Below are 461,373 nucleotides of genomic sequence, written 5' to 3'. Positions count from 1 at the left end.
TCAGAAATGTATCGGTATCGGGGAAAAAAGCCTGATCCGGAAAGTCGAACAGCTCTGATTGCCCGCTGATATTCGGGCCGATAGCGATGAGTTGTTGTATATTTTTTTCCTTTAATAATTTGGAAACTGAGCTGTAAAGCTCGAAAGGCGTTTGTCCGGTTTGGAGAACATCGGAAAGAATAACTGCCTTTTTTTGACGCTGTTCCTGCTGGTCCAGAAAATTAAGGGCCATTGAAAGTCCCTGAATATCATTGTTATAAGCATCGTCGATCACATAATTGTGATTAATTCCTTCTTTGAGTTCCAGTCGCATTGAAACCGGTTTCAAATGCCTGATCCGTTCCTGGACAGTTGCAGCCGGAATGCCGTAGTCGAGCATGAAAACAAGGCAGTGTGTGAGGTTTTCCAGCGAAGCTTCGTCGCGAAAATGCGTTTCGAAATAATGTGTGCCCAATTTACCACTAACAGAAATTATTGTCCTGTCTTTCCGGTCCGCAAATGTTACCTGAACATCCGCACCACTACGGGGACTTCCCCAGCTCAATGTCTGCAAAAACGCATTCACCGGCTTTAAAATCAGCCTGATCTCTTCGTCAATATCCGTGTAATCCTTGCGATAAATTAGCTTTTTGACCTTTGTGAAAAGGCGTAACTTCTCGGTAATCTTTTGTTTACGGCTTCTGAAACCGTGATCGTGGGCAGTGCCGATGTTGGTGAAAATGCCTATTGTAGGCTGCATGACTGGTTGCAGATACTCCATCTCATGTGCCTGTGAAATGCCTGCCTCGAAGATTCCTAAAGTATGCTCCTGCCCCATATTCCAGACGGAAAGCGGTACGCCGATCTGCGAATTATAGCTTTTTGGACTGGCTACAATGCGGTTTCCCGGAGAAAGCAGCTGAACAAGCCACTCTTTCACGATTGTCTTTCCATTGCTCCCCGCAATTCCTACAACCGGAATAGCAAATTGATTGCGTTTGCCGGAAACCAGCTTTTGCAGTGCCCGGATCGCCGAGGGTACCGTCCAAATTTTGGCGTCGTTCCATCCTGCTGTCAACTCACGAAGATGTTCGGATAAGTGCGCTTCTTCCACCACAAATTCGCGAATACCAGCCAGATACAGCTCAGGAATAAATTGGTGTCCATCATGCCTTTCACCCCTGATCGCAAAAAAGATACTCTGGTCAGGGAATGAAACCTGTCGGCTGTCGGTGAGGATGTAAGCGGCGTTTGTAGAGATAGGTTGGGAAGTGTTTCCGGTAAAGCTCATTCCAATGCAATTTTTCAGGGCACAAAGGTATCAAACCTACATCCATTTCTTAGCCCTGAAATAAAATATCATCCCGATCGTAACCATCGCCATTACACCCCAAACATAAAAGTAGCCATAACGCATTTTCAGCTCCGGCATGTATTCGAAGTTCATTCCGTAAACACCGACTATGAAAGTGAGCGGCATGAATATCGCCGAAAAAATCGTGAGCGTTTTCATGACCGAGTTCATCCGGTTACTGATCGTCGATAAATGCACGTCGGCAAGGCTGGCTACAAGTTCGCGATAAGAATCGATCGTGTCGAGCACCTGCATGACGTGGTCGTAGAGATCGCGGTAATAGGGTATAACGTCCTTGGCTATTTGCGAGTTTTCCTCTCTCACGAGCTGGTTCAGCATATCGCGGAGTGGCCAGATCTGTCGTCTGGCGACTGTGATTTCGCGTTTCAATGCGTACAACTCGTTGAGCGATAAGTCATCAGAACCACTGATCACGCGGTCTTCGGTAATGTCAAGATTGTCTCCCAGCTTTTCAAGGACGATGAAGTAATTGTCGACTACAATATCGAGCAATGCAAAAAGCAGGTAATCCGGACCATTCCGGCGCGTTTTGCCGACGGAAGCTTCCAGGCGCGCAAGTACCGGCGCAAAAATATCGCTTGTACGTTCCTCCTGGAATGAGATCAGGTAATTTTCCCCCAAAACAAAACTGACATGCTCCGGCGACAGACAAACCGGGTTCTCTGTCTCAACGTGCAGCATTTTCAACGTCAGGAACAAATGTCCGGAATCGTAAAATTCAAGCTTTGGCTTGTGCTCGGTATTCACAACGTCTTCCAGCAGCAGCGGGTGCAATTGATACAGCTTGCCCAGCTTTTCAATCAACCCCGTTTCGTGGATGCCGTCCACATCCAGCCAGGTTACCACAGGTTGTCCGGCGGGGGCGGGTGTACATTCGTTCAACGACTTCACTGCTTCGTCCCTGATCATCTTATCGTTGTACTGGATGCGCCTTACCTTGGTTTTCAAGGCGATCTCCGGCCCGATATAGGTTAATGTGCCAGGGGAAGTGAGGAGGTTGCGTCGCTTATACCTTTTCGTTTTCCTGATCAAAGGGTGCTGTTCCAGCTTATTCTGGTGGGAAGCGCTTTCTTCTTTATCCAATTTAGTTTATGACTTAAGATGAAAAACCAGCAGGGGCACGTGCGTATCAATGATGAGTTTCCTGGTAACACTCGGGTTGATCAGGAATTCCTCGATAAACGACCGTTCCCGCGATGACATGATCAGCAGATCTGCATTTACTTCGTCGCAATAATCTTCAATACCGTCCAGCACATGATCCGCTTTCCGGTACACGATCTGGTCATCGCTGATTGCAAATGCATTTTTTAACTCAGTAATGTATTGATTGTCCGGCTGTATGTCGGGCTGGGAATCAGATTGTATTTTGAGTAATGTCAAATTGCCGCCCAGTTGATTCATCAGAACAAAAACCTCTCTCAGAATATCATGCTCCTCATATTCAAACTGCGTAGCATATACGATCTTACTGAATCTCGTCGGATTGCTTTGAGGTGGTATTACCAGCACCGGGCATTTTGAATGCAGGGCGATCTGCGTTGCGGAACTTCCGATCAGTTTATCCAGAAACCCGCCGGTACCCGTTCTTCCGATCACGATCAGGTCCGGATGATGTTCATTAATAGCTTCCTCCACAGCAGATTGCACACTGCCAAAAATCCATAACGGGCGAACCTGATATCCCTCTGCTGCGAGTTCATCCACATAATCTTCCAGTTTCTTACGAAATTCGTCTTCCAGTTCGCTTGTCATGTTCAGAAAATCCGCCCCGCCGACTCCCGGCATAACGCCGCCCGGGGTGAGGTTCACGTCTACGATGTATGGCTGATAGGCATGCAGCACAAGGAGCTCGGTAGCTTCTTTGTGGGAAATCATTTTTGCCGCCGACAATGCGCGTTTGGCATTTTCGGAAAAGTCAATAGGAATCAGTATCCGGTTCATGATATGCAAGGGTTGAAGTATATAAGCGTGCTACCAACATATTCATTTTAAGTACTGCATCAAAGGATTCCGCTCATGTTTTCAGAATTTCCGAAGCCAAAATGAATATGCATCGCAGATAGTTTGCAAATTTGGAGTGTCGCTGAAGGCACATATTAAAAATTTTGTGCCAAATTGAGCTAAGAAATGACATCCGCTAATCTTCTCCATTTCTATTCTCCTATATGAAGAGTAAAATTACTATTATAAACATCGCATTGATTACTATTGCGGCACTTGCCTCAGTTCTAAGTGCTTATGATATTATTTCCCTTTCTGATAGCCTGTTGATCACACTTCGGTGGCTCGCTCTCGCGGGACTGATCGTATTTGCGATTCTTAAGAAAAACCTGACAACCTCCATTTTGATCTCGATGCTCGTCGGTACCGAGATCGGCTACGATTTCCCTAAAATGGGTACCGAGCTGCACTTTCTGCGACAGATATTTTTACAGATGATCAAAACCGTCATTGCGCCCCTGCTTTTCGCAACGCTTGTGACGGGTATCGCCGGGCATTCGGACTTGAAACAAGTGGGTCGAATGGGCTGGAAGTCGCTGCTGTATTTCGAGGTGGTTACCACCTTTGCATTGCTGATCGGATTGTTTTTTGCCAACTGGTTCAAGCCGGGCGAGGGCATTATTCCTCCTGAAAGTTTAAATGCAACCTTGCCGAAAGTAGCCGAGCAAAGCTGGCAGGATATTGTTCTGCATTCATTCCCTGAAAACGTAGCCAAGTCTATTTACCACGGAGAAGTACTTCAGATCGTTGTTTTCAGTGTCCTCTTCGGCATCAGTCTTGCCTTATTGCCAGCCGCTAAGAAGGAGAAATTCGTACATGGCGTAGAGCTGCTTGCGGAGGTGATGTTTAAGTTTACCAAAATCATCATGTACTTCGCGCCGATAGGTGTGGGCGCAGCGATCGCTGAAACCGTCGGCCACATGGGAATTGACGTACTCAGAAACCTCGCGTTGCTGCTGGCAACTTTGTATTGTGCATTGATCGTATTCATCCTGGTCATTTTCGTTCCGATCGCATTGTTTGCCCGGATTCCAATCATCAAGTTCGCGAAGACGATTTTCGAACCCGTTTCCATTGCATTTGCAACTACAAGTTCAGAGTCCGCATTACCCAAAGCGATGGAGAAAATGGAAAAATTCGGTGTGCCGCGACAGATCGTTTCATTTGTAATGCCCACCGGATACAGCTTCAACCTTGATGGGTCCACCTTATATCTCGCACTTGCGACCGTATTTGTTGCGCAGGCGACAGGCACAGAAATGTCTATCGGACAGCAGCTTACGATGGTTTTATTACTGATGCTGACGAGTAAGGGGGTGGCTGGCATCCCGCGCGCTACGCTGGTTATATTGCTCGGCGCGATCGCCAACTTTGGAATGCCCGAGTGGCCGGTTTTGCTGATCATGGGTATTGATGAACTCATGGATATGGCGCGTACTTCGGTGAATGTGACCGGGAATTGCCTCGCTACTGCTGTAATCGCGCGCTGGGAAGGAGAGTTGGATGATGAAAAAATGCATAACTCCGACCTCATTCCTGACGAACCGGCTGCAACCCAGCTTTAATCTTTATTTAGTAATTGAATCAGTAACATAATGTTGACCCTTTACGGAATACCCAACTGCGATACCATTAAAAAAGCCCGTACCTGGCTGGAAAAGAATAAGATAGCCTATACATTTTACGACTATCGGAAAGACAGCATCAGCACCGACAAAGTCGAGAACTGGTTTAAGGCATTTCCGTGGGAAAAAGTGATCAACAAAGCTTCCACGACATGGAAAGAGCTTCCGGAGGAATTGAAACTGTCTGTTACGGACGAGAAATCGGCCGCAAAACTGGCCGTGGCGCACACGACCGTGATCAAAAGGCCGGTGATCGAAGACGCCACCGGGAAAGCGGTAACATTGGGTTTTTCTGAAAAGATCTACGAAGAGACTTTTCTTAAATAGCTGCTTTTGTAGTCACGATAACTACTCTGGAATTATCTGAAAGCGTGGTGGCGAAGAGGTAATATTCGCCTCCTTCTTTCAATTTCCACTTTTTCCTCAAATCCTCTGTTGTTGCCGGGAAATTGCGGATTGTCAGATTGGCTTTGTTCCCGCCGATGTGTTTTGAAATTTCACGAATATCCGGCTTGCACACAGCTGTGATTTTGAATGATCGCCCTGGAAAGTCCCCGACCAGAATCTCGGAAGTATAGAGCTGACTATTCACGGCCAGTTTATTCAGCGCATACCTTTCACAAACGGTCTTGAATGCACCCGCTTTCAAAACGGCAGCGTGCGGTTCATATAAATAATGAAGTGGTTCCGAATAAGTGACGGCTGCGTCTCTTTCAGTTTCACGATCAAAGTCAAGCGATTTTAATGCAACTCCCTGATCGTCCAGAATACGGACTTTAATCGTAAATCTGCTGTGTTCCTGATCTCTATCCAAAACAAAAAGCAGCTCTTTACATTCCTGTTCATAACCGATCACGTACACTTCTTTGAGGTTTTCCAGCTCGCGGGAGGCTAGATCGATGTCTAATAACGGGGAAGTTTTGAGCAGGATATTGGGTGCATATTCAAACAGTAATCTTTGGTTTGAAACAATGTCCGGCGTGCAGTCAGAGAGCAGCACAACCTTCTCACGCTGCTCATTTCGTCTTGCTGGATCCGCGTAAATCCAGTCGACAGCAGGTTGGTCAGCCTGTAATTTAGCGAGGGAATCCGCATTGTGGACAGTTATATTTTCCGCTCCGAGTTGCTTGAAATTATGCCCGGCAGTGGCTGCAACGGCTTCCTGCATTTCGAAGTAATGTACTCGCCCGAATTTCCTGCTCATATAAAAACAATCCACTCCCATTCCGCCGGTGATATCTGCGAGCGTTTCGCCGGATACCAGGCTGGCCTTGTAGCGGGCAGTCGCCTCCGAGGAGCATTGTTCGACGGACAAGGCGGGAGGAAATATCAATTTTTCATTCGCATACCAACCGGGTAATTTTTTAGCCGCTTTTTGTCTGGATAAGATCTGTGCAGCTAGTTTCTTGATATCCAAACCTTTGAACTGGTTAGCCTTCAAAATAAGCTGGCCGGCATTTTCATGTCTGTGATTATTGATAAATGCAATCTCTGGTTCAGAGAGGCCGGTTTCTTCCATTTCCAATTCTTTTATCCAAACCAAAATTATAACTTGTCGCTCAATATCCTATTTCCCTAAGTTAACCTTAAAAAAACATGAGAATTAAGACCTTTGAAGAGTATCAGGTTGCCTACAAACAAAGCGTAGACGATCCCGAAGGTTTCTGGGCGGAAGTAGCCCAACAATTTCAATGGCGGAAACCCTGGAAAAAAGTCCTGAGCTGGGATTTTACACAGGCTAATGTGAAATGGTTTGAAGGCGGTTCGATGAACATTACTGAGAACGCGCTCGACAGGCATTTGGAAACGCAGGGAGACCAGGTTGCCCTGATCTGGGAACCCAATGATCCCGAAGACCAGGCAGTTTCCATAACCTATTATGTGCTTTACGACCGCGTTTGCCGGTTTGCCAATGTGCTGAAAAAGCACGGTGTTAAAAAAGGGGACAGGGTTTGTATATATCTCCCAATGGTCCCCGAACTGACGGTCGCAGTGCTGGCATGCGCCCGGATCGGAGCGGTGCACTCCGTGGTGTTTGGTGGGTTTTCCGCCAAATCAATTGCAGACAGGATCAATGATGCTGCATGTACCATGGTGATCACTTCCGATGGTGCTTTCAGGGGAAATAAGGTAATTCCGATGAAAGCGACTGTGGACGAGGCACTTGTTCAGTGTGATACAGTTAAAAATGTAATTGTGATGACCCGTACCCGCACGCCGGTTTCGATGCTCAAAGGGCGCGACCTGTGGTGGGAAGAGGAAGTGAAGCACGTCGATTCTGTGTGTCCGGCCGAGCCGATGGACGCGGAGGACATGCTGTTTATCCTGTACACTTCGGGTTCAACCGGAAAGCCAAAGGGTGTTGTGCATACCTGCGGCGGCTACATGGTTTTCGCTACTTACACTTTTGCCAATGTGTTTCAGTATGAAAAAGGCGAAGTGCATTTCTGTACGGCGGATATCGGCTGGATCACAGGGCATAGTTACATCGTTTACGGACCACTATGTTATGGCGCTACCTCCGTTGTTTTTGAGGGTGTTCCTACTTTCCCGGATGCAAGCCGGTTATGGAAGATTGTTGAAAAGCACAAGGTAAATATTCTTTATACTGCGCCCACAGCGATCCGTTCGCTGATGAGCTTTGGTTTGGATTATGTAAAAGGACATGATTTTTCTTCTCTCAAAAAACTGGGTTCGGTAGGGGAACCGATCAACGAGGAAGCCTGGCACTGGTTTAAAACCAACATCGGCGGTGACCATTGCCCGCTGGTAGACACCTGGTGGCAAACCGAAACCGGTGGAATTATGATTTCGCCACTGGCAGGAATTACTCCTGAAAAGCCTACTTATGCAACCTTGCCGCTGCCGGGAATTCAGCCGGTGCTGGTCGATGAAGCGGGAGTTGAAATTGAGGGTAATGGTGTGAGCGGGAATCTTTGTATCAAGTTCCCCTGGCCAGGCATTGTCCGGACAACTTACGGTGATCACGAGCGGGCGCGGCAGACTTATTTTTCTACCTACCCGGGCATGTATTTCACCGGTGACGGTTGCTTGCGTGACGAAGATGGTTACTACCGCATTACCGGCCGCGTTGATGATGTATTAAACGTTTCAGGTCACAGGATTGGAACTGCTGAGGTTGAGAATGCGATCAATATGCATCTGGGTGTGGTTGAATCAGCGGTTGTCGGTTATGCGCACGATATCAAAGGACAGGGTATTTACGCGTATGTAATCGCAGAAAACGAGATCGACGATGCAGAAATGTTCCGGAAAGATATAGCAGCCACCGTTTCACGGATCATTGGTCCGATCGCCAAGCCGGATAAAGTGCAGTTCGTAACCGGACTACCAAAAACACGTTCAGGAAAGATCATGCGCCGGATTTTAAGGAAGATATCGGAAGGTGACGTGAATAATTTGGGAGATACATCCACATTGCTTGATCCGGGCGTTGTGGAAGATATCAAGAAGGGCGCGTTGTAGTTCGCAGTTAATGTAATATACCAAAAAGCCCCGGAAGGGGCTTTTTGGTGTTTATGTCGTTTTTTGATTTACGAAATAAAAAGTGAATCGATTCACATTTGCGGAAAAGGTTTCAGGAGGCCTATTTACCCAGAAGCTTTGTAGATATTTACCTTTTCGCATGAACCGCAGCCTTATCCGCCGCGCAGCCACATCCCTTCGCACAACCTCCGCTGTTGCGGCTGTCAAAAGCTTTCCAAACCCGCCATCCGATGTATCCGGCGGCGGCTAGAAACAGTAGTAATATGATGATTTCCTGTGTCAGCATAAATCAAAAACATGGACCTACTTCCAATTGTTCCTCAGTGCCAGTTGAAATGCATGCTGATAATGGTGCTCGCTGTGCCAGGCGTAATTTGCGATCACTTCGTCAAGGCGGAAAACCTTGCCGGTCGCCGGGTGCGTGTAAGTTCTTGCCAGGTCCTTTTCATCCATTGAATTCAAAAGCAAAACCCAACGCAAATGCACGTATCGCATCAGCTGGATAGAGAGATCAATCTGTGCGGTTTTTGCATCGGGTAGTTCGGCCCAGAGTTGTTCTTCGTAAGGTTTGATCACCGGATTGTCTTCCGTCAATGCGAGCCGACAGCGCGTGTAAGCATTAATATGACTATCCGCTACGTGATGCACCAGCTGACGAACCGTCCAGCCATCTGGCCGGTAAGGCGTATTCAGCCTGTCATCTTCCCAGCTCCCCAAAAGGTTGATAAACTTGGAAGGTAATGCACTGATAATTTGAATGTTGGATTTTACTTCAGCCGGTGTATAGCTCTCCTGAGACTGAAACAAGCCGATAGGGTAACGCAGTTGATCGATGTCCATTTCTAATGTTGAATGACCGGGTCGCCGGTGCGATAAATGACTGAATGGATGAAGTGGGGAGGAAAGGGAGGAAGGAGGAAAGGGAGGAAGTAAATTTTTTTTCCCCCTTCCTCCCCTCGTCCATTCCTCCTTCCTCCCTTCTTAAAAATTCTCTTTAATCACCGCCACCAGTTCGTGATGGGCGGGGCCGGCGGTGGCTATGATGTCTCCTCCGAAAAGATAATTATCTGTGCCGTTAAAATCCGTAACTGTGCCGCCTGCTTCTTTGATCATCAAGACGCCCGCGGCCATATCCCAGGAATTGAGGTTGTATTCATAAAAACCGTCGAACCTTCCTGCCGCTACGTAGGCCAGGTCCACAGCTGCTGCGCCCATTCTTCGGATACCGTGCGTTTTTTGCATCAGCAATTCCAGAATGTACATGTAGCGTTTTTGTTTTTCAAACTTATAATATGGAAAGCCGGTGGCGATTAGGCTATCCTGTAAAAGTGGTACGCTGGAAACCTTGATCTGCCGGTCATTACACCAGGCTCCGCCATCTTTCCAGGCGTAAAACATTTCGTCCATACTAGGTTGATGGATCACTCCAAGCAACAATTCTTTCCCCTTTGCCAGCCCGACACTTACGCAGTAGACAGGTAGTCCGTGGATAAAATTGGTGGTTCCATCAAGTGGGTCAATGATCCAGTTCAGGGCGTCCGGATCGGGTTCCGTGCCTGTGGTACCCTCTTCTGTAATATAACTTGCTTCTGGTAAAATGCTGCTCAGACCGGCCACAAGTAGCTTTTCGGCTTCCTTATCAACATATGAGACCAGATTATTTAAGTCTTTATATTCAATTTTCTCACGTGAGAACAGCGCCGCTTCCTGCTGAATGAAGGAAGATGCCTGCCTTACGATCTCAACTGTTTTTTGTGTCAGCAATTTCAGATCCATACTCCTTTTCCCCCGAGGGGATTTTTGAAAGTGAATTATTAATGTAATACACCCTGACGATCAGCATCAGGAGGATCGGGATGACTACATAGTTATGCTTGGTCGCATTACCCGTCGCGCAAAGTAAGAGAAATCCATAAAAAATCAAGAAAAACTGAAACCACGAAGGTTTCTTCTTCTCAGAAAGTACAAATATCACGGGTAGCCAAAGCGGGAATGCCCACAGAATATCATAGTTCCAGGTGGTGACGCCGTGATTGGTACCAAACCACAATAAAAGCAGTATCCAGCCCGCCAGACCTACAATCGAAAAGAGAACCTTGTCCAGCAGGAAATTGATCTTTTCTTTTTTTGTCTGCCAGTAAGTGAATGCAACTACCAGCACAGCCAGTGTCCAGAAACAAACAGCAGGCGTCAGAAAGCCGGGAGGGGCAGGGGAGGCCGCGGTAAAGAGCGGCTGGGTGGTCAATACCAGCGGCTCGACTCCTTTTGCCGTTTTTACCTTGGCGTCGGTAAACGCCTTCGCCATATTATCAGGCAGGAAAGTCGCCTGGTAAGCTGTTGCGATCTCGTCGGAAGGAGCGCCGATCGCCAGGTCCATCCCAAAGTCGGCCCATGGTTTTTGCTTGTACGCATAGCGATCGATCCATTGCCGGAAGCTTAGCTTTTCTTTGGTGTACCCGTTATAAATCAGACTGTCGCCGCAAGCTGCCTGCAATGCGCCGGACATGCGCGTGGAGCAATTGTCGTAAAAGAATTTGTATTGATATTCCCGGTTTTCCGGCAGGTAATTGTTCTCTAAAAACTGAAAAAGCTTTTGTTTTTGGCTGTTAGAGAGGTTTAATACCTGCTCGGAAATGGAGCGGTTCTCCATTTGCCAATGTGCTGCCTGCAACGAAAGTTCTGAAACAGAAAGGGAATAGGGGAGCGTTCCCCGCAAAAATTTGATATAAAAGTTACCTTCCCCGAAACTGAACGTACCATAATTATAGGCCCGGTCAATGCCGGTTACCGGGTCGTAAATCCACAATACGCTGTGTCCAAAGCCGGAATACAGCTCCTGTCCCGGGCCGACCGTGACGAGGCTGGCTTTTGCTTCCGGGCTCAGCATAGGCATCTGAGCGAACGCAGGCGATATTTTTAACCAAAAAACAAACAGGAACAGGCTAATATTCCGGAGCTGGCGGGGGATGCTAATCCTCATATTTATCAAATTTCTTTTTTTCTTCTGCTTTGCCCGCAAGTACGATCACAATCTCGCCTTTTACGGTTTTGGTGGTAAAATAATCAATCACTTCCTGTAAGGTACCTTTCACATTTTCCTCATAAATCTTTGTCAGTTCTCTCGAAACGCACACCTGCCGGTCGGCGCCAAAGAATTCGACAAACTGCTGCAATGCTTTCAGCAACCTGTGCGGCGATTCGTAGAAAATCATGGTCCGCTCTTCGGCAGCCAGGTTTTGGAGTCGCGTTTGCCGCCCTTTTTTGTGGGGTAAAAAGCCTTCAAAAGTAAACCTGTCGCAGGGCAGGCCCGAATTGACCAGTGCAGGTACGAATGCAGTAGGGCCTGGCAGACATTCCACATCCACTCCCTGTTTAATACATTCTCTTACCAGCAAAAAGCCGGGGTCGGAAATAGCGGGCGTTCCGGCATCAGAAACAAGCGCCATTGTTTCGCCTTTCAAAATGCGTTCGACGACGCGGGTGACTGTTTGGTGCTCATTATGAATATGATAGCTATGCAAAGGTTTGGAAATCCCGAGGTGTTTAAGCAGCGAGCCCGAAGTGCGGGTATCTTCGGCCAGCACGGCGTCCACGCTTTTTAAAACATTGATAGCACGTAAAGTGATATCTTCCAGATTTCCAATGGGGGTAGGGACGATGTAAAGTTTCATTTAAAAATAGCCGGACAATCAATGAAGAGAAGCCGGCTCGTCAGTTTATTTCCTTTTCTCAAAGATTTGATCAATGGCCGCCGCCAGTTTTTGGTCTTTTTCAGTGACGATATCACCTTCACTGTGCGTATTCAGTTCGAAGCTCACCTTATTATAGGTATTGGTCCAGAAAGGATGGTGGTCCATTTCGTTGACGGTTTCAGAAACCTCGGTCATGAATGCAAAAGCCTCTCTGAAATCCTTAAAAGTGAAGCTCTTTTTCAGCTTGTTATCTTCCTCTGTCCACATAGTCCTGGTCGTTTGTTGATACTAATTTTTGGTTACATGGTACTCTACGAACTTATCCGGTGCATTGCCGCGTGCGCAGGTGATCGTTTCAATCACGTACAGATTCTTTCCTTTGAAGCTACCGGAGCCTTTCATGGAAATCCTGCCGCAATCGTCTTCGCCGGTGCCTCGGTCGTAAGTGAAACTTAATCCATTCATTTCCAGTTGTTTGGTGTGGTTAAATGGAGTTATTTCTTCCAGATCCAGCTTGTTATCTGCAACCCGGCTTATCTTGACTGTAACGGCCAGCGAATCCTTTTTCGATTTGTTAAAAAATTTGTACCCCTGATAGGTCCCGCTCAGTTCTTTTTCTGCATCAACCTTTTCAGCGGGTTTCGTATTGTCGTCGCTTTTTTTACAGTTGACCAGAAAAAACAGCAGAAGCAGTAGCGCCGGGCAGGTTTTTAACATTTCATTGCAGGGTTAGTACTTTATAAAACGAATATACGACGATTATCGTTGTTTTTAATGATCGGGTTAAACACCCGAATCGCATTTGATAAGTATATTTGCAGCTTTTAAAATCATTATGAAAATAGAACTAGTGCGCGTCGATGATGCCTTCCATTTCGAAGGTTCAGGTTCATCAGAAGTAAAGGTACATACCGACGGTTCACCGGAAATCGGAGGTAGTAATCTGGGTGTCAGACCTATGGAGCTGCTTTTGATGGGGCTCGCCAGTTGCAGTGCGATCGATGTGGTATTGATACTGAAAAAGCAGCGTCAGGACATTACCGATTTTCGCGTTGTGGCCGATGGCGACCGGGAGCAGGAGGAAAATACTGAACGCAAGCCGTTCCGCAAAATCCACCTGACTTTCAAATTTGCAGGTAATCAGCTGGACGAGAAAAAGATAAACCGTGCGATCGGACTTTCAATGGAGAAATATTGCTCGGCTACGGCTCAGCTTGAAGCACTTGCGACGATCACCTACGAGGTAGAAATCGCCAACGTATAATTTCAGTTCAGCTTATAATTTCATTGCCAGATGCAACAATACCAGGACTTGCTCCGCCATATTCTCGACCACGGAGTCCGCAAAACGGACCGTACCGGCACCGGAACGATCAGCGTTTTTGGCTATCAGATGCGCTTTAACCTGCAGGACGGATTTCCGCTGGTTACCACCAAAAAAGTCCATACAAAGTCCATTATTTACGAGCTATTGTGGTTTTTGAAGGGAGATACCAATATCAAATACCTGAAAGACCATAACGTTTCGATCTGGGACGAGTGGGCGGATGAAAATGGTGATCTCGGACCAGTTTATGGTAAACAATGGAGAAGCTGGGAGGGCGCGGACGGTAAGTCTGTCGACCAGTTGCAGGAGATTTTGAGACAGCTTAAAAATACTCCGGATTCGCGCCGGATTATGGTTTCGGCGTGGAATCCGTCAGAATTGTCGCAAATGAAATTGCAGCCTTGTCACGCACTGTTTCAATTTTATGTGGCACCTGCTGATACAGATAAGGGTGAAACCAAAGGGAAGTTGTCCTGCCAGCTTTACCAGCGCAGTGCGGATGTTTTCCTGGGCGTACCTTTCAATATCGCCAGTTATGCATTATTAACGATGATGGTTGCGCAGGAATGCGACCTTGATCTGGGCGATTTTGTCTGGACAGGAGGAGATACCCATATTTACCTCAACCATTTGGAACAGGTGGAAACGCAATTGAGCCGCGAGCCCCGTGCATTGCCTACGATGGCGATCAATCCGGACGTAAAAAACGTCCTGGATTTTAAATTTGAAGATTTCGAGCTGCGTAATTACGATCCCTGGCCGGGTATCAAGGCGCCGGTGGCGGTTTAGCAATTGAGAAATGAGTATTCAATACGTTCTTGAAATCATCGGGACTTTCGCATTTGCCATTTCAGGCGCGCTGGCTGTGAAAGACCTGCAAAACCCCGATTGGTTCGCAGCATTATTTACCGCATTCATTTCTTCGATAGGCGGCGGAACATTACGTGACATTCTGCTTGGAAGTTACCCGCTGGTATGGATCAGCGACATTACCATTATTTATGCAATCCTGGCTGGTGTACTGGCCACATTTATATTTTTCAAATTCCTCCTGAGACTCAGAAAAACGCTGTTCCTTTTTGACACTTTCGGAATTGCATTGTTTACGATCGTAGGCACGGAAAAGGCGCTTCACTTAGGCGTAAGACCAGAAATTGCGGTGATTATGGGCGTTTTCTCTGCTACAATGGGTGGCGTGATCCGGGATGTGATGACGAATGAAATCCCAATCATTTACAGGAAAGAAGTATATGCAACTGCATGCCTTGCAGGGGCATGCAGTTATCTATTGTTTGATGAACTTGGCATGGAACGAAATAGCGCTTTCATTTCTGCGTCGCTCGTCATCATTGTAATCCGCCTGCTGGCTGTTCGTTTTGAATGGAGCGTACCGCGGTTTTTCAGATAAATCAGAAGCTATTTCTTTTTCTTTTTGCCTTTCACGCTCGTCGTAACTGTCTTCGGAGTGACTTTTGGCTGAATTTCGGCGATTGTCTTTTCAATTTGTCCCTTGAAAAAACCGGTGAATGCCTGATCATCAGACTTGCCCAGCGTAAGTGCTTTTTGGGCTACCGGCAGCGCCTCATTGTATTTGCCTAATTTGGCTAGTATTGAGGATTTTAGCCACATATTATAGTAAGATTCTTTCAATCCGATCGCTTTGTCGGCCCAGGAAAGTGCCACTGGCAAATCTTTTCCTTTTGTAAGTAAGTATCCCGCCCCGTTTTCCAATGCATCAGTATCCTCGGGCTTTTCTGCAATTACTTTGTTCAGGGCATTCATAGTAAGCGATTCCGTGCGTATCGAAACCGGAATGGGAACCTTCACCGACGACCACGACAGGATCACATAACCGGTACTATCCGAAACGGGCTCAATGTCTATTTTGAAAGCCTCGTGAAATTCCCCCGAGGTAGGCCCGATAGTCACACGTGCTACATCTTCGGATTCTTGGTAGCTTTCTGTTCCCTGATCATATTTTTTGTTCAAGATCACCGTCCAGGCCGTGCCCGAAGGAATCGAAAGCAACGCGTATTTCCCTGCGGGTACCGTTCTGCCACCGAAGTTGAATTCTGTGCTGGCTTCAAGTGTAGTCGGGCTGTTTGCTCCGGTGCGCCAGAGCTGGTTGTAGGGCGCGAGTGCAGAGCTGTCGGCGAATACTTTTCTTTTTTTGAGCGTAGGCCGTGAATAGTTAACGGTAAAATCAGTAACGCCAATAGTTTGCATTACCTGCGCGCCCTGACTCAATGCCGGCGTGCGCTGTCCGATCGCATAAGTAGAAAGCAAAACGGCAAGCAAAACAGTTAGTAGATGCTTTTTCATAGGATAAGGTGGTTATGGCGCGATGTGTTAAACTTGCGGTGAAATTAGAATTAAAAAATCAGATAGCCTAGATGAAACGCCACAGTTTGATTGCACTCCTGGATTCATATAAACCGGAATCCGGGGAGGAGGAAAAGATGTATTTTGAAACGATAAATTTTGTACGAAAGAACCCTGACTGCTTCAAAAGGACACTCTTAGAAGGTCATATTACAGCCTCGGGCTGGGTTTTGTCAGCTGATAAAAATTCAGTTCTACTGATGCATCACTTCAAATTGAACCGCTGGTTCCAGCCGGGCGGACATTGCGACGGCGATCCGGATGTAGAAAGTGTGGCGCGTAAGGAAGTATGGGAGGAAACAGGGATCAACAACTTGATTTTGGCCAGGAAAGGTATTTTCGACATCGATATTCATCCTATTCCTGCCAACAAAGAAACCCCCGAACACCTGCATTATGACATTCGGTTTGCCTATCAATCTGATGAAAAACAAGAGATTGCAATCAATAGCGAATCCCGGGACGTACAATGGATCCCTATTTCAGAAGTCCGTCATTTCAACAACTCGGAATCGATCATGCGAATGGTCAGGAAGACTATTTCTTTATAAACTTTAAGGTGCGTTCCTGATTATCAACCTGAATGCTCATCAGGTACAAGCCAGCAGGTAAGTTTCCGGCAAAAATGGTGTGACTTTCTGTTAAACGCTCGGTTTTGTTGTACCTGGAAACGCCATTTACACCGAATACATTCAGGCTCGCATGCCTGCCGATGAGCGCGGGCGGAATTGTCAGCGTAACATTGGTATTTACCGGATTTGGGGCCAATATAATGGAGCTGATTATCCCCTCTTCGGTGCCAAGCGGGCTGAATTCATCGGCGATAATCTGCTCTGCTTTGACTGCGCTGGGGACACCGAAGCCTAACTTATTATCAGGAGCATTGGCCAGGTGACCTGATTTTTTTAATACATAAATAATCTGCTGGGCGGTGAGTTGCGGATGTGCCTGCCAGAGGATCGCGGCTAGTCCGGCGATCAAAGGTGAAGAAAAGGAAGTACCGTTGCCGCTGCTGGCAGAGCCCGAGACAGATCCTACCACAGTGCCGAATCCAACTGCCGCCAAATCAGGCTTTTGCTGGCCGGCTGCATTGGGGCCAATGGAACTTAGCGCGGCATAGCTCCGGTCATAGGTAGTAGCACCGACCGTTAATACGGAATCCACATCGGCAGGGGCGGTAATGTATCGCCAGGCATTATTCCCTTCGTTACCCGCCGAATTCACGACCAGCATTCCGGTTCGCGTCGCAAACCGCGCTGCCCGGCTGATAATGGTCGTTTTTCCGTTCATGTCCTCATAAGTATAATTGTAGGCATCGGTGGCAAAATCATCGTCGAAAGAATAATAACCCAGCGAAGTGTTCACAACGTCGGCGCCGATACTATCCGCCCGCTCGGCGGCCAGAAGCCAGGTTATTTCTTCATAAGGCGATTCTCCGAAGTCATTTTCGGTGTGGTACAGTGCGTAAGAAGCTTTGAATGCTGCACCGATCATTGTGCCGGGCTGGTAAGCGGCCATAGTCGAAAGTACGTTGATACCATGTGAGCCGCTATTGTAAACGTTGGTTTCCCGGTTCAAAAAATCATAGGTGTCGATAATGCGTTTTTCAGTTCGCAGCTGATCAAGAAAGCCTAATGTATTTCCGTTTACAAAACCGTTATCCATCACGGCAATCAGCATATTCTCGCCCTGAAATCCTTTTTTATGCAACTCCGGCACTTCCATTAGTGCGAGCTGTGCATTCATATTTCCATAGTTGAGGTCTTCCGTTGTGCCAAATTTTTCCTGGCTTTTCGCTACACGCTGGATGCCCGGAGAATCGGAACTGATATTTGCTACCGGCAGGTTAAGCTCAATGCCTTTGTAAAAGGCCAGTTTCTTAATCGCTTCCAATTGGGCGGCCGAAGCTTCTATCAACACGCCATTGAACCAGCGTGTTGAGAAGATCACGGCGGCGCCGGTTTGTTTTATAGCAGTAATATAAGCAGGGTTGACCGGCAGGTCGGTTGCAGTAACCGGAACATTTTGCCTGTTTCTACGCGCAATAGCCCTTTCTGAAAGGAAATCCTGTGGCTTCTCCACCGAATAGGGGGTGCCTGTTTTGTCTTTCAAAAGCACCAGATACCTCGGGCTACTTTGGGTGAAGGCAGCATTTGAAATAAATGAGAACAGGAAGATGCTGATGAATAGAGTTTTGCTCATTGTTTTCCGATTTTTTCAAAAATAAACATTTCCTTCCAACCTGATTCGATGATGCCTTTTCCGATGCAGTCGCCTGCGTGACAGTACTGTATGTTGAGCCGCTCGCGCAGTACCAGTCCAACGTTAGCGGCGTATATTTCGATATACTTCTTTCTCGACAAAAGTGTTGAGTCGTCCTGACGGACGATTGTTACGGTGTGCGGATAATGTTGCCCTCCGATCTTCATGGGCTGATTTACATGCAGGGCCAGACTTTCCGCATTGCCAGCAATACTATACCCATCGCATTTCCATTTCAACCGTTCGGAAAGCGGGAAGAGCATTTTAATAACCGGTCTGCCATTTTCCTGCTCAAAAACCTTCTCAGCTGAAATCCAGGCGGCACTGACTGAATCGGTTTTCCACTCTTTGAAAGAATCTTCACGAGTATATTGAAGTGGGAAAATCAGCTGCCCGTCGGCTTCAAATGAATGCTGAACCGACCTGCGCACTTTGAGCCGGCTTGTGTGTATTTGCTGGTCTGAAATGTACTTTGTCCGTTCAACCCTGAACTCGGAATAGGTGCCCGGTTCGAGCGGGAAATAACTTTTTTCGGAAAAATCAGGAGCCGGAGTTTGTCGGCAGGAGATGAATAGAAGAAATGATGATAGTGTGGTAGTAGTTTTTAGCATGTGTGTATGTTTAAAAATATCAGGCGACTTTCTCGCCGGGAATATCGCGGCCGCCCAGGTGTGGACAGTCAAGCAGTTCCCCGATACCGGAGTAGGGGACAATAGTCTTTAAATAACCGTAATTTTCGGCAAGTGTGACCGTTTTGTTGTGATCGCCCATCGAAATATCCACATCATTCATCCCGAACTGGCAGGGATGCTCGTAACCTGACGCGTGCGTAATTTCAATGATCTCTTTGGCAAGCGTGCTCATATAGTTGGAAAAACGTACGCTTTTCAATGCCGGATCAATGCCCGATTCGAGCCATTTGTTATTGGTAGTAATTCCGGTCGGGCAGCGGTTAGTGTGACAGATCTGCGCCTGAATGCAGCCTATTGACAGCATCGCCTCTCTTGCAACATTAATCACGTCGGCGCCCATTGAAAATGCCATCACAGCCTGGGCCGGCAGGCCGAGCTTGCCGGAAGCGATGAATGTAAGCTTGTCGTTCAGGTTTCTTTTCTGGAAAATTTTATAAACAGTACTAAAAGCAAAAACGAGTGGAAGTGAAACGTGGTCCGCGAAAGAGGGCGGTGCGGCGCCGGTACCGCCTTCTCCTCCGTCTATCGTGATAAAATCGGGGCCTTTACCAGTTTCTACCATCAGGTCGGCGAGCTCTTCCCACATTTCCGTTTTTCCTACGGCAGATTTAATGCCGACCGGCAAACCGGTTGCCTCAGCCATTGCTTCGATAAAATCGATCATTCCCTTCACATCTGAAAATGCACTGTGGTAGGGAGGAGAAACGACGTCGACACCCATAGGTACATGCCTGATTTCTGCAATTTCCGCGGTGATCTTGCTGGCCGGAAGTACACCTCCTTTTCCGGGTTTGGCGCCTTGCGACAGTTTCAGCTCGATCATTCTGACGAAAGGATTTTCTCTTGTCATTTTTACCAGCTTTTCCATTACAAAATTGCCTTCCAGATCGCGTACGCCGAAGTAAGAAGTGCCCATATTGAACACCACATCAGCTCCGAAACGGTGGTAGGGGGAAAGGCCGCCTTCGCCCGTGTTATGGTAGTTCCCAAACCGGTAAGAGCCTTTATTCAATGCTTCGATCGCCCGGGAGGAAAGCGAACCAAAGCTCATTGCGCTTACATTGACGATAGAACGCGGGCGGTAAGGCCTTTTTCTCTTGTGATATTCGCCAATTACTTTGGCAGCCGGAATAGTATAATGGTGCGGATCGTTTCCGTTTTTGACGTGGTGATTGTGCGTTGAATCTATTTTTTTAGGTAAAAGGGCCGGCTTTACAAGCACATAACCAGGCTCGTGCATATTCTGGTCCGTCCCGAAACCCTGGTAATTATTTTCCTTTTTCGCAGAAGCATAGATCCATGAACGCTGCCGGCGGTTGAAAGGGAGTTCTTCCCGGTTGTTGGCAACGATATACTGGCGCAGTTCCGGCCCGATCGTTTCCAGCATATAACGGAAATGCCCTACCAGCGGAAAGTTATGCTGAATGGTATGTTTTCTTTGCAAAATATCCCTCAGCGCAATCAGCACGATCACTATCAGAATATAAACCCAAATAGGGACCGATGCCAGAAAGGAGAGCGTACCATCCATGAAAGTGTATGATTAAATGTCTTTTTCTTCCCAGACAGTCACCTGGCTGAGGTCTTTCCAGTAGCCCGGATAAGATTTTACGACAACTTCCGGTTCCTCTATTCTGATCGGCGCAACCATTCCAGCTGGCGCAAAAGCCATGGCCATGCGGTGGTCGTCGTATGTATGGATTGAAGGTAAGTCCTGCGGTTGAAAGTCCCTGGTCCGGGAAACCTCGTACAAATGATTTTTTTCAATCTCCGTCAACTCCGCCCCGAGCTTTTTTAATTCCTGCTGTAAGGCGAAAATGCGGTCAGTTTCCTTTATTTTGAGACTTTCCACGCCCGTCATGGAAAGCCGGATATTTTTCACGGCGCAGCATACGGCGACAGTTTGGGCAAGATCGGGACAATCCGAGAAATCCCAGCCGATAGACGCAGCGGCAGGTATTTTGGTTAGTAACACTCCTCTCTCTGTGAACAAACTTTCTACTCCCAAATGCCGCATGATCTGAACGATCGCGCTGTCACCTTGTAATGAATTTTTTTTCAGCCCCAGCAACTCAACTTCTGCATTTTCCGACAAAGCGACAATGCTGTACCAATAGCTCGCGCCCGACCAGTCGGATTCGATGGCGTAAGGCTTTGGCTGGTATTTAAATGGGGGAATCGTAATCTTGTTGGTTTGCCAGTTTGCCTGATATTCAATGCCGAAATGCGCCATCTGATTGAGCGTCATTTCAATATAAGGCCGGGAGCCTACTTCGCCTTCCAGCTGGATGGTAAGCCCGCTTGGCAGCTGGGGCGCGATCATCAGCAATGCAGAAATATATTGACTGCTGACGTCTCCCCGCATGGTGAGCTCATGTTGTCCCGAATAAGTAAATCCATTCAGTTTCAAAGGCGGATATCCTTCTTCTTTTTGGTATTCAATATCTGCACCCAGTTTTCTTAATGCATCTACCAGAATTCCGATCGGCCGCTCGCACATGCGCGGGGTGCCAGTCATGATTTTTGTTTGATTGGTTACTGCGTAATAGGCAGTAAGAAACCGCATTGTCGTTCCTGCGTCGATCACATCGGCTATTTCTTCGTTTGCATTCAGTAAACGCATCATAGTTTGCGAATCCCTTGCTTCCGAAACATTGGAAAGTTCGCATTGGAATCCGGTCAGTGCATTGATGATCAATGCCCGGTTGCACTCGCTTTTCGAGGCTACCAGTTTAATTTCGGCTTTTACGGGTTGTTTCGGTGGGTAAACGACAATGGATTTCACTTTTGCAAAAATCAGATTTTGAATAGGCGACGGGAATGTGCCACTAATAGTTAATATGTTTCCAGAACTTTGAGCTTGTTGCGGCTATTGATTTTCAGGGAAGAGAATGTGAGCCGGTAACAAATATAACCTGCAACCATCATAGAGCCGCCAACGGCAAGCGACGTCGCGTCGGTGGTAAATCTTTTGTCGTCAACGCCTTTATTGAAGAAGTCGGCGCCAATGAAAATCAACCCGGCGAGCGGAAGGATCGGGGCCAGCTGAGATATAAAGGGAATGCGGCGTGACACCTTCATAAGGCGGATGTCTTTCAGTGGTATCTCCTGAAAATCCATGCGGCCTACTGCCTCGTTGAGTATCCCGATGGTGAAAGAAGAGTCTGAAACGCTGGCGATGGTTTCGTTAAATTTAATGGTTTCATTGTGCATTCTGAACTTGATATTGTCGCCGGGAAAAAAACGGTAGCGGTGAAATCCGCCGATTGCCGGAGAAGCGTCCAGTACCAGATATTTCTGGCCGGGCGTTGCGATCACTCTGCTTGCGCCGCCTTGTTTGAGAAACAATTCTTCACTGGAAAGGGCCTTTTGAGGTTGGTAGTGGTCTTGCGACCAGACTTCATAACTCCCGGAAAGTAACACAAGAACGATAAGCAGCAGCTGTCTCATAGCACAAAAAGAATGGTTCAAATATAGGGAATCATTCTCTTAAAAGGGCAGAAGTGTTGCAATGTTGGTTATTTAGATCGACATACTCAGTCTTCTTCGGTGGTTTCTTCCTTGGAGACTTTGACTGAAACACCACCTGATACGATCATTTTCATGACGTCGGTCGAAGAAGCTTCTACGGGTACGATCAACGCGGCAGGAACGATCAGAAGCTCGCCGGAAAGAGAATAGGAAAAAGGAAAATAGACTGCCACGTGGTCGGTGATTTTGAGGTGAGTCAGATCGTTTTGGGTGATGAACCCGATCTTTTTGATTTCCGCGTCCTTGTAAATAGTGACCAGTACCGGCTGGTTAAATTTTTTCTTATCGCCTACAAACGCAAGAATAAGATCTTTAATGGAATAGTATATCAGGCTGACCAGCGGGATCCGCCGCATCAGGCTTTCGGTAAATTTAAAAAAGGACTGCGGGATGATCGTTGAAAAAAGAAAACCCAGTAAAATGATCCCTAAAATAATAATGAGCACGCCAAGCCCTGGCAAATAAACCGATTGCTGATTGGAAATGGGGATGTCGATCGGAATAATATTGTCCAGATATTCGACGCCGCTCCAGATAATGAGGACTGTTGCATACAGCGGTGCGACGAGCACCAACCCGCGTATGAAATAGCTTATGATCCTTTTCAGGACTGAATTCTTGATTTCCATTTAATAAGAGGCCGTCGAAGCTGAAAGGGTGGGTAGCGTGTATTAGTTACGGACAATGAAATATTGGACGATGCCGATTGAATTTGGATATTTGCAGCCGGCAGCAACTTGTGGCTGCAATCTCGGTAAAAATAAAAAGAAGTTCACTCATTTGATTATATGTACCAGGCCAGTTATTTGAAACATTTTACAGAAGAAGTTTTTCTGGCGATCGGGTGCCCGGTCGAGGAAGCGAAACTGGCTTCGACAGTACTGATAAGCGCCGATCTGCGCGGAGTTGATTCGCACGGAATAGCGCGTTTGGCCGGTTATGTACGGTTATACGACAATGGGAGATTGAATCCGGCACCGGTGGTAAAGATAGTCTATGAAACGCCGAGCACAGCAGTGGTCGACGGGGACCGGGGGCTAGGGCTCGTCGTAGCGCCACAGGCGATGGAAATCGCGATGGAAAAGGCGGAAAAGGCAGGTTCGGGCTGGGTCTCAGTACGTAACTCAAATCATTTCGGTATCGCCGGCTATCACGCAATGCTTGCGCTTGAAAAAGATATGATCGGTTGGACGATGACTAATGCAGCTCCGCTTGTTACGCCCACTTTTTCTCTTGATAAATTACTGGGAACCAATCCAATAGCGGTGGCGGTGCCAGCAATGGAAGAACCTGCATTTGTGGCAGATTTCGCTTCAACAGCTGTGGCTTACGGCAAGTTTGAGATATTGCAGCGTAAAAATTTACCTGCACCGCTGGGCTGGGCACAGGATGCGGACGGGAATCCCACGACCGATTCCAATGCAGTAAAGAGCGGCGGCGGCTTATTACCACTAGGTTCCGACCGGGAGCACGGAAGCCACAAGGGTTACGGGCTGGGTGCGATAGTGGATATATTTTCAGGCGTACTTTCGGGTGCTAATTTTGGTCCCTGGGTGCCACCTTTCGCTACTGCCGGATTTATGTCAGCGCAGGAAGGTGTAGGTTTGGGTACCGGACATTTTCTCGGCGCAATGCGGGTGGATGGGTTCAGACCCGCCGATGATTTTAAGAATGATATGGACAAATGGATCCGGGCATTCAGAGGGGCGCGGGCTGTGGAAGGAGAAAAGGTGCTGATCCCGGGAGATCCGGAGCGGGAAATGGAAGCACAAAGGAGTGTAAATGGAATCCAATTGCTGGAACCGGTTGTTAAGTCACTGGACGAGCTGGCGAAAAGGTTCAGTATCCCGTTTCAAAGTAATTTATAAACAAAAGAAAATTCCAGCCGCAAGCTGACAGCCTGATCAATATGTCGCGTAATTTCAAAATAGGTTTATTCGTAACCCTTGCCATTCTGGCCACCACTTTTTCGTTCTACTTCTGGCAGATCTTTAAAACGCCCAACCTGCAGGTAGACAAGCAGTCGAGCTTTGCACTGCTCATTCCGGAGGGGGCAACATACGAGTCCGTGCTGGACTCCCTGAACAAGCACGATGTGATTAATGACCACATTTCTTTCCGGTTTCTGGCCAAACTTTTGAAATACCCTGAAAAAGTGAAGGCAGGCCGATATGTGATCAAGCCCGGTAGCAGCAATTACACGGTTGTGAAAAAATTGAGCTCGGGAAATCAGGATGCTGTAAAACTTACTTTTAACAATATCAGATTAAAGGAAGACCTGATCAAACGCATTGGCAGCCGGTTTGAGTTTGGCGAAGCTAACTTTCGGAAAGCATTGAATGATCCGGCAGTATGTAACAAATACGGCCTGGATACGCTTACGATCGTTTCTATGTTTTTACCAAATACTTACGAGATTTTCTGGACTACCGGCACAGAAAAATTTCTGGACAGAATGCATAGTGAGTACAAAAAATTCTGGACGGACGAAAAAATCGCAAAGGCAAAGGAAATTGGGCTGACACCCGTGCAGGTTTCCATATTGGCCTCCATAGTCGAAGAAGAACAAGCCAGAAAAGTAGACGAGCGTCCGCGTGTGGCAGGCTTGTATCTGAACCGTTTAAAAGCGGAAATGCCTTTACAGGCGGATCCTACCATCAAATTTGCATTGCAGGATTTCGCGATCAAAAGGATATTAAATGGTCAGCTGATGATTAAATCACCCTACAATACTTACCTCAATACCGGCCTCCCTCCCGGCCCGATCCGGGTTGCTGATTTCAATTCACTGGATGCGGTATTAAACTACGATAAGCACGATTATATTTATATGTGTGCAAAAGCCGATCTATCCGGATATCATGCATTTGCAACTAATTATAACGACCATCTCAAAAACGCCCGGCTTTATCAGGCTGAACTGAACAGGCTCAAAATCCTGAAATAATATGTTTGTTTACGAAGTCAAAGGCATTCGCGTCAGGTACGCCGACACGGATCAGATGGGGTATGTGTATTATGGAAATTATGCCCGCTATTATGAGATAGGCAGGGTGGAAGCATTGCGGAGCCTGGATTTTCATTATAAGGCGATGGAAGATGAAGGGGTAATGATGCCGGTTTATGAAAGTCATTTCCGCTATCTCAAACCTGCCCGTTATGACGATCTGCTGAACATCCGGGTGACAATTCAGGAAATGCCGGGTGTGCGGGTCCGTTTTTTCTATGAAATAAGAAACCAGAATGATATTTTGCTTAACACCGGTGAGACAACTCTGGTTTTTCAACGTCGTGATAACAGCAAATTGTGTACCGCGCCCGAGAAGCTGAGAGCAAAGCTTCTTTCTTATTTTGAATAAAAGTAACTATGGAAAATCTGCTTGAAAAACTGTTGCGAAACCGCCAAATCAAGCGACTTATCAAGTGGTTACAAAAAACCATGCTGGTAAAAGGGACGGTATCTCCTTACGAGATTATCCTCAACCTGGTTCAGAGCAACAGGAAATATGACATTGATCAGCGTGCTTCCGCAGTCGCTTACAGTCTTACATTGGCAGCATTTCCAGCCATTATCTTCCTGTTTACATTAATTCCCTATATCCCGATCGAGAACCTGGACCAGCAGATCATGGAATTGCTGCATGAGAATATGCCGCGGGGAATTTATGAGGATGCGGACCAGACGATCATGGATATTATCAGCAGGCCGCGCGGAGGGGTACTTTCTTTCGGTTTTATTTTCGCAATGATTGCTTCCACGAATGGAATGATGTCATTGATGCGGTCTTTTGATATGGTTTATGAAGACGAAGAAATCCGCGGTTTTCTACTGACGAGAGGTATTGCAATCCTGCTCACTTTACTGCTGATTCTGGTTCTTTTTGTGTCGGTGATCCTACTGATCGTCGGAGATGCAGTGATGAACCTGCTGGCTGACTGGAACATTGTAATGGACAGTCTGCTGCTGGCGCTTCTGAATATTACCCGGTACCTGGTCAGTTTTGGTTCTTTGATGCTCACGATCTCCATCATCTACCGGTTCGCACCCTCTCACGGCCGACATACTGCTTTTTTAAATTTTGGCTCTGTGGTCGCTTCTGTCCTCATTCTTGCTTCCACCTACGGTTTCTCTTTTTACCTTTCACGATTCAGTTCTTATAACAAATTGTACGGTTCGATCGGTACCATGATCGCGTTGATGATCTGGCTGTATCTGCTTGCTTTTGTGATCATCCTTGGATTCGAGATCAATGCAAGTATTGCCGCCGCCCGACGGAGCAAGGGGCATGTTAAACGCTCATCTGCCGTATAATAACTTGCCGCTGCGGTTTTTCGGATAGTTAGTAGTTTTGTACAGGAAAGGCGCATTTCATCAACAACTTCGGCGCCGTTGTGAGCTAAGACAGCCTGTGCGTGTACAATGAAACAATTAGAACTGCCGTTGGTAACGGTTATCCTGACCGTATTTAATCAGGAAAAGTACCTGGAAGAGACTCTGAATTCAGTTTTTAGCCAGACTTACCCTTCTCTGCAACTGATCGTTATCGACAATGCCAGCACCGACGGATCGCTTCACATTATTCATCGGTTTCAGCAATCCGGGCACGTTTTTCAATGGGTCAAAAATCGATGTAATGAGGGGCTGTGCCGTGCATTTAATCAGGGCCTTGCCCTGGCAAAGGGTAAATATGTAATCGATCTTTCAGGTGACGACATGATGCTGCCCGATCGCATTGCAAAACAGATTGAGACCTTCGAGGCGCTGCCTGAGGATTATGCGGTGATATTTTCTAATGCAGTCTACATGGATGAATCCGGGCGCGACCTGAATTATCATTATGCTGTCGACGAATGGGGCAGGTCTGTGACGCAGGTGCCTTCGGGCGATGTGTATAAAAAAGTGCTTGAAAATTACTTCATCTGCACCCCTACGATGATGATGCGCCGCGAAACACTTAATTTGCTTGGTGGCTATGACGAGGAGCTGCTGTTCGAGGACTTTGATTTTTGGGTCAGATCTGCGGTACGCTTCAAGTATCACTATCAGGATGAAATACTGACGAAGAAAAGACTGCATTCCGCCTCACTTTCCAGTCTTGTCTATCAAAAAAACAGCGGCCTGCTCAATTCGTATTATACAGTCTGCAATAAAGCCTATGACCTGAACAGGGACCAGCAGGAATTTGATCTTTTAGCGGCGCGTATCCGTACATTTATCAGGAAATGTTTGTACGCCCACGAATTTGAGCTGGCCATGCAGTTTCGTCGTTTGCTCAATTACATTGAAAATCCAGGGTGGCAAACAGAACTGGTTATATTGCTGTGCAGGCTGCACCTTCCGGTCAATTTTGCTTACAGATTTTATATAAAAAACTTAAAAAAAGCATCTGGTCAGGAAGGATTTAGCTTTTAGCGGTGTTGTTTAACAAAAGTTACAAATTCCTATGCCTGCTGAATTCATTAAAATTTATCCCCAAAATCCCGACGAGAGACGAATACGTCAGGTCGTCGAATGCCTGCGTGGCGGTGGGCTGGTTATTTATCCGACGGACACGATTTATGGGCTGGGCTGCGATATTTACAATACAAGGGCCGTAGAAAAAATCGCCCGTATTAAAGGTATCAAACCCCAGAAAAACGACTTTTCATTTATCTGTTACGACCTGAGTCACATCGCGGACTACGCCAGAGTTGGCAATACCGCCTTTAAGATGATGAAACGTGTGCTGCCAGGACCTTACACCTTTATTCTCGACGCTACCAGCAACGTTCCCAAGCTTTTAAATACCAATAAAAAAACGGTTGGAATCAGGGTACCGGACAACCTGATTCCGAGGCTGATCGTGAAGGATCTTGGCAATCCAATCGTAACCACCTCCATTAAAGATGACGATGAAATCATCGAGTACTCTACTGATCCTGAGTTGATTTATGAAAAATTCATGCACCAGGTTGACATGGTAATTGATGGTGGTTACGGGGGCAATATTCCTTCGACCATTGTGAAAGCAGATGCCGACGACTTTGAAGTGATACGGGAAGGTCTAGGGGATGTCAGTATTTTTTCCTGACCGAAAATTGTAAAGATCCAAGTCAGTATTGAACATTGCTGACCATGGAAAATAATTATTATAAATTTTTTGATAATATCACCAGGCTTTAGCATATTTGATAGTGTCGGAAATATCAGTGAAAAGTGCGCAAAACAGGACGGCGAGAATAGAATTACAGTATTTGCCTTGCCTGGAATACTTTACCTGCATTCTTCAGTACGACCGGATTTTGATTGATGTAGCGGAGAGATACGTGAAGCAGACGTTTAGGAACCGGTGTAGTGTGCTAACTACCAATAAAATTGATGTATTGACGGTTCCCGTAAAAGGATACGACGCAGCAAGCCCCACAAAAGATATTTTGATCGATTACAACCAGGATTGGCTGAGGCGGCATTTGGGTTGTTTGAAATCCGCTTACGGAAAGTCTCCGTTTTACGAATTTTACATATCTGAATTTACCCACACTTACGAAAAAAGACTGAAATTCCTGGCGGATTTGAATTATGAATTATTGACAATTTGTCTTAGATTGGTAGGGGTTAAAAAGGAGATTAGGTACATTTTGTCAGGTGAGTCGGAAGAAGAAAATTGCGTCGATAACGTTATATCGCTCATAAACAATAAAAAAAGCCTGCATTCCTTTTCTTACTACCAGCCAGCGCCTTATTATCAGACTTTCGGGAATGATTTTGTTGGCAATCTTAGCATTATTGATTTACTCTTTAACATGGGGCCGGAAGCAAAAAGTGTTTTGTTAAGATCCTGTAAGTCTCAATAAAGCTATTTGAACAAAGTAAGCTCAAGTAGCGTTAATGTCCTTAAACACTTTTTATTGCTACACAATGGAAGCAAAATTTTCGAATAGAGTGAAAGAAGTAATTTCTATGAGCCGGGAAGAAGCCCTCCGACTTGGCCATGATTACATTGGAGCAGAACACTTACTACTGGGAATGATTCGTGAGGGTGACGGCGTGGCGATTGGATTACTTAAAAAGCTTGGCGTTTCGTTGGACGATGTACGTCAGACGATCGAACAGGCGACCAAGGGAGCCGCAACAAATAATGTGAAGAACCTCCAAAATATACCTTTGACAAGGCAGTCAGAGAAAGTACTTAAAATCACTTATCTCGAAGCCAAGATATTCAAAAGTACATTGATCGGAACCGAGCATTTGTTGTTGTCGATCCTGCGGGATGAAGACAATGTAGGCACACAGATCTTACATAAATTTAATGTTAACTACGAAGTCATTAAGGAAATGTTAGAATATCAATCATCAGGATCCAGACCTCATATGGGGCCGGAGACCGAGGACGGAGACGACGAAGCAAGAGGCGGAATGTTTGGAGGCGGCGGTTCTTCATCCGGAAAAGAATCCAAAGGTGCCGAAAAGTCGCGCACGCCTGTTTTAGATAATTTCGGACGGGATCTGACGAAAATGGCCGAAGTCGGCAAACTTGATCCTATTGTTGGCCGTGAAAAAGAAATCGAGCGCGTAGCGCAGATCCTGAGCCGTCGCAAGAAAAATAACCCAATTCTGATCGGTGAACCAGGTGTAGGTAAAACGGCTATTGCTGAGGGACTTGCATTGCGTATTGTTCAGAAGAAAGTATCACGCGTGCTGTTTGGCAAACGGGTAGTGACGCTAGATCTGGCTTCACTGGTAGCTGGTACCAAATACCGCGGTCAATTCGAAGAAAGAATGAAGGCTGTGATGAATGAGCTTGAAAAGTCTCCTGACGTGATTCTTTTCATTGATGAGCTGCATACGATCGTTGGTGCAGGCGGCGCTTCGGGTTCTCTGGATGCTTCCAATATGTTTAAGCCGGCATTGTCGCGCGGAGAAATCCAGTGTATCGGTGCCACTACTTTGGATGAATATCGTCAGTATATTGAGAAGGATGGCGCTTTGGCACGTCGGTTCCAGATGGTAATGGTCGATGCTACTTCAATTGAAGAGACCATTCAGATCCTTGAGAATATCAAAGATAAATACGAGGATCACCACCACGTCAATTATACACCGGAGTCGATCAGTACTGCTGTGAAGCTATCTGAGAGGTATATTACCGACAGGTTCCTGCCTGATAAAGCGATTGACGTACTGGATGAAGTCGGTGCGAGAGTTCACATCAGCAACATTACTGTTCCGGAGGATATTCTGGTATTGGAAGAGCAGATCGAAAACATCAAGCAAGAGAAAAACCGGGTCGTAAAAAGCCAGAAATATGAAGAAGCAGCGCAGCTAAGAGATCGTGAAAAGAAACTGATCGATCAGCTGGACCGTGCGAAGCTGGCCTGGGAAGAAGAAACCAAGCAAAAGCGCTACACGGTAACTGAGCATAATGTAGCTGAGGTGGTAGCAATGATGACTGGTATTCCAGTGACGAATGTGTCCATGGATGAAGGCAAGAAATTGCTGAATATGGCAGAGGAGCTCAAAAGTAAGGTAATCGGACAAGATCCCCCTATTGAAAAGCTGACCAAAGCGATCCAGCGTACCCGGGTTGGGCTGAAAGATCCTAAAAAACCAATCGGCTCGTTTATTTTCCTTGGACCCACTGGTGTTGGTAAAACGGAGCTTGCCAAAGTATTGTCAACTTATCTGTTTGATAAAGATGATTCCCTGGTACGGATTGATATGAGCGAGTACATGGAGAAATTCAGCGTGTCTCGTTTGGTTGGAGCACCTCCGGGATATGTAGGTTACGAAGAAGGTGGCCAGCTGACTGAAAAAATCAGAAGAAAACCATATAGCGTCGTGCTTCTGGATGAAATCGAAAAGGCGCACCCGGATGTGTTCAATATTCTGTTACAAGTGCTTGACGATGGAATCCTGACTGACGGTTTGGGAAGAAGAGTGGATTTCAGAAATACGATCATTATCATGACTTCTAACATAGGAGCCCGTGATTTGAAAGATTTCGGATCCGGAATCGGTTTCTCGACCAAGGCCAAAACGGAGAACCAGGATGACATCATGAAAGGTACGATCCAAAGTGCGCTTCGTAAGGCATTCTCCCCTGAGTTCCTGAACCGTTTGGACGATGTGATCGTTTTCAACTCGCTGCAACGCGAGGATCTGCACAGAATTATTGATATTTCTCTGGGCAAGTTGTTCAACCGTGTGAAAGGATTGGGTTATGAAATCGAGCTGACTGTTTCTGCAAAAGATTTCCTTTCTGAAAAAGGATATGATCCGCAATATGGCGCTCGTCCTTTGAACCGCGCGATCCAGAAATACCTGGAAGATCCCGTAGCAGAGGAAATCCTGAAAGGTGATTTGCGTGAAGGCGATGTGCTGGTTGCTAATCACGAAGAAAACAGCGAGCAACTGGTGATCACAGTTCGTAAAAAAGAAGAAGAGTTAGCGAACTAGGTAGCTGATCAGAATAATATAGAGACGTTAAAAGGGGCAGGTCGAAAGATCTGCCTTTTTTTGTTGACAATTATTAACAGGACCAATTCAAAGCATTTGCCGGATTTGTGCGTTCACATGATGAATTCATTTATATTTAACCAACAAATAATTAAATAGCAGATGAAGCTTCATTTTACAAAGGCTGCGTTTCTTCTCTTACTCGGGTTACTGTCGACAATCACTAATACAAGCGCCCAAAAGTACGCCAGCGGCCCACAGGTGCTTTCTTTCTTTTCTGATGCTGACGATACCGATCAACCTTACGGGTTATATCTGCCTCCCAATTACGATGAAAACAAGAAGTACCCGCTCATAGTAATGCTTCATGGGGCCGGATCTAACCATAGGCTTGCGCTACGTCGCGTCTTTGGGAAAAGTAATGCAGAAGGCGAAACAGATGTCGAAGCTTCCCGTTATTTTCCGAAGTGGGATGATGTCGACTTTATAGTTGCATCTGTGTACGCAAGGGGTACAGCAGGTTATCAGGGTATTCCGGAAGAGGATGTCTATGATATGCTGGATGATGTAAAGAGACGTTTCAATATCGACGAGAACAGAATATCTCTGACCGGCCTTTCAATGGGTGGCGGAGGCACGCTCTGGATCGGTTTGACCAGGCCTGATATCTGGGCTGCAATTGCGCCTGTCTGTCCTGCACCTCCTGCCGGCACGTTCGAGCTGGCCGCTAATGCGCTCAATTTTCCTGTTCATTTCTTTCACGGCGATGCCGATCCGGTCGTTCCTGTGGACGGTACACGAAAGTGGGTAAGCCATTTACAGGATATTGGTGTGGAAGTGAGCTATAAAGAGTTTGTTGATGTGAAGCATGATAGCTGGGTGAGCGCATATGATAACCAGTTTATTTTCGAATGGTTCAGCCACGCAGAGAGAAATCCCTATCCTGACCGTGTCAGATTCGTGAGCAAGCTTTATAAGTATGATAAATCGTTTTGGGTAAAATTCGATAAGATCGACTATGGTAAATTGGCTGAAATCGATGCGAATCTGGCGAAGCCGAACGCTCTGCAGATCACCACTAAAAATCTGGACGCCTTTACCTTGAATCTGAAAAACCATCCAAAATTCAAGCCGGGTAATGTTTCAGTGGAACTGGACGGAGTTGATCTGTCGGTCAAAGCTGACAGCACATTTTCATTTGTTAAAAATAAAGGTGTCTGGACGTTCGCTCCTAATACCATGACCATTGCGGCAGGTAAAAGAAAAGGTGCAGAAGGGCCGATTTTGGATGCATTCTCGACGCGGCATGTGTATGTTTACGGAACTGCCGACAATCCTTCGCCGGAAGAACTTGCAAAACGGATGGAAATTGCAAATACGGCTGCAAACTGGTCTCAATACCGGGGGGCTTTTTTGGGAAGAATTATGTTTTTTCCTCGCGTGCTGGCTGACAAGGAAGTTCGCCCAAGCGATCTGGAAAATAGCAATTTGATCCTTTTTGGAACGAAAGAAACAAATTCTTATATAGCCAAGGTTGCAGACAAATTACCCCTACACTTGAATCCGGCCGACAAAAGCCACGGTCTGTTTTACGTTTTCCCAATGGATAAACATTATGTTGCGGTTAATTCTGGCCTGCCGTGGTGGATGGGAACGGAGGATCAGGGGTATCCATTTGTGCCTGTCATGCATCGCAAATTGTCAGACTACAAAGATTTTCTTTTATTTAAAGACAGCGCAAAAAACATCGTAGCAGATGGCTACTTCACCGCTGAGTGGAAGGTCCCGGAAGAGGTGAAGACGAAACTTTCCACCTCGGGCGCTGTAAATTTTACCAAATAGAATTATTACTTTTTATAAATAACCGATGAACTACGAAGAGAAGATTTCCCGGAAATCCTTTATGAAAGCCAGTGCGCTGATGCTGGCAACGCCTATGTTGTCCAGATTGAATTGGGAACAAAAGGCAGCTTCAAAAATTGGCTTGCAGTTGTATACGCTCAGAAATGAGTTGTCCAAAGATTTGCTGGGAACGCTTAAAAAGGTTTCAGCAATCGGCTATAAGGAAGTCGAACTTTTCGGCTACAACGACGGCAAATTCTTCGGTAAAACACCAAAAGAATTTAAGAAAATATTGAATGATTTGGGCCTGGATCCGGTGAGCGGGCATTATGGTGCAGGTGTGGAAAACAAAAAGGCGATCGGCAGTCTGAGCAATAACTGGCAGCAGGCGGTTGACGATGCGGCTGAAATAGGGCAGAAATACGCAGTATGTGCATATCTGACTGAGGGAGAACGTAAGACGATCGATCAATATAAAAGCTATGTTGATCTGTTCAATAAGTCGGGCGAGGTGGCTAAGAAGGCAGGTTTACAGTTTGGCTATCACAACCACGATTTTGAATTCAAAAAGATCGATGGTAAGCTTCCTTATGACCTGATCGCTTCGACCGACCCAAACCTGGTGAAACTGGAACTAGACTTATACTGGATCGTAAAGGCAGGTATGGATCCGGTTGATCTGTTCAAGAAATATCCTGGCCGCTTCCCACTTTGGCACGTAAAGGATATGGATAAAACAGATCAATCATTTGCCGAAGTAGGTACAGGTTCAATCGACTTCAAAAAGATATTTGCAGCCCGCAAAACGGCCGGTCTGACGCACTTCTTCGTGGAGCAGGATATAGCCAAAAGGCCACCATTGGAAGCGATAGAGATCAGTTTCCAGAATGTGACGAAAATGAAAGTATAGGAATAAAAAAAGACCCGGCCGCATAGCAGCCGGGTCTTCCAAATTATGCAGATAAAAATTCAGTTTACTAACTGTAATTTAAGCTCATTCAGCCTGCTCTTCAAAGACGCGTCGATCTGACGGTCTTCAATAGTCAATACGTATCCGCCAATAATTGATGGATTGATCTTCTCGGCAAGCTGTACCGTTTTTCCGGTTGCGGACTTAACGATTTCTATAAATTGCTGACGCAGTTCATCTGTTAGCGGGGTAGTTGTCACTACCAATGCTTTCTGGATTCCCTGGTTCAGATTATATGCTTTTATAAACTCATTTGCAATCTCATCCAAAATCGATTCACGGTTCTTCTTAGTGATGATTTTGAAGATTGCGTAGGACACGGGGTTGACGCGGGCTTCGAACAGGGCTTTCAAAATACCTGATTTCTTCTCGTGACGAACGACAGGGCTTTTCAATGCAAGCATCAAACCTCTGTTCTTGTCGGCAGTGTCTTTGAACAAAATCATATCCTGGTAAACCGCTTCAAGCACATTTTGCTCTTTTGCGAGTTCAATCAGGGATTTTGCGTATCTGGCAGCTACAATACTTACTGACATCGGAAATCAAATGTTTAATTAAGACGTGCAGAAGAAGCGAGTTCCGCGATCAATTTTTCCTGAGCTTCTTTATCTTTCAGTTCACGCTGCAATACTTTTTCAGCGATTTCAAGAGACAGGGTCGCTACTTCTTTTCTGATTTTCGAAACTGCAAGCTGCTGTTCGTTACGGATAGCGGCTTGTGCACTTTCGATCATTTTCTGTGCTTCCACAGCCGCTTTGTCTTTTGATTCTGCAATGGTGCGGTCAGCAGCATCCTTGGCTTCACGCAGGATCTGGTCACGAACTGCATTCGCTTCTGCGATGAGTTTTTCGTTGTCAGATTTCAACTGGATCATTTCAGCTCTGGTTTTTTCTGCCAGATCCAATGCACCCTGAATTTCGTTTTCGCGGTCTTTAAGGCCTTTGATGATCGGTTTCCAGGCGAATTTCGCAAGGATGAAAACCACCAGTAAGAATACTACAAGCATCCAGAATATCAGACCTGGGTTTGGAGTAAGCAATGACATATAATGATGAGTTTAAGTGTTAACAGCTCTCTTTTTTCAAAAATCGTGGAAGCCTAATGCTTCCACGAAGAGTTTCATTTTACTTCTCAGCCTAATGCATATGAAGTAAGGACCAAGTCCAATTTCTTTACTACAGGTTGAACGAGATCAACAGACAGATTACTGCTGCGAAAAGCGCCACAGCCTCAATAAGAGCCGCGATGATAAGCATGGCAGTCTGGATAGCACCAGCAGCTTCTGGCTGACGAGCGATACCTTCAACTGCGCTAGCACCGATTTTACCGATACCAAGACCAGCACCGATAGCAGCCAGACCAGCACCGATAGCAGCACCGAAAACAGCCAGACCAACACCACTTTGTTCAGCAGCTTGAAGCAAAATTTGAAGCAACATAATTGTATTTGTTTAAAATATAATTGATAAAAAGAGATTCAGAATCAATGTCCGTGGTCTGCGTCGCTATGTTCTTCAATAGCGCTGCCGATGTACATGGACGATAACAGGGTAAAAATAAATGCCTGGATAAATGCAACCATGATCTCAATAAAATTGAGGAACAGGGCAAAAAGCGAAATGACAGGCGCGATCACGAAGCTTTGGAAAATAAAGATCAGACCGAAAAGGCTTAGAAGAATAATGTGGCCCGCTGTGATGTTGGCGAAAAGCCGCACCATCAGAGAGAAAGGTTTCATGAATACACCAACTATTTCAACCGGGATCATAATAAGCAGCAGCGGAGCTGGTACGCCGGTCGGTTTTACAAGGTGTTTATAGTAGTTGCCGTTTGCATTCAAATGAACGATAATGAATGTCAGAACCGCCAATGTCATGGTTACCGCAATATTTCCTGTCAGGTTGGCTGAACCTGGAAGCAAGCCCATGATATTGTTGACCAATATAAAGAAGAACAATGTCAGCAGGTAAGGCAGGTATTTCTCGTACTTCGGACCAATGCTCGGCTTTACAACTTCGTCCCGGATAAAGAGAATAACTACCTCCATAGCCGATTGAAAACCTTTCGGCGCCTTATTCTTATTGTTTTTATAAAAACCTGCAATGCTGGTAAAAACGAGGATCAATATCACCGCGCTGATCAGCATGGACGCTACATTCTTCGTAATAGAGAAATCGTAGATCTTGCGGGACTTGTCAACGGGAACAACCTGCTCCGAATCACCGTGAACCAGGTGATATCCGTTGTATTCGTGATGGTCGTTGTGGAAATTAGAAGAAGAGAAAACGTCAATACCGCGATCTTCTGAATAGAGGATAACAGGAAGCGGAAGCACTACGCCGTGGGTAAATTCCCATTCATGCGAGTCGGCAATGTGGTGCATGATCATCTCGCCGATCTTGAACTCTTCTTCGTGCTCTTCAAGCTTATGTTCAATTTCATGCTCCTTTTCATTGATGCGCTCAGTCACCTTTTCACCCTCGTGCTGGGTAGGTTCGGCGGCCTTCGCGGGAGCGTTGAAAAGACAGGTAGCAGCTACCAGGGCAATTGTAAAAAAACGTCTGATGTGGATATACATAAAGGCTTGAAATACTATGCTTTGTCAATCGCGGCGCAAGTTACTATACAAACCATATATTTCAAAGCATGTATAAAATAAATAGAGTGCAAAAAAATTGATAACAAATAGGAATGAATCACTTAGCCCCTGATATAAAAATACGGCGATGAAAATCAGGCTCAGAATGAACCTGGCTACGATTGTAGACATGTAAAAAGCAACAAATTTCTCCCTCTCGTTTCTTAATCCCATTTCCATCAGTCGATGCCCTAAAAAAGACAGTCCCGCGAAGAAGATCAGAATGTACCAGATGTGTGGATGGAGGAACGACCCGAGGTGGTAATGCTGAACAAGGAAAAATACAATTCCGAGAACAACAGTCGCTAAAATGGTGCGTAGCATTTGAAAAGTTGGATAGGCAATTTTATGATTTGGAGAAACTTCGGATCAGCATATATAGTGAGCCCGCGATGGAAGCAAGCGACAACGCCAGCGTCCATACAGGCACTTCATTCTGCTGGTAGCGATCCAGCCGATAGCCTCCGTAAGTGAAGATCAGGATCGTGCCGAGCATCTGCGTGGCCAGCCCCGAATATTTCAGGAATTTGGAGGACTGATTTTTCATCAGCGGCTTCCCGTTTTCCTTTCCGTTCCCTGTGCTTCCGGTCTCCATGATGAAGGTTGATAATATTAAGGTAAAATTGCTCCAAATTTCACAAATGCCAGTATCTTCGATACGGTTTTATTTAAAATGCCGTTTTAACTAATGCCAATAACCAGAAGAAAAGGACCATCCCTAACAGCATCTTTGTGATCGACCGTTTTGCCTCTCATATCCGAAAAATCACACCGTACCTTGCGCTTTCCATTTTGCTGACAGCATGTTCGCAGTTTAGCACGAGGCCGGGAGCCGTGAATTTCCATAATATCTCAGCCAGATATAATGCCTATTTCATGGCAGAGCAGGATATGCTGGAAGCTGAATTCGCGATGAAGAAAGCGTATAAGGAAGACTACAATCAGCTGCTTCCTATCCTATTGCCAATGGATTCTATCCTGGCACAAACTGTCAAACCGCAGCTCGACGACGCGATCAAAAAAGCTTCAATAGTCGCTGAAAAGCATCAGAACAGCAAATGGCTGGACAATAGTTATATTGTTCTGGGGAAATCCAGGCTGTATTTGGGCCAGTGGGCCGATGGTCTGGAAGCACTTCGCTACGTATATGCCAATGGTCGCGACGAAAATGATAAGAATGACGCATTGATCCTTCTCATGCGGGCCTATATCACACAAAAGGACTATTCCAATGCGCTGGGAGTAGCAGAACATCTGAGCCAGCAGCCGCTTGATAAATCCTCAGTCCGGGATTTTTATCTTACAAAAGCATATTTACACCAACAAAATGGCGAGTACCTTACTTCGGTTGCTATTTTGGAAGAAACCTTCCCTCTTTTAAAGAAATCCATCGAAACTGCGCGGATACATTTCGCTGCGGCGCAGATGTATGACAGGTTGGGGCAATATGCATTAGCGAACAAACATTACCGGAGCGTCGCAAAAAACAGGCCTTCCTATGATCTGGGCTTTTATTCTTCTATGAACTCGTTGCAAAATGAAGTAGTACTGAATCCGAAGAAAGACCTGAGTGAAGTAGGTTTTGAAAAAATGCTGCGCGACAGAAAAAACGACGACCTGCGCGACAGGATTTATTTTACAATGGGTTTGCTTGCAGAGCACAGAAAGCAAATCCCAGAGGCGGTAGAATTTTTGGAAAAAGCTGCGGTGGCGTCGAAAGGGAACATGCAGCAGAAGGCTTACACCTATCTGCAACTGGCAAGGATTAATTATGAGTCGCTGGAAAATTTTGAGGTTTCCAAGGCATATTATGACAGTGCGCTGGCCATACTTCCGAAAGAAGCACCCGAGTACCGCCTGGTAGCGGAAAGAAAAAGAGCTCTGGATAGTTTTGTAACTGAATATACAATAGTTACTACCGAAGATAGCTTGCAGAAGCTTGCCCGGATGAATCCGGCAGCTTTGGACAACAAAATCGATGCGATACTGGAAGAGCAGGAAAAACGGAGGGCCGAAGAGGAAGAAAATAAGCGAAAGGCAATGATAGCCGCTCAAAATGCTAACAATCAGAATCCGGGGAACCCACTTGCAAATGGAAATGAGCGCAGGTGGGAGTTATATGATCCGGCATTGATCAATCAGGGCAAACTCGATTTCAGAAAAACCTGGGGAAACCGGCCCCTTGAAGATGATTGGCGCAGGAGCAGCAGGCCTTTACAGGCAGCTTCCAACAATCCCGCCGCCGCAGGTACAGATAGTACGGTAGCGGGAGTCTCACCGGCTGACCAGGGATTGAAGAAGGGAACCGCTGAATGGCAGCAAGCGCACGATTTGCTTAAAAAGAATATACCGTTAACCGACGCACAGTTCGCAGAATCTCAGCAAAAGAAGGAGACTGCATTGTATGGTTTAGGTAAAATTTACCGGTTTGACTTAAAAGAACCGCAGCGCGCGATCGCGACTTTTGACCGCATGCTGGCAGAATACCCCAAAACACAGTACAAAGACGAGATATATTACCTTTTGTATCTGAGTTATGAGGAAGACAATCAGAATAAAGCTGCCTGGAAATCAAAACTTTTAACGGAATATCCTAACTCGACATATGCGCGGCTGGTAAGCAAATCTACCGACGTCGCCGGTAATTCGGGAAATCCGATCAAGGAGTATGAGGCGATGTACCAGCTATATTCAAAAGGAGAATATGAAAAGGCACTGGAAGATATCGAGCGGAACCTTCCCGCTTATAAGGGCGGGGCAATGGAAGATAAGTTTGCGCTGCTCCGCGTATTTTTAATTGGGAAGGTGCGCGGTAAAGAAGCTTATGGCCAGGCAATTACCGAATTTATGAGATTATACCCAGCGAGTGAATACCTCCCACGCCTAAAAGAAATGCAGGAGTTCAATTCCCTGTCTGTGGGAAAAAGATAGTTCCTGAAATCATATCTTTGTTAGTTCTTAATACAAAATCCCACATCTGATGATTGAATTGCAACCCGGAAAGTATCGACGTACCATTATACGCTTATGGAAGTATGTGGCACTTGGACTCAGTCTGGTTATTTTATATATCGTTGCCGTAAGCTTTAATTTTTTCTGGTTGTTCGGCGGAATGCCGGACTTGAAAATACTTGAAAACCCGAAAAGCGAACTTGCTTCCGAGCTGATCAGTGAGGATGGCAAATCTTTGGGAAAGTACTTTTTTGAAAACCGCACGCAGATCGATATCTCCCAGATATCTCCTAATCTGATCGACGCACTGGTCGCTACTGAGGACGCTCGTTTCGTAAACCACTCAGGAATTGACGCAAGAAGTTTACTGCGTGTATTCAAAGGTGTGGTCTCAGGAAATTCGAGTTCAGGAGGAGGAAGTACCCTCACGCAACAGGTGGCAAAAAACCTTTTTAACACCCGTTCCGAAGAATATGAAGGTCTTTTGGGTAAAATTCCGGTTGTAAGGATCGTGATCGCCAAGACCAAGGAATGGGTGCTGGCGGTAATTCTTGAAAGGAAATACACCAAGCAGGAGATTATGCAAATGTACCTGAACACGGTATCCTTCGGTAATAACACCTACGGTATTAAGGTTGCGGCCAAAACGTATTTTGATAAAGAAGCCTGGGACCTGAATGTAACGGAGTCGGCATTGCTGGTCGGCATGTTACAGAATCCTACCTTATTTAACCCATTGCGCTTTCCTAACAATGCAACCAACCGACGGAACACGGTATTGGCACAAATGATGAAATACGACTACATTCCCGAGGAGGATTTTCTGGTGTATAAGGAAAAGCCCTTAGGAATGAATTTTACGGTCGATAGCCATAATACAGGTCTTGCCCCCTATTTCCGCGAGTCAATGCGGAATTATCTGAAAAGCTGGGTTAAGATCTACAACGAAGAGCATGACAAAGATTACGACCTGTATACCAGCGGATTGCGTATTTATACCACCATTGATTCGCGCATGCAGCGTTACCAGGAAGATGCCTTGAAAGAGCATATGAAGGAGCAGCAAAGGCTTTTTGACGCGCACTGGAAAGGCCGTAATCCATGGACTTTCGACAATGGAAAAGAAATACCCGGATTCCTGACTACTGCTGCGAAAAGATCACCTCATTTTATCTCATTGAAAAGGGATCTTGGCGAAGAAGAAGCCTGGAAAATAATGCGGAAGCCTTACAAAATGAAGGTCTTTACCTGGGAGGGCGAAAAAGAAATGATGATGAGCCCGATCGATTCGATTGCTTATTATAAGCGTTTCTTACGTGCCGGGATGATGTCAATGGATCCGAGAAACGGACATGTGAAGGCGTGGGTTGGCGGTATTAATTTCAAATATTTCAAATACGATCACGTAAAACAAGGCTCCCGCCAGCCTGGCTCTACTTTCAAGCCATTTGTGTATGTTTCTGCACTGGACAAAAGTTTCCTGACCCCATGCGATCATGTAACCGATCAGCCGGTTTACTTCGGTCCGTCGGATGGAGTTCCTGGGGGATGGTCACCAAGCAACTCGAATAATAAATATTCTTATCAGTCATTATCCCTACGGCAGGCATTGGGTAAGTCCGTCAACACGGTGAGTGCTTACCTGATGAAAATGGTTCGCCCCAAGACCGTGGTCGAATATGCCCACAAGCTTGGTATTACCAGTAAGCTGCAATCTGTACCGTCGCTTTGTTTGGGTATCAGCGATGTATCGGTTTATGAAATGGTCGGAGCTTATTGTGCATTTGCAAATGGCGGCCACCGTACAGAACCGATGACGATCCTCCGTATTGAAGATCGCTACGGGAATGTGTTGCAGGAGTTTTTTCAAAAGCAAAATCAGGAGATCAGTGCGAACATGGCGTATAATATGCTATACCTGATGCGGGGAGCTGTGGAAGATCCGGGCGGTACGGCGGGCAGGCTCAGACAATGGGGCGTTACCGATGGTAATGAGATAGCCGCTAAAACAGGTACGACATCCAATTATTCAGATGGATGGTTTATGGGCATTACTCAGAATCTCGTTTCAGGTATCTGGGTAGGTGGCGAAGACAGGGCTATTCACTTCCGTACCATTGCGCTTGGACAAGGTGGTCGGGTTGCGATGCCAGCCTGGGGAATGTTCATGCAGAAGGTTTATGCGGACCAAACGCTGGTGCAATACCGCAAAGGGCCTTTTAATAAACCCGAAAACTATGTGAGGGAGTGCGGTAATGTGACTACCGACAGTACTGACACTTATATTCCACCTTCCCGCTCCGATGACGAGGGGGTGCTGTTCTAGCATTTTCAATCTGCCTTTGTGTGAATATATTCGTTGCACCCGACAAATTCCGCGGTTCGCTCGAAGCAGAAGAAGTCTGTAATGCGATCAGGGAAGGTATTTTGCTGGCTTTCCCGGAAGCAAATGTTACGACTTTTCCACTCGCGGACGGTGGAGAAGGTACCGCGCAGATTTTGACAAGACAATCGGGCGGTACGCAGGTTACTGCGCGGGTATCAGATCCGCTGGGCCGGAAAATTGAAGCCAGCTACGGCTTGTCTCCGGACAAGAAAGTAGCATTTATCGAAATGGCAGCGGCTTCGGGTTTGAAATTGCTGGCACAATCCGAGCGCAATCCTGCACTTACCACAACTTTTGGAACCGGCGAACTGATCAGCGATGCGCTGGATAAAGGCGTAGAAAAGATCATCCTGGGAATAGGCGGAAGTGCTACGACCGATGGAGGAATAGGATTAGCGGCGGCATTAGGATACCGGTTTTTTGATCAAAAAGATAAGCAACTACCTCACGACGGGCAATCTCTAAATTTGATCAACAGAATTGATACATCTCACGTTGATCCGAGAGTGTACAATTTTTCTATCGATGTGGCTTGTGATGTTTCGAATCCTTTATTTGGACAAAATGGCGCTGCATACATCTACGGCCCGCAAAAAGGGGCGGATCCTGAAACCGTAGAAAAGCTGGACCAGGGGTTGCAGAACCTCGCAAAAGTGGCTGCAATAACTTTCGGGAAAGATCATAGCGACGTTCCCGGGGCCGGCGCAGCAGGCGGGCTTGGTGCAGGTTGTATGTGGTTTTTGAATGCAACATTAAAAGATGGTATCAGCATTGTGATCGGGCAGGGTAATGTCATTGAGCTGGTGAAAAATGCCGACCTTGTGATAACCGGAGAGGGAAAGATTGACGAACAGACATTGAGCGGAAAGGTCGTAAAGGGGCTTGCCGACTATTGTCGAAAATATGATGTTCCCCTCGCTGCTGTTTGCGGAACATTGGCAATATCTCCCGGGCAAAGTCGCGATGCCGGTATTACTTATGCGGTTTCGGTTTTGAACCGCCCCATGGATCTGGAAACGGCCCAGCATGAAGCTTTTGGGTTAGTTCGTGACGCAACTTTTCAACTGGTACGCTTGTTTTTTCAAAAGTCCAGGCCCGATATCTCCTGAGCATACTTAACATTAAATGTCTGAATTCAATTATAAGGAGGAGCTTTCCAAAATTCCAATGGATCCCGGAGTGTACCGTTATTTTGATGAAACGGGAGAAGTGATTTATGTAGGAAAAGCCAAAAGTCTCCGGAACCGCGTTTCGAGTTATTTTCTCAAAAATAATCAACACGACAGGAAGACAAGAAGGCTGGTCACCCAGATCAGGCGGATTGAATATACTATTGTGCTCAGTGAATGGGACGCGCTTTTACTGGAAAACCAGCTGATCAAACAGTTGCAGCCTAAATTCAATATTTTACTCAAAGACGATAAAACATATCCTTTCATTTGCATCACGGATGAGCCTTTCCCAAGGGTTTTTCCAACACGCAACATGGATCGTACCAAAGGCACTTTTTACGGTCCGTTTGCAAATCTGCGGTCTATGCATACCCTGCTGGATATGTTCAAATCACTTTACCAGATCCGTTCCTGCCAGCTTGCACTTACCAGGCAGAATATTGAGGCCAGGAAATTCAAGGTTTGTCTTGAATACCATATTGGTAACTGCAAAGGCCCTTGTGAGGGATTGCAGACAGAGCCGGAATACAATGCGGAGATCGAACAGGTGCACAATATCCTGAAAGGAAACTTGTCTTCTCCACAGCAATATTTCAAAGAGAAAATGCTGGCTGCGGCCGAGCAAATGGCATTTGAAAAAGCCCACGCCTGGAAGACGAAAATTGAACATCTTTCCAATTTTCAAAGTAAAGCAACGGTCATTAACCCCAGGATCGGTAATGTAGATGTGTTGACGATCGTTTCCGACGAGGAAGCGGCATATCTCAGTTTTATGAAAATAAAACAGGGGTATATGGTCGCGGCGCAGACCATTGAAGTGAAAAAAAAGCTCGACGAGAGTGACCACGAAATACTTGCAATGATGATCGTCGAAATGCGCGCTACCTACGGATCGGAAGCGAAGGAGCTGATCTCCAATATCAAGCCCGATCTTGAAATGAGGCTGGAAGTAACGGTGCCGCAAATTGGCGACAAGAAGAAATTGCTGGATATGTCCATGAAAAATGTGATGTATTTCAGAAGGGAAAAGGCCGAACGCAGAGAAGTGGAAGCTTCGGCTACATCTTCGAAAAAGGACAGGATACTGATCAGGTTAAAGTCGGATTTGCAGCTTAAAGCATTACCGAGGCATATTGAATGCTTTGATAACTCCAACATACAGGGTACAAATCCAGTCGCCGCGATGGTTTGTTTTAAAGAAGGGAAGCCGTCGAAGAAGGATTACCGGCATTTTAATATTAAAACTGTAATAGGCCCGAACGACTTCGCTTCCATGAATGAGGTAGTGAGCAGGCGATATCTCCGGCTAATCGCCGAGGAGCAGCCGCTGCCCGATCTGATCGTGATTGACGGAGGCAAAGGACAGCTCGGTGCGGCGTGCGACGCATTGAAAAGCCTGGGTATTTATGGCCAAATCCCTATTATCGGTATTGCGAAAAGGTTGGAAGAAATCTATTTTCCCGAAGATTCGCTCCCGTTATATATTGATAAGAAATCAGAATCACTGAAATTAATCCAGCAGATCAGGGACGAGGCGCACCGTTTTGCGATCACATTTCACCGCGATAAGCGGAGCAAAGGAAGTCTGGTGAGCGAGCTGGAAGGAGTGGTTGGAGTTGGAAAAGTGACTGCTGCCAAATTGCTGAAACATTTCGGATCGGTTAGCGGCATTCGCGAAAGCTCGCTGGAAACGCTTACAGAGCTGGTAGGGCTCGACCGTGCGAAAAAAGTACGGGCCTATTTCGATGCTATGGCTGAGTAGCGCCTAAATTTTTACCGGCAATATAACCGGTAGTCCATGCATTCTGGAAATTAAATCCACCCGTAATACCGTCGATATCCATCACTTCTCCCGCGAAATACAAGCCGGGTACAGACCGGCTTTGAAGCGTTTCCGGATCAATGTCAGGCAAGGCAATACCGCCGCAGGTTACAAATTCTTCTTTAAATGTAGTTTTTCCGCTTACGGTAAACTGGCTGTTTGTCAGCACCTCAGCCAGTCTGTTCAATGATTTGTTACTGGCATCAACCCATTTCAGGTTTTCCGGAATTTCAACTGTTTCTGTGAACGCTTTCCAGAGTCGGAGCGGCAACCCAAACCTGGCGTTGGAGGCGATCTGCTGTTTAGGCGTTTTGATGCGCTCGCCGGTCAGAAATTCCCTCAGCTGCTGTTCATTCAACTCGGGAGTCCAGTTAACCTTACATATGAATTGATAATCATTCGCGGCCAGCTCGCGCGCACCCCAGGCCGAAAGTTTCAAAACCGCAGGTCCGCTTAATCCCCAATGCGTGATCAATAAAGGGCCTCTCCATTCATGTTTGGTGCCCATTATTTTTACCACAGTATCCTGAACCGAAACCCCTGCCAGTGGCAGCAGGTAGTTTTCCGGGGTATTAAATGTAAAAAGGGAAGGTACCGGCGACACAATCTCGTGCCGATGTTCTTCAAGCCAGTCGAAGCTGCCCAACCGTGGGTATCCACCCGTCGCAATCAGGAGCCGGTCTGTCAGCAAACTTTCATTTTCACCCAGTTGCAATGTAAATCCTCCGTTTTCCATCGGAACAAATGATTCCACCGATGTACTGGTCCGGATCTCGATATTCAAAAGTTTCGCAGTTCTGAGGAGACATTCAATGACACTGTGCGATGAATCTGAAATGGGAAACATTCTGCCGTCGGCCTCTGTTTTTAACTTCACTCCACGCTTTTCAAACCAGGCTACCGTTGCATTTGCATCAAATTTTGTCAACAGTTTCCGGAGCAGCTTTTCGCCCCGCGGATAGTTTTTAATAAAAAACCGCAGTTCGGAAGGACTATGCGTCACATTACAGCGGCCGCCACCTGAAATGCGTACCTTATTCAAAACCGTCCTGTTTTTTTCAAGAATGACGATTTTGGCTGCCGGAAATGTCTCGGCAGCTGTGATGGCAGCCATAAACCCGGAAGCGCCGCCTCCGATAATTGAGATGTGCATAGGTACTTGTTTGATCATGCAAAAATGAAATGTAAGTTTTAAAATCTGTTATTTCTTTTCATATCTTTCCATCCTCTTGAAAAAATTTAACTAAAACCTGCAAAAACTATACATGCAAAAAATCCTCGTGATCGGTTTAGGAAAGGTAGGCTCGCTCGTTGGAACGCTGTTGAGCAAGCGATTTACAGTAACGGGTATGGACAAGGCGGCGCCGTCTTACAAGCTGCCTTTTTCTGTCGCTTCGGGCGATGTCAATGATCCTTTTGTACTGGATCAAATGCTGGCAGGACAAGATGCTGTGGTTTCCTGTATGCCATATAACCTTAATCTGCCTATTGCCAGGAAAGCCTACGAACACGGAGTACATTATTTTGACCTGACAGAAGATGTAGCGACGACCGCTCAGATCCGTGATCTTGCCCGGGACAGTACTCATGTATTTGCGCCTCAATGCGGACTCGCGCCGGGGTTTATCGGGATAGTCGGAATGGATCTTGCCAAGAGATTTACGAAACTAAGGGATATCGAACTCCGGGTGGGCGCCCTGCCGCGATATCCGAACGGGTTAATGGGCTATTCATTCACCTGGTCACCTGCGGGGGTCGTGAATGAATACATTAACGATGCCGAGGTCATTCATAATGGTGTCCGTAAAATGGTACCGTCGCTCGAAGGAATTGAAATGATCAATATTGAAGGTCAGGAATTCGAGGCTTTTATCACCTCGGGCGGATTGGGTACAATGTGCGAGACGCTAGAAGGTAGGCTGGATACACTTAATTACAAGACGATCCGGTATCCGGGACATTGCAGCCTGATGCGGTTTATGCTATACGAACTATGTTTGAAGGACAAGCGCGAACTCATCGAGCAGATACTAACTGAGGCGAAACCACCTGTTCAGCAGGATGTTGTTTATGTGTATGCCGTCGTTGAAGGCTGGAAGGAAAACAGATTGGAACGTGAGGAATTTTATAAAGCCTATCATCCTATTGAAATCGATGGCGTGCACTGGCGGGCTATTTCGTGGACAACTGCTGCCTCTATCGCTTCCGTAGTGGAAATGGTCGCCGACGCCAAGTTACCTCAGAAAGGCTTTATCCGGCAGGAAGATATCGTGTTGACAGATTTTCTTGGAACCCAGAACGGTCAGTTCTTTAACTAATTCTGTTAGCATGACGGATATAAAGATTGTTTTAAGTAAGCTGGGAATCCAGGACCTTAATAACGGACTCAGTACCGGCCAGAAAAGCTGGGTTGGTGACGGTGACGTGATAGAGTCCTACTCTCCGGTAGACGGACGAAAGATAGGAGGCGCAAGCCAGGCTGAGTACAGCGACTACGATATAGTTGTAAAAAAAGCTGGTGAGGCATTCAGGCATTGGCGCCAGGTCCCGGCTCCGAAAAGGGGCGAAGTTGTTCGTCAAATAGGTGAAGAGCTTCGCAAATACAAGGAAGAGCTCGGTACATTGGTAAGTTATGAAATGGGGAAAAGCCTGGCAGAGGGGCTAGGGGAGGTCCAGGAAATGATCGATATCGCCGATTTTGCAGTCGGCTTGTCCCGGCAGTTATACGGCTTGACTATGCACAGCGAACGTCCGCAACACCGGATGTACGAGCAATGGCATCCGCTGGGTATCGTTGGGATCATCTCTGCATTTAATTTTCCCGTGGCTGTCTGGTCGTGGAATGCGATGCTCTCCTGGGTTTGCGGGGATGTATGTATCTGGAAGCCTTCGGAAAAAACGCCGCTCACTGCCCTGGCCTGCCAGCATATTATCAAAACCGTACTCGGGAATAACCAGGTTCCGGAAGGAGTTTCCTGTGTTGTGACTGGCGGGAGAGAAGCAGGGGAGTGGCTGGCTGCCGATTCGCGTATTGCCCTGATCTCGGCAACAGGCAGCACCCGCATGGGCAGGGCTGTGGGTGAAGTTGTGGCCAGGCGGCTTGGCCGAAGTTTGCTTGAATTAGGCGGAAACAATGCGATTATCGTTACGCAACACGCTGACCTGAATATTGCAATTCCCGGGATTGTTTTCGGCGCGGTGGGTACTGCCGGCCAGCGTTGCACTTCCACACGCAGGATCATTGTTCACGAAGATATTTATGAAGACGTCAAAAAGCGGTTGATTCAGGCGTATTCACAATTGAAAATAGGTAACCCGCTGGATCCCGAGATACATGTCGGACCACTTATTGATGTTGAAGCTGTTAAAGCTTATGAAAAAACCGTTCAAAAAGTGAAAGAAGCCGGTGGCGCATTTCTCGTAGAACCGCAGCTTCTGGGGGGGAACGACTTTTCGTCCGGATGCTATGTCGTGCCATGCATTGCAGAAGTTGCAAATCATTTTGAGATCGTGCAACAGGAGACTTTTGCTCCTATTTTGTATCTCATCAAATACATTACGCTGGATGAAGCAATAGACATTCAGAACGATGTGCCACAAGGGCTTTCTTCCGCGATTTTTACGCTGAATATCAGGGAGTCCGAGCAGTTTCTGTCACAGGGCGGCTCAGACTGTGGCATTGCCAATGTCAACATCGGTACGTCAGGAGCGGAGATCGGAGGTGCTTTTGGCGGGGAAAAAGAAACGGGCGGGGGAAGAGAATCTGGTTCAGACGCCTGGAAAGCTTATATGAGGCGACAGACCAATACCATTAATTTTGGAAATACATTGCCATTGGCCCAGGGAATAAAGTTTGAGGTTGACTGAGTAAAATTTTTAACTTTGTAGAAGCGGCATAATATAAGTCTAAGCTTCTCTAAATGAAATATCAGTTAACCTCAGATCAGATCTCTTCCAAGGTAGCGGGTGAAACCGTTATCCTGAATCACAGAAAAGGAGCCTACTATGGCCTGGATGAAGTAGGTGTACTGATTTGGGATATGCTTGAAAAAGGCCCGCAGTCAATGGATTCACTTTGTGATGTGGTTGAGAATGAGTACGATGTGAATAGGGAAACCTGTAAGGCCGATCTGGATGTTTTGCTGAAAGATCTTATTGCTGAAAAATTGGTGGAAATAGTCAAATAAACGTGCAAAAACTTAGCAGGTTTATCGGTACTTGGAGGAAGTTGCCCGGCCCGGGCAAGCTGACTTTTGTGACGGCGGCCGTAAGTCTGCTGCTGATCAGGGTGGGGCTTGCGGTATTGCCTTTTTCAATGTTCCGAAAGGTGTTTCACTGGCTCACCCAAAGCAATGCAAATAAGGAAATGTCTAAAGCTGAAATTGATCAGGCCGTCTGGGCAGTGGATACCGCAGCGAATTTACTTCCTTTTGAACTGTTATGTCTTCCAAGGGCATTGGCAACCAAGTACTTACTGCGGAAGCTGGCTGCTCTGACACTAGAAATAGGCATTGAAATTAATCCGAACAAGGCATTTGAAGCGCACGCCTGGGTCGAGCGGAATGGCACTATCATCATTGGTCACTGGCCCAACACTATTTCTTACAAGCGTCTATGGGTTTGGGAATGATCTAATTGATTACATACATGCATTATTATAAGGCCTTCGGGCTGAATATCCTATCCGAAATTGTCCTTCCTGAGCTGAATACCGGAGATCAGCATGCTTCGGTTGACCTGCATATTAAAGCGGGCAAAATACAACTTCCCAAGCTGAGTAAGACCCATATTTATCGCCGTGACACCCGCGCTGCTTTCGGGCAGAGTGAAGATAATTTGTTTCTTTTCTGGGACAGTATCGCATCGTTTCGAGCTCAGAGTGGCAGTTTGCTGATTGTGGATGCTTTTACAAATGATACCAATCTTACCAGCCTCTTTACTGTCAGTGAGGCACTGGGGTTGATCCTGTTTCAGAGAGGTATGTTTTTGCTGCATTCCAGTTCTGTGCTGGTCGGTTCTGAAGCCTGGTGCTTCATGGGCTCACCGGGGGCCGGAAAATCCAGCACCGCGGCTGCGTTTATCAAAGCAGGCTGCCGACTGTTGAGTGACGACCTTACAGCGATCCAAATTGGCGGGGACAACATGGTGAATGTTGTTCCGGCCTACCCCCAGCTCAAAATTTGGAACAAAACCGTGGAAGGACTTGGATATAAAGCGGAGGACCTGCATCCGGTCAGTGAGGGGATTGATAAATATGCATATCTTCCCAAAGCAACTTTTGAAGACCAGCCGGTTGCATTAGGCAGGCTTATTTTTCTACACAAAGCAAAAAACAGGGCTGCGCTTTCACGTCCCGGAATCAGTGAAATTCCACCGGAATTGATAAAGCACTTTCCGTTACCAGTTGCATTGCTTTCTGCAGAATATTTGCAGCGGCATTTTATCCAGACTATTCAATGTGCCAAACACGCAGAAGTGTTAAAAATGAGGCGACCCGAAGGTTTTGAGAATCTGGAAAAATGGGTTGAGGAAAGTCTCGAACTATCGATCAGCAAACAATGAAGCTAAGTCCCGAAATGAGTATACTGATCAAGGCATCGCTGGGTGATGCCTGTATGTTGCCATTTCCGGTATCAAAGGGTAAGGTGAGCTGGAAAAAATTGCGGAAGCAAGCCAAATGGAATCAAGTCAGGCCCCTGCTTTTAGAGAATTTGCCCGACCCGGGAACGGGTAACCAGGCTAGCGCAGTGGTCGCAGACTTGAAGGAATTCAGCGTAGGTCAGGCTGTGACGAATATGGCGTTTTCTGGTATATCAGTGCATTTGTATAATCAGCTGGCCGACAATGGCATTTCTGCATTCTTAATGAAAGGTGCATTGTGGGCGTGGATGTTATATGAAAAGCCGCACCTGCGGGAATTCGGGGACATTGATTTTTTTGTAGCAAAAGATGATATCAAAGGAAGCCTGGAAGTATTTGCGAAAAACGGTTTCGAACCGGATAGTTACCGTCATTATCTGTTGAATGAAAAGGACACATCTAATGCATACCTCAACACAGACTACCAGCTTCCGCTGACACCCGTTGAAGAAAATACATTGCAATCTCTTGAAATTCAATGGAATTGCAGTTATCCGCGCTATCTTTTCAATTTCACCTGGGAAGAACTGTGCGACGGGATGATCGAGTACGAGATCATGGGGACGCCGATGCGGATTCCAAAAATGGAAAACCAGTTCCTGATGATGCTGGTACATCACGCCGGAGTGGAGCAATGGGACAAACTAAAATACATGGCGGACTTCATCAGGCTTCTGAGGCTCTCAGCCGATTCCCTGGACTGGGGATATATTACCAGTACCGCCAGGAGTAAAGGTTTTTATAATATAGTGATGGAATCGCTTGGAGTAGCATCTGTATTTACAGGACAGGATTATACAAAATGGGCAGATCCTTCGCAGTCTAAAAAATATCCGTCAGAGCCGTTTTTGTCGGACATCTTAATGCATTGGGAAGATGAACGGGCATCCGTAAAAACAAAGTCGTTACGGATCCTGTCCTATAATTTGCAGTATCGCGACAATCTGAAAACGAAGTCGGCTATACTTGGTGCGCATATCGAATACATGACCCACTGGCGGCTCCTTTGGAACAAGTGGGTCTGGTATCGGGGTAAAGCTAGTCCAGTTTCAAAGTGATCTTGCCTTCGATCTTATTCCCGGGAGCTAAAATATTAAGTCCGTCTCCTGAGTTAAAGCTGTCTACGTTGGCCGTCAGAGGCTCAATGGCAACACAATCTCTGGCAGGGGGAGTGTAAATAACCAGATGATTGAATTTGCCCTCGCCCGTTTCCTGGGTGATTTTCAATGTAATATGCTGATTGTCAGAAATCAGTTCCGTAGTGGCAGAAGGTTCGTCACTCTTCACGACAAAGCAATTATCAAATTCTCTGTTGTTGAGAAGGGCAGGTTTGCCAATTTGCAAGTTTGCTACACCCGTAGGAATCTGATTATCATCGAAGGTCACCACAGTATCGGAAGGTATATTGATCTTCCACGCATCTGCATCTTCGTTACCCAGTACAAAGTAAGGGTGCCATCCGAACATGACCGGGCACGGGTCATTTCCCTGATTTAGCGCTTCATAGTCTACCACAAACCTGCCGTCCGCATGCAGCGAATATTTCACCAGGAACTTCACTGTAAATGGGTAGCCGTCGGGTGAGTCAAGCAGATAGGAGAAGGTAAGGGATGCATGATCGATATGTACGGCTTGTTCTTCTAAATGAAACTGACGTTTTCTCACCAGTCCGTGAATAGCATTTTGGTTTCCGGTTTCATTCTTTTCCAGTTGGTAAGGCTTTCCGAGAAACTTATACTTACCCTGTGGAATCCGGCTGGCGAAAGGAAATAGCAGCTCGCTGGCGCTTTTCGAATCTTCCTTTAGTTTTTCCGGCGTCGGGGGAGTTTTCAAAACAGAAAATAGTGTCAGATTTTTCCGTAGCGAAAGCTGTCTCACGATGGCTCCGAGCTGAGGTACCACAACACATCTGTTACCGGTTTCACTCTGTTGAATAACGTATTCTTCGAGGTCACCAAATAGCTGCTTGAAAATTTCAAAAGGCATGATCTTAAAGTTTTATGTATTGCCAGGACTGTCCAAAAAAATAGCCGGGTTTGCGGCCCGGCTACTATTTTATGTTTTTTATTTCAAATTCTACTCATTTGAAGCATCTTTTTCAGCTTCTACCATTTCCTCTTCCTTCTTTTCCTTGTCTTTTTCCAAAGTCTGCTTCACAACTTCCTCGTGAATCGCAGCCTCTTCATTAGAACGACGGTTGATATAAGCCTGATAGCTGGTTTCCTTTTCGTAAGGACGCTTGCCGATCAGTTTTTCAAGATCACTCTGGAAAAGAATTTCTTTTTCAAGAAGCTCCTTCGCAAGTACTTCCAAAGCGTCACGCTTTTCATTTAAAAGACCTTTCACAAACTGGTATGCCTTGTCCACCAATGTTCTTACTTCTTCGTCAATAGCCTGCGAAGTTGATTCGGAATATGGTTTGGTAAATGCATAGTCAGACTGTTTGGAATCGTAAAAAGAGATATTCCCGATCCTTTCATTCATACCGTACATGGTTACCATGCTGTAAGCTACTTTTGTAACTCTTTCTAGGTCACTTAAAGCACCGGTAGATATTTTACCGAAAACTACATCTTCCGCAGCTCTACCACCGAGTGTCATACACATTTCGTCAAAAAGCTGCTCGGTACGATACAGATACTGCTCGCGAGGCAAATACTGTGCATAACCCAACGCAGCAACGCCACGGGGTACAATCGATACCTTCACCAACGGATCAGCATGTTCAAGGAACCAACCTGCCACTGCGTGACCAGCTTCATGATAAGCTACTATCTGCTTTTCTTCCGGTGAAATCAGCTTGTTTTTCTTTTCCAAACCACCGATTACACGGTCCATCGCATCCTGGAAATCCTGCATAGTAACTTCCTCGCGATTCCGGCGGGCTGCGATCAGTGCGGCTTCGTTGCAAACGTTGGCGATTTCAGCCCCGGCAAACCCCGGAGTTTGGGAAGATAATTTCTGAATATTGACGTCAGTAGCCAGTTTCAGTGGTTTCAAATGCACTTTGAAAATAGCTTCGCGGCCGATTACATCTGGTTTGTCAACCGAGATCTGTCTGTCGAAACGGCCTGGGCGTAGCAGGGCAGGGTCCAGTACGTCAGGTCGGTTGGTAGCAGCTACGATAATAATACCGGAGTCAGTGGCAAAACCGTCCATTTCAACCAATAGTGAGTTCAATGTATTCTCACGTTCGTCATTGGAGCCTGGCATTGCGCCACGTCCACGTGAACGACCTACTGCATCGATCTCGTCAATAAAAATGATACAAGGCGCTTTTTCTTTGGCTTGCTTGAAAAGATCACGGACACGTGCCGCACCGACCCCGACAAACATTTCAACAAAGTCAGAACCGGACAATGAGAAGAATGGAACACCAGCTTCGCCTGCAACCGCTTTTGCAAGCAAAGTTTTACCGGTTCCCGGAGGCCCTACAAGCAATGCACCTTTCGGAATTTTAGCGCCCAGCTTCTTGAATTTGTCAGGGCTCTGCAGATATTCTACGATTTCCTTGATCTCTTCTTTCGCCTCGTCCAATCCTGCAACATCGTTAAAGGTGATCTTCACTTTGTTCTCAGCATCGAAAAGCGTAGCGCGAGACCGGCCAATATTAAAGATCTGACCACCGGGCCCAACGCCTCCGGACATTCTGCCCAGAATAAAGTACATCACTAGTATCATCACAATGAAAAAACCCCAGGTTCCAAGGAAACTGGTCCAGTCATTGCGTGTATCTACCACTAGGGGTACTTTGTCATCGTCAGGCACCTTCTCCTGAATTCTGTCAAAATCCTTTTTAAAAGTTTCGGCTGATGTTACCTGGAACTGGTAATGCGAGGCGCTTTCGCCTCCGAAGTAATTATTTTCTTTGGCAACAACTTTATATTTATCCTGTTTCAGTGCTTCCGGTTTCAATGTAACCTCGACAGACTTATCATTGACGATGGTCACTCTCTCCACTTCCTTATCCGCCATCATCTTTTCAAAACGCTTCTGTGTGGTCTCGCGAATTGTTGACGTACGGTTCAGGTATGTTATCCCCAGTATCGTGGCGATAAGAGCGGCGATAATCCAGCCCTGATATCCCTTTTGAGGACTTTTAGGACTGAGAGGCCCTCTTTTGTTATCGTTTTCGGACATTCTTTGTTTCTAATTAAGAGGAAATTTATTAAACAACATTCCCGGTCTGGCTTATGTTCACCTGCCGGCCTTTTATACCATGGAATCTTCCAGGTATGTCACCTCTGCATCTCCCCATAGTTCTTCCAGATCATAATGCTTGCGGCGCTCCTTGTTGAAAATATGGGCTACAACGTCCACATAGTCAATCAAGATCCATTCCCCATTTGCCTTGCCTTCCTTCTGCCAGGGTTCAGTTTTGGACATTTTGTAAACTTCGTCTTCAACCGAATTGGCCAAAGCATCTATCTGTGTATCGGAGGTACCCGAACAAATTACAAAAAAATCGGTTATTGAATTTTTAACTTTGCGGAGGTCGAGAATTGCTATATCCTGGCCCTTCTTTTCTGTCATTCCTTTTACAACCAGGTCGGAGAGATCTTTTGAAGATAGTTCTTTATTTTTGCGTTCTTTCATGCGTAATGGATTCCTTTCTAAACCCTAAAGTAAAGCAAAAAAATTGTACAACTCGATACAGGATAGCTTAATAATTGGTAAAAAAGTTATCTATCTGCCATCTTGTCATTCTACAAACGACATTGCGGCTGAAATAGTGCATGCAGGCTTATTCGATGAGGGGACGATTGTCATAACCGACGATCAGCTGTCAGGAAGAGGGCAGAGAGGGACGGTATGGACCGCGAATCCAGGTGAAAATCTGACCTTTTCAATCATTCTCACACCGACATTTCTACCAGTCGAAGATCAGTTTGTCATTAGCCAGGCAGTGGCATTGGGAATACGCGCCTATTTAGCAGAATATATGCCTGATGTCAGGATTAAATGGCCAAATGATATTCAAGTCAGCGGGAAAAAACTTTGCGGCATACTCATTGAAAATTCAATTCAGGGAGCGCAGTTGAAGTCGACAGTTGTGGGTATTGGTGTAAATATCAATCAGTTATATACCGATAATCGTTATGCGACCTCACTTGCAACCGAGACAAACCGGGAATATGTGCTGGCTGATGAGTTTCAAAAGCTGGGGCGTTACCTTGATCATTTTTATCACCGCCTGAAATCCGAAAAGCTAACAAACAACCTCCAACAGGAATACCTCGATCACCTATATGGGTTCAATGAAGCGGTTCCGCTGATGTACAAAGACAAGGTTTACACTGGTAGCGTCAGCGACGTTTCGAGACAAGGATTACTGTCTGTCAGAATGTCAACCGGCGAAGAAATCACAGGTCTGGGACTCAAAGAGATTGTCTGGCTTAAAAACTAGGTTTACCCCATTTTCCGATCACGAGCATCACGATCGCGCAAATTCCCAATCCCAGCGATTCACGGGCCAGCTCAATGTTCAGGCTCCGCATTTGTGTTTCTCCAAAAAACACCCCTTCAAATTCAGGCGGCCATTGAAAAACAGCGGCAATAATGTAACCTGCACCCAGCAGATAAAACACCCAATTCGGCCAGAGATTGCGGATGCTCATAAAACAAGCCAATGCTGCAAAACTGTAAATCCCGATCCAGACGCCGGAATCAGGATCGTTGAGTTGGAAATAGGCGAATATCACGAAGATAATGCCGAAAAATATAGTGAATAGTCTCATCAGATTTATTTGAAGTTGACGGTCAGAATTACATTAATAAGCGTAGGTAAATGTATTATTTACCTACACGAAAATACTATCATTGACAAAATTGCGCCAGTGCAGTACCAGCGTCTCCGTATCCAAGATTAGAAGCCTGTTTCAGATTGGTGCAGCCCAGATCTTTCTCCCCATCATACCATTGCGCCAAACCCAAGCCATAAAAAGCTTTGCCATATTGCGCGTCCAGTTTCACCGTCTGACGAAAGGCTAACGTGGCTTTTTTGAAGTCTTTCTGGCGGTAATAAGTATTTCCCAGGTTGTACCAGGCTTGTTTGTTGTTCGCATCCAGCCGCGTAGCTTTTTCAAAATCAGCGATCGCCTCCGTGTGTCTTTCCATTAATACCAATAATTGGCCGCGGTTCAGGAAAACATCGGCAGTATCCGGTGCGAAGGTGGCAGCCTTATTGTAATCCGCAAATGCCGAGTCGAGCCGGTTTTCATCTGTGTAAAGCAATGCGCGGTTGAAATAGGGGCGATAGGACTGAGGCTGCAATTTGATAGCTTGCCCGAAATCCAAAAGCGCGTTGGGGAACTCTTTGAGTTCGTAGTAGGCCACAGCCCGGAGGTTGAAGGCTTCCGCATTGGAAGTGTTTTTCTCAATGGCGGTATTAATAAATTCAATGGCTTCGCGGGTTTTGCCCTGTTGCATCAATTCTTTCCCTTTTTTAAGGTATGCATCGGACGATTGGGAGCAGGCGTAAAAGACAAATAAAAAAAATAAAGAAAATAAGCGGGGCATACTGGTTCATTTCTAGGTGATTCGCACAAAAGTAGCTCGAAACGCTAAATGAATGTTTTCTTTTTGTTAATAAAATGTCTTTATCTTTGCACCCGGCAAATCGGAACTACCAGCTCCTGCTGAATCCCCCAGGTCCTGACGGAAGCAAGGGTAGGTGGTCGATGCGGTGAGATTCTCGGTTTGCCTTTTTTTATTTGCGCCCTCCTTGCATTCCCCCCTTCTTTCTTTTTGCATTTGACCAGGGTTTTCTACTTTTGTGGAATATTCTAACCAATAAATTCCCGTTATGAAATTTTTTATTGATACTGCCAACCTGCATGAAATTCAGGAGGCACAGGCGCTTGGCGTTTTAGATGGAGTTACTACCAACCCATCCCTGATGGCGAAGGAAGGAATTACAGGTAAGGATAATATCATGCGCCACTATAAAGCGATCTGCGATATTGTTGACGGAGATGTGAGTGCAGAAGTAATCTCGATCGATTTAGAAGGAATGATTCGTGAAGGAGAAGAGCTTGTGGAAATTGATGATAAGATCGTGGTGAAAATCCCGATGACCAAAGAGGGGGTTAAAGCTTTGAAATATTTCTCTGGTAAAGGTGTTCGTACCAACTGTACGCTGATTTTCTCCGCAGGCCAGGCGCTTCTTGCAGCAAAAGCAGGCGCAACCTACGTTTCTCCTTTCATCGGAAGATTGGATGATATTTCGACAGACGGTATCGGTTTGATCGAGCAGATCCTTACTATTTACAGGAACTACGGATTTGATACGCAGGTGCTTGCAGCATCCGTCCGTCACCCGATGCATATCATCCAGTGCGCAGAAGTAGGTGCAGACGTGATGACAGGCCCGTTGAGTGCGATGGAAGCGTTATTGAAACATCCGCTTACTGATATTGGTCTTGAGAAGTTTCTTGCCGATTACAAAAAAGGAAATTCCTAAGATTATTGTTTTTTAATAAAATCTATGACTGAGTCGTCAGAGCCGATTATTGTACTGGAACAGGCGGATATTTATCAGGGTGACCGCCCTGTTTTGAACGATGTCCATTTTGAAATTAAGAAAGGTGAATTCGTCTATCTGATCGGTCGGACGGGAAGTGGTAAAAGTTCTCTTTTGAAAACGCTTTATGCGGATTTGTGGCTGCATACCGGCTCTGCCAAAGTTGCAGGATATGAGTTGCACAACATCAAGAGAGCAGACATACCTTTTCTGAGACGCAGGATTGGAATCGTTTTTCAGGATTTTCAGCTTTTGTCAGACCGTTCTGTTGAAGACAATCTTGCTTTCGTTCTTAGGGCAACCGGCTGGGATCAGCAGGCGAAGATATCCAAGAGAATAGCAGAGGTCCTCATGCAGGTAGGGTTGGGTACAGCGCACAAGCGAATGCCGCATCAGCTTTCCGGTGGAGAGCAGCAGCGTGTGGTAATAGCCCGGGCAATGCTGAACGAGCCTAAGATTCTGATAGCTGACGAACCTACCGGAAACCTCGACCCCGAAGTGGGTGATCAGATCATGAATGTTTTCAGGACGATCAACAATGCAGGAACGGCGATTTTAATGGCGACTCACAACCATGATTTCATTAAAAGGTTTCCTGCCCGCGTCCTGAAATGCGAAAATGGCAACGTTACGAGCAGTTAATCTGATCAGTTATAAAATCAAAAAAGCGAATGCATCTGATGCATTCGCTTTTTTGATTTTATATTAAACCGGAAACTATTTGGAAGTCATATCGATCACCGGAATGATCATCTCTTCCAGCGACACGCCCCCATGCTGGAAAGTGTCCCGGTACAGGTTCACATACTGGTTGTAATTGTTTGGATATGCAAAGAAATAATCCTCTTTCGTGAAAACATAAGAAGTTGAGACGTGCGGCTTAGGCAGGAAAATACGTTCCGGCTTGCGGCACACCATCAGATGGTTATCATCGAATCCGAGATTTTTTCCATGCTTGTACCTGAGGTTCGTGTTCGTCTCGCGGTACCCGATGATTTTCACAGGTTTCTGTACCCGGATCATGCCGTGATCGGTAGTTAAGATCAGTCTGCATTTCTTCTCAGCTACTTTCTTGATAAAATCCAGAAGCGGCGAGTGCTGGAACCAGGAGCGGGTAATCGATCTGTAAGCCGCCTCGTCCGGAGCAAGTTCCTTGATCATCTGAACATCTGTTCTTGCATGTGAAAGCATATCCACAAAGTTATAGACTACCACATTCAGCTGGTTATTCAACATATTGCTGAAATTATCGATCAAAGCTTTCCCCTGATTGGTGTTCAGGATTTTGTTGTAAGAAAACTTGATGTTGAAGTGGTTCATTTCCAACTGCTTTTGAAGGAAGTCCTGCTCGTGATTGTTGAGGCCTTCTTCTCCTTCCGGCGTGTTTTCGTCACTGACCCACCATTGCGGATGTTTGCGCTCCATTTCACTTGGCATTAACCCAGAGAATATCGCATTACGCGCATATCCGGTCGTAGTTGGCAAAATTGAGTAGTACGACGATTCTTCTTCTATATTAAAATACTCCTGTAAAATAGGCTGGATCATTTTCCATTGATCATAGCGGAAATTATCAATCAAAAGAAAGAATACCGGATCATCAGAGCCTTTAAGGTGTGGGAATACCTTCTGTTTCATCAATTGATGGGAAAGGACAGGCTTATCTGATCTTGGATCGTTCAGCCAGTCTTCATATTCTTCCTCAATAAACTTGCAGAAATTAGCATTGGCCTCACTTTTCTGCATACTGAAAACTTCCGCCATTCCCTGGTCTTCCGAATTTTCCAGTTCTAACTCCCAGTAAATCAATTTTTTGTAAATATCCGCCCATTCCTCGTGACCGATTCGGTCCTGATATTGCATGGCCAGATTTCTGAATTCCTGCTGGTAGCTTAATGTTGTTTTCTCAGTAACCAGCCTTTTGTTATCCAGAATCTTTTTGACAGACAGCAATATCTGGTTTGGGTTCAAAGGTTTGATCAGGTAATCGTCTATTTTAGAGCCAATTGCATCCTCCATAATGTGCTCTTCCTCGCTTTTAGTGATCATCACTACCGGAAGGCTGGGTTGCTGTTGCTTGATCTGCGCCAATGTTTCAAGTCCCGTCATTCCGGGCATCATCTCGTCCAGGAAAACGATGTCAAATCGGTCATTTTCAATACGATCAAGTGCGTCGGCCCCGCTGTTGACAGGGGTAACGTTGTACCCCTTGTTCGTAAGAAACATGATATGTGGTTTAAGAAGATCTATTTCATCGTCGGCCCAGAGAATGTTATATTGCATAAGCTTGTTTTTTCATTGATGGTTAAATGGAAATGCCTGTAAGGGTAACGCGGTAATCAGAAAGTGTGGTATAAAAAAGGCTGTTTTAACACTTTTTAAGATAATTACACCTTACTCTATACGTTTCAGGAGAGGCTAAAAAATGCATACCACGCAGCCAGGTTTTAAGAGCGTTACAAAAACTTTTTGGTCACTCTATCCAGATCATCGGGCGTATCTACACCGTGTGAATCATCGGATGTGATTACCGCTTTGATTGCATATCCATTTTCAAGCCAGCGCAGCTGTTCGAGTGCTTCGGCTTTTTCGAGCGAAGATACCGGCAGCTTGGTGATTTCGGCTAAAACGTCGGTACGGTAAGCGTAAATACCGATGTGTTTATAGAAGGTGTGAGTCCGTAGCCATTGCTCTTTTTCTGCGTTTCTCAGGTAGGGAATAGTCTGACGGCTGAAATACATTACTTCGTTCTTTTTATTCAAAACCGCTTTCGGTACATTAGGATTAAAAAGTATTTCTTCCTGATCAATAATTTTAACCAATGTCGCCAGTTCCGTTTTCTCATCAAGAACCTGGGCGAGATGGTCGATGGGCTCAGGGCTGATGAAAGGTTCATCGCCCTGAATATTAATTACATAATCGAAATGGCTTGCTGTTTTTATCAATGCTTCGTAGCACCTGTCCGTTCCGCTTTGATGATCCGGGGAAGTCATTACAACAAAACCGCCGAAGCTTTTCACGTGGTCCTGGATCCGCTGGTCGTCGGTCGCCACGATAACCTGATCTAGTTTCGTAGCTTTGGATGACTGTTCATAAACTCTTTGGATCATACTTTTACCCCCGATATCCACAAGTGCTTTGGCCGGGAAACGGGTAGAAGCGTAGCGGGCGGGGATTATTCCTAATATTCGCACGAGGTCGTTGTTGGTTTGATAACATTCTATTTCGTCCCAAAATAAAGCTAAAAATTGCAAAAACACTTTTCACACCTTTTTTCACAGCATATTTGGAGGGTTATCCCTGATGCAAATCCTGGGATTGACCAGTGGGCAATAGAATTGCGTGACACCGAGGAAAAAGTAGCCTCGGTAGCGATTGTGGACCAGCGAACAGAAACGCTGATCTGGCAGGGAGTTCCGGAAGGAATGGATTGGTGGGCCTCGGTGACAGCATTCTCAAATAGCAGATTTTTTGTGCATCATTACCGGTATCCGGATCTCCCGGAGCCTACCGACTTGTCGGCATATTTGGCGGAAACCGGGGCGCTTTTGTGGAGCCTGCCCAACTATTTGATGGTGAAAGTGATTGATGACGTCACGATTGAAGTTGCGACTAAGACCGCTGTCCAGTTCACTTATCAGTTCTGTAACGTACTTACAGGATTACTTTCACCCCAACAGGAAAGGCACCAGAGCGGGGAGCAAATAATTTTGACTGAACCTGTTCGTTACAAGACAGGTAATCGTTTTTTTGAAAAGCTGGCGTCGTTTATAAAAAGCGAATCCGGCGGTCACGAACCCATAGCTATTGATTATTTGGAGAAAAGACCCTATATTATCTTTTCTTATTATATTTACCAGCAGGATAAAACAGTGCAATATCTTCTGATTGTGACAGATCGGGGGCAACTTGTTCTACACGAAAAACTTTCTGAGGAACGCGCTGGCATAGGCCGTGCAACCATGATATTGAAAGAATCAACGCTGGTTTATCTGAAGAACAACAATGAATTTTCGAGTTTAACACTTTCATAATAAATGAAATATATTTTTTGCCTGACTTTAATGGCAGGTATTTTATCAGGAATGGTCGGTGCCCGGGCAACGGGATTTAATAACGTGGATTCGGTTGGAGTTGAAAGGGTAGGAGGGAAAATATTTGTCTTACATAGGGTGAATCAGGGTCAAACTATGTTTGCGGTGGTACGCCAATATGGTACTACTATTCAGGCATTGCGAGAAGCCAACCCGGGAATGAGCGATCAGATCCAATCTGGCCAGACGATACGGGTTCCCTACACGAAAATGACTAAAAAAGAAGTCAAGAAAGAAGAACGGGAAGCGAAGAGAGAAGAAAAGAAAGAAGCACAGGCACAGGCGGCCGAGGAAAAAAATGCGAAACCTGCTGAGCCTGTAGTTTTACCCACCACAAATACTACACCTGTCACTGCATCAGCACCGAGTGCCGGAGCTGCGGTTTCGGTATCGGCCAATGGAAAACATATTGTTGCCCCGGGGGAAACACTATATCGCGTTGCGGTTAAGTATGGGGTTTTAATGGCCGATCTGCGCAAATGGAACAATCTTGCGGATGATAACCTGAAAGATGGCCAGGAATTGATCGTGAGTGAGAAAGGTGTTGAAAAGCCCGCTGCTGCCGTGGCCCCGCCTGCTGCGCCAAAGGTAACGACCACTACAGTCGTGAAAGATTCGGTGAAGGCAAAAGCAGTGGTGCCTGAGAAGGTTGTAAAGCCGGTTGAAGAAGCCGTGGAAGCTCCTAAGGTTGTACGTGGCAAGAAGAAATCAGAATCGGGACTGGCGGAAGTAATTGAAACGGATGAAAGTACCAGCAAGTTTCTGGGGCTTCACCGTACAGCACCTGTCGGAGCATTGGTGGAAGTTTTGAATGAGTATAATCAGGAAAAGATCATCGTAAGAATAATCGGGCGGATACCGGATACCAGCGTGAATGATGATATTGTGATCAAACTTTCATCCCGCGCATTTGAAAAGGTTTCCCCTAATAGCAAGCGTTTCAGGGCGGTTGTGAGTTACCTGGAATAATTTTGTTAGTATCGTTGCTATGAAACATTCACCCGAATTTCGGTCTAAAAGAGAAGAGGAAAGAGCCGAACTAAAAAAGACAGCAGGCTACAAAGTGTGGAGCGTGATGTTTACAATACTCTATCCCTTCATTGCCGTTTTTACTTTTATATTTTCGGCGATAGTCATGTTTTTTTCAGGTATCTCAAGGATAGTGGCTTACCTGTTTGGAGGAAGTCATGCCGAGCGCTGAGTCCCCCGTTTCTTCATACATTGCTGATCTCCTGGAAGAAAAAGTAGGGCAATATAACCGTCCCGCCTTCATTCCATACGATCCGATCAGCATTCCCCATCGGTTTTCAGTTAAGCAGGATATTGAGATCATGGGCTTCTGGGCTGCCGTGCTTGCCTGGGGACAGCGGAAAACCATCATCAATAAGTGCCTGGAACTTGCGGCATTCATGGACAATGCGCCTTATGATTTTGTGAAAAATCATACTGAGAACGATTTGAAGCCGTTCTTGAACTTCAAACACCGGACTTTCAATTCGACTGATACACTTTACTTTCTTCATTTCTTCCAAAATTATTACCGCCAGCACGACTCGCTGGAATTTGCATTTAGCAGTTATCTGAAAACCGGCGATGAAACGATAGAGAATGCATTGATAGGATTTCACAATCTGTTCAGCGACTCTGAAAACTTTCCGGCACGTACCCGGAAACATATTGCCACCCCAATTCGAAAATCTTCCTGCAAAAGGCTGAATATGTTCCTGCGATGGATGGTAAGGAAGGATTCCAACGGGGTTGACTTCGGAATATGGCAGCATATCACACCAGGACAGCTGGTCTGTCCCTGCGATGTCCACGTAGATCGCGTTGCGCGCCTGCTGGGGCTGATCAAGCGCCCCGTCACCGACTGGCAAACCGCGCTTGAACTCACTGCTTCCCTGAAACTGCTGGACAGTTCCGACCCTGTTAAGTACGACTTCGCGCTATTCGGATTAGGTATTGAAGGGTTTGCGAAGTAGTGTTACAGGTTGATTTCCAAATAGTTAATTTGCGACATTTTGCATTTCCGCAGGGTCATTTAAGCTACCCTTTGAGTCATTTCTTTTGTCCACCTGCTCTTAGCTATTCAAATTTGATCAATAGGAATATTAAATAATCAAATTCGAACAGTTATGAAAAAATGGTACAAAAAGGCTGCATTAGCAATCATTGCTGCTGCATCGACAAACCAGATACTAGCTCAATCCTACGGCGTTGGTGCAGGAACGCAGGGTTCTTACCACGCTTTTTTCGGAGATGATGCCGGAAAGAAAAATTCAGGTGTTGGGCACTTTAATACATTTATCGGTGGAAGTGCCGGAAAGAGTAATACGAATGGAACAAGTAACACTTTCACTGGGCATTTGAGTGGAGGCTTGAACGTCAGTGGGAAAGAGAATACTTACACAGGCTATTACGCCGGCCTCGAGAATCTGGGTAGCTACAATGTTATGCTTGGGTCTGAGGCGGGGGCGAAGAGCTCGGGAGACTATAACATTTTAATAGGAAAGCGGGCAGGCTGGGACCTTACCGGCACAAACAACGTACTTATCGGTTTTAAAACTGGTAACTGGGTGACGGGATCTGGACGAAGCGTAGTGATTGGGGACGAGGCGGCATCTTATCAGGGTGCGACGCTTTGGGATAATACATTTGTCGGATACAGGACAGGCTACAAATCGAAAACAGGAGCCAGAAATAGCTTTCTGGGCGCGGAATCCGGCTACGCAAATGAAGGCGGAACCAATAATTCTTTTTTTGGTTACTTCACAGGTCATACCAATTCGGGGGGGAATTTTAATGCATTTTTTGGCAGCCATTCGGGATATTCAAATACTATCGGGGCCAATAACGTCTTTATGGGCAATGAAAGTGGTTATTATAACCAATCCGGCAACGGAAATTCATTTGTTGGTGTAAGAGCAGGGTACGAGAATACGGTCGGCGAATACAATGCTTTTTTGGGCACTGAGTCCGGATTTAAAAATACTTTCGGGAAAAATAATACAGCACTTGGATACCGGGCAGGATATTCAAATACTACAGGTAGTCAAAATGTCTACATAGGGAATTCAGCGGGATACTCAAATTTGAGCGGTGAAAACAATACCTATATCGGATCAGGATCAGGATCAAATGTAAGTTTGTTTAATACCACTACAATAGGAGCTCAGGCGAAGGTGACGAAGAATAACAGCGTAGTGATCGGTAACAATGCAAATGTCGGGATTGGCATTTCGGCTCCGGACTATCTGTTGCATCTCGGGGCCAGCTCCGCAGCCAAAGCAGGTTCCTCCACCTGGACGATCGCATCCGATGAACGCCTGAAAAAAGATGTCTCCGAGTACCGGGAAGGCCTGGATCTTTTGAAGCAAGTCAAACCGGTCTGGTTCAGCTATAATGGCAAGGCTGATATGCCGACAGACAAGAAATTTGTAGGTATCATTGCCCAGGATATGCAGAAGATTGCTTCGCACATGGTGGGAACATTCACTTACCAGGATTCTTTAGGCAACAAAACCGAATACCTCGATTACGATGCGAATGCACTGACTTATATGTTGGTAAATGCTGTGAAGGAGCAGCAACAGGTTATTGAGGATAACGAAGGGAAGATGCAGGAAATGAGCACGCAGCTGACCGAGCTGACTAACCGACTTGCACAATTGGAAAAAATTGTGGCAGCCTCCACGATCAAGCCACTAACAGGTATTCCGTCCGCGCGGCAGCTTGGTGAACCCAATGCAAATGGTGTGATACTCGAACAAAACTTCCCGAACGGTTTTTCCGGAAAAACTTCTATCATTTATTTCATACCACAATCAGTGAAGGATGCAGTGATCCATATTTATTCCATTGACGGGAAAAAGATTAGCACACACACTGTTAATCAACGCGGACAAGGCGAATTGCAACTTTCAGCTGATCAACTTAGTGACGGTGTTTTTGTATATGATCTGGTAACTGATGGTAAAAGCAATGGCGCGAAGAAAATGATGGTCAACAAGTGAAATTATGATTTAGCGTAAAATGCGAAAAGCGGGCTTTATCAAAGCCCGCTTTTGTTATCTACATCAATGTAATATCACATTGCTGCTTTGTCAAAGCGAATAGATTCGATATAGAAAAGAGGCTTTGAACCAGCATCAGGGTTTTTGAAAACGATAAAGAGCTTATGCATCTTCCCGTCTGCCGGTACTTTAACGGGCACATTTACAGTCTCAACCTGATTTACTTTTCCTTCCCCTATCCTGGTTCCTGCGATACCGTCCAAACGAACTTCAAAGGTACCCCCTGCGGTTTGTTCTGGTCTGCTCCCGGCGGAAACGGCCAGGTTTGAAATCTCAGTCAAGTCAATATCATTAAAGGCAATAAAACTGCCGTTTTTAAGTCCGACAACTACTTCAACGCCTTGCTCACCTTTGAAATTAATCGTATTTCGCGTAGTGTCTGCCAGACTTGCAGGCAAAGTTGCAGGTCGCAATGCAACGGTTTTTGAGCCAGTCAAGGGCCCCATTGCCCCATTTCCCTTATCGGTATAGCTTGCAGTGAAAATATAGGAACCCTCTTTTTTCTTCGCCTGCGTCACGTAACTGCTTTTAAGAGGTTTTTTATCAACTACTTTGTCATTGGCAAGTGAAAGGATATATTTTACCATTTCATCTATTTCTTCCGTTTTATGCTGGGGATGCCCGGGCATTGCCTGCTCGCCCCAAACGCCACTACCCCCTTTCAGGATCTTGTCACTTAGTGTTTTCAATGAATTACGTTCCTTCGCATATTTCTTCGCCACCTCGCGGTAAGCAGGGCCAATGGATTTTTTATCGATCGAATGACAAGCTTTGCAGTCACTCAGCTCGATCATCCGTTTTCCGGTCTCAAAACCTGTGTTAGCCTGGTGACCCTGTGCGAGCATGGTTTTATCGAAGCCTTCAAGGTAATTGATCGTCAAAGTCACCTCTTCCTCCGGTATCTTTTTATCCGCAATGCTTCCGTCTTCTTTGTCTGAAACAGAGACTTCATAGTTCACCGGTTTATCATTCCAATAAAATGATCTGTTACCTTTAATAGCCAGGTCTACTTTCGGAATCGCATTACCTACCCGTACGATCACTTCGGAGCTATTGGAGTTACCAACTTTGTCAGTCACTTTAAGCACAGCCGAATACTCACCGGCTTTTGCATAGGTATAGCTCGGGTTTGGGAGTGTGCTTTTGGGCAAACCCTTTCCAAAAGACCATTCATATTTTATAGCGTCACCATCGTGATCCATCGACCCTTTTGATGAGAAATTCACTTTCAGCGGAGTAGCGCCGGTTGTATTTGTAGCGGAAGCGACGGCAACCGGTACGCGGTTCCCTGCATTGAATGTAATATGTGAAAGACTGGCTTCATCGTTCTGTGCAAACCAGTTGGGTCCGTATTCCAATGTATAAAGCGAACCGTCGTTAGCGAATTGCATATCGATCGGGTGACTGAATTTGGTATTCGGCATGAACCGCTCTATGCTTTTCAGGTCACCCTGCTCATTCATCGTCACGATATTAATATAGTCGCGGATCCAATCATAAGCGAAGAATTTACCATTATAGTAATCAGGGAATTTTACTTTACTGGGTTGAAAATCAGCAGCGTAATAAACCGGACCTGCCATTGCATTTCGTCCGCCTTTTCCGACAATGGCGCCAAAATCAGGGGAATCGGCATACGGATAGAAAATGAATGCAGGATTAGCAGGCGGCAATTCTCGTAAGCCTGTGTTGTGCGGAGAGTTATTGATCGGTTTCGAAGCATCAAACGGGCCATGAGATGTACTATCGGCAAAATTGAAATCAATATAAGGCTTGTTGTCGGCTATGAAAAGCGGATAACCGAAGTAACCGGCTTTTCTGGCCTGGTTAACTTCATCATAACCCCGAGGTCCACGCTTTGGATCGTCAAGTGACGCATCTGGGCCCACATCTCCCCAATACAAATATCCGGTATGCTGATCGACAGAAATACGGTACGGATTGCGCGTTCCCATTACATATATCTCTGGTCTGGCTTTGGGGTTTCCGGCAGGAAAAAGATTGCCTTCGGGAATGTCATACAAGTTCGTTCCGCCTGGCATATTCGCGCGGCGGTCACCATATCTAGGCTTAATTCTCAGTACCTTACCTCTCAATGAGTTAGTATTGGAAGAAGTGTGCTGTCCGTCGAATCCTTCCCGGCCCGTTCGCTCATCAATAGGTCCGTAACCGTTTGACTGGAAGGGGTTTACATCGTCGCCAGTTGAAAGGTACAAATTGCCTTTGCTATCCCAGGCAATTGAACCGCCGGTGTGGCAGCAATCGGTTCTTTTAACCGGAACCGTCAGTAATACCTCCTCAGTATCAAGCAATAATGTGTCTTTTACATCATCATATTTAAACCGGGATAGATGCTGTGCAGTATCCGCAGCCGATGAAAGCGGCGAATAGTACATATATATAAGTTTGTTGGTTTTAAAATTAGGGTCGATATTAAGTCCCATTAAACCATATTCCTGCTTGGTGTAAACGGGTACTTCTCCTGCTACCTTGATCTTGCCGGTCTTAGGATTGTAAACTTTCAGTTTTCCTTTACGTTCTGTGAGCAGTACACGCTGATCGTCCAGCACAACGAGCTCAGTTGGTTCGTCAAGCTTGGTTGCAAGTACTTTTTTGCTGAACCGGTTTTCCTCCGGACGGGCTTTCGAATAGTCAAGTTTTGTCGCCATTGCCCATTTCAGGCCGCCGATAAAGTGTTTTACAAAAACAGGGTCTACATAAGTTGCATCCTCATGACCGAAATTGGTGTAAAACGCCTTGCCGCCATCATATTCATGGTACCACGACATGGGATGATCGTCGCCCATTTTACCATCTTTATAGGTTTTTTCATCGATCTTAACCAGCACATTTACGTTTTTGTTAAAATCTTTAAAGTCGTAGAATTCATCCTTGATCTTCCATTTTTTTGGAAAACCTTCCATCGATGGGTGCTGGTCATTTACCACATACGCCTCGCCCTCCTGGACATTCGGATTACCCGGGTGGCTTGCGAAATAGGCGCCGGAAAGTTTGTTATACCAGGGCCAGTCATACTCCGTGTCCGTCGCCGCGTGCACGCCTACATAGCCACCACCGGCCTGTATATAGTGCTCAAATGCGTCTTGTTGCTTATCGTTCAGGATATTACCGGTAGTGTTCAGGAAGATAACCGCGTTGTATTTTTGAAGATTTTTGTCGGTAAATGCGGCCGCATTTTCGGTAGTGTCGACAGCAAAACCATTCTCTTTACCCAGTTTGATAATTGCAGCCTTTCCAGCTGGAATCGAAGCGTGTCGGAATGCCGTGGTTTTGGAAAAAACGAGCACGCGGTTGCCGGGCGTAACGGTTTGTGCAGAGGCTGCCAAACCACAGCAGACAAGCGCCAGGGAGCCAAACAATCTGATACGATTTCGCAAGGTTGGATAAAGTTTATCGAGCATTACAGAGCAGGTGAACAGTTAATTTTTAGTTATTTAAAACAGGTAAAAACGAATACTTTGAAAAACGAAAATCAAAGTGTGAAGGTATAAAAAAACCTCCCTTCCATAAGGAAGACAGGTTTTTTTTATACTTGTAGATCGGACATTTACAGCCCTAAAACTTTGCGGTTAAAAGCCTCGTCAGCTCCTGTTCCTGCAAAGTCGTCAAATGCTTTCGTAGTAACCTCAATAATGTGGCTTTCGATAAATGGCGCACCTTCCGCAGCACCTTGTACAGGGGACTTAATGCAGCATTCCCATTCCAGAACCGCCCAGCTATCGTAGTTATATTGAGAGAGTTTTGAGAAGATGCTTCCAAAATCAACCTGTCCATCGCCGAGCGAACGGAAGCGGCCGGCCCTGTCTGCCCAGCCTGCAAATCCGCTGTACACACCCTGCTTTCCAGTCGGGTTGAATTCCGCGTCTTTCACGTGGAATGCCTTGATCCGGTCATGGTACAGATCTATAAATTGCAGATAATCAAGCTGCTGCAACACAAAGTGACTTGGATCGTAGTTGATATTTGCGCGGGTATGACCGCCAAGGTAATCGACAAACATCTCGAAAGTACTTCCGTCGAAAACATCTTCACCCGGGTGCAGCTCGTAAGCAACATCCACGCCATTCTCGTCATAAACATCCAGAATTGGCTTCCATCTGGTTGCCAGTTCTTTAAAAGCAGTTTCAACCAGTCCCGCGGGGCGCTGCGGCCAGGGATATAAAAATGGCCAAGCCAATGCACCGGAGAAGGTTGCGCTCGCCTTCAAGCCCAGTTTCTGGCTTGCTTTTGCCACCAATTTCAAATGCTCGGTAGCCCATTCAGCACGTGCCTTCGGGTTGTTGCGAACTTCCGGAACTGCGAAACCATCGTACATTTCGTCGTAAACAGGGTGCGATGCAACCAGCTGACCGATAATATGCGAAGCCAGTTCGGTAATTTCCAGGCCTTTATCTTTCAATTTGCCTTTCAGTTCATCGGCATAAGTCTGCGACTCGGCACATTGCTTTACATCAATAACCCGCGGATCCCAGGTAGGAAGTTGGAGACCTTTGTAGCCCAATCCCGCCATGTAATCTGCAATTGAATCCAGTGTATTAAACGGAGCTTCATCGCCTAAAAACTGGGCAAGGAATATTCCGGGTCCTTTTATTGTTTTCATAGTTCTTAATGTTGAATGATTGAATGATTGAATGATTGAATGACTTTTTATTTGGTGTTTTTGCGTGCTTTGGAAAGAATTTTAACCAGTTCTTCTGCTTCTGACATTAATGGATTTAGTTTTTCAATCGGAAGAATGCCTGACTCGGCAATTATTTCCAACCAAAAAAGAGATTCATCTGCTTCCTCAATTGTCACACTCAGCTTTGAGAAAAACTCGTTTTGACTCCTGGATCTGCAAACAGCCCGATAGTTAGCTCCAACTGACGACGAAGATCTGAGAAATTGTTTACCAATAATTCGCGCCTCCTCAGTTGAGGGTAAGGCTTTGAACACTTTGATGCTTCTTAATACAAAACTCTTAGTGCGACCTTGCAATAAAGCAACAAATTGGTTCTTCTCAGTTCCTTCCATAAGTCTGTGTGTGTAAAAGCAAAACAATTCATTTCACCAAGCATTCGGTCATTCACTCATTCAATCATTCAAAATTATTTAAATCGTTACCCAAGCCTGCGCTCTGTTACTTTCAAGTATCTTCTCACAAATCAACAACTCGCGATACCCATCTGCGAAAGTTGGGAATGTTGGTTTTTCGGGCTGTTTACCTGCTGCGATCGCGGCGTACACTTCTTTGAACATTTGTTTGGAAGTGTCCGGGAAGCCTTCGTTGTGGCCGCCGGGGAAGGTGATTGTCGAGCGAACGTCCTCGTTTACCAGCGAAGGGTCACGCATCAGAATCTCGTTGCTCTTGTCCCGGTTACCGATCCACATTTCGTTAGGCGATTCCGAAGTCCAGCTGAAAGTTTTTTTCGAGCCCGAAATTTCCAGCGACATGCGGTTTTTACGACCGGCCGACACCTGAGAAACAGTGATCACTCCTTTGTTTCCATTATCAAAGCGCAACAAAACGTTGGCATGATCTTCTGTATTAATAGGTACATCTGCATAATCCTCAGGTTGAAGCATCTTTCCAGAATAAGTTTCAACTGGTTTCAGCGGCTTCTTACGTGTTTTATGAATGGTATTGAAATCCGCCATGACCGCTACCGTTTTCAGGCCGGTAATGTATTCCAGGACATCCATTAAGTGCGACCCGATATCGGCGATCGCACGGGAATCACCGGACTTATCCGGCTCCAGACGCCAGTTATAGTCAGTTTCGTAGAAAAGCCAGTCCTGCAGGTAAGAACCGATGAAAGAATAGATCTCTCCCAGTTCGCCTTTTTCACGCATCGATTTCATCTGACGCGCCAGAGGATAGTAACGCAGGTTAAAATGCACCGCATTGACCAGCCCGGTTTGCGCTGCCAGTGCAACCAGCTCTTCCGCTTCCGCCAGGTCTTTTGCCAGCGGTTTTTCACAAATTACGTGTTTTCCAGCCAGCAATGCCGCTTTCGATTGTGAGTAATGAAGGAAATTCGGCGTACAAATGTGAATAGCCTGAATGTCGTCTTGTTTAAGAAGCTCGTCGAAGGTATAGGAGCGGGCGATTCCAAGCGCATCGGCTTTGTCTCTCGCTAGTTCTGGGGTTACTTCGCAAAGTGCTGCTACTTCAACATTAGGAAGGCGTCTCAGCGCTTCAATGTGCGCGGGGCCGATAAAACCTGTGCCGACAACGCCGACTTTAATTTTATTCATAAACAGGAATGGATATTAGGTGAGAATACAGTCCGCAAGAGCGGTTTTAATTTATGTTAACTTGAATAATGCAGGTCAGAAATTAGTCCATTTCGTTTCCGTTTTGTCCGAGGCGATGACGGCATCAATGAACTTCATACCTCTCAGGCCGTCCTGAGCCGACGGGAAGTCGTAAACAGGATCAGCCTTGCGGCCTTCCCAGTAGGCTCTCAGGTGGATCGCGAAGTTGCGATAAAGATTAGCAAAAGCCTCAAAATATCCCTCCGGGTGCCCTGCGGGAATACGCGTGTGGACCTGTGCTGCTTTGGAAAGGTTACCAACCCCGGTGCGGATGATGCGAACACCCTGATTGGTCTTGTGTATCAATGTATTGGGATTCATCTGTTTCCATTGCAATCCGCCCGTTTCGCCGTAAACGCGGATATTAAGGTCGTTTTCCTCTCCGTTCGCGATCTGGCTGTTTTGCAGGATACCTTTGGCACCGTTGTCAAACCGTAACAGGATATGTGCGTCGTCATCCAGCAGGCGCCCTTCTACGAAAATGGTCAGATCGGCGCATATTTGGGTGATTTTCAGGCCGGTAATGTACTCTGCAAGGTTTTCGGCGTGCGTGCCGATATCGCCTAGTCCGCCTGCGGCACCTGAGCGCTTTGGGTCGGTGCGCCAGGCAGCCTGTTTGTTACCGGTTACTTCAACGAGCGTGGCAAGCCAGCCTTGCGGATATTCAACGATTACCTTACGGACTTGGCCGATCGCACCCGAGGCGATCATTTGACGTGCTTCCTTCACCATCGGGTAGCCGGTGTAATTATGGGTAAGGCAGAAAATCAGCCCGGTTTTTTCCACCAATGCTACTATTTCTTCTGCCTCTTCGGTATTTAAAGTAATAGGTTTGTCGCAAACGACGTGGAAACCATTTTCAAGTGCAAGTTTGGTCGGGGCGTGGTGAACGTGGTTTGGTGTTACTATTGCCACAAAATCCATCCGATCACCTTCCGGCAGCTGCTTTTCCTTGGCTATCATTTCCTCGAAATCATTATAAACCCGGTTTTCAGGCAGATATAATGCTCTTCCTGTCTCTTTCGACTTCGCCGGATCTGAGCTGAAAGCGCCGCAAACAAGTTCAATTTCTCCATCCATGATCGCTGCACGACGATGAACCCCGCCAATAAATGCGTCCAGGGAACCACCTACCATGCCCATTCTGATCTTTCTTGACATTCCAGTTGGTTTAAAGTTTTGAAAAGATTTTAAAGGTATAAAGAGTAGTATATATCACTCTTACTTCTTACAAATATAATTTTAACGGTTAAAATACAGCCCTAAAACGCCATTAAAAGCAGTAGAATCAATCCGGATTTGTTTTTTCTGTGCAATTCTTACATTAAATTCTTGAACAGAATATCTTTCAAATTCAACTAATTCAAATAATTAAACCCTTTAAGTCTTATGACTCAAACAGTTAATGCCAACAGGCTTTTTAACGCCAGTTGTCTAGCGATCATTACGACGGCTTTTTCCTTTAGTATCAGGGCGGGTATTCTTCCTCAGCTGGGATCGGAGTTTAACCTGACTGCCGAGCAGCTGGGTTTTATCAATTCCATGTTCTTCTTTGGTTTCCCGATTTCGATGATAATCGGGGGGATCGTATACCATTCTGTCGGTCCTAAAATCATCATGCAGGTTGCGGTGGTAGCGCATACGCTCGGCATCCTGCTTACGATTTATGCCGGCGGCTACATGGGCTTGCTGATTTCCACATTCTTCATCGGTTTTGGTAATGGATGTACCGAAGCAGCATGTAACCCGATGATTGCGGATATGTACAGCAGCAATAAGCTGAACAAAATGCTGGGCCGGTTTCACATGTGGTTCCCGGGCGGGATTGTATTGGGTAGCTTGATTTCAAAATTCATGACCGACGGCGGCTTCTCCTGGCAGGCACAGATCTGGGTATTAATGCTTCCAACGATCGTTTACGCATTCCTTTTCTTTGGTCAGGCTTTTCCAAGACCAAAAGTGGAAGGTGTTACTTCTCTTGCAAAAAATTTCCAGGCGATGCTTACGCCGCTTTATATCTTCATATTCTGCTGCATGGCACTTACTGCGATTACGGAATTCGGTCCAAACCAGTGGGTTAATGTAGTTTTAAGCAGCAGTGGTGCAGATCCGATGCTGGTACTGGCATTGACTTTCGGTGTGATGACGATCGGAAGACTCTTCACAGGTCCGGTAGTGGATATGTTTGGTCAAACCGGTATTTTACTTTTCGGTGCGGTTCTGGCAGCTATTGGCATCTACATGTTTAGTACTGTAACTGGCCCTGTCGCTTATTTCGCGGCTGTGATATTCGGTCTGGGTGTATGTTTCAACTGGCCAACGGTAATCGGTTTTGTAGCACAACGCGTTCCGTTGAGCGGTGCCTTGGGTATGTCGATTATTGGTGGGGTGGGAATGCTTTCAACTTCTATTTTTCAGCCTTTCATTGGCGGTTGGATCGATTCAGCCCACGCTGAGTATTCGGCCCAAGGCTTAACCGGTTCTGCACTTGAACTCGCGGCAGGACAAGATACACTTTCCACCATGCTGACTTTTCCGATTATTTTGATCGTCGCATTCGCAGTATTGTGGTTCTGGGCTGGAAATCCTAAGCCAGGAGCGAGTGAGGACATTAAAGTGGCTGAACAGCCGCAGTTATAAGGTTTTTAGATTATTAAAAAAGGGGTTGACGATCATTTCGTTAACCCCTTTTTTAATCGAATATCAGGTAAAGAACCTATTTTAACTTCACAATCGTAACACCCGCACCGCCGCGGTCGGGATGCTCATCCTGCATTTCCCTGACCTGGGAATAACCTCTGAGGTGATTCCTGACCAGCGTTCTGAGAATGCCGTCGCCTTTTCCGTGGACAATTCTCAGCTCATCGTAACCGAGCATAATTGCATTGTCCATAAACTGATCAACAAGTCCCAGCGCTTCTTCGCCGCGCTTACCGCGCATATCGAGATTGAAGCTGAAATTGAGCATTCGCTCGTTCAAGTCAACTCCTTTTGCAGCTGTTTTAACCTTTTTCTCTCCTGTCGCAGCTTTGTAGGTTTTGTTGGAAACTTTCTCAAGCCGGCTCAGTTTGACCGTTGATTTCAGATCTCCAATGCGTATTTCCACATCTTTTCCCCTTATCGCAAGAACTTCACCAATAGCAGTCTGTCCAAGAATCCGAACGTAGCTTCCGGGTACAATGTCGCCAGTTTCGGGTTCGTACACTTCTTCGGCTGGGGCAGTCTCGGTTACTGTTTCCAGTGCCAGATTTTTCTTTCCAAAAGTTTCCAGCGCAGTCCTGACCGTTTTGGTTTTTTCCTTCTCGGCCTTGTTCTCTTTAATCTCACGTATTGTATTTTCAATCAGCTGATTTGCATCCGAAAGCAGGCTCTTCGCTTTTTGCTTTGCTTCATTAACAATTTTCTTCTCGTTATTTTCAAGATGCTCTTTTAAAGCAGTATAATCGGATAGCTGCTTGGCCAGTTTTCTTTCTTTAATACCCACTTCGATATTCTTTTCTGCGAAAACACGTCGCTCGATATCAAGCTCTTTCAAAAGCTTCTCGAAATTAACCTGCTGCTTTCCGAGCTTTTCTTTTGCCCGGTTCACTACCGCCTCCGGCAAGCCGATTTTCGACGCGATTTCAAATGCAAAGGAGCTGCCGGGCCGGCCGATTTCCAGCTGGTAGAGTGGTTCCAAATGCTCGCCGTCAAATCGCATGGCGCCATTTACCAGTCCGTCGGTCTTGTCGGCGAGTACTTTCAGGTTGGTGTAATGCGTATTAATCACACCATAAGCGCCCGATTTCACAAGGTTTTCCAATATAGATTCCGCAATTGCCCCGCCAAGTCCCGGCTCTGTTCCAGTCCCGAACTCATCAATCAGGAACAATGTTCGCCGGTTCGACACAGTAAGGAAATGCCGCATATTGGTCAGGTGGGAGCTGTATGTACTCAGGTCATTTTCGAGTGACTGCTCGTCGCCGATATCAATAAATATATTTTGAAAAAAACCCATGGAAGAACCTTCCTCCACCGGCACCAGCAGCCCGCATTGAAACATATACTGGATTAGCCCCACTGTTTTAAGCGACACCGATTTTCCGCCGGCATTTGGCCCCGAAACGATAAGTATCCGCTGTTTTTCATTCAGTTCGATATTCAGCGGGACCACTTTTTTGCCCTGTTTTTGAAAAGATAAATGCAGAAGCGGGTGCCTCGCATTACGCCAGTCGATAAATTGACGGTTTGAGAAAGGCGGATTGATCGCGCCCATTTCAGCAGCCAGTTTGGCCTTTGCGCGAAGAAAATCCATCAGTCCGAGAAAATTGTAGGCTTTTTGTAAGTCGGGTACGAAAGGACGAAGCTGACTTGTCAGTTCCAGCAATATCCTGTTGATCTCGCGCCTTTCCTCGTATTCCAGCTCGCGGATTTCGTTATTGGATTCAAAAACGTCGGTAGGTTCGATGAAAACGGTTTGCCCGGTTGCGGATTCGTCGTGGATGAAACCTTTCAGCTTGCGTTTATGCTCGGCTGCGACAGGAATTACCATTCGGCCATTCCTGACAGTGAGCGAAACATCGTCGCCTATCCAGCCGCTGCTTCGCGCAGATTTTAATATCGTATCCAGCTTTTTACGAATACCCGCCTGCTCTGAAATCAGCCTTTTGCGGATTTTCGACAGTTCCGGCGACGCCGAATCCCTTATTTGCCCGCGCTCGTCAATAATGCGGTCGATCGCGTCGGTAATCGCTTTATCTATTCTGATCGTTTTCGAATATTCACCAAGAATAGGATAGGAGTCTGGTTCCTGGTTTTCGAAAAATTTAATACACAGTTTAATGGTTTGCAGAGATGCCTTCAGGTCAGAAAATTCTGGCTGGGTCAGAAGCATTCCCTCGATAGCTGCCCGCTTTAAATAGGGTGTTGCATCGATGTAATTTTGGGAAGGAAAATTTTCGCCTGTTTCAAGAACCCGCTGCATTTCGGCAGTCTGACTAACCAGCTTTTCAACCAGCGTAAAATTTTCGGAAAACTTTATCTTCTCAACAAAAGCCTGCCCCAAAGAGCTGATACAGGCCTCTTTGAGCCGCTCCCTGAGTTTGTCAAAACCTAATTTTTGTTCTAATGTATGGGGGTAGAGCATTGGGTTATGGCTGTTGGCTAGTGGCCTTTAGCTGTTGGCTATTAGCTTTTAGCTATTAGTTTTTTTCTTAGTTAATTAAATATGAGGGGCATGATCACAGCTTTTGATTCCAGTCAATAGCCAAAGGCTAACAGCCAACAGCTAACAGCTAATAGCTTCTCAAAAAACCATCCTGATCTCCTCTTTCAACACCTTCAACGCGTGAGAGGCGGGTTGTACTTCTTTTTCTATTACCTGCGAGAAGATCTTTTTGGCAAGGTCCGAAGGCGGGGCTTCAACTGGTACTTCACTTGCTGCCTGATTGATCACAGCCACAGTTTCGTTCATAGCATTCGTAATTTGCTCCCACGCGTTACTACTCATGTAAAGTTGCTGTGCCACATTATGGTTGTATTCATCCCGGATCTCTTGTAACAGGATCTGCTGTAGTTCCAGTGCGCTCATGGCCGACGGTACCAGCCGAAGCAACAAATTGCTGGGTGTGATGCGTTCCAGAAAAAGGCACATGCGCTCATAGGCCTGTAAACGAAGCGGAAGCGTGATTTCAATATTCTTGCCTTTGATATCGAACTTTTGTTTTTGAAAAATTTTATCTGCTACGGTAGTAATTGTCAGGTACATCCCGAAGGTGATGATCGCTCCCAAAAGCAGCACGATCAGTATCATTTGGTATTCCATGGTAAATTGAGTTTCAAGCCACAACGAAATGCAAAATTAGCGGATTGCCAGAATTAGCTAATATTTATTTGAAATAGCGAATGGAACAGGTGGGAAGTGTGTTAAGATCTTTGTCTGAACAAGCATACAATTTATGGAAAGTCCTATCCAACTAACGGAAGATGCTAAGCTGGAAATAAGATCGACGCTGGAAGCGAACAAAATCCCCGACACATATGGATTGCGGGTTGGATTGAAAGGCGGGGCATGCAGCGGTACCTTTCTGCTCGGCTTCGATACAGTGACCGATTTTGACCAGACTTATCTGGTTGAAGGGATTAAAGTGATCATAGACAAGCGTCACCTGATGTATGTGATCGGGGTGTCGGTCGACTACGAAGAAGGTGCGAACGGCAGCGGTTATACGGTTTCCGCGGCAGAAAAAAAACTGGAATAGGTATGCTGTTATTCCTCAATGGTTACATGTTTCCAGTTCTCGCCTGAGCGGATCCTGTTGAGCTGCGTGTGTGTAATGCCAAACTGCTTCGCAATCATTTTGAGGCGGTTATTATCGTTTTTAAGTAATTTTTTGATAATCCGTACCTTGCTTTCTGTAAGCTTGTAATTCTTTGTCCTTCTGGGGATTACCCGATTGATAAAAGCCGGATTCTCGCGATTATGCTCAATCATCTCAGCCTTTGTGACCCACTTCAGATTTTCGTAGTAGTTATTCTGCTTTTCAAAATCGATATGTATTACAAAGTTGTGCTCGGCATCGGGTTTGTCTACAAAATGCTCCGCTACCAGCTTGTGCACATAACGGTTGATCGTTTTGCCACCTGTCACCCTGATATTTAGTGATCTGTATCCCTGAATAACCGATCCTTTTATTACCACCCCTTCTTTCGGGTTGTTTTGAAAGCTTTTCAGTCTGCCATAATTAGATACTTCGTAATGAGGAGCATTCTCAATCTCATCGAATTTAATTTTAGCCCACTTTTCGTTCCAGAAACTCCGACTTACATTTAACTCATTCATTTTGAAAAAAGATATATTATTAGGTTAATATGGCTGCATTCTTAACATCTGCCTTTTTGGGCGCTGTACTTGTACCTTGAAACGAAATCCTTGTATTCAAATGTTATTCCCGGTAAGCGGGAATGCATTTTATTACATTCATTATTTCATCAAAACTAAATACCATGAAACGTACGCTGATCATAGGTGCCACTTCCAATCCTTCCAGATATGCCTATCTGGCTGCCCAAAAACTTATGAATTACGGTCACCCTATCATTCTGGTAGGCCGGAAAAAAGGTTTTGCGCTGGGAGAAGATATTCATCTGGAAAAATCAAATTGGGAGGATGTAGATACCGTAACATTATATATCAATCCCAGCCACCAACCTGAATATTACGACTACATTGTCTCTTTAAATCCCAAACGCGTAATTTTTAACCCCGGTACCGAGAACCCTGAATTTAAAAATATCTTGTTGAATAAAAATATCATACCAATAGAGGGCTGTACGCTGGTCATGCTATCGACAGGCCAGTATTGACCATTACCATCTGATCAAAGCGGAGGCCCACGTAAACCCGCTTCCAAATGCAGCCAGGCAAAGCAGGTCCCCTTCTTTCAGCTTTCCTTCTTCCCAGGCCTCCGTCAATGCAATGGGTATGGAAGCCGCTGTCGTATTCCCAAATCGCTGGATATTATTGACAACCTGCGATTCTTTTAAACCTAATTGCTGCCTCACATAATCACTGATGCGGATATTGGCCTGATGCGGGACCAGCAGATCCAGATCGGCAGGAGTAAGGCCATTTGCTTCCAACGCTTCTCCGATTACCTCGCCAAACCGCACGATAGCATGCTTAAAAACGGCATTTCCATTCATGAAAACATTGTATCCGCCTTCTTCAAGCATCTCCTTGTTAACAGGCCGACCGACCCTGCTGCTGCCCGGATCACGGACATAAAGTTCCTCGGCGTACCGGCCATCGGCATGAAGGTGTGTAGATAATATACAGTGTTGGGGATTGTCCGTGGCGGACACAACTGCCGCTCCGGCACCGTCACCGAAAATCACTGCAGTATTTCTTCCTGCGGTACTTTTGTCTATCCAGGACGATTGTATTTCTGACCCCACCACCAGTGCATTCCTGTACATGCCCGACTTAATAAACTGATCGGCAATGGATAGCGCGTATACAAATCCTGAGCACTGCTGCCTGATATCAATCACGGGCTTACCTTCCATTCCGAGCTCCCTTTGCATTAAAAACGCGGATCCGGGGAAAAAGTAATCCGGTGTGATCGTGGCGTAAACGATCACATCAATTTCATTCGCGTTCAATCCTGCCCGATCCAGCGCCTGGCGTGAGGCTGCTGCGGCCATACTATAATTGGTATCCTTCCCGTGTTCAAAGTACCGGCGCTCCCGGATGCCGGTTCTTTCCTGTATCCATGCATCGGAAGTTTCCATCCATTTGGTAAGGTCTTCGTTAGTCACCACGTTTTCAGGGACATAGTAACCCAGGCCGGTTATTCGAGAAAATGTCATATATGGATTAAAATCTTATCAAAACTACGAAACACTTCGCTTTCTCACGTTTTCCAGAACAGACAGCAATATGTAAATAATCAATATAACAGGTATTGCCAGTATTTTCAAGGTCACTAAAAGTACTAAGGATGTGATAATCAACACAAATCGTGCCTCATTTCCTTTCCATCCGAAGTTTTTGAATTTCAATGCGATCAGCGGGAGTTCCATCACCAGCAAATAGGACATCACCACGGCCAGGATCAGCAGATTATTGGTATTTATAATAACATCTTTCCAGAAAGCGCCTTCCGTATATACAATAATGGGCAGCGAGGCTATAAGCATCGCATTGGCGGGAGTTGGTACGCCAATGAACGAGTCGCTCTGGCGCGTATCATTGTTGAATTTTGCAAGTCGGATCGCTGAAAAAACAGCCACAATAAACGCAGGATAAGCTTTCCAGATGCCCATCAGGTCGGGTATGCTTTGCATCAAAAGCTGGTAAAGAATAATGGAGGGGAGTAAACCAAAGGTCACCATGTCGGCGAGTGAGTCAAGATCTCTGCCGATCGCGGAGCTCACCTTTAGTATTCTTGCCAAAAAGCCGTCCAGGAAATCAAAAATCAACGCAACGCCGATCAGGATGCAAGAAATGATCAGATTATTGTGAAAGGCTTCGACCACACCAATGCAGCCGCAGAGCAGGTTTCCGCAAGTGAGTGCATTAGGTATATTTCTCCGGATCATGAGGCGGCGGATAAGGTATATTTATCTGAAAAAAGGATTGTTTTTCTTTTCAAAGCCGATGGTAGTAGGTTCCATATGCCCGGCATAAACCGTGTAATCGTCTGGTAGTGTGAATATTTTTGTGCGGATGCTTTCTAAAAGTGTGGCATGGTTTCCTCCTGGCAGATCGGTTCGCCCGATACTCAAACGAAACAGCACATCTCCGCCAATGACAAAACGGGCGGCATGGTTTACAAACGCAACGTGGCCCGGAGCGTGGCCCGGGACAAAAATGATGTCAAGATCTGTCGAGCCGAAACTGAAAATTTCACCCTCTTTTAAATAACTGTCAATCTCCGGTTCATCGAAGCCATTAAAACCATAATTGGAAGCGTATGTTTTAACCGCTTTGAGTAGCGGCTCGTCCAGTTGATGCAAGGCAAAAGGGATACTGTATTTCCTTTTCAGCGCCGCGACCCCAAGTACGTGATCGATATGGGCGTGTGTGTTGATAATATGAACCGGTTTCAGGTTGTTCGTATCTATGTAAGCCGCTATCTCAGCTATTTCGGCTTTATCAAAACAGCCGGGATCTATCATTACCGCCTCGCCCGAATCGTCGTGGAGGATGTAGGTGTTTTCAGAAAATGGGTTAAAAACGAAGCTCTTTACGCGTACCATATGTATCGGTTTGTCACATACTGATGAGCAGCGAAGTTACGAAAGACTTTGCAAACACGTTTGCCCGCGTGACACTGATCTGGGACTGAAAAACAAAAGCCGCGCTGCAAGAAAGGCAACGTGGCTTTTGTATGGCATTTACTTACTGAATGTTTTCCTCGCGGGCTGTTATTCTAATTCTATTATAATACAGTTTGGTTAATCCCTCGAAGCCGGAGTCAGTACCGACATAAAACCAGATCGCACCGCTTGCATTCGCCTTTATCATGAAAGGTTTGTCCGCATTTGTCCTTTTGACCAAAACGTAAGTAGTATCCTTGGTTCCGTTGGAAAGGTCTCCCAGCACGATACCATCTGCGCCGCTTTGCGATTGCTGTCCTTTATCAAGTGTGAAAGTATATTCCGTGCCCTGAAGTCTGGTCGCCGGTTCTCTCAGGGAAGCACCTGCTTTTACATACACAGAACTGGCCGGCGACCCGCCTGATCCTACGCTGCCTGCGGCTGCATTTGTTGCCAGATCGATGTCGAAAACGACGGAATAGGTTTCGTTCGGTTTAAAGCCTGTCACTTTCTTTTTTAGATACATGAATATATCATCGCTGTGATTATTGCTTTGAATCATGAATGCGTACTGAGAAGTATCCAAACCAAACGGAAGCCGCGGACGGCCTACTCTACGTGCGAGCGAGGAAGTATCCGTTTTTGTAGAGTATTCCGCAAAGCCGGGTTCCCATCCATCGAAGTCTGTTTCGAAGCTGGAATCAATTGTTGAAATGGCGTCCAAACCTTCATCATTGCAGGCCCACATGGTCAATGCAAGCAGTAAACCTGCGCCTGATATCCATTTTTTCATGGTTAAAGCTGATTGTTGATCAATAAAGTGTTTCTGCAGGAGCAGGTTTTCTGAAAGATAGTTGGATTAGCCTATTAAAAATATAGTGGGCCTTTTGTGCAGGTCGGGCTTGTTTGCTTTCCAGTTTTTGATACTCATTGTTTTAATGAATTCCCCGGCTCCCGTCACATCCGCTGCAATACAAAGCAGCGTATCGGGCATGCAGCTTTCCAGCACACTTTCCAGCAGCTGGTTATTCCGGAAAGGTGTTTCCATGAAAATCTGGGTTTGCTGCCGCTGCCGACCTTCGCGTTCCAGCGATTGGATCGTCTTTTTTCGCTGGATTTTATCAATGGGCAAATAGCCGTGAAACGCAAAGGATTGGCCGCTCATGCCCGAGGCCATCAATGCCAGCAGAATTGAGGAAGGACCAACCAGCGGAACAACTTTTATCCCAAGCCTATGCGCAATCTCGACGGCGACGGCACCCGGATCGGCCACACCCGGGCAACCAGCCTCGGAAATGATCCCGGCGTCACCCTTCAATCCTCTGAGCGCCTCAGCTGTTACATTTTCCGGTGTGTCCTTGGTAAGCTCTATAAATGTCAGGTTATCAATTACCTTCCCGAGTTTCAAGCTGCTGATAAACCGCCGTGCAGTCCTGACGTTTTCAACAAAAAAAACATCAAGGCCGGTGATTGCCCGGATTATCGCGGGGCTCAGCACTTCTCCCTCCGTACCTTCCGATAAAATGGTGGGGATCAAAAAAATATTTCTTCCCGGGTTACTCATAGCTATTCGCACTTATTGTTTTTTCCAACCAATCGAATGAGATTTGGATCATTAGGGTTACACAAACTTTAATAAAATGAAAAGGCTTTTTTATATCACCCTATTTCTATCCGTTCTTATATCCTGTAAAAAAGATAGCGTTGGTGACTTAGCAAGCATGGCAGATGTAAATTCGCTTGGCGGCAAATGGCATCTCTCCGAAATTGAAAAAGCTTCGATCGATAACCAAAATGTCTGGGAGCCCGTCGCGGCTGGCCAGTCCGACACCCTGGTCTTTCGCAGTGACGGTGTCATTCTTCAGACGGACGGACTTCCGATGTGCTGTTCCCCGAAATCGCTTTTGATTAATGGCCGGTTGATGGATATAAAACCCCAGTTTCCATTACCTGCAAATGGTTATTGCGCCACGGTCAATTGCGTATTCTGCCCGCTTTGGGAACTGACGGTAAGCAGCAACGAACTCATTATTTCTTCCTGCAACAGTACCAGGAGAAAATACGTCAGATAGCTTCATCCAAAAAATGCATAAGCGTAGCTACAAACGCTTTGGGCTGTTCGGCCTGAACCCAGTGGCCCGCTTCTGCAATCGTTTCAAGTTTTGCTTCCGGAAATAACTTTTGAATGCCTTCCAGGTCTTCGTCTGTTATATAGTTTGAATTTTCCCCGCGAATAAACAATACCGGTCCTTCTATCGGCCTTTCGGATTTAATTTCCGCTCCAACGTTTGCCATATCAGTTGTGAGGAGCGGCAGGTTAAACCGCCATGCAAAACCACCTTCGTCTGTTCTGTAAAGATTTTTGAGTAAAAATTGGCGTACCGGCAAAATAGGCTCATACTCGCTCAGGATTTCATCCGCCTCGTTCCTGCTTTCGATTTTATCAATCGGAATCGCATTCAATCCCTGTAAAATTTTCTTGTGGTGAATCGGATATGCCTTCGGACCGATGTCTACTATCACCAGTTTTTCAAATGTACCGGGATAGGTTACCGCATATTCCATGACTGTTTTTCCGCCCATCGAGTGGCCAAGTAATATTGGATTGGAAATAGCATGCTGCTGAATGAATCCTTCCAGATCCTTGGCAAGCGTCGGAAAATCCAGTGGCGCCTCATGTGGGGAGCGCCCGTGGTTGCGCTGGTCGACCAGAAATAGCTGATAACCCCGATCGGATATTGCTTTGCTGATTGTGAGCCAGTTATCCAGAAAACCGAACACGCCATGGAGAATAATCATCGGCTTTCCGCTCTCGCCGATCTTTTTATAGTTGAGTTGCATTGATCCTTTTTTAGTGTCAATTAATGCCGGTGGTATTTGATATTAACAAAAGAAGACTACAATTGTTCAGCAGGAAAGCTTTTGGTATAATTTTTTGCAAATCCCGTTAAAGACCGGCCAGATTTCATAACTGAGCATAGACTTTTTGAAATTTAATGAATTGTTAATATTACGTCCTGTCAGGCGTTGCCGATAACCAACTATCAGTCTGAAAAGGTGCTTTTAAATGTCCGAAAACGGGTTAACAGGCGCTTTAAACGGTTACATATTTTTAACAATCACCTCGACTGCAAATGTTGAATTATTGCTTCAATAAAATTGATTATTCCATCAAATCAGGCAGTTGCGTATAGTAGTATTGTATTTTAGTAGGATTTGTGTTTTTGTATCTGAAAATAAAAACTTATTATTTTGTGGTAATAAGGTGCTTTGCACCAGAGAATGATCCACCAATATTACAAACCTAATCATCAGATTTTATGACCAGGAAAAGTTTACTTTTCAGGACTGTGTTTACCGCACTGGTTGCTACAACTTTGTTTTTACTCGGGGGGCAACTACAGGCGCAGGTAACCACTTCTGCAATCAACGGAACCATCACCGATGCTACCGGCGAATTCCTGCCGGGAGCGACTGTAGTAGCGGTGCACGAACCATCCGGGACACAGTATGGTACAGTTACTACCGAAGCCGGACGATATAGTTTTCCGTCCGTACGCGTAGGAGGGCCTTATAAGGTTACAGTTACTTTCGTAGGCTTCTCGGAGCAAAGTAAATCCAACATTTTCGCGGAACTTGGTACGGCAAGCAACATCAATATCGTACTTACCGAGGGCGGGACACAACTGCAGGAGGTAGTGATCACCTCGGGGGCAGGGCAGGTTTTTAACGGTGAAAGAACAGGCGCGGCGACTTCAGTAAACAGCGAGCAGCTGAGAACTTTACCAACTGTAACCCGCAGTATCAGCGACTTTACACGTTTGACGCCACAGGCAAACGGTAACAGCTTCGGTGGCCGCGACGGTCGTTATAACAACTTCCAGGTCGACGGTGCGAATTTCAACAATGGCTTTGGTTTGAATGATAACCCGCTTCCGGGCGGAGGCGGATTGTCGCTCGATGCGATTGAAGAAATCCAGGTTAATATAGCTCCTTTTGATGTTCGCCAGAGTGGTTTCTCGGGCGCAGGAATCAATGCGGTGACCCGCAGCGGAACCAACAAGCTGACAGGCTCGGCCTACGGATTTTTCAATAACCAGGATTTACAGGGACGACATGTGGATGGCGATACCGTCGCGCGACCAAAGGCTACCAGCCAGACGCTCGGTTTCAGATTGGGGGGCGCGTTGATCAAGAACAAATTATTTTTCTTCGTCAATGCCGAACACATTAAAAAGACAGGCTCGGGAGTGGGCGCGGTGAACTTGTGGAGAGCATCTGAAAATGGTGTTGCTGACCCTAAGCAGAATATTTCCCGCACCACCAGAGCAGACCTGGAAGCAGTTCGCAACCATCTGATCAACCGTTGGGGCTATGATCCCGGTGCTTATGAGGGCTATGCAAATGACAATAGCGAAAAGACAACAAGTATCCTGGCCAGGATCGACTGGAATATCAATAACAAGAACAAACTGGCAGTTCGTTACAACCAGGTTGAAAGCTCAGTCCCGTCACTGGTGAATGCCAACTCCGGCGCCAACCCACGGACACCATTCGAAACAGGTCGTGTGAGCGCGCTTTCAATGGCTTTTGCAAATACGATGTATAACACGAAAAACATTGTACGCTCAGTAACAGCAGAATTGAATAGCGAAATCACACCAAAACTTTCCAATCAGTTCTTAGCTACTTACAGCCGGATCCAGGCAACCCGCAGTTCTCCAAGTTCGGAGTTTCCAATGATCGATATCGGTTTTGAAGGCGACAACCTGAGAGATCCGGCGATCACTACTTATCAGAATTATATTACAGCGGGTCATGAATTGTTTACATACGGCAATGACGTGCTGAACGATAATTTCAGCTTTATCAACAACCTTACTTACATTACCGGCAAGCATACTTTTACCGGAGGTGTGAGTTTTGAAATGCAGAAATTCGGTAACCGGTATTTGCGGAACGGTACTTCCTATTACCGTTATGCTTCTGTGGATGAGTTCCTTGCAACGGGTACACCTGCTGAGGTAGAGCCTCTGCAGTTTGCATTGACATATCCTTACGAAGGACAGGATCCCTATGCGCCTGTTAAGTACGGTTTGCCGTCGATCTACATTCAGGATAAATTTGATGTAAACGAAAGACTGACAATTACTGCGGGTATTCGCGCTGAAATGCCTGTTTTCCTGAACGATCTTACAAGAAATTCAGCAGTTGATACATTGCGTCTATTGGGATTGAATGGCAGCGAGCGCACTTACGATACAGGCTCATGGCCTAAAACACGGGTAATGCTGTCTCCCCGTATTGGTTTCAGATGGGATGCAAAGGGTGATAAGTCTCTTATTTTCCGTGGTGGTACCGGTATTTTCGCCGGTCGTGTGCCATTTGTGTGGCTCACCAATATGCCAACCGGACTTGGTGTAATCCAGAACGTAGTCGAGCCTGGGAGTTATGCAGCTTCTGCTCCGTGGATAAAGGATATCCGTTTTCAGCCTGAAAAATATTACTGGTTGAACAATACTCCTGAAAGTGCCCAGAATGTATTTATTAAAAACCCCAGAGCAGGTTTGCCAAGTACGTTATCGCTGGTAGATCCGGAGTTTAAGATGCCACAGATTTGGAGATCGAGCTTTGGTGTGGATTATAAAATCCCGGGAACACCATTCTCTTTAACGGGAGATGTGCTTTATACAAAAGATATTCAGGCAGTTTACCAGTTTGGGGCCAACAGAAAAGCGGCGACGCAGCGTCTGAATTACAGCGGAGATGATCGCGAATTTTACCCGAATTCCGCTTCATACCAATATAACAGCAAAATTGGCGCGAACTCGGTGAGCGTTTTGAGCAATACTTCGAAAGGGTATTCAGTAAATGCAACGATAGGGTTGACCATGGCGGCGCGTCGCGGGTTTTACGGATCGTTGTTTTATTCGCATACCACAGCAAAAGGGACGACGGATAACAGCGGATCCAACGCAAGTTCGGCATGGGGAGCTACTCCGAACATCAATAACCCCAATGACCTGAGCCTTTACAGCTCTGTGGATGCATTGCCAAACAGGGTTGTAGGTACATTGTCTTACAGGGTTGAATACGCCAATCACCTTGCCTCTACATTTTCCCTGTTTTACAGCGGATCCAATCAGGGCAATTACGGTAATACTATTCAGGGAAGATTTTCTTATGTCTACAATGGTGACCTGAACGGAGACGCGATCGGTGCGGATATGTTGTATGTGCCGCGCAGTGCTTCCGAGCTCAACTTTGATAATAATACCGTGGGCGAAGTAACATTCACAGCCGACGAACAGAGAGCCGCTTTTGATAAGTATATCGAGAACAATAAGTTTCTGAAAAGCAAAAGGGGTGGATATGCGGACCGGAATGGCGGTTTGATGCCGTGGCTTAACCGCGTCGATTTTAAATTCCTGCAGGATATATTTACGAATGTCGGCAAAACCAGAAATACATTGCAGTTGAGCCTGGATGTGATCAATGTAGGTAACCTGATCAGTTCAAAATGGGGTGTACGTCAGGAACTTATCTCAGGAGCTAATATGCCGTTGCGCCGCAAGAGCGTAGATGCGAACGGTGTGCCTGTGTTCACAATGAATACTGTTCAGATCGATGGAAAAACTGTTTTGCCAACAGGCGACATTTTCCGTAATCATACTACCACTGCAACTACATGGAGCATGTTATTGGGTGTGAGGTACCTGTTCTAAAATTCACCATTGAATAAACAGAAAGGCCGGGATCAGCATTTGCTTCCCGGCCTTTCTGTTTTAAATAGGTATTGATTTTCAAAAATTCACTCTGTAATCTTCTCTCTACTCAATATCGACTCCATTCCTGCCCGGTAACCTTCCACAATAAGTCTGGAAATATCGTCTGAATTGAAATGCTGCAGGTCCAGATACAAAGGTGCTACCGGCCTGATCACCGTTAGTTTCATCGGTTTGCCGCGCAATATGGAACGGTCGACGTAAGATTCCGCCCAGGCGATGTTACTATTGACGATCTGGTTAACGGTAATATCCCTGACCCTTTCCATCAATGTGATCAGATTTCTCGAGTTAATATCTTCGGGCTGGTAGAGCAGAGGGGAATGGCAGGCGATCAGGACAATTTCCGTGGCCCCGTCCTCGATGGCCTGGCGTGCCGGTGCAACTTCCCGTATTCCGCCGTCAAGAAAGAGTTGCTGGCCTATTTCCACTGCCGGCATCAGCATTGGTATAGAAGAACTCGCAAAAACGAAATCAATATAATCCTTGTCCGCGGGCGAAACGTATTTTATCTCGCCGCTATCAATATTCACGGCACCCACTTTCACCTTCACAGGCGTATTGTTGAGATATTCTTTGTTCAGATTTTTCCTGATCAGGTTATGCAGCGGCACCGGATCTACGATTCCGTCGAAGCGACTCATTAAGGTGTTCATGCCCAGCATAACCCGTGAACGAAGTGTCGAAATGTCCTGCGGTTGGGTAATGTTTTTGATCCAGAATTCCAGCAATTTACGGCTGGCAACCGACCAGTTGACAGTCTGAGTTTCGTGAAACTGCCTACCAGCCTCATTGGCCAGAAATGTGGTGTTCAATGCGCCGACGGATATTCCGTAGATCATCTCGGGTTCAAATCCGTTTTCCAGGATTGCCTGGATCACGCCCACCTGAAATGCCCCTTTCATAGAACCTCCTCCGAGGACGAGTGCTTTCATTTAAGTTAATGAGTTAATGAGTTAATGAGTTAATGACCGGGTTGCAGGTGCAATGAATGACCAAATGACTGAATGACTTCCTCCTTCCTCCTTCCTCCCTTCCTCCCTTTCCTCCCTCCCCAATTCTAAACATTTTCAAAACAAAATAGGTATAAACAGAAGATTTTATTCCAAATTTGAAGATTAGTGTTAGCGGGCGTGTTTCAATTTCAGTTTGTCTGAAAAGTTCGTCGAACATCCTTTTTATTTCCCGGGAAAATGGTCCCTTTTTCATGCATATGACCCTTTCAATAAAGGAAATCCAGCTTCCTATTGCAGACGAAATGAAGGCTTTCGAGCACAAATTCCGTCAATTTATGAAAAGCGATGTGATGCTCCTCGATCAGATTATGAATTACATCGTGCGGCGGAAGGGCAAGCAGCTTCGTCCCATGTTCGTTTTTCTCTCGGCGGGCGTTTGCGGTAACATTACAGAATCAACATACCGGGGTGGGGCGCTCATCGAATTGCTGCACACTGCCACGCTCGTTCACGACGATGTGGTGGATGATTCAAACTATCGCCGTGGTTTTTTTTCCGTCAATGCATTGTGGAAGAACAAAATTGCGGTGCTGGTCGGCGACTATCTGCTTTCCCGGGGCCTGTTGCTTTCTGTTGATCACGAAGAATTCGAACTGTTAAAGATCGTGTCGACTGCCGTGCGCGAGCTGAGTGAAGGAGAATTACTGCAAATAGAGAAAGCGAGGCGACTCGACATTAATGAAGAGGTATATTATCAGATCATCCGGCAAAAAACCGCTTCCCTGATCGCTTCCTGCTGTGCGGTGGGAGCAAGCTCCGTTGGGGCAGGCCAGGAAGTAGTAAAGCAAATGCACGCTTTCGGGGAAAAGGTAGGAATGGCCTTTCAGATCAAGGACGATCTTTTCGACTACGGTGAGGAGGAAATCGGCAAGCCGCTTGGTATCGATATCAAAGAAAAGAAAATGACCCTTCCGCTGATTTATGCGTTGAATCAATCGGGCTGGCTTGAAAAACGACGCATTATCAATATCATCCGGAACGAAAGCCACAAACCCGGAAAAGTGAAGGAAGTCATTGATTTCGTTAAAAATTCAGGCGGACTGCGTTATGCGCAGGAAGTAATGCAGCGATATGTGGCAGAAGCGCAGGTTATTCTCGGCCAGTTTGCAGATTCGCCCCACCGCAGGTCACTCGAACAGCTCGTTCAGTTCACGATCGAGCGAAGTAAATAGCAATTCCGAAAGATATTTCACCAGGAACACAGCTCGCCTAGACTCCGAGTTTTCTTAACTTTTGCAAAATATATAAGTTAGCATAATAATATAACTAGGAATTTAGTTATATTGGCGTACTCACTTTATGCAATTTGTTATGAGATTTTTCCTAACTACTTTTTTCGTCAATGCCTACATGCTGGCATTTGGTCAGCCGGTTATTGTCAGCAGCCATTCTGCCGAGGGCAAGCAATTACAAAAGAAACTGGGGTCGGATTTTTTCATCGAGACTGGTGTCATAGAGACGCCGCACAGCACAGTTTATAATTTCACCAAAGTCTGTGGTGAAATTATAGCCGGTGAAAAATATAAAGATGTGTACGTCAACGGGAGCGCGGTTGTAAATAAGCAAGGCAAACCGGAATATTTCTTCGTCTCAGTTACAAGTCCGTTTCAGTTTAAACCCAACAACCGAAGTGAGGAATTTGATTCTCTGGCTATCGTGTTGGCCACACATTTAAGACCATTTGTAGAAAGCTTCATTTCCAAGCGGACCATCGGAAGAAAGACGGTGGTAACCATGTCCTCAACGGCAAATATCAGGCCAGTAGTGCGAAGCACACGAGATTCAACAATCAGCTCAATTGATGCATTGTCTGAAATACAGGACACACTTGGCATCAAATATATTTCCCTGTCCAAAAGTTTGTTAACCACAATCCCGGCTGCCGTTTATCGCTTTCCAAATGTCGAGGCGTTGCTGCTGAGTGACAACGACATTGAATCAGTAGACCTGAATTTATCCCGCCTCCCTAAGTTGAAACAGATTGATATGACGGGAAACATCCTGCGAGATGGCTCTATCCGATTGTCAAAAAACAAATCGCTTAAAATGCTGATGTTGCAAAAAAATCAGCTTAATGACATTCCTAGGGCAGTTAAGCGTTGCAAAGGCCTGGAAATGCTTTGGCTGGGCAGCAATCGTCTTTCAAAGCTCAGGAGCAAAAGTTTCCGACGTACAAAATCAGTACTGGATCTCAATTTCTACAAATCCGGTCTTACAGTTTTACCAAGCGGCATTAAAAAGATGAAGCGGCTGGAAGTCCTTGACCTTTATTATAACAATCTCAAAAGTCTGCCAAAAACGATTACCAAATTGCGTAGCCTGACACATCTTGCAATCGCTCACAATCAAATTGAAGCCCTGCCCGCGGACATCGAAAAACTTTCCAAAGTACACACGCTTTACGCTCATCACAATCATCTGAGCAAGCTTCCCGAACGCTTCAGCAAAATAAAAAACCTCAAACTTCTCGACCTCGGATACAATTGGTTTGTCCAGTTTCCTGAGCCGCTGACCTCATTTGTGAATTTGCAGGAACTCGATTTATCGTCGAATAACTTCCAGGATTTTCCTGAACAATTGTTGAAAATACAGAAGCTTGAAAAGCTTTATCTGCGCGGAAATCCATTTATTAAACCCGGCTCCGATATCATGTACAGCAAGCAGCTTTCCGTTTTGAAAGACAGGAATATCGAGGTTTTTTATTAATACCTACCAGTTCCACCAATAAGTAAATTTCAACACCACCGCCCGGTTTTTCACCCGGAAATTTTCAGGCAGATAATTGTCTGTATAAACGATAAATAAGTCGGATGCGGGTTTATATCTCCATTGCAGACGCGCATTCAGGTTGATATTGTCGGCCTGATTGTTGTATTGCATGAAAGTGGTGAAAAAGAGCGTATTGGTAAAAGTAACGTCAACCCGCGGGCCGACCAGCCACAATTGCGTGCGTTTCCAGGGCTCAGGCAGTCGGATATCGTTATAATTTCCTGCCATCGTGATCGCCACATAAGGCTGCACACGGTAGCCCAGTTCAGCGCGGAGATTGTTCCGATGCCCGTTCTGGTAATAACCTCCGAATATCCCTGATGCCAGAAATGTGAGCCGGTTTTGCGGTCCCGAAACGATATCAAACCCGGTGGCTTTCCAGTTGTGGACGCTGCCTGTTGGCAATGTAAAGCTGCCCAGATTGGTCGGATCAAAAGGGCGCAGCAAACGAATATCATAGCTTGCGCCCCAAACTGCGATCGTAGCGCGATTGATGAAATTAATATTGTAGGAGAGGGTGAATTCCTTATCACTGACCTTGAATTGGTTATCCCAATACACATTGCTGACCAGCTTTGGGCCGTGACTGATAATCTTCGGGGATTTTATAAAAAACAGATATCCAATGTTGGGACTGATTTTATAATAACCCATTCGAACCGCATTAGGCACATACCCAACTTCTGCATTGTAATTCTTGCCGACGTATTCGTGCTGCCATTGCCAGAAAAAGTTAGCCTTATTGAATTTGAGATCTGCTGCGTGCGTAAAATCGTTGCCCGACTTGCCCGGCGTAAACGATTTCAGGAGCATTACCTTACCTGTCCAAAGGTTTTTGGCACTTGCCAGGTTAAATTCCGCACCGACGTTTCGGTTATATTGATTGCTGCCTACGTGGCGCTCTGCCACAAAGTTGGTTGCATCTTTATTCACAAAAATGAACCGGATATTGGAGCGCGCCAGCACCTGCCGCTGCAATGCGAGCACTGCATAATTGTTTCGCGGCGTAAGCGTATCATTAGATCCCGTCTGCACATCAAGCAAACCCACACGCCAGTTTTTGTTGATTTTTCCACTCACTCTCGCCCCAAACTGAATAGGTACGCCCAAACCAATACGGCGGGAAAAAAATGGACGGATACTTGCATAACCGAAATTGGCGAACAGGTCAGCATTTTCAAGAAAGAACTGCCGGCGTTCGGGGAAGAAGAGTTCGAAACGGTCCAGATTGGTTTGTTGTACGTCTACGTCGACTTGTGAAAAATCAGGGTTGACGGTCAGGTCGAGGTTTAGCGACGGTGTCAAGCCTACTTTCACATCGCCACCAATCGCAGGCTTGTATTTCGGGTGCGCGTCGGTAACGTAATCCTTTGTCATCCGCGTCGCTGCGTAAGGGATCACGGAGATATTCGGGCCGGGATTCGGTGGAGGAGTATCCCAGACTAGCACGCCGGTGTAGGCCAGTGAAGCAGAGGGAAATTGCCTCGGTACCGGTGCCCAGGCCGATTTTTCCGAAATAGTGAGGTCCTGTCTGCTGAAATTGATTCCCCAGCGGGTAATGCCCGGCTTGTAACGAATGCTTTTGAATGGAATAGCCGCTTCCCAAACCCATTTGTCATCGTCGTTTTTTACGGCACTGACCCACTTGTTGTCCCAGCTCAAATCCACTGTTCCGCCATCTCCCTGCTGTCCGTCCCAGGGCGCGCCGGCTGCATTGGCCCCAAAGGAAAATCCGTTGGTGCGGTCGTCAAAAGTGTCCATGAACAACAGGAAATTATCGTTTTTACCAAAAGAAAAATCCCTTTTGAGCGATTCGACGACTATTGCTCCTTTAACCGGCTTATAGTTGATAACCAGAATGTAAAGATTGTCTTTGTCATAACACAGCTTTACATCTGTCATCGCCCGTGAATAGCTGGTGTCCATGGGCGTGATCATAAAGAAGTTATTGGCAGTTTCCGCCGCCGACCATGCCATATCGTCGGCCACTCCGTCTATTTTCAGATCAGAGACTGCGGAATGAATGTGGTATTGGTAATTCTCGTTGGGTTTCTGAGCAGCACTTTTAAAGATGATTAAACAGAAAAAAAGGCAGGTTAGGGTTGCGTTGCGTAACACTTTTTAATTCAAGATTTAGGATTGATTGTGGGTTCGCTAGTCCCGGAACCACTTGGCATCAGCGTAGAATGTTCCGAAAGGAACCAAAGAAGACAAAAACGATAACATCGACTTTTTAAAGGACCAGCTTTTTTCAACTGCCACCTGGACGAGCAGCACAACGAACAGTACGAAAAGCACTCCGTGTGCCATTCCGACAGTTTTTACAGCCTGCGGAAGTCCCGCCAAATATTTAAGCGGCATCGCGATGCCAAGCAATACGAGATAAGAAATTCCTTCGACAAAAGCGATGATCCGTAAACGGCCGAGGGGAGATTTAACCAGTTCTAAAATCATATATGTATTGATTTATTAAAATAGTACATTTTTACTTAAAGATACACACAGAAGCCTTTCACTGCATTCGTATTTGCATTTAAGACATAAAAAAGGGTTCAGTTTGATCCGAACCCTCCTCGTTATATCATGTATGCCTAGACAGTCACAACTTTTGATTTTGCTTTCGGAGCTGCTGCCGAAGCAGATTCTTTGTTTCGCATTTTGATGAAATCTTTGAACCTGCGGATCGTTGCCATGGTGAAGCCGATGACCAGTACGAAAGTACCCAGCCAGAGAATGTTGATCAATGGCTTTTCGGTCGCTTTCATGACGATAAAGTCACGCTGGGTGGTATTGACACCGAAAGTAAACTGTCCGGTTTGCGGGTTGATTTCCTGGAACTGCATACGCATTCCCAGCTCATTGCTGGTCTCCGGCTTGCGGGCTACCATTCTGTCGCGGATCACAAAAGAAGGCGTGATCACGAATTCCTTGTCTTTATCGAGAATGCGCACGATCGCTTTCACCGCCGCATCGCCTTCGCCTAAGGTTACGCCTTCCACTTCTTCCGTCCTGACTACATTGTCGAGAATGGCAACGTAATCGTTTACAAAGAAGGTATCGCGCAGGTTAACGGTAAAGTTCTCAGTCTGGCTCCAAACCGGCTCGGCGGTCGGGTTGGTAACCATTGAAACATAAGTGTACAAATCCTTATCGACTTTGCGCTGAATATCCGGCGACGAAACAATACCGCCCATTCGCGGATTGATTTGTACGCGCGGGAAAAGGGTGAATATCCTGCCGGAAGGCTCGCGGTATTCAATTTCGTAGTAGAAATTCTCCGGGAAAATCTCTATCGTATCTCCTTTTGAATTGTACTTCTTACCATCCACTTCGATATCGCGCAATGCTACTGCGTGGAAATCGCCTTCGATAATATCGACCCAGCTCTTGGGAATGTATCCCGGAATGTGGCGCGGCTCCACGCGGACATCACGCCAGGTGAGCATATAGTCGCCCATTTTCTCGGCCTTATTGAGCCAGAGCGTGATATTCTCTTTATTTTCTTTATTGTCGTTACTGGTAAATTCTTCGCTTCGCGAGATCATCAGACCGGAGTTGTTGATCGAAACAACACGCGTGTAGGCGGAAGAAAAGAGGATTCCGACAAGCATCAGTGCTACACCAATGTGCGTGATAGCGCCTCCCGAAAGTCCGTAGTTGCCGCGGATAATATTGATCAGAATCGTCCCGTTAGCTACAATTGCGAAAATGGAGGCAGTAAGCAGGACAATATACTGGATATCTTTTACGCCTTTGAAAGTGATCACGGCAGCACTGATCAGTAATGTGATCAGCAAGGGATTGTAGAGCGCCTGCAAATTGCCTTTTCCCGTTCTTTTCCACCAGAAATACTGGCCTACACCTGTGAGGACGATGATCAGGGAGAAGAACCAGAGCTGGAATTTATTGTAATGCGCGATCTGGTCCGCAGGTAAGGCCATATTCAGTACTGTGCCGAATGCTTCCGCGATCTTGTTGTAAACCGGAATGGAAGTAGTCGCAAGTATTTGAAAACCCGACAAACAAAGTAGCGTAGCACCAATAAAAATCCAGAATTCCTGAGAGTAAGTAGAAACTTCTTCCTCGTCACTCGGCAGTGATTTCCAGCGATAGATTAACAATCCGATTGCGACTATCGTGAATGTTAACAAATAGATCAGCAGCTGGCCCGACAAGCCCAAATCGGTAAATGAATGCACCGATGCATTTCCCAAAACCCCGCTCCTTGTCATAAATGTAGAGTAAAGGATCAGGATAAATGTCGCGATGGTGAGTATAAAAGAGGTTTTCAATGCGGTCGCATTTCTTCTCGCGATGATCATCGTGTGCACAGCTGCTACCAGTACAATCCAGGGCACGATCGACGAGTTTTCAACAGGATCCCAGTTCCAGTAGCTACCGAAATTGAGCGTTTCGTAAGCCCAATAGGCACCCATCAAAATACCCACTCCCAATACCAAAGCAGAAAAAAGTGCCCAGGGCAATGCAGGGCGAACCCAGTCCTGGATTTTTTTAGTCCATAACCCGGCAATCGCAAAAGAGAAAGGTATCAGGGTAGAAGCAAAGCCGAGGAACAGGGTAGGAGGGTGGATTACCATCCAGTAGTTCTGTAAAAGCGGATTCAGCCCGTTGCCGTCTTTGGGGATAAAATTCGGATCCATTTTATAAACCGGCAGGTCGGGCATTACTTCTTTTAATAGCAAAAATGGAGTAGAGCCGATTTTAACATCCAATCCCGGAATCACTACACCCAGTATCATGGAAGTAAGAAACGCCTGAACCAGTGCAAAAACCGTCATCACCGGCGCTTCCCAGGATCTGTTAGAGAATATCAGGATACAGCCTAAAACCACATTCCAGAAAATCCAGAGCAAAAAGCTTCCTTCCTGATCCTGCCAGAAACTGGAAATCGTATAACCTGTGGGAAGGGAGAGCGAGGAATTTTTCCAGGCGTAGTGGTATTCAAAGTAATGGTTGCCGATGATCCAGTAGAGCGAAAATACCACGCCTATCACCGCAGCCACGTGCACGTAAAAGGTAATGCGTGCAAAGCGCTTCCAGGTCAGGGTTTCTTCAATGCTAGCCGCTGCAATGCCCGATTTGAAATAGGCAAAAGTTGCAAAGAGCGCACTAACAAATGCAATAATAACCAGCAGGTGTCCTGCACTTCCTATTGTATTGTGGATCATGATTTCGCGGCTGTATGTTCAGTGGTTTCCATCTTCCCGTTCTCGTATTTCGACGGGCATTTCATCAGAATCTTTTCGGCGGAAAATGTGCCGTCTTTCATTTTTCCGACAACCACCACTTGTTCTGACTTGTCGAAATCCTGCGGCTTTGAATTTTTATAAACCACCTTTTGCTCCACATTGTTATTATCTACCAATGTAAAAACAAAGAGGTTAGGGTCGATTTCGGGTTGATATTCCATCTCTAAAATCTGGCCCACTGCGTCTTTTTTCAGCTTGCCGACAACGTGAATGCTTTCTTCGTCGCCATCCTGCGCCATTTCACGGGCTTTGTTGAAATCGACATAAGTACTTGCGTCTCCGGCAGTTGACACAATAATTCCTATTGCAACGGCTATAATCAAAAGGCCGAATATCTGGATCTTTTTCATCGGGTTATACTACTTGATATTTAATTCCTTTTCAATTTTTTTAAGCTTGCTGTCTATTCTGAGCATATTGACAGCGATTCCTGCGAAAACAACTGCTATCACAGCAACCACGACCCAGATCTTTCCATCTTCCCGCAGCTTATCGGCCATGGGAACTGCCTGTTCGGAAGCCTGTGCAAACAGCTGATCTGAGATAAATAAAAGAATAGTGAAGAAGAGAAGGATACGTTTCATGGTATTTCGTGAGTAGCTTAAAATCTTAACGAAATTTTGATTTGAATTGTTTACAAAATTTTAAAATAGCCTTAATGCGTAACGTGGCTGGCCGAATCCGGCATTTCTTCACGTACTCTGCTAATGCGTTTCATACGGATACGCAGCTCGGCAAGCCAGAGCCCTAGCAGGATGTAACCGATCACAGCCGGATAAAATACCCTGCGGATGCTGTTGTCAAAGTCATAGGATCCGAAAGTGCTGTTACCGCCGCTTCCCGGGTGCAGGGAATCTGTCAGCCGGGGAAGGATGTAAATGATCGGGATAAATACCGCGAAAGCGAAAATGTTATACACCGATGAGATTCTTGCTTTGCGCTGCTCATCTTCGAAAGAGCTTCTCAATAACAAATAGGCGAGATAGATCAGTATTCCTACTGCGGCGCCATTCAGTTTCGGGTCATTTGGCCAGGGATCACCCCAGGTATAATTGGCCCAGATCGAGCCGGTAAGGCAGCCGAGAATACCGAAAAATATAGCAGACTTTGCCAGTTCACTCGCAATATCATCGTCATTGATCCTTCCTTTGATCAGATAGCGGACAGAAAAAACCATGGAAACTAACAGCAGGGTAGTCATCGCCAGCCAGAGTGCCACGTGGTAGTACGTATTACGGATACTTTCGTTGATGATGGCCAGGTGCGGCACCTCGCCCATTAACCCCATCACGATCACATAGAACATGATCACGATAAAAAGGATTTTCCACCAGATCTTTCTCATTTTGAGTCTTGTTACTAAAATTTTAACCCTGCACGCCTGCGAAAATCAACTTCTCCATAAATAAGGAAAAAGCAGGTAGCTAAGTGTTATTACTATGAGATCAATAGATAATAGTGTGGTGATTTCGTCCGTGCTAACCGACCAGTCGAGGCCGTCGAGCGCGTTTTTGGCCAGCTTGATCGTCATCAGCAGCATGGGCAGGATAATAGGGAAACTGAGTACGGCCATTAAAGTGGCGCTGTTATCTGCTTTGGAAGCAATGCCGGCTATTAATGTCAGAACCGAAGCAAAACCGATCGCTGCAAGTACTATACTGATTAAATAAAGACCAATATCGCCCACCGGATTTCCCATTACCAGCGAATAAATTGCGAATCCAATACCCGACAACGTTAACATAATGAGTGAGTTGTAAATGATCTTGGATATAATGATCGCTTGCGGGCTGCATAAGCTGTAATAGTAGATCAGCCGGCCGTAGCGTTCCTGCGAAAAGCTTTTAGCAACTGCATTGACGGCGGTGAACAATATAATGATCCAGAATAAGGTATTCCAGACGATTGGAGTGAGCTGATTTCTGCGCAGACTGAAACTGAGGTAAGCCACGAAAACAGTGCTGACCACATATAGCAGCATACCGCTGAGCGCATATTTCTGCCTCCATTCCAGCGTTACTTCTTTCCAGATAAGGGTTCTGATCTCGTTCAAATCTTGCAATCGGCTATGGGCGGTCTGCCCCTGCGGGATACTTGTAGATCCGGAAATCGTTACAAAATGATTCCTCGTTTCGAGCTGCAAAAATACGACATAAAGGCCGAGGGAAATAATAAAACGGTCAGGATTTTGGCTGATCAGGGACAAGCACAGGCTATATTCCGTCCGGAAATATTTGAATTGCGGGTGGATAGTGCTTTATTTGTGGTTTAAATAAAATGAATCTAAATAAGGATAGATGCAGCCGAGAACAGTATCACAGCTTCGTAAAGGTGAAACAGGAATTATAAAATCCTTTACAGACCGCGATATGTCCTTGAAATTGCTGGAAATGGGCTGTCTGCCCGGCTCGGAAGTAAGGCTTGATGCAATTGCACCTCTGGGCGACCCGATTTGCATTAACGTGAGTGGTCAGTACAGCTTGTCGCTACGCCTGAATGAGGCTTCCGTGATTGAGTTAGAGTAGGTTTACACGTTGTTTATTAATTGCTCCATTGAAACAAGGAAATATAAAAGTTGCGCTGGTAGGTAACCCGAATGCCGGCAAATCGACATTATTTAATGCATTAACAGGGTTACGTCAGAAAACAGGCAATTTTCCGGGCGTAACCGTCTCCAAAAAATCAGGTACATTTAAAATTCCGGCAAATAACGGGTCCGAAGACAAAAATGTAGTATTGGTAGACCTGCCCGGACTTTATAGTATTTATCCAAAATCCAAGGATGAAACGGTGGTAATGGATATCCTGGCCAACCCGAAGCATCCCGACTTCCCGGATGTGGTGATCGTGGTGATCGATGCGTCCAATCTTCAAAGAAATCTCCTGCTTTTTACTGAAATCCGTGATTTGGGCATACCTTCCGTGGTTGCACTGAATATGCTGGACGTCGCCGAAAGTATGAAACTGGCAGTCAATGCCGTTCAGCTCGCCATGCAGCTGAATGTACCGGTCGTCAATATCAATGCACGAACGGGAAAAGGGATTGACAAATTAAAAGAAGCTGTTCAGCAGGTGTATCAGCGTGATGTACAGCCTGTTCAGGAATATTTTTATGAGCCGAAGGAAAGTGAGGTAAGTCTGATAGGGGAGGTTAGGGAGATCTATAATCTTGATAATGACTATGTTGCGTTGCAGTATGTTTGTCAGCACGACAACTTTTCATTCCTGGAACAACCGGCCAGGACTCGACTGGACAAACTGATCGAGAAATATGGTTTTGATGAAAATAATTTTTTAGCGACTGAGACAATTGCCCGTTACGAGAAGATCAAGCCGATTGTTTCGAAATCGGTGAAATCGCAGGGTGCCACGGAGCAGCCCTACTGGACCAGGAAACTGGATAGTATTCTGTTGCATCCGTTTTGGGGTTACGTATGTTTTTTGATTGTACTGATCATCGTATTTCAGGCCATATTTGCCTGGGCCACCTACCCAAGCGACCTGCTCGATGCAGGAATTGCCCAAATCATAGAGTGGACCAAAGCGACGCTTCCGGAAGGTGTTTTGAATGACCTGATTACCAACGGTATACTTGCTGGAATCGCCGGGATTATCGTGTTCATTCCTCCGATCGGTATTCTTTTCGCATTGGTATCGCTATTGGAGGAGTCGGGATACATGGCGCGGGTGATGGTGATTATGGACAAATTGATGCGCCCATTTGGCTTGAATGGTAGGAGTGTTGTTCCGCTTATTTCAGGCGCAGCCTGCGCGGTACCGGCCATAATGACCACCAGAAGTATCAGCAGCAGGTATGAACGGTTGTTGACAATCCTGGTGACGCCTTTGATGAGCTGCTCGGCGCGGCTTCCTATATACACAATACTAATCGCGCTGGTAATTCCTTCCACCACTGTTTTAGGCTTTCTGAATCTGCAGGGACTGGTTTTACTGGGTTTATATGCAATGGGATTGATAGGCGCGCTGTTTTCAGCCTGGCTGCTTTCACTTTTTATTCCTCGAAAAGAACCCAGCTATTTTATGCTGGAAATGCCTTCTTACAAATTGCCACGCTGGGGACACGTCGCTTTTACGATGTATGACAGTGTCAAATCCTTTGTTTTTGAAGCGGGAAAGGTGATTATGGCGATCTCGATTATCCTTTGGGTATTGGCCAGCTACGGACCCGGTGATCGTATGGAAATTGCGGAGGAGCAGGCTGTTGCAAAAATGTCTAATGCGCCTCAGGAAGAAATTGATGCCGCAGTTTCCTCTGCTCGTCTGGAACATTCCTATGCAGGTCATTTCGGTCGGTTTATCGAGCCTGCGATCCGGCCTCTGGGATATGACTGGAAAATCGGCATTGCATTACTTGCTTCCTTTGCCGCGCGGGAAGTTTTTGTTGGTACAATGGCGACCATATATAGTATCAGCGGAGATTCGGAAGATGTCCCAACCGTGAAGCAGCGGCTTTTGCAGGAGAAAAACCCGGAGACCGGCGAAGCGATGTTTACGCCTGCGGTTTGTTTTTCGCTATTGATGTTCTACGTATTCGCTATGATGTGTATGAGCACGATCGCCGTAGTACAACGCGAAACCCACGGCTGGAAATGGCCGATGATCCAGCTGGCATATTTAATGATACTGGCTTACGGATCGGCGTTTGTGGTTTATCAGTTAATGAGTTGAGATGGTTCGCAGATCTTTTAGTTCGATTTTCTTATGACGTGAAAGGAGACAGACTTCGGATAAATCGCTTTCCAGGATTCTGTCAAAATCTTTAAGCCTGACATTCTTTGGAATGTCCCGGACAAAGAAAGCGTTATCCTCTTTTGTTATACATTTCCTTTTCTTTTTGCCGGGCAGCTCTTGTCCCGATGATCCTGACTTTTCCATCTCTGATTATAAAATATGAAGTTAACATTCTGCTGAGATAGCTTCGACCGATACAAAGGAAACGAACTTCTCTCGATCTGTTGCTAATAATGACCAGTTTAGCTGGATCTTTAAAAATGCTTTCTGCTTCCAGGTTGCTGATGCAATGCTTTTCCTCAGATTTACTTTTGTTACCCGTATCCCAAATAAATTTAAGTGGCGCCAATTTAGCTTCAATAGATTAGTTTCTATTGAGACGCTCAGTCCTTCATTTGGTAACAATTTTTTTAGGAATATTACCACCCCAGCCCCTCAACCAGATCCGACGCGATCATTGCGATTTGTCCTTTTTTCGCGGCGGCGCGGTCTCCGGCGATTCCGTGTTGGTACACACCTAAGATAGCCGCCTCGGCTGGGCTGTATTTCTGAGCGAGCAGGCCGGTAATAATGCCGGTCAACACATCGCCGGTACCCCCGGTTGCCATTCCCGGGTTTCCGGTAGAGTTGAAATGGACTTCTCCGTTAGGAAGGATCACTGCGGTATTTGCTCCTTTCAGGCAGATAATAACCTGATACTTTCCTGCGAATTCCCTCGCCAGTTCCAGGCGTTCATATTCGTCACTGCTTTCTCCGGCCAGTCGTTGAAATTCCTTCGGGTGTGGCGTGAGAATGGTATTGGGTGGTAATTTATCAAGCAAATGTCTGTGGATTGAGAGAATATTTAATGCATCTGCGTCAATAATAAGCGGTACTTTGACCTGATCCAACAGCTCTTCCAGCATTGCAATCGTTACCGGCTCCTGACCAACCCCGGGGCCAACGCCCACAGCCGAGTACGAACCCAGCTCCGGAAACTGACTGACATGCTGGTCGTTTTTATCGATCGATGCCATTGCTTCTGGTGCGGATATCTGCACGATTTCGTAGCCGCAAACAGGGACGTGCATGGTTAGCAACCCAACTCCCGAGCGAAGACAAGCTCTTCCGGCAAGAATCGCCGCGCCCATTTTACCAAAACTGCCAGCCAGCAGCAATGCATGGCCGAAGGTGCCTTTATGAGAAAACTTGTCCCTCGGCTTAATGATTTTTTCAGCCCTGGTTCTGTCAGTAAAATGATAAGGAGTATGCAGTTCCTGAATATATTTTTCACTTAACCCAATATCCACAATATGCCAATCGCCTGCATAACGCGCATTCTGGGGTAACAAAAATGGTAGTTTCGGCAACTGGAATGTAACCGTGTGATCAGGCTTGATGATAGGATCATTTTTTGAATTTGCCTTGTCCATGAAAAGCCCGCTCGCAATATCAACGGCGACGACTCTATTGGGCAGTTCGTTGATCTTCTGAATAATAGCTGCCAGCAAACCCTCTACTGGCCGCGACAGACCAGAGCCAAGTAGTGCATCAATTATGACAACATTCGGCGCAAGTGCAGGAAATTGATCGTCGGAATGAATTGTAGCTGGCTTTAAATGCGCTTGCAGCCGGTTCAGATTTTGACTAAAGTCTTGCGATTCATTTGCTGTGTAGTCGGCGATGATCACTTTTACGTCGTAACTCAATTGATTAAGCAGCCGCGCAATTGCCAATCCGTCACCGCCATTATTTCCTTTTCCGCAAAAAACGCAGACGGGCCGGGTATTCACAAATTGATTACGAAACCAGTTAACAAATGCATTGGAAGCCCTTTCCATCAGATCGATTGATGATATCGGTTCATTCTGTATCGTATATTGATCGATCGATCTAATCTGTGCGGCAGTGAGTATTTTCATATTAATAATAAAATCCTTTTCAATATCCGTCCTAAATCTCTGTGCCAATCAGTTGTGCCTCTCAACTTACTATACCTGAAAAACGAGGGAATTTTTAGAAATAATGCTTATCAAAACTTTCGGATAAGCAGAAATAATCTTAGCTTTGCACTCGTTTTTCCCAAGGTTGTTTTGAATGAAGGGGCGTCACCCCGTCCGCTGAGAACAAGCTATCACTTTAAATTCAAAAAGCATTCGTCATGAGTGAACTTATTAAACTCGTAGAAGCTACGATTGAAAATCGTAAATCCGAGTACCCTGATTTCGGATCAGGCGACACAATCAACGTACACGTTAAGATTCGTGAAGGTAACAAAGAGCGTATCCAGCAGTTTCAGGGTACCGTTATGCAACGCCGCAATCTTAGCTCAAGTGGTGAAACCTTTACAGTACGTAAAATATCAAATGGCATAGGTGTTGAACGCGTTTTCCCAATCCTTTCACCAAGTATCGCAAAAATCGAATTGATTCGTCGCGGTAAGGTGCGCCGCTCACGTTTGTTCTATCTGCGTGGACGTCAGGGTAAAGCTGCTCGCATTAAAGAGCTTAAAGTGACGAAGTAATAACTTCTCGCTAAAAATTTAAAACCCTGCAGGTGATTATTTCTTGCAGGGTTTTGTTTTTAAATAGCCTGCCGGTTTAGACCGAGGAATCCTCGCCATCACTACCCGTCGGTTTCAACCGACGGCCAAGCCACAAAACAATGAAAATCGCTTTTTATAAATACCAGGGTACCGGAAATGACTTCGTGATGGTCGACGACCGGAATCTGCAATTTCCGGTTTCCAAAGAATTTATCGCATCTATCTGCCACCGGAGGTTCGGAGTAGGAGCCGACGGGCTGATCCTGTTGCAAAATGCAGCGGATTATGATTTCAGAATGGTGTATTTCAATGCCGACGGAGGAGAGGGAAGTATGTGCGGAAATGGCGGCCGCTGTGTGGTTCGGTTTGCGAAAGATCTTGGGTTATTTACAGATCAGACCAAATTTATCGCCGTAGATGGAGAGCACGAGGCAAACGTCGAAGGCGACATTATCAGGCTGAGAATGTCGGGTGTAAAGGATTTGGAGCGCTACGACGAGTTTGATTTCATGAATACCGGCTCGCCGCACTACGTGACTTACGTGGAGGATGTTACTGATGTAGATGTTGTGAACATCGGCAGCGAGATCCGTTACGGATCGGTTTACGGACCGAAAGGTGGTACTAATGTAAATTTTGTTGAAGTAATTGAAGGTAACCACCTCAGTGTAAGAACTTACGAGCGCGGCGTAGAGGATGAAACTTACAGTTGTGGCACGGGCGTGACTGCCTGCGCATTATCTGCTCATTTAAGAAAAGGCTGGGAAAGTCCGGTGAAAGTGGAAACGATCGGCGGAACACTGGAAGTTGCCTATTCTGTGAATTCAGAAGGAGAGCTCAGTGATATTTATTTGATCGGCCCTGCGGAAAGGGTATTTGAAGGGGAGCTACTTGCCGAATCCTAAGATCCGGCAAGCTCAATCTCCTAAAATGCCTCCGTGAACGTGCAGAATGGATTTTTCACTCCATTCCGGCACCCGGCAATAATCCATCGCAGCCACTTTGCTGCGAACACCGTTGGTGCAGATCACTATAATTGTATTGTAAGGTTCCAGTAAATTGCGTTGCTCACGAATTTCTGCGAGCGGAATATTAATGCCGCCTTCATTAAACTCTTCAAATTCCCACGGCTCACGAACGTCAACAAGCACCGAACCAGGTTTTTTCACTAGTTCGAGCGCTTCCGACAATTCTATATCCGAATAACTGCGGCGCATTTTTACAATGCAAATGGATGATCGTTTTCGACCGGAATGTTCTTGGCAATCAGTTTGTGAATGTCACGCAAGAAGAGCTTTTCTTCCCTGTCGCAAAACGAAAACGCAATTCCTTTCGCTCCTGCACGACCAGTCCGGCCAATGCGGTGAACGTAAGTTTCCGGAACATTGGGGATTTCGTAGTTGATCACATGAGTCAGATCGTCTACGTCGATTCCTCGTGCAGCGATATCGGTTGCAACCAAAACCCTGGTAGTCTGGCTTTTAAAATTCTTTAATGCAGTCTGACGTGCATTCTGGGATTTATTTCCGTGGATAGCTTCCGATGTTACGCCTGCTTTTCTCAACACCTTCACTACCTTATCTGCACCGTGCTTGGTGCGTGTAAATACAAGCGCTGTCGAAATGGACTGATCTTTAAGTATGTGAAGCAGCAGATTATTCTTGTCTGATTTATCAACAAAAAATACCGATTGTCTGATGGTATCGGCGGTTGAAGAAACGGGTGTTACCTCCACTTTAACAGGCTGATCAAGTATGGTATTGGCCAGCGCTACGATTGCCGGAGGCATTGTGGCGGAGAAAAAAAGCGATTGCCTTTTCTGTGGCAATAACCGCAATACTTTTTTTACATCGTGGACAAATCCCATGTCGAGCATGCGATCGGCTTCATCCAGTACAAAAAATTCAAGCTGGTTCAGCTTTATAAATCCCTGATTGATGAGGTCAAGTAAGCGGCCAGGTGTTGCTATCAGAATATCAACTCCCCAACGCAATGCATCGGTCTGAGGTTTCTGACCAACGCCTCCGAAAACAACAGTGTGCTTCAAGCCGGTATGGCGTCCGTAAGCGGCAAAGCTTTCTCCGATCTGAATAGCCAACTCCCGGGTCGGGGTCAATATCAACGCACGAATGCGTTGCCTCTCACTATTTCCAACCGGTTTGTTATAAAGCAGCTGGATCATTGGTATCGCAAAAGCGGCCGTTTTACCAGTACCCGTCTGCGCGCAGCCCAGCAGGTCTTTCTGATTTAAAATAATGGGGATTGCTTTTGCCTGAATGGGGGTGGGGGTGTTGTATCCTTCTTCTTTCAGAGCCTTCGTAATAGGCTCGATGAGTTCTAATTCCTGAAATGTCATTTGTGTTATTTAGCGGCCGGTTCAAAATTGATTTACGGCCAGGATCATACTTTTCGGCTAAGAGCCGTCCGTATAACAGAACTTCGGATTTTAACGTTCATTCAAAAAAAACCAATTTCTTTTGCAAGTTTTAATTAATTTGAGATAATTCACTAACCTAGTTTAGCCATGTTAAGAATCACTACATTGACATTTTTGTTATTCCTCGTACTATCTGCGGCTAATGCCCAGGATGTTATCGTAAAAAGGGACGGAAAAACGATTGAAGGAAAAGTCACCGAAGTTGGGGTGGACCGGATTACTTACAAAATCAGTAATGCGGAAAACAGCGCAAACTTCCTGATACTCAAAAATGAAGTGTCGCGCATTGAGTTTGATAACGGACAAACCGTTTTTATAAACGACCGGCTCGTTCGCAGTCGCGACAGATCGGTGATGACGCAGGAAAGAGAGCCGCTGGGTAGGAATTTGATCAATATATCACCTTTTAAGGCACTTGACAGCGGCCCGGGATTTGCGCTCAGCTATGAAAGAATACTGGATAAGAAAGGCTATTTCGGTCTTATTATACCTTTCACCATTACTATTCCGGGAACAAGCGTTTACCTTTTCGATGTAGCTGATAACAACGGTTCTGCGATGTTTTACCTCTCGCCAGGTCTTAAAATCTATCCGTTCGGACAGCGAAAAGTGACTTATGCAGTTGGCCCGAGCTTTTTCTTTGGTAGAGGCGAGGATTGGGATAATGGCAGCAGCTACGATCCCGTGACCGGAATGTACGTCTCCGGAAGACATACAAACACAATGACGCGCGCCGGATTGCTGGTCAATAACTATATCAATTTTCAGGTTACCCCCAAGTTCCAGATCGGCCTGAATGCCGGGCTGGGTTCCAGGTTTGTGGATCGTGAGGAATATATGTCAAGAGCAACCTATATCCGCGGGTTGCAGGTAACTGGGGAGTTTAATTTCAACCTGGGATTCCGTTTTTGACAGTAGCAACTATTTAAGAACCCTGAAAACCGGGTAACGCAGGTATTCTTTTTCCCGGTGTGCAGATTGATCGTAAATGAAGTCGAGTTGGGCATTTGCACTCTTTGCGAATTCCGGCTCGGCTTTCTTTTTGGCTTCCAGCTTCGCGTTCAGTTCGGGGGATTTTTTCAATAATTCAGCAGCCAGATCTTCAAAAACATAATTTGAATAATGCTCTTTGGCCTGCAAAATCGTATCAAAGAAATTCCATTTGAAAAAAGAATCGACTGCCTTCGGTTCCAATGTCTCGACAATATACCTATTAGTCCATTGATTTACAGGAATATACCAATCGCCTTTTTTGAATGTAATCCTTTGTTTCTCAGTTCTTAAATCCACACTGGTATGCCAGTAATGCCCTTCAAAAGGTATTTTAGGCGATTCGCAATTTTCAATATAATAGGTTTCGACTTCCATTTCCGTGTCTTCGTCGAGCTGGGTTACCTCTACCTGATTCAGTTTCAGCAATGCGATCACATTGTGCCATCCCTGCGGGATAATGTAGGCTTCGGGCTTGGTTACTTCATCAAGCGGCACGTAGGTGTCGTAAAAAGGTATTGTTTTGGTAAAAGGCTTCGCGCGGTCATAATGCAGTCTTTTTTCGCCGGTTACTTCACTCGTAATATATTCCGGCTCGTAACCTTTGAACTCGATCGGTGTATTCTTTTCCTTATTAACCTGCCAGGAAATGGCAAACCTTTCCTGAGTTTTTACCGATTTTTTTGTCTCCCGCCGCAGCTTTAATAGTTGTTCCCGGTGTGCGGCGAGAAATTTTATATTTCCGTGCAAATAGGAATAAGTAGCCTTAACCCGCTGATCATAAGGTTTTAACATATGCGTTTCGGTCATTACCCCGATCGTGTGAAAGAGCGCAGCATAGCCCGTCGAATACCTCGGCCAGTCGGGAAATTGAACAAAACCTTTGTCAGGAGTCTGGCCCCAGGCATTCACGTAGGGTGTCGCTTCGAAGCCGGTTTCTTTGAGGTGTTTGTGCATATAGGGTAAAAACACTTTCTCACTAAAATCCCCGAGCGGCCCGCCCAATTTGTCTTTCTGTGCATAATCCAGCGTCATGACATACTGATAATCAGCGCCGTTACTCACGTGCGTATCCGCAAAAAGATCCGGATCGAGCTCGTGGAAAATAGCCGCGAAACTTCTCGCATTCCGCGTGTCACTTTTGATGAAATCACGGTTCAGATCATAATTTCTCGCATTACCCCGGAAACCATATTCTTCCGGCCCGTCCTGATTTACACGCGTGGTACTGTTCCGGTTGAGCGCGCCGCCGATATTGTAATATGGAATGATCGCCAATACCACATTGTCCAGCTCCGGAAATTTCGCCGGATTAGTCGCAATATCCCTCAGTAGCATCATTGAGGCATCCACACCGTCAGATTCCCCAGGGTGTATTGCATTATTAACCAGCAAAATGGCTTTACCCTGGGCTTTCAGATTTTTAATATCAAATACTTTTGTTTTTGAATACAGCACCAAATGAAGCGGCCGGCCGCTGTCGGTAGGTCCTTTGGCCGTGATCTGTATCTGCGGAAAAGCCTTTGCCAGTGATTTGTAGTAGGCAATCCCTTCATCGTAAGTAGGTGTCTGCTTCCCGCCGCTCAGCTCGAAGCGGGTTTTATATTGCGCCTGGACCGGCAGATGAAAAATAAGGATGAGTGCAAAGGTAAAAACGCGCATGGGGGCGGTGAGATTAATATTTGTATCGATCCATCAGATAGAGATAAGGCGCCGTAAGATGGTGAATGAACATGGTCTTGTCGGAATCTGGGAACTTCTTGTAATACTCAGCATCGGGCAGCAGCATGATCGTAGGGCCAATGCGGACATAATTGCTCGTTTTTGCGTAAACCGGTGGCTCGAACTCAGGCAGTATCTTCTGAACTGATTTGGAAGCATAATTGCCGAGATACTTCACATAATTCCGCTGTGCTTTCATACTCGGATTTCGCATTTTTTTATAGGCATGTTTCATAGCAATGCGCGCGATCAGCTTCTGTTTTTTTACAACTGCATCGATATCTTTAAAAGGATTGGTTTCATTAAAATCGTCAAGTGTTTGCACCGAAAATGGCACTTCGGGGATCCAGTCAGCCGCATTGATTACATTATATCCCCAGCCTCCGTCGATCAAATGTTCGTATTCATAAGCATAATAGGTATTTCCAGCTTTTGGCGAGGCGCTGCAATAGGTTTTAAAACGAATGTCTTTGGGAAGCTTACCCTGTTTTTGAAGTGAATACAAATGTGAAGTAAGCAAATAAGTGATGGCGCCGCCCTGGCTGTGACCCATGATCAGAAATTCCCGGATACCTGTTTTATAAGAAGAATCAATTTTAGGGACAATATCGTTTGCCAGAAATGCAGTTCCGACCAGCCAGCCCACGTGCACCGCAGCTTTCGGATGTTCCGCCAGGTCATATTGAAATGTAAAAGACTTCGTGAGTTTCAGTTGACCCTTGGCTGGTACCATGGCAGCGTAAAAGTTTTCCAGCCAGCCCACCGGCTCCTGCGTAGTACCCCGCACATTGATCGCCGCCGTTGTTTCATTCTTTCTCCACAAAGCCCATTTATTATCCAGCCCCATTACCGGCGACTGGTAAACCTGTTTGAAATGAGCGGGCAGCGGCGTAACCATTTTCTCACGCCCTATGTCCGTTTTGCTCGAATCATACAAAAGGACGTGCATATAAAACAACTCCAGGTACTCCTCTTTATCAAAACCGGGGCGCAGTTTTTCCTGCGCAATCAGGGGAGAAGACAAGAAGAGTCCGCTGATAATCATTGCGAACAGGGAGACAATCCGGGTTTGTGATACAGGCATCAGATCGGACTTTTTATGGAGTGTTATCGCACCGGAAATGTAACCGGCACTTCGGTTTTTAAATGTAAGAAAGAATCCGGTGAAATGCTCAGCAGGACCCGTTTGCAGCACGATTTCTGGCTAAAACAGATTACTATCAACACATTAGAATACCGTTAGAATTCCTCGTTTGGCCCTCAACCGGTTGAATTACGTGGTAGAGTTCGTTATTTTTGGTTAGCCTAAAAAATATTTTCATGGAGTTATATTATTCTTTTTCTGTTCTCATTGTCCTCTCTGCCATCTTTTCCTATATCAATGCAAGATTTCTGAAACTGCCTGCTTCCATCGGGGTTATGGTGATCGCCTTGCTTGTTTCGATGGGATTAATAGCAACTGACAGCCTCTTTCCACGTATTTTCCTGGGAATTTCAACCCTCATTGCCAGCGTCGATCTGACCGAAATTCTCATGGGCGCGATGCTTAATTTTCTTCTGTTCGCAGGCGCTATTCATATCCATTTGGAGGATTTGCGGGAGCAGCGTTTGCCGGTGATCATATTCTCAACCGTCAGTGTAGTTATATCCACATTCGTGATCGGTTTTTTGATGTTCAACTTACTGCCACTAACCGGGATACAAATACCTCTGATCCAGTGCCTTGTATTTGGGGCGCTCATTTCGCCCACCGATCCGATCGCAGTTCTCGGTATTTTGAAACAGGCGGGCGTGCCTAAATCGCTCGAAACCAAAATTGCCGGCGAGTCACTTTTTAACGACGGTATGGCCGTTGTGGTTTTTATATTAATGCTTGCCCTGGCGAGAGGCGAGGAAGTAAATACTTCTTTCAGTGGTATTTCAATGTTGCTGATCAAGGAAGCGCTGGGCGGTATTGCGCTCGGGATGGTACTGGGATTTGTCGGTTCTCAAATGATTTACAGGGTCGACGGATACAATGTACACGTACTGATTACATTAGCGATTGTGATGGGAGGGCATCTGGTAGCGCAGGCCATGCATATGTCCGGGCCGCTGGCGATGGTGGCCGCCGGGTTGGTTGTAGGTAATTATGGTAAAAATCTGGGTGGCGTTTCGGAAACCGAGCGGGACTATATTGACAAGTTCTGGGAGCTGGTGGATGAAATTTTGAACGCGATCCTGTTTTTGATTATAGGTTTCGAACTTCTCCTGATCCCTGACCTGAAACAATATGGCTGGGCGGGAGTCATTGCGATTGCCGTTGTGCTTTTTGCCAGATTTGTCTCCATTTATATTCCAGTCAAGCTGATTCCATTCCGGAATAAATTCGGTAAAAAATCGATTACGATCCTCGTGTGGGGAGGCTTGCGCGGAGGTGTATCTATTGCGCTGGCCCTGTCAATAGATAATGAACTGAATAAGGAAATTTTGCTCGCGGTGACTTACTTCGTCGTACTATTCTCAATAATCGTACAGGGATTGACCGTCGGAAAACTGACTGCCAAAATGAGTAATGCTGAGGAGGCGTCCGCGACTAGGGAGTAGCAGCAACCATGCTGTTGATTTCCGTGTTGACTTTGTTCAACCAAAGGTACTGGCCTTCACAAGTCCAGTGAGAATCACCTTTGAGGTAGGATCTGCGTCCCATCTTTCGAAAGTCAGCCAGTATATCAATTGTAGGCATTTTTAATTCAGGATGGTTGTAGACGCGTTCGATCAGCCGATTGTAAACTCCATAATCCGGCTGCAAAACGGAGACTTTGTTCGGGATAATGGAAAGAAAAACGTGCTTGAAGCCCAGCGAGCGGGCAAACTGTTCTGAAATATTAAGGTTTTTCACAATCGTATCTATTTCGCTATCTGCGGCCTCCTTGAAGGAAGAAGTAATCCCTGCGGTGTCCGTGTCCATATAAAAAACCATGTCCTGACCGTCATTCACCAGTGTGACAGACTCATCGACCCGGCCAAAAAGATTATGTTGAAGGTCAGCTTTCCATTCTTTTACTTTGAAAGCGAGTTCATTTTGGAACAAAAAGAATTCAAGCCGGTCGCGCGTAAATGTGCCGTTGAACGCATTATCCAGCTGCCGCATAAAAGGAGGTTGATCAACTACCGAAACGAATGTCGCAGTGTCGGGGATCAGTACCCGGAGTGTGTCCATCATTTTTTGACGGAAATGCCGTTCCACCGATTCCAGCAGGAGAATATTAGTTTCGGTAGTGTCAACTTTAATGTGCAGGAAATCGGCCCAGTGGACATACGTGTAATTGTCTACCGGGAAATCTTCAATACCAACCCGTTGCTTTTCTGTGAAACTATCGCCAATTATGTATAGATGGACCTTTTTCGAATGCGCAGGCCGGGCAGGTGGCGTATAATCTTTACAGGGTAATCTTGGATCCCTGAAATCCGACAGATTGGAGAGCCGGTACAGATCGCCATACTGATAGCCGTCCTTTATCCAATTCCATTCCCCCACCTTGGCAAACAGGTATTGACTTTGCCCCACAGCCCAGATCAGGCATCCAACAATCAGCACCACATATTTTAAAACCTTCATTCCCATCATCTCAGCTTAACAGACCATACCTGAATTTTCTTCTCGGATCGGCTGAATATCAATAATTTGTAATAGCCCGGCTGATACGTGAGCCGCACAGGCATTTCGGAAGGTATGGCCTTGTCGCCCAGCCGTTTGCCACTCATATCAAACACGGTCGTGTAGTTGCCCGACTTTATGGTGATAAACCGGTTATCCACACCAAAAAAGTGGTACTGGATAACTGAATTCGGCAAAATATCCTTAATCTCAAACAATTCCTTTCCGTCCTTACTAATGATTGCAATCTTCGAATTTACCGATCTCACCAATATCCAGTCAAGTGAATTACGGTCAATTACTGTCTTAAACGAGGATCCGGGTTCTGGCCTCAGAAGTTGCCGGCGAGAAGTTACTTTTCCGTCCATGTTGATCCGCGTCAGCTCGCCGGAGACACTCACACCGACAATTTCGGGTTGGCCGGTTGTCGGGTCCTGGGTCCAGGTGAAGGCACTTTCTGATCTCGTCAGGATATCAACCGGGAAGTTTTGTCGTACGCGGCCATTTTCCTTCACTACGTAAATCTTGCCATTTTTCTGAGTCACAATAAATCCTTTATTGCCGATCTGGTTCAATGCGATTACCGGTCCCTGGATGTTTTGGAAAGAGACCGAATGCGTAAGTTTCCTGACAGGCTTGGTGACGCTCTCCCAAATAAACAGTTCCTCGGCGGTTGTCTTGATGATGAAACGGTTACTTCCATCGTCCCCGCCATCGATCGAATACAATGCATTGATATCCGCCAGCGAAGGTACGATCCCCTTGAAAGTGGTAACTACCGTTGAATCGTCTTCATCGAGTGCATAGACTGTCTTAGCAGTTGCGAAAATCCGCTGCTGCCTTCCAATGTTCAGGAAATCAACTTTATAGGAATTGGTTACTATAGGGCCGTCAAGTCTGGCAATTACTCCTGTTTTTCCCTCGCGCAGGTTGTTGGTCCGGTGCAGGTCATTCTTTTTATCGGTCAACAAAATCTCAGAGCTTCCATCAACCGGATTCTGAAGGGCAGTTAATTCGGTGTCGAAAAGATCAGGCCATTCTATATCGATGTTCAAAAAAGTGCGATTGAGAACTTTGCTGGCAGTTTGTCTCTTCTTGGGCGTAAAACTGATTTCCGGAAACGCATCGTCACCATTGTAGCGGCATTGGAAAGTAACGGATTCCATTTTGGAGATCAAGTCAGAATATTTTTTAAAACCTTCATTCCCGGCCCTGGTTTGCGCTTTTCTGAGATTGACGATCACGGATAGCTGCGCTTCACTGTTTGTTCTGGTTAAAACGCTGTCATATTCGGGTGACTGTTTCCAGGTAATCTGGTTTTCGTAATCGACAATATAATTTTGCAAAACCTGGGAATTGTTGCTGATCACCAGGTAGGGTGCTACATAAGTAAAATAGCTTCTGGGAAAACCCGGGAACATAGGCCCGAAGAGTCCGGAGGGCAACTCAGGAATAGGTACCGAATAGATATCGTAACCCTGATACTGATCGACTGAGGCATTTGTTTCCGAGTTTGACAGCCTCGCCAGCTTTTGAAGAACAGGTCGCAGCTTGTCATAGTTGGAAAATTCCGCCAGCAATATTTTTCCGTCACTTATGCTGTTATTTTCTTCAAGCTGGCATAAAATCAATTCTGATCCAAGATGCTCGATCAGCAAGTTGCTTTCAGACGAAATGTAATAATTCAGCTTATCCCAGGCGGGTGATTTATGTTTTTTATGCCATTTTAAAAACTCCTTTTTAAAAGCGCCTTTATCGGTCACGGCTGATCGGTAGAGGAAAGAAGTCTGCTGCGAAATATGTTTGTGGCCTGCAAACGGCATCCCCGGAATGTCTTTCAGGATATTGGCCATGTAATAGTCGGGCGCGTCGGCTCCCAGGGATTTCAGTGTAAAAGTCCCTTTTTTTGCAAGCTTGGATTCAATGTGAAAGTCCTGGTAGCTGGGAAAGTTTCTTGCAAATTCAGTATAAATCCCGATGGCGTTGTCAGGAGATATCACCGATTTCCATGCATCGTTGCGCAGGTAAATGCTTGTTCCGAAATCCGAATCGTCAATGCCGGAAAACTTCGACCGCAGTCGGAAAGATTCAATGCTGAGGGAAGAGGCACGTATTGCGTCCTCAATCAGGTCACCATAATAACTCACGATCAACAGATTGTCCTGAACGAGGTAGGAGAACAGCGGGCGCGAGTTACTGTCAATAATATCGGTAATGCGATGGTTTTGAAAGTTGTGGTGTAAAGCCCGGATATTAGCGTTTTGCGGACTGGAAAGCCATTTTTGTTCTTCGGTGCTGACCGGAATATACATCAACACACCCCATTCTGTGCTGGTGCGGGGGTGATAGGAATAGGATACAGTTTTCGATTTGAGGAAATTGTATAGCCTTTTTTTATCGGTCGTAAGCAGATTGAGGAGTGAGAGATTATCACTGGCCACGTCAAGCAGCGGGAGGCGCTTGATATCCATGCCCGCCTCCGTTGCAACGTAGGTAGAGTCTTGTAAATGTTCACTCGTAATGACTACAACCGCATTTGTCGGAATAAATTTCCAGGCAGCGGTAGATCCACGGGTCCATCTATATAACAAATATCCTGCTGACGCTATGACGACAATCAACAGGAGTATAAGAATTCGTTTTTTTGACACCAGCTTATTGATTAAGCACGTATCGCCTTAACTTTTTTGTTCAGTTCGAGACGAAAACGCAACAGTTCCTTGAAGCTTCGTATACAAACTTTCCAAAGGTTCCATTTAACGATGGATACAGTTCCGGTTTCCCGGTCTTTATGAGTTATGGGTATATCGAACGTTTCCTGACCTGATTTTTTCGCCATTACGGAAAGAAATATGTTGGGCGCAAATGGTTCGGGATTCGGTAGCTGATCCATCAGTTTTTGCAGGAAGCTCCCCTTGATCAAACGGAAGGGAATATTGCTGTCCATAATGAACGTCCCGTATACCATGGAAATAGTCCCGCGAAGGAATTTGGTGATAAAGAGGCGGACACCTGCATCATGCCGTATTTGCCTGAAACCCAAAATGAACTGTGACCGGTCACGCTTTTCCCACAATTTCTGGAAATCAGCCGACACAAACTGGTCGTCGCTATCTGTCTGAAATACATATTCTGAGTTCAGCTCCAATGCTTTACGGTAGCCGTTTACCACTGCATTACCGTGTCCCCCATTTTTTTGGTTGATTACCGTGAGGTTGGAAACTTCTTTTTCAAGTTTATCCAAAAGAACCTTGGTATTGTCTTTCGAACCGTCGTTGATTACAATCAGGGTTGTTTTTTCGTTTGGAAAAGTTTGTTTCAGGAAGTCTGTCCAATTATAAACTACTTTTTCAATACAATCCTGTTCGTTGTATGCGGGCATTACTATACTGAGACGGTATGACATGCAGAATTTGATGGTATGGTTATGCGAAATTAATAAATAAAGCCTGTAACCGGTATATGCCGATTGATTATTTACTTAGCGTACTTGTCCTTCAATGCATTGATCGGCTTTTCAAAAAAATGCCAGGAGAAAGATGCTACTGCCACAGTTAAAGTCATAACAACCAGGGCTTCGAAAACTACAGAACCTTTTAGATCGGGCACATACTGATATATTTTTCTGAAAAGCCGCACAGTAGGGTGCATTGGCCCGCTATGAAAATGGTTAAATACAAAATTATGGTAGAGATACAAGCCATAACTAATCTTACCCAGATAAATACTTACCGGATTTTCGAGAAAAGAGGCCATTAATCCATTGTACCCCATTACCGCTCTCCCTATGAGGAAAAACCCGAAAATGGAGGATATCGTTCTGTCAAATACAACAAAGGAAATGTTGAAGCGGTTGTCAAAAGATTTTGACCAGATCTGCAATAAAATCCAGCCTGCCAGCGCCAGCACTACCGGCCAGCTTTTGCCGAAAAGCTTGCTGAAAAGATCGTTTTTATAGACCTGCAACCAGGCCATCAAACCGCCTAATGCAAAGGAGTCCAGACATGCAGGCGTGCTTACATAGGTGACAATCCAGTCGTCTATACCGAAATCCTGATGCGTGTAAAAATAGTATAACCGGAACAGGATGCTCAGAACACCCATAATGCCCAATACGGGAATGAGCTTATTTTTGGGAACGAAAAATATCAGAAAAGGAAAAAACAGATACACCTGCTCTTCCACCGCGAGCGACCATAAATGGTCCATAGAACCCATCCATGTTTTGTAAACGGCCATATAGATGTTGGTGCCGTAAAGTGCCAGCCAGCCAAGCTTTTCGCGAACAGGAGGGACATTAAAGATAAAAAGCAGCAGGATCACCAGATAGTAAACCGGGAAAATCCTGATCGTCCTGCGAATCAGAAATTTGCTGAGATACTTTTTAAATCCGCCGGGAGTATCATGATTCTTGTCCCTGCTTTTCAGCAGGATACGTGAAATCAAAAAGCCACTTAATACAAAAAATATGGTCACGCCCGTCGCGCCTACGGGTACGGAGTTTACTTCAACAAAAAGATGTTCAACAAGGACCAGCGCGATCGCAATGAAGCGGATTCCGTCCAATTGAATGATATGTCCCGACGAATTTGTACGCATGGTTACCAGTTTACTCGCACTTTATTATCCTTGATCTGATTGATGGTAACCTTCTGATTTTTGAACAGAATACCAGTCCGCTCACCATCCTGGCGGATTAATGCAATATCATAAGTGCCCTTTTCCAACGGTTCCGTAAAAGGAATATCGACATAAAAGCCCCTTGAAAAGTAGTACTGTTTCAGAAACAATTCCTTGCGGCTCTTGTTCCGGCTCCGGTAGGCAGGAAAAATGTAATATCGTTTTTTCGAGCTCAATAGGATATACACCCCGCTATCCTGTAACCGCTGACTACTGAAAACGCTGTTTTCGACGGACAATAAGCCAGGGGCGGCCTTAAATGCGGTTTGGTCAAAAAGCTGAATCATGCCGCGGGAACCGCCTGCGTAGGTCTGACGATCTGCAATGGAGATTAGCGACAGCCATTTGTCATAAATGACGGGCGTTTTTTCAATGATGTTAGCAGCGAACGAAGTATCGGTTGGGTAGGCGAGGGCCTTGTCCTTGAAAGTCCAGTTGAACTGGTCTGTAACCAGCATTTTCCGCAGGTTGTAAGCTTCTACCAAGTGGTAATGATAGCTGAACACGTTGAAGGTTACGGCCAAAAATACAATGGCAGTAATGTATGGCGACAAAAACGTGCCCCGGATCGGAATAACAACGTAGAGATATGCAACGAGCAACAGCAGCACAGAATAAATCTTGTACCTGCTGGTAATCAGTGTCTCAATCCCAAAACCGGCTCTTGAGTAAACGACAATGAGCGCAGTACCGAGAATGAACAGAACTGTGCCCAGACAAAACAGATCAGTAACCCGCTCGAATTTGTTTGTGTACTTATTTCTGATAATCCTGAAAAGTGTAGTCGAAACGATCGAAACAGCGACGAAAAATAAAACGATACCCAAAAAGAAGCAGACCTGGTAATGATCGAGGACAGGAAACGATTCGGCAAAGGAGCCAAGAAACGACATGTAACCCTTGAAAAGCTGAAAAAGGGTCGCTTTGGATTCCGGGCTGTACTCCGGTTTCTGGTAGGTATAAAAGTAGGCAATTACAGCAGTGGCGCTCCATACAAGCCACAATGCAAACCGTTTGCGGTTGCCTGAAAGGAACAGGAGCAAGGCACCCAGCGGAAGTACGAGCAACCCGTTTCCACTTGTCAGTATGGTTACTACGGCCAGGCCCAGTGAGGCGATAAATGGTGCGGTTTTAGGCTTTACGCATAAAAACAGGGTCCAGAGCGTGAGCGTAACAACCCCAAAATTCTGGATCGCAGACATTCCCCAGAACATATTTTCGTGAAACGCGAGCGTAAGCCAAAGGAATGGGACAGGTACCAGCGCAAAAAGAGGCTTTTTGTTCTTTTTCAAAAGCTCATACCACAACGGGATCACTGCAAGCAGCAACAGGTTTCCCGCTATCATCAAATGCCGGTAATTGAGTGCTCCGAAAATCTTGAAATCAATCCACGTAATGAGGCGGGTCGTAGCGATCCTGTGTTCATTATGCTGCCTCATTAATGCACGAAGCTCGCCTTTCCAGTCAGTCGCCTGGCTGAATTCTATGATGAATGCTTTGAAAGTATGGTCATCCCACTTGGGGATATTGATAGCGTAGTAGTTCCAGACCGTAAAATAAATGAGGACCGGTAACAAAAGGATCAGGCTCAGAATGATCGTTAAAGCCTTTTTTGTCATGCCGGTATCATTAATTGACTCAAATGGGATAAAATAGAATCCGGATCAAGTCCTGAAATCTTCTGGTGATAGCTCTGGCTTCCGTAGCGGGCATTCGGATAACCCTCTGCCTTCAAACTTTTGAACGCGCGAGGGAAAATACCCTTTTCCAGCAGCTGAACAGACAATTGCTGCGCAAGTCCACCGGTGCTGATATGCTCCTCGGCCACCAGGATAGCGGGTGCTTTTTTGATCAGCTCGCTCAGGTCTTCATTGATTTTCAAAGGGAAATGCAATGCAGTAACTACGTTTACTTTGGACGCAAGTTCTTCGGATAGTGAAAGTGCAGAAAGTACGTTATTCGCGATCGGCCCTAACGCAAAGACGGTAATGTCGGCATGCTCAGGTTGATGAATAATCTTAAATGAACCGGTAGTAGTGCTGTTTTCAGGGGTGGTTTTTCCGGCTCCGAGGCGCAGGTAAGCCGGACGCGCATCGCGTGCAATTTGTTTCACAACATGATCTACCTCGTCAGCAAATGCAGGCACCCAGACATTGGCATTCTGCTGTCCGCTCAGGCAAGCCAGGTCTTCAATAGTATGGTGGCTGCTGCCCATAATACCATAACCATAACCACCTCCGTTTCCCACTAAAAAAACAGGCAAGTTGTTGAAACATACGTCGTTGCGGAATTGTTCCAGGCATCTGTAAACGATAAACGGCGCGATGCTGTAACAAAATACCTTATAACCTTTGTGCGCAAAACCTGCGGCCACTCCAACCATATTCTGCTCAGCGACGCCTGCATTGATAAAACGCTTGCCAAGTTTCGCCTGTAAATTTTCCAGTGCATTATAGCCAAGGTCGCCCGTGATAAAGACGATAGAATCGTCTTCCACTGCTAACTGTTCCATGGCATTTGAAAATTCTTTTCTCATTGTTGATGATGAATCAAACTGCTATTTATGATTGACTTAAAGCAAATATGAAGCTGCGAAATTATTTCGAAAAATTCAATCTTATGCCAAGTTAAATTGCTGATTAGCAAACCTTTAAAATTACTTCCTCAATTGCTTCACTAAAGCGCGAATCTCGTCGGCGGTTTTGTATGATTTGGCGCCACGGCGGATTCTGGTGCGAATGTATTTGGGTCGCTTTTTAGTTTCTTCAAATATTTTGGTGATGTATTCTCCCAAAAACGAAATTCCGAGGATTGTTAATCCGCCAAAGAATACGATCAGGACTATAATCGTGGTAACCCCGTGCGGCGTATCCCGGAAGAAGAAAAATTTGGCGAGTATCTGCCAGATTATCCCCAGAATTGAAAGCCCTGTCAGTGCAAATCCGGCATAACTCATCAGTTCCAGCGGCGCAAAACTGAATGAGAATATCGCCTTTTTCGCCCACCAGATATTCTTGGTCCAGTTATTTGTCGAAACTCCGAACATTCGTTCAGGCCTTACATAAGGAACGCCAGTTTGCTTAAAACCAACCCAGGCGCGAAGACCTCTTAAAAACTGCTCGGTTTCAGGCAGGTCCACTAATTCTTTTACAACTTTCCGATCGATCATCGAAAAATCACCCGCATCGCGTGGGATAGGAATGTAGCTGAGTCCCTGGAAAAGCTTGTAAAATGTCTTATAGAAAAAGTGGATATGCGGCTTCATTTCCCGCTGTACCCGCACACCGTAAACCACATCATTTCCTTCCATCCATTTTTCATAGAATGCAGGAATGATCTCCGGCGGATCCTGTAAATCTCCGTCCATTAAAACGACACAATCGCCCGTTGATATCTCCATTCCGCTTAGAAAGGCAGATTGAGAACCAAAGTTCCGCGAGTGACTGATCCCTACCACATTCGGGTCTTTATCGCAGATTTTATTAATTACTTCCTCCTGATTGTCCGGCGAGCTGTCATTTACAAAGATGATTTCGTACCGAACTTTCAGGTCATTAAAAGTTTTAACAAGCCGCTCGTACATGAATGGAATCGCCTGAGCGTCCTTGTAGCAAGCAATGATCGCAGTAATAACCGGATTTAACTTCGGATTTTCAAAAGCCGGGATCACCTTGTATTCGTACCGGATTTCCTCCTGCCACTGACTGTATTTCGAAAGGCCGGTTTCGAGCGAAGTACGGGCCTTCCACCCAAAATCTGCTTCAAAAGAATGCGGGTCGCCAAACCAGCCAGCCAGGTCCCATTTCCTGTTCGACATACTGCCCCATTGAGGCTGCTGTGTAATCGAGAATGTGGAGCGGGTTGTCTCGACCAGGTCGCCCATGGTCGTTTTTTTACCAGTGGCGATATTGTAAGATCTTCCGGAAGTTTCTTTGCTGACCTTCAATGCAGCGTCCAGAAATGCTTCAACACAGTCTTCAATAAAAACGAAATCGCGGCTGATATCCGGTGAAACCAGCGACGGCAGCTGCTTTTTCCGCGCGTTTTCGATCAATTTCGGAATCAGCCTGTCAGGCTCTTCCCAGTAGCCATATATTGAATATAACCTCAGGTTCAGTGTTTTGAGATCAGCTACTTTGGCATAATATTCAAGCAGATACGCAGCTGAAACCTTGGAAACGGCATAATGACTGTTCGGCTCTACACGGTCGGTTTCCTTTGGAGCTGTGCAATTGAAACCATATTCGGAGCTGCTTCCTGCGTGGATATAAACCATTTCCGGCGTACAGTTTTGCAGGATGTTGACCGTTCCTATTACATTGGTCTCGTAGGTCAGGTTAACATTACTTTGCTTGCTGTAAGCACCGTAAGCGGCCAGGTTGAATATGGTTTGCGGTTTATATTTTTCAAAAATCTCCTGAACGGAGTTATTTGAAAGGATATCGCAGTGGATGATATTTTCAAAAGGCACATCGAGCAATTTCAATCTCCATGCTTTGGTTGCATCGTGTGTTAATGCAAAACAATCCTTGCGGATCTTGAAAATGTCATTAAATAGATTGGCGCCGATGAAGCCGCTGGCCCCGAAAACGAAAATTGGACCTTTTAAACTCTCAATTTTCTCGCGGTAAACCGGTAAATGATCAAGCATTCGTTAATTCATTAAAATAGCGCTCCTTCACTTCAAGGGTTGCCTGCTCATATTGATCTTTATTCATTGGCAAGTAGTGCCACTCCAGCTTGTTTTCCATATAGGAAACGCCCTTTCCTTTTACCGTATTTGCAATAATAGCTTTTGGAAGACCATTTTTGTGGCTTTTCAGCTCATTGATCGCAATGCTGACAGAAGCCACATCATGACCGTCGAGCTCAACCGTTTCAAATCCGATCGCAGTCCATTTTTCAACAGAAGCTGTTTCGCCTAAAACCTGATCCGTGAAGCCAAAACCCTGCAGACCATTTTTGTCAATGATCATGATCAGGTTGTCCAGCTGGTTTTGTATCGCATAATGCGCTGCCTCCCAGGTAGTTCCTTCATTTGTTTCGCCGTCAGAAAGCAATGCGAAAGAATAGGTATCCTCTCCGCTTACTTTCGCGGCGTGCGCAATTCCCGTAGCAATAGGCAAACCATGGCCCAATGAGCCTGTTGCGAAAGGAATACCTTTGTATTGCCGGGGTGCAGGGTGGGCGGGAAGGGTGGTACCGTCGAGGTAAAAAGTGTCCAGCTCTTCGTCAGTAATTTCTCCCAGCGTATTCAGGCAGGCGTAGAGAGCCGCTGCTGCGTGGCCTTTGGATAAAATGAATGTATCGTCAGGTGATTTTTGAAGAAAAAGTACCGCCACCATCAGATCGATGCAGCTCAGAGAGCAGCCAATGTGGCCGGCATTTGCTTTATGGTATAATCCCAGGATTTTCAGACGAAGCTCCCCGCTTATCTGCCTCGGGTCATTGAATATCTCTTCTGCGGTCATGCGTGCTGTGTATGTCGATGTAAAAACCTGCTCACAAAATAACGGGCAAATCTGGTGTTTTAAGTGCGCAATATACGAAATCTTATTGGACGGCTCTGTAAAGGCCAGCTATTGAAGCCGACTGAAAGCCGACTGTCAGTAGCGGACACCTTTGAGATTCCCGATTTCAACAGGCTGAACCTGACCGGATCTTTTGATCCAGATACGGTCGGCTTGCAACGTGTCGAGTACCTGGACATATTGTGCGTTTTTTGGGAGATAGATATTAGTGAGCTGTGCGTCCTGAACGGAAACCGGCAGAAAGGTTTTATCCATTTCCCGCATTGCAACCAGTCTGACAGCCGGATAATAGATCGTATCGCCAGGCTGATAAGTACTTTTGATTTTCTGAGCTGCCGCGTAATAAGGATTCGGTTCCCTCGGATTTGCGAAATAGCCGTATTTAGTCGACCTATCCTGGTAAAATTCCCTCAGTCGTAGCCCGACAAATCCAAGCTGAATAAGCAGGAATCCATAAATCAGGACTTTAAACTCAATGTCAAGCTTGCGGAAATATTGTAATAGCAGGCTCAGCAAAATAATCACATAAGGAAAAGAAAACCCGGGATAGCGCTGGTTGAGACCATAGGTGTGCCCTGCCCGAAATGCCATGAAAATCAGAAAAAATGTTGGGATCAGGCCCATTAAATACAGCATCCACAACCTTTTACGCTTTTCGGGACTTGCCTGCTTATGAATATCAGGAATAAATGACAGCGCAAAAATACTGATCGAGAAAATCGTGAATTGTAATTTGTGATGGTTGTAAAAAAAGCCGGCCGCAATAATCAGCAAGAATGGAAATCTGTGGATCAACCAGCCCGGTGTATTGATTTTATGTTTAAACCTGAACCAGAAAATCAGTAAAATCCCTATTGCCAAGGCAAGCAGCACATTTCTTTTGCCCGATAGTGCATCGGTAAGACCGTTGGTGAATATGACAAGGTCAGTAAAAATAGGCAGCGCCCGCTCAAAAACGTTGGCAGGAGTGGCAGGCAATATGAGCCCGTAAGGATTATTAAAAGGGTTTGTTTCCGCCATCCTTTTATAAAGAAGGGCCTGGTCATTCAATGTGTATAAAGTATAATACCCTCCTCCGAAAGTGAGCCACCAGGCCAGGCCTGAAAGTGACAAAACTGCCGCGATCGCCATTCTGATCCAGCCTTTAATACTGCGCAGAAAGAACAATGCATAAGCGGCGTGCGCGAGTAGAACGGAGATGGTCAAAAAATGAGACAGTAATCCCAGTCCGGCCGACAGGATATAACCTGCGTAGAGCCAGAGCGTTTTTCGCGTATCGTATTTATTTTCAATGATTTGCAAAAAGAAATACGTAGCGAGCAGTGTCAGAAGGAAGGTAAGCGAATAATTGCGCGCCTGGTGACTGTATGCGACGAAAAACGGTTCAATAGCCACAATACCAGCCGCTATCAAACCTGTATTGACGCTAAAAAATCTTCTGGCAAAAAAGAAAGTCAGTGCGATGATCAGGGTACTGAAAATTACTGAAAGGGCGCGTGCCGAGAAATCGGATAACCCAAATATATCCATCCATAAATGCAGGATTACATAATAAAAGGGACTGTTCCCGATATCGCTCCGGGTAATTGCATCGTAGTAATCCTGAATGCTTTTCGGCGCCCAGAATTCTGCGGGCGTGAAGGCGCGGAGGGTAGGTATCTCGTCGTAAGTGAATGATCTGATCACGCCTACCGGCGGTTTATAATCCAGTTTCGGCGCTTTCCAGAATTCCTTAACTGCCAGTCTTTGCGTGGAATAAACTTCTTTTTGATTTGCTCCTTCGAGTACAATACCCTGGCTGACAACCATCGTACTTTTCTCGTCGAAAAAGATGCTGAAACGATCAAGGCGGTAGAACCTTAAAGCGAGGCCTGCTATTAGAATGATAGAGAAAATTAGCCAGGGGCGCAGATTTCCGCTTGTGGAGTTTTTGGACATTAGATATTAGCTGATGATTTCTGTATTCCGCTTTAAAAGCAGGCGGAAGTAACATATCCAGTTGCCGCGAAAATAAGCAAATTTCCTTTTATAGGATATTTTTTAGATTTTAAGAATTGTAAATTCAACCCTGCGGTTCCGCTGACGCGTCTGTTCGGTCGCGTTACTGGCAATAGGTCTCGCTGGTCCCCAGGCTTTTGTCTGAATACGTTTCCCCTCTATTCCTTTTGATAAAAGGTACTTTTTCACCTGCTCGACGCGGTCGGCCGATAACTTCACATTTTTTTGGACTTCACCCTGATTATCAGTGTGCCCTTCCAGCAAAATTTCCATCGCCGGGTAGGAATTCATTGTGGAAACGATCCTGTCCAGCTCCGCAAAAGAGGAAGGAACTACCTCGGAGCTGCTTTGCATGAACATTGTATTGTTAAGCCTGATTTGCTGACCAGCCTTGATCGGCTGCAGATATAAATTTTTACGGATCGTCCTGAAGGTAGAATCACCGGAAAGGTCAATATCTTCTGAAACTGGAAAATATCCCTCTGCCAAAGCGGATATTTTATAAATTTCTTTCAGTGGAAGCACTAGCCGGTATTCGCCTGTTTCTGCGTCGTAACTGGCTTTGGCGAAGGCTTCATTGCTTTCTTTGATGTCAGCAACAATGTCAGATTTGACAGGTTTCGTAGTTTGCCCCTCAAACACATTACCAGACAACACAGCCACCGGCTCCGGCTTGATCTCTGGCGACATTCTGATCCTGAAAATATCTTCCTGCCCCAGCGATTTGTCACTGGCACTGAAATAGGCATAATCGCCGGTTGCCGGAATATTGATAAATGCATCCCAGAGCGGGGAGTTGATCGCCGGTCCCAGGTTCTCAGGTTTTGACCAGTTCAGCCAGGTATCGTCAAGCCGTCGGGTAAGAAAAAGGTCTGCTTCCCCGTAACCGCTGTGGCCCTGGGACGAAAAGTAAAGTGTTTTGTTATCAAGTGCCAGAAACGGTGTGCCTTCGTCGTCTGCACTATTGATCACCGGCCCAAGGTTACGCGGCTCCGACCAGGTGTTATCTTTTTGAAGGAACGAAATATAAAGATCGCGCGAACCCTCCGTGTCTGCTCTCTGAACGGCGATAATGAGCGTGTTTTCAAAAGGTGATACTGTCAATTCCATGGAAGTAGCGTTTTCCATCAGATTGAAGATTTTCGATTCTTTTGGAAATGACCAGCCGGTTTTTGTTTTAAAAGAGCGCGAAAAACCGAAGTACATGCTGCCGTCGGGACGATATACATTGATGAGGTAAATGGTCTTTCCATCCGCAGAAATGCTCGTAACTGCATTATGGCCGGCATTATTGATTGGAGATCCGATATTGGCGGCCTTCGTCCACTGGTTTTTATCATTTAAAGTGGAAAACCATACATCCTGACTTTTCGGAGATCCTATGTTTCCTTCAAAATTGCTGCGGGTAAAAAACAATGTCTTGCCGTCGGGAGAAATGATCGGCGCTACTTCCTGGCCTTTAGTATTGATCGCGTCACCCATGTTTTCCTTTTGCGTTTTCAGATTCATTCCCTTCGTCAGGTTGATCTTTGCCTCGATAGGCGTGGTGCTCTCGGAAATACCCACTGCGTCGATCTGATTAAATCCGGACACTTTTCCTGGCTGCAATACCAGCTTTACTGCATTGATCAGCATTTCCTGTTTTGGGAAGACCCTTAACATTCGTCCGGTTACGGTCTGCTGCGCAGCTGGTGTTTCAGCAATCAGGAATTCCTTTCCGGAAGGATCATAGGCATATACCCGGACGATCGCGCCTGGGTTGAAATTTTCTGCAATAGCAATCTGTCTGGCCTGAATGGTTTTTGAAAAACCTACCTTAATCCATTCCTCGTTCCGGCCGTCGGCGTCGGCGGGTGACCATGCGCATCGACTATTGCCGAAAACGGGTAATTTGTTAGGTTCTCCCAGAATTTGCCTGGCACGAAAAGCATGTCCAAACGATTCAGGGCGATATTCGGAGGAATAACCAAGCACCTTGCTGGCCCATAATACTTCCTGGGCAAAACCGGCAGTTGAGAGAATAATCAGCAGGGAAAAAGTTAAAATTCTTTTCAATAAAATCATGGGTGCGCCAGTCCCGGCGGGGCAATTCAGTATTAAGTAATATTATTAAGAACACGGATAAATGTCAAACTTACTGTTTGGAGCCGATCAGTAAGATCCAATCCCAGCCTGGCTGCGAGTCGGGAGGTTGTACAATAGCCTCTTCTTTATTCGTGAATTTCCCGCCGTCCCACCTCCTGCCGGTGCGGGGGCTGTACCAGACAGCGCCGAATACATCTCCCTGCAACTGGTTGAGATCCAGCCTAACCGGTCGGGAAGTGGGCAGGTACAGCATCGACAGTCGCTTGTTGGAGAGCGAAACGATACCAATTTCGGATTTGTCAAGCGAGTCGATCAAAAGGTCCGGCTTATCCGGTTGCATATATTCCCAGGGGATTCCTTTGAGAATTTTCACAAGCTCGTGAATGTATTCTGCGCCATCCTTCCCGATATTGACTTTCCACGTCGGGTTGAAGTTTTTGATCGTGCTCATGTGACAGAAGCCCGCTGCTGAGCTCAGGATCGACTGGTAAGCCTGGTTTCGGATCATCACCGACTGATCCGTCATTTCTCTGGGAAATTCGGAATTTGCGATCAAAAAAGGTCTTAACGCGGCCTCCGCAGAGTTTTTTTGCCAGTTGGCCAAAGCGGCATATTCCGAGGGCGTGACTGTCGAATCGGGAATAATGAATTTGAGGTTGGAATGGTTAGGCGAGCTCTCGTTGATGTTTGTGGGGGAGCAGGTATTGAGCGAAGCCAGTATCTGTCCGTCAGAAACCGACCGTATTCCCTCCGAAATCGCTCCAAACTGTGCGGCGCTTTGGTATTCCTCCTCGCTTACGATCCAGATGATATTCGAATGTTTGGCAAATGCTTTTCCAACATAAACGCCATATTCTTTCCAGGCGGCCTCATCGTGCGCATCGAAAACGGCATTCCAGCTTTTCCGGGAAACCACTATGCCCACGACCAGATTGCGTTCTTTTGCCGCCGCTATAATCTTCTCGAAATAGTCGAAATAGGCCTTATTAGGTTTCCCGATATCGTTATTTATAAATGGGGCGGCTTTGTGGTAGTTGCGCTGTGTAGGCAACATCGGGAGGAGCTGTACCAGCAAAGTATTGAAAGACTGCGACTTTCTGATGTCCATGTACTGCACTGCATCCGTGTAACTGAGCCGCCTGAGCATTTGCCACGCAACATCTGCGACCATCAGAAACGGGACACCGTTGTTGTCCGTAATATGCCTGCCGTTTGGGCTGATTCTTAACGGAAATTTGGATGCCGATTCTTCTGCCGGTCTGACAAGACTTGTAAAGCTGAGGCAAAGACACGCGAATGTCCCGATTAAGAAAAGTGCAATACGCGTGTGACGGCTTGTTTTTTCTCGTAATAGATTCAAAGTGAGTAATTTGGAAAGACTAAGCCTAACTGGTTACTTTCAATTGTTCGATGGTCTCCGCAGGATTTGGAGAACTAAACACGAAACTGCCGGCAACCAGAATGTCAACTCCTTCCCGCACCAGCAGCGGCGCATTATCCAGATTAACGCCGCCATCCACTTCAATCTTGAATGAATAGCCAAATTTTTCACGCAGGCTATGCAGTCGTGCGATCTTTTTATAGGTATTCTGAATAAATTTTTGACCACCGAAACCCGGGTTTACCGACATGATCAGCACCAGGGAAACATCTTCCAATACATCTGTGAGCACTTCTACGGGTGTATGCGGATTCAATGCGACACCGGCCGAAAGCCCCAGTTCTTTCAGGTTCTGAATATTACGGTGCAGATGGGTGCAAGCTTCATAATGTACGGTCAGCCCCCAGGCGCCTGCTTTTTTGAATGCGTCAAAATATCGCTCCGGCCTTTCAATCATTAAATGTACATCGAGCGGCTTTTGAGCGTGCCTGTGAATTGCTTCGCAAACGGGTATCCCAAATGAAATGTTCGGCACAAAAACGCCGTCCATGATATCGACGTGTATATAATCGGCAGCGCTGGCATTCAGCATTTCGACGTCGCGTTGCAGATTCGCGAAGTCGGCGGCTAGTATCGAAGGGGCAATTTCAGCCATGAAAATCTCAAATTATTGAAAAACCATATCCGGCGAAATTAGGGAATTACTTGTTTAAAAATGGAAAAATGGCTTCTGCCTTAAAATCCAGCCCAGGAAAAACAGGCGTTTGTACCAGTTGGTCACCAGTGAAATTACCAAGAAGCTGATATTGACCCGACTGCAACGTGTAAACTTCGATGGAAGTCTTGTCAGGAAATACTATCCAGTATTCTTTTACTCCGTAACGTTCATAGATTTCCTTTTTTACCACGGTATCCATATTGCGTGAGCTTTTTGAAATAATCTCGACCACCATTTCCGGTGCACCGCGAATCCAATCCTGCATAATATGCTCTTGCCTTTTTGAAACAAATAAAATGTCAGGTTGTAAGACATTGAAGTTGTCTTCCAGAATCGTATCAAGGGGTGAAAAAAAGATCTCGCCCAGATCATTATCGTGTATATACTGCATTAATTTCCAGGCTAATCGAGCTTGAATCACCTGATGAGCGAGTTTTGGGCTAGGCGACATAACTTCCTCTCCATTGATGATTTGCGTATAAACAGGATTGTACAATACAGTCGTTTCCATTGTTCTGATGTTCAGTGTCTTTTACGAAATTACAAAAATTTAGACTAGTGTTCATTTGACTTTTCGAACGGTTTTTCAATTTAGACGTCTACATTTCAAATCGGTAACATGAATTCTCAAAACTTTAAATAAATCTTAAATTTGGGTCGAATCCCTAACGCCATTCCGAATGAATCCAGAACAGCAGATCCAGGAGCTTACCGACAAACTGAACCATTACAATTATCGCTATTACCAGGATAGTGTGTCCGAAATCTCGGATTTCGAATTTGATCAGCTTTTGAAGGAATTGAAGGGTCTGGAAGACGCGCATCCCGAATTCCGGCAACCGGATTCGCCCACGCAGCGGGTAGGAGGCACGATCACGAAATCGTTCAATGCGGTATACCACCGCTATCCGATGCTGTCGCTCGATAATACCTATAATGAGCAAGAGCTGCGGAATTTCGATGACCGCGTTCGACGCGGACTCGATGGGGAGGAATTCGAATATATATGTGAGCTTAAGTTCGACGGAATATCCCTCAGTTTTACTTACGAAAATGGCGTTTTGGTAAGAGGGGTAACCCGCGGAGACGGTACGCGCGGCGATGAAATCACGACCAATATCAAAACGATCAGGACTTTGCCTTTGCGGGTGAAGGCTGATAAGTTGCCTCCGGTGTTTGAAATCCGGGGAGAGGGCTTCATGCCGCTCAGCTCATTTCAAAAACTGAATGAGGAAATGGATACACTGGGTGAAAATCAATATGCGAATCCGCGAAACGCAGCTTCGGGTTCTTTTAAATTACAGGATTCAGCTGAAACTGCACGCCGCCAGCTCGATTGTTATATCTATTCATTTTTAACTGATAATGAATTCTTTAAAAGCCACGAAGAAAGTCTGCTTGCATTGAAATCGTGGGGTTTCAATGTATCTCCAGGCTGGAAAAAGGTGACAAATATCGACGATGTGATCGCCTATATTCACGAGTGGGAGGAAAAGCGGCTGACTTTGCCGCTCGCTACTGACGGTATTGTGATCAAGGTCAATTCATTTGAGCAGCAGCGGGAATTAGGATTCACGGCGAAGAGTCCGCGCTGGGCTATTTCATTTAAATATAAGGCTGAAAATAAACCGGCTATCCTGCGGATGGTCACTTACCAGGTGGGCAGAACGGGTGCAATTACGCCCGTCGCAAACCTGTGCGACCTGACCGAGCGCGCGATTCCTTATAAGGATGTAAAAGGTGTGCATTTGTCGGGTACGCGTGTAAAAAGGGCGACGCTGCATAATGCGAATGAGTTGCTCAGGCTGGGTTTGGAAGTTGGGGATACTGTTTTTGTGGAAAAGAGTGGTGAGATCATTCCGAAGATTACAGGCGTAGACGTTACCCAGCGTGAATTGTTTCCAACCGAGCCAATTACTTTCCCTACCAAATGCCCTGAATGCGGCTCCGAATTGCAACGAAACGAGGGAGAAGTCGTATTTTTTTGTCCGAATGACAGCCACTGCCCGCCGCAGCTGAAAGGCCGGATCGAGCATTTTATTCACCGGAAAGCGATGAATATCGAGAGTCTGGGCGAAGGAAAAATTGAATTGCTTTTTGACTTAGGATTAGTAAATACCCCTGCCGATCTGTACGATCTAAACGAAGGTAATTTGTTGGGCATTGAGAAGAATATCCCGAATGAAGAAACCGGCAAAGTAAAAAAGATCAGTTTCCGGGAAAAGACGGTCGAGAACATTCTCAAAGGCATTGATCTTTCTAAAACCGTACCTTTCAAAAATGTGCTTTTTGCATTGGGGATACGGTTTGTCGGCGCGACTGTGGCCGAAAAACTTGCTTCCTATTTCAAATCCATCGAAGCTTTGCGCAGCGCAAGTTACGACAAGCTCACTGCCGTGCCTGAAATTGGCGGGCGTATCGCAATGAGCATTGAATCCTATTTCAGCGTACCCGAAAACCAGCAGCTGGTGGCGCGGTTACAAGCCGCCGGACTCCAAATGGAAAGTGACGAAAAACCTGTTGAAAAAGAAAGTGATGTACTGGAAGGAAAGACGTTTGTAATCTCCGGCGTATTCGAAAATTTTGAGCGGGATGATCTGAAAGACAAGATCGAAGCAAACGGAGGAAGGATATTGAGCGGCGTTTCGGGCAAGCTGAACTACCTGCTGGCAGGCGCGAATATGGGTCCGTCGAAGTTAGAAAAGGCCAGAAAACTTGGGGTGACCATTTTGTCGGAAGAAGAATTTTTGGCAATGATTGAGAATAAGTAAGTAAAAATGACTTAGAAAGCTAACTTTGCGTTTTCAAAAGTCAACCAATTATATAGATTTAATAATGCCATTGGACCAACGTTTCAAAGGGGTAGGTGCAGCTTTGATCACTCCTTTTGATCAACAGAATGAAATAGATTATCCGGGTTTGAAAAAACTGATTGACCTGGTGAGTGAAGGAGGAAGTGACTATCTGGTTGTGCAGGGAACAACAGGAGAGTCGCCAACGGTATCTTCCCGGGAAAAGCGTGAGATCCTGGCATTTACGATTGAAAATAACTACAAATCGCTGCCGATCGTCTATGGAATCGGTGGAAATGATACCAAATCGGTGCTTGATTGCATTCAGGAGACGGATCTGACTGGCGTCGATGCGATCCTGTCTGTTTGTCCATACTATAATAAGCCTACCCAGGACGGTATTATCGCGCATTTTACTGCAATTGCCGACGCTTCGCCCGTACCTGTGCTGCTTTACAATGTTCCCGGCCGGACCGTGATCAATATGAAGGCCGATACGATTGTGAAACTCTCGGCGCACCCGAATATTATCGGAATCAAAGATGCGGGCGGGAGTATTGAACAAAGTATGGAACTGGCTTCGCGCGTTCCTGACGATTTTCTGCTGCTTTCCGGGGATGATAACCTGGTCACTACGATGATCAGCGTCGGCTGGCACGGGGTTATCTCGGTGATTGCCAATGCATTCCCGAAAGAATTCGGCGAGCTGACGTGGCACGCGCTGGAAGGTAGATTTAAGGAAGCAGCCAGATTACAGCTGGCCTTTTTAGAATTTGATACCCTGCTATATATCGAGTCAAATCCTGTCGGCATTAAAAAATGTTTGGAAATTAAGGGAATATGCAGCTCGGACGTTCGTTTGCCTTTACTAAAAGCTTCCCAAGAATTGGGCGAAAAGCTTGAAAATGCAATGAAGCGCGAAGGTTTTATATAATGATTACTTTTTATCCGGGTCCATCCAAAGTTTATCCTGAAGTTAGCCAATACTTGCAGGAAGCGTTCGAAAGCGGCGTGATCAGTGCTAACCACCGCAGTACGGCATTTATGGAAATGCTGGAAGCGACGGTCAGCAATGTCAAACTTAAACTGGATATTCCGGCGGACTATGAAGTGTATTTCGTGTCCTCTGCGACGGAATGCTGGGAAATCATCGCCCAGTCGCTGATATCGGTGCCCAGTGTGCATATTTATAATGGGGCATTCGGCGAGAAGTGGATGGAATATACCCGAAAACTGACGTCAGGCGCAAGCAGCTTTTATTTCGATCATAATGCATTGCCTGAGTTGCCGTTTGCCAGCAAATTGTCAGGTAGCGAACTGATCTGCCTTACTCACAATGAAACCTCTAACGGGACGGCGCTGCCTGCTTCTTTTCTGGACTCGCTGCGATCGGAAAGTGATAACCTGATTGCTGTCGACGCTACTTCTTCCATGGCGGGTGTCGAACTTCCCTGGGAAGCGGCGGATATCTGGTATGCATCCGTTCAAAAATGTTTTGGATTGCCGGCCGGAATGGGCATTCTGGTCGTTTCCCCCAGAGCGGTAGAACGTGCGATCGAGATCGGCGAAAGAAAGCATTATAATAGCCTGCTTTTTATCCGCGATAATTTCCTCAAAAACCAAACTCCCTACACGCCGAACATATTAGGTATCTATCTGTTAAACAGTGTGATGAAGCAGGTGAAGCCTATTCATGAGTTAGCCGAACAAACAGCAGTGCGAAGCAGGGAATGGTACCAGTTTTTATCCAAAAACAGGTATCAGTTGCTGGTAACAAATGAGGCTGCACGTTCCGAAACGGTGATTGCAGTGGTCAATAAAAAAGAGAAGATTTCACAGATCAAAGAAGCAGCAAAAAAGGCAGGTATAACGCTTGGTAACGGTTATGGAAGTCAGAAAGATACCAGTTTCCGGATCGCTAATTTTCCCGCTATTTCTGACCAGGAGATTAGTATTTTGCAAAATTTCCTCGTCTCAGCTGCGCTAAAATAGACAATGAGTAGTAACAGGGGTGGTTTGTATTTAGTAATAAATTCAAAAACCATTTCTCGTAATAGTTAGTTGTGCGATTAGATATCTTAAAGCAATACCAGGCGCAAACCAAATGTCTCGTAGCACTGGACTCCATCATTTTCGGATTCGATGGTGAAGAACTGAAAATACTGCTCGTCAAAAGAGGCATCGAGGATGAAGACCGCAGCTGGTCTTTAATGGGAGGCTGGGTACAGCCCGACGAAAGCCTCGAAGGCGCGTCCTCGCGAATTCTTTACGAACTCACCAGTCTGACTGACATTTACCTCGAACAACTGCACACATTCGGAAGTCCTCAACGAGATCCTGTGGAACGCACTGTTTCGGTCGCTTATTTTGCGTTAATTAATGTTGAAGATTACGCGCACAAGCTTTCTAAAAGCTATGAAGCACAGTGGTTTTCCTTTCAGGAACTTCCCAAATTGCTTTTTGACCACGGATCAATGGTTGAGATGGCGATCCAGCATTTAAGGTATAAAGCTTCCCAGCACCCGATCGGCTTTGAGCTGCTTCCCGAAAAATTTACGATCCCGCAATTGCAGAAATTGTATGAAGCCATTTTTGGCACAGAACTGGATAAACGCAATTTCAGCCGGAAGCTGCTTTCGACGAACCTTCTCATAAAACTTGATGAAAAACAGAAGGGCTACTCCAAAAAAGGAGCTTTCTTTTATAAAATCGATGAAGAAAAATACAAGAAGCAGTTCAATACTTTTCTGAATTTTCTTCCCGGAAGTGCTTCCTGAATTATTTTTTAGTGATTAATTAGATTCAATATGAAACTAATTAATCGCAACTTTGCGGTCTGACCTCAATGCGGACCGCATGTTTAATTTCAAAGAAATCGTCTCGGTTACCCTCATTCTATTTTCTGTGATCGACGTGCTCGGCTCGCTTCCGGTGATCGTTGATTTCAGAAAAAGACTCGGCAAGATCGAATCTGAAAAAGCCACGCTGACCGCCGGTATTATCATGGTGGTCTTTTTGTTTTTGGGAGAAAGGTTGTTAAGTCTTTTTGGGGTTGATGTAGCCTCCTTTGCGATTGCGGGTGCTATTATCCTTTTTTTACTGGGTTTGGAAATGATTCTGGGCAGAAACATTTTCAAACATGATAGTGTGTCTGTGGGCGTGGCATCCATTGTCCCGATCGCATTTCCGATCATTGCAGGTGCCGCTACCATGACTACACTGCTTTCCCTCCGTTCGGCTTATCAAATTGAAAACATCCTGGTCGGTATTCTGTTGAACCTGTTTTTTGTTTATCTGGTATTAAAATCCTCAAACTGGATTGAGAAAAAGCTCGGGCAGGGAGGGACTGATATATTGAGAAAAATATTCGGAATTATCCTGCTGGCGATCGCGATCAAACTTTTTAAAACGAATCTGATCGTTTGAGGTTTTGACGCAGGTTGTTGGTGACAACACCAACAATGGCGGGGACGGCAGTGCCTCTGTTGGTGTTGTCACCAACAGCGCGAGAAAAGCCGGTGACAACACCGGCAAAAACTAAAACAAACAAGTATTCAAATCCATACAAAAAAATGCAACAACTGGACAGTCTCAATCAAGTCGCCGAATTTCATAAAACATTCAAACATCCGATCGTGGCCTCACCTGCTATTCCGTCCGAAGAACGCAGCAGGTTGCGCGTCGCGTTACTGGCTGAGGAGCTGAAGGAATTGGAAGTAGCTATTCTTGAAAAGGATATTGTGGAAGTAGCCGACGCACTTTGCGACCTGCAATATGTATTATCGGGCGCCGTGCTGGAATTTGGTTTGGGGGAAAAATTCAGGGAGTTATTTGATGAGGTCCAGCGGTCCAATATGTCCAAAGCCTGTGAAACAGCAGAGGAAGCCGAGGCGACCGTTGCGCATTACCAGGCAAAAGGTACCGAATGTTATTTCAAAGAAGATAATGGTAAGTATCTCGTTTACAGGACTTCCGATGATAAGACGCTGAAAAATATCAATTATTCCCCCGCAGATCTCGCTTCCATTATCGGTTAAGTCAATAGATTTTATGAAAACATCAGTTCTCGACCGTTTTCTGCGCTACGTGCAGATCGACACCCAATCTGATCCTGGCTCAGAAAGTTTCCCGAGCACCGCAAAGCAGCGCGACCTGAGCAATTTGCTGGTTGTCGAGCTGCTTGAAATAGGTATTTCTGATGCGCACGTGGATGAACACGGCTACGTTTACGCTACCATTCCCTCCAATTCCAACAAAGTCAATATACCTGTCATTTGTTTCTGCTCGCACGTAGATACTTCTCCCGACGTGTCGGGTGCGAATGTAAAACCGATCATTCATAGAAACTGGGGCGGAAGCGATATTGTGCTGCCCGACGATCCTACGCAGGTTTTACGTATCGGCGAGCTGCACGATCTGGATCAGCAAATCGGAAATGATATTGTTACAGCGAGTGGTAAAACCTTGCTCGGCGCGGATAATAAGGCCGGCGTAGCAGAAATTATGGCTGCGGCCGAATTTCTGATCAATCACCCTGAGATCAGGCACGGAGATATTAAAATACTTTTTACGCCGGACGAAGAAGTAGGTCGTGGGACTGAAAAGGTGGATTTGGCCAAGCTGGGGGCAGATTTCGGATATACTGTCGATGGTGAGGCAGTGGGTACATTGGAAAACGAAACATTTTCGGCCGATGGCGTAAAGATTACGATCCACGGCGTGAGTACGCACCCGGGTTACGGATTAGGGAAGCTTGAAAATGCAGTTAAAATAGCGGCCGATATCCTCTCAAAACTTCCCAAAGACACATTATCCCCCGAAACCACCTCTGATATGGAAGGGTTTATTCATCCGGTCCAGATAGAAGGTATCCAGGAGAAAGTAACGATCAGCTTCATCATCAGGGACTTCACCACAGCCGGGCTGCTTGAAAAGGAAGCGTTTCTGAAAAATATATTGGAAGAAGTGTTAGAGCAATATCCCAACTCAACAGCCGATTTCAAAGTACAGGAGCAGTACCGAAACATGAAAGAGGTACTCGACAAATATCCCCAGATTATCGAAAATGCGGAAAAAGCAATGCTGCGCGCCGGCCTTAATCCCGTCTGTCGCAGTATCCGCGGAGGCACCGACGGTTCCCGGCTTTCGTTCATGGGATTGCCGTGCCCCAACATCTTCGCCGGCGAACATGCATTTCACTCGAAACTGGAATGGGTATCCGTTCAGGATATGGAAAAAGCGGTCGAAGTGATTGTGAATCTGGCGGGGATTTGGGAGGAGGAGGCTTAGAGTAGGGAGGAAGGAGGAAAGGGATGAATTCAATCATTCAGTTATTCGATCATTAAAATAAATGTCTAAGAAGACGAAATATTACGTAGTGTGGCAGGGTCGGAAGACCGGGATTTTTACGGATTGGAAGGAATGTGAGGCTCAGATCAAGGGCTTTGAAGATGCGCGTTACAAGTCATTTGAATCGGTAGAAGAGGCAGAAAAGGCTATCCAACGCGATTATTGGGAGTTTGTGACCAAGAAAGACGCTAAGCCCGTATTGAAAGAAGCACCCGCATCAGTGGGAAAACCGATCAAAAACAGTATTATCGTCGATGCGGCGTGGAATACTGCGACGGGCGATATGGAATACCAGGGTATTTACTATCAAACCGGCAAGCGAATTTTTTTGCAGGGACCTTTTCAGGACGGAACTAACAATATCGGCGAATTTCTGGCTATCGTTCACGCCTTGGCTTATTTGCAAAAAAACGAAAGCAGTCTGCCTATATACAGCGATTCCAGAACCGCGATCAGCTGGATAAAAAAAAAACACGCAAATACGAAACTAGCGCTTACACCAAGAAATAAACCCGTTTTTGAAATGCTGCAACGCGCCGAAAGGTGGCTTGCGAGCAATACTTTTCCGAATAAAATTTTGAAATGGGAAACAGAATATTGGGGTGAAAATCCGGCAGACTTTGGAAGAAAATAAGGTTATGGGGAAAAATTCACATTTTCAGTTTAAACAGTTTACCATTCAGCAGGACCAATGCGCGATGAAGGTATGTACTGACGCCTGCGTGCTGGGTGCCTGGACCGACGTTGATAATGCAGACCGGATCCTCGATATTGGTACTGGTACCGGATTGCTGTCACTGATGATCGCGCAGCGCAATACCTATGCGGCCATTGACGCGGTAGAAATTGAAGCCGAAGCGTTTTTTCAGGCTGGTGAAAATGTCCATGAAAGTCCATTCAAAGGCCGTATCCAGCTTTATCATGAGGCTATTCAGGATTTTGAATCCGAGCATCAATATGACCTGATTGTTACTAATCCCCCTTTTTTTCAGTCAGACCTGCGGTCGCCGGCGGAAAAGATCAATAGGGCGCACCATTCCGAAACTCTGGATTTTGCCGGCTTGTTAAATGCAGTAAAAACGCTGTTGAAGGCCGAAGGAAGGTTTTCAATTCTTTTGCCAGTTGAGGAAGGTATTCAGTTCAGGACAATGGCAAATGAGCAGGGCTGGCAATTGCGGCGTGAAATGACGCTTCTTCATAAGCCGGACAAGAAGCCATTCCGGACACTGATGGAATTTCAAAACCAACCTTCGCCAGTGCTGCAGGTTTTAACTGAAACATTGAATATTTATGAAACAAACGGTGTCACGTATGATCCGAAGTTCAGAATGCTGCTCAAAGACTTTTATTTGAAATTTTGATCAGGAAAAAAGCGAACTTTGCGGCATAATTCAATACGGCCGCGCCATTGCAAAAAAATTCATGACCCATTCAGCAATACAGATTTCCGTTGTTATTCCGCTTTATAATGAAGAAGAGTCGCTGCCCGAACTTTGCGAATGGATTACGCGGGTAATGAATGAGAACAGCTTTACTTACGAAGTCCTCTTTATTGACGACGGGAGTAAGGACCGTTCATGGGAAGTCATTTCGAGGTTATCTCTTGAAAATCCACACGTCAGAGGCTTTCGTTTTGTGCGTAATTACGGAAAAACTGCTGCGCTGCAAACCGGCTTTCAAGCCGTCCGGGGTGACGTGATCATTACGATGGATGCTGATTTGCAGGACAGTCCCGACGAAATTCCCGAGCTCTACCGCATGATCGCCGAAGAAAGGTACGACCTGATCTCGGGCTGGAAAAAGAAGCGTTTCGACCCGATCACAAAAACAATCCCTACCAAGATATTCAATGCGGCCACGCGCAGCATTTCGGGCGTTTACCTCCACGATTTCAATTGCGGGCTGAAAGCGTACCGGAAAGAAGTGGTGAAAAACATTACGATTTACGGTGAAATGCACCGGTACATTCCGGTTATCGCCAAATGGAACGGGTTTGCGAAGATTGGCGAGAAGGTTGTTCAGCACAGGGCACGCAAATACGGGCACACGAAATTCGGTCTCGAAAGGTTTATTTTTGGCTTTCTCGACTTGCTTTCGATCGCCTTTGTGAATAAGTTTGGGCGTCGGCCGATGCATTTATTCGGTAGTCTGGGAACCCTTATGTTTTTTCTGGGAAGCATTATAGCCTTTTGGCTTCTGGGCAAAAAAATCTATAATATATACCATTTACTGCCTTACCGTAACGTTACCGACAATCCGTTGTTCTTTCTTGCGCTGGTAGCAATTATGGTCGGTTCTCAATTATTTCTTGCAGGTTTTCTGGGCGAACTGTTTGTCAAGCAATCCGTTTCCAAGACAGGCGATTACAATATATCCGAACGCGCCGGAAGTTAATAACTCAATGGTTTATTCTTTAAAATATTAAAAAGTTACTATTACAAATAATGATCGCTAACGTACACAAAGCACATCCCTGGCATGGAATTCCGATGGGTGACAACGCACCCGAACTTGTAACTGCATTTATTGAGATTGTTCCGACTGATACCGTTAAATATGAGATTGACAAGGCGACGGGCTATCTGATGATCGACCGGCCGCAGAAGTACTCCAACATCGTTCCTGCACTTTACGGTTTTATCCCGAAAACATATTGCGCTGAAAAAATAGCATTATTGGCACGTGAGCGTTCCGGGCGCGATGTTACGGAAGGTGACGGTGACCCGCTGGATATTTTGGTGCTTTGCGAGAAGATCATTTCTCATGGCGATATCCTTTGTCAGGCCAAACCAATCGGCGGGATCCGTCTGATCGATGGCGGTGAAGCGGATGACAAGATCATTGCGGTTTTAAAAGGCGATGAAGTTTATGGTGGATTTTCAGATCTGAGCCAGCTGCCGGAAGGTATCGTGGAGCGTTTGAAACACTATTTCCTTACTTACAAAAATCTTCCTGGCGAAAAGGCGCACATTGAAATTACCAATGTTTATGGCAGGGAAGAAGCACATGAAGTGATTATGACTTCAGTGGAAGATTATAAGCATTCATTTTATTGAGCATCTGATTCTCAGCATTAATAGCTGGGCGTAAATAGAATTTAGAGCCGTTTCCGATAGGGGCGGCTCTTCTTTTATTCGTATCTTTGCGGAAATTTTGATTCGCCGGAATCACTGAAATCAGTATCTCAATTGTACATGAGTAATATAGAAGAAATAAAAAAACGGCGCACTTTTGCGATCATCAGTCACCCGGATGCAGGGAAAACGACCCTTACCGAGAAACTGCTTTTGTTCGGAGGCGCTATTCAGACTGCGGGAGCGGTTAAATCAAATAAGATCAAGAAAACGGCGACCTCCGATTTTATGGAGATCGAAAAGCAGAGAGGTATTTCAGTCGCTACGTCCGTGATGACGTTTGAATATAAAGACCTGCTTATCAATATCCTCGATACGCCGGGTCACAAGGATTTTGCGGAAGATACATACCGTACATTAACTGCGGTCGATAGCGTAATCCTGGTAGTTGACTGCGTAAAAGGCGTTGAGGAACAGACCGAAAGGCTGATGGAAGTGTGCCGGATGCGCAATACGCCGGTAATTATTTTTATCAATAAGCTTGACCGCGAAGGCCAGAATCCGTTTGAACTGCTCGATGAGCTTGAAAGCAAACTGAATATCCGCGTCCGTCCGCTTACGTGGCCGATCAATATGGGTGCTAATTTTAAGGGGGTTTACAGCTTGTATGAACAAATGCTGTATTTCTTTAAGATCAATAAAACCAAAATTGAAAGTAACGTTGCAAAGGTGAGTCTGGACGACGAAAACCTGACGGAGTTGGTTGGAGAAAAAGACGCGGAGCAACTGACGGAAGATGTGGAGCTGGTAGAAGGCGTTTACGACGTATTTTCACAAGAAGCTTACCAAAAAGGTGAGCTGGCGCCGGTCTTTTTTGGAAGTGCGATTAATAACTTTGGTATCAAGGAATTGCTGGATACTTTCTGTGAAATTTCCCCGGTTCCGCAGCCCCGCCCGACCGATGTTCGGGAAGTAGCTCCGACAGAGCCGAAGTTTACCGGGTTTGTATTCAAAATCCACGCAAACCTCGACCCGCGCCACCGCGACCGCATTGCATTTCTGCGCATTTGTTCAGGTAAATTTGAAAGAGGAAAATTCTATAAACACGTTAGGCTAGGGAAAGACGTACGTTTTTCAAGTCCGTTTACATTCATGGCTTCGGACAAAAGTGTGATGGACGAAGGTTTTCCCGGCGATGTAGTAGGTTTATATGATACCGGTAACTTCAAGATCGGAGACACGCTGACAGAAGGTGAAAATCTGCAATTTTCGGGTATACCAAGCTTTTCGCCTGAGATATTCAAGGAGCTGATCAATATGGACCCGATGAAATCCAAGCAACTGGAAAAAGGTATTCAGCAGCTGACCGACGAAGGGGTAGCGCAGCTTTTTACATTGGATCTGGGAAACAGAAAGATAGTAGGAACGGTAGGAGAGCTGCAATTTGACGTAATTCAATATCGTCTTGAACATGAATATGGCGCGAAATGCCGCTGGGTACCGATGAACATTTCCCGCGCCTGCTGGCTCACTGCCGACGAAAAACCTGCGATGGACCAGTTTATCAGATTAAAGGGAAACCAGATTGCTTATGATAAAGATCGCAATCCCGTATTTCTGGCAGAGTCCGAATGGATGATCCGCATGAACCGCGAAAATAACCCGGCTATACATTTCCATTTTACTTCGGAGTTCAAGACGGAAATGGCGATTTAAAAAGGGAAAGGAATAAAGGGAGGAAGGAGGATGGAATTAAGGAGGAAGGAAATCAGTGTTGATCTCCCTTCCTCCTTTTATTTTTTGTCCGTTTTTACCTTCCTCCTTCCTCCGTTCTCCCTTTCTCCTTTCATTCCTTTCCCCTAATTCCTAGGCTGCCTCTCGCTGCGATTTCCTCTCCGATCTTCCTGCATAGTTTTATACTTTTCCTGTTGCTCTACGGTAAGTACTTTGGCGATTTCGTTGTTGAAGGTTTCCATAGACGCGCGCATTTCTGAGCGGTCGCCGTTTGATTTTTCCCGAAGTTCCTGCATTTTCTGCGCGCGGGCCAGGCTTAGGTTATAGACCTGTTTTTTCTGATCTTCGGATAAGTTCAAATTTTCTGCCAGGTTTTTAGTCTGGTTTTCAGCTCTCTGCTCCGGTGTCATATTGCCTCCCTGCCGCTGTGCGAAAGCACTTATTGTAGCGAAAGTCAATAAAAAGACAAATACTAATTTTCTCATGGTCATAAAGTTTTTGATACCCGGGTTAGAGTATGAATCCGGGATTTAGTTTAATTGGGTGTTTGGAATTTCAGTAAAACAAGCGGACCAGCAGGGCAATGGCGATCGCACAAGTGTAGCTCATCAGCGTTCCTACCAGTACGTATTCTGATTTTTTGCTGATATAAGCGGGAGAAGTTTCAGGTGCCGGGGCCTTGTCATTATACCGAAGCAGGGATTTGGCCGCGATCAAAAATCCGATCGCTGAAAATTGATTAGCCAGCACAAAAACAAAAATTAATAACCGTTCCGACATTCCGATCCAGCGGCCGGCATTGGCTAGATTATCATCGGCTTCCGGCGCGAGTTTGCTCAATTCTTCACGCCACGGGCGGGTGAGGATGCCTACCAGAAATGAGACAGGGGAAAGTGTTGTTAATGCACCCGCTATTGTTGCTAGCGTTTTAGTAGTTTCAAGCCACGTTAGAAACTGTTGAAAGCCGGGCTGAAAATTGCCGGTCAGCCATAATGCGGCAATTGCGATGGTCAGGATATGGGCAATCTGGTCGGTGATAAACCAGGCTAACGATCCTTTCTTGTCAAATGAGATCTTGATAATATCAATAATGCCGTGCGCAATACCAAGGAGCACTGCCGGGAGCGGATTGGCCCATTGGTGCAGGGTAATGTATGAGACGACGATTACCAGCAGAATATGCCAATAAAGGTATTTTGACCTGACTGACTTTTTCTTTTTGTCTGTTACCCAGCGGGTTGGCTGCCAGTAAAAATCTACTAATACGTGGGCGAGCAGCAGCAGCAGAAATTCAGTCATCATAAATTAGCGTTTTGTGTATAGTGATAAATGTCTGGGAAAAGTACTAAGAAAATTTTCAATTGCCCACCATTTAGCCGCGGCAATCCGCTGACTGGCGGCTGACTGGCTGATCGATAGTTGTTCTGCTATCTGTGTCACTGTTTTTTCGTTTAAGAGCGCGGCAATTACTTCGCTTTGAGATGTTGTCCAACCTTCTATCAATACTTCCAGCAGTCCGAGCGTCGCAGTCAGGGGTTCGGAAGGAACAGGCAGGGCGATTCCGATGCGGGCTTTTTGCTGGCGGATGTTATCAGCCAGTCGCCCCGACAACCTGAACGCCTCGCCGTCGGAAGTTCCCGCACGTTCGGTCAATAATTCTGTTTGTCCGATTCCGATTGCAATGCGCAGATCTGCATTTGGTGCATGTGCGCGCATGATTGCACGGGCTAAAATCGCGGCACGAACAGCCTCATCTGCATTTTTCAATACACCTTGAAAGCTGTCTCCGCGGTAAATTTCCGGTTTCAGTAACCACTTGAATGCTTTATGATCCCGCAGTTTCTGTATCAGTTCCTCTAACCAGCGGGAGGCTTCTTCCCGTGAAAAGCTGGTTGAATTGACCATATCTGCCGTAAAAACGGCGTGAATGCTTTTGGTTGCCATAAGCTTTTTACCTTATAATGGCCAAATATAAGGCTTTTACCTTATATGTGCCTGATATAAGGATAAAACCTTATGTATTCGGAGTGTAATACCCGACCAAATACTCCCTTTCATCTTCTAAGGATCCTTTAAATACCTCAGCACCAGCACGTCTGTACCAATAACCTGCATTCCAGGTGTCGCCTTCAACCCTGTGCAGATAGGCATGTAAACGATCATATTCGCGCGTACCTTCTGCGCTCTGAGCAATGTCATGAGCTGCCTCCCAATCACCCTTGGCGTCGTACCAAAGTGCTTTTAGCAACTCAGAAATGCCTGTTGGCGGGATTTTCAGGGTAAGAGATTCTTGAAATTGAGTGTAAGTCATAGTTCGACAATGCTACAAGAAACATGAAAAGAGCACGCAATAATGTAAAAAAAATGTCCAACATGAAAATTCGCAGCGGCAATTATAACTTCTGAGGATTATGGAAAGCGAAAGACGTTTTGCTGATTTTCATTGTATATTGTCAAATTGATTCAGAACCACCAACCGATGTATGTTTAAACGATTATCAACCTTATTTTCAGGGCTGGTTATTAGCATTTGCTGTCAGGCGCAGCAAACTTTCCCGCAAAACGGGGCCTACGATGAAAGACCAGGCCGGTATGCATTCACCAATGCCACCATCATTGTCGATCCCAAAACAACTATTGAAAACGGCACATTACTGATCGAAAACGGACTGATCAGTCAGGTTGGAAAGCAGGTAAAGCTGCCGGCTGGAACCTTGGTCGTGGACCTGAAGGGCAAATTCATTTATCCTTCGCTGATCGACCTGGATTCGGACTATGGTATGCCCGAGGTAAAGCGTGACCGGCCGGCTGGCGGAAGACAAACTCCGCAGCTGGAATCCAACAAAAAAGGCGCATTCGGCTGGAACCAGGCAATACAGGCTGAAAATGATGCCAGTATGGTATTTACACCAGACACAAAAAAAGCAGCTGATTTACGCAAAATTGGCTTCGGTACTGTACTCGTCCATTCACACGATGGAATCGTCAGAGGAAATGGCGCTCTGGTAACGCTAACCGACGAGGCTGCCAACAAGGCACTTTTGAACAGAAAAGCTTCTGCGCATTTCTCGTTCAGCAAAGGTACTTCCTCCCAGACATACCCTTCTTCTACGATGGGTGTCGTGGCGCTTTTGAGACAAAATTATTACGACGCAGAATGGTATGCCCGCACTTCAAAAGCGAAAGAGGCCAATTTGTCGTTGGAAGCATTTAACCAGATCAAAGCCCTGCCTTCTTTCTTCGAAACCGGAGATAAATACAGTGTTATGCGGGCTGATAAGGTAGGTGATGAATTCGGAGTTCAATATATAATCAAAGGTGGGGGCGATGAATATCAGCGCATTAATGAAATTAAAGCGACCAGAGCCACGCTGATTTTACCCCTTCAATTTCCGGAAGCTTATGATGTAACCGATCCCTGGGATGCAGATGTGATCAGTATGGCACAGCTCAAACATTGGGAAATGGCACCCAAAAATGCCTCGGAAGTAGCAAAGGCGCAGATACCTTTTGCATTTACATCCGCCGGAATGAAGAATAAGGCCGATTTCTGGAAAAACATCAAAAGCGCAGTTGAATATGGTTTACCAAAAGAAAAAGCACTGGAAGCTCTGACAACGCTACCGGCTAGTCTGATCAAAGCGGAAAACCAGATAGGAAGTTTGAAGCAAGGCTTGCTGGCAAATTTTATCATTACTTCCGGAGATCTTTTTGGAAAAGACAATGTGATTTACGAGAACTGGATACAGGGAAAGAAATTCATTTTAGCACCCATTAATACGCCAGATATCCGAGGGACCTACACATTATCGATCAACAACCAACCGGGCGGCAAGCTGCAAATTACCGGCTCACCCGATAAGCCGGAATTCAAAGTGATCGTTCAGGATTCTGTCAAAATCACGCCCAAGGCGATCCTTTCGAATGAATTACTGACATTGAATTACCAGGCTGACAAGAAAGCACCTGGCACGACGCGGCTCACTGGCTGGCTTACCGGGACCACATTATCCGGCGAAGGTATTTTGCCAAATGGTGCAACAGTGCCGTGGAATGCTACACTGACTGAAAAGTTCCAGCAAATTGCCGCGGCCGACACAGTTACTCTCAAACCAAAAGAAACCAGCCCAATTCTGTATCCATTTGTTGGTTTTGGAAATGAAGAGCTGCCGAAATCTGAAACTGTACTGATTAAGAATGCGACTATCTGGACGAATGAGCAGGAGGGTATTCTTCAAAATGCAGACGTAGTTGTCCAGAACGGGAAAATCGCAAAAGTTGGAAAGTCACTGGCAGCACCTTCGGGAGCGAAGACAATTGACGGTACCGGCAAACATTTGACCAGCGGTATTATTGACGAGCATTCGCATATTGCCCTATTTACGATCAATGAAGGCGGCCAAACGAGTTCGGCCGAAGTGAGAATGAGCGATGTAGTGAATCCGGATGACGTGAATATCTACCGCCAGCTTGCGGGTGGGGTAACCGCTTCGCATTTGCTGCACGGTTCGGCTAACTCTATAGGAGGCCAGAGTGCGATGATTAAGTTAAAGTGGGGTGCAAGCCAGTCTGAAATGGTATTACCGGATGTGAAAACGATCAAGTTTGCATTGGGTGAAAATGTGAAGCAATCCAACTGGGGTGATGTCGCGAGAGTTCGTTTTCCCCAAACGAGAATGGGCGTGGAGCAGGTTTACTTCGACCATTTTATACGTGCAAAAGAATATGCGAAGAGCTGGAAGAATTTCAATTCCACATCTAAAAAAGTGCCGGCAAATGCACCGAGAAGAGATATTGAGCTGGACGCGCTGGCGGAAATCCTAGATAACCAGCGATTTATCACCTGCCATTCTTATGTACAGTCGGAGATCAATATGCTGATGCACGTGGCTGATTCATTGAAATTCAAGATCAATACGTTCACCCATATTCTTGAAGGCTACAAACTTGCTGACGGAATGGCGAAAAGAGGTATCGGCGGCTCGACTTTCGCTGACTGGTGGGCTTACAAAATGGAGGTAAAGGAAGCAATTCCTTACAATGCAGCATTGATGTACCACCAGGGTGTAACTGTCGCGATTAATTCCGATGATGCTGAAATGGCCCGCCGATTGAATCAGGAAGCGGCCAAGACGGTTGAATACGGCGGCGTTCCGGAAGAGGAAGCCTGGAAAATGGTGACGCTTAATCCAGCCAAGTTGCTTCACGTTGACAACAAAATGGGGAGTATCAAAGCCGGCAAAGACGCCGATCTTGTACTCTGGAACGCGCATCCGCTATCCATTTACGCCCGTCCTGAATTTACAATGGTAGAAGGCGCCGTGTATTTTGACAGAAAGAAGGATGAGGAAAAGCAAAAATCAATGCAATTGGAAAGAGAGAAGCTGATCCAGAAAATGCTGAATGACAAAGCAGAGGGCAAGCCTACACAGAAACCGCAGGCGGTGCAGCCAAAAATGTGGCATTGTGAAGATATAGTAGGTGTGCACACCGAGCACGAAGGACACAGATAATAGCTATGACATTGTTTCAAATGATACGTAATCCATTTTCCAAGACATTTTTATTCCTGGCTTCGCTATTTGTGCAGGCGGAAATTTTGGCGCAAAACCCAGCCCCCGCACTACCTCAGTCGCGTCCGGTGATTATTATTGGTGCCACAATCCACGTCGGTAACGGGCAGGTGATCCAAAATGGTCTGATTGCTTTTGATAAGGGTTTGATCACCTATTTGGGCGCAGCAGGCTCCGATCCGGGTGTTACGAATGCGGAGACGATCGATGCGAAGGGAAAGCATATTTTTCCGGGGATTATCTCACTGAATACGACTGTGGGTTTGCAGGAAATTGCTTCCGTGCGCGCCACACTGGATTTTAATGAAGTAGGCGAGATCAATCCGCATGTTCGTGCACTCGTCGCCTATAATACTGATTCGGAGGTGATTCCTACACTGCGTGGAAATGGGATCCTGGTATCCCAGGCAGTGCCGCAAGGCGGCGTGATATCAGGTTCCTCTTCTGCATTTTACAGCGATGGATGGAACTGGGAAGATGCGGTTTTGAAGAAAGACGATGGTATCTGGCTGAGCTGGCCGCCATTTCTGGCGAGCAGCTTTAATTATGAAGATTTTTCTGTTTCAGTTAAAAGAAATGAGAAGCGCCAGGAAGTGATCGACCCGATTAAGTCCACGTTTTCAGAAGCGAAGAGTTATAATGAAATAAATGAACCTGGTACGGTAAATCTCCGCCTGGCTGCAATGAAGCCACTTTTTGCTGGCCTATCCAATCTTTATATCCGTGCGGATTATGCAAAAGATATTGTGGAAGCAGTGAAAACTGCGCGGGAGGCTGGTATAAAAAGGGTAGTGATTGTAGGCGGCAATGAATCGTATAAAGTGGCCGCTTTCTTGAAAGAAAACCAGGTTCCCGTGGTCCTTAACCCTACACACAGGTTACCGGGGCGCGTAGATGAAAATGTATACCTGCCCTATGAACTTCCCGGGATGCTGCACAAAGCGGGTGTAAAAGTGGCTATCACATACGCGGACGAATGGTGGCGGACAAGAAACCTTGCTTTTATGGCCGGAACATCGTCAGGGTTTGCTGACGTTTCCCCTGAAGACGCGCTTCAATTTGTCACCAAAAATGCTGCTGAAATAATTGGTGCGGAAAGGGAGGTGGGGACGCTGGAAAAAGGCAAACACGCTTCGCTGATCGTTTCCCAGGGCGATATCCTGGATATGCGTGGTAATGTGGTAGAAATGGTTTTCGTGAAAGGAGGAAAAGTGAATCTGGACGACAAGCAAAAACGCCTTTACGAGAAGTACAAGGGGAAATACGGGAAGAAGTAATATTGAATTAACTGACAATCTTCGCCGGATTCAAATACTTAAGATCCGGAACGCGCAGAAAATCTTTGACATTGTCTGCAAGCAGACTAAAGTGGGTCAAGGCCAAAACTTGTGGAGCGCATAGGATTTTTCTAGGTTTGTGATTTTTAATCAAATCAATTGTTTTGGAGAGTTTCTTGCCCCTGTTGGAGTATCTATTGCCAGATTTTATCCTGGCTTATTATCAATTAAGCAGAGTGGAGAAATCATCGGATTTGCTCCATGTTTATGTAGAAGAGAAAAATTATTCAGAGTCCGACAGCTCCAAGCAGTTTCTCTTATCGAAAGGCTTCCTGCCAGAAATTACGATCCAGGATTTCCCCATCCGTGATAGACGTGTTTTCCTGCATGTCAAGCGTCGCCGCTGGCTTAATACCCGCACGGGGAAGATAGAACAACGAAATTGGGCAGAGGTTGCCGATGGTACGCGAATGACGAAAGAATTCGCGCTTTTTTTAAAGGAGATTGACGGATTTGTTCCCCCACAGTACCAGTAATATTGCCCGCCTTTATGGGGTTAATGGTAAACGTCTCTCGCGTCAATATCGCACTCATTTAAGTGATTTTCAGAGCTGGAACCAGCGTCCTCATGCCTGTAAATGGCTTTTATATCCTGAAAATCTGGGTTCACATCTTTCTATTGATGAAACGAGCCTCTCTCAGGGTGAACTGTATACTATTCTTACAAACAAAGCAGCCAAGGGCGGTAAAGGAAGTATCGTAGCAATCGTAGCGGGAACAAAGGCCGAAACCGTTATTGAGGTCATTGGCAAAATCCCTGAATCGCAACGTAAAAAAGTTACAGAAATAACTCTGGACATGGCCAGTAGCATGACTATGATCGCCAAGCGTTGTTTCCCGCGGGCAGTGCGCGTCACTGACCGCTTCCATGTACAAAGATTGGCAGTCGAAGCCCTTCAGGAAATCCGCATCAAACACCGATGGGATGCGTTGGACCAGGAAAACGATGCCATTGAGCAGGCAAAGGCTTCTCAGACAGAGTATCAACCAGAAATATTAGCTAACGGTGATACCGTCAAACAACTACTGGCTCGCAGCAGATACGCACTTTACAAAAAGCCCGGTACCTGGACTGATAGCCAACGAGAAAGAGCACAACTTCTCTTCGAACGCTTCCCCGACCTTAAAAAGGCATACGAGCTGGCGCTGGAGCTAAGTAATATCTTCACAAACACATCTGAAAAGATATACGGGTTGACCAGGCTTGCCAAGTGGCACGAAAAGGTCAGACAATCCGGATTTAAAGCATTCAATACAGTAGCCCGCTCGATTGAGAGCCATTACAAGACCATTGTCAATTATTTTGATAACCGCAGCACCAACGCTTCGGCAGAATCATTCAATGCAAAGATCAAAGCGTTCAGAGCTCAGTTCCGAGGCGTTCGAAACGTCGAGTTCTTCCTTTACCGCCTTACTAAGTTATATGCTTAATCCAAGGTGCTCCACAACATTTGGTCTTGATCCTTTTTAATCAAACCAGTTTGTTTTGGAGAGTTTCCTGCCGCTTATCGAGTTAATCTTACCGGATTTTATAATTGAGAATTACTTACTGACCCATGTAGAGAAGTCAGAGGAACGTTATCACGTCTATTTGGAAGAGAAAAATTATCCAGAAGCTGATCCAATAAAGGCAGACTTGCTCTCCAAAGGTTATTTCCCCACCATTACCCTGCAGGATTTCCCAATTCGGGGCCACAAGGTATTCCTTCATATTAAACGTCGTAGGTGGCTCAATACCAAGACTGGCAAAGTTGTCCATAGAGACTGGACAGAAGTAGCAGAAGGCACGCGAATGACTATTGAATTCGCGGATTTTTTAAAAGAAATTGGTGGATACGAGGGCTAATGATATTTGGAGCATTGGTCGTTTCTATGGCGTTGATGGTAGGGCTTTGCTACGGCAGTATCGTGATTTTCAGAGTGGATTTAAAGATTGGAAGCAAAGAGGTCATGCAAAAAAATGGCTCTTGTATCCCGAAAACCTAGGATCTCATCTATCGATCGACGAAACCAGTCTTTCGCACGGCGAATTGTATACAATCCTTACCAATAAATCTGCCAAAGGTGGCCGTGGCAGCATTGTAGCAATAGTGGCTGGAACTAAGGCAGAAGCAGTGATTGAAGTACTTCGCAAAATCCCGGAACCACTGCGGAAGAAAGTGTCAGAAATCACCCTGGACATGGCGGGCAGTATGTCCTTGATTGCCAAGCGATGCTTTCCACGGGCGGTGCGAGTGACTGACCGTTTCCATGTTCAAAGACTCGCAGTTGATGCCCTCCAAGATATCCGGATCAAACATCGCTGGGAAGTCCTGGATCAGGAAAGCGATGCTATTGAGCAGGCTAAAATGTCTCAGAATGAATATCATCCAGAGATATTATCTAATGGCGACACCATTAAACAGCTACTGGCTCGAAGCAGGTACGCGCTATACAAAAAGCCCAATACCTGGACAGACAGCCAAAAAGAACGCGCCCTGCTTCTTTTTGAACGCTTCCCCGATTTGAAAAAAGCGTACGAGCTAACGATAGGGCTCAGTAACATCTTCACGACTACAACGGAAAAAATATATGGGTTGACCAGATTAGCCAAATGGCATGAAAAGGTCCGGCAATCTGGCTTCAAGTCATTCAATACCGTAGCCCGCTCGATTGAAAACCACTATAAGACAATCGTTAATTACTTTGATAACCGCAGCACTAACGCATCTGCCGAATCCTTCAACGCGAAAATCAAAGCGTTCAGAGCACAGTTCAGAGGGGTAAGAAACGTTGAGTTCTTCCTGTATCGCCTTACTCAATTATATGCTTAATCCAAGTTGCTCCACAAGTTTTGGTCTTGAGCCACTAAAGTTGCCAGCTAGCGCTGTTGCTGGTATAATAGCATCTGGCAATTTTAGTCTATACAACTGACGGATATCGACAGTTGTATCAATAATAATATCATCGGCGCTTTGATCTTGCTTCTCAATGACGAAATATTGAGCTTTTTGTTAATCACTTTGATTAAATGCATTTCTTCCATATCCATCAAAAGCTTCATCGCTTTCTTATCAGTAATCTCAATTTCGATGGTATGCATGACTTTTCTGTTTTAATCAAAAATACAAAATCAAATCAATCTGCGCTAACCAGATATATGCCGTCCTCTGCAATTCGGATCAGACCTTGTTTGTAGAGGCCGCCGATTGCCTTTTTGAATACTTTCTTGCTGATCTCTAACTGTTTGTAAATATCCTCGGGGGAACTGCTGTCCGACAGGTTCAGGTAACCTCCGCCTTTTTGAACGAGTTCCAGAATCTGTTTTCCTGCTGGTTCGATGGTTTCTGTGGTGCTTTTTTGCAGGCTGATATCCAGCTTGTTCTCCGGCCGGATCTTTTTGACATAGCCTTTCAAGCTGTCTCCTACTTTCAGATTGCGAAAAACCTCATTTCCGTAAATAAGACCCTTGTGATATTGGTTCACGATTGCGTTAAAGCCCAGATCTGTTTTTTGAAAAATCAGCAAGTCGACTTCATCACCTTCCTTAACTGTCAAACGTTCATTGTCCAGGAACTTATCGATTTTCGTCGAAGCCAGTAATCTCGAACTTTTCTGGTCCAGATACAGAAACACAACATGCCACTCGCCGATTTCCATTGGCGTAGTCTGCTCCCGGAACGGCACGAAAAGATCTTTAATCAAACCCCAATCCAAAAAAGCACCATATTCCGAAACATCCTTCACTTCTAAAAAAGCGAATTCGTTGCGAATGATTTTTGGAGTTTGGGTAGTGGCCACCGGGCGGTCTTCCGAATCGAGGTAAACAAATACCCTGATCTCGTCTCCGACCTGCATTTCGTCTGTCAGGTATTGATTGGGTAGCAGCACTTCTTCACCTTCCACATCGCTGAGAAACATGCCGACGCTGGTCACTCTTTCAATGGTAAGGTGATTATATTTTCCGATAAAAAGCATTGTGATTGTTCAGTTGTAAACCGCAAAGGTAATGTTTTCGGCAGGACTATCATTCCTCATCACCACCACCGTCGCTTTGTTTGTCCAGACTTGGCCTTTCTTTTGATCTGTTGAGTCTGTAAGATACTGTAAGCAAAAACTGGCGGGGCCGCCATTGGAATTCTGATCTTGAGTAATAACCGGCGCTTTCGACTATGCTGCGACGTTTGTTAGAATTTAGCAAGTCGCGGACGCTCGCTGTGATCGTTCCACGTCCTTTTAAAATGTCTTTCGAAAGTCCGAGGTCGATGAAATATACGGACAGATCTCTTCCCTGCGTTGTGCGCCGGGGCGCACGGTAGTTGAAAGAACTCTGAAAGTCGACGGATTTGAAAAGGGTTAGCCGGGATGAAAGGCGGCTGGTCCACGAATAGGTGTCGCTTTCGTATAATCTATCGTTATAGAATCCCTGATTCATCGCACGGAACACATTTGCATTGGCAGTCAGCTTCCACCAGGGCGCTGGATCGTATGTGAGGTTGAATTCGAAGCCGTAAGAGTCTCCCGTGGACAAGTTTATAGGCGTAATTGTAGTAAATCCTGTGGAATCTACTGATGTGATATTCTCAACTACGCCCAGCCGGTGACGATAGTACACGCTCGACAGCAGCGTTCCTTTTTCCATATTCAGCAAATGGCCTGCTTCGAAAGAATGCGTGAACTCGGGATTAAGAAGCGGGTTACCGGCGCGAAAAACCCTCGAATCGCTGAAATTGGAAAAAGGCAGTAAGTCCCGGAAGCTTGGACGGCTAAGCCTGTAACTGTAACTCAACTGCAATGTCTGTGCCTCTTTCAATTTGTAGGACAGGTGCAGGCTGGGGAAAAGGTTAAAGTACTGCCTGTGATTGGTTACGGCTGTTTTTTTAAGTTCTGTCAGGATGTCGGTATACTCTCCGCGCAAACCTGCCTGCACAAACACTTTTCCGAACTGGCTGCTCGCCATGGCGTAGCCGGCGTGAATCCTTTCATCGTAGGCCAGCCTGTTATCGAAATCAGGCAGGATAATCCAGTTCATTTCTTCGTTCTGCTGGTGTACTGAAAAATCGTTGTCGAGCTGGCGGATGGAGCTCTTTAAACCTACCTCGATCTTTCCTTCTTTTCCGAGCGGATGAATGTAATCCAGCTGGGCCAGAAAATTCCGCTCATCTTCGGTATTAAATGACCTCTGGACAATGCGGGCGGCATCACTGTCCGAAAACTCATTGTATTTCGCAGCTTCCGTTTCATCACTCAGAATATACTTCGCATCGAAGGTAAGGCTTTGCCCTTTTCGTTCGAATGTCTTTTTGTAGCTCAATGCAGCCTCCATATTATTCCGCGGCTCGGTTTCTCTTTCCTCCCGCACAACAGTACTGGTGAGTATATTATTGAGATCGTAATCGCGGTATTGAAGCGCAGACCTGTTGTCGTTCTGAGAATTGCGGTAGGAGAGTGTGGTAGTAAGCGTGTTATAGTTATTGATAAAATAATCCAGACCTACCATCACATTATTGGAATATCCCGACCTCGTGCGATTGGTATTCGATTCGTAAACAAAACTGGTGTCCGCGCTATTGTAAGCCTGGCGGGAATTCCCGCGTCCGGGGCCTTCCCGGTACATCAAACCGTAGTTGGCTATAAAATTTACTTTTTTGCGACGGTAATTAAGATTAAAAGAGGCGCCGAAATTGGAAGGGTAGCCGGCATTGCCGGTAAAAGATCCGTTGAGCCCGTACCTTATATTTTTCTTCATCACGATGTTCAGGATGCCGACTTCGCCTTCTGCATCGTAACGTGACGATGGATTTGTAATGATCTCGATGCTTTCTATCAGGTCACCCGGGATTTGCCGTAACGCCTCTGCGGGATTTAACCCTACCATTCCGGATTGTTTTCCGTCGATCAGGATCCTCACGTTTTGGCTACCCCGTAATGCCACATTTCCTTCCACATCCACCGTGACCGACGGCATGTTATTGAGGATATCGGAAGCATTGCTGCCGATGTTACTCAGGTCTTTTCCAACATTGAAAACGCGTTTGTCCAATTGTAGTTCCATCTGGCTTCTTTCGCCTGTCACAACCAATTCTTCTAAATTTTGAGCATCGGAAACCATGGAGATGAGACCAACATCTACATTTTTGCCGGCCACATTTATATTTTGAACAAATTTCTCACGCATCGCAAGAAATGTGATTTTGATGAAGTAATTCCCCGGATCGGCGGGAATAGTGAAAACGCCGTTTTCGTCAGAAGTGCTGCCACCTATCAATGTTGAGTCCCTGGAACCGTAGAGGGCAACGTTCGCAAAAGGTACAGGTCGCTTGTCCGAGTCTGCCAGTTTCCCGGAAATGGTAAATGCAGCAGGCTCTTCCTGCGCAAGCACAACATTTGCGAAAAGCGTTAAAAGGAGCAATGAAAGCAACAAATTTTGCATGACGTTTAAGTTTTTGTGACAGCAAGTGTATGCTGCCGCACAGTAAGTTGAAGGTGGCAAGTAGTTTAGACGAGAAAATCGTGCGGAGGTTTAACAGTAATTTTAGTCCTGTCGAAATTTATTAGTAAAAAGCTATGCCACAGAAAGTTAAGGCCCCACATTCAGGTGCGCTGAATGTGGGGCTTTTATTTTTAACCTCAATAAATATCGTTATTGCAAAGTATTGCTCAGCCTTTTCAGCTCTATTTCTGCTGCTTTGGCCGCGTAATTCAGATTGATCAGGCGGTAGCCCGCGTCTTCGAAACTTCTTTGCGCTTCTCTTACATCAATAATAGTAGCCTGGATCAGCTCGAAGCGCTGCAAAGTAAGGTCGAGCAGCTGCTTGCTGAGCGCGTAGTTTTGTTTTTGATTTTCGAGTTGCTGAAGTGAGCTCAGGTAAGTTTGGTACATTTTGACAATACCTGCGTTATAGTCTCTTACCAGAACGTTTTTCTGGATTTTCGCGGTTGAAGTATTGATCTCCGCAGCCTGTTTTTGTCTTTTAAAAGAGGAGCCATTGTATATTGGGACAGATAGTGTGATCCCGGCATTTGGTCCGAGTGAGCGGTTTAGAAGTGTGAAGCCCGCGGCAGTCTGATTGCGGGAATAGTTGTAGGCTGTATTTAGACGCACAGTGGGGTAGCGCAGGGCAGCGGTTTCCCGCACGATCAGCTCATTGATGCGGATCTGGTGATCGGCCGCTTTCAGGTCGGCATTTTGCGAGAGGCGATCAAGGATAGTATCCAGATTTAAATGCTGGTCGACCGTAATGGTGTCGCTGATCGTGACCGCGGATTTTGTATCCAAAGTTAATATCCGCAGTAACTCTGTCTTAGCAACCTGGGCAATCATCTGCTGATCCAGCAAAGTTTGGTTGAGCGTATTTAGGTCGATCTGCGCCTGGAAAATATCCGCATTATTTGCCATACCCGCCTCTTTTCTTACCTTCAAAATTTCCAGCCGCTTTTCAGAAGCCTGAATGGAGGCACGCAGGGTATTCAGATAGCTAAGCTGACGCACCACATCGAAATAGCTTGTCATGACCAGGGCAATGGTATTCTGGATTTGCGAGTTGAGCAGTTCCTGGCTCTGATACTGCAGTTCGGCCAGGCGTTTTTTGGTGGAAACCACCCTTTTGCCATTGTAAAGCAGCAAACCGACCGACAGACTGGCCTGGGTATTGTTACCGGCAGCCGCGCTGCGGTTGATTTCAGTACCGTTGTTCAATTTCTGGTTTACCTCGGTAATTTGTTCGGTATTCGAAGCGTTTGCAGCGACTACCGGCAGCCCGCCTGCAACTCCGTAATTATTCAGTACGGTATTTACTTCGACATTGTTTTTTGCAATCTCAATCTCATAACTATTTTTCAATGCAGTAGCGATTGCAGCATCCAGAGTAAGTGATAGCGTGTCAGTTACCTGGTAACAAAATGCATTGCTCCCGCATAACAGGAAATAAATCAGAAGGTACCTTTTGTTCTTAAAAATGGTGAGCGGGTTCATGCAAAAACAATGTGGATTATATTAAAAAATGGATAAGATGGGAAAGAGCTAGACTGCCAGCTCTTCAGCCATTTTTTCTTCTTCCGTCTTTTTGTGTTTTTTGGGTGAGATGAATGTATAGACAGCCGGTATCACAAATAGCGTCAGAATCAGCGAGAACATTAATCCACCCACAATTACGACTCCCAAAGGAATACGACTCGTAGCAGCCGCACCCAGGCTCAATGCGATCGGTAAAGCACCGAATGCAGTGGCAAGGCTGGTCATTAATATCGGGCGCAAACGCTGCGTAGCTGATTCTACCGCGGCAGCCATTCTTTCCATTCCCTGTTCCCGTTTCTGGTTTGCAAACTCTACGATCAGGATACCGTTTTTCGTGACCAGGCCGATAAGCATGATCATACCGATCTGAGAGAAAATATTGATTGTGAGTCCGAACAAATAGAGGCTGAGCAACGCACCAGCAAGTGCAAGCGGAACCGTGATCATAATAATAAACGGATCGGTAAAGCTCTCGAACTGGCCAGCTAACACCAGATAAACCAGCAATAGCGCCAGCCCAAAAGCGAAACTGGTATTGGACGAACTTTCTTCGAAATCGCGGGAAGGCCCGATCAACGACGTCTGAAAAGATTCGTCCAGCAATTTGTTTCCAATCCTTCGCATAGCAGCCACGCCATCTCCGATCGTTTTCCCCTCTACCAACGAAGCTGATACAGTCGCGCTTTTGTAACGATTGTAGTGATAAATGGTTGGCGGGCCGCTTTCTTCCTGCATTTTCACCACAGCCGTCAGGGGAATATTTTCTCCCCGGTTGTTTCTTACATACAGTTTTGAAATGTCTGCCGGTCTGTCCCTTTCCGATTTTTCAACCTGCCCGATCACCTGGTATTGCTGCCCGTTCATAATGAAATACGCCAAACGCCTGCCACTGAATGCAGATTGAATGGTTGCTGCAACATCGGTTGTGGAAAGGCCAAGGTCACGCGCTTTTAGCCGGTCAATGGTTAATCTGATTTCAGGCTTATTGAATTTAAGGTTCACATCGACGTTCTGAAATGTAGGATCTTGTCTTGCCTCTTCCAGGAATTTCGGCAAAATGTCATATAGCTTCTCAAAATCAAGGTTTTGAAGCACGAATTGTACTGGTAATGAGCCTCTCGAACCAATACCTACTGAAATAGTCTGTTCCTGGGTAGCAAAGATCCGCGCGTCATTGAACCTCGAAAGCTTCTTGTTAATTTCCTGGGCTATTTCATTCTGGCTTTTTACCCGCTCTCCCGACGGAACCAACCCTAGACGGCCGGTAGCACTGTTCATACCTCCGCCGCCGAAACCTGGTGTTGCAGAGAATGTAAATGATTTTTCGGGAATAGAATCGTTCAGGAAGTTGCCCAGCTCATCCGATATCTGCTGCATCTGGTCGAAACTTGTCCCCTCAGGCGAGGAGAGATTGAAGCGAATGCTATTCCGGTCTTCCATCGGTGCGAGCTCACTTTGGAGGTTGGAATACGTGAACCAGATCATTACCCCGCAAATTGCTACAAGAACCCAGGCCATCCATCTCACTTTCATGAATCCTTTCAGGCTGCGGTTGTAGCCATTTTCCATTCCTTCGAAAAACGGTTCTGTTTTGTTGTAAAACCAACCGTGACCCGAGTCTTTTCTATTCAGAAATACGTTAAGTACCGGTGTTATTGTCAGGGATACGAATGCGGAAATCAATACTGCCGAGGCTACTACGATACCGAATTCCCGGAAAAGGCTTCCAACAAAACCTTCCAGAAATATCACGGGGAGGAATACCACTGCGAGTGTGAGGGACGTAGAAATAACCGCGAAGAAAATCTCACGGCTCCCTTCCAATGCAGCCTGCCTGATTGGAAGCCCGCTTTCCAGCTTTCGGAAAATATTTTCAGTAACTACGATACCATCATCCACTACGAGCCCGGTTGCCAGTACAATGCCCAGTAGGGTCAGGATATTGATCGAAAAGCCAAACAGGTACATGACGAAAAATGTCGCTACCAGGGATATCGGAATATCGATCAAAGGCCGTACGGCGACGAGGAAATTGCGGAAGAAGAAAAGAATTACAATTACTACCAGTGCAAACGCGATGAAAAGCGTTTCTTCCACTTCTTCGATAGACTGGCGCACCAACCGTGTATTGTCGATCAGGACACTGAATGTAATGTCCGATTTATTGGATTTTTGAATTTCGGCAAGCCGTTTGTTGAACTCGTCGGAAATCTGGACGTAATTGGCTCCGGGTTGCGGAATAACCGCCAGTCCGACTGCATATACACCATTGTATTTCCAGCTCTGCTCCTCGTTTTCCGGGCCGATTTCTACTTTCGCAACATTGCCCAGTCTGACAAGTCCAGAACTGTCATTCCTGATTACAAGGTCGGTAAAATCTTTTTCGCTGGTAAGCCGGCCCATTGTGCGGATTGTCAGTTCGGTATTGTTCCCGTAAATTTTCCCCGCAGGAAGTTCTACGTTTTCTGAAGCAAGCGTCGCGGAAATGTCATTGAAAGAAATATTATACGCGCTCATTTTATCCGGATTTAACCAGATACGCATGGCTGTTCTTTTTTGCCCGAAAATATTGATAGCACTTACTCCGTCAATGGTTTGCAAGCTTTGTTGGAGTACGTTCTCCGCATAATCGCTCAATTCCAGTAATCCCTTCGACGGGCTTTGCACTGCCAGCAACAATATAAAGTCGCTGTTCGCATCGGCTTTGCTAACCACCGGCGGGGCATCAATATCCTGGGGCAGGTTGCGCTGGGCCTGGCTTACCTTGTCACGGACATCGTTTGCAGCGCCTTCGAGATCAGCCTCGAGGTTAAATTCGACCGTAATGTTACTGGACCCGATCTGACTGGAAGAACTGATACTTTTGATCCCGGGAATACCATTAATGCTCTTTTCGAGCGGCTCGGTAATCTGGCTTTCTATGATATCAGCGTTTGCGCCGGTGTAGCTCGTCCTGACATTGACGATAGGAGGATCAATGGCGGGATAGTCGCGCAGGGAAAGAAAATTGTAACCCACTATCCCAAAAAGGATGATCAGCAGGTTCATGACAACCGCAAGAACGGGTCGTTTTAAGGATAATTCCGAGATATTCATAAAGTGGGGTTCGGATGAATAGTCAATGTAACCGCTACCTGGCTGTAACTTTCAGGTTTCTTACGCTTCTCACTTTCACAGGAGCATCGGGACGGGCGAACAAAACGCCCGAAACAACCACCGTGTCGCCAACATTTAACCCGCTGGTGACCTCCACAACATCTGCAAGGCGATCGCCGGTTTCTACGGTCACAAAAACAGCCTTCCCACCTTTTACGGTAACGGCCTTTTTACCCTGAGCTTCCGGAATAATACTATTGGTGGGAATCAGGATGCTGCTTTTATTGGAATTAGTCTTCAAATATACCTTGGCGAAGGAGCCAGGACTTGTGTCGCCCGAGTTAAGAACGGCCCGCACGGTGATGTTCCGGGTAGTTTGATTTACCTGCGGTTCGGTGGCGATAATGCGGGCAGTGGTAAGGTTTTTACTATTCTGATCGAGCAAAACTTCGACGTTCTGGCCTCTGGTTACATATTTCTGATAGGTTTCTGGAACAGTAAAGTCAATGCGCATATTAGAGAGCTGCTGCATGGTTGCAATAATGCTGGTAGGGGATACATAGGAGCCGGCACTTACTTTACGCAAACCGATTACACCGGTAAAGGGTGCGCGTACAATGGTTTTGTCGATCAGGGCCTGGGTGTAAACCATATCCGCCTTAAAGGTATTGACCTGATTAGCAGCGAGATCGTAATCTGCCTGGTTGATACCGTTGATGGCGACCAGTTGTTTCAGTCGCTTCTCAGTGGTTTCTGCAAGCTGCAGCTGGATCTTAATTTTGTCTAGCTGGGCTACCAGGTCCGCATTATTAATCCTGGCTATGACTGTTCCTTTTTGAACTACCTTACCTTCGGGAACATCAAGAAATGTAAGCAGGCCGCTGACCTCCGGGCGCAGTTCGGCAAATTCATTCGCTACCACAGTTCCGTTCACTTCCACCTTATCACTGATTTTTTCTGATTTTGCGATGATGACATCGACCGTAACAGGTCCGCCGCCGCCTTTCTGCTGAAACGTATCTTTTTTTTCGCTGCAGGAAAGCAGCAGGATAAGTGTACCCGTAACAGTTAATAGAGAGAAGGGATTGATTCGAAAGCTGCCTGAGAGCTCAGACTTTTTGTTAGAATTCATAATTTGGTAAAAATCCGGACTTGATGGTTTAGGAATTATGCGGATCTGTATATGATATGCTTTGGGAGCACTTTCAAAATTATATATTAAATCTCAAACCGATTAGACTTTTTTATATTATGAAAGTTTAATTATTAAAAATATTTTTTATAAACTTTTTTCTATCACTTTCAGCAGTGTATCACATTTAAGCTCGGTTTCCTCCCATTCTTCTTCCGGAATAGAATCTTCCGTAATACCCGCCCCGGCAAAAAAAGTGGCCTTACCATCTTTGAACCGAACTGTGCGCAGGTTTACATATAAACTTGTAGACTCGCCGATCTGAGCAGGCCCGACAAAGCCGCTGTAAAATGAGCGGTCATAACCCTCGATATTTAGTAAAAATTGAAGGCTGGGCTCCTTGGGTACACCGCAAACCGCCGAAGTGGGATGCAGCAATTTCAACATGACAGAGCCAAGCTCGGGAAAGTTAACAGAAGCTGTATCAACTTCGAAGTCAGTTCTGAGGTGGTACAAGTTTCCGGCGAGAACTGTTTTGGGGCCGGTTTCGGTATATTCCCGCAGTCTGATTTTTTTAAAACATTCAACAATGTAGCGGCTCACCAGCGCATGCTCCTCAATCTCTTTTTCTCCCCAGCGAATATCATATCGGGGGATCAGTTCGCCTGAGGCCGTCAAGGCACTTTGTGTACCTGCTAACGACATGGTTTTGAAAATACCCTGGGCATTCTGCCCGATCAGCAGCTCCGGACTTGCGCCAAGCCACATTTCATTCAGCTCCGGCAGGTTGACCAGCGAGACAAATGCGTGGGGGTACAATTTGGAAAGTTGGCAAAACGCCTTTGCCGGCTGAAAATCCTCCGAAAACTGTAGATCTTTGGTTCTTGACAAGACTACTTTCTTGAACTGATTCTGCCGGATCGCCGAAACAGCAAGCTCGACTGTCCGCTGGAATCTGAGTTTGGCATCGATATTCCCAGGGTCGGTAAGGACAAGCGAATTCCCTTCGGAGCTCACTTCTGGTTTTTCCGTACCGGTTTTCTCGGCTAGCTCAACGAGTCTTCTTACTTCCGTGTGTTCTTCGCCAACGGTATTAATTACTTCTTTAAGTTGTGAATCTGTACTGAATGTCAGAATGATATCGCCTTCAAGAAAAAGTACGTCCTCGTTGTCCTTCCAATGAAAAGTGCTGACAATAAAGCCCGGAGAAAGTTTTTCAAGTTCCGGCTGACATCTGGTGATCTGCTCACGAAGTGAAATGAGCAGTTTGATTTCGCTGGTATGAGGAAGCCGCCAGAGCGCGGAAGGGAAACCGAGTTGTTTGGCCGCGCTCCAAATCTGCTGAATCTGCAAACCTTCAAATACTGATAGTGAGGTGCTGGTTTCTAATGAGAGCATTTATGATAATAACTATAAATCGTGTTAGGTTTATTGTTATGCAAATTAATGTCAGCGGTTTGCATTCACAATAGCTACTGTGAGCCTGCTGATACATACGAGTTTGTCAAGGTCATTGGTAATCCGGATATCCCAGATATGCGTTGTTCTGCCAAGATGAATTGGGCTGACAGTTCCGTAAACAAAACCTTCTTTGACCGGCCGCAAATGATTTGCATTGATTTCGAGCCCCACCGCATGTCGCTCGTCGGAGTCAGGCAGGGACAGGTAGGACGCAATACTGCCCAAAGTTTCAGCCAGTACGACCGACGCTCCGCCATGCAAAATGCCGAATGGCTGGTGGGTTCGCTTGTCCACGGGCATTTTCGCTTTAACGTAGTCTGTGCCGATTTCGGTGAATTCAATTCCAAGGTGATCGGCGATTGTGTTCTTACTTAGCGATTTAAGTTGTCCGATTGAAGCTGTTTTAGCGAACATATCTAAAAAATGTATAAATTTGTTAGTGCTTTGCAGTGTAAAAACAAGGTATTTGCAAAATTAATATTTAAATAATCCTATTACGTTGAAAAGAAAATCTATCTATCTGATTCGCCACGGTGAAACGGATTTCAATCGCAGGGGAGTTGTTCAGGGCAGTGGAGTTGATTCCTCGCTTAACGAATGGGGCGAAGCTCAGGCCGCTGCGTTTTTCAATGCTTATCAACATGTACCTTTTGATAAAATATATACCTCTGATCTAAGGCGAACACACCAAACAGTTCGCGGGTTCATCAAGCTTGGCATCCCGCATGAAAGTTACTCAGGGCTTAACGAAATTTCCTGGGGAGCACGAGAGGGACGGGAGCCTAATACCGGCGACAACAATTATTATCGCGAACTCGTCACTGCCTGGCGCAACGGGCAGACTGAACTTGCAGCCGAAGAAGGAGAGAGCCCGGTTGAAGTGAGGGAAAGACAGATTCCAGTAATAGAAACCATCCTTTCGCGCCCGCACGAGAGAAATATTCTCATTGCAATGCACGGGCGGGCCATGCGAGTGCTGCTGACTACACTTTTCAGGCAGCCGCTGGTTAAGATGGATGATTACGAGCACAGCAATCTTTGTCTCTACAAAATCAATTACTCATACGATCTTCAAAAATTCGAGCTCGAAGTGTCAAACGACATCACCCACCTGCTTTCTCTCGAAATCCCGCAAACCTTGTAAAAGCCGCTTGTGTAGATTCGTTTCCTTTGATGTATTTGTGCGGAAAGGATAATTCCGTGTAAATACATTTGTAATTTTCGGAACCAATCAACTCAGCAAAATTCCATGTCCAAAAAACGTACCTATTGGACTCTTCAGATTCTGGGCTGGACATTACTAATTATGTTCGAGTACGTCCCCTATGTGCTGGAATATGGTTTTAAGATAGGGGAATTTTACACAGCACTTGCCAATATCTTGCTGGGGATCGTGTTAACCCACGTTTACAGGCTGGTAATCCGAAAATGGAACTGGTCTTCGTTGCCACTTCCCAGGCTGGCGCTTCGGGTAATCGGTTCGGTTCTTTGGCTTGGGCTGATCATGGCGATGATCAATCAGCCCATGGACCGGGAAATGCTGGAAGATAATCTGCTAAACCAGCCGCTCGTATTCTGGAGTTACTATACCAACTGGTGCAAGAATCTGCTCGCCTGGATATTGTCTTATACCGTTTACCATTATGTTGAACAAACCAGGCTCGCAGGTTACGAGAAGATTATGCTGAAAATGTCAATGCGGGAAGCAGAGGCGAAGGTTTTAAGGTCTCAGCTTAACCCTCATTTTACCTTCAATGCATTGAATAGCATCCGGGCACTGGTATTTGAAGATCCGGCAAAAGCACAGGTTAGCATCACTCAGCTTTCGAATATTTTGAGGAATTCACTGCTGGCGGACAGAAGGAAAACTGTCGACTTGCAGGAAGAATTGAGAACTGTGGAAGATTATCTTGAACTCGAAAAGGTGCGTTACGAAGACCGGCTCAGGTACAGCATCACCGCCGATCCGCAAACCATTTACTGGCAGGTACCGCCCATGATGCTGCAGACTTTGGTGGAAAATGGCATCAAACATGGTGTTTCCAAAGTAATGGGTGGTGGATTTATCGATGTAAAAGCGGAAATTGCCAACGAATTGCTTGTCATACATATTATCAATTCCGGAAACCTTGGTACTACGGAGTCAGGAGGAGTTGGCTTAAAAAATACAGCTGAGCGGCTCTCAATCCTGTATGGAAAGGGTGCTACTTTCAGAATTTATCAGCAAAGTGAAAATATAGTGTGCTCGGAAGTGAAAATCCCCATGCTTTCGGAAGGGGTTTTGATGGCGGGGCAGGAGTCGGGAGCAGGCAATTAATTCATTGTAATTTATTTTTATTTCCGGGCTGAAATCCGGGGCAATTGACTGACAATATTCTAATCCTTGGGTTCAAGCCCGGGGCAATTGACATTATTTAACTTACCTTTTTTGTTTCCTAACTGATCTGCCATGAGAACTCTTATTGTTGACGACGAACGCCTTGCCAGAAATGAATTGAAACGATTGCTGGAGCCTTACACCAAAATCGAGATCATTGGCGAGGCTGCTAATGCGGAAGAGGCGCTGGTTTTGATTGACGAGTTACAGCCTGAGCTGCTTTTTCTGGATATTCAGATGCCGGGAAAAAATGGATTTGAGCTTTTGTCTTCTATTGAAGGCAAAACTCCGGAAGTGATTTTTACGACTGCCTATGACGAGTATGCAATTAAGGCGTTCGAATACAATGCATTAGATTACCTCCTCAAACCAATAGACAACGAGCGGCTTAAAGAGACGATTCACAGAATTGAGGAGAATCAGGCTCAGCCCGAAGCACCGGTACAAGCGAATGAAAGAGCTGAAAAGGTTTTAGGTGGAAATGATCAGGTTTTTGTGAAGGACGGTGAGAAATGCTGGTTCGTCAAACTGGGCAAGATCAGGCTCTTTGAATCTATGGGCAATTACGTACGCCTGCATTTTGATGATCAGAAGCCGCTCGTACTGAAATCCCTGAACAATCTGGAAGAAAGGCTTGATCCGAACACTTATTTCCGGGCCAACCGCAAGCATATTATCAATTTAGGTTGGATCGAAAAAATTGAACCCTGGTTTAGCGGCGGCTTACTGGTAACACTTCAGGGTGGAGACAAGATTGAAATTTCGCGCCGCCAGGCGATCCGATTCAAAGAACTGATGAGCCTTTAACTTAATGAAAAAGGAAGTTTTGTACATGCAAATCCGGAATTTGATAATAATGCTCGTGACGATTGCTATCTATAGTTGCAATCCGGCTGCGAAAAATGACAACCAGGAAGAAGCCAATACGCTTGTCAAAGGGAAGGTCATCAAGGCAGCTTTTGGTCAATGCGATACACTAGGAAACGGGAAGGGCGCGACTGTGCGGGTAGAAATTTGGGAGCCGACGGATTCCGGTAAGGTCGCTGGTACGATGAGAAGCATTCTTGACGAGAAGCTGATCAGCCGGGTCAACCAGCATGGAGACTCAGCCAGCATATCAAAAACCCCCGCTGCTCTCAAAAGTATTGGCGGGGCTTTTGCTGTCTTCGAAAAGAACTACAATGATTTCAAAAAGGATTTTCCTGATGCTCCGGGTTGCTGGGAAGTGGAATTAAAGGGGGATACAGTAATGGCAACTCCAAAGGTGCTCTTTTATCAACTCGATCACTACGCATTTACAGGCGGTGCGCACCCTAATACATTCCGGTCTTTTCACGCATTCAGTGCAGCCGATGGTAAGGAAATCGAGATGCAGGATTTCGTAGCTGATTCTTCTGCTCTTTTAAAATTGGTCGAGCAGCATTTCAGGAAGACAGAGAAGCTTTCCGCAGATGCGGATCTTGAAGAAGCCGGCTATTTTCTCCTAAATCACCGCTTCGCATTGCCGGTAAATTATGTCTTTACACAGCAAGGTGTTTTGTTTTATTATAATCCTTATGAAATCGCGGCATACGCGCGTGGTGTTATTAAATTTACAATTCCTTATCAGGAACTGGGAGATATCGTCAGAAAGTCGGAAGTCTTCTAGCCTACATTTCACCCGAATCTTTGAAGCTGTAAAAGCCGGAATCTGTAAAGATCATGTGGTCCAAAACCGGCACATCCAATATTCTCCCTGCCTCTTTGATCTGCATGGTTAGTATCTTGTCGTAGCGACTGGGAACGAGCTGACCGGACGGATGATTATGCACGAGAATAATACTACTGGCCAAATTTTCTACGGCGAGCTTAAAAACCAGCTTAATATCTACGCTGGTCCCTGAAACACCGCCTGCGCTGATCAGTACTGCGCGAACAACTTCGTTTGCACGGTTCAACAGAAGGATCCAAAATTCTTCATTGGGCTTGTCGAGCAGGTATTGCCGCATTTCCTGATAAACCGCCTCAGAACTGTCGATCTTCCTTTTGGCAACTGGCCTGATGTCGCTTCGTCGCCGTCCCAGTTCAAGCGCCGCGACAATCGAAATGGCCTTCGCTTTTCCAATTCCCTTATATTTCATGAAATCTTTGTAATTCAGCTTGGCAAGCTCATTGATATTTCCGACGCTCGCCATGATCACTTTGGCGAGATCAAGTGCTGACATATCCGGCGTGCCCGCTCTGATAAGAATGGCCAGAAGTTCTGCATCGGAAACCGATGTCCTTCCTTTCAGCATTATTTTTTCCCTCGGCCGATCTTCTTCTGCCCAGCTTTTGATCTTCCTGGGGTTCTCTGGTTTTGTATTTTCGGGCATTATGTTTTGTGACTGAATCCAGCTATTAGACGCGGATACCCCCGAAAAGTCACGAATTATTCTCCTAAATCTGTAAGTGCAGCTCTGGCCTTGTTGTCAATACTGTTTTTGTATTCATGTTTCTTGAAGCGCATCGCCTTTTTGAAGTATCCGATAGACGTCTGCTTTTGGTTTTTTTCCAGATAAATGTAAGCTAGGTGCAGTGCAGAGGAAGCTCCAAATCCCGGGCTTGTATCCTTGGTTAGTTGAAGACAACGTTCATAATGCTGTATTGCAGATGTCGTCTGTCCCGATTTCTGAAGTATTCTTGCTTTTCTGTAATTAAATTCCGCCTTTTCGGGGACGGTTTCGAATGTACTCTCAGAAATGTTTTTCAATGCTGCTGATGCTTCTTCCAGATAACCTCCGTCGAAGGCATACCTTGCTTTGTAAAGTATTTTTTGTTTGATCCCTATTTGTCCGGCCAGGTATTCCCTGCCAATTCTATCGGCTAGTTGGTCTGCTTCTATAATTGTTTCCCCCGCGCCACTGATTTTTTTTGCAAATGCCGTGGCTTCTGAGTCTCTTCCCGCAAGCCAGTGGCACATAAAAAGTTTAAAATAGCTATCCTTCACATAATTGAAGCCGTGATATTGTTTTTGAAAAAGTGAATACTCGCGCGCTGCGTTCATGTATTGCCCTTTTTGAAGTTCAATTTCTCCTTTCAGGTACTGCAGAAAAGGAAAATCGACGTATGCGTCCCCTCTGGGCGCGTTATGGAGGAATGTTAGTGCCTGCTCACTCTGGCCTTCCTTCATTAAAACGGTAGTTGCAAAAAAATGCAGAAGCAAATTATCAGGTTGCTCGTCAGGCCATTGCCGTATTCTTTTTTGCTGGTCCGGTGTCAGTTTCAATGTGTAGGCGTGAATCAGCAGGTCGATCAGCTCCGCTTCCTGTCGAAAAAATGGCTCCTCTTTTTGAACCAGTCTTAATTCATTGATACCATTTTGGATACTGCCCTTCAGACCAATAATTTTTGCCACCCAGGCGTAATTGTCAGGAATAGAACCTATTAAAATGTGCAGCAAGCCGAGTGATTTTAGTGTCGGGATAAAGTCTGGAAATTTTTTCCTGTTTTCCTCGAGCAGCTTGTATGCTTTAATTATTTCCCAGGAACCACTTACCTGATCGCCATATTTAAGTTTTGCAAAAGCCCAGTGCAGCCTGATTTCGGCGAGAAGGAATCTCTTATAGGGCGAATGATCCGACATTTTTCCTACAATATTCAGCCGTAAGCTTTCCTGGGCCGACATTGATTTGTACGCCACTTTGTCCTCGGCGATAAGCAGGTAATGCAGATCGGCATAATTGTCAAGATAAGGTATAAAAGCATTCGCAGGTTTATCCTTCCGCTCCGCTTCGATCAGTTTGCGGGCAGCGGGAAGCCGAAGCTTTTGTATTTCGAAATATGCTTTTTGTAATCTGGGAGTGAAGTCAATATCAGCCGTCAGGTCATCGGCCAGCGCATCAGCAGTGCAAAATGTCAGCAGGAAAAAGTATGTCCGAAGCAGCACTTTGTATCTCGCCGTCAGCTTTTTGAAAACTCTAAACATACGCAGGGCATAAAAAAAGGCTGCCCATGTAAGACAACCTTTTCTTGTTTTAATATCGAAATTTAGCGACGTTGATGCACCGGTTCAACGCTTTCTACGTCCGCAAGAATACGTCCGCAATGCTCACAAACGATTAATTTTTTACGCTCACGGATATCTGCCTGGCGTTGTGGTGGAACGATGCTGAAACAACCCCCACAAGCTCCTCTGGATACGTGTACAACTGCCAGTCCGTTCATGGAATTATCGCGAATCTTCTGATAAGATTTCAACAAACGATCCTCAATTTTTTTAATGTGTTTTTCACGTTCTGCGATCAGCCCTTTCTCTTCTGCCTCACTCTCACTTGTAATCACTGAAAGCTCGCCTTTTTTCGCCTTTAAATCCTCGTTCCTTTCATTCAGAACAGATTCCGCACGGTTAGCATCCTCTTCGATCAACCGGATACGGGCTCTGGCTTCATTGATTTTCTTGTCAGCCAGCTGCATATCCAGCTCCTGAAGTTCTATTTCTTTTGTAATGGCATCGTACTCGCGGTTATTGCGGACGTTCATTTGCTGATCCTTGTATTTCTTGATCAGCTTTTCGCCATCTTTTTGTGCATTTTTGAAATTGTCGATCTCAGTATTCAGATTCGCAATTTCACTTTTAAATTTCCCCAAACGGGTTTCGAAACCGATAATCTCATCTTCCAGGTCCCTTACCTCTTCGGGTAGGTCACCCCGTGTTTTAAGTATTTCGTCAAGGCTTGAATCAATTTCCTGAAGTTTCAGGAGAGCATCTAATTTTTGAGCGATTGTGTTTTCCATGTATGTCTTTTATGGACTTGTTTCAATGCGTAATAAGTGAAGGCAGTCAGCTGAGGGTGTTCAATGAGATCAGACAGTAAATTGGAGAAATTGCTTTCTAGACAAAATATCTGACCGGATTGGTATTGACTTCCGACAAACAGAGTGCAAAATTACTAAATTTTCCTGACAAATATTTATATAGTAGATTTTTAGTAAAGACTTCACTCTCATAATGGCCAATATCGCAGATCATGATCTGACCCTCAGCATCGAAAAATTCGTGGTATTTGTAGTCAGAAGTGACAAATACATCTGCGCCTGCCCGTATCGCGTCTTTTAACAGGAAACTCCCGGCTCCACCGCAAACGGCTACTTTCTTTACTGTTTCAGCCGGTTCCGTATGTTTTATTATCTTCAAATGCATTTTGCTTCGAAGTTGGGTAAGGAATTCGTTAACTGGAATTTCAACTTCCAGGTCGCCCACTGCGCCTGCGCCTACTTCCTGATTTTCATTTTCAAGCGCTGTGAGGTAATAGGCTATCTCTTCATAAGGATGTGTTTGACGAAGTACTGATATGATCTTTGATTGCAGGTAGGACGGAAACATCACTTCTGCCCGATGTTCAGCTACTTCTTCCTGAGCGCCTTTTTGACCGATCACCGGGTTCGCGTCCTGATTGGGCATAAAAGATCCCGTTCCCTTGGTGCGAAAGCTGCAATTTTCATATTGCCCGATTCGTCCGGCTCCTGCCGCGAAAAGTGCGACAAGGATTTCCTGCGTGTTTGCAACCGGCGAGAAAAAGGTCAGTTTGGTTAAAACCTGCGGTTTCGGGGATAATACGCGCACATTAATCAGACCCAGCATCTCGGCGATTTGCCAGTTGACGCCTTGCGGTACATGATCCAGATTAGTATGTGTCGCATAAATCGCAATGTCATTTTTTATAGCTTTGATTACGGTTCTTTCTACATAATTATTTCCATTCAGCTTTTTCAATCCCTTGAAAACAATAGGGTGGTGGGCAACGATGAGGTTACAGTTTCTTTCAATCGCTTCCTCGACAACCTGTTCCGTCACGTCAAGTGTAACTAAAACGCCGGTGACTGGTAAATGGGGAGAACCCACCAGTAAACCTGCATTGTCGTATCCTTCCTGGTAGGCGAGTGGAGCCAGGTATTCGAGCTCCCGAATTATTTCTTTTATAAAAGTCATTATAAGTGCAGCTACAACTATTTCATTTTCAGAATTTTCCTTTCTCAGGCTATTCTTTTTACAAATAAAATAACTAAATTGAAGTCTCAGCTATTGTTATGGTAAATAATAATAGTAGTTTTGCACCACGTTTTCAGTGAATGTGCTGAGAATTTACCTTGGTTTGGTAGTTCAGTTGGTTAGAATACATGCCTGTCACGCATGGGGTCGCGGGTTCGAGTCCCGTCCAGACCGCAAAAAAAGCTCAGAGAGATCTGGGCTTTTTTCTTTTTTGTTCAGCCTGTGGACCATGTCTTCGCGGGATCGAGTCCCGCCGGAGGCCGTACCCCCAGACCGCAACAAAGCTCAGAGAGTTCTTGGCTTTGTTCGTTCAAGGCGATCCCGGTAGACAATTTGATTTAAAGTATAAAACCGGCTCCACGCGAAGACCGGTTTTTGAAATAGCAATACACTAATAGATACTCTAAAAGCCCGGATTTTGCGTCATGTTTGGATTTCCTTCCATTTCTCTAGCAGGAATAGGCCATAGGTAATCCTTGGGTTTGAATGTTCGCGTTTCAACATTAACGGGCTTTTTTGTTCTCGGGTCAATGGCACCTTCGACTACGCCATTCATGACTTTTTCCGCTATTTTCCACCGACGGATATCAAATAGCCGGCTGCCTTCGAACGCCAGCTCAACACGTCTTTCACGCTGATAAAGCTCCCGCATTTTGGCTTCGTTGTTATAAACTTTAATATCTACATTGGGCATTTTAGCCCTGTTACGGATCATATTCAGATATTTGATTACGTCAGGGCTATTCCATTGTCCGCTTTCGACCAATGCCTCCACATACATCAAAAGCAGGTCGCCATATCGGTACACCATATAATCCAGAGAGCCGCGGCCTCTGCCTTTATCAGACATATCCACGTATTTCCGCAACCAAAAACCTGTTTTGGAAGAATAGTTCGCAGCCAGCCTGTTCGGGTTGTTCGGTGAATCATCCCAGGGGTCCAGCTCGCCGTAAAAAGTAGAGCCGGGATAGGCGATAGTCAGTTCCATTCTTGGGTCGCGGTTAGACCGGAAATTCGGGTTCAGTTTGTAAATCGCCGCACTGTCGGGAGAAAGCTCTGCTAGTGTTTTGCCTTGTTTGGTTTCGTAGGTATTGACCAGCGAGCCTGTCGGGTTGAGGCATGCATTGCCGCCCAGGTACCCCGGCGCACTTCTGTAAAAAGTATCATCATTACCCAGCTGCCTGATAAAGATCCGCTCTTCGTTGACCTGCCCTTCGTAATTGAACAGTGTCGCATAGCTCGGGTGAAGTTTATATAAATTCAGATCGATCACCTGTTTGGCGGCTTTGGCTGCTTCTGCATATTGATGGTTGTTCAAAAGCGCAACCGTCTTCATGGTGTAGCAAGCACCTTTTGAAATCCGTTTGATATCATTAACGGCATACACAGCTGGAAGATCTGCAGAGGCGGCGTCCAGTTCAGCAATAACAAAGTCGATGATTTCCTGTTTTGTGTTCTTGATCAGGTCTGTCTCCGTAGGTAATACAACGGTCGTGACATTTGGGATCTCGCCGTAGTAGAGCATTAAGTCCAAATGAAACCAAGCGCGCAAAGCGCGGGCTTCGGCAAAATATCGCTTTTTGAGATTAGGCTCGATTAAGGCCTTTCCGGCATGCTCCAGAAAGCGGTTGGCGCGCCTGATTGCAGTATAGTTTTCCTGCCAAACGGGCTGGATAGCAGCCCATTCCGTTGCCCGCATTTGTGAATTGGAATTGCCGAGCGCGATGGTATTTACCTCTCCAAAAAAATTGGCATACCAAACCGCATTGTCCGTCATCCCTTCAAATGTAATACGGGTATTGTTCTGATATCGGAAACCGCCGCTCGGTACCTGATCGTACAGGATATTAAGGGCTGTATTGATCTCTCCTTCTGTGTTCCAAAAGCTCTCATCCGTGGTTGCGGTAGGGTGGTCTTTGGTCAGAAATTCCTCTGCGCAGGAGGTTAGAAAGAACGTACTTATTGCTAATAAAATGATCTTCTTCATGGTTGTAGATTTAGAATTTGACGTTCAGCCCTGCTGTGAAAACCTTATTCATTGGATAGTTAGCTTCACTTCCGCGCGTTTCCGGATCAAAATATTTCATCTTGCTCAACGTGATCGCATTTTGCGCATTTACAAAAATCCGGAGATTGGTCAGCCTGATCTTTTTCACGAGTTCGGGATTGAAATTGTATCCAAGTTGAATGTATTTTACTCTTAGAAATGCCGCATTGGTGAGCCAGTAATCGGATGGTAATGCATTATTTCCTGGCGAAGGAGCAAGTCTCGGGAACATCGCATCCGGATTTTCAGGGGTCCAGTAATCGGTTTGGTACTGCATTGGCGTTCCCCCGTCGAAATTGGAAGTTACATTGAGTACAGTCTGATAGCGGCCGGTATAGTAGGCTAAGCTTTTGGTGAAACCGGTAACCTGTGTTTCCAGGCTAAATCTTTTGTACGCAAAATTCAAATTCGCGAAGTAGCTTCCCTGCGGGTTGGGGTTACCCATAATCTCTTTGTCATCTTTATCAATATTTCCATCTCCATTAAGGTCAATATACTTGATGTCGCCAATCTGCTGTCCCGGCAGTAATGGAATACCGCTATCCATATCTGATTGCGTCAGTAAGCCGCCGGTTCTATGCAGATAATAGCTTTTGATCGGGTAATTCACTTCATTAATTTCCAGGCCGTTTCCGCCAATGTAGGGCCCGCCGCGAAGCGCTATGATCTTATTGTCGTAGTAAGAGTATCCGACACTGGCACTCATTTCCAGATCCTTGTTGAGCATTTTGGAGTAGTTCATCATGAATTCCCAGCCTTTATTTGATACCGAGCCGGCATTGATGGGAAGCGTACCCACACCTGATGAAAGTGATAATGGCGGTGTAAGCAGGATATTATCGGTTCTTTTGCTAAACCAGTCGATTGTGATGCCCAGGTTTTCAAACAATCTGATATCGGTACCGATGTCCAGCATTTTGACAGTTTCCCAGGTGATTTCCGGATTTCCAATCGAATTTTCAACGCCGTTTCCACCATTGATCAGACTTTGATAACGGTACAGTTCCGCGATGTCGTCATTTCTGCCATTATTCCCCATCAGCCCGTAAGAGGCTCTCAATTTGAAACTGGTCAGGAACTTAGCGTCTTTTAAAAAGTTTTCGTTGTGAACATTCCAGCCCAAAGCTACCGACGGAAATGTTCCCCATTTGTGATTCGGACCGAATTTCGAAGAGCCGTCGGTTCTTACTGTACTTTCCAACAGATACTTATTGTCAAAAACGTAGTTAAACTTTAGGAAATAGGATGCAAGGTTGGCCTGATCGAAATTGGAGATGTAATTCGCTTCCCGTGACAGTCCTCCAATCGCATAGATAAAATGCTTGCCATAAGTTTGGGAAAATTCAAGGTTGGAGGCGAGATAGTTGTAAGTGCTTCTGCCTATGTTTTGACCTTTTGAATTGCTGTAAGTAAATACCAGATTGCCTGTATAGTAGTCCAGAAAGTTATAAGAGTCGCGGTTATCAATAAATCCATTTGAATTAACCCGGTACAAATACTGTCCCCTCAGTTTAAGCTCAGGCGTAATTTGCCAGGTAGGTTGGAAATTGATATTGATCTGATCCTCCTTATTTTGGGCAAAGCCGCCTCGTTCCAGCTCTGCGATCGGGTTCATCATTTCCCCGAAGTTCCCGTACGCCTGATAACCATTGTCGGTCAAAGGATATTTCGGGACGATATTAGGGGGTGTTGTATATACCAAATGCAGCGAGTTGCCGAATCTGACCAGCTCCGATCTTTTTCTAACCCTGTTTGCGACCAGATCCAGCAGCATGGAGACATTTTTTGTCAGGGTAACTCCCGTATTCGCCCGGAAAGAAAATCTTTCATAATCCCTTTTAGGAGTTAACCCGTCCTGAAACAGATAGTTGCCGCTTACAGCAAACCGCGCTAACTCGTTACCGCCCGAAATACTCACGGAATGGTTATGGATCGCAGCATTTTTATTAAGAATCAGTTTAGACCAGTTCGTGTTTGGATAGGAGATCGGATCGCTGCCTTCCCTGGTTTTTTCAATCGCCTCGCCGCTGTAAGGTGCGAGCCCGCCGATGTTTGAATATGCCTCATTAACCATTTCCATGTATTTCGGGGCATCGACAAATTTCGGTAGGTAAGTTGCATTTTGAACACCGGCGTATCCGTCATAGGTAACTGACAATTTCCCGGGAATACCTCTTTTGGTAGTGACAAGAATAACTCCGTTAGCTGCCCTGGCACCATAAATGGAAGCTGCGGCAGCATCTTTGAGAACAGTAATGCTTTCTACAGTGGTAGGGTCCACGGAATTAATATCAAACGGAACGCCGTCCACCAGTACCAGAGGGGAGGAGTTGCCTATCGTTGAAATACCCCGGATCAATATGTTAGAGCGGTCTTCGCCTGCCATCCCGCTACCCTGAGTGACTGTCAAGCCTGTAACCCCGCCTTGCAGCGCCTGTGAGAGTTGCGTGATCGGTTTATTCGCCACTGCTGCTTTCACGTCCAGTTTCCCGATTGCATTGGCCAGATTTCGTGCTTTCTGTTCCGAATAACCTGTTACAACCACTTCGTTCAATGCTGTATTTTTCTCTTTCAGGGAAACCACCATATTTTTCGTGCTTAGAACAGGCAGTTCCTTGGGTTCAAGGCCAATGAAGCTAAAAACGAGCGTATCGCCCAGATTCGCCTGGATTTCGAAATTTCCGTTGGGGTCTGTCGTTACGCCGCGATCTGTTTTCTTTACTTGAACCGTAACGCCTGGCAAAGCCACCGGCGGCTCGCTTCCGTCAAAGACTTGTCCCTTTAAAGTGAGGGTGTCGGCCAGGAGTGCAAATGTCTTTGTTTCTGATGTTTCAAGATGGTTTGCTCTTGCGGTGCCGGTTATTAGCAAAGTGACAAAGCAAAATGTAACGAGGAAAGCGCCCGGCTTCGCACCGGGCGAACTGATTAGTCGCTGTTTCTTCATATTTTTGAATGGGGATTAGGCTTGTTTTAGCAGTGAGATAATCCTTTTGTTCTGCTCCATGTAGGTTTACCAGACCTGGAATCGGAGCACTTTTTCGGATCGGCGATGTTACCAGCATCGTCGATTTTTTTTGTTTCAGAGGTCATATCATAGGCGTGTTTCTTCGATAGGTTACTAGATTAAATTCGATAAATATGCTACGATGAGTATTCGGTTAGCAAATAGTACCCATGATCCTGACAAAAAATTTTGCATTTTTTTGCTAGTTTTTGTCATTATACTGGCTGAGTAATGTTGGGTGCCTGCAATCCGGGTATAAAAATACCTATTCAGATTCGAGGTGGAGCTGAGCTGAGCAACAAGTAATTCAGGGAAGTGGATTTGATCCGCAGTGGTCGTAGCGGAAGGAGAGAATGGAGCTGAAATTTACACGGGCTCAAGACCAAAACTTGTGGAGCAACTTGGATTAAGCATATAATTGAGTAAGGCGATACAGGAAGAACTCAACGTTTCTTACCCCTCTGAACTGTGCTCTGAACGCTTTGATTTTCGCGTTGAAGGATTCGGCAGATGCGTTAGTGCTGCGGTTATCAAAGTAATTAACGATTGTCTTATAGTGGTTTTCAATCGAGCGGGCTACGGTATTGAATGACTTGAAGCCAGATTGCCGGACCTTTTCATGCCATTTGGCTAATCTGGTCAACCCATATATTTTTTCCGTTGTAGTCGTGAAGATGTTACTGAGCCCTATCGTTAGCTCGTACGCTTTTTTCAAATCGGGGAAGCGTTCAAAAAGAAGCAGGGCGCGTTCTTTTTGGCTGTCTGTCCAGGTATTGGGCTTTTTGTATAGCGCGTACCTGCTTCGAGCCAGTAGCTGTTTAATGGTGTCGCCATTAGATAATATCTCTGGATGATATTCATTCTGAGACATTTTAGCCTGCTCAATAGCATCGCTTTCCTGATCCAGGACTTCCCAGCGATGTTTGATCCGGATATCTTGGAGGGCATCAACTGCGAGTCTTTGAACATGGAAACGGTCAGTCACTCGCACCGCCCGTGGAAAGCATCGCTTGGCAATCAAGGACATACTGCCCGCCATGTCCAGGGTGATTTCTGACACTTTCTTCCGCAGTGGTTCCGGGATTTTGCGAAGTACTTCAATCACTGCTTCTGCCTTAGTTCCAGCCACTATTGCTACAATGCTGCCACGGCCACCTTTGGCAGATTTATTGGTAAGGATTGTATACAATTCGCCGTGCGAAAGACTGGTTTCGTCGATCGATAGATGAGATCCTAGGTTTTCGGGATACAAGAGCCATTTTTTTGCATGACCTCTTTGCTTCCAATCTTTAAATCCACTCTGAAAATCACGATACTGCCGTAGCAAAGCCCTACCATCAACGCCATAGAAACGACCAATGCTCCAAATATCATTAGCCCTCGTATCCACCAATTTCTTTTAAAAAATCCGCGAATTCAATAGTCATTCGCGTGCCTTCTGCTACTTCTGTCCAGTCTCTATGGACAACTTTGCCAGTCTTGGTATTGAGCCACCTACGACGTTTAATATGAAGGAATACCTTGTGGCCCCGAATTGGGAAATCCTGCAGGGTAATGGTGGGGAAATAACCTTTGGAGAGCAAGTCTGCCTTTATTGGATCAGCTTCTGGATAATTTTTCTCTTCCAAATAGACGTGATAACGTTCCTCTGACTTCTCTACATGGGTCAGTAAGTAATTCTCAATTATAAAATCCGGTAAGATTAACTCGATAAGCGGCAGGAAACTCTCCAAAACAAACTGGTTTGATTAAAAACACAAACCTAGATAAATCCTATCCGCTCCACAAGTTTTTGATTTGATCCACGCATCTTTATTAAATCCAACTAGTCGTTAGCGACTAAATGGAATAAAAAAAGCCACTCACAAATAAGTTGTGAGTGGCTTTTTATCAAGTGGAGAATAACGGATTCGAACCGTCGACCTCTTGCATGCCATGCAAGCGCTCTAGCCAACTGAGCTAATCCCCCGTTTCAAAGAAGATCCCCTTTCGAGGAGTGCAAAGATGAAACGGAGATTTCTTATAAACAAGCCGGACAGAAATTTTATCGCAGAATGCCTTTCAATACTTTATCTCCTGCCGCCGCCAAATACTCTCGAGAGTAGCCAGATTACAACTGCAATGACAGCAACCACCAGGATTACGCCCGACCATACGCCAGTTTTAAAAATACCGCCGACCACTTCACAGCTGATAAGGGAAAAAGATAAAAGGAAAACAATCAGGTAACTCAGGTAGGCTTTCATAAAAGGACTGTTTAGGTTGAAAATTTAAGTAAAGACTTAAAAAATCATTCCAACCATGCCCCGGTTGTTATTGGTAAAAGTCAATCGGGATCAGCTTCTGCCTGTCATTGATCAGCAGCTTCTCAAACAGCCTGACCGTCGCCTCGGCATCACCATGCGCCCTGTGGCGATTCTCTATACCGATTTCCAGGCTCTGACACAGATTTCCCAGTGAATATGACTTCAGACCCGGAAATATCTTTCTGCTTAGCTGGACAGTACAAAGGAGGTCGCGCTGAAAATACTCATCAAATGCGCCGAATTCCCTTTTTATAAAACCATAATCGAATCTCACATTGTGCGCTACAAACCAGGCATCTTTCGTAACAGCCCGGACCGCATCCTGAACGTCGTAGAATGTGGGTGAATCCTTCACCATCTCGTTATCGATCCCGGTCAGTCTTGTGATAAATGGAGGAATATAAATTTCCGGATTGATAAGTGAGTGAAAAAAATCAACCACCCTCAGGCCATCATGCCTGAAAACTGCAATCTCCGTAATCCTCGAAGCGCCTCCTCCTCCGGTAGTTTCTATATCAACGATTGCGTACATGAATATTCTGAAAAGATCGCATCCGCATTTACGCAATCCCTTTCCTGATAATATGGATTTTGATATTACAAAAAAACAAAAAAATCCTCACCGAAGCGAGGATTTTCTGAATAGCAGAAGGCAATTTACGTAATACCTGTGACCTATCAGTTGATTTGGAAAGCGATCGGCAGTGTAAATTTAACACGCACCGGATTGCCTGCCTGACGGCCCGGTGTCCAGTTCTGCATCATTTTCACAACCCTGACAGCTTCTTCATCACACCCAAAGCCAATTCCCTTCAACGCAGTAACATCTTCAATTTTTCCATCAGACCCAACAGTGAACTGTACAAATACTTTCCCTTGAATTCCCGCCCTTGCGGCAGGAGCAGGATATCTTAAATTCTTTTGCAGAAAAGCAGCCATCGCCTTGGTACCACCACTATACTCCGGCGCTTGCTCAACATGCAAAAAGATGCTTTCCTCTCTCGTTTTCACATCCGCAGCCGCAGTTTTGGCGGTCCCGAATGCTGCCGCAGGAGGAACAATGATTTCCAGGTCTTCAATACCTTCCAGGGTTTTGGCTGCCGGGGCTGCGTGTTCCAGCTCTTCCAAAACCGGAGGAAGGTTTTCCATTTCAACGTGTTCATCCTGCATCACCACAGGTGGTAGTGAGCGCACAGTTTTGGTTGCAACGGGGGGCTCCACCTTTTCGGGTATAGGCCTCGGGAGCTCTCGCATAATATCAATCGGCTTTGCTTCAACCACATAAGCAATATCACCAGGTTTAGATGGTGGCACCAGGCGTGCGTACAGATCCGGGAAAAACACAATCATCCCAAATAAAGTCACTCCAATCAAAACCGACTTCTGAATAGTCTGTTTGTACGATTTCCTTAAATCATACGCACCGTAAAGCTTGTTCCTACCCTCAAATACAATGTCATTCAGAGATTTTTCCATGGCTAACAGATTTTTATGGTCCGCACTCAAGTTGAGCAATGCCTGGTTGTCCGCAGTTTCAACCATGTTGTGATAGATCTGCTCAAACGGTTTCCCGTCCCACAGACACTCCTCAGCCTCGCAAGCCAAATGATCAAGAATCTCCGGTAGCAATTCCGGACTTAGCTTGTTTGACTTTAAATATGATTTTATTAAATCAATCCGATCTTCTTGAAGGCGTTTCATAGAACAATCTGTTTAGATTTTAGCCATGTAACAAATTTATTCGGTTGCTAGATTTTTGGGAGCGAGTAACAATCTGACTGCATCAATAAAACGTTCAAGATCATTGGTCTTATTGCGAGCAGCCTCGTTTCCGGGACTGGTCAGTGAGTAATATTTTCTAAGACGTCCATCAACCTCCACCGACTCGGTAATCAGCAATCCTTCCTGTTCCAATTTATGCAAAACAGGGTAAAGGGCCCCGAATGTCAACGCGATAGCGCCTCCAGTCCTTTCCTTTACTTCCTGGGTTATTTCATATCCATACATCCGATTGTGTTCCGCCAGCAAATTCAGCACTATGGTTTTAAGGGTGCCCCGGACATATTCGTTACTTGTTGTGTTATTATCCATGAGTTAAAATTTGATTAAGCGAATATATATAAGTTTTTTATATATACAATACAAAAGTAGAATAACTTTTTTTCGAAGTCAACAGATATGTGATATTTAACTTTCGGTCAATGGGATTGACCTGTTAATCCTTTCTTCGAGCGAGATAAAAGTCTCTGTACGCTGAATTCCGTTTACTTTTTGAATTTTGTCGTGCAATATTTCACGGAGGTGTCCGGTATCGCGGCACACGATTTTCAGGAAAATGCTGTAAATGCCAGTTGTATAGTGGATGTTCACTACTTCGGGAATCCCTTCCAGTTCCGTGGCAACCTGTTCATATAGTGAGCTTTTATCCAGATAAATCCCAAGGAATGCACTGATGTCCCAGCCCAGTTTTGCCGGATCGATAACGAGCTGCGAACCTTTAACAATGCCCATCTGCTCCAACTTTTTCATGCGCACATGCACGGTGCCTCCAGAGACGAAAACCCGCTTGCCGATCTCCGTGTACGGCAACGCTGCATTTTCAATCAGCAGGGAAAGGATACGTAAATCAGTGCTGTCAATATCTGAATATTTCTGCATCTTGGTATGAAAGTTTGAATTTTTCGCAATCTTACCAACCAATTTATGAGATTATTGTAAATTTTGACAATTTTTAATGAAAATATTTTATATTTAAATCTGGAAAACATAATTTTGCAAAACCAATTCAATGAAAGAACCTTATGGTTGAGGATTTGTTTGGCTCTCACTATTGTAGGGTGATGAAATTGGCAGCCATGCCCTCCTGTCTCGGGGGTGGTGAATAAGGGATAAACGCGGCATAATGCCGACGCAAGTCGACTGGGGTGGACCACCAACAGTATTTGTACCGTAGCTAACCGCACCGTGGGTGGTTCGAATCCCCCTCCTACAGCAAAAAAAACTTGACAAGCGAATTTTTTCGTATTAGTTTTATTTGGTTTTTAGTTTGTTGATGAAGTGTAATTTGACACGCGGGTTCATTTTGAAACCTGCGTGTTTTTATTTTGTGGCAGTCGCTAACATTTCATCTCCCCAAGCGTGTAAAGGATCAAATCAAAAACGGATCAAATCAAAAACTTGTGGAGCGGATAGGATTTATCTAGGTTTGTGTTTTTAATCAAACCAGTTTGTTTTGGAGAGTTTCCTGCCGCTTATCGAGTTAATCTTACCGGATTTTATAATTGAGAATTACTTACTGACCCATGTAGAGAAGTCAGAGGAACGTTATCACGTCTATTTGGAAGAGAAAAATTATCCAGAAGCTGATCCAATAAAGGCAGACTTGCTCTCCAAAGGTTATTTCCCCACCATTACCCTGCAGGATTTCCCAATTCGGGGCCACAAGGTATTCCTTCATATTAAACGTCGTAGGTGGCTCAATACCAAGACTGGCAAAGTTGTCCATAGAGACTGGACAGAAGTAGCAGAAGGCACGCGAATGACTATTGAATTCGCGGATTTTTTAAAAGAAATTGGTGGATACGAGGGCTAATGATATTTGGAGCATTGGTCGTTTCTATGGCGTTGATGGTAGGGCTTTGCTACGGCAGTATCGTGATTTTCAGAGTGGATTTAAAGATTGGAAGCAAAGAGGTCATGCAAAAAAATGGCTCTTGTATCCCGAAAACCTAGGATCTCATCTATCGATCGACGAAACCAGTCTTTCGCACGGCGAATTGTATACAATCCTTACCAATAAATCTGCCAAAGGTGGCCGTGGCAGCATTGTAGCAATAGTGGCTGGAACTAAGGCAGAAGCAGTGATTGAAGTACTTCGCAAAATCCCGGAACCACTGCGGAAGAAAGTGTCAGAAATCACCCTGGACATGGCGGGCAGTATGTCCTTGATTGCCAAGCGATGCTTTCCACGGGCGGTGCGAGTGACTGACCGTTTCCATGTTCAAAGACTCGCAGTTGATGCCCTCCAAGATATCCGGATCAAACATCGCTGGGAAGTCCTGGATCAGGAAAGCGATGCTATTGAGCAGGCTAAAATGTCTCAGAATGAATATCATCCAGAGATATTATCTAATGGCGACACCATTAAACAGCTACTGGCTCGAAGCAGGTACGCGCTATACAAAAAGCCCAATACCTGGACAGACAGCCAAAAAGAACGCGCCCTGCTTCTTTTTGAACGCTTCCCCGATTTGAAAAAAGCGTACGAGCTAACGATAGGGCTCAGTAACATCTTCACGACTACAACGGAAAAAATATATGGGTTGACCAGATTAGCCAAATGGCATGAAAAGGTCCGGCAATCTGGCTTCAAGTCATTCAATACCGTAGCCCGCTCGATTGAAAACCACTATAAGACAATCGTTAATTACTTTGATAACCGCAGCACTAACGCATCTGCCGAATCCTTCAACGCGAAAATCAAAGCGTTCAGAGCACAGTTCAGAGGGGTAAGAAACGTTGAGTTCTTCCTGTATCGCCTTACTCAATTATATGCTTAATCCAAGTTGCTCCACAAGTTTTGGTCTTGAGCCAGAAGCGTTCAGCATTTTGAAAGTATATTTTATCTTTTTGAGCATTGGTAGCCAGTCAATTGTTTCGACTGCGCCTTTTATATTGCCATATCCGTCCCAAACATGATGCAGTCTTCCATACCGCTCGCTATGATCGACTTCATAATGACATTGAATTTTTGTTCCTGGGCGCAATATCTGGATTGGAAATAATTTAAATGGAATCTTTTCTTCAACCCAGCTCAGGGGTGGAAAATCATTTCCGCCATCATAACATGGTTGCAGGCTGTATGGAACCCTACCCTCAGGAAAAGGAAGCATTAATTCGAAAGTAAATTCTTGTCCCGGAATGTTTCTATACTGATTTTGTAAGCTCCAAGATGTGCTCAGCGCTGCATTACAGACGCCCGGCGCTTTCAAATTACTCCCTTGCAATAAAGGCTGTTGACTTCCGTGGTTATGGACATCGAATACCTTTCGCAATACAAAAAATTAAGGTAAATAGCTGATTTTCAATCTTTATTGTGTTGTAAAATGTGTAAATTCACGGATCACTAAATGCATCTGCCCCATGAAAAAATATTTTACTCCTATTCTGTTTTTATTCTGCTTTAAGGCGATGGCGCAATGTCCGTCGACTGGTGAAGTATATTTGTACCAGCAGTCCGACGTAGATAACTACTTTGCTAATGGCGGGTGCGCAGTAGTGGAAAACCTGATTATAGGGGACGGCAGTCCAAACATTACGAATCTCAATGGTCTAAACGGAATCACTACCGTCACGGGACGGATGTTTGTTGGTTGGCTACCTCTGGTGGATTTTACAGGCCTTGAGACCTTAACAAGCATTGGTTCTTTGAGTGTTGAATGGTGCCCTTCGCTCAAGAATTTTAAGGGCTTGGAAAACTTGGAAACTGTCAACTCTCTGTCAGTAAATGAAATGAATCAACTTGAGGCTTTTACAGGCTTTGAAGGATCGACTATCACCAGCGAACTTTATATCGGCGGTTGTCCGGCTTTAACTACACTGGCCAGCCTCAGCGTAGCAGAATCGTTACCTGTCGGGCTGATGATTGTAGGCTGCGCGTCACTTGATAATCTTAGCAGCCTTTCAAACCTGAAGAGCGCTGGAAGACTTTCGATTGGGAATTGTAGCTTAATTGAAGATTTTCAGTGGCTAAGCTCGCTGGAATCCGCGACGGAATTTATAGTAGGGGGTAATGCAAATCTAACCAGCCTCAGTGGCCTGGGGAATTTACAGACTGTTGAAACATTTGAGGTAACAAGTAATACGAAATTGGCCAGCCTGAGCGGACTTGAAAATTTGAATACCGTCAAAACAATTCTGATTGCAAATAATCCCTTACTTACCACGATTACTGCCCTCGGAAACGTTTCATCAAATGTAACTGGAGTTCAGATTTACTCTAATGCACAACTGTCGAATTGTACCGTCGACGCTATTTGCTCAATGCTTTTATTTCCTGCTCCCGGTGAGGCACGGGTAATATTTGGAAATCAAGGGGCTTGTCTGGACAGGGTTCAGCTCGAATTAGCCTGTACAGAAGCATTACCGGTTACTTTACAATCATTTGATGCAGTCCTCGAAAAGCAAGTTGTGAATTTGATGTGGAAGACCTCCGGGGAACAGAATAGTGATAAATTCGAAGTGCACCATAGTACAAACGGGAAACAATGGTCAGTAATCGGCGCGGTAAAGTCAACCGGAACAGGTGGTTTGGGAAGTGACTATCAATTTACACATCATACACCCGCACATGGAAACAATTACTACCGACTGAAAATGATCGATTTCGATCAGAGTCACGCACTCAGCACAATTTCTCATATTTATTATAATGGGAACAGTGAGACAGTATACCCTAATCCAACATCGGACGCCATCCAGATCAGCTCGCTGAACTTGGGCCAGATTGAATCATTTGAGCTGATCAATAGCACCGGGAGCATCGTTATGAAGCGCCAGGGCGGCAAAACAGACGCTATTAACCTGGATAAATTTCCTGCGGGATCTTACACATTGAGAATTTTCAAGAGAGATTCGACTATATCCAACCATAAAATAGTGGTCAGGAGGTGATTTGAGATTCAATTCTTTCCATACTCTTTGTTACAATAAGTCGGTCAGGCGGATGCTGTGATCGGCCCACGATTTCTGCCCGTGCTATCTATGGAAAATTATGAATAAGCTGCCTGCGCAGCCTTGGATGAGTATATGAATACCTGCTGCTTACACGATCAAACTGGTAAACATTTCAATTTTCGCATACAAAACTCCCCAAAAGCTTACCCCGCAGGCTATTTTCCCTTAATATTGCACCGACTTTATTTTAGAAGAATTTATGATGTCAGAGAACATATTCGATTTTGGAATGATCGGGTTGGGCGTTATGGGCCGCAACTTTTTGCTGAATATGGCCGACCATGGCTTTTCAGTTATTGGTTTTGACAAAGACGCAGCTAAAAACGCTGCGCTTGAAGGCTCAGCCACCCCGGGTACTACCGTAAAAGGAGTTTCCGAATTATCCGAAATGATCAGCCTGCTGAAAAGGCCGCGCAATGTCATGATGCTGGTTCCCGCAGGACAACCTGTTGATGACGTAATCGCCTCACTTTTACCACTTCTGGAAAAGGGCGATGTGATCATTGACGGCGGTAATTCACATTATACCGATACGCTCCGCCGCGTGAAATATCTGCGTGAAAAGGGAATCCATTTTATGGGTATTGGTGTTTCAGGAGGCGAAGAAGGCGCGCGCAGAGGGCCGAGTATTATGCCTGGCGGCGATTTGGCTGCTTACGAAAATGTGCGACCAATGCTGGAAGCGGTTGCCGCAAAGGTGGACGGTACGCCCTGCGTTGCTTATCTGGGAAAAGAAGGCGCCGGTCATTATGTGAAAATGGTGCACAACGGGATTGAATACGCGATTATGCAGCTGATCAGCGAATCCTACGCTATTCTGAAGGCGGCAGGGCTAAGCAATCAGCAGTTGCACGAAACATTTAAAAACTGGAATGAAGGGAAACTTAAGTCTTTCCTCGTCGAGATTACAGCCGATATATTTTTGCAAAAGGACGATAAAACCGATGCTCATCTGATTGATGTGATCTCGGATAAAGCCGGTTCAAAAGGTACGGGGAAATGGACTTCGCAGGATTCTATGGAGCTGCCGGTAGCGGTACCTGTAATTGATACAGCCGTCGCAATGCGCACTCTTTCAGGTTATAAGGATGAAAGAGTAAAAGCGGCTACGCTTTACAGCAAGGCGTCCATTGACAGTACACCTACACAGGAGCTGATCGATATGGTCTACGACGGGCTGTACTTTGCGACTATCCTGAGCTATGCCCAGGGGCTCGCGATGCTTTTCCAGGCTTCCAAAGATCTTCAAATGGACATACCACTTCCGGAGGTTGTGAGTGTATGGAGAGGCGGATGTATTATTCGTGCCTCACTGTTGCCGGTATTTGTTAATGCGTACAAGCAAAACGCGGAATTGTCCAATATTTTGCTGAACCAGGAGGTTGCTGAACTCGTTAAGTCAGCAGAAGGAAATATGCGTGCCCTGATCGCCCACGCTGCCCGGGCCGGTGTGCCGGCCGCAGGATTAATGTCGGCGCTTGCATACTTCGATGCATTCAGATCGGAGCGGATGCCGACAAACCTGATACAGGCGCAACGGGACTATTTTGGCGCACATACTTACCAACGTATCGATATCCCCGGTACTTTTCATACAGAGTGGGGTCAACAATAAATCAGAAGTTTTATGCAAAGCAATAAACGTCCTCCTGCCTCAGTCCTTTTTATATTTGGCGGAAGCGGGGACTTGAATTACAGGAAGTTAACTCCGGCACTCTACAATTTATTTTTAGATGATTGGATGCCCGACCAGTTTGCCATTGCCGGGATCGGAAGAAGTCCGTATACAAACGATGCTTACCACGAGCATTTACTGGATGGTGTAACAAAATTCTCAAGGAGAAGAGGCAAGCAAAATGGTCACTGGGCTGAATTTACCCAGCATGTATCCTATCTCCAGATGGATGGTGATGATGCGGCAGCATACCACAAGATCACTGATCTCGTCAAACAAAAAGAGGAAGAATGGGGCGTACACCCCAACGTCATATTTTATCTGGCAGTGGCTCCTCAGCTGGTACCTTCAATTGCTCAAAAGTTGGGCGCATTGAAAATCTGCTCTGATAAAAGTACAACGCGCATTGTGGTTGAAAAGCCTTTCGGACACGATCTGGAAAGTGCGCACAAGCTGAATATCCTGCTTTCTGAAATGTTTGCAGAAGAGCAGATATTTCGGATCGATCATTATCTGGGCAAAGAAACCGTTCAGAATATTCTTGCGCTACGTTTTGCAAACGAAATATTCGAGCCGATCTGGAACCGCAATTACATCGATCATATTCAGATTACTGCCGCTGAAAGTGTAGGCCTCGAAGGGCGGGGAGGATATTTCGAGAATGCAGGTGCATTGAGGGATATGGTACAAAACCACATCCTGCAAATACTCTGTATGATCGCTATGGAGCCGCCGGTTTCTTTCGATGCCAATGAAATTCGCAATAAAAAGGTAGATGTACTGAATGCGATCCGCAGGATTTCGAAGGATCAGGTTCATGATTTTGCTGTGCGTGGACAGTATTCAGGAGGTTGGAAAAAAGGTGCGAAAGTAGTGGGTTACCGGGAGGAACAGGGTGTAGACCCGCAATCCAGCATTGATACTTTTGCTGCTGCAAAGTTTTACATCGATAACTGGCGCTGGCAGGGAGTTCCTTTCTATGTCAGGACCGGGAAATACCTTAATCAGAAAGCCACCCACATTACGCTGCAGTTCAAGCCAGCCCCGCATTATGCGTTTCCGAAAGAAGCTGCCGAAACATGGCGCTCTAACCGTCTGACGATCAGTATTCAGCCTAATATGGATATCAGTATCCGGTTCCAGGCCAAGCGACCAGGGCAAACGATGACGCTCGATCCGGTCGATATGACCTTCGATTACGATGCAGTAGCCGGTGAACATGCGCCGGAAGCTTATGAAACGTTGCTTTTGGATGTAATGGAGGGCGATGCTACGCTTTTCATGCGTAACGATCAGGTGGATGCTGCCTGGAAAGTAATCATGCCGATATTGGAAACCTGGGAATCAAGAAAGCCGCAGGATTTTCCTAACTATGCACCAGATTCCTGGGGTCCCGACGAAGCGGATGCATTGATCGCTCGTGACGGGCACACCTGGATTAACTTGCCGCCGGCGCCTTAATTATGGAAATACACATTGAAAAAGATGCCAGGCAACTCAGCGAAAACCTCGCGGCCTGGCTGGCGGATTATATTCAGGAAGTAGTTGCTAAGAAAGGACAGTTTACATTTGTGTTGTCAGGCGGCAGCACACCTAAGCAGCTGTATTCCCTGCTCGCTGAATCGCCCTACCGGGAGTCAATTCCCTGGGAGGATGTGATTTTCTTCTGGGGCGACGAGCGCGCGGTTCCTTTTGAAGATTCGAGAAACAATGCGAAAATGTGTTACGATGAATTGCTCGATAAAGTGCCTGTGAATCAGGATAATATCTTTGTAATGCGCACAGATATTGATCCTCAGGATGCAGCAGAGGAATATGACCGTATTCTGAGGAAGCAATTCGACGGACAAGAGCAGACCTTCGATTTCGTGTTGCTGGGCATGGGTGACGACGGGCATACACTGTCGCTGTTTCCCGGCACCGAAGTAGTGCACGAGCAGGATCGATGGGCCACTTCTTTTTTCCTGCCTGCGCAGGATATGTACCGGATCACGCTCACAGCGCCGGTAGTGAACCAGTCGGCTTGTGTGGCTTTTTTAGCAGTAGGAAACGGGAAAGCAGAAACATTGAAACATGTATTGGAGGGTGAGCTAAATGTCGACAAGTATCCTTCCCAGATCATCCAGCCGTTGAAAGGCCAGCTTCATTGGTTTATAGACGAGGCCGCAGCCGCCTTGCTGACGAAATAATTCACATTTGATAAACAATACCTAAGCGTCCCGCAATCCGGGGCGCTTTTTTTGTGTGATAAATTGGCGCGTTTAAAATGTCAGGAAACCATTGGATAAAAATAGTTGAGCGTTTGCATACGCTCATGTTACATTTATCTCAACAAACCTCATTCAGTTATGCAACACTTCCTTAAATTACTCGCTGCGATCATTGTGATCACGTATTCTCTGCGCCTTGTGAATGCCCAAAATGACTTGCTGGTTTTCAGCGGTTTGGGGATTATCCTGCTTTCGATGTACCTGCTGCTGAGAGAACTTGACCAGCTGTTCGAACTATTCAAATCTAAACTATAATCAAATGAGGAGAAACATTATTATCGGTCTGGTAGGCTTTATACTTTTAACGATCGTTATCACCGTACAGCCCTTCACTTTTGAGAATATAGATGCAGGAAATGTGGGTATTCGGATCAATTTGTACGGTACTGACAAAGGAGTGGATAATATTACGCTGGTAACCGGCCGTGTATGGTACAATGCCTGGACAACGAAGATCATTGAATTTCCAACTTACACCCAGAGTGTAGATTATGATTCATTTGTAATCACAACCAAAGATGCCGCGGAGTTTAAGGTTGACCCGAAACTCAATTATCATATTAACCCGGACAAAGTCCCGCAGATCTACCGCCAATACAGACGACCGTTAGGCGAAATTCAGCAGGGATTTATGAAGAATACCATTTATGATGCTTACCGGATCGTTGCCAACTCGTTTACGTCGGATAGTGTGATGTCAAATCGGGAAGTATTTGAAGACCGGGTTCAGAATGTTTTAACCAAAACACTGGGAAAGGACGGTTTCATTTATGACCAGCTGACTTCGGCCATTACGCCGCCACCTTCATTGAGACAAATGATCGATGAAAAGAACACTTCAATCCAGGCAAGATTAAAGGCCGAAAATATGGCGAAACAGGCGGAAGCGGAAGCAAAAGTGATTATCGCGCGCGCCGAAGGTCAGGCAAAGGCTACATTGATCAAAGCAAGAGCAGAAGCGGAAGCCAACCAGCTCCGTCAGAAAACGCTGACACCATTGTTGATACAGCAGGAATGGGTGGCAAAATGGAACGGCGTATTGCCCACCACCAATGCAGGTGGCGCCGCCAGTCTAATGCTGGGGATAAAATAACATTGCATCAAGCATCCATTTCCTGGAATTCAACCCGCGAAATGGATGCTTATTTTTTTAAAGAATAGATTTTTGGATCAGGCTGCCGGGTAAGTTGATATGCGCAGAGCTGTCCAGTTTCATCTTAAAGGAACCTATAACATCTTTTTCAATGGAAAATGTGCTGGTTTGCTTCACCTCGGCAGAGACTTCTCCCAACGTATTTCTTTCGTCAATCTTAGTCCAGCTGGTTCCTTTCCCATTCAGTTTTAAATTCCGGAGTTCATTTCCTGAAAACAGGATCGCACCATCCGTCAGATCAACTGATAATTCGTCCGAATTCCAGTTAACGACTTTACAAATCACATCGTGCACTTCAAGTCCGGCCAATTTTGGGGATATAATATAAAATGAAGGTATGCCACGTAACACATATTCTGCCGGGATATCGTCTTTTGGCCAATCGCGGTGATAGGTAAATACAATGGTATCGGCCGACATTTTCCAGCTCAGGTATCTTGCATCCGGCATAATTCGCAATTCGTGCGTTTTTCCGGGCTGAATCTGTGTGACGCCGAAGGCTTTTCCTTCCAATCTAATGTGGTTAAAAGCGGGCAAAGCCTCTCTCCGGTGTCCGGCAAGCGGGTCTTTCTTATCAAGTTTGTCATATTCAGCCTTCAAAATAAAGTTCGCACCCACCGTCACGATCAGGATCAGGGCGAGTAAGGCAGTCAGTAATATATTGCTTGGTTTCATAATCGACTTCTATTTGATGGCGGGAAAGTTTTCAGCAATGAATTTATCGTATCGCACGCCGAGCTCTTCCATACTGATATTCAGGATGTGAAGTGTGCGAAATACCTCGGGCATTTCAATTTCTAGAAAGCGTTCTTTCCGGTAACTGAGAATTTTGGAAAGTGCATTTTCGTCCGCTGAATATCCGATGCCCCTTTTGTTATAAATAATCTCTTTGTTCTGGAGAAAATCATAGGTACGCATGACAGTATTCGGATTCACTTCCAGCATACCCGCCAGGTCCCGGACGGAAGGAATACGCTCGCCGGGCGGCCACTTGCCTAGCAGGATATGCTCACACAGGTAATCGGCTATTTGCAGGTATATGGCCTGTTTATCTTTAAATTCCATGTAATAGTCGTTTAAATTTCCTTTTCACGCAGCCTGAGAAAAGAGGCAATCCAGAGTACAAGAACAATGAACAAGGGGAAGCATTGGATGAGTATAAACAGGGTAGGAGGAAAGTCTACGGTGAAATACGTCGCTGCCATAGCAGCTCCTTTCCTGCTCACATCCCCGTGATTCCAAACCTGCCAGCCAGTGATCGGAAAACTGACAACTTTGGCAGGATTACCGGTGAAATAGTTAGCCAGCGAAATATGAATAATGCCGGTGACCAGGAAGAAAGAAATAAGGGTCGACGCAGTTTTTACGTAAGAGGATTTTTGGAAATACATGGAGCCAAGGAAGGCAGCGCCATTTATTATAAAATAATAAAGCAACGAATATCTCAGCGGCATATCCGGGATTGTATGAAATTTGTGGGAACCTGCTGGTAGCTTCGCATTGGCATATTCCACTGTTCCCAAATGCAGTTTGTAAAAAAGGAACGCGAACGGGATTATAAACAGAAGGTTTAATAGCAGCGAAGACAAAAACTTCTCGGTTGCCGATGCCGGTACCATAATCGCGGCAATACCGGTGGAAGGCGAGCCGTACTGACTAAATGCAGAGCTGCTGTACAGGCTTGAACCAAAAAGTACGATCATAAAAAGCGCAAGGATGTGCATTAACTCTTTGATATTGCTGTATTCAGTGGAAAGTCCAACAGGTAGCATGAGCAATAGCAGCAAAACGAGCAAAAGCGCAGCAACAAAAAGGTAGTTTCTGCCTTTTTCAGCTATTTCAAGTTGGACCGTGAGCACAAAACGGTGAAGGTCAAATGTCTGATTCATTTTGTTAAAATGTTTTCATGGCTAATAGTTGAATATTTTCTGAATGCGGTCCGGATTTTCCATCACCGCATTGAACAGTTGTTCCAGATCTACCCGACTTTCTTCCTGCTCGGAATTTTCAAAAACTGCTTTGTACCCACGTATGGAAGGTTCCGAATAAATCACCCGGTCGTCGTAGGCAACATTGGAAAGTGTGCCAAAACAAAGCCGCTCCGTAACCACGTCCAGGCTGTGTTTCAGCAGTATCCTGCTGTCTTCGAGAATGATAATGGAATCGATCAGATTGTCAAGGTCGCGAACCTGGTGTGTAGAAATCAGGATCAGGCGGTCTTTGTTCAAACCACAGGAAACAAGTTTCCGGAACTGGCTTTTAGAAGGAATATCCAGTCCGTTGGTAGGTTCGTCCATGATCAGTACGCGGGTATTTGTCGCTAACGCAAATGCGATCAGAAACTTTTTCTTCTGGCCAAAAGACATGCCGGTAAGCTTGTTGCTTTTGGGCAGGTCCATTTCTGAAATGTGTTCGCGAAACTGGTGCTCATCGAATTTCGGATAAAATGGCGCGAGCATCTGCAGGTATTTATCAATGGTCACAGAAGGCAGATAAATTTCCTCCGGAATAAAAAAAACATCCTGTAAGAACGCTGGAAGCCGTTTCCGTGGCTCATGTCCGGCTACTTTGATCTTACCATCCAAAGGAAAAAGCAAGCCAACCATGTTGCGCAGCAGACTTGATTTACCTGCCCCGTTTTTGCCGAGCAAGCCATAAATGTGCCCGGGCAGGAGCTCCATGCTCAGGTTTTCAAAAAGCATTTTTTGTTTACTATAACCAAAAGACACACGGTCAAGGTGGATCATATTCTTTATTGTTTTAGTGTTCTAGTTAAATAGTACACTGTAAATGTAAAGACGTGATCCAATATTCCAACATATCTGTGGAAATTTATTTTTTGGAATGTAGGGGATCGGGTGGAATCAGCTGTCTTTCAGTAGGTTCTTGTAATCTTCCTGCGTGTCGATATCGACAGTGCCCAGGGGAAAAGGTACTGTTCGAACATTAGACTGGTGAGCGAGGATCAGCTTTTTAGCGCCTTCGCTGCCTTTGAGTTGGAGCAGCTGGTCAAAGTAAGATTTTGAAAAGAATACGGGCGTGCCGAGGGTATCTCCATAAGAAGAGGCTGCGATCGCTGTGCCTGTATTTGCTTCTGCGATAAGATTTTGAAATATTTCAGCAGTAACAAATGGCTGGTCGCTGACTGCGATAATGCAGCCTGAGATATCGGGATAACTTTCGTTTAATGCAGTAATTCCTTTTACAATGGACGAAGCCATTCCATCCAGCCAATGCCCATTGAATACAGTTTGGCAGGGAAGTTTGCTTACTTCATTTTCTATCAAAGCGGCCGAGGAACCTGTCACCACGATCACTTTTTGATCTGCAATCTCCACCGCAATTTCCGCAATATGCCTAAGCAGGGTTTTGTGTTGAAATAACAACAATTGTTTGGGCTCGCCAAGGCGGGAAGAATTGCCGGCAGCCAGGATAATGATCCCGATACTGGATTGGCGCGTTTCCATTAAGATATAACTGTTTGGACCGCACAGAGAAATTCTTCTTTTTCGTCTCTCGAATATTCAACCGGCTTTCTGGCGCGATTGTGGATAGGTTCCGTTTTTTCTCTCAAAGATTTTCCCGACTTATCATTCAAAACAGCCTTGATTTCGGCGAGAACCGACAATGCTATTTCCTCTGAGGTTTCAGCGCCAATATCCATTCCCACAGGACCGTAAATTTTTGATTTATGCGAATCCGTGATAACAATGCCTTCCGCTGAGAGTTCGCCATACATTCTTTCCAGTTTCTTTTTCGGGCCTAGTGCGCCTATGTAGCGGAATTGGTCCTTCAAAATAAGGCCCTTCAAAAGTGCAAGATCGTAATTGTAATTGTGGGTCATCAACAGAAAAAAGGTTCTGTTGTCGATTTGAACGTGGTTAACTACCTCTTCGGCTTTGGTGACGATCACATTTGTTGCTTTGGGAAAACGCGCCTTCGTAGCATGGCTGACCCTGCCGTCGACAACTGTTACTTCCCAGCCAAGAATGGCGGCCATCTCTACCAATGGAATGGTATCGTTTCCCGCACCGGCGATAACCAGCGAAGGCGGGGTATTGAAGTATTCGATAAAACCGGTCAGCTTTCGTTTGTCGGCACCGAAAACTTTAAAGAATGAATCACTGAGCTGGTAAGCTACCGTCGATTCCTCGAGCAATGCGGCACTATTGAAAAGATCATGGCATTTGTTTACCACAATGTTATCATGCTGTAAGTGTAAGAAGCAGGTGCCCGGCTGTTTTTCCGTTCTTGAAAGCAAGGAAAACAAGGTTATGACTACCGCATTCTGCCGTTTAAGTAAAACCTTTTTCAGCAACTCAACCGGATTGTCAGGCTGTGCGGCATCGATAGGTTCGAAAAGAATGTGCACGATTCCATTGCAACCCAGCTGAACGCCCAGCGTCGTATCACTCTCATCGGTGGTGTCGTAGGTTACCAGTTTGTTTTTTTGCTGGGAAATGGCCAGCAAAGCCTTGCGTAGTGCGTCACCTTCCAGGCAGCCGCCACTGATCGCGCCAGTCAGCTGTCCGTCGTCGGTTACCAGCATGCGCGCGCCTGGCCGCCGGTATGAGGAGCCTTCTACGTGCACGACTGTTGCCAGGGCCATTCTTTTGCCGTCCGCTATTGCCTGCTGATATGCTTTGGTTATTTCAAAAAACTCTTTCACTGCGATGTGCATTTACAATTCTCGATAACACTTTAACACTGTGCAAAGCGTGTTCTTCCGTTGAAAACCGGCCGAAACTGAACCGGAAAGATGTGTGAATTGCTTCGTCCGACATTCCCATTGCTTTCAATACATAACTTGGTTCGAGTGTTGCGGACGTACAGGCTGAGCTTCGCGAAAAAGCGATATCATTGCCCGCTTCGAAAATCAGTTTTTCCCCGTCTATGCCCTGAAATGCAATATTGGTAGTATGTGGCAGCCGCAATCCCATATTGCCATTAACGCTGACACCTTCCAATTCCATTAAAGCTGACTCAAATATGTCCCTGATTTTCCGAAGTCGCTCCGATTCGCTTTCCATTTCTTCCATACACAGTTCGCACGCCTTTCCAAATCCGGCAATGCCCGGTACGTTCAACGTGCCGCTGCGCATATTCCGTTCATGGCCGCCTCCGTCGATTTGTGCCGTCAAATGCACAGCCGGGCTTTTCTTTCGGACAAATAGTGCGCCGATGCCTTTGGGCCCATACAACTTATGTGCACTCAAAGTAAGCAGGTCGATTCCTTCATCCTGCACATTTACCGGGATTTTTCCAACCGCCTGGGTAGCATCGGTCATGAACAAAATGTTATGTCTTCTTGCAATGGAAGCGATCTCACGGATCGGATAAATTACACCTGTTTCATTATTTGCGTACATCACGGAAATAAGAATCGTCTCTTCGGTGATTGCATTTTCTACATTTTGCAGCTCAATTGTACCATCGTTCCTGACAGGAAGATAGGTGACCGTGGCTTGCCCGTTTTCTACATGTTTGCACGAGTCGAGCACTGCCTTGTGTTCGGTACAGACCGTGATTACGTGCTTTTGATGCCTCGGATCGTTTTCCAGCACACCTTTTATAGCCAGGTTAACTGCTTCTGTGGCGCCCGATGTAAATACAATTTCATTCGGATGAGCACCTATCAGTGAAGCAATCTGTTCACGCGCGATATCCACGGCTTCCTCGGCTTCCCACCCGTAAGAATGCGTTCTGCTGGCTGCATTTCCGAACTTTTCAATAAAATAAGGGAGCATTTCTTCCAAAACCCGTGGGTCCATCGGAGTTGTAGCATTGTTGTCCAGATACACGGGTAGCCTGAGAGACATATATTTTAATGTGAGGTATTAGATTTTCCTGATAACCAAATTAAACAAAAAACCGTCCCATTTACCTATCAGGCACTTCGGGAGAATTTGGATCAACAGCTGAAACGGACAGTAAAAACGCAGATTGAATTGCTTAAACATATAGCCTTTAATGAAACTAATTATCTAATTTTGTGTTAAACTCTATAATTTTAGTAGATTAATATATAGTATCCACTTAAACTCAATTTTTATGTCACTTCGACTTGGAGATATTGCCCCAGATTTTGAGGCAAACACTACACAAGGACCAATTAACTTCCATGAATGGTTAGGCGAAAGCTGGGGACTGCTTTTTTCACACCCGGCTGATTTTACACCTGTTTGTACAACAGAGCTTGGTAAAACAGCTCTTCTGAAAGGTGAATTCGAGAAAAGAAATGTAAAAGTACTGGCAGTAAGCGTGGACGATCTTGATTCGCACAACCGCTGGATACCGGATATCAACGAAGTAAATGATACTGAAGTCAACTTTCCGATCATCGCCGATGAAGGCAGGAAGGTAGCGCAGTTGTACGATATGATCCATCCTAATGCAAGCGAGAAAGCAACTGTTCGCTCGGTATTTGTGATCGGACCCGATAAGAAAGTCAAGCTGACGCTGACTTATCCAGCGTCGACAGGCCGTAATTTCAATGAAATCCTTCGCGTTGTTGACTCGCTGCAACTGACAGCCAATTACTCGGTTGCTACTCCTGCCGACTGGAAAGACGGCGACGATGTAATTGTGGTACCCGCGGTGAGTACAGAAGATGCGCAGAAAAAATTTACCAAAGGTTTGAATATCGTGAAGCCTTACCTGCGCTACACGCCTCAGCCGAATAAATAATAGCTTTTTACAACAAAGAGAGGACGTTGCCATCGCAGCGTCCTCTCTTTGTTGTTGGTAGACTATATTTAAGAATACTTAGTTTTCTTCTTCGGTAACTTCCTCGGGAACGATCATTTCTTCTCCATAATAAGTCATATGGCGGGCTCCTTTGTAGTAGTACCATATTGATGCAGCCATTGCGATGTGGCTGATATCGTTATAGTTAAACCAGGGCCCGAGACTGAATTTCAGTGCATGCAACCCAGCTGCCACAGCGCCCAGGAATGTAGCAATAAAAATATTTACGCTTCCGGGATCTTTCTTCTTTTTATAAACATAAATCTCGATCAGGAACAGCATCAGGAATAGGCCGTAGAATGCATGAATTTCAACAACCACAAAATTGAGCGTGATGAAAGTCAGCACAAAGAATACGGTCAGTTCAACGTAATTAAGCCAGCCCAGGATAAGCCCGTTCCGCTTGTGTAACAAGGGTTTAATATGCCAGATAGCCGCTCTTTCAAACAGCGCGACGGCGATCATACTGGCAAACCAGCCCGGGATTTTTCCCCTTTGTCCCGTCATATACAGGAAGCCGTGCCCCAAAACCCCGCCAATAGCAGTAGCTATCGCCATAAACAGGAAAAAGTATTGGATTTGTTTGTACATTCTGTGTGCCCGGCCCAATTTGTTGAGATGAAAAAATGCATAAATGCAGATGGCGGTCATTGCAAGGCTGGACAGCACAGTCGAAGGTTCGAGGATTGTAATACCGAATACTTGTATCTGGTGGACTTTGCTAAAATCAATTACAACATCATTCATGTATAGAAGAGCGTTTGTTCGCGGAATGGAGTGAATAGGGTTTAATCAGATTCATTTGCCAAAGTAAGCTACAAATGGATAATAAATTCATCTTGAAAGTCTGCTTTAACAAAACTATACCAGCACAAATGTGCCTGTAAGCTTAATGTTCGGGATATGGACAGCCAGTAAAATCAGAACATTGCAACCCTGTCGCCGGATTTTTTGTTTTAGGGGGAGGGCTATATGAATCCGCCTGTTAATTGCGTTATTTTGACGGGATATTTTAGCATTTTTACTATATTGTTTTTATTAAAGAAGCATGTTAACCCTGATGAGATGAAATGGTCTTTTGTTATCCAGAGAAAGTTGAGGGCGATGGTTTTGCTTGGGGGAATTATGTTAGTCGTAATACTTGGAACACTGCTTTCACAACGAAATGTAGAGGGGATCGATCAATCGTCCGCGTCTATTTACAATGACAGGCTTGTTCCGGCGACTACCATACTATATATCACCGAAAATCTGTACGGAAAGCGGCTTACGCTGGAAAATCACCTGTTTAACAGCGATGCAAAGGACGCCCGTCCGATCGCCGAGCAGCTGAAATCCTACGACAAGAGCATTGATTCGCTTCTTCGCATTTTTGAAAAGACATACCTGGTTGCGAAGGAAGAAAAAAGTTTGTCGGCTTTCAAAGAGCAGAACGCACGATATACGCATTTGGAAGAGGAAATTTTAAAACAATGCGCGTCTGGCAACCTGGAAACGGGGAAGCAGGTCTTCGCTCAAAATGGAGGGTCTAAATTCTGGGAGGCAATTTCAAGCCTCAACGAACTGACGAATATTCAGTCGGATGTAGGAAAGGACCTGATGAAGGAATCGAAAAGCAATATGGCAAGTTTTGGGGTGATTACTTCCCTGCAAATAGGCCTGGCCGTGATTATCGGCTTAATGATCCTGGTATTGATCTACGACTCGCGGGTCATCGATAAACCCGCATTGAAAGATAAAAGTCAGTATTTCAACCTCAACTGATGTCAACAAAAAAGCCAGCGTCGCTGGCTTTTTTGTTGACACTACTGTCATTTATTGACCTACTTTCCGTCCTTTCAATGTTTCCCTCGAATTTTTTACCTGTTTCAAAAGGTCTTTCTTTACAAAAAGGCGTGCTCCGTTTCCACTTTGGAGATCAAAAGTCCGCTCTTTATAATCGAATTTGTTGTTAGGCAGTACGTCCAGAAAATAGTTCTGTCCGCTCAGGTTAAATTTCATTCCCTTCTTGTCTTGCTGCGTGTCGTCCCAGGAAACATGGATCGACCCGGAATCAGAACCGAGTGAAACCCCGGGAGTAAATGGTAACACATTGATTGTCTGAATGCTTTTTCCGTTGCTCATTGTAATCTGGCCCTCCGGATTAACCTTAATGTCATTTGGATCGGAAACTTCTCTTCTGATATTAATCGCTTTGTCATTAAAGAACTGCACCTTATCCAGCGAAATATTGGCAGCTTCAAGGTCGCGTCGCAAGTCCTCTGTAAAAACGGTGTAATTGGACAGAGGTACCGAATTCATGGTGGTACAGGCCGAAACTGTGCAAAGGAAAAATGCACCCGCAAATGCTTTCTTAATAAGATTCATGTTTGAAATTGGTGTTCGTATGGAACCGGTTTGAGATTCTAGCTGGGTTGTTTACTGATCGCAATATTAAGAAAAAAGCCACTCACATACCAACCGGTTAGTTAAAGGCTCCTCTCACTTTCGCAAACTGACAATGTGTCAGCCAGTGCGAATTTAGTTGTATTTGGAACGCATATTTGATTCGGGTATTGCAACAGCAGAAAAAACAATTCAAAAAATAGAAAACCAAAAAATTGACTATGGAATCAGTGATTCAGGAAAAAGGGAATCTTAGCATCCACACCGAGAATATCTTTCCGATTATTAAGAAATTCCTTTATTCGGACCACGAAATCTTTTTAAGAGAGTTGGTTTCCAATGCCGTCGACGCTTCTCAGAAAATCAAAAAATTGGCCTCCTATGGTGAGTTCAATGGCGAATTGGGTGAGCTGAAAGTCGTTGTGAAACTGGATAAGGAGGCCAAAACGATTACCATTAGTGATAATGGGATCGGTATGACGGCCGACGAGATTAAGAAATACATCAATCAGATCGCTTTCTCAGGTGCCACCGAATTTGTTGAAAAATACAAAGACAAAGGGGAAGACGGAAAAGGGGACAAAGGTATTATCGGCCATTTCGGTTTGGGCTTTTACTCGGCCTATATGGTTGCCGAAAATGTTGAAATCTTTACCAAATCATATAATGAAGGCGCCGAGGCAGTCCGCTGGCAGTGCGACGGTTCGACAGAGTTCGAGCTTTCTCCGGCTGAAAAAGAAACACGCGGATCTGACATTATCCTCCACATCGCTGCTGATTCGGAAGAATTCCTGGATGAGCACAGATTGCGGGGGATTCTCGAAAAATATGGTAAATTCCTGCCGATAGCGATTGAATTTGAAGAGAAAACGATCAACAATCCCAATCCGATCTGGACAAAAAGTCCTGCTGACCTGAAAGACGAGGACTATCTGGCATTTTACAAAGAACTTTATCCGTTCAGTGAAGACCCGCTTTTCTGGATCCATTTGAATGTGGATTATCCTTTCAATCTAACCGGTGTATTGTATTTCCCTAAGCTCAGGAATGATTTTCAGGGACAGCGTGAGAAGATACAGCTTTACAGCCGCCAGGTTTTTATTACGGATGAAGTAAAAGATATAGTACCTGATTTTCTTCAACTTCTGCATGGTGTGATCGATTCACCGGACATTCCTTTGAACGTGTCGAGAAGCTATTTGCAAGCCGACGGTAACGTGAAGAAGATCAACGGTTACATTACGAGAAAGGTTGGGGATAAGCTTTCGGAGATATTTAAAAACGATCGTGAAGGCTTCGAGAAGAAATTTGATGATATCGGTTTGTTTGTTAAATACGGTATCATCAGCGATGATAAGTTTTATGACAAGGCGAAAGATTTCTGTTTGCTGAAAAACACCGACGGGAAATTTTTCACCTTCGAAGAGTACCGCGCCCAGGTGGGAGATAACCAAACCGACAAAAATGAAACTCAGGTCTGGCTTTATACGACAGACGAGAAAAAGCAGGATGCATTCATTCAGTCGGCTAAAAAGCGGAGCTACGATGTACTGTTGCTTTCAACGGTGATCGACTCACATTTTATCAATGCATTGGAACAAAAGCTTGAAAAAATCAACATTAAGCGGGTTGATGCGGATACGCTTGATAAGTTGGTGGAAAAAGATGTGCAGCTGGAAAGCATGTTGTCAGCCGACGATCAGGAGAAGGTAAAAAAGATTTTCGAGGAAGTAGCAGGCAGCAAAAGTGCTCATGTACAGGTCGAAGCCATGCCGGTGGACGAATTGCCGGTTGTGATTACTTTCCCTGAATTTATGCGCCGGATGACGGATATGCAGGCATCTTCGGGACAACGGTCGATGTTTGGAGATATGCCTTTGATGTACACTGTTTCGCTAAATTCGAACCACCCGGTAATTGGCCGCATTTTATCATCGGAAGATGAAGCGGCTCAGAAATCGCTTGCCAAGCAGGTTTATGATCTCGCTTTGCTGTCGCAAGGATTGTTATCTGGAAATGATCTTACACAGTTCATTCAACGTACGGTTACCACGTTGTGATCGGATATCTTATAACTGAAAAAACCCGCTTCAAGCGGGTTTTTTCAGTTATAAAATGCTAGTGAATTTTACCTTCGGCAAGTTGGTCCTGAAAGCGTTCGAGCTCGACCCATTTTTGGTCTTTCGCAAGGATTGCTTGCGTGGGCCATGAAGAGGGGTCCTGAACCTGAAATCTGGGCCCGGCTTTTTTCAATATCCCTACCATTCTGATCACCGAAGTTTCGGCGAGCTGTTCATAGGTGTGGATACCTTCTTTATTAAATAGCACTTCGATTTTAGGGCCTATGCCGTCAATACGTTTAAGATCGTCAGGTGCGTGGTCCGGGCTGGTGACGGGGTAAACCGTTTTAGAAGCATTCGCTGCTGCCGGCTGGTTATTGTGGTTTTCCATAGAAGTTCGGTATTCGGTCAATTCATATTTTTTTTCTTCGAGTAGCGTTCGCATTTTTTGAAGCCGCTTTCTCACATTAACTTTTGCCAGCCACCATCCCAATATCGCTGCCAGCGAGAGCAACGTCACTATTTCTCCGGCCGAGATTGCTACACTTTGAGATTCTATCGGAAAAGTCAGCCTGTTCATTGCTTGGATTTAGAGAAAGCCAGTTCGCGAGTGATCTGATTCAGTCTGTACCTTAATTCACGCGTTTTTCGCGTCTCATAACTGCGGGCGATAAAAAAACTCAAAGAACAAGTTACAGCAAGGATGATTGTGTACTGCACCAGCAGGCCTGGACTAAGATAGAACGTACCCAGACTGATTGTTTTTCCGTAAAAGAGGTCGGCAAAATGAAGCCTTTCCGAAAGAATACCAGTCTCATCAAAAATTTCACAAAGCTGTTTGATCTGGCAAATGTGCCAGTAAATGGAACCCAGGACCCAGGCGGTCAGGCAAGTCCATAACAGCGGTTTGCTTTTTAACATGCAGGCATCAGCTATATTGAAACAGATCTTATTTTAAAAATAGCTTTCGGAAGAAGGATTTGCAATGCAGGTATGAAAAAAGAGCCTGAGTTTTAAATTCAGGCTCTTTTTTTATTATCGGTTCATCGAGATCAGGAACTCTTCGTTGTTCCTTGTTCCTTTCATGTGTTCAAGCAGGAAGTCCATAGACTCCATCGCATTCATATCCGACATGTGTTTTCTGAGTATCCAAACCTTTTTCAATGTTTCCTTATCCAGAAGCAGATCTTCACGACGGGTACCGGAAGCCATCACATCGATAGCAGGGAATACGCGTTTGTTGGAAAGCTTTCGATCCAGTTGCAATTCCATGTTGCCGGTACCTTTGAATTCTTCGAAGATGACTTCGTCCATTTTCGACCCTGTATCAATCAGGGCGGTTGCTATAATGGTCAGGGAACCTCCGTTTTCAACATTCCGGGCAGCTCCGAAGAAACGCTTCGGCTTATGCAGCGCGTTGGCATCCACACCGCCTGAAAGGATTTTACCGGATGAAGGAACAACGGTATTATAAGCACGGGCAAGGCGGGTAATGGAGTCGAGAAGGATTACCACATCGTGACCACATTCTACCATTCTTTTTGCCTTTTCCAGGACAATGCTGGCGACTTTCACGTGACGATCAGCCTGTTCGTCGAATGTAGAAGCAATTACTTCCGCTCGCACGCTGCGCTGCATGTCGGTAACTTCTTCCGGACGTTCATCGATCAAAAGAATCAGCAGGAATACTTCCGGATGGTTACGTGTGATTGCGTTTGCAATTTCTTTCAGCAAAACTGTTTTACCAGTCTTTGGCTGCGCGACGATCATGCCGCGTTGCCCTTTCCCGATCGGGGCAAAAAGATCGAGTATACGCGTAGAGTATTGATCAGGGCGTGAACTGAGTTTCAGGCACTCGTCCGGGAATAGGGGAGTCAGGTATTCAAAAGGAATACGGTCTCTGATTTCCTCGGTGGTTTTGCCATTCACGGTTTCAACCCGGAGCAATGCAAAATACTTTTCACCTTCTTTCGGTGGCCGGATCTGACCTTTTACGGTATCACCGGTTTTCAGACCAAAAAGCTTTATTTGAGAAGGAGAAACATAAATATCGTCTGGGCTGGCCAGGTAGTTGTAGTCAGCGGAACGTAAAAAGCCGTAGCCTCCGTCCTGCATTATTTCGAGTACACCTTCGTTGATGATCAACCCGTCAAATTCCCTGACGTAGTTATTGTAGTTCCGCTTGATTTTCGTTGACGGATCTTCCCGCTGGGGTTGAGGTTGAGCCTGAGGCTGGCGTTCCGGGTTTTCGTTTTGTTGACGGGCCGGCCTTTCTTCCTGGCTTGGCGAAACAACATCCTGAATATTAGTTTCAGGCGTTTCCTCCGTGGTTTCAGGATTCGAAACTGGTTCTGTCACCACCGGGGTGACTGGCTCTTCGCGTCCCAGGTCATTTAATGTATCATTGTCCGAATCATTTTCATCGGACATGTCTATATTTTTAGGAAGTTCATCAAACAGACTCGGTCTGTTACCCTTTGCAGGCGTATCAAACAAAGGAGTTTTTGAATTATCTTTTTTGCCCTTCCCTGATCTGTTATTGCCAGGTTTTACTGCAACGGGAACCGGCTCGGCTGGCCTTCTTGCCCGTTTCTTTTTGGGTTCGTCCTCATCGGCAGAATTGGATTCTGCAAAAGCTGGTTCTGCAACCTGTACAGAGCCTTCCTGGCTAGTGAGGATTCGGTTAATCAATTCTTTCTTAGAGAGTTTAGTATGGTCAGATACGCCAAGGCTACCTGCTATTTCCTTAAGCTCGGACAGGAGCTTAATGTTTAATTCATCAATTGTAGGCATATAAAAAAGGAAAGTAAAGGAACACTTTACCGATGGGATAATAAGTTGTGAATGTAATTAGATTAAATTCGGAGATAACCCGAAGTCATGTGATGGTCATTGATATTGGAATAAATATGTGTTGTAGAAGCCCTGGCAAATGACCTTACTAACTGAAAGCTTTTGATGGATCAATTGTGAAAATTTGCAATTTGATACTATAGAAGTATGACAATAAATCGGCAAGATTTCTTAAACCTAGGCAACGCTGGGCACGATGGTTACCGATAGATGGATTTTTGGATTTATAAGTCGATACTGACTTAGATGGACGAAGGTGCTAAATATTTCTGAAAGTTCCAAACTTTTATCGACAAAAACCGAACTGTCTTCGTATCTCTTACATAATCACCTGCTTAGCAACCAATATCAATAAAGAAACCGGACTGATTTGAATAGGGATTTCATTTATATGATATTTGCAAACTCTTGTTAAAGGCCCTCACATCAACCCATTATGAATATTGTCATCGATTCGGGTAATACCTATTCAAAGGCAGGCTGGTTCGAAAACGAAAAACTGATACGCTATACGACAGGTTTAAGTTTCGATCAGCTGATTGAAACGATCCGATTGGAGCTACCGGAGCAAATCTTGTTTTCTTCCGTAAGTTACACTGAGAAGGAGTTTAGTGAGGCATTGCAGCTGCCTGTTCGGGTACATAGCCTATCTTCTGAGACGCCACTCCCTATATTGAAACAATACGAAACCCCAGAGACGCTCGGAGCTGACCGCATCGCGGCCTGTGCAGGTGCAAATTTTTTGTTTCCAGGACAAGACTTGCTGGTGATAGATATGGGCACCTGCGTTACCTATGATTTGATCGACAAAGATGCCGCATTTCAGGGTGGTTTAATTTCGCCGGGGGTAAAAATGCGATTCAAAGCAATGCATTCGTTCACTAAGCGGCTTCCCCTGATCGATCCTGAAAAAGAGCCGTTCCTGATTGGGAAAAGTACCAAAACCTCTATGCTTAGCGGGGTGATGAACGGTATGCTTGCGGAAATAGAAGGAATAATTGAGCGGTACCGACACAAATACCCCGAATTGCGCGTAGTAATATGTGGCGGTGATATTACTTTTTTTGAAAGTAGCCTGAAACCACCCATCTTTGCGGTGCCGGAACTCGTTTTAATAGGCTTGAACAGAATTTTAACATATAATGTCGCATTACAGTAAAGTATTATTACTTACACTTACAATTACACTGGGATGGAGTTGTGACGGCCTGAAGGCGCAAGGTCTTGGCAATGCACCTTATTCTTCACTCGGTCTGGGTGAGTTTTATGGTGAATCTTACTCTGACAACTCAGGAATGGGGCAATCAGGCGTGAGTACCGCGAGCGGCTTTCAGATCAATAACCTTAATCCGGCCCTATGGGTGCGAAATCGTTTTACAACATTGGACGTAGGGTTGGTAGGACAGTACAAAAGCATTGCCGAAGGTAGCAAAATCCAAAAAAATGCGGGAGGTAACCTGGCGTATGTTTCCCTTTCTTTCCCTGTAAGTCCAAGGTGGGTGATAGGGGCCAATTTAAAGCCTTACAGCTTTATCGACTACGAAAATCAGTCGGTCAGGCCAGTAATTGGAACCGGAGCAAATGCGAACTATATAACCTCCGGAAAAGGCGGCATCAATAAAGCGTCAATTACAAATTCGGTACAGATCAACAAATACATCAGCCTGGGCCTTGAAACCAGTTACTTCTTTGGAAACGTTCGTAAGGCGTCGGAAGTAACTGTTTTTAATGTTCCGGGGGTTCCGGACATCGTCGATAAAGATGGCAACATCGTTAACGTTGAAGTTGTCAGTCTGAACGAAAGAACAATTTTTTCTGATTTTGCATTTCGCGCAGGTGCTGCGGGGCGTATCCCGATTAAAAAGGACAACAAGTTGAACCTGAATTTAGGGGGAGCATATAGCTTCGGTACGAGGATCAATGCCAATACCACCACATCATTTGAGCTTACTCAGGACTCCTATCCGGTAATCCCAGCCGATACGCTTGAAAACGATTTGACCGGCGGACTTACCCTTCCGGAGCAATTTCAGGTTGGTACAAGTCTTGAATGGCCATTTAAACTGGTTTTATCGGCGGATTACAGCCGCCAGTCATGGTCAAAATATAGAAACTTCGACAATGTGTCCGAAGGACTTAAAGATGTTAACCGTTTCCATCTGGGCGCTGAATATCTGCCCAAATTCACTTCCCTGAATTATTTCGATCTGGTGAGATATCGCATTGGTTTCAGCTATGGAAACACACCATACACAGTTAATGGAAAGAACGTTAATGACGCTAATGTCAGCCTTGGATTTACGTTCCCGATGGGAAGAGGTTATCAGAATTTCCTCTCCGCTGCGCTGGTTGCAGGTCAGAGAGGAACTGGTGGTGCGGGGCAGATCAGGGAACGATACGCACGGGTTGTGCTAGGCATAACATTATTGGAAAGGTGGTTTATCAAACAAAAACTTGACTAATCGCTGTGACATGAAACTCTTGCCATTGTTAAGGAATATCAGAAAAGGAGATAAAGTGTTATCTCCTTTTTGTATTGTAACCTTGCTCGCAGTTTTGTTTATGTCTTGTGAAGACAAAAAAAACAAGGTAGGGGCACTTTACACCGGTCCGATTGAGATCGTAAACGATGTTCAGATAAAATATAGTGAACAGGGCAAGATCAAAGTCCTGATGAAAACACCCAGATCGCAACGGTTTCAGAACGAGACACAAATTTTCCCTGACACTGTCAATATCAGTTTTTACGATTCGCTTAGCAATGTCGCCACCAAGCTGCGTTCTGACTCCGGTAGGTACGATAAGAGTTCGGATGTTTACATCGTGAAAGGAAATGTGCGGGTTACCCTGATTGAGAAGTCTCAGATTTTAAATACTTCGGAGCTAAACTGGAGTCCGCGAACCAGGAAGATCTTTACAGACAAAGCTGTTTCTATCCGAACAGTCGGATCCCCGGAAGTGATTTATGCCACAGGATTGGATGCGGAGCAGGATTTTACAAACATCAAATTCAGACAGGGCAGAGGAACGGTTAAATTCTCTAATTCTGACCCTGGTGGCAGTCCAGCAGCGAATTCTGCACCGTCTCAATAGAAGTGAAAGTGCTGTCTTTTCCCCATTTGATAGTTACGTAAGTTACTATTTCAGCCAGCTCAATGTCCGTCAACTTCGGATTACCTGGCATTGGCCTGCTAAATTCCTTTCCATTCACCATGATCGTATCACTCATTCCGTTGCGAATGATACAGGTGATAAGGTCTTTGTTATTTAGTGTTTCTGCTCCTTTTAAAGGCGGGTACAAATTTGATAGACCTTCACCATTGGCCTGGTGACAATTAGCACAGTAGGCTGTGTATAACTGGAAGCCTTCTGCAAAGTACTGCTCGGTTTTAAGTTCTTCTTTGGAACTGCAGGAAGCCAGGGCGAGGCAAAGAGCCAATGCATAAAATCGGCTAATTAGTGGCATGGACAATGCTTTTTACTTCTCATACTCTTTCAGCAGCTTTGCTATATCTTTCATCAGTTTTTCGGTACCTTCTTCCGTCGTACCATCGTACATTCCCCTAACGTGCTTTTCTTTATCTACAAGAATAAATGCGCCGCTATGCAAAAAACCTCCTGCTGCCGCGCTATCTTCCTGTACCACAGCCATATATTTTTTTTGTCCGATATCATAGATCTTTTCTTTTTCGCCAGTCAAAAACTGCCATTGATTTCCTTCGACACCTAAATCCTTCGCATATTTATTAAGTACCTGAGGTGTATCATGTTCTGGATCAATAGAGTGGGAGAGAATCATGAATTCAGGATTGCCTTTATATTGGTTGTATATCTTGGTCATCTGCCGCTTCATAACCGGACAAATTGTAGGGCAGGTGGTAAAGAAAAAGTCGGTAACATATATCTTACCTTTTACGATTTCTTCTGATATCGTGTCGCCATCCTGGTTGACAAAAGAAAAGGCAGGAATGGTGTGGTAAATCGTATCCACAACTTCCTTTCCGTCCACTGTTTTCTTTACCCAATCGCGTTCTCCCATGATGGGTAATTTGTTATCGCCGCAGCTCACAAGTGCAAGCAAAAAGAAAATGGCTAGTGGGCCGAAAGGGTTATTTTTTTTATCAAACTGCATAAATTATTCAAGAAATGTTTTTGCTTCCTTCAACGACCTCAATGTAAGCTGTTTTACCTGTAATATCCGGTCTCTTTCCCCTTCAAAATAAAGCACGGCTTGTTCCGGCGGCAGCTGTTTTGCTGAGTCACCTTTGTATGCATGCATCCAGTCCATCATTAATTTGTCAGATTCATTCAGTTTCTGATTAATGTCAATAGCCTTGATCCTTTGCTCGGCAAGCGTATTGCTGCTCAAACCTACATTATCCAGGCTGTCGATCTCCTTGATTTTTGTGGAGAGTATTGATTTCAAAATCATAATACTATCCATTTTTGGCATTATCTCGTCGTGTACTGCCAAAACTTCGGTCTCCAGGCTGGTAAGCTTATCCTCGCCGGGTTTCGTGCTACACCCCAAAAGAACGGTTGCCAATGTTATTGCTGTTAAAATTTGCTTCATGATCAGGGAGTAGTAGTTACGTAAGAAAAGTTAAAGGTCATCCTTTCAATATCAGCTCTCTTGCATTGAGCAAAACTGCTTCTGATGGATTATGGCCGCCGATCATCTGCGCTATTTCCTGCACGCGCTCGTCGATCGTCAGTTTTTTGATTTTGCTGACCGTTTTATCTGACGAGTGATCTTTATAAACAAAGTAGTGCGCAGTTCCACTGCTGGCAATCTGATGTAAGTGTGTGATAGCAATGATCTGATGGTTTTTAGCCATGTTTTGCATCATTTTACCCATCTGTTTAGCAATCTCACCGGAAACGCCGGTATCGATTTCATCAAAGATAATGGTTGGAAGCATGCGTTTGTCGGCTAATATGTACTTTATCACCATCATTAACCGGGAGAATTCACCTCCTGAGGCAACCTGACGCAATTCCTGTGGCATTACTCCCTTATTGCCACTGAAAAGGAAGGCAACTGAATTGCTACCAGCCGGGGAGGGGGCGGTTTCTGAAATTTGAATCGATAAAGAAGCATTTGGAATTCCCAGTTCAGCCAATCTTTCCAATATCAGCTTCTCGATCGGTTTAACTACCTTTTTGCGGCTTTCCGACAGTATTGTGCTGCTCGCAAGCATTTCTTCCTGTGCTTTTTTCATTGCCTTTTCCGCGGCCAGCAAGTCATCATCGAGATTCAAAACAATCGTGAGTTTCTCCTGAAGCTGCTTTTCAATATCCAGTAGTTCATCAACGGAAGTGACCTGATGTTTTTTTAGTAAATTGTAAATCAAATCCAGCCTTTCCTGCACTTCCTGGCTTCGACCAGCGTCCACTTCAACGGAATTATTGACCTGGTCGATTTCATCGGCAAGATCTCTAAGCTCGATGAGGGAACTCTGCGCACGCTGGCGCAATGCTTCGTATCCGCTGACGAGCCGGGATGCCTGAGCAAGTGCTGCGGTTGTATTTTTGAGCAGATCGAGGACGGAGGTTTCCGGATTATCCAGGTAAGTATAAGCCAGTTGCAGCCGCTCTTTAATCTCTACTGCATTTTCGAGTATGGTCAGTTCCTCTTCCAGTTTTTCCTGCTCACCCGGGCGCAGACTTGCGGTATTGAGTTCCTGAAACATAAACTGGTCGAAATCGAACTCCTTACGAAGCTGCGCAGCCCTTTTTTGAAGGTCGTCAAGCCGCGCGGCAGCTTGCCGAAATGCCTGATAATGCTTTGAATACGTTTTCAGAATTGAAGCGTTCTTGGCAAAAGAATCGACAACCTGCAGTTGAAAATCGTTGTTCCCGAGTAGAATAGAATCATGCTGCGAGTGGATATCCAGTAACTGACTGCCTATTTTTTTTAATGTATCCAGGTTAACGGGCGTGTCGTTGATAAAAGCGCGGGACTTACCAGATACTGCAATTTCTCTCCGGATAATGCAGTCTTCAGCGAAGTCGAGGTTTTCATCTTCGAAATTGGGAGCCAGATCGTACCCTGCCAGATTAAAGGTTCCTTCAATTACACACTTCTCGGCAGAATCATACAATGACTTTACATCAGCACGATTTCCCAGCAACAGACCAATCGCACCAAGCATAATGGATTTTCCTGCCCCTGTTTCGCCTGTGATAATGTTGAGACCGGGATCAGGCGACATTTCCAGTTGCTTGATCAAAGCGTAGTTCTTGATAAGTAAATTAGCAAGCATGTGATTCGGAGAGCCGTTTGCCGGAGATCTTACAATCGGCTTCTAGAGGGAAAATTTCTTTTGTTTCTCCGTTACGAATATACTTAGTGATATTCACAATCAGAAAATATAACCAATAACCGGTTAAGTTTTAATGCGGGCAGCTGAAATCGAGTCATAAACGACTTCATAGAGATCTGCGAAAGCAAAGGTATGACGATGTTGTCGGGGATCTTCCAGCGTGAGATGGTCATTTGTCATGGAGATCAATATACCGAAACATGTTTTGCCGTTATTCAAAACTCCGCTTATTTCATGTTTAAGTAAGAAAGGTAACTGATCCGACAGTTTGGATGAAGCGATGCGAACAAGTCTTTTGCTCATATTATAATGACAGACGCTGGTACAGTTGAGTTTTGGTTGGGTCAAGGCTAACCAGCAACGTATATGCCTTAGCGCGCTCGTCAGGTTGCGCTTCAATCAGGATTTTATAGAGTTCATCAGACTTGGCGTCGAAAAATGAATTCACAACTACGCTTGCAGGGCGAAGCTGGTTAACCTCCTTTAAGGTGGCGAGGAATTCAAGCACTTTTGCCCTGGTTTCGGCAGGATTTTGAGTAGCTACATCAAGTCCTTGCCTGTAATATTTATACATACCTTCCCGAAACGGGGTGAACTGCTGGCTCATCAGATTTTCAATCAGCCAATACCGGTTTCTTGAATCGCCGCCGGAGTCCCACCCGCGCTTGTTTGGTGATGCATTTCTGGCTTGATTAACAAGATTAAAAGCTTTTTGTACAAAAGGTGAGCCGCCCATTTTACTAAACGAATCATAGTCGAAAATGAGGGCTACGTTTGCGTAAAATGCCAGGATATAAGGTAATTCTTCCGTGTAGCTGTTTTCATTAAAATATAGCTGTGTATTCGGCAAATAGGTGAAAGTGAAGTTTTTGTCTATATAAGTGAAAAGAACTGTTTCGTAGTTTGAGTTATAGACAGGCCTGGAAACGACCAGTTGTGCATTGCCTTCAAAGCTACCCTGAGCCAGGGACCGTGTCAGATTGACATTCAGTTTGCATTTAATTTTTTCTTCTTTTGTAAACTGATCATTTGTCCACCTGGTATTGTTCAAAAACTCGTTCATGTAGCTTTGCAGCTGGTTCATGGACTGCGGATCAGTTTTTTGCTGTGCAACAAGCTGCTCGTAATTCAGATTGACGGTGAATTGAAACTCCTGTGCAAACAGCTGATGCGTGCATATTGTTAATAAAAGAAAAAAAGCAGCATATATTTTTTTCATACCTCGTTCCATCTTTCAATTACAATTTCTAAAATATCTTGGGCAACCTCTTCCTTCGTTTTCAATTCGAAGCGCCTTTTGTTTCCTTTCCTGTCAATAACGGTTATTTTGTTCGTATCGTGCGCGAAACCTGCACCAGCATCATTTAGTGAATTTAAAATGATAAAATCCAGGTTTTTACGAGTTAGCTTGTCCATGGCATGGGCCTCTTCGTTTTCAGTTTCCAGCGCAAACCCGATTAGCAATTGTCCTTCCTGTTTGTTTTGCCCTAGCGTCGCTGCAATATCAGTCGTTTTAACGAGTTCCAATGTCATTTCCGAACCTTGCTTCTTGATTTTCTGCTCTGCGACATATTTAGGGGTATAATCTGCCACCGCTGCTGCAAAAATCACTAGATCCTGCTCGGGAAACTGGGCGGCCGTCGCATCAAGCATCTGTTGCGCACTGCCAACCTGTATTTTTTTTACCGCAGGCGATAAACTCTTAATGGCACTTGGTCCGGTTACTAATGTGACCTGAGCGCCGGCATCAGCAAACGCCGATGCAATTGCATACCCCATTTTACCAGATGAGTGATTGCTGATAAAGCGAACGGGATCGAGCGGCTCTAATGTTGGTCCAGCTGTTATCAACACTTTTTTCATGAAAGCAACCGGCCGTTTGGCGAAATGTGTACCAAGCCGCGAGGAAATTGTCTCCGGCTCGGCCATCCTTCCGTCTCCCGTCAATCCACTGGCGAGTTCCCCATATTCAGGCTCAATGAAAAAGTTTCCGAATGAAATGAGCGTGTTGATATTGTGTATTGTAGACGGATGATGAAACATGTCGAGGTCCATCGCAGGAGCAAAAAAAACGGGACAGCGTGATGACATATATACTGCTGTTAACAGGTCGTCGCAATTACCCGTAGCACACTTCGCTAGCGTTTTTGCCGTCGCAGGTGCTATTACAATCACATCAGCCCAGAGGGCAAGGTCAACATGGTTGTTCCATTCACCATTCTGGGTAGCAAAAGCGATGAGTACAGGATTTTTGGAAAGTACCGACAGTGTTAACGGCGTGATGAATTCTGTCGCTGCCTGCGTCATTACCACCCGCACCGACGCGCCCGCTTTAACCAGAAGCCTCACCAACACTGCCGACTTGTAAGAAGCGATGCTGCCGGTAACTCCTATCAGAATTTTCTTGTCTTTCAGGTTCAACTTTTGAGAGTTTATGTCTGACTGATTTGAATTATTAAAGTGGGCAAAGTAAGCACAACTTTCTTAAAAATTTCTGTATATAAATGACAAACCAGCCACAATGTAAACTGAGGCTGGTTTGCTATTTTTCTGACAGACTATTCTTCGTCGCTGTTTGTACGGTAGCTGTGGTATGTTTTTCCTTCGATGAATTCGTCAATTGCGATACTTCCTGCTTTTGGCATACGCTCGTAAAATTTCGAAATCTCGATCTGCTCTCTGTTTTCGAACACTTCTTCCAGATTGTCAACTCCTGAAGCAAACTCAGCAAGCTTATTATTAAGCTCCTCTTTCATTTTGCTTGAAATCTGGCGTGCTCTCTTCGAGATAACCGAAACAGATTCATATAGATTGCCGGTAACGTCAGCTATTTTGTCAGTATCCCGGGTAATGATCGATGGATTAGTTGCCATGATTTTCTTATATAGTTTGAAAAATTTTAAAACGGTATTATTTCTGCTCACTGGCCCTTAGGCTCTGCGATCGCAGGTGTTGTGACTTTCGTCGGTTGGTTGTCAGGATCAGGTTTGGACTCTTTCAGTTTTTGCTTTTCAAGTTCCAGTTTTGCGATCACTTCGATTTGCTTCTGACTGTTGTCAAACATTCTCTCGGCATCGCGGCTGAATTTGCCGGTAGGATATTTGTCGACAAGTTCCTGGTAAAATTTGACAACATCCTGATACCTTTCTTTTTGTTTGTCAATAAAACTATAGGTAGCCAGGTTGTATTGCGATTCTACCTTCAGAAAAGCAAGTTCTTCATTGTATTGTGAATCAGGAAAATCTCTCTTAAAATTTTCGATCGAGATAACCGCCGATTTAAGCGACATCAGGTTGAAATCACTGATCTTATGGTATAGTTTGGCACGTTCGTAGGCTTTCCTTTCCAATTTCGATCTCAGTTCCAGGATATATTTCGTACACTCATCGCGAAACGGGCTGTCAGGATACGAATTAATGAAATCCTGCATGGCTGAAATCGCCGTATGCGTACTCGTCTGGTCAAGGTTATACGGAGAGGAATCTTTATAAAGCGAAAAAGCGTGCATATAATAGGCTTCCTGCGCATAATCACTGCGCGCATAAGTATCGTAAAATTTCTTGAAAAGAAACTGACTTGTATTGTATTGACCCTGTTGATACTGGGTATATGCGTAATAAAACTGTGCAAGCTCTGACTCAGTACTACCTTTTAATAAAGGAATCAATTCCTCGAATAAAATGCCAGCCTTATAGAAATCGCCCTTTTTGTAGTAAGCCATTGCGGCATCATACTTCTCCTGATCTGTACCTTTTTTCTGTAATCTGGAGAACTTGCTACACGAGGTTGTGAGAAAGAGAATTGAGATAAAAAGCAAGAAATAGCTTGCAAGACTGTTTTTTCGCATATTGGCTGCAAAGGTAATAAAAAAAGCTACACCATCCATAACGAACGCGTAGCTGATCTAGTGTTAATTAGTAGCCTATTGCTGATGACGTACCAGCATTTTTTTCGTGGCTACTTTCTTTCCGTCAATCGATAGCTGATAGAAGTAAAGCCCGGTTGGCATATCCTTCGTGTTGACACGTAATTTCCTTTCATTCTTGTTCAGCGTCAGTTCGTTCATCTGAGAACCCAGCACGTTGTAAAATATCAACTTCGCTTCCCTGATTCCCGGAGAAATACTGAAATCGAGTTCGGCATATTCACTTGCAGGATTGGGGTAAATATTGGAAACGGTGATTTTATCACTCACATACAGCTGTTCTTCTGCTTTCAGGTGTGCCTCAACTGCTGTTGATTTTCTCTCGCCGTTCTTCTCAACTACGTCAGCAGCGAGCATATTGTTGCTGTCGGCGTTACTTGGAGTAGAAAATAAAAAAGACGTATAAAATTTATTTAATGCTTTTGGATTTTGCAAAGATAGTGGCTTGTAGCTCAGGCCATTCGGCATGACCGTAAACTTTAACTGCTCGGAAGCCGCTGGCTTTTTCTTGGCAACTATATTCAATCGGCTCCCGCCAGAAGCCGATTGTGCGTTTGCCCCGCCCAGAGACAGGATTGTCGCAATCAATATATAGAAATAACGTACATATCTTTTCATAGCTTCAATTGATACTTTTGACTAACTGATGAATAATTTAGCTGAAAAGTACACTACAAAAATATAGAGAATTAATTGTATCCTCAAAATATATTGTGTGACCGGCTAACTTTATTTTTTTAAGGTAAATAATCGTGCCGATCTGCATGAATATTTGTCTTGCACGGTTAAAAAATTACAGTTCTGCCCAAATAGTCTTTTCACGGGTCGGTTTTTCTGAAATTCGCCAGTTAAATCCATCCAGTTGACGTTCCGGCTGTTTGATTTTTGTGGGAGGGATCAGTTTACCGTCCGGTTTTCCCACAAAAGAAATTTTCTCTACCCGGTTTTCTTTAAAAATCAGGTTCATCCTTCCGCATTCCACCCGGTTTAGGCCAATATTTTTCTGCTTGTCATCGACTGCATAATAAGCACTTTCACCATTCCCCTCCACCAGAACCTGTTTTAGCTTATTACCACTATCAAAGTAAGCATTGATAATCCGGCCTTTCACTTGGTTGAACTGTCTTACAAGGGTGTCCTCTGTTATTACAAATGCCTTTCCTTTTAGCAACATCCGGTTAATCTCATTGTTGACAAGGAAAGCAGTGATAGAATCAGCCTCCATTTGGTAATGCTGGTCACTCCATAAAATTGGTTGACGAAAAAACCTGATCACCGAATCGGCTGTATTGTAGCTGATTGAGTCACATTTGCCCTGGAAATCAGATTTGTAAATAAAAACATTTTTATCGCCAATAAGCTTTCTGGTCGAATCCCTCGCATTTTCAAATGAATACAGCGTGTCGGCCCTGATATATAGTGTGTCTTCGGAAACTACATTCCTTACGTAAGCGTGACCATATATTTTGGAGTAACCTTTTGATTTCCAGTAATATCCCTCGTCACCATTGAGCACTGTTTTATCTTTTTTTGCCACGATGACCACATTTCCTTTCCCCCGGCCATCGTTGCTTTTTCCGTCTACGATCAGAGAGTCTGCGGTAAGCGTATACGTTTCGTTATCAACAGTAGTTCTCTTGTGAAAAGAAGACTGGGTAGATTCGGTATTATATTGCCCCTTGGTACCCACCACTGTACCATCCTTGTTAACGATCTTCGTCGGCCCGTTGAAATAAGACCATTTCGTTATGGAATTGTAAAGCAGCGTGTCTGTTGTCAATGTATACTTTTTATTGACCAGCTTGACATTGCGATAATAGGTAAACTCCTTTGTTGCTGTGTTATAAAAACCCTCTTTACTGGTCAGGACATTTTCTTCGTCAACCGTTCGTCCGGGTAATTTATAATAGGCAATTCCACTCGCCATGTCATATTCGATTTTGCGTGTGGTGAGTGTTCGTTTACTGTCTTTTAATACCGTCTTACGGCCGCTTACGATTGCCAATCGGGTATTACCATAATAATAAAGGGTATCGCCGGTTACCGTAACAGTATCGCCCTGCACGATTTTCACGTTTCCAAACGCTTCAATCACATTTGTCGTAATATTCTGGATCGCAAGATTACTATACAAAAGCGCTCCTTTATGCTTAAAAACACCATTAGTAACGCGTCGTGAATCGACTCCGTTAGCATTAATAATTTCAAGTTGGTCAGACTTCAAAATCTCAATGAGATCCTCATTAGCAGTACTGGTGTTTTGTGCTAATGCGTTGAATGACAGAAAGGTATAAATGGAAATCAGTACGACAAAGAACGCCCGCAAATATTTATTCGTTTTGATATTGATGACGCGTGAAAGTTTAAAAGAGTTGCAGCCAGCGTGGTAATTTTTTTTATCCATGTTCCTTTTCTTTCTTTTACCTTTGAAATAACCGTCAACAAAATGTTCTGTCTGCATGCGGTTTTCCGAAATTTATCAGCAAAAGCAAATCCGATCCTGTTCACGCCAAAATTACATCAATTACATCTAAGAGGTTCTTTGTGGATTCTTTTTTAACTTTTATTAACCAACAAGGTTGGGACCTGAATGGAAAGAAATCGCTGCTGACAGTAAGTGGGGGAATTGATTCTGTTGTTCTGGCGCATTTATTTCATGAGAACAAGTTTAAAGCAGGTATTGCGCATTGCAACTTTAAACTTCGCGGTGAAGAATCTGAGACAGATGCTCATTTTGTTCGCGAAATAGCGAACCATTATGGATTCGAGTTTTTCTCGACCTCATTCGAGACAAAATCGGTAGCGAAGGAAAAGGGCGTTTCCACGCAAATGGCTGCGCGCGAACTGCGTTACAAATGGTTTGAAAATTTACGGCAGGCCGAGCAGTACGATTGGATTGTCACCGCGCATCACAACAGCGATTCGCTTGAAACCGCCATATTGAATCTAACGCGTGGAACCGGGCTCTCTGGCATAAAAGGTATAATGCCGCGGGTCAACGCAATCATCAGGCCGATGCTTAGGATGACCAAGGAGGAAATTTTAAAGTATGCGGCAGACCATGCTTTGCAATGGCGTGAAGACAAGTCCAACTCGTCGGTTGATTATAAGCGCAATCGCGTCCGTCACCAGATCATCCCGGTGCTGAAAAAGTTGAATCCATCGGTAGAAGAAACTTTCATCAATACTTCGGAGCGGTTGTTGGCTTCTGATAACTTATTGAAAGAGCTGCTCGAAAGTTGGAAACAGGGGGCTATACATAGCGAAAGCGGATTGGTATATATCGACAAAAGGCACTTGCTCAATTCATCGGAACCTGCACTGAGGTTATGGACGGTTTTGCAGGATTACAAATTCACGTATCCCCAGGTCAAATCGATCTGCACAGCACTGAAAGGCACGGTTGGAAAAACCCTACATTCCATGTCGCATGATCTGCTAATTGACAGGGATTATCTGATACTCCGCCCAAGTTCGGATTTGCGGGGGAAATATGAGATAGAAGTATTTGAATCGGATTTATCAATTGTCGCGGATCATTTGCTACTGAGTTTTGAGGAAACGTCCGATATCAGAAGAAGTGAACTTGGAAAGGACAAAGCAATAATTTTCATTGATACGGAAAAGCTGAAATGGCCGCTTAAAATACGCAAATGGCAAACAGGGGATAGTTTTTTCCCCTTTGGGATGGGGGGAAAGAGAAAAAAATTGAGCGATCTGTTCAATGATTTAAAAATCAACCGGTATCAAAAAGAAGAATCTCTTGTACTTGTCAACGGCAATGGAGACATCATTTGGGTACTGGGAATCAGAATGGACGAGCGTTTCAAGGTGCCTGAAACCGCTTCGAAAGTCTTAAAAATAGCATTACTTGACAAGTAGTGTCGTTACCGATCAGCAAGAATTTTTCCGGTCAGATATTGCGCTTAAAGATTTTGTTTTTACATTTGCACCACGTTTCGCATTCGGCGAAACATATAGAGAGATGGCAGAGTGGTCGATTGCGACGGTCTTGAAAACCGTTGACTGTAACAGGTCCGGGGGTTCGAATCCCTCTCTCTCTGCAGGACATGATGTCAAAACATTCAAAAACCCCGTTTAAACGCTTTAAACGGGGTTTTTGCGTTTTTGGACTATACCAAAATATTCAAAAATTCCCGATAAAAATGTAGCAATTCGTGGAAGTAAGAAAATCTCAAAAAAACTTCCCCGATTAGGTAATTAACTAGCTGGTTATCAAGATGTTTACCACGTAAACATCTTGCGTTTCAATGGTAACAATTCGATTTTTGTTCATCTTAAACATTATGTACTATGTTAGAAACAAGCTTCGGGTTGATTTTCTTTTTGAAAAGACCCAACCCAGAATTAGCAGACGGAATGCGCTATGTTTATTGCCGTGTCACCGTCAATGGAGTTCCAAAGGATATCTCGACCAAACGTATTTGGCATCCGTCCAAATGGAGCGTAGGTGCAGGGCGGGCGACTGGGAACAAGGAGGATACTAAAACATTGAATGCCTACCTAGATACGTTGACGTCGAAGATTTACGAGGCAAAGCGATCATTGATTGAGGCGAACAAAGAGATCACCTCGGAAGCTATCAAAAATATTCTCTTGGGCAGAACCGAAGGCGGGAAAACTATCCTGCCCATTTTTCGAGAGCACAACGATCAGATTGCTGCCTTAATCGGTGCCGATTTTGCACCAGGCACCTTGGAGCGGTATGAGACTTGCCTTAAACATACCCGTGATTTCATCAAATGGAAATATCAGGCAGACGATTTCGAAATCAAGAAACTCGACTACGAATTCATATCACAATATGAATTCTGGCTCAAGGCAGTCAAAAAGATTAGTCACAATACGACGATGAAGTACTTGGCTAACTTCAAGAAGATCGTACTTCTTTGTGTTAAGAGAGGATGGCTGCAACGTGACCCGTTCTATGCCTTCAAGTTTTCGAAACGAGAGGTCGACCGGCAAGCATTGACCGAAGGCGAGATGAAGAAAATATGGGATAGGGATATGGGTGACGGCCGCCTTGCGCTCGTCAAAGATATTTTCCTTTTCTGCTGCTACACCGGCCTTGCTTACGCAGATATTTATAAATTGAAGCGGACTGAGGTTGCGGAAGGGATAGATGGAGGAAAGTGGATAACAACTAAGCGCCAAAAGACTGACACTCCATCTCGCATACCTATTCTGCCAATGGCTATGGAAATTATGGAGAAGTACGAAGATCATCCGCAATGTGAGAATGAGAACAGGGTGTTGCCAGTGCTGTCTAACCAGAAGATGAATTCTTATTTGAAAGAGATTGCGGATTTGTGTGGGATTCGGAAGAATATCACTTTTCACTTGGCTCGGCATACTTTTGCGACAACCGTTACTTTGACTAATGGGGTTCCGATTGAGAGTGTATCCAAGATGCTGAGGCATCGGAATATTAAGACTACTCAACAGTATGAGAAAATTGTTGATAGGAAGATTAGTGATGATATGGCTAGGCTGAAGGATATCCTGCAACCATAGAAATAAGGTACAAATGCTTGCAATAGCCTAGGCAGATCTCGATTTGTCTGGGCTATTTTGTTACCAGGCGATTTCGAGAATTTCATCAGAAATAGACCGTTAAATAATTTTTGCTTAAAAATATAATAATTAACATATTTTGTAACCATGGAAGTAGTTAGATTTAGCTAGTCGTTCGCGTTAACCCCCCCTTAAAATTTCTTGGAATTAGTAAAATTTATCCAAGAAATACCATAGTATGATAAACTCTTTACTTGCCAAGCTCGAATCAGCCCGGAAAGAGCTTCTTGACTTGGGAATGCGCAATTCCCTACTAAATTATAAGGTCCCGCAGGCTCGCGGGCTACACATTGTTCAAGAGAAATCCAGTTCAATTTATAACTTACTATTCAGGCAGTCGAAGCCAATGTCCTTCCTAGGGCGTGCGGAAAAGGAGGACGAACTGGACTTTGGTGACTTACCTGAGCTTTCAGAAGAGGAGCTGTTGGATGCTTATAATGATACACGCCTCCAGACCAATGAAACTGAAAAAAAGCTTCAAACGAAAATCCTAAATACCTATTATTTCGCTAGAACCAGCATCGAAGAGCAAGGTGTCAATATCTTATACCTTTCGCTTGGCATGCTTAAATGGTTTGAGGAAGGTAACAAGGAAAATGTAAGACAAGCTCCTTTGGTCCTAATTCCTGTTTCTCTTGAAAGGTCGAGTGCAAATGAGCGTTTCAGAGTTCGCTATTCCGGGAGTGAAATCGGTGGTAATCTTTCTCTGCAAGCGAAATTATTGGCAGACTTTAACATCACCATTCCGGACCTTCCGGAAAGTGATGACCTCGATATAGACGCTTATTGTGCCATAGTTTCGGAAAGAATTGCCCATCTACCGGCATGGTCGGTCGAGAAAGATGCCATTGAACTGGGCTTCTTTTCCTTTGGAAAATTCATGATTTATAACGATCTGGATAGTACTAAATGGCCAAATAGTAAAAAGCCATATGACAACCCCACTCTAAAATCACTTTTTGAGACAGGCTTTCGAGATACTCCGCCTACATCAACAGAAGAACACAATCTTGACACTGAAACGAATGCCGACAGCTTGCTCAGCGTAGTGGATGCTGATAGCTCCCAGGTACTTGCAATGCTAGCGGTTCAGGAAGGCAAGAACATGGTAATTCAGGGACCTCCGGGAACAGGGAAATCTCAAACGATCACAAACATCATTGCAAATGCCGTCGGACAGGGCAAGAAAATTCTTTTTGTCGCCGAGAAAATGGCCGCGTTAGAAGTTGTTAAGCGGCGGTTAGACAAAGTTGGTTTAGGAGAAGCTTGTCTCGAATTACACAGCCACAAGGCAAATAAGAAAGAATTACACGAAGAACTTAAAAGAATCCTTGACCTTGGGAAGCCAATGCTGATGCATCTGGAAAGGGAAGTTGCGCTTTTAAAAGAGCACAAAGAAGAGCTCAATGCATATTGCGACGCGGTCAATTCGATTGTTTCCGACAGCGGACTCTCAACCCAGCAAGTCTTAGGTCACCTGCTGAGAATAAACCAGGAGTCTGAGGGCGTCACTTTACCAAAATTAAAAATCGATTATATACAGAACTGGAACCAGGGGACCATGCTAAGGGCGGAAGCAATGTGCGACCGGATCCAGGCGAGGCTGTCCGATATTGGAATGCCCGTCAACCTGCTTTTCTGGGGATCCAAATTGAAGGTGCTGCTTCCCGATAACGAGGAAGAGCTTCGGCATGCTTTGATCCAGACCCAGGAGAATCTGTTTGATCTGAATGCTGAGACAATCAGAATAGCTGCGGAGTTTGGATTACAAATACCAAGCAATCTACAATCCGTCGATACCTTGCGCAACTTTGCCGATGTGGCTGCTGAAAGTCCGAATCTGAAAGAATTGACAATAGACGACTTTGGCTGGTTACAAAACAGAGCCGACCTGATTGAGCTTTTGGATAGTGGTGAAAAACTGACAAAGATTCGCGCCGATTACCAAAGCATTTTCCTGCCGGAAGCCTGGGAGCAAAATGTCCTGGAAATAAGACAGGACCTGATCGCACACGGTTCAAAATGGTACAAATTTGTGATTGGATCTTATAAAGCTAGCAACAAACGACTCGCCTCCTTTTGCATTTCCAGTCTACCGGACAACTTACAAACAAAGGTGGCGTATACTGATGCGATCCTGGAAGCCAAACGCCTGCAAAATACTATCAAAGACTTAGAGCCAATCGGCCATCGACTATTTGGTAGCAGGTGGTTGCAGCATAGATCAGATTGGTACGGCTTGCGTAAAAGCGCAGACTATTTAAAAAATGTCCATGAACTTGTTCAGTCGAATGGTATTGATACTTGCATTTTAAGTTTTCTGAAAAAGGACAATGCATCCGAAACCGCTCGCACAAGTTCGGCCCCTATCTCGGTAAAGCAGAAGAATTATACCGAAAGTATGCGATCGTTAAACCTTATGCTTCGGATAGATGAAAACGTTGTTCCTTCCAATTCGGAGCTGTTCGGAACGCAGCTTAATAAGTTAGAGCAATGGAATAATAGACTTGCTGAAATACATCAGGTAATTGCGTGGAATACACTGGAAGAAACTGTTGCATATGAGAATTTACATTTTCTAACGGAAGCATCTCTTTCATGGCCAGAAGCATCGTCTCATTTGAAATTAGCACTTCAAAAGACCTGGTATGTGAAGCTTTTAGAGCTATCATTATTGTCCAGCTTGGCTCTAAGGCGGTTTGAGCGCACTAGTCACGAGGAAGTAGTTGAGAAATTCAAGAAAGCAGACAATCTGAAATTTCAGTATAACCGGGCGTTAGTTGCATTACGGCATTGGGAAGGAGTTCCTAAGGGCGAAGCTGGCGGGCAAGTGAATATCCTTAGAGCTGAATTCAATAAGAAGTCCCGACATAAACCGATTCGAAAATTAGTGCAAGAGGCTGGGCTAGCAATCCAGGCAATCAAGCCAGTTGTGATGATGAGCCCTATGTCGATAGCCAACTTTATTCCTCCCGGAGCAATACAATTCGACCTTGTGATTTTTGATGAAGCTAGTCAGGTGAGGCCGGTTGAAGCACTGGGCGCCTTATTACGAGGCCGACAATTGGTCGTTGTGGGAGATACCAAACAATTGCCTCCGACAAGCTTTTTTGATAAAATGACCGGCGAGTCCGAAGACGAAGACAACGTGACTGCTGATATGCAAAGCATTTTAGGAATGTGCAATGGGCAGGGAGCTTCCGAAAGAATGCTGCGCTGGCACTACCGAAGTAGACACGAATCACTGATTAGCCTTTCCAACAAGGAATTTTATGAGAACCGTTTGGTTATCTTCCCAAGCCCTGGTGCAAAAACACGTATGGGACTTAGGTACCACTACTTTCCAGAAACTGTTTATGAGAAAGGCACTACCAGTACAAATCCAAAGGAAGCGGAGCATGTCGCAGACGCGGTTATCGAGCATGCATTAAAACATCCGAAGCAAACTTTGGGCGTTGTCGCATTCAGCTCCAAACAAATGCAAGCCATTCAGTTTGCACTTGAAATAAAAAGGAGAAAGAATCCTGCCGCCGAAGCCTTTTTCACTAGTCATCCGAATGAGCCCTTCTTTGTCAAGAATTTGGAGAACGTTCAGGGTGACGAAAGAGATGTCATCTTCATAAGTGTAGGTTATGGCCGGATTGAGAATGGATCTGTTCCACAAAGCTTCGGCCCACTCAATAATGAAGGTGGGGAACGCAGACTCAATGTACTAATCACCAGAGCAAAGCTAAGGTGCGAAGTATTCACCAATCTAGTTTCTGATGATATTGACGCTTCCGGCAAGAAGTTTGGTGTTAAAGCGCTCAAAAGTTTCTTGTACTTCGCACAGCATGGAAAGTTCAGCGAAACCAAACCTATAACCTTTCCAAAATCAACGCCTTTTGAAGACTTCGTAGAAGCAGAACTGACTAAATCAGGCTATACGCTGCGGCGACATGTAGGATCTGAGGGCTACAATATCGATCTCGCAGTTGTTGATCAGGAAAATCCCGGACGCTACTTGCTTGGCATTGAGTGTGACGGAGAAACCTATAAAAATGCCAAATCCGCTAGAGACCGTGACCGGCTTCGCAAGGAAGTATTGGAGGCGATGGGTTGGAAGATGTATCGAGTATGGAGTACTGATTGGTTTCGAAACCCCGAGCGGGAATTGCAAAGGCTTGTCGATGTAATCGAGAAGGCGAAAGAACAGGTCATTCTTGACGATGTGGTCGAAGAAGAAATCCAGAAAGAGCTGGCTTCTCTTATCAGAGAAGATGTTACAATAGAAATCCTTCAACCTTTTTACCAGCTCGCTGAACTACCGGCAGAAATCAGCAGTCAAGAGTTGCATCTATATCCTGCCGGAAAACTGGCGAGCTGGATCCATGAAGTTGTTAAAGTTGAAAGCCCGGTTCATTTTGACGAAGTCGCCAGGCGTATTGCTGATGCCGCGGGAGTGTCGAAGGTAGGATCAAGAATACGACAGTCACTTGAAAGTGCCGCAGTTTATGCTGCTGGGGCTGGTCTAATTGCTATCAAGGAGGGCTTCCTCTGGCTTCCTGACATGACAATCCCGGTAGTAAGAGAACGCAGTAACATTCCGGCCGCTTCAAAAAAGTTGCAGTTGATCTCTCCCGAAGAAATTTTGCAAGCCATTCAAAAGGTAACTGAAAGTGCCCTTGCAATACATTCAGATGCAGCTGTGCCACTTGTTGCCAAAATGTTTGGCTTTTCGAGGGTTACTGAAGATATGCGAAATGGAATTCTAACCTTGATATCCAAGGGGGTAAAGGATAGAATACTTAGGGAGGAAGGCGGATATCTGAAAGGTAATAATTCTTAAATGTGAAGATCAATCTAAGCAAAAGTTTAATCGATTATTTAGTTATATACAATCAAAGAGCGTAACAATTATGGCAAGCTTTAATGACTTAGAAGTAGGAGATGTGCCTGAGAGCAGAACATTTCATCAACTTGGAATTCTTCTTTTAGACGGCAGTAATTCAATGAACCGAATAGGGGAAAAGAATAGAAGAATTGCTGAAAACTTGAACCATGGCATTCGGGAATTCTTGACATTTTTTAAAGGCAGTTCCATAAGGAATAATTTTTCCATAGCAGCAATCACCTTTGGTTTGGATGCGAAAGTTTACCTTCCGGCAACAGAGTTAGAGTCCATTGATGATTATGCCGACTACGACCCAACAACTACAGGGGTAGATGGGGATGGAACTTTCATAGGTGCAGCGCTTTTGCATGCTGAGCATATGGCAAATGAGTTTTTAATTGACAGAGAAGGAGATGGCCTTAAGAAAACGGTAAGCATTATTGTCTTCTCTGACGGTTTGTGTCAGGCACCTGATGCAACTAAAGAGATTGCTGAGAGAATTAAAAAAAATCCAGACATCTCTATTTGCAGCACACTCTGGACTGCCAGGGAGGACATAGCGAATGATGATGTAAAACAAGCTAAGTCGGTTTTGCAGGATATTGTAACAGATATCAAGTTTTACAAGACGAGTTATTCGGAAGCCGATTTGAGACAGTTTTTTATTGCTTCGCTAAGTTCACAACGTCATAAAAATGTCTGAGCATCAAAAAACAATAATTGCCTGCGCTACCGCTACGAACAAGCAAGAAAACCAAGATGCATCTAAATCATACCAGTCGGCGTTTTTCAATGCTGTCTTCGTCGGGGATGGGTTAGGCTCCTATCTACTTGCAAAGGATGCAGCTGATACGGTAGTCGACTTTTTTCACGAAAAGTGCAACACAACCGAATTGCCTAATGAAGATAGGATTGTCGAACTTTTTAAAGAGGCTCAACAACTCTTAGTAGACAAACGGAGTATCAATGGTGATCACTATGATAACTCGGCTCAACTGTATGCAACAACACTCATCTCTGTATTCGAAAACGACGACAAGTTTGTGATCGCATATACTGGAAATGGAGCTATATGGCATATAAGGGGCAGTTTCGATGAATTTCCCACATACTATCATTTTCCTTGGAATGCATTAAATGTATTAAATCCACACACAATCCCTCAGGATGGCAGGGAGGTTTTATATAAACTTATCAGCGACGTGCCAATGGCTGAAGAGTGCTATCCCTCAATAATTACCATAAAAAAGGATGTGTTTCAAGGTGATATTTTATTAATCTGCACAGATGGTATTTATTCAGCTGATCAATTATCAGCTGGCAAAAACGATAAAGGAGTCTGGGTTAAGTATGAACCTAAAATGCTTACCTTTTTTAAAGGCTTAAGAGAGGAGTTTTCAAAGATTGAAGATTACGATTCAGGTAAACTAGGCGACTTCTTAGGTAAATACTTAAACACTATTCAGGCAAGTCTTGACGACGATGCAACCGTCGCAATGCTAATTACTGATACGACAATTGCATATCATAAAACCAAGAATCTTGCCAAGCATGCCTCTTCTGAAGATAATTAAATTCAAGACCTCCAAACTAAATCTTGAATATGCTAATATAAATTCAATAGAACTTTCGCCAAAGGTACTTGGAGTGGGTGCATTTGGTAAAGTTTATTGCTCCGAGAAGGTTGATGGTAAAGAAAATCTTGAACTGGCAATCAAGATTTTTGAAGATGACGGGCATGGCAGCGCGGTCCGAGGAATAGCAACGATTGAACAACTACAAAATAGTATTATTGAATATCAGAAAACCACGGATAAAAACAGAGAAAAGCCATTGAATGAGGTGTCAGGTTTGGCAGCACTTCCCCAATTCAGTTTTTATGGAAAATATGACGGAAAAGATGTAATTGGGTATGCGGCCAAACTTTTAGGTAGTGACGAATGGATTGAGTTTTCGAGGTTGTTTAATGAAGATAACCTCAAAACAAGGGAAATGCTTAAGCAGAAATTTTATAATCATCCGATCAGCAACAGGTTCAAATTAGCTTATGATCTTGTTGAGGCGTTTAGCTATTTAGAGAAGATGAAATTTATTTATGCTGACCTCAATCCCAAGAATTTCTTTATTAATCTAAAAAGTAGTCGACTTTGTCTAATAGATTTTGAAGGAGGTGCAGTAAATGACAATCCCGAGGTTTATGGAAAGCCAGGCGAGTGGCTTGCTCCGGAAATTCAAGATCAGATTTTAATGAACAAAGAACTTATAAAGGTAGACACTAGTACTGACACATGGGCGGTGGCAGTTGGCATTCATTTTTTGTTATTCCCTTTTCACCCATTATTTTTTTTAAAGGTGCGTGGGAAACTTCAAATGAAGGAATATTTCAACAGTTACAAATGGCCATCTGGCGACAAATCCTCATCAAATTTCCGGCTTCCTGAGCATTACAAGTGGTATCTCAAATATTTGCAGGAGAATGTCCCAGATTCCATAAGAAAGGCGTTTAGCAATACCTTTAACAGTGGCTATTATAATCCGAATCTACGCGTAAGTTATAAACAATGGATTAATATTATTGGAGCATTAATGAAAGCCCCGGTAATTGAAAGCTTCCTTTTCGAGGAGCAAGCTGATCGAAAATTTCTCCGGTGGAAAATAGAGGGTGCATCAAAAGTCACTATTCAAACCATAGGTGATGTGACAACTCGCTCAAATGTAGAAATTTTCCCATCTCAGACTAAGGATTACATTTTGATAGCTGAAAATGTATTTGGAAGATCCACAAAAAGCGTAAGCGTAAAAGTTACTCCCGCACCAGAAATTCTGATATTTGAATTAAGTAGAACAAGAGTTAAATCAGGTAGTTCCTCAGAATTGACTTGGAAAACAAAATATGCACACGCTGTTTTCCTGGACTATGGATCAGGAAGGGTCGAAGTTCCTTCATCTGGGAAAAAAATATTGACACCGTTGGATGATCAAAAATGCGAAATCATACTAGTCGCTCTTGATGGTTTGGTAAAAAAACGTCAAACCATACTTCTAAACGTAGTAAAACCAGTTACAATCGTAAATTTTACATCTTCAGAAACACACATAAAGAAAGGAGAAGTAATAAGATTGACTTGGGGCATTTTGAATGCTAATTCAACAATCCTGTTACCGATAAATAGAGATGTATCTAATCAGTCATCTATCGAGCTCCCTATTGATAAATCATCAGTGTTTTCTCTCACGGCAAAAAATGAATTTCATTCGGAATCTAAAAATATCGAGGTCACTGTAATACCAAATCCTGAAATTATAGGTTTTCGGCCAAGACTTAAGTCCCTGCCTGCGAATTCGTCAACTGAACTGGTTTGGAAAATCGAGCATGCACATTCTGCAAAGCTCGATGATGGTATAAGCACTTCAGATATCCCATTATCGGGGTCGCTTTTGATTACCCCGTCTAAAAGTCAAAAATTTAAGCTTACCGTTCTCTCACTGGATCTTAAAACGACAGTAGAAGAGACAACCTCAATTACAGTTATCCAACCTGTCAATATTCGCCAATTCGGTGCAGTACATAGCTTCGTGCAAAAAGGGCAATCAACAAACCTTACCTGGATAATTGACAACGCGGCTGAGGTTATACTGTTGCCAAACCACGTCGATGTAAGTGGGTTAGAAAAATATGAAGTTAGCCCCGATGATACCACTATATATATCCTAACGGCGAAAAACGCAATGCATTCTGTTTCTAAAACCTGCCAGATCGACGTGGGGCGTGCTCCTACTCCCTTGTGGAAACCAATTTCTATTTTTTTAGGAGTAATTGTGTTGACGGTTTTGGGATGGTTCTATTATAGCTATCAAAGCGACAAACTCGTAGCAGATGAAGTCTATAAGTATTATCGCGATGGCCAAAAACTTGCCTTTGACGATTGTGACCAAGCAGCCGAGGCATTCCGGCATGCATTTAATTTAAACTCCACGTTACCTACACAATTTCGTCTTGATTCGCTGAACATTTCAGCCGAGCAGTATGAATCGGACGGCAATAATAGGTGTGCGGCATATGGGCGTTCATCACCTAAGATTAGATCTATCATTGAATGCAATTACAAATTAGCTGCTGCTCTTCGCGGGAGTGCACAACCCAAAACATGCAAATGAGAATACTCTACCTCCTGTTTATATTATCGTTAACTAATTTGAAAGCTGTTAGTCAGGAAAGACTAGACAATTGGCAATGGGCAGAATGGGAACAGACTGCTAAGCATTTGGAAAGTGGTGAATTCAACTCGGCTATAGCTATCTGTAAGCTTTACCCACGTAATCAGGGATTTACAGAGCGGCTGAAACAAATTCAAAATTTGAAGCAGCTGTATTCGGAGGGAGAACAGCAACAGAAGTCTGGGCATTATTTAGAAGCGATCGCCATCTACAAAAAGCACAGATCTCTTTCGGGCGTCGGCAGTCTGACTGTTTTTGAAAAAAAGATTGACGAGTGTGTTGCGAAAATGGGCACGCCGAACGTAGCCCGCCTCAAAACGCTTGAACGGCAAGTATTCTCTGCCGAGCTCCTGTTCCGTGCTCAGCGGAAATTGGACCAGCAGAATTCATTGGGTGCATTGAAGGACTTTACGCAAGCGAAAACCGTTATTGGCAATATATCGGGCAATATCAAAACACAAATTGAACGTGGACTTGCCGCAACCAATGAGTTTATAGCATGGGAGCGGCAATATCAACTTGCCAAAAAAAATTCGATAAGTAGGGAACAAGAGCGGGATCTGCTGGTTGAGTTGGGCTACATTCCAATGGTCAAAATTCCAGCATTGAACCGGCGGTTAGCAACACTGATTGAGGAAATAGAAGGCAAGAATTCGATTGAAGAGGCAGTGCGAAATTGCGAGATCGAGAGGCTAGTTGAAAACCTTGCTAGTGTCCAGCCTTCTGCTAATCCTGAAATTGCTAGCCAGCGGCAGCAGTTCAAAAGCATCTATAATAAAATCGATACGCTAAGGATTAACCGAAGAAATGATTCTACCATTTTCAGCGGATATAAAAGTCTATCGAATCTTGTTAAAGTATTTCCCATTGAAATTCAGAGTGGCATTGAGCGCTGTATCTACGAAGGAAGGTTAGCTGCGTTGAAGGCGTTTAGAGAACAGGCACTCACTGAGAATGACAGATCCGCTGTGATTTTATACAATAAGGCCATAACAAAGGAGACCGGCAAGGAGGATACAAATGTCAGCCGGTGCGAAGGAATAGAAACGTTCAATGCAGCCCTCGCCAAAGTGTCCGACTTACTGTCCAAATGCAATGTAAAAGAGGCTCAGCAACTTTGGATTGAGGTAGAGAAGGTTGCAGATTGTGATGAAAAGAGGTTACTCTTAAAAACGCATGGCGATTTACGAACAAAAATAAATGAAAGGATGAATGTCGAACGCCGGTACAACATCGTACTCAACGAAGCAAAAAAAGCCATAGTTGACGGAAAGTATAGTGATGCCAAAGCTAAATACAATCGCCTCCGTGACATAGATATTTGTGACGCGACAAGAAAGGAAGCCGATGTCAAAAAAGGGCTGGACGAACTACGAACATTGGAGGGCAAGCAAGGAATCAGCGTAGAACTCGTGGTAGGCGCTGGTGCCAATAAGCCACTCTACAAAGTAAATTCAGATAGTCGCCCGATGAATTATGGCGTAACATTCGGGGCCGGATTTCAATTTGCATATGTCAATCCCGCAAGTCCGGCTGATCTCGTTTTAGGTGTTGAGTATCTCAATACAAACTACTATTCTGCTGATAATAGCGGGTATTCAATTGAGAAATTTACAGTGAATGGCGTCAGTGGATCTTTGGCCATCAAAGTGAATCCATTTAAGAAACGGAATATAAGACCTTATTTTAAGATAGGTTTTGAAGGGACTGTGCCTGTTTCCAATCAATATAAAGCTTATTCTTCGATAGGCGGACTTGGAAATAATGACCAAATGAAGAAATTTCTACCATCAGTCATTGGTGCGCCGGGAGTAGAATTTAAGGTTGGCAAAACCTATCTTTTCTTGGAAATAATGGGGAGCCTGGGCGTGCAAAGCATTTTTGAAAGAAATCAAAACAATGGTTCCGGACCTGCGAATCGAGAAGTGGATGCCCGGTTTAGAAGGGGAACAGTGAGGGTCGGAGTGAAATTGTTTTAGTTGCTGAATCCGACCACCAATTAATGCGGAATGGCTAATGTCAGGTGGGCGACAGAAATGGTAAAGAGGAACGAGAGTAGATAATGCAATTCACATCGGGAAAGCCCCGATTACTCAATTACTTTTCTGCTCATTTTCCCTGAAACTTTCAAAGAAAAACAGCAGATTGCGGAACGACCAGAAGATGTCTGCCGAGCAGGGATTGTAGCCGAGAACAGGCTGGGCGAGCCTACGCGGCCCGGCATAAAGCCGCCGTAAATCTCCCAGAGGTTCTAACGATAGATCGAATAAGTTGATGTTAGCTTATAATGCCAACACTCTTCAACCATTCGAGCCATATTTGTTCACTTATTTCTCGCACGGTCATCCTCACACCCTTGTTCGCAGAATAGTAGTCCTCACTTACCCAGAACAAATCATAGTCATCGAACTGAAGATTATATCCTCTGTCGCTCACACTATTATTTTCTCTTGAAACAGAATAGTTGATTCGACCATCTCCCCTGTTAGAAAACATACGAGTTCTTGCATCGTCCTTTGCAATTGAAATTTTCAAGCGGGCCTCCGTAGCAATTTTATTCCTGTTCACAAGTATAATTTCTATTTCCTCATTAGCTTCCTTAGTTATACGAGATCTTAGAGGGTGTTTGGGAATTAAGTTTTACTAATCGGCTTTATTCGTTGTAACATCAACTGAATATTGGCCAGAAAGAGCCAAGAAACAGAAGATGATACGGTATATTCATAATCTTTCACGATTCTACGAAAGAAATTAGTCCATGCGAATGTCCTTTCGACGACCCATCTTTTAGCGACTGGTATAAATCCACTTGCAGATTCTGGCTTTGAAGCTTTCTCAAAATCGATACCATTTTTCCTGATTTCATCCGCGAAAACGCCGTTATATGCTTGGTCTCCGTAAATCTTTATTAGACGTTCATCTTGGCAGATAAGGTCAGCCATGAAAGCAAGGGATGCGGGACCGTCGCCCTGATTTGCGGCATGAATATGTGCAAACCAGATCCGACCTTCGCTGTCAACTAGCACCTGCCTTTTACGTCCGTTTACTTTTTTATTGGCATCCGTGCCACGTAATTCACAAATCATAGGGGACAACTTAACGCTCTGGCTGTCAATACAAAGAATCGACGGATTTTTATCCCTATGAGCATTTATCCGGTCCATCTGGTTAACTGCCCGATTTATTTGCTCAATTACATTTTGCTTTTTCCACTGGCTGAAATACCAATATACTGCTTGCCAATGAGGAAAACAGGAAGGCAAATTTCGCCATTGGCAGCCTGTACGAAGTATGTAGAGAAGTGCATCCATCACCTCCCTCAAATTCAGTTTTCTCTTTCTTTTTAGATTCAAAAATGGTGATATTGCCGCCCATTGGAGATCGGTCAGTCTAGTAAACTGTTTAATCAATGCTTTAATGTTTCGTCACTGCAAAGATGGTACGATCTCCATTCCTTGCAATTCCCAAACACCTTCTTATATTTTCAAGCTCGTTAATTTCTTGTAAATATCGATTAATGTGCTCTTTTATTTCTTTAAAGCTTTGTTCGATAAATTCCATTTTTTGAATAGAGTCAAAGTCCTTTTGTACTCTATAATTTCTACCGGTTTTGGGAATTTCAGAATGCTCCGGTTGACTTGGGATGTCGTCGGTTAGCCCTCCATTTTCTATCAATTTTCTTAAATTTTGAATTACATCAACAAAAGCAGTATTCTTATTCTCCCAAGTGGTAATAGCTTTACCGTCTTTCGGTAGTGCCTTAAATTGGCTGAAAGGTGTGTTCAGCCAATCACAAGGCTCAACTATCGTCGGAACAATAACCAATTTACCCTCTTCTTGGCGCTGTATTGCCCTTACGAATTCTTTCTCATAGCAATAGGTAGAAGCTATGTAACTTGGACTAAGCAGCGCAATGAAAATATTCGAATTGTTAAGAGACCTAGAGATCGAATCATTCAGATTTCCACCGGCGAGTATTTCTCGGTCGGTCCAAGTGCTAACTAGTCCATCTCTTTGAAGTTGTGCTAAATGCGTATGCAATAAAGTTAGCATCTCGGCATCATTGTGGCTATATGAAATAAATGCATTCATAATTTATCGTTTAGTTGAAGATTTAAATCTCTTCATCCCTCTTCAAAGTAGTCACTATCTAGCCTTTTAATTTCATAAATTTTTTGAGGCGAAACTCCAAGATTATAATCAATCATTAATTGCGCAAGCTGCTCTCCATCAATTAATACAATCTTAGTCTCATTTCGAGGCATGTAGCTTAATGCATCTTTTGTAAATGAAGAGGTTGTTATAAAAATACCCTTCTTAGCACCCTGGCCGGCGAGTGCTCCGACAAATTTATGTAACTCAGGTCGTCCAACTGTATTTCCCGCTTGCCAACGCTTTGCCTGAATGTAAATAATATCCAAGCCAAGCTTATCTTCTTTAATCGTACCATCGATTCCTTCATCATTTGTTTTACCAACTGCGTTACCAGCATCTTTTTCGGAACCTCCATATCCCATTTTTACAAGGAGCTGGACGACAAGACGTTCAAAGAATGTAGGAGAAAGACTTCTTACAGTGTCTATTATTTCCTGAGCCAGAGATTTACGGATCTTTTGATATGCTATTTCAATAGTTTCTTCCGGTGTGTCAGTTTCAACTTCCTGAACTGTATTATTGCTGGTAATTCCTCCATCATCCTTTTTACTGTAGAACTCAACAAACTCGGGATACTGCTTTAAAATACTGTTATCCAGCTTACTTGGATTTTTGCCTAATAAATCAAGTCCGCGCGTTGTAATCAAAATGCTTCCTCTTTTTGGTGAGGTAAGTAAGCCTGCTTTTTTCAAATATGTCCTCGCCCAGCCAACCCGATTGGAAAACAACAGCCCCTGACCGCTTGGAAGTAACTCACTCTTTTCTGCATCGGATAGCTGAAATTGGTTGGATAAAACCTCAACGGCTTCCTTCAAGGAATGTTCTTTTTGATCATCGGCTAATTTTAGCACAGGTAACATAATCGTTTGATAATCTGGTATTGGCATGAGTTAATTTTAAATAATTGTAGCAAGGTCTTACCCAGCTATCGCCTTCCGATTTGTATCCTCAACAATCTCAATAATCCGCTTAGCATTCAATTCAAATACTCCCGCCACACCACTTTCATGAAATTTGGTGAATGGTTGATGAAAGAGCATATGAGTGTCAATTGAGCCATTTTTTGTCAAAAGCCTTATAATATCATTTACGAATTCTATTTGCACGGAATTGAGAGGGCTATTGGATAGAAATTCTGAAAATGCCTCTTGTACTGCTGCCTTGTCCAGGCCTAGAATTGACCTAACAAAAACACCGACTGGTTTATCTCCTAATGCCTTTTTGAAAGCGTCCTGAGTTTGACAACCCGATTGTTCAAAAAGCATTCTGTCGAGTTCGTTCAACTCAGAAGTTGTGATAGGTTGATTGTTATGAAGTCGGCTAATTGTCAAATGATTGACATTTTCTAAGATGATTTTTTTAAGCTTCGAATAATGATTATTGTAGTCACCAAAACTGCCCATGTAATCTTCAAACTGGATGGGCGCTATTAACTGGTCCTCGAAGTTTGTGTAGAAGATTTCTTTACCAGAAGACATGTCCAGTAACTTCGCAAGCTCTCTCATTTCCACACGAAGTTTCTCGATAGCAGGAACTCCCGCGGCTGCCCAAAATTCTGGTTGTAGAACCTGCCTCAGTGTTTCCTTGCGCTTCGCGATCGTAGGAACGTTATCAGCTTTTCTTAACAGCTCTCTCGCAACTCCTTGTAGCTTCTCCACATAATTGGGTTGCGAACGTTCACTCCTGATGACGGCCAGTTGTAACTTAACCATCATTAAGTCAAAGCGCTTCACTTGCTCGTCCGTCTCTTCGTTTGCGACAAGCGGCGCGATGTGCTCCGCCAACTCTCTGACATGGGTATCGCGGATGTTATTCCACGAAGTCAGGCTGGCATAACGTTCAACCTGGCGCAAATGTAGGCCCACTTCAAATGCATTCGAGTTGAGGTCAGCTACTTGCTTGCTCAATATTTCACAGAGCGATTTGCTCGTTTGAAAGTCTTCGCTTTCAGGAAGCGGGCTGCCTTGTGTTTGTAGAATATGAATAAGCTCTGCGCGTGCATTGAATGTGATTTCGCTTAGCGACTTTGCTTTTGAAGGAATAATACCCTGCGGATTTTGGTCGAAAAATTCGAAAACCCGGCAAACATCAAAGACATAGAAATCCTCCTTGTCCATTAACGGTCCATACAGGTCGGTGCTGAGACGTGTGCCTCTGCCGAGCATTTGCCAAAACTTCGCAGCAGAATATACCGGTTTGAAAAATACGAGGTTCACTATTTCCGGGACATCAATGCCGGTATCCAGCATATCGACAGAAATGGCGATCTGCGGATATTTTTCTTTGATTTTAAATTGCAGGATCAGGTTTTCCGGATTGTGCGCAACATTATCAATTACTTGCGCGAAATCCCGATGGATTTGCGGGTAAAGCGCTCCGAAACGTTTGAGAATAAATTCGGCATGCCGGTGATTTCTGGCAAATATGATCGTCTTACCCAATTTCTCATTGCCTTCGACCTTGTGCCCGAATTCCATCAGGGATTGCAGCACTTTGTCTACGGTATCCTGGTTAAAAAGCCACTGATTGATTGCTGTTCCATCGATTTCATTGAGCACCGCACCTGTTGCCGGATCGTAGAACTTACGTTCCCATTCCATTTTCTCCTCCTCTGAAAGATCGTTGTACCTGATTCCCTGAGTTGGAAATCTCAATTCCAACTTCACCTTTTTGATCGGAACCAGGAATTTATCATCTACCGCGGTGGTGTATTCGTAAGCATCGGTAGGTTCGCCCGGCTTATGATTAAAAATAGCATAAGTATCCCTATCAGTTTCACTTTTCGGCGTGGCGGTCAGGCCCAGGTAAAGGGCATCAAAGTAGTCAAATATGGCACCATATTTATCATAAATAGAACGGTGCGCTTCGTCAATAATGATCAGATCAAAATGCCCGACGCCGTAATACCGTTTTCCATTCCGGTAGTCGGAGTCAATGCGATTGATGATAGTTTGATATGTTGAAAATACAACCCTCGCAAACCCCTGATCTGTTTCTTTGGTAAGATCGACGCCGGTAGAACTGGGTAGATATTCGTTATAATTTTTCAGCACCTGCGTGACCAATGCATTACGGTCCGCGAGAAACAACACGCGTTTGACCCATTGCGCCTTGGTAAGCAAATCTACGATCGCCGCAGAAACTCGGGTTTTCCCAGTACCAGTTGCCATCACTAGCAATGCTTTGCGTTGGTTTTCATCTTCGAACCGTTCCATTACCCGGCGAATCGCCCGTTCCTGATAGTAGCGCCCGGCGATGTACTGATTGATTTTCTGCTCGCGAAGGATTCCTTTTTGATGTCTCCTTGTCATGAGCCGCATCAGCTCCTCCGAATTTAAAAAGCCGAATACCTTACGTGGCGGATAGCCCAGATCATCCCAAAAGAATGTGTCAAAACCATTGGTATAGTAAATAACCGGTCTTCGACCATACTGCTTTTCGATGGCGTCGGCATAATTCTTGGCCTGATATCTCCCACGCTCTACCTCTTTACTTGTACGCTTTGCTTCAATAATAGCCAATGGCTTCCCATCGTCGCCCCACAGGACGTAATCTATTTTCAGACTTTTGGCAGTTCCAGACTCTTCATCAATCGCCGTGACGGGGAATTCCTGAACATTAGCTGCTTCCACATTCCAATCTGTTTGCCACAGCAACACATCACATCAATACAAAGCTTTCGTGTTTCTTTTTCGGAAAGTACAGCCGGTGCTGTTACCTCACCATTACCCTGATGATTATTAGTTACATAGAGAATGAGATTGCGGCAGGCCAAGCCAATATTTTATGAAGATTGCCGAAATGCCTGACAGAGTTTCTTGTACCAATGATGCACTAAGATATGTAAAAGGCTACGGTGAATAGTGGAAATTTAGGCATAAACGAGTTGCTGCCCTACCAACTTAAACACTGCAAATGTCACCAGGCTCCTATATAAGCTTTTGTTGGAAAAATATTATATCTTGAAACTATTGTTATATACTAGCGTCCAACATATCCAAATGTATTTATGAAACTCTCCAAAACATTAATTGATACTGCCGGGAAGTCGCTCTCGCGAGATACCGAAACAGACGTCGACAAGTACATTCTACACACTGATGCATTCGATGAGTACAGAAAAAATCACTTAGAGCCACTTTCTAAAACAACAATCGAATTACAGCAATGGCTTGCCCAATTCGGTAAGGAATACTTTATAGCTCAGCGCCTCAAAAGAAAACCTCAAATTCTTCGAAAATTAAGGCGTTTCAGCGCCCGACTATCTCAACTTCAAGACATCGGAGGAACAAGGGTAATAGTTGAACAGAACAAAGATGTTGACGAACTCGTGAATTTTCTCAAAGAAAGATTTGAAACTCGTACAGACTTAAAATTGGTCAAGCTTACCGACTATCGTGGTGATGGAAGAGAGGATTCTGGTTACCGAGCTTACCATTTGATCCTTGAAAGAGAAGGGTATCGGATGGAATTGCAAATCAGAAGTAAAATTCAACACTATTGGGCTGAGACTATTGAGCGAACCTCTGTAATCTATGGATATCATTTAAAGGAACTTGAAGGTGATCCATCGGTAATTCATTATTTTAAAAGACTTTCTGATCTATTCTATGAGATTGAGGCTGGAAGAACACCTTCCGCACAATTAAAGACCAAAATCGAGGAACTAAGAATTAGATCGGAAGAGATTATCCAGGCAGCTGACGAAAAAAATGTATTTAGTAGTTTTGTTAATGAAGGTGTAACAAAGGATTTAGAACGGAAGGAAAATAGCTCAGGAAGTTCTGGTCTGAATTATTGGATATTTGTGTTTAATTGGAATATTGGATCATTCGTTGTGTGGGATCTTATAACAAATGATCCGGATGGTGCTATTAGAAAATATGTTGAATACGAAAATAAGTATACTTCTGATAATGGATTTGAGGTTGTCTTGGTTGGATCTTCGAAGGTTTCAACTTTAAGGCAGACCCATAGTCATTACTTTGGCTTAAATCACGCAGATGGGCCCATTCTTGAAGATTTGAATTCTTCGATCGTCGGTTTTTCGAACGCAATGGACATTGACGTCGGCGCGAGGGAAATTCTCCGGACTCTTGAAAGACGACATTTTTGGGGAACAAAGGTTGTGTCGCTAGATACATTAAAAAATCATTTTTGCAAAGGAGTGATAACTTTCGATTCGTCGTTACAGGCGCTTACGGAGAAGAGATTAGTGCTGAATAGTGGTTACGGCATTTCACTAAATATTAAAATGAAGGGAGTGATAAATAAGTATGTTAGTTAAATGCATTTTTTTGATTGAATCTAATGAGTTGTAATACCTGTTATAAAGATACTTAAAACAAGATCGATGCCGCTTATACTGAAACCATTCACAGGCTCAAAGTATATTGTTTAAATTCCAAGTTTCTAAAAATGATGAGAAGCACTGACCAAATCATTTCCGATCTAAAAATATTGATTAGTACTAAAGGATATATCTATTCACTCTGTCTCATTCTGTTTGAGGATTTTCATGGTGACTTGAATAAAGTTCATGAATTCGATTATAGGTCAACTCTTAGCGTAAAGGAATGTTCCATAATCATCGGATTCCTTATTCAGAAGAAGTTAGATTTTAGTATACCTGAATCTCCTAATGATGTTGTCGATTTGAAAGCTAAGACCTATGTGTTAATGAAAGAATTACAAATATCTCTTACGACTCCTCAGGCTGAAAAATTTCAAAAGATGCGAATTTATCAAGAGAATGGTGAAAAAATAGGAAATACACGAGAAGATAGACTAGATTTCTTCGTCAGAGACAAAGGGATGGTAGAGCCGATGTATTATGCGAGCGATGGTGCCTATGATTTTCAATACCTAGACTATCTGGAGTCAAAATATAAGTATGACAAGGAGTGGTTGAAAGATACGAGAAGGTTTGATATAGACCACGCAAAAGCGATCACGACAAGAATAAAGGAAGTTCGGAAAAGAAAAATCCAAAACGTACAACTGGTTGACGTGAGTGAGATTTTTCCAGAGATTACGGAGACAGAGAGTAAGGAATTCAGGAAGCAATATTCTTCACGTCAGATTGAAGAGATAGAACGCCAGCGGCTGGTTGCTACGACTTTCTATCGATATTTTTCTCTTTTCCCGGATCCGGAGGATACAAAATTTAGTGCTAACGAAAAATGGACAACTTTTTATGAAAACCTGTTGGATTTGTTTATCATAACTCAGGACGATATGGGTGATATTGATCCGGATGCAATTAAGAGTTTCTTCGATAACTTTTCATTTGTGCCCGGTTGTAATCACGCTTACCAAGGTTTCGGTCATTTCAATATTCTCAATTCTCGTCCTTTGGCTCAATTAGAGGACGGGCGCTATTTTGTGGGAATTAACTATCTCGTGCCCGAAGCAGTTTATGAAAGCCCGTATTACTGGATGATGGAAGATGAAAAGTATCGAAATAAACTAGCAAAAAATAGAGGCATAGTTGGCGAAGAAATTGCCTTCGACCTGCTATCTCGCATATTTGGGCCAAATAACACCTTTAAATCTGTAATTATTAAAACAAAAAAAGGACAACCAATTACTGATATAGACGTTTTTTGTCTGCTAGGTAATAAAGCAATATGCGTACAAGTGAAATCAAAAAAGCTTACGATGTCCGCGAAACGTGGGGATTTCGGCTATTTGATGAGGGATTTTGCAGGGGCTGTTCAAGACGCTTATTATCAAGGACTAGTGTCAAGAAAGGCGGTTATAGACAAGTCGGCTAGGTTCTATGACGAAAATGGAAAAGAGATTTTTTTGTCTAATAAGATAGATGAGGTATATATCATGGGATTAACTACTGAAAATTACCCTTCGTTGACACACCAAGTCTCTATGATGCTTGTGAAAAAGGAGGAAGATCCTTATCCATTCGTTCTTTCAGTGTTTGATTTGGAGATATTGGTACATTATTTGAAAGATCCATATGATTTCCTCTATTATGTTCGGCAGAGAATTAATTTAGCAGATTACTTTTTTGCGGATGAAGAACTGGTCTACCTTGGGTATCATATAAAACAGAAACTATGGAGAATCGACCGCTGTGACTGGGTTACGCTGGAAAATGACTTTGCAGGTATTATTACTCGCAACTACTATCCTTATAAACTAGGAATTTCGCATCAACTAAGTGATGGTGATGACCCCATTAGCAATCGATGGGTTAACCCAAAATTTGATTTGTTTATTGAAAAAATAAAATCCATAAAGAACCCTGCAACTGTTGATATCATTTTTCATTTGTTTGACTTGTCTTATGACGATCGCGACAAAATTGTGGAGCATATGGAAAGTCTCAAAGATATTTCCCGCCGAGAAAGAACAATGAAGTCTATGGCTATTGCAAGCTATCCTCATTTTGGTTTAAGCTACATTGCGCTAGACTGTTGGAATATATCTGAGCTTAAACATGACGTACTGACCTACGCTATGTTAAGGAAATATCGTTCTAAGTGCAATGCGTGGCTTGGAGTTGGAAGTTTTGCAGCTAGTGATAATCTGGTCGACGTCTTCGTTTACAGTCATGAAGCTTGGCAATTTGATGCCGCCTTGGAGGAAGAGTATGGAGAAACATTATCAAAAATGAGCGAGAAATTACATTGATTTGTTCTATTTCGAAATCAACCGCTCCAAGCGCCCCATCATCTCATCCTTCTCCTTCAACATCCGCTCATACAAAGCAATCTTCTCCTCATGAAGCTGCATTAACTTATCGATCGGATTGTTATTAGTTTGGTAAATAGCTGATCCATTATCAAAGGTGTTCGAGATAATGTTTATCGCTTGATTCTCATCAAAATTCCGAATCGCCTCAGCTGGTATTTTCAAAATCGCTGCAACTTGCTCCAAAATGTCGGAATCGATCTTTTCTTTTTGTTCGAGCAAAGAAACTTTCTGCTGGTTCCAGTCTTCGCCAAGCTCAAACGCGAGCGCGTCTTGCTTCACGGACATCATCTCCCTGAAACGCTTTAAGTTACGACCTTCGTGGATCTTTGGATTGGAGGTAGTATATGCCATTGCGGAAAGGTGTTTTGTTAAAAAAAGCAATTTAAATAAATCTGATGGGAAGTGCCCGGATATCTTACAGGCAATGTGATGTAAGTTACCGGGCATGACCCGAAATTTTCCATTGAAAAACAGCCGCTCAACCAATCGGAGATAGAACAGCTGAAATCAGCAATGGAATTACTGGCACGGTTTGAGGGAATGCCACAATTTGGTTGGGTGAATGAGCTGATGCCCAAACTGCAACAGTCTTTCCTGTTGGAACCAAATCATGCGCCCATCATCAGTTTCGACAACAATCAGTATCTGACAGGCATTGAACGCCTGGGCATGTTGTTTCAGTGCATTTTGTATAAACAAGTGTTGCGCATTCAGTATCAACCATTTCATAATGAGGAAACTTCTGAGCTTATCATTCACCCATATTATTTGAAGCAGTACAACAATCGCTGGTTTCTTTTTGGGCTAAATAGCAAATACGAGAAAATCTTCAATCTGGCTCTTGACCGCATTGTCGAAGTCAGGGAGGAAGATGTCCCTTTTATAGAAAACACACTCTGCGACTTCAACGAATATTTTGACGACATCGTCGGCGTTACGAGATTGGAGGAATCCGCTGTAACCGAAATTCTGCTTTCATTCGATTTGAAAACCGCACCTTACATATTATCGAAACCATTACACGGCTCACAAAAGGTCAAGTCCAGGACAGATCAGGAGTTGGTGATCTCCATAGAGGTGAGCCCAAATTATGAATTAGAAAGCGCATTGTTGGCCTTCGGTGAAAAGGTCAAGGTATTGGAGCCGGAGAGTTTCAGGACGTTAATCCGGGAAGGTTGAAAGCAGCTGTAAGCATGTACTGATTGTTGGGAGGCAAAGCGAACAAAGCTTCGTTCATTGGATCAGCTATCCGCAAACCCCGCAATCCGCTCCCTGCAAATCCGTTCCGTCAAATCTTTCAGCAATGTAACCCGACTGCCAAGGTATTCCAATTCCTCTTTTTCAATCTTGTAATTCTTGTTGTAACACGCATCGATGAAGATTAAGCTCACTCTTGACTTTTAGCAATTTCACTCATCTCTTGCGAAGGGGTAGGCCCTATTATTGGCATTTAAAACGCGTTCTGGGAAATACGTTGGGGAAGCCTACGAGGCCATACTTTTCAAAGGCTCAATCTTCTTTTCTTCAAGGGCTTATAGTTCTAAATAAAGTCGCAACCAGACTACGCAGCCGGTTGATTTTGTAAGCTACCAAGATCGTTTCATATTGATCAAAAGCACTGAACCTATTGGTGTCGGTTGGAATGCTTAAATATTTAACAATAGTTTGACAGCTTGTGGAAGGTTACTCCTGGATACATAGATCTAGACCTTGGAGCAATTTTACATAGTTGACATATGTATCCTAAAACATTTAGCTAGGCGGCTATTGTATCCCAATACCCCGAACATAAGCTCCACCTAATTATTTTGAGGACTTTAATCTTGCGTGGCTGTCAGTAGCAAAATACTCGACTATATTTTTAACAATTTCGCAAAGTGTCTACCACTTAGAAATCATAATTTTGAAGCCATTCTTGAAAAATTCCACGATTTACGACCTGCTATTTTTTCTTACAAATTCTATGTTTTTATTTTATCTTGAAGAGGAATTGTTATTCATTGATAATCAAATAGTTAACTAGGTTGTTTAAGTTAGTATTTTCGACCGTTTCGTACATCATGGAGTGCATTTTAGAGATTTTTTATCTGGTTGACTTTCAATCATTAAGTCAATCGTTCGAATCTCTCTCTCATGTTAAGGCACAAGCTCAGCCATACAACTATATGTAATTATGCATATTTCTATCCTAGATCCTTTAACTGTTTGGGTTTGATTTCGAAAGGCTTTGCTATTGGTTTAGACAGCGCCGCTGGTAAGGGACATATCAATCTCTGTGTCAGATAACTGCAGGTGCGTGATGAGTTAAGTTAGAATCCCTTGCTCACATGCAAGCTCCTACCCTTAATTGTGCTTCATTTTGGCAGCAGTCAGCTCATCCTTAAGTTCACCATGCTGTTTCATTAGTTCAAGATTCTCTTTTTGGAGGATGGTCATTCTGGTCTTTAAGCTTGCCAGCGTGGTGTCGGCCGTTTTACTTTTAACAATTTCATTAAACAGGTCCACGTAACTACTGATGATGCTTTTATAAAATGGTTGCTGATAAGCAGTCTGCAAATCTCCTGTCCATTTGAAGAGCGGAGCGAGTGCCTCAGCTTTGACTTCGGTCGCTTTCTGAATCTGGATGACCAAAGTGTCGGCGTCGTCGGTGTGGCGTATCAGTTTTTCTACTTGCTCGTTGGTCACAGCGGTTAACTCGTTTTGCCTTTTTGGAACTTCAATCAGGGAAAGATAGAGCAGGAAGCCGACAACCAGTAGCATCGTGACATAGCATAGTAAGAACCGGAGGATTGTGGCAGTTCGCTGGGCGGAATTGATTGGTCTCATGGAGTGTCGGTTATGGTAAGCTCAGCAGGACTTGCCTGATCATTTGATTCTGAGATTTCAATTCTGCATTTTGCTCTTCTAGTTTGGAAACCAGCGAATTAACGCGTTTTATCTCATCGGCCTGGTCAATTCTCCTGGACAGTATGTGTTTGTTCAGCAAGACCCTGACCTGATAATTGCGGATCAGCTTGGAGGCCAGCAGGGCGGGGGGCGTCTGGCCGGAGTATTCTTTTTTTATCAATGCGAACTGGGTTTCTAAAACGGCATCTGAGCTTGCAATCGCAATCTGGTCGCTCGAGCTGAGCGCTGCCACGTGTTTTTTGTACAAACTGTCGAGAATGATTACTTCTTTCCTGAAATTTCTTTCTTTTTCCTGGCTGATCAGCTTTGTATGATTACTCTTGCGGAATTTGGGAGTTGTGTAGTAGAACGCGATGGTTCCGAAGAGCAGCAGTGCAAGGTTGGTCAATATATACCATTGTGATCGGTTCATATGAAGTGCAGGTTAAGCAATATCCCATTTTCCGGCATCAACGTATGGAAGCGCCAGAAGATTCTGAAAAACGAAATCAATGAAATCCAGGTAACCTTTCACATTGTCCAGCAACAGGCTGCAATCATTGTGATAGTAGGGGCTTGTCAACACCGAATCGATCATTGAATCCATCACAGACTTAGTCACTTCTCCGTAGTGCGTGTTGAATTTCGTTGTTCCGGCTACATTGTTCCGCAAATACTGATAAAAACGATTGGCATTATTTTCCGACAGGCAATCGATTGCGGTGCGCATCGTGCGGGCATATCTGATCAGCTCCTGGATGAAATGGATAGGGGGGAGGTCTTTGGAAATTAAACGGTAATGGTCGATAATTTCCAGTCCTGCGAAGACCAGCTTTTCAGAGATCTGGTAAATGTCCCTTGCTACAGGCGATTGGTTCTGCATCCCGTTTATTTTTTTCAGGATCAATATCGCCGTCTGGTGAATGCTGTTGATCTGTTTCCCGCAGGTTTCATAATACCAGAGCAAATTTTCGCCAAACACGCCTGCAGACGGAGGAATGTAATCGTAATCGGGCGAGAACATTTGTCCTTCAAAACGTATCCTGAAAATGGGCATACTATAAGCATCCGAAAGCTTTTCATGAACAGAAAGCAATTCCAGCATAGGTTTCAATGTCACGAATGGCTTACGAAGCGGCTGCTCTTCCAAATCGTATTCGCCGGTTTCCGTCAGGCTGGACAATGAGATCCGCAGCACCACATAAAAGATACCTGCATTGCCCAGGCGGTTTTTATAATCCATCAACGACAAGCTTACGCTGTCCGGATCCGCGCCCGCGTCCCATTCCACGCGTATACCGCCTGGCGTTATCGCGCGGCAGGACAACATTTGAATGGTGTCGCCCAGGACCCGCAGCTGGATTCCCGCGCCCGAGTTATCAACGGCTGGCAATAACCCGTAATTATGGCCATTCAGGAAGATGGCAGTTGCATCGCGTATGGCATCGCGGATCGCATGGTCGTGAGCGACGAGGTGTCGCTGGGTGATTTTCATCCCATCCCGCCAGTTCAGAAATGGATAAGTAATTTCTGGAAGTGTCATGACTGGGTTGGATTAGTGCTGATTGCGTAAATAATATCATTTCCCTTTACATCATTTTCAAAAAGGGTTTTATCTGTATCCAAAATGATCCGCTTTTTTTGAGGAGAATATTTGAACAACATCCATTCAAGCGGAAGCTGATTATTCGATAAGAACTGGATCGGTTTCTTGCGATATTCCCTGTGCTTATTGTGAAAGGATATAAAGTAATGGAAAAGCTGTCCCAACGACGTGTTTCCGGGATATTCTACTTCATAGCCTTCAAATGCCTCATTCTTCCCGGGCACAGGCGTAAAATGCATCATCACCCTGACGGTTTCAACAGGTACCAACCTCGGCACCGGCTCACTTACCGGATAAGTCCAGGTCTTGTACCGGAATGCAGGGATTTTCATCCAAAGTTTATATGAAACAGAAACCAGCGCCGGGAGAATGAATGCGGGAGAACCGGAGAGCAAAAGGTATCGGAAAGGGTTTTCGTGTTCCAAAAGGTTGTATGTGATAATGTATCCGGCTATGCCTGCAAAATAAAGTGACAGGCCGGCTATGAAAACATCAACTAGCAAATCGCTGCTCCACCAGGGCAGGGTCCTCGCTGCCAGAACCAGATACAGGATCCCCATTACAAAGGACGAGACAAAAAGTATGGTGAAAGCGCTTGTGATCGAATCGGTTGTTGAATTGACAAATCCTAAAATTGCAAAGAGAAGAAATGTCCAGATCAGCCAGATCGCCCACCTTAAAATGGACATCGCGCTTCCTTTCTCATACATTAAAATACCGGTGAAGGCCAGCCCGGATAAAAGTGCTAGCAATGCTGGTAATATTTTATAGAATAACTCCATAGGTCCGGAAATCACAAAATGGTTGAATAACCGAGGACGCCTGTTTCCCTGGTTTTATTTATGGTGAAAAACCCCTTTTCCGCGATAAGCAACATTTTCCAGGAAATTTCCGCCGGTAACAGTAAGCCGCACAGGAATATGAGGATACGATAATGTTTTCCAAACGGTTCATCGCTTCTGAAATGGTAAAGCTCGGAATCTGCGACGGGACCGATACGGATATCGATGTGATCCGGGTCGTGATAGCTCCCATGCAAAATCCATTCGACTCCCAATATGCTTTTGCCCAGCGGTTGCAGAAAGTCGATTTCAATGCTCTGATTTGTTTTTTGGCTATTTGTTTCAAATGCCACCTTTTGTCCCAGGACTCTTTCAAAATAGACTTGACAGGCCTGCATATTGCCCACGATCAAATGAGCGTGAATGGTAAGCTCCAGAATTGCCTCCTTCTGTTCCGGAGAAAGTTCCAGATCCAGATCAGGCCATAAATAGTTAAAAAGAGTATCGTGGTAACAGGCAAACGGATCCACCACGGAATGGTGCTCATGCATTTCAATCGCAACACGCTGCCTTCCAAATTCTATATCAAAAGGTGAGAAGAAGGTTCTGGCCTGATTAATTTCGGTTTCGTAGTCACCAATGTCTTCCAGCACAACTTCGGCAGAACGCTCACCCCGGCTGATCGTCGGCTGGAAAATCATTCCCGGTGGAAGCATATCAAAAATCCCCTCCCGTGCCATGTGCACTTTGGCATAAGGTGTCTGCAGGTCGGAATTCAGGTTCTCGTCCGTGATGGCCGTAACATCCCTGGATCCCGACCGGTTGAAAGCTCCGACAGGTGTTAACAAAATATTTTCAGGGGAATGGATTGCAGCTTCGGTAATCTCTCTTGCAATGGTCTCCGCGCGCAAGTCAGCTTTTAACTCGAGCAGTTTCTCGGCAATCTGGTATATCTCCATCATATTTTCCAGTTGAATCCGTGAACAGAAACATACAGAGGTATCATCCCGACAGACTTTTGTAACAGGCTGTTCTTGACCAGTCGGGCCCGCCGCATCCAGTATTCGTCACTCTGGTCTCCGTTTTTAGGGAATATCAGTACATTCAGTGCGAAGCGAAGGCCCTCTTTTTGCCCTTCGCCTATTCCCAAACCTTTTTTTACTTCGACTTTTAATGCTTCCTGACCTAAATAGTTCTGTGCAATTGTGCGGTAATCTTCGATGGTGACGGCCCGCCCGCGTGTGAGCAGTGTTTCTTTGAGCGCAAGCTGCATTTGCACGTCGTCCATCGGCGCGCGACCGCCTGTGGTAGGGAGCATTAAGAAGGAAGCTTCGGTTTTAAACTGGTTGGAAGCAGAAGCGTTCAATTTCGTTAGTGCGCGCAGGCCGTTTGCCTTTTCACCCTGGCAGGTCCAGAAATACACATCAAGGATGGTTCCAACAGATCTTGTTTTGACCATTATGTAAACCTGCGGCAATGCAAAGTCGAATGTATCCAGGTGCTCTTTTAATTTGCTGACACTCTGGTTGATCTTATCCAGGTGGTTGGAGACAATGGAAATGTCAAGTGCGTTAAATGCAGCCAGATCATCACGCATTTTGGCCGTAACATCATTCAGGCTTTGAAAAGCGTCACGCTGGTCAAAACGGGCGACACCTCGGTTGCGTAGCGCGTACACATTCTGACCGTTCACGAATTTATTTTTTTCAGTTGACAGGAGCGTTTCCCCGTCTCCGTTCACAACTTTTTCGACGGCCATAAAACCATCGTCATCTTTCAGGCCAAATACATTGAAAAGCGGCTGCAATCTGCCCCGCTGGTGTACCAGTTTTCGGTTGAGGACGGGAACACAGTTTGTGAAAACCTCCATTTTGTCCAGAGCATCGGGCGCAATGGAAGCCGGGCAGCGCATTTTGATCCAAAGCAACTTGTCAGGGAAAAGCGTTTTAGCATTCGCTTCCGGAATAATCCCAGCCCATTCCCTAGGATGATTTTCAAGCTCATATCCTTCCTTAAGTCCGGTAACTGTAATGAAGTGCGGGTTGTATGCTTCCCTTACGCTCTCTTCGATGGGTTCAAAAAAATGCCTTTTATTTTCAGCAGTTTCAATAGCAGTCATACCGTCCAGCGATCCGTAATGCAGGACGGGATCTGTAAATGTGCCTGGCTTGCTGTTGGAAAACTTAATCAGCGGAACGTAGGGGAGGTTTTTGGATTGATCAGCGATGGCGTTCCAATTGAAAAACAACGCCAGTTGATCAGGCACTTCTTTTTCGGGTATGTCAATGGCGATCCAGCAGATTTGCTGTTCAATTGGCTTGCCGGATATCCGGAATACAGTTTCTCTCTGAAAAGTGGCGCTGATCTTATCGATTTGCGAGCCGGTTGCGATGAAACGGACATTTGCGCCCGAGAGACGGAAAGATCCGGCCGGGCTCATTGTAATCGGGTTATTTCCCTGGGTAGTGAACTGGTCCGAAGCAGTGATGTCGATGGGTCCGGAAGTGGTTTTTAGCAATAATACGGAGTGTGCGGGAATAATGCCTGTCATTGTTTCGGGTAGCACGGTTTCCGCCATACGCTTTACAGTATGGGACTTTGAAGACTCGATCTCCTGCCAGATTTTCTCTGTTTCGGTTGCAAACGCACCAAACAGCAGATCTATGAGCGGGTCGAACGAACCATTTTTCAGGTCAATTTCATCCACGCCCCATTGCCGGGCAGCTTCCTTATGCAATCGGTTTTTGATCGACTCTTTCGTTTCTAAAATCGGCATCGTGTTGGATTTCGACTGACGTTTTTCAAACCACCGTGATCGGCCCGAAGAACATTAAAAATGTTTCGTCAAAGTTTTCCCCGGATTGTAGCAAAATTCCTTTGACCCTTATATTGAGACGATTCCTGATTCTCATAACTTTATTTTCCTTGCTAAGTTCCTGTAATTCATCTCTTTGTACGTCCACGTCGTGGATTTTAAGACGGGTTTCATATTTGTGAACCGAGAGCCTTATATCGTCTCGCACCTGATCCAGCCAGATGTTCAGGTTATCGGTTTGTTCAAAATCTTTTTCCCACAACAAACACTGGAACCCGCTGTCATAGCGCCATTCACCGCGCTGAGTCAGCAGCACGAGGTAAATATATTCCCGCACCGACGCTTTTATCGTCACCTGCGGCAATGGCTTTTTTTTAAGAAGCGCACCAAAATCAACCGGGATGCGATAATGCTTCGTCATAGTTTTAATTGATCATTACCATCGCCGCTTTCAGGCTTGCCTGTGCACCGCCTTCCAGGGCGAGTTGTGCATTGCCTTTGATACTGGTCTGCGACTTGCCTTCCACATTCACAGTGGCGCCGCCAATTTGCATTTTAGCTTTGGCTTCAATGCTTCCTTTGTTAGTTTCAACAGTCCAATCCTGCTTGGCATTCATACTGATCTTGTCGGCCTTCATTTCAATTTCCTTCGCTTCCAACTTGATTTTGCCTTCACTTTTGACACTGATCACCGCTTCGCCATCCAGGGTCAGTATCACTTCGTTTTTATTGTCCTTGTTATAAATTCGGATCGCTTCTTTTCCGCTTGAATCGTCGATAATGATATGATTACCACTTTTGGTAATGATACCTTTGATCATATTGTCCTTCTCATAAAGGTTGCTACCTGGCATTGAGGAACCCGTGAACATCGATCCGCGCACAAATGGCAGATCAGGGTTACTAAACTCAAAATCGACAAAAACCACCTCGTCAATTTCAGGCACAAAATAAACGCCGCGCCCATCGCCGCTCATCAGGTTGGCCACCCTGAGCCAAGGTGTGGAGTCACCCTCTTTTTGCCAGTAAAACTGCACTTTCACGCGTCCCATCTGTTCCGGGTCATTGGTATCAATCACTTTGGCCGGTTGGGTTTCGGCTTTGGGTTGATACACGTTGTAAGCCGCGGGCGGATAGTCGATGTCCTGCGGAATTGCTTCGAAATTGTTCTGGTAGAAACCGCGGGAATCTACATAATGCCTGATGTTTGTGATGATAAACGAACCATAATCGTCCGTTCGAATGACTTTGCCGTTTTCTTTAATATCGTCTTTAACCTTGATAGGGCTTCCGACGCTTATTTCCAGGCTAGTCGAAGAGCCTTTAAGAACGGCCAGGCCGGTGGCAGATTTGCTTTTATTATATTTTACTGATTTACTAATCAACGACTGCTCATCATCTCCCGAAAATTCGATTTTGAGAGCCTCTTCACTGAACGTGCTCTCCGATTTGGATAATGCTAATTGAGCGAAATCTGGTAAAGTGACAGTCTCACTTTTCGACGAAACTTCAAATTTTTCATCTTGTAAGTAATCATAATACTGAGCCTTAAAAGTCAATGGCATCATTTTTAGTTCATACTCCATTTGCGTGAGGTTCACACGGTATTCCAGGCTTGATGCTTTGGTTTTGGTCCGTGCAGATTTTCCGAACAGCAACTCCTCTCCGTCATAATAAAACCACTCTCCGTATGTATCGGCGAGGCGTTGCAGAAAATGATAATTGTCTTCCTGATATTGCGTGATATAAGGGATCTTTCCTTTGAATTCTGGTGAAATTTTAGCTTTCATCAAACCTTTAAAAGGCTTTATAACCTCACCTGCAATATCTTCCAGCGTTTTATCTGAAAATGCCCGCGTATTGCTTCCCGTTTTAAACAAAATCGTCGGACAGACGCCATAAATAACCAGTGTATTATCAACGGCATCATTCATCTGAATTTGCACACCTTTGACGATCCCGATGAACGTATGCTTGGTTTTCTCCTTCAAATTGTTGGACGTATCGGCCTCGCCCTGCATGATCGTCGCTGTCACTTTTTCGCCGGCCCATTTCTGCGTGAGTTCTTTAAGGCTCACGTGGCTGTCCATGCTTTTGCCGAGCAATTCATTGATATCATCAAAACGCACATGAATTTCCAGACTGTGCTGGCTTTCAAAGGGCTGTGACAAGTTCAGAAAGTTGAACTTTTTAAGCGCCAACCCGCCAAGGTTCACATCAATCCGGTTTATCATTGAGGTAATGGTTGACTTGGATAGAATGAGATTAACAGCTTTTTAAATCATTTTAAGTATTACTGAATAAAATCCCAGTGGAAACTTCGACTGATACAGCAATGTTACTTATCATCATGGTACATCACCATTTAGACTCCACAAATGAAGCTTTGGGTTTATTGTCAATGCCAACCCAACGTGCCCAGTCGTTTCTGTTTTCTAATAATTTTCCAATATTTTCATTGAGCCGCTTTCCAGTATACAAATGAAAGTCTTCAAAATTTCTATCTTGGAGCATTTGTGCAAGTGTACTTTTAAAATTAGCGTTTTTCAAAGAATTGGCAGCTAAATTTTGAGTTGCACTTTTGTAGATAATCTGATAAGCTTTTTGCGTTTTTATATAGTATGTTAATAAACTATCTAAGTCTCTGATTGTGTTTGTGCCTTTTCTCTGCAGGTCGGTATAAAGTGTCCTAATTCTATCCTGAGGTAGATCTTTATTTTCGCTTATAATTTTTGCTCCAAGATAGAATGGCCCTTCTGAAAATACTCGTTTATTCAAAATGGTGTCATTTATTATATGATCAGAGTCCTGGACAAATAGATCTATTTCCTTTGTGAGTTTGTCGAAATTAACCTGGACTTCTGAAAACTCCAGATTTACTGCATCCATTACCTGAAACAGAGTTTGAAAATGTACTTCGTGAATTCTGCTTATCAGCTTTCCAATTGGATTTTTGTTAATAAAAAATATGATGCTCTTGTACAGTTTAATAAATGCTAACGTGTCACGAGGGTTTATATGTAATTCATATATTGCCACAGCACCGTTAGCTGCATTTTCAAAGTTTTTTCGTTGTGCACGACCTTTGGCTACAACTCGCCGAAAATCTCGGTAGGGTTTCGATATGTCGCTCATTTTAATATTTATAGAGGTGAGCTTACAGTTTTAACAGGAATTTCAACTTTAACATGGTGTCATAAGGCGTGAGCTGACTTATTTGTCAGTAAATTAAGGCTATTTCAAAAAAATAGTTTCCTTTGAAATAGCCTTTCATTTACTACCACTTCTTCTCAAATGAAACGTCATCTACAATCAGCTTCTTCACTGAAAGCGTCACGTTCTCAGTTGTCGTTCCGGTCGATCTTGCATCAAGAGATTCGCTGTATCCGATTACGGCTGCATCTTCAAATGAAACAGTTTTGAATGTCTTTTCTTCATCTTCATCCGACTTAAAGATGATTTCACCCTTAAATCGCTTGGTCGGGTGAATCGCGTATTCCCAAAATTTCGACTTATTTACAGATTCCACTTCAAGTGTAATGTTACCGGCAAAGACTTCGGACGTTGTTTTTCCTGTAACATAATCGGCGCTTTGGGACACGGAATAGGAAGCATGAAGTATTCGTCTTTCCGGAGAACCATCGAAATTGATTTTAGCATCAAACGGCATAATGTTGAAATTTACGGTTGAAAAATTACTATTTGTATTTACTTGATCTCAGTATTCCACTCATCTCCACCATCCATGCCGGAAAGGCTCACCAAAAAGCTCCGGGCAGAAAAATGCGGGGTAATGGAAATGTCGAGGATGATGTTTTTGATATCGTTCGGGTCACGCCGGATGTCTTTGACGGTGTAGTCCTTGATCAGCTTTTTTGATCCCGTAATGCTGTTCAGGAACTTGGATATCTGTTTGCGCAGGTTATCATCCGTATCGTAGGTCCAGTTCTGGAATGCATAACGGTCCAGAAAGTCGACCAGCACCTTGTTGATCCAGTCGAAAACGCGTACAACGGAATAAGTTTGCAGTCCGACATTATCGCCATTGAACATGGTCCGGTCCGAAAACGCCTGCACTTTTCCATAAGCCGACAGCATTGGGATCAGGCCCATGCGGTTCATATCCCCAGCCTGGTTACGGTCAATGTTGAATCTGGTCCCCTCGGCGCCCATCAGCATCCCGTATGTTGCGCCTGCCACCGGCTGAGACATCAAAACAGAGTGCATTCTGCCTGCCAGAGCCGTGGAAGGCGGGATATGTAATGCTTCTTCTTCACCCAGGTCGTTGTAAGCCTTTCTGCCGACAAGCCAGTTACAAGCCATTAACAGATTAGCCTTATGATTGCTGGCGTCGGCGAGTTTATTCTTTTCAAACGACGAGATAGCTTCTTTAACGTCCACAAAATCTTCGTAATCGGTGATCATCATTACCTTATGCTTGCTGGCAACACGCGCAAATGAGTCGATTACAGTATTTTTACCCATGTAACCCGGTATGACCATCAGCGAATAATTGTCGCTTAAATCGTAAACCTGATAGTTGCTATGCAACTCTTCGTCAATGGTTTGCAATACTTCACCATCTTTAATATCCGCCACCTGGTCCATGGAAGCATTTACCAATGTAAGTTTCGGAATAGCACGTTGCTCCGTATTGAGCATAAACGTGGAAAGTCCCTGATAGGCGACTTCCAGGTCATGGGAAGCTTCCAGAATGGAGGACTGATTTTTCCTCAGTAAAGCCTCATTCAGTTCTTGTCCGGCCCTGGCTTTTGACTGCATCTGGTCCACGGACGCGCTTTCGCTGATCAGTTCAGCCCAGAGTTCAAGGCGCTGCAGCAGTTCCCTGCGCTCCTGCTCGGTGTCTTCATCCGAGAGGTAATTGGCTTTCGCACCTGCTTTCTGCGGATTAAGATCGCGCACTCCCTCCACCGTCGTTTCGATAAATTTGAATCCGCCCAACGATTTCAACAGTTCCAGGCTATCATTAAGTGAAAGCTGCTGAGGAGCGGTTTGCGCTGCTGATGGCTCCTTAAACGCAGTTTCTGCTCCTATTGGTTGGGTTTCTTCCTGTTGTTTTGCCATGTATGTATGACTGGTTAAGAAATGTTTTTGAAATAGATAACAGGGACTTATAAGCTTTCTCTCAACTCGCCGATCAGCGTTTGCAGGGCGCTCAGGTATGTGGCACGTGTAGCGGGGTCGCTTAATGCTTTCTGTAACTGACGGTTGTTTTTGAGGTTTTTGTAAAAACGGTCATAGTTGTATTCTTTACCCGAAAGCTCTTTTAAAAACGGGCTCTGCTCCAACATTCCCTCTGGCGAAAAATCTTTCATTTTGGTAAAAGACATTGTTTCAAAAACCGGCGCACCATGCTCATCTTCGAATTCTGCTTCAACTTCGGGCTTGAAATGTTCAAAAACAGCCTCCATCGTTTCAAGTCCGGTAACTTTTTCCTTTTCGGGGTTACTGTTAAAAGCCGAGACATACAATGTTCTTGAAGGAGGCAGGGCCTCTATCTTTTCATAACCTTTGTTAGCGTCGGGATCCACGTTTCCGCCCGGGCGAATAAAGTCAAATTGGCCAGCCATAAGCTTCTGTATTTTAAAATGTATGGATAAAATTCCTGAATCAAAAATAACCTATATGTGTATACGTATAAGAGACTAGTGTTTCCATACGTAAGCATTGTCTTCGCCAAGGCTCAGCTTTATATCGCTTCCTTTTCCTATTTCTCCCGAGATGATCATTTGGGAAAGCGGCTGTCGCAGGCGATTACTGATCACCGCCCGGACCGGTCTGGCCCCGAACTGCGGATTGTAGCCTTCCAATGCCAGTGCTTTTTCAGCTTCTTCGGTGATGCTCAAGGTAATGCCCAGCTTATCCAGACTCTTGCGCAGCGGCCGCAGCTGGAAATTAAAAATCTTGCGAATGGTGTCTTCCGTGATCGGCCGGAAAGGCGTGAGTCCCGTAAGCCGACCCAGAAATTCGGGGCGGAAATAACCCTCCATGTTTTGGATCAGATCTGTCTGAGTAGGCACACGTCCTTCGTTGAATTCTTTTACGATAAATTGAGAACCAATGTTGGAAGTGAACAGCAGGATCGCATTCGTGAAATCGCCTTCTCGGTCCAATGTGTCGTGTAACCGGCCTTCGTCCAATATTTGAAGAAAAATGTCGTATACTTTCGGATGCGCTTTTTCAACTTCGTCAAAAAGCAGGACGGCAAAAGGCTGTTGCCGGATCCGGGTGACGAGCAGACCACCTTCCTCATAACCAACATATCCCGGAGGGGAGCCTTTCAGCAGTGAAACCGTGTGTTCCTCCGCGTATTCGGACATATCAAAGCGGATCAACGCTTTTTCATCATTAAACAGCAATTCTGAAACTGCTTTTGCAAGCTCAGTCTTGCCTGTTCCCGTCGGTCCCAATAAAAAGAATGAGGCTGGTTTCCCCGTTTCGCCTACACCTGATCGGCTCTGTCTGATCGCATTGGAAATGATCTCAATAGCCGTGTCCTGTCCCACAACCCGCTTTCTCAGATGGTCTTCCAGCTGCATCAGTTTCTCTTGCTCGTTCACCTGGATCTTACCCAGCGGGATGCCCGTTTTGTAAGCCACAACCGCGGCGATATCTGTTTTATCGACCAGCTCTTTGTGTTGCTGCCCCTGGAATGCAACTTTTTCGAGCAATAATGTGAGCAATTCAATAGCTGTTTCCGGATCTTCAGTGTTTTTGATGTCATTGAGCTCCTCAATTTGTCCCAACAGAACTGGACTCAGCCGATCGTGCAATTGTTGCTCAAACCACCGCAGTTCTTCCAGGAACAAAGCGGGTTCAGCTTCTTTATATTCGTCTTTAATTCTTTCAAATTCCTGATTGAGATAATCGATTTCCCCCGGCGTTGTTTCGGTCATTAACTTGCGTGCGGCCATGGTGCGATCGATCAAGTCCAATGCTGCATCGGGCAGGCGGCGGTCTTTAATATAGCGCCTTGCTAACATAACTGCTTCTTTCACAGCGTCCGTATCCAGGTTTAGGCCGTGGTGTTTTTCAAATTGCGGCACAACCTTCTCGATCATTCTGCGGGCGCGCACATCATCCGGCTCGTCGACTTTTACAATTTCGAAACGTCTGCTGAAAGCCTCGTCACGTTCCATGTATTTGCGGTATTCGTCCAGCGTCGTGGCACCGATCACCGTCAACTCGCCTCTGGCCAGTTCTGGTTTCAGAAGGTTAGCAAGTCCCGGGACACCGCCCTGTGGGTCCATCAAAACATGTATTTCATCGATAAAGAGCAATGCCCTTTCGTATTGTTTTATTTCTGCAATGATATTTTTCAAACGGTCTTCTACTTCCCCTTTGTAGGAAGCGCCAGCTATCAATGATCCCATATTCAGCTGAAAAAGCTGCGAATTGAGCAAGTGAGCAGGCACATTACCGTTGATAATCAAATGCGTTAAGCCCTCTACCAATGCTGTTTTACCTACACCGGGTTCGCCTACAATAATGACATTGGGCTTCGTTCTCCTTCCCAGCGTCTCAACCATCATGCGGGTTTCCTTTTCACGGCCTACGATCGGATCCAGCTTGCCAGCCTTGGCCATGGCAATTTTATCGATACAAAATTTGGCTATTGCTTTCGCTTGTGGATTTGTTGGGGGGGCAATGGTGGCCGCCTGCGCAGATCCGTTTGGCAACGTTGTTCCGTTATTGCCGGAATCCATGGACTGAACTTCTTCCAGTGTTTTAGTAAGCAGGAAAGATTCAGAAAGCGGAAATGCTTTCAGTTCATTTTTAGTGAAAGCAACTTCGGGGCGGGTGAGCGCAATGAGTACGGCAAAGGGGGAAACTTCCTGTTCGCCCAGCTTAAGCCGGATCACATCCGCGACTTCCATGGTTTTCATAACCTTTTCGTCACCGCCCGGTTCTTCAACTGCCCGCGCTGATTTCGGGTATTTTTCAATCTTGTATTCGGCCCAGTCACGGATAAACTGAATGTCTGTTCCCCACGCCACAAGTGTGCTGCCTATCCCCACATCATTATGTAAAAGACCGATCAGTAAATGTGACGGGGAGAATGTTGCATGCCGGTATTCCCTGGCAGTCGCCTGGGCAACCTGCAATGCACGTATCAATTCGTCGGTGAGATTTGAAGTCAGCATGAAAACCCGCTTAAAGGTGTAATAAATTACCGATGCAATGTTATTAAAGATAAAGGGCGGGCGAAATACGTCATTTGACGTATTTTTTAGCACTGGCACTTTTTGCTACTTGCATTGGTCTTGAAACCGGCTTTTGAACTTCATGAATCCATCTGCAAAGCGCATTACGATTGGCCGTAAACCAGGCAACACCATTGTCCTGAACACGCATGATGTAAGTGGCACGCACGCTTCGCTCACTTTGGTAACACCCGTAACCAATACGTGGGAGATTCAGGATCTGGGGTCTGCAAACGGGACTTTTGTCGACGGCATGCGCGTGTACCGAAAAGAAATTACACCTGCAAACCAGATCAGGCTGGGGCAAACGCTGCTGTCGTGGGAGCTCATACTGGATCCTCGGCCGTTGCCGCCGGTGGTTCCGGTGATGCAAACAGCCAAAATCCCTGAGCCCGAAGAGCCTTCTGCAGAACAGGAAGAAATACGAGAGATTGCCTGGAACCTGAAAAAAGTAAGTGACGACTTCCGGGAAAAACGAAACCGGATTGCAGAAATTCAAGCGCAGGAATCCATCAATTCCAGAATACAGGGTTTAGGTTTTCCAATGGGTGCGGTGATTGGTTCACTGGCGCAGGCACTGCCGCCGGACTACAAGGTATTCGGATATGCGGGCGGTGTTATCTCGCTCGGTTTCGCGGTGAGTGCTTTGATTAGCTCTAAGAAACTGAGCAAGGAAAAAAAGAACTATACGGGGCTGGATGATTGGTACAAGATCAATTATGTATGTCCGCATTGTCACACATTCATTCAACAACCTTTTGAACTCCTTGAAAAAACAAAGAATTGCAGGGCATGTAAAAAGCCCCTCATTCCTTAATCCTGTATAGATATCTTATGAACAATCTAGACTTTGAGAAAACGCAGATCTGGGCAAAAAACCTGGCAGCTAATCCGGCACCTCCTGTGGCCTCGATTCCAAAATCATCCTTAAATTTTCAAAAACCCGCTTTTAGTATTAAAAAACCTGTGCTCCGTCCTTTGACAAAGGAAGAGAAAATCACAATAGCGGCAGGGGGGGCATTAGCAATCGGTCTGGGAGCTATTATCATCACAAGTTTGTCAGATGAAGATGTAGAAGCCGCTACGGTTGCACCATCCATTGCGAGCCTGGATGCGCCAAAGCTCGATCTTAACGCGCCCGGGCCAACTATACAGCCAACACCTTCCGAGCCTGTACATCAAACGCCGGCACCGCCAGCAAGACCATCATCCAGGCCTCACGAACCAGCCAGGGAACATTCCAAACCAGACGGTCTTCATGCTTTGATCGAGATTCCCGGGACACCCGAAGTTGCGACTACGCCCAGGGATGAACAGACGTTTATCGATGCATTCAATACTGCCAGAAAGGAGATAGGCCCTGCGGGACTCTTTGCCTGGAGGGATACTTATTACAGCACATTTACCGATAAAGAATGGGAGTCTGTCGCAGACGACAAAAAGTCGTTATGGCTCAATGGTGCCCAACCGATCATTGATCCGCCAGTCGAAAATGCAGTGCCAGTCGCTGAGCAGCATGTTACTGAGCAGCAGCGTGTAATCGTAGCCGAAAGGGGAGCGGTTACCTGGACGGGCATCGACGCAGATGAGGATGGGCAGGCGGAAATTCTCATGGCGCGTATCAACGGACAATCTCCGATGGTGCTGATGGACACAGACGGCGATGGTCTGCTGGATACGCGGTATGATTATGAAGCATCGAGCGGTAGAACTTACGCGTCGGTAATCGACCCCATCTCCATGAATGCGTCCGAGATCGCTCAGCTGGAAGTAGTACCTGTAGGGCCGGACATGGGCTTTTTCAATCAGTCTGCGAACAGTGAATCTTCTCAATCATTGCCTGTTTCAATTGTTGCTTATGGAGAAAGCTATGTGGTAAGTCTGGACAGCAATCATGATGATACGGTTGATGCAATCACCTATTTAGCGGACGATCAGGGCCCGATCGTTGGTTTGGACCACGATAACGATGGACAGATCGAGACAGGTTATGTTTATGATTCAAAGAGCGGAACGATCAGCTTTCGGGAGGCGCCTTTGGAGGATACGACCATAGGCCCCCCGGTATACCACTTGTCGTCGGAGGCTACGGGCCAGGAAGCACATGACTTGCCGGATCTTTCTGATAACGAAGAATTGTCAATGAATGAGGAGGGTGATATAACTGATGATTTTGATTCGTATTTCCAAAACGATCCCGGCTTGTCTGATGAATATCAAAACACCTGAACGAAATTTTTAAAATGGCAATAAAATGGAAATAGCATGCAGAAAGTGCAGCGCCGTGCTATCCGTAGCCAGCACTGCCATACCGATTGTTAAATGTAGCAACTGCGGCTACCCCAATCCCGTAATCGCAGGAGCGCAGCCTGCGCCTGCAAGACCGCAGATGCCTGCCCCGGTTACGCCCCATCAACAAATGGCTGTTCCGCCAGTACCGTCCTCTCCGCCACCCGCGCCCCAGCCACCGCGACCAACAGCGGGCAGGCCGCAGGCAAGCGCATCAGAATTGGGCTGGCTGGTTGTCCACGACGAAAATGCGGATCAGCAAACGCATCCTTTGAGAATTGGAAAACAGGTGATCGGCAGGAAAAGCGTGAGCCGCCCCTGCGACATTATGATTGAAACGGATGATCCTTATATGGGCCGAAACCATTGTGTTCTGGAAGTAAAGCCAAGCAGGACAGGCAGCTACGAATTTTTTTTGTCGGATGTCAAAATGACGAATGGTATTCCCGAGCAGATGAGCACCAACGGAACGTTTATTAATTCACAGGCCGCTCCGTTAAGGCCCAAGGATATGGTTTATCTCAAAGACGGTGATACCATACAAATGGGTAAAACCAAAGTAGTAATTAAGACATTGATCACCGCTGCAAGCGCCCAGGATGCTTCCCGCATTGTACAGGATATGGATTACGCACCGACTGTGATCATCAAATAGGAACAGATAAACTATCATATCAAAGTTTCTTCGGAAATGAAAATATCGATTCATCAGCCTGCCGGTTTTAACGAAATGGGTGGACGCTCCAACAATGAGGATAGCATTTATCCTATTCCCGGAACGGCCACAAGTGCCGATCGGCTTTTTTTGGTTTGTGATGGGGTTGGAGGTGAACACAAAGGAGAGGAAGCCAGCTTCCTCGCTTGTAAACATATCAGCGATTTTTTTCTCAGGTCTGGCGAAGAAGATATTTCGAAGTCATTTGTCCAAAAGGCGGTAATTGCGGCGAGAGAAGCATTTATAGAAACCGAGAAACACGATCCAGATACGGCGGGAATGGCCACAACCCTCACATTGCTGTATTTTGATAATTATGGTGCAGTGCTGGCGCATTTGGGAGACAGCAGGATTTACCATATCAGAAATGGAAAAATTATTTTTCAAACCAGTGATCATAAATGGGTTAATGAGCTGGTCCAGAGTGGAGTGATTACGGAAGAGCAGGCCGCGCTCCATCCGCAGCGAAATGTGATCACAAAAGTTATCACCGCCTCACGGGCGGATGAAGCCGATTATATGCGGATCAGCGATATCGAGGCTGGGGACTTTTTTTTCTTATGTTCTGATGGTGTGCTCGAACAGCTTTATGATGACCTGCTGGAATATCATTTACGCGACAATCCGGATAACCATCCCGAACCAATTGAAATATTAGAGGCAGTAAAAAATGAATGTGCACACCAAACGAATGATAATTTTTCAGCCTATCTCATTAAGATAGCGTCCGTTGGCGAACAAAAGGCTGGGGAAGAAAAGGTGAATGAAAAGGTGGTAAATGCCGTCATGCCTGAGTCTGTCGTATCCAGGCAATCAATAGAAAAACCGCGCGGAGTTTTGTTTGGCCTGATCGCATTTGCAGTCATTTTTTGCAGCGGGTTAATATTTCATTTTGTCAAATCAGAAAAACAAGCCGAGAAAGCTCTTTTCGAGTCGAAAACCAATATAAATGATCCTGATTCGGTTCAGGTCGAGGTTCCTGTCCGAGCAACTGGCGGGCCGGAAGTTGAAGATTAAGTTTGAATATGAGCTGAATTAAGTATCGATCAATATGGATGCTACCGATTTCAATAATCGCTTTGATTACGACGCCGACAACGACTTGCTTGGCGAGGGCGGTTTTGGGAAAATTTTTAAAGCCTGGGACAATGTCCGGAACGAATTCATTGCCCTCAAAATGTCAAAGGTTGTGCCTGGTATGGAGGAATTCAGTCTTTTAAATGAGTATGAAAGAGTTAAGCAATTAGAACATCCGAACATTGCAAGATATATGGACTGCCGCCGGATCAAATTACCGGGCATAGGAACGCATGACATCGCATTGATGAAATACTATGAGCACGGAAATCTTGTTCAATTGCTTAAAAATCACGTCCTCACTAGTGGACAGAAAACCAAGCTTATCGAAGGACTGCTGGACGGAATTTCCTATCTGCACAAGTTGAAGCCCCTGATTATCCACAGCGATCTGAAACCGTCGAACATACTGATTGTGGAACGAAGAGGGTTTTTTATTCCGTTAATTACCGATTTTGGAATAAGCCGCAGGGCAACAGTTGATGATAAATCATATGTAACCAATGTCACAGGCGCAGGGACGTATGCTTATGCGGCACCCGAGCAGTGGGAGGCGAAAGAACTGAGGCCTAACGCAGACTTGTGGAGCTTTGGTATTCTTGCGATTTATGTGTGGTTTAACGGTAAAAAACTTCCTTTCCGCTCTGACGATATTAGCATCGCTACTGAATCAGGGCGGATTGAATATATGAAGCGCGTGATGGCGCTGGACTTTATTCCCGATTTAAAAGGGTTGCCGGAAACATATCAGAAAATGATCGATGTGTGTCTGGTCATCAGTCCACAGAACCGGGCGAGATCCGTAGACCAGCTATATACGATTCTTCGAGGGAACGAGCCGGCCTTGATGGACGAGCAGACGAAGGTTATGCCAAAGCCAGCCCAGGGGAGACCACAGCCTGCGGCCCATGATGAAAAAACCAAAATCCTCCCGCAAATTGAGGAACCAGTGAAGGAGGCTATAAAAGAGGAGTTTAAGCCAGAGCCCATACCAGAGCCTTTGCCTGCTAAAAAGAAGCGTTATATGATACCTGTCGTACTTGTGTCAGCGGCAGCGATTGGGGGGCTTTCGTTGTTGTGGATTACTACGGATCCAAAACCACCGGCTGCTAAACGACTGTCCTCGCCGGTCGTTGCACCTAAGCCGGTTGTGGAAGAAGTACGTCCGCCGGCTTTTGTCAAAGCTGTTGAAAAACCTAAGAAGAAACTTCCGGCTAAGAGTAGTGCCGCCACGGTAACCAGATCAAAAACGGAAAACAAAGCTGTGTACCATGTTGTAGAAGAGAGTCCGAGATTTCCGGGAGGAACATTGGCTATGGAAAGCTGGGTTTCCAACAATATGCAAATGCCCGAAGCTGCTTCACGATCTTTTATTTCCGGTGCGGTACGCGTTTCGTTTGTGGTGAATGCAGACGGCACCCGGGAAGATGTCCAGGTGGTGAGAGGCCTGGGCTATGGCTGCGACGAAGAAGCAATCAGGCTTGTCAAAGCGATGCCCCGCTGGATCCCCGGCAGAACTGCGGGAAGCAGTGTAAGAGTCAGGACGATTGCTGCTATTTCGTTTGACTAGTAATTTCTCCCGATAACCTTGGCGACGGCTTCGCGGCTGCCTCTTACCTGTAGTTTCTGGTAAATGTGTTCGAGGTGTTTCCGGATGGTTTTGTCGGAAACAAAAAGCTTCTCGCTTATTTGCCGGACATTGAGTCCGCGGATCAGCCATTCCAAAATTTCATTTTCCCGCAAAGTAAGCTCTGCAGATTTTGAAACTGATTGGATCTGAATGTCATTGGATCCCTGACGAAGCAGGTCCAATGTTTTGGCGGCCATTAAAGGTGACATCGGCGCACCGCCTTCCAGTACTTCTGATATCGCATTGATGATCTTATGCGGCTTTTCATCTTTCAGAAGATAGCCGGACGCGCCTGCCTTGATCGCCTCAAAAAGTTTGGTGTCATCATCAAACATTGTCAGGATCAGGATCTTTACTGTCGGATACTTTTCTTTCAGCAGGCGGGTCGTGGTGATCCCGTCCATTTCTGCCATTTCAATGTCCATCAGAAATACTTCTGGAAGCGCCGAATTGGCTAACTTCTTGAAAAGGTCTTTCCCGTTTATCGCCTTAAGGATAAGCTCAACGTCATCACTCAGAGACAGTTTTTCCCATAAATCTGAGGCAATCGTGGGATTGTCTTCTACTAGTCCAATACTGATTCTAGGCATAGAACGGAGAGATAACTTCGTGTGGGAACAGAAAAACGCCAAGAGATGGCAGTAGCTCTTTCGCAAAGTAACGAATCACAAATCGTGCAAAAAATACGTCATTTGACGTATTTTGTATATTACAGCGGGAATTCTACCAGTACTTTGGTGCCCTCATCTGAAGAATCCAGGTCAAGCTTTCCATTCAGCTCTTCGGCTCTTCGCCTGATGTTTTCCAGGCCATAACCGGGACATATTTCGTGTCGGCAAAAGCCTTTACCATTGTCGGTAATGAGCACAGTAAAGCTGGTTTCGTCGATGGCAAGACAAACAGAAATCAAAGTTGCCTCGGCATATTTCATTGCATTGTTTATGGATTCCTGGATAATCCTGAAGATGGACGACGCAACATGCGGTGAAAGCAGCACCTCGCCGTCGCCGTACGCAACGATGTTTAGTTTGGGGTATTCCGATTCGCTCGAAATGCGGGTTAGAAGTCCGCGGACGCGCTCGGTCAACTGGCCATAGGGGATTTCCGGCTGATTGAGTACCCAGATCGTCTCCCTTAGCTGTTGAAAGGTTTCACTTGTAAAGTCGCGCAGGTCGGCCAGCTGGTTGGGCTTCACCTGGTTGTTGAAGGCCATGATGTCGAGTCGGGAGATAATGTGTGTCAACTGCGATCCTATACCGTCATGCAAATCCCTCGCAATGCGTTCACGCTGAGTTTTTAGTTGGGAATGCAGTAACGCGCTTTCCTGAGACAAAAATTTGACGGCTGTGTTGGTGTGTCTGTCAAGTTCGACATGCTTTTCGCTGGTCGATGGAATGGTTTTTGTGACGGTATGCAAGGGATAATCATGAAGAAAGGAGACGTTGGTCATAAGGTAGGAGGAGTTACGTTTATCAAATTTCATTTAACTATTTAATTGCTGCAATACTGATCATTCAGTAATTTAGGAGAAACCCTTACTAATACGATGAACGATACTCAGTCAGTTACTTTTGACTTAACCACAATCAGGAAAATATGGAGATCAGATATACTCCAATCAGAAGTAAAAGAAATAGAAGGATATTTAAGAGAAACGCCATTACTGATTGACACCCTTAACCTTCGGAACTCGTCCGTAGCCATTATCGACATTCAGACCATGCGCTACCTTTGCTGCCTGGGAGACGCTGAACAGGTTATTGGATGGAAAAACGAGATTTTGATGCAGGAAGGGGTACGGTTTTTTCTTTCCAAAATTCTCCCCTCGGACTACATTGGATTTGAAATCATGTCGGCTATGACGACTGATTACGTCTGTAAACTGGATGATCAAAAGGTCCTTTCATTCAAATCATTATTCGATTTCAGAATGGTCCGGCCAGATGGGAGTTTAACCAGGATCATGCATCAGGGAGTTGCATTGAAGCGCGATACATTAGGTAATATATCTTTTTTACTTGCGCTGATTTCGGATATCACACATTTAAAGCGTGACGGACGGCAGCACTTACACCTCACGCACGGCTCCGAAAATCTGATTTATGAAGTAAATAATGAAACAGGTATTTCCAGGAAACTTGAAAGCCTTAGTGATCGCGAACGTGAAATTGCGAGACTGATAGGTAAAAAGCTTACAAGCGAAGACATTGCGAAAAAGCTTTTTATCAGTACACACACTGTCAACACACATAGACAAAACATGCTCAAAAAGCTGGATATGGGTGATACCATGGAGCTGATCAACTTTTTAACAGTATATCAACTTCTTTAGACAGTTTGGGTCGTTTCAAATGTGCTCGTACCATTCGCCGGAATCTTTTGCCTGCGCGTTGTCCGTGTTATCGCTGATATCGTCTTCGGAATACAGCTCACTTATTTGCTGGTCGAGAAGCTTGTCTTCTTCAGCCGGCAGGTCGTTCCTATTTTTAACTTCTTCATTTTCATGAATATACTCCGGATCAAGAAATTCGCGGTAGAACATTTCATTTCTATAAACCAGCGGCTGATCGTCTGAGAAGCGCTCGTAATGCATCGAAACTGTTTCCCAGTCTTCATTTAACACAGCCGTAGTCAATTCGGGGAACCTTGCCAGCGAACCGGTATTGTATACATAGTCGAAAAGGATCCCCTTTTGTCTGGCAGACAAGGTTTCCCAATCAATATTTTCCGGCACCGCCTCAGGATGTGTGTTAACGAAGCTGGCAATCTGATCCATTGTCCTTTGTTCATATTCCGGGACAAGAACATGCTCGAAAAGGCTTCGCTGTTGTTGCTCGGTAATAAAAATCCCGCCGCGTTCAGCTACCCAGCTCGCGGCTTCATGGCCCGTTTTTTCAGCGGCGTCTATAAATGCATATGCGGTCTCCGGATCGATACCTGCGGCAGTAAGGTCCGCGTAAATTTCCTGAGGTGTGCGATGTCCCATGTCGTAACCTGGTCCGATGGTAACGCCAGATCTGCCTCCCGGAAAATGCGGGACTAAGCTTTGTCCCTGGTGGCCTATTTCCTGATGATAGGTAAAGGAATATTTTGCCATAGAAGATAGTATTTTACAATGCCGTGATACGAACGGGGTATCCGAAATTGTATAAAAATACGATTGTTGTTCATTATCTACTTGGATTTCCGCAAGTTATTTTACAACGGTTAGTGCGGCTTCACTTGCATGTACAGACCCGGATTATGGAACGGCCTTTCGATTTCCGGCTAGCAGTATAAAGAGCAGTTTAGCCAGCAAAATATACGTCAATTGACGTATTGATTGCCAGTTTTGACCAGCCTATTTTTGGCTTGTCAAAAATGCAGGGTTTCCTTTTTACCTAAACTTCAAGCAGCCATGTACAATCGTTTACCACGGCATATCATTCTGTTGTTTTCGATCCTAATATGTGGTAGCTCGATTGCGCAAACGCCGGCACGTAAGCCCGACAAAATCTTTAAAATTGACCGGACGATCATGGAGGTGCTGATTGAGGAGGTGAATAAAACAGACATTGCCTACAAGAAAATAAGCGATCCGAAGGGGCCATTATACGCCGTTCCGAAGAAAGAAGTTTGGAAGATCGTCTGGAATAATGGTGAGGTTGAGGAAATAAATTCCCCTGCACCTGCAAGTACGAAAGCCAGAAAACCAACCGATCTGATCGTCAGCAAGCAGAAAATGGAAGGGAAATTCTGGGATAAAAGTGGCTTGTATGCCGGTGCAGGAATCGGCGCAGGTCTGTCTTTTACTCCTGAATCAGCGGGACTGGTTACTGGATCCGAATCGGCATACGGCGGTGGCGTTACCGTTGGTTTTCATAAAAAGGCATTGGGGGTACAGATTCAGGCGCTCTATACGCAGGTAGGATACGGTGTCTCGGTGCCGACGGATGAAGTAATCAGCATTAAAGGCACACAATCCCAGCTGCTTTTACCTTTAACTTTTATGGCTTCCCAAAAGGCGGGTCCGGTGCGGATTGGAGTTTCCCTCGGCGCATTTGGGGTCATGCAGGTGGGGGCCGGCGGATTAAAGATCCGCCAAACGAATGGAAGCGCAACAGTGAAGAATTGCGGGACCTGTTCGGATAAGAGCTTTGGGTTTGGTGTAACCGGTGGAATAGGTGTAACGATATTGGAAGGTCCGCGCCACGCCGTTTTTATCAATGCAGACTGGTATCACAACCTGGGCAAAAACAAGGATTACAGGCCCGGCGAAACAAGCGTCAATACGCATTTAGGTTTGTTAAGCGCAGGAGTGCTGTTCCATTTTCCAGGCCAGCACTGATCAAAGATCTTGATATGAAAATGAAGTCTGGTACGATCATTCTATTTCTGGCCCTGCTCGGCAATTCCTGCGCATTATATGCACAGGAGCGCTTCTATTTTCGAAATGGCAACACATTTCCGCACCGGATCGTGGAAGCAAATGATAAGGAGATTAAATTTCTGGAACCAAAGGGTGATGCAACGATCAGGCGTGGTATAGACCGGGAGAATGTAGTTGTCGCATTTAATGCACATGGACTTTTTATCGTCATAAAAGACCTAAGTCCCGATCCGGAAATTTCCAGAAAGTCGCTTGAAAAATTCTACAATGCGACTGGCCCGTCAACAGATCTGCTGATCAAGTCGACGCCGATCGAAGTCATCCCCGCAACGATCAGGATGGAAAATGACGCCATCAATTACCTTACAGAAGACAATAAACCTGCATCCATCAATAAAAATGACCTGGTGGCCATTATTTATCAGGACGGCAGGCACCAGTTACTGAAAGATGCTGAGGAAGCCGAAAATCTGTTGAGCGCTGCCGCTGACAAAGTACTGAAATATAGCAAGCCAGCATCCAGGCGCAGTAACGTCCCGCCTGCCAAAGTCGCCGCCGCTCCGCAGCCGATCTCGGAAAAAGCCAAACAGCCTGTTTTGTCTGAGCAGGAATATAAGGAGTACCGGCAAAAATCAATTACCAAAGTAGAACAGTTCAGCGACTATCTGCAAGTGATCGTGGACAGGAGCTTTTCCATGAATGAAAGGGATTTGGCGATTAAGAATGCATTGCAGCTTTTCCTGCCTGAAACACAAATTGAGGTTTCTTCAAAAAACAAAAAAGGGGTAACAAAGCTGCCGTTGGAAATGTACCTCAAACGTCTGAAAATGCTGCCCTATGGCAACGTTCAAATCAAATGGAGTCAGATCGAATATGTGAGTGAATTGAAACAGGAGCAGGATGGCAACTATTACGGGACCATAGTTGGTAACCAAACGTTCACCGGTTATGGTGAAAAGAACCAGAATATTCTTTACAGTGACATTACAAAAAAGAGCGTTCGCGTGAAACTTGAAGCATATCAAAAGGAAATTGACGGTCAAAGCAAAACCAATTGGACGGTGCTGCTCGGGAACATCGGCGTAGTGGCTGACGAATAGTGATTCAATTATATTAAATGAAACAGTTTCTGCTTTTGTTGCTGAGTTTGGCAGCCTGCGACGTGAATGCGTTGCCTCAGCGGCTGCGTATTATCGGCCAGACCAATGATGTCCGGTCGGGTGCGAGCGTAGCAGGTGTTTCTTTTTATATCGAAAAAGAGAATCGGCGCACGTTGCTTTCATCAACAAACGAACAGGGACGGTTCAGTCTCGATTTACTTTCAGATGCAACAAAGCTCATTATAGAAAAGAAAGGTTACCGCCTGATCAGCACCGGTATTACTACATACAGAAATAAGGGAAACAAGGTCGACTTTTTTGTTAAAATACCATTGATACCACTTGATGCGCAGGCGAATGACACGCCTTATATGCAGAGCCAGCAAACGCAGTATACGGTTGAAAATGAGCAAAGGAAAAAGACTGCTATTGTGCGAAAATTCTTTGTTTCCGACGCAATCAGCGGTTCGCCGGTCAGAAATGGGACATTGTGTTTTGAGTTTACCAGAAATGCAAAAAGGGAATGCAAGCAGCTTTCGGAGGAAACGGTTATGTCTTTTGGCGAATCAGATATCGTAGGATTTACTGTTTCAGCCGAAGGTTATCAGGAATACACCGGCAACCTTATTCTCGATAAAATAGATGAAAAAGCAGGTACTTACGACATTAAACTGACACCGGAAATCACCATGCTTTCTTTAAATATCAGCGGAAATTCAATGGTTGCTTCGTGTAAACTTACAGCAGATTCGGGCAATGAAATTGTGTTGTCTCCTTTGGATAAGATGGCGTACTCGGCATTGGTGCACGCAGGCAACTATCGGCTTACAGTTTTTGACAGGAAAATGGCATTGATTCATTCAGAGCAGGTTTCTGTGGTAAAAGGACTGAATTTCATAGGGCTCGTAGTAGGAAACCGACCCGTCAGCGTTCCTGAAACCACAGTGAAAAAGACAGAAACTGAATCTGTGAAGGCAAAGGGGCTGGATTCTCTGGAAACGCTCACGATTTACTTTAATCAAAGCGATTACACCTTTAAATCAGATGAAAAGGCCAAGCTTGATGCGCTTGCAGCATGGTTGAAACAGCATCTCAACAAGAAAGTGCGGGTTGTAGGGCATACGGATAATGTCGGCAGCTCAAAGCTAAATATAACCCTTTCCGAATTTCGTGCGAAAGTGATTCGTCACTATCTACTGTCCAGAAAGGTGAGCGAAAATCAGATTTTATGGGCGGGAGTAGGAGGAAAGTACCCGGCAAGGAAAAATGATACAGAGGAAAACAAACGATTGAACAGGAGGGTGGAGATTTCAATGCTACCCTAAATCACAGATCAAAAACACTAACCGGCATAGCTTATGCGATTGATTTTTACCACCTGCCTACTGTTACTCGTCCGGACTTTGACCGTAGCGCAGACCCAGGAACTTGCACCCGCAGACATCAAGGAGATCCGTGCAGAGGCCAGGAAGGTCATAGAAGTGCAGCTCAACGACCTGCTGAACACCATTGCGCTGGACAATATTACCGAAAGCAACAAACAACTGTTGATATACGACAGCTATTTACCAAGCCAGAACCAGGTGTTTTACGGGGACAAGGCGATGGTAGAAGATGATGTTAACCCCGATAATACGATCAGGAAATCAGGGCCGGACCTGCCGATCCGCAAATACCTGGACGACCTGAAATTGTATTACAACAAAAGTCCAAAGTACAGCATCAAAATTTCCGAGGTATCGGTGGGCCAGGTGCAGCAAAAAGAATATCCGTACGTCCAGGTCACATTCAAAACACAATTCACCAACACGCACCGACAAAAAACGACCAAATACGAAAACGTATATAGGGTAGCGGAACTTCGCGCAGACAAGCCTGACAAGCAGTGGATCGTGCTCATCACGAGGATCGGTTATTATCAGCCTTCTGCAAATACAGTGGCATCCGCACCGGCCGGAACATCGACAGCGCCCGTTGTTGCAACAGCTCCTTCCCCGGTTAAAAAAACGGATGAAGTGAAAAAAATGGAGGAAGTCATAGGGCATGAAGAGCCTAAAAAAGCCGCTTCTGCCACGCCTGATAAAGCAACCGTAACAATGGTTGCAAACAAGGAGCCCGAAAATGCGGCAAAAAAAGAGGTGCCGGCAAAAAATGCAATAAAAGAGGAAGTTCCGGTGGCTGAATTGAAAAAGCCGGAAGTTGCTGAGAAGAAAGAAGCGCCGAAAACAGAACCCAAAAAGGAAGTGGCTGCGAGTGTAAAGCCAGTTGAAAAATCTCCTGAAATGGCTCCTGCCAGTTCCAAAGACAGGCGAACGGCAACGCTGAATGCAGAATTGGCCGCTCTCGGGAAAAAAGCAACAAAGTACAAACGGGAGGGCGCGCTGATGCGGGCAGGTGCGGGCATTGCGGTGGCGGCATCCGTTGCTACCGGCGTGGTCCTATACGGTGCCTACAATGATTATAAAGCGGAGATCGACAAAAAGAACGCTGCTTTTGATGTATGGTATGATACGGTTGTGGACGGAGTAGCAAATGGGGAAAAATTTAATTCCCGTACAAGTTATCATGCCAAACCCAACAGCCTCATCTCTTTCGCAAGTCCGGGGGTTTTTGTGGCCGGCGCTGGTATCATTGCGGGAGGCGTGCTTTGGTTTGTCGGCAGTAAGAGTGCGAAAAAAGCCAGGCATTACAACAAACTGCTCGAACAGAAAAGAAAGCAGCTCGTTGTTTCCCCCCAATGGAATGGTGCCCGACAATATGCAGGTTTTCATTTAACATACCAGTTTTAACGGACTAAAACCATACGAAATGATCTGCAAAGTAGTACCCATATTCGTTGCTCTGATAACCGTAGCATGCTCCATGCAAGAGCCCGCTGCTCCGACAGCGCGTTTCGAAATGATGAATGCCAGCTGCAAGGCGCCATGTCAGGTCAACTTCAAGGACATGTCGGAAAATAAGGGTGTTTACAAGTGGCAGTACGATTGGGCTTTTAAGGATAGCACGCACTTTTCGTCCGAGCAGAATCCGGTTTTGACTTTCGCCAACGCAGGGAAATACCGGATCGTTTTGACCATTAGTAATTCTAAATACGGCAGCAGCAGCACGGAAAATACTGTAACTATCATAGCACCTATCGTTCCGAAAGCGGAATTTACTATTACGGGCAACAATTGTCAGGCGCCTTGTGAAGTAAGTTTTACGAACATCTCAACTAATGCAACGAGCTACAAATGGGAATTCGGCGACAGCAGCGCAGTGAACAATGAACATTCGCCCAGGCACAAATTCAATAAAGCAGGAATATTCAAAGTAATGTTGACAGCCCTCAACGAAACTGTATCTGACACCGCTACCCATATCGTGACCATTCTGGCAGCTTCTAAACCAATAGCCGATTTCGATATTGTACTGACTGACTCAACCCGAACCGACTCTGTCGTCTATTCATTTGTCAACAAGTCAAAGTTCGCTTCCGCTTACGTCTGGAATTTTGGAGATAACAGCAAGCCCGTCGTGCTTGATTCGCCCGTGCATGCCTATCGACGTACCGATAAAGATGTTCCTTACACCGTCTCACTTACCGCCATTTCAGGTGTTTCGACGGACGAAAAAAAGAAAACCTTTTCTGTCAAAAAGAAGTAGCAAACAAAGCTCATGAGAAGAATTTTAATTCAGCTGTTATTATTGGTCAGTGTGGTGAGTTGTCATATGGAACTTCCCCCGCAGCCGGTGGCGAAATTTACTGTATCGAATGATGGTTGTACGGCCCCTTGCCTGGTGACATTTACAAGTACCTCTGAAAATGCGAAGAGCTTTGAATGGGATTTTAACGTCGCTGGTGAGCCGCTTGGTGTGGGCGCCACCGTGACCTATAAATATATGAAGGGAAAGAGATATGCTGTGAAGCTGATTGCCAAGGGTAAAGACGGAGGGAGTAGTGGGGCAACGCAAATGGTGGAAGTCAAACCCGAGCCTGCCTCGCTTCCGGAAGCTGATTTCGAATATACGCTGAGCGATGATGGAATTGCACCTTCAACAGTGACATTTGACAACCAATCGGGCAATGCAGTCACCTACAAGTGGGATTTTGGCGACCCCAATGCGACGTCTGCAAATCCGAACACGAGTACCGATCAAAACCCGAAACATACTTACAGCGCTCACGGGAAATATACGGTAACGCTGACAGCCTATAATGCAGACGGGAAGTCGGATACTCAGCAATACACTATCGAAGTGAAAGCCGAAGGCCCTAATGCGAATTTTACAATGGATAAAACTGAATGCGAGGCGCCTTGCGAAGTGAGTTTTACGAACGGCTCGATCAACGCTGATACCTATTCCTGGGACTTTGGGGATAATAGCGGGGCGAATAACGAGACCTCCCCGAAGCATAGTTATAATGTGCCCGGGACATATACGGTTGTCCTGACCGCCACCGGTGCAGGAGGAAGTGACAAGCAAACAATGACGGTGACAATCAGGGTGAAGTCAGTAAGTGCGATCCAAATTAAGAGTGAATATAATTTTCCTACTGACATTGTTTCTGATGCGAGCGGTAACATTTACGTGTGTGGGTCAACAATGGGAACGACGATTTTTGGTAATGGAATAACAGGATCAGCCGGGTATATCAGTTCGCGCAATACGGATTTCTATGTTGCGAAATATAGCCCGTCCGGCGAATGCCTCTGGGGTAACGTCTATGGAAGTGCAGGTGACGATCATGCGAGTGGCATTACGCTCGACAATGCCAGCAACGTTTATGTCACAGGTTATGTTGGCGGCGCACCCCGCATAACCGGTTTCAATTTTAGGGGAGATCGTGACGGGTTTGTCATGAAAGTGAACACGAACGGGGGATCTGGTTGGTTTAAGAGCTTTGGTGGTCCAGGGAACGATCGGGGACGTAACTTGGGCTTTTTTCAAACATCTGATGGACCCAGGATATATGTGACCGGAATAGTAACCGGTGATGGACGACAGAGTAATATCTATTTTGATACGCAGCAGCGGTCTGCCGATGGCCAGGACTTTTTTTTAGTTTTCTATGATACTGAGAACGGCGCGGTTGGACAGCCCGCAATTGGTGGCGGCGCTGGGTCGCAGTCAGTCGAGTCAATGGTCATTGACGATGAAGGAAGCGCATATCTCGTAGGCTCTTTTGAAAGTTCGATACAGTTGAATGGTTCTCGCAGCTCTTTTGGCCAATCCGATATGTTCGTGGTCAAATGGGACAAGTCCTTTTCAACGTGGCTAGGACTTGTTAATGTTGGTTATGAAGCTAATGATTATGGTTATGACATTGTTCTCGACAAAGACAAAAATATTTACATAACCGGAATGACCGAAAGTACTTCCTCATCAGGGGTATTTGATATTCTGGTGACAAAGTTAGTTGATAGCAGAAGTGGAAGTATCAGGCCAACGTGGAGTCAGTTTGGCTTTGGGTCGGGTAATGATTATGCCGGGGGTATTGAAATTAACACGAACGGAAATTTACTTGTCGCCGGTTCTTTTAGCGGGCGCGGTGGATATCCAAGATTAGATAATGCTCCATTCGAATCGGAAGGTTCAACCGATGCTATTATTTGCGAATTAAATAAGGAAAATGGGGAATCCACCGGCAATTTCAAAGTCAGGGCCGGAGGAAAGGGTGAAGATCGCGCAACTCGCATCTGTGTAGCTCCGGACGGCACAGTTTATAATGTTGGCTGGTTTCAAGGAACTGCTGCATTTAACGGCGTTGAACTGGTTAACAATGGTATCATGCCGAACACCTACATCGCCAAATACAAATACTGAAATCACTCCACATGGGAAAACCAGCAGCAAGATTAGGCGATATGCATGTCTGTCCGATGGTAACCGGGCTGGTGCCGCACGTCGGCGGTCCGGTCGCTGGGCCCGGTGTTCCGACGGTTCTGATTGGAGGAATGCCCGCGGCTGTTTCGGGCGATATGTGTGTATGTACCGGTCCGCCGGACACGATTGTGCTGGGTTCGACCGGTGTTTTTATAGGTGGAAAACCTGCGGCGAGGATGGGTGATACGTGTGCGCATGGCGGGAAGATAGTCGTGGGGTTGCAGACGGTTTTGATTGGGGAGACGTATGTTGGTAGTGGTTTGGCGGGGGCACCCCCGGGGGCTTTGGCGGTAGGATTAAAAAATATGGCTCCTGAGGTCGCGAACGCGGTTACACAGGCGGTAACCATGAAAAAGGCAGCCGATAGCGGCGTACCGTTTTGCGAAAAGTGTAATTCATAAAGAAGAAGGGATAAAGCTAAACATTGGTCTTGCATGTTGATAATTAAGAGCCAGCAAATCAAGGTAATGGAACAGGTGCTGCTGAAAAGGATAGAAGAAAACGCGCTATCCTTTTTCAAGTACAGGACCAAGAACCGGATAAGGGAGAAGGAGGCCAGAATGTATATAGGCCAAGTGATTTCAAAAGTATCGCAGTATAATATCTTTGAAGAAAAAGATATTTTGACCTTTCTGAATCTTTGTATCTTAAATGGATTGGATTTTGAGTACGAAGAAGAATATAGCTGGGCGATGGAAATTCTAGCAACCTGTAATCTGTCCGGCGGGGAAAAAGTGTACAGAATTGAAAAAGGCTTTTCTTAAACTGATCTCTGATGCCCATAGGAAGCGCAATACAGTCTTGTCCGCATGATAATTATAAGCAAGAGCAGCAGCAGCCGGACAACAAATGGATTCAATTTAATATTGAGGATCCAAAGGGTTGGCCGGTGGCCGGGGTTACATTAAAGGTAAAACTTTCAGATGGTACAATCAGAGAGGCTATCTCGGACGAAGATGGCATAGTTTACATAAGTAATGTTCCAGCAGGGGTGTGCGAAATCATATCTAATTGGAAAAATTTTGATGTTCATAGTAGTGTCTTTATAAATTAAAGGGTATGCTGAATATTGCCCAAGTCGTCAAGTATAAGGTGAAAGATGGCGACACCTTGGAATCTCTGGCGAATTCTCATGGAATGACTTGGAGAGAGCTTGCGAAGTACAATTTTGGTACTGTTGATCCTGACGAGATTAATGAGCTTTTACATAGTCAGGTAGGATGCATCAAAAAAACAAAAGACAATAAAAAATTTATCTTCACCGGAGAGGATAAACCTGGCATCATCTATATTCCTAAAAATCTAAGTCAGCGAACCTTTGAACCTAATGATGCTTATACACTGGTTGTAGAGCAATTACATAAGAAAAAATTAATACCATCTAAGGTAATGGTCTATTTCAGGCCCACTTCTGATTGGGATGGTAAATTTGGATTTGATTGGCTACGCGTGAACGGCGACGTTATTCGTGATGAAATCGGCTATGAGTGGCCGATTGACGGGGGATATGATGTACAGAAACCAGGTTCAACGGGACTTACGAAAGAACAAGCTTTTGCGGCTTTCAAAGCCGAATATACAACCATTGAGACAGATTTCGTCGATAAACCGGAATATTCTGTGCCCTATCTGAATCTGTTTCGGATGGCCGTGCAGGGATTGGAATCCGCATATACAACCATTGAGACAGATTTCGTCTACAAACCGGAATATTTCGTACCCTATCTAAATTTATTTCCGATGGGCGTGGAGGGGTTGGAAGCCGCACCATGTACAGCCGAACTTCAAATTGGCATAGGAATTAAAGATGAGGAACCGTCGAACATAGAGTTGGAATATGACAGAAACTTATTTTACATTGATAAGGATATTTTGAACGATAAAGCCGTTAGCGGCAAAAGAGCTTCTAAGGATGGGTCAATCAAAATAACTTGTATTCATCCATTCAGTACCGAACAAAAAATAGATGTTTTGGCTTACCCCAAAACCTGGCAGGAGGGAGATCCTATCCCATTGGCAGGAAGGATAATTGTATGCCCAAACAACGATATTAAGGAGATTAAGCTAGTATTAATAAAGGTCAAAACAAAAATTACATACAGAACTAGAATTGGTAGTTTTGATGACATAGAATTGGCCAGGCTAAAGAACACTCTTTTTCAGGCGCTCGTAGTAGCTCATTTGGAACATTATCAGGAAGTTAAAAAAGAAAGGTACTTAATTGATCAGGTTATTGATTATGTTTTTTCATTGGATGTTGACTGCTTAGATCTGACGGAAGACCCTAATTTTAAGGTTATAAACGACTCTCCCGGAAAATTCATTGACCCTAAGTCATTCTGGTTAAATGAAGATTATCCAAATAAAAAGTACGTTGATCCTGAAATGTTTGAATATTTACGGCGTGCTTTCGCCGCGAAAAAAGGAGCAGACAAATATGCCGGATATTTTTTAGTTTTTTCATTTGATGAAAAAACTTTTGATGGCGCTATTGGACAAATAGAAGTGAAAAATGAGGTTTTTCTGAAAAACGCGGTGTTATTCGCCGCCCGGACTCCATATACCCTTGCTCACGAAGTTTTGCATGGGCTCGGTTTAAGACATACACATAAGGAAGCCGATGACGAGGTTCCCTTCGAAAAGTTTTGTCCTGATCAACAAGCGAAATACACTTTTAAGTACAAAACTACTGATAACGTCATGAGCTATAGCAGAAATGCATTCACTACTTGGCGCTGGCAATGGAAGATATTGCAAGAAAATTCAGTTAAAAGGGAATGATGAGGTATATCATATTGGCCCTGCTATTGATATTTAACAAAGCCTGTAACGGTCAGAAAAAAGCGCAAATGGAGAGATTCGATATTACAAATTTTAAAAAGAAGGCTGTCAAAGGAGAGCATATTTATATCACTGAAGATAAGATCAAAGTGCGGCAATGGCAGTCTTCATCAGAAGTTTTTATTCAGGAATCTTCTGGGATTAATTCAACGGAGCTGCTGTATCAAGAGTTCTACTCGGACTCGGGATTTCTGAAATTATCAGGCAAGGAATTTCACGGATTTTCAATTGGTCTCTGGAAGGAGTTTTCGAGAAGCGGCATGATAACTAAGGAATGGAACGAGGATGAAGGCTACGAGTTTACCATCGAGGAACTTGACGTCAAAATGAAGGCCTTGGGAGTCAATATTAGATTCCTGCAAAGTGGCGTATCTGTGATGAAAGCCAAAGTGGGCAGGCCTGAGTATGTAGTGACGTATCCAGTCGATGATAATCCGTATGAAGTGCGCAAGTTATCGATTGACGGGATAACTGGTCAGACATTAACCGAAGAGATTGTCAAAATTCGACACTAATACTCCCAAGTTTAATTTGCACGCATGCCTACCCACCTCCTCCTCGACGCAGCCCGAATGGAAGAAGCCATGTATCCGGCACGTAGCCTGAACCCGGTCCACTCGTCCCTGTACCGCGCTCGGGAAGGACAGGACGAGATACTGCCTTCGGTAGCGCCGTTTTTATTTACTTACCCTTATCGGGACGATTTTGCGGAATTTGTGCTTGAAAACGGCTGGGGGAATTCCTGGGGACTGTGGGTGGAAAGTGAAGCTGATTTCGAAGAATTATATAAACACTTTCGCCGTTTCCTGATGGTGGAAACAGAAGAAGGGCAGGAGCTTTATTTCAGGTTTTACGATCCCCGTGTGCTGCGCATTTTTCTGCCGACTTGTGATTTGGCTCAATTGCAGGAGTTTTTTGGACCGGTAAATCAGTTCATAATGGAGGACGAGGACCCTGCGTTTTGCGTCATTTTGTCGCTCTGGAACAACAGTCTTTTCGTCGACAGGCAGGACGCTGCTCACATCCGTTATATCCTCGACAGCCAACCGGGCAGCTAGCGAAACCCATAATCAAACTGGTTGCTTTACCAGGTTATATTGTACAGCAGGTCCGTCTTGAAAGTCCGTTTAATACGTTGCGTTCCAGGTCTTCAAACATTGCCTTTCTAATTAGTTTACGGTTCAGGAAAATTGCCACTTTGAAGTATCTTGTGAACTAAGATTGCACATCGATTTTGTCCTACATTGCTCAACTCCTCACTCAAAACTCATGGAAGTAGAACAGAGAATAATTGAAAAAAAGCACGGCTTCGCTATATATCCGTCAATATTTGTTAAAAACTTCAAAACTGTCGGAGGTGAACGAGTGTTTTCCAATGTTAAACATCTTTTGTTTGGCGATTGGATCGGGCTGGAACTTGAAAACGAATTGCCGGTTTACGAAGTGATCGAAGGCAAGAAATACGTCAAAGTTCATGCCCGTAATCGTTCCGGCTACATCTTGCCAAATCAGATCCAGTTTGACCGTATCCTTGAAGTTAATTTTATTGACGTGGGGCAAGGGGATGGATGCCATATTGTTACCCCAGACGACAAACATTTTATCGTCGATGCAGGAGCTTCCGACAATATGTTCAGGTTTCTGAAATGGCGTTTTAACAGAACAAGGTCGCTTAACGGATTTCCAAATTTTGACGTCGTTATCTCCCATTCCGATTCAGACCATTATGGTGGCTTTGCGAGAATCTTTGCGGATCCCGATGGCAATGCAGTGTTTAAGATAAACAAGATCTTTCATAACGGAATCGTTGAAGAAACTGGTGATTATGTTAATTCTTTGGGTACATTGATCGAAACGGAAGGCAGGCAGTATTTGACTGATCTCTGTGAAAACCAGGATTCGTTTGATAGCCGTGTAAATAGTGCTACTAATCCCGGCGGCTATATTGCCCTGTTGAAAAGCTGCGACGCAGAGAAAATTGGGCTTAATTCCAATAGTGGGTTTCTACATCAGGATGAAAGGTGCAATATAGAAATCCTGGGGCCTGTCATCAAGGTTATCGATGGAAACCAGGCTCTGCCAGTATTTGGCGATTCCGCCATTACTAAAAAGGGTAAGACAAAAAATGGACATTCCATTGTTTTGAAACTGAATATTGGGAAAGTCCGAATGTTACTGGGAGGGGACTTAAATGAGCCAGCAGAAGATTATTTACTCCAAAGTTATACAGATGTGGACATCGCGATGCTGCGGGAAAAGCTTAACGACGATGACATATCCGGGGAGGATCGTCGTCAGGCGCTGGAACAGCTCAATGAAGGCATTGACATTGCGAAAAGATTTTTCGAAGTAGATATTGCAAAATCATGTCACCATGGTAGTGCGGACTTTACAAGTGAATTCCTGCGGGCGGTTAATCCACTAGCCACCATCATATCAAGTGGCGACAATGAGCCTCACTCACATCCGAGGCCAGATACGTTAGGGACCATCGGGAAGTACAGCAGAGGAGAAAGGTCTCTGATATTTTCGACCGAGCTGGCACGATCAGCAACTGAATTTATTGATCTTAAAAAATTGAAAAAGAAACTCGAAGCGAATCCAGAGCTCACGAAGGAACGTGCTGTAATTGTTTATGGGATGATTAATGTGCGTACCGATGGCAAAAATATTATTATCGCGCAAAAGTTGGAACGGCCGGCGCCAAGAGGTGAATGGGATATTCACAAGCTGGTATGGAACAATGCAAGCGAAGAATTTAGGTATGTTTTCTAGTGTTGGCGAATGTGTCGTCATGTGGCGCTGACTTCTACAATTATGGTAGAAAAGCAGCTTTTCTGAAACCCCGTTACCCATGATAATTATCCGGGTAAGGAGTTTCATATTTAATTCCTGGCCAGCAATCCTGCGCTAACGAATTCCGGATTGATCGGATGGGTTTACAGCATTCTTAATGATGCGTTCTGTTGTTGTGAAATTGAAATACCTGTAAGAGTCCAGGACTGATAGGTCAATAGAGACATTATAAGTACCCCAATCATACTTAGCCGCTGCTTTTACAACTTGCTTTTTAAATTTTCCGGCAGGTTTTGTGGTCTTTTTAAGGTGCTCATGCATCACCCGCCCGTCCATTTTTGATGGGATTGGTAAGCCGTAAAGGGCCAGTACGGTGGGGGCAATATCCACGTTGGAGGTCGGCAGTTCGCTGGCAGATACATTTTTGAAGTCAGGACCGTCGGTAAATAATGCAATGTTGATTTCATACGGGCTGGATCCGCCATGACCTGCCACGCCGCCGGAGAAATCGGTTCCCGCATAGCCTTTGTCATTCTTGTCATCATTCCAGTTAGGTGCCACCAGAATGTCGCCCGAGCGGGTCGGATGGTTGTAGTGGATTGCATCAAATGACAGGGTCCCTTCTACCCAGCCTTTCATATCTCCGCTTTTTCTGGGTTTAGTAAAAACCGCCCCGATCCACGCCGTTTTGTGCAGCGTAGCGACGATTTTCCTGATGGTGTTTTCATGGTGATCTTTCACGTAGACAGCACCCTCGGAAATCACCACATCATCGGACTCTTTGTCCTTTTTCAGACCTGCTGAAATGAGCAGTTCGCTTAAATTCTGCTTTCCGGTGTGGGTTACAAATCCGTGATCAGTCGAGATCAGAATATTATAATTTTTTCTTAAATCCCTTGCGTCAAGAGAATCCAATATCCTTCCGAACTGGGCATCTACGTACTTAATCGCTGCCACAGCCTGCTCAGAGCCGATGCCATAGCGGTGCGCCGCGCCGTCGGGATCCGAAAACCAAACAGCGCTAACAAGCGGACCACCGTTTTTGAGGCCGTATCGAAGCAATGCATCTGCGATCCATTTGTGCTTCATATATACATCACCGGTTCCTTTTTGGAGGGGTCCGATGTCGGATATAACCTGTGCTTTAAAAGAGTCGGGCAGGATCAGTTCCTGATTGATGATAGCGCCTTTGCCGATTTTGTGATTTTGCAAATATGCCTGCCCGGTTGTGCCTGAGCTGAAAATCATCATTTGTTCGCCGGCAGCGTCCAGTGCTTCGCCGAGTGAAGTAGCAGTGAGCAGCTGCCCGGACTCTGATTCCTGTACCTTGATCAGGTCAATATAAGTGGTGCCGATCGCCTTGTTAGGGCTTACTTTCGGGAAAAAGATAGTGTTACCAAGCAAGCCATGCGTCCCGGGATAGGAACCTGTGGCATACGATGAGGAGTTCACGCGCGTTACTGTGGGAAATACGCTGTGATGGTGATTTCCCCGCGAGGCTTTTTGCGCAAAAGCGTAAAGGTTTGGCATTTGCTCCCGGGTAATGTAGTCAGGGCGAAGACCATCGAAAAAAACGATTAGCGTCTTATTTTTGTCCTTTCCGGTTTCAGGGACGACCGCTTTTCGTCCAGCTTGCTTTGCATTTGCATAAGAGGGAACAACCGGCTCAATTCCGGCTTTTTTTGCCGCAGGCAGGAAATCTGCAATGTTATTGACCAATGCAAAATCAATACCCCCTGCAAACAATGCGCCCAGTTCATCGGGTGTTTTTGCATAGAAGTAATTGATTTTGATATGGTTATCCTTCAAAGATTTTATTAATGCAGTCCTGTTTTCGCCCGATTCGTTACGCAATAGCTGGATGAAATTTGCGTGGTTATCGATCGTAGCCTGCACATATTTGGGCGTGTTTCTCCGGTAACTATTCTCCCCGTTGCAGATCAGAATGCCTGGAACAGCATTTCTCGCACCTTCGGCCGCTTTTTCCGAACAGGTCAGAAAAGCCTGATGCAACCTGCCAGACTTCTCCAGCATAGCCGCCGCTTTTGCCCCGACAGCTTCATCGCCTTTCAAATGACAGTTGAGCCACACGTTATCGGGCATCATGGCAAGCGTTTCTTCAAAAGTCGGTACCCGGGTTCCTCTGAATTTCTCCGCCTTTTTAACTCCGGCATCCAAAACGCGGATCTGGGCATATGTAAGCCCGGAAACCTGGCCATTTCCGTTCGTAGTGCGATCAACGGCATCGTCGTGCATGATCACCAACGCACTGTCTTTGGTAAGCTGAATGTCGAACTCGATCATCTGGGCGCCTAACCTGACAGCCTCAGCAAATGCCGGCAGTGTATTTTCGGGGTGGGTGTCCATACAACCGCGGTGTGCGCACAGGCCGCGCTCGGGCATTGTAATCTTTGATTTTTGCGCCCGGGCGAAATTTGATGCCAGGGCAGCCCAAAGAAAAAGGACTGCCCAGAGTGCAATTTTATTTTTACAGATCATTTTGGAAATCAATCAGATATATTAGCTATTTATCCCACCAAACCTTGATATCACTGTCATCGCCGCCCATCGACGCCACAGCCCCGGCCAGTGCTTCCGGGTTTAGCGATTGCAGATAGGTAGGATAGGGGACCCGTGACGGGAAAGTATTTTCTGCCGGAATCCCATTGCCGCGTGGCAATACCGGATAACCCGTTCTGCGCTTTTCAAACCACGATTGGTAGTCCACGAAAAAGTAAGCATAATACTTTTGCAACATGATCTGCTCCAATTGTTTTTCAGCAGTGGCAGTTGGGTTGAACAAAATGCCCGGCTGCCTGGTAAACCCGGATGGCATGGTCACGCCCCACTGTGCCATCGATGCCGCAATGCCCGATTCGTAATGTTTTTCGGCGGTTGAACCAGTCGTGTACCCTTTTACCACCAGTTCTGCCTTGATAAATTCTACTTCCGCCAATGTCATCATCGTGCCCAGCTGGGGTAATGTTTTCAACGCGTCCGAATAGCTCGAGTTGCTTCCTACCGCATATTCCAGTGTGGTCGGGTAGCCGCTTTCTATGCCCCGAAATACGTTTTCAGTGCCGGATTTAACCTGCGTTGCCCAGGCTGCGCGGCGTGGATCGCCCAGATCGTTCATGCAGTCCATGAAGAACTTGGTATAGTAATTCCCGTCACGCCAGTCTACTTGTCTTGCGTTGTAGAAAGGATTGAAAAAAGGAAATGTCCCCGGATATCTGAAAATCGCTTCGTCGGCATTGGTCGTAAAAACGGGATTGGCGATTGGATCGGCAAGGATAGCTGTGATCTGCTGTTTTACATTTACTTCCCCTTCTTTTTTCGAAATCCGCAGCAGTAATCGCAGCCGCAGGGAGTTGCAGAACTTCTTCCATTTCAGGATTCCAGGATTTTTTCCGCCGGATAATGCATTGGAATTATAAAGCATATCTCCGCCGTATGTCAGCGCCTTTGTTTCATCAAGCAGCGTATTGGCCGTTTCCAGATTTTTCAGGAGCTGGACGTAAATGTCTTTTTGTTTGTCAAACGCAGGTTTAAAATTTCCTTCAATCGCTTTGGTAGCCTGAGAATAGGGCACATCGCCATATAGGTCCGTCAGAATCGAGTAGCTCCACGATTTGTAGATCAGCGAAATGGCCTTATAATTATTCTCATTCAATTTGTCGGCGATGATGTAAATGTCTTCGATATCATTGAGATAAGCGTAGAAATTACTCCAGACGCCGCTACCCGGATTTACAATATAACGGTGCAGCCCGCCGCCGCCTGCACTTGCGCGTGGTGCATCCACCTGCATGAGCTCGTGGGTGAAATTGCGGCTTGCATTCACGGTACTGTTCACGATCTGATATTGTAACTGTCCCAGCATTACGCCCGGAGTAATTTCCTTCGGCCGGTTGGGGTCGGTGTTAAGCTCGTCGAAGTTATTGGTGCAGGAGCCTAAAATGGTCAACAGCAATAGAAGCGGGATATATTTTTTCTTAAACATGATTTCTTTGGATTAAAATTTCAGGGTAATATTCATTCCCATGGTCCGGGTGGAAGGAAACTGCGCCAGCTCAACCCCCGGTGTGAGTGTGCCGTTGTTCAGGTTTCCACCTTCGGGATCAAATCCAGGGAATTTAGTGAAATTGAATAGGTCCCTGCCAAATACAGCCAGGCTGGTCTGGCGCACACCGATCCTGGAAAGCAACGCTTGCGGAAGGTTGAATTCTACACGCACTTCCCTGATTTTCAGGAAAGAAGCGTCGAAAATGTTGGTTTCTGCATTCGCGATCTGGTAATAGTTGTCATAGTAAGAGCTGGCAGGAACTTTTACAGTATTCGGGGTGAAGCTTCCGTCCGGCTGTTTTACGACGCCCTGACCAATGATCCCGTCTTCCCGGCCGGGCAAAGTAACCTTTGTTTTACCCAAGGTATTGTTCTTGTGGCTGGTCTGCGAAAACATACTGCCGCCTTTTTGTCCGTCCAAAAGCAGGCTCACACGGACGTTTTTGATCGTAAATTCATTAGAAATGCTCGCTTTCCAGTCGGCAAATGCATTTCCCCATTTTTTGGCAACGGGATCTAATGCGGCCGGTAGTCCTACTGAGGAATAGATGATCTGACCGTCGGGGGCGCGCTGAAAACCGCGGCCATACATGTCGCCCATCAGTCCGCCTACGCGCGCCTCGATGCTCACATTGGTATTGTGTGCGTAAATCACCTGATTGGTAATCCCGGACGCAAGTTCCCTTACGAAACTCCGGTTCCTTGACCAGAGCAGTGTCGTGTTCCAGCTGAAATTTTTAGTAGTAACCGGCTTGCCTGTAAGCTTGACCTCCACGCCTCGGCTATTGATTAATCCCGCATTGATTAATGCATTGGAATATCCTGACACGGGATCCAAAGGAATGGCCAGGATCTGGTTTCTGCTGTTGTTGTTATAATAAGCCACATCCAGGCCAACCAGATTTTTCAGCAAACGAACATCCAAACCAAACTCATAACTGGCCGTGATCTCAGGTTTCAGTTCCGCATTGAAAAGTGTAGAGGAGTTGGTGAAGCTATTTCCGTAAACCCGGTCGTAATAACGTGCGGTCTGATATGGGCGGGTATCATTGCCGACCTGCGCCCACGACGCACGGAACTTGGCAAAGGAAACGGCTTGTGGAAGTGTGAAAAGTTCATTGAGAAGGAAGCTGGAACTTACCGATGGGTAAAAGAAAGAGTTGTTTCCGTAAGGCAGCGTGCTCGACCAGTCGTTACGCCCGGTTACGTCCAGAAATATTTTTTCATCCCATGAAAACTGGGTCGCAGCATAGATACTGTTGATCGCTTTTTTAGTTTTTAACGGATCTGCCACTGCCTGATCGAGACTGTTGGAAATCTGGTAAATCCCCGGCTGTGCAAGCTGGTCGGCGTACATACCTGCAAAATCGTAAGATTGCCGCATGGAATTGCCGCCAACCGAAGCAGTAACATCGATCAAACCGCCGATCTTGTCCTTGTAATTGAGCAAAAAGTCGGTATTTGACTCATAGGTAAATACATTCTGCTCCCGGTACATGCCGCGCGGGTAGCGTGTCATGCTGAATGGGCGCTGCTGCGAACGGAATTCGAAAGCCATGTCCAGACCGGAGCGCACCATCAGGTCAAACTTTTTGGAGATCTCATAATTGGCCGACACATTTCCGATAAACCCGTGCTTGTTCATTTTGTTGAGCATTTCGTACATCCCCAGATACGGGTTGTCGGGAGTGGGGTTGAAAGGGCTTCTCTGTTTCACGTTCTCTAGCCCCGGTTCCCAGTAAGGCTTAAACCATTCCGGTTTAATGTTCGGCGTTGTGCCGAGGATCAGGAAATACATCAGCGACTGGTTGTTATATCCCGCCATCGGCAGGTTGTCACTTTTCTTGTTAGTATAGTTGGCCTTTCCGTTTATTTTTAGTCTTTTCGATACACGCTGATTGATCGATAATGCAGCATTCAGCCTCTCAAAGCCTGTATTTGGGATGATCCATTTGTTTTTCAAATGCGTGAGTGACAGGCGAGCGGAGCCGTTTTCACCGCCGCCTTCAATTGAAACACTGTTAGAAAATGTAGTTCCGGTCTGGAAAAAGCCGGAAATGTAATCTTTGTTGGCAACCCAGGGCGTGCGAACGGTCGGCCTTCCATCGGGCGCGTCAGGGTTATACTGGAAATAGGATTGACCGTCAAATCGAGGTCCCCAGGCTCTTCCGGCTGCAACTGTTGTAGCTGTGTTTGGACCGTCTTCGCTGTCGAGATAAGAGAAGTATGCGCTGCTTCTTCCCTCGCCATATTCAAATTGATAATCCGGATAGCGGTTGATCTGCTCAGCACTGAAATTGGAATTGACCGTTACGCCAATACCCTTATCCTGGCGGACGCCTGACTTGGTCGTGATAATAATCGCCCCGCCGGCGGCCCGGCTACCGTATAATGCTGTGGCCCCGGGACCTTTCAGCACCGTTACTTTGTCTATATCGTCAGGATTAATGTCTGACAGGCTCGAACCGTAATCCACCGGGCTATCGGCCGAAAGGTGCGAGTTGAAGCCTGTTCCGGTGATTCTGCTGCTTACCGGCACCCCGTCGACAACGATCAGCGCCTGGTTATTGTCGAGGTTCAAAGACGATTCGCCGCGCAAGGTAATACGGGACGAACCCATAGGCCCGGCTCCCGCGCCCTGAATATTAAGCCCTGCCACTTTCCCCGAAAGGGTATTGACCCAGTTATTGGATTTCGCATCTTTCACCGCATTTTCATTGATTGTCTGTGCAGCAAAGCCGAGTGATTTTTCCTCTCTTTTAATACCCAATGCGGTTACTACCACTTCATTGAGAATTTTGGTGTCCTCCTCTAATATTATATCCACAACACTTTTATTGCCGACCGGCTGCTCGCGGGAAAGGAAACCAATGGCTGAAAAAACAAGGGTTGCATTTTTTGAAGCAACAGCTAGCGTGTATGCTCCGTTGGCATCGGTAGTAGTGCCAATACTGCTGCCTTTCACGAGGATGCTGACACCGGGAAGCGCGTCGCCGGATGGAGCGGTTACCTTACCGCTGATGGTGATGGATTGGGCGGATAATTGTAAAGTCACACAACATCCAATCAGCAAAGCAAAAAATGCCTGCAGTAAATTTACTTTCATTTGTAATAAGCGGTTAAGTGGGCCGGCCGGTGTAGGGGTGACCGGCGTAGTTTCAATCAAAAAACAAAACTACAAGCGGTCTGCCGGAGGTGTTTTAAGCCAGTATTATCCAATCGTTAACTTTGTGATCAGGGTGCTGCTGATTTTTTTATTGTTCAATTGCGTAACGAAAGGAGAGCGCTTTTGTTAAAGCCGGGGTTTCGTGGTGCTTACGGGTACGCTTTTTGATAGTAAGTATCGACTTTGCCGGTATTGTCCGGCACTGTGAATTTTATCACCACTTAAACACGGAATACCAATGAAAATTGCATCAACATTCTTAACTCTCGCAACCGTAGCAATGCTATGGGGCTGCGGGTCGAAATCGACTGACACAACTGATTTTGCCGACAGTACCAATGAGGCAGTGGCAGACAGTACCGACACCGACTCCGGATCTGCCGTCGCCGAGGACGATGCCGAGTTTGCTGTGGAAGCCGCAAATGGCGGAATGGCAGAAGTAGCATTAAGTAAAATTGCGGAAGAAAAAGCCACGGATCCGAAAGTGAAAGCATTCGCAAAACAGATGGTCACAGACCATTCGAAAGCAAATGAAGAGCTGAAAACACTGGCATCAAGTAAGAATATCACATTGCCTTCGGCGCCGAATGAGGAAAAACAAAAGGCAGCAGCTGACCTGGGAGGCAAAAGTGGCAGCGATTTTGACAAAGCTTATATAGCGCAGATGAAGAAAGATCACGATAATACGGTGAAACTTTTTGAAGACGCACAGAAAGAAGTGAAAGACGCGGAACTGAAAGCCTTCATCGACAAGACTTTGCCGGTGATCAAAGCGCACGCTGAACACGTAAAAAGCCTTGATAAAACGAAATAAGGTATGTGCCGGGCTAAATACCCCGCATTCCCGAAAATGCCGCTTTGGACTCCCGAGGCGGCATTTGTGCGTTAAATTCCTACTGATTTGCTCCAATAGCAATCTCATTGCCCAGTGTCCGGAGTTATGAATGCTACCTCGGTCGTTGTGAATGCCCGGCGGAGCCTCCTGTAATTTTGGCTGGCCGCAACCTTTGAAATCAAGGCAGATTAGTTTAAGAATTATCTGGAATAACCCCTCTGTGGTCCGGCTATTGTTGCTTCGATGGGGCATAGTACAGCAAGACGGCCCCACTGGCAAAAGTGTGCGTCTTTATCAATTTTAAAACCACTCCGTCTGTCAGTTCTTCAAATAAGGGCAAGCCTTTTCGCGCCACCACCGGGTGGACCATCAGCTGAAATTCATCTACCAGGCCCAGATTCATCAGGGCCATAATAATGCTGCGGCTGCCAACCAGAATGTCACCGCCATCTTCTTCCCGGAGCGCCAGCGTTTCCGCTTCGAGGCTGCGGGTAGCAACCTTCGCGCTTTTCCAATCCACACTTTGCAAGGTGCGAGAAAAGACGATTTTGGGAATAGCGTCCATATTCATTGCAAAATCATCCATCGATTTTTCTCCACTGGGGTGTTCCGCCAGGCCTTTCCAGAACTCCATCAGCAGGTAGGTTTTCCGGCCATACAAAGCAGTGCCGGCATTTTTTAGTAGCTCACCGTAGTGATCGTGCACTGCTTCGTCGGGCGAAACCGCCGTGTGATCGCAAAAACCGTCGAGCGTCATATTGATAGCGGCGATTATCTTTCTCATACGTGATCAGATTTGTTGATTAGGTTTGGACTGTAACAAAATTAGCTAACTGCCAATCCGTTACCGCGGCCATTTGAAACATATTCGGGGGGTATTTGAGACAAGTTGAAACTTTAATCGGATTAACCGCGGGTCAGCTATGAGATTCTTGGTCCAGGGACAAACATCGAGCCTTGCTACTCACAGTTGTGTAGTTCGTGCGTGGTCAGGGTGGCCAACAAAAATGGCGGGATGCAATCGCATCCTGCCATTAAAAACTACAATGAAATGTTATGCTGGGCACGTGCCCGTTAATCTTCCGGATTAAGCCGGTACCAGCTTAGTAGCGATGCCGATCCTGTTCCAGACGTTAATCGTAATAATAGCCATCATCACCTGAGCCAGATAAGTCTCATCAAGTACATTCGCAGCTTGCTGATACGTGTTGTCGGTAACGTGGTTGTGAATCAATGTTACTTCTTCGGTCAAGGCAAGTATAGCCCGCTCATCTTCTGTATAAAAAGGAGAATCGCGCCAGGCATTCAGGGCGTAAATGCGTTGCTCTGTTTCACCTGCCTTGCGCGCTTCCTTCGTGTGCATATCTATGCAAAATGCACAGCCATTGATCTGGGAGGCGCGGATCTTGATCAGGTCTTTGTGTACCCTGGTCAATGGCGTGCTCTCGATGAATTTTTCAAGGCCAAGTACTGCCTTATATCCTGCTGGTTCTACCTTGTCGATTCTGATTCTGGTTTCCATTATTTGTTTATATTAATTTTTACGCTCAATTCCGTTTGATACGCTCTTTCTGTCAGTTGCAAAGTACAGACCTGAATTGATAAATTCTTCAATATCCGCTCTGGCCGTCTCAATCGAGTCTTGCAGCTCTTGCGACGGCGTCGATGCACCGTTGATCGGGATTACGTGTATATCCGTGATCCCCATTATGTTGAAAATCATTTTCAGGTAGGTACTCTGAAAGTTCATATGATGGTTATATTCCCCGGCTTCATAACCGGCAGATCCCCTTGCTAACAACAAGACCAGTGTCTTTCCCTTTAAAAGACCTGTGTATGGGTTTTGAGGGTCAGCCTTGTTGGGCTTCCAAGTTTCATGTATCCGCATAATCTGGTCGATATAGGCTTTCAAAGGGCTTGGGATTGACCAGTTATACATAGGCGAACCGATGACGATCACATCCGCCCGGTGCAGCTCCGAAACGTATGTATCGCTGAGAGCAAGCTCACGCAGATCCTGCCCGTTTCTGTCGGCTGCGGGTTTAAATGCTGCCGATATCCATTCTCCTGTCATGTGAGGCACATTGGCAGTACCTAACTCACGGAATACAACTTGTGAACCCGGATTAACTTTCACCCAGTGTTTCACAAAAGCCGCAGTGAGCCCCCTGCTGTGGGAATGGTTGCTCCTGGCGCTTGCATTGATAACTAGTAGTTTGCTCATTGTGATAATTTTAAACAAATTTACCGGCACATTGGACTAGCTTTGTAACCCAGTTCAAACAATTCATATAGCCCAGATGCTGCCTTATAAAACGCTGATCCAGCTTGATAGAAACTCGCCGGTATCCTTGTACCTGCAAGTATGCAATTGCTTCATTTCCCTGATTACAAAAGGGATGCTGAAGCCCTCCGACAGTTTGCCCAGCACCAGGATCCTGGCAGACTTAATCGGAATAAACAGGAACACAATCAAACTGGCGTATGAAGAACTGATCAATCAGGGTTGGGCCGAGTCCGCTGAACGGAAGGGTGTTTTTGTACAATCGAAGCTACCCATTTTAGCCAGGGCTGTAAGTTTGAGCGGGACTGTAAATGAAGGTAATGAACACGCCTTTCACTGGACAGACAGTTTTAAAGGTGCCCTGCCGAGTAAAGACCTTCAAAAGGCTTCTCTGGCGATTGACGACGGGTTCCCCGATGTGAGGCTGGCCCCCATTGACCAATTGATGCGGGAGTACCGGAGTATTTCCAGAAAGTTTTATGGCAAAAGCTTTTTACGTTACGGCAGCGCGATGGGATCAGAGCGGCTGCGCGTTTCGGTCAGCAACTATCTGTCTCACACCAGGGGCGTGGCCGTGTCGCCGGAGCAGATCCTGATTACCAAGGGAAGCCAGATGGGCATATATCTCGCCTCGCAATTGCTTTTGGGGCCTGATACTTATATCGCAGCCGGCCTTTCGAACTATTTACTGGCAGACGAAGCCTTCCGGCATGCTGGCGGATCGGTCGTCAGGATACCGGTGGATGCAATGGGGATGGACATTGATTACCTGGAAAAAGTGTTGGAAACAAAACCAATCAGGGCTGTTTATGTCATACCCCATCATCACCTTCCTACAACGGTAACCCTCAGCAGCGACCGCCGCTTAAAGCTGTTGGCCCTTGCAAAAAAGCATCGGTTTGCCATCATTGAAGACGATTATGATTTCGACTTCCACTATGAGAACAAGCCGTTTTTGCCGCTGGCCAGCATTGACCATAACCAAAATGTGATCTACATCGGATCGATTTCAAAAACCTTTGCTCCTGCACTCAGGATCGGCTTTATGATAGGCCCTGCCGATTTTATAACAGCGGCGTCTTCACTGAGGCAGCTCATAGACCGGCAAGGGGATACCTTGATGGAAGAAGCTTTTTCAACAATGTTTGAAAACGGTGAAATGGAACGGCATTTCCGAAAGTCCCAGAGAACGTATAAAGCAAGGCGTGATCATTTTTGTGGTTTGCTTCAAACAGAATTCGGGGAACACATCACGTTTTCAATGCCAGAGGGCGGGCTTGGGGTGTGGGCCAACTTCGCAGAGTCCATCGATTTGCATGAGGTATCCCGCCTGGCAGGGAGGAAGGGTCTTTACATAGATGATGGGGATTTCTATAAAAACGAAGCTTTTTCAGCAAATTCCATGCGGTTGGGGTTTGCTTCCCTGAATGAGGTTGAAACAAAGAAAGCACTAGGCATTTTGAAGCATGTGTTGTCCGCTGGGCCATAGGAATTCTTATAATTGGCATAATCCGGGTAGAAAGGCCTTTCATAGATTTGACAAAAAATCAGAAGAAATGGAAGACCAAATTCAAATTAAGATTGTAAAAACGGAAACTGAAATTGATCAGTGCTGGGATGTTGCATTTTTGTTGAGACCACATTTGAAAAGGGATAAATGGGTTTCGATGGTCACTGAAATGATGAAAAATGAGAGATACTTCATTGCAGGCATTTTCCAGGACGACAAGTTTGCCGCATTTGCCGGCTATCGTTTTATGACCTCTTTGCACACGGGCAACATTATTTACATTGACGACCTGTGCACGCTAGACGCATACCGGGGAAAAGGCTTTGCCTCCAGATTAATAAAATACGTAAGGGAAATTGCCAGGATGAACCAGCTCGATGCGCTTGTGCTGGATACCGATTTTACGAATAGCAGTGCTCAGAAAGTTTATCTGAAAAGTGGGTTTCAATTGGCGGCACTGCACCTGGCAGCCGGCCTGCGCGGGAATGAAGAACTTTAAATGATGCAGAACTGAGCCATAAACCGGCCCGGTTAAATGTTTTAAAGTGTAGTTTTAATGGCGGCCGGGCACGTTCCTCGCCGTCATTTTTTTGCATTTTGATAAATTTTATTGGACTTTCAAGTCTGGTACTACCCGGCATCGCTCGTTCAAAAGGGTATGGCGGAGGGTACCTGTCCTCAACAAAAAATCCTCCAATTGAAATTTATGACATTTGGCCAGAACGTTATCCGGTTTCATGAGCAGTTGATTTATTCTGGTCCAGACCTCCCGGCGGGTATCCAGGTTATGAATCCATTTGTCGATTCGATGACCGCAATGGATAATCTCCGGTTGTTTGCTGAAAAGTATCTTCACGATCAGAACCGACGCCGCATCATTCTGGGCATCAATCCCAGCCGGTTGGGCGCTGGGGTAACTGGTGTCCCCTTTACGGATACCAAACGATTGGTAAGCGAATGCAAGATCCCGTACCATGGGAAGCCGACACATGAGATTTCCTCGGTCTTTATGTATCAAATGATCGACGCATTTGGCGGTGTGCGTGATTTTTACAACAGATTTTATATTAACTCACCGTTCCCGTTAGCGATCATCAAAACGGATTCCCAGGGAAAAGAAACCAATTATAATTATTACGACAGTCCGGTACTAATGAAAACTGTTTATCAATTTATCATTAAAAGTATACGGCAATTGATTGATCTTGGAATAGTTACAGACACCTGCTTTTGCCTGGGCACGGGGCAAAACGCGAGGTTCCTGAAGAAGTTAAATGATGAACATGGTTTTTTTGGGAAGATCATACCTTTGGAGCACCCGAGATTCATCATGCAGTATAAAAGTGCGGCAAAGGATCTGTACATTGAAAAATATATCAGGGCTTTGGCCGGAATTGATCCCTGAAAATAAAAAATAAATGACCGTTTTCATTAAGCGAATATATGAGCCACAGACAGCTCAGGACGGATATCGGGTCCTGATAGATCGGTTATGGCCAAGAGGTATTAAAAAACAGGACGCCCGGATAGATGAGTGGCTGAAGGAGGTGGCGCCTTCCACCGAATTACGCAAGTGGTTCAATCACGAACCTGAAAAGTGGAAAGCTTTTACAAAAAGATATGCTGAGGAATTGCGAGCGTCGTCGGCTTATCAAAGTCTGCAATCGCTGATCGAACAACACGGACGTGTAACGCTGGTATATGCAGCACGAGATGAACAGTTCAACCATGCTGCAGCACTGCAGCGAATATTGCGGACTGATAGTTAACCGAATGTCAGGTGAGGCTGGAAAAGCTAAGGCATAGCGTTTAGGCAACAAGAATTGTGGCCCGTTCAATAGACACTGTATTTCGTGACCCGATAGGGAAATGACGAAATACAGTGTCTTTTTTTTAACTGGTGGTTTGGTTTTGTTCTGATAATCAAGTTATTAGTTGTTGGTACGGGTATTGACGCTCCGGGAGTATCCTATCTAAAACTCAACTTAATGAATCGCCAACTCCCAACGGACGATGAGGCCCGGCCGATGCTGCGGTCCGTCTCGCAGGCCATCGCACTGCTCCGTGAAACTGACTTTGCTCCCGGTTTCACCTCCGAAGAAAATGCCTCCCTGCTGCAATTATTGGGAATCCGTGCGGGAACTGTTGGAGCCGGTCGTGTTGCCGGGATGAAACAAGTTTCCAGGTGGCGCGACATTGTTTCCCAAACCGGCTTGGAACCGCTCAAAAACCTGTTTTCCCAAAGCCGTGTCATTCCGTTTTCCGACTGGACCGGCGTGCATCAGGCGGCCGATCTTTGGTATGGTCTTCTTGCAGATGTAATCCGCCCCATGGCGCGCAAAGACTGGGAATTTATTTTCTACCTCGGTAACCCTGCCAACCGTCTTTTTTTCGACGTGGATGAAATACTGGATGTAATGGGTAGCTTCACCCGCAGCGGTAATGTAACCCTCGCTCTGGACGAACGGGAAGCGTGGGAAGTGTGGTCTATGCTTTTTCGGGGAAAGGATGTGCAGGAATTTGGCATGCACGATCCTGATGCGAAAGGATGCTACCGGGCTTTGTTCCAATCTTTGGATATCCGCCGTTTAATCATCTATTCCGAAACCCATGCGGCGCTGGTCATGCAGAATAGCTATTTTGAGATCGCCCGGCCAGCAGTACCCGCATCTATGCACAATGAACGCGAACGCGACAATTTTATCGAAGGCTACTCACTGGGACTGAAAAACGGAATGGAACCTGCGCATTCCCTCATACTCGGCATTGCCACAGCTGGCTCGGTGTCCGATGCCGGGCTGAGCAGGTCTGCGGTACTTACCTTTTTGTCGGAATGGCTGGACGGCATCTAGGCCGAACATGCCGCCACCTGCCAATGGCTGCCCACGCACGGGTAGCCTTTACATACCTACTTTTATTAAATTCGTATAACAGCTACCGTCACGCAGCCGCAAAGCGGCAGACCAGCAACCATTAATCATGAAAGAAAATATCGAAAACGGCCACGACTTGCAGGCAGTGCAGACCAAGGATCCGGAAACAAAGGAATTTCTGGAAAAGCAGCGGAAAATTCTCCTGGACCTGAGCGACGACATCACGCAGATCCGCGACAAGAATGACCTCATCGTCCTGTTTTCCTCCCGCATCAAAAACCTTTTCTATTTCAAACACACGATAGTAACGCTGATCAACCCGGAACGGACGTCGTACCGCCCTTTTTTACTTGATCCAAAGTCGTCCCCCATTCAGACGCACCCGGTCTACGCCACGCTGGTCGATTCCGATTTCCCCCTCAGCGGCCCGTTCATCGAAGGGGTACTTGATGCGGGTAAACCGGTTTTGTATCAGATGGAAAACGTAATGGACTTGTCGGGCAGTCCCACATTCCTGCGGGTAAATTATGAGGGAGGCATTCGTGAAATCCTGATGACGCCTTTAAAAAGCAAAAATGAAATAATGGGCTTTCTGCACATGTACACGGATCGCCCCGGCAGTATTACGGAAGAATTCATCAGCATTATTGAAGGCATCGCACCGCAAATTTCCAGCGCGGTTACCAACATTATCAAGAACGACGAGATCAGGGAAAAGGAGTGGATCAATGAAATCCTGCTCGAATGCAGCATTGGCCTTGCGGCGGTCCGTAACCGTCAGGAAATGGCCGATGCGGTGCGGACTACGCTGGTCCGGTTCAACCTCATGCGCGGATTCGGCATCCGGCGGATCAACCCCGACCAGGAAACAATGACAACTTACGTGCATGACCTGGGGATCAACGACATTTCCACTGACGACATGACGGAACTCACGCAAAGCCGGTTCCCTGTTTTCGACGGCTTACAAAACCGCGTGCTCGACAGTAGCATACCATTGCAGGTCAACATCGACGCTGAGATCAGCAGAGGCGTTACGAGCCGGTACCTTTTCATCTGGCAGGCCATGGGGCTGAAAACGATGGTGGGTATCCCGCTGCGGAACGGGGACGTAGAGCTCGGTATACTTTGGCTCGGCATCGAGCAGGCTAATCTCTCACTTTTGCAGGCAATCGGCTCTCAGATTTCCGTGGCGATGTCGAATGTACTGGCGGCGGAGGAAATTATCGAGCGCGAACGGGAAAAAACCTTCCTGCTCGGTTTCAGCAACGAAGTAGCACGCGTCCGCACGAAGGAAGACTTGAAGAATGCGGTTTTCAAAGTGCTGAGTCGCGTCCTGAATGTCAAGCTCGCGATGATCAATCTCATCGCGGATGATAATTTTACATTAGTGCCTTTCATGTATGACCGGACGCTTTTCGAAAACGCACCCGAACATTTCGACGGGCTTGTGGAAGCTTCCAATAGCATTCATGGACCGCTTCCGGCAAGGGTACTGGCGTCCGAAGACCATTTGATCCTGAAAGTAGCAGAAGAACTGGAAGCCTGTCCCGACAATCCGTTCGTGCAGCTCTGGGCAAAGACGGGGCTCAAATATATGTTTGCGGCGCCGCTGCGAAGCGCCCAGGCCGACCTCGGCACGCTCTGGCTGCTCACCGACAGCCTGAAAAGCGAGCTGCTTCAGGGTATCTGCTCGCAGATCTCGACGGCAATTGCCAACATTCAGGCCAATGAAAAGATCCTGGCTTACAAAAGGATGCTTGAAATGGAGAACAGTCAGCTGAAAGAGCAGATCAAACGGACGTACAATTTTAGCGAGATCGTAGGCAGCGGGCCGGAAATGCAGCAGGTGTACGATCTGATCAGCATGGTTTCGGAATCGAACTCAACCGTACTCATTACCGGCGAGACTGGTACCGGCAAGGAGCTGATCGCCAGGGCAATCCATAGTACATCGCCGCGAAAGGACAAATTGATGATCAAGATCAACTGCGCCGCATTACCAGCCAATCTGATTGAAAGTGAGTTGTTTGGGCACGAAAAGGGTGCGTTTACCGGCGCCCTGGAACGCCGCATCGGTAAATTTGAACTAGCCGATAACAGCACGCTTTTTCTCGACGAAATCGGTGAAATGCCGCTCGAAGCGCAGGTGAAGCTTCTACGCGTTTTGCAGGAAAAAGAACTGGAAAGAATCGGCGGAAAAACGACCATTAAAGTGAATGTCCGGATCATTGCTGCTACCAACCGAAATCTGGACGAAGAAGTAAAAGCCGGGCGGTTCCGCTCCGACCTTTATTACCGCCTTAACGTATTCCCCATCCACCTGCCACCGCTTCGCAGTCGCCGCGACGACATTGAACCGCTCGCGAATTTGTTTGTAGACCGTTACAGCAGGGCCACTGGCAGAAAGGTCAGAAAAATTTCACCCAAAGTATTACATGAGCTAGCCAGCTACCCGTGGCCCGGGAATGTACGCGAGCTCGAACACCTGATAGAAAGGAGCGTGCTGCTCTCGACGGATTCCATGATACGGGAAGTTTACCTGCCCAATAAAAATGTAGAAGCAAAGTCCGTTTCCATGGCCGGTACGCTCGAAGACGTGGAACGAGTTCACATTATCGAGACCATTAAACGGTGCGGTGGAAAGCTGGCGGGCCGCGGCGGGGCTGCTGAATATCTCGGGATGCCGGCCACAACCCTGCATTCGAAAATCAAGAAACTGGGCATTACCAAACGCCAGTACCTGGCAGAATGATCTGGTCCGATCTAATCGCGCGATATTTAAAGCCATCTTATGTCATTAGACGAAATATCGTGTGATTTTCATTATGAATAAATTAGCAAACTATTCATTATCAGTGTTTTAATAGTTTGGCACGGCGATTGATCCTTATGAAGTGTTTTCAAACCAAAATCTTAAACACTCATGAAAATCGTTGTAATCGGCGGGAGCGGCCTTATTGGTTCCAAAGTCGTCAATAACCTTACCAACCTGGGGCACGAGGTGATCGCAGGCTCACCGGCAACAGGCATTAATACCATCACGGGCGAGGGCCTTGCAGAAGCTTTGAAGGGTGCCGACATTGTGATCGACGTAGCCAATTCGCCTTCTTTCGAAGACCAGGCGGTGCTCGATTTCTTCACCACTTCGGGCACTAACCTGCTGGCAGCAGAAAAGGAAGCAGACGTGAAACATCACATTGCATTGTCGGTGGTAGGTACGCAGCTGTTATCGGAAAGCGGCTACTTCCGGGGCAAAATTGCGCAGGAAAAACTTATTCGCGAATCGGGCATGCCTTACACGATCGTCCATTCTACACAGTTTTTCGAGTTTTTGGGAGGCATCGCCCAGTCGGCTACGCAGGGACAGATCGTACGGCTTTCGGCGGCTTATGTCCAACCCATTTCGTCTGACGACGTCGCCTCGGCTGTGACGGAAGTGGCGCTCGGTACGCCGCATAACGGTGTGACAGAGATAGCCGGACCGGAACGTTTCCGGCTTGCTGAGCTGGTCCAGAAATTCCTCAACCTCAAAGGAGATACCCGCTCGGTGGTCACCGACAGCCAGGCCCGCTATTATGGCGCACTGCTTTCGGACGTGGTCCTATTGCCTGCGGGTGATGCGCGCGTCGGATCCGTGAATTTCGCGGATTGGTTTAAAGCGACCAACGTATAACACTTACGGTAAGTTTTTTTAATGATTTCTAAACCAAAACAATTACGGCTATGAACCTGTTTATGCAAATGGTGCACAACCACGACAATGACGATTACAAACACGAAGTCGAGATCCTTTCGACGGAAATCCACCACCATGAAGACCATACGTTCGAAGGAAGTGAATTCATGGACGATGCGCTCAGGATGCACGAGCAACTGCTGAAAGACGACGAGTAACCAGGCTGGCCGCAAGAGAGCCTGCATTTCCAGACCGGAACATTCCGATCCGAATAGTTTAGTATAGTTTTTTATATCAGTCATGAAGCATTTAGAGGTATCCAAAGTATTTCAAACCGTCAATACGGGCGACCGGCAGTTTGCTGCCAGGAAAGTACGCTCGATCCATTTCAACGGACTTCTGGATCCATTGATCGGCTTCGACCATTTCGAGTTGACGACCGATGTTTTCGGCCCGCATCCCCATGCAGGCATGTCGGCAGTGAGCTATCTTTTTGAAGATTCCGGACATTACCACAATCTCGATTCGTCCGGGACCGACATCGTGATCACTCCCGGCAGCCTGATGTGGACCTGGGCGGGGCGGGGCATTGTGCACACGGAATTTCCGATGCCCGAAGGTGCCCGCGTGCATGGTATGCAGGTGTTCGTCAACGCTGCAGCGAGCCGGAAACAGGAGCTTCCGCAGGCGTTGTTTATCGACAGCCGCGACATCCCTGTAGTGAGCCGGGAAGGGGCTACTGTAAAAGTCGTTACAGGAAGTACTCAGGCCGCCGGCAACGCTGCCGAAACGCCCGACCGGCTTACATTCCTCGACATAGTCATTGAAGCCGGGCAGTCGTTCCGGCACGAACTGCCGACAGGGTGGACGGCGACCATTTACATCGTGTCCGGAGAGGCAGTTTTCGCCAACGGCCACAAAACCTGGACCATCACGGAGGGCCAGGTACTGGCTGCGGGACGCTCCGACCGGCAGGAAACCCTTCTGCTAACCGCCGTTTCAGACGCCCGTATCATTCTGTTAAGCGGCAAGCCTCTCGGCGAGCCGATCTTCTCCGCTGGTGCAATGGCCATGGGTTCAGAGGAGGAGCTTGGCAAGGCTATTTCAGATTTTGAAGAAGGCCGGATGGGGTTTATCCGGATTGAAGGGGACACCAGAACAATTGTTTTAGCCACCTAAATTTTAACCAGACATGCAGCAATACAAGGTAACAGTGCTACCCGGCGATCGCTCGGAGGCAGTCGTCAGCATGCTCCGGGACCTCGCGCTCCGGCATCTCATCGAACTCGATCAGGTTTCATCCAACTCAACACCCAGCGACGACCAGGTGTTGGAGATGATCGAAGAAGCAGACCTTACCGCACATTATTCGCTTGAAGAAGCAAGGGACATCCTGCATATAGGAAATCGTCGGTAGAAGTACGCATGTAACGCCCCGTATCATGCGGGGCGTTCTTGTTTCATGAAGTTTGGAAAGGGTTAATTGCCTCGCAAGACCTCTACTAATCCGCCGAGCAGCAAAATGGGGCAATCCCTGGCAATTTCCACCGCCTCGGCATAATTGCCGGCCTCAATGAAGATCAGTCCTTCTACCGTGACACTACTTTCGACCTTTTCTTCCCTGCTGACCGTAACACCCTGGGGGGCCAATCGTTGAACGGGCCTTGCCAGTCGCCGGCGGGCGGCAAGGCTCAGGTACCAATCCTGCCAATGCTTGCGGTACATGAGCAGATCCTCCTCTTCCAGCTGCGGGGAAGTGCTTTGATGATCTCTCCTAAAAACCAGTACGAACTCCATTGTTTTCGGTGTAACTCGTGATCTTAGTTCACAAGCCAGCAAGCGCTGTGCCATGTATTCAACCGGCTATTTATAAGGATGTTACCAATAATGCATAACTCGATTTGACACGCTATTTAGCCATTTAACGACGATAAAGGCGAAATACCGTGGCAAGTTTCCTTCGTTTCAGAAGTAATCTGCTTTACTGATTTTTAGTTTTTTGATTTTGGAATGTAGCGTCGTTGCCGGAATATCAAGAAATTCTGCGGCGCCGTCGAGGCCTGAAATTTTGCCCTGAAATTGTCTTAGTACCTCAATGATATAAGCACGCTCTACCTCCGAAAGCGTCTGGGTTGGCAGTAATGGCTGTGCCTTTTCCTGCGGCTGTTGTCGGGGCAAATGCATTTCAAGGATCACGGTATCGTCGTTGAGCAGCACGCTGCGTTCGATGAGGTGTTCCAGCTCCCGGACGTTGCCAGGCCAGGAGTATGCCTGCATTTCCCGAATGACTTTGGGCGCGAAGCCTGAAACCTTTCGGCCGGAATTCTTACTATACCGGTCCACAAAGAAATTTGCCAGCGGAATGATGTCGTCGGGCCGGTTACGAAGAGGAGGGAGCACGATGGGGAATACATTGAGACGGTAATAGAGATCGGAGCGGAATCGGCCAGCCCTCACTTCCTCTTCCAGGTTGCGGTTGGTGGCAGCTATAATGCGCACATCTACCTTGATTGTCGTTTTCCCGCCAATCCGTTCCAGTTCTTTTTCCTGCAAAACGCGCAGAAGCTTTACCTGTGCCTCCAAAGGCATTTCACCTATCTCGTCAAGGAATAATGTGTTCTGGTGCGCGAGCTCGAACTTGCCGATGCGCCGCTCTACCGCGCCGGTGAAAGCGCCTCTTTCATGTCCAAATAGTTCACTTTCAATAAGATTAGCCGGCAATGCAGCGCAGTTGACTTTGATCATCAACTTGCTTTTGCGAGGCGAGGCATTGTGAATGGCGCGCGCGATGAGCTCCTTGCCGGTGCCCGTCTCCCCGAGGAGGAGCACCGTCGAGGCCGAATCCGCGACGAGGGACATTAAGTGGTACACATCCTGCATTTCGGGACCGCTTCCTACGATCTCCGAGAAGTTGTAGATCGTCCGGATCTGTTCTTTCAGCTGGTCATTTTCGAGTTCGAGCAGCTGTTTATAAGCCAATATTTTTTCGTTGGCCAGGATATTAGAAATGGCAATGGAAATTTGCGCGCAAAGGCCTTTGAGCACATTCAGGTTAAGCTCGTCGGAAAGGAAAAACATCGTCCCGACGTTTTGCCGGCCCACCCGCAGAGCCGATGCATATACATTTTTTAAACCGAGTCGTTTCCAGAATGTGATATAAGCCGGACTGTTGCCTTTACGTTCCTCCGCCTCGATATCGATAACAATGGGCTCACTGCTTGCGAGTACCTGTGCAAAGAAATACTCGTCCACCGTGGCGGTACGGTTCGTAAGCTGATCGAACAGGTCCATTACATTAGCAAACAGCGAGATGTCCCACAAATACGGGGTCAGGGTCTTGCCGTCGTCCTCGATAATACGGATCATCGCGAGGCGGGTACTCAGCAAATGTTGCAAAGCTTCGGAAATGGCCGCTTCAAGGTCCTCTTTTGTTCGCACGGCGGCGATATTCTGACTAAAATTCAACAGAAATGACTTTTCGCTTTCCCGGTTCAGAATATCTTCATTGGCAGTAATGTTGCTGGCAGCTGTGGACAATTGACTGGAAATGCGCTCGATAATATGCACCGCACAATCATCGAACGTACCCGTTTCGTCGGAAAAGAGAATGAGGCTGTGCCTGCGGGCATCTTCTCCGGGAAGTGCTTTGATCATCATCTCCCGCGCGCCGGCAGCGTAATGCAGCTTGAACCAGACCGGCGCATGTTCAATGTCAAAATCGCGCAGATCGAACAAAACCGGCCCGTCGGATGACGCGGCGACGTCGTAGATTCCGTCCGTTACGGGGTAGGGTGTGCTGATTGCTTCATTATACGCATCGTAATCCCTGGATCGGGAGTCGGGGTCCGTCAGAAAAGCATTATATGTCTGGTGCGCGTCGTCGAGGATCGTCATAACGCAAGCGGTGAAGTTGATGACCTTTCGTAAGCCAGAATTGATGACGTGCAACAGGTCTTTCCTGTTGCGGACTTTCACCATTCTGTTGCTCAGTTCAAGCAGGGCTTCATTGATCCGCTCCTTCTCGGCGAGTTGTTCGTTTCCAAGCATAGTACTTTGCCTATCAACAAGTCCTGCATCCTGTTCTCCTCATCCGCACATCGTTAACCTGTTGCTGTGGAATATTTTTTCCAATGATTGATAGTATTACTGGTAAAGATACATGATTTCCGGCTGTTGAAGGTCATTGGTCCATTGATCAATGTAGTCGAAAAGCTGCTGCCGGGCAGCATCGAAACGCGCCAGACCGGCCCCTGCCTCACTTCGCGAACCGAAGACGATCAGACCCAGGGCCACGCACCGGACCATGTCCATCTGCTGCGCCAGGCCCATGCAGAACCCTTCGATGAAATGGTCCCGGGCTTCCGGCGCCATTTCAAATTGCTGCGCCACCTTTTTTCGGGCAAGCAAAAACTGTGTATGCCGTGTAAAAAGCATCGCCTGTGAGGCAGAATACACAAGCAGGCGTTCGATATTGATGCTCCGGAAAATGGAAGCGAATTTCTTTTTCAAATCCGGGAAAGTCTGGTTAACGACGCTATCGTAGTTGTGCACGCCATTCAGTACCATCCAGAGTTTAATGGACTCGTCTTCGTCGAGCGCGACGGTAACCTGGCCGTAAGCCGAAAAACCGGCAATAATATCGATAGCCTCCTCCACCTGAAACGAACGGCGGGTCAGGGCATCGCCCAGGTAAAAGATGAATTCCAGGCCTTGTGTGCCAACGGGCTTGATCGTGTCACGCAATAGGCAGCTCCAAAGCCCTGAAGCGCCTGAAAGGCTGGCCCAGTCCTGGAATGCGATAGCGCGGCAATTCCTTAAAAACGGTTGCATTACCTCCGTTACGGCATCGCTTGTAAGGTAACGCCATTTGTCCGCATCGTTGCCGGTGTGCGGGATACCGCCGCTTAGGTTATAAAGCGGGCTCAAGTCCTGGGCAGCATTTAATGTGAGGCTGCGGATGCCTAACAGTTGCAGCACTTCGGGCAGGGCCGATTCGCGGATACCGAACGGGTTAATACCGAAATTCCACACCGAAAAAACAGGCGAACCGCTCGCCGTGGGGCGGCGCAGGTAGCTATGCAGGGAAACTGCCGGTTCCTGCAATTGTATTTTCAGGTCCGCAAGGATCGGGCCCGGGTTCAGAATTTCGAGGTTAAGTGTTTCCATTTTTGCGTTTGATTCAGGTTTAAAGAATAATATTATTACGAGGCTGCAAATCCTGAGGCAGCTTGCTTTCGCCCAGCATTTCGCGGAGCTCGATATTAAGCTGCTGGCTCATCTGCGAGATCGGAACGTCGTTTGCGCTTCCTTCAAAAGGATTCTCCGTGCTCTCACCGACCTGTTCAAGTGAAATATACATCCATGAAATAAGCATGCTGAATGGGATCGTCACCCACGCCATATATCCGCGCAGCGGCGCGCTCACGACCTCATTGAGCAGGTCGAAATCGTGAACGATCCCGAACGGCAGCATAAAGCAGAACGTCCAAACGAAAAAGTGGTTAATCACCGCATATTGCCTTGGATAAGGCGAATCTTTCAGCTGCTCACACTTAGCCTGGGCAGCGTAAAAGTCTTTGATCATCTGCTGCATCGCGGCATACTGCGGCGCGATCACCTGCCCGCTCTCATTCAGCGATTTGACGGTCTTGCTTTGCAATGCAAGAATTTTCCCCATCCTGTTTCTTGACCGGAGCACGAGTTCCAGCTCATCATCGGGCAGGAATTCTTTCAGCCCGGTTTCCAAGGGCCTCATGCGTTCCGGAATATGAAAAAACTGCTGGTACTCCTTATTATGGCTTTTTTCATTACTCTCCCACACGCGGTCTTCGCGCAGGTAATAGCGCAGGGCCGTAAGCCAGGCGAGGTGGCGATAAACCAGCTCCTTACTGTGTATGGGGTTATTAATAAAATCGATGCTGATTGTTCCCCAGAACCGGCTCAGGCCCAGAATGTCGGTCCATATCCGCTGCCCCTCGGCTGCCCGGGCGTAGGTCTGGGCATTTTTGAAGCCTACTGTAAATGCGGTTGCCGTTCCCAGCAGTGCCACCACAGGCCAGGGAACGTTGAGCCATTTCAGCCCCCATATTTCATGGATGATCACGGGGAAAAGCCCTAAAAAAAAGAGGATGTAAGTGTTCCGTCGCGTCCAGCGGAGAAATTCACCCAATCGATAAGATTTACCTATGTGCATCGTGTTTTATTGTTTTGGTCTTAAAACAAAAGATTCCTGCAATTCCGGCCATCTTGTCTAAGAAGTGAAAGATGACCGGGAATTTTTGAAATGATAATTATTTGGAAGCTAATCCCTTGCTGCCCACATGACCCGCCGCACGGGCGATGAAAGCGGCGACTTTTGCAGGCTGTGAAAGCATGGGAACGTGGCTGGAATTTAGTTCGAGCGACTGCGCATTGATTTTCTTTGCCAAAGTGCGCTGTAAATCGGGGTTGATCATTCTGTCTTTCCCGCCCACGATGAACCACGACGGCTTCTCGTGCCAGGCAGCCTTGCTTACTTTTTCGCCCGTGGTCAATGCTGCCCATTGGCCTTGTGTGGCGAGTATCAGCTTGCGTTCGGGCATTGGCAGGTCTTGTGCGAAATCTTCAAAAATACCTTTGGGCGTGAGGGTGAGAAAACCGGTGGCATCAGCCCGGACCTGCTCGTTACCCGGCGCGGGGGTAGCCGTTTTGGCTACGTCGTTCAGAGACTCACCATTGTCAGGCGCGAACGCTGCTACATATACGAGACCGGAGACTTTCGGATCATTACCTGCTTCGGAGATTACGACCCCGCCCCACGAATGACCTACCAGCAGGACTGGACCGTCCTGCAAAGCGATAATGCGTTTGGTAGCGGTCACATCGTCGTTCAGCGAAGTAAGCGGATTCTGGACAGCAGTCACTTTAAAGCCTTTTGCTTCCAGTAGCGGGATCACCTTCGACCAGCTCGAACCGTCGGCGAATGCGCCGTGTACCAGCACGATGTTTTTGACACCTTTTTTGGGATCTTCCTGCCGCTGCCGGGATTCGATTTGAGTGCGGGAAACGAATGCAACCAGCGCAGTAGCGAGTGCCCCGATCAGTATTGTGTTGAATTTTGACATGATTAAAAATGATTACGGGTGAAATAAATTGGTGACTAGACAAGGTAATTTTTGAGTTCCGCTCCGATCTGACGGATATGCGAACGTACCGCCGGCAAGGTGGCCAGACCATTGAGCAGGCCGAAATCATGGATCATTCCGTTGTAGCGAACCGTGGTCACGGGGACACCGGCTTCGTCGAGCTTGCGGCCGTACGCTTCACCTTCGTCGCGGAGTATATCATTTTCAGCGGTCTGGATGAGTGCTGGCGGCAGGCCTTTCAATTGTTCCAATGTCGCTTGCAGCGGTGACGCGTAAATAGTTTTCCGTTCCTCGGGGCTCCCGATGTAGAGGTCGTACATCCATTTCATTAGTGAGGTGCTCAGAAAACGGTCCTTCCCGAATTTCTGGTAGGATTTGGTTTCAAAATCGGCATCCACGATCGGCCACATCATTACCTGAAGTTTAATCTCCGGTCCGCCTTTTTCCTTGGCCATCAGGCAGGTTACTGTGCTCATATTACCGCCCACGCTGTTGCCCACAACAGCCAGTTTGCTGCCGTCGACATTAATCTTCTCCCCGTTGGCTGCGACCCATTTCGTAGCCGCATAAATTTCGTTGATCGCCTGCGGATAAGGCGCTTCTGAGGTGCGGGAGTAGTTGACGAACACAGCCGCCATACCCGATTCAAGTACAATGTCGCGGACCAGCCTGTGATGCGTCGGGAAGTCGCCCAATATCCAGCCACCGCCATGAATGAACATGAATGCCGGCAATGTACCGGTAGCAGTTTCGGGACGGACAATGTGGAGATCCACGGTGTATCCGTCGCTCGTGATCGTTTTCAGGTCTATTTTTATACCCGAAACATCTACTTCAACCGATGCCTGTGCACTGGAGAGTCCGGCCTGTGCGTCGGCCAGCGGGAGCGTTTCAAGGGCCGGGCCACCGGAAGTGTTGACGATTTTCAGAAACTCCCTGACTTCTCGGGACAGGTTGGGGTCGGTAGCATAGTCCCTGACGGTCCGCTTTTTTTGCTTCTTTTTCATGTTGGTAAGGTTCTTTTTAGTTAATCATCAAAATTTCCCATCCACTGAATCACCGTGTTGCTGATCGGACTTCGCGGGAACGGCGCGCCGACGTTGGTTTGTCCCATGCACGAACGGATGGAAAGTGCACACCCCTTACAGCAGCCTCGGCGAGCTGGCATCCGTCATCTTCGTTTCGATGAAAGGGAAACCGGCCACATAGCCTTATTGCCAAACGATACTTGTTATACGTTTGAATTGAATGCTGACCGTACGGTCTTGGTTTTGTTGCCCAGGCAATTTTTTCAACTGTATCACCTGCGAAATATGCCCGAATGATATACTTATTGCAAGCAGTGTGCCATTGTTTTAACCAATTGATATGCAGTTGGTTAAATAATTCGAGTGGTAAATTCTATGACGATATTTCGTGCAATTACTTCCTGCAGCACTAAATACAGTGCGCAATGCGCGCACTGTATCAAATCCGGGTCGCTCTGTGCCCCAGATCCGGTTGCGAGGTAGTCATCACGTTGCAAGTGAGCGTGATATCAGAGATTCGGGAAACGTGCGTTCGTTACCGATTTTCCTTTTGGACAATAATCTTCTTCGTCTCTCCGCCAACCGTAATAAAATACAGCCCACCAGGCAGATGACCTACTTTTACTGCGTCGCCGGATGACCATAGTTGTTTGTGCACAACCTTGTTATCAGCATCTTTTACAACCAGGTTTTGCGCTGTGGATAAACCCTTCAAATGCAAAACGTTACTGGTCGGGTTGGGATAAATAACAATTTTTTCCTTCGGCTGTTTTACCGAAATAATTCTTGAATATTCAAACTTGCCGTCGGAACCGTCGGCTGTATAGTCCAGCTGTTTGAGGCGGTAGTAGGTAGTCGGTAATGGATTTATATCCCTGAAATGATACATCTTCCGAACCCTGGAATCTCCGGCCCCATCAACAAAACCAATTTTATCAAAGGTCCTCGCATCGGCACTTTTCTCGATTTCGAAACCTGCGTTGCTTGTTTCAGAGGCAGTTTCCCAGGTAAGCAACACGCCATTCTCCTGCGATTTGCCGGTGAATGAGATCAACGTTACCGGCAAGGCCGAGCAATCTCCACCTGACGCGGCATCCCCGGTGAATGTCCAGCCCTTCGTGACGTCAAGGTTGGTGTGGGCTGCCACGGCATTGGTCCCATATAGCCTGCCGGTTGCGCCGAGGGAGAGATTATTGGGCGTGGCCGGGTTATTGTTCCAGCCGAGCAGTGTAGTACTGTAATGTTCGCAATCCATACCGGAATTGGTCAGCATATTGTCCAAAGCTACATTGGAGGCTAGTGGCCAGTTACCAAGGGATTGGTTAAAGGAGGTCGCACCGTTGAACATATCGTTCATAAGAACTACACTCGCGGTGTTCCAGCTGCCGATGGGCTGGTTAAAGGCGGTCGCGCCGTAAAACATGGCAAGGGTATAATTTACCTTGGCAGTATTCCAGTTACCAATTGGCTGGTTAAAGGCGCTGGCACCACCAAACATATAACCCATCGAGGTTACATTTGCGGTGTTCCAATTTCCAATCGGCTGATTGAAGGTGACTGCTGCGGTAAACATGTAGGTCATATTCGTCACATTCGCTGTAACCCAACTGCCGATGGGCTGGTTAAACGAGAGAGCTCCTTGAAAAAGAGAGTTCATATCGATCACATTTGTGGTATTCCAATTACCGATGGGCTGGTTGAAGGCAACAGCACTTAAAAACATGGCGTTCATATAGATCACGTTCCCGGTATTCCAGTTCCCGATCGGCTGATTGAAGGCAGGGGAATTTGAAAACAAGCCGCTCATATTGGTAATATTAGCAGTGTTCCACTCACCTATGTTGGACGGGCCATTCAGAATAGTGCATCCTGCAAACATAGCCTCCATACTTGTCACTGCGGACAGATTGGGCACGTCGGTGGCGCTGATATTCAAATTAGAGCACCCCCAAAAAGCTCCAAACATGGAGGTCCAGGCTATGTCTCCCCATTGCGCAACATCAAGCAGTTTCTCTTTGTCATTCAGATTGGAAAAATATATCCTCGGCACAGCACCACGGATACGGATGGTGTAGGTACCGGCCACCCCAAAGTCATGGGTGACATTGCCCGTAATACCCGACTGGTCATAGATACCGTCATTGTCCCAGTCAACCTCGTAATTGGAGCCGGCGGCAAATATCGGGATGGTAATGGATGTACTGTTTGATGTGCCTGGATTGTCGGTTTTCCAAGTGGTGATGAAGGGTCTGGAGCAGTCAGTTCCAGAGGCGGCATCGCCGAAGAATGTCCACCCTTTTGCGATGTCCAGGTTGGTGCGGGCGGCTACGGCGTTGTTCCCATATAGTCCCCCTGTAGCGCCGAGGTAGAGGTTATCGGGCGTGGCCAGGTTATTGTTCCAGCCGATCAGCGTGGCACTGTAATGGTCGCAATCCATACCGGAGTTGATCAGTATATTATCTAATTCTACACTGCTGTTTAGTGTCCAGTTACCGAGGGACTGGTTAAAGGCAGTGGCACCGTCGAACATGTAGCTCATCAGTACCACATTGGCAGTGTTCCAGTTACCGAGGAACTGGTTAAAGGCGGTGGCAGCGTTGAACATGTAGCTCATACGTATTACATTGGCGGTGTTCCAGCTGCCGATGGGCTGGTTGAATGCCGTCGCCAACGCGAACATTTGCCCCATATGGGTCACATTGGCCGTATTCCAGGTGCCGATGGGCTGATTGAATACCGTTGCCCCCGCGAACATTTGCGACATATCGGTCACACTAGCTGTGTTCCAGGTGCCGATATTGGCAGGGCCGTTCAGGCTGGTGCAAGCGTAAAACATGCCGCTCATATTTGTTACCCCGGACAGAATGGGCAGGTCGGTGGCGCTGATATTCAGGTTGCTGCACCCGGCAAAAGCCAATTGCATACTTGTCCAGGCTATCTCTCCCCATTGCACGACATCAAGCAGCTTTTGTCTGTCGCCGGTGTCGTTAAAAAAAATCCTGGGGAAGCTTCCTCTGATCCGGATCGTATACGTACCTGCCGCGCCGAAGTCATGGATTACATTGCCCGTTATGCCGGACTGGTCGTAGGTCCCGTCATTGTTCCAGTCCACCTCGTAATTGTAGCCCCCGCCAGTTGTCGGAATGGTGATGGTAGTACCGTTCGAGTCGCCTGGATTATCGGTTTTCCAGGTGGTGATGAAGGGTTGCTGCGCGAAGGCGGTGGTTGCCGCTAATATTATCAGGCATAGCAGCGCTAAACGCAAGAGTCCATTTGCGGGAAGTAGTACCTTGTTTTCTTTTGAGATAAGTAGTGTTTTACGCATATGTAAATTAATTTGAAAACAGAGTGAGATATTAATTGCGGATTTCCTTTTGCACAATTACCTTTTTTGTCTCACTACCAACCGACAGCAAATACATTCCATCGGGCAGATGACCTACTTCTAATACATTGCCGGATGACCATTGTTGTTTGTGTACCACTTCACCCTCGGCATTCCTCAAAACCAGTTTCTGATCTTTGGTCAAACCTTTTAAATGTAAAACACTGTTGGTTGGGTTGGGATAAACCACAATTTGTTCCTCTGATTGTTTTACCGAAATAATTCTTGAATATTCAAACTTGCCGTCGGAACCGTCCGCTGCATAGTCCAGCTGTTTGAGGCGGTAGTAGGTAGTCGGTAATGGATTTATATCCTTGAAATGATATGTCTTTCGAAGTTTCGTATCTCCGGCTCCATCAACAAAACCAATTTTATCAAAGGTCCTCGCATCGGCACTCTTCTCAATTTCGAAACCTGCATTACTTGTTTCAGAGGCAGTTTCCCAGGTAAGCAACACGCCATTCTCCTGCGATTTGCCGGTGAATGAGATCAACGTTACCGGCAAGGCCGAGCAATCTCCACCTGACGCGGCATCCCCGGTGAATGTCCAGCCCTTCGTGACGTCAAGGTTGGTGTGGGCTGCCACGGCATTGGTCCCATATAGCCTGCCGGTTGCGCCGAGGGAGAGATTATTGGGCGTGGCCGGGTTATTGTTCCAGCCGATCAACGTTGAACTGTAATGCTCGCAATCGATGCCGGAATTGGTCAGCATATTGTCCAAAGCTACATTGGAGGCTAGTGGCCAGTTACCAAGGGATTGGTTAAAGGCAGTGGCACCGTCGAACATGTAGCTCATCAGTACCACATTGGCAGTATTCCAGCTCCCGATCGGCTGGTTAAAGGCAGTGGCACCTAAGAACATACCGCTCATGTTGGTCGCGTTGGCGGTATTCCAGCTACCGATGGGCTGATTAAACGCCGTAGCACCGTAAAACATAGTTGCGATTTCATTCACGCTGGCGGTGTTCCAGTTACCGATGGGCTGGTTGAAGGCCGCAGCTTCGTAAAACATATCGCTCATAGCTGTCACTTTGCCAGTGTTCCAGTTGCCGATGGGCTGGTTGAAAACGGTTGCACCAAAAAACATAGAGCTCATATCAGTCACATTCGCGGTATTCCAATTACCGATAGGCTGGTTGAATGCAGCTGCACCTAAAAACATGCCTCTCATGTTGGTCACGTTCGCGGTATTCCAACTACCGATAGGCTGGTTGAAGGCTTCGGCTAGTGAAAAAGTTGAGATCATGCTAAGCACGTTGGCTGTATTCCAATTACCAATGGGTTGGTTGAAAGCGGTGGCTTGGCTGAACAATGCGCTCATATATTGCACATTCGAAGTATTCCAATCGCCTATGTTAGCCGGGCTATTCAGACTAGTGCATCCCTGAAACATCGCTGTCATAATAGTCACCCCCGACAGGTCGGGCACGTCGGTCGCGCTGATATTTAAATTAGAGCAACCCGAAAAAGCTTCCTGCATCGAGGCCCAGGCTATGTCTCCCCATTGCCCGACATCAAGCAGCTTTCTTCTGTCTCCAAAACCCTGGAAATATATTTGAGGGAAGGCCCCCCGGATCCGAATGGTGTAATTACCGGCTACTCCAAAATCATGAGTGACATCGCCAGTGATGCCCGCCTGATCATAAATGCCGTCATTGTTCCAATCCACCTCGTAATTGTAGCCAACGTCTGTTGTCGGAATGGTGATGGAGGTACTGTTTGAGGTGCCAGGGTTGTCGGTTTTCCAGGTGGTGATGAAGGGTTGCTGTGCGTAGACGGTGGTTGCCGTCAGGAACGTCATACATAGCAGCGCTAAAGAAAGAAGTCGATGCGTGGAAAATAGTACTTTGTTTTCTTTTGAGACCAGTAGTGTTTTACGCATATACAGCTAATTTGACAGCAAAGGTGAACTTGTTTGTCAAATCAAGGTAAAACAAACCATAAAACAAAGTAAATCATTGATTTAGCATGCGTTGTGCTTAGCCAAATACTAGAACGTCGGCGGAGCTGTATTCAGGTCAGAATCCAGGAAGTTTTTAACCATGGGAATCAGTATGTCAGTCTGGGAAATCATACCAATATGCGTGGTACCTGGCAAAATGGCGAGCCGCGATTTGGGCAATCCATTGATATCACCCATTTTCCCGCCGCCTTTCGCCCGAAACAATTCCAGCGCATGTTCGTAACGTACGCCATCGGCATCGCCTATCACCATCAAGATGGGAGCTTTTATATTTTTGACTTCCTTCGACCAATCATAAGGCTTCCGGTCAATACTGATCACTTTATCGATGAAGTCGTCAAATTTGGCCGGATCATTTCCGAGGCTATCGTATTGTTGCTGAATGGGGCTGCCCTTGAACATATCCGCATTCATGGTTTTAAAGCTTTTTTCAACCTCGGGCCACCAGCCGTCATTTTTATAGACACCCGATAAAATAACAAGTCGCCTCACTTGCTCGGGGTGCCGGATGGTCATCTGAAAACTGACCGCAGCGCCCATGCTGTAACCCAGTACGTCGACACTATCCAGCTTTAAATGTGTTATCAATCCGGATACATCGTCGGCCATATTCTCGTACGTAAAAGCACGGGGAATATCTTTCGTCCGTCCGTGTGCCTGCATCTCTGCCACGATCACTTTCCGGTCCCTGGCCAGCATCGGGATAATTTGTGACCAGTTCATCGGAATGGTCATAAAAGAACCGTGTACCAATACCAGCGGTTTACCCTCTCCATAGACCTCATAGTACATTTTAAGTCCGTTCACATCGGCGTATCCACTTTCACCTGGCTTTATCTGCTGGCTGGCGGTCGAATCGGTTTTGTTCATGTTTGTATCGTTATGTTCTCTGGTTTTCTGTTCGCATGAAATGGCTCCCAATAAAACCGCCAAAACAGTTAAGCCGCTCAAAATGTATCGTTTCATGATCCTGTCCGTTGGTTGAATTACAAAATTCGCTTACTAAACTGTAATTATCGCTGTGTGATTGCGACAGTTATGCTGGTAGAAAGCGACACTATGTTGGTTTAATAAAAGCATTTGTGGTTGACTGTGAAACTCATGACGCTTTCATTGTAAAGCGACGCGAACAGTCCATGTGAATTGAACTTAAACTAAAAAAGATAATCAGAAAATGGAATTCTCCCCCTTCAACAACATCGTAAAACTTTGTCTTCAAGGTATGGGCATGGCGGAAAAAGGCAGGCCTGAAGAAGCGGAAAAATTATTTCGGCAGGGCTGGAACGAGGCGACAAATGATTTTGAGAAATTTCTTGCAGCATACTACATTGCCCAGCAGCAAAAAGCTGTTGCCGACAAATTAAAATGGCTGGAAACAACTTTACAGTTTGCCTTAAAAATCAAGGATGATTCCGTTAAAAGCGCTTTTCCTGCGCTCTATTTGAACATTGCCAAATGTTACGAAGAATTAAATGACCATAACAAAGCAAAAGAGCATGCTGAACTGGCGATTTCTTTTAAGAATAACCCTTCCGATAAAGGCCCTTTTTATCATGGCACAAGAGCAGATTTACAGGTTGGCGATTTGCTGATGGCAGGCGGCAATTCTAATTATAAATCTGAGCTAAAAATGAACCATATCTATTTCACTGCGCTGGTTAATGGAGCCGGGCTTGCCGCTGCATTGGCAAAAGGTAATGGAAAGGAGCGCGTGTATATCGTCGAACCCACAGGGATTTATGAAAATGACCCCAATCTTACAGATAAAAAATTTCCCGGTAATCCGACCCGTTCCTATCGCTCCGAAGCTCCATTGAAAATCGTTGGAGAGGTAACAGATTGGGTTCGGCAAACTCCCGAAGAACTTCAAAAGTTTCGTGACAAATTGGAGAACAATAAAGGCGAAATAATTAATTAGTGATCGTTTCCCTCACATTTGCAACCTCGGTTTCTGTGATATACGAAGACGATTTTCCGAACCTTTGACGGATATAGCTGCCTATTCCGGCGAGCTGAGCGTCGGTCAGGAAGCTGAATGCAGGCATTGCTTCACCCGTCGGGGCCAGCGAGCCTTTCATTATGAAATGTAACAATTCCGCTTTGTCGCCTGTAACCCGCTTCGAGGTTACGAGCGAAGGAAATGATCCCGGCACGCCTTGTCCGTCGGCCTTGTGGCAGGATTCACAGAAACTGGTGTACAGCGTGGCCGCGTCGCCAGTTTCTGTTTCTGCCGTTTTTTTGACGGTTCGGGCGGATTTCGGAATAATGCCTGCGCGACTGATCCGAATAATGCGGTCGTCGGTTTTGATCGGAAAATCAGCAGGCGGGTTCCAGTCACGGTTACTGGTAGAAATATAAATATCCCCGGAAGGTGACACGCAAACGTCGCGCAGGCGACCGTATTTTTTGCTGAAAACAATTTCCTCGCCGATTACCTTTTCCTGATTTTCATCCAAATGCAAAACACGCAGACTCTGGTCTTTCAAGGTCGTCAGCAACACTGCATTGTTCCATTCCGGGATATTACCTTTAAAATACGTCATGCCTGCCGGCGCGATCGTTGGCGTCCAGGCTTTGACGGGAGAAATTGCCGAGTCAGCACCCAGTTTTTGCTCTTCCGGCTGATCGCGAAATCCGGCGATCCGGGGCCAGCCGTAGCTTTTTTTCTTCAACACCAAGTTCACTTCATCGTCGGTTGCGTCGCCGTGTTCAGCGATGAAAAGGTTTCCGTTTGAGGTGTAGGTCAAACCTTGCGGCACGCGAAAGCCCATCGACCAGGTGGCGCTGCCGGGGTAGGGGTTATCCTTTGGAACGCTGCCGTCGAGGTTCAGTCGCAGCACTTTTCCATTTGCGAATGCCGGATTCTGAATGGTTTCTTTCTGTTTCAGATCGCCGGTTGCCCACAGGATTTTCCGGTCTTTGCTGACCACCAACCTCGAACCGTTATGCCCCAGGTAACCCGGAATCTGGTGAAGCAATTTCGGTTCAACAAGCGTTTTGCCATTGTAAGTGTATCGCACCAATTTGGAGACAATCACAGAGTCCTTTTGAATGTGGCTGTAATTGATAAAAACATGCGGAAACTGTTTCCAGTCGGGATGCAGTACGATACTTGCGAGCCCCAGTCGCTTTCTGTAATAATCCTTGATCTGCAAAATATCGACGATCTGCCCGGTCTCTGGATTGAGTCTGCTCACTTTTCCGTCCTGATCGGTGAACCAGATCCAGTTGTCTGGTCCCCACGCCATATCCCAGACTGCATTGAGATTGGAAGCTACGGTTTCAAGTTTTAAAGCCGTAGAATCCAATTCGTAATTTTCACTTTCGCCCGGACGCCGGTCGACGGGAAGCCGGTCGCCGGGAAGCCCGTTGGCAGGGCTTTTGTCGTCAAATGATCTGTAACCTGCCAGTGAAAAGCAGATAATACCAAACAGCAAACTCACCGGAATCCATTTCATTTGCCTGTCTTTTCTTCAAAATAGTCATAAAAAACATTGGGTAACTGACTTCCCAACAGCAGCCAATCCTTCGCCAGCGGTGCTTTTTTCAAACCTTCCACCCATTCGTAATTGAGCTCATACACAGCCGCTTCAATACCGAAGCGTTCCATAAAACCTTCGCCCAGTGTGCCTGGATTTCGGAAACCGGGTTTGGTGGAGCCTTCGGTGTACCAGGTATGTTTTCTCAAAAGCGAGTCCAGTTTGGCCATATTCGACAGGTAAGTGGTAATATCACCATCGGGGCGACTCAAATGCAGGTTACCGCCGTTGTCATTATGTACATCGAGCGCCAGGTCGGGCTTTTTCTTTTCATTGATCATCTTCCGCAGCCATTTTTCCAGATAAAAATTCTCCGGCGCGATCAGCGAGTCGGCTGCCTTGTCCCATTTACGGTTGAGATCGTAGCCATTTGCATTGAAACGCGTTTTTCCCCGCGCGACGCCATCTTTATTGGTCATCGGCAAAATGTACACACAATATCTTTTGAACCACCTTTTCGATGCTTCGTCATTTTGCAAAAGCCGGTTTACAAAACCTTCCAGCGTCCAGTTACCGCCTGCCTCAAATGCATGTGCGCGTCCCCGGAGGAATAATCTTTTAGGCGCTTTTTCATTTCCGATCCGCACAATTTCGAGCGAGCGGCCCTCCGAAGTCTGCCCGATCTGCGTGATATTGACCAGCTTGTTGTTTTTGATTTTGGCTAAAAACCTGTCCAGATCGCTGATCCGGTAAGGTTCAATGCTGGCAATATATACGCTTGGGCCGTTCATTTTGAGCTTGATCTGCAAACGGTTATCCCGCAGGAATTCTCCAAGCTGCGTTTCCCAGGTTTTATTATCAAAAGAAAAAACAAAAGGCGACTGCTTCGAGATCGGACTCGCGTGGATGTTGTTCCAGATATTATCGAAGTTTTGCAAAATCACAGTCACCTCCGTACCAGTCGGTGCCTCTACCTTAAAATGCCAGTGGTTATTCGCACGGTTTTGCGAAAAACGTTCGTGATCGTAAACCAGGCTGCCGATCACGCGACCTTGCGCGTCAATCTCCCAGTTCATCGGCGAAGCATTTTCAAAACCCGTATTCACGAATATCTTCGGAGCGATAACCGTATCCGCTGACCACGCTTCCCCTGCATTAACAGAAGAAAACCCACCAACAAAAGCAACCAGCAAGACAAAAAATAACACCCCCTTCGACAAGCTCAGAGTGGCAAAAGATACAATCCCGAACCATTCCGAACAATACCGAACCCCCTTCGACGTGTTCAAGGTGATAACCCTTCGTCTGCGCTCAGGACGAACTACCTCGAACCACCCAGAACCACCCTGACCCCAAACTCGCTTTAAAATATCCCCCTTCATAAAAATCGCTGATTTGTATTGATCAAAAAGTATAACCGGGATTTTGCTTGATCCCCGCCGGATTTACATCGATCTGCGTTTGCGGGATCGGGAAAACGGCATTGAAATCGGCTACCACCGGCGCTTTGAAATGCGCATTCATCACCGCCACTTCACGACCGGTCCGTACAAGATCAAACCAGCGGTGACCTTCAAAAGCCAGTTCCACCTGCCGCTCGTGCTCGATCGCCAGCGCGAATGCTGCTTTGGACAAACCCGCAGGCAATACCGCCAGTTTCGCACGTTTTCTCACGGCGTTGACCGCATCAAAAGCTTCCGCGTTCGGGCCGGTAGTTTCGTTGACCGCCTCGGCGTACATCAATAGCACGTCGGCATAGCGCAAAACCATCCAGTTATTATCCGCGTCGCCCTCCGCAAATGGCGTGTCGCGGTATTTCAATGTGTACGGGTCGGCGACATATTTTCCGGTTACGTTATCCGTGTAACCTTCTGAAAGCGAGGCTGCCTTGCGTGCGTCGCCAGCTTCGTAAGCAGCAATCAGGTCTGCGGTAGGAATGTTTCTGCCGCCCGCAAATCCGATCTGAATGACCGAGCTACCCGAGTTTCTCGGAGAAAAGTTATTGTAAAAACTGCTTCCTGTGCCTGTGCCGCCTTTTTTAAACTGAACCTCAAAAATCGATTCTTCATTGTTGGCATTCGCTGCCGGCCACAATGCTGAGTAGTCCGCAAGCAGCTTGTAGTTGCCCTGATCGATTACTTCTTTAAGGACATCTTTTGCTTTGGCAAAATCGCGGTTCGTCAGGTATACTTTGCCCAGCAATGCTTTGGCAGATCCTTTTGTGGCGCGACCGATGTCTTTGCCGGAATAGGAAACGGGCAATGTAGAAGCTGCGTCGGTCAGGTCGGCGATGATCTGTGCATACACTTCGGATTGCGCCACACGCACCTGACTGTAACCGTCGTCCACAGACTTGGTTTCTTTCAAAACCAGCGGTACGTCGCCGAATGTGCGGACCAGGTTAAAGTACTTCAATGCACGCAAAAACCTGGCCTCAGCAATAAACCGCTGGCGCAGCGCATCGTCCATGTCCGCACCGCCGATATGCTCCAAAACCGTGTTACAGGCCAGGATTCCGCGATACGTGTCAATCCACATTAAGCGGATGATTTCATTGGTAGACGACATTTTGAACTGGTCCAGCTCAGCGTCCGGCAGGTTTCCGCCGCCTTCCCAGTTAAAAGTATTGTCGGAGCGAACTTCGGAAACGTTATAATAGGCGTAGCTGTATTCTCCCGGAGAGGCCAGCATGCCATAAGCTGCGTCGACCGCCGCCTGCATATCGGCCGCATTTCTGTAAAAATTGCCAACGTTGGCAGTATCCCGGGGGGAAAGATCAAGGAAATCGGTGCAGCCGGCTGAGAGAAAAATCAGGGAGGCGAGCGTTAGTTTATGGAGTTTCATTGTTCAGATGTCGGGTTTAGTTAAAAGGTCAGGTTTACGCCCAAAGTGTAAGTCCGCGCCAGCGGGTAGCCGTTAAAATCCACGCCGGGCGTCAGCGAACTGCTGCCGTTCAGGCTTTGCTCGGGGTTATAACCCATATACTTGGTGAATGTCAGCGCATTTTGCACCGAAAGGCTCACGCTTGCCTGCCGCATAAAAATGGCCTTGGAAGCCTTTTCAGGCAGCGCATACCTCAGGTTGACATTGCGGATGCGGAAAAAAGAAGCATCTTCCACCAGCAGGCTCGACACATAACTCACATTCCCGCCGGTTGGCGACACATTCGCGCGGGGTGTGCGGCCGTCGCCCGGATTTTCAGGCGATTGCCAGCGGCCGAGCACGTCGGCGCGGCTGTAACTTCCGTTGACCAGACCAATGTTCCGTCTCGAACCATTCAGTAACTGAATGCCCTGCACACCGTCGGCCAGAATGCTGAGACTCAGCGGGCCATAGCTGAAATTGTTGGTAATGCCGTAGAAAAAGTCGGGGTTATTGTCTCCGATAATCGTTACGTCGCTCGGGGTAATTACGCCGTCGCCGTCGATATCGCGGAATTTAAGATCCCCCGGACGCGAGCCTGCGCCGCCTTGTACGACCGGGTTGTTTTTGACATCTTCGGCATTTTGGTAAACACCGATCGCCTCATATCCCCAGAAGCTGCCGAGCGGCGAGCCGATGCGTGTAATGTGCGTATTGGGGCTGAATGAAGGACTTTTGGAGATGATCGCATTGCCCGATGGCCCGAGTCTCTTTACTTCATTTTTGTTAAAAGAAATATTAAAGCTCGTCGACCATTTGAATGCGCCGGTGAAATTTTTGGAATTCACACTAAACTCCCAGCCGCGGTTATTAAGCTTTCCGATGTTTTGCAGCGCGGTTTCGTAACCGGTAGAGCCGGGCACGGGCACGTTCAGCAGGAGGTCGGTGGTGTTTTTGTTGTAGTAATCAATGGTGAACGTCAGCCTGTTTCTCAATAAACCAAAATCAATACCAATATCCATTTGGTGCATCATTTCCCAGCCGAGCTGCTCGTTCGTAATGGAACCGGGATAAAGTCCGTAAACCACGCTGCCCGTGCCCGCCCCGAAACTGTACCGGCGGTTGGTCAGCAGACCAATGTGGTTATAATTTCCGATCGTATTATTTCCCGCCAATCCGTAGCTGGCGCGTAATTTCAAATCCGTCACTACCTGCTGGCCCTTCATGAAATTTTCTTCGGACAAAAACCAGCCCACCGAAGCCGACGGGAATGTGCCCCATTTATTTTTTGAACCAAAACGGGAAGAACCATCGCGGCGGACTGTGGCCGAAAGCAGATATTTACCTGAAAGCGTATAGTTAACCCGTCCCAGGTACGACAGCAGCGACCATTCGGAAATGCCGGTGCCGCCGGAAGTTACCTGTCCCGCATTCAATGTGGGCACAAGGTCGGTAGGGAAGTTGGTGGCGGCGAGGGAATTGTATTCAGACTTGTTTTTCTGAGAGGTAAAACCGGCCAGCAGGTCCAGCTCGTGTTTTCCGCCGAAGGTTTTTTTGTAAGATAAGATGTTTTCATTCAGCCAGTTTACGTCACGCGCGGTAGCGGCGGTTGCTCTTGCCTGCACAGGCGCGGGAACACCGTTCCAGCCCAGATCGGAAGGGTAGTAGGCAGCCTGGCGGGAGTCGGCGTAATCGAGGCCAAAAGAAGTACGGAATTTCAGTCCCTCGATGATATCAATTTCAGCATAAACATTGCCCAGCGTCCTGAAAAAAGACTTCTTGTCCTTGATCTTATTGGCAATCGCAACCGGGTTGTCGATCACGCCCAGGTTGAATGGAGACGGGCCGAGTAATGTCGTATATGAACCGTCGGGGTTGTAAACCGGCACGGTAGGAGGCAGGGAAAGCGCCGAGCCAAGGATACCGCCTGTGAAGACCTGATCTTCAACGGGCAACAATTTATTTGATGAAAAAGAAGGCGATAAGTTCATGCCGATTTTTACATGCTTCGACACTTTGTGATCCACATTGATGCGGGCCGAGTAGCGGTCGAAGCCTGTGTTCATCACAATCCCGTCCTGCCGGAAATAGGCTCCTGAAAGAAATAGCTGCGTTTTATCATTTCCGCCGGAAACCGAGAGTTGGTAATTCTGGATCGGTGCGGTTACAAAAACTTCGTCCTGCCAGTCGGTACCTTTGCCAAGCGATTGCGGGTTCTGGAACATTTCAGGGATTTGCAAGTTGGCTGGCCTCGCACTGTTCGGGTCGCTTGCATTACCGCCGCGATCTACCCATGCATTGTTCCGTGCCTCGGTATTGAAAATGGCGTATTCCCGTGCGTCAAGCATATCGATCTTAGCTGCCACTTCCTGCACGCCAAAATAAGCGTCCAGTGTCACGGTCGATTTGCCGGATTTGCCCCTCTTGGTGGTAACGAGCACCACACCATTACTGCCGCGCGAACCGTAAATCGCCGCCGCAGAGGCATCTTTCAGTATTTCAATCGACTCAATGTCACTGGGGTTAATCGTCGAAAGTGCATTGAAGGAGCTGTTGAAATCGGCTGAAACCGGGAAACCGTCGATCACGTAAAGCGGCTCATTTCCTGCGCCGATCGAGCCGGTACCTCTTACCCTCACCGAAACACCACCGCCGGGAGCGCCTTTGGTTTGGGCTACATTTACCCCCGCGATCTGTCCGCCCAGCGCCTGGTCCAGACTGGTAACAGGTTGGTTAGCAATGCTTTTGATCGGCAGTGAAGCCACCGAGCCGGTAATGCTGCTCTTGGCCTGCGTTCCATAACCGATCACCACCACATCATTCAGCGACTTGGTGTCGACCGACATATTAAAATTGATCTCCTGGCGGTTACCCACAGCGATTTCCTGACTTTGATAACCCACAAAACTGGCGATCAGGGTCAGTTCGGCTTCGGCCAGCGCATCGGGCACATTGAGCCGGAATGTACCGTCTGCATCAGTGGTAGTGCCTGTCTGGGAGTTTTTTACGAGAATGCTGACACCGGGAAATGCATTACCGCTTTCGTCGGTCACCTTTCCGCGAAGCAGCCGGTCGATGCTCTTTGGTGCCGGCTCTTCAATGGCAGGTTGATTGAAAATGACACTGGGTTTGATCTCCGGCGTTTTCATGGGCTGCACGCTTTCCTGCGGCTGCTTTCTCACTACTTTTTTTAATACAATATTCTGATTGAATATTTTGTAAGAGACAGGCACGTCCCGGAAAACGGCGCCGAGGGTTTGCTCAATATCTGCGTTTTTAATCTGTACAGTCACTTTTTGAGTACCTGGCAAATCCAATTTGTCATAGAGGAACAAATAGCTCGTCTGTTTTTCGATGGTTTTAAGCACACTGGAAAGCGGGACGTTCCGGGCATTCAGCGAGATCTTCTGGCTAAATCCATCGGCCGCCACATGCGAAAGCGTCACGATCAGCACTAGCATTATCCGGGTCATCGCAAATAGAATTTTTGCAGCAAGATACAGCCGCTTACGACCTGCCGGGCAGGGTAAGTAGTGATTTTTCATAAAAAAATTAAGGGTTTGGAATTTGTATTAACGTAGTATTATATACGCACTCAGGGTTCAATGATGATCTCTTTCTCTTCCATCCGGCAGTTCACTCCTGCAAATTGCAGCATGCCGGTAATCTCTGACAGGTTTACTTTCCGGGAAATGCGGCCTGAGAACTGTTTCAGCGGGATTTGGCCCTTGTAAGTCACCTCCACATTGTACCATCTCGAAAGCTGCCGCATCACCTCTTCCACACTTGCGTCCTGGAAATAGAACTCCCCGTTTTTCCAGGCAACCGCCTCTTCCACCGGTGTGAATTTGGTTTTGATCTGCCCCGAAGATAGTACCGCCGCCTGCTGGCCAGGTTTCAGTTTTGCGTTTTGATCTACATTTTTAATGGACACCGAACCTTCCACCAACGTCGTTTTGGAAGCGCCTTCCTCGGGGTAGGCCATGATATTAAAACTGGTCCCTAATACGAGCACCTCCGATTGGTTGAACTTCACTTTGAATGGTTTATCCTTATTTTTGGCCACCTCAAAGTAAGCCTCGCCGGTAATCTCCACATTACGTTCATTGGCTGCAAAAACCGAGGGAAACCGAATAGATGAATTTGCATTCAGCCAGACCTTACTGCCATCGGGAAGCTGCACCTGGTATTGTCCGCCTTTTGGGGTTGTTATTTTATTAATAGTTAATTCACTGGAACTGACATTGTTTTTTGCATTGTAAATCAATATTCCTTCCTGCGACTTGCTGATCTCCGCGTCGCCCTGCCGCGCCACAAAACCGCTTCCCACTTCATCGAGGGCGATCGCCGAGCCGTCGGACAGGGTGAGCAATGCCTTATTACCGCCTGGTTTCACGTCTGCAACTTCGGTAAGTTGTCCGAAAATATTCAGCTTATTCCCACCTTTCTGGGCATTGTACCAAATTCCCAATCCCGCCAGCACCAGCACAGCCGCTGCCGCGTAACGCACCCAGTTGAGCCGGAGGATTGTCGTTTTTTCTGCCTTTTTCTGCCCGGCCGAACCGAGGATCGAATGCAGGATCGCACTGCTTTTTTCCTGTGAAAACAATATCTCGCCTTCGCTGACATGCAACCAGTTGTCCTTCATGTACTGTTCGAGCAGCGCATCGTGCCCTCCCTCGCGGACGAGCGACATGAGCTCTTCCTTTTCCGTTTCGGAAGCGGCCCCATGATAGTAGCGATCGATCAGATACTGCAACCGGCTCTCAGAATTATTCATTGTTTTCTTGCTTGATAACCTTCACCATTAGGACAACCGGCCTGGGCGAAAGGGGCTATTGTTTCGAAATTATTTTAAAAAAAATATTTGGCGGCAATCAAAAAGCTGATTACCAATCTTTTGCGAATGTGAGAAGTAATTGATTCTGTCGCGATTTGCAGGTATTTCTTTACCGTTTCCTTGGAGATCTTCATTTGCGCGGCAATTTCCGGATACGACAGCCGCTCGTGCCTCCTGAGCAGGTAAACCTGTTTCTGCTGAGGCGGCAGCCGGTCAATAGCCTCGTCGATCAGCAGGTAGCGATGATCTTCCTCTATGTTTTCGGCCGCAATTGTGTCGGCCTGCGGGTCGAGGTCCACAATCCTTGCGCTTTCGTTGGCGACTTTTTTCAGACAGTTCAGTGCAGCATTTTTTGAAATCACATACAAATACACCCTGAAATTATCTATTCCCACCAGAAGTTCCCTGTTAAGCCAGATTTTCAGGAATACATCCTGCACTACTTCCTCGGCGAGTTGTTCTGATTTCGTGAATTTGAAAATATGCAAACCCAGCGGCTGGTGAAAGTGATTAAAAAGTGCCGCAAAAGCCCGCTCGTCGCCTTGTGCTATCTGCTGCAAAATCTCGTTTTCCCGATGCATAGCAGTGAGGTAGGGCATCCTGTGGTGGTGTTTTGTTACTTTGTTTCGGGTCAGTTTGGGAATATAATCAAAGCCGGAAGATTTTTCATTCTACTAACAGATATTTGTCCTGTGGTCGCCGGATTTGTAGCAAAATCATATGAAATGTCCATGCTGTTTTTAGCCAGGGATACTCAAAAAATAGCCCCGACCATTCAGGGCAGGGGCTATTTCACTCTTCTGTTCCGGTCAATCCGGATCGGAAGCGCTTTTTTTATCTTTCCGTTTCTTTTTCGACTTTTTATCCGACATGTCAGATTTCCCTGCGTCGTTGTTCTCTGTGCTTTCGTTCAGGTTGCTTTTCGTTGAATCCGTTTCGCTGGCAGGAACCGGACTGCCGGCGGTGCCTGTTGCCTGAGGCCAGGCAGATGTGCCGCCCGCGCTATTACCCTGAGTCTGGGTGCCGGTGGGATTACTTGTCTTGTTAGTGTTGTCCACGGCCGGAGTTTGTGACTCGGGTGTAGTAGCACCTGTTGTACCGGTTGCCTGAGGCCAGGCCGAAGTTCCGCCAGCACTACTGCCCTGAGACTGGGTACTGTTGCTGCTGGCACCCTGCGTACTGCTATTGGTTTGCGTTGCCGGATTAGTATTACTCTCGCGCTGCCCCGTAGGGTTAATGGCGTTATTGGTAGTACTGTTGTTCTGCTTTTCCATAGTTGAGTTGTCCTGCGTGCTATTGCTTTGAGGAGTATTACTACCGTGCGTACTGTTACGCTGTCCCGTAGGATTGATGGCGTTGTTAGTAGTGCTGTTATTTTGCGTCTCGGGAGTCTGGTTACCCTGCTGGGTTGTCGAATTTGTTCCCTCTTTCGGCTTGGTCTGATTGGTCGTGCTTTGGGCGTAAAGCGTGCCGCCTGCTATCAGCATGAGTGCGGCAATACCTGTTGTTATTTTTTTCATATTAATTAAATGTTGATGAATGCAGTAGCTTTATCAATTTCCGTTCCAGCAACGCTGCTGCGAACACGAATTGTCAGCGTTAAAATCAATAGCATCCGGTGCGACATCAGGTTCAGCCGCAGCGCGGCTTCGGGTTTCTGACAAGGAATAGTTCATTCGGGGCATTGGCCCCGGCGGGGCAGGGAGCTTCACCAGCTTATTCGAAAATCTACGATTCGCGAGATGATAATCGCTATAAAAACGGCGGCTATATGACTTGGGATAAGACAGATTGGAGTAAACTAAGGAAGTCAGTGGTCTTTTAGAGGTATCACTAACCACTTTCACATATGGCCAAATTTGAGATCAAAACCAGAAAAAACGGAGAATTCCAGTTTGAGCTAAAAGCCTCTAACGGACAAAACATTCTTTCAAGTGAAGGATACAGTACCATGGCAGCCTGTAAAAACGGCATCGAGTCGGTGCAGAAGAATTCGCCTGACGACGGTCGGTACGAACAAAAAGAGTCGTCGAATGGAAAACCTTACTTTGTACTCAAAGCAGGTAATGGTCAAATAATTGGGAGCAGTGAGATGTATGAAAGCAGGTCGGGCATGCTAAACGGAATAGAGTCAGTTAAAAAAAACGGGCAAACCGAGGAAATAGAGGATTTAACAAAGTAGCTGACTTCCACGTACATTTGAGAGAGGCTTAATGCCTCTTTTTTTGTGGGGAGAGGTCTGGGCATGCACCCGGTGACGTCATGTAAGCTAATATATTGACATTAAATACTAAAATTTTCCTATTGTCCGGGTGCAATGTTACATTTGGGGGTAGTTATCCTTATTCCATTGAAAACAGATGTGTTACATATCGGAACAGAGTTGCTTTCAAAAGTGGCTTCGGGTAGCGAAAAAGCTTTCGCCGAATTGTTTCATCTTTACCGCGACAAGGTTTACTCGGCTGCGTTTCGTCTTACGGGCTCCGCGTTTGTTGCTGAGGAAGTTGTACAGGATATTTTTCTCAAACTTTGGGTTAGAAAAGAAATGCTGTCCGGCATTCACGACTTCGAGGATTACCTGTTTATCACCACCCGTAACCATGTTTTTTCTGCATTAAAAAAAGCGGCACGGCAGCAAAAGCTTGTTACTGACCTTGAACTTCATATGCCGTTCTATGAGAATACGACCGATGACCGGATCATGGACCAGGAAATTGAGGCGATTGTGCAGCAGGCCGTGAATATGCTTCCTGCCCAGCAAAAGCAGATTTATTTGCTAAGTAAGGAACAGGAATTAAAAAGGGACGAAATCGCTAAAATGCTTCAAATTTCTTCCGAAACTGTTAAAACCCACCTCTCACGCGCCCTACGGCATATCAGAGCTTACACTAAGTTGAAGCTGGACATCTCTGTTTCCTGGCTCCTGTTTTTCCTGCTAAATTAATTTTTAAACTTTTTTTTGTCTCATTGTCACCCAAAGCAGGTCGGCGCGCGTCTTTATGGTCGAAGGTATGATACCAATCAGCCATTAGCTTTAAATGCATATGCCAAACCAACGCCTTGAAGATTTGTTTTTTCGGTACTGTCAGAAAAACGTAACCGAAGCGGAGCGGGATGAATTGATGACATTGATATTGCTGGAAGAAAACCGTGAACAAATCAACAGGTTAATTGACGGTTTCATTCGCCGTGACGATTCGGGGGACAGACTGGCGGAAGACACGGCCGACGATATTCTTAGCTCTATTTTCACTGCTACAGTCAATTCCAGGCCCGATTTTGGCAATAGTATAAATGAACAAACCGGAGAGAATGAGCCACCGTCGCGTGTACGGCCATTATGGGTTTTCAGACTTGTGGCTGCGTCGCTTGCATTATTACTCGTGTATGGCGGATATGAGTGGATGAATAAAAAAGGAAAAATTAAAGAGCAGGCCCCTGCGATGGCGAGCATTTACGGGCAGGATGTACCAGCAGGAGGAAACAAAGCGACATTAATACTAGGCAATGGTCAAACGGTTGATCTTACGAAGGTTACAAGTCAAAACCTCATTGAACAAGCTGGTGTTACCATTAATAAATCAATAGGGGAAATCAGCTACAATAGAGCGGGGGACGGGCCGGGGCAGGCAGCGTACAATGTTTTAAAAACACCGTTGGGCGGTCAGTATAAAGTGGTTTTGCCTGATGGTTCGCGCGCATGGCTGAATGCAGGTTCCAGTTTGAAATATCCTACGCTGTTTTCCGGTAACCAGCGTGATGTGGAAATGAGCGGGGAAATCTATTTCGAGATAGAGCCAGACAAGAAAAAGCCTTTTCACGTGAAGGTCCTGGACAAACATCAGGGTGGAAAAGATATGGACATAACCGTTTTGGGAACGCATTTCAATGTTTCCTCTTATGGCGACGAACCTACCATGGAGACTACCTTGCTGGAAGGATCTGTGAAGGTTGAAAAAGGAAATGTGGCCAAAATACTGAAACCGGGCCAGCAAGCCAGTGTCCCGGGCGGCAAACCCAAGGAAATCGCCGTCAATATGGTCGATACGGAAAGCGTCGTGTCCTGGAAAGAGGGCCGTTTTGAGTTCAATGGCAACATCAAGCAAATCATGCGGCAAATATCCCGCTGGTATGACCTGGATGTAGTTTACGCGGGGAATGTTGACAAAATGGCCTTTGTAGGGACGATTTCAAAGAAAAACAATGTATCCGAGGTCCTCAAAATGCTTGAAATGACCGGCGGTATCCAGTTCCGGATTGAAGATCGAAAAATTCTGGTCAAGCATATTGAGTAAAAAATCAAGACTAAACTAACCCTGAACTGTTCTATGAAATCAGTGGATACTTCCTGAAAGCGCTTCAACCCAATCAATAAAAAGGCCGGATACGTTGCAACCGCATCCGACCGAAACCTGATTGGTTCAAAGATCATTGGAGAACGATACATTAACTTAATCAAGCATACAAAAATATGAAATTTGTATACAAGGGCAAAACCGCCTTCCGGGGGACGTATATTATATATCGTTCCATGAAGGCCCGTTATGCCATAGATAGCAAAATTGATCTTGGCAAAGTATTCCTTACCATGAGAATAACCGCGTTACTGTTCCTGATTGGTACCATGCAGGTGTTGGCCGAAGGATCTTACGCCCAGCAGGTTTCCATGCAAAAAAAGGACGCCTCTTTACTGGAAGTACTGAAAACTGTGCGGAAGCAAACAGGTTATCTTTTCATATGCGATCTTCAAATGCTCGAAGAGGCTGAAAAGGTGAACATTAAGGTGACCAATGCCCCGCTGAAAGAGGTGCTGGACGCTTGTTTTGCAGGTCAGCCTTTGACCTATAATATTGTGGACAAGACCATTATTGTCAAAAAGAAAAAGGAGGTTCACAAAAAGTCCCGGGACGAGGCCGGCCTGATAGAACCGGTTTTATATTTGCCCGACCCGGGTTTGAAAAGCCGGATGGCAGATGTAATGCGGGAAAAGATCAAGGCAGAAACATTGTTTGACATCACCGTAAGCGGTAAAGTTACCGATGGTAAGGGCGAGACCCTGGCTGGCGTGAACATTGTCCAGAAAGGAACGCAGCGAGGAACTTCTACGGACGCAAAAGGAGCTTTTAGTATTGATATCACCGACGCGGATGCCGTGCTGATCTTTTCTTTTGTAGGCTATATTTCTCAGGAAATCACGGTAGCGAGAAGGAGCAATCTCGACGTGGTGCTGCAAGTCGATAATAAGGCCCTGGAAGAAGTGGTTGTGGTGGGTTATGGAACGCAAAAGCGCTCTGATCTCACCGGTTCGGTATCGTCTGTGAAAGCTGAGGAAATTAAAAGTCTGCCTGTAAGAAGTGTGAACGAAGCTTTGCAGGGACGAGCCGCCGGTGTCCAGGTAACCAGAAATGACGGATCGCCGGGCGCTGCTTCTGACATTGTGATCCGGGGTATCGGGTCGATTGGCGGCATGTCGCCACTTTACATTGTGGATGGGATCAGAATGTCGGCGGGCAATAATTTTAACTTGCAGGATGTAGAATCCATCGAGATCCTGAAAGATGCAAGTGCAGCTGCCATTTACGGCGCGCAGGCAGCGGGCGGGGTAGTACTTGTAACAACGAAACGAGGCACTAGCACTGATAAAATGAGCATTAATTTCAATGCTTACTATGGGGTGAGAAAGCCCGTAAATCAGTATAAACTGCTCAATACGGCCGATTATTTTGCTGCCAAAAACGCATTTGGCGTAGCAACCAACAGTTGGGGCGACCCGGCCAGCCTGCCGGACCATGACTGGATTGATGCATTGTATACCAACGGAAAGGAGGAGAGTTACTCGCTTTCGCTGTCAGGGGCCACCGCGAAAACCAACTATTATCTTTCGGCCAATTATCAGAAAGAAGGTGGGACGATTATTGATAATTATTTCAAAAGATATGGCCTGCGGTCGAATGCGGACTATCAGATTAATTCAAAATTCAAGGTTGGAGAAACGATTTACGCCTGGATGACAGAAACCAACCCAACTGTAAATACCACTTATCCGTTTCGCACCGCGCCGGTTGTGGGCGTTTACGATCCGGCAAATTCCTATGGCGGTTGGGCAAAGACAGGCAGCTTTTTTGGTGGGCCGAACATCGTCGGACAGGAATATCAGAGTCACATGAAAAATCAGACTTATGCATTGGAAGGCAATGTGTACGCGGACTGGCAGATTTTTTCGGGCCTTAACTTTCGGTCAACATTCGGTGCATCTGTGTATAATGAGAAAAATATGCGTTTTAATGAGGCTTTTGATTACGGAATTGTTGCCAATCGCGTTGCTTCCCTGAGCCGCGATATCAACAACCAGCGCAATTTGACAGCTAATTTTGTGTTGACTTATGCAAAAATCCTCGGTCAGCATGATTTTAAAATAATGGCGGGTTATGAGGCCTATAAGTCGGATCGCAGCACGCTGCGGGGCGAAGCGCAGGGCTTTCCGTATGTAACCTATAATCTGGGGTTGTCCAACAATCCGAGCAGTTATGTGACCATGGGCGGTGACTTTCCGCAGACGCGCCTGTTGTCCCAGTTTGGTCGTGTGAACTATACTTTTTCCAATAAATACCTGATATCGGCAACCGTTCGCCGCGATGGGTCCGACCGCTTCGGTCCGGCTAATAAGTGGGGGGTATTTCCCTCGGCATCCGTTGGCTGGAAAATTAGTGAGGAAGATTTCATGCGGGACAATGTTTCCTATGTTTCCAATCTGAAAATCCGCGCCAGCTATGGGAAGCTGGGCAGCACGAGCAATATTCCTCAGTACACGTACCAATCGTCCTATGGCGGCACCGGTGGGACCAACTCGCAGGGACTGCCCGATGGCAGCAGGTCCAAAGGTTACGCGCTCACCGCACAGCTGGCCAACCAGAATATTAAATGGGAATCCGTGCTGCAGACCGACCTCGGGATAGATATTGGTCTATTCAAAAATGCCGTTAACCTGACCATTGACTGGTACAGCCGTCAGACACAGGGCATGATCTACGCAGTTCCAATTCCGCAATCAACGGGTTTTGGCTTCACATCTGTTTTTACAAACATTGGTCAGATGAGTAATAAGGGACTTGAACTCGCGGCAGATTACCGCGGACGAAAAGGACAGTTTACCTATTCTGTTGCGTTGAATGCATCATTTAACAAAAATCTGGTGAAGCAACTGGACGGGAATAACAATAATCCGATCAGTGACGGAGCGGCTGGAAACGACCTGGACGGGCCAGCAGGACGCACGCAGATCGGCCACCCGATGAGCCAGTTTTTTGGTTATGAAGTAGAGGGTATTTTCCAGTCGACCGATGAGGTGGCAAGCCTGAATGAGCGCGCCCAGCAGCAGGCGGGTTCTACCGGTATTTTTTACCAGAATTCCGGGACCTCAGCAGGGGATCTGAAATTCCGTGATGCCAACGGTGACGGCAGGATCACGACTGCGGACCGTGTTTTCATTGGTAATCCATGGCCCAAACTGACCTACGGCTTAACATTAAATCTGGGATGGAAAGGCCTGGAACTGACCGCGCTGTTCCAGGGAATTCAGGGTGTGGATGTTTATAACGGCAACAAATATTTTACTGAATATCTATATGGTGATTACAATACGACAAAGGATATATTTAATGCCTCGTTTTTCAACGGAAATGGCCTGACCAGCAGTCCACGGGTAGGGGTGAAGAACCCCGCTGGCGCATTTGCGCGTGATCCAAACTCCAACTATGGCCGTATTTCGAGCTATTTTGTGGAAGATGGCTCTTTTCTGAAACTCAGAAACCTGCAGATCGGCTACACGGTCCCGGGCAGCATTACCAAATCGGTGAAAATTTCCGATCTGAAAATTTATGTGCAAGGGCAGAACCTGCTCACATTCACCAAATACTCGGGCCTCGATCCGGAGGTTTTGGGGCGAAATGGCACCACTGCCAGAGGGATCGATACGATCTTTTCCTATCCCCGGAGCATGCTGCTTTCATTGGGCTTGAATATGAGTTTCTAAAATCAAAACTTTCCTGATAATGAACATATTAATAAAAATATTGCTTGCTGCTACCATCCTGTTGGGGCTGGCTTCCTGCAAAGAAGAATTCGTGAATGTCGATAATCCGCTGGCTATCTCTACCAGCAGTTACCCGGCAACCGTCGCTGATCTGGAACAACTGCTTACCGGTGTTTACGCCACACAACACGCCGGCGGCGTGTTCGGCCGGGCGATGGGTCCTTACAGTACGCATCTCTGGGACCACACGACCGACCTCAGCTGGCAGGGTTCGCCCAACTGGATCCAAATGGGGCAGAACAATGCATTGCCAAGCGATAACTTTCTGATACAGATCTGGCCGGATTTATGGCGGGGCGTTCAGCGCAGCAACACTTTGCTGGCTGCGGCAGATCGGTTAAATGCGACCGCATCCGAGGCAGATAAGGCCAGTATCCAGCTCATTAAGGGACAAACCTTGTTTTTAAGGGCCTGGTATTATTCTTACCTGCTGAGTTTTTGGGGCGAAAGTTTTATTGTAAACGGGGCAGGCGATGAAAAGATGGGCGTACCGATCATTACAGAAGTTGCTGCTGATCTCACCGAAACACAGGTGACAAGGTCTACTGTAAAGGAAGGCTGGGATTTCATTATCAGCGATCTGAAAGCAGCTGAATCCTTGCTGGAAGGCAAAAACTGGACGTCGGCGACAGACAAGCATAAGGTCAGCCAATGGGCCGTGAAGGGGTTTTTGGGGAAAGTATATGTGTATACTGAAAACTGGACCGATGCAAAGACTTATCTAAGCAATGTTATAAAAGAAAGCGGCAAGTCACTGGTGTCTTTTGAAACCTACAAAACCATGTTCAATGGACAGAACGAATTCAATTCGGAGTCTTTGTATGAGCTCAATATGAATGTGGATATGACCTACCCGGGTGCAAATGACCTTTCAATGGGATCTATGATGGCAACGCTGACAGCTCCCTCTTATGTTGGCCCGACGGGCACACCCATTGCGTCCGCGTGGTCGAACGTATTTCCGCACGCCAAAAATATTGCCCGTTTTGGTTTCGACCTCGGACATTACTTTCCCGCCGGCACGACAACCCCGAACATTGCAAACGTGGATAAGGCCTACATTACAAAATCGGTTGCAGCGAGGGCGAACAAAACCGTAGACCCGAGGTTATGGGTCGCGTGCTTGCAGCCTTATGTGGATTCCATGATAGTAGCAGGTGCCAAAAAGCCAGTTTCGCATTATCTGGACGTTACCGAGCTGGATATGGAAGCATGGAGCTTTCGGAAATATATCAACCTGGCGGGCACCGAACTGGAGATCAACAGGGCAAACGGTTCCAATATTCTCTGGCTCCGGCTGGCTGACATTTATCTCCTGTATGCCGAAACGCTGGCCAAAACCGGGGACAATGCGACGGCCCTTGAATACATTAACAAGGTAAAGCGGCGTGCCTACAATTACCCGGTGGACGCACCGTCGCCTGTCGACTATAAGAGCCTGACTGACGTTACCAAAGCACCCGACAATGTGCTGAAAAATGATCCCCTTAAATACGAGCGCTGGGCCGAGTTCTTTGGCGAATTCAACTGGTGGTTTGACGTTTGCCGCTGGAAAATCGGCGATAAGGAAGCAGCATACTATCAAAAAATCCGCGGCGGAACGATCCAGTGGGACCCAACTGATTATGCGCAGCCTATACCCATCAATGAGATCAATGCCAACGCCAATATGCGCCAGAATCCGGGTTATTAACTGATCGAAATGACCAGAAAACGCGAATTGGTTTTAAAAATGATTACAATTCTATCACCGATGGCCATGCTCGCGGTGATAGAGTTTGTATTGCGTTTGGCTGGTTATGGTCATGATTTAAGTCTTTTCATAAAAGACCCGATGCGAAAAGGTTACCTGGTGATGAATCAGCATGTTTCCGAAAAATACTTTTCGCGGCAGCAAAATGCCACCATTGGCAATTTTGAGGCTTTCAGCGAGAAAAAGCCGCCAGGCACTTTCCGGATTTTTGTATTGGGAGAATCTACAACCATTGGTTATCCTTACATGCACAACGGCTCGTTTCACCGCTGGCTGCAGTACCGGCTTATGCATACATTTCCTGAGAAGGATTTTGAGCTGATCAACCTTTCACTTACTGCCGTCAACTCGCATACAGTTCTGGATTTTGCCAAAACCATCGTCGATTATGAACCTGATGCCGTACTGGTTTACACCGGGCATAATGAATATTACGGTGCGATGGGTGTCGGCTCGGGAAACAGCCATATTGCATTAACCCGGCTTTTGATGTGGCTGCGGCAATTTCGGATGGTACAGTTATGCTCGGCTGCTATATCCGGAGTCGCTGATTTGTTTTCGGGATCAAAAATTGACCTGCGTGAAAACCTGATGAAGCGAATGGCGTCCGACCAGCAAATCCCTTACGGGTCTAAGGGTTATCGGGCCGGGATTTCACAATTTACGACCAATATGAATGCACTTTGTGCAATTTTCAACGATCGGAAAGTGCCCGTTTTTATCAGTAACCTTGTCGCCAACGAAAAGGACCTCAAACCTTTAATGAGTGCCGTCGGCGGCGCGGATGTCTCCGCTGATTTTCATTACGAAGCCGGGAATAAACTATATGCACAAACGGATTTTAGAAAGGCAAAAGAAGCGTACAGGCAAGCCAGCGAGCTGGATGTTTTACGATTCAGAGCCCCGCGTGAAATCAATGCAGCCATTGATGCGCTTCCGGGAAAGTACAGCAGCGTCAAGCTTGTGGATACAAAAACATGTTTTGAACAGCATTCAGCGCATGGCATTCTGGGTGCCGAATTGCTTGTGGATCACGTCCATCCGAGCTTGTATGGGTACGGGCTGCTTTCAGAAGCATTTTACCAGGCTATGAAAAAAAGCGGTATAATTCCTTCCAGTGAACAGGAGCTTTCTTTTGATAAATTAAGGTTAGAAATGCCTGTCACCGCGGTGGATTCGCTGAAAGGAGTTTTTGAGGTAATGATATTAAAGGAAGGATGGCCTTTTAACGTACCCATGCCGCCAGAGGAAAAGCGTCGGAAAACCGTGGAAGAACAGCTTGCAGGAGCTTTGGCTGTAAAGCAGATTTCCTGGGCGGAAGCAATGGGCCGGCTGCGTAATTATTATGCCCAAAATCTGGATACGGCCGCCACGCTCAAAGTAATAGAAGCGCAGATTCTCGAAAATCCGCTTGAACTGGCATTTTACGATCAGGCCGGGAAGCTGTTTTTAGCAAGTAATAAAAACGAAAAGGGAATCGTGTACCTGACCCACGCATTCCGTAAGGAAAACAATTTCGATCGCGCCAAACAGCTTTTTATCGCGCTCCTGAAAGCAGACCGGCCGGATGCTGCATTGCCGTACATTCAATTTGCAGCTGCAAACAATCAATCAAAGTTCAGCTTAAATGAGTTATTGACTTTCGTAGAGCCGCTGGTTGCTTTGAAAGAGAAATTCAAAAAGGATAGCTCAAACGTATATCTGAGCAATCAGCTGGCTGCCGGCTATCTCAAATTTGCCAATATCCAGGTAGCCCGTCAATACATTAGCAGGTCATTGGCAATCGATCCCGACAATGCAGAGGCATTGAAGCTACTCAAATTAGCGCAAACTGAATAACTGCGCCGGATACTTGCCAATATTTCATTACCCTGTAAAACCAAATGTGAAACCAGCTTGTTCTTTCAGGGAAAAACACAATAGCGACGTGTAAACCCGCACAGCCTTTTATTAAAGTGTAATTCAGATTTAACATTGGCAATTCAACAAAAACGCTGATTTTTGACGGCTGTTCATTCACTCAGCGCGCTGTAAATAAAATAATAATGGAACCGACTATTATTGATGTAATCCAAGATGCACCATTCGGTCTCCAGAAAATCGACTCTTCCATCTCTTTCAGAAATTTTATCAACTTTCTGGAAGAAAAAGCAGGACAGGAAAAAACAGTCAAAAAAACTTTCTTCTCTATGGTGCTGGACAGGCTGCGGTCAAATCCGGCGTTTTCCGCAGACATCGATATTAACAATATTGCGGATTTCAGAGAAGAATTAAGTTTGGTTTATGGCATGCTAATGCCACCCGTTACAAATGAAGAAGAAGTTTTTTGGGCACTCAGTACGCCTGTCAGTCCGGTCGTATTTTACGGAACATCAGGTTTCTACAACCTGATGACCGACAGTTCGGGCGATGTCCGGTGCGAGATCGCCGACAAAACGGGGCTCAATGTGAAGCAGAAAATGAAAAAGCTGTATTCCTTTATCCTGGAACGGCTTTACGACTTCCCACCCTTGCATGAAAACGATTTGATCATTGCGCTGGACGATGACAAAACAAGGTTGAAGCGATATTACCGCGCCCATCTGGATACCCGGTTTGCTGACGTATATGCCAAAGGCAGTCTGCCCGAAATCGATCTGGAAGAAATACGGAAGGAGTTACAGGAATCGGATGATATAACTGTACTGGCGCGCCTGTTGCCGTTGTCGTCATTTCGTTTTGAGGGCTTTTCGGTGATCATGCTCACCGATGTAACCCCTGAGCATGCCGTCGATAATATCAAAAACGCGATCCTCGACCGGGCTTCCTATGACGCAAACACCTATTTCAGGAACGTGACGGCCGCCTTGCAAATGCTGGCCTGCAACCCGGACATTGATTTCGGACTATTGCCAGTTCTGCGGGTCAACAACAAGCTGGTTTTTGACCGCAGTACGGTGGTTTTCAGTAAACTGATGAGCGCTGCGCTCGTGGACGACCGGGCAGAAGAAATGTACCTGTCCATGGCCAGCCAGTATTTCCAGGCGCCAAAGGTAGTGCTGATGCGAAACCTGGCTTTGGAGGACGACAGCAGGCAGGATTTCATCCGTATATTGAAGGCCGATGGCGTGGAATCTTACGCCCTGCTGCCGGTTTATTACGATCGAAAGGCTATCGGCGTCCTGGAAGTGTATTCCAGGTCGCAAGAGGCGATTGACGAGCGCGTGCTGGCGCGGCTGGATGCGGCACTTCCGTTCATCGGTCAGATGATGAAGTATTACATTGAAGAATTCAATGTGGAGATCGATAATGTCATCAGGGAAAAATTCACCTCCTTACAGCCTGCAGTGCAATGGCGGTTCCGGGAAACGGCCTGGCATTATCTGCGCGACAAATCGCTGAAACTGCCTGCCCCGACTATCGAAGCCATCCAGTTCCGCGATGTGTATCCGCTATATGGCGCCATTGATATCAGAAATTCTACACTGGAGCGAAATGCTGCGCTGAGGGATGACCTGCACTTACAATTTGACTTATTGATAAAAACCTTTACGAAGTTAAAGCAGGAATCGGGTTTCGGGCTGGCTGATGAAATGATCTATAAATGCAGGAAATGGATCCAGGAAATCGACGATGAAAGCACGGACAGTGATGAAATGCGTGTCCGCGATTTTCTCGAACATGAAGCGCACCCGTTCCTCATTCATTTTAAAGAAACAAGGGTTTCCCAGTCAGTTTTGGACGCTTCCGGCGAAGAAAAAGACGAGCTGGCTGATGTTATTGATAAATATTTCGAAGTAACAGATGAGCAAACAGGGGCTGCTTACTCAAACCGGCGTGCGCTGGAAGCTTCGATGCAGAAGGTGAATTCGTCCGTTAATCTGTATCTGGATTTGTTCAGGAAGGAAATCCAGCAGTCTTATCCGTGTTATTTTGAGAAATTCAGGACCGACGGAATCGAATATGATATTTACATCGGGCAATCTATCGAGCCACAGAAAAAGTTCAGTGAGTTATATCTCAAAAACATCCGTCTGTGGCAACTGACCTCCATGGCAGCCATTGCGAAAATTACCAATTCGCTCATTTCGCAAATGGATAGGCCGCTGCAAACCACGCAGTTGATCTTCATCAACTCCGGCAGTATCGACATCAATTTCCGTGACGACGAGCGCAGGTTTGATGTGGAAGGCGCTTACAATATCCGGTATCAGGTCATTAAAAAACGCATTGACAAAGTGCACGTGAAGGGGACAGGTGAACGCCTTACCCAGCCAGGCAAAATAGCGCTGGTGTATTTCAATAGTAAATCAGCCGAAGAATACGTAGGTTATATCCGGTATTTACAGGAAAAAAACACTTTGAATAACGACCTGGAATTTTTTGACCTGGAAGAACTACAGGGTGTTACGGGGTTGAAGGCGCTCAGGATCGGCGTGAACCTCGACTCCGAATGGATCTGATGCAAAATGAAGTGCGCCATTAAAACTGACATTTTATGAATTACAACCATCGGCTAGATAAGGTCAGGCATCACGTCCGGCATTTTTTTGGTACAAAAGAACTGGCGCAGCTGAGTTATCATAATCTGGCCCATACCGAAGCTGTTGTGGCCAATGCGGTGAGAATCGCGGACCATTACCAGTTGGATGATAAGGAAACTTTCATTGTGGTAACAGCGGCCTGGTTTCATGATACAGGTTACAGCAGCGGCCAGGCTGCTGGTCACGAACAAAGGGGGGCAGCGATGGCTGCCGAATTCCTGCTAGCCGAAGGGGTAGACGAACACATTATTTCAGAAGTGGAGGGGTGTATCCTGGCGACTATCTGGCCGCAAAACCCGCAGAATTTCCTTCAGGAAGTCGTGTGCGACGCCGATGTGTTCCATTTCGGAACGCAAGAGTTTCCCGAGTGGAACAAGCTTGTGCGCAAGGAAGCGGAGCAGCGTGCAGGTAAGAAGATAGATAAGGCGCAATGGCGAAAAAGCGCCATTGCATTGCTGGAATCGCATACATTCCATACCGATTACTGCCGCGACCTGCTCAGTAAACAAAAGCAAAAGAACCTTGAAAAACTGAAAGAAAAAGAGCAGGAAACTTCGGGAATAGTTGAAGAACCAGTAAGAAAAGCAGCTCCCGAGCCATTAACCTCCGATACCACACCGGATGTTTCCGACATTAAAAAACAAAAAAGCGACCGTCCGGACAAAGGGATTGAGACCATGTTCAGGATCAGTTCCAATAACCATCAAAGGCTAAGCGATATGGCTGATAACAAGGCACATATCATGATCACAACCACCTCTATTATCATCTCCGTCCTGCTCAGTGTCCTGATCCGGAAACTGGAAGACAATACCTATCTGATCGTTCCGACCATGCTTTTGCTGACTGTTTGCATGGTTACCATGGTTTTTTCCATTCTTTCCACCCGCCCCACGATCCCACACGGCACGTTCACGCAGGAGGATATTGATACCAAAAATGTGAACCTGCTTTTCTTCGGGAATTTTTACCGGATGTCTTATCAGGACTATTCGAGTGGTATGCAGCGCATGATGAACGACCGCGAGTTCCTTTATGGAAGTCTGACCAAGGACGTATATTCCCAGGGCGTTGTCCTGGGCAGAAAATACAGGCTGCTGCGCGTTGCTTACAATGTGTTCATGTTCGGTATAGTCATATCCGTGATTGCCTTCGTGCTTGCTTCCGCACTTTTCGAGCATTGATTTAACTATACTATGACTACATTTTTACAACAAATCGGCCTGCTTGCCCTGCTAACCTTTTCCCTGGGCGGGTGCGACTCTGCAAAAAAAGAGCAAGTCTACAAAGATTACGATCTGAGCAAGCCCGACAAATTCAATATGCCCGAAAGCCTTTTCGAGATTTCAGGCATCGCCATGAACCAGGGTAATCCGGACACGATTTACGCAGTTCAGGATGAAGACGGGCGTCTGTATCGCCTCGGCTGGGACCATCCCAGGCAACTGAATGTAAAATTTTCTAAAAAAGGTGATTACGAAGATGTTACCATTGTGAAAAACCGGGTTTTTATCCTCAAAAGCAATGGTGTGATTTATCATTTCCCATGGTCGGAAGCGGTTTTTGAAGAAGTGGAGGAAATCAAAGAATACAGGAAAATCCTGCCGAAGGGAGAGTATGAAGGCATGTTTGGGGACGAAGCTTCGGGTAAGATCTATGTGCTCTGTAAAAACTGTGAGCAGGACGATTCCAAGAGCAGTGTAACCGGCTACATATTCGAGCCAGGCAAAGATTCCACACAAATTGCAGGCACTTTTTCCATCCATGTGGACGAGATTAAAGCGATTACGGGCAAAGTGGAAAGAGGTTTCAGGCCCTCCGGCCTTGCCAGAAATCCGCTCACAAACGACTGGTATGTCATTTCGGCTGTAAATAAGCTCTTGGTCGTGACCGACAGTCAGTGGAAAGTGAAGGAAGCTTTTACGCTCAATGGGAACACGTTTATCCAGCCGGAGGGCATTGCTTTCGACAAGCTGGGAAACTTGTATATTTCCAATGAAGGCGATGACCTGTTTTCAGGTAATATTTTGAAGTTTAAAAAAATCACCCGATGAAAAGTGCGTTGCGGGTTTTTGCTTTTTCGGTTTTGCTGATCGGCGCTTTTTCGTGTGCAAGTTATAAAACACAATTTTCCAGAGAAGCATTATCGTGGGAGCGGGATGCGCCTGGGGCTGATCTGGTTTTGAAACACACCATGTATCTGATCGGAGACGCCGGAAATGATTCGCCGGAAAGCCGCGCCCCGGTTTTGGAGTATCTCAAAACCAAGCTGGCAACCGAGTCAAAGAATAGTTCAGTACTGTTTTTGGGAGACAATATTTATGAACGAGGGATGCCGCCGTCGGAGGATTCGGCTGCAAGGAAAGTTGCGGAATTCAGGATTACGTCCCAGCTCGAAACGCTGGATAATTTCAAGGGACGCCCCATTTTCCTTCCCGGAAATCATGACTGGCATGGCTGGGGCGTGAAAGGTCTGAAAAGGCAGGAGAAGTTTGTTGATAAATATATCAATGAAAAGCGGGGCATCAGGGACAAGGACGATTATGAAAACTATTTCCTGCCCCTCGACGGCTGCTCCGGCCCGGAAGTAATAGAACTTAATGATAATGTGGTGGTTATCGTCGTGGACTCGCAGTGGTGGCTGACGGATTGGGATAAAGATTCAAAGATCAACGACGGATGCGAGATCAAAAACCGGGAACAGTTCCGCTTTGTTTTTGAAAATGTGGTCAGGAAATACCGTAACAAAAACGTGGTTTTTGCTATGCACCATCCACCTTACACCTACGGCCCGCATGGGGGACGTTTCACCATTAAGCAGCACATTTTCCCGCTTACAGAGCTCAATCCCGACCTTTGGATCCCACTTCCGGGGTTAGGCACGATCAGCGCATTGTTCCGCGCCACCATTGGTTCCAAACAGGACGTTGCCAACAAACAATACAAGGATTTGCGTACAGCAGTAATGGCAGGCGCAAAGAAGAACGGGAAATTTATCTTTGCCAGCGGCCACGAACATGCTTTGCAGTTTATCGAAAACGACGGACAGGAATTCATTGTCAGCGGAAGCGGCAGTAAAAATAGCCCGGTAAGCCTGGGAAAAGGTTCTCAGTTTGCTTCGTCAAAACTGGGTTATTCAACGATTAACTTTTACGAAGGAGGCGAAGCATGGACCAATTTCTGGGAGGTCAGCGCAGACGGGAAAGACGCAAAATTGGTTTTCCGTAAAAAAATAAAGGAAAAGCAAACCGTCGAATTACCCGATCCGGCCATCGCATTTACGGAATACAACCAGCATAATGATTCCACAAGCCGGTTTGTGACCAGCCATGAAGTCAAACCCACCGGCGCGTTCCATAACTTTCTGTTGGGAAAACACAATAGGGATTTATATGTACGTAAATATTCGTTTCCGGTTCTGGATCTTGCCCGGTACCAGGGCGGCGTAACGCCTGTGAAACAAGGCGGAGGCAACCAGACCAATTCTTTGCGCTTGCGCGACGGACAGGGAAAAGAATATGCATTACGCGGCCTGACCAAAGACGTGAGCCGGTTTTTGCCGTTTCCCTTCAATCAAATGATCGCCGCCAAATACCTGGTTGAAGATAATTTTTTGTCTACCAACCCATTTGCGCCGCTCAGTATGCCTGTACTGGCCGGTGCTGTCCAGGTTTATCATACCAATCCGAAACTTTACTATGTCCCGTCGCAGCCCGGTCTGGCCAGTTACAATGCGCTTTTCGGGGGGACGATGAACTTGCTGGAAGAACGGCCTGACGGAAAAAAATGGAAAGAAGCCGCGTTTTTCGGGAATCCTGACAAGATCGTAAGCACACCCGAACTGGTGGAAAGCATACTGGAAAATGGCAAAAATAAGGTGGACGAAAAATGGGCCGTCCGAACGCGCCTTTTTGATTTTGTAATCGGCGACTGGGACCGGCACGACGACCAATGGGCGTGGTCTTCGGTGAAACAAAAGGACGGTACCACATTGTTTCGCCCAATTCCGAGAGACCGAGACCAGGCATTTTCCATGTACGACGGCCTGCTGACCGGCGTGGCAAGACTGACATTGCCGTTTCTTCGGCAGTTGCAAAGTTTCAGTCCTGAAATCCAGAGTATGAAATGGACCACATGGAGCGCCCGGCTTTTCGACAGGACGTTTTTGACACAGCTTACCTGGGAGCAGTGGGAAGAGCAGGCAAAATTTATCCAAAAAAACCTGACGGACGAGGTAATCAGCAGTGCCTTCGCTGCCTGGCCCGATGAAGCCAGAAAAATATCGTCGCCGGCATTGATCCAAAACATAAAGACCCGCCGTGATAACCTGCAAAAGATTGCCAGAACGCATTATGAGTTTGTGAGTGAAAGTGTGAATGTGATCGGGACGGAAGAGGAGGAACGGGTAGTGGTGGAAAGACTGGACGATAAGCGGACCAAGGTTTCGGTATATGAAAAGGGCCGAGAAGGCCGCATTAAACATTTAAACTACGAGCGTATTTTCGACGCGGATATCACCAAAGCGATCAATGTTTATGGCAATGGAGATGACGACGAGTTTATTGTAAAAGGTGATGTAAAAAAGGGTATCAAGGTGAGGCTGATCGGCGGATTGGGAACGGATGTGTTTGCCGACAGTACAAGCGCGGGCAGAAAAAAAACCATTATTTACGACGATATGCGTAAAAATACAGTGGTTTTAGGTCCCGGTACCAAAGACAAACGCACGAACCTTTATCGCTACAACGTATACGACAGACGCAGCGCGGACAGCAACTATGACATTGCCATTCCTGCTCCGATCCTGGGTATTAACCCTGATGACGGCTTATTGCTCGGTGCGGGCGCAACCTGGATGCGCTATGGTTTCAAAAAAGAGCCTTATGCCTCTTCGCACGTGTTTGGCGGAAGCTACGCCTTTGCTACCAAGGGTTTTAAAGTGAATTATACGGGTGATTTTATCAACGCATTCAGGAAGTTTGACTTTTATCTCGACACCTATTACCACGGCCCGACTTATGCATTCAACTACACCGGACTGGGCAATGATACGGAAAGGCCGGTTGATGACCCGGATTACTACCGTGTGCGGCAGCGTGCGTTTCATATTTACCCGGCTTTAAAAAAGCGCTTCGGGGGTACTGCCGGTTTCGTCACGCTCGGCCCGTTCTTTGAACTATCAGACATTCAGCCAACAAGCGGGAGGTTTATCACCAGTGCGGAAAACGGGCTGGACGATGATGTTTTTGAAACCAAGAAATTTGCCGGGGGAAAGTTGATGTTCGATTTCAGCAGCGTGGACAACATTTTTTCACCGCATACAGGCATCCGCTTCCATGCGGGTTTCAACTGGACCACTAATCTGGCGAACCAAAATAACTTCGGATCATTCCGGGCCAAATTTGCCTACTATACCAGTCTGGACCCCAAGGAAAACATTGTCTTAGCTACGCAGATAGGCACAGGACTTATTTTTGGGGATAGTTATGAATTCTTTCAAATGCCGGCACTTGGCGGAAAGCAGGGTTTACGGGGCTATCGTACCGAGCGTTTCTATGGAAACAGCAGCATCTGGCACGATACGGATCTGCGGATAAGGCTCGGCAGCAGCTATAACCCGACATTACCACTTACCTACGGACTGTTCGGAAGTTTCGACTATGGCCGCGTGTGGCTCGAAGATGATGACGAATCAAAGGCATTGCATTACAGCTACGGCGGAGGGCTGTGGTTTGCACCGGTCGACATTCTTACACTCGCCGTGGGTGCATTTATTCCAAAAGAAAAAAGGGAAGAGAAACCACGCATTGCGTTTCAGATCGGTTTCTGGTTTTAAACCAAAAAGCTGTTATACCGGCGCTTGACCGCAGTATAACAGCTTTTTTGGCTGCGCTGATGATTTTAGATACTTCCCGGGATCTGGTTCATATTATACCAGGCTTCCGTGCTCCAAAGTTCGGCACCGCTTTGGCTGACAATGGTTTTTTTATTCAAATGAATATACACTACGTGTCTGGCTTTCATGCCTGCCAGCTGCAAGGTTACTTTTTTGCGGTCGGCTGATACTTTCACAGATTTTACATTCAGATTTTCATCGTCCAGTTTCGGCCCGCCGTAATCGCCGGTTGGTTTGAACCACCATTGCCGGATTCCGTAATCAGACGCTTTCTCCCCAACACCTTCTTTCAAAGGTTCGGTAAATTCAATCTCCACACCATCGGATTTGGCACGGACTGCCAGCATTTCAAAGGCTGCTTTGTTGTTGAAAGTCAGCTTTTGCAGCCCATAACCCAGCTTGCCGGTATGTCCCCAGTTTCCGGTTGAACCCACGCCGCCAATGTAAAGTGATCCATCAGGCCCCCAGGCCAGGCGGTTAACGCCCGCTTCCAATCCTTGCGTGAACCGGAAAACGGCTCCCTGGTAGGCGCCATTTACTTTTTCGGCAAACACGCGTTTAATACCACCGTGGGTTACATCGCCATGGATCATCTGGTTTTTGTAAGGTCCCACATTCAGTTTTGCAGGCTGGCTGGGTGAGTTACCAATCTCATCCTGCGTGAGCCAGACTACCGGCGGCGCTTCTTTTTTGTTGGCGGTACCTTCAAAATCCACCGAGCGCGAGCCGTACCAGGCGCCTTCCTGCAAATGAATGATCTTGTTCGCAGGCAGCCAGTCGCCCTGGTTATCGGCGATAAAAATTTCATCATCCACACCCAACCCGATTCCATTAGGGGTACGAAGGCCGGATGCCGCGAAGGTGAATGAACCATCTTTTTTGGAGATTTTCACTACTTTTCCGCGGTCCGGAATCTGCGGCTTGGTACTCGCGCCACCCGGATTAATGGCGGTCGCCAATGTTCCATAGAAGTAGCCGTCTTTGTACACCAGCCCGAACGCGAATTCGTGGAAGTTGGCGGAGACTTTCCAGCCGTTGCAAATGGTTTGGTACTCGTCGATCAGCTCGTCTTTGTTGAGATCCACCAGCTTGGTCAGCTCCTGCTTTTGCATCACATAAATCTCGTCGTCGACCACTTTCAAACCCAGCGGCTCGGCGAGTCCGTAGGCAATGCGTTTTACTTTGATATCGTTTGGAGAAACTGCTTTCCGGCCATCGACAATGTAAACCGAACCCAGCGAATCCCAGGTACTTACCACCATTCTGCCATCGGCCAGAAAATCCATTCCGCCTACTCTTGGCTGGAAGTTATCGGGGCGAGCCTGCGATAATGTAAAGCTTGGGTGCACTGCTGCGAGCGGCGACCCGTCGCCGGGAACGTCAGTTTTTTTTACCTCGATAGCAGTCTGCCCGGTGCGCTTGATGTCCGCGCCTTTGTAGGTGAATACAGAAGGCGGAACGACCGTAAATTCTTTGCTTCCGTATGGTCTCCATTGCAGTGAAAGTCCTTTGCCGAATCCGCCCTGGTAATATTCCACCTTAAACGGGTGTTTGCCCGGTTTCAGGATAATTTCTGCGTCGGTCGGTTGCAGTGGGTGGTTGACGCCGTTGTCGGCGACGAGTTTGTTATCGATAAAAAGCTTGCCGCCGTCGTCGCACACCAGCCGGAAAACGATGTTGGTCGTCTTTTTGATATTGATAGTTCCGCTCGCGTAAATGGCAAAATTATCTTTCAGGTCGCCAAAGTCCTGGTCATCTAAATGCAGTGCATTGATCGAGCCTGACTTAACAGGCAGCATTTCGTCGTTAATCTCGGGAACGCTGCCAATTCCGCTGGCAAACTGGTAGATGTTCACCGCGATACCCGGTCTTTCAGTCGCAGTCGCAACCTGAGTCGGGTTGACGGTTTTGATCGCAATAGGGTAGGCGGGTTTGGGCATCAACTTGCTTGCTGCCTGCGCTCTTTCCTTTGCCGCATCGAGCTCCAATATATAGGTTACCATCGTCTCGGCATCCTCTTTTTTCAAGTCCGGGTGCGGCGACATGGCGATTTGTCCCCAGTTCCCCGCGCCGCCTTTGATCACTTTGGCGACCAATGCATTTTTATTCTGATCGTTGTTTTCGTAGCGTTCGGCGATTGCCTTATAAGATGGGCCTACCGTTTTAACCTCCTGATTGTGGCAGGTATTGCAGTCACTTTTAGCGAAAAGCCCGGCTACTATGTCGGCCTTGCTTTCCTTCTGCGAAGCCTCTGCCTGCGCCGGTTTTTTGGTCAGACTAACTGAGATTGTCGTTTTACCCTGCGTATTGAGCACCAGTTTTCCGTCAATAGCTTTGAAGGACTGATTCTCGATATGCTCGTCGCGTTGATTGGTCACTGAAAACTTGCCGTCCGTTTTGTAATCGGTGGCAGTTGCAAGGGAGTTCAGATGCACATTCAGCGACAATGTAATGCCGGCGGGCGCATTAGTTACTGTAAATGCCCGCTCAAAGCCTGCCTTACCGTTTCCGGCATCAAAAAACTCAGGTTTTTCTTCTACCAAAATCTTCTTACCCTGGTATTCCAGGTCGTACTTCAATGTCACCTGATTGTTTAGAATCGTGTGGCCTTTGTAGCTGATCCCGGGCGTAAGTTCCTTTCCGTCAGCTGTAATCCGCCATGGATTGTCGTCGGGTTCTTCCATATAGGTGACCCCATCGGAAACGGGCTGCGGGCCATGGGAAGAGGTGTAAACCGGGCCACCAAAGTTGATCTTGCCGGTCCAGGCTTTGTATAATGAAGCCGTTTTGGTATTGTAAGCGAGCCAGAGCTTGTCGCTCAACGCTATGCTCAGGATCCGCGGCTTCCCGTCGAGCACAGAACGCAAAACCCAGGCTTCCCTGGGACGTTCAACGGCAACATGGTTTTCTGGCCTGGTGCCGGTAAATGCGGCAGAACCAAGTACCGCGAACAATGTCGCGGCACTTAATCCTGCCAGGAGTTTGTGAAATCTCATTTATTTAAAAATTAATATCCTGGGTTTTGCTTCAATTGTGGCGAAGCGTTCAACACATTCTGTCCGATCGGGAAAATGTCTGTGTGGTTGTCTGCATCAGGTCTTTTGTCCCACCACGTACCGGTGCTGAACACGCCCCAGCGAACCAAATCGGTTCTTCTTCTGCCTTCCGCCAAAAACTCTCGCATCCATTCGTCCAGCATTTCCTGCTCGGTGAGCTGGCTTCCGTCGGCTTTGTAAAGGCTTGGTGAGCCGGCAGGGTAGTAGCGTTTGCGAACGGTATTCAACAAGGTCGCAGCACCCGCTTTGTCGCCAGCCCGGTACTTACATTCAGCCAGGGAATAATAGATCTCCGCAAAACGAATTTCCGCATAAGCCGAAGAAATTTTGTTCGGATCATCACTGGGGTAGTATGGATATTTTACCGGATACAGACCTGAGTTATTGTCCCCATTGTTCATATCGGAAACCTTGTCGGCAATTTTGGTACCTGGCTTTGCATCCAGGAACTTACCAACCTGATCACGGAAAAACAACGCATACGGACCTTTGAAACCTCTCACCGTATCCGCTTTTCCCTGCGGATTTGTGTAAGGTAAATACCCGTACAGGAACATTCCCTCGCGTTTACTGTTACCCAGGTTTTTATATTTTTTCAAACGTACGTCGTCCTTGTACTTCTGGAATTTGATAAAAGGCTTACCCAATGTGAAGTTGTACTCTACACTATCCACGTCGCGGCCAGGCTGCATGGCATATTTCGGATTGGCAGTACCAAAGTCGGTGAACCCGAAATAGTTTGTCGCCAGGTTTGGCAGCATCCAGAAATACATACCCCCATCATACTGCCAGTGCGTCTGTGCGAAACTTCCCGGGAAGCCGAAAATCGTCTCTTTCGAAGTTGGGTTCGTGTAATCAAATGGCGCGTCCCAGCGGCTTTCCAGTGCATAAGAGCCATATTTCCCATCGATCATCTCCTGCGCTATTTTGGCGCAATCTGCAAAACGGTCTGTGCCCGTGTACACTTTTGCATTCAGGTAAAGACGGACCAAAAGCGATGCCGCGCCGCCCTGCGTCCAGCGGCCTACCACATCGTCGCCCAGCGTAGTATTGGTCGAAAGTTTGGGAAGTGCTTCTTTCAGTTCCTGCTCGATGAATGCAAATGCTTCCTGCGGCGGAACCTGGTCCCCGCCCGTTGTCTGCCCTTTTACTTTGGTAACAATCACAATATTGCGGTAGAAATCCAGCAAACGAATGTTCAGCCACGCACGGAGCACTTTCAGCTCGGCGATCATGCCGTCCAGTTCTTCACGCGACATATCGAATTTGGTAGGGTCGGTAATGCCTTCCAGATCTTCCAGCGAGTTGGTCGCCAGCGTTACGCCGCCGTAAAGCGCGTTCCAGGGGTCGCTTGTAAAACCGTCCTGCGGCGTCCAGGTGTGGTAATGTACGCGCTGGAACTGCCCGCCGTCGAACCAGTCGCCCTGGCGGTTGATGGTCATCATTTCGTCGGAGCTGTTTTCCTGAAGCATAAATGTATTACCGCCCTGAATGCTCCAGTAGCTGTGTTCGAATGCGCGCAGAAAATCGCGTATCACGTCTTCACGCGTCTGAAGGAAGTTTTCCGAGGTGATACGGTCGTATAGTTCTTCGTCCAGGTTGGTACAACCGGCCGTCACCGAAAGCAGTGCGCAGGCAGCAAACCTGAGTATATATTTTGAAATTGGGTTCCTTTTCATTTTGTTCTAAATCAGGATATTAGAAAGTAAGTTGTAGTCCCAGCAACAGCTGCGTAGTCGAAGGATAGTAGTTCAGCGTACCGTTGTTATCCCCATTGGTATTCACGCCCGGATACAGTCCGTTGATCTGGATCAGGTCAGGATCGCCGCCTTTAAACTTGGTGAATGTCGCCAGGTTACGGGTGGTAGCATAAATGCGCGCCGATTGCATGAATTTCGATTTGATCGGCTGCGTATAGCTGAGCGTAATGTTGTCCACTTTCAAAAATCCGCCTGGTTCCAGGAAGTAATCGGATAGTGAAGAGTACGTCGATGTACTGGTCAGTTTCGAGTATTTGCCACCGTCAAAAGCCGAGGTAAGCAAGTTAGCATTTTGCTGTGCAGCGGGTGTACCCAGATAAAATGCATAAGTATTGAATAGTTTGTACCCGAACGCACCGCGCAGGAACACGCTCAGATCCCAGTTTTTGTAAGTGAAATTATTGGTGATACCAGTTGTGAACTTAGGAAGTCCGTTACCGATAAACTGCTTGTCGTCGTTGTTGGCTTCATTGGCAGGTACGATCTCGCCGTCTTTGTTATACACCAGCAATGCACCATCATCATTTACGCCGGCAGATTTCAGCGCGTAGAAGCTTCCGATACGTTTGTCTTCCTGCAAACGCTGCAGCGTTCCCGGACTTCCCGGCGCCGGCATTCCTACGACATCAATGTATTTCTGACCCTTGAAAAGGTTGTTGGAGAACGAAACGAATTTGTTGTCGTTAAATGCGCCGGTAACTGAAAGGTTATAGCTGAATGCCCCTTTGTTGATCACCGCTGCACTCAATTGCAGTTCCACGCCGGTGTTGCGCATGGTACCTACGTTCGCAAATGTTTGTCCCTGGATATTTGGCGGGTTGGCTACATTGTAATTACCCAAAAGATCCTTGTTGGTACGTACGTAGTAGTTGACGCTACCCGTAATCTTGCTGCTAAGTACCTCGAAGTCAAGGCCTACGTTGAAGTTGGCCGCTTTTTCCCAACGCAGATTGTAGTTGGTATTCTGATTGGGTCCCCACACCTGGTAGGAGTTTCCGTTGTAAGGATAATAACCGTAGCCGCCGTAGGTATCCAGCGAACGGTAGCTGTCAAAATCCTGATTACCCGTTTCACCATAATCCGCACGCAGTTTCAGCTCGTTCAGCCAGGGCAGACTTTTCATAAAATTCTCCTGCGTCAGCCGCCATGCGAACGATGCAGCCGGAAAATATCCCCATTTGTTGTCATAGCCAAATTTGGAAGAACCTTCCCTGCGAAGACTGGCTGACAGGTAATACTTTTGGTCGAAATCGTAGTTTACACGCCCGAAGAAGGCGATCAGTTTCGAGCTGTTTTTGTAAGAATTTACGTTGTTAATCCCTTTTTCCACGTTCCATAGTCCGGTTCCGAGTGCATTGTAAGTGAGCACATTGGAAGGGAATTTTTCATTTCTTGCATTGAATCCCGAGGCAGTAAAATACTGGAAGGAATAACCTGCAAGCAGCTTCACGGAATGTTTGTCGCGGTCCAGGAAATAGTTTCCTAACCATTCAAGGCTTTTCTGGTCTTTTTCTTCCAGTGCCTGGTATCCTACGTTGCGACCGTTTCCATTGATTACCGGTGTAATATTGGAAGGTACAAAGTCCATGATACGTCTCGATGAGCTAACCTCTCCGAAAGTCAGGGTAGTGTTCAGGTTTTCCAGAATGTTGAGTTTCACGGATCCGTTCAGGTCCAGCGATTTCTGCTCACGGTCCTGCAAAACGTTGGTAGCATACTCCACCGGGTTGTTTGCAAAAAAGCCCGAGTTGATGTAGCTGTATTTGCCCGTGGAATCCCGCAGCGGAATGGTCGGGTTTAGCGTCAATGCGTAGTTGAATGCGCTGTAATCGGCCTCACTGATCTTCGCATAACGCGGTGCTACGCTGAATGTAAGTGCCAAAAGGTTATTGGTGGTGGTATGGTTGATATTCACCCGGCCACCATATTCTTTCTTACCCGACCGCAGGTCAATGCCGTTTGCATCGCGGTAATCCACAGAAGTAAAATAGTTGGTCTGCCCGGTCCCACCCGAAAATTGCAAAGTATGCTTGTGGGAGAATGAAGGCTGGCGGCTTACTTCTTTCAGCCAGTCGGTGTTTCCTCCAAAATCAAATCCACGCTTGTTGGCCAGGAACTCATCTTTGGAGAGTACCGAAAGCTCATTCGCCAGGTAATCAAAAGTAGTGTAGCCGTCGTAAAACAAACGCGGCTGCCCTGAGCCCTTCTTGGTCGTAATCACAATCACCCCATTGCTGCCGCGCGTTCCGTAAATCGCAGAGGCTGCGCCGCCTTTCAGCACGTCGATCGATTCGATCTCGTTCTGGTTGATGTTGTCGATATTACCGCCGGGAATTCCGTTCACGACAAACAATGGTCCCAGGCCTGCGCTGCGCGAGGATGCGCCGCGCAGCTGAATGTTGGGCGAGGAGTTTGGATCGGCCGTTGAAGTGTTGGTTACCGTAAGCCCGGCTACCTTGCCCTGGATCGCCATCATCGGGTTGTTGCCGCCCACGCGCAGCAGGTCTTTGGAAGAAAGGTGGGTAATGGCGCTGGAAACCTCTCTTTTGTTCAAAGATCCATAGCCGATTACAACTACCTCGTTAAGTGTTTTCTGGTCTTCTTCGAGTGTGATCTCCACCGTGGATTTATCGGCTATATCCACATCCTGAGATACATAGCCTACGCTCGAAACCGTGATCGTTTTTGCTCCCGTAGAGAGCTGCAGTGTAAACTTACCTTCGGCATCGGTGGTAGTTCCGTTGCTTGTGCCCTTTTCTACAACCGAAACACCGGGCAAAGCGCCTTGTTTATCGGATATTTTACCAGAAATTGAGGTGCCGGTCTGGGCCTGGGCTACCCCCGAGATGGCCATCAGTAAGCCGAATAGCATTGCGATGCCAGTCGTCGCAGACCAGCTCACCCGCATTCGCCTTTTAGCGGCTTGCGCCATTTTGTACAAATTATTTTTCATCAAAATTGTTGTTTAAGTGGAATTTGAGTTCCGGACTTGTTACTATCTGATTAATTAATTGGACTTATTTAAAGTGTTGCGAATTTCCTTCTTTGCCGATTAACGGAATGATCTGTGAGTCTCAATTTCAGATCAATCCGTCTCAACATTGGTTTTTATTAATTACCGGTGATTTTACAGGGATATATTTATAAAAATGTTCAACAAAAAAAGCGTCAGCGGAATAGCTGACTTATTTCAAATGCCCGGGTGAAAAAGCTGCTTGTGATGTTCTGCTGCCTGTTTTACTGCCTGACTTGTCTGGCCCAGGAGCCTCCGTATTATTTTAAAAGCTATAAAGTTTCCGATGGGCTGTCAGGCAATGCGACCACCGATATTATTCAGGATAAAAAGGGTTTCATCTGGATCGCCAGCCGTAATGGGCTCAACCGGTTTGACGGCAATTCTTTCAGGATTTTCAGGAGTATAGAGGAGGATTCTACCAGCCTGGGCAGCAATTCGGTTTTCTCACTTTATGAGGATGGAGACGAAAAGCTATGGATCGGTACGCACAAAGGCGTTTACCTGTATAATCCTATTTCCGGGCAATTTTCAGCGTTCAAACTAATCCCTACCGGTGAAGTACGCCTGATCAGGGGCGACAAAGAAGGCGGCGTCTGGATCATTTCGGATAATCAGCTGTATCGGTTTGATCCGGAAAGAAATACAGTTACAGCACTTCCCGACGCTGCAAATACGGTTTCCGTCCATGTTTCGTCCAGCGGAAAAGTGTGGGCTTCATTCAGTAACGGAGTAATCCGGCAGTATCATCCCGAAACTGGCGGCGTGGCCAAATATGACCTTTCGGGCCGGGTGAATGAGATATTTTCCAATATGCGGCTGCATTCGGTTTCCGATTCGACCCTGCTGATCGGGAATATGAAACGGATCCTGCTCTTTAATTATCGCACTGACACGATCACGGATATTTCAGAGCAGACGGGACAAAAACAGGACATTTACATCCATGCATTTTTCGAAAGCGGAAAGGACGAATACTGGCTGGGCTCCGAGTCGGGGCTGTTCATCCTCGATCTGAACAAGAAGAAAATGAAGCAGATCGTGAAGGAAAAGTATAATGCTTATTCGATCACGGACAACATTGTCAACGCGATTTTCAAGGACCGTGAGGGCGGGATCTGGATCACTACGCAGTTTGGCGGGGTCAATTATTATTCTTCTGAATTCAACCGTTTTCAAAAATACTTTCCGCAACCGGGCAATAGCATCAGCGGAAGCCTGGTCCATGAAATTACCAAAGATCAGTACGGTAAGCTTTGGATAGGCACCGAGGACGCCGGCCTGAACCAGCTCGATTTGCAGACTGGCACTTTCAAAGCGTTTCTGCCCGACGGTAAAAAAGGCAGCATTTCTTACCGCAACCTGCACGGCCTGGTGGCAGACGGAAACGAATTGTGGATCGGTACCTACGAGCACGGGCTGGACGTAATGGATCTGAGGACCAACAAGGTAATCAGGCATTATACGACAAGCCTGCCCAATTCCTTTGGGAGTAATTTTGTTGTGACACTTTATAAAACCCGGGCAAATGAAATCCTGGTAGGTACCTGGTCGGGGCTATTTAAATATAACCGCGACACGGATAATTTCACGCCGATGACTTTTGTGAATACTCAGGTTCAGAGCATTCACGAGGATAAGGAGGGAACGCTCTGGGTGGCGAGTTATGGCGGCGGGATTTTTTATTTCAACCGAAAAAACGGCAAAAAGGGCCGGATCCAGTACGATGCCAAGAATAAGTCAGGGCTGCTCGATAACTATATCAACAGCCTCTACCAAAGCAAAAACGGCGATTTGTGGTTCTGTACCGAGCACGGACTTTCGCGGTACAATCCGGTTACCGCAAAATTTAAAAATTACCGCATTGAAGACGGACTGCCGGATAATCAGGTTTTTCGGGTTTTAGAAGACGAACCGGGCAATTTCTGGATCTCCACCTCCCGCGGCTTATCGATGCTGGATTCGAAAATGGGGAAATTCAGAAATTACAACGAAGCCAATGGATTGCCCAGCGAGCAGTTTAATTACAATTCATCATTTAAAAATGACGACGGAACACTGTTTTTCGGCACGGTAGCCGGGTTGATCAGCTTCAAGCCAGGCACCTTTAACAAAAACACTTACGTACCGCCCGTATACGTCACGGCTATTCAGGCCAACAACCAGGAATTGCGTATCGGCGGCAAAGACTCTCCCCTTACCGAATCGCCGGTTTATACAGAATCGATCCGGCTGCCCTATGACCGTTCCAGTCTCAGTTTCGATGTGGCTGCGCTCAGTTATTTGATCCCTGAAATGAATAGCTATCAATATCAAATGGAAGGGCTTGATCCGCAGTGGGTTACAATGGACGAAAGTAGAAAAATCGCTTTTTCAAAACTACCGCCGGGTCATTATGTGTTACGGATTAAGGGGTCGAACAACGATCAGATCTGGAATAGCCGGGAAAGACGGATCAATATTGATATTCTGCCGCCCTGGTGGGCGACGGCCTGGGCTTATTTTCTGTATGTGGCCGTCGTGGCGGCAGTAGGCTTTACTTTGTTCCGGTATTATCACCTGGCTATGGGCGAAAAGAACAAGCGCAAGATCGAAGCCATAGAAATCGGGAAGGAGCGGGAGATTTATAATGCCAAGATCGATTTTTTTACAAACGTCGCCCATGAAATCAGAACGCCGCTGACGCTGATCAAAATGCCGCTGGACAAGCTGCTGGCCGATCAGAATGCAGATGCGGAAACATTTGAGAACCTGACTATGATCAATAAAAATGCCAATCGCCTCATTGATTTAACCAATCAGCTGCTGGATTTCCGGAAGGCGGAGGCGAATAATTTTAGTCTGAACTTTACAAAAACAGATATCAACGAGTTGCTCGCCGATGTGTTTTCTACATTCAAACCGGCCGCTGAGCAAAAAAATCTAGGTTATAAAATTGAGCTTCCGAGAATCGCATTGCAGGCATTTGTAGATATTGAAGCCTGCAAGAAAATCATCAGCAACCTGATCAATAATGCCATTAAATATGCCGATGAGTCTGTGAAAATCAAGCTGCTGCCTTTCAGCAGCGATGATCTGCTTTTCCATATTGAATTTACGAACGACGGTCTGATCATCGGGGACGAGGATAAGGAGAAAATTTTTGAACCATTTTACCGCATGGAAGCCGGTCAGAAACAGGAGGGAACGGGCATTGGGCTTCCACTGGCGCGGTCGCTGGCCGAACTGCATAAGGGCAAGCTGGAAGTCCGTCGCAATGATGCGGGACAGAATACTTTTGTGCTTTCGCTGCCGATTCATCAGGATTATGAAATGGACCTGACGGGGGAAAGTGAAGTGTCTGCCGGCGATGATCTGCTGGCCGGTGAGCCCAATGAGGCAGTGGACCCGGCAAAACCGGTGATTTTGCTGGTAGAGGATAATGTGGAGATCCTTAACTATCTGAGCCGGGAGCTGCATGTGACTTATAATGTGATGCGCGCCCTCGATGGTCAGCAGGCTGTTGAGATATTGCAGCGCGAAAACGTGCAGCTGGTCATCAGTGATATCATGATGCCGGTGATGGATGGGATCGAGCTTTGCCGGAAAATGAAAAACGATGTGCAGTTCAGCCACATTCCGATCATTCTGTTAACGGCCAAAAATTCGATCAATTCAAAAATCGAAGGGCTGGAAGTAGGCGCGGATGCTTATATTGAAAAACCGTTCTCACTCGATCACCTTGCCGCGCAGATCACTAATCTGATCAACAACCGGAACATTATTAAAGAATATTTCGCTCGCTCGCCACTGACGCACATTAAAGGAATCGCGTTCTCCAAAGCCGATAAGGAGTTTTTGGAACAACTTAATACAATCATCTCCCAACGGATCGCCGACAGCAACCTCGACGTAGACCTGCTTTCGTCGATGATGAACATGAGCCGGCCGACTTTATACCGGAAGATCAAGGGTATCTCGGACATGACGCCCAATGAACTGATCAACTTGTCGCGTCTGAAAAAAGCGGCCGAGCTGCTGGCCGAAAACAAATACAAGATCAACGAGGTGGCCGATATGGTAGGATACAGCATTCCTACCAACTTTTCACGCGATTTTCAAAAGCAGTTCGGTGTGAGTCCGACCAATTATATTTACAAGCTGCAAGGCCGGACTTAATTGATTCATGCCTGATTTGAAAGCTGCAAATGTTTGAAGTGAGGTTTGCCCACGAAATGAAAAACGCCTGATCATGGATGCAAAAGAGATTCTGAAACAGCACATTGCCAAGACTGCTACATTGACCGATGAGCAGTTTGATTATGTGTTTTCTCATTTTAAACCCCAATCGTACAAAAAAGGGCAGGTGGTCATCTCTGAGGGAAGCGCTGTGGATTGTGAATATTTCGTGGTCTCGGGCTGTCTGAAAGCTTTTTTTGTCAACGACGAAATCAAAATGTATATCCTGCAATTTGCGATGCCAACCTGGTGGACGTCGGATTACGGTGCTTTGTACAACCAGACCAGGGCTACCATTCATGTCGATTGTATCACTGACGCGGAAGTACTTTGTCTTTCCAATCACGATCGCGAAAAGATATGCAGTGAGCTGCATCCTGTGGAGCATTTTTTTCGCTGGCGGACCAACCGGGGTTACCTGGCATCCCAGAAAAGGCTGTTGTCATTTATGAACAACGATGCCAGGGCGCGTTACGAAGAATTGCTTGCCTTGTACCCCCAACTTTATAACCTCGTTCCCAAACACCTCATCGCCGCCTACCTTGGCGTTTCCCGCGAGACGCTCAGCAGACTTTACAATACACATAAATGACCTGCCTGCGAAAGTGATATACATCACGTAATGCCCTGCGGATACCTGTCCAACTTTGTGCTATCAAAATTTAAAAATTGATAACAGAAAGAAAATGGAAACTAAAAGATTTGAAGTCGTAAGTGCTGAGAGCAATATCGACTGGACAGGAAAAAAAGTAACAGGCGCCCACAACGGTACCATCGACATCAAAGCGGGCGAGCTCACATTGCACAATGGAAAGCTCAGCGGAGGCAGCTTCGTGATCGACACTACTTCAATCAAGATTCTGGACATTACTGATCCGGATACCAATGCCCAATTCGCCGGCCACCTGTTTTCGGAGGATTTTTTCGCAATTGAAAATTTCCCCGAAGCCACATTCGTCATTACCAATGCAGATCATCTGCAAAGTGACAGCTATCAGATCACGGGCGATCTGACGATTAAAGGCATTACCCACGAAGCGAGTTTCCCTGGCGGGGTGCATGTTTCGGGCGACAGGGTTACTGCTTCCGGCAAGATCCTCGTGGATCGTACCCGCTACGATATGAAGTTCCGTTCCGGTAACTTTTTTCAGAATCTGGGAGATACGCTGATCTACAATGAATTTGAACTTGAAGTAAAACTGACCGCATTCGCCACCCTTTAAATTACCCGACCATGCCATTTGTAAAAATTGAGGTAACCCGGGAAGGTGTTACCCGTGAGCAAAAACAAAGATTGATAGCAGGGGTTACCGAACTCATTACCGAAGTATTGGACAAAGACCCCAGCCTGACCCACGTGCTGATCCGGGAAGTTGAATTGGACGACTGGGGTTATGCCGGAGAGCAGGTCTCGGTACTACGCGAGCGGGGGATAACAGCTCAAAAACAAGCCTGAAAAGATCATGAAAAGACAGACCGTTATCATTACCGGCGCATCCACAGGAATTGGCAGGGCCATCGCCGGTTTATTTTTACAACACGAGTACAACGTGGTGATTAACTCCGCGAATGCTGCGAATCTGGCAGCGACGTTTAACGAACTGGGTTATCACGAGCGGCTCGCAATGGTAGCCGGCGATATCAGCGACCCGGACACTGGTCAGCAGCTTGTGGACACTGCGGTAACGCGGTTCGGGACTGTGGACGTTTTGATCAATAATGCGGGAATATTTGAGCCAAAAAGCTTCCTGGATGTAGATGAGCCTTATCTGGACCGTTTTCTGAGTATCAATTTAAAAGGTACCTTTTTTACGAGCCAGGCGGCGGTCAAGCAAATGCTCAGGCAAGGCGAAGGCTCTATTATTAATATTGGTACTGTGCTGGTGGACCATGCAATCGGCGGCTTTCCGGGCACTGCGCCTATAACCAGCAAAGGCGGAGTCCACGCGCTCACCAGACAGCTGGCCGCTGAATTTGGGAAAAACAATATTCGCGTAAACGCCATCGCGCCAGGTATTATCAGGAGTCCGCTTCAGGCGAAAAATGGGATCAGCGATGCAGACAGTCTGGCAAGCCTTCACCTTGTGGACCGAATTGGTGAGACCAGCGACGTGGCGGAACTGGCACTGTACCTTGCAGGCAGTCATTTTGTAACCGGCGAAATCATCAATCTCGATGGCGGCCACGTTGCAGGTCACCATATGTAATGAAGTTATTAATATCCACCAAGGTATGCGCGGGACAAGTATACCCGCGCATACCGGCTAACCTGAAAGCACAATGAACAATTACACAGAACACGCAGCAGCAATTACAACTGTCTTGCAAGACTATTTCAATGGGGTTTTTAAAGGAGACACCGACCTGCTCCGCAGCGCATTTCATCCGCAAACGCTGATAGCAGGTGATGTGAATAGACAACCGTATTTCAAAACGCTGGACCAATATCTGGACGGAGTTGCGAACAGAAAGAGCCCTTTTGAGCTGGGCGAGAGTTTTCGTATGGAAATTTTATCCATTGAAATTATCAACCAGATTGCGGTTGCAAAAGTCCGTCTGCCTATGTTTGAGTTTAATTACTACGACCTGCTTTCGCTGACCAGAATTGACGGAAAGTGGGTCATTATAAACAAGCTGTTAACGAATGTAACCAACTAATGTCATGTGGAATCAAACCAGCATAACACAGCTCCTTGGCATCAGATATCCGATCTTTCAGGGGCCGATGGGTGGCGGTTTTTCGACGCCGGAGCTTTTGGCAGCAGTATCCAACGCCGGAGGATTGGGAAGCCTGGGCGCCTACACACTGGATCCCGGGCAGATTCGCCAGTTTGCTCAGACCATCAAATCGCAAACTGACAAGCCTTATAACATCAATCTTTGGGTATCGGATGTCGATGCGGACCTCACTAGTCTTTCGGCGGAAACCCTGGAACGGGTAACGTCTCTTTTTAAACCTTACTATGACGCATTAAGTATTCCGCTACCGGAACTTAACCCAAACATCGCTTCCAGATTTGAGAGACAGGTGGAGGCAATTTTCGAGATCAGGCCGGCTGTGTTCAGTTTTATTTTTGGCGTTCCATCTTCTGACATATTGAGTGATGCGCGGAGACTTGGCATTAAAACAGTAGGGGCAGCTACTACACTGGATGAAGCCCTGCTGCTGGAAGAAGCAAAAGTCGACGCCATTGTGGCGGCCGGATTTGAAGCCGGCGGGCACCGCCCGTCTTTTCTGAGGCCGGCCCTTGATTCGTTAACCGGAACCTTTTCGCTGGTCCAGCAACTCAAAGCGAGTATAAAAACACCCGTTATCGCCGCCGGCGGCATCACCGATGGAAAGGGAATTGTGTCTGCATTAACGATGGGCGCGGATGCCGTACAGCTTGGCACTGCATTTCTGGTGACCGACGAGTCCAATGCGACGCCACTTCACAAGGCGGCGCTGCTTTCGGGGGAGTCAAACAACACGGTGCTTTCCAAATCGCTGACCGGTCGCTTGGGCAGGATGATACGTAACACGATTTCGGAGGAAATCCCGAACCAGGTTCAGGTATTGCCATTTCCGCTGCAAACGCGACTGGTCGCTCCGCTGAGGGAAGCGGCCCTGGCCCAGGGAAGAAGAGATATGGTGAATTTCTGGTCAGGACAAAGTCCGGTCCATTTCAAACACAAAACAGCAGCCGCATTGATGCAGGCCCTGGTTACTGAAACGGAGCAGATACTTCGGTCAGGTCCCGGTTTGTAATCGCCGCGACAGTTTCGGCTTGTTAACGCCCATGAAAAAACTGTTTGTAAATCACGTCCGCTAAGCACAGGAAATAACAATCGTAAAATCGAATGCCCTGATCGATAATTCACCAATTTGCGCACGATTTCATAACGATCCAGCCAGCTTAAAATAGCTTACACTTGAACACGGACAATATCTCAATCAGGCCGATGAGCCTAACCGATGCGGACGACATTTTAGATATTATCAACTATTATGTCACCCATTCAACATTCTACTTTTCTGAAATGCCACTAAAAAAGAGCGATATATCAGAGATGTTCAATGAAAAGAATAAGCTTCCGAAATATGTAGTCCAAAGCGGCAGGGACGTAATTGGATTCGGATATGCTTATCATTTCAGATCTGAAAGCACCTTTGCACCAACGGTGAAACTGACATATTGGTTAAAAGACGGCTTTACAGGGAGAGGATTAGGAGGCAAACTTTACAATATGCTTGAAAGGGAATTGAGGGGGCTGAACATATCAAATGTCTTGGTTAATATTTCATCTGAAAATATCGCAAGCTTGAATTTTCACAGGTCGTTGGGCTATAAGGAATGTGGGAATTTTGAGAAAATTGGCTACAAAAACGGCAGGTATTTCGATCTGATCTGGCTGCAAAAACGACTGAATTGATTTGAAGCGGCGATGGAGCGTTGGCTTTTTTGCGCGGATCAGTAGTCTTATTTACCAAAGTGCTTCTGAGGTATATGCACTTTACTTTATCTCGAAATGAAAACGATCTTTATGACCATGCTGCTGGCGGCCCAAATCACGCAGGTTGCACTGGCCCAGACTAAAAAATCAACTTCGGCCCCGCAAGTCAAAACTGCCAACGGAACCGTGGAAGGCGTGACGGAGGCTTCCGGCGTAAGGGCCTTCAAAGGGATTCCATTTGCTTCTCCGCCAGTCGGCGAATTCCGCTGGCGTGAACCGCAGCCGGTAAAGAACTGGCAGGGCGTTAAGAAGACGGTTAAATTCGGTCCGCGTGCGATGCAGAATGCGGTTTTTGGGGATATGGGATTTCGTTCTGACGGAATGAGCGAGGATTGTTTGTATCTCAATGTGTGGACGCCCGCGCAATCCGCGAATGAAAAGCTTCCTGTTCTGGTGTATTTTTATGGCGGCGGCTTTGTAGCTGGTGACGGTTCCGAAGGCCGCTATGATGGTGAAAGCATGGCGAAAAAGGGTATTGTAAGTCTCACGGTAAATTATCGCCTGGGCGTGTTCGGGTTTTACGCCTCAGCGGATCTGACCAAAGAATCGCCGCACAAGGCTTCGGGGAACTACGGTTATCTGGATCAGGCGGCTGCTCTGGCCTGGGTAAAACAGAACATCGCCGCTTTTGGAGGCGATCCTAACCGTGTTACCATTGCCGGAGAATCTGCTGGTTCACTGTCGGTGAGTGCGTTAATGGCCTCGCCGCTTTCCAAAAATCTGTTTGCTGGTGCAATTGGCGAAAGCGGATCGGTATTGGGCACGCTTCCTCCCGTACCACTGGCACAGGCAGAGCAGGCTGGCGCGAAATTCAACGAACAGGTTGGTAAAAAATCATTGGCAGAAATGCGGGCTATACCTGCCGAGGAATTGCTGAAAGCGACCGCTGGGCCAGGCGTAGGCAGGTTCATGTCCTCGGTTGACGGTTACTTTTTTCCAGAACCGCCTTTGAAAACTTTCCAGGAAGGAAAACAGTCGCAGGTACCGTTACTTGCGGGCTGGAATACGGAAGAAATGAATTACCGCATGATCCTGGGCAAAGAAACGCCGACGCTTGAAAATTATACGAAAGCGGTTCAAAAGCTCTACGGCGAGCAGGCCGACAAAGTTTTGAAAGAATATGCAGCTGCTTCGGATGCCGAAGTGGAGCAAGTGGCAACCGACCTGGCCGGCGACCGTTTTATCGGTTTTGGTACCTGGAAATGGATTGATATACAGAGCAAAACGGGAGGAGGCAAACCTGTTTACCGCTATTTGTACGGTCGCCCGCGTCCAGCGATGGCCGCCGAGGCAGGCAATGTGACTGCGAACCTGGCCGGTGGCGTTTCGAAAAGTACAGAACCTGCTGCCAAAGCGCCACTACCCAAAGGTGCGGTGCATTCAGCTGAAATTGAGTACGCTATGGGAAACCTCGGGTACAACAAAGTTTACGCCTGGACGCCGGAAGACCACAAAGTATCCGCCACGATGCAGGAATATTTCGCCAATTTCATCAAAACCTACAACCCTAATGGAAAAGGCCTGCCGGAATGGCTGCCTGTGAAACCCGAGGGCGATGCGCATTATATGTACCTGGATGCAGACAGCAAGCTGGAAACAGACAAGCACAAAGGAAGGTATATGCTGCTGGATACGATGGCTGGAAAGAATTGAAGCTTGTAGAATTGAAGAAGAGAGGCTTTTCGACGGTCGTCGGGAAGCTTTTTTTTGATTTTTCAAGAGATGGTTACAGAATATCTGCCCATCTATTTTGAGGTCGCGGATGGAAGTCACTCTTCCAGCCTTCTTGGCCTCAATGCCGTTTCTTTCATTGGTGAATTGCTCGAATCTTTCATTTCAAATTCTTTCCGTCAATCGTCGTTGATCCTTTTAATATTTCCAATAAGTTCTGGTCTTAGGCGCCAAAATAATTTCTTCCCACTTATTGAAATTGCGTCAGCATCGCCAATTTCCCAGCCGGCAAAGTCGGCCCAATAAAATATTTCAGAAGTCAAAATCAAAGTTGCATCCAACAGTACTGCATTGGCATCCAAGGGTTTGAAATTAAAGTGTTGTAATTCTTCAAACTTCAATTCTAAAACGGTAGACTGTCTGAACTGCCTTTGAAATAGGAGTGAAGCTGTCAATTTATTATCAAAATGCATCGTACGTTTACTGTCAACAAATTCCCTCGTAGATATGTAGATATCTCTCAAACTTCCGGGAAAGCACTAGAAAAAATCAAAAAAGAAGCCTCAGCTGCCGCTAAGCAGCATGAGAATGTAATCGTGCAGAAAACTTTCCGAATGGCGGAAACTGTGAAGAAATATCCGCTGCCGCGCAAATAGATATTTTTTCGATTTGATATAGTACAATAGGCAACTGGCTCAGGCTGGTTGCTTTTTTTGTTAATCATGGCAAGATAGGTAGAACCCGACTTTTCATACTTTCACTTGAAACCTCTACAAAACAAACCTACTCAATGAATCCAATCTGGGCGATCGTGGCCATTATTCTTGGCGTTACTTTGTATAAACAGTTCGATTTTTCGACCATGCAGTTTGAGAAGCCGGCTATGGCGGTCATTTATGCGATCACGTTTATTGCAGCAATTTTCTTTTTAATAAAAGGGAGAAAGCGGCGGATCGAGTAAGTTTGCAGCATGAAAGTGTGTATTGCTGAAAAGCCAAGCGTTGCCAAGGATATTGCGGGAATTATCGGTGCCAACCAGCGTAAGGATGGTTATTTTGAAGGAAGCGGGTACCAGGTTACCTGGACTTTCGGGCATTTTTGTACCTTAAAAGAACCCCACGACTACACCGAACGCTGGAAATCGTGGCGGTTGGAAGACCTGCCGATGATCCCGTCGAGTTTTGGCATTAAGCTCATTGATAATCCCGGCGCATTGAAGCAGTTCGGCATTATCGAAAGTCTGGTTAGCCAGTGTGAGGAGGTGATCAACTGCGGGGATGCGGGGCAGGAGGGGGAGCTGATCCAGCGCTGGGTGTTGCTGAAAGCGAAATGCAATGTGCCTGTAAAGCGGCTCTGGATCTCGTCACTGACCGAGCAGGCGATCCGCGAGGGGTTTGAAAAACTCAAAGACAGCGAACTTTACAATAACTTATATGCAGCCGGAAGTGCCCGCGCCATCGGCGACTGGCTGCTGGGTATGAATGCGACGCGGCTTTTTACCAAAAAATTCGGGCAGGGGAAAATAGTATTGAGCATTGGTCGGGTACAAACACCGACGCTCGCGCTGATCGTGCAGCGGCAGAAGGAAATCAATGCATTCGTTTCGGAAGAATACTGGGAATTAAAAACCATTTACCGCGAAACAGAATTCACCGCCACCATCGACCGGATCAGGAATGAGGAAAAAGCGCAAAAAGGGCTTGCGTACCTGTTGCAACACGATTTTGAAATCACTTCATTTGAAAAGAAAGAGGGAAAAGAAGGTAACCCCAAGCTTTTCGACCTGACTTCCCTGCAAGTGGAGGCCAACAAAAAATATGGTTATTCGGCCGAGGATACATTAAAACACATTCAAAACCTCTACGAAAAGAAGTTTGTGACTTACCCGAGGGTAGACACTACTTATCTTTCGGAAGATCTGTATCCAAAGGTCGAGGGCATATTAAGAGAACTTACGTATTATGCCCAATACACCGCACCACTTTTAGAAAAACCAATTCCGAAATCGAAAGCGGTTTTCGATGATAAAAAAGTGACCGATCACCACGCCATTATCCCGACCGGCGTTTTGCCCAATCACATTAGCCAGGACGAAAAGCGCATTTACGACCTGATCGTCCGCCGGTTTATTGCTGTTTTTTATCCCGAATGTAAAGTTTCAAATACAACTGTCTTGGGTAAGGTAGGCCAGGTGGAATTCAAAGCTACCGGAAAGCAAATCCTCGAACCCGGCTGGCGGGCGGTTTACGCCAATGATGCCAGTGCGAAAAAGGAAGCTGCCGAAGAAGAAAAGTTAATGCCGAACTTTGAAGTAGGGGAGCGGGGCCCGCACGAACCGCGCGTACATCAGGGAAAAACGACGCCGCCTAAAGCCTATACCGAAGCGACATTGCTAAGGGCAATGGAAACTGCGGGTAAGCAAGTGGAAGATGAAGAGATGCGTGAGCTGCTGAAAGACAATGGGATAGGCAGGCCGTCGACACGTGCAAACATCATCGAGACGCTTTTCAAAAGAAGATATATTGAGAAAAAGAAGAAGAACATTTTCGCCACCCAAACCGGCATGGATCTCATTGATACCATTCAAAATGAGTTGCTGAAAAGCGCAGAGTTAACCGGTAATTGGGAACGTAAGCTGCGGCTGATCGAAAAAGGCGAGTATTCGATGGATACCTTCAAACAGGAACTGATCCAAATGGTAGTCGACCTGACGCATGAAGTAAAAAGCAACCGAGGACGCGCGATCAGCATTGCCGAAGAAGCGCCGCCTCTGGAAGTTGAAAAGGAAATAAAAGAGAAGAAACCCGCAAAACCCAAAGAGCCGAAAGAAGAGATTGATATCGAGTCGCTGACCTGTCCCAAATGCAAAGAGAAGTTACTCAAAAAAGGAAAAACGGCTTACGGTTGTTCGAATTTTAGTGTTTGCGGTTTTAAGATCCCGTTTGAATTTTTAGGTAAAAAACTGACCGATAAGCACGTTTACGATTTGTTGAGTAAAGGAAAAACGGCGAAAATCAAGGGCTTGCAAATTCCCGGTAATCCTGAAACTACCGACGCAAAACTGGTGATGAACGGCGATTTTAATTTTGAAGTGGGTTGAAAGTCAATCCGCTTACTGGTCTTCCAATGCCTGGCGCAATATCCGGAGTGCTTTTGTAATGTGGGCTTCAACCGTCTTCGGTGATAGCGATAATTCCTGCGCTATTTCCTGGTATTTTTTTCCTTCAAACCGGCTTAAAATAAAGATCCGCTGCACAGCCGGGGAGAGTGATTGAATAGTCTGCTGCACTTTGCGGTAAAGATCGTCGTACTCCATCATTTCTTCCGGCGACGCCTGGAGGGCTATCAGGGTTTCTTCCAGGTGAGCGGAAAGGGTCGCCTTCCGGTTAAATTCGCGCTGAAGATATTTCAAAGATTCAAGCCGGACTGCCGAAAACAAATAGGCCCGGAACGACGTGTGGATATGCCTGTGAAGTTCCTTTTGCAGGAAAGAGGAAAATATATCTCCCACTAAATCCTGGGCGATTTCTTTCGAGTAAATGAATCGGACTGCATGGCTGCATAACACATTATAGTATTTCCTGAAAAGCAGTTCACAACCCTTACGCGGATCCTTTTCAAACGTCTGGCGGATAAACCATTCTTTGTCATCTGCCCATGACGACCGCACTTCCTTCTGAGAGCTGGTCTGAGAATCGAAGGGATCCGGTTGAGCAGAAGATTGTTGTTCTAACAAGGCGCTTGACAGATTAAAAGCATTGAGACTGAGGTCGTCACTCCTACGATCCAATTTGCACACAATACCCTAATCCATTCGGGATATTATTTAAAATACTATAAAATTTTGCATTTTTTCCATTAAGCGTTAGGGTAATCTTACAGTTGCGGATCCTATGGGTGCAAACTATCAATCCATATGACCATCACCAGAAATCTTCTATGGCGGTATTTTTCGGGTAATGCCACACTTCCGGAACGGCAACGGATTATTGAGTGGTTACGGGATGAATCAAACCGGGAATCATATTTTCAGGCGATAGAGGAGTGGGAACTGGAACATTTGCAATTTGAAACCGACACGGATGCAGCTCTTCAACGTTACTTGTCGCCGGCTGAAAATAATGAGGACCGGTCCAATCCCGAGCTCCAACGTATAGGGGATACGTCTGTTAGCCGGAAGGTGCAATGGCTTCGCTGGACAGCAGCGGCGGTACTGGTGCTGGTTTCGATCAGTACATATTTACTTCGGGACTCCCTGCTCTACCAAAGTTATGCGACCGGCAACGGGCAGGTACTTTCTGTAACGCTCGATGACGGTAGCCGGGTAACGCTTAATGCCAATTCCCACTTGCTGATACCGCGATGGAAGTCAATTGACCGTGAAGTCCGATTGAATGGTGAAGCAGAGTTCTCAGTTGTCCATACCCGCGACCATCGCCGTTTTCTGGTGAAAACCGACGACCAGCTGCAGGTGGAAGTGCTGGGCACCGAATTCGTCGTTTACTCGCGGGAACGCGGTTCCAAAGTGGCCCTGATGAAAGGGAAAGTCCGGTTAAGCTCGCTGAAAAGCAACGATATTACCCCATTGACGATTGCGCCCGGTGATGTGGTTACCGTCGATTCGAAAGGGGCTTTTGATCTTCGTACGAAACAGGAATTGACACAGCATACAGCCTGGAAAGATCATTTATTTGTCTTTGAACATACGCCGCTGCATGAGATCACGGCTCAAATCGAAGAAACGTTTGGGCTTTCTATCCGGATGACGGATACCGAATTAGCGCAACGCCAGCTTACAGGGGCATTCGAAGCAAGGAATGCTGAAGAACTGTTGCAGGCACTGACCAAAGTCATGAACCTCAGGCTGAAACAAGAAAACAACCATATCCTTTTAGAGTCAGGCCAGTCGTCGAATAATGCCGCCAAGTAGTTATTGATTTTACTATTCCGATCACCCTTAATCTTGATTTCATGCAAACCTTTAGAGCCCGCCATTGCATATGGGCCGTCCCGCTTCTCCTATGGCTACATGTTGCCCCCGGCACGAATGCGCAGACGCTCGCTTTTCAACAGACAGAGCGACAAACGACAGGTAAACGGCCTGCGACGATCAAACTACGCGATGCAATTTTACTGCTCCGTGACAGGTACGGGGTAAATGTACTTTTTGAGGAAAATCTCCTGGACGGACGCAGCGTGAGCGAGGATGCGATCAATCTGAAAAAAACCATTGATGAAAATCTCAATAACCTGCTTAACACGCATGGGTTCCAGTTTCAGCGGATCAAAAAAAAGACATACCTGATTTTTTCCGCTAAAAGTTCGTCGGCGCTTGGTTCCGATCAGATCATCGAAGGATTGAATGGTATATCAAAACGTCAAGGCAACTTATCGATGCTACCCGGTCCCGCACTTCGGGGCATTTTACCCGTCAGAAATGAAACCGCGCAGGTGCAGGTGAGTGGCCGCGTTACAGACGACAAGGGCCAGGCTTTGCCCGGGGTCAATATTATTGAAAAGGGGACGATCAACGGAACGTCGACGTCGGCAACAGGAGAGTACAAGTTAACCGTAGCCGGGCCGGAAAGCAGTCTGCTGTTTACATTTATCGGCTATAAATCCCAGGAGATCGTAATCGGTGACAGGAGCGTAATACATATTTCACTGAAGCCAGACGAGCAAAGCCTGAAGGAAGTGGTTGTCACTGCGATCGGTCTCGAACGCAGCCGGAAATCACTGGGCTATTCGGTTCAGAAAATAGATAGCAGGGAGCTCGTTAATTCCCGCGAAACGAGTGTGGCTTCGGCGCTCAGTGCCAAAGCTGCCGGAGTGCAGGTAACTACTTCATCGGGCGCGGTTGGCAGTGCGGCCCAGATCCGGATTCGGGGCAGTGCCTCGCTCACCGGCAATAACAGTCCGCTCTTTGTGGTCGATGGGGTTCCGATTGATAACGGACAGACGCGGACCCTGGCCAGCGGAGATGGCAATGCAGGGGTGGTACATTCGAACCGCTCCATCGATCTTAATCCCGACGACATTGAAACCATGACAGTACTGAAAGGACCAGCCGCGACTGCCTTATATGGTATCCGGGCCGCCGCGGGCGCGATTATCATCACTTCAAAAAGGGGATCCCGCTCTGCTGGTAAACAATCGAGAATTTCCTTATCCTCTTCGTACATCGTCAATGAAGCTAACCGCTTTCCGAAATGGCAGGACAAATATGCCCAGGGAGCGGAAGTCAACGGATCACCACAGTTCCGGGACCCGAGTACCGGTGTTATAACATCTTTCGGTCCGGAAGTCAGCTCATTAACCTATTCAACTCAGCCCAGCAGGTTTACACCGGGCTTAATCGTTCCCCGTACAGACCCGACCTCGAACGGCGTACCACTTCATACTTTCGATAATATCGGTAACTTCTTCGTAAAGGGCAGCACGTTTGATAACCACCTCAGCTTGTCGGGCGGGTCCGAAAATTCAAACTACTATTTCTCTTTGGGGAAACTGAATCAAAAAGGGATTATTCCGACAGAAGAATTTGACCGTTTGACCTTCAAAATGAGCGGAGACGTATCCCTCACCCCGAGGCTCAACCTCTCCGGGTCGGTTACTTACAGCAAAACCGGCGGGACGCGTGCCCAGCAAGGGTCTAATTCTTCCGGCGTTATCATGGGCATCCTGCGCGCGCCTTTTACTTTCGATATTGCCAACGGATTCAGCGATCCGCTTCACGAGCCGATGGCATATTCTTTCCAGGACGGTACCCAACGGAATAGCGGAGGCAATGTAGGCGGTTATGACAATCCATTCTGGTCGATCAACAAAAATCAATATAAAGACGAAGTAGACCGGGTCATTGGATTCTTACAGTCTGACTACGAATTTTTGCCCTGGTTGAAACTGATGGGACGATTGGGCCTCGATATGTACAGCGATAACAGGCTGGAAGCATTCAGCCGATTTTCCAGGGTGCTGGTAGCAGGAGGGGTAAGTCAGGAAAATTACCTGCAACGTTCTGTCAATTCCGACCTGATCCTGACTGCCAACCGCAAGTTGACCGATGATCTTGATCTTACTGTTTTGCTTGGGCACAACTACTTCAACCGGACGGACCGGCGGCAGACCAATACCGGCTCAGGGTTGAATATTCCGGATTTCTTCAATCCATCAGGAGCCTCCACCCTCACGGGAAGTACCAGTATGTCGCGTCGTAAACTGAATGCAGCCTATGGCGACCTTAGGTTGACTTACCGAAATTTTCTGTTCCTGAATTTTACAGGGCGAAACGAATGGTCGTCGACCCTGCCGAAAGAGAACAGTTCTTTCTTTTATCCATCCGTCAGCGCCAGTTTTGCCTTTACCGACGCCTGGGATCTTAAAAGCGACTGGCTGACTGCCGGGAAATTGCGCGCCTCCTATGCCCAGGTGGGTAACGATTCGCCTATTTACTCGTTGTACAATACGTACAACCCAAGTTCCGCCAACGCTACGCTGATTACTTCCGGCGGAATTTTGTTCCCCTTCCAGAACCAGATCGGATTGTCTGTTGGCAACACTTCGGGTAATCCCAGGCTCCGCCCGGAAGTCCGGGTTTCCAGTGAATACGGGGGCGAGTTCCGGTTTTTAAAGAGCCGCCTGGGGCTGGATATTACCTATTACAACTCAGTTAGCAGAGACCTGATCGTTTCGGTACCGATTCCGAACTCGTCGGGATTTACCAGTACGATCCGGAATGTGGGAAAGATCTCGAACAAAGGCTTGGAGATTGTGATCGATGCAACGCCGGTACAAACGGGGAAGTTTACCTGGGACCTCGCTTTGAACTGGAGCCGGAATATCAGCCGGGTCAACGAAATTGCAGATGGGGTTGAAAGCATTGGTGTGACCTCGGTTGGTCCGTTGGGCCAGGTCCGTCTGGTGAAGGGCCAGCCTTTCGCTGTAATTTATGGGAATGATTTTATCCGCGACGCACAGGGCCGGGTGCTCATCGATGATGCGCGTTTGATGGCCGACGGAAAAACGCCCAATGCCAATTACGGTTTCCCTTCCCGCAACCCGAATCCCAAACCCATCGGGAATACAAATCCATCGTGGATTGCCGGATTACGCAACACCCTTCAGTATGGTAATTTTACATTGACCACCCTGCTGGATGTTCGCTATAAATTTGATATTTACAACGGCACCAGAGGTTCGATGAATCAATCGGGGACCTCCAAAGAATCCGAAGACCGCTATATTCCTACTGTATTTGATGGTGTAAAGAAAAGTGACGGAGCTGTCAATGACATCTCGGTCGTGAAAAGCCAGTATTGGTATACGGGCGTAGGCGGTGGTTTTGGCAGTGGCGTCAATACACAGTTCGTGGAAGATGGCAGCTGGCTTCGGCTGCGGGAGTTGAACCTGAGCTATCGCCTCCCGGCCAACTGGCTGAAAAAGATCAGGATTTCCGGCGCCACTTTTACGCTGACAGGCCGAAATGTATTCCTTTTTACCAATTACAGTGGGGTTGATCCCGAAACAAACCTGAACGGGGATAACAACGCAGCCGGATATGACTACTTCACCATGCCCAATACGCGAAGCTATGGGGCAGCCTTTACTCTAACCTTATAGCTGCTTTTTTATGAAACGACTGACTACTTTACTCATATCCGGTTTTGTGCTGTGCTGCGTGTCTTCCTGCGATTACGGCGACCTGAACCTGAATCCCAACCTGCCGTCGAAGGCGACCTTGCCGAGTCTATTGGCTGGCTCAGAGGGAGTGATAGCCTTTTCTGTCGGGGCTGATGTAGGACAGATGACCAATACATTCACCCAACATCTTTCAGGTATCGTTTTACAGGCGGCAGCCTGGGACCGCTATAATGTAGATGCCGAAGCAGGCACAGCTTTCAATACCTTTTATGCCGGTCCGATGCAGGACCTGAGCACCCTGATCCGGCAGGCGAACGAAAATCAGGCCAATGGCTATGAAGGCATCGGAAAGATACTTTTGGCATACTGCCTGGGCACCATGACCAGCCTTTATGGGGACGTTCCTTATTCGGAAGCGTTTCAGGGGGCTATTAATCCTTATCCCAAATTCGATAGCCAGGCCGACATCTATACCGGTATTCAGTTGCTGCTCGACGAGGGGGTTGCGCTCCTGAAGACTGCCGGTCCGTCAAACAGCCCTGGCAATGATGACCTGATTTACAAAGGGAATGTTTCCAAATGGATTGCCGCGGCCTACACTTTAAAAGCCCGCTATGCCCTGCACCTGAGTAAAACCGACAGTGAGGCGGCTGCAAAAGTGCTGGCGGCTTTGTACGACGGCACAACTTACCGCGGTATTGCCAGCAGCGCCAATGACCTTGAATTTGTTTTTGGCTCGGGAACGAGTGAATCCAACCCCTGGTTTCAACTTGTGCAGCAACGCAATGATTTCCGGCTCGGGAAACAATTCGTGGATTTGTTAAAGGCAGTACCGGCTGATCCGCGCTTGCAGGCATTTGCGAAACCTGATGCGTCCGGCACGTTTTCAGGGAGTGCTCCCGGGCAGGGACAGGCCGCAGACTCACAGATCGGACCTTATTATACGACGGCTACCACTCCGGTTCCTTTCATTACTTATGCAGAAGCTAAATTCATAGAAGCCGAGGCCCGCCTGCGCCTGAACGGCCAGGATGCAGAAGCCGGGAAAGCCTTGCAGGAGGCAATACGGGCATCTGTTGACAAGGTGACTAAAAGTACAATCCCGGCAGGAGAAGTTGCCGCATTTATCGTCAACCGGGGCACATTGACGGGCGATGTCACCAACCGCCTGCGACAGGTGATGACCCAGAAATACATAGCGTTGTTTACCCAGCCGGAAGTGTGGACCGACTGGCGCCGCGCCGGTTTTCCGGCATTGCAGCCTTCTTTTGGGGGTACCAACGGACTGAACCCGGATGGTCAGATTCCCCGGCGTTTGCCCGTTCCGCTTGGCGAGCGGCTTAATAACCCCAATGCTCCCAAGGAAACGCCAAGCGTTCAAGCCCCACGGTTTTATTGGGATAAATAGGCTATTTATTTTTAATACCTTAAAAAATCATGACGCAATCTATTATTCAACTCATTGTTGTTCTGGGCAGCCTGATATTGGTTCCTGATGGAGTAGACAGAAAGATACAGGAATTGCAAATTACCGCTGACTTTCCGGGTGGCAATATCATCGTAGATTCTATACAGGGTTCCACCGTTTACCTCCGGCCCGACCTGCGCGATACGGACCACGATTGGTTTTATTGGTACTACGCCGTAAAAAGCAATCGAAGTGACAGTATCCGATTTGTTTTTAACAAAAAAGATTGCCTTACCATTAAAGGGCCGGCCGTCAGCAGGGACGGAGGGAAAAGCTGGAACTGGCTCTTTGAGGGAACCGTGTCGGACAACGAGTTTACAGCATATATTAAAGCAGGGGAGGATGTTCGGTTTAGTATGGGAATGCCCTACACCCAGGCTAATTTCGATGCGTTCATGCAGCCATACCGGAGCCACGCTTCCGTGAAAATTGATACTTTGTGCATTACGCCGAAAGGCCGGGCTACCGAAAGGCTGGTCATTCATCCTTCCAGGAAAAAGAGCATAAGACGGAAAATCCTGATCACGGCCCGGCACCATGCTTGTGAAATGATGGCCAATTATGTGATGGAGGGAATGGTTGCCGCGGTTTTGTCCGATGACCCGGCCATGAAAGCCCTGCGCGAATCGACCGAGTTCTGGATTATTCCTTTCATGGATAAAGATGGGGTAGAAGACGGGGATCAGGGCAAGTACCGTGCGCCGCGTGACCATAACCGGGATTACGACGGGAAAAGCATTTATTGCAGCACTGCGGCGCTTCGCGAACAGGTCCCCGCCTGGGGCCAAAACCAGCTAGAAGTGATGATGGACCTGCACTGCCCCTGGATCAAAGGCCCTCTCAACGAAGTGATTTATCTGGTAGGTTCCGCCAAACCGGCCATTGAAAAACAGCAGCGGCTGTTTATGGATCAGGTTGCCGCTCAAAACCGCGGATCGCTCAAATTTGATATGGCCCAGGGAATTGTAGCTTACGGAACAGCCTGGAACACCTCAGCGAATACCACACAGGGCATGTCCTCGTCACAATGGGGGGAAAGCATTCCGGGTATCCGATTGGCCAGCTCGTTTGAATTTCCGTATTCGGTGCATAACCGTGAACCTATGACTGCCGAAAAACTACGGCTTTTTGGCAGGGATATGGCTTTTGCTTTAACTGAATATCTCAAACGGGAGTAGCGTTTTGTATTGGTTCAGCCTGCATTGAATACCGGATTACCATTTCGTCCCAAACTATTCGATACTTGGCACTTTTTATTGCGGGGTAAGATGGTTCATGCTTGTTTTGGAGCACCATCATCACTTCGCTATGCAATTTCCACGTCTCGCAATCTGGCAACAATGGCTTCTTCATGCACTGCTTATATGGGCGGGCACTGAGTTAAGTGACGCGATCGGTTATTGGTATGAAGTCAGTACCCACGGCGTTTACCTGATCAATCCTGACGGCTCAGGGGTTACGCAGTGGCAGCGGTTTGTTAATCACAACTACTATCAGACTGTCTGGCTGGTGATTTTGGCGGGCACCTTGATCGCAGAACTTAACTATCATTTTATCTTCAGGAAAAAGCCACTCTCGTATTTCATCGTGAGCACCTGCCTTTTTTCTGTTGGTTACGTATTCCTTCTCGCCGTATATAGCCAATGGAAATCAGGCGGCGAATTCCGCCCGGTTTGGACAGCTTCCCTGGTTGTCGCCGGTTATGGTTTTTTCTATGCCATGTTCAGGGATTTTGTATATCAGCGCGCAAGAAAAGCGCAGTGGCAAATGCAAAAGGTAGAGGCTGAACTTAGCACGCTGAAAGCGCAGATCAACCCGCATTTTTTCTTTAATACCTTAAATACACTGTATGGGATCGCGCTCGCCGAAAACGCGGACAAGACCGCCCAGTGTATTGAAGCGCTATCCAACATCATGCGCTATACAACAACCGGCGCGCAGCAGGATTTCACACCGGTTGAACAGGAGTTTAGTTTTATAGAAGATTACCTCCATTTGCAACGGATGAGACTGCCCGATCGCGACACGGTCCGGTTGCAGACAGACCTTTCCTACGATGGACTTTCCGCACGCATCGCACCGTTCCTTTTGGTCCCGTTTATTGAAAATGCATTTAAATACGGTATCAGAATCGACCAGAAAAGTTTTATAAAATTGCAGCTGACTGTTCGCGACCAGGAGCTTGATCTAAGCATTGAAAACAGCCTGTTTTCCCCGGGGTCAGGGCAGGACGGATTGGGTACCGGTATACAAAACACGCAGAAACGTCTTCAACTTATTTACCCAGACAGGCACCACCTGGCTTACGGGGAAGAAGCCGGTCGGTACAATGTCCGGCTGCATATCCGTCTACACTAATTCAAATTTGTCTATGAAACTTCTCTTTTTATGCGCCGCGCTTTCGGCGTTCAGTGCTTGTTATGCCCAAATAACGGTGTCAGGGAAAGTCCCGGCCAGTCAATCGGGAAAAGCATTGGTCTTCAATGTACCCTTCGATTGCTGGAACCACACAGTCAATTCCCGGGAGGTAGTTCCGGATAATGAAGGGGAATTCTCGATTCAACTGCCCGTAGAGCAGCCGCAGATCATTTTTCTGACGTATGCCGGGCAGCGTCTGCAACTGTATACAGAGCCGGGTAAAACACTTGTGATAAAAATGGGCGATTCGACGAAATCGATAAGGTTTGAAGGTAGTTTGGGCCGGGAAAACCAATTCAGGCAGAAATTGGGTTTGATAACCTATAACCTTGGGAAACAGACCTGGAACGATACCCTGAGCCAACCGGAGGAGATGATGGCTGATCTGAAAAAAGCGCAGCAATCTGCATTAGCGGAACTCAATGATAGTAAGTTCATCCGCTCGAAAGCCTTTTTCAGCATGACCCAGGCCGATATTCAATATTTTGCGGTGAGTAAACTCTGGGACCTGATCTGGAAAAATGGTGTATGGACTCAACAGAACCGGTCCCGCTACGGGCGAAATGAATGGCGACAAGCCTTGAAAACTGCACATGAAACGGTACCGCTTTCGAATGCAGCGGCACTGGACAGTTATCATTATCAAACGCTGGTTAGTTATTACCCGCGTTATCTCCAACATCTTGCTTCCAATAAAGAAGAATTTGCCAGGATCGCAGAAGCTGTTTTTAAGAAGCCATTTGCGGAAGTCAACCAGGAAGTTCGTCAAAAAGGGGAAAGGTAATGGGCATATGCTGCCCTGCAATATGGGTTTACCGGGCGTGCGCTGGAATATGCCATGGCATCTTTTTTAATCAATGGGATCGATCAGGGCGATCTTGAATACCAGCAGGAAGCATATCTGGATTTCGTAAAACGTTTTCCGGAAAGTACGTACATGCAGCGGGTACAGGTAAAAATGAAACCTTTCCTGGCAAGTTTGGCCGAAATGAAGTCCGAATCAGAAGGGATCCGTTTTGTACCGGATTCTCTGACTATTCCTACACTTGACTCAGTCATCGCGAGGCATCAGGGACGTGTGATTTTTATAGATATGTGGGGAACCTGGTGTGGTCCGTGCAGACAGGAGTTTGCTTTCAACCAGGCACTGAAAGACCGTTTTAAGGACAAACCTGTGGATTTTGCCTATATCGCGGTAGAGCACCGGCCGGATCCTGAAAAGAGCTGGCGCGAGATGATTGCATTCTATCATCTGATAGGATATCACATTCTTGCGGGCGAGGAGCTGCGGGAGGATTTGCGCAAGATATATGCACAACAGGGCAACCTTATATTTCCGTCTTATATATTAGTAGACAAGTCTGGCAAGATCGTCACCATCCACGCGAAGCGACCTTCCGACCGGGAAGCTTTGTATAAACAAATCGAGCAATTGTTGTGAAAAAAGATCCGTCGCATATTCGCTGTATTTTCGTAGACGACGAACCCATCGGTTTGAGCGTCCTGCTGTCCCATGCCAGTAAAGTGCCTGGCCTGGATGTGCTGGGCACTTTTGCCAGTGGAACAGAGGCACTGGCTTTTTTAAAAAGTAACACTATAGATCTGGTATTTCTTGACATTCAAATGCCGGATTTGTCGGGACTGGAAGTAGCCCGGATGCTTTCTCCGTCGATCCATATTGTTTTCACAACCGCGCATGCGCAATATGCGGTAGACGGATTTGACCTCGCAGCGACGGATTACTTGCTGAAACCAGTTGGCCTCAGCCGTTTCCTGCAAGCAACCGACCGGGCTGTTGCAAAAATTTCGGGCACCGCGAATAGTGCGAACCCCAATAATTACATTTTTGTCAAAACGGGTTACGACCTGACACGCATTGATCTCGACGCATTGCTTTACATTGAGGCCGATGGCAATTACCTCACCTTTCACACCGCTGAACGCCGGGTTTTGAGCCGGATGAAACTGGCAGAGATTTTAGAGAAATTGCCTCAGGACTCATTCTTTCGCATCCATAAGTCATACGTCATTGCTATATCCAAAATCGACAAGATCGAAAGACATCAGATTACCCTTGCCGGTAACCAGCTCCCTTTATCGGCTACTTTTAAGGACGATCTGTTTGCCAGGTTGGCCTGACCCTGCATGCTTCATGAATGTTTTTGCACCATCTAAACCAGACAACTCAGGCATTCCTGCGGCGGCTTGTAACCAACACCAGCAGCACTCACATCCTCAAATCTCCACTTTGCAGACAGTTTTGCCGATTTGGCAGAGCGCAAAAAGTCAATGAAATCCGGGTTTTTACATTTGCAGCGTTCACCAACGGATCTGCAACATGTACATTTTAGAAACCATCGGCTTATGTCACCAGTTCAACCGGGGCGACCGGGTGGTTAATGAACTGAACCTCCGGGTGCCACGGGGCAGCATTTATGGATTTTTAGGTCCGAATGGTGCCGGAAAAACAACGACGCTCCGGCTGGTTCTCGGGCTGATCAAACAGCAAAGGGGACAGATTCATATTTTTGGCAAGCCGCTGGGACACAACCGGGTGGCTATTCTGAAACAAATCGGATCCCTGATCGATAGTCCCTCTTTTTATGGGCATCTTACCGCAGCCGAGAATTTAATGGTTTACCAAAAGCTCTACCAATGTCCGAAAGATCGTATTCGCGAGGTGCTCGAAATGGTGGGGTTACCCAACACCGGCAACAAAAAAGCGGGCCGTTTCTCACTCGGAATGAAGCAGCGGCTCGGGATCGCGATAGCGCTGCTGCATAATCCGGGGTTCCTGATCCTGGACGAGCCTACAAACGGCCTGGACCCGAACGGCATGATCGAAATCCGCGAAATGCTGATCAGGATGAACCGGGAACATGGTATTTCCGTACTGGTTTCCAGTCATTTGCTCGCGGAAATGGAGAAGCTCGTAAGCCACGTCGGTATCATCGACAAGGGACGCTTGATTTATGAAGGTACCCTGGGTGAGCTGCGGGAAAGGAGGCACCAGGCATTACAGGTAAGTTGGGAGGTCAGTGACGCGGCCAGGGCAATGGAAATTTTGATGGGCAGGCACCTCGCTGAAAAATTGAATGATAACAGGCTCATCACGTCTGGTTTAACGAAATCGCAGATCGGTGCGATCAATCGGGAGCTGGTGGAAGCAGGGATTTCGGTGTCCGGAATCAGCGGTAACAATAAAGACCTTGAAAACATTTTCATCGACCTGATCGGCAAATCATGATGGTAATCTTACAAAGTATTCAAAGCGAGTGGATCAAGAAAAAACACAGTTCCGCTTCCTGGCTCACCATTGCAGGCGCTCTTTTCATTCCCGCCATCGTGCTGTTCAGAAGGATTTTGTACTCGGAAACATTGGTGCAAAGTAATTCTTCGGAGAAAATCTGGAATATGCTTTACAATCAGTGCTGGAACTATATGTCCATTTTTCTACTGCCCATAGGGATCATTCTGACGGCCAGCCTGCTTGCCCAGATCGAATTCCGCAACAATTCCTGGAAGCAGGTGCATACGACGCCCCAGCCTTTCACGGTGTTGTTTTTTGCCAAATTTTGCATTGCGATCACCATGCTGATCCAGTTTTTTCTGCTCTTCAATGTCGGCATCGTGCTGACGGGCATGATACCTGCACTGCTGTTCCGGGATGTACCATTTCCCAAACAAAATTTCCCTTACCAGGAGTTTTTGACCGGGAATGCCAAATTCTTTCTTTACAGCCTTCCAATTCTCTCTTTGCAGTATTTGCTGAGTATTCACATCCGGAATTTCATGGTGCCGATCGGCGTAGGTTTCGCAATGGTCATCGCATCCCTGATCGCCGTTTCGTGGAAGTATGGTTATTTCCTTCCCTACACGTATTGCTCAAAACAATTTTTGATCCATGATAACCGAATCGATCCGGACATTAATATTTTCGGCTGGTCTGTCGGGTATTTCCTGCTCTTTACCACTTTGAATTATATACTTTATATTAACCAGAAAAGCAGGGGCTGAGCGCTTTGTATCAAACTAACATAACCTTCTAACAGCTTTGGTTCACATGAAAAAACCAGTCAGCACATTGATTCAGATCGGTTACTGGGTGTTATATGGGATGCTTTTGGCCGTATTATTTTTCCTTTTGACTTTATCTCAAAGGCAGCAGATGCGCTTCGGTAATTGGTGCAGGATCATGGCTGGATTTGCGGTTACTCCGGGCGTAATAGGGTTTTATGCCTTTTATTGCCTGCTTTTTCCTTATTACCTGCGAACTAAAAATTTATTTTCCACATTGCTGTTGTCCCTCGGCGTTGCCCTCCTTTCTGCACTCACAGGCACCGCTGTGCTCACATTGCTTTTTGATACGAAATTTTTAGACAATGACGGCATAATCGGTCTCATTGCGGTGGTGCTCCCGCTGGCATTCATCGCCCTCGTGAACGGATCGATCGGTTTTATTATAAAAGGTTTCGAAACATGGTTGCGGGACATGAAGCTGAAAGAGGAGCTGGACCAAAAGAACTATGAAATGGAGCTCGCCCTGATCAAATCACAACTCGACCCGCATTTTCTTTTCAATACTATTAATAACATCGACATCCTGATCGAAAAGGAAAGCGCCAAAGCTTCTGCCTACCTGAACAAGCTTTCGGATATCATGCGGTTTATGTTGTACGAGACTAAAACAAACCGGATCCTCTTAACGAAAGAACTTGCTTATATTGAAAAGTATATTGCCCTGCAAAAAATACGGACTGCCAATGACAATGCATTGACATATATCGTCGACGGTGACCCCGGTTCCAGAATGATTGCCCCCATGTTATTCATTCCTTTTATTGAAAATGCATTTAAACATGCGGATTTAACCACCAATGGAGCTGTTCGGATTAAGTTTGTACTAAATGAAAGCGTTGTTGCATTCGAATGTGATAATCTGGTGAAAGCGGGCCGAGAGGCCGAGAAGCATACGGGCGGTCTCGGAAAGCAGCTGATGGAAAGGCGCCTGGAACTGCTCTACCCTGGAAAATATCATTTATCGACTAGCCTTGAAGGTCAACATTATCGGGTAAAACTAACGGTGGACGAATGAAAATCAGTTGCATTATCGTAGAAGATGAACCGCTTGCGATGGAACGGACAAGAGGTTACGTACTCCGCCTGCCCTTGTTGAACCTGATTGGCGCATTCGACAAGGCGGAAAATGCCTTTGCTTTTTTAAAATCCAATCAGGTCGACCTGATCTTCCTGGATATTAACCTGGGCGCACTTTCCGGGATCAGCATGCTGGAATCCACCCGCGTTGAAAGTCAGGTGATCATCACCACGGCCTATCATGAATTTGCATTAAAAGGCTTTGAATTAAGCGTTACCGATTATCTGCTCAAACCGTTTACCTTCGAAAGGTTCATGATGGCCGTAGATAAGGCGAGCACCAGGTTAGCCGGTAAAAACCTCCGTGACAAACAGTGGATCTTTGTCAAAACGGATAACCGTTTGGAGAGAATACCGCTGAACGAGATATTTTACATTGAAGGAATGCGGGACTATCGCAGGATCCATACTACCCAAAAGAAGATCATGACATTGCAGACCTTTACCGATTTTGAAAAAGAGATATCCGCGCACACCATTTGCCGGGTGCATAAGTCCTTTATGGTTTCTCTCGACAAAATCGAGATTGTGGAAAAAGAAAAAGTGAGGGTTAATAACATCTATATCCCAATTTCTGCGACCTACCGCACGCAATTTTTAGAGCTGATCGGTAAATAATATTAACGGCACTCACCGCTCACCGATCGCTTTTTCGAGCTCATTCCTGAAATTTCGGCCTATAGGAATCTGATGTCCGTTCAGAGCGATCCGGTTTTTTTCGATCAGGGTGATTTTGGCGATGGAAACAATAAAGGATTTGTGGACGCGAAGAAATGCGGCTTTTGGAAATATGTCGAGCATCGCCTTAATGGAGCCTTTGATTACGATTTTTGCCGAATGGGTATAAATGATCGCGTAGTCTTTCAATCCCTGGATATGCGTCACGTCATCAAATTGCAACCTGATCCGCTGCACGCCGCTTTTGACAAAAACAGATCCGTGCATTTCACCGGCGTTATCCTCAATGTTGACATTCTGATCTTTCAATGCCAGAAAATCCCTTGCTTTTTCAATAGCCTGGGTAAATCGGTTGAACGAGATCGGTTTGAGCAGAAAATCAATGACGCCCAGTTCAAAACCTTCGAAGGCATAATCCCGGTAAGCCGTCGTAAAAATGGTTAAGGGTGGTTGTTCCAATGTTTTAAGAAATTCAATCCCGGTCATTTCCGGCATTTCAATATCCAGAAAAAGCACGTCGGCTTCGTTTGTTTCCAGATATTTTTTGGCGTCCGAAGCATGGCCGAATTGCACGATAGATTCAATAAAGTCCAGCCTTTTTAAGTGTCCTTCCACAACTCCGCGCGCAAGCGGCTCGTCGTCAATGATCACGCATTTTAGCATATGTTCTAAAATTCAATTTCCAGATTAACCAGGAAGGAATTTCCCTTGTCTTCGGTATTCAATGTGTGTCTCGAGGGATAAAGCAGGTTCAGCCGTTTCCGTAAATTGTCCAGCCCGATGCCGCCCTTGCCCGCAGGTGAAACAACAGCCGGTTTGCTGTTTTCAATATCCAGTTTGACAGACGACTTACTCACCCGGAGATCGGCATGGAGCCAGGCCGTGCCATTTTGCCTGCTTACGCCATGTTTCATCGCATTTTCGACGAGCGGAAGCAAAAGTAACGGGGCGATAACCTGGCCGTTTATATCCCCGCTGACATGCAGGGTAATGTCGGAATGATCCCCAAAACGCAGTTTTTCCAATTCCAGGTAAGTGTTCAGATACCCAATCTCTTTTTGCAGCAGCACGCGCGAATCATCGCTGTCGTAAAGCATATACTCCATCATTTCGGACAATTTCAGCACCACATCCGGCGCCAGATCCGACTTTTTTAATGTAAGCGCATACAGATTATTCAGCACATTGAACAGGAAATGCGGGTTCACCTGAGCGCGCAGAAAATTGACCTCGGCCTGCAATTTTTCAACGGTTATTTTCTGTAAAACGCGCTGCTGCTCGTACCAGTCGAGGCTCAGTTTCAGCGCGAGCATAAGTCCGACATACCAAAGTGTACTGAAAAAATTATAGGACAATGTTTCCACCCAATCGCTGTTGCGCATCGGGCCGATGACGTAGCCGTAAAGGTAAAAATCGAAAACGCTCTGCATGAGCAGGTACCCCAATATCGAAAGAAAAACGGCGGTTGCGTATAGCAAGTAGCGTTTCTTTAACAGCAGGTTGGGCAGGAAAAAATGGAGGTTTAAATAGGCGATCACGATCAGCATTAAAATCCGGCCCACTACACAGAGCAAAAAATAAGGCATACTGGCTTTATAGATCAGGTAGCGTTTTTCGTAGATGAAAAAACCGGTGATGAATAGCCAGTAAGCAGCATGGAGCAGCGCGTATTTGACGGATATCTCGCGTTTTGAGAACGGGATTTTGACGTTTCTGTCAAAGAAGTCCATTTGTTTTTCAGTTAAAATCGTGGCGCATGATTGCTTTAAATTACTGGAAATCAATGTATATTTTGACCTCTCGTAAATGAAAAGAAAAGCATTTAATCTGCGAAATATAGTCGACTAACTGCGTAAAAAGTAGAGGAAGCATCACCCGGGATTGACGGGCTGAACGGTTGTCTACTAATCACGTCGTTGCTCTACTATTTTTTGAAGTGATGAATACTTGTGGTTTGTTTGTTTCGAAAACCAAAACACATCAGACCATGAAAGCGCTAGCGTCCTTTTTAGTGATAACGATTTCAGTAACAGCCGGTTTTGCGCAAAATGAAAAGGTAGGAGGTCCTTGCGAAGGCTGCGAGGCGATTTATGAAAATACGGTCCCTTTTGAAAAATTGCCCTCATTTGTTGAGCTCCCGGAGGTTAGCTGGGACGGAAAAAAGCCGATGGGTATTAATGGAACGGTATTCAAAGCGGATGGAACGCCGGCACGGGATGTCGTGCTGTACCTTTATCACACGAACGAAAAAGGCGTTTATCCTAAAAAAGGAGATGAAAAAGGCTGGGCCAAAAGGCACGGATATTTGCGTAGCTGGGTAAAAACGGACCAGAAAGGGCAATACAAATTCGGTTGCCTGCGTCCTGCACCTTACCCCGGCGGCGACGAACCCGCGCACATCCACGCTACCATCAAAGAACCGGGCATCAACGAATATTACATTGACGAATTCGTATTCTCCGATGACCCGCTCTTAACCCCCGAAAAGCGCGCGAAACTGGAAAACCGCGGCGGAAGCGGCATTGTACAGATCCACGACGTGGGCAATATGTACAAAGGTGAGCGGAATATTTACTTAGGTAAAAACATCCCGGATTACCCCGTAAAGAAGTAAAGCTACCCGCTTCAACCATTTATATTAACCGAAAGAACATGAGAAATTTTGTGTTCGTGGCATTGCTGTGCGCGATTTGTACAATAAGTTCATCAGCTCAGGATGCTAATAATAAGGATACTAAGGTGGATACGTTAAAGGCAAAAACGCTGGAAGCCGTAACCATTCGCGGACAGAAGCCGCTCGTCGAACAACGCGCCGATGGCATCACTTTCAATGCGGAAAGCCTGCCTTCCCCGGCTGGTTCTGACGGCGCTGATATTTTGAGAAAAGTGCCGATGTTATCAGTCGATGCGGATGGCGGCGTGACGATGCGGGGGAGTTCCAATATCAGGGTTTTCATCGATGGCAAACCGTCGGAAGTTTACGCCTCATCGGTTTCTGACGCTTTGAAGGCAATAAGGGGAGAAAATATTGTAAAAGTGGAGGTGATCACCAATCCATCCGCCAGGTATGATGCCGAGGGAACGGACGGTGTCATCAACATCATAACCAGAAAGATCCGAAAGGACGCCACCAACGGCAGTATTACCGGTGTCCTGGCAAACAGAAATGAAAGTATCATGGCCGAGGTTCACAGCAAACGCGGCAAAGTGCTCGTCAATGCAGACGGTTATTATCAAAAATATTGGAACAAAAACGGTGCTGAACTGGAAAGGACCACGGCGCAATTGACACTTATTCAAAGAAATGAATCGAGGCAAAAAGGTGATTACTTCTTTGGCGGAGCAAATATGCTGTTCAGTATCGATTCTTTAAACACATTGAGCATCGGTTATCGCGCGCGGCGTATGCCTAATCAAACAGTAACGGTTTCTGACAATTTTACGGAGGTTGACGACGAATTAATCCCTGCATTCCGACGAAATATCATCACGCCAATGGACAACAAAGGCAACTCATTCAATGCCGGATATAATGGCGCTTCACAAAACGGACGCCAGGAAATTTCAGTACTCGCAATGTATGCCATGTTCAATGGGACGAGCGGATATGACATGGAGCAGGTTCAGCATGAATTGATCAGTTATCGGGAAAATTTCAAAAGCAACATGCGCCTGCGCGACTTCACCTTTCAGGGAGATTATACCAATTCCTTTCATGAACATTGGAAGCTGGAAACAGGCGTAAAGCTGACGCGGAAGAATATGAACAGCGATAACCGGTTCGGAATCTATCATTTTGATGAGTCTGAATTTGTGAATGATGCGGCGCGGGGCAATCATTTCAGTTACCTGAACAACATTTACGCAGTGTATGGCAGCGTGAGTTTGAAACTGGAAAAATGGGCGATCGTGACAGGGATCCGCTATGAGCGAGCTAAATTAAATGCTGTTTTTCAGGACACCTCACTGCGGGTTCCGTCTTATGATCATGTCATTCCCCAGATCTTGATCACCCGGATGATCAGTGAAAAAACCAGTCTAAAGTTCAACTACACGACCAGAATTGCCAGACCGTATTTTGGTTATCTCAATCCGACGGTAAACAGAAGCGATTCATTAACGGCACAATATGGCAATCCTTATCTGAGACCCGAGCTGACCAATCGTTACCAAATCAGCCTCACGCAAACGGATCCCAAACTGTTCAAAGACTTTGCATTATTTTTCAACGACAACAGAAACAGCATTGAAAACATCCGTACACCCTTATCCGCGGGTTTATTTGAGAGCACATTCAGGAACGTGGGAAAAAACCGCAGGCTGGGTTTATCAGCAACATTAACCTGGAAACCAGCGCCGAAATTTACGCTTGGCAGCACATTTACCGGCCAATATGTATGGCTGAGAAGCGCCGCGCTGGGCATTTCGAACTCCGGGTTAATGCGTCAGCTGGTGATTAACAGTAGCTACAAGATCGGAGCCGGATTCAGTGTGGATTTTTACGGGTTCTTTGACAGCAAAAACCTCCGGTTGCAAGGTTATCGTTCAGGCTGGAAATATTATAGCATGACTATCAACAAAAAGTCGAAAAACGAGCGGATTAACCTGAGTTTAAGGCTCGATGCATTCTTGACACCACACACATTTATCAAAGAAGAAGTGATCAGCCAGGCCTATCGCCAGATCCAGACATTCCGTTACCAAAACCAGAACATCAGGTTTTCTGCCTCATTCAAATTAGGTAAGAAAGAAATTGAAAATCCGAAGATGAGGCAGTTAGAAAATTCGGATTAAGGTTTCGGCACTGTTTTTATGTTAGTTATTGCCCTCGCCGCCTTTTTTATCATCATTACTGATCCGTTTCTTCTGCCGCGGGCCGCTCGTCATTTGTCCGAATTCGTATTTCAGATTGATCCGCCAGCCCCTGCGGTACATGGCCACATCCTGTATCTGAACAAAATTGGGCCCTACGAAATCATTTCGCCATTTGATTCTCCTGTTAAATGGATTATCATAGCCAAAACCGATGGTGCCTTTCTTTTTTAGCACTTCTTTTTGCAGCACCATATTATAAAATCCAAAGCCGCCATATTTTCCCTGCAGGTTAACGCGCGCAGAGTTATAGAACCCGAAAAGCTGCGCCTTGATCCCTTTGCCGAAATCAATGCTGGAGTTGAGGTTGATCCGATACATCCAGTCTGCATTGCGTGTTTTCAGTTCTTCACTTTCTAACACATTGTAAAACACATTCAATGAGCCGTTTACGCTCCATTGTTTAATAATTTTCGTGTTAGCGCTCAGGTTTAAGCCATAAGCGGAATTTTGGGCAACATTCTGAAAGATCTGTTTCAACACACCGCTGGTGTCGACCGTGTTGATACTTTCAATCGCATTGTTGGTCTGGCGCAAAAAGAACGAGGCGTTAAAGCTGGTTTGCTTAATAGAAACACTGTAATTGGCTTCAATAGAGTGCGTTAGCTCAGGTTTGAGATAGGGATTTCCACCATATTGATTTTTAGAATCGGCCTGGTTCACGTATGGGTTCAGATAGTAAAATTGCGGCCGCTGGATGCGCTGCGTATAGCTCAGCCGCAGTTGCTGATCTTTCTTTATGCTGCGCGACAAGCTGACGCTGGGGATCAGATTGCCGTAATTGTTTGAAAATGAAGTAGTACCGTTCAGGAAATCGGCCTGGATAAATGTGTGTTCGTAACGCGCACCCAGGTTAATGCCCCAGCGCTTTTTGGGCGTGCGGGTATACACCACATAAGCCGATGTTACCTGCTGGGCATAATCAAATATATTGGCCAGCTCGGGCATGTCCTTGAAATCCGTTGAACCCTCTAGCGCACTGGAAATGCGGTAATCGCTCAGGATCTGACGAAAAATCGTTTTCGAACCCAGTTCAAGCATGCTGATGCTATCGAGCGGATTGGTGAAATCCAACTGAATGGTCCCTTCCTTATTGTTGCTGATGTTGTAGCTTTTTTCACGGTAATAAACCGTGTTTTCGCGGTTAAGCAGGTTGGACGAGTAATCGCTGTCCTCGCCTTCAAAGGAATACATCATCAGCAGGTTTATCTCCTTTTTGGGCTTTTTGAACAAACGCGTATAATCCAGGTTCACTGTCGCACCAGCCCAATCGTAAGTGCGGCTCATGTCCCGCTGAAAATATTGTCCGACTACATCCTGGCTGCTTTCCGTGAATTCAATATCGAAAAAGTTGGTGTTGGCGCCGTTGTAATAGTTGAGACCGGCACCGATCCTGTTCAGTGAGTCCACATCCCAATCCACATTCACCGTCCCGTAAAAATTTTTGCCTTTGCCGGTGATCTTTTGTGGCTGATTTTGGTCGGTAAGCGTGTCGCCGTTTGTGAATGAGCGGCGGAGCTGCATGAAGCGTTTGTTTTTCCAATCATTAAATCCGCCGTTGGCAGAAATGTTGATGGCTTTCATGCGGTGGTTAATGCTGGCGTTTTGCCAGTTGTTCCATTGTCCGAAATTCGGGCTGACCGAGCCGCTTGTGCCGCGCAGCGTATTTTTCTTGGTAATGATATTAATAATTCCTGCCGTGCCTTCAGCGTCATATTTGGCCGATGGTGAAGTAATTACTTCCACTTGTTTAATGATATCCGCCGGAATCTGCTTCAACGCATCTGAAACGCTGCGCGCCACAATGCTCGACGGTTTGTTATTAATCAATACCTTGATATTAGAGCTGCCGCGCAATTGAACATTTCCTTCGATATCCACAGCGACGGAAGGAATTTTTTTGAGTACATCTGTCGCATCGCCGCCCTTGATGCTGATGTCTTTTTCAGCATTATAAACCATTCGGTCAGCTTTTTCTTCAAACAACGCTTTCTGCTCGGTGACAGTCACTTCATTCAGATTCTGCACGGTTGGGGACAATTTGATAATACCTATTTCAATGTCTTCGCCAGCGGCCACGATTTTATCAACAGTTTTGCTAACGTAGCCCAATAACGACGCCTGAACGGCATATTCACCCTTTTCTACTTTGTTGAAAATAAATCGTCCTTTGGAATCGGAATTGACGCCCTGTATGGGCTTGCCGTTTTTCAGGAGCGCTACGGTGGCAAATTCAACCGGTTTGGTGGCCGTAGAATCCAATAGCAGCCCTGAAATCTTGATTTGCTGAGCGAAGGAGAGGTAACTGGTTGCTGTAAACGCAGCAATTAAAGGCAAAAGTCTTTTCATGGCATGGGTTTCCGTTTCGTGGTATCGCAAAGACGAGCCAGCTTCGGAAACGTGACAAATTCGGAGCAATTTTTTTAGCTGTCAGTACTATCCCGACCAAGACTCAGCTAAACATGAAAGTGCAATAATTTGTATATCAGGTATTTGCTCTTGCTCAGGCAAGAATCGTCATTTCGTTTCCCATTAAGTAGTTGGCAAATTGTAATATCCCGGCCCTGAAACTTTACTGAACCGTAAAAGAAACAGGTAAATGCAGGCAGGATATACATGGTGCATGAGCCGATCAATCGAAGCTCCCAAATGCCAGTCAAGATCATTAGGTGTGATCAGATAGATCGCAAAATAGCCTGCAAATAACAGGCTGACGACCAGAAATGGCAGCGTTCTTGAAAATGGTTGTTTCCGTATAACCAGAACGACAAAAGCTAACAGCACCACCCAATAATACCGGGTAGAGGTCGACGACATATGTTTAATAATCAGCATATATCTGTCAACGTCCAGGATCAGGTCCGGAACTCCGGCCCTGTCGGAATTAACCAGATCATTTCCGGGTGCCAGCTTAATTTTAAAAAAGACTAACGCCAGTAATGGAAGTATTCCACCGGCCAGGAAGCCCAGGATTACACGAGGATTTCTGTAATTAAAACAGACAAACAAGGCCAGAAATATGACAAAGAACAGAAGTCCCTCGTTTTTAACCCACATTGCGCTGCCCGCAATAAACCCCGTTATTAAAACAATTGCTATTCCACCTGCCTCTTCAATTTCTTTATGGAGAACAAAGGTCATCAGGATAAAAAACGACAATAGCGTATCAGCATATTGAGATCCTGCAATCTGTATAAATTTAGCATCCAACGCGAACACAATCAGCGATATCAGTGCAGCGAATTTGTAGTTATACCGGTTCAATGCCAGAAAAATAGTCGCAGGTATGGCGATGAAAACGAAATTCGCAATGACGATAGGAACCAAGGGGGTTATCAGGCCGATGCCTGGCCAGGTGAATGCAATCAACGACGGCAACATCAGAGGGTAGTCGGGGTGAGTACCGGAAAGGTTACTGGTAAACATATTGGTCCAAAATTCCGGGTAGTAGAGGAATTTTGCGTGCATGGTCCATATCGCAAAGGCGTCCCAATCTCCCCAGCGACGCACGTAAATCAGAAACCTTATCGTGAGAAAAAGGATCCCGATAACCAGAATAAACAGGTTGCCGGCACCCTGTATCCGAGTAAAACTGAATTGCCGAATGTCCCGATCCTTTTTGTTTAGCAAACCCGATAAAGTGGCGGCGATAATAATACCAATCAATACATGCTCATAACTAATGCTGAAAATCAGGCTTAAATAGTATAGGTAGGAAAAAAGAGAAATTGATAATGCAAAAGCCACCATATAATTCAGGTGCCTGCCTGAGGGGTGTTTTTGATGGAGAAAGGCGTTTATCCTGACAAATGCAAAAGCGATGGAAATCAGAAAAGTAAAAATAAGCATATCAGTTTTTGATACGGAGCAAGCTGTAAGTCAATTTCGTGTTTCCGCCATTTTTAAGATGGATGTATTTATCAGTGGATAAGGCGGGAAGGTGACGGTCCTGTATGATCAACAAGGTGTCGCCTGGCCCGGGCTTTACCACTGCCGGAGCCAGAATAAACGCGGATTTGAAATACAGATCAATATCTCTTTCCTGCGCTGTGTTGGTTTGAAACCCGATCGTCGATTTTGGTGCAAGGTGACTTTTTACGTCTTGTAGCATTATTTCCAGACTGTCAACCTCATTGTAGGATTTGGCTAACGTTACTTTCCTGTATTTGATAAAAACAATGACGCTTAAAATAAGTGTTAATGCAGCCAGAAAAATGTAAAACGGTTTCATCATAGCAGGGTAATTAAAGCGACCGGCTGTTATGCCTTTTCTGCATTAAATAGGTGGCTGGCGCAAAATGTGCTTTGTCCATTCATAATAACCAGTAAATAAAGCGATGTTAAATGCGGAATCAAAAATTAAAATCCTCCATTGTGGAGTAGTTTTACGATCCTATACATCCCATTCACCTATAAAGCTGAGTTCGTTTTTCTCCGCCTCATAATAGTAAAATGCGACCAATCGCTTTTTGCCCTTCGATGCACCGGGGTCCGGATCGTGGCCGATCCAGTCTGCGCTTTTTACGATCGTTTTCAGCTTTTCGTCAATTTCATACGTGAATCCGCTCACCGTCCGGACAGAATCGATCTGGCGGCCGGATCCGAATGTGATCTCGTAGATGGCAAAGCTTTTGGAAAGGCTGATTCCTCGCAGCGGTTTGAGCTGATCGCCGAATTCTGCGCTATATCTATAAATAGTAGAGCCGGGTTTATGCTTCTTTTTCAGGACATCCAGCATTGCGAGCTCTCGTCTGGTAGCATGGGAAGGCTTTTTATCTAAAATTTGGTAACCAGAGCAGGAGCCGAAAATATGTTGGCCATCTTCATTTAAGCGCGCGTACACAAGGAGTTCTGTGTTTTTGGGAAAGAAAATATCAGACGTCATCCGCACCTTTCCGTCGCTGCTTCCCTCAATCAGGATACTTGTTATTCGCGGGCCTTTGTAGAGGGTCCGGATGCTTATGTCAGACTTATAGTAAAAGCGGTCCTTCTCGTTCGGGACGACGCTTGTGATGGTTACCCGGGCTATGAAAGCTGAAGTTTCATATTTGCCGATAAATTCAATGGGGATACAAACGGTAGCTGAGGCCGCGATCGATTGAATAATGTACAGGGTCGTCAATATGATTTTCAGTGTTTTTACGGGCATAGTTTAAAAGTACAGTCAGTCTTTAAATATATAATTTAATTGTATATAATAAGCGCTCAGTTTGTAAAAATAGCGGCATTGAAAAAAATCCGCGTCCGGCATAGCGGGCTGTCGTTTGATTTTAGGCTAAAATGTAATAAAATTATGCTTTGAGTAATCGAGGTTGCTGCTCTCCTATACAAGCCTCACCGTAGTAACCCAATCGTCCATTCTGCCTTCCTCAAACATTGATGTAAGAAAAAGGTAAATTTTTATTGGTTAGTTTAAAAATTTTATCGAATTAATTCTATAAAATGGATTTGTTTATCTTGGATTAAAATGTGAATAGGTTTATTTTGGGCAATTAAATTAAAGTTATGACGTCCGAAGGTGCTAAGATTTTAATAGTGGAAGACAATCCGTTGATGGCCAGGCAGCTTGAAGCAGAGCTCAATGGAAAAGGGTTTTTAGTCACGGGGATTGCCCGAAATCTTACCGATGCCGTATCCACCATGAAAGCCCAGATGTGCGACCTGGCGTTGATTGATATGAAACTGGATGGACCGGAGGACGGTATTGCGACTGCACAGGAACTTCTTCGCATCAAGTGGATACCTATTATTTACATTACCGGTGAAGATTCCTATGAAGAGATTGCAGAACGGTCCCAATCTACTTTTCCGGCAGCATTTCTCGAAAAACCGATCCGGCCGAGCGAGCTGATCGTGCAGATCAATCTGGCGCTGCATAATTTTCAGGCTGGTAACCTCCCGGCAACCAAAACGACCCAAAGTGATCATATTGTTTTTTTTACGGACAAAGAACACATTCAGGTACGCCAAAGCAGTATCGTCTTCATCGAAGCCGACGGGCCTTACGCCAAGATCTACATCACAGAGGAGGAATTTAAAAGACTGTATCCCGAAAAAACATACAACTACATTTATGTTTCCCCAAACATCGGGCGCATTTATTCCGAACTGAAAAGCTACTTCTACAAGCTTTCACGCAAACACATTATCAACCTGGATCATATCAGCAGGCTCAGTGCAAATCAGATCATCGCCGGGATTCACAAAATTCCCATCCCCGAAGGCCGCCGGCACGATTTGATCGCCAAATTGAATGTGGTCAAAAGCAGGTAAAAAGCTTCGTTTGTAAAAACAGGGATTTGGAATGGAATTATACCGTATCGGTATAATTCTGAAATTGGCACGTAAGTAATATGACTAGTTTTATATCACGTAAAAACAACCCCTCTTCAAATTCAGTGCAAGTGTAAGGTCAGAATATTGCTTGACTGACCTGTTTTAGATTAAAATTCGGTTGATCTTCGTATCAGCCTGCAAGGGGAACCAAGGCCGGGAGATGGCAGGTTCCCCTTCACTTTTGTTATGGGCAATTAGCTATTAGCTATTAGCCAATAGCATTCAGGTAAGAATAACTCTTCAGGTTCCAGTTTGTACGATGCACTATTGAACCAAGTTGCTCAATAAATAGTATGAAAGCCAAAAGCTAATAGCCAACAGCCAATAGCATTCAGGTAAGAATAACTCTTCAGGTTCCAGTTTGTACGATGCACTATTGAACCAAGTTGCTCAATAAATAGTATAAAAGCTAAAAGCTAAAAGCTAATAGCCAATAGCCAATAGCCAATAGCCAAAAGCCAATAGCCAACAGCCAAAAAATCCGCAAGAGCCTGAACTTAAAATTTTCTGTTTCTGTAATTTGCAATTATGGAACACTTTAAAATTCAGCCATCGCCGGACTTACGCGATTATGTAAAGTACTTCTGGGTGCTGGAAGACCAAAGTGTCAGGGTGTCCCCGCGCAGGTTTAATACCATTGCCGACGGCTCGCCGGGAATGGTTTTCCATGAATCGGCAAACGGTTCTTTTTATCAGTTTGGCAAAAAACTTCCTTCGACGTTTTTGTATGGCCAAAGTACTTCCGCAACAGAAATAGAATCGCCTCCTGCTTTTCGCGCAATCGGTGTTTATTTTTATCCGCACGCACTGAAAACGATCTTCGGACTTTCTGCAAGCCAGCTCACCAATACCTGCGTAGATATTACTGAGTTGAACAGCAGTGGCAAATACCTGACTGAAAGGCTATCAGAAGCCGACAGTGTTTGCAGCAAGGTCGCATTGTTGAACGGATTTTTGAAACAGCAAACACAACACACTTCCTTCACTGCCGACGCCGACATTATGACTGCGCTTTCGCTGATTTACAAGTACAAGGGCGCAATTCCGCTGGCTGCGATACAGGAGAAAACGAGACTCTCGGAACGCGGGCTGGAAAGAAAATTTCAGCAGGTGATCGGCATATCACCCAACCAGTTTTGCAGGATCGTCCGCTTTCAATCGTCACTGAACCAGTTGCGGGAAAATGGCTTCGACAAGCTTTCCGACATTGCCTACGAGAACCAATACGCCGACCAATCACATTTCATCCGTTCCTTCAAAGAATTTGCCGGCGATTCCCCATTCCGGTTTCAAAAGAGGGCGAATGAGCTGGTGGAGAATTTTGCGGAGATCATTCAAACTTAAATCCCTTCAAAATCTGTCCGTAAAACCGATCCCCATTTGGTTTGCGCGATAGGAGGCCTCGGTCCCGAAGAATTCGATAGTTGCTGATTCGCGGTATTCCCCGTCATTCCAGGAATCGGTTACGAGCAATTGCTGGCCGGTGGGCTGGTAAATGGCGGTCACTTTGTAGCGGCCGATCGGGATATCGTGGATGAAATTGTGATTTTGCGTACCACGTTTACCGCCTTTCAGTTGAAGCGTTTTTCCTTGTGAACCGTCGATCAGCGGGCCGTCGGGCTGGAAGGTGAATACAACATTTTCGGTATCATTCAGATCCGAGTTAGGGTCGCGCTGCAACTCGGCAGTCCCGCCGTAAAACTGGTTCAGGCTCTGATCGGGAATGTGACCTTGCAGCTTCCATTGAAAATTACGGACCGGTTTGTCTTTTTCACTGAAAGAGTCCTGATTTTCAGGGTCCAGCAGGATTTTGTAGACGCGGTCATTATACTCTTTTAAAATGTATCCTCTCACAATCCAATGCCCGAGCCCTTCCACCAGCGCGATCCGGTACGTACCATCTGAGCCGGACCTGGCTTCCGCCCCGCGACCGATCAAAACTGTATGCTCGGAATGGATTGTGGCCTTGGAAAGCGGCTTTCCGTCCGGCCCGGTTACTACTCCAGTCACAAACCCCGGTTGGCCTTTCGGTTCACTTTCCGGTGGTACGTCATCGGTAGTACAGGCAGTTTGAGTCAATGTAAAAATGCAAAAGAGTGAGAACGCGCGAAAGAATGAAGTTTTAGTCATGGCTGTTTTGTGTTTGATTAACAGTCACAAAATTGTCGCGCACTTCTGTTTCGCGCATTTAAGATTGTATTGAATTGAGAAAAAAGACGTACTGACTGTGATACAGAAGGCACTGTCTACAAATCTGCATATTCGTCATTTCGAAAAACCATTCAATTGTGGAAGCGACCGGCAAATAACTGCGCTTCTATTATCGGCCACATAACCGTTACCTCCGGCGAATGGCCGCGTCTAAAACTGGCGAATCAATTTACTTTCCAATTCGCACAGGTCAATATGAAGTATTTCTATTTACCCTTCCTGCTACCGGTCTGTTGGTGCCTGAACAGTTACGCACAGGGCAGTAACCAAAGTAAGATATCACCGCCATCGCCACAAGCCGCCTCTTTTCAGCGATACGGCGATCATCCGGTAGGACATGTAACTGGTGTACCTGAGATCAGTATTCCGCTTTACACCATTAATACGAGTAAACTATCGCTGCCGATTTCCCTGTCTTATCACGCGGGCGGGTTCAGACCGAGGGAGAGTAGCGGTAATGTAGGTTTGGGGTGGTCGCTCCACGCAGGCGGACGTATTTCGCGCACCGTTGCCGGCGACCCGGACGAGCTGGCAGGTACTCCCGCCAGTATCATTCCGGCCGGTCAGCTTGCAGGGACAACTGCACAGAACGCGGATGCCAGCAAACGCTTGTACCAGATCCTGCTCGCCGCGGATGAAACGTTTTCGGGGACGGATTTGCAGCCCGACATATTCTATTACAGCTTTCCGACGGGTTCGGGTAAGTTTTTGTTAAAGAATATCTTCGATGCGAACGGGATTTACACGGGGTCTAACAAGCCGGTTACCGTTCCGTTTCGTCCGCTGAAAATTGCTTCCAACACACCAACTTTCAATGCAGCATTTACCTATTTTGAAATCGTAGATGAAAACGGCGTAACCTATCGTTACGGCCGTTCGGTAGCGAGCATAGACGCGATCGAAACGACGATCCCCGATCAGAAAAATGCAGGGAGGAGCTTCACAACATCCTGGCTGCTCACTGATGTGATTTCACAGGGCGGCAAGGAACATATTATACTGAAATATGCAACGGGCGTTTACAGCACCTCCAACTCGCGGACCGACATCGGCAAAATTAGCAGCTACGATAATCAGAACCCGCCGCAATCCATTGGAAGTTTTGTCACTGCCGGTGCAAATGCTTTTCCGCACATCAACATCTCGCAGGGAATTGTTAATTCCACGCACTACGTGACGATGCTGAAGTCTATTGAGTGGGAAAATGGCAAAGTGCTTTTCAGTTACGAAGACGGCGGAAATTCACCTGGTGTATTTGATGGAAACAGGTTGAAATCGGTTGAGGTATTTGACGTTGGCAGTAATCTGGTTCAGAAACATTCATTTTCGCAGGCCTTTTATACCGGTGACACCAAGCGCTTCAAACTCACCAGAATCGACCGGCTCGGGGTACCTGCGGGGGCCGCGACTGAAACGCATCTTTTTGAATACAACGAGCCGCCGCAGCCTGCCCCGAATAACCCTGTTGATCTGAAAGGGTTGGATTACTGGGGTTTTTACAATGGTCAGAATGCAAACACAAGCCTGATACCCGGTCATTTTAAAGTACTGGTAACTGCAAAAGGCGGAGGACAAAGCAGCTATTCTTCCGGGACGGCAAACAGGGAGGCGGATGAAAATGCGACCAGGTATTATGTCCTGAAAAAGATCACTTACCCTACTGCGGGCTTTACAGAATTCGAGTTTGAAGGCAACAAGGTATGGTGGGGTGGCGCAGCCAGGAGCGCCGGAGGCTTACGAGTAAAAAGGATCATCAATAATACAGATGGGCAGCAGGAGATTAAATCCTATGAATATGGTGGAGAGCAATGCGATGGCTGCGGGTTTATTCGCCTGAACCCATTTCAGATCGAAAGCTTTTGGACGTTGGGCTACACCAACAGGCATGCGCCACTGGTCAGCGGCTGTGAAGCAGAAAATTTCTATGTCGTAAAAGTGTCCTCCGATATTGTTGATGGTTCGTCTTATTTCCAGACTAGCCCGGTGATCTACACCCTTGCTACTGAATATGTTGGAAATATAAACTCGAACCAGGGCAAAACGGTATTCACGTACGACTCGCCAAGTCTGGGCTTTGCAAACAATCCGTTTATAAGGTATCTATCCAATGTGGATTTCTGGAAAGGCTCGCATCTGCTTTCCCGTGAGGCAATGGCGTATACTGGCGGTAGTTATAGCACAATCTGGAAGGAAAACTTTCTATATACGCAGGTGATCCGTGACTCCCTGCAGGCGCAGTACATTGAACCATTTGCCACCGACGCCGACACGGGCGAGCCTTCTTTTGCACATTTGATTTGCGAGCATACCAAGGATGCATTTCATCTTTTCGATTACAAGATCAGAACGGGTTCCGCCCTGCTTACCCAAAAGCAGGTGATCAAAAATGCAAATGCAGGAGGCGGCATTACAACTACCGAAACTTATCAGTACCCCGCCGATTATCTTCTGCCCAGGTCGAAGACTTTTACCAACAGTGAAGGGCAGACTGTTGAAACGAGCTTTACTTATCCGTTTGACGATCCGGCTTATGTCAATATGACAAATGCCAATGTGGTGAATCCTATATTAACCGAGACGGTAAAAGAGGGTAATTCCGCTTTGAAAACAAAAACCGGCTACATCTGTGCATCCGGTCCCTGGGGTACTTCCAATCCCTGCATATATGTCCCATCGGTGATTTCGACGCAGCGCATCGACAACAATGTGGCGGGCCCGGTGGAAACTGAAACTACCTTTAATAGCTATTCGGATCGGGGTTACCCGCTGGAAATCACTTCCAGGGATGGTCTTGTCACCAAGCTGGACTGGTTTACCAGCGGGGGTAATGCCAATATGCTGGCTTCTGAAACCCTGGGAGCGAATACGGCTTTTCCACAAATACGTACCTACCAGTACTATCCGCTGATCGGCTTAAAAAGTATTTCGGATGCAAATAGTAAGGTAACCTTTTATGAATATGACAGATTTAACAGGCTGAAAACGGTACGTTCAAATACCGCCGCAGGGCCGGTGAGGGCTTCTTACTGCTACAATTTCGCCGGACAACCGATCGATTGTGCACCCGTGGTGCCGACGGGGCTGGTGACGCCGGTTTCTTTATTTTTAATATCCGATTCACAAAGCCCTCCCTTGCCGGTCACGCTCGTTTCTTTTGTTGCTGTCAGACAGGAAAACCAGGCGCTGCTTACGTGGAAAACTACGTCTGAAATCAACAGTGACCGATTTGATATTGAGCATAGTATCAATGGTAAAGACTGGAACCTGATTGGGAGTGTCCCGGCGAGAGGTGAGCGTAGCGACTTCGAATTTTATTCATTCCGGGATTTAAATCCGGCCGGGGGCGAAAACCTGTACCGCCTGAAAATGGTGGATAAGGACAGTAGTTTCGCTTACAGCCAGATTGAAAACCTGCGGTTTGAAAGTGAGGTTGTATTGTATCCAAACCCTGTTTCCGACGGCAAGGTTTATCTGGAATCCGCTGCAAAGATCCACCAGATTAGAATCTTCGACTCAAGAGGGAATTCGGTTGTAAACTGGCATTTAGCACACGGATCGCTCGATGTGTCCCGACTTCCTGCCGGGAGCTATGTCATTCAGATTAGCAGTGCGAACGGTCTGGTGAGCGTGCATCGTATTGTGAAGAATTAAGAAGAGAGATCAGTTTCAATCCATACATACCTCACTATGAAACCTGCATTGTTATTTATACTTCTCCTCCTGACCGCCAATGCAGTCGCGCAGTCCGGAAACAAAAATTACATACTCTCGCGACATTACAAGCAAAGCGGAGCCAATGCCAATGATATCAGCAAAGTGTCTGTCCAGGTCGAATACGTGGATGGGCTTGGGCGACAGCAGCAGCGGGTAAATGTTGGCCAATCGCCGACAGGAGCCGATTTGGTGCAGCCGTTTTCCTATAACGAATTCGGGAGGCAGGTGAAACAATATCTGCCTTACGCCGCCGCAGGCAGTGGCGCATTTCAAACAGGCGCGGACGCAGGACAGGCGGCTTTTTATACTGCTAACACCGCCGGGCTGGATGCGTCGGATCTTGGCAGGCCATTTATAGAAACCGGTTTTGAGCTGTCGCCACTTATTCGCCCGCTTTCAACCCGGTCGCCTGGAAACAAAAGTGCCACTGCAAACCTGGCTTACGGAACGAATGCGGCCAACGAGGTGAAACGGTATGATTATGTGAGCAATGCCAACCTGCTTTCAACCGTCGCCGCCAATGGAAGTTATGCAGCAGGAGCTTTGGAGCGTACACAGAAAACGGATGAGAATGGCAAGGTTGAAACGGAATACCGGGATAAACAGGAGCGACTCGTTTGCAGAAAAGTGATTGCTTCCGCTGGAGAGAGCTTGTTTATTTATTATGTGTATGATGATTACGGGCAGTTGCGAGCAGTTTTACAGCCCATGTTTCAGGATAATGCAAGTTTGGCGGATTATGCTTTCCTGTATGAATATGACCAGCGCGGGCGGATAGTCTCGAAAAAGACGCCAGGAGCCGGAATGGACTGAACCCCAAAAGTTGGACGTTTTATAATTTAACGATTAGTGTGATGAGCCCGGTATTGTGCCGGGCTCATTCCATTTAAATTAAGCCTGATCCTGTCGTTGTTGTAGTAGTCGATATATTCCTTGATGTCTTCTTTCAGCTGGTCGGTGCTTTGGTATTTGTTCAGGTAGAACAACTCTGATTTAATGGTGCCAAAAAAGTTTTCAATAATCGCATTGTCCAGGCAGTTGCCTTTTCTGGACATGCTTTGGATAATACCCTTCGATTCAAGTATTTTTTGATATTTACTCATTTGGTATTGCCAGCCCTGGTCGGAATGCAGTACCAGATTTTCTGGCTTATTGATCTTTTTAAATGCCGTTTCGAGCATTTGTGTTACTTGCTTAAAATTAGCTGATTCGGACAGGTTGTAACTGATGATTTCTCCATTAAACAGGTCAATAATAGGAGACAGAAAAAGTTTTTTGTCTTTCACCCTGAACTCGGAGACATCCGTCGCCCATTTCTGTGATGGTTTTTCAGATTTAAAATCCCTGTTGAGAATATTGGGCGCAACCCTGCCTGTCTGGCCTTTGTAAGAGCGGTACCTTTTGAGACGGATCAACGATTTCAGGCCCATGGACTTCATCAGCTTTAAGACCGTTTTATGGTTGAGCTCGCTGCCCATCTTCCTGATCATCATTGTGATGCGACGGTAGCCGAACCTTCCCTTATGCCGATCGTAAACTTGCCTGATCTGCTTTTTCGCCTCCTTATACTTGCTGGCCTGAGCGCTATTTTTAATATGGTAGTAGAAATTGCTCCTGGGTATTTCAAAGAGCTCCAAAAGCAATTCAAGCGGATATTTCTGCCTTAACCCATGGATTGTCAACGCTTTTTCTTTTGCGCAGCTTCCTTCTGGCGGATTAAGGCATCCAACTTTTTTAGCAAGTCATTTTCTGCCCTCAGGCGCAGGTTTTCGTTTTCGAGCTGCTCTAACCGGGTCAATGGACCGTATGTTTTTATGATCTTGGGTTTGTTTTTCATAGACCTGGGCCTGCCACGGGCCGTGCTAAAACCATCTATACCAAACTGCTCATACTGCCGGACCCAAACATGTAAAGTACTTTTACTGGGTATTTTAAATTTGAAGCAGCACTCATTCAAAGATAAACCCTGTTTCTGATAAGCGAACACAACTTGTTGCTTAAATTCTATTGTGTAATCGCGCCCGTATTGCGGCAAAAGACTTGAACCGCCGCCTTGTTTATAGTGTCCCACCCATTTCTGTATACAGGACCTAGTAATCCCAAAGCGTCTGGCCAATTCATTAATACCACCTCCGCCTAAATAAGATTTTACAACCGCTAACCTCAACTCTGCACTGTGTTTTCTGTTTTTACCCATAAAAATACCCCCAAGAAGTGTCTAACTTTTGGGGGGCAGTGCAGAATTGTCAATATCGTTTACGACAAATTTGACAGGCAGGCGTTGACACAGGACGCGGGGCAGCAGGCACGGGGTGTGTGGGAGTTTACCAAATACGACGCATTGAACCGTATTGCCATGACCGGGGAAGTACCTTCCGCATTAGCCCGCACTACCTGGCAGGCGAACTTGAACGCAAGCCAGGCACATCATGAAGACAAGCAGGGAAGCGGACTAGGATATACCCTCGCGAATACGCTGCCCAATGTTGCAGAGGCGAATGTGCTGACGGTACTATACTATGACGATTATACATTTCCTAAACCCGCAGCGCTGGCATACACGAGTACTTTTGGCGCCACTGCATTATCAAACGCAAAAGGGCAGCAGACCGGAAGCCGTGCGAGAATGCTGGGCGGAGCGGCTAACTGGCTCGTCAGTGCTGTCTATTTTGATGCAGAATACCGCATTGTTCAAACTGTACGCGAGCTCTACGACCTGGGTGCGGGTGCATTGGAGCGAACTTCCCTGCAATACAAATACGATCTCGCACCAGTTGTTGCCCAGGAAAAAACGGAACAGATCACCGGATCAGGTACGAATGTTCATTTAAAAACTTTTGAATATGATCATGCCGACCGCCTGCTGAGTGTCCAGGAAAAGATTGTGAATGGAAACAAATCACGGGAGGCGGTAACGGTCGCGCAGCGCTATAATACGGTCGGACAGTTGCAACAGCAATGGTTTCATTCTGAAAATGCAGTCCATTTCCGGAGAAGGACAACCCATTCGAATAACATTCGTGGCTGGCTTACACAAAGCAAGACCTCCTACAAGGCCAAAGACAACGTGCCTGAATCTGTTTTCTACAATGTTAACCTTGCTTATGCCAGCGGGAACAACTATACCAATGGCAATATCAGCCAGATGCAATGGAGCGGAAAAGATGAAAATACATTTACAAAGGGTCTTTCTTTAAGTTATGATGGTGCAAACAGACTTTTGGGGGCGTCTGGCCTTTACAGCTACAAAGAGACTGAAACCGGAATCACCTATGACAAAAATGGTAATTTTAAAACGCTGATCCGGGCGGGTACTGCGGTAGATAATCTGGTATATGCCAGCACCGGAAACAGGATTTCCAGCGTCACCGACGGCTCAGGAAATAATACCGGCGTGAAAAGCGGAGCGAGCGGCTACAGTTATGACGCGAACGGGAATATGACCGGGGACGGCAGTCGGGGCGCTGTGCTCGCCTATAACTACCTCGATCTGCCCAGGACGGTTGCTATTGGCGGGAAAACATTCAGTTACGATTACGACGCATCTGGTAGAAAACATAAATATGTAGCGGATACACTGACGGTTAAATACGCAGGAGATTTTGAATACGATCAGAGTAATGCACTCAAACGGATTTCGGTTACGGGCGGCCAGGTTGTGCATCGCGGCGACAGTCTGCGGTTTGACTATTTTCTGAAAGACCACCTTGGAAACGTTCGGATTGTGTTTGATGAAATGGGCCGGATTCTGCAGCGGACGGATTACTATCCATTCGGATTGGAGATTGACAGGAATGACCCAGTGCAGACGCCAGCGGCAAGAAATGATATTAATCGCCTGACGTTTATCGGCCGCGAAAGTCAGGTTGGAACCGGATATATCGACTTGCAGGCGCGCTTTTACGATCCGGGAATTGGGCGGTTTATGGGGGTGGATCCTGATACGGAAGGACAATTGGAGTTTTCACCGTATCATTACTCCTTCAATAATCCAATGCGTTTCTCGGATCCTGATGGAAGATTTCCGGAATGCTGTGGTGGATTGGGAGATTTTTTTACCGGGTTTGGCAATGCATTGACTGAAAATATTGCCGGCGAAGCGCCGATAAGAGCGACTCCGGGCTACATTAAGGCATACAATAGCGGAAGAGCGGCCGGGCACTATGCGGCTCTGGTTATCGGTGCTACCGAAGTGGCAGCTGGAATAGTGGGTGATGGGGCAGCAGTTGTTGGCGAGATTGGCAGCGCAGGCCTCGCAACCCCGCTTGCAGTGCCTGTTGCGTTGGTATCAACGGGTGCCATTCTGCATGGTTCGGCAACTGGTGCCAGAGCAGTCGAAAATTTGAGGAACGATAATGGAAGGGTTAATATCGAAGGCAGGAAAGGAAGTGAAGGAAATCCCCATCATTCTTCCAGAGCAGCCAGGAGGGAAGCAATGCGAGAAGCTGGGATACCTACTAGTAGTCAGCCCAAATCACAATCTAAAAATCAATCGGGGCGGGAATACAATTATGGTACTAAATCTGTACAACAACAGACAAAGGATCGAACTCACCAGGGAAAACCACATTGGGAGGCTGGTAAGATCAAACAGAGGGACGGAAAAGTTCAGACTAATCATTATGGAAGACCAAAGCTTGAAAATGTGCCAAAGAAATCTAAATCATACTACAATGAATAATCGATTAAATTTTTTGGTCAGAAAAAATAAGGGAAAAGAGTTGATGCCTGAATATGAATCTGAGCTACGTAGCCTGCTTATTTCACCGGTTTTTGACATATTAACATTAGAAGAAACAGATGCAATTACTGAAAGGATAAGGCAAAGGGATTTAGGCAGGAATGAAAAGAAAATTCTTCGTATTCCTTTTCAGGATAAAAGCGCTTTGAAACGCTTTTGTCTGGCAATTGAAAAAAATGACTCGTCGAAAGTGTTTATAAGCCTCGGATATACAGAGTTTTGTGGGATCGCTTCAGTTAACGACATTCGTCAATTTAATCCGGAATTTTCATATCAAGATGAACATTCAGGGCTGATAGTTTTGTATTCTGAGGACTTGAATAACCGACTAATAATTGATTTTTACGCCGAGAATGATCTGTATTTTTATGATATGGAAATCGGTGGAAGAAGGTGGACAAATTTTGATTCCTTTAATACCTAATTGACCATTTGTATTTAAAAGCCCCCCCTGTCGGTTTCGTTCTATTTCCCACCATCCCTCGCTACTAGTTTTGAAGAAAAAAACGAAAAACCATGATAGCGATCACAGGAGCAAGTGGAAATCTGGGAAAGGCGGTACTTTCCTTCTTATTACAAAAAACGCAGGCAGCGAATATCGTAGCAGTTGTGCGCGATCCGCAGAAACTGACGGACTTTGCCGGAACAGGCATTCAAATCAGGAAGGCGGATTATAATGATCCGGAAAGTTTGGATACTGCATTTCGGGGCGTTGAGCAGCTTTTACAAGTGTCTTCTGCAAACTATGGGGAGCAGGCGATCAGAGAAGAGCAGAATGTAGTTGCAGCAGCAGTGCGACAGGGTGTAGGGCATATTGTTTACACCAGTACATTGAATCCGTCCGAAAGCCCTGTCTTTTGGGGAGGACAAACTTGTGTTCGCACGGAAAAGACGATCAGGGAGGCAGGAATGCGATATTCTGTTTTCAGAAACAGTATGTATATGGAAACGATCCCGCTTTTTATCGGAAGCGCCATGGAAGACGGGCAGATCTACTTTTCGGCTGGAAACGGTGCTATCAGCTTTGTGTCCCGGATTGATATTGCCGAGGGGATCAGCAATGTGCTCCTGCAACCGGAGGCAGGGAATCGCGTTTACGAAGTCACGGGTGAAAAAGCATTCACATTTGCCGATGTGGCAGCACTCCTTGAAAAGAACAAGAAAATTTCATGTGCCTATACGGATGTACCGCAAGAGATTTTGAAAGAAGAGCTGATCAATGCCGGTCTGCCGGAAGAGGAGGCTGTCTTTTATCTCAATATGGGTGATAGTATCAAGGCCGGAGAGTTTGCATTGGTGAGTCCTCAACTGGAAAAACTGCTGGGCAAAAAACGGCTGACCGCCGAAGCGTATCTCGCGCAAATTTTAAGAAATAGCGAGGTGAATGCGGGTTAAATGTTAAAAATGCAGTCATATAATCAGCCTGTCGTGTAGTCGGTCAGGCTGATTTGTATTTATAACCTATATTACTTCATCATGAGAGTTTTCCTGCTGCTGATCAGCGTTTTAACCGTTAATTCAATCTCCGCGCAAGATCTTCAGCTCTGGTACGAAAAGCCGGCTGAGGTGTGGACAGAGGCGCTGCCTGTGGGCAACGGGCATATGGGAGCGATGATTTTTGGCGGGGCGGAAGAGGAGCATTTGCAGCTCAATGAAGTCACGCTTTATTCCGGCGACCCGAAAGGTACATTTACATCGCTCGATGTGCGCAAGGATTTCAGAAAAGTGGATTCGCTTTTTAAAATAGGCAAATACAAAGAGGCGGAAAGTCTGGTTGCTGCGGAGTGGCTGGGGCGGAACCACCAGGATTACCAGCCGCTGGGCGATTTGAAAATACAATTGAAACACGACGGAAAAGCAACAAACTATCGCCGCTCGCTCGATCTCGCGACCGCAACTTCTCAGGTCGAATACGAGGTAAATGGTTCCGCATTCAAACGCGAATTTTTTGCCAGTAACCCTGACCGCGTGATCGTGATCAGGCTGACAGCCAGTGGGAAAGAAAAGCTGAATGGGGAACTGCATTTGTCTACTTTACACACACCGTTGGCTAAAATATCTACTAAAAATAATCAGCTGGTCATGTCGGGCAAGGCACCTGGCTTTGTATTGCGCCGGTCTTTCAAGCAAGTGGAAAAGGCGGGCGATATGTATAAATATCCCGAAGTATATGGAAAGGACGGAAAACTGCTGCCGGACGCCTCGCAGATTTTGTATGGAGATGATGCGAATGGCTGGGGAATGGGCTTCGAGGCACGTATTCAGACGACCCATAAAGGTGGAAAAGTGACTTATTCGGGGGATAAGATTACCATTTCGGATGCTTCCGAAGTAGTGGTTTTACTGGCTTGTGCCACGAGTTACAATGGATTTGATAGCAGTCCGGCCACGGAGGGTGTAAACCCAGCAGTATTGACACAAAAACACCTGTCAGCAGTTCAGAACAAAAACTTCGACGCACTTCGAAAGGCGCATATAGCTGATTATCAAAAGCTTTTCAATAGATCGCAAATCCAGATCGGTACTGCGAATGAACAATCCAAACTGCCGACCGATCAGCGGATTGCAGCATTTTCAAATGGGAAAGACCAGCCGCTGACGGGTTTATTTTATCAGTTCGGCAGGTACCTGATGATAGCAGGCTCGCGGCCGGGAGGGCAGCCGCTGAACTTACAGGGAATCTGGAACGACAAGATCATTCCGCCTTGGAATGGGGGGTACACTGTCAATATTAATGCTGAAATGAATTACTGGCCGGCCGAGCTGACTAATTTATCGGAATGCCATGAACCATTTTTAACGGCTATCAAAGAACTGTCTGTCAATGGTTCCAAAACCGCCCGCTCCATGTACGGAAATCAGGGCTGGGTGGTACATCATAATACGGATATCTGGCGTCACACCGAGCCGATCGACCTTTGTAACTGCTCTTTCTGGCCCATGGCGCAAGGCTGGCTCACAAGCCACTACTGGGAGCGGTACCTGTTTCACGGAGATAAGAAATTTTTGAAAAACGACGTTTATCCGCTGTTGAAAGGTGTTGTATTATTTTACAAAGACTGGCTGGTCCCCAATAAAGACGGATACCTGGTGACGCCGGTTGGACATTCCCCGGAGCACCAGTTTAAATATGAAGACGGAAAATCGACGATGAGCCCAGGCCCGACGATGGATATGGCGCTGATCCGCGAATCTTTTGCCCGGTTTATTGAAGCCTCGGATCTTTTGGGTATTCAGGACCAGAAGCTTTACGATGAAATTAAAACAAAGCAGGAAAAATTGCTGCCTTACCAGATTGGTAAATACGGGCAGTTGCAGGAGTGGCAGTTTGATTTTGAGGATGGGGAAAAAGAGCATCGCCACATTTCACATTTGTACGCTTTGCATCCCTCGAACCAGATCAACCGGTTTACCAATCCAACCCTGAATGCGGCCGTCGCCAAATCCATGGAGCGCCGCGGCGATTCGGGAACGGGTTGGGCAATGGGCTGGAAGATTAATATCCACGCGCGCCTGCTCAATGGTGACAAAGCACATACTTTGCTTACCAACCTGATCACACTGGTCAAGGAAAACGACCCGGCTTTGCAGGGAAAAGGAGGCTTGTACCCCAATATGTTCGACGCCTGCCCTCCGTTTCAGATCGATGGAAATTTTGGAGGTACTGCTGGAATTGCCGAAATGCTTGTGCAGAGTCACGCCGGTGAAATACATCTTTTGCCCGCATTGCCGAAAGCCTGGCCCGACGGTAAAATTACCGGTTTAAAAGCAAGGGGCGGTTTTGAAATAGATATGGAATGGGCAGGTGGTAAGTTAAAAACCGCGACTGTGAAATCGGCGCTGGGCGGAAATTGCAGGATCAGGACGAACGAAGAAACCATAGTAAAAGGTGCAGCGGCGAAAACAGCTTCCAATGCAAACCCGAACGCATTGTTTTCTTTTATCAATCCCGAAAAAAACCGAACAGGGGCAGTAGAGAAACTTCCCGTAGGTGTCCTGAAAGATTTTCAGACCGAAGCAGGCAAAACCTATGTGGTAACGCCTGCAAACTGATCGTTTGACTTACAAAAAAGCACCGGATCGTACTTCCGGTGCTTTTTTGTTGATGTGCAAATTAGCTATTTACTCTCAGAAAGCAACATCACCGCTTTGTCGAGCAATTCGTCTTTCCCTGCTGTAATGCCTTGAATAGTGGGTTTTACTTCCAGATCCGGCACAATTCCTACTTGCTGGGTCTCTTTTCCGTCGGGGTAATAAATGCCGACCCCGCTGATGCCGGTGCGGATATTTCCGGGGAGAACAATGGCCGAAAGGTTTCCGTCTGCCCCGGCAGTGGTACTACCGATTACAGTGATATTCGGGGCGGTTTTGAATGTCATTGAAGTATATTCCGCCTGACTTTGGGTGTTTTCGTTGATGATCAGGATGATTTTCCCTTTGTAATATTCCGGGTTGGACCTACCGATGCTCAGGTTTGGGGTAAAAGTGAATATTCCGGGAGATTGAATGCTTCCTATTGTGAATTTAACGAAAGGTTTTGCCTCAGGGAGCAGATATGGTCCAAAGCTAAAAACCATGAAATCAGAAGGGTAGCACCTCATATCAATAATAAGACCTTTGCTTTTGGAGATCTCAGGAGTGAGTTTTGACATGTAAGCGTTTTTCCATTTTCCGGGATACAAATAGGCAATATCCGGGTTGATCATTTTAAAACAGGTGTCCGTCTTATTGTAATTCGCGTAGATATTGACCTGGTTTGTGCCAAATGCCGGGACGGTAAGATCCTGAACCTTATCGTTCCGCCTGATGCTTACAGAAATGGTAGAGTCATTGGTTCGTAACAGGTTGGAGGCCAGTACTCTGAGCTGGGTGGGATAGTTGGACGCCGGTGAGTAGGGCAGTTTTTCCTTAATCAGTTGCGCAATCGTTTTTCCATTGATCTTTTCAACAATATCCCCGATTTTTAGTCCCGATTTTTCACCAAGCGCCGCATTGTAATAGTCCGTCACTACCGGCTTGTTTTCGATAAAAGTAAGCTGCGCCGGGGCGTATTTCTCCCCAAAATACCTGTTAAGCGCCCCCTGTTGATTATACACATTAGCATGTGTGTCCTGCACTTTGCCGATCAGTTCGAGTGCTGCCAGTTTGTAAGAAGTTTCGTCGGTTGCCTTGATGAATTTGGGTATAAATTCAGTCAAAACTGCCTGCCAGTCTTCTTTGATCAGGTATTTATAAGGGAAAAAATATTCGATCATATTCCAGTACCGGTACAAGCCAAGCAGCCTGTAACCTGAGTCGGAATACTGCATTTGCGGGTAGGGGTGTTCATTCTTGAATTCAGGGTTTCCGACTCCCGGATACTGTCCGATATAATAGCTTTCGTCTGTTTTTTGTGCATTTTTAATCGTATCGAGCAAAGCCCGCAGTTCTTTTCCAATCGAAGGATTCGAGAGCCATTCCAGCGTAGGTTTTAATTTTGCGTCTGCTATATCCGGCTGTGCAGTACCTGGTTGGACAGGCCCCAGTTTTTTGATCCATTGATATAAAGCCTTCTCTTTTGCAACTTTTGATTTTGCATTTGTCAGTTGGGGCAAAATCCTGAAAAGCGCGTAATCCCAGTTATGATTGCCGTGTTTTACAGCCGGATGATAATATTTGAGAAAGCCCCATAATTTGCCCAGATCGGACAAATCCGCAACGAGTGCCGGGGTCAAGTTATCGATGACGATATTGGAGCCTTTGTCAAACTCCTTATCGAGCTCAGCCGCAAACGGTTGTTTGGCAGGTGCTTCGTAAAATGGCTTACCGTCAATCAATAATTCCAGATCATCCACCCACAGTTCACCTGGCCCGGTAGTCAGCGCGCCTACATGTATTTTCGCGGCACTGCGGGGGTATGGCAGTTTGATGTGGTATTCTTTCCAGTCCGCCGTCCCTCGAATGCCTTCTTTTTGCATATTATTCAGTTGCAGTGTGCCGGTATTTCCGTCGATCTGCATCACCAATCCTACCCAGCCGCTCGTTACATCTTTGAATTTCAGATAACCCCTCAGCTCGATTTCTTTACCTGAATAAGCTGCCGGTATAGTGGTTGCAACACAACCGAACTTGCCTGGCGGGATAGGAGACGGCGCTTTTATCAGCACTGCGTTTTTGCCGTTGTGCTTCTCCGTGCTGTCAGTAAAAAGCTGATAACCCGTTCCCCACTGAATCCATTTATCGGGCAGGGTTTGTCCGGGCGTTTTTTTCTCAAAGTCGAGATTGAAATCGGTTGCGGCCGGTTGTTCCTGGGCTGCGGAGAGAAAAGGGAGGCAGAGGAATGTGAGGACGATTAAATTTTTTTTCATGGAAGTCACCGTGGTTTGATTTATAAAGCCTGCCGGGCTATTGTTATACCAAATCACCTTTTAATATTTAACACTGGACATAAGAGAACAAGTTTGGTAAATTCGTACTTTATCAGCCCAATACGCTCAAAATCAAGACTTACTCGCTGCAATGAAATTACACTTACCACTCTGTGCTTTGATTCTGTCTATATACCAGATTTCTGTTCTGGCGCAAAGTCCCGTGCCGTCGGCAAAAATAGATTCTGTTTTTGCCGAATGGAATAAGCCGGGTATGCCGGGCGCGGCCGTTGGGGTTGTTCATAAAGGTAAGCTCATCTATGCCAAAGGTTTTGGAGAAGCCGATCTCGAAACGGGCGCAAAGATCACACCTGAGACTATTTTTCATGTCGCTTCGGTTTCGAAGCAGTTTACTGATTTTGCCATTGTACTCCTTGCAGAGCAAGGAAAGTTGTCGCTCGACGACGATATCCGCAAGCATATCCCGGAAGTGCCCGACTTTGGAAAAACGATTACGATCCGACACCTCATCCACCACACCAGCGGCTTGCGCGATCAATGGAATTTGCTGGCGATGGCAGGCTGGCAGCTCGACGATGTGATCACCAGGCAACATGTTTTCAATCTCGTCACCCGCCAGAAAGACCTGAATTTTGAGCCGGGTTCAGCTTACGCCTATTGTAATACGGGCTACACGCTGCTGGCGGAAGTTGTAAGCCGGGTTACCAAACAACCTTTTGACTATTGGATGGAGCGCAACGTTTTCAAACAGCTGGGCATGAAGAATACCCAGTTTTACGACAACCAGGAAAAGATCGTGAAAGGCCGGGCCTATTCTTTTCACCGTACCCCCGGCACTTTCGGGCCGACGATGTTCAGCAAAAGCATACTGAGCTACGGAAATGTAGGTGCGACCAGCTTATTTACAACCGTTAATGATCTGGCATTGTGGATCAACAATTTCAGTTCGCCACAGGTAGGGACAAGAGCTACAATGAAACAAATGCTGGAACGGGGCAGGCTAACAAAGGGCGATACATTACCTTATGCTTCGGGACTAATCCATGGCAAGTATAAAGGACTGGATTACTATGGCCACGATGGCGCTGATGCCGGCTTTCGGGCGCATTTATCCTACTTTCCAAAAGAAGATTACGGATTTATCGTATTGAGTAACCAGGCAGAATTTAACCCGCCACAAAAGGCATTTGCGGTCGCAAGCCTATATCTTGCTCCGTTCATTAAGCAAGAAAAGGCTGCTGATAAGGGTGCGGTTGTTTCAAAAACAGAGGTCAAATTTGACTCCGCATTATTCAACCAATATGCCGGTTCTTATGCATTGACGGAAGCGCCCGATTTCGTGATGACTTTTAAAAAAGAGGGCGATAAATATTTAACCCAGGGTACCGGGCAGCCATGGTTTCCAATGTTTCCTTCCTCCGATTCAACCTTTTTTCTGAAAGTAGTGGACGCTTCGGTTACTTTTCACCGGCCAAAACAAGGTCAGGTGACTCGCATTACGCTGCATCAGAATGGAAATCACCCCGCTACCCGCGTGGAGTCGCGAGCTCCGGAAACGGTTTCCCGCGAACAGTTTGTAGGAAGATATTATAGCCCGGAGCTTGAAACATTTTACCACATTAAGTTAAAAGGAGATACACTCAAACTGGTACATGTTCATCACGGGGAAGCGGATTTGAGGGTTGTGAGTAAAGATCGTCTGCAGGCTCCCTGGTGGTGGGTCCAGCAGATCGATATGGTAAGGGACGAATCAGGCAGCATTACCGGAATGAAAATGACAAATGGCCGGGTCATTAACCTGCGTTTTCAAAAGTTACCTGAGGATTTCGCTGAAAAATTAAAAGCCTCCGGAAAATGAAAAACTGCTTCAAAGTGCATGAAAGCCGCTTTGAAGCAGTTTTAATATCATTACAGAAGGTATTACTTCTGTGCAGCCAGTAACTCATCCAGGTTGGACAGCCCCATTTCGAAACCTTCTTTGAAGCCCATTTCCAGCTGTTGTTCCATATCGGACACGTTATCAAATGTGATATCAACAAAGACAAGTGTCTTGCTCGATTCTTCCTTGAATGTATTCTCCCAGGTTGAGACCGGCATAGATTCATTTACATTTCCATCGGCATCGGAAAATGCGTCTTTGGCTGTAAATGACCGGAGCGGTGAGATTTTTTGGTAATCCGCACGAGCCCAATGTTCTTCACCTTCGGGACCTACCATTGCATATAACCAGTGCCCTCCTTCTCTGAAATCCATTGTTTTGGTCCTGGCTTTCCAGGGTTTGGGCGCCCACCATTGGTCAAGCAGTTCTTTTTCAGTCCAGGCAGGCCACACCCTGGCCACCGGCGCATCAAATTCCCTTTCTACTTTAATCTTCTTGTTTTCCTTGTCGATACTGAAATTCATCAAAACATTACTTTTCATAATCGTCTGGTTTTAAGTTAAGTAATACCTGGTCTAGCTGACTAAAACGATCTTCCCAAAGCTTTTTGAATTGTTGCAGCCACTGATCTACCTCCTTCATTTGCTTTGCGTTAAAATGATACAAAATTTCCCTGCCAGAAAGTTGTTGGGTTACGAGCTGGCATTCGGTCAATATTTTAATATGTTTTGAAACCGCCTGTCTGCTGGTATCAAAATGCTCAGCCAATGCATTGGGTGTCATAGCCTGTAATGCGATTAAACTTAGGATAGCTCTCCTTGTAGGGTCTGCGATGGCTTGAAATACGTCTCTCCTGATTTCTTTAGGCATAAGTGCAATGTTATGGTTGCAAATATAGGCGCAACTTTATAGTTGCGCAAATTTTTCTGAAAAAAAAATGTCGGGAAAATTTCAAGTCAGCTTTTCACACTCTCACGTGCCCATTTTCTGATTTTAGACATCAGCTCCTCCAATTTGATTGGCTTGCTGAGGTAATCGTCCATACCGGCGTCCAGGCATTGCTGCTGTGTCCCTTCCAGTGCATTGGCAGTCAGAGCGACTATAACTGGCTGATGTACAAGAGTTTTGCGTATCAGGTGCGTCGCTTCGATTCCGTCCATGACCGGCATTTGCATATCCATCAGAATGAGATCATAGTTTTTGTGATTGGATGCTTGCAAAGCTTCCTGTCCGTCTTTGGCGATGTCGGGTTCGTAGCCCAGCTTTTGCAGGATCCGGACAATCACGTGCTGATTGATCTTGTTGTCTTCCGCCACCAGCATTTCCAGCGGATAGCGTTTCGAGAATTCAGTTGAAAGCTTGTTTTGCGTCGCGTGTTCCGTTTTCTGAAGGAATTTTTTCTGCAACGCATTCATGATGTGGGTGCTCAGAATGTGCTGACGGATTGGCTTCGAGAGCACGGAAGAGAATAGCTGCCGGTGCTTGTCTTTTAATTCTTCCCCAATAGAACTAAGCAGGATAATAGGTGTTTCGGGCGTATAACGACGGATATTTGCTCCCAGCGTAACGCCATCCATGGCCGGCATCTGCATATCGGTGATCACCAGATCGATTTCCTGGTTACTGAATAGTATTTCCAGTGCCTCAGCGCCGGAGGCTGCAAGCATCGGTTCCAGTTTCCAGTTCTGCATCTGGCGTTTCAGTATGGCCAGGTTGGTCGCATTGTCATCTACCAAAAGTACCTTTTTACCCCGATGCTCGTCCATATCGTGGTCAGTGTAAGACGGGAGTTCCCTGGTGCCCTCCGTGGTTTTGAAAGTAAATGAGAATGTGGATCCCTTGTCAATTTCGCTGGTCACCATGATTTCGCCCCCCATTAACTTTACAAGTTTTTCAGAAATAGCGAGTCCCAGCCCGGAACCGCCGTATTTGCGGGTGGTTGAAGAATCGACTTGTGAAAATGCTTTAAAAAGCCGGTTCATTTTGTCTTTGGAAATGCCTATTCCTGTGTCGCGCACATCAAACCGCAATTGCAGGCTGCCGTCGGCGCCTGTTTTTTCCTGGGTTACAAAAACGCAAACCTCGCCCTGTTCGGTAAATTTCATCGCATTACCTATCAGATTGATCAGGATCTGCCGCAGCCGAAGCTGGTCACCGACTACCTGCGCTGGAATATGTTCATCAATCTGGTATACAAGGTCAAGGCCGAGTTTGGCGGCTTTTCCTCCAAAAATATCCAGTACGTCCTCAATATTTTGCCGCAGGTTGAAGTCCTCGTTTTCAAGTTCAAGGTTGCCGGATTCGATCTTTGAAAAATCAAGAATATCGTTGATCACGTTGATAAGCGTTTCTCCGCAGGTAGCGATTGTTTCAGTAAACATGCGCTGTTCTTCCGACAGTTTCGTTTCCTGCAGCAGGGCCGCCATTCCGATTACGCCGTTCATCGGTGTGCGTATTTCGTGGCTCATCGTAGCGAGGAAAACACTTTTCGCCTGGTTGGCTTTATCGGCTTCCTGACGTGCTTTTTCTAATTCTGCATTACTTTGGCGAAGGCGGTCGTTTGCTCTTTTCTGAATTTCTTCATTCTGTTTACGCACCAGTGAAAGTTGTACTTCTTTTTGCAGCTCAGCCATCTGCATGGTCTGGTCAATATGCATTTTATAAAATTTGTTCAGCATGTAGGACCATAGTCCGCAAATAAAGAAGATCGCTGCTGCGAGCAGAATATGGATCGTGAAGGTCAGCAGGTCGAAATAAGAGAGCCTGGTAAAATAAATTTCAGTGAGACCGGTGTTTTGCAGATACCCGAAAACGGCATGATGTACCAGCACTACAACCATAATAGGAACCTGCAGTTTCCATTTCTGATAGGTGATCAGCACGGCACTGCCTATGAATGCAAAAAAGTGCATTTCGAACAGCCCATGCATCTGATAAATGAACTGCGCCATAAAAATCCCCAGGGCCGTACTCAGAACGTATTGGTAGAGGTCGGAATTCGGCAGGGCGAACTTGATGGAATAGTAAGCAATGAGTAATGTTCCGCCCACGCCAACAGCGATAAACCAGGTGTCATAAAATGCCGCCAGAATCAGGCCGATCAGGAAATAACCGGGCAGGAACAAATTCATCAGATGGTCGGATCGCTCTTTGATCCCGGAAAGAAAATTACCAACCGGCTGGTTGGGCGAAGCGTCTCTTGTTTCCAATATCATTTTATTGGGGTTTTAATTTTTGCAGACCGGCATGGTGCATCCGTAGGACGTAAGTGCCTTCCTGTCCAGGATTGGCAACGACTCATTTTGGAGAAGACCTTCCAGGGCAATTTTTGCGAAAGCAGTTTGTTCGTCCGTACAGTAGCGGCTGGCGTTGTAATTGCCGCGATAATATAACCTATGATCTGTGTCAATCAGTGCAGCCTGAGGCGTTGAATACACGCCGCATTGGGTGGCGAGCGACTGGTCGAAACTGACCGGAATGTCCAGACCGATCTTGTCCTGAATGTCGTCGACAGTGAATTTTTTGTCAGAAAGTACCACTACCATAAACCTTACGTCGCCGCTGAAAGAGCGGACAAGCGATTGAAAGTGGCTTTTATTAAACCGCGAGCAAGGACAATCCGGATTATAGAAATGCAGTAAGACAGGCTTCCCGTCGTGATTTGGCAGCTTTTGGTCCAGATTGATTTTCGTCCCCGTTGCTACGGGCACGTAATCTCGGGGTACCGGCGTGGGAAGTTGATATACCCAATCATGATACCAGAACAACGCTCCGACCATGGATAGCAAAAATGAGAGCCAGGCGGTTACCAGGGCTATTCTAATCATCGGGTAGAAGTTTCTGTGGTCATGTTGATTAACTATGTTATCCTTAATGTCAAATTTACTCGAAAATAATGAATCCGGACTATTTTTATACCCTCAGTTTTCACCATTTAATTGATTAAAAATATGGTCTGATCTTTTGGAATAACGCCTATAATATATAATTTTATTATATATTAATAATTCTGCTTTTATGAAGAAAATGGCAAAGATTACCCTGGTAGTAGTGTGTTTCTTTACAGCACTTCTTGGGGTGCATTACGTTGTTTCGCTGCGATCCGATCCTGAAACAGTGATCTGCGAGTTTGAAGTACCTGTTGAGTATGAAGTAACCCCGAAATTGTTGCCCAATTACCCGGAGGATCAGATCTACGTGGTTCCGGATCAGGAAATGTCACCCGATTCAGGTCTGCGCATTCCCGAGCTACAGGATTCTATTGCTGCCCCGGGGACAGATATACTGCTAAAAAACAGTAAAATTCCCAGCCCCGAACTTTGATTTAAGAACAATCTTGTCAAATCTTATGGCGACTGAATTTCAAACTCCGAAGGACCGTGAATATGTAGATAGTCTGGTGAATGCCGCCCGCAAGGAGGCGGCTGCATTCTTTAATCTGAAACATACCGCAGAGCGGGCAGACGGAGTGATCCCGGTCAAGTACAGGGAGCTGATGTCGGTGGCGGTTGCACTTACGACTCAATGCTCTTATTGCATTGAATCTCACATTAAAAAGGCCGCGCAGGCCGGTGCGACCAAAGAGGAGATCGGCGAAACGGTATTCATCGCCGCCGCAATCCGCGCAGGCGGTGCAGTTGGGAATGGGTTAATGGCCATGCGGATGTTCGAAGAAGAAAGCAAGGCGGGCGGAGAGGACAAAAGCGGGGTGGTTTATTGAGAAGGATGCATTACATCACTTCTTGATCTGCCGCTTGAAAAACGCCCAGGATTCTTCGAACATGTCGAAGTCCGTTACAAATTCGTGCTTTCCGTTCACCACTTTTAACAGCGTCACTTCCGGTTTTCCTTTTTGAGCGTAAGTGTATTTTTCGACGGTAATATTGTTGTTGGGATTCGCGTCGGGGAACATTGATTTCGCTGGTGGGCCGCTGTATCCATCGAGTTTTGCCCAATATTGAAAGGACTCTTCCGTGGGACGTACAGTGCCCAACGTTACTCCCGACGTTTTGACTTCACCACCATTGTAAGGATTCGTTTCATCCGCAGTACCATTGGTGATCATCACGGGCAAGGGTACATGCATGGGTGTGCAATCCATATTTTCTTCGGTAGGCATATTGGCAACGATCGCGGAGATCGCTTTGATTTTGCCCGGCATAGTCAGCGCCAGCTTGTACGACATATGCCCGCCGCCCGAAAAACCTGTCGCAAACACATTTGCTTTGTTGATCTTATACAGTTTAGAGAAATAATCGATCATAGCCGAGAAGAAGGCCTCTTCGTTCACATTCTCTGTATTTGCAAGAGCAGTAGAGGCCTTGCGGCATTCATTCCAATACCTCTTATAGCCCGCGGGATACACCAGTACTACATTTTCAGCTTCTGCCCGCGCCTGTAACTTAGCCGCTTTTGGCACAAGCCCCCTCGGCTCACCTCCCGAACCATGCATGACAAAAACCAGACTGGCGCCAGGTTTTGTTTTTACAGATTTATCGTAAACAAAAACGCGTTGCCTGCCTTCAATGAGCAGGGAATCAGAGATTAGCTGGGCTTTTGAAACAAAAAAAGAAAGTGAGAAAAATGCGAACCAGAGGCAGGAGTAAAGTGGCTTGATCATTTACTTAAAGGATAACTGCGCAAACAGCGCGGAATGAAACGGTTTCAAATTAGCTAAAAACGCATTCAGTTTTTTCCTTACCCTGCTTTTTCTTTCCTGACCATGTCGAATACAAACTCACTTTCCAGCCATAAAACTCGAAGGTCATAGGGGACAAATCCCAAATAAGACTGGTGCATTGTTGTTATAACAAGCTCAGGAAAAGAAAATCTTTATCGAAAATAACCCGATTTCAAAAGAATTTCTCAAATCCTGAACTGTTAAGCTAACCCGGTTTTGGATTACTGCGCCTGGCTTTTTTCCAAATAAGCTTCCAGCTGATCAAACGTACCGCCGAAGCCCTGCTGCATGCTGTCCATGATTGAAAAGTAAGTGTCCTCCTGGGCAGGAGTTGCGTTGATAGGGCGCCCCTGGATCGTCAGGGTTGTGATTCCTTCGTTTTCTTCCAGCGTAATTTTATTTAAAACCTCTAACGGGAAATCCATAGGGAAGGGCGACGTGATGATGTTTCCATCTGCGTCGGCAAAAGAGTTGATGAATTCGAGAAGGTCGGCGCGCTGGATATTTTTGTATTGAAATAACCCCCACATCACGTGGCCATTACCATCCATTTTGTAGTGCGTTTTGCCGCCGGGCTTGAAATCGAAACTTTCTACGGTAAGCCGACTGCCAGCCGGTCCCCACCATTGTGCGAACGCATCCGGTGATGCAAATGCGTCGAAAACCAATGTCTTAGGTGCTTTGAACTCGCGCACGATTTTTAAACCTGCTTTTTTTTCTGTTTGCTCTTCCATCTTATTTGTCGTTTGATTGATTGTTATTGGATTGGTTATTTGCCTGAATTTTGCCCAGGTAGCTTTCCAGCGAATCGAATTGCTGGTTCCAGAACTGTTTGTATTGATCTACCCAATTCGAAACCTCCTTCAAGCTATCCAGTTTTGCCTCACAAAACCGCTCGCGCCCTTCCTGTCTCACCACCACCATTCCGCATTCGGTAAGGATCTTAATATGTTGGGAAATAGCCGGCCTGCTGATTTCAAAATTATCGGCAATCGCATTCAGGTTCATGGATTTCTTCGCGATCAGATTAATAATCTGCCGCCTGGTAGGGTCTGAAATAGCCTGAAAAACGTCCCTTCTCGCTTCGATTGACATAACGTGTAAGTATTTGCTTACACAATAGTACGCGTAAGTATTTACTTACACAAGTAATTTGTGGAAAATCATTTTGAGATATTAAATCAAACAAAAGACAGACGGTGCAGAAACTTGTCGCAAAGGAAGTTAATCTATTTCAGTATCAACTTCTTACTCTCCCCGACAGGTGTGATCAGATAATATCGACTCAAAGATCTTAAATGATATTTTACGGAAACTTGTAACGTAAGCTGGATCACTGGTTCAAGGATCACCGGATTTATTGTCATATCGAAACTTTCCAAAGCCAGGGGCATATAATATCGCGATATAGTCTTTTCTGTCTCATTTACATTGTTTTGCGATCCGTTTTTCCTGAATGCTTTGGTTGAAGCTCGCGAAAAAGCCTGGTAGCTGTAATAACGCGAAGCAGGTGAAATGGTGTTGAACTCTTCCCCGATCGTTTTCCGAAGCGTGTCGAGTTTCAGATTCAATGCTTCGTACGATTTTAGCTTGCCTTTCAGTTCAGCAAGGCACCTGGCTCGCAGGCTGTCCTTGAAGGTCTCCATGTTTGAATGGAAGCAATCCACTTTCACCAGATCATAAATCTCCGCCTGCGCGGCGAGCGTGACGAAATCATCCAGCTGTTCCGCTTTGTGGTAGCGAATGTTCAAATTCTTCTGCATTTCAAAACCAGCCGGAATCTCATTATACGTTTTGCTGAACAGCCTGTTTTCAGTTTGGATGTCGTATTTGGGAACAAACGAGATCATGTCGACGTGCATATCTTTGACATCAACACCCGAGCCAGCAAGCTTTGCTTTGAATTTATTGATCCGGTCCCGCATCAACTGCTCGGTCATTTCCGCCGTTTCGGCAGTTTGCAAAATGTTAAAAGTAGCCACGTAAGTGTCTGGTATCAGGTTCAATAATCCTTTTACAGAAACTGTGACCGTACTATCATTTGAATTGTCTCCCGAAAAACGGGCAGCCGAGGCAGGGTTTGATTTTGCTGCACTGTATTGCGCATTTCCCATTTCGGGATTAGCACTCCCGGAAACCTGCGCATTGATTTTTAGAATACTACAAGGCAAAATGAGGGCAGCTGCAACCATGTATTTTTTCATACTCATAACTGATTAGTTGAATATGAAAATCAAAAGCCCGGCACAAAGTATAGCAATGCGATTATTCTTCGGTGACTAACTTTTATCAGGATGTATATTATCGCGAATTATTAGCTTTTGCTTTTGTACAATGAGTTTGGATGTGATTGTACGCGGCAAAATACAGATGCATGCAGATGCAGAGATGTGATATGAAAATCCAGTAGGCATGTTACGTTCAGTGTTACATGCGTTAATAGTAGCTTAGCCAGAGTCTTTAGTTGAGTTGAAACGAAGCCAGGCATTCTTTTGCGGATTGCTTGGCATTGTTTACCCTTTCACCATGATCACGCTCCTTACCGATTCGTCCTTCATGCTGAGCAACTTTTGCCGCTCTTCGTCGTTGCCGTAAGCCTGCAATCCGGCTTCATCTTCGAAGCGCACGAGGTGGATTTCGTAAGGAGGATCGAGTTCGCCGGCAATGAAATCCGTAGGGTCCGGCCTGATCCGCATCAGAAGTTTGCCACCATGGCGTTGGAGGAGGGGTAAAACCTGCGCTTCAAACGCATGAAAAATGTCCTCCTTTCCTTCGCGGACGTAAACGAATTGCGTGATGTGAATCATGGCCAATCGGTTATCAGTAAAATTTATCTTCTGTTATTTCAGCTTTACCAGCGGATGGTTCAGGCCATTTACGTCATTTTTGACGATTTTATATTTATCCAGGCTCTTGAAAAGTGAGGTCAATGTCTTGAAGCCATACGTTCTGGAGTCAAAACTGGGGTCGATTTTACGGAGCGAGGTGCCTATTTTAGAAATGAATGCTTCTTCTTCCTCATTAGCGGAAATTTCAAATGCCTTATCAATGATGTTCATATCGATCTTCGGGTATCTGCGTTTGGTCTCCTGCTTTTTCGGCTCTTTTTTTATGATTTCCCTCGGGGTAACATCCACTTTCAGCGGCTCGGGTTCTTCTGCAGTCGTTTCAAGTTCAGCCACGAGGTTTTCGCTGAATGTGAATATCTCGCAGGAATTCACGAATGCGATCGGTGTATTTTTCCGCCCGATTCCCATCACAAAAAGTCCTTCTTCCCGGATCCTTTTCGCCAGTCCGGTATAATCGCTGTCGCTGGAAACAATGCAAAACCCTTCTACGCTTTTGCTGTGCAGAATGTCCATTGCATCAATGATGAGCGAGCTGTCGGTTGAGTTTTTGCCTGTTGTATAGGAAAATTTCTGGATCGGACTTATTGAATGCTGGTTCACGATTTCCTTCCAGCTGTTCATGTATTGCGTAGTCCAGTCACCGTAAATGCGTCGAATAGTTGCCTTCCCATATTTGGAAACCTCTTCCAGAGTTTCCTTCATCAATTTGGCCTGCGCATTGTCCCCATCGATCAATACGGCTATGTTAAATTTGGTTTCACTCATAAGTCAGGATCGTTTCAGATTCCAACTTACATAATATTACAGCAGGCAGCAACTGGGACGGGTGTTGGATTTTGGCTGTCGGCTTTTAGCTGTTGGCTGTTAGCTATTGGTTATCTGTTTCATACAGCTGGATCACCAGCACACAACTTATATATTCCAAATGCACCAAAATCCAAAAAGACACCAAGTCGCATCGCGACGTAATATTTGTAGGATGCGACATCGACGGACATTAATGCAGGATTTTCCGGAAGGTCAGATTGATCCGTGCGTTCATCGGTTTGGTCGATTTTGCGACGCGGTGTTCCCAAAACCTTTGTAAATCGCCTTTCATGAGCAGCAATGAACCATTCTGCAGTTGGAGCGAATATTGCTGGCGGTGGTCTTTCTTATTCCGGAAATCAAAATTTCGAGCCTGCCCGAAGCTCACGGAAGCGATTTCTGTTTTCATGCCGGAAATGGTATCCTTGTCGCTATGCCAGGCGACAGAATCCTTTTCGTTGCGGTAATAGTTGAGCAACACACCATTGAAAATCATTCCGGTGTAGTCCTCCACTTTCGTTTTAATCTGCCATAATTCTTCTGTCCACGCAATAGGCGGTCTGCGGTCGCCTTTTACCATCGGACGATCACCAAACCAGGCAGAAAGCCGCGGCGTCAGTACTTCTTTTTCATACATCACCACTTTGGTTTGCTGCCAGGGGGTAGTGAGGACGAATGTTTTCAGATACAAGTCACTTGCCTTTTTATCAAAAAAATCAGGCACGTAATCCATTAAATGTTTCGGAAGCGAAAGATGCTCCCTATCGTTGAATAATTTGAATTGTTCCATCTCCCCGTACCCGCTTTTTTGTTTTAACTACTTCTTCCTGATTTCTTTAAAAAGTGATGGTTTTTGATTTGCTGTCACAGTGCTTTCTTCTGGTGTGTAGAAATGATTTTGTTGGTCTCAAACTTCGAAAAAAGGTTTCATTAATGCAAGTAAATTGATATTATTATAATCAATAATGTGATATTTTAAATATCATTAAAGTATTAACGTTTTTATATTCAGATACTTATATATGTTGCTGGTTGCCGCGGTAGTGCATTTATGGTTGCTGAATATTTTAGGTTGTTACCGGTAATTTTTCTATTTGTAGAAAGCTTGCTGCAAGTCGCTGTTTGCAATTATTTTTGCTTTAGTAGCACGCTGCAAAACTGGGTGGCATGCTTTTACTAGCCAGGATCATTATCAAAAGCTACGCGCAGGAGCCACTGCGCATTACAAACGAAAGCATGAGCCAAATTGAAGTAAAGGTTTTATCATTTGAGCAGATACAGGAATTACCAGATGCGTGGTCGGGAACTGACTATGTAAATCTGCTGAACAGTATGGATTACGATAATCCACAGGAAATCAAGGATGGGGAACTGAAAGAGATGTGCATGATGTCGCTCACAGATTTCGAGCCCGAAGAAGCAGCGAAAATTGTTCTCGATTATGTGATTGACGGTCGGCTGACAGAAGGCCAGATCGAGAACCTTTCACACGAAATATTGACAGAAAAACTATGGGAGGAATATCCTGAGCTGTCCCTGCACCCCGATTTATTCCGTGCGACACAGCTGCTTTACCAGGCTTACAATGGGAAATTTCCGCGTGGTGAAGCTGTTCATTTTCAGATCAGTATCACCGGCGATATCTCAGCGCTGGATGAAAATGCCGCGCCTGCGATCGTCAGGATACTGGCAGAAGGAATGTCCGACCGAAGCCTGATCCGCCGCCTTTTCACAGATCAGCTGGAAGGCGGGAAGTTTGAAGAGGCAAAAGACATTTTGTGGAAGCTGGAAACCGTCTCGCGGGACGAAAACTCAGTAACCTACGATATTGTCAGCTCTGCTTACTGGCTGGAAGAAATCAAATATGCCGACAGTTACCAGGCTGCCATCATCCCGGACCCCGAAGAAGAAGACGCTGAGTAAGTCCTTCGCGAGCTTGCAGACAGCACCGACGTGAATATACCGGCCAAAGATCCTGGCGGGACATTTTGCTTATTAAATTTCCCGCCAGGTTGATTTCCACGAATCTTTTTGACAATTCGATCTGATACCTATTTATTGAATTGACCGAAATGCCACAGAATACCGGACGGATCATGCAGGAAGCACTCTCTGCCCCAGTAATCCGTCCGGATTGGCGTTAACCGCACGCCTTCGTATTTTCCCGGCAGGTCGAGCGTCAGCAAATCGTTGAAATAACGGTCCACATCGTCCACTTCCACGAAGATCATGCTGTTATCTATCCAGTCCTTTATATAATAATCCTGTAAATAAAAGGCTAGCTGGTTGAATTTGAAGACCGAAAAGTTGTCTTTCAATACGGTTTCCTCAAAGCCGAGATCACGGTAAAAGCTTCTGGATACTTCAAAATCCTTTGCTCCGATAAAGGGCCTGATTGACAGTGCGCTGTGGTTCATCGTTTTTTTTCGTTAATGTAAACAAATATCCCGACCTGAGTTGGGACTATGCCTTTCGCCCTGGATTTTTAGGAAAATTTCAGGGATATCCGCTCTGAGATAAATGAAGTGTTTTTTTTGTAAATCATCGAAACTGATTAAATAAGAAAAGAAAAAGTAGCTAATCGAAAAAAAATGAAAATTTATTATCCCATAGTGTAGTATAGATTGAGACGAATAGGCTTATGCTGATAAATAGTTAGATTTTTGGTAGTTCCCGAAATCTGCTAGGCAATGAAGCTATTCATCTAAACATCGGGCGCTTATGGAATTCATTACAAAATGGCTGGTACCGACCTTTTTGGTTGTGGTGTTTTTTAGCGTGGGCGAAAGCTACGCGCAGGAAATCTCGGGGAAAGTGACCGGCTCGACCGGCGAGGTGCTGGTAGGGGTGAGTGTAGTCGTGAAAGGCACACAGATCGGAACGTCTACAGACGCAGCGGGACTTTATTCCGTGCAGGCCAATGCAAGTGAACCTGTGCTGGTATTCAGTTATATAGGGTACGCTTCGAAGGAAGTTCAGGCTGGTAACCAGACCCGGCTGGACGTGGTGCTCGAAATTGACAACAAGTCTCTTGAAGAGGTGGTAGTGGTGGGTTACGGTACCAAAAAGAAGAGTGACCTAACCGGCGCGATCAGTCAGGTGAAGCCGGCGGAACTGAAAGCCGTAGCCGCGCCAAATGTAACCCAGGCTTTGCAGGGGCGGGCCGCCGGGGTGTCGGTTTCTACTGATAATCAGCCCGGTGCGCAGCCGGTAATCCGGATTCGCGGCGTAGGTTCGATCAATGCGAGCAATAACCCGCTCATTGTGCTCGACGGTTTTCCGCTCGTCAATGGGAATATGAATGATATCAATTCCAATGATATTGAGTCGGTTGAGATCCTGAAAGATGCATCTTCGGCGGCGATTTATGGCTCGCGCGGCGCGAACGGGGTGATCATGGTGACTACCAAGAAAGGGGCAGTAGGGAAGAAGAACTTTTCATTTTCGTCTTACTACGGCATTCAATCGCCGGCTAGACTTGTGAAAATGATCAACCGGGATGAGTTTGTGAATTTCATCAATGCAGCCTATTTAAACCAGACCGGCAAGCCGGTTTATTCCGAAGCGAAACCCGCCCCGGCGCACGATACCGACTGGCAGAAAGCGATCATCAAAGGCCGCGCGCCTATCCAGGATTATACGCTGACATTCGACGGAGGCAATGCGGATACGCGTTATCTGCTGTCGGCAGGCCTTTTTTCGCAGGACGGATTGCTTCACGACGCGGGTTTTAAAAGGTATTCAATTCGGACAAATCTGGACCATAAATTCACAAAATGGCTGAGCGTAGGCACTCATTTGCAATTGAACCGCTCGGTGCAGGACATAAATCCGGGTGCGCCGACTAACATTTTCCGGTTTGGCTGGCCCACAATGCCTGTCAGAAATGCAGACGGCAGTTTTTACTTCGCTGCCGACGACCCGCAGCATGCGGCATTTGTAGAAGGTCGCTGGAATCCTGTGGCTGATGCCAACGAAAAAACCGATCAAACTACTACCAACAGGATTCTGGGAGATATTTACGCCGAATTCAAGATCACACCGCATTTGAGTTTCCGCACCAATGCAGGCGCAGACGTGTCGGGCTCGCGCAATTTTTACTACGCCACATCGAAACACAGTGCAGGCCGTAACTCGGGCGGGATCGGAAGCCAGCTCCACACGCAGGCGCAAACGCTGATCAATGAGAACGTATTGACCTATCAGAATACCTGGAACCAGCATAATCTGAGCGTAAACGGGGTCTATTCGTATCAGGAATATCAGTATACCGATCTTTCGGTTTCCGGCAGCGGTTTCCCGACAGACCTCACAGGGATTGACAATATTTCAATAGCCAAAAACCTCGATTTACCGAAGTCCAACAAATATTCCAGTAAGCTCATTTCCTGGACCGGTCGTGCTTCGTATGCGTTCAAAGACAGGTACTTACTGACAGCGACGGGCAGGTATGACGGGTCTTCGCGTTTTGGAACAAATAATAAATGGGGCTTTTTCCCTTCGATCGGATTGGGCTGGAAGGTGATTGAAGAAGGTTTCTTGAAAAATGTAAAATCGATCTCAAACCTGAAACTCCGCGCCAGTTACGGACAGACGGGTAACCAGGAAATCGGCAACTATATGTCGCTCCCGAGCCTGAACGCGATCAATTACATTTATAACAATGAGCTGATGCTCGGCTTCCTCGAAGGACTTGGAAACCCGAACCTGAAATGGGAGAAAACCACACAATACGACGCAGGAATTGACATTGGTCTCTGGAACGACCGGCTGGATATTTCGGTGGATTATTACAAACGGAATACCACCAACCTGCTTTACAACGTGCCGATCCCGACGACTTCGGGCTTTACAAGCATGTTGCAGAATATCGGCGAAGTAGAGAACCGAGGTCTTGAAATTACCATGAATGCACGGATTCTGGAAGGTCCGGTGAAATGGAGCCTGGGCGGAAATGTGACGAAGAACAAAAACGAGGTGGTGGCATTGTATGGAGACGTAAATCGTATCCGGCTGGCTGACAACCAGGGTGTTGCCCAGTTTCTGATCGTCGGGCAACCGGTTAACGGCGTCTGGGCGCGCGAGTCGGCCGGAATTATCAAAACGCAGGGAGAAGTGGAGGCGGTGAAAGCTTACCAGCCTTTTGCGGAGATTGGTGCTGAAATGTATGTCAACAAAAACGGCGACAAGAGCATTAATGAGGACGATTATAAAATGATCGGCACGCAGCAGCCCAACTTTTATTATGGCATTACGACGAATGTAGAGTGGAAAAGTTTCAGGCTGGATATCCTCGGACAAGGCGCGACGAATATCGCTTCCACGAGCACGGATTACCTGCTTTACGGCGAAAATCAGATCCAGAACCGAAACTACATTCCTTCCAAATATGCCTACGACCGGATGTGGAGCCCTGAAAATCCGGGCGGTACTTTTCCCAAAGCAGGCGCGAAGGAGGTTTATCTTTCTGACCGCACGAACGGGGGACGTAATTATTTTATGGTCAAAAACATCCGCCTGAATTATGCATTGAATCCTTCTCTGTTCAAAACGAAATGGTTTTCGGGGATCAATGTATACGCCAATGCGCAGAACTACATAAGCTTCACCAATTTCCGGGGATACAATCCAGAGAACGGAAATTACGACTTCCCGCTGGCGAAGGCGCTGATCTTTGGACTGAACGCCAATTTTTAACCGAAAAAATCAAACAGATATGAAAACGATACTTTCAAAATATACGTCCCTGATTTTATTAACGCTCGCCTTTTCGGGCTGCTCGGATCTGACTGAAAAACCTTACACGTTCGTTTCGCCGCAAAGCTTTTACCGCAATGCAGAAGACCTGAATAAAGCATTGACGGGCGTTTATGCATCTTATCAAAACCATTACGGAAGAGGTTCGATCAACTATTTTATGATCCTGGAATCCATGTCTGAACTCGGTGCACCGGCGCGGACGAAGGATAATCCGCATTTGTACAATGTGTGGGCCGATGTGAATAATGCGAGTACCTCCATTTCGAAGTGGAGAGGCAGCTATGAGATCATCAATGCGGCCAATGTGGTGCTGGGCCGGGGAAAGGATATTGAAATGGACGAAGCTTTAAAAAACCGGATGTTCGCCGAAGCGCGCTTTATCCGCGGGCTTACCTATTTCAATCTCGTACGGCTTTACGGCGGCGCGGCCATTCCTGAAACCTTTACGGAAGGATTGGAGGGACTTGAAATTCCGAGAAAAACGAGCGAGGAAACCTTCAATTACCTGCTCGAAGACCTGAAATATGCAGCGGATAACCTGCCTGAAAAATCGGCGCTGGGCAGTGAGTTGTGGCGTGCGAGCAAGGGGGCGGCATTGTCGTTTCTTGGAAAGGCATATCTGTACCGCGCAACCCTGACGAACACGCCTGCGTTTTTTGAAGAAAGCCGGAAGTATTCCGAAATGGTAATGAATTCGAAGGAATATAACCTGGAACCGGAGTTCAAAAACCTGTGGTACTGGTGGAATGTGAAAGCGAAAAATGGGCAGGAATCGATATTTGAAATTCAATTCGGGAATAAAAATGGCGAGGATAACCAGCTGCATATCAATGGCGGGATCAATATCACCGACGCCAGTCTGGGCTCGTATATGTTTCACCGGCACGGGCCTTCCTTTACCGCTTATAACTCGTTTTCAGCGCTCGATGCGCGCAAAGCGGCTACTTTCCTGACAGAAGTGAAGCTGGTCAATGGCAGCACGATCACGTGGCTGGAATCCGATCAGGGCAACTATCCGGGCGCCAAAGGCTGGCCTTCTGCCGGGCCTGGTAATCTCAAATATTTCGACCGCAGCGGCGAATCCGCTTCACTCGGACTGCCGGGCGCGAATGTGTATGCTATGCGCTACGCGGAGGTATTGCTCAATTACGCCGAGGCTGTCAACGAACTCAGCGGACCGACGCCGGCTGCTCTTGAGGCGTTAAATAAGGTGAGAACGCGGGCGAAATTGCCGGCCTTGACCGGCTTGTCGAAGGCGCAGTTTAGCGAGGCTGTTTACAAGGAAAGGTGCTGGGAATTTATCGGCGAAGGTCAGGTTTACTATGATGGTATCCGCACCAATCGCATCGGCAAAGCAGTGCAGGAAGAGATTGCTTACGGTGTCAAAAACAAGACATTTCTATATACCGATCTGCTTTATACGCCTACCAGCAAGTTCCTTTGGAAGATCCCTGTTTTCGATCTGGATTCAAATCCGGCACTTGTTCAAAATCCTGATAATCAGTAATAAAAATTCGTCAGGCGGCGTTAATGCCGCCTGGCTTTTTACACAACCAATTGAAATCCAATGCATTATTTTTCGAGAATCACACTCCTTTTTACATTATTGTTATTAACCTCAAAAGCATTTGCGCAGCAGGCATACCAGGCAAACTGGCAATCTCTGGAAAAGCACCAGGAAGTGCCGGAATGGATGCGCGATGCGAAATTCGGGATTTACTGTCACTGGGGTGTGTATGCGGTGCCTGCTTACAACAATGAGCATTACATTCAGCACATGCACAACGACAGCCCGGACTATTCAAAGCTGGGGACTTACAAGCGACACCTGGCGCTTTACGGACCGCTGGAAAAGTTTGACTACCACGATTTTATCCCGATGTTCAAAGGCGAAAAGTTCGATGCCGAAGAATGGGCGGATCTTTTTGTAAAAGGTGGCGCGCGCTTCGCAGGGCCGGTGGCTGAGCACCACGATGGATTTGCGATGTGGGACAGCGACCTTACCCCGTTTAATGCGAAGGATATGGGGCCCAAACGCGATGTAGTGGGAGAATTGGAAAAGTCGATCAGGAAGCGCGGGATGAAGTTTTTTACCTCTCTCCACCACGAACTTAATTACACCAATGTCAAAATGAAGCCCGGTTGGGCAGGGAGTGACCCGAAATATGCCAAATTGTACGGTTCCACGATGAATAAGGCGGAGTGGGAAAAAATGTGGATGGACAAATGCACGGAGCTGATCGATAAATATCACCCGGATGTGATCTACCACGACGCCTGGCTGGAACAGGTTCCGACCCAGAACATTCAAAAATACCTCGCGCACTATTTCAACGAAGCCGACAAGCGGAAGCAGGATGTGATCGTGACCTATAAAGGTGAAGACCTGCCTGCGGGCGTGGGCATGGAAGATCACGAAAACTCCAACCCCGACAAAATCATCGCAAAACCCTGGCTTTGCGATTACTCGATCGGTACCGGGCTATCGTATTCATGGGGCTATACCGACGGTATGGAAATCCGCCCGGCGAAGGAAATTATCCATACGCTGGTGGAGGTGGTGAGCAAGAATGGGCAAATGCTTTTGAACCTGTCGCCGCGCGCCGACGGGACTTTTCCTGAGGAACAGAAAGAAGTAGTGTACAAAGTCGGCCGCTGGATGTGGTCCTTCGGCGAGTCGCTGTACGAAACGCGGCCGTTTTCGGTATTTGGAGAAACCACGGCTGGAAAGCAGCAGGTTTTTTACACTCAAAAAGGCAAAACGATCTACGCGATCTTCCTCGAATGGCCGGAAGCGGGCACAGCTGTTACACTCGCAGAATTGAATGCAAAATCGCTGCCGGGGAAACTGAAAAGTGTGAATTTGCTGGGGTTGAAAAATCTGGTGAAATGCGAAAGCCAGGTTTCTGCCGGCGGATTGAAACTGACGGTTCCCGCCAAAACACGCGTACCTTCTGACATTGCTTATGTTTTTAAAATTGAAACCGAATAACCTGCTGAATATGAAAGTGATTGAATTAAGGAAAGGTTACCTGTGCCTGCTGGCGGTTTTTTTGAGTCTGGGTTTGCATCAAACGGTTTGTGCAAAATCCGATGCAGCTGCGAAAGAGACGATCGGGATTGTTTTGGCAGGAGAAAAAAACGCTAGGATTGATTTCGGAGTAAGCCGCCTGAAACAAGCATTAACTGCGGCAGGTTATGAAGTAAGTTCTGGAAAATCGGTTAAAAAAGCTACCGGAAAGCAGCTTTTCATTGGGCTATTGGATCAGCCGGATATTCAAAAAATCCTGGCAAAACCAGGCGCTTCGAGGCCTGGTAAGGAAGGGTATATTTTAAATACAAATGGAAACCAAACAGTGATCGCCGGCGCCGACGCTTCCGGCGCGCTATACGGCTGTCTGGATTTGGCAGAAAGAATTAAGCAGACGGGAAAATTGCCCGGGCAGTTGGCTGTAAAAGACCAGCCCGAAATGGTGATGCGCGGCGCTTGTATCGGTATTCAAAAGCCGGTTTACCTGCCGGGCAGGACGGTATACGAGTACCCTTATACACCCGAAAATTTCCCGTGGCTATATGATAAAGCATTGTGGATCAAGTACCTGGATATGCTGGTGGATAACCGGATGAATTCGCTGTATCTGTGGAATGGACATCCTTTTGCCTCATTGGTAAAGCTGAAAGATTATCCTTACGCGCTGGAAGTAGATGAGGAGACATTCAGGAAAAACGAAGAAATATTTAGCTTCCTTACCAAAGAAGCGGACAAGCGGGGGATCTGGGTGATCCAGATGTTTTACAATATCATTGTTTCAAAACCATTTGCCGAAAAACACAATATCAAAACGCAGGACAGGAAACGTCCTATCACGCCGCTGATCTCGGATTATACCCGGAAATCGATCGCGGCATTTGTTGAGAAATATCCGAATGTAGGTCTGCTGATCACATTGGGCGAGGCGATGGAGGGTGATGACACGGACGTGGAATGGTTTACGAAAACGATTATCCCGGGTGTAAAAGACGGGCTGGCTGCATTGAAAACAGATATACAGCCGCCAATTGTGCTGAGAGGCCACGATACCAACCCGCAAATGGTGATGAAGGCTTCATTGCCTATTTACAAAAGTTTGTACACCATGAACAAGTACAACGGCGAGGCTTTGACAACCTACCAGCCGCGCGGGCCGTGGGCGAAAATGCACCGGGAAATGAGCGAGCTGGGTTCTATTCATATTGAAAATGTGCATATTCTGGCGAACCTGGAACCTTTCCGTTATGGATCGGCCGATTTTATCCAAAAAAGTGTGCAGGCCATGCACGACATCCACGGAGCGAACGGACTGCACATTTACCCCGAAGCTTCCTACTGGGACTGGCCCTACACCGCAGACAATATTACGCCTCGCCAGTTGCAGATAGATCGCGATTGGGTGTGGTACAAGGCCTGGGCGCGCTATGCATGGAACTGCCGCAGGGACCGCAGTGAGGAAGTGAAATATTGGTCTGACGAGCTGGATAAGACATTTGGTACCCAAAATCAGGGAGGCGATATACTGGAAGCTTACGAGCAGGCGGGAGAAATTACGCCCAAGTTGCTGCGGCGGTTTGGGATCACGAATGGAAACCGGCAAACGCTCACGCTGGGTATGACGATGAGCCAGCTGGTGAATCCGAAAAAGTACCGCGTGTGGCCCGAGCTGTATAATTCCGATGGTCCGGAGGGCGAGACTTTGACCGAATATGTTGAGAAAAATGTGAAAGGTGAGAAGCACATCGGTGAGACACCTGAGCAGATTATCAGGGAGGTAGTGCAGCATGGAAAGCTTTCGGTAGAGGCGATCGACCGCGCTCAGCCGTTTGTGAAAAAAGAAAAGGAAGAATTCCGGCGGATCAGAAATGATATGTACTGCCACCGGGCACTTGCCGATTTTTTCTCGGAAAAAGTGCAGGCGGCGGAGCTGGTTTTGAAATATAACCATTCGAAAAATATAACCGACTTGAAAAACGCAGTGCCGCATCTGGAAAAAAGTGTGGCGCATTTCAAAGAGCTGGCAGCTCTGACAAAGGATACTTATCTGTATGCAAATAGCATGCAAACTGCGCAGCGGCGCGTTCCGGTGGGTGGAAATGATGGGAAGAATAAAACGTGGGTTGAGCTGCTGCCGTTTTATGAGGAAGAATTGAAGCAGTTTAAAAAGAACCTGGCATTGCTGGAAAGCGGAAAAAGTGCGGACGAACTGGTTGCAAAACTGACGCCGGTTGATGTGACGTTAAATGACAAAAATGCCGAAATGTTTACATTGGCGAAAGGAGAGCAGCTTTTTTCAGATCGCGAATCAAAGATCACGGCTGTTGCGGAGGAGCTTTCGGCGCTGCGTGCAGTGAGGCTGAATGCAGGTGAATTGGCGGAAAAGCAGGCTGCAATTTCGTTTTCAACCAAAACGCCTGTGAAAGTGCTGGTAGGCTATTTCCAGTCGAAGGAAAAACCGTATCTCGCTGTGCCGAACCTGGAAACGGATGCGAGTGGAAACGATTTTGGTCAGGCGGAAGCGAAAATTACTGCGGCGCTTACTGCCCAGGGCCTGCCGAATATGAATGTGCATGCTTACACATTTCCCGCCGGTAACCATACGCTGGTGCCTGGAAAAGGGATTTTTACGGTTCTCGGGTTTATCGACGGCAACACCGAGATCAAGCCGCACGCTGCCGCGATGGGAAATGATGGCGGGGCGCGGAATATTGACTGGTTATTTGAATAAATTTAGCCCCGAAAAAGTAGACCCGATGTTCAAGTATGATGGATTTTTTAATCAAAATGGACCCCAATTCACCGGTTCCCAAATACCGGCAGGTGATTAACTCGGTGATCCATGCGATCGATACGAACCAGCTCAGTATTGGTGATAAAATCCCCTCCGTGGGTGAAGTAAGCGAGCATACCGGGCTGGCGCAGAAGACGGTCGTGCAGGCTTTTGAACATTTAAAAAGGACCGGGGTGATTTCTTCGGTGAAATACAAAGGCTTTTTCGTCGCCAGCTCGGACACGCAATCGCGCCATAATATTTTTGTACTGTTCAATATTTTTACTGCCTACAAAGAGGAGATCTATAACAGCCTGAAAGACAGCCTGGGCGATAAGGGGACGGTGGATATTTACTTTCACCACAACAATATCGAGGTTTTTAATACGCTGGTGGAAAAGAGCGCCGGCAGGTACACGGAATACATTATCATGCCCATCGCCGACCCGGCCGTCGAGGTTTCGATGCGGAAACTGCCTTCCGACAAGCTGTACATTCTGGATATGGGATATCAGGAATGGGGTCAAAAGTATCCCTCGGTTTGTCAGTATTTTGAGGAAGACATATTCGATGCACTGAGTTCCTACATTGAAAAGGTGAGGAAATACGATAAGATCGTGATGGTTTCTGGCGAGCGATACTATAACTCGGCATATAGCGATCGTGGTTTTCAAAAGTTTTGTGAAACCTATGGATTAGCGAATGCGATTACCTTGCATTCAAAAGGCAAAAAGCCTGAAAAAGGCGTGCTGTATATCATTTTTGACGATTACGATCTGGTGGATATGGTACGGCAGGCACGCTTGTACGGCATGCAGGCGGGCAGGGATTTCGGCATTATTTCCTATAATGAAACGCCGTTTAAGGACGTAATAGGGGAGGGCATCGCCACGATTTCCACCGATTTTCAGAAAATGGGGAGGTCGATGGCGAAAATGATTGTCCGGCGGGGCAACGATCACATCAGAAATCCCTGCCGCCTCATCGACCGAAACTCTTTCTGATAAATCGTCAGTTTACCGTACTCTCAGTATTCCTTTCATTACAAATGAATGCCCTGGAAAGCTGCAAATAAAAGGGTAATCGCCCGGCTTGGGCGCTGTGAAATAAACGCTTTGGGAGGCTTCCGGCTGGATCAGGCAGGTGTGAAATAGTACATCGGGCGTCTCTGGGATGTAACCTGCATTGGTCCCGGTAAGTCCCATATCCATGGCTTTTTGCCCTACTTCGTCCCCCTTTCCGGGCTGGGTAATCACCAGATTATGAAGCATATCGTCATTGTTATTGAAGGTCAGCTTCACTTTGCTGCCGGCTGTTACTTCAAGTAGCTCCTTATCAAATTTTAGCCCTGGTTTGGTGGCCATTGCAATCGTAATGTCCGGCCCGCCGTTCCAGCTGGCAGGTTGCTCGCTCACCGATTTGGAAGGGTCGTTTCCGCAGCCGGCTGCCTCCTTGTTCGTGTCCGTTTCCGCCATATGGTGGTGTTGGTGCGCGGTGCCTTCTGGGAACGCATTGATCGTGTAATAAGCCTGCGGGTGCAAAATCGCGTCACCTTCCGCAGAAGTAACTCCATTTATTTTTAATTCATGAATATACCCTTCGCGCAGCCCGGCAACTGTTAGCTTTACCTTCAGTCCGTCTTCCGAAACATCGGCTTTTGTAACCTTGCAGGCTGCCTGGTTGATGACCGGGCTGCCGTATTTTTTGTGGTAACTATAAGTAAATCCAGTCATTTGATATTGGTCTGGCCGGGCGGCGATATCGCGTTTGACAGGCTTGGTGAATTCGAGTTCAAAGCCGGTCTTTGTGATCCGCATCGCAGCAATTTCCATCGGCATTTTACCCGTCCAGGTGAGTCGTTGCAAGCCGTAAGGTTCCTTGCCCGTGGCAGCCCAGCCGCGACTGGTCATGCCCACAAAAAGCGACTGATCGCTTCCCCAGGCCATGCGCAATATCCCCGATGAAAACCCTTCCCGAAACGGAAAGCACGCTCCCTGGTATACGCCGTTTACTTTTTCCAGGAACGCCCGCATAATTTTGCTATGTCCCTGGTCGCCAACCAATAGTTGCCCCTTGAAAGGGCCGAACTGATCTGAGTTGATAGACAGTATCGCAGCGGTGGAAATGCCCATGACCGTGTGCGGAAACCAGATCGTCGGTACTTTAAAATTGGGTTTCCCTTTGGCATAGTCGTAGAGAATGCCAATGGAATCCTTGAAATCAGACCTTTTGAGCTGGATGGGCGAACCCGGTTCCGCTGACCATTTCAAACCCGCCGGGTGACCTGCAAAATCTCCCTGTTTCAAATGCGTGATCCTGCCCGAGCCGATCCAGTCGCCCTGATTTTCGGCAAAAAATATTTCTCCGTTTGCATCCAGCCCGAATGCGGCGGGCGAACGCATTCCCGTGGCGAAAGGCGTCATTTCGCCATTTTCCTTGATCTTCAACATCCAGCCGCGCCACTTGGTCAGACTTTCGCCCCGGCCAACCCAGGAAAGGTTGAGCGTCACCAGCATATCTCCATTGGGCAATAGTAAAGGTCCGTACGAATACTCGTGGTAATTGCCGGAAATCGGCCAGGAATAGACGGTTTTGTATAAATCAGCCTGCCCGTCGCGGTCGCTGTCTGAAATTTTAGTCAGCTCTGATCTTTGCGTCGTATAATAAGCACCGTTTTTATACGCGAGCCAAAGCGGCTCGTGCAATCCGTTTGCGAAGAGGGAATACCGGGGCTTTTTGCTTTTCTTTTGATAAGGATCATCGATCACCCAAATCTCGCCCCTGCGTGTGGCTACCCCGAGCTGGTCTTTTTCGTTAAAAGCCAGTCCGCCCACTTCCAGCTTCACGCTGTCGGGAATAGGGATAGTTGAGATTTTGTAAAACGGGCTTTCTGCCTGGTTAGCAGCATCTTGCGCCGCTGCATTTGTCGCAAAAAATAAAGCGACGAGCGTCAATACAACATTCCACTGCACTACCATACGATCTGATAACTGATTTGAACTGACTGATCTGTTTTCGGCAACTCCAGAATGAGTTGTTCCACATTTTTATCTTTCCTCACAAGCGGCTTGATATCGCCGCAACTGAGTTTTTCGAGGTAATAATTTTTGTCGTCGATCGCGTAGCTGCCGCTTTCCAGCTGCTCGATCTTTGTCCCCTCGGCGAGGAGCACATATAGTTTGCTGCTGCTGTTGCTGATCGTGAGCTTTCTGGCCAGGCCGTCGTTTCCCGGCAGATTAGTGAGCACATCCTGGACCTTGTTTCCTTTTAATGTGTAGAAATAGGCGGGAATACCTGCTTTGTCCAACCGGTAACCTCTGTCTGCGTAAACGCCGTCGGTCGTGGCCACAGAATCCGGCCAGGTATCGTTTGCGTTGGCCAGTATGGCAACAAGCGGCTTTCCTGAAAATTCCATTTTTGCTCCCAGCGGTATTTCCAGCTGCTTTTCACCCCTTTCCGTCCACATATTGGAAACGTCGATGAACTTCCCGTGCCAGGCAGCGAGGAGATTGTACTTGCGCAGGTCGAAGGCGTAGTTGTTGCCGGGGACGGGTTTTTCAGCGATACGAGCTGGCAGTGCAATCGCGGCTACGTATGGATTTACTTTATTTTGATGCATCATAAATCCGCGCTGCATAGCAGGTTTGCTGCTCACTTGATATTCCAGCGGATCAAAACGTTCACTCAGCCTTACAGAAGCTGGCGTGGTCAGCGACTGCCATGGAATCTGCGGGCCTTCGTAATGCAGTACGAGGCATTCATCCGAATTGGAATAGACGATCCTGAATGGAAACTTACCCTTTTTTAATGCAGCTTCATTGTAAAATGCCTTCTCAAAATCCCGCGAGCCGCGATTGCTGATCACCAGTTTGCCGTCAATAAATAACCAGGCGCCGCCTCCGGCTGTCAGCTTGAAAAGATATGTGCCCTCGGCAGGGATATCGATTGTTCCGTCGATGACCAGCTGCGACTTACGGTCGCCGACGCGGTGTGAAATGGTATCGGTACTGCCCGTGCGCCGGGGTTTCAGGCTGGCAAGGGTGTCGGGGTTTTTGTGTAAACCGGGGTATACTTTGAAAGTCATTCCCGACACGCTGATCCGGTTATTCGCATACGTCTTGTACTGTAATTTTTTGATTGCAAATGCTTTATCGGAGCCTTTGATCGCAAATGCAGCATCGACTGATTGTGTGGACGAAAGCTTAGGCAGCTGCACCGGCTGACCATTCAGCAATATGCGCTCAAACCTGGCATCACTGATTTTCTTGCCGGATGCGTCGAATTTTGCGGCCCTGAAATGGATCGCGATGTGCTGCCACAAGCCCGGTGCCTTGTGAGCCGGACCTTCCTTTTTGAGCCACGAATCCTGAATTTTCACCGGATATTTATTTTGAAACACAATCTCAAAAGCAGCCCCTTTCGAAAGCAGGAAGTCCATTTCCAGGTCGATATCTCCGTGTATTACATTGGATAGCAATTCAGAAGGCAATTTGTTTTCGGGCTGGTAAATCAAAATGCCCTGCCCGGGTTGAGATTTAAGGTTCCCGGCCTCATTCCGCCTGGCAATAAGGTTTCCCGCAATGTGCCAGCCGGTTCCATTGATTTTCTGAAAACTACTGAGATCGGCCAGCGGTATGTCGGTTGCCGGAAGACCAATCGTTTGCGCATTTGCAGCTGCATGAAACAGCAATAGCCAAATCGTCAGCAGTGCTTTTGAAAATTTCAAGATTGATTTAATCCTTACCAGCATAGTCGTAATTCAGGAAATAGTATTGCAATTTTAATGATTTTTGTATTAAAATGTGATTATTACTTTCTTTTATTTACTAATATTTTCGTTTTTGGTTTAAGTCTTCGGGCTTATGTTGTGAAATTGATATACATGGTTCAGTCAGTCAAATTTTGCCTCGTCCATAGCCGAACGTGATTTGTTCGATACCGGACAAAGCGACAGGATGCTTCATTCTCTATTCAACTGATTATGAGCGGTGCACAGCATTCTGCTTTCATGGCACATGCTTTTTTGGGCTTATATAAATTGAATCTTCGCAGGGATTTTTCCTTCAATTCTAATATTAATCAGCTCATGATCAGCAACTACTTCAAAATCGCCTGGCGCAACCTGTTAAAGAGCAAATTCTATTCGCTTATCAATGGTACGGGGCTTACACTCGGGCTGAGTGTCGGTATACTGATCCTGCTCTGGGTGCAGGATGAACTGAGTTTTGACCGGTTCCACAAGCAAGCCGACCATATCTATAAACTCGAAAATCTGGTAGGGACGGGATCCAGCAAGCAGATCTGGACTACGACAGTCGCGCCCATTGCCACACAGGGAAAAAATGAGCTGCCGGAGATCAAAGGCGCGGTGCGGCTGTCGTACAATGACTCCTATACTTTATTCAGGTATAAAGACAAGGTTTTCAACGAGACGAATTCACTTTTCGCGGATCCGTCGCTGTTTTCGGTATTCGATTTCAAGCTGGTCAAAGGGGATGAAGGCCGCCCTTTTACCGATGACAATACCATTGTGCTAACCGAGACCACGGCGAAAAAATACTTTGGAAATGAGGATCCGATTGGTAAGATTTTGAATGCAAATGATCGGGTCAGCTTCACAGTGAGCGGCGTGGTGAAGGATTTTCCGAAAAACTCAACAATTCAGGGCGATCTTTTTCTGCCGATCGGAAAACTGTTCCGCAATAGATACGGCAGCGGTCAGGGGCGGAATGAGAACAATGACTTCCACGAGTTCAATTACAGTACCTATTTTTTACTGCAACCCGGCACGATAGTAGCGGGCCTGGCGGATAAGCTCCGCGATATTCATTTACGCAACAAACCGGACGACACCGACCTGACTTACCTGTTGCACCCGCTTACGAAAAAACATCTTTATCAGGCCGATGGATCGAATGGGGGTATTGAAACCGTGCGGATGTTTGTCGTGATCGCGTTGCTTATCCTGGGAATTGCCTGTATTAATTACATTAATCTTTCAACTGCCCGCTCGATGCTGCGATCGAAGGAAGTAAGTATGCGCAAAATCGTCGGCGCGGCGCGGAAGCAGCTCTTTCTGCAATTCATTATTGAAACAGCACTCGTTTTTGTAATTGCATCAACGGTCGCGGTGGTGCTTATTTATTCTTTGCTGCCACTTTACAACCAGCTATCCGGCAAACAGCTCGTTTTTGATTTTACCAATATTCAAATCTGGAAGGTAATCGGGCTTACACTTATGGGGACACTGACCGTTTCGAGCATTTACCCGGCGATTCTTCTGTCGTCTTTCGAGCCGCTCAGGGCTTTCAAAGGCAAAGCTTCGGCTAAGATCAGCGATGTCGCAATGCGTAAAGTGCTTGTAGTTACGCAGTTCGCGGTATCCGTGATCCTGATTATAGGCACCTTTGTGATCAGTACCCAGCTTGACTACATTCATTCCAAAGCATTGGGATACGATAAAAACCACGTGTTATCCTTCAATATGCGAAGTATGGGTGAGCATTTCGAGGCAGTGAAAGCGGATCTGCTCAATCAGCCGGGCATTACGGCCGTGACCCGGGCAGGTAGTAATATTGTCCGGATCGGCAGTCAGACGGGCAGTAGCGACTGGGACGGAAAGGAAAAGGGGGAAACGATGATGATCCGCCCGATGGCGATCGAGAAGGATTTTTTGTCATTCTTTAAAATGCAGCTGGTTGAAGGGCAGGGGTTTACGGGTTCTGTATCTGATTCTACCCATTTTATATTGAATGAAACCGCCGTTAGAGCCAGCCGGATGAAAGACCCGATTGGAAAACGGTTTAAGATATGGGACCTGGAAGGTACGATCATCGGCGTAGTGAAAGATTTTCACACTACTTCAATGAGAAAAAGTATCGACCCGGCTGTATTTTATTACAATGCGGATCATGCCAACCAGATTTACATTAAAACAACCGGCAATGACGCAGAGAAAGCTATTGCAGCTGCGGAACGTTCGTGGAAAAAGTACAATGGAGATTTTGAGTTTTCGTATACCTTTTTAGACCAGGCATTTAATGATCTGTACAGATCCGAACAGCAGAGCGGCACCTTATTTAATCTTTTTGCCGGTATTGCAATTATAATATCCTGTCTCGGACTGTTCGGTTTGGCAGCATACACTGCGCAAGTTCGCACCCGCGAGATCGGAGTCCGAAAAGTGCTGGGATCGAGCGTGCCTGCTATTGTCAGCCTTCTTGCGAAAGATTTTATCCGGCTTATTCTGATCGCTATCGTGATCGCAATACCAATCGCCTGGTACGGCATGAACAGCTGGTTACAGGATTTTGCTTACAAAATCAGCATTTCCTGGTGGATGTTTGCTGCTGCGGGCGGAATGGCACTTGCGGTGGCCCTAATTACCATCAGCTACCAGAGCATCCGGGCAGCATTGATGGATCCGGTGAAAAGTCTGCGAAGCGAATAACAAACGCAGATCTCAGGTTTGCTTTCCACTTTTGCGATGTGGCTGCGTTCGTGAGAGCGGAAACTTGCCGTGCCCTGGCCGGTATCACCCGTCATTCAATCGTAGTTTTTGTATTGATGTAGTCGCATGCGCCGTTTGGTGAGAATGTGAAATGTCGGTGATCTGATTATTTACAGTAAAATAGCCTTTTGACATTACTAAGGAAATTGAATTCGACGGGTCTTTACCCATTGACGTATCAGGCGCTTTGTGATTAAGGTATGGTCTTTTTACGATAACTGTTTTTAATCCTTGTAATCAATAGATTGCAGGGAGATAATCGATTTATCTAAACATTTAAACCGGGAAGATCATGAACATTAAATTGGAGCAGGCGGAAGCTATCATTGCATCTGCAAAAGCAAAAGCTGCGGAGATTAACACAAAAATGAATATTTGTGTGGTTGATACCGGGGCCAATATGGTGGCTTTCGCACGAATGGACGGTGCCTGGCTGGGGTCGGTTGATATTGCTTTGAAAAAAGCAAAAACGGCTGTCTGGTTCACTATGGACACCGCCGAGCTGAGCCCGCTGGTACAGCCTGGCCAGCCGCTGTTTAACATTGAGCATTCCAATGGAGGGCTCATCACCTTTCCGGGCGGTGTGGTTATAAAAAATTCCGGCGGGGAGATTATCGGCGCAATAGGTGTGAGCGGAAGTACGGTGGACGATGATCACGAAGTGGCGGCGGCAGGCGCGGCTTCGCTATAAATGAATGTCCCGGCCCGCCACTGCGGCCGGGATTTTTAAACCCCAATCCGTTATTTTAGCGGTGGTAGTAAAATTTATTTCTGAAACTTGTCCGGAAAAAGCGTCGGTGATATACTATATCATAAAATCCAAAGTATGAAAAAGTTTCTATTGCTTATCCGTGAGGACATTACCCGGCTTTCGCAAATGTCGGAGGAAGAAATACAGCAAGATATCGCCGAAATGAACAGCTGGGTCGAAGAACTGGTCCGGTTCGATACTTTCATAGCCGGCGAGCCGCTTGAAAATGAATACAGGATGGTTGGAAAGCAGGTCGAAACCGACGGGCTGCTGATGGACGCCAAGGAAGGGATAAGTGGTTATCTGATGATCCAGGCTGAAAGTCTGCAGCAAGCCGCAGCAATTGCCGCACAGTGCCCGCATATTATTCAGGATAAAATCAGCATTGAGGTACGTCCGATTATGGAAATACACCAGGAACCGTGACCGCGGACATTGCCAATTTGCTTTCTGAGCTTCACCGCAGCCTTTTTGGTAAAATGGTCGCGGTGTTGATGTATCATACCGGTATTGAAGAGCTCTCTGTTTCGGAGGATATTGTGCAGGAGGCGTTCGCAATCGCGGTGGATAAATGGCGCGATGCTGTACCTGAACAACCCGACGCGTGGCTTTTTGCAACGATCAGAAACCTTGCCTATAATCATTTAAAAAAAGAAAAGCGCAAGCAATATCCGGCAGTTGATCAAATTGCTGCCGATCAGTTGCTGACCAGCGACCGCGATCTGCTGCGCGTGCTTTTTTCCTGTTTACAGCCTGCCTATCCGCCCAGGGTGCAGCTGGTGGTGGTATTGAAATATGTCTGCGGTTTAAAAACAAAACATATTGCGGCACTGCTTGCTTCCGGGGAGGATACCATTTCAAAAACGCTTTATCGCTGGCGTGTGGAACAATCACGCAGTGATTTTATGGTAGCGGAATCAGTAGGTAACCCTGATGAACAAAAGATAAGAATGGCGCTCAAAGTACTGTATGTGATGTTTACGGCAGGGTACCAGCTTTCCGAGAAGGGCACGCTCACCGACGAGCAGCTTTGCGAAGATACATTGAGTCTTTTACAGGAAATGATGAAGATGAATATTGTAGCCAATGGAGAGGTTAAAGCATTGTATGCGTTGTTGTTATACAATCTGGCAAGGGCGGAATCGAGAACTGACCAGCTCGACGAACTGACTGCACTTGCCGGGCAGGACCGCAGGCGCTGGAACCGGGAAATGATCGTCGTGGCCAATCATTACCTGTTGCTTTCTCAAAAGGAATCTTCCGTCGCCAGCGCGTGGCAGCTCGAAGCGGCGATAGCTTACAAACATATGCACGCGGGTAGGTTTCAGGAAACCGACTGGCAGGGTATCGCGTCGCTTTACGAGAAACTTGTGGCATTTAATTCGTCGCCGTTCACAAAAATAGGACAAGCCGCTGCTCTGTATTTTGGCGGAAATGAAGCCGCTGCAATTGAAATTTTAAGTCTGCTGCATGCGAACCGGTTTTTTCGTAACTACCATTTGCTCCATTGTTTCTGGGCAAAAATGCATGCGGATAGGAATGATACTGAACATGCTTTGGCAAGCTACAAAAAAGCACTTTCCTGCCCGGTCAATGCTTTCGAAAGACGGTTTATCGAAAAGGAAATAGGTATATTGATGAGAATTAAGCACTAAGAATGAATGAACCGAAGCAAATACAGTATTTACTCACCGACATGAGTATTCCTGAAAGCGAACAGGGTGACTTGCAGCATATTCTGCTATGCTGCATCAACAAACCTCTCTGTTTTCTATCCAGGCACTGGAGGAAGCTGAAGTTTTGGAAATCAATTGGTAAAATTGAGAGTGCGCTCGGCTTACAGATGTTCGAGCTTACGAGACCTATTGGGGTTTCCCTTCAAACCTCCTCATCCTCAACCCCCTCAAAATAATTCACAACCGTCATCAGCGGCAGCGTTGTTGTATCCGCAGCATTAGACATCTGTATTACAGCGCGGTCGATGTTTTTTTCATCGAAGCCTGAGAAGTAGCCTTCTATGACCTCGCCCGGGCGGACTTTATAGCTGATCGCTTTGTCGATGTATTTGGAGGCTCGCTTTTGGAGGCCGGTGAGCTGTCGTTGTGGCACGATTTGTTATATTAGTGGTACGCTTTGTATACAAATATCTTTCCAAAAATCTTAAAATGAAATCCCATGGCAGTGGCGCTGATTCTAGCAGGCATTTTGTTGATCTGGTATTGTGTAAAAGCTGTGAGAGCTAATCCGGAAAAGCCGGATTGGACCCGGGCGATTGTAACCGCCGCATTCTGGCCACTTTCCCTTTTAACAAAAAGAAACAATTTCAAATAATCTTTGAATCCCCGGGCTGAAGCCCGGGGCAATTGAGGGATTTTATTTCGGGCTGAAGCCCGGGGCAATTGAGGGATTTCATTCGCGCTGAAGCGCGATGACTTTGCTTTTTTTACCAGCGACTTTCTTCGATTTCTTTTGCCAGCCTGCCGTTGATATCGACTTTGGCATCCAGAAACAAAAAGATTGTGGCGCCGCGTTCTCTTGCATACCGGTTGGTAATAGAGTCCGTGATAATCGCTTGTGTGAAAAGAGGCGACGTTTCTTCTATCTCCGCCTCCCTTTCCCACGCATTTTTGACCCTGACCACGTGCTTATATCTCTTACTGAGGTCAAACCAGTTTACATAATCTGCATTGAAAGTCACCGCGTCGATTCCTTTTTTCGTATAGTAATTAATGGCGCCTGCCTGTCCGTAATTATCACAGAGAACCAGTGTATTGCCGGGATCGGGCGAGCTGGCGTAGGCGGCGTCGACCTTTTCGGCCAGCTCTTTCCAGCCAATCATATCTGCAAAATCCTGCGGAATTTCGTGGTCTTTCCCGTCCTCCCAACGCAGTAATCCGGCATTTTTGAAACGCTTTGCATTTTTGACGATCTGCTCGGGAGTTTGATTGGGAAAGGCTACCATTGCGACGGGAATAAAGATCGTCACCGGGATAATGATAAATGCAGCACGCAGCCAAACCGGTTTTAATTTAACTGAAACAAAAACAGCCCCAAATGCAATATAGACCGGATAAATACCGATCGCGTAGTATCCTTTCGCCCTCAGAAAAACGAACACCGACAACGTAAAGACGATCGAAAAAAAGAAGAGACGATATGCCTCAAATGGTTTGTAGACCAGCAATGCGTACCATCCCGGAATTAGCACGATCATAGCGCCGACGAAGTATAAAAATTGCTCTTTGAAAAAGTCGGCCCGGCTCATATTGACAAGTTGCGTTTCGGCCAGTTCTTTCATATGGTGAAATACGGGGAAGTCGTTTTGGTATTGCCAGAGCAGATTCGGCGAGATCAATATCAAACCAATTAACACGGCAACGAGGAATGGACGGGTAACTAAAAGCTGGCGGTGTTTGGTTAGTAAAATGGAAGGAAGTAACCCTACAATCAGGAAAGCAACATTGTATTTATTTAAAAATCCAAAAGCAAAAATGACCGCGAACAGGTACAGCCACTTCGATTTTCCCGACTGAATGTATTTGATCAGAATGAAATAGAGCGTTGTCCAACACAGCACGTCGACTGAATTTGGCTGGAAAAGCTGATTCAATCGCATCAGAGCAGAAAATAATGTACAGGTAGCGGCGAGGGCGCAGGCGTATAAACTGCCTTTTAAGGTCTCGACTGTTTTCCAAACCACCAGCATGGTCAATACACCGCATAGCGCGGGAAAGAAACGTACCCAGAAAACGCCATTTCCAAGCCACTTGATCAGGGTAGCGATCCAGGAAGTGACTGGTGGGACCGAAAGATAACCCCAGGCGAGATGATTTGCCTGATCCAGATGCAGGTATTCATCGCGATGCAGATCGTATTCAGGGATGATCAATAAATATTGAAGTGCAAATTTTAGAACGATGAAACCACATAGTAGAGCATTCGCTTTCGTCATAAATTCGGAGTGTTAAATCTGCTTGTTTTGTGCAGATTTTTAAAGTTAAAGCAGTGTCGGCCCAATAAACTAATTTTTGGAAGAAGAATATTCTGCCTTGTTATATTGTGGTTCTAAACTCAATCTGACAGAAAAGCAAGATACGATGCCTGTACACGTCGCCATTGCGCGGAGAGTTCTTCCGGGAAAACAAGAGGAATTCAAAGAGGCACTTCGCCGGTTTCTGGGAGAATCTTTTTTGCACAGGGGCGTGAAGGTGCAGGAATGATTACGACGCTGCCGCGCGACGACAGCCGGGAAATTGGTATTCTCCGAACCTTTAAGATGAGGCCGAACGCGACGCATTTTACAATTCACAACTTTTCAGTGATTGGGAAGCTTTCGCGTCTACATTGACTGAATCGCTGAATTACCGGCAGCTTACCGGTCTGGAAGCATGGTTCCGGGCACCTGTTCCACCGCGGCGCTGGAAAATGGCAGTTGCGACTTTGTGCGGCGTTTTTCCCATGAGTTTATTTCTGCAATTCACCGTCGGGCTCTTGATAAAAGATCTACCCCCGTACTACTGGCATTGATAATCGCTACCTGCATGGTGGGGATATTAACCTGGATCGTCATGCCGAATATCACGAAACTGCTAAAACCCTGGCTACGAAGCAAGGGCAAAACGGGTAGCTGCTGTCGCAAAACTTTAACCATGCATGACTCACAAACCAGATGAAAACTTTATGGCATGGTTTCGGCAAATCCTAATTTGTATAACCAAAGTCTTTCAATTGCTTGATTGGCTCTGTTAATTTAATGGTTCGCCCGTCCATGTTTAGTAAATAAATATAATCGCTAATGGTTAGTACATCTCGATAATAGTGATCTGTTACCAGAATACCTTTACTCCTTTTTAGTACCGAAAGCCAAGCTTTGACTGTTTCAATATGGAGGGGCATAACATTTGAAAAAGGCTCATCCAAAATAATAAATGATGAAGGAGATGAAATAACCATTATAGTTTCGATCAAACGCTGCTGACCACCAGATAACTGGTCAAAACGAAGAGACAGCAATTGCTCAACCTCAGGAAAATAGTTGAGCGCTTCGCAGATCTGAGATTTATAAAGCATGAATGCTTTCTTGACTTCTAAATGGCCGGGAACAAACGGTTTCTGCGGCAAATAGGCCATCAAATCCTTGTGGCGGTAGCGTTGCTTATGAAGTTATTATCTACTCTGACGGAGCAATTTTGTGCGGCTCGAATGCCATATATCACTTCTAGCAAACTCGATTTGCCACTTCCGTTTCTGCCCAGGAGACCGATAATTTCTCCCTTTTGGACTCGCAAATAAATATTTTGAAGAATTTTACGATGCTTGTACTCGAGCAAAATACTATCAACTTCCAAAATCGTCACATCGCGATCAGACTTGTTAAAAGGATCCATAGTGCAAAAGTTAAAAGATCTAGCAGGTATACCGCAAACGCAAGCTGAATCTCCGATAATCCAAAATGATGGTAAAAGACAAAGCCTTTTGGATTGAATGACCGAAAAAGATACCAGATCAGCAATTGGCAGAAACTCCGAAGCCACATAAAGGTCACAACGAAAGCAGCGAACTTATCTGATGAGAGGGATGGGTAACCAGCCAGTACCCACATAAGCAGGGAGGTGGCTGTGGTTATAGGCCATAGTTGTTTATACAAAATCAATAGGATATTCAGTCGTCGCATATCTGTCTTTTCGGGAAGGTAGTCGACTTAATTATCAATGATGAAAATTTAACTGATTTTAACTAAGGATCTTATGGTGATTTTTTCTTAGAAAATGTGTCAGATACGCGGCAGTTGCGTAATACACACACACCTGTTTTGCTGATAAAGCACGAACAAAAAATGAGGCCGATCTTCTGAACCGGCCTCGCTTTTCATTTTGTTAAATATCGTCTTTATCGACTGGCTTTTGCTGCTCGTTCATTTGCTTCGCAGCAATACTGTCGGGCGTCACAGCCGACATGGCCATTTGCAGTTTGTTTTTCAACCCCGAAATAACTTTATCGTCGCCGGCCATTAAAGCCTTATAACCATCCAGAGCCACGTCGGCCGGGTCAGCTTTGGCGCTTTCGTCCTGCACGGCCTTGCTGTCCTGCATATCTGCCTTATTGAAAAAGTCAGTATCGGTTACGCCGGGCATCAATGCGGTCACGGTAATCCCGGTATCTTTCACTTCTTCCCTGACGGCCTCCGAAAAGGATAGGACGAATGCTTTGGTACCATGGTAAACAGCCTGCCACGGGCCGGGTACCTTGCTTGCGATGGATGCCAGGTTTAAAATTTTGCCAGAGTTTCTGGCTACCATGTCTGTCAGGAAGCATTTGGTCAGGATGACCAGTGAGCTGATGTTGAGGTCGATGATCTGTAATTCGCGATCGATATCAGTCTGATCAAACTTTCCGTAAACTCCCTGTCCTGCATTGTTGACCAGCACGTCAATTTCAATGTCGCGCTGCTTCACTTCGGCGTATAGTGAAAATGCCTGCTCACGGTCAAACAGATCTTTCGCGATCGTGACGACCGAAATGCCATTCTGTTCCAGCAACCCGGCGGTTTCATGCAACTCGGTTTCATCCCTTGCCGTGATCACGAGGTTATACCCGTCTTTTGCAAACAGTTTGGCCAATTCCAATCCGATCCCACTTGTCGCGCCCGTTATCAGGGCATATTTTCCTGTATTTTCCATGATCTTCCGTGTTGTTTGTTGATTTAGAATGCGTGTAGAGTTAAAAACCGTGCCACCTGGCGCTGGCATATTTCTTTTTGTGTCCGGCCAACTCTACAATAAAAGAACGGAAATAATGGACGAGAAAAACTACACCGGCGCGGTTCCCGAAAATGAGGAAGGAGCTGTCGTCAATGCAGAAAGCAAAAGGGATTTCGTTTCGGCCGAACAAGCCGCCGCGCTTTACCGCGTTGCAAAGGAAAGGCTGCTGGACGTGAACAGCTGGGGCAACCTGGGAGGCGCCGGAAATTTTGCATTAATGGACGCAGCCGGAAACCCTGTGACGCAAATGGCGGAAAAAGGCTTGCTGATCCGGATTGATGTACCCGGCCCCGGCACCAGGGCCGCGGAAGGATTCGACTGGGTAAGGATAGAGCAGGTTAAAAATTTTGAAACGCAGGATGTGCAAAGCCTCGCTATCCGTGTGCGGCCGGTGGCTGCGCCTACCTCCGATGAACAGGCTCCGGCGCATTTTTACTCTGAAAAATCGACCAGCACATTCACGATTACAAGAGAATTCCAAACGGTTACAGCCGGCATTTACGACCGCAATCTGGAAGAAAATGAGGAAGCGGAAAATTTCATCGATAAGATCCGGAATGCTGTCACAGGATTTTTCGGGAAGGAAATTTTTTCCAAAATCCAGTGGCAGGCTTTCGCAGAAGGGCTTATTAAATGAAATGGGATTTGGTGAAGGGGTTTTTGTAAAAAAAAGGCAAGCTTAGCACGGGGTAGTGTCTTTGAAAATTTGCTTTGTATATTAAGCTGATTTCCATACATGCCCATACGCAGGGCTATTCCATTTACTAACCTTTTACCATCTACTATGAAAGATTTTGACGCATCAGAAAGTGCGGGTTCAAGACGGGACTGGCTGAAAAAATCGGCTGTGCTCGGTTCCGCGCTGCTTACCGGATCGCTGGCAGAAGTAACTGCCGCAGTAAAGCCTGCAGTAACGCGACGCCTGCCGATTGCCGTTTCGACCTATTCCTACTGGCCACTGTCAGGTCCGAAGTATCCAATTAAAAACGTGATCGAAGACGCAGCCCGCCTTGGGTTTGACGGGGTGGAGATCCTGCACCGGTCCATGGAAGAAGATACGGTCGTCTATCAGAATAAATTGAAGCGCATTGCCTTTGACAACGGCATGGCGCTGCCGCTACTCTCAATTCACCAGAACTTTTTGCAGCCAGATGTCGCCAAACGCAAGGCGGATATTGAGCATACCTACAAATGCATCAATATGGCGTCGCAAATGGGTATTCCCTGCGTGCGGATGAATACCGGCTCCTGGGGGACGGTCAAAAATAAGAGACAGACAGACTATTATACCCACGGCGTAGAACCACCGATTGAAGGATATACGGATGAGGACGGTATCAAATGGACGATTGACGGAATGGGGGAGTGTCTTCAATATGCTGAAAAAGAAGGTATTGTACTTGCACTGGAAAATCACTGGGGATTATCATCCAATATCGACTACCTGCTGAGAATGTATAATGCCTTGAAAAGCTCGCCTTCTATGGGACTGAATGTGGACACGGGCAATTTTGTCGGTGAGCCTTATGCAGGCCTGGAAAAGCTAGCTCCCTACGCCACGATCGTACAGGCTAAAACCTATTTCGGCGGCGGTACATTTTATGATAAGGAAATGGATTATACCAGGATCGGGAAAATTTTCGAAAAAGCGAATTATAAAGGTTTTGTTTCGCTCGAAATGGAAGGGAAGGAAGACCCCAAAACATCTGTTCCAAAAAGTCTGGAACTGCTGAGAAAAGCATTTACTTTCACCGCCTGACAAACCCGAAACTTCCGTATGGCCTGCCGCGTGTAATCAATGCGGCAGGCCATTTTATGTATTCTCAATCGAAAAGCAGGAAGAAAATAAGGGTACATTTCAGGGTTTTTTGTCTTTGAACAGGAAGACACTACGATCCTGAAATGAAAACTTTTTCCCTTAACGCCATCGAGGAAGATGAGGTCGCGCACCTCTGGTACCTGGCGCTGGCGGGAGACAGGAGTTCCTTTCAACAACTGCTCGAAACAACCTACGACCTGATGTTTCAATATGGTCATAAGTTCAACAAGGATACGGAGCTGGTGAAAGATGCGATCCAGGATGTATTTCTTGAAATACTCGAAAAAAGGCATGTTTTAAATCAGGATATTCCCCCCAAAGCCTATCTGCTCGCATCCCTTCGCAGGCGGCTGAACAGGCTCGGAAACCGTCAGCGCTGGCTTTTGTCCGGCGATCCGGTGATGGAGTCGGCCGATTTCGACGTCGAGTTTAGTGCAGAGGATTGCCTGATCCAATCCGAGTATACCAGAAGTATCGGCGATCAGATGGCTTCGCTGATGAACGGGTTGCCCAAAAGACAAAAAGAAGTCGTGTACCTGCGCTTTTTCGAGAATCTGGAAAGGGATGAAATCGCTTATATGATGGAAATCCGCCCCCAGTCCGTATCCAATTTGCTTCAGACCGCTTTCAAATGGCTCAAAACCCAGTGGAAGCCGATTATTTCCCTCATCCTGCCCGGTCTGTTTTCAGACAAAATAATTTTTTAATAAAAAAAGTCCGAATAATACAGTATCGGATTCCGGGTAATGTCTAATGGTATTTGAAAAGATACGCATGAAACATGGATAGTTACCTGTCTTTCTCGGTTGAAGATTTCGTTTGGGACGATGCATTCCGTAACTGGGTACTGCGGCCCACACGGGAAGATCAGACCAAATGGGAAACCTGGCTCCGCGAAAATCCCACAAAAGCCGAAACGGTTTTTCAAGCCCGCGAACTCGTCCTGGCATTAGGGCCGGGTTCCGTAAAGCTTCCGCCCCTCGAAAAGGAGAGGGCAGTTTCGAGGATCATGGACCAGTTTGATGAGCGGCTGGATAAGGCAGCTACCGGCGCTGTGTTCTCAGGGTCACGCTGGCTGTTGGCCGCCTGCTCGGTTATTTTAGTGATGGGAATCGCCTGGTTATTTAATAAATACGATAAAAGACCGGTGCGTTACGAGCAGCTCGTCTCAGCAGCCGAAACAGAACTGAGAGAAGTGCAGAATGTGACGGACAAGGTAATGCGCATTCAGTTACCCGACAGCAGCTCCGTACTGCTTGATCCCGGAAGTAAGCTCAGTTTTCCGGATCAATTTGCCGCAGGTAAGAGAGAAGTGATCCTTTCGGGCAGTGCATTTTTTGATATTACCAGGCAGGCCAACCGTCCCTTTTATGTGTATGCCGATGAAATTGTCACGAAAGTGCTCGGTACCAGTTTTCACGTAAGGTCTTTTTCGGATGAAAAAGATGTTTCCGTGGAGGTCAAGACCGGGCGGGTGGCCGTATTTACTGCTGAATCTGCGCAAATACAAAATCTCCCGGCCGGCAACGAGCTCTCCGGGGTGGTGATCGAACCCAATCAGCGTATTGTTGTGGCGCGTGAAACCGCGAAAATGACTAAAACACTTGTTCCTAATCCCGTTCCTATTACCTCGGAGCATATATCCCCGGATTTCAAATTCGAAGACTTTCCTGTTTCTGAAATTTTTAAAACCCTGCAAAAAGCCTATGGTATAGAGATCATTTTCGATGAGAATATTATGAAAGATTGCCCGGTAACCGCCACGCTGACCGATTTGTCCCTCTATGAAAAACTTGACCTCGTCTGCAATGCAGTCGGAGCGAAATATGAAGTAATAGATGGGCGGATTATTGTCGAAGGAAAGGGTTGCCAGGATAAGTAAAGAAATGGCCGGTGATGTTGGAGCATCACCGGCCGGAATCACCCTGTGTTGCGCAGGCCAGTCGTTCCCGGAAGCGCACGCGGGGAGTTTATTGCCAGTCTTAACACTAAACAAAAACCTTTCAAAACTATGGAAAAACCGGTTTATCTCCGGCATCAATTGCTGATATTCATGAGGATAAGTCTATTACAGGTAGTGTTGGCTGTCTGCTTTGCAGGTACCGCAGCTGCGGTTGAAGTCAGGGCACAGGAGTTACTGGCCAAAAAGGTAACCGTGAATGCCAGCGGTGAACAGATCTCGCGGGTTTTACAGCAGATCGAAAAGCAAGCCGACGTGCGGTTCGTGTTCAGCTCGAAGCTTATTCAGGCCGGGCGCAAGATTTCTTTATCCGCCCGGGATATGCCGCTTTCTGAGGTATTAGATGCCGTTTTGACGCCTCAGGGATTAGTATTTGAGGTCAGGGGAAAGAATATCGTTATAAAACCCGGAGCAAAAGCCCGCGAAACGGGAGCGGTTTCCGAACCGGCAGGAGTCACTCCGCAGGGTATTGCCGATCTCACTGTGAAAGGAAAAGTGACCGACGCACAGAATTCTGACCCGCTGCCCGGTGTGAACATCTTGCTGAAAGGAACACAGGTAGGAACGTCCACGGGGACCGACGGCAGCTATTCAATCCAGGTACCCGACGCCAACGCGACGCTCGTTTTCAGTTTTGTCGGCTACATCTCGCAGGAAATCAAAGTCGGTAATCAGACAGAAGTAAATATCAGCCTGAAAACAGATGACAAATCACTGGAAGAAGTGGTGGTGGTAGGCTATGGAACGGTGAAAAAAAGCGACGTAACCGGCTCCGTATCTTCCATTAAGGCAGAGGAAATCACAGCTTATCCAGCGCTTGGAACTGTACAGGCATTGCAGGGCCGCGCAGCGGGGGTGCAGATCCAGGCGAACAATGGCGAGCCGGGTTCTACTTTTAAGGTGCGTGTGCGCGGAAGCAGTTCCATTAATGCCAGCAGCGACCCGATTTATGTAGTCGACGGGTTTGTAGGCGGCGCGCTGCCGCCTCCGGAAGATATTGCGTCTATTGAAGTATTGAAAGATGCTTCCGCCACGGCGATTTATGGATCCCGCGGGGCAAATGGGGTCATTATGGTTACGACTAAAAAAGGTGTTTCGGGTAAACCGAGGATCGAGTTCAATACTTCGTTTTCGTCGCAGGAAGAGATCAACAGGCTTAACCTGCTCAATGCGGACCAGTTTCTGAGCTATGTGCAGGAGGCGCGGCCCAATGTGGTTTCGGCAGGCGGGAATACCGACTGGCAGGACCAGATTTTCAGAAAAGGCGGGATACAGAATTACCAGCTTTCGCTCGCAGGTGGAAATGATGCGGTGAAATACTATGTTTCCGGTGCGCTTTACGATCATAAAGGGATCATTATTAACTCGGGATACAACCGGTTTTCGGTGACGAGCAACATCGATATCCAGGCGTCGAAAAGACTCAAATTCGGATTGAATATGTTTGCGCAGCGGGTGTCCCGCGATCAGTCCAAAACGCAGGAAGGCTCTTCGGGACTAACCCCCGGCGTAGTGGCTGCTGCATTCAAGTTCGAGCCCGACCAGCCGATCCGCGACGCGAACGGACGTTTTACAGTGGCGAGATTGAATGACCCGATCGATAACCCGTATGCAATCGCGACACAGCTCGAAAACCAGTCGTTGAATGACCGGATCCAGGGTAACCTTTTTGCGGAATACAACATTCTCGACGATCTGAAACTGAGGGTAACGCTTGGCGCCACAACCAACAGCGGCCGCGCTGGCAATTACCTGCCCAGCACGTTGAACGACGGTCGGAATATCGGCGGCAGGGCTTCGGTGAGAGGGACAAAAAGTACTTTGCTCCTGAACGAGAACTACCTGGTTTACAACAAAAAAATCGGAACAAAGCATGATCTGTCGGTGATGGCGGGCTATTCTTACCAGACTTCATCAAGTGAATTTTGGGAGGGTGTAGGGCAATCGTTTATTACCGATGCGGTTTCGTTCTGGAACCTGGGCGGCTCTTCGGTTTGGCAAAGTCCTACTTCCGGTCTGACCGAGTGGCAGCTTGCTTCGCTCTATGGCCGGGTTACCTATTCGCTTTCGGATCGTTACCTGTTTACAGCCAATATCCGCCGCGACGGCTCATCCAATTTTAGCAAAAACCATAAGTGGGCCATGTTCCCTTCGGGTGCATTTGCCTGGAAAATGTCGAGCGAGCCTTTTATGGAAAACGTGCGGGCGATCAGTCAGTGGAAATGGCGTGCCAGCTATGGGTTAACGGGTAACCAGGCGATCGGGCCTTACCAGACCATGGCGCGGTTCTCGAATGTGTATACGGTAATCAATGGCGTGGCCGTGAATGCAGTTCGCCCGACTACCGTTGCCAACGACGACCTGACCTGGGAAACGACCACGCAGTTTGACGTAGGTACCGATATCAGTTTATTCAACAACCGGCTAAACCTCGTGCTCGACTACTATCGCCGCGTGACCAACGATCTGTTGTTCAGTGTTCCGCTGCCTCAGTATTCCGGTTACACAGACCAGCTACAGAATATCGGTACTGTTGAGAACAAAGGTTTTGAAGTAACGCTGAACTCGCGCAACCTGAACGGAAATTTCAAATGGAGCACGGACCTTAATTTCTCAATGAACCGGAACAAAGTGCTGAAACTGCCGAACGGTACCGACATTTTTTACAACTCGGCGCCAGGACATATGGTAGGGCTTGGTCAGACACAGATATTGCGCGAGGGCGAGCCGGTAGGAAGTTTCTACGGCTGGTTGTATGACGGCGTTTATCAGCAAAATGACAATTTCATCCCGGGCGGCGGTTTCGAAGTGGCTGCGGGCGGAGAGAAATTCAGGGACATCAATGGTAAAAAAGATGCAAACGGAAAATTGACCGGCGAGCCCGACGGCCAGCTCAACAGCGACGACCGGACTATCATCGGAAATCCGCACCCGAAATTTACCTGGGGGCTTAATAACGATTTCAGCTACAAGGGTTTTGACCTGAATGCATTCTTCCAGGCTTCGCAAGGCAATGACCTCCTGAGTTATACGCTTATGGAACTGAATTTGCTGTCGGGGATCAATAATGCGACGACCGATGCATTAAACCGCTGGACGCCAACCAATACCAATACGAATATCCCGAAAGCGATGACCGGCCGTACCAGAAGGGTTTCTACCCGCTGGGTGTATGACGGAAGTTTTGTGAGGTTGAAAAACCTGGCGCTGGGCTACAATCTGCCCCGTCCGGTATTGGAGAAGGTTCGTCTGACAAAGCTGCGGGTTTACGTGAGCGCCCAGAATATCCTGACATTCACCAAATACAAAGGTTATGATCCGGAAGTGAATTACTCTTCGGAAGGGGATACGGACGGTAACCGCAACCTTGGGCTGGATTACGCAAGTTATCCAAACGCCAAATCTTACACCGTCGGTTTAAATATCGGATTTTAGTCTAAAACCCTATTAATCAGAAATTACAATGAAAATATATATCAGGAGATGCTTCCTTTTTTTGTTGCCGGCCATGCTGCTGAGCTGCGCCGACCTGAATGAGAAGCCAATTGGTTTGCTAGCTCCCGAGGCCATGTTTAAAAGTGCCAAAGACGTAGAAACGGCTGTATTCGGGGCTTATGGATGGATCGCCTCTGAGCGGTTGTACGGTCGCCAGTTCGTGTCGGCGCTGATGCTGCGTGACGATATGAGCGATATCGGTGACCGGGGTACGCCGGCGGAGCGGCAGCAGGTCAACGACTTCAATATGGACGACAACAATAACATGGTCAATCAGTTCTGGCCATACTGGTACCAGGTGATCAGCGCGTCCAATGCGGCGATTGCCGGTGCAGAGCAGCTGGGCCTGGCCGAAGCGGAAATTAATCCGCTTATTGCAGAGGCGAGGTTTGTACGCGCATTTGCCTATTTCCACCTCGTACGGGTTTTTGGGGATGTGCCCTATATTGATTTCTTTATCAATAATCCTGAATCGGTAAAGCAGCTGACGAGAACACCCGCGGCGACGGTTTACACTGGAATTATTGCGGATTTTGAGTTTGCCAAACAATGGTTGCCCGAAAAGCAGCCCGCCGACGTAAGGAGCCGCCCGACGAAAGGGACGGCCGCCGCGTATCTTTCTACCGTTCACCTGACTTTGCAGGATTACGCAAAAGCTTACACGGAAGCCAAATGGGTGATTGATAATAAGGACAAATTTGGCTACGGACTGGAAGCGGATTTTCAGACGCTTTTCCGTGCCCCGCAGGCCAATAATATGAAGGAACATATATTTGCGATCGATTTTCTCGGTCTGCAATCGGGAGCTGGCGGTGCCAATGATGACATTATGCCGCCAATGACGGGTGTCCGCGGGGGCGATGCGCCCAGAAGCGGGTGGAGCGTGATCGTACCTTCGCAAAAAGTGTTCGACACCTGGGATGCACGCGATTACCGGAAGCATGTAAGTTTCGACGATTCGCTCCTGATCGGCGGCAAACTGGCACCATACACGGAATTTCCGAATACAAAAAGGCCGCATATTGCCAAGTATGCACGTTTTGCGGGAAATTCGAATGCAGAAGGCCGCTACTCCGACCATAACTATGCGGCCATGCGCTACGCAGAAGTTTTGCTCGTGGCAGCAGAAGCGTCGGCGGAAGTGAACGGGCCGACGGCGGAGGCAATCGGTTATGTGAACGAGATCCGGGCGCGCGCCAGAAACTGGGCGGGAACCGCGTCGGCCTTCCCGGCTAATGTGACTGCGGGGTTGACAAAGCAGGCTTTCATTGATTTGATCATGGAAGAAAGACGCCTGGAACTGGCTTTCGAATACAAGCGCTGGTACGATATCCAGCGCAGAAAACTGGGTGATGTCGTTTTTAAAGGGCCTAATTCCCTCGAACCACACCCAACCTTCAATGCACAGCGCGATTATCTGATGCCGATCCCGCGGACTGAGCTGCAGATCAATCCCAACCTGGCACCACAAAATCCGGGATACTGATTTTTTGAGAAGATATATTAGCGGCTGTCTCTGTTAGCGGAGGCAGCCGCTTTTTTTTGATCCGTTACTATATTGCGTAGAAATGAACTAGTCGACCGCACAATGCTTGAAGTTCTCGTTGTTATTACCTTTTTCGGTTATATCTATTACCTGCGCAACTACGCCGACCTCCGCTCAAAATCTGAAAGAGAGGAGAGCGAATTTGCTGCCGGGATTGAAATGTACCGCGATCAAAATTTCGAAGGAGCATTCCGGTATTGCAATGATCAGGTTGTGAAAAACCGGCGCTCGAGCATTGCGCACTTGTACCGCGGACTTGCTCAAAAAGGCTTAAAAAACAGGAAGGAGGCATATGAGGCTGTGCAAACCGCCGTCAGTCTCGACGACGATGTGTACGAGGCGCATCTGGAATTGGGCCGGTTATTTCTGGAAGACGGCGATCCTAAAACTGCACTTTTGCATTTCACTAAATCAGTCTCAAAAGCGCAGGGAACTTCGCCCAAACCTTACCACTGGCGGTCGCAGGCTTATGTGGCTTTGCAGATGGAGGCCGAGGCGCAGGCGGATCTGGTGGAAGAAAGGTTGATTTCAGACAAATCAGCGAATCAGCAAAATACCCCGGAACCTATTCAGGCGCCATTTGTGGACAAAAAGCTCATCGCCAGTCTCGTCATGGTCGTTTTTACAGGCGTTTTACTTACGGTCGTGGTAAAGCGGGCCGAGAGTGTGCACCTTCCTTACCTGGTTGCGGTTTGCGCCGCTATCGCGATCGGGTTTGCGGAGCCCAGAAAAGGCTGGTTTCTGGCATTGGTGCAATGTATGCTTGTACTGGGCGGGTATTTTCTTTTCACCGAATTGCCGGAAACAAGCAGCGAAACCGAATTGGAAAATTTCAGTCTGTACGGTTCATTAATCCTTACATTCGTCGCCAGTTTCCTGGGTGGGTTTATGAAGAGGGCGCTTAGTATGGATTAAAGCGACTATCAAATGCAGAACAAAGATATTCAACCTGTTATTGATCATTTTTTGAAACGCATTCCACTCACTGCGGAGGAGCAGGAATATGTGCGATCGCTGGTGAAGATCCGCCATCTATTGTCCCGGCAATACCTGGTGCAGCAGGGCGAGGTCTGTCGGTTTGAGTCTTTCGTAACAAAGGGATTTTTGCGGTCATTTTATGTCGATTCGAAAGGCAATGATTTCACGCTGCATTTCGCGATGGAAGATTGGTGGATTTCCGATTCGGCGAGTTTTTTGAGAGAAGTTCCGGCAACCAGGAATATTGTCGCCGTGGAACCAACGACGGTGTTACAGCTGGACAAAGCTGCTATTGAAACACTCTACCGGCAGGTTCCGGTTTTCGAGCGGTTTTGGCGGATTATGAATGAAAATGCCTGTCTTGCGCAGGATGAGCGGATACTGAATGCAATCATGCTATCCGGGGCTGAACGTTATGAGGCACTTTTGTATAAATATCCAGGAATAGAACAGCGGCTTCCGCAAAAGCACATTGCTTCCTATCTGGGCATTACGCCCGTTTTTTTAAGTAAGATCCGAAAATTGCCGCTCACCGGCCAGCAGAAAAGTTAAACTAGTTTAACGGCCTTTCTTAAATTAGTTATTCCCCGTCAACGCCCGTGCGCATTGAAATTTGTATAAAAAAATACAGATCCAATGAACACGCAGCAATCACCTTTATTTAAAGCCTATTATATTCAAAACAAAAGGCTTTCCAATCGTTTTGTCGTCGCCCCGATGACCCGCACCAGCGCCGATTCAACCGGCGTCCCCACGTTACAAATGCGCGATTATTATGCATCGTTTGCGCGCGGTGGTTTTGGAATGATCGTCACCGAAGGTATTTATACAGACGATCTTTATAGTCAGGCCAACCCGAATCAGCCTGGTTTGGTAACCGCCACGCAGCTGGCAGGTTGGAAGGAAATTGTACAGGAAGTGAAACGCGCCGATGTCTTGTTTATAACCCAGTTAATGCATGCGGGCGCATTGTCGCGGTCTCTTGAAAACACGATCGCGCCGTCGGCGATCCTGCCGCTGGATACGCCGGAGCCTGAAACGAACGAAAAACCTTATCCATTGCCACGGGAAATGGGGGTCAATGACATGGAAAAAATCAAGAGAGGTTTCGTGAAAGCCGCATTGCTGGCGCAGGAAGCTGGTTTTGACGGCGTAGAGCTTCACGCGGCGAACGGGTATTTGTTCGATCAGTTTATCACACCTTATACCAATAAGCGCACAGATACTTACGGTGGAAGTGTCTCGAACCGCCTGCGGCTGCTTGCTGAGATTTTTACGGAAATCAGGAAAATAGTACGGCCGGATTTCATTGTAGGCATCCGGTTCTCGGAGGGGAAGGTCAATGATCTTGCTTACCGCTGGGAAGGCGGTGCAGAAACAGCTCGCGCGGTATTCAGTGAAGTTGCCAAAATCCATCCCGACTATATTCATATTGCCGCGGAAGGGGGCAAATGGGCACGGGAATGTCAATATCCCGACGGAAGTTCATCCAATTCCATCGCCAGGCAGCTCACAGGCGTACCGGTAATCGCAAATGGCGGTATGCATGATCAGAACCTCTCCGAAAAATTACTGTCAACCGGTCACGCCGACTTTGTATCTATCGGCCGCGCTGCCATCGCAAATCCTGATTTCCCTGATAAAATCAGAAGAGGAGCAGAAGTATTCTCCTTCGCGCCGGGAATGATCAGGCCGGAATTGACACTTACGAATACGGAGGAGTATTGGGAAAATGCAAAAGGAAACTATGTAGCACCCTAGTTTTGATTCTTAGTCAGAAGGTAGATTTAGTTCAGGAACTTCTTATTTTGCGGCTTACGATAAGAGTAATTTGCAAACTATGAGAAAATCGATCATTGCAGGATACCTGGGTTTATTGCTTCTGCCGGCTGCGTTCGTCACCCATGCCCAAACCACCAAACCCAATATCATGATCATCATGGCCGATGACCTCGACAGCCGGCAGTTGAGCTGCTATGGAGGCCGGAATCTGAAAACGGTCCATATTGATGCATTGGCAAAGGAAGGATTAAAATTCTCCAATATGATCGCTTCGGAAGCGATGTGCGTGCCCACGCGCGCTTCGCTTTTTACAGGACTTTACCCGGTTAAACATGGTTCTTTTCAGAATCATAAGCCGGTTTATGATCATCTGAAAAGCGTCGGACATTACCTTGCAGACCTGGGATACCGCGTCGGGTTGACCGGCAAGGACCACGTTACCAAGCCCAAAAGCGTATTTCCATTTGATATTATCGAAGGTTTTGAACCTAACTGTGTCGCACCAACTGATGCATATCAGCTAAGCGATGTGAAAAAATACATGACTGGTTCTGAAAAACCCTATTGCCTGTTTGTCATGAGCATTAACCCGCATACGCCGTGGACGGTTGGGGATACAACTGAGTTCAAAGCGGAAAATGTGATCCTGCCGAAAGACTGGGTCGATACGCCGGTAACGCGGAGACAGTACGTAAAATACCTTGCCGAGATCAGGCGGCTGGACGATCAGGTGGGGGAGATTTCCGGCTTACTTAAAGAAACGGGTCAGGAAAAGAATACCGTGCTGATCTTTCTGGGCGAGCAGGGCGCACAGTTTCCCGGAGCAAAATGGAATCTGTACGATGCCGGGCAAAAAAGCTCGATGATCGTGAAATGGCCCGGGAAAGTGAAACCCGCAACGGAAACAGCTGCAATTGCGCAGTACGAAGATATTACCCCGACCCTCATTGCCCTTGCGGGAGGAAAGGCGGTCGACGGTTTGGATGGAAAAAGCATTTTGCCGGTTCTTTTAGGTAAAAGTACCGGCGAGAGAAAATATGCGTACGGAATTCATAACAATATTCCCGAAGGAGACCCTTATCCGATCCGCAGCATCCGCGATAAACGTTACAAGCTAATCCTGAATCTGACAGCGGATAAACCATACTATAATAAATTCATGATGAACCGCGAGCGGCAGGACCGCAATACGGTCTGGTTCTCGTGGGTGGCAGAATCAGAAACTAACCCAGCTGCAAAAAAGCTGACAGACCGCTTCGAAAACCGCCCGCCGGTCGAATTTTTCGATTTGGAAAAAGATCCTTTTGAGCTCAATAATCTCGCCGGTGATCCTGCTTATCAGAAGAAAATCGAGGATTTACGGAGCGAGCTATACAAATGGATGAAGCAGCAGGGCGATGCGGGCGCGGAGATCGATCAGGTTTATGCTAAAAAAGCAGTAAAGTAACCTGGCTACACTTTTTTCTCCTGTTCCAGGTCGGAAATTGCCTTTTCAATGCGCTTGTTCCTC

General features: G+C 46.2%; 392 protein-coding genes, 3 tRNA genes and 1 pseudogene (2 of these 396 only partly in view). 196 read left to right on the top strand and 200 right to left on the bottom strand.

Annotation, left to right across the window (positions count from 1 at the left end):
* The 3 genes in view from FXO21_RS04480 to FXO21_RS04470 are tightly spaced (at most 36 nt apart) and all read right to left on the bottom strand, a layout consistent with a single transcriptional unit that may run on beyond the window.
* Window positions 1-1,270, bottom strand: the 5' portion of a protein-coding gene (locus FXO21_RS04480) for a bifunctional UDP-N-acetylmuramoyl-tripeptide:D-alanyl-D-alanine ligase/alanine racemase (protein WP_149638968.1). The gene continues 1,205 nt to the left of window position 1, outside the view; only the first 1,270 of its 2,475 coding nucleotides appear in the window; the start codon lies at window positions 1,268-1,270; its stop codon lies beyond the left edge, outside the window.
* Between the two features lie 36 nt (window positions 1,271-1,306).
* Window positions 1,307-2,437, bottom strand: a complete 1,131-nt coding sequence (corA, locus tag FXO21_RS04475; protein ID WP_225865566.1) for a magnesium/cobalt transporter CorA — start codon at window positions 2,435-2,437, stop codon at window positions 1,307-1,309.
* Window positions 2,438-2,443: 6 nt separating this feature from the next.
* A complete protein-coding gene (locus tag FXO21_RS04470; protein ID WP_149638967.1) occupies window positions 2,444-3,298 on the bottom strand; it encodes a universal stress protein in 855 nt (284 codons plus the stop codon).
* 224 nt (window positions 3,299-3,522) lie between these two features.
* On the opposite strand from FXO21_RS04470, the gene FXO21_RS04465 reads away from it, so the two are divergent.
* Both FXO21_RS04465 and FXO21_RS04460 read left to right on the top strand, forming a co-directional pair.
* Window positions 3,523-4,923, top strand: a complete 1,401-nt coding sequence (locus tag FXO21_RS04465) for a dicarboxylate/amino acid:cation symporter (RefSeq protein ID WP_149638966.1) — start codon at window positions 3,523-3,525, stop codon at window positions 4,921-4,923.
* Window positions 4,924-4,953: 30 nt separating this feature from the next.
* The gene (locus FXO21_RS04460; protein ID WP_149638965.1) at window positions 4,954-5,310 is read left to right on the top strand and encodes an ArsC family reductase; all 357 of its coding nucleotides are present in this window, start codon (window positions 4,954-4,956) and stop codon (window positions 5,308-5,310) included.
* Here the strand turns inward: FXO21_RS04460 and FXO21_RS04455 are convergent.
* Entirely contained in the window at window positions 5,303-6,502 is a 1,200-nt protein-coding gene (locus tag FXO21_RS04455; RefSeq protein WP_149638964.1) for a THUMP-like domain-containing protein, read from the bottom strand. The two genes, FXO21_RS04460 and FXO21_RS04455, sit on opposite strands and share 8 nt — an antisense overlap.
* Window positions 6,503-6,579: 77 nt before the next feature.
* Here FXO21_RS04455 and acs point away from each other — a divergent pair, with 77 nt between their 5' ends.
* Window positions 6,580-8,469 (top strand): acetate--CoA ligase, encoded by a 1,890-nt coding sequence (acs, locus tag FXO21_RS04450; RefSeq protein WP_149638963.1) that lies wholly within the window; start codon window positions 6,580-6,582, stop codon window positions 8,467-8,469.
* A gap of 148 nt (window positions 8,470-8,617) precedes the next feature.
* Here the strand turns inward: acs and FXO21_RS04445 are convergent, their stop codons facing one another.
* The 7 genes from FXO21_RS04445 to FXO21_RS04415 form a co-directional block, all read right to left on the bottom strand.
* Window positions 8,618-8,776 carry a FeoB-associated Cys-rich membrane protein gene (locus FXO21_RS04445; protein WP_149638962.1) on the bottom strand — a complete coding sequence of 53 codons (159 nt, stop codon included), beginning with the start codon at window positions 8,774-8,776 and terminating at the stop codon, window positions 8,618-8,620.
* 17 nt (window positions 8,777-8,793) lie between these two features.
* Complete coding sequence (locus FXO21_RS04440; protein WP_149638961.1) at window positions 8,794-9,330, bottom strand: YfiT family bacillithiol transferase; 537 nt, start codon at window positions 9,328-9,330, stop codon at window positions 8,794-8,796.
* A 141-nt stretch (window positions 9,331-9,471) separates the two neighbouring features.
* Window positions 9,472-10,266 (bottom strand): inositol monophosphatase family protein, encoded by a 795-nt coding sequence (locus FXO21_RS04435; RefSeq protein ID WP_149638960.1) that lies wholly within the window; start codon window positions 10,264-10,266, stop codon window positions 9,472-9,474.
* Complete coding sequence (locus FXO21_RS04430; protein ID WP_149638959.1) at window positions 10,232-11,470, bottom strand: lipoprotein N-acyltransferase Lnb domain-containing protein; 1,239 nt, start codon at window positions 11,468-11,470, stop codon at window positions 10,232-10,234. The genes FXO21_RS04435 and FXO21_RS04430 overlap by 35 nt, the downstream gene beginning before the upstream one ends.
* Complete coding sequence (rsmI, locus tag FXO21_RS04425; RefSeq protein ID WP_149638958.1) at window positions 11,460-12,161, bottom strand: 16S rRNA (cytidine(1402)-2'-O)-methyltransferase; 702 nt, start codon at window positions 12,159-12,161, stop codon at window positions 11,460-11,462. The genes FXO21_RS04430 and rsmI overlap by 11 nt, the downstream gene beginning before the upstream one ends.
* 45 nt (window positions 12,162-12,206) lie before the next feature.
* Window positions 12,207-12,449 (bottom strand): 4a-hydroxytetrahydrobiopterin dehydratase, encoded by a 243-nt coding sequence (locus FXO21_RS04420; RefSeq protein WP_149638957.1) that lies wholly within the window; start codon window positions 12,447-12,449, stop codon window positions 12,207-12,209.
* A 21-nt stretch (window positions 12,450-12,470) separates the two neighbouring features.
* Window positions 12,471-12,899: a hypothetical protein gene (locus FXO21_RS04415; protein ID WP_149638956.1), complete on the bottom strand. Its 429-nt coding sequence runs from the start codon at window positions 12,897-12,899 to the stop codon at window positions 12,471-12,473.
* A gap of 118 nt (window positions 12,900-13,017) precedes the next feature.
* On the opposite strand from FXO21_RS04415, the gene FXO21_RS04410 reads away from it, so the two are divergent.
* From FXO21_RS04410 to FXO21_RS04400, 3 genes are read left to right on the top strand one after another with little or no spacing between them, the layout of a single operon-like run.
* A complete protein-coding gene (locus FXO21_RS04410; RefSeq protein WP_149638955.1) occupies window positions 13,018-13,446 on the top strand; it encodes an OsmC family protein in 429 nt (142 codons plus the stop codon).
* 30 nt (window positions 13,447-13,476) lie between these two features.
* The gene (locus FXO21_RS04405) at window positions 13,477-14,298 is read left to right on the top strand and encodes a thymidylate synthase (RefSeq protein ID WP_149638954.1); all 822 of its coding nucleotides are present in this window, start codon (window positions 13,477-13,479) and stop codon (window positions 14,296-14,298) included.
* Between the two features lie 10 nt (window positions 14,299-14,308).
* Window positions 14,309-14,917: a trimeric intracellular cation channel family protein gene (locus tag FXO21_RS04400; protein ID WP_149638953.1), complete on the top strand. Its 609-nt coding sequence runs from the start codon at window positions 14,309-14,311 to the stop codon at window positions 14,915-14,917.
* 8 nt (window positions 14,918-14,925) lie between these two features.
* On the opposite strand, the gene FXO21_RS04395 is transcribed toward FXO21_RS04400, so the two are convergent.
* The gene (locus FXO21_RS04395; RefSeq protein ID WP_149638952.1) at window positions 14,926-15,831 is read right to left on the bottom strand and encodes a DUF2911 domain-containing protein; all 906 of its coding nucleotides are present in this window, start codon (window positions 15,829-15,831) and stop codon (window positions 14,926-14,928) included.
* A gap of 71 nt (window positions 15,832-15,902) precedes the next feature.
* On the opposite strand from FXO21_RS04395, the gene FXO21_RS04390 reads away from it, so the two are divergent.
* Complete coding sequence (locus FXO21_RS04390) at window positions 15,903-16,442, top strand: NUDIX hydrolase (RefSeq protein ID WP_149638951.1); 540 nt, start codon at window positions 15,903-15,905, stop codon at window positions 16,440-16,442.
* On the opposite strand, the gene FXO21_RS04385 is transcribed toward FXO21_RS04390, so the two are convergent.
* The 6 genes from FXO21_RS04385 to FXO21_RS04360 all read right to left on the bottom strand — a co-directional run bounded on the left by FXO21_RS04385 (window position 16,429) and on the right by FXO21_RS04360 (window position 23,005).
* Window positions 16,429-18,093, bottom strand: coding sequence for a S8 family peptidase (locus tag FXO21_RS04385; protein ID WP_149638950.1), 1,665 nt, complete (start codon window positions 18,091-18,093; stop codon window positions 16,429-16,431). The two genes, FXO21_RS04390 and FXO21_RS04385, sit on opposite strands and share 14 nt — an antisense overlap.
* Window positions 18,090-18,764 (bottom strand): hypothetical protein, encoded by a 675-nt coding sequence (locus FXO21_RS04380; protein WP_149638949.1) that lies wholly within the window; start codon window positions 18,762-18,764, stop codon window positions 18,090-18,092. Before FXO21_RS04380 ends, FXO21_RS04385 begins: the two co-directional genes overlap by 4 nt.
* Before the next feature lie 19 nt (window positions 18,765-18,783).
* Window positions 18,784-20,376 carry an FMN-binding glutamate synthase family protein gene (locus FXO21_RS04375; RefSeq protein WP_149638948.1) on the bottom strand — a complete coding sequence of 531 codons (1,593 nt, stop codon included), beginning with the start codon at window positions 20,374-20,376 and terminating at the stop codon, window positions 18,784-18,786.
* Between the two features lie 12 nt (window positions 20,377-20,388).
* Window positions 20,389-21,630 (bottom strand): 3-phosphoshikimate 1-carboxyvinyltransferase, encoded by a 1,242-nt coding sequence (locus FXO21_RS04370; RefSeq protein ID WP_149638947.1) that lies wholly within the window; start codon window positions 21,628-21,630, stop codon window positions 20,389-20,391.
* A gap of 50 nt (window positions 21,631-21,680) precedes the next feature.
* Entirely contained in the window at window positions 21,681-22,295 is a 615-nt protein-coding gene (locus FXO21_RS04365) for a hypothetical protein (RefSeq protein ID WP_149638946.1), read from the bottom strand.
* A gap of 86 nt (window positions 22,296-22,381) precedes the next feature.
* Entirely contained in the window at window positions 22,382-23,005 is a 624-nt protein-coding gene (locus FXO21_RS04360) for a DUF502 domain-containing protein (RefSeq protein ID WP_149638945.1), read from the bottom strand.
* A gap of 159 nt (window positions 23,006-23,164) precedes the next feature.
* Here FXO21_RS04360 and FXO21_RS04355 point away from each other — a divergent pair, with 159 nt between their 5' ends.
* The 10 genes from FXO21_RS04355 (at window position 23,165) to FXO21_RS04310 (ending at window position 34,564) form a co-directional block, all read left to right on the top strand.
* Entirely contained in the window at window positions 23,165-24,244 is a 1,080-nt protein-coding gene (locus FXO21_RS04355; protein WP_149638944.1) for an Ldh family oxidoreductase, read from the top strand.
* A gap of 41 nt (window positions 24,245-24,285) precedes the next feature.
* Complete coding sequence (mltG, locus tag FXO21_RS04350; protein WP_149638943.1) at window positions 24,286-25,323, top strand: endolytic transglycosylase MltG; 1,038 nt, start codon at window positions 24,286-24,288, stop codon at window positions 25,321-25,323.
* Between the two features lies 1 nt (window position 25,324).
* Window positions 25,325-25,735, top strand: a complete 411-nt coding sequence (locus tag FXO21_RS04345; protein WP_149638942.1) for an acyl-CoA thioesterase — start codon at window positions 25,325-25,327, stop codon at window positions 25,733-25,735.
* Window positions 25,736-25,743: 8 nt separating this feature from the next.
* The gene (locus tag FXO21_RS04340) at window positions 25,744-26,688 is read left to right on the top strand and encodes a YihY/virulence factor BrkB family protein (RefSeq protein ID WP_225865565.1); all 945 of its coding nucleotides are present in this window, start codon (window positions 25,744-25,746) and stop codon (window positions 26,686-26,688) included.
* Window positions 26,689-26,796: 108 nt separating this feature from the next.
* Window positions 26,797-27,789, top strand: a complete 993-nt coding sequence (locus tag FXO21_RS04335; RefSeq protein ID WP_149638941.1) for a glycosyltransferase — start codon at window positions 26,797-26,799, stop codon at window positions 27,787-27,789.
* A gap of 31 nt (window positions 27,790-27,820) precedes the next feature.
* The gene (locus FXO21_RS04330) at window positions 27,821-28,447 is read left to right on the top strand and encodes an L-threonylcarbamoyladenylate synthase (RefSeq protein ID WP_149638940.1); all 627 of its coding nucleotides are present in this window, start codon (window positions 27,821-27,823) and stop codon (window positions 28,445-28,447) included.
* A 103-nt stretch (window positions 28,448-28,550) separates the two neighbouring features.
* Window positions 28,551-29,210 carry a WbqC family protein gene (locus FXO21_RS04325; RefSeq protein ID WP_225865564.1) on the top strand — a complete coding sequence of 220 codons (660 nt, stop codon included), beginning with the start codon at window positions 28,551-28,553 and terminating at the stop codon, window positions 29,208-29,210.
* Between the two features lie 64 nt (window positions 29,211-29,274).
* Window positions 29,275-31,812, top strand: a complete 2,538-nt coding sequence (locus FXO21_RS04320; RefSeq protein WP_149638938.1) for an ATP-dependent Clp protease ATP-binding subunit — start codon at window positions 29,275-29,277, stop codon at window positions 31,810-31,812.
* 162 nt (window positions 31,813-31,974) lie between these two features.
* Window positions 31,975-33,654: a carboxylesterase family protein gene (locus FXO21_RS04315; RefSeq protein ID WP_149638937.1), complete on the top strand. Its 1,680-nt coding sequence runs from the start codon at window positions 31,975-31,977 to the stop codon at window positions 33,652-33,654.
* A 25-nt stretch (window positions 33,655-33,679) separates the two neighbouring features.
* Complete coding sequence (locus tag FXO21_RS04310) at window positions 33,680-34,564, top strand: sugar phosphate isomerase/epimerase family protein (RefSeq protein ID WP_149638936.1); 885 nt, start codon at window positions 33,680-33,682, stop codon at window positions 34,562-34,564.
* A 59-nt stretch (window positions 34,565-34,623) separates the two neighbouring features.
* Here FXO21_RS04310 and atpH read toward each other — a convergent pair whose 3' ends face one another.
* The 5 genes from atpH to FXO21_RS04280 all read right to left on the bottom strand — a co-directional run bounded on the left by atpH (window position 34,624) and on the right by FXO21_RS04280 (window position 37,857).
* Window positions 34,624-35,160: an ATP synthase F1 subunit delta gene (atpH, locus tag FXO21_RS04305; protein WP_149638935.1), complete on the bottom strand. Its 537-nt coding sequence runs from the start codon at window positions 35,158-35,160 to the stop codon at window positions 34,624-34,626.
* Between the two features lie 14 nt (window positions 35,161-35,174).
* The gene (atpF, locus tag FXO21_RS04300) at window positions 35,175-35,669 is read right to left on the bottom strand and encodes a F0F1 ATP synthase subunit B (RefSeq protein ID WP_225865563.1); all 495 of its coding nucleotides are present in this window, start codon (window positions 35,667-35,669) and stop codon (window positions 35,175-35,177) included.
* 130 nt (window positions 35,670-35,799) lie between these two features.
* Window positions 35,800-36,063 carry an ATP synthase F0 subunit C gene (gene atpE / locus FXO21_RS04295; protein ID WP_149638934.1) on the bottom strand — a complete coding sequence of 88 codons (264 nt, stop codon included), beginning with the start codon at window positions 36,061-36,063 and terminating at the stop codon, window positions 35,800-35,802.
* A 44-nt stretch (window positions 36,064-36,107) separates the two neighbouring features.
* Window positions 36,108-37,202 carry a F0F1 ATP synthase subunit A gene (gene atpB / locus FXO21_RS04290; protein WP_149638933.1) on the bottom strand — a complete coding sequence of 365 codons (1,095 nt, stop codon included), beginning with the start codon at window positions 37,200-37,202 and terminating at the stop codon, window positions 36,108-36,110.
* A 406-nt stretch (window positions 37,203-37,608) separates the two neighbouring features.
* On the bottom strand, window positions 37,609-37,857 hold the full coding sequence (locus FXO21_RS04280) for an AtpZ/AtpI family protein (RefSeq protein WP_225865562.1): 249 nt from the start codon (window positions 37,855-37,857) through the stop codon (window positions 37,609-37,611).
* 137 nt (window positions 37,858-37,994) lie between these two features.
* On the opposite strand from FXO21_RS04280, the gene porW reads away from it, so the two are divergent.
* Genes porW through uvrC form a run of 4 tightly spaced genes read left to right on the top strand, consistent with a single transcriptional unit; the run spans window position 37,995 to window position 45,534 of the window.
* Entirely contained in the window at window positions 37,995-40,193 is a 2,199-nt protein-coding gene (gene porW / locus FXO21_RS04275; protein WP_149638931.1) for a type IX secretion system periplasmic lipoprotein PorW/SprE, read from the top strand.
* A gap of 49 nt (window positions 40,194-40,242) precedes the next feature.
* Complete coding sequence (locus FXO21_RS04270; protein ID WP_149638930.1) at window positions 40,243-42,540, top strand: transglycosylase domain-containing protein; 2,298 nt, start codon at window positions 40,243-40,245, stop codon at window positions 42,538-42,540.
* A gap of 20 nt (window positions 42,541-42,560) precedes the next feature.
* Window positions 42,561-43,709, top strand: coding sequence for a glycerate kinase (locus FXO21_RS04265; protein ID WP_149638929.1), 1,149 nt, complete (start codon window positions 42,561-42,563; stop codon window positions 43,707-43,709).
* Window positions 43,710-43,725: 16 nt separating this feature from the next.
* Window positions 43,726-45,534 carry an excinuclease ABC subunit UvrC gene (gene uvrC, locus FXO21_RS04260; RefSeq protein WP_149638928.1) on the top strand — a complete coding sequence of 603 codons (1,809 nt, stop codon included), beginning with the start codon at window positions 43,726-43,728 and terminating at the stop codon, window positions 45,532-45,534.
* On the opposite strand, the gene FXO21_RS04255 is transcribed toward uvrC, so the two are convergent.
* Window positions 45,521-46,747 (bottom strand): BaiN/RdsA family NAD(P)/FAD-dependent oxidoreductase, encoded by a 1,227-nt coding sequence (locus FXO21_RS04255; RefSeq protein WP_149638927.1) that lies wholly within the window; start codon window positions 46,745-46,747, stop codon window positions 45,521-45,523. The genes uvrC and FXO21_RS04255 overlap by 14 nt on opposite strands.
* A gap of 112 nt (window positions 46,748-46,859) precedes the next feature.
* On the opposite strand from FXO21_RS04255, the gene FXO21_RS04250 reads away from it, so the two are divergent.
* The 6 genes from FXO21_RS04250 to FXO21_RS04225 are packed head-to-tail and all read left to right on the top strand — an operon-like array spanning window position 46,860 to window position 52,292.
* On the top strand, window positions 46,860-47,912 hold the full coding sequence (locus FXO21_RS04250; RefSeq protein ID WP_149638926.1) for a saccharopine dehydrogenase family protein: 1,053 nt from the start codon (window positions 46,860-46,862) through the stop codon (window positions 47,910-47,912).
* 10 nt (window positions 47,913-47,922) lie between these two features.
* A complete protein-coding gene (amaB, locus tag FXO21_RS04245; protein WP_149638925.1) occupies window positions 47,923-49,461 on the top strand; it encodes an L-piperidine-6-carboxylate dehydrogenase in 1,539 nt (512 codons plus the stop codon).
* A 53-nt stretch (window positions 49,462-49,514) separates the two neighbouring features.
* Window positions 49,515-49,781 (top strand): PqqD family protein, encoded by a 267-nt coding sequence (locus FXO21_RS04240; RefSeq protein WP_149638924.1) that lies wholly within the window; start codon window positions 49,515-49,517, stop codon window positions 49,779-49,781.
* Between the two features lie 2 nt (window positions 49,782-49,783).
* Window positions 49,784-50,224: a lasso peptide biosynthesis B2 protein gene (locus FXO21_RS04235; RefSeq protein WP_149638923.1), complete on the top strand. Its 441-nt coding sequence runs from the start codon at window positions 49,784-49,786 to the stop codon at window positions 50,222-50,224.
* A gap of 17 nt (window positions 50,225-50,241) precedes the next feature.
* A complete protein-coding gene (locus FXO21_RS04230; RefSeq protein ID WP_149638922.1) occupies window positions 50,242-51,156 on the top strand; it encodes a phosphoenolpyruvate carboxykinase (ATP) in 915 nt (304 codons plus the stop codon).
* A complete protein-coding gene (locus FXO21_RS04225) occupies window positions 51,153-52,292 on the top strand; it encodes a nucleotidyltransferase domain-containing protein (RefSeq protein ID WP_149638921.1) in 1,140 nt (379 codons plus the stop codon). The genes FXO21_RS04230 and FXO21_RS04225 overlap by 4 nt, the downstream gene beginning before the upstream one ends.
* Here FXO21_RS04225 and FXO21_RS04220 read toward each other — a convergent pair.
* The 3 genes from FXO21_RS04220 to rsfS form a co-directional block, all read right to left on the bottom strand.
* Window positions 52,273-53,220: an aldose 1-epimerase gene (locus tag FXO21_RS04220; RefSeq protein ID WP_149638920.1), complete on the bottom strand. Its 948-nt coding sequence runs from the start codon at window positions 53,218-53,220 to the stop codon at window positions 52,273-52,275. The two genes, FXO21_RS04225 and FXO21_RS04220, sit on opposite strands and share 20 nt — an antisense overlap.
* 90 nt (window positions 53,221-53,310) lie before the next feature.
* A complete protein-coding gene (gene ftsH, locus FXO21_RS04215; RefSeq protein WP_149638919.1) occupies window positions 53,311-55,374 on the bottom strand; it encodes an ATP-dependent zinc metalloprotease FtsH in 2,064 nt (687 codons plus the stop codon).
* Between the two features lie 72 nt (window positions 55,375-55,446).
* Complete coding sequence (gene rsfS, locus FXO21_RS04210; protein WP_149638918.1) at window positions 55,447-55,830, bottom strand: ribosome silencing factor; 384 nt, start codon at window positions 55,828-55,830, stop codon at window positions 55,447-55,449.
* 43 nt (window positions 55,831-55,873) lie between these two features.
* Between rsfS and FXO21_RS04205 the strand changes: the two genes are divergently transcribed.
* The gene (locus tag FXO21_RS04205) at window positions 55,874-56,641 is read left to right on the top strand and encodes a biotin--[acetyl-CoA-carboxylase] ligase (protein WP_149638917.1); all 768 of its coding nucleotides are present in this window, start codon (window positions 55,874-55,876) and stop codon (window positions 56,639-56,641) included.
* Here the strand turns inward: FXO21_RS04205 and FXO21_RS04200 are convergent.
* Together FXO21_RS04200 and FXO21_RS04195 are read right to left on the bottom strand one after the other, a co-directional pair.
* Complete coding sequence (locus FXO21_RS04200) at window positions 56,631-56,972, bottom strand: transmembrane 220 family protein (protein ID WP_149638916.1); 342 nt, start codon at window positions 56,970-56,972, stop codon at window positions 56,631-56,633. The genes FXO21_RS04205 and FXO21_RS04200 overlap by 11 nt on opposite strands.
* A gap of 79 nt (window positions 56,973-57,051) precedes the next feature.
* Entirely contained in the window at window positions 57,052-57,753 is a 702-nt protein-coding gene (locus tag FXO21_RS04195; protein ID WP_149638915.1) for a tetratricopeptide repeat protein, read from the bottom strand.
* A 286-nt stretch (window positions 57,754-58,039) separates the two neighbouring features.
* On the opposite strand from FXO21_RS04195, the gene fsa reads away from it, so the two are divergent.
* Both fsa and FXO21_RS04185 read left to right on the top strand, forming a co-directional pair.
* Window positions 58,040-58,696, top strand: coding sequence for a fructose-6-phosphate aldolase (gene fsa / locus FXO21_RS04190; RefSeq protein ID WP_149638914.1), 657 nt, complete (start codon window positions 58,040-58,042; stop codon window positions 58,694-58,696).
* Window positions 58,697-58,720: 24 nt separating this feature from the next.
* On the top strand, window positions 58,721-59,398 hold the full coding sequence (locus tag FXO21_RS04185; RefSeq protein WP_149638913.1) for a cell division ATP-binding protein FtsE: 678 nt from the start codon (window positions 58,721-58,723) through the stop codon (window positions 59,396-59,398).
* A 75-nt stretch (window positions 59,399-59,473) separates the two neighbouring features.
* Here FXO21_RS04185 and porX read toward each other — a convergent pair whose 3' ends face one another.
* On the bottom strand, window positions 59,474-61,039 hold the full coding sequence (porX, locus tag FXO21_RS04180) for a T9SS response regulator signal transducer PorX (RefSeq protein WP_149638912.1): 1,566 nt from the start codon (window positions 61,037-61,039) through the stop codon (window positions 59,474-59,476).
* A 173-nt stretch (window positions 61,040-61,212) separates the two neighbouring features.
* The gene (gene kdsB, locus FXO21_RS04175; protein WP_149638911.1) at window positions 61,213-61,950 is read right to left on the bottom strand and encodes a 3-deoxy-manno-octulosonate cytidylyltransferase; all 738 of its coding nucleotides are present in this window, start codon (window positions 61,948-61,950) and stop codon (window positions 61,213-61,215) included.
* A 54-nt stretch (window positions 61,951-62,004) separates the two neighbouring features.
* Here kdsB and FXO21_RS04170 point away from each other — a divergent pair, with 54 nt between their 5' ends.
* The 5 genes from FXO21_RS04170 (at window position 62,005) to FXO21_RS04150 (ending at window position 66,863) form a co-directional block, all read left to right on the top strand.
* The gene (locus FXO21_RS04170) at window positions 62,005-62,790 is read left to right on the top strand and encodes a DUF4905 domain-containing protein (RefSeq protein ID WP_149638910.1); all 786 of its coding nucleotides are present in this window, start codon (window positions 62,005-62,007) and stop codon (window positions 62,788-62,790) included.
* 3 nt (window positions 62,791-62,793) lie between these two features.
* A complete protein-coding gene (locus FXO21_RS04165; RefSeq protein ID WP_149638909.1) occupies window positions 62,794-63,819 on the top strand; it encodes a septal ring lytic transglycosylase RlpA family protein in 1,026 nt (341 codons plus the stop codon).
* 19 nt (window positions 63,820-63,838) lie between these two features.
* Window positions 63,839-64,051 carry a hypothetical protein gene (locus tag FXO21_RS04160; protein WP_149638908.1) on the top strand — a complete coding sequence of 71 codons (213 nt, stop codon included), beginning with the start codon at window positions 63,839-63,841 and terminating at the stop codon, window positions 64,049-64,051.
* A complete protein-coding gene (locus FXO21_RS04155; protein WP_149638907.1) occupies window positions 64,038-64,832 on the top strand; it encodes a TIGR02757 family protein in 795 nt (264 codons plus the stop codon). The genes FXO21_RS04160 and FXO21_RS04155 overlap by 14 nt, the downstream gene beginning before the upstream one ends.
* Before the next feature lie 153 nt (window positions 64,833-64,985).
* Window positions 64,986-66,863: a tail fiber domain-containing protein gene (locus tag FXO21_RS04150; protein ID WP_149638906.1), complete on the top strand. Its 1,878-nt coding sequence runs from the start codon at window positions 64,986-64,988 to the stop codon at window positions 66,861-66,863.
* Window positions 66,864-66,937: 74 nt separating this feature from the next.
* On the opposite strand, the gene FXO21_RS04145 is transcribed toward FXO21_RS04150, so the two are convergent.
* The 5 genes from FXO21_RS04145 to FXO21_RS04125 form a co-directional block, all read right to left on the bottom strand.
* A complete protein-coding gene (locus FXO21_RS04145) occupies window positions 66,938-70,345 on the bottom strand; it encodes a ThuA domain-containing protein (RefSeq protein ID WP_149638905.1) in 3,408 nt (1,135 codons plus the stop codon).
* Between the two features lie 146 nt (window positions 70,346-70,491).
* On the bottom strand, window positions 70,492-71,544 hold the full coding sequence (locus FXO21_RS04140; protein ID WP_149638904.1) for a sugar phosphate isomerase/epimerase family protein: 1,053 nt from the start codon (window positions 71,542-71,544) through the stop codon (window positions 70,492-70,494).
* Window positions 71,545-71,591: 47 nt separating this feature from the next.
* The gene (locus FXO21_RS04135) at window positions 71,592-71,957 is read right to left on the bottom strand and encodes a four helix bundle protein (RefSeq protein ID WP_149638903.1); all 366 of its coding nucleotides are present in this window, start codon (window positions 71,955-71,957) and stop codon (window positions 71,592-71,594) included.
* A 78-nt stretch (window positions 71,958-72,035) separates the two neighbouring features.
* Window positions 72,036-73,181 (bottom strand): Gfo/Idh/MocA family protein, encoded by a 1,146-nt coding sequence (locus tag FXO21_RS04130; protein ID WP_149638902.1) that lies wholly within the window; start codon window positions 73,179-73,181, stop codon window positions 72,036-72,038.
* A 75-nt stretch (window positions 73,182-73,256) separates the two neighbouring features.
* Window positions 73,257-74,384 carry a Gfo/Idh/MocA family protein gene (locus FXO21_RS04125; RefSeq protein WP_149643363.1) on the bottom strand — a complete coding sequence of 376 codons (1,128 nt, stop codon included), beginning with the start codon at window positions 74,382-74,384 and terminating at the stop codon, window positions 73,257-73,259.
* Window positions 74,385-74,630: 246 nt separating this feature from the next.
* On the opposite strand from FXO21_RS04125, the gene FXO21_RS04120 reads away from it, so the two are divergent.
* Window positions 74,631-75,881, top strand: coding sequence for an MFS transporter (locus FXO21_RS04120; RefSeq protein ID WP_149638901.1), 1,251 nt, complete (start codon window positions 74,631-74,633; stop codon window positions 75,879-75,881).
* 76 nt (window positions 75,882-75,957) lie between these two features.
* Here the strand turns inward: FXO21_RS04120 and FXO21_RS04115 are convergent, their stop codons facing one another.
* Entirely contained in the window at window positions 75,958-78,366 is a 2,409-nt protein-coding gene (locus FXO21_RS04115) for an endonuclease MutS2 (protein ID WP_149638900.1), read from the bottom strand.
* A gap of 159 nt (window positions 78,367-78,525) precedes the next feature.
* A complete protein-coding gene (locus FXO21_RS04110) occupies window positions 78,526-79,044 on the bottom strand; it encodes a DUF7935 family protein (protein ID WP_149638899.1) in 519 nt (172 codons plus the stop codon).
* A gap of 133 nt (window positions 79,045-79,177) precedes the next feature.
* Here FXO21_RS04110 and FXO21_RS04105 point away from each other — a divergent pair, with 133 nt between their 5' ends.
* Entirely contained in the window at window positions 79,178-79,480 is a 303-nt protein-coding gene (locus FXO21_RS04105) for a HesB/IscA family protein (RefSeq protein WP_149638898.1), read from the top strand.
* 8 nt (window positions 79,481-79,488) lie between these two features.
* Here FXO21_RS04105 and FXO21_RS04100 read toward each other — a convergent pair whose 3' ends face one another.
* Window positions 79,489-80,061 carry an NUMOD4 domain-containing protein gene (locus tag FXO21_RS04100; protein WP_149638897.1) on the bottom strand — a complete coding sequence of 191 codons (573 nt, stop codon included), beginning with the start codon at window positions 80,059-80,061 and terminating at the stop codon, window positions 79,489-79,491.
* Between the two features lie 164 nt (window positions 80,062-80,225).
* Here FXO21_RS04100 and FXO21_RS04095 point away from each other — a divergent pair, with 164 nt between their 5' ends.
* Entirely contained in the window at window positions 80,226-80,585 is a 360-nt protein-coding gene (locus FXO21_RS04095; protein WP_149638896.1) for a CoA-binding protein, read from the top strand.
* 3 nt (window positions 80,586-80,588) lie between these two features.
* On the opposite strand, the gene FXO21_RS04090 is transcribed toward FXO21_RS04095, so the two are convergent.
* The 5 genes from FXO21_RS04090 to FXO21_RS04070 all read right to left on the bottom strand — a co-directional run bounded on the left by FXO21_RS04090 (window position 80,589) and on the right by FXO21_RS04070 (window position 84,606).
* Window positions 80,589-81,590: a 3-oxoacyl-ACP synthase III family protein gene (locus FXO21_RS04090; RefSeq protein ID WP_149638895.1), complete on the bottom strand. Its 1,002-nt coding sequence runs from the start codon at window positions 81,588-81,590 to the stop codon at window positions 80,589-80,591.
* A gap of 24 nt (window positions 81,591-81,614) precedes the next feature.
* The gene (gene pssA / locus FXO21_RS04085) at window positions 81,615-82,322 is read right to left on the bottom strand and encodes a CDP-diacylglycerol--serine O-phosphatidyltransferase (RefSeq protein ID WP_149638894.1); all 708 of its coding nucleotides are present in this window, start codon (window positions 82,320-82,322) and stop codon (window positions 81,615-81,617) included.
* Window positions 82,323-82,343: 21 nt separating this feature from the next.
* Window positions 82,344-82,982: an MBL fold metallo-hydrolase gene (locus tag FXO21_RS04080; RefSeq protein ID WP_149638893.1), complete on the bottom strand. Its 639-nt coding sequence runs from the start codon at window positions 82,980-82,982 to the stop codon at window positions 82,344-82,346.
* A gap of 142 nt (window positions 82,983-83,124) precedes the next feature.
* Window positions 83,125-83,835 carry a hypothetical protein gene (locus FXO21_RS04075; RefSeq protein WP_149638892.1) on the bottom strand — a complete coding sequence of 237 codons (711 nt, stop codon included), beginning with the start codon at window positions 83,833-83,835 and terminating at the stop codon, window positions 83,125-83,127.
* A gap of 66 nt (window positions 83,836-83,901) precedes the next feature.
* A complete protein-coding gene (locus FXO21_RS04070) occupies window positions 83,902-84,606 on the bottom strand; it encodes an SAM-dependent methyltransferase (RefSeq protein WP_149638891.1) in 705 nt (234 codons plus the stop codon).
* 76 nt (window positions 84,607-84,682) lie between these two features.
* On the opposite strand from FXO21_RS04070, the gene FXO21_RS04065 reads away from it, so the two are divergent.
* Window positions 84,683-85,114, top strand: coding sequence for a hypothetical protein (locus FXO21_RS04065; protein WP_149638890.1), 432 nt, complete (start codon window positions 84,683-84,685; stop codon window positions 85,112-85,114).
* Here the strand turns inward: FXO21_RS04065 and FXO21_RS04060 are convergent.
* Complete coding sequence (locus FXO21_RS04060; protein ID WP_149638889.1) at window positions 85,107-85,883, bottom strand: alpha/beta fold hydrolase; 777 nt, start codon at window positions 85,881-85,883, stop codon at window positions 85,107-85,109. The genes FXO21_RS04065 and FXO21_RS04060 overlap by 8 nt on opposite strands.
* Before the next feature lie 479 nt (window positions 85,884-86,362).
* On the opposite strand from FXO21_RS04060, the gene FXO21_RS04055 reads away from it, so the two are divergent.
* Complete coding sequence (locus FXO21_RS04055; protein ID WP_149638888.1) at window positions 86,363-89,767, top strand: outer membrane beta-barrel protein; 3,405 nt, start codon at window positions 86,363-86,365, stop codon at window positions 89,765-89,767.
* A gap of 86 nt (window positions 89,768-89,853) precedes the next feature.
* Here the strand turns inward: FXO21_RS04055 and FXO21_RS04050 are convergent, their stop codons facing one another.
* The gene (locus tag FXO21_RS04050; RefSeq protein ID WP_149638887.1) at window positions 89,854-90,762 is read right to left on the bottom strand and encodes a patatin-like phospholipase family protein; all 909 of its coding nucleotides are present in this window, start codon (window positions 90,760-90,762) and stop codon (window positions 89,854-89,856) included.
* 278 nt (window positions 90,763-91,040) lie between these two features.
* Here FXO21_RS04050 and FXO21_RS04045 point away from each other — a divergent pair, with 278 nt between their 5' ends.
* The gene (locus FXO21_RS04045; protein WP_149643362.1) at window positions 91,041-92,015 is read left to right on the top strand and encodes a polyprenyl synthetase family protein; all 975 of its coding nucleotides are present in this window, start codon (window positions 91,041-91,043) and stop codon (window positions 92,013-92,015) included.
* A 139-nt stretch (window positions 92,016-92,154) separates the two neighbouring features.
* The gene (locus FXO21_RS04040) at window positions 92,155-93,549 is read left to right on the top strand and encodes a leucine-rich repeat domain-containing protein (RefSeq protein WP_192579165.1); all 1,395 of its coding nucleotides are present in this window, start codon (window positions 92,155-92,157) and stop codon (window positions 93,547-93,549) included.
* A gap of 3 nt (window positions 93,550-93,552) precedes the next feature.
* Here FXO21_RS04040 and FXO21_RS04035 read toward each other — a convergent pair whose 3' ends face one another.
* From FXO21_RS04035 to FXO21_RS04005, 7 genes are all read right to left on the bottom strand, one after another.
* Window positions 93,553-95,730: a DUF5916 domain-containing protein gene (locus FXO21_RS04035; RefSeq protein ID WP_149638885.1), complete on the bottom strand. Its 2,178-nt coding sequence runs from the start codon at window positions 95,728-95,730 to the stop codon at window positions 93,553-93,555.
* 36 nt (window positions 95,731-95,766) lie between these two features.
* The gene (locus tag FXO21_RS04030) at window positions 95,767-96,066 is read right to left on the bottom strand and encodes a DUF3817 domain-containing protein (RefSeq protein ID WP_149638884.1); all 300 of its coding nucleotides are present in this window, start codon (window positions 96,064-96,066) and stop codon (window positions 95,767-95,769) included.
* Between the two features lie 137 nt (window positions 96,067-96,203).
* Window positions 96,204-98,801, bottom strand: a complete 2,598-nt coding sequence (gene ccsA / locus FXO21_RS04025; protein ID WP_149638883.1) for a cytochrome c biogenesis protein CcsA — start codon at window positions 98,799-98,801, stop codon at window positions 96,204-96,206.
* On the bottom strand, window positions 98,798-99,232 hold the full coding sequence (locus FXO21_RS04020; RefSeq protein WP_149638882.1) for a cytochrome c maturation protein CcmE domain-containing protein: 435 nt from the start codon (window positions 99,230-99,232) through the stop codon (window positions 98,798-98,800). Before FXO21_RS04020 ends, ccsA (FXO21_RS04025) begins: the two co-directional genes overlap by 4 nt.
* 9 nt (window positions 99,233-99,241) lie before the next feature.
* The gene (locus tag FXO21_RS04015; RefSeq protein WP_149638881.1) at window positions 99,242-99,466 is read right to left on the bottom strand and encodes a CcmD family protein; all 225 of its coding nucleotides are present in this window, start codon (window positions 99,464-99,466) and stop codon (window positions 99,242-99,244) included.
* A gap of 71 nt (window positions 99,467-99,537) precedes the next feature.
* Window positions 99,538-100,227 carry a cytochrome c biogenesis protein CcsA gene (ccsA, locus tag FXO21_RS04010; protein ID WP_149638880.1) on the bottom strand — a complete coding sequence of 230 codons (690 nt, stop codon included), beginning with the start codon at window positions 100,225-100,227 and terminating at the stop codon, window positions 99,538-99,540.
* Between the two features lie 45 nt (window positions 100,228-100,272).
* On the bottom strand, window positions 100,273-100,944 hold the full coding sequence (locus tag FXO21_RS04005) for a heme exporter protein CcmB (protein ID WP_409014829.1): 672 nt from the start codon (window positions 100,942-100,944) through the stop codon (window positions 100,273-100,275).
* A gap of 235 nt (window positions 100,945-101,179) precedes the next feature.
* On the opposite strand from FXO21_RS04005, the gene FXO21_RS04000 reads away from it, so the two are divergent.
* Entirely contained in the window at window positions 101,180-101,407 is a 228-nt protein-coding gene (locus FXO21_RS04000) for a FeoA family protein (protein WP_149638879.1), read from the top strand.
* Window positions 101,408-101,435: 28 nt separating this feature from the next.
* The gene (feoB, locus tag FXO21_RS03995; RefSeq protein ID WP_149638878.1) at window positions 101,436-103,571 is read left to right on the top strand and encodes a ferrous iron transport protein B; all 2,136 of its coding nucleotides are present in this window, start codon (window positions 101,436-101,438) and stop codon (window positions 103,569-103,571) included.
* 133 nt (window positions 103,572-103,704) lie between these two features.
* Here feoB and FXO21_RS29160 read toward each other — a convergent pair whose 3' ends face one another.
* Window positions 103,705-103,983, bottom strand: coding sequence for a BrnT family toxin (locus FXO21_RS29160; protein WP_192579164.1), 279 nt, complete (start codon window positions 103,981-103,983; stop codon window positions 103,705-103,707).
* 70 nt (window positions 103,984-104,053) lie between these two features.
* The gene (locus FXO21_RS03985) at window positions 104,054-105,535 is read right to left on the bottom strand and encodes an NAD(P)H-hydrate dehydratase (RefSeq protein ID WP_149638877.1); all 1,482 of its coding nucleotides are present in this window, start codon (window positions 105,533-105,535) and stop codon (window positions 104,054-104,056) included.
* A 239-nt stretch (window positions 105,536-105,774) separates the two neighbouring features.
* Between FXO21_RS03985 and rplS the strand changes: the two genes are divergently transcribed.
* Together rplS and dapF are read left to right on the top strand one after the other, a co-directional pair.
* Window positions 105,775-106,137, top strand: a complete 363-nt coding sequence (gene rplS, locus FXO21_RS03980) for a 50S ribosomal protein L19 (protein ID WP_149638876.1) — start codon at window positions 105,775-105,777, stop codon at window positions 106,135-106,137.
* Window positions 106,138-106,277: 140 nt separating this feature from the next.
* On the top strand, window positions 106,278-107,063 hold the full coding sequence (gene dapF, locus FXO21_RS03975) for a diaminopimelate epimerase (RefSeq protein ID WP_149638875.1): 786 nt from the start codon (window positions 106,278-106,280) through the stop codon (window positions 107,061-107,063).
* Window positions 107,064-107,075: 12 nt separating this feature from the next.
* On the opposite strand, the gene FXO21_RS03970 is transcribed toward dapF, so the two are convergent.
* Both FXO21_RS03970 and FXO21_RS03965 read right to left on the bottom strand, forming a co-directional pair.
* Window positions 107,076-107,375: a rhodanese-like domain-containing protein gene (locus tag FXO21_RS03970; RefSeq protein WP_149638874.1), complete on the bottom strand. Its 300-nt coding sequence runs from the start codon at window positions 107,373-107,375 to the stop codon at window positions 107,076-107,078.
* Window positions 107,376-107,380: 5 nt separating this feature from the next.
* Window positions 107,381-108,514: pseudogene (locus FXO21_RS03965) on the bottom strand (DEAD/DEAH box helicase); the annotation flags it as partial.
* A gap of 168 nt (window positions 108,515-108,682) precedes the next feature.
* Between FXO21_RS03965 and FXO21_RS03960 the strand changes: the two are divergent.
* Window positions 108,683-109,507, top strand: coding sequence for a hypothetical protein (locus FXO21_RS03960; RefSeq protein ID WP_149638872.1), 825 nt, complete (start codon window positions 108,683-108,685; stop codon window positions 109,505-109,507).
* A gap of 9 nt (window positions 109,508-109,516) precedes the next feature.
* Here the strand turns inward: FXO21_RS03960 and FXO21_RS03955 are convergent, their stop codons facing one another.
* Complete coding sequence (locus tag FXO21_RS03955) at window positions 109,517-111,247, bottom strand: M14 family metallopeptidase (RefSeq protein ID WP_149638871.1); 1,731 nt, start codon at window positions 111,245-111,247, stop codon at window positions 109,517-109,519.
* Between the two features lie 13 nt (window positions 111,248-111,260).
* Window positions 111,261-112,391 (bottom strand): lipase family protein, encoded by a 1,131-nt coding sequence (locus FXO21_RS03950; RefSeq protein WP_149638870.1) that lies wholly within the window; start codon window positions 112,389-112,391, stop codon window positions 111,261-111,263.
* A gap of 236 nt (window positions 112,392-112,627) precedes the next feature.
* Between FXO21_RS03950 and FXO21_RS03945 the strand changes: the two genes are divergently transcribed.
* Window positions 112,628-113,893, top strand: coding sequence for a cation:proton antiporter (locus FXO21_RS03945; RefSeq protein WP_149638869.1), 1,266 nt, complete (start codon window positions 112,628-112,630; stop codon window positions 113,891-113,893).
* On the opposite strand, the gene FXO21_RS03940 is transcribed toward FXO21_RS03945, so the two are convergent.
* From FXO21_RS03940 to FXO21_RS03880, 13 genes are all read right to left on the bottom strand, one after another.
* Window positions 113,883-114,908 carry a hypothetical protein gene (locus FXO21_RS03940; protein ID WP_149638868.1) on the bottom strand — a complete coding sequence of 342 codons (1,026 nt, stop codon included), beginning with the start codon at window positions 114,906-114,908 and terminating at the stop codon, window positions 113,883-113,885. The two genes, FXO21_RS03945 and FXO21_RS03940, sit on opposite strands and share 11 nt — an antisense overlap.
* A gap of 5 nt (window positions 114,909-114,913) precedes the next feature.
* On the bottom strand, window positions 114,914-117,598 hold the full coding sequence (locus FXO21_RS03935) for a DUF3352 domain-containing protein (protein ID WP_149638867.1): 2,685 nt from the start codon (window positions 117,596-117,598) through the stop codon (window positions 114,914-114,916).
* An 11-nt stretch (window positions 117,599-117,609) separates the two neighbouring features.
* Complete coding sequence (locus tag FXO21_RS03930; protein WP_149638866.1) at window positions 117,610-118,353, bottom strand: glycosyltransferase family 2 protein; 744 nt, start codon at window positions 118,351-118,353, stop codon at window positions 117,610-117,612.
* A gap of 71 nt (window positions 118,354-118,424) precedes the next feature.
* The gene (locus FXO21_RS03925) at window positions 118,425-119,546 is read right to left on the bottom strand and encodes an acyltransferase family protein (RefSeq protein ID WP_149638865.1); all 1,122 of its coding nucleotides are present in this window, start codon (window positions 119,544-119,546) and stop codon (window positions 118,425-118,427) included.
* Between the two features lie 2 nt (window positions 119,547-119,548).
* Window positions 119,549-121,246, bottom strand: a complete 1,698-nt coding sequence (locus FXO21_RS03920; protein WP_149638864.1) for a hypothetical protein — start codon at window positions 121,244-121,246, stop codon at window positions 119,549-119,551.
* Window positions 121,243-122,163: a transketolase family protein gene (locus tag FXO21_RS03915; protein WP_149638863.1), complete on the bottom strand. Its 921-nt coding sequence runs from the start codon at window positions 122,161-122,163 to the stop codon at window positions 121,243-121,245. The genes FXO21_RS03920 and FXO21_RS03915 overlap by 4 nt, the downstream gene beginning before the upstream one ends.
* 120 nt (window positions 122,164-122,283) lie before the next feature.
* Window positions 122,284-124,278, bottom strand: coding sequence for an NAD-dependent epimerase/dehydratase family protein (locus FXO21_RS03910; RefSeq protein WP_149638862.1), 1,995 nt, complete (start codon window positions 124,276-124,278; stop codon window positions 122,284-122,286).
* Complete coding sequence (locus FXO21_RS03905; RefSeq protein ID WP_149638861.1) at window positions 124,271-125,098, bottom strand: transketolase; 828 nt, start codon at window positions 125,096-125,098, stop codon at window positions 124,271-124,273. Before FXO21_RS03905 ends, FXO21_RS03910 begins: the two co-directional genes overlap by 8 nt.
* Before the next feature lie 135 nt (window positions 125,099-125,233).
* Entirely contained in the window at window positions 125,234-127,096 is a 1,863-nt protein-coding gene (locus FXO21_RS03900; protein WP_149638860.1) for a glycosyltransferase family 39 protein, read from the bottom strand.
* A 102-nt stretch (window positions 127,097-127,198) separates the two neighbouring features.
* Window positions 127,199-129,220 carry an OmpA family protein gene (locus tag FXO21_RS03895; protein ID WP_149638859.1) on the bottom strand — a complete coding sequence of 674 codons (2,022 nt, stop codon included), beginning with the start codon at window positions 129,218-129,220 and terminating at the stop codon, window positions 127,199-127,201.
* Between the two features lie 70 nt (window positions 129,221-129,290).
* On the bottom strand, window positions 129,291-130,601 hold the full coding sequence (locus FXO21_RS03890) for an apiosidase-like domain-containing protein (RefSeq protein ID WP_225865561.1): 1,311 nt from the start codon (window positions 130,599-130,601) through the stop codon (window positions 129,291-129,293).
* Between the two features lie 25 nt (window positions 130,602-130,626).
* Entirely contained in the window at window positions 130,627-131,277 is a 651-nt protein-coding gene (gene rpe / locus FXO21_RS03885; protein ID WP_149638858.1) for a ribulose-phosphate 3-epimerase, read from the bottom strand.
* Between the two features lie 46 nt (window positions 131,278-131,323).
* Window positions 131,324-131,851: a Uma2 family endonuclease gene (locus FXO21_RS03880; RefSeq protein ID WP_149638857.1), complete on the bottom strand. Its 528-nt coding sequence runs from the start codon at window positions 131,849-131,851 to the stop codon at window positions 131,324-131,326.
* 169 nt (window positions 131,852-132,020) lie between these two features.
* Here FXO21_RS03880 and ligA point away from each other — a divergent pair, with 169 nt between their 5' ends.
* From ligA to FXO21_RS03820, 12 genes are all read left to right on the top strand, one after another.
* Entirely contained in the window at window positions 132,021-134,111 is a 2,091-nt protein-coding gene (ligA, locus tag FXO21_RS03875; RefSeq protein ID WP_149638856.1) for an NAD-dependent DNA ligase LigA, read from the top strand.
* Between the two features lie 64 nt (window positions 134,112-134,175).
* Window positions 134,176-135,066 (top strand): 4-hydroxy-tetrahydrodipicolinate synthase, encoded by an 891-nt coding sequence (gene dapA / locus FXO21_RS03870; RefSeq protein WP_149638855.1) that lies wholly within the window; start codon window positions 134,176-134,178, stop codon window positions 135,064-135,066.
* Entirely contained in the window at window positions 135,066-136,124 is a 1,059-nt protein-coding gene (locus tag FXO21_RS03865) for an aminotransferase class V-fold PLP-dependent enzyme (RefSeq protein ID WP_149638854.1), read from the top strand. Before dapA ends, FXO21_RS03865 begins: the two co-directional genes overlap by 1 nt.
* 71 nt (window positions 136,125-136,195) lie before the next feature.
* The gene (locus tag FXO21_RS03860; protein WP_149638853.1) at window positions 136,196-136,909 is read left to right on the top strand and encodes an NUDIX hydrolase; all 714 of its coding nucleotides are present in this window, start codon (window positions 136,196-136,198) and stop codon (window positions 136,907-136,909) included.
* Window positions 136,910-136,988: 79 nt separating this feature from the next.
* Window positions 136,989-137,558, top strand: coding sequence for a MarC family protein (locus FXO21_RS03855; protein ID WP_149638852.1), 570 nt, complete (start codon window positions 136,989-136,991; stop codon window positions 137,556-137,558).
* A gap of 146 nt (window positions 137,559-137,704) precedes the next feature.
* Window positions 137,705-138,169, top strand: coding sequence for a pyrophosphohydrolase domain-containing protein (locus FXO21_RS03850; protein WP_149638851.1), 465 nt, complete (start codon window positions 137,705-137,707; stop codon window positions 138,167-138,169).
* Window positions 138,170-138,182: 13 nt separating this feature from the next.
* On the top strand, window positions 138,183-139,421 hold the full coding sequence (pepT, locus tag FXO21_RS03845) for a peptidase T (protein ID WP_149638850.1): 1,239 nt from the start codon (window positions 138,183-138,185) through the stop codon (window positions 139,419-139,421).
* 61 nt (window positions 139,422-139,482) lie between these two features.
* Window positions 139,483-140,115, top strand: a complete 633-nt coding sequence (locus FXO21_RS03840; protein ID WP_149638849.1) for a ribonuclease H1 domain-containing protein — start codon at window positions 139,483-139,485, stop codon at window positions 140,113-140,115.
* Between the two features lie 4 nt (window positions 140,116-140,119).
* Window positions 140,120-140,842, top strand: coding sequence for a tRNA1(Val) (adenine(37)-N6)-methyltransferase (locus tag FXO21_RS03835; protein ID WP_149643359.1), 723 nt, complete (start codon window positions 140,120-140,122; stop codon window positions 140,840-140,842).
* Between the two features lie 61 nt (window positions 140,843-140,903).
* Window positions 140,904-141,875: a glycosyltransferase family 2 protein gene (locus tag FXO21_RS03830; protein WP_149638848.1), complete on the top strand. Its 972-nt coding sequence runs from the start codon at window positions 140,904-140,906 to the stop codon at window positions 141,873-141,875.
* 50 nt (window positions 141,876-141,925) lie between these two features.
* Entirely contained in the window at window positions 141,926-142,537 is a 612-nt protein-coding gene (locus FXO21_RS03825) for an inorganic pyrophosphatase (protein WP_192579163.1), read from the top strand.
* Between the two features lie 138 nt (window positions 142,538-142,675).
* Window positions 142,676-144,271 (top strand): peptide chain release factor 3, encoded by a 1,596-nt coding sequence (locus FXO21_RS03820; protein ID WP_149638847.1) that lies wholly within the window; start codon window positions 142,676-142,678, stop codon window positions 144,269-144,271.
* A 143-nt stretch (window positions 144,272-144,414) separates the two neighbouring features.
* On the opposite strand, the gene FXO21_RS03815 is transcribed toward FXO21_RS03820, so the two are convergent.
* From FXO21_RS03815 to FXO21_RS03800, 4 genes are all read right to left on the bottom strand, one after another.
* Complete coding sequence (locus FXO21_RS03815) at window positions 144,415-144,774, bottom strand: DUF4890 domain-containing protein (protein ID WP_149638846.1); 360 nt, start codon at window positions 144,772-144,774, stop codon at window positions 144,415-144,417.
* 70 nt (window positions 144,775-144,844) lie between these two features.
* Complete coding sequence (locus tag FXO21_RS03810) at window positions 144,845-145,591, bottom strand: DUF3307 domain-containing protein (RefSeq protein ID WP_225865560.1); 747 nt, start codon at window positions 145,589-145,591, stop codon at window positions 144,845-144,847.
* A 3-nt stretch (window positions 145,592-145,594) separates the two neighbouring features.
* Window positions 145,595-146,233 carry a SatD family protein gene (locus FXO21_RS03805; RefSeq protein WP_149638845.1) on the bottom strand — a complete coding sequence of 213 codons (639 nt, stop codon included), beginning with the start codon at window positions 146,231-146,233 and terminating at the stop codon, window positions 145,595-145,597.
* A 70-nt stretch (window positions 146,234-146,303) separates the two neighbouring features.
* Window positions 146,304-146,600 (bottom strand): hypothetical protein, encoded by a 297-nt coding sequence (locus FXO21_RS03800; protein ID WP_149638844.1) that lies wholly within the window; start codon window positions 146,598-146,600, stop codon window positions 146,304-146,306.
* A 172-nt stretch (window positions 146,601-146,772) separates the two neighbouring features.
* Here FXO21_RS03800 and FXO21_RS03795 point away from each other — a divergent pair, with 172 nt between their 5' ends.
* From FXO21_RS03795 to FXO21_RS03770, 6 genes are all read left to right on the top strand, one after another.
* The gene (locus tag FXO21_RS03795; RefSeq protein ID WP_149638843.1) at window positions 146,773-149,802 is read left to right on the top strand and encodes an amidohydrolase family protein; all 3,030 of its coding nucleotides are present in this window, start codon (window positions 146,773-146,775) and stop codon (window positions 149,800-149,802) included.
* 20 nt (window positions 149,803-149,822) lie between these two features.
* Window positions 149,823-151,139, top strand: coding sequence for an amidohydrolase family protein (locus tag FXO21_RS03790; protein ID WP_149638842.1), 1,317 nt, complete (start codon window positions 149,823-149,825; stop codon window positions 151,137-151,139).
* Window positions 151,140-151,375: 236 nt separating this feature from the next.
* The gene (locus FXO21_RS03785; protein WP_225865559.1) at window positions 151,376-151,675 is read left to right on the top strand and encodes an ISAon1 family transposase N-terminal region protein; all 300 of its coding nucleotides are present in this window, start codon (window positions 151,376-151,378) and stop codon (window positions 151,673-151,675) included.
* Window positions 151,653-152,630: an ISAon1 family transposase gene (locus FXO21_RS03780; protein WP_225865558.1), complete on the top strand. Its 978-nt coding sequence runs from the start codon at window positions 151,653-151,655 to the stop codon at window positions 152,628-152,630. Before FXO21_RS03785 ends, FXO21_RS03780 begins: the two co-directional genes overlap by 23 nt.
* A gap of 55 nt (window positions 152,631-152,685) precedes the next feature.
* Window positions 152,686-153,045 carry an ISAon1 family transposase N-terminal region protein gene (locus FXO21_RS03775; RefSeq protein ID WP_149638820.1) on the top strand — a complete coding sequence of 120 codons (360 nt, stop codon included), beginning with the start codon at window positions 152,686-152,688 and terminating at the stop codon, window positions 153,043-153,045.
* Window positions 153,029-154,012 carry an ISAon1 family transposase gene (locus tag FXO21_RS03770; protein ID WP_225865555.1) on the top strand — a complete coding sequence of 328 codons (984 nt, stop codon included), beginning with the start codon at window positions 153,029-153,031 and terminating at the stop codon, window positions 154,010-154,012. Before FXO21_RS03775 ends, FXO21_RS03770 begins: the two co-directional genes overlap by 17 nt.
* A gap of 83 nt (window positions 154,013-154,095) precedes the next feature.
* Here FXO21_RS03770 and FXO21_RS03765 read toward each other — a convergent pair whose 3' ends face one another.
* The 8 genes from FXO21_RS03765 to FXO21_RS03730 all read right to left on the bottom strand — a co-directional run bounded on the left by FXO21_RS03765 (window position 154,096) and on the right by FXO21_RS03730 (window position 165,298).
* Window positions 154,096-154,281 carry a hypothetical protein gene (locus FXO21_RS03765; RefSeq protein WP_149638840.1) on the bottom strand — a complete coding sequence of 62 codons (186 nt, stop codon included), beginning with the start codon at window positions 154,279-154,281 and terminating at the stop codon, window positions 154,096-154,098.
* 35 nt (window positions 154,282-154,316) lie between these two features.
* A complete protein-coding gene (locus FXO21_RS03760) occupies window positions 154,317-155,156 on the bottom strand; it encodes a CvfB family protein (protein WP_149638839.1) in 840 nt (279 codons plus the stop codon).
* Window positions 155,157-155,205: 49 nt separating this feature from the next.
* Window positions 155,206-157,611, bottom strand: a complete 2,406-nt coding sequence (locus tag FXO21_RS03755; RefSeq protein ID WP_149638838.1) for an outer membrane beta-barrel family protein — start codon at window positions 157,609-157,611, stop codon at window positions 155,206-155,208.
* 210 nt (window positions 157,612-157,821) lie between these two features.
* Window positions 157,822-159,153 carry a TolC family protein gene (locus FXO21_RS03750; protein WP_149638837.1) on the bottom strand — a complete coding sequence of 444 codons (1,332 nt, stop codon included), beginning with the start codon at window positions 159,151-159,153 and terminating at the stop codon, window positions 157,822-157,824.
* 48 nt (window positions 159,154-159,201) lie between these two features.
* Complete coding sequence (locus FXO21_RS03745) at window positions 159,202-162,291, bottom strand: efflux RND transporter permease subunit (protein WP_149638836.1); 3,090 nt, start codon at window positions 162,289-162,291, stop codon at window positions 159,202-159,204.
* Between the two features lie 34 nt (window positions 162,292-162,325).
* Window positions 162,326-163,423 carry an efflux RND transporter periplasmic adaptor subunit gene (locus tag FXO21_RS03740; RefSeq protein WP_149638835.1) on the bottom strand — a complete coding sequence of 366 codons (1,098 nt, stop codon included), beginning with the start codon at window positions 163,421-163,423 and terminating at the stop codon, window positions 162,326-162,328.
* Window positions 163,424-163,570: 147 nt separating this feature from the next.
* Complete coding sequence (locus FXO21_RS03735; protein ID WP_149638834.1) at window positions 163,571-164,821, bottom strand: chorismate-binding protein; 1,251 nt, start codon at window positions 164,819-164,821, stop codon at window positions 163,571-163,573.
* Window positions 164,822-164,872: 51 nt separating this feature from the next.
* On the bottom strand, window positions 164,873-165,298 hold the full coding sequence (locus FXO21_RS03730; RefSeq protein ID WP_149638833.1) for a hotdog fold thioesterase: 426 nt from the start codon (window positions 165,296-165,298) through the stop codon (window positions 164,873-164,875).
* 85 nt (window positions 165,299-165,383) lie between these two features.
* On the opposite strand from FXO21_RS03730, the gene FXO21_RS03725 reads away from it, so the two are divergent.
* The 4 genes from FXO21_RS03725 (at window position 165,384) to FXO21_RS03710 (ending at window position 168,909) form a co-directional block, all read left to right on the top strand.
* Window positions 165,384-166,028, top strand: a complete 645-nt coding sequence (locus FXO21_RS03725) for a histidine phosphatase family protein (RefSeq protein WP_149638832.1) — start codon at window positions 165,384-165,386, stop codon at window positions 166,026-166,028.
* Between the two features lie 105 nt (window positions 166,029-166,133).
* On the top strand, window positions 166,134-167,201 hold the full coding sequence (locus FXO21_RS03720; protein WP_149638831.1) for a sensor histidine kinase: 1,068 nt from the start codon (window positions 166,134-166,136) through the stop codon (window positions 167,199-167,201).
* Between the two features lie 132 nt (window positions 167,202-167,333).
* Window positions 167,334-168,068 (top strand): LytR/AlgR family response regulator transcription factor, encoded by a 735-nt coding sequence (locus FXO21_RS03715; RefSeq protein ID WP_149638830.1) that lies wholly within the window; start codon window positions 167,334-167,336, stop codon window positions 168,066-168,068.
* 4 nt (window positions 168,069-168,072) lie between these two features.
* Window positions 168,073-168,909, top strand: coding sequence for a DUF3298 and DUF4163 domain-containing protein (locus FXO21_RS03710; protein ID WP_225865557.1), 837 nt, complete (start codon window positions 168,073-168,075; stop codon window positions 168,907-168,909).
* 1 nt (window position 168,910) lies between these two features.
* Here FXO21_RS03710 and radC read toward each other — a convergent pair whose 3' ends face one another.
* From radC to FXO21_RS03690, 4 genes are all read right to left on the bottom strand, one after another.
* Complete coding sequence (gene radC, locus FXO21_RS03705; protein WP_149638829.1) at window positions 168,911-169,615, bottom strand: RadC family protein; 705 nt, start codon at window positions 169,613-169,615, stop codon at window positions 168,911-168,913.
* A gap of 56 nt (window positions 169,616-169,671) precedes the next feature.
* A complete protein-coding gene (locus FXO21_RS03700; RefSeq protein ID WP_225865556.1) occupies window positions 169,672-171,207 on the bottom strand; it encodes a tetratricopeptide repeat protein in 1,536 nt (511 codons plus the stop codon).
* 62 nt (window positions 171,208-171,269) lie between these two features.
* The gene (locus FXO21_RS03695; protein ID WP_149638828.1) at window positions 171,270-172,016 is read right to left on the bottom strand and encodes a zinc ribbon domain-containing protein; all 747 of its coding nucleotides are present in this window, start codon (window positions 172,014-172,016) and stop codon (window positions 171,270-171,272) included.
* 97 nt (window positions 172,017-172,113) lie between these two features.
* The gene (locus tag FXO21_RS03690) at window positions 172,114-173,211 is read right to left on the bottom strand and encodes a Nif3-like dinuclear metal center hexameric protein (protein WP_149638827.1); all 1,098 of its coding nucleotides are present in this window, start codon (window positions 173,209-173,211) and stop codon (window positions 172,114-172,116) included.
* Between the two features lie 160 nt (window positions 173,212-173,371).
* On the opposite strand from FXO21_RS03690, the gene FXO21_RS03685 reads away from it, so the two are divergent.
* Window positions 173,372-173,445: transfer RNA gene (locus FXO21_RS03685), tRNA-Asp, on the top strand.
* A gap of 229 nt (window positions 173,446-173,674) precedes the next feature.
* On the opposite strand, the gene FXO21_RS03680 is transcribed toward FXO21_RS03685, so the two are convergent.
* The 10 genes from FXO21_RS03680 to FXO21_RS03640 all read right to left on the bottom strand — a co-directional run bounded on the left by FXO21_RS03680 (window position 173,675) and on the right by FXO21_RS03640 (window position 183,286).
* Window positions 173,675-175,258 carry a RagB/SusD family nutrient uptake outer membrane protein gene (locus FXO21_RS03680; RefSeq protein WP_149638826.1) on the bottom strand — a complete coding sequence of 528 codons (1,584 nt, stop codon included), beginning with the start codon at window positions 175,256-175,258 and terminating at the stop codon, window positions 173,675-173,677.
* Window positions 175,259-175,268: 10 nt separating this feature from the next.
* Window positions 175,269-178,262: a SusC/RagA family TonB-linked outer membrane protein gene (locus FXO21_RS03675; RefSeq protein ID WP_149638825.1), complete on the bottom strand. Its 2,994-nt coding sequence runs from the start codon at window positions 178,260-178,262 to the stop codon at window positions 175,269-175,271.
* 466 nt (window positions 178,263-178,728) lie between these two features.
* Window positions 178,729-179,712, bottom strand: a complete 984-nt coding sequence (locus FXO21_RS03670; protein ID WP_225865555.1) for an ISAon1 family transposase — start codon at window positions 179,710-179,712, stop codon at window positions 178,729-178,731.
* The gene (locus FXO21_RS03665; RefSeq protein WP_149638820.1) at window positions 179,696-180,055 is read right to left on the bottom strand and encodes an ISAon1 family transposase N-terminal region protein; all 360 of its coding nucleotides are present in this window, start codon (window positions 180,053-180,055) and stop codon (window positions 179,696-179,698) included. Before FXO21_RS03665 ends, FXO21_RS03670 begins: the two co-directional genes overlap by 17 nt.
* A 162-nt stretch (window positions 180,056-180,217) precedes the next feature.
* A tRNA-Ala gene (locus FXO21_RS03660) sits at window positions 180,218-180,291 on the bottom strand.
* A gap of 100 nt (window positions 180,292-180,391) precedes the next feature.
* Window positions 180,392-180,568: a hypothetical protein gene (locus FXO21_RS28695; RefSeq protein WP_192579162.1), complete on the bottom strand. Its 177-nt coding sequence runs from the start codon at window positions 180,566-180,568 to the stop codon at window positions 180,392-180,394.
* Window positions 180,569-180,635: 67 nt separating this feature from the next.
* Window positions 180,636-181,160 carry a 3'-5' exonuclease gene (locus FXO21_RS03655; protein ID WP_149638824.1) on the bottom strand — a complete coding sequence of 175 codons (525 nt, stop codon included), beginning with the start codon at window positions 181,158-181,160 and terminating at the stop codon, window positions 180,636-180,638.
* A gap of 146 nt (window positions 181,161-181,306) precedes the next feature.
* The gene (locus tag FXO21_RS03650) at window positions 181,307-182,329 is read right to left on the bottom strand and encodes an energy transducer TonB (RefSeq protein ID WP_149638823.1); all 1,023 of its coding nucleotides are present in this window, start codon (window positions 182,327-182,329) and stop codon (window positions 181,307-181,309) included.
* Between the two features lie 36 nt (window positions 182,330-182,365).
* Window positions 182,366-182,719 carry a PadR family transcriptional regulator gene (locus tag FXO21_RS03645; RefSeq protein ID WP_149638822.1) on the bottom strand — a complete coding sequence of 118 codons (354 nt, stop codon included), beginning with the start codon at window positions 182,717-182,719 and terminating at the stop codon, window positions 182,366-182,368.
* Between the two features lie 96 nt (window positions 182,720-182,815).
* Complete coding sequence (locus FXO21_RS03640) at window positions 182,816-183,286, bottom strand: Lrp/AsnC ligand binding domain-containing protein (protein ID WP_149638821.1); 471 nt, start codon at window positions 183,284-183,286, stop codon at window positions 182,816-182,818.
* Window positions 183,287-183,860: 574 nt separating this feature from the next.
* Here FXO21_RS03640 and FXO21_RS03635 point away from each other — a divergent pair.
* On the top strand, window positions 183,861-184,220 hold the full coding sequence (locus tag FXO21_RS03635) for an ISAon1 family transposase N-terminal region protein (RefSeq protein WP_149638820.1): 360 nt from the start codon (window positions 183,861-183,863) through the stop codon (window positions 184,218-184,220).
* Window positions 184,204-185,187 (top strand): ISAon1 family transposase, encoded by a 984-nt coding sequence (locus tag FXO21_RS03630; protein ID WP_225865555.1) that lies wholly within the window; start codon window positions 184,204-184,206, stop codon window positions 185,185-185,187. The genes FXO21_RS03635 and FXO21_RS03630 overlap by 17 nt, the downstream gene beginning before the upstream one ends.
* Here the strand turns inward: FXO21_RS03630 and FXO21_RS03625 are convergent.
* Complete coding sequence (locus tag FXO21_RS03625) at window positions 185,176-185,682, bottom strand: hypothetical protein (RefSeq protein WP_149638819.1); 507 nt, start codon at window positions 185,680-185,682, stop codon at window positions 185,176-185,178. The two genes, FXO21_RS03630 and FXO21_RS03625, sit on opposite strands and share 12 nt — an antisense overlap.
* 88 nt (window positions 185,683-185,770) lie before the next feature.
* Here FXO21_RS03625 and FXO21_RS03620 point away from each other — a divergent pair, with 88 nt between their 5' ends.
* The 6 genes from FXO21_RS03620 to FXO21_RS03600 all read left to right on the top strand — a co-directional run bounded on the left by FXO21_RS03620 (window position 185,771) and on the right by FXO21_RS03600 (window position 192,401).
* Window positions 185,771-187,300: a T9SS type A sorting domain-containing protein gene (locus FXO21_RS03620; protein ID WP_149638818.1), complete on the top strand. Its 1,530-nt coding sequence runs from the start codon at window positions 185,771-185,773 to the stop codon at window positions 187,298-187,300.
* A 262-nt stretch (window positions 187,301-187,562) separates the two neighbouring features.
* On the top strand, window positions 187,563-188,978 hold the full coding sequence (gndA, locus tag FXO21_RS03615) for an NADP-dependent phosphogluconate dehydrogenase (protein ID WP_310586885.1): 1,416 nt from the start codon (window positions 187,563-187,565) through the stop codon (window positions 188,976-188,978).
* A 12-nt stretch (window positions 188,979-188,990) separates the two neighbouring features.
* A complete protein-coding gene (gene zwf, locus FXO21_RS03610) occupies window positions 188,991-190,499 on the top strand; it encodes a glucose-6-phosphate dehydrogenase (protein WP_149638817.1) in 1,509 nt (502 codons plus the stop codon).
* Between the two features lie 2 nt (window positions 190,500-190,501).
* The gene (gene pgl / locus FXO21_RS03605; protein ID WP_149638816.1) at window positions 190,502-191,227 is read left to right on the top strand and encodes a 6-phosphogluconolactonase; all 726 of its coding nucleotides are present in this window, start codon (window positions 190,502-190,504) and stop codon (window positions 191,225-191,227) included.
* Window positions 191,228-191,386: 159 nt separating this feature from the next.
* Window positions 191,387-191,563, top strand: a complete 177-nt coding sequence (locus tag FXO21_RS28690) for a hypothetical protein (RefSeq protein WP_192579161.1) — start codon at window positions 191,387-191,389, stop codon at window positions 191,561-191,563.
* A 4-nt stretch (window positions 191,564-191,567) separates the two neighbouring features.
* On the top strand, window positions 191,568-192,401 hold the full coding sequence (locus FXO21_RS03600) for a prohibitin family protein (protein WP_149638815.1): 834 nt from the start codon (window positions 191,568-191,570) through the stop codon (window positions 192,399-192,401).
* A 57-nt stretch (window positions 192,402-192,458) separates the two neighbouring features.
* Here FXO21_RS03600 and FXO21_RS03595 read toward each other — a convergent pair whose 3' ends face one another.
* From FXO21_RS03595 to FXO21_RS03565, 7 genes are all read right to left on the bottom strand, one after another.
* Complete coding sequence (locus tag FXO21_RS03595; protein WP_149638814.1) at window positions 192,459-193,136, bottom strand: hypothetical protein; 678 nt, start codon at window positions 193,134-193,136, stop codon at window positions 192,459-192,461.
* A gap of 9 nt (window positions 193,137-193,145) precedes the next feature.
* The gene (locus tag FXO21_RS03590) at window positions 193,146-193,526 is read right to left on the bottom strand and encodes a GntR family transcriptional regulator (protein WP_149638813.1); all 381 of its coding nucleotides are present in this window, start codon (window positions 193,524-193,526) and stop codon (window positions 193,146-193,148) included.
* An 11-nt stretch (window positions 193,527-193,537) separates the two neighbouring features.
* On the bottom strand, window positions 193,538-194,350 hold the full coding sequence (locus tag FXO21_RS03585; RefSeq protein WP_149638812.1) for a hypothetical protein: 813 nt from the start codon (window positions 194,348-194,350) through the stop codon (window positions 193,538-193,540).
* A 21-nt stretch (window positions 194,351-194,371) separates the two neighbouring features.
* Window positions 194,372-195,208 carry an ABC transporter ATP-binding protein gene (locus FXO21_RS03580; RefSeq protein WP_149638811.1) on the bottom strand — a complete coding sequence of 279 codons (837 nt, stop codon included), beginning with the start codon at window positions 195,206-195,208 and terminating at the stop codon, window positions 194,372-194,374.
* A gap of 117 nt (window positions 195,209-195,325) precedes the next feature.
* Window positions 195,326-195,928, bottom strand: coding sequence for a nucleotidyltransferase family protein (locus FXO21_RS03575; protein ID WP_149638810.1), 603 nt, complete (start codon window positions 195,926-195,928; stop codon window positions 195,326-195,328).
* Window positions 195,928-197,130: an XdhC family protein gene (locus tag FXO21_RS03570; RefSeq protein WP_149638809.1), complete on the bottom strand. Its 1,203-nt coding sequence runs from the start codon at window positions 197,128-197,130 to the stop codon at window positions 195,928-195,930. The genes FXO21_RS03575 and FXO21_RS03570 overlap by 1 nt, the downstream gene beginning before the upstream one ends.
* Complete coding sequence (locus FXO21_RS03565) at window positions 197,114-198,280, bottom strand: cysteine desulfurase family protein (protein WP_149638808.1); 1,167 nt, start codon at window positions 198,278-198,280, stop codon at window positions 197,114-197,116. The genes FXO21_RS03570 and FXO21_RS03565 overlap by 17 nt, the downstream gene beginning before the upstream one ends.
* 232 nt (window positions 198,281-198,512) lie before the next feature.
* Here FXO21_RS03565 and FXO21_RS03560 point away from each other — a divergent pair, with 232 nt between their 5' ends.
* Window positions 198,513-199,148, top strand: a complete 636-nt coding sequence (locus tag FXO21_RS03560) for a peroxiredoxin (protein WP_149638807.1) — start codon at window positions 198,513-198,515, stop codon at window positions 199,146-199,148.
* Between the two features lie 78 nt (window positions 199,149-199,226).
* Here the strand turns inward: FXO21_RS03560 and FXO21_RS03555 are convergent, their stop codons facing one another.
* The gene (locus tag FXO21_RS03555; RefSeq protein ID WP_149638806.1) at window positions 199,227-199,955 is read right to left on the bottom strand and encodes a DUF6962 family protein; all 729 of its coding nucleotides are present in this window, start codon (window positions 199,953-199,955) and stop codon (window positions 199,227-199,229) included.
* 318 nt (window positions 199,956-200,273) lie between these two features.
* On the opposite strand from FXO21_RS03555, the gene FXO21_RS03550 reads away from it, so the two are divergent.
* Window positions 200,274-200,972, top strand: coding sequence for an MCP four helix bundle domain-containing protein (locus FXO21_RS03550; RefSeq protein WP_149638805.1), 699 nt, complete (start codon window positions 200,274-200,276; stop codon window positions 200,970-200,972).
* A 51-nt stretch (window positions 200,973-201,023) separates the two neighbouring features.
* On the opposite strand, the gene FXO21_RS03545 is transcribed toward FXO21_RS03550, so the two are convergent.
* On the bottom strand, window positions 201,024-201,575 hold the full coding sequence (locus FXO21_RS03545) for a hypothetical protein (protein ID WP_149638804.1): 552 nt from the start codon (window positions 201,573-201,575) through the stop codon (window positions 201,024-201,026).
* Between the two features lie 239 nt (window positions 201,576-201,814).
* Here FXO21_RS03545 and htpG point away from each other — a divergent pair, with 239 nt between their 5' ends.
* Entirely contained in the window at window positions 201,815-203,653 is a 1,839-nt protein-coding gene (htpG, locus tag FXO21_RS03540; protein WP_149638803.1) for a molecular chaperone HtpG, read from the top strand.
* 58 nt (window positions 203,654-203,711) lie between these two features.
* Here the strand turns inward: htpG and FXO21_RS03535 are convergent, their stop codons facing one another.
* The 3 genes from FXO21_RS03535 to rho all read right to left on the bottom strand — a co-directional run bounded on the left by FXO21_RS03535 (window position 203,712) and on the right by rho (window position 206,446).
* Window positions 203,712-204,233: a hypothetical protein gene (locus FXO21_RS03535; RefSeq protein ID WP_149638802.1), complete on the bottom strand. Its 522-nt coding sequence runs from the start codon at window positions 204,231-204,233 to the stop codon at window positions 203,712-203,714.
* Complete coding sequence (locus tag FXO21_RS03530) at window positions 204,230-204,574, bottom strand: hypothetical protein (protein WP_149638801.1); 345 nt, start codon at window positions 204,572-204,574, stop codon at window positions 204,230-204,232. The genes FXO21_RS03535 and FXO21_RS03530 overlap by 4 nt, the downstream gene beginning before the upstream one ends.
* Window positions 204,575-204,688: 114 nt before the next feature.
* Entirely contained in the window at window positions 204,689-206,446 is a 1,758-nt protein-coding gene (gene rho / locus FXO21_RS03525; protein WP_149638800.1) for a transcription termination factor Rho, read from the bottom strand.
* Window positions 206,447-206,942: 496 nt separating this feature from the next.
* Here rho and FXO21_RS03520 point away from each other — a divergent pair, with 496 nt between their 5' ends.
* The 3 genes from FXO21_RS03520 to lptC are packed head-to-tail and all read left to right on the top strand — an operon-like array spanning window position 206,943 to window position 209,599.
* A complete protein-coding gene (locus FXO21_RS03520; protein ID WP_149638799.1) occupies window positions 206,943-207,665 on the top strand; it encodes a type III pantothenate kinase in 723 nt (240 codons plus the stop codon).
* Complete coding sequence (locus FXO21_RS03515; RefSeq protein WP_225865554.1) at window positions 207,649-208,968, top strand: hypothetical protein; 1,320 nt, start codon at window positions 207,649-207,651, stop codon at window positions 208,966-208,968. The genes FXO21_RS03520 and FXO21_RS03515 overlap by 17 nt, the downstream gene beginning before the upstream one ends.
* Before the next feature lie 10 nt (window positions 208,969-208,978).
* Entirely contained in the window at window positions 208,979-209,599 is a 621-nt protein-coding gene (gene lptC, locus FXO21_RS03510; RefSeq protein ID WP_149638798.1) for an LPS export ABC transporter periplasmic protein LptC, read from the top strand.
* On the opposite strand, the gene FXO21_RS03505 is transcribed toward lptC, so the two are convergent.
* The 10 genes from FXO21_RS03505 to FXO21_RS03460 form a co-directional block, all read right to left on the bottom strand.
* Window positions 209,547-209,972, bottom strand: a complete 426-nt coding sequence (locus FXO21_RS03505; protein WP_149638797.1) for a c-type cytochrome — start codon at window positions 209,970-209,972, stop codon at window positions 209,547-209,549. The genes lptC and FXO21_RS03505 overlap by 53 nt on opposite strands.
* Window positions 209,973-209,984: 12 nt before the next feature.
* Entirely contained in the window at window positions 209,985-210,638 is a 654-nt protein-coding gene (locus FXO21_RS03500; RefSeq protein WP_149638796.1) for an SCO family protein, read from the bottom strand.
* Window positions 210,639-210,641: 3 nt separating this feature from the next.
* Window positions 210,642-211,079: a viral A-type inclusion protein gene (locus FXO21_RS03495; protein WP_149638795.1), complete on the bottom strand. Its 438-nt coding sequence runs from the start codon at window positions 211,077-211,079 to the stop codon at window positions 210,642-210,644.
* 37 nt (window positions 211,080-211,116) lie between these two features.
* Window positions 211,117-212,772: a DNA repair protein RecN gene (gene recN / locus FXO21_RS03490; RefSeq protein WP_149638794.1), complete on the bottom strand. Its 1,656-nt coding sequence runs from the start codon at window positions 212,770-212,772 to the stop codon at window positions 211,117-211,119.
* Between the two features lie 364 nt (window positions 212,773-213,136).
* Window positions 213,137-214,051, bottom strand: coding sequence for a type IX secretion system protein PorD (porD, locus tag FXO21_RS03485; RefSeq protein WP_225865553.1), 915 nt, complete (start codon window positions 214,049-214,051; stop codon window positions 213,137-213,139).
* Entirely contained in the window at window positions 214,048-215,253 is a 1,206-nt protein-coding gene (gene coaBC, locus FXO21_RS03480; RefSeq protein ID WP_149638792.1) for a bifunctional phosphopantothenoylcysteine decarboxylase/phosphopantothenate--cysteine ligase CoaBC, read from the bottom strand. The genes porD and coaBC overlap by 4 nt, the downstream gene beginning before the upstream one ends.
* Before the next feature lie 137 nt (window positions 215,254-215,390).
* Window positions 215,391-215,705 (bottom strand): DNA-directed RNA polymerase subunit omega, encoded by a 315-nt coding sequence (locus tag FXO21_RS03475; protein ID WP_149638791.1) that lies wholly within the window; start codon window positions 215,703-215,705, stop codon window positions 215,391-215,393.
* A 47-nt stretch (window positions 215,706-215,752) separates the two neighbouring features.
* Window positions 215,753-216,679, bottom strand: a complete 927-nt coding sequence (locus FXO21_RS03470; protein ID WP_149638790.1) for an outer membrane protein assembly factor BamD — start codon at window positions 216,677-216,679, stop codon at window positions 215,753-215,755.
* Between the two features lie 75 nt (window positions 216,680-216,754).
* Window positions 216,755-217,375: a T9SS type A sorting domain-containing protein gene (locus tag FXO21_RS03465; RefSeq protein ID WP_149638789.1), complete on the bottom strand. Its 621-nt coding sequence runs from the start codon at window positions 217,373-217,375 to the stop codon at window positions 216,755-216,757.
* Window positions 217,376-217,550: 175 nt separating this feature from the next.
* Complete coding sequence (locus tag FXO21_RS03460; RefSeq protein WP_225865552.1) at window positions 217,551-219,218, bottom strand: OstA-like protein; 1,668 nt, start codon at window positions 219,216-219,218, stop codon at window positions 217,551-217,553.
* An 83-nt stretch (window positions 219,219-219,301) separates the two neighbouring features.
* On the opposite strand from FXO21_RS03460, the gene tilS reads away from it, so the two are divergent.
* From tilS to FXO21_RS03420, 8 genes are all read left to right on the top strand, one after another.
* Window positions 219,302-220,639, top strand: a complete 1,338-nt coding sequence (tilS, locus tag FXO21_RS03455; RefSeq protein WP_149638788.1) for a tRNA lysidine(34) synthetase TilS — start codon at window positions 219,302-219,304, stop codon at window positions 220,637-220,639.
* A 97-nt stretch (window positions 220,640-220,736) separates the two neighbouring features.
* Window positions 220,737-220,821: transfer RNA gene (locus FXO21_RS03450), tRNA-Ser, on the top strand.
* A gap of 250 nt (window positions 220,822-221,071) precedes the next feature.
* The gene (locus tag FXO21_RS03445; protein WP_149638787.1) at window positions 221,072-222,292 is read left to right on the top strand and encodes a site-specific integrase; all 1,221 of its coding nucleotides are present in this window, start codon (window positions 221,072-221,074) and stop codon (window positions 222,290-222,292) included.
* Between the two features lie 238 nt (window positions 222,293-222,530).
* Window positions 222,531-227,180, top strand: a complete 4,650-nt coding sequence (locus tag FXO21_RS03440; RefSeq protein ID WP_149638786.1) for a DUF3320 domain-containing protein — start codon at window positions 222,531-222,533, stop codon at window positions 227,178-227,180.
* Window positions 227,181-227,250: 70 nt separating this feature from the next.
* The gene (locus tag FXO21_RS03435; RefSeq protein ID WP_149638785.1) at window positions 227,251-227,928 is read left to right on the top strand and encodes a vWA domain-containing protein; all 678 of its coding nucleotides are present in this window, start codon (window positions 227,251-227,253) and stop codon (window positions 227,926-227,928) included.
* Entirely contained in the window at window positions 227,921-228,799 is an 879-nt protein-coding gene (locus tag FXO21_RS03430; protein ID WP_149638784.1) for a protein phosphatase 2C domain-containing protein, read from the top strand. The genes FXO21_RS03435 and FXO21_RS03430 overlap by 8 nt, the downstream gene beginning before the upstream one ends.
* Window positions 228,777-231,383, top strand: a complete 2,607-nt coding sequence (locus FXO21_RS03425; RefSeq protein ID WP_149638783.1) for a protein kinase family protein — start codon at window positions 228,777-228,779, stop codon at window positions 231,381-231,383. The genes FXO21_RS03430 and FXO21_RS03425 overlap by 23 nt, the downstream gene beginning before the upstream one ends.
* A complete protein-coding gene (locus FXO21_RS03420; RefSeq protein ID WP_149638782.1) occupies window positions 231,380-233,422 on the top strand; it encodes a porin family protein in 2,043 nt (680 codons plus the stop codon). Before FXO21_RS03425 ends, FXO21_RS03420 begins: the two co-directional genes overlap by 4 nt.
* Before the next feature lie 654 nt (window positions 233,423-234,076).
* On the opposite strand, the gene FXO21_RS03415 is transcribed toward FXO21_RS03420, so the two are convergent.
* Genes FXO21_RS03415 through FXO21_RS03400 form a run of 4 tightly spaced genes read right to left on the bottom strand, consistent with a single transcriptional unit; the run spans window position 234,077 to window position 239,230 of the window.
* Window positions 234,077-234,853, bottom strand: coding sequence for an IS5 family transposase (locus tag FXO21_RS03415; protein WP_149638781.1), 777 nt, complete (start codon window positions 234,851-234,853; stop codon window positions 234,077-234,079).
* A gap of 4 nt (window positions 234,854-234,857) precedes the next feature.
* On the bottom strand, window positions 234,858-235,535 hold the full coding sequence (locus tag FXO21_RS03410) for a toll/interleukin-1 receptor domain-containing protein (RefSeq protein ID WP_149638780.1): 678 nt from the start codon (window positions 235,533-235,535) through the stop codon (window positions 234,858-234,860).
* A gap of 32 nt (window positions 235,536-235,567) precedes the next feature.
* On the bottom strand, window positions 235,568-236,485 hold the full coding sequence (locus FXO21_RS03405) for a restriction endonuclease (protein WP_149638779.1): 918 nt from the start codon (window positions 236,483-236,485) through the stop codon (window positions 235,568-235,570).
* A 30-nt stretch (window positions 236,486-236,515) separates the two neighbouring features.
* Entirely contained in the window at window positions 236,516-239,230 is a 2,715-nt protein-coding gene (locus tag FXO21_RS03400) for a type I restriction endonuclease subunit R (protein WP_192579160.1), read from the bottom strand.
* A 377-nt stretch (window positions 239,231-239,607) separates the two neighbouring features.
* On the opposite strand from FXO21_RS03400, the gene FXO21_RS03395 reads away from it, so the two are divergent.
* The gene (locus tag FXO21_RS03395; RefSeq protein WP_149638777.1) at window positions 239,608-240,885 is read left to right on the top strand and encodes a RelA/SpoT domain-containing protein; all 1,278 of its coding nucleotides are present in this window, start codon (window positions 239,608-239,610) and stop codon (window positions 240,883-240,885) included.
* A gap of 131 nt (window positions 240,886-241,016) precedes the next feature.
* Window positions 241,017-243,251, top strand: coding sequence for a hypothetical protein (locus FXO21_RS03390; protein ID WP_149638776.1), 2,235 nt, complete (start codon window positions 241,017-241,019; stop codon window positions 243,249-243,251).
* A gap of 6 nt (window positions 243,252-243,257) precedes the next feature.
* Here the strand turns inward: FXO21_RS03390 and FXO21_RS03385 are convergent, their stop codons facing one another.
* Window positions 243,258-243,665, bottom strand: a complete 408-nt coding sequence (locus FXO21_RS03385; RefSeq protein ID WP_149638775.1) for a helix-turn-helix domain-containing protein — start codon at window positions 243,663-243,665, stop codon at window positions 243,258-243,260.
* Between the two features lie 162 nt (window positions 243,666-243,827).
* Between FXO21_RS03385 and FXO21_RS03380 the strand changes: the two genes are divergently transcribed.
* Entirely contained in the window at window positions 243,828-244,493 is a 666-nt protein-coding gene (locus tag FXO21_RS03380; protein WP_149638774.1) for a helix-turn-helix transcriptional regulator, read from the top strand.
* Window positions 244,494-244,555: 62 nt separating this feature from the next.
* Here FXO21_RS03380 and FXO21_RS28685 read toward each other — a convergent pair whose 3' ends face one another.
* The 14 genes from FXO21_RS28685 to FXO21_RS03315 all read right to left on the bottom strand — a co-directional run bounded on the left by FXO21_RS28685 (window position 244,556) and on the right by FXO21_RS03315 (window position 259,568).
* Window positions 244,556-244,705, bottom strand: a complete 150-nt coding sequence (locus FXO21_RS28685) for a hypothetical protein (protein WP_192579379.1) — start codon at window positions 244,703-244,705, stop codon at window positions 244,556-244,558.
* A gap of 952 nt (window positions 244,706-245,657) precedes the next feature.
* The gene (locus tag FXO21_RS03375; RefSeq protein WP_149638773.1) at window positions 245,658-246,140 is read right to left on the bottom strand and encodes a hypothetical protein; all 483 of its coding nucleotides are present in this window, start codon (window positions 246,138-246,140) and stop codon (window positions 245,658-245,660) included.
* Window positions 246,141-246,150: 10 nt separating this feature from the next.
* Window positions 246,151-246,633 carry a hypothetical protein gene (locus tag FXO21_RS03370; RefSeq protein ID WP_149638772.1) on the bottom strand — a complete coding sequence of 161 codons (483 nt, stop codon included), beginning with the start codon at window positions 246,631-246,633 and terminating at the stop codon, window positions 246,151-246,153.
* Between the two features lie 12 nt (window positions 246,634-246,645).
* On the bottom strand, window positions 246,646-247,743 hold the full coding sequence (locus tag FXO21_RS03365) for a FliH/SctL family protein (RefSeq protein WP_149638771.1): 1,098 nt from the start codon (window positions 247,741-247,743) through the stop codon (window positions 246,646-246,648).
* Entirely contained in the window at window positions 247,740-248,558 is an 819-nt protein-coding gene (locus tag FXO21_RS03360; RefSeq protein ID WP_149638770.1) for a TssN family type VI secretion system protein, read from the bottom strand. Before FXO21_RS03360 ends, FXO21_RS03365 begins: the two co-directional genes overlap by 4 nt.
* A 41-nt stretch (window positions 248,559-248,599) precedes the next feature.
* The gene (locus FXO21_RS03355; RefSeq protein WP_149638769.1) at window positions 248,600-249,550 is read right to left on the bottom strand and encodes a hypothetical protein; all 951 of its coding nucleotides are present in this window, start codon (window positions 249,548-249,550) and stop codon (window positions 248,600-248,602) included.
* Complete coding sequence (locus FXO21_RS03350) at window positions 249,547-251,364, bottom strand: type VI secretion system baseplate subunit TssF (protein ID WP_149638768.1); 1,818 nt, start codon at window positions 251,362-251,364, stop codon at window positions 249,547-249,549. The genes FXO21_RS03355 and FXO21_RS03350 overlap by 4 nt, the downstream gene beginning before the upstream one ends.
* Window positions 251,365-251,389: 25 nt before the next feature.
* On the bottom strand, window positions 251,390-251,824 hold the full coding sequence (locus FXO21_RS03345) for a GPW/gp25 family protein (protein ID WP_149638767.1): 435 nt from the start codon (window positions 251,822-251,824) through the stop codon (window positions 251,390-251,392).
* Window positions 251,825-251,828: 4 nt separating this feature from the next.
* Window positions 251,829-253,637 carry a type VI secretion system Vgr family protein gene (locus FXO21_RS03340; protein ID WP_149638766.1) on the bottom strand — a complete coding sequence of 603 codons (1,809 nt, stop codon included), beginning with the start codon at window positions 253,635-253,637 and terminating at the stop codon, window positions 251,829-251,831.
* A 124-nt stretch (window positions 253,638-253,761) separates the two neighbouring features.
* Window positions 253,762-254,538 carry a hypothetical protein gene (locus FXO21_RS03335; RefSeq protein ID WP_149638765.1) on the bottom strand — a complete coding sequence of 259 codons (777 nt, stop codon included), beginning with the start codon at window positions 254,536-254,538 and terminating at the stop codon, window positions 253,762-253,764.
* 142 nt (window positions 254,539-254,680) lie between these two features.
* The gene (gene tssD / locus FXO21_RS03330; protein WP_149638764.1) at window positions 254,681-255,073 is read right to left on the bottom strand and encodes a type VI secretion system tube protein TssD; all 393 of its coding nucleotides are present in this window, start codon (window positions 255,071-255,073) and stop codon (window positions 254,681-254,683) included.
* Window positions 255,074-255,111: 38 nt separating this feature from the next.
* The gene (locus tag FXO21_RS03325; protein WP_149638763.1) at window positions 255,112-256,488 is read right to left on the bottom strand and encodes a type VI secretion system contractile sheath protein TssC; all 1,377 of its coding nucleotides are present in this window, start codon (window positions 256,486-256,488) and stop codon (window positions 255,112-255,114) included.
* Between the two features lie 47 nt (window positions 256,489-256,535).
* On the bottom strand, window positions 256,536-256,994 hold the full coding sequence (locus tag FXO21_RS03320) for a type VI secretion system contractile sheath small subunit (RefSeq protein ID WP_149638762.1): 459 nt from the start codon (window positions 256,992-256,994) through the stop codon (window positions 256,536-256,538).
* Between the two features lie 75 nt (window positions 256,995-257,069).
* A complete protein-coding gene (locus FXO21_RS03315) occupies window positions 257,070-259,568 on the bottom strand; it encodes an ATP-dependent Clp protease ATP-binding subunit (protein ID WP_149638761.1) in 2,499 nt (832 codons plus the stop codon).
* Window positions 259,569-259,710: 142 nt separating this feature from the next.
* Here FXO21_RS03315 and FXO21_RS03310 point away from each other — a divergent pair, with 142 nt between their 5' ends.
* The 5 genes from FXO21_RS03310 to FXO21_RS03290 are packed head-to-tail and all read left to right on the top strand — an operon-like array spanning window position 259,711 to window position 265,279.
* Window positions 259,711-260,445 (top strand): FHA domain-containing protein, encoded by a 735-nt coding sequence (locus FXO21_RS03310; RefSeq protein ID WP_149638760.1) that lies wholly within the window; start codon window positions 259,711-259,713, stop codon window positions 260,443-260,445.
* 17 nt (window positions 260,446-260,462) lie between these two features.
* Entirely contained in the window at window positions 260,463-261,857 is a 1,395-nt protein-coding gene (locus FXO21_RS03305) for a hypothetical protein (protein ID WP_149638759.1), read from the top strand.
* Between the two features lie 25 nt (window positions 261,858-261,882).
* Window positions 261,883-262,572: an FHA domain-containing protein gene (locus FXO21_RS03300; RefSeq protein ID WP_149638758.1), complete on the top strand. Its 690-nt coding sequence runs from the start codon at window positions 261,883-261,885 to the stop codon at window positions 262,570-262,572.
* A gap of 36 nt (window positions 262,573-262,608) precedes the next feature.
* Complete coding sequence (locus tag FXO21_RS03295; protein WP_149638757.1) at window positions 262,609-263,649, top strand: PP2C family protein-serine/threonine phosphatase; 1,041 nt, start codon at window positions 262,609-262,611, stop codon at window positions 263,647-263,649.
* A gap of 34 nt (window positions 263,650-263,683) precedes the next feature.
* Entirely contained in the window at window positions 263,684-265,279 is a 1,596-nt protein-coding gene (locus tag FXO21_RS03290; protein WP_149638756.1) for a TonB family protein, read from the top strand.
* On the opposite strand, the gene FXO21_RS03285 is transcribed toward FXO21_RS03290, so the two are convergent.
* Together FXO21_RS03285 and FXO21_RS03280 are read right to left on the bottom strand one after the other, a co-directional pair.
* Complete coding sequence (locus FXO21_RS03285; RefSeq protein ID WP_225865551.1) at window positions 265,276-265,929, bottom strand: response regulator transcription factor; 654 nt, start codon at window positions 265,927-265,929, stop codon at window positions 265,276-265,278. The genes FXO21_RS03290 and FXO21_RS03285 overlap by 4 nt on opposite strands.
* 119 nt (window positions 265,930-266,048) lie before the next feature.
* Entirely contained in the window at window positions 266,049-266,822 is a 774-nt protein-coding gene (locus FXO21_RS03280; protein ID WP_149638755.1) for a sensor histidine kinase, read from the bottom strand.
* A gap of 63 nt (window positions 266,823-266,885) precedes the next feature.
* On the opposite strand from FXO21_RS03280, the gene FXO21_RS03275 reads away from it, so the two are divergent.
* Window positions 266,886-267,671, top strand: a complete 786-nt coding sequence (locus FXO21_RS03275; RefSeq protein ID WP_149638754.1) for a helix-turn-helix transcriptional regulator — start codon at window positions 266,886-266,888, stop codon at window positions 267,669-267,671.
* A gap of 15 nt (window positions 267,672-267,686) precedes the next feature.
* Here the strand turns inward: FXO21_RS03275 and FXO21_RS03270 are convergent, their stop codons facing one another.
* Window positions 267,687-268,436: a pesticin C-terminus-like muramidase gene (locus tag FXO21_RS03270; protein ID WP_149638753.1), complete on the bottom strand. Its 750-nt coding sequence runs from the start codon at window positions 268,434-268,436 to the stop codon at window positions 267,687-267,689.
* Between the two features lie 300 nt (window positions 268,437-268,736).
* Between FXO21_RS03270 and FXO21_RS03265 the strand changes: the two genes are divergently transcribed.
* The 13 genes from FXO21_RS03265 to FXO21_RS03205 all read left to right on the top strand — a co-directional run bounded on the left by FXO21_RS03265 (window position 268,737) and on the right by FXO21_RS03205 (window position 282,292).
* Entirely contained in the window at window positions 268,737-269,666 is a 930-nt protein-coding gene (locus FXO21_RS03265) for a hypothetical protein (protein WP_149638752.1), read from the top strand.
* A 14-nt stretch (window positions 269,667-269,680) separates the two neighbouring features.
* A complete protein-coding gene (locus FXO21_RS03260) occupies window positions 269,681-270,808 on the top strand; it encodes a hypothetical protein (protein ID WP_149638751.1) in 1,128 nt (375 codons plus the stop codon).
* Window positions 270,809-270,825: 17 nt separating this feature from the next.
* Window positions 270,826-272,133 (top strand): OmpA family protein, encoded by a 1,308-nt coding sequence (locus FXO21_RS03255; protein WP_149638750.1) that lies wholly within the window; start codon window positions 270,826-270,828, stop codon window positions 272,131-272,133.
* 33 nt (window positions 272,134-272,166) lie between these two features.
* Window positions 272,167-273,597 carry a hypothetical protein gene (locus tag FXO21_RS03250; protein ID WP_149638749.1) on the top strand — a complete coding sequence of 477 codons (1,431 nt, stop codon included), beginning with the start codon at window positions 272,167-272,169 and terminating at the stop codon, window positions 273,595-273,597.
* A 19-nt stretch (window positions 273,598-273,616) separates the two neighbouring features.
* On the top strand, window positions 273,617-274,453 hold the full coding sequence (locus FXO21_RS03245) for a PKD domain-containing protein (protein ID WP_149638748.1): 837 nt from the start codon (window positions 273,617-273,619) through the stop codon (window positions 274,451-274,453).
* Window positions 274,454-274,465: 12 nt separating this feature from the next.
* The gene (locus tag FXO21_RS03240; protein ID WP_149638747.1) at window positions 274,466-276,616 is read left to right on the top strand and encodes a PKD domain-containing protein; all 2,151 of its coding nucleotides are present in this window, start codon (window positions 274,466-274,468) and stop codon (window positions 276,614-276,616) included.
* Between the two features lie 11 nt (window positions 276,617-276,627).
* Window positions 276,628-277,077, top strand: coding sequence for a PAAR domain-containing protein (locus FXO21_RS29130; RefSeq protein ID WP_149638746.1), 450 nt, complete (start codon window positions 276,628-276,630; stop codon window positions 277,075-277,077).
* A 33-nt stretch (window positions 277,078-277,110) separates the two neighbouring features.
* Window positions 277,111-277,440: a hypothetical protein gene (locus FXO21_RS03230; RefSeq protein WP_149638745.1), complete on the top strand. Its 330-nt coding sequence runs from the start codon at window positions 277,111-277,113 to the stop codon at window positions 277,438-277,440.
* An 11-nt stretch (window positions 277,441-277,451) separates the two neighbouring features.
* Entirely contained in the window at window positions 277,452-277,730 is a 279-nt protein-coding gene (locus tag FXO21_RS03225; protein ID WP_149638744.1) for a carboxypeptidase-like regulatory domain-containing protein, read from the top strand.
* Between the two features lie 5 nt (window positions 277,731-277,735).
* Window positions 277,736-279,457, top strand: a complete 1,722-nt coding sequence (locus FXO21_RS03220; protein WP_149638743.1) for a LysM peptidoglycan-binding domain-containing protein — start codon at window positions 277,736-277,738, stop codon at window positions 279,455-279,457.
* Window positions 279,454-280,032, top strand: a complete 579-nt coding sequence (locus tag FXO21_RS03215; protein ID WP_149638742.1) for a hypothetical protein — start codon at window positions 279,454-279,456, stop codon at window positions 280,030-280,032. The genes FXO21_RS03220 and FXO21_RS03215 overlap by 4 nt, the downstream gene beginning before the upstream one ends.
* 24 nt (window positions 280,033-280,056) lie before the next feature.
* On the top strand, window positions 280,057-280,575 hold the full coding sequence (locus FXO21_RS03210) for a DUF4123 domain-containing protein (protein ID WP_149638741.1): 519 nt from the start codon (window positions 280,057-280,059) through the stop codon (window positions 280,573-280,575).
* Between the two features lie 163 nt (window positions 280,576-280,738).
* Entirely contained in the window at window positions 280,739-282,292 is a 1,554-nt protein-coding gene (locus FXO21_RS03205; RefSeq protein ID WP_149638740.1) for a ComEC/Rec2 family competence protein, read from the top strand.
* A 135-nt stretch (window positions 282,293-282,427) separates the two neighbouring features.
* Here FXO21_RS03205 and FXO21_RS03200 read toward each other — a convergent pair whose 3' ends face one another.
* Genes FXO21_RS03200 through FXO21_RS03185 form a run of 3 tightly spaced genes read right to left on the bottom strand, consistent with a single transcriptional unit; the run spans window position 282,428 to window position 289,484 of the window.
* Window positions 282,428-284,812, bottom strand: coding sequence for an alkaline phosphatase family protein (locus FXO21_RS03200; RefSeq protein ID WP_225865550.1), 2,385 nt, complete (start codon window positions 284,810-284,812; stop codon window positions 282,428-282,430).
* Between the two features lie 25 nt (window positions 284,813-284,837).
* Window positions 284,838-286,316: a SusD/RagB family nutrient-binding outer membrane lipoprotein gene (locus tag FXO21_RS03190; protein WP_149638739.1), complete on the bottom strand. Its 1,479-nt coding sequence runs from the start codon at window positions 286,314-286,316 to the stop codon at window positions 284,838-284,840.
* Between the two features lie 12 nt (window positions 286,317-286,328).
* On the bottom strand, window positions 286,329-289,484 hold the full coding sequence (locus FXO21_RS03185; RefSeq protein ID WP_149638738.1) for a SusC/RagA family TonB-linked outer membrane protein: 3,156 nt from the start codon (window positions 289,482-289,484) through the stop codon (window positions 286,329-286,331).
* Between the two features lie 298 nt (window positions 289,485-289,782).
* Here FXO21_RS03185 and FXO21_RS03180 point away from each other — a divergent pair, with 298 nt between their 5' ends.
* The gene (locus FXO21_RS03180) at window positions 289,783-290,358 is read left to right on the top strand and encodes a DUF4142 domain-containing protein (RefSeq protein WP_149638737.1); all 576 of its coding nucleotides are present in this window, start codon (window positions 289,783-289,785) and stop codon (window positions 290,356-290,358) included.
* 250 nt (window positions 290,359-290,608) lie between these two features.
* On the opposite strand, the gene FXO21_RS03175 is transcribed toward FXO21_RS03180, so the two are convergent.
* The 3 genes from FXO21_RS03175 to FXO21_RS03165 all read right to left on the bottom strand — a co-directional run bounded on the left by FXO21_RS03175 (window position 290,609) and on the right by FXO21_RS03165 (window position 292,603).
* The gene (locus FXO21_RS03175; RefSeq protein ID WP_149638736.1) at window positions 290,609-291,163 is read right to left on the bottom strand and encodes a dihydrofolate reductase family protein; all 555 of its coding nucleotides are present in this window, start codon (window positions 291,161-291,163) and stop codon (window positions 290,609-290,611) included.
* A 303-nt stretch (window positions 291,164-291,466) separates the two neighbouring features.
* Window positions 291,467-291,901 (bottom strand): carboxymuconolactone decarboxylase family protein, encoded by a 435-nt coding sequence (locus FXO21_RS03170; protein WP_149638735.1) that lies wholly within the window; start codon window positions 291,899-291,901, stop codon window positions 291,467-291,469.
* Between the two features lie 12 nt (window positions 291,902-291,913).
* On the bottom strand, window positions 291,914-292,603 hold the full coding sequence (locus FXO21_RS03165) for an FMN-dependent NADH-azoreductase (RefSeq protein ID WP_149638734.1): 690 nt from the start codon (window positions 292,601-292,603) through the stop codon (window positions 291,914-291,916).
* A gap of 76 nt (window positions 292,604-292,679) precedes the next feature.
* Between FXO21_RS03165 and pdxR the strand changes: the two genes are divergently transcribed.
* The 10 genes from pdxR to FXO21_RS03120 all read left to right on the top strand — a co-directional run bounded on the left by pdxR (window position 292,680) and on the right by FXO21_RS03120 (window position 302,142).
* Window positions 292,680-294,152: a MocR-like pyridoxine biosynthesis transcription factor PdxR gene (gene pdxR / locus FXO21_RS03160; RefSeq protein WP_149638733.1), complete on the top strand. Its 1,473-nt coding sequence runs from the start codon at window positions 292,680-292,682 to the stop codon at window positions 294,150-294,152.
* Between the two features lie 67 nt (window positions 294,153-294,219).
* Window positions 294,220-294,672, top strand: a complete 453-nt coding sequence (locus tag FXO21_RS03155) for a GNAT family N-acetyltransferase (RefSeq protein WP_192579159.1) — start codon at window positions 294,220-294,222, stop codon at window positions 294,670-294,672.
* Window positions 294,673-294,879: 207 nt separating this feature from the next.
* Complete coding sequence (locus FXO21_RS03150; protein WP_149643347.1) at window positions 294,880-295,578, top strand: uracil-DNA glycosylase family protein; 699 nt, start codon at window positions 294,880-294,882, stop codon at window positions 295,576-295,578.
* A gap of 13 nt (window positions 295,579-295,591) precedes the next feature.
* Window positions 295,592-295,942 carry a DUF488 domain-containing protein gene (locus FXO21_RS03145; protein ID WP_149638731.1) on the top strand — a complete coding sequence of 117 codons (351 nt, stop codon included), beginning with the start codon at window positions 295,592-295,594 and terminating at the stop codon, window positions 295,940-295,942.
* Between the two features lie 219 nt (window positions 295,943-296,161).
* The gene (locus FXO21_RS03140; protein ID WP_149638730.1) at window positions 296,162-297,025 is read left to right on the top strand and encodes a hypothetical protein; all 864 of its coding nucleotides are present in this window, start codon (window positions 296,162-296,164) and stop codon (window positions 297,023-297,025) included.
* A gap of 127 nt (window positions 297,026-297,152) precedes the next feature.
* Window positions 297,153-299,801 carry a sigma-54-dependent Fis family transcriptional regulator gene (locus FXO21_RS28680; RefSeq protein ID WP_192579158.1) on the top strand — a complete coding sequence of 883 codons (2,649 nt, stop codon included), beginning with the start codon at window positions 297,153-297,155 and terminating at the stop codon, window positions 299,799-299,801.
* Between the two features lie 171 nt (window positions 299,802-299,972).
* The gene (locus FXO21_RS03130) at window positions 299,973-300,722 is read left to right on the top strand and encodes an SDR family oxidoreductase (protein WP_149638729.1); all 750 of its coding nucleotides are present in this window, start codon (window positions 299,973-299,975) and stop codon (window positions 300,720-300,722) included.
* Between the two features lie 50 nt (window positions 300,723-300,772).
* Window positions 300,773-300,943, top strand: a complete 171-nt coding sequence (locus FXO21_RS28675) for a hypothetical protein (RefSeq protein WP_192579157.1) — start codon at window positions 300,773-300,775, stop codon at window positions 300,941-300,943.
* Between the two features lie 82 nt (window positions 300,944-301,025).
* On the top strand, window positions 301,026-301,904 hold the full coding sequence (locus tag FXO21_RS03125; RefSeq protein ID WP_149638728.1) for a pirin family protein: 879 nt from the start codon (window positions 301,026-301,028) through the stop codon (window positions 301,902-301,904).
* Between the two features lie 13 nt (window positions 301,905-301,917).
* The gene (locus FXO21_RS03120) at window positions 301,918-302,142 is read left to right on the top strand and encodes a hypothetical protein (RefSeq protein WP_149638727.1); all 225 of its coding nucleotides are present in this window, start codon (window positions 301,918-301,920) and stop codon (window positions 302,140-302,142) included.
* 62 nt (window positions 302,143-302,204) lie between these two features.
* Here the strand turns inward: FXO21_RS03120 and FXO21_RS03115 are convergent, their stop codons facing one another.
* The 9 genes from FXO21_RS03115 to FXO21_RS03075 form a co-directional block, all read right to left on the bottom strand.
* The gene (locus tag FXO21_RS03115; protein WP_149638726.1) at window positions 302,205-302,522 is read right to left on the bottom strand and encodes a YciI family protein; all 318 of its coding nucleotides are present in this window, start codon (window positions 302,520-302,522) and stop codon (window positions 302,205-302,207) included.
* 168 nt (window positions 302,523-302,690) lie between these two features.
* Window positions 302,691-304,772 carry a sigma-54-dependent Fis family transcriptional regulator gene (locus FXO21_RS03110; RefSeq protein ID WP_225865549.1) on the bottom strand — a complete coding sequence of 694 codons (2,082 nt, stop codon included), beginning with the start codon at window positions 304,770-304,772 and terminating at the stop codon, window positions 302,691-302,693.
* A gap of 96 nt (window positions 304,773-304,868) precedes the next feature.
* Complete coding sequence (locus tag FXO21_RS03105; protein ID WP_149638725.1) at window positions 304,869-305,891, bottom strand: hypothetical protein; 1,023 nt, start codon at window positions 305,889-305,891, stop codon at window positions 304,869-304,871.
* Between the two features lie 19 nt (window positions 305,892-305,910).
* The gene (locus FXO21_RS03100) at window positions 305,911-306,918 is read right to left on the bottom strand and encodes a bestrophin family protein (RefSeq protein ID WP_149638724.1); all 1,008 of its coding nucleotides are present in this window, start codon (window positions 306,916-306,918) and stop codon (window positions 305,911-305,913) included.
* A gap of 97 nt (window positions 306,919-307,015) precedes the next feature.
* On the bottom strand, window positions 307,016-307,828 hold the full coding sequence (locus FXO21_RS03095) for an alpha/beta fold hydrolase (RefSeq protein WP_149638723.1): 813 nt from the start codon (window positions 307,826-307,828) through the stop codon (window positions 307,016-307,018).
* Window positions 307,829-307,863: 35 nt separating this feature from the next.
* The gene (locus FXO21_RS03090) at window positions 307,864-308,856 is read right to left on the bottom strand and encodes an alpha/beta hydrolase (protein ID WP_149638722.1); all 993 of its coding nucleotides are present in this window, start codon (window positions 308,854-308,856) and stop codon (window positions 307,864-307,866) included.
* A gap of 556 nt (window positions 308,857-309,412) precedes the next feature.
* Complete coding sequence (locus tag FXO21_RS03085) at window positions 309,413-312,202, bottom strand: BspA family leucine-rich repeat surface protein (RefSeq protein WP_149638721.1); 2,790 nt, start codon at window positions 312,200-312,202, stop codon at window positions 309,413-309,415.
* A 31-nt stretch (window positions 312,203-312,233) separates the two neighbouring features.
* Complete coding sequence (locus FXO21_RS28670) at window positions 312,234-314,144, bottom strand: BspA family leucine-rich repeat surface protein (RefSeq protein ID WP_192579156.1); 1,911 nt, start codon at window positions 314,142-314,144, stop codon at window positions 312,234-312,236.
* Window positions 314,145-314,252: 108 nt separating this feature from the next.
* The gene (locus FXO21_RS03075; protein WP_149638720.1) at window positions 314,253-315,191 is read right to left on the bottom strand and encodes an alpha/beta fold hydrolase; all 939 of its coding nucleotides are present in this window, start codon (window positions 315,189-315,191) and stop codon (window positions 314,253-314,255) included.
* A 208-nt stretch (window positions 315,192-315,399) separates the two neighbouring features.
* Between FXO21_RS03075 and arr the strand changes: the two genes are divergently transcribed.
* Window positions 315,400-316,143, top strand: a complete 744-nt coding sequence (gene arr, locus FXO21_RS03070; RefSeq protein ID WP_149638719.1) for an NAD(+)--rifampin ADP-ribosyltransferase — start codon at window positions 315,400-315,402, stop codon at window positions 316,141-316,143.
* Here arr and FXO21_RS03065 read toward each other — a convergent pair.
* The 7 genes from FXO21_RS03065 to FXO21_RS03035 form a co-directional block, all read right to left on the bottom strand.
* Complete coding sequence (locus FXO21_RS03065) at window positions 316,136-317,683, bottom strand: PQQ-dependent sugar dehydrogenase (protein WP_225865548.1); 1,548 nt, start codon at window positions 317,681-317,683, stop codon at window positions 316,136-316,138. The two genes, arr and FXO21_RS03065, sit on opposite strands and share 8 nt — an antisense overlap.
* A complete protein-coding gene (locus tag FXO21_RS03060) occupies window positions 317,680-319,086 on the bottom strand; it encodes a M14 family zinc carboxypeptidase (protein ID WP_225865547.1) in 1,407 nt (468 codons plus the stop codon). Before FXO21_RS03060 ends, FXO21_RS03065 begins: the two co-directional genes overlap by 4 nt.
* 22 nt (window positions 319,087-319,108) lie before the next feature.
* Complete coding sequence (locus tag FXO21_RS03055; protein ID WP_149638718.1) at window positions 319,109-320,548, bottom strand: RagB/SusD family nutrient uptake outer membrane protein; 1,440 nt, start codon at window positions 320,546-320,548, stop codon at window positions 319,109-319,111.
* Between the two features lie 20 nt (window positions 320,549-320,568).
* Window positions 320,569-324,111 carry a TonB-dependent receptor gene (locus FXO21_RS03050; protein ID WP_149638717.1) on the bottom strand — a complete coding sequence of 1,181 codons (3,543 nt, stop codon included), beginning with the start codon at window positions 324,109-324,111 and terminating at the stop codon, window positions 320,569-320,571.
* 50 nt (window positions 324,112-324,161) lie between these two features.
* Entirely contained in the window at window positions 324,162-325,346 is a 1,185-nt protein-coding gene (locus FXO21_RS03045) for a FecR family protein (protein ID WP_149638716.1), read from the bottom strand.
* 74 nt (window positions 325,347-325,420) lie between these two features.
* Window positions 325,421-326,005, bottom strand: coding sequence for an RNA polymerase sigma factor (locus FXO21_RS03040; protein ID WP_149638715.1), 585 nt, complete (start codon window positions 326,003-326,005; stop codon window positions 325,421-325,423).
* 210 nt (window positions 326,006-326,215) lie between these two features.
* The gene (locus FXO21_RS03035) at window positions 326,216-326,926 is read right to left on the bottom strand and encodes a hypothetical protein (RefSeq protein WP_149638714.1); all 711 of its coding nucleotides are present in this window, start codon (window positions 326,924-326,926) and stop codon (window positions 326,216-326,218) included.
* Window positions 326,927-327,255: 329 nt separating this feature from the next.
* On the opposite strand from FXO21_RS03035, the gene FXO21_RS03030 reads away from it, so the two are divergent.
* The 10 genes from FXO21_RS03030 (at window position 327,256) to FXO21_RS02985 (ending at window position 345,610) form a co-directional block, all read left to right on the top strand.
* Window positions 327,256-327,588 carry a YegP family protein gene (locus tag FXO21_RS03030; protein WP_149638713.1) on the top strand — a complete coding sequence of 111 codons (333 nt, stop codon included), beginning with the start codon at window positions 327,256-327,258 and terminating at the stop codon, window positions 327,586-327,588.
* A gap of 135 nt (window positions 327,589-327,723) precedes the next feature.
* A complete protein-coding gene (locus FXO21_RS03025; RefSeq protein ID WP_225865546.1) occupies window positions 327,724-328,350 on the top strand; it encodes an RNA polymerase sigma factor in 627 nt (208 codons plus the stop codon).
* A 100-nt stretch (window positions 328,351-328,450) separates the two neighbouring features.
* Window positions 328,451-329,701: a FecR family protein gene (locus FXO21_RS03020; RefSeq protein WP_149638712.1), complete on the top strand. Its 1,251-nt coding sequence runs from the start codon at window positions 328,451-328,453 to the stop codon at window positions 329,699-329,701.
* A 176-nt stretch (window positions 329,702-329,877) separates the two neighbouring features.
* Window positions 329,878-333,438: a TonB-dependent receptor gene (locus tag FXO21_RS03015; RefSeq protein WP_149638711.1), complete on the top strand. Its 3,561-nt coding sequence runs from the start codon at window positions 329,878-329,880 to the stop codon at window positions 333,436-333,438.
* A 19-nt stretch (window positions 333,439-333,457) separates the two neighbouring features.
* Complete coding sequence (locus FXO21_RS03010) at window positions 333,458-335,191, top strand: RagB/SusD family nutrient uptake outer membrane protein (protein ID WP_149638710.1); 1,734 nt, start codon at window positions 333,458-333,460, stop codon at window positions 335,189-335,191.
* A 39-nt stretch (window positions 335,192-335,230) separates the two neighbouring features.
* Window positions 335,231-337,090 carry an SGNH/GDSL hydrolase family protein gene (locus tag FXO21_RS03005; protein WP_192579155.1) on the top strand — a complete coding sequence of 620 codons (1,860 nt, stop codon included), beginning with the start codon at window positions 335,231-335,233 and terminating at the stop codon, window positions 337,088-337,090.
* A gap of 206 nt (window positions 337,091-337,296) precedes the next feature.
* Window positions 337,297-339,693: a GAF domain-containing protein gene (locus tag FXO21_RS03000; RefSeq protein WP_149638709.1), complete on the top strand. Its 2,397-nt coding sequence runs from the start codon at window positions 337,297-337,299 to the stop codon at window positions 339,691-339,693.
* A gap of 35 nt (window positions 339,694-339,728) precedes the next feature.
* The gene (locus FXO21_RS02995) at window positions 339,729-340,958 is read left to right on the top strand and encodes a Pycsar system effector family protein (protein WP_149638708.1); all 1,230 of its coding nucleotides are present in this window, start codon (window positions 339,729-339,731) and stop codon (window positions 340,956-340,958) included.
* A 12-nt stretch (window positions 340,959-340,970) separates the two neighbouring features.
* Window positions 340,971-341,828 carry an SdiA-regulated domain-containing protein gene (locus FXO21_RS02990; RefSeq protein WP_225865545.1) on the top strand — a complete coding sequence of 286 codons (858 nt, stop codon included), beginning with the start codon at window positions 340,971-340,973 and terminating at the stop codon, window positions 341,826-341,828.
* Window positions 341,825-345,610 (top strand): metallophosphoesterase, encoded by a 3,786-nt coding sequence (locus FXO21_RS02985; protein WP_149638707.1) that lies wholly within the window; start codon window positions 341,825-341,827, stop codon window positions 345,608-345,610. The genes FXO21_RS02990 and FXO21_RS02985 overlap by 4 nt, the downstream gene beginning before the upstream one ends.
* Window positions 345,611-345,675: 65 nt before the next feature.
* On the opposite strand, the gene FXO21_RS02980 is transcribed toward FXO21_RS02985, so the two are convergent.
* Genes FXO21_RS02980 through FXO21_RS02970 form a run of 3 tightly spaced genes read right to left on the bottom strand, consistent with a single transcriptional unit; the run spans window position 345,676 to window position 353,439 of the window.
* The gene (locus FXO21_RS02980; protein WP_149638706.1) at window positions 345,676-348,666 is read right to left on the bottom strand and encodes a PA14 domain-containing protein; all 2,991 of its coding nucleotides are present in this window, start codon (window positions 348,664-348,666) and stop codon (window positions 345,676-345,678) included.
* An 11-nt stretch (window positions 348,667-348,677) separates the two neighbouring features.
* Window positions 348,678-350,405: a RagB/SusD family nutrient uptake outer membrane protein gene (locus FXO21_RS02975; protein ID WP_149638705.1), complete on the bottom strand. Its 1,728-nt coding sequence runs from the start codon at window positions 350,403-350,405 to the stop codon at window positions 348,678-348,680.
* Between the two features lie 19 nt (window positions 350,406-350,424).
* Window positions 350,425-353,439: a SusC/RagA family TonB-linked outer membrane protein gene (locus tag FXO21_RS02970; protein ID WP_225865544.1), complete on the bottom strand. Its 3,015-nt coding sequence runs from the start codon at window positions 353,437-353,439 to the stop codon at window positions 350,425-350,427.
* A 249-nt stretch (window positions 353,440-353,688) separates the two neighbouring features.
* On the opposite strand from FXO21_RS02970, the gene FXO21_RS02965 reads away from it, so the two are divergent.
* The 9 genes from FXO21_RS02965 (at window position 353,689) to FXO21_RS02925 (ending at window position 363,864) form a co-directional block, all read left to right on the top strand.
* On the top strand, window positions 353,689-357,657 hold the full coding sequence (locus FXO21_RS02965; protein WP_225865543.1) for a hybrid sensor histidine kinase/response regulator transcription factor: 3,969 nt from the start codon (window positions 353,689-353,691) through the stop codon (window positions 357,655-357,657).
* A 73-nt stretch (window positions 357,658-357,730) separates the two neighbouring features.
* A complete protein-coding gene (locus FXO21_RS02960) occupies window positions 357,731-358,309 on the top strand; it encodes a Crp/Fnr family transcriptional regulator (RefSeq protein WP_149638704.1) in 579 nt (192 codons plus the stop codon).
* A 94-nt stretch (window positions 358,310-358,403) separates the two neighbouring features.
* Window positions 358,404-358,940, top strand: a complete 537-nt coding sequence (locus tag FXO21_RS02955) for a YceI family protein (protein ID WP_149638703.1) — start codon at window positions 358,404-358,406, stop codon at window positions 358,938-358,940.
* Between the two features lie 11 nt (window positions 358,941-358,951).
* Window positions 358,952-359,173: a tautomerase family protein gene (locus FXO21_RS02950; protein WP_149638702.1), complete on the top strand. Its 222-nt coding sequence runs from the start codon at window positions 358,952-358,954 to the stop codon at window positions 359,171-359,173.
* Between the two features lie 7 nt (window positions 359,174-359,180).
* A complete protein-coding gene (locus FXO21_RS02945; protein WP_149638701.1) occupies window positions 359,181-359,924 on the top strand; it encodes an SDR family NAD(P)-dependent oxidoreductase in 744 nt (247 codons plus the stop codon).
* A gap of 73 nt (window positions 359,925-359,997) precedes the next feature.
* On the top strand, window positions 359,998-360,375 hold the full coding sequence (locus tag FXO21_RS02940) for a nuclear transport factor 2 family protein (protein ID WP_149638700.1): 378 nt from the start codon (window positions 359,998-360,000) through the stop codon (window positions 360,373-360,375).
* Window positions 360,376-360,379: 4 nt separating this feature from the next.
* On the top strand, window positions 360,380-361,465 hold the full coding sequence (locus FXO21_RS02935) for an NAD(P)H-dependent flavin oxidoreductase (RefSeq protein WP_149638699.1): 1,086 nt from the start codon (window positions 360,380-360,382) through the stop codon (window positions 361,463-361,465).
* Between the two features lie 164 nt (window positions 361,466-361,629).
* Window positions 361,630-362,130: a GNAT family N-acetyltransferase gene (locus FXO21_RS02930; RefSeq protein WP_149638698.1), complete on the top strand. Its 501-nt coding sequence runs from the start codon at window positions 361,630-361,632 to the stop codon at window positions 362,128-362,130.
* A 96-nt stretch (window positions 362,131-362,226) separates the two neighbouring features.
* On the top strand, window positions 362,227-363,864 hold the full coding sequence (locus FXO21_RS02925) for a carboxylesterase/lipase family protein (protein WP_149638697.1): 1,638 nt from the start codon (window positions 362,227-362,229) through the stop codon (window positions 363,862-363,864).
* A gap of 197 nt (window positions 363,865-364,061) precedes the next feature.
* Here FXO21_RS02925 and FXO21_RS02920 read toward each other — a convergent pair whose 3' ends face one another.
* Window positions 364,062-364,283 carry a hypothetical protein gene (locus tag FXO21_RS02920; RefSeq protein ID WP_149638696.1) on the bottom strand — a complete coding sequence of 74 codons (222 nt, stop codon included), beginning with the start codon at window positions 364,281-364,283 and terminating at the stop codon, window positions 364,062-364,064.
* 66 nt (window positions 364,284-364,349) lie between these two features.
* Here FXO21_RS02920 and FXO21_RS02915 point away from each other — a divergent pair, with 66 nt between their 5' ends.
* From FXO21_RS02915 to FXO21_RS02910, 3 genes are all read left to right on the top strand, one after another.
* Window positions 364,350-364,538 (top strand): hypothetical protein, encoded by a 189-nt coding sequence (locus FXO21_RS02915; protein WP_149638695.1) that lies wholly within the window; start codon window positions 364,350-364,352, stop codon window positions 364,536-364,538.
* A gap of 134 nt (window positions 364,539-364,672) precedes the next feature.
* Complete coding sequence (locus FXO21_RS28665; protein ID WP_192579154.1) at window positions 364,673-364,843, top strand: hypothetical protein; 171 nt, start codon at window positions 364,673-364,675, stop codon at window positions 364,841-364,843.
* Between the two features lie 9 nt (window positions 364,844-364,852).
* Window positions 364,853-366,982 carry a type IA DNA topoisomerase gene (locus tag FXO21_RS02910; protein WP_149638694.1) on the top strand — a complete coding sequence of 710 codons (2,130 nt, stop codon included), beginning with the start codon at window positions 364,853-364,855 and terminating at the stop codon, window positions 366,980-366,982.
* 12 nt (window positions 366,983-366,994) lie between these two features.
* Here FXO21_RS02910 and FXO21_RS02905 read toward each other — a convergent pair whose 3' ends face one another.
* Window positions 366,995-367,618 carry an RNA polymerase sigma-70 factor gene (locus tag FXO21_RS02905; RefSeq protein WP_225865542.1) on the bottom strand — a complete coding sequence of 208 codons (624 nt, stop codon included), beginning with the start codon at window positions 367,616-367,618 and terminating at the stop codon, window positions 366,995-366,997.
* A gap of 180 nt (window positions 367,619-367,798) precedes the next feature.
* On the opposite strand from FXO21_RS02905, the gene FXO21_RS02900 reads away from it, so the two are divergent.
* From FXO21_RS02900 to FXO21_RS02845, 12 genes are all read left to right on the top strand, one after another.
* Window positions 367,799-368,812: a FecR family protein gene (locus FXO21_RS02900; RefSeq protein ID WP_149638693.1), complete on the top strand. Its 1,014-nt coding sequence runs from the start codon at window positions 367,799-367,801 to the stop codon at window positions 368,810-368,812.
* A 41-nt stretch (window positions 368,813-368,853) separates the two neighbouring features.
* Entirely contained in the window at window positions 368,854-372,501 is a 3,648-nt protein-coding gene (locus FXO21_RS02895) for a SusC/RagA family TonB-linked outer membrane protein (protein ID WP_149638692.1), read from the top strand.
* Between the two features lie 10 nt (window positions 372,502-372,511).
* Entirely contained in the window at window positions 372,512-373,930 is a 1,419-nt protein-coding gene (locus FXO21_RS02890) for a SusD/RagB family nutrient-binding outer membrane lipoprotein (RefSeq protein WP_149638691.1), read from the top strand.
* Window positions 373,931-373,959: 29 nt separating this feature from the next.
* Window positions 373,960-375,168 (top strand): M14 family zinc carboxypeptidase, encoded by a 1,209-nt coding sequence (locus tag FXO21_RS02885; protein ID WP_149638690.1) that lies wholly within the window; start codon window positions 373,960-373,962, stop codon window positions 375,166-375,168.
* Between the two features lie 130 nt (window positions 375,169-375,298).
* Window positions 375,299-376,348, top strand: coding sequence for a sensor histidine kinase (locus tag FXO21_RS02880; RefSeq protein WP_192579153.1), 1,050 nt, complete (start codon window positions 375,299-375,301; stop codon window positions 376,346-376,348).
* Between the two features lie 13 nt (window positions 376,349-376,361).
* Window positions 376,362-377,192 carry a hypothetical protein gene (locus FXO21_RS02875; RefSeq protein WP_149638688.1) on the top strand — a complete coding sequence of 277 codons (831 nt, stop codon included), beginning with the start codon at window positions 376,362-376,364 and terminating at the stop codon, window positions 377,190-377,192.
* A 54-nt stretch (window positions 377,193-377,246) separates the two neighbouring features.
* Window positions 377,247-377,849 (top strand): TlpA family protein disulfide reductase, encoded by a 603-nt coding sequence (locus FXO21_RS02870; protein WP_149638687.1) that lies wholly within the window; start codon window positions 377,247-377,249, stop codon window positions 377,847-377,849.
* Window positions 377,846-378,547: a LytR/AlgR family response regulator transcription factor gene (locus FXO21_RS02865; RefSeq protein WP_149638686.1), complete on the top strand. Its 702-nt coding sequence runs from the start codon at window positions 377,846-377,848 to the stop codon at window positions 378,545-378,547. The genes FXO21_RS02870 and FXO21_RS02865 overlap by 4 nt, the downstream gene beginning before the upstream one ends.
* A 199-nt stretch (window positions 378,548-378,746) precedes the next feature.
* Window positions 378,747-379,655, top strand: a complete 909-nt coding sequence (locus FXO21_RS02860; RefSeq protein ID WP_149638685.1) for an ABC transporter ATP-binding protein — start codon at window positions 378,747-378,749, stop codon at window positions 379,653-379,655.
* Entirely contained in the window at window positions 379,652-380,425 is a 774-nt protein-coding gene (locus FXO21_RS02855; protein ID WP_149638684.1) for an ABC transporter permease, read from the top strand. The genes FXO21_RS02860 and FXO21_RS02855 overlap by 4 nt, the downstream gene beginning before the upstream one ends.
* Before the next feature lie 46 nt (window positions 380,426-380,471).
* Window positions 380,472-381,503: a sensor histidine kinase gene (locus tag FXO21_RS02850; protein WP_149638683.1), complete on the top strand. Its 1,032-nt coding sequence runs from the start codon at window positions 380,472-380,474 to the stop codon at window positions 381,501-381,503.
* Window positions 381,500-382,183 carry a LytR/AlgR family response regulator transcription factor gene (locus FXO21_RS02845; RefSeq protein ID WP_149638682.1) on the top strand — a complete coding sequence of 228 codons (684 nt, stop codon included), beginning with the start codon at window positions 381,500-381,502 and terminating at the stop codon, window positions 382,181-382,183. Before FXO21_RS02850 ends, FXO21_RS02845 begins: the two co-directional genes overlap by 4 nt.
* A 12-nt stretch (window positions 382,184-382,195) precedes the next feature.
* Here the strand turns inward: FXO21_RS02845 and FXO21_RS02840 are convergent, their stop codons facing one another.
* A complete protein-coding gene (locus FXO21_RS02840) occupies window positions 382,196-382,906 on the bottom strand; it encodes a LytR/AlgR family response regulator transcription factor (RefSeq protein WP_149638681.1) in 711 nt (236 codons plus the stop codon).
* 5 nt (window positions 382,907-382,911) lie between these two features.
* Window positions 382,912-383,973 carry a sensor histidine kinase gene (locus FXO21_RS02835; RefSeq protein ID WP_149638680.1) on the bottom strand — a complete coding sequence of 354 codons (1,062 nt, stop codon included), beginning with the start codon at window positions 383,971-383,973 and terminating at the stop codon, window positions 382,912-382,914.
* A 257-nt stretch (window positions 383,974-384,230) separates the two neighbouring features.
* On the opposite strand from FXO21_RS02835, the gene FXO21_RS02830 reads away from it, so the two are divergent.
* Complete coding sequence (locus FXO21_RS02830; RefSeq protein WP_149638679.1) at window positions 384,231-384,857, top strand: dioxygenase family protein; 627 nt, start codon at window positions 384,231-384,233, stop codon at window positions 384,855-384,857.
* A gap of 38 nt (window positions 384,858-384,895) precedes the next feature.
* Entirely contained in the window at window positions 384,896-387,037 is a 2,142-nt protein-coding gene (locus tag FXO21_RS02825) for a TonB-dependent receptor domain-containing protein (protein WP_149638678.1), read from the top strand.
* A 21-nt stretch (window positions 387,038-387,058) separates the two neighbouring features.
* Here the strand turns inward: FXO21_RS02825 and FXO21_RS02820 are convergent, their stop codons facing one another.
* From FXO21_RS02820 to FXO21_RS02805, 4 genes are all read right to left on the bottom strand, one after another.
* A complete protein-coding gene (locus tag FXO21_RS02820) occupies window positions 387,059-389,464 on the bottom strand; it encodes a TonB-dependent receptor domain-containing protein (RefSeq protein WP_149638677.1) in 2,406 nt (801 codons plus the stop codon).
* A 183-nt stretch (window positions 389,465-389,647) separates the two neighbouring features.
* On the bottom strand, window positions 389,648-390,964 hold the full coding sequence (locus FXO21_RS02815; protein ID WP_149638676.1) for a hypothetical protein: 1,317 nt from the start codon (window positions 390,962-390,964) through the stop codon (window positions 389,648-389,650).
* 1 nt (window position 390,965) lies between these two features.
* On the bottom strand, window positions 390,966-391,349 hold the full coding sequence (locus FXO21_RS02810; RefSeq protein ID WP_149638675.1) for a hypothetical protein: 384 nt from the start codon (window positions 391,347-391,349) through the stop codon (window positions 390,966-390,968).
* A 159-nt stretch (window positions 391,350-391,508) separates the two neighbouring features.
* Window positions 391,509-392,264: a hypothetical protein gene (locus tag FXO21_RS02805; RefSeq protein ID WP_149638674.1), complete on the bottom strand. Its 756-nt coding sequence runs from the start codon at window positions 392,262-392,264 to the stop codon at window positions 391,509-391,511.
* Between the two features lie 356 nt (window positions 392,265-392,620).
* Between FXO21_RS02805 and FXO21_RS02800 the strand changes: the two genes are divergently transcribed.
* Together FXO21_RS02800 and FXO21_RS02795 are read left to right on the top strand one after the other, a co-directional pair.
* Window positions 392,621-393,388, top strand: coding sequence for a LytR/AlgR family response regulator transcription factor (locus FXO21_RS02800; protein ID WP_149638673.1), 768 nt, complete (start codon window positions 392,621-392,623; stop codon window positions 393,386-393,388).
* A gap of 591 nt (window positions 393,389-393,979) precedes the next feature.
* Window positions 393,980-394,795 (top strand): AraC family transcriptional regulator, encoded by an 816-nt coding sequence (locus FXO21_RS02795; RefSeq protein ID WP_149638672.1) that lies wholly within the window; start codon window positions 393,980-393,982, stop codon window positions 394,793-394,795.
* Between the two features lie 6 nt (window positions 394,796-394,801).
* On the opposite strand, the gene FXO21_RS02790 is transcribed toward FXO21_RS02795, so the two are convergent.
* Entirely contained in the window at window positions 394,802-395,581 is a 780-nt protein-coding gene (locus tag FXO21_RS02790; protein ID WP_149638671.1) for a carboxypeptidase-like regulatory domain-containing protein, read from the bottom strand.
* Window positions 395,582-395,857: 276 nt separating this feature from the next.
* Between FXO21_RS02790 and FXO21_RS02785 the strand changes: the two genes are divergently transcribed.
* Together FXO21_RS02785 and FXO21_RS02780 are read left to right on the top strand one after the other, a co-directional pair.
* Window positions 395,858-399,313 (top strand): T9SS type A sorting domain-containing protein, encoded by a 3,456-nt coding sequence (locus tag FXO21_RS02785; protein WP_149638670.1) that lies wholly within the window; start codon window positions 395,858-395,860, stop codon window positions 399,311-399,313.
* A gap of 36 nt (window positions 399,314-399,349) precedes the next feature.
* Window positions 399,350-400,189, top strand: coding sequence for a DUF6443 domain-containing protein (locus FXO21_RS02780; protein WP_149638669.1), 840 nt, complete (start codon window positions 399,350-399,352; stop codon window positions 400,187-400,189).
* A gap of 26 nt (window positions 400,190-400,215) precedes the next feature.
* Here FXO21_RS02780 and FXO21_RS02775 read toward each other — a convergent pair whose 3' ends face one another.
* On the bottom strand, window positions 400,216-401,013 hold the full coding sequence (locus FXO21_RS02775; RefSeq protein WP_229245209.1) for an IS3 family transposase: 798 nt from the start codon (window positions 401,011-401,013) through the stop codon (window positions 400,216-400,218).
* 41 nt (window positions 401,014-401,054) lie between these two features.
* The gene (locus tag FXO21_RS02770) at window positions 401,055-401,573 is read right to left on the bottom strand and encodes a helix-turn-helix domain-containing protein (protein WP_149638667.1); all 519 of its coding nucleotides are present in this window, start codon (window positions 401,571-401,573) and stop codon (window positions 401,055-401,057) included.
* An 84-nt stretch (window positions 401,574-401,657) separates the two neighbouring features.
* Here FXO21_RS02770 and FXO21_RS02765 point away from each other — a divergent pair, with 84 nt between their 5' ends.
* From FXO21_RS02765 to FXO21_RS02750, 4 genes are all read left to right on the top strand, one after another.
* Window positions 401,658-404,057 (top strand): RHS repeat domain-containing protein, encoded by a 2,400-nt coding sequence (locus FXO21_RS02765; RefSeq protein WP_149638666.1) that lies wholly within the window; start codon window positions 401,658-401,660, stop codon window positions 404,055-404,057.
* On the top strand, window positions 404,050-404,541 hold the full coding sequence (locus FXO21_RS02760; protein WP_149638665.1) for a hypothetical protein: 492 nt from the start codon (window positions 404,050-404,052) through the stop codon (window positions 404,539-404,541). The genes FXO21_RS02765 and FXO21_RS02760 overlap by 8 nt, the downstream gene beginning before the upstream one ends.
* Window positions 404,542-404,633: 92 nt before the next feature.
* Window positions 404,634-405,512 carry an SDR family oxidoreductase gene (locus FXO21_RS02755; protein WP_149638664.1) on the top strand — a complete coding sequence of 293 codons (879 nt, stop codon included), beginning with the start codon at window positions 404,634-404,636 and terminating at the stop codon, window positions 405,510-405,512.
* An 81-nt stretch (window positions 405,513-405,593) separates the two neighbouring features.
* Window positions 405,594-408,170, top strand: coding sequence for a glycoside hydrolase family 95 protein (locus tag FXO21_RS02750; protein ID WP_149638663.1), 2,577 nt, complete (start codon window positions 405,594-405,596; stop codon window positions 408,168-408,170).
* A 65-nt stretch (window positions 408,171-408,235) separates the two neighbouring features.
* Here FXO21_RS02750 and FXO21_RS02745 read toward each other — a convergent pair whose 3' ends face one another.
* Window positions 408,236-410,464, bottom strand: coding sequence for a S41 family peptidase (locus FXO21_RS02745; protein WP_149638662.1), 2,229 nt, complete (start codon window positions 410,462-410,464; stop codon window positions 408,236-408,238).
* A gap of 151 nt (window positions 410,465-410,615) precedes the next feature.
* Here FXO21_RS02745 and FXO21_RS02740 point away from each other — a divergent pair, with 151 nt between their 5' ends.
* A complete protein-coding gene (locus FXO21_RS02740; protein WP_149638661.1) occupies window positions 410,616-412,343 on the top strand; it encodes a serine hydrolase in 1,728 nt (575 codons plus the stop codon).
* Window positions 412,344-412,405: 62 nt separating this feature from the next.
* Here FXO21_RS02740 and FXO21_RS02735 read toward each other — a convergent pair whose 3' ends face one another.
* The 4 genes from FXO21_RS02735 to FXO21_RS02720 form a co-directional block, all read right to left on the bottom strand.
* Complete coding sequence (locus FXO21_RS02735) at window positions 412,406-412,906, bottom strand: SRPBCC family protein (protein WP_149638660.1); 501 nt, start codon at window positions 412,904-412,906, stop codon at window positions 412,406-412,408.
* Window positions 412,896-413,222: an ArsR/SmtB family transcription factor gene (locus tag FXO21_RS02730; protein ID WP_149643337.1), complete on the bottom strand. Its 327-nt coding sequence runs from the start codon at window positions 413,220-413,222 to the stop codon at window positions 412,896-412,898. Before FXO21_RS02730 ends, FXO21_RS02735 begins: the two co-directional genes overlap by 11 nt.
* A 98-nt stretch (window positions 413,223-413,320) precedes the next feature.
* Window positions 413,321-415,579 carry a response regulator gene (locus FXO21_RS02725; RefSeq protein WP_149638659.1) on the bottom strand — a complete coding sequence of 753 codons (2,259 nt, stop codon included), beginning with the start codon at window positions 415,577-415,579 and terminating at the stop codon, window positions 413,321-413,323.
* Between the two features lie 12 nt (window positions 415,580-415,591).
* Complete coding sequence (locus FXO21_RS02720; RefSeq protein ID WP_225865541.1) at window positions 415,592-416,191, bottom strand: TlpA family protein disulfide reductase; 600 nt, start codon at window positions 416,189-416,191, stop codon at window positions 415,592-415,594.
* A gap of 190 nt (window positions 416,192-416,381) precedes the next feature.
* Here FXO21_RS02720 and FXO21_RS02715 point away from each other — a divergent pair, with 190 nt between their 5' ends.
* Window positions 416,382-416,687: a hypothetical protein gene (locus FXO21_RS02715; protein ID WP_149638658.1), complete on the top strand. Its 306-nt coding sequence runs from the start codon at window positions 416,382-416,384 to the stop codon at window positions 416,685-416,687.
* Window positions 416,688-416,712: 25 nt separating this feature from the next.
* Window positions 416,713-417,084 carry a carboxymuconolactone decarboxylase family protein gene (locus tag FXO21_RS02710; RefSeq protein ID WP_149638657.1) on the top strand — a complete coding sequence of 124 codons (372 nt, stop codon included), beginning with the start codon at window positions 416,713-416,715 and terminating at the stop codon, window positions 417,082-417,084.
* 15 nt (window positions 417,085-417,099) lie between these two features.
* Here the strand turns inward: FXO21_RS02710 and FXO21_RS02705 are convergent, their stop codons facing one another.
* The 7 genes from FXO21_RS02705 to FXO21_RS02675 all read right to left on the bottom strand — a co-directional run bounded on the left by FXO21_RS02705 (window position 417,100) and on the right by FXO21_RS02675 (window position 422,490).
* The gene (locus FXO21_RS02705) at window positions 417,100-417,984 is read right to left on the bottom strand and encodes an alpha/beta hydrolase family esterase (protein WP_149638656.1); all 885 of its coding nucleotides are present in this window, start codon (window positions 417,982-417,984) and stop codon (window positions 417,100-417,102) included.
* A 281-nt stretch (window positions 417,985-418,265) separates the two neighbouring features.
* Window positions 418,266-418,778 (bottom strand): SRPBCC family protein, encoded by a 513-nt coding sequence (locus FXO21_RS02700; RefSeq protein ID WP_149638655.1) that lies wholly within the window; start codon window positions 418,776-418,778, stop codon window positions 418,266-418,268.
* Window position 418,779: 1 nt separating this feature from the next.
* Window positions 418,780-419,139 (bottom strand): ArsR/SmtB family transcription factor, encoded by a 360-nt coding sequence (locus tag FXO21_RS02695; protein WP_149638654.1) that lies wholly within the window; start codon window positions 419,137-419,139, stop codon window positions 418,780-418,782.
* A 134-nt stretch (window positions 419,140-419,273) separates the two neighbouring features.
* Complete coding sequence (locus FXO21_RS02690; RefSeq protein ID WP_192579152.1) at window positions 419,274-420,248, bottom strand: SIMPL domain-containing protein; 975 nt, start codon at window positions 420,246-420,248, stop codon at window positions 419,274-419,276.
* 309 nt (window positions 420,249-420,557) lie between these two features.
* A complete protein-coding gene (locus FXO21_RS02685; protein WP_149638652.1) occupies window positions 420,558-420,851 on the bottom strand; it encodes a DUF1330 domain-containing protein in 294 nt (97 codons plus the stop codon).
* Between the two features lie 33 nt (window positions 420,852-420,884).
* Window positions 420,885-421,658: an NYN domain-containing protein gene (locus tag FXO21_RS02680; RefSeq protein WP_149638651.1), complete on the bottom strand. Its 774-nt coding sequence runs from the start codon at window positions 421,656-421,658 to the stop codon at window positions 420,885-420,887.
* Between the two features lie 232 nt (window positions 421,659-421,890).
* Window positions 421,891-422,490 carry an alpha-ketoglutarate-dependent dioxygenase AlkB family protein gene (locus FXO21_RS02675; protein ID WP_149638650.1) on the bottom strand — a complete coding sequence of 200 codons (600 nt, stop codon included), beginning with the start codon at window positions 422,488-422,490 and terminating at the stop codon, window positions 421,891-421,893.
* A gap of 377 nt (window positions 422,491-422,867) precedes the next feature.
* Here FXO21_RS02675 and FXO21_RS02670 point away from each other — a divergent pair, with 377 nt between their 5' ends.
* The gene (locus FXO21_RS02670) at window positions 422,868-423,623 is read left to right on the top strand and encodes a hypothetical protein (protein ID WP_149638649.1); all 756 of its coding nucleotides are present in this window, start codon (window positions 422,868-422,870) and stop codon (window positions 423,621-423,623) included.
* 128 nt (window positions 423,624-423,751) lie between these two features.
* Here FXO21_RS02670 and FXO21_RS02665 read toward each other — a convergent pair whose 3' ends face one another.
* Entirely contained in the window at window positions 423,752-424,117 is a 366-nt protein-coding gene (locus tag FXO21_RS02665; protein WP_149638648.1) for a VOC family protein, read from the bottom strand.
* A gap of 304 nt (window positions 424,118-424,421) precedes the next feature.
* On the opposite strand from FXO21_RS02665, the gene FXO21_RS02660 reads away from it, so the two are divergent.
* The 5 genes from FXO21_RS02660 to FXO21_RS02640 are packed head-to-tail and all read left to right on the top strand — an operon-like array spanning window position 424,422 to window position 434,265.
* On the top strand, window positions 424,422-427,397 hold the full coding sequence (locus tag FXO21_RS02660; protein ID WP_149638647.1) for a SusC/RagA family TonB-linked outer membrane protein: 2,976 nt from the start codon (window positions 424,422-424,424) through the stop codon (window positions 427,395-427,397).
* 19 nt (window positions 427,398-427,416) lie between these two features.
* Complete coding sequence (locus FXO21_RS02655; RefSeq protein ID WP_149638646.1) at window positions 427,417-428,967, top strand: RagB/SusD family nutrient uptake outer membrane protein; 1,551 nt, start codon at window positions 427,417-427,419, stop codon at window positions 428,965-428,967.
* A gap of 60 nt (window positions 428,968-429,027) precedes the next feature.
* Window positions 429,028-430,452, top strand: a complete 1,425-nt coding sequence (locus tag FXO21_RS02650) for an alpha-L-fucosidase (RefSeq protein WP_149638645.1) — start codon at window positions 429,028-429,030, stop codon at window positions 430,450-430,452.
* A gap of 10 nt (window positions 430,453-430,462) precedes the next feature.
* A complete protein-coding gene (locus FXO21_RS02645) occupies window positions 430,463-433,219 on the top strand; it encodes an alpha-d-galacturonidase (protein WP_149638644.1) in 2,757 nt (918 codons plus the stop codon).
* Between the two features lie 35 nt (window positions 433,220-433,254).
* Window positions 433,255-434,265, top strand: coding sequence for a GntR family transcriptional regulator (locus FXO21_RS02640; RefSeq protein WP_149638643.1), 1,011 nt, complete (start codon window positions 433,255-433,257; stop codon window positions 434,263-434,265).
* A 12-nt stretch (window positions 434,266-434,277) separates the two neighbouring features.
* On the opposite strand, the gene FXO21_RS02635 is transcribed toward FXO21_RS02640, so the two are convergent.
* Window positions 434,278-436,239 (bottom strand): plastocyanin/azurin family copper-binding protein, encoded by a 1,962-nt coding sequence (locus FXO21_RS02635; RefSeq protein WP_149638642.1) that lies wholly within the window; start codon window positions 436,237-436,239, stop codon window positions 434,278-434,280.
* Window positions 436,233-437,987 (bottom strand): PA14 domain-containing protein, encoded by a 1,755-nt coding sequence (locus FXO21_RS02630; RefSeq protein WP_192579151.1) that lies wholly within the window; start codon window positions 437,985-437,987, stop codon window positions 436,233-436,235. The genes FXO21_RS02635 and FXO21_RS02630 overlap by 7 nt, the downstream gene beginning before the upstream one ends.
* Window positions 437,988-438,347: 360 nt before the next feature.
* On the opposite strand from FXO21_RS02630, the gene FXO21_RS02625 reads away from it, so the two are divergent.
* From FXO21_RS02625 to FXO21_RS02610, 4 genes are all read left to right on the top strand, one after another.
* Complete coding sequence (locus tag FXO21_RS02625; protein WP_149638640.1) at window positions 438,348-440,711, top strand: ABC transporter permease; 2,364 nt, start codon at window positions 438,348-438,350, stop codon at window positions 440,709-440,711.
* 352 nt (window positions 440,712-441,063) lie between these two features.
* Window positions 441,064-441,462, top strand: a complete 399-nt coding sequence (locus tag FXO21_RS02620; RefSeq protein ID WP_149638639.1) for a GlcG/HbpS family heme-binding protein — start codon at window positions 441,064-441,066, stop codon at window positions 441,460-441,462.
* Between the two features lie 135 nt (window positions 441,463-441,597).
* Entirely contained in the window at window positions 441,598-441,948 is a 351-nt protein-coding gene (locus tag FXO21_RS02615; protein WP_149638638.1) for a YciI family protein, read from the top strand.
* A complete protein-coding gene (locus FXO21_RS02610; RefSeq protein ID WP_149638637.1) occupies window positions 441,945-443,177 on the top strand; it encodes a sigma-70 family RNA polymerase sigma factor in 1,233 nt (410 codons plus the stop codon). The genes FXO21_RS02615 and FXO21_RS02610 overlap by 4 nt, the downstream gene beginning before the upstream one ends.
* Before the next feature lie 223 nt (window positions 443,178-443,400).
* On the opposite strand, the gene FXO21_RS02605 is transcribed toward FXO21_RS02610, so the two are convergent.
* Entirely contained in the window at window positions 443,401-443,631 is a 231-nt protein-coding gene (locus FXO21_RS02605; RefSeq protein ID WP_149638636.1) for a hypothetical protein, read from the bottom strand.
* Window positions 443,632-443,697: 66 nt separating this feature from the next.
* Here FXO21_RS02605 and FXO21_RS28660 point away from each other — a divergent pair, with 66 nt between their 5' ends.
* Window positions 443,698-443,853, top strand: a complete 156-nt coding sequence (locus FXO21_RS28660; RefSeq protein ID WP_192579150.1) for a hypothetical protein — start codon at window positions 443,698-443,700, stop codon at window positions 443,851-443,853.
* Window positions 443,854-443,965: 112 nt separating this feature from the next.
* Here the strand turns inward: FXO21_RS28660 and FXO21_RS02600 are convergent, their stop codons facing one another.
* Window positions 443,966-445,474: a glycosyltransferase family 39 protein gene (locus FXO21_RS02600; RefSeq protein ID WP_149638635.1), complete on the bottom strand. Its 1,509-nt coding sequence runs from the start codon at window positions 445,472-445,474 to the stop codon at window positions 443,966-443,968.
* Window positions 445,475-445,550: 76 nt separating this feature from the next.
* On the opposite strand from FXO21_RS02600, the gene FXO21_RS28910 reads away from it, so the two are divergent.
* Entirely contained in the window at window positions 445,551-445,742 is a 192-nt protein-coding gene (locus tag FXO21_RS28910) for a hypothetical protein (protein ID WP_225865540.1), read from the top strand.
* Between the two features lie 481 nt (window positions 445,743-446,223).
* Here FXO21_RS28910 and FXO21_RS29070 read toward each other — a convergent pair whose 3' ends face one another.
* The 3 genes from FXO21_RS29070 to FXO21_RS02585 form a co-directional block, all read right to left on the bottom strand.
* Entirely contained in the window at window positions 446,224-446,652 is a 429-nt protein-coding gene (locus tag FXO21_RS29070; RefSeq protein ID WP_255485744.1) for an ATP-binding cassette domain-containing protein, read from the bottom strand.
* Entirely contained in the window at window positions 446,652-446,909 is a 258-nt protein-coding gene (locus FXO21_RS29065) for an ATP-binding cassette domain-containing protein (protein WP_255485742.1), read from the bottom strand. The genes FXO21_RS29070 and FXO21_RS29065 overlap by 1 nt, the downstream gene beginning before the upstream one ends.
* Before the next feature lie 489 nt (window positions 446,910-447,398).
* Window positions 447,399-448,202, bottom strand: a complete 804-nt coding sequence (locus FXO21_RS02585) for an SDR family NAD(P)-dependent oxidoreductase (protein ID WP_149638634.1) — start codon at window positions 448,200-448,202, stop codon at window positions 447,399-447,401.
* A gap of 115 nt (window positions 448,203-448,317) precedes the next feature.
* Between FXO21_RS02585 and FXO21_RS02580 the strand changes: the two genes are divergently transcribed.
* From FXO21_RS02580 to FXO21_RS02535, 10 genes are all read left to right on the top strand, one after another.
* Window positions 448,318-448,920, top strand: coding sequence for a hypothetical protein (locus FXO21_RS02580; protein ID WP_149638633.1), 603 nt, complete (start codon window positions 448,318-448,320; stop codon window positions 448,918-448,920).
* A gap of 147 nt (window positions 448,921-449,067) precedes the next feature.
* Window positions 449,068-450,042, top strand: a complete 975-nt coding sequence (locus FXO21_RS02575) for a sugar phosphate isomerase/epimerase family protein (protein WP_149638632.1) — start codon at window positions 449,068-449,070, stop codon at window positions 450,040-450,042.
* Between the two features lie 143 nt (window positions 450,043-450,185).
* Window positions 450,186-450,809, top strand: coding sequence for an RNA polymerase sigma factor (locus tag FXO21_RS02570; protein WP_149638631.1), 624 nt, complete (start codon window positions 450,186-450,188; stop codon window positions 450,807-450,809).
* Between the two features lie 74 nt (window positions 450,810-450,883).
* The gene (locus FXO21_RS02565) at window positions 450,884-451,984 is read left to right on the top strand and encodes a FecR family protein (RefSeq protein WP_149638630.1); all 1,101 of its coding nucleotides are present in this window, start codon (window positions 450,884-450,886) and stop codon (window positions 451,982-451,984) included.
* Between the two features lie 171 nt (window positions 451,985-452,155).
* Entirely contained in the window at window positions 452,156-455,497 is a 3,342-nt protein-coding gene (locus FXO21_RS02560) for a TonB-dependent receptor (RefSeq protein WP_149638629.1), read from the top strand.
* Between the two features lie 28 nt (window positions 455,498-455,525).
* Window positions 455,526-457,043 (top strand): RagB/SusD family nutrient uptake outer membrane protein, encoded by a 1,518-nt coding sequence (locus tag FXO21_RS02555; RefSeq protein WP_149638628.1) that lies wholly within the window; start codon window positions 455,526-455,528, stop codon window positions 457,041-457,043.
* Between the two features lie 102 nt (window positions 457,044-457,145).
* Complete coding sequence (locus FXO21_RS02550; protein WP_149638627.1) at window positions 457,146-458,018, top strand: tetratricopeptide repeat protein; 873 nt, start codon at window positions 457,146-457,148, stop codon at window positions 458,016-458,018.
* Window positions 458,019-458,030: 12 nt separating this feature from the next.
* Window positions 458,031-458,633, top strand: a complete 603-nt coding sequence (locus tag FXO21_RS02545) for a Crp/Fnr family transcriptional regulator (protein WP_149638626.1) — start codon at window positions 458,031-458,033, stop codon at window positions 458,631-458,633.
* Between the two features lie 84 nt (window positions 458,634-458,717).
* The gene (locus tag FXO21_RS02540; protein ID WP_149638625.1) at window positions 458,718-459,842 is read left to right on the top strand and encodes an oxidoreductase; all 1,125 of its coding nucleotides are present in this window, start codon (window positions 458,718-458,720) and stop codon (window positions 459,840-459,842) included.
* A 79-nt stretch (window positions 459,843-459,921) separates the two neighbouring features.
* The gene (locus tag FXO21_RS02535; RefSeq protein ID WP_149638624.1) at window positions 459,922-461,310 is read left to right on the top strand and encodes a sulfatase family protein; all 1,389 of its coding nucleotides are present in this window, start codon (window positions 459,922-459,924) and stop codon (window positions 461,308-461,310) included.
* 5 nt (window positions 461,311-461,315) lie between these two features.
* Here the strand turns inward: FXO21_RS02535 and FXO21_RS02530 are convergent, their stop codons facing one another.
* Window positions 461,316-461,373 carry the 3' end of a YdeI/OmpD-associated family protein gene (locus tag FXO21_RS02530; RefSeq protein ID WP_225865539.1) on the bottom strand. 407 nt of this gene lie beyond the right edge of the window, so the window shows 58 of its 465 coding nt (coding positions 408-465); the start codon falls outside the window, past its right edge — the gene reads right to left on this strand; the stop codon is at window positions 461,316-461,318.

The organism is Dyadobacter sp. UC 10 (assembly GCF_008369915.1).
Taxonomy (GTDB): domain Bacteria; phylum Bacteroidota; class Bacteroidia; order Cytophagales; family Spirosomataceae; genus Dyadobacter.
The sequence above is the reverse complement of the archived record's forward strand: the minus strand, read 5'-3'. Positions and strand labels throughout refer to the sequence as shown.

What these genes read in the sequence shown, in the direction of transcription:
- FXO21_RS04470 (WP_149638967.1), bottom strand. Translation starts at nt 3,298, where the DNA reads ATGAACCGGATACTGATTCCTATTGACTTTTCCGAAAATGCCAAACGC.
- FXO21_RS04465 (WP_149638966.1), top strand. Translation starts at nt 3,523, where the DNA reads ATGAAGAGTAAAATTACTATTATAAACATCGCATTGATTACTATTGCG.
- FXO21_RS04460 (WP_149638965.1), top strand. Translation starts at nt 4,954, where the DNA reads ATGTTGACCCTTTACGGAATACCCAACTGCGATACCATTAAAAAAGCC.
- FXO21_RS04455 (WP_149638964.1), bottom strand. Translation starts at nt 6,502, where the DNA reads ATGGAAGAAACCGGCCTCTCTGAACCAGAGATTGCATTTATCAATAAT.
- acs (WP_149638963.1), top strand. Translation starts at nt 6,580, where the DNA reads ATGAGAATTAAGACCTTTGAAGAGTATCAGGTTGCCTACAAACAAAGC.
- FXO21_RS04445 (WP_149638962.1), bottom strand. Translation starts at nt 8,776, where the DNA reads ATGCTGACACAGGAAATCATCATATTACTACTGTTTCTAGCCGCCGCC.
- FXO21_RS04440 (WP_149638961.1), bottom strand. Translation starts at nt 9,330, where the DNA reads ATGGACATCGATCAACTGCGTTACCCTATCGGCTTGTTTCAGTCTCAG.
- FXO21_RS04435 (WP_149638960.1), bottom strand. Translation starts at nt 10,266, where the DNA reads ATGGATCTGAAATTGCTGACACAAAAAACAGTTGAGATCGTAAGGCAG.
- FXO21_RS04430 (WP_149638959.1), bottom strand. Translation starts at nt 11,470, where the DNA reads ATGAGGATTAGCATCCCCCGCCAGCTCCGGAATATTAGCCTGTTCCTG.
- rsmI (WP_149638958.1), bottom strand. Translation starts at nt 12,161, where the DNA reads ATGAAACTTTACATCGTCCCTACCCCCATTGGAAATCTGGAAGATATC.
- FXO21_RS04420 (WP_149638957.1), bottom strand. Translation starts at nt 12,449, where the DNA reads ATGTGGACAGAGGAAGATAACAAGCTGAAAAAGAGCTTCACTTTTAAG.
- FXO21_RS04415 (WP_149638956.1), bottom strand. Translation starts at nt 12,899, where the DNA reads ATGTTAAAAACCTGCCCGGCGCTACTGCTTCTGCTGTTTTTTCTGGTC.
- FXO21_RS04410 (WP_149638955.1), top strand. Translation starts at nt 13,018, where the DNA reads ATGAAAATAGAACTAGTGCGCGTCGATGATGCCTTCCATTTCGAAGGT.
- FXO21_RS04405 (WP_149638954.1), top strand. Translation starts at nt 13,477, where the DNA reads ATGCAACAATACCAGGACTTGCTCCGCCATATTCTCGACCACGGAGTC.
- FXO21_RS04400 (WP_149638953.1), top strand. Translation starts at nt 14,309, where the DNA reads ATGAGTATTCAATACGTTCTTGAAATCATCGGGACTTTCGCATTTGCC.
- FXO21_RS04395 (WP_149638952.1), bottom strand. Translation starts at nt 15,831, where the DNA reads ATGAAAAAGCATCTACTAACTGTTTTGCTTGCCGTTTTGCTTTCTACT.
- FXO21_RS04390 (WP_149638951.1), top strand. Translation starts at nt 15,903, where the DNA reads ATGAAACGCCACAGTTTGATTGCACTCCTGGATTCATATAAACCGGAA.
- FXO21_RS04385 (WP_149638950.1), bottom strand. Translation starts at nt 18,093, where the DNA reads ATGAGCAAAACTCTATTCATCAGCATCTTCCTGTTCTCATTTATTTCA.
- FXO21_RS04380 (WP_149638949.1), bottom strand. Translation starts at nt 18,764, where the DNA reads ATGCTAAAAACTACTACCACACTATCATCATTTCTTCTATTCATCTCC.
- FXO21_RS04375 (WP_149638948.1), bottom strand. Translation starts at nt 20,376, where the DNA reads ATGGATGGTACGCTCTCCTTTCTGGCATCGGTCCCTATTTGGGTTTAT.
- FXO21_RS04365 (WP_149638946.1), bottom strand. Translation starts at nt 22,295, where the DNA reads ATGAGACAGCTGCTGCTTATCGTTCTTGTGTTACTTTCCGGGAGTTAT.
- FXO21_RS04360 (WP_149638945.1), bottom strand. Translation starts at nt 23,005, where the DNA reads ATGGAAATCAAGAATTCAGTCCTGAAAAGGATCATAAGCTATTTCATA.
- FXO21_RS04355 (WP_149638944.1), top strand. Translation starts at nt 23,165, where the DNA reads ATGTACCAGGCCAGTTATTTGAAACATTTTACAGAAGAAGTTTTTCTG.
- mltG (WP_149638943.1), top strand. Translation starts at nt 24,286, where the DNA reads ATGTCGCGTAATTTCAAAATAGGTTTATTCGTAACCCTTGCCATTCTG.
- FXO21_RS04345 (WP_149638942.1), top strand. Translation starts at nt 25,325, where the DNA reads ATGTTTGTTTACGAAGTCAAAGGCATTCGCGTCAGGTACGCCGACACG.
- FXO21_RS04340 (WP_225865565.1), top strand. Translation starts at nt 25,744, where the DNA reads ATGGAAAATCTGCTTGAAAAACTGTTGCGAAACCGCCAAATCAAGCGA.
- FXO21_RS04335 (WP_149638941.1), top strand. Translation starts at nt 26,797, where the DNA reads ATGAAACAATTAGAACTGCCGTTGGTAACGGTTATCCTGACCGTATTT.
- FXO21_RS04330 (WP_149638940.1), top strand. Translation starts at nt 27,821, where the DNA reads ATGCCTGCTGAATTCATTAAAATTTATCCCCAAAATCCCGACGAGAGA.
- FXO21_RS04320 (WP_149638938.1), top strand. Translation starts at nt 29,275, where the DNA reads ATGGAAGCAAAATTTTCGAATAGAGTGAAAGAAGTAATTTCTATGAGC.
- FXO21_RS04315 (WP_149638937.1), top strand. Translation starts at nt 31,975, where the DNA reads ATGAAGCTTCATTTTACAAAGGCTGCGTTTCTTCTCTTACTCGGGTTA.
- FXO21_RS04310 (WP_149638936.1), top strand. Translation starts at nt 33,680, where the DNA reads ATGAACTACGAAGAGAAGATTTCCCGGAAATCCTTTATGAAAGCCAGT.
- atpH (WP_149638935.1), bottom strand. Translation starts at nt 35,160, where the DNA reads ATGTCAGTAAGTATTGTAGCTGCCAGATACGCAAAATCCCTGATTGAA.
- atpF (WP_225865563.1), bottom strand. Translation starts at nt 35,669, where the DNA reads ATGTCATTGCTTACTCCAAACCCAGGTCTGATATTCTGGATGCTTGTA.
- atpE (WP_149638934.1), bottom strand. Translation starts at nt 36,063, where the DNA reads ATGTTGCTTCAAATTTTGCTTCAAGCTGCTGAACAAAGTGGTGTTGGT.
- atpB (WP_149638933.1), bottom strand. Translation starts at nt 37,202, where the DNA reads ATGTATATCCACATCAGACGTTTTTTTACAATTGCCCTGGTAGCTGCT.
- FXO21_RS04280 (WP_225865562.1), bottom strand. Translation starts at nt 37,857, where the DNA reads ATGGAGACCGGAAGCACAGGGAACGGAAAGGAAAACGGGAAGCCGCTG.
- FXO21_RS04270 (WP_149638930.1), top strand. Translation starts at nt 40,243, where the DNA reads ATGATTGAATTGCAACCCGGAAAGTATCGACGTACCATTATACGCTTA.
- uvrC (WP_149638928.1), top strand. Translation starts at nt 43,726, where the DNA reads ATGTCTGAATTCAATTATAAGGAGGAGCTTTCCAAAATTCCAATGGAT.
- FXO21_RS04255 (WP_149638927.1), bottom strand. Translation starts at nt 46,747, where the DNA reads ATGCACATCTCAATTATCGGAGGCGGCGCTTCCGGGTTTATGGCTGCC.
- FXO21_RS04250 (WP_149638926.1), top strand. Translation starts at nt 46,860, where the DNA reads ATGCAAAAAATCCTCGTGATCGGTTTAGGAAAGGTAGGCTCGCTCGTT.
- amaB (WP_149638925.1), top strand. Translation starts at nt 47,923, where the DNA reads ATGACGGATATAAAGATTGTTTTAAGTAAGCTGGGAATCCAGGACCTT.
- FXO21_RS04240 (WP_149638924.1), top strand. Translation starts at nt 49,515, where the DNA reads ATGAAATATCAGTTAACCTCAGATCAGATCTCTTCCAAGGTAGCGGGT.
- FXO21_RS04230 (WP_149638922.1), top strand. Translation starts at nt 50,242, where the DNA reads ATGCATTATTATAAGGCCTTCGGGCTGAATATCCTATCCGAAATTGTC.
- FXO21_RS04225 (WP_149638921.1), top strand. Translation starts at nt 51,153, where the DNA reads ATGAAGCTAAGTCCCGAAATGAGTATACTGATCAAGGCATCGCTGGGT.
- FXO21_RS04220 (WP_149638920.1), bottom strand. Translation starts at nt 53,220, where the DNA reads ATGCCTTTTGAAATTTTCAAGCAGCTATTTGGTGACCTCGAAGAATAC.
- ftsH (WP_149638919.1), bottom strand. Translation starts at nt 55,374, where the DNA reads ATGTCCGAAAACGATAACAAAAGAGGGCCTCTCAGTCCTAAAAGTCCT.
- rsfS (WP_149638918.1), bottom strand. Translation starts at nt 55,830, where the DNA reads ATGAAAGAACGCAAAAATAAAGAACTATCTTCAAAAGATCTCTCCGAC.
- FXO21_RS04200 (WP_149638916.1), bottom strand. Translation starts at nt 56,972, where the DNA reads ATGAGACTATTCACTATATTTTTCGGCATTATCTTCGTGATATTCGCC.
- FXO21_RS04195 (WP_149638915.1), bottom strand. Translation starts at nt 57,753, where the DNA reads ATGCCCCGCTTATTTTCTTTATTTTTTTTATTTGTCTTTTACGCCTGC.
- fsa (WP_149638914.1), top strand. Translation starts at nt 58,040, where the DNA reads ATGAAATTTTTTATTGATACTGCCAACCTGCATGAAATTCAGGAGGCA.
- FXO21_RS04185 (WP_149638913.1), top strand. Translation starts at nt 58,721, where the DNA reads ATGACTGAGTCGTCAGAGCCGATTATTGTACTGGAACAGGCGGATATT.
- porX (WP_149638912.1), bottom strand. Translation starts at nt 61,039, where the DNA reads ATGCAATATAACATTCTCTGGGCCGACGATGAAATAGATCTTCTTAAA.
- FXO21_RS04165 (WP_149638909.1), top strand. Translation starts at nt 62,794, where the DNA reads ATGAAATATATTTTTTGCCTGACTTTAATGGCAGGTATTTTATCAGGA.
- FXO21_RS04160 (WP_149638908.1), top strand. Translation starts at nt 63,839, where the DNA reads ATGAAACATTCACCCGAATTTCGGTCTAAAAGAGAAGAGGAAAGAGCC.
- FXO21_RS04155 (WP_149638907.1), top strand. Translation starts at nt 64,038, where the DNA reads ATGCCGAGCGCTGAGTCCCCCGTTTCTTCATACATTGCTGATCTCCTG.
- FXO21_RS04150 (WP_149638906.1), top strand. Translation starts at nt 64,986, where the DNA reads ATGAAAAAATGGTACAAAAAGGCTGCATTAGCAATCATTGCTGCTGCA.
- FXO21_RS04145 (WP_149638905.1), bottom strand. Translation starts at nt 70,345, where the DNA reads ATGCTCGATAAACTTTATCCAACCTTGCGAAATCGTATCAGATTGTTT.
- FXO21_RS04140 (WP_149638904.1), bottom strand. Translation starts at nt 71,544, where the DNA reads ATGAAAACAATAAAAGGACCCGGAATATTCCTTGCCCAGTTTTTAGGC.
- FXO21_RS04135 (WP_149638903.1), bottom strand. Translation starts at nt 71,957, where the DNA reads ATGGAAGGAACTGAGAAGAACCAATTTGTTGCTTTATTGCAAGGTCGC.
- FXO21_RS04130 (WP_149638902.1), bottom strand. Translation starts at nt 73,181, where the DNA reads ATGAATAAAATTAAAGTCGGCGTTGTCGGCACAGGTTTTATCGGCCCC.
- FXO21_RS04125 (WP_149643363.1), bottom strand. Translation starts at nt 74,384, where the DNA reads ATGGGCATGGTAGGTGGTTCCCTGGACGCATTTATTGGCGGGGTTCAT.
- FXO21_RS04120 (WP_149638901.1), top strand. Translation starts at nt 74,631, where the DNA reads ATGACTCAAACAGTTAATGCCAACAGGCTTTTTAACGCCAGTTGTCTA.
- FXO21_RS04115 (WP_149638900.1), bottom strand. Translation starts at nt 78,366, where the DNA reads ATGCTCTACCCCCATACATTAGAACAAAAATTAGGTTTTGACAAACTC.
- FXO21_RS04110 (WP_149638899.1), bottom strand. Translation starts at nt 79,044, where the DNA reads ATGGAATACCAAATGATACTGATCGTGCTGCTTTTGGGAGCGATCATC.
- FXO21_RS04105 (WP_149638898.1), top strand. Translation starts at nt 79,178, where the DNA reads ATGGAAAGTCCTATCCAACTAACGGAAGATGCTAAGCTGGAAATAAGA.
- FXO21_RS04100 (WP_149638897.1), bottom strand. Translation starts at nt 80,061, where the DNA reads ATGAATGAGTTAAATGTAAGTCGGAGTTTCTGGAACGAAAAGTGGGCT.
- FXO21_RS04095 (WP_149638896.1), top strand. Translation starts at nt 80,226, where the DNA reads ATGAAACGTACGCTGATCATAGGTGCCACTTCCAATCCTTCCAGATAT.
- FXO21_RS04090 (WP_149638895.1), bottom strand. Translation starts at nt 81,590, where the DNA reads ATGACATTTTCTCGAATAACCGGCCTGGGTTACTATGTCCCTGAAAAC.
- pssA (WP_149638894.1), bottom strand. Translation starts at nt 82,322, where the DNA reads ATGATCCGGAGAAATATACCTAATGCACTCACTTGCGGAAACCTGCTC.
- FXO21_RS04080 (WP_149638893.1), bottom strand. Translation starts at nt 82,982, where the DNA reads ATGGTACGCGTAAAGAGCTTCGTTTTTAACCCATTTTCTGAAAACACC.
- FXO21_RS04075 (WP_149638892.1), bottom strand. Translation starts at nt 83,835, where the DNA reads ATGAAAAAATGGATATCAGGCGCAGGTTTACTGCTTGCATTGACCATG.
- FXO21_RS04070 (WP_149638891.1), bottom strand. Translation starts at nt 84,606, where the DNA reads ATGAGTAACCCGGGAAGAAATATTTTTTTGATCCCCACCATTTTATCG.
- FXO21_RS04065 (WP_149638890.1), top strand. Translation starts at nt 84,683, where the DNA reads ATGAAAAGGCTTTTTTATATCACCCTATTTCTATCCGTTCTTATATCC.
- FXO21_RS04060 (WP_149638889.1), bottom strand. Translation starts at nt 85,883, where the DNA reads ATGCAACTCAACTATAAAAAGATCGGCGAGAGCGGAAAGCCGATGATT.
- FXO21_RS04055 (WP_149638888.1), top strand. Translation starts at nt 86,363, where the DNA reads ATGACCAGGAAAAGTTTACTTTTCAGGACTGTGTTTACCGCACTGGTT.
- FXO21_RS04050 (WP_149638887.1), bottom strand. Translation starts at nt 90,762, where the DNA reads ATGAAAGCACTCGTCCTCGGAGGAGGTTCTATGAAAGGGGCATTTCAG.
- FXO21_RS04045 (WP_149643362.1), top strand. Translation starts at nt 91,041, where the DNA reads ATGACCCTTTCAATAAAGGAAATCCAGCTTCCTATTGCAGACGAAATG.
- FXO21_RS04040 (WP_192579165.1), top strand. Translation starts at nt 92,155, where the DNA reads ATGAGATTTTTCCTAACTACTTTTTTCGTCAATGCCTACATGCTGGCA.
- FXO21_RS04030 (WP_149638884.1), bottom strand. Translation starts at nt 96,066, where the DNA reads ATGATTTTAGAACTGGTTAAATCTCCCCTCGGCCGTTTACGGATCATC.
- ccsA (WP_149638883.1), bottom strand. Translation starts at nt 98,801, where the DNA reads ATGATCCACAATACAATAGGAAGTGCAGGACACCTGCTGGTTATTATT.
- FXO21_RS04020 (WP_149638882.1), bottom strand. Translation starts at nt 99,232, where the DNA reads ATGAAAAAGATCCAGATATTCGGCCTTTTGATTATAGCCGTTGCAATA.
- FXO21_RS04015 (WP_149638881.1), bottom strand. Translation starts at nt 99,466, where the DNA reads ATGAAACGTATCCTTCTCTTCTTCACTATTCTTTTATTTATCTCAGAT.
- ccsA (WP_149638880.1), bottom strand. Translation starts at nt 100,227, where the DNA reads ATGAGAAAGATCTGGTGGAAAATCCTTTTTATCGTGATCATGTTCTAT.
- FXO21_RS04000 (WP_149638879.1), top strand. Translation starts at nt 101,180, where the DNA reads ATGCAGCCGAGAACAGTATCACAGCTTCGTAAAGGTGAAACAGGAATT.
- FXO21_RS03985 (WP_149638877.1), bottom strand. Translation starts at nt 105,535, where the DNA reads ATGAAAATACTCACTGCCGCACAGATTAGATCGATCGATCAATATACG.
- rplS (WP_149638876.1), top strand. Translation starts at nt 105,775, where the DNA reads ATGAGTGAACTTATTAAACTCGTAGAAGCTACGATTGAAAATCGTAAA.
- dapF (WP_149638875.1), top strand. Translation starts at nt 106,278, where the DNA reads ATGAAAATCGCTTTTTATAAATACCAGGGTACCGGAAATGACTTCGTG.
- FXO21_RS03970 (WP_149638874.1), bottom strand. Translation starts at nt 107,375, where the DNA reads ATGCGCCGCAGTTATTCGGATATAGAATTGTCGGAAGCGCTCGAACTA.
- FXO21_RS03960 (WP_149638872.1), top strand. Translation starts at nt 108,683, where the DNA reads ATGTTAAGAATCACTACATTGACATTTTTGTTATTCCTCGTACTATCT.
- FXO21_RS03955 (WP_149638871.1), bottom strand. Translation starts at nt 111,247, where the DNA reads ATGCGCGTTTTTACCTTTGCACTCATCCTTATTTTTCATCTGCCGGTC.
- FXO21_RS03950 (WP_149638870.1), bottom strand. Translation starts at nt 112,391, where the DNA reads ATGCCTGTATCACAAACCCGGATTGTCTCCCTGTTCGCAATGATTATC.
- FXO21_RS03945 (WP_149638869.1), top strand. Translation starts at nt 112,628, where the DNA reads ATGGAGTTATATTATTCTTTTTCTGTTCTCATTGTCCTCTCTGCCATC.
- FXO21_RS03940 (WP_149638868.1), bottom strand. Translation starts at nt 114,908, where the DNA reads ATGAAGGTTTTAAAATATGTGGTGCTGATTGTTGGATGCCTGATCTGG.
- FXO21_RS03930 (WP_149638866.1), bottom strand. Translation starts at nt 118,353, where the DNA reads ATGTCATACCGTCTCAGTATAGTAATGCCCGCATACAACGAACAGGAT.
- FXO21_RS03925 (WP_149638865.1), bottom strand. Translation starts at nt 119,546, where the DNA reads ATGCGTACAAATTCGTCGGGACATATCATTCAATTGGACGGAATCCGC.
- FXO21_RS03920 (WP_149638864.1), bottom strand. Translation starts at nt 121,246, where the DNA reads ATGACAAAAAAGGCTTTAACGATCATTCTGAGCCTGATCCTTTTGTTA.
- FXO21_RS03915 (WP_149638863.1), bottom strand. Translation starts at nt 122,163, where the DNA reads ATGAGAAAAGAATTTTCAAATGCCATGGAACAGTTAGCAGTGGAAGAC.
- FXO21_RS03910 (WP_149638862.1), bottom strand. Translation starts at nt 124,278, where the DNA reads ATGCTTGATCATTTACCGGTTTACCGCGAGAAAATTGAGAGTTTAAAA.
- FXO21_RS03905 (WP_149638861.1), bottom strand. Translation starts at nt 125,098, where the DNA reads ATGACCGCAGAAGAGATATTCAATGACCCGAGGCAGATAAGCGGGGAG.
- FXO21_RS03900 (WP_149638860.1), bottom strand. Translation starts at nt 127,096, where the DNA reads ATGTCCAAAAACTCCACAAGCGGAAATCTGCGCCCCTGGCTAATTTTC.
- FXO21_RS03895 (WP_149638859.1), bottom strand. Translation starts at nt 129,220, where the DNA reads ATGATTTTATTGAAAAGAATTTTAACTTTTTCCCTGCTGATTATTCTC.
- rpe (WP_149638858.1), bottom strand. Translation starts at nt 131,277, where the DNA reads ATGGCTGAAATTGCCCCTTCGATACTAGCCGCCGACTTCGCGAATCTG.
- FXO21_RS03880 (WP_149638857.1), bottom strand. Translation starts at nt 131,851, where the DNA reads ATGGAAACGACTGTATTGTACAATCCTGTTTATACGCAAATCATCAAT.
- ligA (WP_149638856.1), top strand. Translation starts at nt 132,021, where the DNA reads ATGAATCCAGAACAGCAGATCCAGGAGCTTACCGACAAACTGAACCAT.
- dapA (WP_149638855.1), top strand. Translation starts at nt 134,176, where the DNA reads ATGCCATTGGACCAACGTTTCAAAGGGGTAGGTGCAGCTTTGATCACT.
- FXO21_RS03865 (WP_149638854.1), top strand. Translation starts at nt 135,066, where the DNA reads ATGATTACTTTTTATCCGGGTCCATCCAAAGTTTATCCTGAAGTTAGC.
- FXO21_RS03855 (WP_149638852.1), top strand. Translation starts at nt 136,989, where the DNA reads ATGTTTAATTTCAAAGAAATCGTCTCGGTTACCCTCATTCTATTTTCT.
- FXO21_RS03850 (WP_149638851.1), top strand. Translation starts at nt 137,705, where the DNA reads ATGCAACAACTGGACAGTCTCAATCAAGTCGCCGAATTTCATAAAACA.
- pepT (WP_149638850.1), top strand. Translation starts at nt 138,183, where the DNA reads ATGAAAACATCAGTTCTCGACCGTTTTCTGCGCTACGTGCAGATCGAC.
- FXO21_RS03840 (WP_149638849.1), top strand. Translation starts at nt 139,483, where the DNA reads ATGTCTAAGAAGACGAAATATTACGTAGTGTGGCAGGGTCGGAAGACC.
- FXO21_RS03835 (WP_149643359.1), top strand. Translation starts at nt 140,120, where the DNA reads ATGGGGAAAAATTCACATTTTCAGTTTAAACAGTTTACCATTCAGCAG.
- FXO21_RS03830 (WP_149638848.1), top strand. Translation starts at nt 140,904, where the DNA reads ATGACCCATTCAGCAATACAGATTTCCGTTGTTATTCCGCTTTATAAT.
- FXO21_RS03825 (WP_192579163.1), top strand. Translation starts at nt 141,926, where the DNA reads ATGATCGCTAACGTACACAAAGCACATCCCTGGCATGGAATTCCGATG.
- FXO21_RS03820 (WP_149638847.1), top strand. Translation starts at nt 142,676, where the DNA reads ATGAGTAATATAGAAGAAATAAAAAAACGGCGCACTTTTGCGATCATC.
- FXO21_RS03815 (WP_149638846.1), bottom strand. Translation starts at nt 144,774, where the DNA reads ATGAGAAAATTAGTATTTGTCTTTTTATTGACTTTCGCTACAATAAGT.
- FXO21_RS03810 (WP_225865560.1), bottom strand. Translation starts at nt 145,591, where the DNA reads ATGATGACTGAATTTCTGCTGCTGCTGCTCGCCCACGTATTAGTAGAT.
- FXO21_RS03805 (WP_149638845.1), bottom strand. Translation starts at nt 146,233, where the DNA reads ATGGCAACCAAAAGCATTCACGCCGTTTTTACGGCAGATATGGTCAAT.
- FXO21_RS03800 (WP_149638844.1), bottom strand. Translation starts at nt 146,600, where the DNA reads ATGACTTACACTCAATTTCAAGAATCTCTTACCCTGAAAATCCCGCCA.
- FXO21_RS03795 (WP_149638843.1), top strand. Translation starts at nt 146,773, where the DNA reads ATGTTTAAACGATTATCAACCTTATTTTCAGGGCTGGTTATTAGCATT.
- FXO21_RS03790 (WP_149638842.1), top strand. Translation starts at nt 149,823, where the DNA reads ATGATACGTAATCCATTTTCCAAGACATTTTTATTCCTGGCTTCGCTA.
- FXO21_RS03765 (WP_149638840.1), bottom strand. Translation starts at nt 154,281, where the DNA reads ATGCATACCATCGAAATTGAGATTACTGATAAGAAAGCGATGAAGCTT.
- FXO21_RS03760 (WP_149638839.1), bottom strand. Translation starts at nt 155,156, where the DNA reads ATGCTTTTTATCGGAAAATATAATCACCTTACCATTGAAAGAGTGACC.
- FXO21_RS03755 (WP_149638838.1), bottom strand. Translation starts at nt 157,611, where the DNA reads ATGCAAAATTTGTTGCTTTCATTGCTCCTTTTAACGCTTTTCGCAAAT.
- FXO21_RS03750 (WP_149638837.1), bottom strand. Translation starts at nt 159,153, where the DNA reads ATGAACCCGCTCACCATTTTTAAGAACAAAAGGTACCTTCTGATTTAT.
- FXO21_RS03745 (WP_149638836.1), bottom strand. Translation starts at nt 162,291, where the DNA reads ATGAATATCTCGGAATTATCCTTAAAACGACCCGTTCTTGCGGTTGTC.
- FXO21_RS03740 (WP_149638835.1), bottom strand. Translation starts at nt 163,423, where the DNA reads ATGAATTCTAACAAAAAGTCTGAGCTCTCAGGCAGCTTTCGAATCAAT.
- FXO21_RS03735 (WP_149638834.1), bottom strand. Translation starts at nt 164,821, where the DNA reads ATGCTCTCATTAGAAACCAGCACCTCACTATCAGTATTTGAAGGTTTG.
- FXO21_RS03730 (WP_149638833.1), bottom strand. Translation starts at nt 165,298, where the DNA reads ATGTTCGCTAAAACAGCTTCAATCGGACAACTTAAATCGCTAAGTAAG.
- FXO21_RS03720 (WP_149638831.1), top strand. Translation starts at nt 166,134, where the DNA reads ATGTCCAAAAAACGTACCTATTGGACTCTTCAGATTCTGGGCTGGACA.
- FXO21_RS03715 (WP_149638830.1), top strand. Translation starts at nt 167,334, where the DNA reads ATGAGAACTCTTATTGTTGACGACGAACGCCTTGCCAGAAATGAATTG.
- FXO21_RS03710 (WP_225865557.1), top strand. Translation starts at nt 168,073, where the DNA reads ATGAAAAAGGAAGTTTTGTACATGCAAATCCGGAATTTGATAATAATG.
- radC (WP_149638829.1), bottom strand. Translation starts at nt 169,615, where the DNA reads ATGCCCGAAAATACAAAACCAGAGAACCCCAGGAAGATCAAAAGCTGG.
- FXO21_RS03700 (WP_225865556.1), bottom strand. Translation starts at nt 171,207, where the DNA reads ATGTTTAGAGTTTTCAAAAAGCTGACGGCGAGATACAAAGTGCTGCTT.
- FXO21_RS03695 (WP_149638828.1), bottom strand. Translation starts at nt 172,016, where the DNA reads ATGGAAAACACAATCGCTCAAAAATTAGATGCTCTCCTGAAACTTCAG.
- FXO21_RS03690 (WP_149638827.1), bottom strand. Translation starts at nt 173,211, where the DNA reads ATGACTTTTATAAAAGAAATAATTCGGGAGCTCGAATACCTGGCTCCA.
- FXO21_RS03680 (WP_149638826.1), bottom strand. Translation starts at nt 175,258, where the DNA reads ATGAAGAAGATCATTTTATTAGCAATAAGTACGTTCTTTCTAACCTCC.
- FXO21_RS03675 (WP_149638825.1), bottom strand. Translation starts at nt 178,262, where the DNA reads ATGAAGAAACAGCGACTAATCAGTTCGCCCGGTGCGAAGCCGGGCGCT.
- FXO21_RS28695 (WP_192579162.1), bottom strand. Translation starts at nt 180,568, where the DNA reads ATGAAAGCCTACCTGAGTTACCTGATTGTTTTCCTTTTATCTTTTTCC.
- FXO21_RS03655 (WP_149638824.1), bottom strand. Translation starts at nt 181,160, where the DNA reads ATGTACGCAATCGTTGATATAGAAACTACCGGAGGAGGAGGCGCTTCG.
- FXO21_RS03650 (WP_149638823.1), bottom strand. Translation starts at nt 182,329, where the DNA reads ATGAAACGCCTTCAAGAAGATCGGATTGATTTAATAAAATCATATTTA.
- FXO21_RS03645 (WP_149638822.1), bottom strand. Translation starts at nt 182,719, where the DNA reads ATGGATAATAACACAACAAGTAACGAATATGTCCGGGGCACCCTTAAA.
- FXO21_RS03640 (WP_149638821.1), bottom strand. Translation starts at nt 183,286, where the DNA reads ATGCAGAAATATTCAGATATTGACAGCACTGATTTACGTATCCTTTCC.
- FXO21_RS03620 (WP_149638818.1), top strand. Translation starts at nt 185,771, where the DNA reads ATGAAAAAATATTTTACTCCTATTCTGTTTTTATTCTGCTTTAAGGCG.
- gndA (WP_310586885.1), top strand. Translation starts at nt 187,563, where the DNA reads ATGATGTCAGAGAACATATTCGATTTTGGAATGATCGGGTTGGGCGTT.
- zwf (WP_149638817.1), top strand. Translation starts at nt 188,991, where the DNA reads ATGCAAAGCAATAAACGTCCTCCTGCCTCAGTCCTTTTTATATTTGGC.
- pgl (WP_149638816.1), top strand. Translation starts at nt 190,502, where the DNA reads ATGGAAATACACATTGAAAAAGATGCCAGGCAACTCAGCGAAAACCTC.
- FXO21_RS28690 (WP_192579161.1), top strand. Translation starts at nt 191,387, where the DNA reads ATGCAACACTTCCTTAAATTACTCGCTGCGATCATTGTGATCACGTAT.
- FXO21_RS03600 (WP_149638815.1), top strand. Translation starts at nt 191,568, where the DNA reads ATGAGGAGAAACATTATTATCGGTCTGGTAGGCTTTATACTTTTAACG.
- FXO21_RS03595 (WP_149638814.1), bottom strand. Translation starts at nt 193,136, where the DNA reads ATGAAACCAAGCAATATATTACTGACTGCCTTACTCGCCCTGATCCTG.
- FXO21_RS03590 (WP_149638813.1), bottom strand. Translation starts at nt 193,526, where the DNA reads ATGGAATTTAAAGATAAACAGGCCATATACCTGCAAATAGCCGATTAC.
- FXO21_RS03585 (WP_149638812.1), bottom strand. Translation starts at nt 194,350, where the DNA reads ATGAATCAGACATTTGACCTTCACCGTTTTGTGCTCACGGTCCAACTT.
- FXO21_RS03580 (WP_149638811.1), bottom strand. Translation starts at nt 195,208, where the DNA reads ATGATCCACCTTGACCGTGTGTCTTTTGGTTATAGTAAACAAAAAATG.
- FXO21_RS03575 (WP_149638810.1), bottom strand. Translation starts at nt 195,928, where the DNA reads ATGGAAACGCGCCAATCCAGTATCGGGATCATTATCCTGGCTGCCGGC.
- FXO21_RS03565 (WP_149638808.1), bottom strand. Translation starts at nt 198,280, where the DNA reads ATGTCTCTCAGGCTACCCGTGTATCTGGACAACAATGCTACAACTCCG.
- FXO21_RS03560 (WP_149638807.1), top strand. Translation starts at nt 198,513, where the DNA reads ATGTCACTTCGACTTGGAGATATTGCCCCAGATTTTGAGGCAAACACT.
- FXO21_RS03555 (WP_149638806.1), bottom strand. Translation starts at nt 199,955, where the DNA reads ATGAATGATGTTGTAATTGATTTTAGCAAAGTCCACCAGATACAAGTA.
- FXO21_RS03550 (WP_149638805.1), top strand. Translation starts at nt 200,274, where the DNA reads ATGAAATGGTCTTTTGTTATCCAGAGAAAGTTGAGGGCGATGGTTTTG.
- FXO21_RS03545 (WP_149638804.1), bottom strand. Translation starts at nt 201,575, where the DNA reads ATGAATCTTATTAAGAAAGCATTTGCGGGTGCATTTTTCCTTTGCACA.
- htpG (WP_149638803.1), top strand. Translation starts at nt 201,815, where the DNA reads ATGGAATCAGTGATTCAGGAAAAAGGGAATCTTAGCATCCACACCGAG.
- FXO21_RS03535 (WP_149638802.1), bottom strand. Translation starts at nt 204,233, where the DNA reads ATGAACAGGCTGACTTTTCCGATAGAATCTCAAAGTGTAGCAATCTCG.
- FXO21_RS03530 (WP_149638801.1), bottom strand. Translation starts at nt 204,574, where the DNA reads ATGTTAAAAAGCAAACCGCTGTTATGGACTTGCCTGACCGCCTGGGTC.
- rho (WP_149638800.1), bottom strand. Translation starts at nt 206,446, where the DNA reads ATGCCTACAATTGATGAATTAAACATTAAGCTCCTGTCCGAGCTTAAG.
- FXO21_RS03520 (WP_149638799.1), top strand. Translation starts at nt 206,943, where the DNA reads ATGAATATTGTCATCGATTCGGGTAATACCTATTCAAAGGCAGGCTGG.
- FXO21_RS03515 (WP_225865554.1), top strand. Translation starts at nt 207,649, where the DNA reads ATGTCGCATTACAGTAAAGTATTATTACTTACACTTACAATTACACTG.
- lptC (WP_149638798.1), top strand. Translation starts at nt 208,979, where the DNA reads ATGAAACTCTTGCCATTGTTAAGGAATATCAGAAAAGGAGATAAAGTG.
- FXO21_RS03505 (WP_149638797.1), bottom strand. Translation starts at nt 209,972, where the DNA reads ATGCCACTAATTAGCCGATTTTATGCATTGGCTCTTTGCCTCGCCCTG.
- FXO21_RS03500 (WP_149638796.1), bottom strand. Translation starts at nt 210,638, where the DNA reads ATGCAGTTTGATAAAAAAAATAACCCTTTCGGCCCACTAGCCATTTTC.
- FXO21_RS03495 (WP_149638795.1), bottom strand. Translation starts at nt 211,079, where the DNA reads ATGAAGCAAATTTTAACAGCAATAACATTGGCAACCGTTCTTTTGGGG.
- recN (WP_149638794.1), bottom strand. Translation starts at nt 212,772, where the DNA reads ATGCTTGCTAATTTACTTATCAAGAACTACGCTTTGATCAAGCAACTG.
- porD (WP_225865553.1), bottom strand. Translation starts at nt 214,051, where the DNA reads ATGAAAAAAATATATGCTGCTTTTTTTCTTTTATTAACAATATGCACG.
- FXO21_RS03475 (WP_149638791.1), bottom strand. Translation starts at nt 215,705, where the DNA reads ATGGCAACTAATCCATCGATCATTACCCGGGATACTGACAAAATAGCT.
- FXO21_RS03470 (WP_149638790.1), bottom strand. Translation starts at nt 216,679, where the DNA reads ATGCGAAAAAACAGTCTTGCAAGCTATTTCTTGCTTTTTATCTCAATT.
- FXO21_RS03465 (WP_149638789.1), bottom strand. Translation starts at nt 217,375, where the DNA reads ATGAAAAGATATGTACGTTATTTCTATATATTGATTGCGACAATCCTG.
- FXO21_RS03460 (WP_225865552.1), bottom strand. Translation starts at nt 219,218, where the DNA reads ATGCAGACAGAACATTTTGTTGACGGTTATTTCAAAGGTAAAAGAAAG.
- FXO21_RS03445 (WP_149638787.1), top strand. Translation starts at nt 221,072, where the DNA reads ATGTTAGAAACAAGCTTCGGGTTGATTTTCTTTTTGAAAAGACCCAAC.
- FXO21_RS03440 (WP_149638786.1), top strand. Translation starts at nt 222,531, where the DNA reads ATGATAAACTCTTTACTTGCCAAGCTCGAATCAGCCCGGAAAGAGCTT.
- FXO21_RS03435 (WP_149638785.1), top strand. Translation starts at nt 227,251, where the DNA reads ATGGCAAGCTTTAATGACTTAGAAGTAGGAGATGTGCCTGAGAGCAGA.
- FXO21_RS03430 (WP_149638784.1), top strand. Translation starts at nt 227,921, where the DNA reads ATGTCTGAGCATCAAAAAACAATAATTGCCTGCGCTACCGCTACGAAC.
- FXO21_RS03425 (WP_149638783.1), top strand. Translation starts at nt 228,777, where the DNA reads ATGCCTCTTCTGAAGATAATTAAATTCAAGACCTCCAAACTAAATCTT.
- FXO21_RS03420 (WP_149638782.1), top strand. Translation starts at nt 231,380, where the DNA reads ATGAGAATACTCTACCTCCTGTTTATATTATCGTTAACTAATTTGAAA.
- FXO21_RS03410 (WP_149638780.1), bottom strand. Translation starts at nt 235,535, where the DNA reads ATGAATGCATTTATTTCATATAGCCACAATGATGCCGAGATGCTAACT.
- FXO21_RS03405 (WP_149638779.1), bottom strand. Translation starts at nt 236,485, where the DNA reads ATGCCAATACCAGATTATCAAACGATTATGTTACCTGTGCTAAAATTA.
- FXO21_RS03395 (WP_149638777.1), top strand. Translation starts at nt 239,608, where the DNA reads ATGAAACTCTCCAAAACATTAATTGATACTGCCGGGAAGTCGCTCTCG.
- FXO21_RS03390 (WP_149638776.1), top strand. Translation starts at nt 241,017, where the DNA reads ATGATGAGAAGCACTGACCAAATCATTTCCGATCTAAAAATATTGATT.
- FXO21_RS03385 (WP_149638775.1), bottom strand. Translation starts at nt 243,665, where the DNA reads ATGGCATATACTACCTCCAATCCAAAGATCCACGAAGGTCGTAACTTA.
- FXO21_RS03380 (WP_149638774.1), top strand. Translation starts at nt 243,828, where the DNA reads ATGGAATTACTGGCACGGTTTGAGGGAATGCCACAATTTGGTTGGGTG.
- FXO21_RS03375 (WP_149638773.1), bottom strand. Translation starts at nt 246,140, where the DNA reads ATGAGACCAATCAATTCCGCCCAGCGAACTGCCACAATCCTCCGGTTC.
- FXO21_RS03370 (WP_149638772.1), bottom strand. Translation starts at nt 246,633, where the DNA reads ATGAACCGATCACAATGGTATATATTGACCAACCTTGCACTGCTGCTC.
- FXO21_RS03365 (WP_149638771.1), bottom strand. Translation starts at nt 247,743, where the DNA reads ATGACACTTCCAGAAATTACTTATCCATTTCTGAACTGGCGGGATGGG.
- FXO21_RS03355 (WP_149638769.1), bottom strand. Translation starts at nt 249,550, where the DNA reads ATGATGGAGATATACCAGATTGCCGAGAAACTGCTCGAGTTAAAAGCT.
- FXO21_RS03350 (WP_149638768.1), bottom strand. Translation starts at nt 251,364, where the DNA reads ATGCCGATTTTAGAAACGAAAGAGTCGATCAAAAACCGATTGCATAAG.
- FXO21_RS03345 (WP_149638767.1), bottom strand. Translation starts at nt 251,824, where the DNA reads ATGACGAAGCATTATCGCATCCCGGTTGATTTTGGTGCGCTTCTTAAA.
- FXO21_RS03340 (WP_149638766.1), bottom strand. Translation starts at nt 253,637, where the DNA reads ATGATAAACCGGATTGATGTGAACCTTGGCGGGTTGGCGCTTAAAAAG.
- FXO21_RS03335 (WP_149638765.1), bottom strand. Translation starts at nt 254,538, where the DNA reads ATGAGCGACATATCGAAACCCTACCGAGATTTTCGGCGAGTTGTAGCC.
- tssD (WP_149638764.1), bottom strand. Translation starts at nt 255,073, where the DNA reads ATGCCGTTTGATGCTAAAATCAATTTCGATGGTTCTCCGGAAAGACGA.
- FXO21_RS03325 (WP_149638763.1), bottom strand. Translation starts at nt 256,488, where the DNA reads ATGGCAAAACAACAGGAAGAAACCCAACCAATAGGAGCAGAAACTGCG.
- FXO21_RS03320 (WP_149638762.1), bottom strand. Translation starts at nt 256,994, where the DNA reads ATGGCTGGCCAATTTGACTTTATTCGCCCGGGCGGAAACGTGGATCCC.
- FXO21_RS03315 (WP_149638761.1), bottom strand. Translation starts at nt 259,568, where the DNA reads ATGCTGACTTCAAATCTCACCGACGAATTGATACGTGCATTGCAGGTT.
- FXO21_RS03310 (WP_149638760.1), top strand. Translation starts at nt 259,711, where the DNA reads ATGAATCCATCTGCAAAGCGCATTACGATTGGCCGTAAACCAGGCAAC.
- FXO21_RS03305 (WP_149638759.1), top strand. Translation starts at nt 260,463, where the DNA reads ATGAACAATCTAGACTTTGAGAAAACGCAGATCTGGGCAAAAAACCTG.
- FXO21_RS03300 (WP_149638758.1), top strand. Translation starts at nt 261,883, where the DNA reads ATGGAAATAGCATGCAGAAAGTGCAGCGCCGTGCTATCCGTAGCCAGC.
- FXO21_RS03295 (WP_149638757.1), top strand. Translation starts at nt 262,609, where the DNA reads ATGAAAATATCGATTCATCAGCCTGCCGGTTTTAACGAAATGGGTGGA.
- FXO21_RS03290 (WP_149638756.1), top strand. Translation starts at nt 263,684, where the DNA reads ATGGATGCTACCGATTTCAATAATCGCTTTGATTACGACGCCGACAAC.
- FXO21_RS03285 (WP_225865551.1), bottom strand. Translation starts at nt 265,929, where the DNA reads ATGCCTAGAATCAGTATTGGACTAGTAGAAGACAATCCCACGATTGCC.
- FXO21_RS03280 (WP_149638755.1), bottom strand. Translation starts at nt 266,822, where the DNA reads ATGAAATTTGATAAACGTAACTCCTCCTACCTTATGACCAACGTCTCC.
- FXO21_RS03275 (WP_149638754.1), top strand. Translation starts at nt 266,886, where the DNA reads ATGAACGATACTCAGTCAGTTACTTTTGACTTAACCACAATCAGGAAA.
- FXO21_RS03270 (WP_149638753.1), bottom strand. Translation starts at nt 268,436, where the DNA reads ATGGCAAAATATTCCTTTACCTATCATCAGGAAATAGGCCACCAGGGA.
- FXO21_RS03265 (WP_149638752.1), top strand. Translation starts at nt 268,737, where the DNA reads ATGTACAATCGTTTACCACGGCATATCATTCTGTTGTTTTCGATCCTA.
- FXO21_RS03260 (WP_149638751.1), top strand. Translation starts at nt 269,681, where the DNA reads ATGAAAATGAAGTCTGGTACGATCATTCTATTTCTGGCCCTGCTCGGC.
- FXO21_RS03255 (WP_149638750.1), top strand. Translation starts at nt 270,826, where the DNA reads ATGAAACAGTTTCTGCTTTTGTTGCTGAGTTTGGCAGCCTGCGACGTG.
- FXO21_RS03250 (WP_149638749.1), top strand. Translation starts at nt 272,167, where the DNA reads ATGCGATTGATTTTTACCACCTGCCTACTGTTACTCGTCCGGACTTTG.
- FXO21_RS03245 (WP_149638748.1), top strand. Translation starts at nt 273,617, where the DNA reads ATGATCTGCAAAGTAGTACCCATATTCGTTGCTCTGATAACCGTAGCA.
- FXO21_RS03240 (WP_149638747.1), top strand. Translation starts at nt 274,466, where the DNA reads ATGAGAAGAATTTTAATTCAGCTGTTATTATTGGTCAGTGTGGTGAGT.
- FXO21_RS29130 (WP_149638746.1), top strand. Translation starts at nt 276,628, where the DNA reads ATGGGAAAACCAGCAGCAAGATTAGGCGATATGCATGTCTGTCCGATG.
- FXO21_RS03230 (WP_149638745.1), top strand. Translation starts at nt 277,111, where the DNA reads ATGTTGATAATTAAGAGCCAGCAAATCAAGGTAATGGAACAGGTGCTG.
- FXO21_RS03225 (WP_149638744.1), top strand. Translation starts at nt 277,452, where the DNA reads ATGCCCATAGGAAGCGCAATACAGTCTTGTCCGCATGATAATTATAAG.
- FXO21_RS03220 (WP_149638743.1), top strand. Translation starts at nt 277,736, where the DNA reads ATGCTGAATATTGCCCAAGTCGTCAAGTATAAGGTGAAAGATGGCGAC.
- FXO21_RS03215 (WP_149638742.1), top strand. Translation starts at nt 279,454, where the DNA reads ATGATGAGGTATATCATATTGGCCCTGCTATTGATATTTAACAAAGCC.
- FXO21_RS03210 (WP_149638741.1), top strand. Translation starts at nt 280,057, where the DNA reads ATGCCTACCCACCTCCTCCTCGACGCAGCCCGAATGGAAGAAGCCATG.
- FXO21_RS03200 (WP_225865550.1), bottom strand. Translation starts at nt 284,812, where the DNA reads ATGATCTGTAAAAATAAAATTGCACTCTGGGCAGTCCTTTTTCTTTGG.
- FXO21_RS03190 (WP_149638739.1), bottom strand. Translation starts at nt 286,316, where the DNA reads ATGTTTAAGAAAAAATATATCCCGCTTCTATTGCTGTTGACCATTTTA.
- FXO21_RS03185 (WP_149638738.1), bottom strand. Translation starts at nt 289,484, where the DNA reads ATGAAAGTAAATTTACTGCAGGCATTTTTTGCTTTGCTGATTGGATGT.
- FXO21_RS03180 (WP_149638737.1), top strand. Translation starts at nt 289,783, where the DNA reads ATGAAAATTGCATCAACATTCTTAACTCTCGCAACCGTAGCAATGCTA.
- FXO21_RS03175 (WP_149638736.1), bottom strand. Translation starts at nt 291,163, where the DNA reads ATGAGAAAGATAATCGCCGCTATCAATATGACGCTCGACGGTTTTTGC.
- FXO21_RS03170 (WP_149638735.1), bottom strand. Translation starts at nt 291,901, where the DNA reads ATGGAAACCAGAATCAGAATCGACAAGGTAGAACCAGCAGGATATAAG.
- FXO21_RS03165 (WP_149638734.1), bottom strand. Translation starts at nt 292,603, where the DNA reads ATGAGCAAACTACTAGTTATCAATGCAAGCGCCAGGAGCAACCATTCC.
- pdxR (WP_149638733.1), top strand. Translation starts at nt 292,680, where the DNA reads ATGCTGCCTTATAAAACGCTGATCCAGCTTGATAGAAACTCGCCGGTA.
- FXO21_RS03155 (WP_192579159.1), top strand. Translation starts at nt 294,220, where the DNA reads ATGGAAGACCAAATTCAAATTAAGATTGTAAAAACGGAAACTGAAATT.
- FXO21_RS03150 (WP_149643347.1), top strand. Translation starts at nt 294,880, where the DNA reads ATGACATTTGGCCAGAACGTTATCCGGTTTCATGAGCAGTTGATTTAT.
- FXO21_RS03145 (WP_149638731.1), top strand. Translation starts at nt 295,592, where the DNA reads ATGACCGTTTTCATTAAGCGAATATATGAGCCACAGACAGCTCAGGAC.
- FXO21_RS03140 (WP_149638730.1), top strand. Translation starts at nt 296,162, where the DNA reads ATGAATCGCCAACTCCCAACGGACGATGAGGCCCGGCCGATGCTGCGG.
- FXO21_RS28680 (WP_192579158.1), top strand. Translation starts at nt 297,153, where the DNA reads ATGAAAGAAAATATCGAAAACGGCCACGACTTGCAGGCAGTGCAGACC.
- FXO21_RS03130 (WP_149638729.1), top strand. Translation starts at nt 299,973, where the DNA reads ATGAAAATCGTTGTAATCGGCGGGAGCGGCCTTATTGGTTCCAAAGTC.
- FXO21_RS28675 (WP_192579157.1), top strand. Translation starts at nt 300,773, where the DNA reads ATGAACCTGTTTATGCAAATGGTGCACAACCACGACAATGACGATTAC.
- FXO21_RS03125 (WP_149638728.1), top strand. Translation starts at nt 301,026, where the DNA reads ATGAAGCATTTAGAGGTATCCAAAGTATTTCAAACCGTCAATACGGGC.
- FXO21_RS03120 (WP_149638727.1), top strand. Translation starts at nt 301,918, where the DNA reads ATGCAGCAATACAAGGTAACAGTGCTACCCGGCGATCGCTCGGAGGCA.
- FXO21_RS03115 (WP_149638726.1), bottom strand. Translation starts at nt 302,522, where the DNA reads ATGGAGTTCGTACTGGTTTTTAGGAGAGATCATCAAAGCACTTCCCCG.
- FXO21_RS03110 (WP_225865549.1), bottom strand. Translation starts at nt 304,772, where the DNA reads ATGCTTGGAAACGAACAACTCGCCGAGAAGGAGCGGATCAATGAAGCC.
- FXO21_RS03105 (WP_149638725.1), bottom strand. Translation starts at nt 305,891, where the DNA reads ATGGAAACACTTAACCTCGAAATTCTGAACCCGGGCCCGATCCTTGCG.
- FXO21_RS03100 (WP_149638724.1), bottom strand. Translation starts at nt 306,918, where the DNA reads ATGCACATAGGTAAATCTTATCGATTGGGTGAATTTCTCCGCTGGACG.
- FXO21_RS03095 (WP_149638723.1), bottom strand. Translation starts at nt 307,828, where the DNA reads ATGTCAAAATTCAACACAATACTGATCGGGGCACTCGCTACTGCGCTG.
- FXO21_RS03090 (WP_149638722.1), bottom strand. Translation starts at nt 308,856, where the DNA reads ATGAAAAAGAAGCAAAAAAAGCGGACCGTCAGGGACTATGCTACCGAC.
- FXO21_RS03085 (WP_149638721.1), bottom strand. Translation starts at nt 312,202, where the DNA reads ATGCGTAAAACACTACTTATCTCAAAAGAAAACAAGGTACTACTTCCC.
- FXO21_RS28670 (WP_192579156.1), bottom strand. Translation starts at nt 314,144, where the DNA reads ATGCGTAAAACACTACTGGTCTCAAAAGAAAACAAAGTACTATTTTCC.
- FXO21_RS03075 (WP_149638720.1), bottom strand. Translation starts at nt 315,191, where the DNA reads ATGAAACGATACATTTTGAGCGGCTTAACTGTTTTGGCGGTTTTATTG.
- arr (WP_149638719.1), top strand. Translation starts at nt 315,400, where the DNA reads ATGGAATTCTCCCCCTTCAACAACATCGTAAAACTTTGTCTTCAAGGT.
- FXO21_RS03065 (WP_225865548.1), bottom strand. Translation starts at nt 317,683, where the DNA reads ATGAAATGGATTCCGGTGAGTTTGCTGTTTGGTATTATCTGCTTTTCA.
- FXO21_RS03060 (WP_225865547.1), bottom strand. Translation starts at nt 319,086, where the DNA reads ATGAAGGGGGATATTTTAAAGCGAGTTTGGGGTCAGGGTGGTTCTGGG.
- FXO21_RS03055 (WP_149638718.1), bottom strand. Translation starts at nt 320,548, where the DNA reads ATGAAACTCCATAAACTAACGCTCGCCTCCCTGATTTTTCTCTCAGCC.
- FXO21_RS03050 (WP_149638717.1), bottom strand. Translation starts at nt 324,111, where the DNA reads ATGAAAAATCACTACTTACCCTGCCCGGCAGGTCGTAAGCGGCTGTAT.
- FXO21_RS03045 (WP_149638716.1), bottom strand. Translation starts at nt 325,346, where the DNA reads ATGAATAATTCTGAGAGCCGGTTGCAGTATCTGATCGATCGCTACTAT.
- FXO21_RS03040 (WP_149638715.1), bottom strand. Translation starts at nt 326,005, where the DNA reads ATGCCCTACCTCACTGCTATGCATCGGGAAAACGAGATTTTGCAGCAG.
- FXO21_RS03035 (WP_149638714.1), bottom strand. Translation starts at nt 326,926, where the DNA reads ATGAAAAAAATAACAACAGGTATTGCCGCACTCATGCTGATAGCAGGC.
- FXO21_RS03030 (WP_149638713.1), top strand. Translation starts at nt 327,256, where the DNA reads ATGGCCAAATTTGAGATCAAAACCAGAAAAAACGGAGAATTCCAGTTT.
- FXO21_RS03025 (WP_225865546.1), top strand. Translation starts at nt 327,724, where the DNA reads ATGTTACATTTGGGGGTAGTTATCCTTATTCCATTGAAAACAGATGTG.
- FXO21_RS03020 (WP_149638712.1), top strand. Translation starts at nt 328,451, where the DNA reads ATGCCAAACCAACGCCTTGAAGATTTGTTTTTTCGGTACTGTCAGAAA.
- FXO21_RS03015 (WP_149638711.1), top strand. Translation starts at nt 329,878, where the DNA reads ATGAAATTTGTATACAAGGGCAAAACCGCCTTCCGGGGGACGTATATT.
- FXO21_RS03010 (WP_149638710.1), top strand. Translation starts at nt 333,458, where the DNA reads ATGAACATATTAATAAAAATATTGCTTGCTGCTACCATCCTGTTGGGG.
- FXO21_RS03005 (WP_192579155.1), top strand. Translation starts at nt 335,231, where the DNA reads ATGATTACAATTCTATCACCGATGGCCATGCTCGCGGTGATAGAGTTT.
- FXO21_RS03000 (WP_149638709.1), top strand. Translation starts at nt 337,297, where the DNA reads ATGGAACCGACTATTATTGATGTAATCCAAGATGCACCATTCGGTCTC.
- FXO21_RS02995 (WP_149638708.1), top strand. Translation starts at nt 339,729, where the DNA reads ATGAATTACAACCATCGGCTAGATAAGGTCAGGCATCACGTCCGGCAT.
- FXO21_RS02990 (WP_225865545.1), top strand. Translation starts at nt 340,971, where the DNA reads ATGACTACATTTTTACAACAAATCGGCCTGCTTGCCCTGCTAACCTTT.
- FXO21_RS02985 (WP_149638707.1), top strand. Translation starts at nt 341,825, where the DNA reads ATGAAAAGTGCGTTGCGGGTTTTTGCTTTTTCGGTTTTGCTGATCGGC.
- FXO21_RS02980 (WP_149638706.1), bottom strand. Translation starts at nt 348,666, where the DNA reads ATGAGATTTCACAAACTCCTGGCAGGATTAAGTGCCGCGACATTGTTC.
- FXO21_RS02975 (WP_149638705.1), bottom strand. Translation starts at nt 350,405, where the DNA reads ATGAAAAGGAACCCAATTTCAAAATATATACTCAGGTTTGCTGCCTGC.
- FXO21_RS02970 (WP_225865544.1), bottom strand. Translation starts at nt 353,439, where the DNA reads ATGAAAAATAATTTGTACAAAATGGCGCAAGCCGCTAAAAGGCGAATG.
- FXO21_RS02960 (WP_149638704.1), top strand. Translation starts at nt 357,731, where the DNA reads ATGGATGCAAAAGAGATTCTGAAACAGCACATTGCCAAGACTGCTACA.
- FXO21_RS02955 (WP_149638703.1), top strand. Translation starts at nt 358,404, where the DNA reads ATGGAAACTAAAAGATTTGAAGTCGTAAGTGCTGAGAGCAATATCGAC.
- FXO21_RS02950 (WP_149638702.1), top strand. Translation starts at nt 358,952, where the DNA reads ATGCCATTTGTAAAAATTGAGGTAACCCGGGAAGGTGTTACCCGTGAG.
- FXO21_RS02945 (WP_149638701.1), top strand. Translation starts at nt 359,181, where the DNA reads ATGAAAAGACAGACCGTTATCATTACCGGCGCATCCACAGGAATTGGC.
- FXO21_RS02940 (WP_149638700.1), top strand. Translation starts at nt 359,998, where the DNA reads ATGAACAATTACACAGAACACGCAGCAGCAATTACAACTGTCTTGCAA.
- FXO21_RS02935 (WP_149638699.1), top strand. Translation starts at nt 360,380, where the DNA reads ATGTGGAATCAAACCAGCATAACACAGCTCCTTGGCATCAGATATCCG.
- FXO21_RS02925 (WP_149638697.1), top strand. Translation starts at nt 362,227, where the DNA reads ATGAAAACGATCTTTATGACCATGCTGCTGGCGGCCCAAATCACGCAG.
- FXO21_RS02915 (WP_149638695.1), top strand. Translation starts at nt 364,350, where the DNA reads ATGCATCGTACGTTTACTGTCAACAAATTCCCTCGTAGATATGTAGAT.
- FXO21_RS28665 (WP_192579154.1), top strand. Translation starts at nt 364,673, where the DNA reads ATGAATCCAATCTGGGCGATCGTGGCCATTATTCTTGGCGTTACTTTG.
- FXO21_RS02910 (WP_149638694.1), top strand. Translation starts at nt 364,853, where the DNA reads ATGAAAGTGTGTATTGCTGAAAAGCCAAGCGTTGCCAAGGATATTGCG.
- FXO21_RS02900 (WP_149638693.1), top strand. Translation starts at nt 367,799, where the DNA reads ATGACCATCACCAGAAATCTTCTATGGCGGTATTTTTCGGGTAATGCC.
- FXO21_RS02895 (WP_149638692.1), top strand. Translation starts at nt 368,854, where the DNA reads ATGCAAACCTTTAGAGCCCGCCATTGCATATGGGCCGTCCCGCTTCTC.
- FXO21_RS02890 (WP_149638691.1), top strand. Translation starts at nt 372,512, where the DNA reads ATGAAACGACTGACTACTTTACTCATATCCGGTTTTGTGCTGTGCTGC.
- FXO21_RS02885 (WP_149638690.1), top strand. Translation starts at nt 373,960, where the DNA reads ATGACGCAATCTATTATTCAACTCATTGTTGTTCTGGGCAGCCTGATA.
- FXO21_RS02880 (WP_192579153.1), top strand. Translation starts at nt 375,299, where the DNA reads ATGCAATTTCCACGTCTCGCAATCTGGCAACAATGGCTTCTTCATGCA.
- FXO21_RS02875 (WP_149638688.1), top strand. Translation starts at nt 376,362, where the DNA reads ATGAAACTTCTCTTTTTATGCGCCGCGCTTTCGGCGTTCAGTGCTTGT.
- FXO21_RS02870 (WP_149638687.1), top strand. Translation starts at nt 377,247, where the DNA reads ATGGCATCTTTTTTAATCAATGGGATCGATCAGGGCGATCTTGAATAC.
- FXO21_RS02860 (WP_149638685.1), top strand. Translation starts at nt 378,747, where the DNA reads ATGTACATTTTAGAAACCATCGGCTTATGTCACCAGTTCAACCGGGGC.
- FXO21_RS02855 (WP_149638684.1), top strand. Translation starts at nt 379,652, where the DNA reads ATGATGGTAATCTTACAAAGTATTCAAAGCGAGTGGATCAAGAAAAAA.
- FXO21_RS02850 (WP_149638683.1), top strand. Translation starts at nt 380,472, where the DNA reads ATGAAAAAACCAGTCAGCACATTGATTCAGATCGGTTACTGGGTGTTA.
- FXO21_RS02845 (WP_149638682.1), top strand. Translation starts at nt 381,500, where the DNA reads ATGAAAATCAGTTGCATTATCGTAGAAGATGAACCGCTTGCGATGGAA.
- FXO21_RS02840 (WP_149638681.1), bottom strand. Translation starts at nt 382,906, where the DNA reads ATGCTAAAATGCGTGATCATTGACGACGAGCCGCTTGCGCGCGGAGTT.
- FXO21_RS02835 (WP_149638680.1), bottom strand. Translation starts at nt 383,973, where the DNA reads ATGGACTTCTTTGACAGAAACGTCAAAATCCCGTTCTCAAAACGCGAG.
- FXO21_RS02830 (WP_149638679.1), top strand. Translation starts at nt 384,231, where the DNA reads ATGAAAGCGCTAGCGTCCTTTTTAGTGATAACGATTTCAGTAACAGCC.
- FXO21_RS02825 (WP_149638678.1), top strand. Translation starts at nt 384,896, where the DNA reads ATGAGAAATTTTGTGTTCGTGGCATTGCTGTGCGCGATTTGTACAATA.
- FXO21_RS02820 (WP_149638677.1), bottom strand. Translation starts at nt 389,464, where the DNA reads ATGAAAAGACTTTTGCCTTTAATTGCTGCGTTTACAGCAACCAGTTAC.
- FXO21_RS02815 (WP_149638676.1), bottom strand. Translation starts at nt 390,964, where the DNA reads ATGCTTATTTTTACTTTTCTGATTTCCATCGCTTTTGCATTTGTCAGG.
- FXO21_RS02810 (WP_149638675.1), bottom strand. Translation starts at nt 391,349, where the DNA reads ATGATGAAACCGTTTTACATTTTTCTGGCTGCATTAACACTTATTTTA.
- FXO21_RS02805 (WP_149638674.1), bottom strand. Translation starts at nt 392,264, where the DNA reads ATGCCCGTAAAAACACTGAAAATCATATTGACGACCCTGTACATTATT.
- FXO21_RS02800 (WP_149638673.1), top strand. Translation starts at nt 392,621, where the DNA reads ATGACGTCCGAAGGTGCTAAGATTTTAATAGTGGAAGACAATCCGTTG.
- FXO21_RS02795 (WP_149638672.1), top strand. Translation starts at nt 393,980, where the DNA reads ATGGAACACTTTAAAATTCAGCCATCGCCGGACTTACGCGATTATGTA.
- FXO21_RS02790 (WP_149638671.1), bottom strand. Translation starts at nt 395,581, where the DNA reads ATGACTAAAACTTCATTCTTTCGCGCGTTCTCACTCTTTTGCATTTTT.
- FXO21_RS02785 (WP_149638670.1), top strand. Translation starts at nt 395,858, where the DNA reads ATGAAGTATTTCTATTTACCCTTCCTGCTACCGGTCTGTTGGTGCCTG.
- FXO21_RS02780 (WP_149638669.1), top strand. Translation starts at nt 399,350, where the DNA reads ATGAAACCTGCATTGTTATTTATACTTCTCCTCCTGACCGCCAATGCA.
- FXO21_RS02770 (WP_149638667.1), bottom strand. Translation starts at nt 401,573, where the DNA reads ATGGGTAAAAACAGAAAACACAGTGCAGAGTTGAGGTTAGCGGTTGTA.
- FXO21_RS02760 (WP_149638665.1), top strand. Translation starts at nt 404,050, where the DNA reads ATGAATAATCGATTAAATTTTTTGGTCAGAAAAAATAAGGGAAAAGAG.
- FXO21_RS02755 (WP_149638664.1), top strand. Translation starts at nt 404,634, where the DNA reads ATGATAGCGATCACAGGAGCAAGTGGAAATCTGGGAAAGGCGGTACTT.
- FXO21_RS02750 (WP_149638663.1), top strand. Translation starts at nt 405,594, where the DNA reads ATGAGAGTTTTCCTGCTGCTGATCAGCGTTTTAACCGTTAATTCAATC.
- FXO21_RS02745 (WP_149638662.1), bottom strand. Translation starts at nt 410,464, where the DNA reads ATGAAAAAAAATTTAATCGTCCTCACATTCCTCTGCCTCCCTTTTCTC.
- FXO21_RS02740 (WP_149638661.1), top strand. Translation starts at nt 410,616, where the DNA reads ATGAAATTACACTTACCACTCTGTGCTTTGATTCTGTCTATATACCAG.
- FXO21_RS02735 (WP_149638660.1), bottom strand. Translation starts at nt 412,906, where the DNA reads ATGAAAAGTAATGTTTTGATGAATTTCAGTATCGACAAGGAAAACAAG.
- FXO21_RS02725 (WP_149638659.1), bottom strand. Translation starts at nt 415,579, where the DNA reads ATGATATTGGAAACAAGAGACGCTTCGCCCAACCAGCCGGTTGGTAAT.
- FXO21_RS02720 (WP_225865541.1), bottom strand. Translation starts at nt 416,191, where the DNA reads ATGATTAGAATAGCCCTGGTAACCGCCTGGCTCTCATTTTTGCTATCC.
- FXO21_RS02715 (WP_149638658.1), top strand. Translation starts at nt 416,382, where the DNA reads ATGAAGAAAATGGCAAAGATTACCCTGGTAGTAGTGTGTTTCTTTACA.
- FXO21_RS02710 (WP_149638657.1), top strand. Translation starts at nt 416,713, where the DNA reads ATGGCGACTGAATTTCAAACTCCGAAGGACCGTGAATATGTAGATAGT.
- FXO21_RS02705 (WP_149638656.1), bottom strand. Translation starts at nt 417,984, where the DNA reads ATGATCAAGCCACTTTACTCCTGCCTCTGGTTCGCATTTTTCTCACTT.
- FXO21_RS02700 (WP_149638655.1), bottom strand. Translation starts at nt 418,778, where the DNA reads ATGGAAGAGCAAACAGAAAAAAAAGCAGGTTTAAAAATCGTGCGCGAG.
- FXO21_RS02695 (WP_149638654.1), bottom strand. Translation starts at nt 419,139, where the DNA reads ATGTCAATCGAAGCGAGAAGGGACGTTTTTCAGGCTATTTCAGACCCT.
- FXO21_RS02690 (WP_192579152.1), bottom strand. Translation starts at nt 420,248, where the DNA reads ATGAAAAAATACATGGTTGCAGCTGCCCTCATTTTGCCTTGTAGTATT.
- FXO21_RS02685 (WP_149638652.1), bottom strand. Translation starts at nt 420,851, where the DNA reads ATGATTCACATCACGCAATTCGTTTACGTCCGCGAAGGAAAGGAGGAC.
- FXO21_RS02680 (WP_149638651.1), bottom strand. Translation starts at nt 421,658, where the DNA reads ATGAGTGAAACCAAATTTAACATAGCCGTATTGATCGATGGGGACAAT.
- FXO21_RS02675 (WP_149638650.1), bottom strand. Translation starts at nt 422,490, where the DNA reads ATGGAACAATTCAAATTATTCAACGATAGGGAGCATCTTTCGCTTCCG.
- FXO21_RS02670 (WP_149638649.1), top strand. Translation starts at nt 422,868, where the DNA reads ATGCTTTTACTAGCCAGGATCATTATCAAAAGCTACGCGCAGGAGCCA.
- FXO21_RS02665 (WP_149638648.1), bottom strand. Translation starts at nt 424,117, where the DNA reads ATGAACCACAGCGCACTGTCAATCAGGCCCTTTATCGGAGCAAAGGAT.
- FXO21_RS02660 (WP_149638647.1), top strand. Translation starts at nt 424,422, where the DNA reads ATGGAATTCATTACAAAATGGCTGGTACCGACCTTTTTGGTTGTGGTG.
- FXO21_RS02655 (WP_149638646.1), top strand. Translation starts at nt 427,417, where the DNA reads ATGAAAACGATACTTTCAAAATATACGTCCCTGATTTTATTAACGCTC.
- FXO21_RS02650 (WP_149638645.1), top strand. Translation starts at nt 429,028, where the DNA reads ATGCATTATTTTTCGAGAATCACACTCCTTTTTACATTATTGTTATTA.
- FXO21_RS02645 (WP_149638644.1), top strand. Translation starts at nt 430,463, where the DNA reads ATGAAAGTGATTGAATTAAGGAAAGGTTACCTGTGCCTGCTGGCGGTT.
- FXO21_RS02640 (WP_149638643.1), top strand. Translation starts at nt 433,255, where the DNA reads ATGATGGATTTTTTAATCAAAATGGACCCCAATTCACCGGTTCCCAAA.
- FXO21_RS02635 (WP_149638642.1), bottom strand. Translation starts at nt 436,239, where the DNA reads ATGGTAGTGCAGTGGAATGTTGTATTGACGCTCGTCGCTTTATTTTTT.
- FXO21_RS02625 (WP_149638640.1), top strand. Translation starts at nt 438,348, where the DNA reads ATGATCAGCAACTACTTCAAAATCGCCTGGCGCAACCTGTTAAAGAGC.
- FXO21_RS02620 (WP_149638639.1), top strand. Translation starts at nt 441,064, where the DNA reads ATGAACATTAAATTGGAGCAGGCGGAAGCTATCATTGCATCTGCAAAA.
- FXO21_RS02615 (WP_149638638.1), top strand. Translation starts at nt 441,598, where the DNA reads ATGAAAAAGTTTCTATTGCTTATCCGTGAGGACATTACCCGGCTTTCG.
- FXO21_RS28660 (WP_192579150.1), top strand. Translation starts at nt 443,698, where the DNA reads ATGGCAGTGGCGCTGATTCTAGCAGGCATTTTGTTGATCTGGTATTGT.
- FXO21_RS02600 (WP_149638635.1), bottom strand. Translation starts at nt 445,474, where the DNA reads ATGACGAAAGCGAATGCTCTACTATGTGGTTTCATCGTTCTAAAATTT.
- FXO21_RS29070 (WP_255485744.1), bottom strand. Translation starts at nt 446,652, where the DNA reads ATGGCCTATTTGCCGCAGAAACCGTTTGTTCCCGGCCATTTAGAAGTC.
- FXO21_RS29065 (WP_255485742.1), bottom strand. Translation starts at nt 446,909, where the DNA reads ATGGATCCTTTTAACAAGTCTGATCGCGATGTGACGATTTTGGAAGTT.
- FXO21_RS02585 (WP_149638634.1), bottom strand. Translation starts at nt 448,202, where the DNA reads ATGGAAAATACAGGAAAATATGCCCTGATAACGGGCGCGACAAGTGGG.
- FXO21_RS02580 (WP_149638633.1), top strand. Translation starts at nt 448,318, where the DNA reads ATGGACGAGAAAAACTACACCGGCGCGGTTCCCGAAAATGAGGAAGGA.
- FXO21_RS02575 (WP_149638632.1), top strand. Translation starts at nt 449,068, where the DNA reads ATGAAAGATTTTGACGCATCAGAAAGTGCGGGTTCAAGACGGGACTGG.
- FXO21_RS02570 (WP_149638631.1), top strand. Translation starts at nt 450,186, where the DNA reads ATGAAAACTTTTTCCCTTAACGCCATCGAGGAAGATGAGGTCGCGCAC.
- FXO21_RS02565 (WP_149638630.1), top strand. Translation starts at nt 450,884, where the DNA reads ATGGATAGTTACCTGTCTTTCTCGGTTGAAGATTTCGTTTGGGACGAT.
- FXO21_RS02560 (WP_149638629.1), top strand. Translation starts at nt 452,156, where the DNA reads ATGAGGATAAGTCTATTACAGGTAGTGTTGGCTGTCTGCTTTGCAGGT.
- FXO21_RS02555 (WP_149638628.1), top strand. Translation starts at nt 455,526, where the DNA reads ATGAAAATATATATCAGGAGATGCTTCCTTTTTTTGTTGCCGGCCATG.
- FXO21_RS02550 (WP_149638627.1), top strand. Translation starts at nt 457,146, where the DNA reads ATGCTTGAAGTTCTCGTTGTTATTACCTTTTTCGGTTATATCTATTAC.
- FXO21_RS02545 (WP_149638626.1), top strand. Translation starts at nt 458,031, where the DNA reads ATGCAGAACAAAGATATTCAACCTGTTATTGATCATTTTTTGAAACGC.
- FXO21_RS02540 (WP_149638625.1), top strand. Translation starts at nt 458,718, where the DNA reads ATGAACACGCAGCAATCACCTTTATTTAAAGCCTATTATATTCAAAAC.
- FXO21_RS02535 (WP_149638624.1), top strand. Translation starts at nt 459,922, where the DNA reads ATGAGAAAATCGATCATTGCAGGATACCTGGGTTTATTGCTTCTGCCG.